Consider the following 460063-nt stretch of genomic DNA (forward strand, 5'->3'; position numbering starts at 1 on the left):
ACGCGGCAGAATTCTCGATCTCCATGAGAGAGACCACCGAGGTGTCGAGCTTGTTGATGGCCGAGACGATCTTCGTCTCCTGGCGCTTGAGGCTCTCTGCGTTGGCAGCACCGCGGGCATCGCAGCCGCCGCGAACCGTGATCGGGTTGCCCTCGCGGTCCTCATAGTAGTCACAGCCGGAGAGCTGATCGCCGGTCGTCGTGAAGTAGTTGAGGACGTTGAAGCTGGCCAGGCTGACCTGTCCGCCGACGGCCTCCGGAGCCTCTGTGCGGGTGTCGGCGAAATTCACCGGCTGAATCGCTTCAGCGTTGTCCCCGGTCAGGCGCGTCGTGGGCTGGAAGCGCCACTTCTCATGGTCGAAGCCCAACACCACGGGAGAGGTCATCGTGGCGCTCGCACCGACACGCACAGGGGCGTCGTTTGAGACATAGGGAAGAGGAACGTCCTTGTCGTTCTGCAGGTAGTTCACGGTCGCGCCGTCGTCGAGGACGACCTCGCGCTTAAGGTTCTCGGCCTCGACGGCCTTCGCCTCATCGCTGCCGGGGCGGGCGACATCGGTGGGCTGGGGAAGGGTGCCCTCTCCGGTGGCCAAGACGACCTCGCCGTAGGTGTTCGTATTGTAGTTGTCGGCCACGGTCATCTCACCGCTGGGCTGCAGGAGCATGCCCTCGAATGCCTCGCGTGCGGCAGCTTCGGTGGGGAACGCGTCCTCGACCGGCTTGACCGCCTCGGCGGGCTCATCCAGGACTGTCATTCCCGTACTGCTGACGGAGATCTGGGTCTGACCGTAGCGCTCTGAGACCGCGCCGGTGAGCTCGAGGTGATCGCCGATGCTGATGTCGTTGACCGAGTCGGGAGAGTAGACGAAGACGCCGTCCGAGGCTCCGGGAGTCTCGTCCTCGGTTCCGCCGGTTCCCTGCGTCTGCACGTAGTAGCCGTTCAGCCCGCCGGTCGGGTACGCAGCGGTGACGACTCCCTGTGTCTTGACGGTGGTGCCAGCCAGGGGACTCTCCTCGCCGGTGCCCTGAATGTCGGCAATCGGGGTGACGTCCTCGGGTGCCGGATCATCGCCGTCGCCGTCGCCGCCGCCGTCGCCATCGTCGCCGGGAAGCGCGTCGGGAGTCGGTGTCGCGGACGTCCAGCTGCCGTTCTTAAGCTGGATCGACTGCTCGCCTCCGGCAGTGGCACCCGTGGGTTCGGCATCCTTGCCGACAAAAGCCTCAGGCGTGTTCGTGTTCGCCTTGCCGGTGACTCCCTTGCCTCCGACGACCCCGCCGATCTGGGCGAATGAGACGAGCGTGCCGTCATCGTCGATGGCATAGGCGCTCGAGCCGTAGTCGCCGTCAGCGGCGGACCCTGACTTCACGGAGTTGGTGATGAGAACCTCGACCGCGAGTGCTCCGGAGTCGCCGACGGTCGTGCCCGCGGGAACAGTTGTCGTGTTCTCTGCGGCCTGGACGCTGCCGCCGCGAGTCACAGACCCGAAGGTCCATCCCGAGACGTCGGTGCCCGGCTCGGCCGCGATCTCGATGAAGTCGGTGTCGAGCGTATAGGCGATCTCGCTGATGTGGGGACCCTCGGCAGCGGCTGCCGGCGTTGCCGGAAGGGTGAGGCCGATCGCCGCGACGAGGCTGAGCGCCGCGCACGAGGAGGCCGTCTTGGAGACTGTCATGGGAGCCTTTCGGAGTTTGAGCACCGTGGAAGATGACGGCGCAGACGCATGCACACTATCCGTTGTCGGGGCGTCATCGGTGACGACCTTGTGAATACGATGTGAACTGACTGTACTATGCCTCACTGGTATTGGCGCTGGTACTGAGTCTGGCACTGAGGCTGAAAGATCTAGACTGATGGCGAACCATCGATCTGCAGGGAGGCAGAAGATGCGCGTGCTGATTGTCGGAGCCGGAATCGCCGGCTCCACGCTGGCTTACTGGCTGAAGCGAGCGGGACATGAGCCCACTCTTCTCGAGCGTTCACATGGTCTGCGCCGCGGCGGATACCTCATCGACTTCTGGGGCACCGGATTCGATGTGGCAGAGCGGATGGGCCTGGTGCCCAGGCTGCAGCGAGAAGGATACGAACTAACGGAGGTCCGCGACGTCGCATCAGACGGCCATCAGGTCGCGTCGCTTGATCCCCAGCGTATTGCCGCAGGAGCCAGCGGCCGATATGTCAGCATCCTTCGATCTGATCTCGCCGCCGCGATCTATGACAGCCTCGACGAAGGAGTCGAGACGATCTTCGGAGACACCGTCACCCGACTCACGGAGGGCGAACGGAGCATCAGCGTCGAGTTCGACCAAGCCGCCCCACGCGAATTCGACCTCGTTGTCGGTGCCGATGGACTGCACTCACAGGTTCGGACGTTGGCATTCGGTGCGGAGGAGAACTTCGAGCGCGACCTCGGGATCGCAGTCGCCGCATTCGATGTCACGGACTACCGTCCACGAGACGAACTCGTCGCCGTCATGCATGCCGAGGTCGGATTTCAGGCGATCCGCGTCGCGCTGCGAGACGACGTGACGATGTTCATGCTCACCTTCCGACATCACGGCCCAGTGCCCATCGACGATGTCAGTGCCCAACAGGAGCTGCTGCGCACGAGTCTGGCCGACGCCGGTTGGGAGATCCCAGAGATCTTGCGCCAGCTGCCGCATGCGCGGACGCTCTACCTCGACCGGGCGAGCCAGATCAGGATGCCCACGTGGACCAGCGGCAGAGTCGCACTCATCGGCGACGCCGCGGCGAGCCCGTCGTTGCTGGCCGGTCAGGGTTCGGCATTGGCGATGGTCGAAGCGTATGTGCTGGCGGCCGAATTGTCTGCCACGCCCCAGGATCATCGCCGAGCCTTCGCCGCATACGAACACCGGCTGATGCCGATGCTGCGCAGCAAACAGGACGCGGCCAAGGGGCTCGGCACAGCATTCGCCCCGCGCAGCCGCCCACGCCTGATCCTGCGCAACACTGTGATGCGGCTGATGGGATTCCCTCCCGTCGCAAACCTCGCCATGGGCCGCAGCCTGCGAGACCCGATCGAACTTCCAGCCTGGCCGGGTGACTGAGCTCAGACACCCGACCGACTGCGCTCTGCTCAGGCCTTAAGCTCAGCCGCCAGCTCGTGGAAGTCGCGGCTGGGGTTGCCGAAGCGGTGCAGAGTCATCGACACTGCCTGCTCCTGCACGTAGTACCGCATCTCGACCCTCGCCGAGGAGGTCACCGGCTCATCGATGACCGCAACCTCGGGACGTGGTGCCGTTGCAGCCAGCAGCTCAGGCTCCTGCGGTCCGAGCACGCGGATGCGAGCTCCGACGGAGTCGTCGTAGCGACCCTGGGCGACCATGTCGGCGAAGACCGTAGCGGACTCGGTGCGAGCCGCAGCCTCGGCGTTCGTGGCAGCGATCTTCACCTCGGAGGCGACGTCCTCTGCGATGGACAGCTGCACCGTTGATCCGACGGACTTCGCCGCATGCAGCGAGCGCTCCAAGTCGAACACCGTAGCCGCCGAGGTCACCCGCAGGGTGACCGGACGGGGCCGGTAGCGGAAGATGTTGGCTTCCGAATGAAGGCCCGTGTGGTCCTTCGCAGCACCGAACTCACGTGCCAGCCACCGCTCATCGTCGGCCTTCGCCAGCTCGAGGTTCTGGCTCGCGTCAGTGGCTCCCGGCAGAGTGGAGGGATCGTCGGCGTAGTGACCGAAGAGCATGAGGTAGTTCGGTCCACCGGCCTTCGAGCCGAGCCCGACGGAGGACTGCTTCCAGCCGCCGAAGGACTGGCGCCGCACGATCGCGCCGGTGATGCCGCGGTTGACGTAGGCGTTGCCGACCTGGACCTCGTCGAGCCAGGTGCGCACCTCTTCGGGATCGAGGGAGTGGATGCCGCCGGTGAGGCCGAAGTCCACAGCGTTCTGGAACTCGATGGCTTCGTCGAGGTCACGGGCGTGCATGAGACCGAGCACGGGCCCGAACACCTCGGTCAGGTGGAAAAAGGATCCCGGCTTGACGCCGTCCTTGATTCCCGGACTCCACAGGCGGCCCGTGTCGTCGAGCTGCTTGGGCTCGAGCAGCCAGGACTCACCGGGCTCCAAAGAAGTCAGTGCTCGTTCGAGCTTGTCGGCGGGATCCTCGGTCAGCGGTCCCATGGTTGCCGACATGTTCGCAGGCCAGTCGACGACCATCGACGAGGCGGCATCGATGAGCTGGCGCCGGTAACGCTCGGAATCATAGGTCGACCCGACCATGATGCCCAGCGAGGCGGCCGAGCACTTCTGCCCGGCATGGCCGAAGGCGGAGTACACGAGGTCGGCAACGGCCAGGTCGCGGTCCGCCGCGGGAGTGATGACCAGGGCGTTCTTGCCGGAGGTCTCCGCATTGACGTGCAGGTCAGGACGGAAGGACTTGAACAGAGCGGCCGTCTCGGAGGCACCCGTGAGGATGACGCGATCGACATCCGGATGGGCGACGAGGTGACGGCTAAGGTCACGGTCGGACGGGGTGCACAGCTGCAGCACGTCCTTCGACACGCCGGCTTGCCACAGGCAGTCGATGATGAGTGCCGAGCAGTGCTGGGTGGGCTTCGAGGGCTTGTGGATCACGGCCGAACCTGCGGCCAAGGCTGCCACGGTGCCACCGGTGGGGATGGCGATGGGGAAGTTCCACGGCGGGGTGACGACGACCATCTCATCGGGGACGAAGTTCGCCCCCTCGAGGGTCTCCAGCTCCGCGGCGTTGAGAGCGTAGTAGCGGATGAAGTCGATGGCCTCGGAGATCTCCGGATCGGACTGCGAGGGCATCTTGCCCACCTCGGCGGCCTCAACGGCGATGAACTCACCGCGGCGTGCGGCGAAGATCTCGGCCGCACGGTGGAGGATCTCACCACGACCGGCAGCACCGAGCTCGCGCCAGGCCTTCGCCGCCTTGCGACCACCGGCGATCATCTCATCGAGCTGCGCAGCCGAATCGACCTTCGGCGTCTTCGGGCGGTCGTCGAGGTATCCGGGGGCGGTCGCCTCGGCGATGATGGACTTGACCCACTTCTGGTTCGCGGGCAGCGAGGGATCGGTGTCGGGCTCATTGAAGAATTCGGTCGGCGCCGTGTCCGGAACATCGCGCTCGGCCGCACGATCCTGCCCGCGGTTGGGCAGGGGAGCAGTCTCGCCGTCTGTCGCGAGGATGCCCTCGAGCTGTCGGACGGAGTCTTCGAAGCGGTTGGCCTCACGGACGAAGACGTCGTTGCCGTTGGCCAGGTCGAAGATGCCGGACATGAAGTTCTCGGACGAGGAATTCTCCTCGAGCCTGCGCACGAGGTAGGAGATGGCGACATCGAATTCCTTCGGGTGCACGGCCGGGACATAGAGGAGGAGGTCTCCGACGTCCTCGGTCACCGCGGCGGCCTGTTCCGAGGCCATGCCCTGCAGCATCTCGAACTCCACCCGGTTCGTGACCTCACGGTCGACAGACAGGTGGTGGGCGAAAGCGATGTCGAAGAGGTTGTGGCCGGCCACGCCGATGCGCAGCCCCTTCATCCGCTCGGGGGTGAAGAGCCAATGGAGGACGCGCTTGTAGTTCGCGTCGGTGGACTGCTTCGAGTCGCACGTGGTGGCGGGCCAGCCGGCGATCTCCGCGTGGACGGTCTCCATCGCCAGGTTCGCGCCCTTGACGAGGCGAACCTTGATTCCGACCCCGCCGTTGGAGACGCGTTCGTTGGCGAACTCGCTCAGGCGCTGTACGGCACCCAGGGCATCGGGCTGGTAGCCCTGGATCACGATGCCGGCCTCGAGGTTCTTGAACTCGGGTTCGGCGAGCAGACGCGTGAAGACCGCGATCGTGAGCTCGAGGTCCCGGTACTCCTCCATGTCGAGGTTGACGAACTTGGACCCGGTCGGTGCCTTCGCCGCCTGCTGGTAGAGCGGGCGCAGGCGTTCGACGACGTAGTCGACGGTGTCGTCGAAGGCCCACATCGAGATCTGAGAAGCGACGGAGGAGACCTTGACGGAGACGTAGTCGACGTCCTCGCGCGCCAGCAGACGGTGGGTCTCTTCGAGGTGATGATCGGCTTCGCCATCACCGAGGACAGCCTCGCCGAGGAGGTTGATGTTGAGCCGGTGCCCGTCGGCGGTCAACGTGGAGACGGCCTTGCCGAACTGCTTGTCGCGGGCATCGACGACCATGTGCCCGACCATCTGGCGCAGGCGGGTCCGAGCAGCGGGGACGACGACCTGCGGCGCGATCTTGGCCAATGCGGCACCGGTCTTGATCTGGGCACGGTCGAGTGCGGACATCGTCTCGGGAGCGAGTTTGCCGACCTCGGCCAGGGCATCGGCGGCGGCGTGCACGTCATCGGTGCGCACGACCCGATCGACGAATCCGACGGTGAAGTCGAGTCCGTTGGGGTCCGAGAGCACCGCCGAGAGGCGTTCGGCCGCAGGGTTCTTCGCAGTGGTCTTGCTCGTTGCCACGCGCAGCCATTTGCGGACGGTGTCGATGGAGCGACTGGTGAGCTGATCGAGATCAGAATCTGTGTGCAACAACTGCTCGTTCCTTTTCTGTTGGACGAACTCTGGGTGAGTCTGGCTGGCTCTGTGCCGAGTGTTCCCGCGTCGTCGTTGACCTTTGACGGGATCGTTGAGATCAGTATGCGCCGGAGCAAATGCGGAGTGAAGGGTTCGTGACTCATCGCAGACATAGTTGAGTCAGAAGTAATAGAATAGAGTGATGTATTCCTCAGAGATGCGCCGTGCCGCTGTCGCCGGGACGACCTCAGCCTCCATCGCCGAGGTGGCTGCGCAGTTCGACGTCTCACCGTCGAGTCTGCGTCGGTGGATGTTGCGATCCGACCTGGAAGATCGCCCGCGCAGCGGCCGTCCCCAGATCCAGAGCACGGCAGATCAGGTCATCGAAGCCCTGGTGAGCACGGCAGGGGCGAGGATCTCGGGGAAGGACTATTCGACCCGGGCACTGGCCGAGGCCACCGGTCTGAGCCAGAGCATCGTATCTCGCGCAATGAGGGGAATGACGGTGCCACGGGATCAGGTGCGCGGCGGCGATGAGATCACCGTTGTAGCGGGAGGATTCCCCCTGGTCATCATCGGCATTCGCGCGGCTGATCAGCGAGGCGGAGATGATATCGCTGGCAGTGGTGGTGACGGAGGTGGAGGCTCGATTGCAGTCTCGGCACGACGAGTTCAGCGCCGCATCGCCGGCATCGTGGCCGCCCTGCGTTCAGCCGGGGTTCAACACTGGCCGCAGCGATTCGACAGTGAGCATCGGCAGACTGATGCCTCGGCGATGCTCGAGCTGCTTCAGGCTGGAGGCGAGCGGGAGCGCTTCGTCGTATTCGATCCTCACAAGGAGACGAGCGGAGGGGTGGCTGAGAGCCAAGACACGGCAGAGAGCGCGAACATCGCAGTCCATCGCGACTTCGCGGAATTCCTCGACGCCGCCAAATCTGCTCTTGCCGCGTGCCGCGACGTACCCGGTTCCCTGCTCGACATGCTCGCCGCCCGAGTGCGCCACGGTTTCGAGGGGGTCATGTGGCGGGAGGCGAGCCACAACGATGCTCAGAGAAGTTCCATTAGTTCTGACTCAATGGAGATCTCTTCGTGGTTGCCGAAGGAGACGCGCTCCATCACCGAACACCTGGCGATCGCACTGCGTGAGGAGATCATCGACTCCGGATACGAGCCTGGAGACCGAATCAATCCGCGTCTCCTGTCACGACGGATGCAGGTGCCTCGGTCGTCGGTGGATGCCGCACTGCGGCGCATGGTCGATGACAAACTCCTCGACGGTTCCCGTGGCGGAACGAGGATTCCGCTGATCACCACCCTCGACGTCCTCGACCTCTACGCCGGACGCATGGCAGTGGGCGAGGTTCTCCTCCGGTCCCTGGCACTGAGGCCCAAGCGCTACTTCGTACCCGTGCAGCTGGCGCTGCGGCAGGTGGAGGCATCGGCGGCCACGAAGAGCGGCATCGACGTCGAAGACGCGGACCTCCACTTCCAGCAGGAACTGGCACGAGCCTCCGGACTGCGGCAGAGCACTCGAGCCTTCGAAGCTCTGACCCTGCGTCTGCGCCTGTTCATCTCGGTCCTGCAGCTCGACTACTCACCAGCCAGCGACCGCATCCTCATCGATGATCGTGCGATCTTCAAAGCGCTGTCGCTGGGCGACGCTGACACCGCTGTGAGTGCCTGGCGCGGCAAAGTCGACAACGCGGTCAGGCACATGGCCGGACTCTTTGCTCGCCGTAGGTTCGACCAGGACCTCTGGGCACAGCTGACACGGAGCGGATGAACACACCCGCCGGACAACCTCGGCGAGGGTGACTGGTATAAATTTGGGGAAAGTCAGTGCTGGAGTTCGCAGAGTCGAAAGGGATAGCTGAACCGTGGAGACCTTGATTGTAGGCGTGGCCGGCGGCACCGGCAGCGGAAAGACGACCCTGACCCAGGCGCTGTTGGACAAGTGCGCGGGCCCGCCATCAGTACTGTTCCACGACAACTACTATCGGCGCCGGGATGAACTGACCTACGAGGAACGGGAGAAAGTCAACTACGACGACCTCGACGCCTTCGACAACGACCTCTTCGTCGAACACCTCAGCGCTCTGCGGTCTTCGCAGGCGGTCGAGAGTCCCGTCTACGACTTCTCGATCCACAACCGCAGCGATCGAACGACGCTTGTCGAACCCTCACCGGTCATCATCGTCGAGGGCATCCTCATCTTCGCAGAACCTCGGATCTGCGATCTGCTCGACATCAAGCTCTTCGTCGACACGGACGCCGACGTTCGCCTGCTGCGACGGATCAAGCGTGACGTGGTCGAGCGGGGACGCACGCTGCAGTCTGTCGAGGACCAGTACATCGGCACCGTCAAGCCGATGCATGAACTCTATGTCGAGCCCTCGAAGCGCAATGCAGACATCATCATCCCTGATGGCGGGCATAACATCGTGGCCATGGACATGGTGCTCAACCGCATTCAGAGGGACGTCGGCTAGTATCCCGCGTGGTCGGGAAATCTCGTGTCAGTGGCGACTCGTAGTGTGTTGGTATGGACGCGATACCCGTTCCGGAGACTCCACCGGCGGATCATGATCTCATCGCCGAGATCGACCGCTTCGCTTCCATGCTGCGCGGCGCCGCATCTGCGGTGACCGAGTCCGCTGCGCTCGCTCGGATCGGCGCCCTCGAGTCCCTCAAAGCAACGATCGCCTCAGTGCAATCGACCGAGGCTGTGGCCTTCGAGGTGCTGCGCCGGCGTCGCGATGCGCTCAACCAGGTCCCGGACCGCGACTGCGGCACTCACGCCGCCGAGGAGATCGCCTTGGCGAAGCGAGTCTCACCGGGCAGCGGCCGGAAGTTCCTCTCCGCTTCACGAGCAATCGTCGGCGAACTGCCCAACACCTTCAAAGCGCTGTCCTCGGGTGAGATCTCCGAGGACAAGGCACGCATCATGGTCGACGAGACCGCGTGCCTGCCGACCGCCGACCGACGCAAGGTCGACACACGAATGAAATCCAGCCTGGCGCCATCCGGTCTGCGGAGTCTGCGGACCGAAGCGCGAGCCCTGGCGGAAGAGATGAACGACGAAGCCGCTGCCGAACGAGTGAAGAAGGCAACGGCCAATCGGCGTGTGTCGATGACCCCGCTCGAGGACGGGATGGGACGTGTCTCTGCGATTCTGCCCATCCAGCAGGCGGTCGCGGTCTACGAAGGACTGCGAGAAGGAGCAGATTCAGCGCTGGCAGCCGGAACGGCGAAGGGGCGCAGGCATAATCAGATCATGGTCGACACCCTTGTCGAGCGACTCACCGGACAGGCAGGCGCCGAGGCGGTTCCGACCGAAGTCCACCTGGTCATCGAGGCGGAATCCCTGTTCTCCGACGGCATGGTTCCCGCGTGGCTGCCCGGATACGGCCCCCTGCCAGCCAAGACGGCCCGCAGCTTCATCGCCGCAAATGAGGCAGAGGTCTTCATCCGCCGCATGTTCACCCAGGTCACCGACGGTCAGCTGGTGGGCATGGAATCACGCTCCCGGACCTTCACCGGACGGCTCAGGCAGATGGTCGTCTACCGCGATGACGTGTGCCGCACGCCATGGTGCGATGCCAGGATCAAGCACGCCGACCACGCCGAGGGATACGCATCCGGGGGAGCGACCTCGTGGGAGAACGGCTCGGGACTGTGCGCGGCCTGCAACTATGCCAAGGAACACCCAGGGTGGAAGCACGAAGCCACGGCCCAGGGCCTGAAGGTCACCACACCGAGCGGCCTCGACTACGAAGCGGCAACACCTCCGTTCGTCAGACGAATGAAATACCCACGACCAGGTACAGCACCACCGGATGCGAACGGCGCCGACGATTGGCGGCTGCAACTCGCTGGGCTGCTCGAACCGCAGAGAGACCCACCTGAGACCGATTCCGAGTCGAATTTGGAGTCGGAGTCAGGCGACGGCGACGGCGGCGGGCGCGAGGTGGAGCTGCCATACCTCCCGATCTCGGCGTCGGAGGCCAGGAAGTTCGTGGAAGCGAAGCCGGCAGGGGAGCCAGCGGCCGAGCCGACGCCCGCAGGGGACACCCTCGAGTGCGAAATCGCCGAGGTGGTCGATCCTCCACTCATTCCGCCGACGATAAGTCGTCGTTACCGTCCCCGGTCCCGTAGGCCTGGGCGATCTCTGTCCTCCGGCCGACGGCGTGTGCCAGCGGCATCGACGGGCAGCGCAGTTGAGGAAGGGCTGCGCGAGGGAATGCTCGACGCCGGGTGACGTGCTGAGACTGCAACAAATCCGACACGGCTGACACCACGATCTGCCTCAAGATTCTGAGTATGAACGTTGACGATGGCAGCTCTCATGGACCCTCCGACCGAACAAGGCGCCTGCGCCGGATCGCGAGTCTCCTGCCACTGGCCACTGTCGCCGCGTGGGTGATCACGATCTTCGTGCCCATCCTCGACAGCGGCAACGATGACGGGCCGAGGATCAGGATCACGTCGCTGGGGGAGACCCCGTTTGATCAGCCGACTGCTGTTCCGGGATTCTTCGCAGTCTGGCTGTTAGTGGTCGTCTTCTCGATCCTGCCTCTGCTCTTCGGGATCTCGCGCTGGTGGTCCGGTGCAGCGATGGTCATGGCCGTATTCCTCATCATCATTCTCGTCGTCGCCGCTCTCAACCCGCCGTCTCTGATGTGGGACGGCCAGACTGCTGACGGAATGCCGACAGGTGGCATGGAAGTCGCACTTCCCGACTTCGGGTTCTTCATAAGTTTGGTGGGAGCTTTGGCGCTTGGCGCAGCGGGGAGAGTCGGATGGTCTGCTGACAGATCTCGTCCGAGGCGACAGCCGTGATTGCGCGCAAGACTGCAAAGAGTCGCCCACGCCAACGACCAGATGGGCGGAAGGCCCGAATCGTTGCGAGGCTGTTGCCGATTCTGGCGCTGTGCGCGTGGGTGATCACGCTTTGGGTACCGGTCCTCGACAGCTCGCTCAACAGTCTGCACACCAAAGAGTCCATGAGGATCGTCGTCACCTCGTTGGGTGATGTTCCGCGCGACCTCAGCGACCTCGATCCCAAATTCGTCATCATCTGGAGCTGCCTGCTCGCCTGTGTGATCTCGGCATGGCTCGTCGACCGTCTGCGGATCTGGGCGTGGGTCACGGTCTGTCTCGGCGTCGCAGTCCTGGCCTTGCTGATCAACTTGATGGCCGAGCCTCCGTCACTGATGTGGGATGGCCAGGACAGCAGCGGACGGTGGATCGGCGGGATGGAAGTCGCTTCTCCTGCCTGGGGAGCCGCATTATGGGCGGTCGGGGGCTTGGCCCTGATCGCCGCGGGGATCTGCGGCCTCATCGGAGAATGTCAGCGGTCGGCTGAACGTCAGCAGTTGCTTAAACGTCAGTGGTCGGCTGAACGTATCCGCCAAGACACCCACAGCCGGCTCGTCGCCCGCCAGCAACGAACTTTGGCTGAAAACGCTGCGCGTCTGCTGCCGCTGATGAGTTTGGCCTCCTGGATCGTCATGATCTGGGTGCCGATCATGGACAACCAGGCGACGGACGAAGAGGGTGTGACACTCACATCCCTGGGTTTCAACACAACCGAACTCGTTGATATGGGCCCCGGTATTCTGCTTGCGTGGACTGCAGTCATCCTCAGTGCGGCAGTCGGACTGACCATGGAACCACCGGCGTGGTGGTCAGCGGTCGTCGTGGCCTTCGGCGTCGGCCTGTACCCTATGTTGGTCGGAATCCTGACGTACCCGCCGGCCGTCCGGTGGAGAGGCGAAACGGCGTCCGGAGAATCGATCAGCGCCAACATCATCGGGTTTCCGGCGGCGGGAGTGAGCTTCTGGGCGCTGGGGAGCATCACGTTGATCGTCGCCGGCATCAGCGGACTCCTCGCCCAACGACAACGCCGACGTCTCTTCAGGTGAGGCATTCCCACACTGTAGAGACGTCGGCGTCAATGGATCCGACTCGTCACTAGAACAGACCAGTCACTAGGACCTACGAGTCACCGTTCGGAGACGAACACTCCGTCAAAGAAGCTGCCGATCTCGTCATGGGCATCCAAGGGGAAGATGCCCGAGACGTACTGATCGGGACGGACCACGACCACAGCGCCGTCACGGCTGATGCCGCGCTCCTCGAAGATGTCCTCACCGTCGAGAGTTGCGTAGATCTTCTCCACATACTCAAGGTCGAACTCGCCCACGTGCGGACGGAAGACTGTCGGCACATCGGGGAAGGAGAACTCGGTGTGACCCTGCTGGTAGACGACGCTGAGTTCGAGGAGACTGTCAAGGTCCTCGCCTGCACGGCGGTACTTGACCAACGGCGAGGCCGGGTCGGCGTTGAGCCAGTCGGCCAGCTCGGTGACCTTGGACGAGGTGGCATCGGTCGGTGCCGGAGCATCGGCGAAGACATAGACGCGCCAGCGGCCGTCTGCACGCGCCCGATGGCCGAGGTGGATGTAGTTGGCGTCGCAGTTGCGCTGAACCCTGGCCGACTTGAACCGTTTGCCCACGGGGAAGCCGGTGGCCAGCTCCTGGTGTGCGGTGGATGCAGTGATCATCGACTCGGTGTACTCGGTCATGAACCCGGCGGGGAACTCAGCTGTCTTGACGTAGAAGTCCTGCAGGTAGGTCTCGTCCGGCAGCTGCTCCTGCGGAGTGGCCATCAGCGTCGACCATTCCTTGTCGAAGTCGATGAGGTTCTTCGCCGTGACCTGACGCTCTGCGGAGTAGGTCCGCAGCAGCTCCTGCGAGGAGCGTCCGGACAGCACCTGACCGAGCTTCCAGGAGATGTTGAACCCGTCCTGCATCGACACGTTCATGCCCTGACCGGCCTTCGCCGAGTGCGTGTGGCAGGCGTCGCCGGTGATGAACACGCGTGGGCATGGTGATCCGGGAGTGATGTCATCGGTGTCGTCGAAGGCGTCGGTGAGCCGGTGCCCGACCTCGTAGACGCTGTGCCAGGCGACGTTCTTCACATCGATGCTGTAGGGCTTGATGATGGCGTTTGTGCGATCGATGATCTCGTCGACGCTCGTCTGCCGCACCTTGCGTGCGTCGTCCTCAGGTACCTCGCCGAGGTCGACGTACATGCGGAACAGGTGCCCGCCTTCGCGGGGGATGTGAAGGATGTTGCCGTGTTTGGAGGAAATGGCGCACTTATTGCGGATATCGGGGAAGTCGGAATTCGCGAGCACGTCCATGACGCCCCAAGCGTGATTGGCCTGATCACCGGTCATCGTGCGACCGATCGACTTGCGCACGCCCGAACGGGCACCGTCGCAGCCGACGACATAACCGGCGCGAACGGTGCGTTCCTCACCCGCGCGCTCGCCGGCGGTATAGCGGACGGTGACGCTGACAGGATGCTTCGACGCAGAGTCCTCGTCGATCGTGAGATCGACGAACTCGATGCCGTAATCGGGCTCGATGCGCCCGGGGGACTGCTTGGCGAACTGGGCGAAATAGTCGAGGACGCGAGCCTGGTTGACGATGAGGTGCGGGAACTCGCTGATTCCGGTCTCATCATCCTTCGGCCGTCCCGTGCGGATGATGTGCTCGGGATTCGCCGGGTCCGGGTTCCAGAAGGACATGTCGATGATGTGATAGCCCTCGCGGATGATCTCCTCGGCGAATCCGAACGCCTGGAACGTCTCGACCGAGCGCGCCTGGATGCCATCGGCCTGTCCGATGACCAGGCGCGAGTCCCGCTTCTCGATGAGTCGGGTGTTCACCCCTGGGTACTGTGACAGTTGGGCTGCGGCGACCATCCCTGCCGGGCCGCTGCCGACGATGAGGACATCGACCTCGTCGGGCAGATCAGCTGGACGATCGATTCCGTAACCTGCTGCGGCTTCGATCCGCGGGTCTGCGGACACATAGCCGTGCTGGTGAAAATGCATGTCAACCTCCGGTTCATCACACGTCTTCGTGACTTCTCAATGTTAGCAGTTCATATACGATCTAGCGTTACTCAGGTCATCATGACCGCACGCCTATGATCGGGCTCACGGACTGTTCCTCCTCGTGAGCGGGTCCGAGAGGGATGCCTGAACGGTCGCGCAGGGCCAGGGTGGCGGCCAATGAGATGAGCGTGACGATCGCCAGGTAGATGGCCACCGAGGTGGTCGTGCCGGTGGCCGACACCAGGGCTTTCGCAATCGTCGGTGCGAAGGCACCGCCGAGGATCGACCCGATCGCATAGGACACCGAAACCCCCGAGAAGCGCACGCTGGAGGGGAAGATCTCGGCATACATCGACGGCTGCTGTCCGTAGGTGAACCCGAGCCCGACAGTCAGGACGACCAGGCCGAGGAACAGCATCCAGATGCTGCCGGTGTTGACCAGGGGGAAGAGGGAGAAGATGCCGATGAGCAGCAGCATCCAGCCCAGCAGGTAGGTGTTCTTCCGCCCGATCTTGTCCGACACCGCACCGGCGATGATCGTGAAGATCAGCCATGACACAGCGGAGGCGGAGACTGCCCAGAGCACCGGACCGCGCTCGAGGCCGACCGGGCCGGCGGGGTCCGTGGCGTAGTTCTGGATGTAGCCGCCGGTGGTCATGTAGCCGGCGGCGTTGTTGCCCACGAAGACCAGTGAGGCCAGGATGACGAGGAGCCAGTGGCTCTTGAAGAGCTTGCCCAGCGGGTTGGCCACCTGCTCCTTGCGCTCGGCGATCTCGTGGAAGACGGGGGACTCCTCGACGCCGCGGCGAATCCAGTATCCGACCGCGACGAGCAGGATCGAGAGGAAGAACGGCACTCGCCAGCCCCACTCGAGGAAGGCGTCGCCGGGAGCGATCGCCGTCATCAGCGCGAGCACGCCGGAGGAGAGGATGAGGCCGATGGAGACGCCGATCTGTGGGAAGGATCCGCGCAGTCCGCGGTGCTTGACCTCCGCGTGCTCGACGGCCAGGAGAACGGCTCCGCCCCATTCGCCGCCGGCCGAGATGCCCTGGATGATGCGCAGGAGGATGAGGAGGAGGGGTGCTGCGATTCCGATCGACTCGTAGGTCGGCAGGAAGCCGATCAGGGCTGTGGCTGCACCCATCGCGATGAGGGTGATGATGAGGACGACTCGGCGCCCCAGCTTGTCACCGTAGTGGCCGGCGAGGAAGGCGCCCAGGGGGCGAAACAGGAAGCTGATGCCCACGGTGGCGAAGGCGACCATGGTCGACAGCGTCGAACCCAGGGGTCCGAAGAAGAGCTGGTTGAAGATCAGCCCCGAGGCCGCCGCATAGAGGAAGTAGTCATACCACTCGATGCTGGTGCCGACGACGGTCGCGAATGCCACCCTGCCTTGGGTGTGCTGTTTACTCACTATGACTCCTGTGTCGCATTGAGACTGCTGCGTTAGCGCTGTCGTCACATGGGGCAGAGATCGCAGCGCTGGAAGGCTGACGTGACCTCAATCATGTGACGCGGACTACTTGTTCTCCGGAACCGTATCATATACGATCTGGGTGAAAGCCAATCGAAATGAGGTGTGAGATCGATGTCGACTCCAGCTGGTCTTCCAGTCCGTCCGGGCAAGATCATTGCCGTCCATGTGGCCTACGAGTCACGTTCTGCTCAGCGTGGCAAGCGGCCGGCCCAGCCGTCCTACTTCCTCAAGGCCACCAGCTCCCTGGCCGCATCGGGAGATGCGATCGAACGTCCGGCCGGAACCTCGCTGCTCGCCTTCGAAGGTGAGATCGCCATCGTCATCGGCACCGCGGCACGCTCGGTCAGCGCCGAAGAGGCCTGGTCATATGTCGAGGGCGTGACCGCATCCAACGACTTCGGCCTCTACGACATCAAGGCCCCCGACAAGGGGTCGAATCTGCGCTCGAAGAGCCGCGACGGCTACACGCCGATGGGTCCCAACATCATCCCCGCCGCCGAGGCTGACCCTCAGGCACTGCGCATCCGCACCTGGGTCAACGGCGAGATCAAGCAGGACGACGGCACGAGTGCCGCGCAGCTGATCTTCCCCCTGACCCAGATCGTCGCCGATCTCAGCCAGCACATGACCTTGGAACCCGGTGACGTCATCCTCACCGGCACCCCCGCAGGATCGAGTGTCGTCGCTCCCGGGGACACGGTCGAGGTCGAGGTCAGCGCCACCTCGGCGAGCACCGGAGCGGAACTGAGCTCGGGTCGCCTCGTCACAAACGTCGTCGAGGGTTCGGGCGAATTCGATCCGAAGCTGGGCAGCACACCGGCCGTGACCGAAGCTCTGCAGGCCGATGCCTGGGGATCGCGGGAGGAAGCCGGTCTGGCACCGGAGGAATCTGCCGACAACTCGTTGAACGAAGACCTGCGAGCCAAGCTCACCGAGGCTCCGACAGCTGGTCTCTCCGCGCAACTGCGCGGGCGCGGACTCAACAACGTCGTCATCGAAGGCGTCTCGCCTCTCGTTCCCGGCAGCAAGGTCGTCGGCACGGCGAAGACACTGCGCTTCGTGCCCAACCGTGAGGACCTGTTCAAGTCCCACGGCGGCGGGTACAACGCCCAGAAGCGGGCGTTCGACTCCCTGCGCTCCGGTGAGGTCGTCGTCATAGAAGCCCGCGGCGAAGCCGGCTCGGGAACTCTGGGAGACGTGCTCGCACTGCGGGCCAAGGCTCAGGGCGCGACCGGCGTCATCACCGATGGGGGAGTCCGCGACTCCGCCGAGGTGGCCGGCATCCTTCCCGTTTTCGCGACGGCGAAGAACCCTGCCGTGCTCGGCCGCAAGCATGTTCCGTGGGAATCGGACGTGGCCGTGGCCTGCGGGAACGCGACTGTTCTGCCCGGTGATGTGATCGTCGGAGACGACGACGGAGTCATCGTCATCCCACGTGACCTCGTCGAGGAAGTCGTCGATGCTGCGCTGGCCAAGGAGATCGAAGACGGCTGGGTGGCCGAACAGGTCGCTGCCGGCAATCCGATCGAGTCCCTGTTCCCGCCCAAGGGCGAATGGAAAGAGAAGTTCGACGCGTGGAAAGCCGCGCGATGACCTCGGCTGGAACAGTCGACGCGGCGCTGGGGTCGAGTTCGCTGAGCAAGGCGGAGACGGCTTACCGCTGGATCCGAAAGTGCATCGCGGATCAGACCTTCGAACCCGGGCACAAACTGGTGCTGGCTCAGATCGCCCTCGAGCTCGACACCTCCGTCGTCCCAGTCAGGGAGGCCATCCGCCGTCTCGAAGCAGACGGACTCGTCACCTTCGAACGCAATGTCGGAGCCCGCGTGGCCATGGTCGACCAGAGTTCCTACGCACAGTCGATGGAGGCCGTGGCGATCCTCGAGGGAGCCGCGACCGCGCAGGCGCTGGAGTTCCTGGACGAGCATGACCTCGCCGAGGCGGATGAGATCAATGAGCGCATGCGCGATCTGCTCACCGACTTCGACCCCACCGAGTTCACCCGGCTCAACCACGAATTCCACGCGGCACTGTTCCGCCGGTGCCCGAACGAACGACTGCACTCCCTGGTTGCCGTCGAATGGGACCGCCTGGCCCACCTGCGCAACTCGACCTTTTCCTTCGTGCCCGAACGGGCACGCGGATCGGTCGATGAGCACGCCAGGATCGTCGCACTCATCCGAGCCCGCGCCTCGGCGGAGGAGATCGAACGGGTCGTGAGAAATCACCGCTCAACGACCCTGGCCAGCTACCAAGAATCCCAAGCCAAAACCACCGAGACCCCTGCAAGCACAGGAATCATCGACAGAGAAGAGGACAAGTCATGACCGAGTCCACTGCAGCTCCAGCGAACCTGCCGGAGAAGATCCGTCACTACATCAACGGCGAATTCGTCGATTCGATCGACGGTGAGGAGTTCGACGTCATCAACCCGGTGACCAACGAGCCCTACATCAAGGCCGCCTCGGGTAAGAAGGCCGACATCGACGCCGCCGTCGCCTCGGCGAAGCAGGCATTCGACGAAGGCCCATGGCCCACGATGCTCCCACGTGAGCGTGCCCGCGTGCTCAACAAGATCGCCGACATCGCCGAGACCCGCAGCCAGGAACTCGCCGAGATGGAGTCCTTCGACTCCGGTCTGCCGATCACGCAGGCGAAGGGCCAGGCCAACCGTGCCGCGGAGAACTTCCGCTTCTTCGCCGACCTCATCGTCGCCCAGGTCGATGACGCTTTTAAGGTTCCCGGCCGTCAGGCCAACTACGTCAACCGCAAGCCCATCGGCGTCGCCGGACTCATCACCCCGTGGAACACGCCGTTCATGCTCGAGTCGTGGAAGCTGGCTCCGGCGATCGCGACCGGCAACGCCGTCGTGCTCAAGCCTGCCGAGTTCACCCCGCTCTCGGCCTCGCTGTGGCCGGGCATCTTCGAAGAGGCCGGACTGCCCAAGGGCGTGTTCAACATGGTCAACGGCTACGGCGAGGAGGGCTTCGCCGGAGACTCACTGGTCAAGCACCCCGACGTCCCGTTGATCTCCTTCACCGGTGAGTCGACGACTGGTCAGACGATCTTCGCCAACGCCGCTCCCTGGCTCAAGGGCCTGTCGATGGAGCTCGGCGGCAAGTCACCTGCCGTCGTCTTCGCCGATGCCGACCTCGACGCGGCGATCAACGCCACGGTCTTCGGCGTCTTCTCCCTCAACGGCGAACGCTGCACCGCCGGTTCGCGCATCCTCGTCGAAGAGTCCGTCTACGACGAATTCGTCGAACGCTACGCCGCTCAGGCCAAGCGCGTGAAGGTGGGTCTGCCTTCGGATCCCAGCACCGAGGTGGCCGCACTGGTTCACCCCGAGCACTACGACAAGGTCATGTCCTACGTCGAAATCGGCAAGCAGGAAGCTCGCCTCGTCGCCGGCGGAGGTCGTCCCGCAGGCTTCGACACCGGCAACTTCGTGGAGCCGACCGTGTTCGCCGACGTCGCACCGGATGCGCGGATCTTCCAGGAGGAGATCTTCGGCCCCGTCGTCGCGATCACACCCTTCAAATCAGACGAAGAGGCACTCCAGCTGGCCAACAACACGAAGTACGGTCTGGCCGCCTACATCTGGACCTCAGACCTCAAGCGGGCGCACAACTTCTCGCAGGCAGTCGAATCCGGAATGGTGTGGCTGAACTCGAACAACGTGCGCGACCTGCGCACCCCCTTCGGCGGTGTCAAGGCATCGGGCCTCGGTCACGAGGGCGGCTACCGGTCGATCGACTTCTACACGGAGCAGCAGTCCGTGCACATCAACCTCGGCGAGGTCCACAATCCAGTCTTCGGGAAGCAGTGAGAGGAAAACACATGTCCCAAACCATTCCAGTCCCATCAGTTCCGGCACCCGACATTCTGCGATGCGCCTACATGGAGCTCGTCGTCACCGATCTGAAGAAGTCGCGTGACTTCTACGTCGACGTGCTCGACCTCCAGGTCACCGAAGAAGACGAGAACACCGTATACCTGCGGTCGATGGAGGAGTTCATCCACCACAACCTGATCCTCCGCCAGGGTCCGGTTGCCGCGGTGGCCGCATTTTCCTACCGCGTGCGCAGCCCCGAAGACGTCGACGCCGCCGAGGCCTACTACCGTGAGCTCGGCTGCCCGGTTGTGCGGAAGAAGGAAGGATTCGTCGCCGGTATCGGTGATTCGGTGCGCGTGCAGGATCCCCTCGGCTTCCCCTATGAGTTCTTCTACGAGGTCGACCATGTCGAACGTCTGGCCTGGCGCTACGACCTCTACTCCCCAGGTGCACTCGTGCGCATCGACCACTTCAACCAGGTCACCCCGGACGTGCCGAAGGCCGTGAACTACATGGAGAACCTGGGCTTCCGCGTCACCGAGGACATCCAGGACGACGAGGGCACCGTCTACGCGGCGTGGATGCGCCGCAAGCCCACAGTGCACGACACCGCGATGACCGGCGGCGACGGACCGCGCATGCACCACGTCGCCTTCGCCACGCACGAGAAGCACAACATCCTCGCCATCTGCGACAAGCTCGGTGCGCTGCGCCTCTCCGACGCGATCGAACGCGGACCGGGCCGCCACGGCGTCTCGAACGCCTTCTACCTCTATCTGCGCGACCCCGACGGTCACCGGATCGAGATCTACACGCAGGACTACTACACCGGCGACCCCGACAACCCACGCGTGACCTGGGACGTCCACGACAACCAGCGTCGTGACTGGTGGGGCAACCCGGTCGTTCCGTCCTGGTACACCGACGCCTCCACGGTCCTCGACCTCGAGGGCAACCCGGTGGCGCTGACGCAGCGCACCGACGACTCCGAAATGGACGTCACGATCGGCGCCGACGGGTTCTCCTACACCCGCCGTGAGGATGCCGAAAGCGACTTCGGGGCACATTCGGGTGCTGACGACGGAGAAGACGAGTTCAAACTGGGCCACCAGCTCTGAGGAGACGTGCACATGCTCGATGAGACAACGATCGCGGCCATCGCCGACGATCTGGCGCAAGCGGAGAAGGACCGGACGAAGATCGGTCTGCTCACGACCAAGTACCCCGATATGACCGTCGAGGACTCCTACGCGGTGCAGAACGAATGGCGGCGCCGAGGTGAGGCATCGGGTCGCAGGCTGATCGGCCATAAGATCGGCCTGACCTCGAAGCCGATGCAGCAGGCGACGGGGATCAGCGAACCCGACTACGGGGCGATCTTCGCCGACCAGGTCTATGACACCGGTTCGGTCATCGACCACTCGCAGTATTCGGGCGTGCGCGTCGAGGTCGAACTGGCCTTTGTGCTGAAGGACGAGCTGCGTGGGCCCGACATCAGCCTCATCGACGTCCTGCGCGCCACCGAGTACGTGGTGCCGGCGCTCGAGGTGCTGTCCTCACGGATCGAGATGGAAGGCCGGACCATCGTCGACACGATCTCGGACAACGCTGCGCTGGGGGCCATGGTCCTCGGCGGACGTCCGGTGGCAGTCGACGCAGTTGATCTGCGCCGTGTTGGCGCGCTGCTCTACCGCAATGAGTCGATCGAGGATTCCGGGCTTTCCGCGGCAGTCCTCGACCACCCGGCCCGCGGCATCGTGTGGTTGGCGAACAAGCTCGCCGAACACGGCGATGTCCTGCAGGCCGGGGAGACCGTTCTGGCCGGGTCCTTCACCCGCCCCATGTGGGTCAGCCCGGGCGATACCGTCCACGCCGATTACGGAGATCTGGGAGTCATCACATGCCGTTTCAAGTAGATCTGCCGCAGACTCTCACCCAGCGCGTGGCGAAGTTGGGTGCGGGGGAGCATCTGGCCGGCATGTGGGTCTGCTCCGGCTCGCCCGTGGCCGCGGAGATCGCCGCAGCCTCGGGGATGCAGTGGGTACTCATTGACGCCGAACATTCGCCAATCGACCTGCAGATCACGACCAGCCTGCTCCAGGCGATGAACGGATACCCCGCGACCCCTGTCGTGCGGGTGCCCGTCAACGACCAGGTACTCATCAAGCAGTACCTCGACCTCGGCGCGCAGAACCTCCTCGTGCCGATGATCGATACCCCTGCCGACGCCGAGGCGGCCGTGCGTTCCGTGTACTACCCACCTCGCGGTGTGCGCGGGGTGGGATCGGCCCTGGCTCGGGCCTCCCGGTGGAACGCGGTTCCGAACTACCTGGCTCGGGCCGAGGAGTTCGTGTCACTGACGATCCAGATCGAGTCGGCCACCGCAGTCGACAACGCGGCCGAGATCGCTGCGGTCGACGGTGTCGACGCGGTATTCGTCGGGCCCTCGGACCTGGCGGCATCGATGGGTCTCCTCGGGCAGCAGACGCACCCGGATGTCACTGATGCGGTGCTGCGGACCTTCGAGGCGGTCAAGGCAGCCGGCAAACTCGTCGGCGTCAATGCCTTCGACCCCGATCAGGCTCGGAAGTATCTCGACGCGGGTGCCTCGTTCGTCCTCGTCGGAGCCGATGTCGGCCTGATGATGAACGGTGCCCGTGCCTGGGCGAAGACGTGGGTTCAGGACTGATCGACAGCTGAGCTGCTGCCTGACAGCAGTGAAGCAACGCAGTGGCTCGGGGGACGTGTGTCCCCCGAGCCACTTCTCTACTCCTCACTCTCTGTTTCGACGGCTGCCGGTGATGATCAGTGCTGTGGCTCCGAGGCCGATGAGGAAGATTCCGGCACCGATGAGCATTCCGTTGCCCGTAGTTCCTGTCCGCGGCAGCTGAGCCGGTGGAGTAGGGGCTGCAGGTGTGTCAGCGACCGGTTCGACCGGGGGTTCTGGTGCCTCCGGTGGTGCTGGTTCGGCTGGAGGTGCCGGTGGTGTCGGTGCCTCCGGTGGCGCTGGTGGTGTGGTGGGCTCGTCAGGCGGGGTCGAGGGCTGTTCCGGTGGCGTCGGTTCTGGCGGTGCCGGGGGAGTGGAAGGGTCCTCGGGTGGCCTGTGCACGGTTTCGGCGGGAATGCCCCATTCGCTCGTCCACGTCAGGTGATCGTCATTGCCCTGGATCGTGGTCACATAGGTGACCCAGCCGACGGGCATGTCGATGGTCTCTGAAGTCACCGTCGCAGTGCCGTTCTCGTCCCCGATGACGGTGATGTCCTGGGAGTGGATCTCCTCTCCGCTGATGTCCTTCGACTGTTCGGGCTCGGACTCCGCGTGATAGGCCGTCATCGTGATCACTGCCTCACCTCCCGGGCGCAGACCGTTGACCGTGACTTCGTCGTGGACGGAGGTGACATCGAGGACTGCCTTCGTCTCGGCGCTGGGAGCCCACGGAACAAAGCCGGTTTCTCGGGGCTGACCGTGACGGCCCTTCCATTCCTTCGTGGACTTGTCACCGGCAATCGTTTCGGTGAAGTACATCCACCCGTGAAAGTCCTCAGGGACTGTGATCGCTTCTGATCGGTGTGTACCGTTGCCGACGTTCTCCGAGGTCACCTCGGCGATCACCTCGGCGTCGTCGTTCTTCTTCCCGAGCTCGGGCGTCGAGCCCGTCTGCCACAGCTCGTGCTCGACGGTGACCGTGTGGTCACCGACCAGACCAGAGACCGTGAACGTGTCCGTGATGGAATCGCCGGGCTCGGGAGTCTGATCGGAGATTTCGGTGGACACACGAGGTTGGGAGACCAGATCGATCTTCGCCTGGGCAGAGACCTCGACTGGTTCGTCCGGGGTGATCACTCGCTGCACCCGCTTGGTCTTCTGGGGCTCGTAGAGCAGGACGGTCTCTGGCGCGAGGCTGGCCGAAGCTTTGGCCGTGACAGTGCCTGGTGCCTCGGGCTTGAGGACGGTGATGACTGGTTCGGCCTCGCTGGTCAGGGTTGTCGGTGCGTCCGTGATTCCACTGATGTCGAGCTTGATGGGAACGCCGGGCACCGCGTTGCCGGAGGCGCTGGTCAGGGACATCGAGAGTGAGAGGTCACCAGTTGTGGGGAGCTGGACCTCTTTATCGTCATCCTTGTCGTCGACTCGTGCGAAATCACCGTCGCCGGGGGCATCCTTGCCATACGGCTCGAGCACCGGCATATCCAGGACTGGGGCCAGGGTGACATCGAGGGTATACGGACCCGCGAGCTTCTTCGCCTCGGCGCTGATCTTCGAGAACTGCTTCGCCGCACCCTTGAACTTCTTCCCCAGATCGCCTGGCTTCTGCGGCGGTACCTTGTGATCATGTGGGATCGTCTCATCCAGACGCGCCAGCGCACTCAGGGCGGCCTGCACAGCGGCCGACTTGGACCCGGAGTACTCGTGCAGCGCCCATGCCGTCTGCGCCGTGGTGATCTTCTCCGGTTTTGCATCCGTGAAGTATTTGGGAAGGGGCGACTGCTTGCCGGCATCGATGCAGTACGCCTGCGTGCCCTTGAACGTTCGGTAGGAGCCGTACCAGGTCTTGCCCTGCGGCGCGTGATGCCAGATGCCGGGACCATAGGCCTCGCTGGATTTGAGCATCGGCACTTCGCCGAGCGAGGCTGGTGGTCCTTGGGCCATGGCCGGGCCGAGCCCGATGAGTGAGGCCAGAGCCAGGACCATGAAGAGGAGAGCTGAGCGGAGTGTGAAGCGTCTGCGAGTAGTCATACCCTGATTCCACGGCGAAGGCGTCGAGTCTGACCAGGGCAGAAAATCTGCCTGTGAATTCACCCCGCGGTATCCACAGGGAAACGAACATCAGTCGATGTCGACTGCAGCACGACTGTGGACAGACAGCCGAGTCAGCTGGTTTACATCGTCCCAGTTCACGGCAGGTATCGTTGTGATCGATCGGGCGCCGACCGATGTTCTCGCGGCTGTCCCTCGCCGAGTTGGTCCTGCGAGTGGTGATTCGTCCACAGGGCGGCGAACGTGAGTCGGCCGTCGAAAGTCAGAGACTGTTGCGGTACGGCAACACCATTCTGGGTCTGGCGTCAGCATTGGACCGTAAACTTGGCACAGCGGTGTACTCCACACGAAGAAGGACGATATATGTCGGATCAGGCGGGCCCCGGAAACGGCCCCGACTCGCAGCAGAACGCGCACCCGGGCAATCCCATGCCCCCGCGCGCGCAACCGCCTCGGGTCGCCGACCCCCGGAACCCTGCTGATTCGCCCCAGCAGGGAATGCCGCCCCAAGGGCCCCCGATGCAGCAAGGACAGATGCCGACGCAGGGGCAGGGGCAGATGCCTCCACAGCAGCGTCCTCCCATGCAGCAGGGACCTCCGATGCAGCAGCGTCCACCGCAGCAGGGACCACCGATGCAGCGCCCGAACAATGACCGATTTCGGCCTCGTCCGCAACAGCCTGGCCCCGGGACACAGGGGCCCGGACCGCAGCAGCCGCCTCGGGAGATTCCTCAGCCGGGGATGAACCCTGCCTCCCGGGGTCAGGGCAACCCCCACCTCGGCGGTCCAGTGAATCAGCCACCGATGAACCAACCGCCGATGCACGGCCAGCCGCCGATGCAGCGACGGGTCTACGAGCAGGCGCGGTTCGCGCCGACCGTGACTCAGGAGATGCGGGTCCGGGCACATATGCAGGCGCCTCAGCAGGTGGTCTCGGAGACTCCGTGGACCGGGGCTGTGCGCCAATCTCAGCCGGTGGAAGAGCCCGGGTCGACAGCTAACATCGTCCGTCTGGTCATCGCCATCCTCACGGTGGTCGGTCTGTTCGTCGGACTCTTGATCCTCGCCCTCATCGGGGGACTGAGCTTCGGCCTCAGGCTCTTCGCCTTGGTCGCGCTCTCGGCGATTCCACTGATCGGAATCATCGCCTACGTGCTCTGGCTCGATCGCTGGAAGCCCCAGCCGAAGATCCTCCTCGGACTCTGCCTCCTCTGGGGTGCCGTCGCTGCCGTCATCCTCACACTCGTGTTCTCCATCGTCGGCCAGGTCGCACTCTTTGTCGCCGGCGTCGGGACACTGCCCGATGCCTACGGTGCCGTCGTCGAGGCCCCGATTGTCGAGGAGACGACGAAGACCGTGTTGCTCGTCGTCATCGTTCTCGCGGCTCGTCGCCACTTCGAAGGCCCGCTCGACGGACTCGTCTACGGCGCCCTCATCGGTGCGGGCTTCGCATTCACCGAAAACGTCCTCTACCTCGGCGGAGCCTGGGAACAGAGCGGCGGGGACCTTCTGTGGACTTTCATCCACCGTTGCCTGCTCTCACCGATGCTGCACACGACGTTCTCCACCTGTGCGGGTGTGACGATCGGCTTCGCCGCCCGCAAGTGGCAATGGTGGGCGATCATCCTGATGTGGCTGCCCGGGCTGTTGGTCGGGATGCTTCTGCACGCTCTGTGGAACGGCACGATGACCGCGCTGGGACAGATCAACGGGTTTGCATCGAGCATCGGTCTCATCATCCTCAGCACCATCCTCACGACCTCGTGGGTTGTTCTCGGGCTGCTCCTGCGCCGCAGCGAACGCCTGCACACGCAGAACATGCTCGGTGACTACGCGAACACAGGATGGCTCACCCATTCCGAGGTCGACATGCTGGCCACATGGAAGGGCCGTAAGTTCGGCAAACGCTGGGCCGACAGCTTCCCCGGCGGCAAGGAAGAGATGCGCACCATGATCCGCACCTCCGGAGATCTCTCGACAACTCGGATGCGACTCCTGGCAGGAGTCGGCGGCCAGAAGGAACGCGATATCGAAAGCTTCCAGCTGAAGAAGTTCTCCTCCGCCCGCGATCGACTTCTCGCAGCCTCGAGAAGCGTGGTCCGCTGACTCCCGTGGCACTCGTCGACGTCATCATCATCGTCCTGGGGATCGCTGCGCTCTTCTCCGGGTTCCGTCAGGGTTTCATCATCGGCCTCGGCACGGCTGCCGGTTTCGTGGTCGGCTGGATCGTGGGCCGGCTGCTCTCACCTCTGGTCGAAAGCCTGAGCAAAGGCACCCAGGCCATGGAGAACCCCGGCGTCGTCATCCTCCTCGCATCGATGCCGCTCGTCCTCAGTGTCCTGTTCGCCTTTGCCGGCAACGGGATCGGCGTGTGGATCAAACGATCCATGGACTCAGAACTCGGGCAGGGCATTGACTCGGTCGGCGGCACGGTCACCGCCGGAGTCGTCTATGTCCTCGTCATCTGGCTGGCGGCAGGTTTCATCCGCACCACTCCGTGGGTTGAGCCGAACCGGTGGGTTGCGGACTCATCGGTGATCGCCGCCTTCGACCAGACGATCCCGTACTCTTCACAGAACGCGCTGGGCGATATCTCCAAAGGTCTCAAAGCCACCGGCTTCCCGCAGGTCTTCGCCGGTCAGGCGGAACAGATCCGCGGAGTGGGCGAACCCGATACCGCGATGGTCGACGTCGGCCGTGGTGTCGAGGAATCGGTCGTCAAGATCACGACCGCCGCGACCACCTGCCCGGCAGGGTCCGAAGGCTCGGGCTTCGTCTACAGCGACGGACTCGTGGCCACCAATGCTCACGTCGTCGCCGGTTCGACCGAGCTCGCTGTCCAAGTCGGCGGCAAAGGCAGGCCCTATTCCGCCGAGGTGGTGGAATTCGATCCCGAAGCCGACGTGGCCGTCCTGCGAGTTCCAGACCTCGATGCTCCCGCTCTGGACTTCGGCAATGGGCTGGGGCCAGGAGATGACTCCGTGGTCGCCGGCTTCCCACAGAACGGGCCCTATACGATTTCGCCATCGCGAGTGCGTGAGAAGATCGACGCCCGCGGCCTCGACATCTACGATTCGAATTCAGTGGTGCGCGAGGTGTATTCGGTCCGCGGCATCGTGCGCGAAGGAAACTCGGGCGGTCCGCTGCTTGACGCCAACGGAGACGTCGTCGGAATGGTCTTTGCCCGGTCCGCCACCGACGACGAGACCGGATATGCCCTCACCCGAGCGGAGATCAGCGATGAGCTACAGGCTGGTGCCCAAAGCCGAGCCCCGCAGCCGACAGGCCAATGCACCGGCTGAAGCGACTACTTCAGATCAAGTCCGGCCAGGACGGCACGGTGGTCGCTCGAGCCGCGGCTGAGAACTTCATCTGAGGTGGTTTCGAACCCGCGGTAGAGGACATGGTCGAGCCGGGTGACCGGGAAACGAGCCGGCCAAGTGAAGCCGAAGCCGCCGCCGGCTTCGACCCGAGTGTCCTCCAGCGGAGGAGAGAGGGTCGAGAAGTTGGTATCCGTCGTGGCGGTGTTGAAGTCACCAGCGACGATGACGTGCTCGGCCCCATCGGTTTCGACCTCGGTGGCCAATCTGCGGATCGCCGCATTGCGCATGGCCTCATGGCCGGGGCGTACCGAAGGCATGTGCACGGAGTAGAACCTGATGTCGCCATGATCCGTGGACACCGTAGTGGCGAAGGCGCGCGGCCACTGCAGCCCCAGGTCCACCTCTTCGGGTTCGGACATCGGCCATTTCGACCAGACCCCGATCGTGTCGACGACCTGCGAATGATCGAACGAGGAATCGAGTTCCTTGTGGATGATCTTGCCCGACAGAGACTCCAGCTCCTGAATCGTGACGATGTCCGGGTCGGCATCGATGAGGCTCTGCGCCGCCGCTGTGGGCTCAGGCAGCCTGGCACCGACATTGTGCGTGGCGACAGTGAGATCGGCTTCGCCGCTGTCGCCGGCAGGTATCACTGCGGATCCGAACATCGAGGCCCAGACCACGGTGGGCACCAGAAAACCGATTGCCGAGAGCACCGAGAAGCGAATGAGGAACATCAGCAGCACGAGAGCCAGGAAGACTCCCGTCCACGGCAGGATGCTCTCCACAAGCAGCGCAATGCCCATTCTGGCGGGCAGCAGGTGGTGGAGCAGGAGAAACGCCGCATAGGCTACGCCGAAGATCAGCGCAGTGATCCCCTTGGCCGGGCTATGCGTTTTTCTGGGTTGAGGATATTCCTGGTTCATCGATTAAGAATCTTAACCGCTGAGTCTGTCCTCATGCTGGGTGCATCATGCGACGTGTCTCACTTGCACCCGAAAACCTCGTTCACCGGTGGGCAGTGGCCGACCACACCGTGACATCTGGGTGTGTGTCGTAGCGGTAGCCGGAGCCCCTCATCGTGCGAATCACCGAGGAGTACTCGCCCAACCGCCTGCGCAGACGTCGGATATGCACATCGACAGTCCTCTCATCAGGTACCTCTCCACCCGACCAGACGGCCGTGATGAGTTCCTCGCGAGGCAGTGTCGAGTCGGCATGAGAGACGAGAGTCGCTAGGAGGTCGAATTCTTTGGTGGTGACATCGATGAGATCACCGTCGATGCGAACCTCGCGGCGCGGAATGTCGATGCGTAGGCGCTCGGCGGTTCTGTTCTGGAAGTTCCCATCGAATCGGGAGCCGAATCCACCGGTGGGTGCGGCCTCGCCGATGCTCGGCTCAGCCTCGCGGCGCAGGGCCGGAGGATGGACGCGGTTGGGGATACGCGAGCGCACCGGACCGTGAGTTCCCGCCGGGGTGCCTGTGGCTGCGGGGGAGCCGTTGGCGACGGCGCGAACGGCGTCGATGTCGTTGCCGCGGCCTTCGGGAGCCAATGCGATGACCGCCTGGGTCTCTGCCTGGGAGGCCAGCTCTTTGGCATAGGCCTGCAGTTCGCCGGCGATCGCGGAGAGATTCGTGCCGTCGGCGGCTGCCTTGGACTCATCGAGACCGATGTAGACGATGATTCCGCGCGCTGCCTTCGGCGAGGGCACGACACCGGCTGGACCGAAGGTATGGGGCGGGTTCTGCGGATCTACTGCACTCAACCGGGCTCCTGCGCGACGGATGGCAGCTGCGCTGCGTGGATGTGCGTACGCTGGTTCTGGATTCGACATGGCTGTCCTTTGCTTCGACCCGAAGGGCCGTTGTGACTGAATGAGTCCGCTGCGGAGTCTGCGTGTACTCGTTCGAGGCCGGACAGCGGAGAGACGGTCACCGACAACGAACGCAGAGCATACACATGCCTGCGGGGCACATTCGCGTCGAGTGCGTCGTAGAAGTCATAGCTTCATTATTTGTCACAAAACTCGTCGGTTGCAAAGGATCGCCACTAAATGAGACAAGTGTGACGAAATATGACGGTCCTCAGTCGACGATTCCGTACATCCGGTCACCGGCGTCACCGAGTCCCGGGACGATGTAGCCCTTCTCGTTGAGCTTCTCATCCAGCGCCGCCGTGTAGATCTCGACGTTCGCGGACTGTGCGTAGTCCTTCTCGATTCGCTCCACGCCTTCCGGGGCACTGACGAGGCAGACCGCGGTGACATCTCGGGCGCCTCGGGCGAGGAGGAAGTCGATGGCCATGGCCAAGGTTCCGCCCGTGGCCAGCATCGGATCGACGACGAAGATCTGGCGACCGCTGAGGTCATCGGGCAGACGATCGGCGTAGGCACTGGGCTCGAAGGTCTCCTCATCGCGGACCATTCCGAGGAAGCCCACCTCGGCGGTGGGAAGGATGCGCAGCATTCCATCGAGCATGCCCAGACCTGCGCGCAGAATCGGGACGACGACCGGGCGGGGCTCGGCCAGACGGGTGCCGGTGAACGTCGTGACCGGCGTCGTGATCTCCTTGTCCTCGATCGCCACCGAACGGGTGGCCTCGTAGGCGAGAAGCATCACGAGCTCTTCGGTGAGCTGGCGGAAACGGGCGGAGTCGGTGCTCTGGTCACGCAGGACGCTGAGTTTGTGGGCGATGAGCGGGTGATCGGCAACATGAAGGCGCATAAGAGAAATGGTACGGAACTTTTCATCTTCGCGCGTGGAACTGTGGTGAAAGGTCGACCGAAGCGTCACAATGGAGGCATGTCCTACTTCACTGAGATCCTTGCCGAAACCAGCGATGGGTTTCGTGCGCTCGATGTCGATGTGCGGGATGCGTCCGACCTCGACAGTCTTGTCGAGATGATGCAGGCTGCCGGATCCGAAGACGGCGAATCGGTCGCGGTCATCGAACACGAGGACGAATGGTTCGGCCTCGTGCGAGTCTGCACGGACAACGAGATCCGCGTCTTCCTGTCCGACCTGCGTGCCGTCGAGCTCAGCCCCTTCGCAGAGATCTTCGCCGACTTCCTCGACTCTCAGCCCGATGCCTACGAAGCCGAACCCGAAGAGGAATTCGGTCTCGAAGAGGAAGCGGCCGAGGACGACGAAGACGAGGGCGAAGAAGTCGAGATGCTCGAGTTCGACGCCGATGCCGAATGGGGCGGCGACGCCGAAATCTACGCCGACCGCGGGGTCCGTGCCGCCGACCTCATCGAACAGGTGGAGAAGTATCGCTCAGACCCTGCCCGCGTCGTCGCTCACGTCGGTGAGACCGTCGGGTTCGCCGACCAGCTTCAGGCCGCACGCTGAGTTCACCGGAGGAGGCTTCGCCGGAGGAGGGTGCGGAGCTCGGCTTCGGTGGGCACCTGCAATTCCAGGAGTGGATGGCCCTCGCCCTCGCCGAGGCGGCCCTGGCCAGCGAGCATGACGACGTTCCCGTCGGTGCCGTTGTCATCGATGGCAGCGGATCGGTGATCGGGCGCGGTCACAATCGTCGCGAGGTCGATCAGGATCCACTCGGCCATGCCGAGCTCATGGCCCTGCGCAATGCCGCCGAGGTGACCGGACGGTGGCGCCTCGACGATGCCACCCTTGTCGTCACCCTCGAACCCTGTGCAATGTGTGCGGGGGCTGTTGTCGGTTCTCGGATTGTGCGAGTCGTCTATGGAGCCTTCGATGAGAAGGCCGGAGCCGCCGGTTCGGTCTGGGATCTGCTGCGAGATCGCGCCGCCCTCCACCACCCTGAGGTCTACTCCGGAGTTGCCGCGAGCAGATGCCGTGACCTGCTCAGTGAGTTCTTCGCCGCAAAGCGGGATCGCTCCGCCGGCTGAGGGCCCGGGTCTGCCTGCTCAATTGAGGGCGGGTCGTCTATCGCATTCGCCGGTGAAGATGCCGCCGATTGCTGCAGAGAGCGACTCGGTGTCGGTGCTGCCCGTGAGGAGACTGCGTATGGCGGTGCCGTGGCAGAGGGTGAGCAGTGATTTCGCCGACGCCGCGGCATTGTGATCCGGGTCCACCTCGCCACACTCCATTCCGTTCCTGATGCCGGTCGTGAGGCGAGCGAGAAGCTCACTGTCGCGTTGCCGCGCTGTCTCTGCGAGGCGCGGATTTCGGACGGAGAACCCGAGGAACTCCTGTCGGAGTCGACATTCGGCAGTTCGCTGTTCGTCCACAGGGAGCAGCTGGCCCAATGCCGATTCGATCATCTCCCGGATCGGCGATCGCTGGTGCTCGCCGAGCTCGATGAGCGCTTCGATGCGAGATCCTACGCGATCGAGGCAGGCACCGTATGCGGACTGGACGAGGACGTCCTTGGAGTCGAAATAGTGCTGGACGAGACCCACGGACACCTGCGCTGAGCGTGCGACATTCGCAATCGTCACCGACCCCAACCCCGTGTTCATGGCCGTGGCCAGCAGGGCATCGATGATCTGTGAGCGACGTTGTTCGTGATCGGCTGTGCGGGGCATTCCATAACCATATCACCATATGGTTTAATAACCGTATGGGTATATTGAAACAGGGAATTGCTGCTGTGATCGTGGTCTTCCTGGTTGGATGTGGGCTTGTGCCGGCCCAGGCTCACGCTGCCGCCGATGTGCCGGAAGCAGCTCAGCTGCACGAGCTGGAAGAATCCCTGGAGCGAGCGGTCGATGATGCAGGTGTTCCCGGCGGGACCATCGCGCTGGTGACTGCAGACGGAGTGGACGTGGGGGCGGCCGGGACGGACGCCGACGGCAACGAGCTTGATGCCGATGCACGCATGCTGTGGGGGTCGGTGGGGAAGCCGCTTGCCGCGGCCTCCGTCGTCCGACTGGCGGGCGAGGGGCGCCTCGATCTTGACGACCGTGCGATTGAGCATGTGCCTGAACTTCGCGAGCAGAGGGACCCTGGGGTGCGTTCCATCACTATCCGCCAGCTGCTCAAGCACACCAGTGGCCTGCCCTTCGGTGCGGAGCACCTCGACGTCGATGACGCGGAGCGAAAACCCGCTGAGGTCATTGCCGGCCTACCGCAGATATCGCTCCTTGACCGACCCGGACAGAGTCATTCATACAGCAGTCTGGGCTACGTTCTCGTTCAGGCAGTGGCTGAGAAGGCCAGCGGCGTGGGCCTCTCACGGTTGGAATCCCGATACTTTCCGGGCGTGGGGCAGACTGAGGCTTTGTCTCCGGGGGCGCGCTTCATCGGTGACTTCGCCATAAGCTGGCCGAGCCCGCGGGACGGCGCCGGCTTGGGCTACGGGTATCAGGGCGGTCCGGTCGACGCCTTAGGCGGATTCGTGCAATGGGGTCTCAGCGATGACGGTGCAGAGGTCATTGACGAAATGGTTGCGCAGCCGGTCGATACCGGGGGCAACGGCGGGATGGGTATGGGGCTGCGCCTGCGCGATGACGGGGTTGTGTGGCATTCCGGGACCGCACCGGGGTACTTCAGTGCGATGCACCTGGACAGGGAGCGAGGGGTTGGGGTGGTCACCACCATGAACGCCTCCGGCATGCTCCATGAGGAGGAGCTGCTGGCACTGTCCGAACGGCTCTTCGACGAGGCTCGCGGTGTCGGTGGTGATGGGCCGGCCGATGCAGGTTCGCCGACTCCCGTTCTGATCGTCCTTGCCATCGCCGCCATCGTTGCGGCGGCGATCACGGTCGGGTTCACGGTGCGAGCTCGGAGGCGATGGGTGGTGGTCTGGATGCTCGCCGCTGTGGCGATTGCTGGGCTCGGATGGTGGCTGTTGCCTGAACTCCTCGGCGCGCGGGCACGACATGTGTGGCTGTGGATTCCGAGCATCGGGGTTGGTTTCGTCCTCCTCCCTCTCGTGTTCGCAGGCGTCGCAGTCTGGTGGTGGATCCGAGGGCGCCGAGGTGGCCGAATTGTGTGAGGTCGACTCCGTCGGTTCGCGGTGCGCGTGGTTCAAGTCACGGTCGCTCGATTTGGACGCGACGTAGGGCCGAATGTAATGTTGTCCGCGGTGGCGTGTCCGAGCGGCCGAAGGTGCAACACTCGAAATGTTGTGTAGGGTAACCCCCTACCGTGGGTTCAAATCCCACCGCCACCGCCAAAGTGCAAGGCCCCGAAAGCCCTGGTCAGACAGGGCATTCGGGGTTTTTGCTGTTTCCGACCCCGCTGATGGCCTTAACCACGACGTTTGCGATGATTGCGTGTGGTCGAAATGCGCGAGCTGTCGCCGGCCGGGTGCCGTGATCGGATTGTGATCGTTGACACATAATGCAAAACAGACTTAACTGGTCAGTCGGAACGGAAGTGTCTTTCCATGATGCGAAAAGAAATTTCTATTGTGGGAGCAGGCTTCGTTTCTCTGCGCATGTTCAAGGCGCATGGTCGCTGACGACGATGTCGGTGACTGATCAAATCGAACAACTTGAGGTGGTCCATGAAAATGGCTGACAACGACCAACAGCGGGACACGAAGACCGCTGACAACAGCAGCGGGAGCCCCGGTCTGCTCGACAGATTCTTCGAAATCACATCACGTGGGTCCTCGATCAAACAAGAGATCCGCGGAGGCATCGTTGCCTTCGTGGCGATGGCCTACATCGTCGTCCTCAACCCGCTCATCTTGGGCGGATCACAGGACGTCGCCGGCAACTCACTCGACTTCGCCCAACTGACCGCTGTCACCGGCCTCGTCGCCGGCGTCATCACGATCCTCTTCGGCGTCGTCGCGAAGCTCCCCTTCGCGCTCGCCGCGGGCCTGGGCATGAACAGCTTCCTGGCAGTCTCCGTGGTCCAGGAAGTCACCTGGGTCGAAGCCATGGGGCTCGTCATCATCAACGGCATCATCATCGTCGTCCTCGGAGCCACCGGCATCCGGACAGCGATCTTCAATGCTGTGCCCCACGCGCTGAAGGTGGCGATCACGGTCGGCATCGGCCTATTCATCGCGTTCATCGGCTTCGTCAACTCCGGCTTCGTCACCCGCACCCCGGCAGGGCCTCCCGTCCAGCTGGGACAGGACGGGTCGATCGCATCGCTGCCGACTCTGGTGTTCGTCGTGGCGCTGATCCTCATCGGCATCCTCGTCGCACGCAACATTCCGGGCGGAATCCTCATCGGCATCATCGTGGCCACGATCCTGGCCATGATCATCCAGGCATTCGCGAAGCTGGGCACCGTGGGCGACCCGGTCAGCCCGGACCCGAAGGGCTGGAACCTCGCCGCGCCTGAGATTCCCGCCCAGGTCGTCGCCTTGCCCGACTTCTCCCTCGTCGGAGCCTTCGACCTGTTCGGAGCCTTCGAGCGCATCGGTGTCCTCGCGGCCACAATGCTCGTCTTCACCCTGGTGTTCACGAACTTCTTCGACGCCATGGGCACGATGACCGGTCTGGCCCGCAGCGCCGGTCTGCAGACGAAGGACGGAATGTTCCCCCGCATCCGCGGTGCATTCATCGTCGAAGGCATCGGTGCCGTCGCCGGTGGTGGAGCCTCCGCCTCGTCGAACACTGTGTTCGTCGACGCGGCAGCCGGCATCGCCGAAGGTGCCCGAACGGGACTCGCCGCCTGCATCACGGGCGTGCTGTTCCTGGTGTCGATGTTCTTCGCACCGCTCATCGGCGTCATCCCGATGGAGGCCGGCGCCGCGGCGCTCGTCGTCGTCGGCGCCATGATGGTCACACAGATCCGCGAGATCGACATGAGTGACTTCAGGACCTCGCTGCCGGTGTTCCTGACCATGGTCACCATGCCGCTGACCTATTCGATCGCCAACGGAATCGGCGTCGGATTCATCTCCTGGGCACTCATCCACGCGATGAGCAAGCGCGGCCGGGACGTGCACTGGCTTCTCTGGGTCGTCTCCGCCGGATTCGTGCTGTACTTCGTTCGCGGACCGATTTCGGCTATCTTGGGAGGATGAACGAAATGTTGGGACATCTTGCGTGGGGAAAGGGCCAGATCGCACACGGCGACTGAAGCCCCGTCAGTCGCTGCACTGACGGGCCACCCAGTCAACCGGGTCACCTCGTCAACTCGACACCACGTTCTTCGCTGCTGTTCGCATGGATAACCAGAAGTTTCGAAGAACGAAGCAAATGTTCTAACCATGCACTGTGCGCCGCATAGACGAGGCGCAGGAGGTAAGTGCGATGTCTGCTCCGGCAACTCAACGTTCCACCGCCCAGGTTTCAGTGAACTCAGACGTTCACGAATTCGACGGGCCACCACATACAAATGCTCTCGACTTCCTCCGCGGAGTCGGCCTCACCGCAGCCAAAGAAGGCTGCGCCGAAGGCGAATGCGGGGCCTGCGCGATCATGGTCGCCCGCCCCGATGCCGATGGATCAACCCGTTGGACATCGATCAACTCGTGCCTGCTGCCTGCCGCCGCACTTGACGGCCAGGAAGTCATCACGGCAGAAGGCCTCGCCGACGGTGAGTCCGTCCACCCCGTCCAGGAAGAGATGGCCGTGCGCGGCGGATCCCAATGCGGATACTGCACCCCCGGCTTCATCTGCTCGATGGCCGCCGAATACTACCGGCCCGAACGCGCCGACGACGCCGCAGAGGCCACCGCCGACGCAGGCGAGCACGAGCATCACTGCGGGCCCAACGGATTCGACATCCACTCCCTGTCCGGCAACCTCTGCCGCTGCACCGGCTACCGCCCCATCCGCGACGCCGCCTACGCACTCGGCCAGCCCGAAACCGGGGACACGATCGCCCAGCGTCGGCAGAACCCGGCCCCCGCCTCGGCGAGCACCGACATCCACCGCGCGGACACAGCCACCGGTGAGACCGGACGCTTCCGTCGCCCCTCCACACTCGCCGAGGCGCTCGATATCTTGGCGAGCGAACCCGAGGTTCTCGTCGTCGCCGGCGCCACCGACTGGGGTGTGGAGGTCAACATCAAGGGGGCACGGGCGAAGTCGATGCTGGCCATCGACCGTCTGCCCGAGCTGCGCGGCATCCGCCGCACTCCCGAGTACATCGAACTCGGTGCCGCTCATACCCTGAGCGAACTCGAACGCGAGCTCGCCGGTTCGATCCCGCTGCTGGGCAAGCTGATCCCGCAGTTCGCCTCCCGCCTGATCCGCAACGCGGCCACCATCGGAGGCAATCTCGGCACGGGCTCACCCATCGGCGACACCCCGCCGGCGCTCCTGGCCTTGGACGCGCGGCTCGTGCTCACCTCGGCGATGGGATCTCGGGTCGTGGAATTGGCCGAGTACTTCACCGGCTACCGGCAGACCGTGCGCGAGGCCGGTGAACTCATCACCGCCATCCGCATCCCGCTGCCGTTGGCGCCCATGACCTCATTCCAGAAGATCGCGAAGCGTCGCTTCGACGACATCTCCTCGGTCGCCATCGGCTACGCGGTCACCGTCGAAGGCGGGATCGTGACCAAGGCCAGACTGGGACTCGGGGGAGTCGCAGCCACTCCGCTGCGCGCCACGGCCACCGAGGCCCAGCTCGAAGGCGCACCCTGGAGCCTCGAAACCGTCCACGCAGCGGCAGAGACTCTGGCCGCCGAAGGCACCCCGATGGATGACCACCGGGCGAGTGCGAAATATCGGACCGCGATGCTGCGGTCCTCCTTGGAACGCTTCTATGCCGAACAGGAGGCAGGACGATGAGCCAGCTCTCACAGCGACCCACCGACCCCATCGTCGGTGAGTCCCATCACCACGAAAGCGCCTTCGGTCACGTCACCGGAGAGGCCCTCTACACCGATGACCTCGTGGGACGCCTCGCCGGAGTCCTCCACGCCTACCCGGTTCAGTCCACCCAGGCGCACGCGAAACTTCGCACGGTCGACATCGAGCCGGCCTATCAGGTGCCCGGAGTCGTCCGCGTCATCACCGCAGCAGACGTCCCCGGCGTCAACGACCAAGGCGTCAAACACGATGAGCCGATGCTGCCCGTCGATGAAGTGATGTTCTTCGGCCAGCCCATCGCCTGGGTCCTCGGCACCGACCTCGAAGCAGCGAAGGCCGGAGCCGCGACAGTGGCTGTCGACTACGAGCCCCTGCCCTCGCTGGTCACCGTGCGTGAGGCGATCGATGCGCAGAGCTTCCACGGCATCCAGCCCGTCATCGACAAGGGCGACGCCACAGGAGCCTTCGCCGATGCCGCACACGTCTTCGAAGGCGAGTTCGAGTTCGCCGGACAGGAGCACTTCTACCTCGAGACCCAGGCCTCACTTGCCCACGTCGACGAGAGCGGACAGGTCTTCGTCCAATGCTCGACGCAGCACCCCACCGAGACCCAGGACATCGTCTCCCACGTCCTCGGAGTTCCCGCCCACGAGGTGACCGTGCAGTGCCTGCGCATGGGCGGCGGCTTCGGCGGCAAGGAGATGCAGCCCCACGGCTACGCCGCGCTCGCGGCCCTCGGCGCGAAGCTCACCGGTCGACCGGTGCGACTGCGCCTCAACCGCACGCTCGACATCACCATGACCGGCAAGCGTCACGGCTTCCACTCCTCGTGGAAGATCGGCTTCACCGACGAGGGCAAGATCCTCGCCCTCGACGCGACGCTGACCGCCGACGGCGGGTGGAGCCTCGACCTGTCCGAGCCCGTGCTCACCCGCGCCATGTGCCACATCGACAACGCCTACTGGGTGCCCAACATCCGGGTGGCCGGACGCATCGCGAAGTGCAACAAGACCTCGCAGACGGCCTTCCGCGGATTCGGCGGACCCCAGGGCATGCTCGTGATGGAGGACATCCTCGGCCGAGTCGCCCCGAAACTGGGACTCAGCGTCCGCGAACTGCGCCGCCGCAACTTCTACTCCGCCGGCCAGGACACCCCCTACTACCAGCCCGTGCGCCATCCCGAACGGATGGAAGCCGCCTGGGACCAGCTCGTGAACTCCGCCGAGGTGGAGGCTCGGGAAGCTGAGATCGCCGAGTTCAATGCCCGGAACGAGAACGTCAAACGCGGGCTCGCTCTGACCCCGGTGAAGTTCGGGATCTCGTTCAACCTCACCGCCTTCAACCAGGGTGGGGCCCTCGTGCTCGTGTACAAGGACGGTTCCGTCCTCGTCACCCACGGCGGCACCGAAATGGGGCAGGGCCTGCACATGAAGATGCTGCAGGTCGCGGCCACCACCCTCGGTGTGCCCCTGTCCACGGTGCGGCTTGCGCCCACGCGCACGGACAAGGTTCCCAACACCTCGGCGACGGCAGCGAGCTCCGGCACCGACCTCAACGGCGGTGCGGTCAAGGACGCCTGCGAGCAGATTCTGGGTCGTCTGACGCAGGTAGCCGCTGGGATCCTCGGGGCTCCGGCGCACGAGGTCAGCGTCAGCCGCGGCATCGTCAGCGCCCTGTCATCGAAGAAGACGGTGACCTGGGAAGAGCTCATCAATGCCGCCTACTTCCAGCGGATCCAGCTCTCGGCCTCCGGGTTCTACCGGACCGAGGGGCTGCATTGGGACCTGTCGCTGATGACCGGCGAGCCCTTCAAGTACTTCGCCTACGGCGCTGCCGCGAGCGAGGTCGAGGTCAACCGCTTCGACGGCTCTTACCGGCTGCGCCGCGTCGACATCGTCCATGACGTCGGGGACTCGCTCTCGCCGCTCATCGACTTGGGCCAGATTGAGGGCGGCTTCGTTCAGGGCGCCGGGTGGCTGACCCTGGAGGATCTGCGCTGGGACGAATCCGACAAGCCCAGCCGTGGACGCCTGGCAACTCAGGCCGCGAGCACGTACAAGATCCCCAGCTTCTCCGAAGCCCCCGAGGTCTTCAACGTCTCCCTGCTGGACAAGGCGCACGAAGAGGGCGCGGTCTACGGTTCGAAGGCCGTGGGCGAACCCCCGCTCATGCTCGCCTTCTCCGTGCGTGAGGCTCTGCGCGATGCCGTCGCTGCATTCGGTGAGCCGGGTGCGTCCGTGCAGCTGAACTCGCCGGCCACACCCGAGTCGGTGTTCTGGGCCATCGAATCGGTGCGCTCGCCTGTCACGACTCCTCCGGCCGCGACGGCAGCAGAAGGCATCAGTGTCCCGTCATGACCTGGATGGACACAGCAGCCGAGCTTCGCAGGGCTCGAGTGCCGGCCGTCCTCGTCACTCTCGCCTCGGTCCGCGGGCATGCCCCGCGTGAGGCCGGCGCGAAGCTGATCGTCACCGCAGATGACCTGCATGGGACCATCGGCGGCGGCAATCTCGAGATGACGGCCGTCACCCGCGCCCGCGAGATCCTCGCGGCCGCAGGCTCAGAGTCGGGGGAGTCCCGGGCTGAACCGGAGATGCTCACGCTGCGGCTCAATGACAAGGCACCGGCCAAGTACGGACGTCAGTGCTGCGGGGGAGAGGTCAGCGTTCTGCTCGAACCGCTGCCCGTTCCCGCCTCGGTGGCGATCTTCGGTGCCGGCAACATCGGACTCGAACTCACTCGGATCCTGGCCCGCCACGACATCGACGTCCACGTCAGCGACTCCCGTCCCGAGCACCTTGAGAAGCTCGACCGACTGGAGCCGTCAGTGGCGGCGATCCACCGCGAGTTCGCCGTCGTCGGCGAGGAGGTGCTCGTCGGGCTGCCCGCGGGCACCCACGTGCTCATCATGACCCACGACCACGCCGAGGATCTTCATCTCTGCGATGCCGCACTGACCCGCGGTGACCTCGGCTCCATCGGCCTCATCGGGTCGAGCGCCAAATGGCAGCGCTTTCGGAAGAATCTCATCGCCGAGGGCCACACACCCGAAACCGTCGATACCATCGACTGCCCCATCGGCCTCCCAGACCTGCCCGGCAAGCAGCCGGCGACGATCGCGCTCAGCGTCGCCGCCGACCTGCTGCGGCGCATGGGCTGAGACTTTCGACAGACCGACTTTTACGCTTTCCAAGGAGTACCACTATGTTCATCTACCGCGCCCGTGTCTTCGACACACCGACTAACCCCTTCAGCGGGGGAAGCCTGCGCTCCGACTCTGACGTCGCTCTCGTCGTCGATGACGGACTGATCACCGCCCGCACCGATTTCGCGAGTGCGACCGCGGACCATCCCGACGCCGAGGTGGTCGACCTCCGTGCCGGTGTCCTCATCCCCGGCCTCATCGACACCCACGTCCACTACCCGCAGATCCGTGCCATCGGCTACCTCGGCAAGCCCCTGCTCGACTGGCTCGACCACTGTGCCCTGCCCGAAGAGGCGAAGCTGGGCGATCACGACTACGCCTCGGCCCTGGCCGGCGAATTCCTCACCGGACTGACCTCGGCGGGGACCACCTCGGCGATGGTCTTCGGTTCGCACTTCGCGACCGCGATGGACACCTTCTTCACCCAGGCCGCCGAGGTGGGTCTGCGGATCACATCGGGACTGGTCACCAGCGACACGATCCTCCCGGAACCGCTGCTGACGAGCGTGGAGAGGTCCGTGTCCGAGAGCCAGGACCTCATTGATCGTTGGCATGGGAAGGGCCACCTTCGGTACGCGGTGACCCCGCGCTTCTCCTTCTCAGCCGGTCAAGAGCTGCTGGCTGCAGGCGGGCAGCTGGTGGCCGACAACCCGGGCATCTGGGTGACCTCGCACCTCAACGAGAACCGCGACGAGATCGCCGGTGTCGCCGAGAAGTTCCCCGAGGCACTCGACTATCTCGACACCTACGACCGGGCCGGCCTGTTCAACCGGCAGACGATCCTGGCCCACAACGTCCACCCGAGCGATCGCGAACTGGCGCGGATGGCAGAAGTGGGGGCCGCCTCGGCGCACTGCCCGACCTCGAACTCGAACCTGGCCAGCGGGTTCTTCCCGCTGCGCCGACACATCGAGGCCGGGGTCCGTGTGGCACTGGGCTCCGACGTGGGCGCGGGAACGGGATTCTCCCTGTTCAAGGAGGGTGTCCAGGCCTACTTCATGCAGCAGCTCGATCCCTCCGGCGGTCTGCCGTTGAGCTCGGCACACCTGCTGCACCTGGCCACTGCGGCCGGCGCCGAGGCGTTAGAACTGAGCGATCAGGTCGGGGACCTGTCCGAGGGCAAGCGCTTCGATGCCGCCTACATCCAGCCGACCGCGGGTCAGCCGCTGGCCGTGGGACTTGAGCACGCCAGCAGCGATGACGACGCCCTGGCGAAGATCTTCGCCATGGGGACCCCAGCCGACATCGCCCAGGTGTGGGTCGACGGCCGGCTCGTGAAGGGCTGAGGGTCAGCGGTGGTTGTCTGAATCGCTGGTGACCACCTGCTTCACGCTGGCGGTGTCGACGATGTCACCGCAGTCGATCGCGGCTTGGATCTCCTCGGCCTGCTCATCGGGGACGAGTGGGATCTCCTCGCCGTCGCAGTCGACGAACTTCCCATCGATGAATTTGTCGCCCTCGCGCAGATCCTTGAGGTTCGAGGGCGTGAGGAAGCGTGCCGGTTTCGCGGCGTAGACGGAAGGGTTGGTCGAGTTGCCGAAGCGCAGCTCGTTGAACAGGAGGTTGAGCAGCACCGCCATGATCGCGGCCGAGGAGATTCCCGAGTGGAAGATCGTCTGCACCCAGGACGGGAAGTGCTCGTAGAAGTCGGGCTTGACCACGGGGACGAGGGCGAAGGCGAGGGACGCGGAGACGATGATGAGGTTCATGTTGCCCTCGAACTTCACCTCCTTGAGGTTGCGGATGCCTGATCCCGACACGGTTCCGAAGAGGATGAAGCCGGCGCCGCCGAGGACGGGCATCGGCACCGCAGCGACGACCTGACCGAGCACGGGCATGAGTCCCAGGAGGATGAGGATGACGCCGCCCGCGGAGACGACGAAGCGGGAGCGGACCCCGGTCAGCGCCACGAGGCCCACGTTCTGTGCGAAGGCCGACTGGGTGAAGGAGCCGAAGAAGGGTGCGATGACCGAGGAGGCCATGTCGGCGCGCAGGCCGGCCGCGACCCGCTTCTTGTCGACCGGGGTGCCGATGATCTCGCCGACGGCCAGCACATCGGCCGCGGTCTCTGTCTTGATGACGAGGATGACGATGAGCATCGACCCGATCGCAGCGAGGTCGAAGGTCGGTGCGCCGAAGGGCAGCAGTCCCGGGATCGCGACGGGGGCGCCCTGCCCGACCTCGGAGAAGTCAGTCATGCCCATGGCGGCACCGATGCCCGTGCCGATGATGAGGCCGAGCAGGATCGACAGCCGCGAGATGGCGGCCGAGCCGACCTTGCTCAGCAGCAGGATGACGGCGAAGGTGATGAACGCCAGGGCGATGTTCTGCACGGAGCCGTAGTCCGCAGCGGCCTCATCGCCGCCCATGGCCCAATTGGCCGCCGTCGGGATGAGAGTGAGTCCGATGGCCGTGATGACCACCCCGGTGACCACGGGTGGGAAGAAGCGGATGATCCGCGCGAAGAACGGGGCGATGACGAAGCCGATGACGCTGGCGACGATGACCGCGCCGAAGATGTCGCTGAGGCTGCCGCCGCCGGTGAGAATGGCGAGCATCGTCGCGACTCCGGCAAAGGAGACACCCTGGATGAGCGGGAGCTTCGACCCGACGAGGGGGAGGCCGATGCTCTGGATGAGTGTGGCGATGCCGCCGACGAAGAGGCTGGCGGTGACCAGCGCGACGAGCTGATCGCCGTCGACACCAGCTGCCTTGCCGATGATGAGGGGCACCGCGATGATCCCGCCGTACATTGTGAGGACATGCTGGAGCCCGTAGGCGAAGAGCTTGGGCACTGGGAGCCACGCGTCTTCGGGTCGCTTGGACCCGGGTGGGAGGGACTTCGTCGTCGAATTCTCGGTCATATCTCAGCCTTCCGGAGTAAGCCTCATTACTCTTCCGTATCGTGGATTCGATCTTCCACAAAGTGTGATCTCCACTACGTTCTGCCTCTTTTTCTGCGAAGTCAAATACGCGATTCGGGTAGCTGGTTTCGATATTCGGGGCAAGTCGTCGGCACTGCGCTGCCTTCGAGAATTTCCGACTAATCCGCCTCGGTGGGTTGACTCCGTCTCAGTTGCCTGCCTATGCTTGATTTCATCAAACGGAAATGAGTTTCCACAATACGGAAAACATGAATCCACACTCGCAGCGACGCGAAGGAGAATCCCATGACGACATTCGATTTCACCAATGCCGACAGCTACATCCTCAACTGCTCCACCCTGCTCACCGAGCTGCCCGTGATGGAGCGGGCGCAGGCGGCCAAGGATGCCGGCTTCAGCCAGGTCGAGTTCTGGTGGCCCTTCGACGGCAACCCGAGGCCCTCCTCGGCGGAGGTCGATGAGTTCATCGCCTCACTCGACAACGCGGGCGTCGAATTCAAGGGCCTGAACTTCTGGGCAGGGAACATGGCCGGCGGCGACCGCGGCATGGTCTCGATCAAGGGCGCCGAGGCCGACTTCGCAGCCAACGTCGACATCGTCGTCGAGATCGGCCGCCGCACCGGCTGTCGCGCCTTCAACGCCCTCTACGGTCTGCGCACCGAAGGCCAGACGCCTGAGGAGCAGGACGAAGTCGCCGTGGCCAACCTCAAGCTCGCCGCCGACGCTGTGGCCGCCATCGACGGAACCGTGCTCGTCGAACCCGTCTCCGGAGCCGAGGACTACCCGCTCAAGCGCGCCTCAGACGCCGCCGAGGTGGTCGATCGGGTCCGCGACCAGGGTGTTGGCAACATCGCCGTCCTCGCCGACTTCTTCCACATGTCGATCAACGGCGACGACGTGGCCGCGGTCATCGAGGCCGACGCCGCGAAGTTCGGACACATCCAGATCGCCGACGCAGCCGGCCGCGGAGCACCCGGAACGGGCGAACTGCCCCTGCAGGACTGGATCAACCGCTCCTACGAACTCGGCTACACCGGCTCCATCGCCCTCGAATACAAGCAGGATCGCGCCACCGCATTCGAATGGCTCGCGAACTGAATCCGCCTCCACCTCCGACTTTCCTCACCAGATAGGACACGAACATGAGCAAGACAATCGCATTCATCGGACTCGGAATCATGGGTCTGCCGATGGCCAAGAACCTCGTCAGCGCCGGCTTCACCGTCCGCGGCTACAACCGCTCACCCGAGAAAGCCGCCGAACTCGCGAAGGCAGGCGGCCAGGCCGCATCCTCCATCGCCGAGGCGGTCGACGGTGCCGATGTCATCATCACCATGGTCCCCGACTCACCCGACGTCGAAGACGTGCTCACCAGCGAGGAGGGCATCCTCGCCCACGCCAAGTCCGGCGCGTACTGGATCGACAACTCGACCATCCGTCCCGACGTCGCCAAGAACCTCTCCGCTCAGGCGGCGGAGAAGGGTCTTAAGCCCCTCGACGCACCGGTCTCCGGTGGCGAGGCCGGCGCGGTCAGCGGTGCACTGTCGATCATGGTCGGCGGCGAACAGGCCGACTTCGATGCCGTGGCCGATGTCTTCGACGCCATCGGCAAGACCATCGTCCTCGTCGGGCCCTCGGGCTCGGGACAGACCGTGAAGGCCGCGAACCAGCTCATCGTCGCCGGCAACATCGAACTCCTCGCCGAAGCTGTCGTCTTCCTCGAGGCCTACGGAGTCGAGACCACCTCGGCGCTGCAGGTCCTCGGCGGGGGACTGGCCGGATCGAAGGTTCTTGAGCAGAAGGGCCAGAAGATGCTCGACCGCTCCTTCGACCCCGGGTTCCGGCTGGCACTGCACCACAAGGACATGGGCATCGTCACCGCAGCAGCCCGCGAGGCCGGCGTCGCGATCCCACTCGGATCGGCCGTCGCCCAGCTTGTGGCCTCGACCGTCCAGCAGGGCAACGGAGGACTCGACCACTCGGGTCTGTTCACCGTCGTCGAGCAGCTCTCGGGCAAGAAGTAATCCCCACCACGAACCGGACCGGCGACAGCGTCGTCGCCGGTCCACTGAACTTCGGTCCTTGACTGGGCCACTGAAACGAAGGAAGAACAATGACACGTATGCGCGCAGTTGACGCAGTGGTGCTCATCCTCGAAAAGGAAGGCGCCACCGAAACATTCGGCCTGCCGGGCGCGGCCATCAACCCGCTGTACTCGGCGATGAAGGCCCACGGCGGAATCCGCCACACACTGGCTCGCCACGTCGAAGGGGCTTCCCATATGGCCGACGGGTACACGCGGGCAGCGGCCGGGAACATCGGCGTCTGCCTCGGCACCTCGGGACCGGCCGGGACCGACATGATCACCGGGCTCTACGCCGCAGCCGCGGACTCACAGCCCATCCTGTGCATCACCGGACAGGCTCCCGTCGCGGTCCTCGACAAGGAGGACTTCCAGGCCGTGGACATCGCCTCCATCGCCAAGCCCGTGACCAAGATGGCCAAGACCGTGCTCGAAGCCGGTCAGGTCCCCGGGGTCTTCCAGTCGGCCTTCCAGCTCATGCGCTCGGCCCGTCCCGGACCGGTGCTCATCGACCTGCCGATCGATGTCCAGCAGGCCGAGATCGATTTCGACATCGCCACTTACGAACCGTTGGTGCCATCGAAGCCGGCGGCCACCTCGGCGCAGGCGGAGAAGATCCTCGACCTCATCGCAGCCGCGAAGCACCCGCTCATCATCGCCGGCGGCGGCATCTTCAACGCCGATGCCGCGGACAAGCTCGTCGAATTCGCCGAGGCTACCTCCATCCCGGTCTCACCGACCCTGATGGGATGGGGTGCGATTCCGGACGACCACCCGCTGCAGGCAGGCATGGTCGGCATCCAGACTCATGTGCGCTACGGCAATGCCTCGTTCCTGGAATCCGACCTGGTCATCGGCATCGGCAACCGCTGGGCCAACCGTCACACTGGTGACCTGGGGGTCTATCGCAAGGGTCGGAAGTTCGTCCATATCGACATCGAGCCGACCCAGATCGGACGCGTCTTCTCACCCGACTACGGTGTCGCCTCCGATGCCGGAGCCGCACTCGACGCTCTGCTCACGGCCGCACGCGGTCGCAGTGGCGGCGCGAGCCTGCCGGACTTCACCGGCTGGGCCGGCGAATGCACGGCTCGGAAGTCCACCGAGCACCGCAAGACCAACTACACGGACATGCCGATCAAGCCGCAGCGCGTCTACCAGGAGATGAACGCCGCCTTCGATGAGGACGTGACCTATGTGTCGACGATCGGCCTGAGCCAGATCGCCGGGGCGCAGATGCTCCACGTCTACAAGCCGCGCCACTGGATCAACGCGGGTCAGGCCGGACCCTTGGGTTGGACCGGACCGGCCGCGCTGGGTGTGGCGAAGGCCAAGCCGGATGAGACCGTGGTCGCGCTCTCCGGTGACTACGACTTCCAGTTCATGATCGAGGAGCTCGCCGTCGGCGCGCAGCACAAGATCCCGTACCTGCATGTCGTCGTCAACAACTCCTATCTGGGCCTGATCCGTCAGTCACAGCGCGGCTTCGACATGGACTATGAGGTGTCGTTGGCCTTCGAGAACATCAACTCCTCGGGTGAGGCAGCGAGCTACGGCGTCGACCATGTGGCCGTCGCGCAGGGGCTGGGCTGCAAGGCGCTGCGCGTCGAAGACCCCGAACTCATCGGCGAGGGACTGCGGGTGGCGAAGGAGCTCATGAGCGAGCACCAGGTTCCCGTGGTTCTCGAGGTCATCCTCGAACGCGTCACGAACATCTCGATGGGCGCCGCCCTCGACGCGATCAACGAGTTCGACGTCCTCGCCCAGACTCCGGCAGATGCGCCCACCGCGCTGACGCCGATGGGCGAACTGGCCGCGGCGAAGTAGTCGGGGCTTACTAGCCGCTGCGCAGCGGACGCGGTGCAGCAGTCGCATCAGATGTCGGCTGCATCACAATTGGTATACCATAGTCCCGGGGGCGTCGGAGGGTTGATTCCGACTCTCCCGGGACTTGTCTGACATGCTTGGCGAGACACGTCGCAGCAGACATTGGGCATCGATGCCGTGGAAAACGGCCGGCATCGATGCCGAGCAGAGAGCTTGGCCCGCGGGCCGATCACATGAGGAGGATGCATGAACGTCGATGACGCCGGTACACAGGGTCCTGACCAGGACTTCGACCTGATCATTCGGGCACAGCGGGCGGTTCTGCCCGAGGGCGTGAGCGCGGCCGAGATCGGCGTTCGTGCGGGAAAGATCGTCGAGATCGCCACCGTGGGAGCGGTGCTCAGCGGTGCCGCCTCGGCGGATGCGAAGGTTGTCGACGTCGATGAGTCGCAGGTTCTCCTGCCCGGGCTCGTCGATTCGCACGTGCACGTCAATGACCCGGGCCGCAGCGAATGGGAAGGCTTCGCCAGCGCCACCCGCGCCGCAGCCGCCGGCGGAGTGACGACGATCGTCGACATGCCGCTGAACTCCCTGCCGCCGACCGTCAACGTCGAATCCCTCGACATCAAGCGCGAAGTCGCCGCGGCCAAGGCCTTCATCGATGTCGGCTTCTGGGGCGGTGCGATCCCCGGCAATACCGGTGACCTCAAGCCGCTCTTCGACGCGGGCGTCTACGGTTTCAAATGCTTCCTTGAAGACTCAGGCGTCGACGAGTTCCCGCCCTTGGAGCCCGATGAGCTGCGCGCCGATCTGGCCGAGCTCGCGAAGTACGACGGTCTGCTCATCGTCCACGCCGAGGACCACTCGGTCATGGCCGAGGCCCCGAAGAACTCGGGCCGCAAATTCAGCGACTTCCTCGCCTCCCGCCCGCGTGAGGCCGAGAACGTCGCAATCGCCCGCGTCATCGAAGCCGCCCGCGAGACCGGTGCCCGCGCCCACATCCTGCACCTGTCATCGGCAGACGCACTGCCCCAGATCGCGGAGGCCAAGGCCGAGGGCGTGAAGCTCACGGTTGAGACCTGCCCCCACTACCTCGTCTTCACCGCCGAGGAGATTCCGGACGGCGCGACGACGCACAAGTGCTGCCCGCCGATCCGTGAGGAATCCAACCGTGAAGCCCTGTGGCAAGGACTTGTCGACGGCACGATCGACTGCATCGTCTCCGACCATTCGCCCTCGACGGCCGAACTCAAGCTGCTCGACACCGGCGACTTCGGTGCGGCCTGGGGCGGAATCTCCTCGCTGCAGCTGGGCCTCTCGCTCGTGTGGACCGAGGCCGCCAAGCGCGGCATCGACCTCGCCGAGGTGGTGGCCTGGATGTCTTCGGCCCCCGCCGCGGTCGCCGGGGTGGAGAACAAGGGCGCGATCGCGCTCGGCAACGACGCGGACTTCGCAGTCTTCGCCCCCGACGAGGAGTGGACGGTCGCAGCCGCAGAGCTCTACCACCGCAACCAGATCAGCGCCTACGACGCCCGCACCGTCCGCGGCGCCGTCAAGCAGACGATCCTCCGCGGCGCCCCCGTGAACTTCGACGAGCCGCAGGGCCACCTGCTGCGCGCCCGCTGAGGCACGGGTCCGTAAACCTCCCTGTCGTCACTAATTACGCCCGGCGCCGCGCGTGGATAGTGACGTCGGGGAGGTTTTGTCGGTTCATTGCGGGCGTCATCCACAGGTTTATCCACAGTTTCCATCGTGGTGTGGCGGGTGACGCTGTTTGTTGTCATTATCTGCAGTATGTATTCGATAATGACTACCGGGCGACTGTTGCGTTCTGGCTTCACCAAACGAGAGCTGGAGCGAGCTCAACGTTGCTGTGTTCGCCGAGTCGCTCGGGGTCGCTATGCGGTCGAGCGAGCATGCGAGAACGTCGAGCATGAGAGCATCTGGGCCGCTGTGCGCGAGGGGCATGCCGAGGAGTTCGAGCTCTTCAACGACCGCCGAGACGCGCACCAATATCTCAAGGCCCTAGTTCGCGCTCGAGCGGAGAAGGTCAACGAGGAAGAAGCAACAGGGCGGACGAGTCGCAGACGCGAAGTCTTCTCACACCTCTCGGCCGCTCTCATCCACGAGCTTCCGATCGTCGTCGTTCCCGAGCAACGGGTGGAGGTCATCCGGCGCGGCGCTTCGCGCAGGCATCGCCATCTTCGAGTCCGAAACACACAGCTGACTCCTGAGAGCGTAATGACGATCGGCATCTATAGGGTGACCACACTTGAGCAGACCCTTGTCGATGTCGCACTGACCTATGAGCTCGCAACGGCGGTGGCAATGGTCGATCATGCTCTGCGTCAGGGCCTGACGTCGATGGAAGAGATTGAGATGGCTTTTGCTGAACGCGATACAGCGCGTGCTCAGAGGAGAGCCCGGACTACGCTGGATTTAGCGGATGCACGGCGCGAGTCACCGGCAGAGTCAGTCGCCGCCGCACGATTCTTCGAACATGGCATCGGTGGATTTGATCCGCAGGTGGATTTCAGGGACCGCAGCGGACGTGTCTTCGCTCGTGTCGATTTCTGTCATCGTGCGGCGAAGGTGATTGTCGAAGTGGACGGCCTCGCAAAATACTCCATGGGCCCTCGGACTCCTCGGAGAGCGCTTGAAGACGAAAAGGCTCGTGACGCGCAACTGGCTGCACTTGGATACAGGGTCGTGCATCTGACGTGGAAGCAGCTTTTTCTCGTAGGGCCCTTCGAGGACATCAAACGAATCGTATCTGAGCGAATCGTCGCACGCTAAACCTCCCCGACGTCACTAAAGAATCGCGGCGCCGCGCGGTATTAGTGACGTCGGGGAGGTTTAGGAGAGAGCTGGCCTCAGGCGCCGAGCTTCTCGCGGAGGCGGGCGACGTGGCCGTCGGCATCGACGTTGTATTCGACGTCGGAGAGGGTTCCGTCTTCGGCGATGACGAAGGTGGAGCGCAGGGTGCCTTCGAAGGTGTTGCCGTTGATCGTCTTCTCACCGAACGAGCCGTAGGCCTTCGCCAGCTCCGCGCCCGGATCCGAGAGCAGCGGGAAGGTCAGGTGCTGGTCGTCGGTGAACGCCTGCAGTGCCTCGGCGTCATCGGGGGAGACGCCGAGCACCTGGAACCCGGCCGCGGCCAGGGACGAGAGATTGTCGCGGAAGTCGCAGGCCTCGGTGGTGCAGCCGGGTGTTGCGGCCTTCGGGTAGAAGTAGAGGATGACCTTCTGCCCGGCGAAGTCCGCCTTCGAGTAGGTCTTTCCGCTGGCATCGGCCAGGGAGAAGTCCGGTGCGCTCTGTCCGACTTCGAGCTGTGTCGCCATGATGATGCGTCCTTTCGTAGGTGACTGCTTGTGCTGGTGGTGGTCAGTTCTTCTGCGCGCCCGCGCCCGCGACGCCCGCGCTCACGAGCGCGCACGCGTGAGCGGCGGTGGCTTCAATGAGCTCTTCGGAGCGGCCGGAGAGCTCGGCGAGGTCGGCGGGGCCCGGCGCGATCGACAGGGCCGCGGTGATGCCGGCCTCGCGGCATTCGGCGGGGCTGAGGGCGACGCGGCCGGCGACGACGATGATCCTCGCCGAGGCGGGAGCATAGTCGCGTACGGCCGCGACGACCTTCCCTCCCAGGGACTGGGAGTCAAAGGATCCTTCGCCCGTGAGCACGATGTCGGCGTCGGCCAGGGCCTCGGTCAGGCCCACGGCCTCGGCGACCATCGTCGACCCGGGCACCACCTCGGCGCCCAACAGGCTCGTCAGGGCCAGCGGGATTCCGCCGGCGGCACCGAAGCCCGGCGTGGCCGCAAGTGACGACGCCTCCGCAGACGAGCCGGCGAGCACCTCGGCGAGGTGGGCCAGTCCGGAGTCGAGGACGGCAACGGACGCGGCATCGGCGCCCTTCTGCGGACCGAAGACCGCGGCGGCACCGCGGGGGCCGGTGAGCGGGTTGTCGACGTCAACGGCGATGCGCCAACGGACCTTACGGGCACGTGGATCGAGGCCCGAGGCATCGACGTTGGCCAGAGCCGTTAGCCCGCCTCCGCCCGGCGCAATCGGTGAGCCCGAAGCGTCGGTGAAGGCCGCGCCCAGGGCCGAGGCGATGCCGACGCCGCCATCGGTGCTCGCCGAGCCGCCGATGCACAGCAGGATCTCTTCGACGCCCTGGTCCAGGACGTGGCGGGCGATGAGGCCCACGCCGTAGGTATCGGCGCGCTCGGGCGCGAGGGCGACGTCGGAGACCTGGGGGAGACCGTTGGCCTGAGCTGCCTCGATGACCGCGGTCTTCCCATCGGCGGAGATGCCGAACAGGGCTGTCGTCGGGCGGCCCAGGGCATCGACGACCTCGACGGAACGAGCTGGGGTGTCCCACACGGCCAACAGGGCATCGAGGGTTCCCTCACCGCCGTCGGCGAAGGGCAGGTCGGTGATCTGCGAGTCGGGGAACACTTGGCGGGCACCGCGGGCGAGGGCGGCGGCGGCAGCGGGGGCGCCGGCCGAACCCTTGAAGGAATCGGGCGCGCAGACGATCGTGGGTGCTTCCATGCTCATGACGTCATTCAACCTCATTGTCGAGAAAACGATGGCCAAGTGCCCAGAACGCGGACTGCGCGGGGGGCTCTGTCACCATTATCCGCTTTGTGGAATAACTTTTCCAAATCCGGCCAGACGGCGCCACCAGAGTCGACTCTGAAATTTGACTTAGCGCGAGCCTGGGGTCAAACTCGAAGCAGTTAAATGGAAATAATCTTCCGTGATGTGAAACACATTCTCAGTGCTTGAGCATCTCGATTTTCTCAGGAGGTCAATGTGGACCTAAGCGAGTTCAATCAGCTGTCGACCGACGACGCCCGCGCCACCCTGCGCCCGTGCCTCGACGTCGACCGGTGGATCGACGGGGTCGTCGCCGCACGCCCTTTCTCCACAGTCGAAGCCGCCCTCGAGGCCGCCCGCACCAGCGCCGCCCCACTGACCGATGACGAGATCAACCAGGCCATGTCCCACCATCCCCGGATCGGGGAGAAGGCCAAGGGCTCGTCCGCCGAGGCGGCCCATTCCTCCCGTGAGCAGGCTGGCCTGGGAACCCTCGACGGTGACGTACAGGAACGACTCGCCGCAGGCAACGCCGCCTACGAAGAGCGCTTCGACCGCGTCTTCCTCATCCGCGCAGCCGGTCGCAGCCCCGAGGAGATTCTCGCCGAGCTGCAGCGCCGCATGGCCAACACCGACACCGACGAACTCGCCGAGGTCGGCGAGCAGCTGATCCAGATCGCCGCACTCAGACTCGAAGGAATCCTCGCATGAGCTTCATTTCCGCCCACGCCCTCGACTCCACGCTCGGCACCCCTGCCGCCGACCTCGAGGTCACGCTCTACTCCGGCACCGAGGTGCTCGCCAGTGCCCGCACCGACGGCAACGGTCGTGTCTCGGAATTCGGACCGGACCACCTCGGCGCCGGTGATTATCGGATCGTATTCGGTACCGGTGCCTACTTCGAGGCCCAGGGGCAGGATCACTTCCACCCCCAGGTGACGATCGACTTCACGGTCAAGGGGGGCGAGGCGCACTATCACATACCATTGTTGCTGAGTCCGTTCGCGTACAGCACCTACCGAGGCAGCTGAGCAGCTGAGCGGACAGCACCACCCATAAGACATCAGGGGAAGCAGGCCCCCTGCAGGATGAAGATCCTCAACAAACCGCCGAAGTTCGCCGGGTTCGACGCCCGGCAACCTCGCAAATCAATTGGTCACAGCGGCCAAGCCGGACTCGGTGACGAGGCCGGCGCGGTCGCTGGCATAGCAACAGGAGCAAGAAGATGAGCAAGGTGAAACTGACAACGAATCAGTACGGCAAGGCGGAGAATCGTTTGATGAGGGTCTTCCGTGACTCAGAACGTCACGAGATCCGCGACCTCAACGTCACCTCCCAGCTGTGGGGCGACTTCGAGACCGCACACACCGAGGGCAACAACGAACACATCGTCGCCACCGACACCCAGAAGAACACGGTCTTCGCGAAGGCCAAGGAGCTCGGCGTGAGCTCACCCGAACAGTTCCTCCTCGGACTCGGCGAGCACTTCACCTCCAGCTTCGACTGGGTCACCGGCGGACGCTGGGCGGCCGAAGAGTACGGCTGGTCGCGCATCAACGATCACAACCACTCGTTCTACAAGTCCGCACCGGAGACCCGTACCGCGGTGCTGACTCGCGACGGCGACACAAGCACCCTGATCTCCGGCTTCTACGGACTCACCGTGCTCAAGACCACGGAATCGGGCTTCGTCGGCTACCCGAAGGACAAGTACACCACCCTGCCGGAGACCGACGACCGCATCCTGGCCACCGACATCGCAACCCGGTGGATCTACAACACTCAGGACCTCGACTTCGAGGCAACCTATGAGAAGGTCAAGGGGATCATCCTCGACTCGTTCACCGACCACTACTCGCATGCCCTGCAGCACACCCTGTACCAGATGGGTGAGAAGGTCATCGAGGCTGTGCCGGAGATCGACGAGATCCGTTTCTCCTGCCCGAATAAGCACCATTTCCTCTACGACATCGAACGCTTCGGACTGGAGAACCCGAACGAAGTGCTCATTGTCGCTGATCGCCCCTACGGGTTGATCGAGGCCACCTTCACCCGTGACGGTGTGGAGGAGAACAAGGACGCCTGGGCGCAGATCGCCGGCTTCTGCTGATAATTTCCATAGTCGGGTCCACGGGAAACACCTTCCCGTGGGCCTGACGTGTTTGAGAGGGAGAACTATGACCCAGGACACAACCTCGGCGATCCCGAGGGGAACCGGTGACGAAGAGATCGACGAGTGGCTCGAGTCCTGGGAGGGGCTTGTCAACCAGCGTGGAACCCTGCGTGCGGCCGAGATCATGGAGGCCCTGCGCCGCCGTGCCGCATCGAACTCGGTGGCCCAGCCCAAGGTCACGACCACGGACTACGTGAACACGATCCCGGCCGATCAGGAACCTGCGTACCCGGGCGATGAGCGCCTCGAGCGCAAGTACCGCAAATGGCTGCGCTGGAACGCCGCGATGCTCGTTCACCGGGCCCAGCGTCCCGAGATCTCCGTCGGCGGACACATCTCGACCTACGCCGGTGCTGCGACCCTCTACGAGATCGGGTTCAACAACTTCTTCCGCGGCCAGAACCACCCCGGCGGAGGCGATCAGGTCTTCTTCCAGGGCCACGCCTCACCCGGCATGTACGCCCGGGCCTACCTCGAGAACCGCCTGAGTGACAAGCAGCTCGACGGCTTCCGGCAGGAGGCCTCGAAGGCGCCCAATGGCCTGAGCTCCTACCCGCACCCGCGCCTGATGCCCGACTTCTGGCAGTTCCCGACCGTGTCGATGGGGCTGGGCCCGATCAACTCGATCTACCAGGCGCAGATGAACCGCTATCTGCACAACCGCGGCATCAAGGACACCTCCGACCAGCGCGTCTGGGCCTTCCTCGGCGACGGTGAGATGGACGAGCCGGAATCACGTGGTGCACTCCAGCTGGCCGCCAACGAGGGCCTGGACAACCTCACCTACGTCATCAACTGCAACCTGCAGCGACTCGACGGACCCGTGCGCGGCAACGGCAAGATCGTGCAGGAACTCGAAGCGGTCTTCACCGGTGCCGGTTGGAACGTCATCAAGGTGCTGTGGGGTCGCGAATGGGACTCCCTGCTCGACGCCGACCACACCGGCGAGCTGGTCCGGATCATGAACGAGACCCTCGACGGTGACTACCAGACCTTCAAGGCCGAGTCCGGCGGCTTCATCCGCGACAACTTCTTCGGCCGCTCGCCGGAGACGAAGGGTCTCGTCGAGCACCTGTCCGACGATGAGATCTGGAACCTCAAGCGCGGTGGCCACGATTACCACAAGGTCTTCGCCGCCTACCAGCAGGCAGTGAACACGACCGGCAAGCCGACGGTCATCCTCGTCCAGACGGTCAAGGGCTATGGCCTGGGCACGACCTTCGAGTCGCGCAACGCCACCCACCAGATGAAGAAGTTCACCGCCGCCGACGTCAAGGCCTTCCGCGACCGGATGGACATTCCGATCACCGACAAGGTCATCGACGAAGACCCCTACGCGGTGCCCTACTACCACCCGGGCAACGACGCTGAAGAAGTCCAGTACATGCTGGAGAAGCGGAAGTCACTCGGCGGGTTCCTGCCCAACCGGAAGCCCGAGAACAGCAAGAAGACCCTGCCCGCGGTCTCCGACAAGGCCTTCTCGCAGACGAAGAAGGGCTCGGGCCAGCAGCAGGCCGCGACCACGATGGCCTTCGTCCGCCTGCTCAAGGACCTCATGCGTGAGAAGGGCATCGGCAACCGGATCGTGCCCATCATCCCTGATGAGGCGCGCACCTTCGGCATCGACGCGTTCTTCCCGACGGCGAAGATCTACAACCCGAACGGGCAGAACTACCTCGCTGTCGACCGCGAGCTGTTCCTGTCCTACAAGGAGGCGACCTCGGGTCAGCTGCTCCACGTCGGCATCAACGAGGCTGGTGCTGCGGCAGGGTTCACGGCCGCCGGCACCGCGTACTCGACGCACGGTGAGCCGATGATCCCGATCTACGTCTTCTACTCGATGTTCGGGTTCCAGCGCACCGGTGACGCCTTCTGGGCCGCCGGTGATCAGATGACCCGCGGGTTCATCATCGGCGCCACCGCCGGACGCACGACGCTGACCGGTGAGGGCCTGCAGCACGCCGACGGCCACTCGCCGGTGCTGGCAGCGACCAACCCGGCCGTGCGGATCTACGACCCGGCCTACGGCTACGAGATCGGGCACATCATGCGCGATGGCCTGCATCGCATGTACGGCGAGCACGACCTCGGCGACGACGCCCGCAACGTCATGTACTACCTGACCGTGTACAACGAGCCGATGCTCCAGCCTGCCGAACCGGAGAATGTCGACGTCGATGGGATCCTGCGTGGAATCCATCGCGTGGCAGAAGCCGGCACCGGCGCCGAGGCGGGGGCCGGGGATCGTCCGCAGGCTCAGCTGCTCGCGTCGGGAGTCGCAGTCCCGTGGGCCCTGGAGGCCCGTGGTCTGCTGGCCCAGGAATGGGGAGTGGAGGCAGCGGTCTGGTCGGTCACCTCTTGGGCCGAGCTGCGCCGCGACGCGCTGAAGTGCGAGGCCGAGAAGCTCGAGAACTTCGAGGCCGAGCCGCGTACCCCCTATGTGCGTGAGCGTCTGGGCGCCGAGGCGGGGCCGATCGTGGCCACGAGTGACTTCGACTCCACTCAGCCGGACCTCATCCGGCCGTTCCTTAAGCAGGACTTCGCGACTTTGGGTGCCGATGGCTTCGGGTTCTCCGACACGCGTGCTGCTGCCAGGCGCCACTTTAAGATCGATGCCCACTCGATGGTCGTCCGGACCCTGCAGCTGCTGGCCGACCGCGGCGAGATCGCCCGCTCGGTGCCGGTTGAGGCAGCGAAGAAGTACCGCCTGAACGAGGTCAACGCAGGAACCTCAGGCACCGCCGGAGGCGATTCCTGAGTTAGGCCGTCCCGGCGACAAACGGATGGCGTGTCGAGAAACGTGTGCAACTACGTTTCTCGACACGCCACCCGTTTATCAGTGTCTAGAGTGGGCTGAGGGCCCGCGGGCAGCCCTCAGGCGCCGCGGCGCATGTCTTCCGAGATCGCCTCGGCGGCCGAGCGCAGCAGCGGGATGGCCCGATCTGAGAAGGCCTTGTCGACGCGGCTGATGGGCCCGGACACGGAGATCGCCAGGGGAGCCGGAGCTTCGGGGATCGACATCGCGAAGCACCGCACACCCAGCTCCTGCTCCTGCTCATCGATCGAGTACCCGCGGTCGCGGATTCGCTCGAGTTCGGTTTCGAGGTCGTCGAGGGTGCCGATGCTGTACTGCGTGGGGGTGGGCATGCCCGCGGTCGTCACGATATGACGCACCTGCTCGGAATCGAGGCCGGCGAGCATCGCCTTGCCCACTCCGGTGTCGTGCATATGGGCACGGCGGCCCACCTCGGTGAACATGCGCATCTGATGCTGCGAGGCCACCTGGTCGACGTAGACGACCATGTCGCCGTCGATGGTCGCGACGTTCGCGGACTCGCCGAGTTCGTCCACGAGGGTCCGCAGGTAGGGACGGGCGATGGCACCCAGTTGGGCGCCGGCGAGGTTGCCGAGGCGAATGAGGCCCGGTCCCAGCGCATACCCGCGGTTGGGCAGCTGACGCACCACGCCGAGGTTGACCAGAGTGTTGAGCAGGCGGTGGATCGTCGGCAGGGGGAGGCTGACCTCGGCGGCGATGTGGCTCAAGGTTGCCGACCCCGAGGAGTTCGCGATGCATTCGAGAAGTCCGAAGGCGCGCTCGACGGATTGGACGCCGCCCTTCGTCTGCCGGATCGCGGGTGCCTTTGTGTCATTGCTGGTCATCCCAGTTCCTCTTCCTCGTCCATTCAAAATCGTGTTCGCGGATGTGCCGGACAGGCTCGACGCTGAGTGCCGCCGGCTGAAAGCGCTGATCGCCGAACAGGAGATCGCTCAGCGAAACTGTCCCTCAGTCTAGTCCCGAAATGGAAGAAAGTTTCCGCTACAGGGCATTCTGGCTAGATTTTCCACTATACAGAAGATAATATCCGTAATACGGAAAAGACTTATCAGAGAGGATAACTCCCATGGCTGTTCCAAGCCCCGGATACTCAATCACTCTTCGCGTGGAGACCGCAGTCGGTCGGACATCGACGTCCGATCTCGTGGCCGCCGCCGCTGCCACCGGTGCCGCGATCACGGCCCTCGACGTCGTCGAATCTACCCCACATACGGTGATGATCGACGTCAGCGCCGATACCCGCGATGTCGCCCACGCCGACGAGGTGGCCGCCGCGCTCGGCACGCTCGACGGCGTCGAGGTCCACAAGGTCTCGGACCGCACCTTCCTGCTCCACCTCGGCGGCAAGCTCGAATCCACCCCCAAGGTGCCCCTGCGCAACCGTGACGACCTCTCCCGTGCCTACACCCCGGGTGTGGCGCGTGTGTGCATGGCCATCGCGGAGAACAAGGCCGACGCCCGACGGCTGACGATCAAGCGCAACACCGTCGCCGTGGTCACCGACGGCACCGCGGTCCTCGGCCTCGGCGACATCGGACCCGAAGCCGCGATGCCCGTGATGGAGGGCAAAGCCGTCCTGTTCAAGCAGTTCGCAGGCGTCGACGCCTGGCCCGTGGCCCTGGACACGAAGGACACCGAGGAGATCATCTCGATCTGCAAGGCCATCGCCCCTGCCTACGGCGGCATCAACCTCGAGGACATCTCGGCACCGCGCTGCTTCGAGATCGAGGCCAGACTCCGCGAAGAGCTCGACATCCCGGTCTTCCATGACGATCAGCACGGCACCGGCATCGTCACGTTGGCCGCGCTGAAGAACGCTCTCAAAGTCGTGGGCCGCAAGCTCGAAGACCAGCGCATCGTCGTCTCCGGCGTCGGCGCTGCCGGCAACGCGATCATCCGCCTGCTCCAGGTCGCCGGGGCGAAGAACATCATCGCCTGCGGGCGCAACGGCGCGATCGGACCGAACTCGACCGTCGACACCGAGCACAAGGTGTGGCTGCAGGCCAACACGAACCCCGAGGGCTTCGAAGGCACGCTCAAGGAGGCCGTCGTCGGCTCGGACGTGTTCATCGGCGTCTCAGCCCCGAACGTGCTCGACGGCGCCGACATCCAGGCGATGAACAAGGACGCCCTCGTCTTCGCCATGGCCAACCCGGATCCCGAGGTCGACCCCGCCGAGGCGCTCAAGCACGCGGCCGTCGTGGCCACGGGACGCAGCGACTACCCGAACCAGATCAACAATGTGCTGGCCTTCCCCGGCATCTTCCGCGGACTCCTCGACGCCGAGGCCACCGACATCGACGAGAACATCATGGTCGCCGCAGCGGACGCGATCGCCTCGTGCATCCCGGAGGAGGAACTCCACCCCGGCTACGTGGTGCCCTCGGTCTTCGACCCAGAGGTGGCGACGAAGGTGGCGGCAGCGGTTGCGGCAGTCTCATCCTGAACATCGACCGGTCTCCTGAAACAGGAGGCCGGTCGACGTTTTATGAGAGACAATGTGGAGAGACCAGTCCTCCCGCGCAACGATGCTACGAAAGAGAATGTGAAATTGGATCAATCAACGTTGACCGACATCGATTCACTCCTGGCGGACACTGACGAGCTGCTGAGCACTCGCTATCCCGGCGACCGTGACGTCCGGCAGCCCGTGCACACCGTCTATGTCCCCGGGCATCTGTCGAGTCCGGCGCTGCCCCGCGAATGGGGTGCGCAGGCACTCGACTGCGTCGAAGCCCACGGAGGAATGGTCCAGCTGGCCGAACGCGTCATCATCGCCTCCCGCAAGGAGACGGTGGCACCCGACAGCCAGACGATGCCCAACCTGCACCAGGTCGCCCGGGAAGCGGAGATGCTCGCCGAGGCGGTCACTACGAAGCTGGCCACCGAACCGATCGAGGACCTGCGGCTGGACTTCGAAGACGGGTTCGGCAACCGGGGCGACGCGACTGAGGACGACTGCGTCCGCCAAGCCGCACGCAATGCGATCGCGGGCCTGGACGAGACGGGTGCGCCGGCGTTCTTCGGCATCCGGTTCAAATGCATGGAGGCCGAGACCCGGGCGCGTGGTCTGCGCACCCTTGACCTGTTCCTCGCCGAGGTGATCGCCGCCCATGGATCCCTGCCGACGCAGTTGGTCCTCACGCTGCCGAAGGTGAGCACCGTCGCTCAGGTGTCCGCCATGGTCCTCGCCTGCCGAGCACTCGAGGCCCAGCACGGGCTTGCCGAGGGCTCGATCACCTTCGAGGTGCAGGTCGAGACCCCGCAGCTCATCCTCGGCGCCGACGGCACCGTCCCGTTGGCACCGGTCCTCGACGCAGGAGCAGGGCGCATCACCTCACTGCACTACGGCACCTACGACTACTCGGCTTCGATGGGCGTCGCCGCCGCCTATCAGGCGATGGATCACCCGGTGGCCGACTTCGCGAAGAACCAGATGATGCTCGCGGTCGCCGGCACCGGCGTCCACCTCTCCGACGGGTCCACGAACATCATGCCCCTCGGTGAGCCCGAGGAGATCCATCGCGCCTGGAGCCTGCATGCCGGACTGGTCCGCAGGCACCTCAAGCGCGGCATCTACCAGGGCTGGGACATGCACCCGCATCAGCTGCCCACCCGTTTCCTCGCCACCTTCCGCTTCTACCGCGAAGGCGCGGAGCGGGCAGCGACCAGGCTGCGCAACTACGTGTTCCAGGAGGACTCGGCCGTCCTCGACGAGCCGGCGACAGCACGGGCCCTGGCCCGCTACCTGGGCCGTGGGCTCTCCTGCGGCGCCCACACCGAGGAATTCGTGACCGGCCGGACGAAGATGTCGATCGCAACACTCAACCACATCGCCGCCACCGGCGCGGCCGAGTGATCTGCCGGCCACCTCGGCGGCCCATCACCGGCTTGTACTGACCAGCACCGATCTGAAAGAGACACCACACCCATGACGACGACCGACCCCTACACCTACTTCGCGCCCACCGGCGGGCACCCGCCGCAGACGGACCTGCTCACCGATCGCGCGATCGTCACCGAGGCGTACACCGTGATCCCGCGCGGCGTCATGCGCGACATCGTGACCTCGAACCTGCCCGAATGGACGGGGACCAGGTCGTGGGTGCTGAGCAAGCCGGTCGCCGGGGGAGCGGTGACGTTCTCCCAGACCATCCTCGAGGTCGCTCCCGGCGGCGGCTCGGAGAAGCCAGAGCCGCAGGCTGAGGTCGAAGGGTTCATCTTCCTCATGGCAGGAACGCTCGAGATCACCCACGAGGGCCAGGCCCACACCCTGAACCCGGGTGGTTACGGTTTCGTGCCCGCCGGTTCGACGTGGAGTGTGAAGTCCACCGGCGCCGAGGCGGCACGTTTCCATTGGGTGCGTAAACGCTACCAGCCTGTGGCCGGGCTGACCCCGGAGGCCAAGTTCGGTCAGGAAGCAGACGTCGAGCCCGCGTCGATGCCGGGCACCGACAACCGGTGGCGCACGACGCGTCCCCTGGATCCGGACAATCTGGCCTACGACATGCACGTGAACATCGTGACCTTCGAGCCCGGAGCTGTGATCCCCTTCGCCGAGACCCATGAGATGGAGCATGGTCTCTACGTGCTCGAGGGCAAGGCCGTCTATCGACTCAACGGCGACTGGGTGGAGGTGCAGGAAGGTGACTTCATCTCGATGCGCGCCTTCTGCCCGCAGGCCTGCTACGCCGGTGGACCGGGTCGCTTCCGCTACCTGCTCTACAAGGACGTCAACCGCCAGGTCGAGCTGTGAAACGCTGACACACTGAGGCACTGAGACACGAAGAACGGCGGACCACAGGGTCCGCCGTTCTTTCTGTATTCAGCTGTTGTCAGCTCGTGCCGGTTGCCAGCTATCAGCCGATCAGATCAGCTTGAGGGTGCGAGCCGTGTACTCGGAGAGCTCCTTGAGGAGGGTCTCGTCATCGGCAAGGCTGCGGCCCAGCGAGGGAACCATGTCCTTGACCTTCGGCTCCCAGGCGCTGTACTGGCGAGGGAAGCAGGTCTTGAGCAGGTTGAGCATGATCGACACTGCCGTCGACGCACCGGGGGAGGCACCCAGGAGAGTAGCGATCGAGCCGTCTGCCGAGGAGATGAGCTCGGTGCCGAAGCTGAGCACTCCACCCTTCTTGGGATCCTTCTTCATCACCTGCACGCGCTGACCGGCCTGGATGAACTCCCAGTCGCTGGGGTCGATGTTCGGGATGAACTCGTGCATCGACTCGAAGCGGGCCTTCTTCGACGCGGCCAGCTCGGAGACGAGGTAGGTGACGAGGTCGGTGTTGTCCTTGGCCACATTGAGCATCGTGGGCAGGTTGTTTCCGCGCACCGAGAAGGGCAGATCGGTGAAGCGGCCGCCCTTGAGGAACTTCGGAGAGAAGCCGGCGTAGGGACCGAAGAGCAGGTAATCCTTGCCGTCGACGACACGGGTGTCGAGGTGAGGCACCGACATGGCAGGAGCACCGAAGGAAGCCTGGCCGTAGACCTTGGCCTGGTGGCGTGCGACGAGATCGGGGTTCGAGGTCCGCAGGAAGATGCCGGAGACGGGGAACCCGCCGTAGCCGCGGCCCTCGGGGATGCCCGACTTCTGCAGCAGCGGCAGGGCACCGCCGCCGGCGCCGTTGAAGACGAACTTCGCGTTGACCTTGTGGGTCTCGTGGGAGAGCAGGTCCTTGACGGTGACGACCCAGCCGTCGGAGGAGCGTTCCAGGTCGGTGACCTGGTGGCTGGTGCGGATGGTGGCACCCTTGTCGCCGACGTAGTTGAGCAGCTGGTGCGAGAGCGAACCGAAGTCGACGTCCGTGCCGATCTTCGTGCGCGAGATTCCGTTGACCTGACCGGGTCCGCGGCCTTCGAACATCAGCGGCAGCCACTCGGCCTGGGTGTCCGGATCGTCGGTGTACTCCATTTCGGAGAACAGTGGATTGCGGACCATCTGCTCGTAGCGGTTCTTGATGTAGTCGCGTCCCTTCTCACCACGGCCGTAGCTGATGTGAGGGACCTGGTTGATGAAGGACTTCGGTTCTGCCAGGACGCCGTTGTCGACGAGGTGCGACCAGTACTGACGGGAGTGATGGAACTGCTCATTGATCTGCGAGGCCTTCGCGAGATCGATGTGGCCGTTCTCGTCCTCAGGAGTGTAGTTGAGCTCGCACAGCGCGGCGTGGCCGGTGCCGGCGTTGTTCCAGGGATCGGAGCTCTCCTCGGCGACATAGTCGAGCTTCTCGTAGACCCGGATATCCCATTCGGGCTGAAGTTCGGTCAGCATGGCACCAAGAGTGGAGCTCATGATGCCGCCGCCGATCAAGACAACGTCAACCTTTTCCTGCGTTGAGGGCATTTCGACTCTCATCCTTCGTCACTGACTACATGTATTCGACTCACAGACTACTCTTTGCCTCACGCGAACCAGTAACCCGCCCCTGCGTACAGGAGTCCCGTGCGAGCAACCTCACAGCCGGCGATCGTCCGCAGTCACACGCATTTTCCGACCATTCGGACGTTTAGCCCGTGGACGCCTTGTGTCGCCCGCCACAGGATGTGCAAATATGGGCACATGTCGAATCGCTTCCTGCTTCGTGATGCCCTGGCCGAATTCCCGCCCTATGTGCCGGGCAAACCCCCGACCACCACACCGGGTCTGAAACCGTACAAACTGTCCTCGAACGAGAATCACCTGGCACCGTTGCCAGACGTCCTCACATCGATCACCGACCCCGGGCAGGTGCCCGCGAACTATCCTGACCCCAAGTCGACGAAGCTGGTGTCCGATATCGCGGCCCACCTCGGCGTCGATGCCTCCGAGATCGTGCCCGGTGCCGGAGCCTCGGAGATTCTCTCCGCGCTGACGAACATCACCCTCGAAGCCGGCACCTCGGTCGTCTACCCCTGGCCCTCCTTCGAGATGTACCCGATCCTCGCCTCGGCGCGCGGTGCCGAAAAGCGCCCCGTGCCCCTGCTCGAGGACGGTCGGCACGACTTCCCGGGCCTCGTCGCTGCCATCGACGACACGACCCGCCTCATCCTGCTCTGCTCGCCCAACAACCCGACCGGCCTGGCGATCTCGACCGCCGAGCTCGACGGTTTCATGGCCGAGGTTCCAGCCGAGGTCATCGTCGTCCTCGACGAGGCGTACTTCGAGTTCGCCACCGACGCCGAGGTGGTCGATGGGATGGCCGCCTACCGGAAGTTCCCGAATCTGGTGTTGGCGCGCACCTTCTCCAAGGCCCATGGCCTGGCTGGCCTGCGCGTGGGATTCGGCGTCGCCGATCCGACGATCGCGACCGCGCTGCGCCAGGTCATCGCCCCCTTCAGCGTCACCTCGACGGCTCAGGCCGCGGCCGCAGAATCACTGTCGCGCAATGACGAGGTCCTCGTCCGAGCCAAAGAGGTCGCGGCCACCCGTGACCAGTTCGCCGAGGATCTGCGGAATGCGGGACTCACCGTCACCGACTCACAGGGCAACTATGTGTGGGTCAGCCTGCCCGACGAGGACGCACAGGACTTCGAGGCCGCCTGCGCCGCGCAGGCCGTGGCCGTCCGGAAACTCAGCGGCGGGGTGCGCATCAGCATCGGACCCGATGAGGCCCTTGACCGGGTGCGCGAAGTGGCCACGAAGTTCGCAGCCTCGCGGACCGCATGAGCGTGACAGCCGAGATTCCGACCCAGGACCTGGAGGCTCAGCTGAGCCCCGGCGCCCTGGTCACCGACCGGGACGTCATCGACAGCTATGCCTTCGACAAGGCCCTGTTCTGCCCGGCGGGTCAGGCCCTGGCCCTGGTGCGGGCACGCACGGTCGATGACGTCGTGGCAGTGATGGCCTTCGCCACACAGCACCGCATCCCCGTCGTCACCCAGGGCGCACGGACCGGCCTGTCCGGTGCCGCGAACGCCGTCGACGGCGGCCTCCTGCTCAATGTCGCAGCGATGGATCAGGTCCTCGAGATCGACGAGGTGAATCAGACCTGTCGCGTCCAGCCCGGGGTCATCAACAAGGACCTGAAGACGGCGCTGGCCGAACACGGACTGGCCTACCCGCCCGATCCGGGATCGGTGGCGATCTCGACGATCGGCGGCAACGTCGCCACGAACGCCGGCGGCATGTGCTGCGTGAAGTACGGCGTGACCAAGGACTATGTGCGGGCCATGACCGTGGTGCTCGCCGACGGGACCGTGACGAAGCTGGGCCGCGCAACGGCCAAGGGTGTCGCCGGTCTCGACCTGGCGGCCCTGTTCGTCGGGTCCGAAGGCACATTGGGCACCATCGTCGAGGTGACGCTGGCCCTGAAACCGGCACTGACGCAGCCGATCACCGCAGTGGGAATCTTCCCCGACACCGCATCGGCCGGACGCACCGTCACCGAGTACATGGGGTCGGGAGCGAATCCGTCGATGCTGGAGTTCATCGACGGTCCCAGCGTGGCGATGATCAATGACTACGGCGACTTCGGTCTCCCGGACGACGTCGGTGCGCTGCTGCTCGTGCAGTCCGATGCCAAGGGCGCCGGGGCGATGGAGGAACTCGAAGCCTTCCGCCTGGTCGCGGAGTCCAACGGCGGCACCGAGGTCTTCGTCTCCGACGATCCCGCCGATTCGCAGATGCTCGTCGCGGCCCGCCGAGCGGTCGCCCCGGCGATGGAGAAGTACGCCCACACCCGCGGTGGGGGAGAACTCGTCGATGATGTGTGCGTGCCGCGCTCCGCTCTCGGGGAGTTCTTCGAACGCCTGGCGCTCATCGACGCCCGCTTCGACGTCGAGGTCGCCACGGCCGGTCACGCCGGTGACGGGAACATGCATCCCTCGGTGGTCTTCGACGCCGGAGACGAGGCTCAGGTCAGCCAAGCGCAGGAGGCGTTCGCCGCGATCATGCAGCTGGGCCTGGATCTGGGTGGGACGATCACGGGGGAACACGGAGTCGGATTCCTCAAGCGCGAGTGGCTCGGGCGCGAACTCGATGCCGGAGCCAGGCTGATGCACACGCAGATCAAGGACGCCCTTGACCCGATGGGGATCCTCAACCCGGGGAAGATGCTCGGCTGAGTTCCTGCACAGCCGCGGCCAAGCCGGCGATGTCGGCCGGTGTCGTCCGGCAGCAGCCGCCGATGATGCGGGCACCGGCCGACACCCACGGCGCCAGGGCCCTCGGGCTCGAGTCGAAGGCCGCACCCTCGCGCCACTCCATCGCCGTCGCATCGTAGGTCTCACCCGAATTCGGATAGGCGATGAGTGGCAGATCCGTGGCGCTGGCCAAGGCCGCCAGTGCCGGGGTCACGAGTGAGGACCGGACGCAATTGACGCCGAGTGCGCGGATCATTCTCGAGTCGGCAACAGCCTCGGCGAGGTCGCTCAGGGGTGTCCCGTCGGCCATGTGAGAACCATCGGCGAGGTCCCCCTGGTCAGCCAGGGTCACGCTCAGCCACGCGGGAATCCCGTACTCATCGGCCAGGCCGGCGAGCACCCGGGCCTCCGGCAGCGAAGGCTGCGTCTCGATGGCCAGCAGGTCGGCACCGGCACTGACCAGGGCCTCGATGCGGGGGCGGTGGAAGGCCGCGAACTCCTCGTCGCTCAAGCTGTAATCGCCCGTGTACTCGGCGCCGTTGCCCAATGCCGCACCAAAGGGGCCGACAGACCCGGCGACGAGGGCATCGCCGGCCCCAGCCGCGATCTCAACGCTGCGTGCGATGAGACGCAGACCCTCCTCGGCGGGGATCGATGCCCGCTCGAAACCCAAAGGGGTCGCCTGGTAGCTGGCGGTCGTGACGATCCGGGCACCGGCGCGGATGAAGTCGGCGTGCACCTCGGCGAGGGTGTCGGGGGAGTCCCGGAGCAGGGCTGCCGACCACAGCTCGTGGCTCAGATCGATGCCGCGGGACTCGAGCGCGGTACCCAGGCCGCCGTCGATGACGATAGGGTCGCCCGAGCGCACAGCAGCCTGGAGCAGGTGGATGAAGGTCTGGCTCATGCTCCCAGTTAAACTGGTCGGGTGACCCGAATCGAATCCTCCGCAGAATCTGAGACAGCGCCCATCAACGACCGCTCCCGGTTCGGGTTCGAGGTCGGCACCCGCCTCGACGAGGGTGGCCGCACCGGCGTCATCCACACCCCACACGGTGACATCGCAACACCCGCGTTCATTCCGGTCGGCACGAAGGCCACGGTCAAGGCCGTGCGCCCCGACGAGGTAGCCGAACTCGGCGGTCAGGCGGTGCTCGCCAACGCCTACCACCTCTACCTGCAACCGGGCTCTGACCTCATCGACGAGGCCGGGGGATTGGGTAAGTTCATGAACTGGCCCGGCCCGACGTTCACGGACTCGGGCGGATTCCAGGTGATGAGCCTGGGCTCGGGGTTCAAGAAGGTCATCTCGATGGAGTCGACCGGCGAACAGAACGATGACCTCGTTGCCGTGGGCAAGGAACGCATGTCGAACGTCGACGACGACGGCGTGACCTTCAAATCCCACCTCGACGGCAGCATGCACCGCTTCACCCCCGAGGTCTCCATGCGGGTCCAGCACGAACTCGGCGCGGACATCATGTTCGCCTTCGACGAGCTGACGACGTTGGTCAACACCCGCGGCTACCAGGTGCTGTCCTTGGAGCGTACCCGCCAGTGGGCACTGCGCTGCATCGAGGAGCACCAGCGCCAGACCGAAGCGCGCACGCACCGGCCCTACCAGGCGCTCTTCGGTGTGCTCCAGGGTGCGCAGTACGAGGACCTGCGGCGCAAGGCCGCGCGCGATCTGGGTGGGATGGACTTCGACGGCTTCGGCATCGGGGGAGCCCTGGAGAAGGAGAACCTCGGCACGATCATCCGCTGGGTGTGCGAGGAGCTGCCGGAGAACAAGCCCCGCCACCTGCTGGGCATCTCGGAACCCGATGACCTGTTCGAGGCGATCAAGACCGGTGCGGACACCTTCGACTGCGTCTCGCCCTCACGGGTGGCCCGCAATGCCGCGATCTACACCCGCGACGGTCGCTACAATCTGACCGGGGCGAAGTACCGCAGAGACTTCGGGCCGCTGGATCCCGACTGTGCCTGCTACACGTGCCAGAACTACTCGCGGGCCTACCTGCGGCACCTGTACAAGGCCAAGGAGATGCTCTTCTCCACCCTGTGCACCGTCCACAACGAGTACTTCGTCGTCAACCTCGTCGCCGAGATCCGGCAGGCGATGATCGACGGCCGCTTCTCGGAGCTCGAGGCCGAGGTGCTGGGCCGCTACTACGCCAAGAAGGCCTGACCGCGGCTAGGCTGCTTCGCTTCCGCCGGGCAGCTCATAGCTGGGTTCGTGCTTCTTCACGAGTTTGATCACCCGGTAGGTCACGGGCATGAGAATGACTTCGACGGCGACCTTGTAGACGAAGCCGAAGACGATGTAGTTGATGAAGTCGAGGCCGGGGATGACCCCGGCGAAGGCGATGACGCAGAACAGCAGGGTGTCGACGAACTCGCCGACCCCGGTCGAGGTGAGCAGGCGGACCCACAGCTTCTGTTCGCCCATGCGCTTCTTCACGGCCACGAGCACATAGGAGTTCAGGAGCTGGCCGAAGAAGTACCCGACCAGGGATGCGGCGACGATGCGCGGGTAGAAGCCGAGGACGGCGGCGAAGGCGTCCTGGTTCTCATAGCCGGGACCCGGCGGTGAGATGAGGACGAGCCAGAACACGAGCGTCGCCAGGATCTGGAGTCCGAAACCGGTGATGACGGCCTTGCGGGCGGCCTTGAAACCGTAGACCTCGCTGATCACATCGCCGAGGATGTAGGCGATGGGGAAGAGGAAGGCACCGCCGTCGGTGACGATGGGTCCGAAGCCGATGACCTTCGTTGCGGAGATGTTGGAGATGATGAGCACCGCGGAGAACACGGCCAGAATCACCGCATAGTAGCGTCCTCGGGAGGAGGCGAAGGCCGCCAGTCTGCCCGCAGCGCTCAGCGCCTCCGGGCCTCCAATGCTCGGTTCCTCCGAGCCCTCAGGCTTCGGCACCTTCTTCGACAACAGTGATTTCCTTCCCTCCGGTGATCGCCAGCAGCTGCTCGTACGTCAGCGGCATCATCGAGTTCGGTGTGCCGGCCGCAGCCCAGAGAACAGGATAGTCCTTCAGCGCCACGTCGACATACGTGGGGATCTCCTGCGGATGCCCGCATGGGGCGACCCCGCCGATGACCTGTCCCGTTGCGGTGCGCACCAGATCCTTATCGGCCCGGTCGAGGGAGCCCGCGCCGATGAGTCCGGCCACGAAGTCCGTGTCCACGCGGTGGCGACCGGAGGTCATGATGAGAACCGGTTGGCCCTCGGAAGAGAAGATCAGGCTGTTGGCGATCGCTCCGACCTCCACGCCGACCTTCTCCGCCGCCGAGGCTGCTGTGGGGGTGGCATCGGTGAAGAGCCTGATCTGTGGTTCGATTCCGTTGGCCTCGAGGACCTGGGAGACCGCCGCATGGTTGCGGTGCTCCTTCGGCTCGGCGGCATCGACCTCGGCGGGGTCTTCGGCCGGTTCTTCGGCGGGCGCCGATTCTTCCACAGGTTCGGCCAGTCCGCGCCTGCGCAGCAGGGGTGCGACATCGGGGCGGGTGCCGAAGAAGCGTTCGATCGCGCTCATCGGGTCGATCGAGTAGCCGGGGGCCAGGATGGCCTCACGGAAGGCATCGCCGGCCTCCCGGTTGAGTCCGCCCTGGGCCTCGAACCATTCGCTGACCCAGGCCGCGATGACCTCCGAGTAGAGGTAGGAGTAGTAGCCGGCGGCATACCCGGAGGCGAAGATGTGGCCGAAGTACGTGGTGCGGTAGCGGGGCGGAACCAGGTCGGTGAACCCGGCAGCGGTCAGAACCTCGGACTCGAAGGACAGGACGTCGGTGATGTGCTCACCGGCCTCCAGCGAATGCCAGGAGAGGTCGAGCATGGCCGCGGCCAGGTACTCGGTCGTGTCGAAGCCTTGGCCGAACTTCTCACTGTCGATGAGAGCGGTGACCAGGGCCTCGGGCATCGCCTCGCCCGTCTCCACGTGCTTGGCGTAGTGGGGGAGGACCTGCGGGTGGAAGCGCCACATCTCATTGAGTTGGGATGGGAACTCCACATAGTCGCGGGGCACAGCAGTGCCGGCCGTCGACGGGTACGTCGAGTTCGCGAACAGGCCGTGGAGGACGTGGCCGAACTCGTGGAAGAGGGTGTTGAGTTCGGTGGGGTTGAGCAGCGTCGGGCGACCTTCGCCGGGCTTGGCCAGGTTGAGCGAGAGTGTGACCACGGGCAGGTGCCCGGTCAGCCGTGAACTTGTCACCAGCTCACCCATCCATGCGCCGCCGCGTTTCGTGTCCCGGGAGTAGGGGTCGAGGAGGATGAGTCCCAGGGTGCGTTCGTTGGCGTCGGTGACCTCGAAGGCCCGCACATCCTCGTGCCAGGCAGAGACGGCCTCGCGGGGGGCGAAGGTGACTCCGTAGAGGCCCGAGGCCGCACGGAAGACGCCCTCGTTGAGGACGGTGTCGAACTCGAAGTACTTGGCGACCTCATCGGCATCGATGTCGAACTTCTCGGCCCGGTACTGCGCCAGACGATGCTTGACGTCCTCGGGCGCGACATCAGTGAGGCCGTATTGGTCCTTGACCTGGGCCAGCTCCTCGGCCAACTGTGCGTTGGCCGGCGCGATGAGCGAGGACACGATGTCTGCGGCCGCATCCGGGCCACCGGCGGTCTGATTGTCGATGGCGAACGACGAGTAGGACGGGTATCCCAGCAGCTTCGCCTGCAGCGCGCGCAATGCTGTGGTGTCCGCGACCTGAGTCCGGGTATCGCCCTCACCGCCGCGGGCACCGCGAGAGGTCGAATTGTCCAAGACCTGTTTGCGGGTCGCAGCCGATTCCAGGGACTCGAGGACGAGCTGCTGGGTGAAGTTGTTCAGCGGCAGCAGGTACCCGTCGGTGTCGCGCTCGGCGGCCCGAGTGGCGGCGGCCGCGACCTGGTCCTCGCTGAGTCCGGCCAGCTGCGCCTTATCGTCGAGATGGACGGCAAGCTCTATGGTGTCCTTCTGCAGGGCACGGGAGAATGAGGTTCCTAGTGTCGTGAGCTCGGCCGCGATCGTACTCATGTGCTCGCGTTCTTCCTCGCCGAGGCGGGCTCCTGCACGCACGAACTCCTCGACCGTGAGCTCCTGCTGACGTTTGTCCTCGGGGTTGAGATCCGTGGACGGAACCTGCTCGATGCGGTGGAAGAGATCGACGTCGAGGAAGATGCGGGTCCGGGCCGCGGACAGGCGATCCCACACCTCGGCGACGGAATCGGTCAGCTCAGGACGGAAATGATTCGACTCCACGGAGGACACGACCGCAGAGATCCGGGTCATGGGGATGGTCGCGGACTCGAAGCGGACGGTGGTCGACACGAACGTGGGGTCGTTCTCATCGGCGATGATGGCCTCGACCTCGGACCGGGCGAAGTCCGTGGCTGCTCGAACGGCGGCGATCAGCGATGCGGGAGTGACGGCGGAGAAATCGGGCAGCGAGAATTCGCCCTGTGGGTCGAGGAAGGCCTCCCAGACATCGATGCTGTTCGGTTCGGAGCTCATCGTCGACGTACCACTTTCTACACGGTTGGAGGTTTGTGCCAGGTCTCGACCTCGATCCTAACGCGTGCGCGCTCTGAAGTGCATGGTCGCTGGTTACACTGGGGATCATGGGCAAAGGGCAGAAGAAGACCCTCACTCTCAACAGCGCATTCCGGGTGGGCTTCACCGGAACACTGGGGGTGGGACTGGCAATCGGGCTGATCGCGGCCCTGCAGTCCGTGGCGACCGTCTTCATCTATATCGGTCTGGCTCTGTTCCTCGCGCTCGGTCTCGAACCGATCGTGCTGTGGCTGGTTGAGCGCAAGCTGCCCAGGTCTCTGGCCGTCGTCCTCGTGGTCCTGGCCTTCATCGGCATCGTCGCCGGAGCCGTGCTGCTCATCGCCCCTGCCGTCATCAGCCAGATCCAGCAGTTCATCGGCGATCTCCCGGAGATCGTCGCGAACCTCGCGGCCACGGGCTGGGTGGCAGACCTCGAACGGAGATTCACCGGAGCCGTCGACCTCGACAGAATCTTCAACAACATCGGCGATTGGGTCGCCGACCCGAAGAATGTGGTCTCGCTCGGTGGTGGCGTGGTGTCCATCGGGGCAGGAATACTGAGTTTCCTCGCTGGTGTCATCATCGTCGTCATCCTCACCATCTATTTCGCGGTGACGATGCCGACGATCAAGGCGGCCATGCTCTCGCTCGTCGCGGCGAGCTCGCGAGAGACCGTCGAATCGGTCACCGAGGAGGTCACCCGTTCCATCGGACGCTACGTTCTCGGCCAGGTGTCCTTGGGCATCGTCAACGGTGTGTGCTCGGCGGTCTTCCTCACCATCATCGGGGCCCCGCTGCCGGCGCTGCTGGCATTCATCGCCTTCCTCGCCTCACTCATTCCACTGGTGGGCCCGATCACCGGCTCCATCATCATCACCGGCTCATGCCTCATGGTCTCGCCCGGTCTGGGAATCGCGGCGGCCATCTACTACCTCGTGTACATGCAGGTGGAGGCCTATCTCCTCAGCCCCCGCATCATGAAGGCCGCTGTGGATGTGCCCGGTGCGCTCGTCATCATCGCCGCCATCGCCGGCGGCACCCTGGGCGGAGTGCTCGGCGCCGTGGTCGCAGTGCCCGTGGCCGCTTCGGGAATGATCATCATCCGCAAGGTCGTCGTGCCTGCCCAGGACAGAAGATGAAGGCTAGTCCTCGTCGTCGTGCCCCTCGCCTCGGGTGACTCGGACGATGAGACCGATGAGGAGCCGGGCGATGTAGTAGGTGCCGAAATAGGAGATGGCCGCCGTGGCCAGTGTGATGAGCAGGTTGCTCTCATCGCCGCTGGTGACGGCCAATGTGGCGAAGATCGTCACCGTGATGGCCGCGAGATAGGGAATCAGGCGCAGGACCGGGCTGTCGACTTCACTCATGTTCGTCAGCGTACCAAGACCGTCGACCGGCGCCGAGGTGGCGGTGGCGGTACCGGACGGACGCTCGTTAACATGGGTGAGATGACGCAGACACGATGGAGTGCAGTCCGAGATGACCAGGTTCCCGATGATGTGGATCGTCTGCTGCTGACGGTGCCCGAGTGGTTCGGCAGACCGGAATCCAATGCTGAGTACGTCGATGATGCCCGAACCATGGAGACGTGGACGGTGCGAGACGATGCTGGAGAGGTCGTCGGCGTCACCTTGGTGTCGTGGCATTTCGATCACTCTGCCGAAATCCACTTCACGGTCGTCGAAAGATCCGTGCATGGAACGGGAGTTGGCACTGCGATGATGCGTGCGATCGCAAGTGATGCGAGGGCACGGGGAGCGGCACTGTTGCAGGTCAAGACCCTGGGGGCCTCGAGCCCCGATCCGAACTACGATAGGACCCGACACTTCTACCAGAAGATGGGATTTCTCCCGCTCGAGGAGACCGACCTCTGGGATGAGCAGACTCCCTGCCTGATCATGGTTATGCCATTGGGTTGAGGCCGCGGCGTACCAGCTGAGAGGAAACGACAGTACGACTTGGGTTCATCTGCTGAGATGTGACTGTAGTATGAGAAACGGCATGATATGTGGCACACATCACAGATGGGATGAATCGTCATGGCTGTTCAGCAGAAACCCACACTTGTCTCAAAGGTCTTCGCCGAATTCCTCGGCACCTTCGTACTCGTCTTCGGCGGCTGCGGCGCGGCTGTCTTCGCCGCGAAGGTCGTCGGTGATGACGGCATCAACATGGGCATCGGATTCCTCGGAGTCGCATTGGCCTTCGGCCTCACTGTCGTCGTCATGGCCTATGCGGTCGGACATGTCTCCGGTGGGCACTTCAATCCCGCAGTGACTCTGGGCTGTGTGCTCGCGGGAAGGACTCCGGTCAAGGACGCCGTGCCCTACTGGATCACTCAGCTGGTGGCCGGCATCGTCGCCGGTGGAGTCGTGCTCCTCATCGCCTCGGGCAATCCGGACTATTCGCTGGCGAAGGATGGGCTGGCGACGAACGGCTACGGAGAATTCTCCCCGAACGGGTTCTCCTTGATCAGTGTGCTCATCGCCGAGTTCGTCCTCACCGCCATCTTCCTCTACGTCATCCTCGGAGCGACCGATGACAGGTCCCCGGTCGGAATGGCCCCTCTGGCAATCGGCCTGTCTCTCACGCTCATCCACCTCGTCGCCATCCCGGTGTCGAACACCTCGGTCAACCCGGCCCGCTCGTTCGGGGTTGCGGTGTTCGCCGGCGGAGATGCGCTCGGCCAGGTGTGGGTGTTCTTCCTCGCACCCCTTGCTGGTGCTGCCGTCGCGGGACTCACCTATAATATTCTGTTCCCGAAGGCCGCTGAAGTTCCCATCACCGAGGGTGGATGAGTCTGCCGCCCTGGCCTGCGGAGTCTCCGGCGCACGGGCAGGTTATGCTGCGGACGGTGGAAACGCGAGACGCTTCGATGGCGCAGTCGCTGTCGACCGATCCCTATGTGCCGCAGACGGGCTCACTGCCGGGAAACGCCACCGTGCAGGAGGCCATGGCCTGGGTGGGGCGGCAGCAGAAGCGGCATGCTGAAGGGGCAGGCTTTTCGTTCACCATTGCGCGCCGGTCTGATGATGTCGCAATCGGCCATTGTGGTCTCTGGCTGAAGGATCTCGACGAGGGGCGGGCGAGTGCCGGCTATGCGATAGCGCCCTTTGCGAGGAGGCGCGGCTACGCAGCCGAGGCGCTCGCGGCCCTGACCGAGTTCGCATGGACGGTTCCGGGTCTGCACCTCGTCGAACTCTTCATCGAACCCTGGAATGACCCATCGATTCGCACCGCCGAACGCGCCGGGTATGTTCGCAAGCAGGGCCTCCAGGGCCGGCATCGCAAGGTCGGTGGTGAGCGTCGCGACATGGTCCTGTTTGCTTCGGTGCGGCCGGGGCACTCCACGAGGTGACGAACGATGACCGACGTGCTCGAGATGAACTACCCCTTCACTGGCCGATGGCTGGTCCAGAACAGTCCGGCCGATCGGGTGCCGAGCCACGGCACGACACTCTTCGCGACCTCATACGCAATCGACTTCGTGCCGGTCGATGGCTCTGGACGATCGGCGCCCTTGACCGTCGGTTCTTTGCTGCGCCCGGAGCCGCCGGAGAATTTCGTCGGCTTCGGCCGTCCGGTGCTCTCTCCGGTCGCTGGAACTGTCGTGGCTTCTCATGACACTGAGCGTGATCATCGCTCGTACCGCGGGATGTCGTCGATCGGGTACGCGCTGACTCAGAAACGTCGTGCCGAGGCAGGTTGGCCTGCGCTCGCCGGCAACCACGTCATGATCAGATGCGATGGTGGCGTGGTCGTGTTGTGCCACCTTCAGCGCCGCAGCATTCGAGTGCTCATCGGGGAGCATGTCGAGATCGGCAAAGAAATCGGGCTGTGCGGAAATTCGGGGAACAGCACCGAACCGCATGTGCATGTCCAAGCGATCGACAGTGTCGACATTGAGTACGCTGCTGCTGTACCCATAACGTTCAACGGCGCGATGCCTTCCAACGGGGGAATCGTTACGGTATGAGTGCTGACCGATCGGACCCGGTTTGGGGCTTCGCCAGATCGCTGGTGGTCAAAGCGGCAGTCTCCGAGGTGTGGGGGCACGTGGCTGACCCGGCGCGACTCAGCAGATGGTGGTGTCCGCCTCCGACGGTGCAGATCGATTTCGAACCGAGAGTCGGCAGCCCTTACGAGGAGCGCTACAACGACGACTCCTATGATTATGTGCTCACCGGTGAGATCACTGCCGTCAACGAGCCGCGCAACCTCGTGATTCGTCGTCGGACGAACGGACGCTTCGGCCCAATCGACCGAGTTGCGATCGCTCTGGAACTTCGTGGCAGGGACACGAAGGTGACTATCACACACACCTTCGAGGACATTCCCATCGACCGCCGAGGCGAGGCACGCGACTTCTTCTCTGACGGGTGGGACTTCAGCCTGGAACTCCTCCGGCGAAACGTTCTCAAGACCGACTAGAGCCAGCGTCGTACCTGGCGCCGAACGCATCCTTCATGAGGACAGTGAACATCTCTGTCATGCGGACAACGACACTCGCATCTGCGGTGATCAGGTCGATCCCCGTGCCACCGAGGCCCGCGCAAACCGGCTCCAACTCTGGAGTTGCCGGATCGGTCGCAGCTGCACGCAGCAGCGCCAATCGTTTCGGGCCGGATGTGAACCCGAGTTCGTACAGAACCCAGTGGAACAGGTGCATAAGAGCGATATCCCGGTCAAAGCCCGAATGAGTGGTCAGCGCTGACTCTTCCTCCGTTGTGAGGTCGAAGTGGTGAAACCCTTGCTTCTCCATCCAAGCTGCTGCAGCGATGATCTGGTCCACTGCGTCAGCGAAGACGCTCTCTCCGCGGCCCACGGCTAGGCTGAGGTGCAGTGTAGAACCAAGGGTTTCGGGAACATACTCGAGAAAGAGCACCATGCTTGATCGGGCCGACTTCATCTCAGTGAGTCTTCGTTCTACCAGGGGCCACGAGGTTCCCCATTGCTGCGGCGGTCCGTCACCGTCAAATTCGCTGAGGTCGACGTCGGGCTCCAGATCAACGATTCGGCACCCAAGAAGGAGTGGGAAGAAGTCCACTTCGCCGGAATCAACCCACTCGGAGGTCAACTGGTGGGCCGCCACTTCTCGGCCGACTCCGCAGGAGGGACTGCCGATCCCGTAGTGACAGGCGAAGGGGAGGCCGGCACTGTTGTCAGTCGCGAAGGGATCTGTCTCCTCACTGCGAGTGATCGGCAGCTGCTTCACAAAAACCGGGGTTCCGGCAATATGAACCGTCTTGGTGGTTCCTCCGATGCCGACCGCAACCGTCTCGGCGGCGTCGAGGAGCGCGCGGACCTGAGAATCGTCGAATCGAGCGATCTCGACTGACATTCGTCGGGCACTGTCCACGCGCGCGGTCATCATCACACTCTAAGGGGTGGGACTTCAGCCTGGAACTGCTGCGGCGAACCCAACACACCTATTGTCCCCTCGCACTCTGAGACCTATGGTGAGAGGACACGGACACATCCGCTTCGCGCAGTCGACCACGAAAATGCGCGGCACGTGAAACAGTGCGTGCGAGGCGAGCGGATGGACTCACACGAAGGAGTGTCATGGCAGTCTACTCAGCACCCGGTACCGAAGGTTCCCTCGTCACGTTCAAGTCACGCTACGAGAACTACATCGGAGGAGAGTGGGTGCCGCCGAAGAACGGCAACTACTTCGACAACATCACTCCCGTCACAGGTCAGGCCTTCACAGAGATTCCCAGCTCCACCTCCGACGACATCGAAACCGCCCTCGATGCAGCCTGGGCAGCAGCACCGGCCTGGGGAAAGACCTCGGTGACCGAGCGCTCGAACATCCTGCTCAAGATCGCTGATCGCATGGAAGCCAACCTCGAGATGCTCGCAGTCGCAGAGACCTGGGACAACGGCAAAGGCATCCGCGAACCGTTGGCCGCCGACATTCCACTGGCCATCGACCACTTCCGCTATTTCGCCTCGGCGATCCGGGCCCAAGAGGGCGGGCTCTCCCAGATCGACGACGATACGGTCGCCTATCACTTCCACGAGCCACTCGGCGTTGTCGGGCAGATCATTCCGTGGAACTTCCCCATCCTCATGGCCACATGGAAGCTGGCACCCGCACTGGCGGCAGGCAACTGCGTCGTCCTCAAACCCGCAGAGCAGACCCCGGCATCGATCCTCATCCTCGCCGAGCTCGTCGGTGATCTGCTGCCAGCCGGTGTCCTCAACATCGTCAACGGCTTCGGCGTCGAGGCCGGCAAGCCCCTGGCGTCGAACAAGCGGATCAAGAAGATCGCATTCACCGGCGAGACGACCACCGGCCGCCTCATCATGCAGTACGCCTCGCAGAACATCATCCCGGTGACGCTGGAACTCGGCGGAAAATCACCGAACATCTTCTTCGAAGACGTGCTCGCCGCAGACGACAGCTACCGTGACAAGGCGCTCGAGGGCTTCGCGATGTTCGCACTCAACCAGGGCGAGGTCTGCACCTGCCCATCGCGCGCTCTCGTCCAGGAATCGATCTTCGATGACTTCGTGGCCGCGGGCGTCGAACGCGTGCGAGCGGTCAAGCAGGGCAACCCGCTCGACACCGACACCCAGGTCGGCGCACAGGCCTCAAACGATCAGTACGAGAAGATCATGTCCTACCTCCAGATCGGCAAGGATGAAGGCGCCGAGGTGCTCATCGGTGGTGACAAGGCCGAACTCGAAGGCGACCTCGCGGGCGGCTTCTACGTCCAGCCGACCATCTTCAAAGGTTCGAACAATATGCGGATCTTCCAGGAGGAGATCTTCGGCCCCGTCGTCGCCCTGACCTCGTTCAGCGACTACGATGACGCGATCAAAACCGCCAACGACACGCTCTACGGACTTGGTGCCGGCGTCTGGGCTCGGACTGGAAACATCGCCTACCGTGCCGGACGTGACATCCAGGCCGGGCGTGTCTGGGTGAATAACTATCACGCCTACCCGGCACACGCCGCGTTCGGCGGATACAAATCATCGGGAATCGGCCGAGAGAACCACCTGATGATGCTCGACCACTACCAGCAGACGAAGAACCTGCTGGTCAGCTACTCGGAGAACGCGCAAGGATTTTTCTGATGAGTGAATCTACACAGACCGCGGCGCTGGAATCGGCGCCGACCATCGACGGGGAGGAGAAGTCGAGGGTGGCCATGACACATGCCGCCGTCGACCTCCTCGGCGAACTGGTCGCCAAGCACGGCCAACTGATGTTCCATCAGTCGGGTGGCTGCTGCGACGGGTCCTCGCCGATGTGCTTCCCCGAAGGCGACTTCCTCACCTCGGAGGCTGACGTCCTCCTCGGCCACTTCGAGCTGCCCGTCGATGACAGCGAGAAGTCAGGTCTCGACTTCTGGATGTCCGTCGAGCAGTTCGAGTACTGGAAGCACACTCACCTCACGATCGATGTGGTTCCCGGACGAGGCAGCGGCTTCAGCGTCGAGTCACCGACAGGCAACCGCTTCATCATCCGCTCTACGCTCATGGACATCGGCTGAGATACCGCTAATTCTCGCCGAGGTGGCGCTTCGGTGCCGCACGGATGTGGGCTCTCTCACCCTGCTTGCCGACGAGGCTGAGGAACTCGACGGGTCCCGCACTGGTGGCGCCGAACCAGTGCGGGGTGCGGGTGTCGAACTCGGCGGCCTCGCCGGGTTCCATGATGAGATCGTGCTCGCCGAGGACGAGGCGAAGGTTGCCGTTGAGGACGAAGACCCAGTCGTAGCCCTCATGGCTGCGCAGCTCGGGTTCGGCGTCGTCGTTCCCGACGGGAAGCACGAATTTATAGGCCTGAATGCCTCCTGCGCGACGTGTCAGCGGCAGAATCGTCCGGTCGTCGCGAGTGGGCAGTGGCCGCAGATTGATGCGCGGGTCCCCGGTCGGGGGCGCATCGACGAGTTCGTCGAGAGTGGCCCCGAAAGCCCGCGCCAAGGGCAGGAGCTGTTCGAGACTGGGACGGCGGTGACCGGCTTCGAGGCGCGAGAGCGTGCTGATCGAGATGCCGGTCTCTGCGGAGAGGTCGGTGAGCGTGATGTCGCGGCGTTGCCGCAGTTGCTTCAGCCGTGGTCCAACGGCGTCGAGAGTGCGGTCCATGAGTTCATCCATACCCCTCAGTTTGCCATTCGGCAAAACCATTTGCAATACCGCCGGGTTGCCGTCACCATCGAAGTATTGGAACGCAGTGAAGGCAGTTCCTGATTCTTTGGGAGGACACGAACATGGCAGGAAATATGGACATGGCAGAGAAGGCGAGCGCACTGCGAGAAGTCGTGATCGTGGGCGCCGGAGCGGCCGGACTCAGTGCGGGCCTGACATTGGCCCGCGCTCGCCGGACCGTGACCGTCATCGATGCGGGTCAACCACGCAACGCACCCGCGGACGGAGTGCATGGACTGCTGGGGCACGAGGGCATCAGCCCTCAGGAGCTGCTGGAGCGAGGACGTGAAGAAGTGCGTGGCTACGGCGGGGAGCTCATCGACGATGAAGTCGTCGAGGTCAGCGGCGCTGAGGACGGCTTCACGATCACCCTGCGCAGCGGGAGCGTGATTGCAGGCAGGCGTCTGCTCGTTGCGACAGGTCTGGTCGACGAGCTGCCTGAGATCCCGGGCGTGCGCGAGCAGTGGGGTCACGGCGTGCTCCATTGCCCGTACTGCCATGGGTGGGAAGTTCGGGACAGCCGCATCGGTGTTCTCGTCACCACCCCGATGGCTGTCCACAAAGCATTCCTGTTCCGTCAGTGGAGTACTCAGGTGACGCTCTTCGTCGGCGACCACCAGCTCACCGAGGACGAACGTGTCAAGCTGCAGGCACTCGACATTCCCGTGGTCGACGGCGGTATCGAGAGTCTCGAGATCACCGACGACACGCTCACGGGTGTGCGTCTGGGCGACGGCCAGGTCGTTGCCGTCGATGCAGCGGTCGTTGCCACACCGATGGTCGCGCGGTCTGAACTTTTCGCAGGCATCGGGCTTGAGCCCACCGCTCATCCAGCGGGAGCATTCATCGAAACTGAGCTCTTCGGACAGACCGCTGTCCCTGGTGTCTGGGTTGCCGGCAATGCCACAGACATCGGAGCTCAGGTCAGCGGAGCCGCAGCAGCCGGTGCGCTCGCCGCTCAGCACATCAACACCGATCTCATCTTCAAAGACCTCGACCAGGCAGTGGCCGAGCTGGGCAACAAGCAAGCAGATAAGGCGAGCTGATGACACACTCATTCGACAAGCACTACTGGGACGAGACCTGGAGCGGTGAGCGGGCCCCCGCGATGAGCTCAGGCGATCCGAACCCGCACCTGATCAACGAGGTCGGGAGCATCGCCGCCGGGACCGCACTCGACGCGGGCTGCGGCGCCGGGGCAGAAGCGATCTGGCTGGCAACTCAAGGCTGGGAAGTCACCGGTGTCGATGTCGCGGACGCGGCACTTGGCTACGCGAAGGACCGCGCTGCGGCCGCTGGAGTCAGCGACCGCGTGCGTTGGGTGCAGGCTGATCTCTCAACGTGGGAGCCAGACACGCGGTATGACCTGGTCACCACCCACTATGCGCACCCGGCAATGGGGCAGCTGGACTTCTACGAGCGCATCGCGTCCTGGGTGGCCCCGGGCGGAATGCTGATCATCGTCGGCCACCTCCACCACCACAGACACGACAGTGACACGCATCCGCCGGCCGCAGCCTCGGCGACTGCTGCCACGATCACAGATCGTCTCGACTCTGCGATCTGGGAGGTCATCACGGCCGAGGAAGCACATCGCTCCGTCATCGGTCCCGGAGGTCATCCCAACACCATCGACGACGTCGTGGTCAGGGCCGCCCGCCAACCCTGACCCACGTCACTTTCCGGGTGCCAGCACCTCAGGTTCGCCGAGGGAGAGCATGAGGCGGTTGGCCCAGTTGAAGAAGGCCGCGCAGCCCAGCACGTCGATGATGTCGCCATCGTCGAGGCCGGCCGCGCGCAGTGCGTTGACATGTTCAGGACCGAATGCCTGCGGGGTCAGTGTGAGAGCCGCGGAGGCGTCGACGACAGCGTCCCAGACAGCGTCGCCGAGGTTCGACGGCGTTTCGATGCCCGTGTCGAGCAGCGACTGCACCAGATCTCGGCGACCCGACTCCTCCGTGGCCCGATCCGAGTGGATAGAGGCGCAGAACAGGCACCCGTTGAGACGAGAGGCCACGGTCGCGGCCAGCTCACGCTCGGCCCGGCCGAGCCCGTCGGTGATGTTGAAGAAGATGTCGAGGTCGGTCAGCGTCCGTGCGCGCAGGGCCGCCGGATCCCTGGCCAGAAGCCGGAAGTAGGGGTTCTTCGCCCGCCCCGCTTCGATGAGTGCCTCGCGCTGGACATCGGACAGGTCCGCCTCGGCGACAGGGGAGATCCAGGGCACCCAGCTCAGCCCGGACTGCTGGAACAGCTTCGGACGACTGAGTCCGGGGTAGGTGCTGACGCGCTCGCCGATTCGGGCCAGAGCCTCGCTGCCTTTGGATGAGGCAGCAGATTCCCTCGCCGAGGTGGTCCCGCCGTCATCGTCGACCGCTTCCGGTGGATCGTCGGCGACCGGGGGCTGCGCGGCGGCTGGAGCGTGGACCAGGGCAGTCAGTCCGGTGCTGATGCGGATTTGGAAGTTGAGGAATGACACGAGCTGCGCGAGCGTGACGATCGAGTCTTCGTCCCAGCCCGCGTCGAGGAGCAGCGCCATGTGTTCGGGACGTGAGTCGCGGGGATGCAGAACCAGGAGCTGGGTGAAATCGAGACCGGCGGCCAGCTGTGCGCCCAGCACCTGGCTCGACTTCTTCTCCACGCTCAGCCAGGGCCCCGGGACGTTCTCCGCGGCCAGGGCAGGTGATTCGTAGGTTCCGTAGGGCCCGCGCACAATCGAGCGGGAGTCGAGTTCGAGCAGCACCTCATCGAGGAGTTCGGCGATCTCCCAGGAGGCGACTTCGTCTTCGTCCCGGAGGAGGTCACGGTAGAACTCCTCGGCAGCGGGTGCCCCCAGGAGACCGGCGGTGAAGGCGGCGACGGCATAGCGGTCACGGTGGGAGAACCCACCGGTCTCATCTGGTTCGAGCAGCGCTTCGAAGCTGAGCTGGGCGTTGTCCTTAGCCTGTGCACGGTGATCACGCAGCTTGTCGAGGGGGTCCTGTGCAGCGATTCCGGCGAGGGTGTTGATGATGTCGGTCATGTCAGGCCGCCTGTTCCGTCGTCAGCGTCAGTCCTAGGGCCGGTGCCACCTCGGTGGCGAGGAGTTCGATGGACCGCAGCGTCGTCTCATTCGTCGCCGGCACCGAGTGTACCTGGAAGCTGACGTCGGTGGCCCGGTTCAGCACACGGTCTGTCGCCAGGCGTTCGATGACCTGTTCGGGGGTGCCGAGGTAGGTGTCGGTGGCGATGAGCAGCTCGTCGAGGCTCAGCCCCGAGGTGTCATAGCCGACGAGGCGATCGGCCTCGGCCCGCAGCGCCGGTTCGGTCAGGGCGCGGAGTTCGGGCAACGCTGCGGCATCGGCGACGACGGCGGTGCGCGAGGCCAGGATACGCGGATCAACGCCGGCCGGAAGGTTCGACAGGTAGGTGTCGATGACCGGCAGCTGCACCTCGTCGAGGGGTGCTTCGGGCTTGTCCTGGGGGCGGGGCTGGGTGCGCGAGAGCATGAGGCCATCGCTGGCGGCACCGGCAGCTCCGGACCCGCCGGAGGAGAAGGTGGCCTGCCAGAGTCGCCCGGAGAGCCGGGTCGGTTCCGGATAGAGCGCATGGCCGGTCTCCAGAGACTGACCGGCCAGCAGAGTCTTCAGCGATGCGAGGTTGTCGGCGAAGACCTCACGGCGTTGCTCGAAGCTGGTGTCGAAGGCGGGAAAGGACTTCGGGTTTCCGCCTGAGCCGAGGCCGATCTCCAGGCGTCCCCCGGAGAGCACGTCGGTGACCGCAGCGTCCTCGGCCACGCGCACACCGTTCTCCATGGGCAGGGTGATGATCGCCGTGCCCAAGCGGATCCGCGAGGTCTGGGCTGCCGCATGGGCGAGGAACACGAGCGGGGAGGGAAGGCCGCCCTCGGTCGCCGAGAAGTGATGCTGGGCTACCCACGCGGAGTCGAAGCCGTGGGCCTCGGCCGCCTGGATCTGTTCGAGTGCGAACCGGTAGCGCTGAGCTGCCGGGGCGTCCTCGAGCAGGCGGGTGAAGAATCCGAGCCGGGGTCCGGTGGAACTGTTCGTCATCGTGTCAGTCTCAACTTTCTGCTGCGGTGAGCAATGTCGGGATCGAAGCGGCGCTGTTCCCGTCGCCGTGGAGCATCACGGGCCGGGGGATCGCATCGAGGAGAGTGCGCGTGTACTGAGTCTGCGGGCGAGCGAAGAGGTCCTCCGTCGGTCCGTTCTCCACCAGACGTCCCTGCGACATCACCGACACGGTATCAGCGATCTGTCGAACGACGGCGAGATCGTGGGAGATGAAGACATAGGTCAGTCCCAGGTCAGATTGGAGATCGTCGAGGAGGTCAAGGATCTGAGCCTGAACGGTGACGTCGAGGGCCGAGACGGCCTCATCGAAGACGACGAGCTCGGGGCCGGCGATGAGGGCCCGTGCGATCGCCACCCGCTGCAGCTGACCGCCGGAGAGCTCGGCCGGTCGGCGCTCGCCGAACTCTTCCGGCAGAGCTACCCTCTCCAGGGCGTCGGTGGCGAGAGTCGGTCGCGAAGTCCGTGAACCGATGCGGAAGTTGCGCAGCGGTTCGGTCAGTATCTGGCCGATGGTGTGCTTCGGATCCAGCGCCGAGTACGGGTTCTGGTGCACGAGCTGGACCGTGCGGCGGAAGTCGCGCAGGCGGCCACGCTCGGCACGACCGCGTGCAGAGACTTCGGTGTCGAAATCGCCGACGCGGATGCGACCCGACTGTGGGGTGAGGAACCCGGCCAGGGCCTTGCCCGTCGTCGTCTTCCCTGAACCGGATTCTCCCACGATGCCGTGGGTGGTGCCGCGTTCGACGTGCAGTGTGACGTCTTCGATGCCGATGACCTGATCATCGTTGCGGGCATAGACCTGGGTCAGGCCCTCGACCGAGACGAACGGGGCCTGCGCCTCGGCGAGTGCGGCGGTGGATATGGTCCGGTGGTGGGGCGTCGTCTTCAGCGCCGGGGCGTCGGCAAGGAGCCGCGAGGTGTAGTCGGTGGCTGGACGGGAGAAGATCTGAGCCGCAGGCCCGGCCTCGACGACGCGTCCGGACTGCATGACGACGACCTCATCAGCGCGCTCACCGGCGACGGCGAGGTCGTGGGTGATGAAGAGGACGCCCATCTCGGTCTCTGCGCGCAGCTCATCGAGGAGGTCGAGGACCTGCTTCTGCACGGTCACGTCGAGGGCCGAGGTCGGCTCGTCGGCGATGAGCAGACGTGGGCGCAGTGCGATCGCGGAGGCGATGAGCACTCGCTGGCGCATTCCTCCGGAGAGCTCATGCGGGAACTGATCGGCGCGCATCTGCGGCCGATCGATGCCGACCCTGGCCAGCAGCTCGATGACCTGGGCACGGGCCGACTTCCGATCGGCGCGCTTATGGATCCGCAGCGCCTCAGCGACGGATCTGCCGATGGTCTGCAGCGGGTTGAGTGAACTACCGGGGTCCTGGGGGACGTAGCCGATCTGACTGCCGCGGATCCCGCGCCAGGCGCTGGTTCCCAAGGCACCGAGATCGACCTCGCCGAGGTGGATGTGCCCGGCCGTGATCTGCGCGGACTCCGGGAGGAGGCCGATGGCGGCATTCGCGGTCGTGGACTTGCCGGACCCGGACTCGCCGACGACCGCGGTCATCGACCCGGCACGCACGGCGAAGGTCACGCCGTCGACGGCTGGGGCCGAGGACTGGGAGTAGGCGACACTGAGATCCTGCACGGACAGCAGGGGCGCGGACTCTGTCATGATGTCATCTTTCGCAGGGTGTTGCCGATCTGGTGGGTGGCCAGGACGATGGCCATGACGACGAAGCCGGGCAGGACGGTCAACCACCATGCGGTGGCGACGAAGTTGCGGCCCTCGGCGATGATGAGGCCCCACTCCGGTGTCGGCGGGGGAGTCCCGTAGCCCAGAAAGCCCAGCGTCGAGATCTGGAGGATCGCGGACCCGATCTGGAGGACGGCCAGGGACAGCACTGGCGAGATCGAGTTGGGCAGAATATGGCGAACGAGGACGGAGAAGAAGGTGCCGCCCGAACCGTAGGCCGCGGCCACGAAGTCACTGGTGTTGATGCGCACCGCCTCAGACCTCGACAGTCGTGCGAACTGGGCGATGGCCGTGACACCGACGGCGATGGCCGCGTTGATGGTGCCGAACCCCAAGACGACGACGATCGAGAGGCTGAGCAGGATCGCCGGGATTGAGAGCAGCACGTCGACCAAGCGCATGAGCACATCGTCGACCCAGCCGCGGCGGGTGCCGGCGATGAGTCCGATGGCCGTGCCCACGATGAGCCCGACACCGACAGCTACGAGCGCTGCCAGCAATGACTGGGACGCGCCGTAGACCACGCGGGCGTAGGCATCACGGCCGGTCTGGTCGGTGCCGAACCAGTGGTCGAGGCTGGGGCCAAGCAGCGCCGAAGTGGTGCCGCCGTCGTTGGGGTCATGCTGAGTGAAGAGTCCGGGGAAGAGCGCCCACATGATGGCGATGAGCAGGACCAGGGCCGAGACGATGGTGGCGGGGCCGATGTTCGCGCGGGTGCGGCTGCGTCGCTTCGCCGCCGAGCCCGGCTTGCCGGTTCCCGAGGTGGGGGCAAGACTGCTGATGAGGCTCATGAGTGAGTGTCCTTGTCGTTCCAGTCGAGGTCGACCCCGACGCTGGCCGCGGTCGTCGACAGCGCCCGGCGAGTGGGTTCATCGGCAGGCTTCTTCCCCGCCGAGGCGGCCCCGGGCGCTGTGCGCAGCCGGACATCGATGACCGGGTAGAGGAGGTCGACGATGAGGTTGATCGTCACGTAGGCCAAGGTCGCGATGACGACGACGGCCAGGAGGATCGGGTTGTCGCGGTGGGTCACGGCTTGGGCGGTGATCTGGCCGATTCCGTTGCGCCCGAACACGGTTTCCGTGACCACGGCACCGGCGACGAGCTCACCGAAGACGAGGCCGATGATCGTCAGGCCCGGCAGGACGGCGTTGCGGGCAACGGTGTGGACGAGGATCCACAGTTCGCCGGCACCCTTCGCCGAGGTGACCTTGACGAATCCGGAGGCCTTGACGTCGGTGATGGAACGGATGAGGACCTGGGCGATGGGTGCCGAGAGCGGTACCGCCACGGTCAGGGTCGGGAGGACGAGCGCCTCGGCGGGGCCGGGTGAGACCACGGAGACGAACCCGAGCTGGAAGGAGAAGATCTGGATGAGCAGGATCCCCAACCAGAAGACGGGAATGGAGATGAAGAGGCTGGGCACCGAGTCGAGCAGCCTCCGCAGCCAGCGATAAGGCCCGTAGGTTGCCAGCACCGCGATGACAACGGCCAGAACCAGGGCGGAGACGAACCCGGACAGGGCGAGCACCGCGGTCGAGGGCAGGGCCGCAGCGATGATCGTCGACACTGCAGCACCGGTCTGGACGGAGAAGCCGAACTTGCCGGTGAGGAACCCGCCGAGGCTGAGGAAGTAACGGCTGATCCAAGACTCATCGGCCCCGGTCTCAGTGCGTATCTGCGCGATCTGGTCGGGAGAGAGACCCAGCGCAGGGTCGGCGAATCTGGCGGTGACACCGTCGCCGGGGATGAGGCTGAGCAGGATGAAGGCCGCAGTGAACGCGAGCAGCAGCACGAGCAGTGCCTGGCCCAGGCGCAGGTAGAGGTAGCGGATGTCGAGGATCATTTCTGCCCTGCCAGCCATGTGCTGTAGAAGTCGGGTCGGCCCACCGGTTCGGTCGCGAAGCCGTTGACGCGGCGCCGGAAGGCGAAGACCTGCGGCTCTTCGAAGAACGGCAGCACATAGGCGTTCTCGACGAGGTAGTCCTGGACCTTCTCGGCGGCCTTCTGTCGGTTCTTCGTCTCGGGTTCCGAGGCGAGTTCGTCGAGCAGGCGGTCGATGTCGGGGTCGATGCTTCCGTCCTTCGCATCGTCGCGGTTCTTGCCGTTGAGGAAGACATCGCGGTTGACCGAGGAGTAGTTGGAGCGCAGATTGTCGAAGTCCGCGCGGGCGACCATCGAATGGTAGATCTGGACCGTGTCGAGTTCGAGGGCATCGAGGGTCTGCTTGGACTGGTCACCGGGATTGATGGACAGACGCACGCCGACGTGACGCAGCTGCTGCTGGATGAGGGTCTGCACCTCGTTCGAGCGTGGCTGCGGCAGGGCGATGTTGACGCTCAGCGCCAGGATTTGGCCGTCCTTGGTGCGGAACCCGGCGGCGTTGCGCCCGGACCAGCCCGCCTCGTCGAGGAGTCGGTTCGCCTCTTTCGGATCGTGGACCCAGGACCCGGACTGGTCCTTGTAGCCCATGGCGCCCTTGGCCAGCAGTCCCGTGGCCAGCGGGTAGTTGGGGGTGAAGAGCTTGTCGACGATCTCCTGCCGGTCAACGGCGGCGATGATGGCCTGCCTGACCGTGAGGTCGGCGAGCAGTTCGTGCCGGAAGCGGAGGTTGATGCTGTTGTTGATGCCGTTCGTGGCCTTCGCATAGAGGCGCAGCCCCTGCTCACTCACGCGAGATTCGTCGGGCGCCTGGACATCGCGGACGCCATCGGCCTGCCCGGAGAGCACAGCGCCGATGCGCACCGAATACTCGTTGTTGGCCAGGTAATCGATGCCGTCGAGGTGAGCCCGGCCTTGGTGTTTCAGATGCGGTGGGGCCCAGTCGTAGTCCTCCCTGACCCGGACGGAGAGCTTCGTCCCGATCGTCTCCTCGGTGATGTGGAAAGGACCGCAGGTGTGGATGCTGGTGGCACCGCCGGGGCCGAAGCCTTCGGCATCCAGAGCCAGTGTCGAATCGGCGAGGAGGCCTGCATTCATCGTCGACGTCGCCTGCGCGAAGCCGGGGGAGGGGGCGCTGAAGTGGAAGCGGACTCGGTTCTCGCCGAGGACCTCGCTGCGCTCGTAGTTCGAGATCTGCTCGGAGACCGGAAGGGTGCGAGCCTCATCGCCTCGTCCGAAGAGATCGAAGTTCGCGGCCACGTTCGTCGCCGTCAGCGGCGACCCATCAGAGTAGGTGACGCCGTCACGGATCGTGAAGGTGAATTCGGTGGCATCGCCGCTGATCTCGGGCAGTTCGGTGGCCAGCCAGGGGTAGAGCTCGAGGGTCTTCGGATCCTGCCACAGCAGGCGGGCGGAGATGTTGTTCATGATGCCGCCGTTGGGATAGAACCCGACCGAGGGTGGGTAGAGCAGCGTCCACGTCTGAGGCTCGAAGTACGTGAGCACCCCGCCCTGGACCGGATCGCCGCCCTCGGGCAGCGGGGCATCATCACTCGGCGTGCAGGCGCTGAGCGTGATGAGGGTGCCCAATCCCAGCCCAAGGCTGAGGAAATTGCGTCGACCATAGGAGCGGCCAGGGCTCGCCGAGGTGGAGGGACGGAGGTCCGTCATGGAATGTGTTCCTTTTGTGCAGATGAAACCGAAATCGGGGGTGGGTCAGTTGCTCAATCAGTCGCTGATATAGCTCAACAATTGGAGCTGGTAAGCCTCTTGAGATCGATGTGAATCCGACGCCACAGCATTCGGGCCCCTGGTTGTGTCTGCATGCTTTGAGTTAAGCGCATCGGCATGCAGAGCGTCAATTCGATCGCTTAACATTGAGTCATGTTGCTGCCTCCGAATTTCGATCATCTCGTCATTGCCGTACCGAATCTCACCGAAAGTGTTGAGCAATGTCTCAACATCCTCGGTGTGAAGCCTATTCCCGGTGGAGCTCATCCGGGGCTGGGGACGGCCAATGCGCTGCTGGGCCTTGAGCTCTGCGACGAGCCTGGCAATCTGCACCACGACATCTATCTGGAGATCCTCGGCCCCGACCCCGAACAGGATCCCGAGCTGGCGGCAGCGCGCCTGGCCGATATCACCGAGCCGACGGTGCAGCGGTGGGCCATCCGCCCGGACGACTTCGACGGTCTCGTCACCTCGGCTGCGCGATCGCGCGAACCGCACGTCGACCTCGGCGAGGTTCATGACATGACCCGCCGCACCCCTGCCGGCACACTTCTCGAGTGGAGACTGACGAGGCGGACGCCCCTGGCATTGGGCGGAATCCAGCCCTTCCTCATCGATTGGCAGGATTCTCCGCATCCTGCACGTCAGGCAATGTCCTCTGTTCGTCTCGAACGATTCTGGGCGACGAGTCCGGATGTGGACACAACATCCAGAGTTCTGCGATCCTTGGGGACTACCATCGAGGTTGAGGCAGGAGTCACAGAAACCCTGCACGCCACACTGAAAGGTCCCGGTGGATCATGGACGATCTGAGTACGATTCCCGCCAATCTTGACCACCTCATCATCACGGTGCCCGAGCTCGAAGCCGGGGTCGCCGAATTCGAACGGCTCACCGGAGTCACAGCGGTGGCCGGGGGACGACACCCGGGCCGAGGAACCGCGAACTACCTCGTCGGTCTCACCCCTGCCGGCTGGCCAGCAGGTGCTCACACCTACCTTGAGATCCTGGGTCCCGATCCGCAGCAGGAGCTGCCAGCCGATGGCACTCTGCCGTTGGACGCCCATCTGGCGCAGGGCCTGACCCTCCAGACCTGGGCCATCCACCCGCACGCCTTCCTTGCGAAGGTCGCCGGAGCGAACACCGAAGGAATCGATTTCGGCGAAGTCCGCGACATGTCCCGGGAGACGGCTGAGGGCGAGCTGCTCGAATGGCGTCTGACCTCGCGATCTCCGCTGCCGAGCAAGGGCACGCAGCCCTTCCTCATCGACTGGGCCGAGTCGACCCACCCCGCCGAGGCTGCCCTGCCGTCGGTCGAACTCCTCGAGTTCTCCATCGAATCCCCGGACGCCGAGGCGAGCCGCCGCGTTCTCGATGTGCTCGGTGCCGGTGATTCCCAGGTCGTCAAAGGCACGGAGCATCGGCTGCACGCACGCCTGCGTGGTCCCGGCGGTGTCCTCGAGTTCTGAGCAAAAGGTCTCAGGAAGGCGGTTGTGAAACGCTAGACTCGACAGAGTGTCGCAAACTCCTCGCATTTCACAAGGTCCACTGCACTCATTTCGGTCGTCGCTGGGTCCCTCGCATCGGCTGAGGTCAGCCTCGGCGGTGGTTGCTGCATCCCTGCTCATCGGGCTCAGCGCCTGCGCGCCCGACTCGGACCAGGAGACCAGGCCGGTACCGTCCTCGAACGAGACGGTCGCGTCCGGTGAGGGTTCCGCCTCTGCGCAGCCGAGTGAGTCGGCGTCGCCGACGAAGTCCCCGACATCCAGCAAGTCTGCTGATCCGGACGTGGAATCGGCCGGTGCTGCCGGTGTCAGTGAAGATGACATCGATATGCAGGGCAGCGGCGAGTGGGACCGTCCGAAGAAGGAGACCGGGCCGAACCGGGACGAGGGCACAACGTTCAAGGTCGCACTGCGAGTCGAGGACAATCTGCCGATCGACGTCGACGAAGCGGGCGCCTTCATCATCACGACGCTCCAAGACAAGCGCGGCTGGCAGGACTTGGACAACGTCGCGATCGAAATGGTCGACGAGGGTGAGGATGCGATGATCTCCATCGCCAGTCCCGACACCGTGGACTCGATGTGCCTGCCGCTGCGCACCCTGGGCAAGCTCTCGTGCCGCAACGGCAACAACGTCATCCTCAACGCCAAGCGCTGGGTGTCTGCCACCGATGAGTTCGACGACATCACCCAATACCGCCAGTACCTCATCAACCACGAGGTCGGTCACGCGCTGGGCCACGGCCACGAATCGTGCCCGGGTCCGGGTGAGACAGCCCCGCTCATGCAGCAGCAGACCAAGGGCCTGCAGGGTTGTGAACCCAACGGCTGGCCTTCGAAGGGCTAGTCGGGAAATCCGGACGGCACTCGGGAATAAGACCACCTCCTTCGTCGTTGATTGAGTCGTATAGGCTCAACTTTCGACAGGAGATCAGATTGGCTACGTTCTTCGGATCCGCCGGTTCTGGCGGAGATTCATTCGACGAGTTCCTTGCCCGTTTTCTGCAGGGACAGCAGGGCGCGCGCCAGGGACGCAGCGTCGACATCAACAAGCTGCTGAGCAAGCGCAGCCACGAGGTCATCGACAACGCCGCTGACTACGCTCGCGAGCACGGTCAGGCGGAGGTCGATGCCCTGCACATTCTGCGCACCATGGCAGAGACCGAGCCCGGAGTCTCGGCGATCCGCCAGGCCGGAGCTGACCCGGAGCAGGTCGCTCGCGCCGTCGAAGACCGTCTGCCCGCGTCCTCGAACACAAAGCCCGAAGGGGCACTGACTCTGACCGGTTCCGGTCAGCGCGCGCTCCTCGACGCCTACCAGGTGGCGCGGGCGTTCGGTTCGACCTACGTCGACCCGGAACACCTGTTCTTCGCTTTCGTGCTCAACCACGAGATGCCAGCCGGCCGCATCCTCGCCCAGGCGGGCGTGACACAGGAGCGGCTGCAGGCTGGAGCCGAAGCCGCCGAGACAGGCGACCCGCAGGGCGGTCCCGGAGCGGGCCAGCCGGAGGAGACCATGCTCGAGCGTTTCGGCACGGACCTCACGGCACTGGCGGCCGACGGTGAACTCGACCCGGTGATCGGACGTGCCGACGAGATCCAGGAGACGATCGAGATCCTGGCTCGCCGCACCAAGAACAACCCGGTGCTACTCGGCGAGGCCGGCGTCGGCAAGACCGCGATCGCCGAGGGACTGGCTCAGGCCATCCACAGCGGCGAGATCCCAGCACAGCTGTCGGGAAAGAGAGTTGTCGCACTCGACCTGCCGGGAATGTTGGCAGGCACACGCTACCGCGGTGACTTCGAGGAACGCCTGACCGGGACCCTCGACGAAATCGCCGAAGACGGCGAGATGATCGTCTTCGTCGATGAGCTCCACACTCTCGTCGGTGCCGGCGGCAACGGCGAATCCAACTCGATGGACGCCGGCAACATCCTCAAGCCCAGGCTGGCCCGCGGTGATCTGCACCTGCTGGGAGCGACCACGCTCAAGGAATACCGCACGATCGAGAAGGACTCGGCCCTCGAACGTCGGTTCCAGCCGGTGCGCGTGGGGGAGCCGAACATCGACGATGCCGTGGCAATCCTCGACGGACTCAAGGACCGCTACGCCGAGCACCACAACGTGACCTATACGCCCGAGGCGATCCGCGCATCGGTCGAGCTCTCCGATCGCTACATCAACGACAGGTTCCTGCCGGACAAAGCGATCGACCTCATCGACCAGGCAGGTGCTCGTCTCTCACTGCGGCGTGGGCCTCAGGTCGATGCCCAGGCTCTGCGCACGGAGATCGAACGACTCGAGACCGAGAAGAACACCGCGATCAGCGAAGAGAACTATGAGCGTGCCGGGGAACTTCGCGACGAGGTCATGAGTCTCGGGGAGAAGCTGCATGCAGCGGAGAACCCGGACGACGGCGCGGGCCAGACTGAGGCCGACGCCAAGCCGAGCATCGTCGATGCTGACCAGATCGCACAGGTCGTCTCCCGTGCCACCGGAATCCCGGCGGCGAGCATGACCCAGGGGCAGAAGGCCAAGCTGGCTAAACTCGAAGAGATCCTCCACGGTCGCGTCATCGGTCAGGACAACGCGGTGAATGCAGTGTCGAAGGCCGTGCGCCGGTCGCAGATGGGAATGGGAGATCCGAACCGTCCCATCGGCAGTTTCCTCTTCCTCGGACCCACCGGCGTGGGCAAAACCGAGCTGGCGAAATCACTGGCCGCGACCCTGTTCGATGACGAGTCGGCGATGATCCGATTCGATATGAGCGAGTTCGGGGAACGCCACACCGTCTCACGCCTGGTGGGTTCGCCTCCCGGCTACGTCGGGTACGACGAAGCGGGTCAGCTGACCGAGCAGGTTCGGCGCAAGCCGTACTCGGTGATCCTCCTCGACGAGGTCGAGAAGGCCCACCCGGATGCCTTCAACCTGCTGCTCCAGGTCCTCGACGACGGTCGTCTCACCGATGGTCAGGGTCGAACCGTGGACTTCCGGAACACCGTCATCATCATGACGAGCAATCTGGGCTCCGAGTTCATGTCCGGCAGCACCCCGCTGGGCTTCAGCTCCACCGATGCGAAGGTCACCGAGAAGGACCTGAGTGCAAAGGTGATGGGCAAGCTCAAGGAGTTCATGCGTCCCGAGTTCCTCAACCGGATCGACGAGACCGTGATGTTCTCGCGTCTCGATCGTGAGCAGCTGCGCGTCATCGTCCGTCTTCAGCTGGAACGTTCGGTCGAGCGTCTGGCGCACCAGGGCATCGGTCTGACCGTGTCCGAGGATGCTGTGGAGTGGCTCTCCGATACCGGGTACGAACCCGAGTTCGGTGCCCGTCCGCTGCGCCGCGTAATCCAGCGTGAGCTCGATGACCGCATTGCCGACCTCCTCGTCAACGAGGCAGTGTCCGAAGGCGGAAGGGTCAGCGCTACGGTTGACGACGGAACGCTGCGAGTGATCGCGGAATCACCCGAGGTTCCCGTGGCAGTCTGAGGCAGAGCCGCTAGCCCAGGGTGATCACCTGCACGGCACAGGGCCGGATCGGAAGCGATGTCTTCCGGTCCGGCCCTGCTGCATTCATGCGGCAGGAATTGCCTCGTCCTGCTCGTGGACCTTGAGGACACGGTTGAGCACGAGGCGCTCTGCCAAGGTCCAGGCCGTCGTCGTCATCAGGTAGAGCGTGGCAGCCAGTGGCACGAACAGTGCGATGACCGCGGTCATGAAGGGCATGAAGCTCAGTACCCTGGTCACGCCGGAGAGATCGGGCATTGCGGGTCCCTCGGTGTTGGAGTTCTGGCTGCCAGACGCCTGCACGGGTGGGGTCTGCGGCATGTCGGGGGTGAGCAGGTGCCGCGAGAGGGCAGCGACGACGGCGATGATGATCACGATGACGCCGAAGACCGCGGCCGAGGCCACGCTCAGGTTCCCGCCGGTCAGGAGGCCCACGAAGCCGGCGTTGAGGGGGATGCCCAGCAGGGAATGGTTGAGAAGGTCATTGGCGTGCCCGCCGATCGTGGACTGGATGAAGATTCCGTAGACGGCCATGAGCACCGGCATCTGTGCCAGCACGGGCAGGCAGCCGGCCATCGGGGAGGCCTTCTCCTCCTTGTAGAGCTCCATCATCTTCTGCTGCATGAGCTCGGGATTCTTCTTGTACCGGGTCTGCAGCTCGGTGATCTTCGGTGCGAGGCGTTTGCGAGTGATGCCGGCTCTGACTTGTGAGAGTCCGACGGGGATGAGTACGGCGCGGACGATGATCGTGAGCACCACGATCGCGAGCGCAGCGCTTGCGGTGCCAGCCAATGGTTCGAGCAGAGTTGTCAGCAAGGTGACGACCCAATAGGCGGCGTTGACGAGGAGTTCGATGGGTGGAAATTCGTAGATGTTCATGGTGATGGCCCTCCTGGGCGCTGCCGATGCAGGCACTTCGGCCATGCAGCGATGAGCAGCTGTGGTGATGTCGTCATGGGCGTTCAGCGACCGAACGACGCAGGGCGACACCACAGGCAGGATCCGTTAGGGAAACAGGCAGGAGTGGCGTCGGTGACCGTGCCGGAAGAGCACGGAGATCACGTCGTCGGTCAGGCGAAGGAGCGGACGACGAAAGAGGGGGCTCTGGCTTGAGCGGTGCCCGGAGTCCCGGGTTCCTCGGGCATGCGGAATTCGCGAACCTCGGTTCGCTCTCCCCGTCCCCAAAGACCACGAGGAGACAGAGGAAGGAACCTGAAGAGAGCCCTTGCCAACCAGGGTGCTACCGGCGACAGCAGTGCCGCACCGAGCAGCACGAGGACGATCAGATGCATCGACGACTGAGGAATGACCGTATCGGCATCGGCGCTGAGCAGCACCACGATGAACTGAACTGTCATCCACAGATTCAGCAGCATTCCGTCTCGGCCTTCCCTTGACACAGTCGGGGTATCTCGCCCGATTTTATCACGGCACCACCACGAGATCGGGCGCACAGGCATGCCGTCCGCTCACGGCGGCACCCTCCCGCTCAAGGCGGAAAAGACTTCCGACTCGGCACAGCCGGCTCCAGTGTGGAGGCATGAACACACGAATAGCACCCCAGAATGCCCACAACCGACCCACCCCACCACCGCCGAGGTTCGCTGACGGTGACGAGTCCCCGACGACGACCCCCATCCCCGAATCCCAGAGAATGCTCTACGCCTACCGTTCGGTGGTCTTCAATGGGGAGCTGCGCGATGAGAACGGCATGGAGATCATTTCCCGACTCATCCTCCTCTCCGCTGAAGACCCCCACAGCGACATCCACCTGTGGATCAACTCACCGGGCGGATCGGTGCCGATGATGCACGCGATCGCCGATGTGATCGAGACTCTGCCCAACGATGTGGTCACGGTGGCGTTCGGGTGGGCCGCCTCGGCGGGGCAGTTCGTGCTCATGAGGGGCACCCCCGGCAAACGGCTCGCCCTGCCCCACGCCCGGATCCTCCTTCACCAGGGATCATCGGGCATCGGGGGAGCAGCCGCTGACATCGAACTGCAGTCCGGGGACCTGCGCACCGTGCGGGACACGGTCCTGCATCGCATCGCCGAGGCGACGGGAAAGACCTATGAGCGCGTCTTCGAGGACTCCCTGCGCGATCGGTGGTTCACGGTCGAACAGGCACTGGACTACGGGCTCATCGACCGCATCGTGGACTCGCCGACCGATCTGCGCGGCGGGATCGGTGCGCCATGAGCCAGTACACGATTCCGAATGTCGTAGACCGCTCGGGTGGCGGGGAGAAGATCGTCGACGTGTATTCCCACCTGCTGGGCAACCGGATCATCTACCTGGGAGTGCCGATCGACGACGGGGTGGCCAACACGATCATCGCGCAGCTGCTCCACCTCGAAGCGAGCAGCCGTGAACTCCCGATCCAGCTGTACATCAACTCACCGGGCGGATCGCTGACGGCCATGACCGCCATCTACGACGCGATGCACCACATCGGCGCACCCGTGGCGACCATCTGCGTGGGGCAGGCGGCCGCGGATGCCGCGGTGCTCCTGGCAGCCGGCGAACCCGGTCAGCGTTCGATGCTCGAACACGCTCGAGCGGTGCTGCGCCAACCCCATGCCGAGGGCGCACGCGGGGCAATCCCCGACCTCATCGTCGCCGCCGACGAGATCGCCCGGCAGCGCCGAGACGTTGAGGCGATGCTGGCGAAGGGCACCGGGCGCAGTGTGGACCAGATTCATGCCGACCTCGACCGGGATCTCGTGCTCAATGCGCAGGCGGCACGGGACTTCGGCCTCGTCGATCAGATTCTCTGAGGTGCTCCGGGGCCGCGGTGCTCCGTGGGAAGTCCGGTCGGATACTCCCGTGGTACGACGCCGAATCCGGTGTCAGTGACTACGATCGGAGGATGAGCCGTGCCCCCGCCGAGGCGAGCGACCCCGATGCTGATCGTCGCGTCCGTCGTCGACCTCGACTGCGCCTGATTGCGCTGAGCGTCCTGGCCCTGCTCCTGCAGTTGCCCTTCGCCGTGTTCATGGCCAACCACGATGGCGTCGATTCCCTGGCCGGTGGTGTGCGCATCGCCGTGGCGCTGCTGTCCCCGATGATCTTCCTACTCTGCGCACGATGGCCGGGCCCGAGAGTTGCGATCATCGCCGGGCTGACGCTGGTCGACATCGTCGTCTGGGCTGCTCTGGCGAGTTCCAGCCTGTCCGGCGCGTGGGGCCACGGTCCAAGCAACGGCCCCTGGTCAGGGGAGGGGCCGGGCGGAATGTGGGCGCAGGGGTTCACCGGACCTGAGATGACACCGTTCTATGCGGCGTTCCTCTTCGCTCTCGTCGTGGCCATGGTTCGCGGTCACCAGATCTGGGCCATCGCCTCGGCGACCGGTGTCTGGTTGGGTGCCTTGCTGCTCGGTCCCTTCCTCGGTGTCGAATGGTCGGTGGGGCGCGTGGCCTCTGCGACGATCGGTCTGCTCATCACTCTGAGCATCGGAGCCTTCGCTCGGCGCAGGCACGAGGGCAGGAGGATCGCGGCCGCGGAGGCGCAGGCCCGGCACCAGGAGGTGATTGCGGCCGAAAGGCTGCGCATCGCCAGAGACCTCCATGATGTGCTGGGCCATTCCCTATCCCAGATCAACGTTCAGGCCGGTGTGGGCGAGCACCTCATCGACCGCGATCCCGAGCAGGCCAGACGTGCTCTCGCCGCCATCAAGGAGCTGAGCCGAACAGGACTCAACGAGGTCCGCTCCGTGCTCCACACGATGCGCTCGGACGCCGCTGGACCCGGTGGCACCGACCCCGACGAGGACACAGCCGGCGAAGGCACGGCTGAGCCGCTGGCCCCGGTGCCGGGCCTCGACGACCTGCCGGCACTCATCGCCGCAATGACCGGGCGACCAGCCATCCACCTCGATGACCAGCGCGAGCTCCGAGCCGACGGTACTCGAGAGAACCCCGGCAGCGCCGCAGATGCGGCCGCCTACCGGATCGTGCAGGAGGCGCTGACGAATGTGGTCCGCCACGCTGCCGCCACCCAGGCCAACGTCAGGGTCTTCCGTGAGGGCGAGTTCCTGCACATCGAGATCAGCGACGACGGCCACGGAACTGACACAGCAAGCCTCGGGCGCGAAGACAGCTTAGGCACCGGAATCACCGGGATGCGGGAGCGGACGAAGCTTCTCCACGGAACCTTCGCGATCACCTCGGCGAGCGGGGACGGCACGCACATCAGCGTCCGGCTGCCCTGGACCAGCGGGCACAGACGAACAGATCGGCAGGCTCAGGCATGAACGATATCTCAGTGGCGATCGCCGATGACCACCAGCTGGTCCGCGCCGGCTTCGCCTCGCTGTTGGACGCGGAACCGGGCATCAGTGTGAGAGTGCAGGCCTCCGGCGGGGAAGAGCTGCTGGAGAAGCTGGCCGCGACGCCGGTCGACGTCGTGCTCATGGACATCCGGATGCCCGACGGCGATGGGCTGTGGGCCACCGAGGCGATCGCCGCCGATCCCGCCCTCGGCCACGTTCGCGTGGTGCTGGTGACGACCTTCGGCCTCGACGAGTACATCGTGCGCGCGGTCAGGGCCGGCGCCAGCGGATTCCTGCTCAAGGACACCGAACCGGTCGACCTGATCCGAGCGGTGCGCGTCGTCGCCGAGGGGGAGGCGCTGCTCTCACCCGAGGTGACCAAGTACCTTCTGTCGAGGATGTCATTGGGGCTGCGGGCGGAGCCGACGAAACATCTCGACGTGCTGACACAACGTGAGCGTGAGGTGCTCGCCCTCGTCGGGCAGGGGCTGTCGAACGACGAGATCGCCGTGCAGCTGGTGCTCTCCCCGTTGACGGCGAAGACCCATGTCTCGCGCATCATGAGCAAGGTCGCCGCACGTGACAGGGTCCACCTCGTCGTGCTCGCCTATGAGTCCGGGCTGGTCTCCCCGGGGTGGCTGCGCGAGCAGTAGGAACTCATCCTCAGCGAGTATCCGAAGTGACTCCCGGTGGGGGATTCGCCGAGTCGGCTGCAGGCGTTGGATTGATGTCATGTCCACGAGCGACGTGGATTCCTGACAAGGAGGCATCATGCACATGGAACACGGACCCGCGGCCTGGCCGCTCTTCTTCCTCATCCCCATCTTCTGGGTGCTCATCATCGGACTGATCGTCACCCTCATCATCACGCTCAACCGGCGCCGCTGGCGCCAGGCCGGGGGACCGCCCTGGGCAGATGGTCAGGGCCGTTTCGGGTCGACGAAGAACGCGGAGGCGACACTGTCTGAGCGCTTCGCCCAAGGTGACATCGACGAGGCTGAGTACCGGGGCAGACTCGAGGTGCTCAGAGCCAATCGCCTCGATTCCGGAACGAGCTGAGGTGCCCGGCAGGTGTGACTAGGCCACGAGAGACAGCTGCGCCCGCCCGGTGAGCCCGATTGCGGGCACCGTCGCGGGGGCGGCTGTCGGCGTCGAGGCGGCGGCGAGGACGAGCACCTGGGGGAGTGCGAGGCCGAGGACCACAGCGACCGCCTCGATGACCTCCGAGGAAGGATCCTTGAGGCCGCGTTCGACCTCGGACAGGTATTGGGTCGAGACTCCCGAGCGGCGTGAGACCTGAGCCAGGGTCAGCCCCAGCTCGGTACGACGCAGCCGCAGCACCCGCCCGAGCATCTCGCGCCACAGCAGCGCCGGAGTCTGCACGGCGTACGCATCTGTGACGTGAAGTGCATCCATGATGCGATCCTAGGAGGAATCGACGAGGTTGACGCGGATTTCTGCTCTGAGCAGACGAATACCGGCTGCCTCGACATGCGGTCGATGGCAATCAAGGCATGGTCAAGTTGCATCCAGGCCGCTAAGTTAAGTTAGGCTGTCCTTTGTTAAAGTGGAGGGGTCGACCACGACCCTCACAGACGAAAGGGCAGGAATGTCAGCTCATCTCTCTCGCCGGGCCATGGCCATAGGCACCATCGTCACACTCGCCTTCAGCGCGAGCGCCTGCAGCCAGGACTCGGCGGATTCTGCGAAGTCTGCCTCCGACGACTTCCAGACCGTCACGATCGAACACGCACTGGGCAAGGCCGTCATCGAGGCCGAACCCAAGCGCGTCGTGACCCTCGGGCAGGGGTCGACCGAGACCGCCATTGCGCTGGGCAAGACCCCTGTCGGCATGGAGGAGTACGCCTGGGGCAGCGATGACACCGGCTATATGCCGTGGATCCATGAAGCGGTGACAGAGAAGGGCGAGGAGCTGCCGAAGCAGTTCCAGGGAGATACGGAGCTCGATGTCGAAGCCATCGCCGAGCTCGAACCGGATGTCATCCTCGCACCATGGTCCGGCGTCACGGCGGATCAGTACAAGCAGCTCGACGCCATCGCCCCCACAGTCGCCTACCCCAAGCAGCCGTGGACGATCGAATGGGATGAGCAGATCACGACCATCGGCAAGGCTCTGGGGCAGGAGAAGGAATCCGAGGGGCTCGTCGATGACATCAAGACGCAGCTCTCCGAGGCCAAGCGGCCCGAATACGAGGGACTGACCTTCTCCTACATCTACAACGACGGCCCGGGCACCCTCGGCGTCTTCTACCCCAATGAGCAGCGAGTGGCGATGGTCTCGGCGCTGGGCCTGACTCCCGACCCCGTCGTCGACGAGCTCAAGAAGAACTATGACGCCCCGGGCACGGATTCGGCGCTCATCGGGCTGGAGAATGCGGACAAGCTCGACGACTCCGACCTCATCTTCACGTTCTACTCCGATGAGAAGAGCAAAAAGGAGATCAAGGCACAGAGCGTGTACGCGAACATTCCCGCGATCAAGTCCGGTGCGGTCGTCGCTCCTGAAGACCAGCCGTTCGTCACCGCCTCATCGATCATCAACCCGCTGACCGTCCCGTGGACGCTGGAGCGCTATGTGCCGATGATCGACAAGGCCGCAAAGAACGTCAAGAAGTAGGCAGCGCGCTCATCTTCTTCCACTCATCCCACTCGTAGACCCAGTCGGAGATATCGCTGGCCGCAGTCGTCAGGGTGGCATTCGAACCGGTGATCTCGACCGGGTCGCCGAAGATCGCCGAGTCGTAGTACTGCTTGGCCCGTGCGGTCGAGAGGTTGATGCAGCCATGGGAGACATTCGCCGACCCCTGCACCCCGGTTGACCAGGGTGCGGCGTGGATGAACTCTCCGTTGTTGTGGATGCGCACGGCCCAGCGCACATCGGTTTCGTAGTCCCACTGCTCGGAGGTCATCGTGTAGTCCGATGCCTTGGACATCACCACATGGGTTCCGTTGTAGGACGGGGACTTCGCGGCACCCAATGAGGCCGGGAAGTTCATGACCTCTTTGCCGTCGCGCGTGACGACCATGCGGTGAGTCTTCGCGTCGGCCTTGACGACCTGCTTGCGACCGATGTCGAAATCGAGTGTGAGGTCGTTCTGGCCGACGGTGTCATCGGTGGTGGGAACGTTCTTCAGCGGCACGTCGACGGAGACCTTCGAGTGCGCGGGCCAGAATTCCTTGGGGCGGAAGTGCAGGCGCGACTGCGGGTCATCGGGCAGCCAGGCCCAGGAGCCTTCAACCTTGCGCTTCTTTCCGTCCTTGTCCGTGACCTTGACCGACAATCGGTGCTCGACGTCGTCACGGTACTTCTTGGCCACCGTGGAGCCGAAGGTGAGGATGATCGGAGCTCCGACGCCCACGGTCTGGTCGTCGGAGAGGATCGTGCGCACCGCCATCGGCGAGGCGTCGCCGGCTGAGACCGTGACCGTGGAGGTGAAATCGTGTTCCTCTCCATCCGCCGAGGTGGCTGTGGCCGCGAGCTCGTATGTGCTGTCGGCGACGAGATCGTAGGCGGACATCCAGGCTGCGGCGTCATCGGGGGCCGTGATTGCGTCTGAGTCACCCGAGGCGGATTCGCTTGGAGTCGAAGATCCCGCCTTCGCGTCTTCGGTGCTGTCTGCTGCTTCGAGTTCGCTCCCGGCGGTGTCGAAGAAGACTCCGGGATCGGACTTGATGCGTGGGTGATCGGATTCGGTGATGGAGATGTCGCTCAGCGCCGCGTTCTCGACGCTGAGGCTGATGCGCTCGCTGGGGGCAACTGTTGTCTCTGCGCCGGATTCGACTACTTCGCCGGTCTGCTGGGGAGCAGAAGTCTGTGTGCTGGTGGGAGGGGCCGAGGCGGTGGAGTTCGAAGCCTTCGCCGAGGAACCCTGTTCCGTCGCCTGGGCTGCCTCGGCTTCGGAGACGGTCCCGACCCGGAACACCGGCTCGGCAGAGGCCTCGGCTTCGGCCGTCTTCGCGCCATCGCGAGTCGCATCGGGGTCAGAGCCTGCCGGGGTGCAGGCCGTGAGCAGAGCGAGTGCCGAAAGGGCAGCAACCGCCCCGTGAATCTTCTTGGGTGACAAAACAGGGATCCTCGTTCGAGCAAAGGGATGAGAGCTGCAGACCATGCTAGTGAAGCCAAATCACGAAAGTATTAAAGCAGTGGCCGAATTCCAAGGGAAAAGCCCATTTATCGTCGTTGAGATGCGCCCTGACCTGGACTGACATAAGGGAGGGGGAGTTGTGGAATTGTAACCTTGAGAAACGAAGGACTCCCCGTGCACCCGCCAGAGCTCGCTTACCCTTGCTGCCTTCCGGCCCTGGGGGAGTTCACAAGATGACGCCGCACGGGGAGCCATCGATCAGTGTAGTCGAGAGCATCCTCGAGGCACAAAACGAGGTCGAAGCGAGGCCCGGTGCGGCGGGGACTGGAGGGGATTCTATCTGCGATTAGTGTGATGGTTCACACTTGGCCATCTTGATTTCGCATTGTCGACACGACTCATATAGGCTGGCTCGCGGAGGATTCGCCTAGTGGCCTATGGCGCTCGCCTGGAACGCGGGTTGGGTTAACGCCCTCAGGGGTTCGAATCCCCTATCCTCCGCAGAGAGAAGAAGGCTCCCATCCGAGAAATCGGATGGGAGCCTTCTTCGTTGTCTGCTTGTCCTAGAACCTCAGCCCAGTGCGTTCGCGATGGCTGCGTTGAAGGCGTCGAGGTCGCCAGGGTTGCGGGAGGTGATGAGGTTGCCGTCGACGACGACCTCGGAGTCCTCCCACTTCGCCCCGGCGTTGATCAGGTCGGTCTTCGTCGCGACGAACGACGTCAGCTGCCGGCCCTTGGCCACATCCGCCTCGGCGAGGATCCAGGGTGCGTGGCAGATCGCGGCGACTGGCTTATCGGCTGCGAAGAAGGCCTTGACCAGTGCCACCGCGTCCTCGTCGAGTCGCAGGGCGTCCGCGTTGAGGGTGCCGCCGGGAAGCACGAGGGCGTCGAAGTCCTCCACCTTGGCCTGTGAGACGGGGACGTCGACGGTGAACTCATCGGCATGGTCCCAGTCGCCCTTCATCGCCTGCAGTGTGCCTTCCGAAGGTGAGACGATGGTCGTCGTGGCTCCGGCCTTGTCGAGTGCTTCGCGGGGGCTGGTGAGTTCGACCTGCTCGACTCCGCGGGTGAGGAGGAATGCGACCTTCTTGTCTGAGATTGCCATAGTGCTTACTCCTAGTCAGTTGTCGGATCCGACTCGCCAGCACGAGCTGCCGTTCGTCGGTGTCATAGGAAAGAACGCATTGACCCGTCCGCAGTATTCCTGGGATCAGCTGCTGAGGAACTCGCGCTGATCGACGGTGAGGGGATCGGCATCGACGCGGAGGAGGACCTTGCCGACAGGGTGCGATCCCTTGAGGAACCGGTAGGCGCTCTGGACTTCTTCGAGTGCGAAGACTCCGGCGACGGACACATGCACATGTCCGTAGGCGATCGCCTTGGCCAACCAGGCGAGATCGCCGCGCTCGGCCACAGCCTCACCAGCGATGTTCACCCCGTATGTGTCGGCGACCTGCGGTCCAGCTCCGATCGAATTGATGCGCCGCGCTGGAATGTCGAGACTCAGCAACCGTGCGACCTCGGCCTCGTCCTGGGTTGAGAAGGCGGCAGCGATGCCCTCGGGAGCAGCCTCACGCAGCCGTGCCTCGAGACCGTCACCGTAGGCGATGGGTTCGATGCCCAGATTGCGCAGCGCCGCGTGGTTGGCCTGGCTGGCCGTGCCGATGACGCGGGCGCCTAAGTTCAGCGCCAATTGGGCGGCGATGATTCCGACTCCGCCCGAAGCGCCGGTGACGAGGACGGTCTCACCACTGGTGATTGCCAGGGCGCGGATGCCAGCGACCGCGGTGCGCCCGGCAATGTAGAGACCTCCGGCCACCTCGGTGCCGAGGCCACGGGGAATCTTGTCGAGACGGTCTGCCGGGTCCCGGATGAGCAGGTGAGTCGTCTGTGACCGGAACGGGCGACCCCCGAAGACGAGATCACCGGGGGAGAAGTCGGTGACATCGTCACCGACGCTGTCAACGACGCCCGAGAAGTCAGCGCCATTGCCCTTCGGGCCAGCAGCCTCACCGAAGGCGCCCCCGACGACCGCAAGATCGACGGGGTTGAGTCCGGCATAGCGGACCGCGACACGAACCTCGCCCGGCCCCACAGAGGGAGCGTTGGCCTCGACGATGTGGAGCTGGTCGATATCGCCGTTCTGGGTGTACTGAACACTGCGCCTCATGGGAACGCTCCTCGCTGATCAAAATGGCAGGTGCACAACCTGTGAAGGCGTGCACCTGCCATAACCATGAGCGGACCTGAGTTGTTCCGCAGACTCGCTCAGTTGAAGCTGGGGAAGTCGAGTGAGTACCCGACGTAGCTGCCTGAGACCGAAGTGACCTTGACCGTGCCGTAGCGCTTCTCACCGTAGGCAGTGACGTTGCAGGAGGCCGATCCCTTCTTGGAGATGATCATCAGATCATTGATGCATTCGACCTCGTCGACGGTCGTGCCCTGCTTCGCATACGCCTTCTTGATGTCCTTCTCAAGCAGCGAAGCGGGGATGGTGCCGTTGCCGTGCTCATCGATGTCGAACCCGGGGTCATCGGCGCTGGCATGTTCGCCGCTCGAACTCGATGATCCCTCGCCCGCCGAGGTGGATGTGCCCGATGATGAAGAGGTGGACGAGTCCGAATCGGAGCTCGAGGTGCCGTAGCCGCCACTTGACGACGAGCCCTGGCTCGACGAGGAATCGGGGGAGTCTCCGGTGGTGGTGTCGTTCGATGCAGATTCTTCCGGCGCTTCCTCCTCTGGAGGCGCGGTCTCTTCCTGCTCCTCAGGATTCGCTGAGGTCTCGTCGTTCTCCTGGCCCTGGCCCTGCGCCTGCTCCTGTTCCTGCTCGGGAGGGCCGAAGGAGATGTTCATATCGCAGGCCGACAGTGACAGTGCTGCCGCAACTGCGCCGGCGACGGTGATGGACCGAATGATCTTCTTGGTCTTCATGGTGAGCTCCTGATGCTGTGAGGTGGTGTGTATGACTCCACTCTGTCAACGGAATCTGCCGAGGTGGGCCCGGTTGTGTTCGCATTCGGAGACTCATGTTCCAGGTCGGTTACAACGACCGAATCGGACCCAGCCGTGGAAGAATTGAAAGATATCTCGCCGAGGATGTCGAGAATGAGTATGTGGCTCCGTCCCAGGGATGTCAGCGAAGTTCGCGACGAGCAATTGATAAGAGGAGAAGATCATGGCTAAGTACCTGATGCTCAAGCACTACAAGATGGCCCCCGAGTACATGCAGTACACCCCGATGGAGGAGTGGACGCCGGGCGAAGTCGATGCTCACATCGGCTACATGAACGACTTCGCGGCGAGGCTGAAGGAGACCGGCGAATTCGTCGACTCCCAGGCTCTGTCGCCCGAAGGGTCCTTCGTCCGGTTCGATGGAGAGGGCAGGCCGCCGGTCACCGACGGTCCCTTCCCTGAGACTAAGGACCTCATCGCCGGGTGGATGGTCATCGACGTCGAGTCCTACGATCGGGCGCTCGAACTGGCCGGCGAACTCTCCGCGGCACCGGGTGCCGGCGGCGAGCCGATCCGTGAGTGGCTCGAACTCCGTCCGTTCATGGGTGTGACCCCATGTACGACGGACTGAGGGAGCTCGTCCCCATCGTGATCGGCATCCTCGAGCGGAGGGGAGCAGACTTCTCCACCGCCGAGGATGCCGTTCAGGATGCCCTGATCGAGGCCTTTCGCACGTGGCCGGTCAACGAACCCCGCGACATGAAGGGGTGGCTGATCACGGTTGCCTGGCGGAAGTTCCTCGACCGCGTCCGTGCGGAGTCCGCGCGCACTGCGCGGGAGGAACATGCCTTCGCACTGGACACTGATGCGGTGACAACCTCGGACGATGACACCGTCGACCTCTATTTCCTGTGCGCCCACCCGGACCTCAGCCCAGCCTCGGCGGTGGCACTGACCCTACGGGCCGTCGGCGGTCTCACCACCCGTCAGATCGCCGAGGCCTACCTGGTGCCGGAGGCGACGATGGCTCAGCGCATCTCCCGAGCCAAACGCACCCTGTCCGGACGCCGACTCAACCGCCCCGGCAGTGTCTCTGCCGTACTCAGAGTCCTCTACCTGGTGTTCAACGAGGGGTATTCGGGCGACGTCGACCTCGCAGCAGAGGCGATCCGTCTCACCCGGGTCCTCGCCGCATCGATCGACCACCCCGAGGTCTCCGGGCTGCTGGCGCTCATGCTCATCCACCATGCCCGCCGCGAAGCCCGGTTCACCTCCGATGGAGCTCTGATCACCCTGGGCGACCAAGACCGGTCCATGTGGGACTCCCACCTCATCGCCGAGGGCGTCGGCATCCTGCAGACCGCGCTCGCCCGCGAGGAACTCGGCGAATTCCAGGTCCAGGCGGCCATCGCCGCACTCCACGCCGATGCCCAACGTGTCGAGGACACCGACTGGCCCCAGATCGTCGAATGGTACGACGAACTCCTGAAGCTGAACGACAGCCCGATCGCGTCCCTCAACCGTGCGGTTGCGATCGGTGAAGCCGACGGGCCGGTGGCCGGACTGGCGGAACTGGGCAGACTCGATGAGACTCTGCCGCGCTACTTCGCCGTCGAGGCCCACCTGCGCGAACGGGCAGGAGAGGACGAGGCGGCGGCGAAGCTCTACGTCGAGGCCGCGGCCAAGGCGAGCAACCTCGCCGAACGCGACCACCTCATACGTCAGGCGGCTCGCCTGAACTCCGAGCGCTGAGCACCGAACTCGCGGTAATCTGAGCGCATGGTTGAAGCAAGCGTGGACAGCGTCATGGAGACATTGGCGGCGATGGAGGATCCCAAGGCCCGTGCCGTCAACGAGCGACACGGTGACGATCACGGTGTGAATCTTGGCAAGCTGCGGGCCGTAGCCAAGGAGCTGAAGAAGAACGACGAGCTCGCCGTCGAACTGTGGCACACCGGTGACACCGCGGCCCGTCTCGTCGCGACCCTCATCATGCGCCCACGCAGCTATGACGAGCAGCGCCTCGATGCCATGCTGCGCGAGGCACGTGTGCCGAAGGTCCACGCCTGGCTGGTCAACTACATCGTCAAGAAGTCGAAGCACGCCGAAGCACTGCGCCTGGCCTGGATGGACGACCCCGACCCGATCGTGGCGTCGGCAGGCTGGGCGCTGACCAGCGAGCGAGTGAACAAATCACCCGAGGGCCTTGACCTGTCAGCCCTCCTCGACATCATCGAGGCACAGATGCTCGGCGCCGAAGAGCGCCTGCAGTGGGCGATGAACGAAACCCTGTCCTACATCGGCATCGAGAACGAGGACCTGCGGCCACGGGCCATCGACATCGGCAACCGCCTCGGCGTCCTCAAGGACTATCCGACCCCGCCGAACTGCACCTCCCCCTTCGCACCGACCTGGATCACCGAGATCGTGGCCCGCAGGCAGGCGCAGTGAGCCTCGACTAGACGGCCACGATATGAGGGTGCTGTCGGTGGAAATCGGTGGCCTGCTGGAAGGTATGCCCCGCGGCCAGCAGCAGACCCTCCTTGAAGTCACCGGCGACGAACTGAGCAGCCAGCGGGGTGCCGCGCTCGGTGAAGCCGGCAGGCAGAGTGATCGAGGGCATGCCGCAGTTGTCGATCGGCGCCGTGGGAATCGTGACTCCGGCGAACAGCTCGGCGTCAGAGCCGAGATTCTCCATCTGCGAAATGGTCGGTGAGGCGGCTCCGATGCCCGGAAGCAGCAGCAGGTCGATGTCGGACATGAGCGCGCGCATGCGACCGGTGAATGCCCGCCTGGATTCGAGCAGCTCGTGGTAGTCGACGGCGCTGAGCCCACGCCCGATCTCGATGAGGCCGGCGAGGTCGGGACCGTACTCGGCCGACCTCGACGGATAGTTCTCTGCGTGAACGCCCGCGGTCTCGATCCCGCACAGGGCAGTCCATTCCTGCGCCGCCGCAGGCAGGTCGGGGGTGCGCACGTCGAGGACGCGCCAACCGAGGTCGAGGAGCACCTCGATGGTGGATTCGAGCATCTCGTTGGTGACGTCATCGAAATGTTCGGCTGCCAGTTCGCGGTCGAAGCCGACGACCGGGGTGGTCTCGAGCCTGAGCTGCTGGCTGTAGCGGGGCACCGGTTCAAGCACCGAAGTCGGGTCGTTCGGGTCGTGGCCGGCGATGGCCTCGAGGATGATGGCAGCATCGCGTGCGCTGCGCGTCATCGGGCCGATGTGGTCAAGGCTCGGCGCCAGGGGAAAGATGCCGTTGCGCGAGACCCGGCCCCAGGTGGGTTTGAGTCCGGTGACCCCATTGGCCGAGGAAGGCAGTCGGATCGAACCGCCGGTGTCCGAGCCCAGCGAGCCGTAGCAGAGGCCGGCGGCGGTGGCGACGCCCGAACCGCTCGAGGAGACTCCTGACCAGGTGTTGGGCTCCCAGGGGTTGACCGGGGTCGGCAGGTCGGGGTGATGCCCGGTGAAGGCGCCCTCGGTCAGGCGCAGCTTTCCCAGGATCACAGCCCCAGCGGCCCGCAGGCGAGCCACGACGGTGGCGTCGAAGTCGGGCTGGAAATCGGCGTGGATCGTGGTGCCTGCACCTGTCGGTGCGTCATGGGTGTAGGCGAGGTCTTTGATCGCCAGCGGCACACCGTGCAGCGGCCCCAACCAGTCCCCGCGGGCCAGGCGTTCATCGAGGTCGTCGGCGGCGGCCAGGGCCGATTCGCGCATCAGGGTGACGTAGGACAGGAGATGGGGGTCGAGTTCGTCGACCCGGTCGAACATGGCCTCGGTGGCTGCCCGGGAGCTCAGCCGCCCGGATCTGATGAGCTCCGAGACCTCGTGCAGTTCACGGAACTCGAGTCCGCTGTTCGCCGAGGTGGTTGTGCTGCTGGTCATGGACGCCTCCTTGCATCGGTTGTCCCCATGCTAACGGGGAAACCTCAGAACGTCACTGCTGGTCAGCACCGCCCCCGGCGAGCTCCCGCAGGGCCTGAACATGAGCGTCGAGACGGGCGCTCCCGTCCGTGGTGATGGCGACCCAGGTGCGGGGGCGTTTGCCGACATAGCCTTTTCTGACCTCGACCAGCCCCGCCTTCTCAAGGGCGGAGATGTGGCGAGAGAGCACGGAGTCGGAGACGCCGAGGGAATCGCGGAGGAGTTTGAATTCCGCCCGGTCCCGATTCTTCAGACTCGCCACGATTCCGAGTCGAGTGGGATTGTTCAGATCTGATTCGATCCGAGTCAGGGACTCGCCGAGGTTGTCCATCGTGTCATCGGATTCGTCGTCGGTGCTGATGTAGGGGTTCATGGTCGTGCCTCGTCCTTTCTCAGCGGCGCAGTCCGACGAGGGACATGATGGGGGAGAGGACCCAGAGGAAGCCGGCGGCCGCGAACGGCACCCACGACGTGGGAGTGAACGAGTCGACGATGATCGCTGTGAACAGAGCGACGAAGGTCAGCGGCAGCCAGGTGCAGAGCAGGACGGTTGAACGGCGGCTCCAGCTCAGGGCCCTGACGGAATAGACGATGAGGGCCGGCACCAGCCAGGCGCCGCCGGCGCCGAGGATGATCAGCTGCGTCGTGTTGTCCTCGATGAGTCCGACGGCGAGGATCCCCACGGAGATAGCCGCGCTGTAGACGAAGAGCATCGTGACCAGCGGCCAGGCATCGCTGGATCGGGCTTGGGCCTGATTCGACTCGACCTGCGAGAGAAGGTCTTCGGCCTGCTGCGGGGTGGGCGTGGTCATGACAACTCCTTCGTTGCTGTCCTCACCGAGGGACGGTGACTTCCTGGTGGAAGTGATTACAGCGTAGCAAGTACTTTCCATATTGGTAAGTACTTTCATGAAGTTGTTCTCGCGGCCGGGCTCAGGAGGAAGCCGCAGCAGCCACGGTGGCCGCAAGCTCGGTGGCCGCGCCGAGGTGGTCGGCGGTGACCTCGCCGGTGACGATGAGCGGGTCGAAGGCGAGCTTCCAGCCCAGGCCCGTCGTGATCTGCTTCATCGCGACCTCGGCCCCGGTCGTGTCGTAGCCGCCGTGGATCCAATAGGAGAACGGGCGACCGGCGGTCGGCTCCCTGACCGCGTCGTACGTGGTGTCGAAGAAGTGCTTGAGGGCTCCGGAGATGTAGCCGAAGTTCGCCGTTGTGCCGAGGACGAACCCATCGGCGGCGAGCACGTCCTCGGCCGTCGCCTCCAAGGCGGGACGGACTACGACGTCGACGTCACCCAACTCCGGCATGCGCAGTCCGGACAGGGCCGCCTCGGCGATTTCAGTCGTTGCCTGTGACGGGGAATGATGAACGAGCAATATGCTGACCATGGGACCAGACTAACCCCGCAGCATTTCGACGAGGGAGGATTCGTGGCAGTCATCTTTGATCCGCTCCGCGGGCGGACACGACCCGAGCCCAGCCACAGCGATGAGGAGATCATCGACGTGCTCACCGGCGCTGCCGGGACCGTGGGAATCGACACCTCCGGGTGGGCGGTGCTGACCGGGGCCGGGATGAGCACGGATTCGGGAGTGCCCGACTATCGGGGACCCGACGCCGTGCCCCGGCAGCCGATGACGATACAGACCTTCCTTTCCCATCCCGACCAGCGCGCCCGCTACTGGGCGCGTTCCTGGGTGGGGTGGCCGCGGATGCGTTCGGCCCGACCGAATGCGGCACACCTGGGGCTCGCTCAGCTGCCCGTCGCCGGAATCGTCACGCAGAATGTCGACGGACTCCACCAGGCCGCGGCACGGGAGGAGGGCAGTCGCAGTCCGGTCATGGACCTGCACGGCAGCCTGGATCGCGTCATCTGCCTCAAAGAGGGACACATGTTCGACCGGGACTGGGTCCAGGCCCAGTTGAGCGAGCTCAACCCTGACTTCGCGAAACTCGTGGGCATCGATCCGATCGATGTCGAGACGGCCCCCGACGGTGACGTGGACTTAGAGGAGACGGCGGACTTCATTGTCGCCGATTGCCCCCGCTGTGGCGGAATCCTCAAACCCGATGTCGTGTACTTCGGTGACTCCGTGCCTCCGGCAAGACTGCAGGAGGCGAATCGCATCTGCGCTGACGCGAGCGGGATCGTTGTGCTCGGATCCTCGCTCGCGGTGCTGTCGGGACTGCGCTTCGTGCGAGCGGCTGCGAAGGCCGAGAAACCGGTCGTCATCGTCACCGACGGTCCCACCAGGGGAGATGAGCTCGCTGACTACCGCTCGATCTCCCGCGTCGGCGATTTCGTGGAGGACTGGGCACTCAGAGGAATCCAAGGCGATGATGACAAGCTTCAGGCATGAGCAATCTTGCCCGAACCGAACGCCTCCGCCTCGTCGATACAGCCAATAGGGCCGGTGAAGACGCCCCGACGCTGTGCGAGGGTTGGACGACACGAGACCTTGCCACTCATCTCGTCATCCGCGAACGTCACCCCGTTGCCGCCCTCGGCATCTTCATGCCGAAGCTCGAAGGCAAGCGCGAGGAACAGGAACGGGCGTATGCCTCGATGCCGTATTCGAGTCTGCTGGGTCTCGTGGCATCCCCGCCGAGGTGGACCCCGGGTCGGTGGCCCGGCGTCGAATCCGTGATGAACACCGCCGAGTACATCGTCCACCACGAAGACATCCGACGCGCGGAGATCGAATGGATCCCACGCCGGCTGTCCCTGCCGGAGAACCGTGCCGTGTGGACAGCGTGCCGAACCGCACTCCTGCCCTTCGCCGCCAAGGCCGAAGGCCGCGTCACGATCGTCAGCCCCGGATTCGGCCAGCACAGTACGGGCAGAAGATCCGGCGGGAGCAAGGGCAGCGCCCAGGAGGTCACCATCACCGGAGAGCCCGTGGAGATCCTGCTCTACCTGATGGGCCGACAGAAGCATGCCCTCGTCGATGTGAAGTGAGGGGCCGCATCGTTGGGCGAGGCGGGGGAAAACCCCCGACCAGCTGAACGGTTTGTATCATTCCCCTGCCAAGTGCAAGTTCCTAAGCTGATACCAACAGCAGCCGCACAAGCAGAGGCAGAGAGATGAACCCCACCCCCAACTCCGACTACACAGCAGAGACCAACTACCCCTCGACCACCGGATATCCCTCAACCACCGGCAGCCAGGGCTACCTCGAATCGAACCAGGGGTACAACACAGGCGCACAGCCACCGCAGTCCTACCGCGCCAGGGCGGAGGAAGATCCGGGCAAGGTCCTGGGAATCATCTCGCTGGTCGCGACCCTCTCGACCTTCCTGGGCTTCAACTTCCTCGGCCCCATCGTCGGCATCATCACCGGCCATATGGCGCGCAAGAACTCACGAAGCGCGGGCTTCGCCGACAACGAGATGGGCAAATGGGGCTTCATCCTCGGCATCGTCTTCGTCTCAGTGGCAGCACTGGGCGGACTGCTCGGCCTGTCCATCGCAGGATTCGCCGGACTGGCAGGACTCCTCGGGGCCTAGTACCCGATCCAGGCTCCGCGCTCCTGGTCGAGCACACGAGGGTGGAGCAGGGTCGAGGCCTCAACATCACCGACGGAAGCCCGATCACGGTCGGGCGGGAACGTGGTGGAGGACGCGAGCACTTCAGCCGTCGCGAATTTCAATCCCTCGGGAGCATCCCGGGGGATTGTCACGTTCGGGCCCTGCTCCTCGGCTTCACTGCCTTCGGAGGCATCGGCGAGGAAGTAGCCCCAGTCACCGAAGCTGGGGACATCGACGTGATAGGGCGTGGTGGCCAGGCCCGCCTCAGCGACGGCTTCCCCGATACCCCAATAGGCCTCCGGAGCGAAGTACGGGGAGCCGGCCTGAACGACGAGCCTGGCCTCGGGGGACATGACCTGCTTGATCAGTCCGTAGAACTCGATGCTGTAGAGCTTCGAGGTGGCGACATCGTCCGGGTCAGGCAGATCGGCGATGACCGCATCGTAGGCCGTGTGCTCGGCTTCGCGCAGCCAGGTGAAGGCATCGGCGGCGATGGTCGTCACACGGGGATCGTCGAGGGAGTCTTCGTTGAAGTCGGTGAAGTGGTCCGAGGTCTTGGCGAGTTCGAGGACGCGGGGGTCGAGGTCGACGAGCGTCACCGATTCGACATCGGGATATTTGAGGATCTCCCGCACAGCCAGTCCGTCCCCGCCGCCGAGAACGAGGACATTGCGCTTGGGCCCGTTCATGAGCGGGTGGACCAGGGACTCGTGATAACGGTATTCGTCGGCCGAAGCGAACTGCAGGTCCCCATTGAGGTAGAGCCTTGTGTCCCCGGTCTTCTTCGACTCGGTGAGCACGATCTCCTGGTAGTCCGTGCGCTGGGAGTAGACGATCGGGTCGCGGTAGAGGCGCTGCCGGGTCGTCATCTCGATGTCATCGGTGAACACCCAGACCACGGTGAGCCCGCCGACGATGAGGACGAGCAGGCCAGCCAAGATGACCTGCGTGCGGGTGCGGATCTCGGTGCGGAAGAGCCAGAGCACGATGAGGATGCCGACGACGGCGTTCGTGATCCCCACCGCCAGAGCCCCTCTTGGCAGGCCGAAGATCGGGAGCAGGACGAAGGGGAAGGCGAGGCCGCCGACCAGCCCGCCGACGTAGTCCGCGGCGAAGAGATCGGCGACAGCGCTGGAGGCCTTCTGCGCACGGATGCGTTGGACGAGCTCCATGAGCAGGGGGATCTCCGCGCCGATGAGTGCGCCGATGACGAAGGTGAGGGCGACCATCGCGACGGTGTAGATGTCGGCGAAGGCGAACGCGAGGTAGAGCAGGATGACCGAGAGGCCGCCGATGATGCCCAGCGCGGCCTCGATGAGGGCGAAGGCGACTGCGGCGAACTCGGTCAGGCGTTTCGTGGCCAGGGACCCGATGCCCATCGCGAAGACCATGACCGAGAGGACAATCGAGGCCTGAACGATGGTGTCGCCGAGGAGGTAGGAGCCGAGTGTGACGAGCGCGAGCTCGTAGACCATGCCGCAGCTGGCGCAGATGAAGACGGCCAGGAGCACGAAGAAGCGGGCGGGTCCTGGCTTCAGCGGCAGCGTGATCGGTTTGCTGCCGCCGACGGTATCGGCGTTACCGGATTCTGTCGGTGAACTCAAAGGAGCGCTGCGGCCATGATGCCCGCGATGCCCACGTGAGCGGAGGCATTGACCCACACTTCAGGGTGAAACGCATCGGGTTTGATCATATCGCCGAGCTTGCCGGGGGTGAAGGCGTCGATGAGCAGGAAGCTCAGGGCCATGAGGATGATGCCGACGATGCCGAAGACCAGGGTGGAGATGATGCCGAAGACGAAATCATCCGCGCTGGCCCGGATCGCGGCGATGACGATGATCGCCACACCGAGGAGGTCGGAGGCGACGAGGATCACGGCATTCTTCGACTTCTGCTGCCAGAGGATGACGTGCAGCTTTCCCGGGGTGAGGAGGTCGACGACGAAGTAGCCGATGAGCATGAGCGCGAGGCCGCTCACGGCATAGGAGAGGACGATCCCGATCTCAAGGAAGAGGTCTGCCAACATGATTGCCTTTCAGAGTGCTGTCGGTGCTGTCATTTGCCGCGAACGTTGTCATTTGCCGGTGCCGGGTCCGCCGCCGCGGAATCCCGAGCCGTCGCCGTAGTTCGATCCGACGCTGCTGGAGCCGCCGCCGAAGAAGGGCAGGAAGAAGAATCCGCCGCCACCGCCACCCGAGCCGTCCGAGTCATCCGTGCAGCCATTCATGATGTTGCCGAGGATCAGGACGATGACTACCAGAGCGATGATGGTGCCGCAGCCGGAGCGTTTCTTCGGGCCGCCGGAATTGTTGTTCGAGGGCCCGGAGCCGCGATTGCCCCCGGACCCGCGGTCTCCGCCGCCGGAGCCGCGCCCGTTCTCGGCGTCGAAGTTGAAGGAGCCTCCACCCATGGAGACATTGGGATCGTGGCTCATGATCTCCTCCTCAGCTGACTGTGGCTGTGCACGATCTGACGGTGCTGCGGATAGCAGTGCCAGCTCTGCCAGGAGAGCTGCTCGGAACTGCAGTCGGTCAGTGCCAGCGCCGTCAGCGCACCCGGTTCACCGGGGAAGTCAACGACGAGGTGACGGTCGTGGGCACTCGAACGGGCCACCACCTCAGCGGCGGCATCACTGAAGCTGCCTGTCACATCTGTGAGCTCACTGCGGAACTGATGTCGGGTGAATCCCGACCAGGATCCAGCGGTGGTGCGAGTCGTGTCCCAGCCGGGACGCTCATCCTCGCCGAGGCAGGCGAAGGTTTCGATGAAGGCGTCGGTGTCGCTCTCGCTCAGGATCACCTGGTGGGAGGAGCCGATGACGTGGAGCTCGAGCTGCAAACGATCCTGCCCATTCGACGACGGCAGGTCGATGAAGTCGGAGGCCAGAGGGGTGATGCGGCCATGGGCGAGGCTGAAGGTCAGCGCCTGGGCAGACGTATCGGCGAAGGCCACGTCGACGCTCAGGTGCTGGGACGGCACCGGGTGTGTCAATGGGGGAGTGAGTGTCATCAGCTGCCCGAATAGATGGTGAAGGAACCGACCGGGATCGATTCGCCGGTGCTCACTTCCCAACGGCCGTGGTCGAAGCGTTCGAAGGCAAGCAGTTTGTGATCATCGGACTCGTAGTCGACGTAGTCGACGCCGCCCTTCTCATTGAGGCCGGTGGTGCCCTCGGAGCGATAGGAGGCGGTTCCGTGTTCGACGAGTTTGTACTCGGTGGAGTCGATGGTGATGGTCTTGGCCTTGGGCTCGATGTCGAGCTCGGGGCGATCACTCCACCGGGAGACCTGCAGATCGGGATCATTCTCGACGGTCAGCCACAGGCGGGTGGCGGACTGGTCGGCCTGGAAGAAGTGCTCGGCCCAGTCGTAGCCGCCTTCTGAGATGCGCAGGGTGCCGCGGACGAAGAACTTCTCATTGCCGAATTCGAGCAGGTCACCGGCCTTGATCGTCTCCGGATCCCCGCCTGCGTTCTGCTCGGGGGCGAACGGATCCTGAGGTCGGCGGGGTGCGGCCGCATTCTCTTCGAACTTGCGGCGGCTGGCGGCGCGCCTGCGGATGACGATCACCGTGATGAGAACGACGATGATGAACACCAAGACGGTGATGAGGATATTCGATGACACGGTTGCCTGCTTCGCTCAGATAGCCGGAACTTTCACACTCAACTGTAGTCGAATCGTCCCTCGAGCGCGGTCATGGAATCCGCAGGGAAGAAGCCGAGATCTCGGTTGAGCGCGTGCATCGGCCCATTGCCTGTGGCTGTATAGGTCTGGATCCAGGAGGCCTGGGCGACTTCCGGGATCTCGTGGAGCTGGCGCATGTTCGCGACTTTGAGTCCGCGTCCGATGCCGCGACCGCGATACGCTGCCTCGACGAAGGTGTCCTCCTGGACGACGATGTCCGTCTCGTGGCGGGAGACCATGATCTCCGTGTATCCGACGGCAACCGGCTCGTCCGCCGTGTTGTCATCGATCTCGGCGGTGACGTCGTTGACGTGGGCGATCGAGCTGACCAGAATCCAGCCTTGGTCGGCCATCCGCTCCTCATGGGTGCGGATCGCGCCGGCACCGGCATGCTTGAGTATGCGCGTGAGGTCACCGACCGGGACGTCCTCGTCCATCTGCTGACGCAGTCGTGCCCAATCTTCGACTGCTTCGTCCGGGCAGCCACCGATCCACGAGGTGATCGACACGTTCGGATCAGGGTCTGTCGCCAGTCGTGACTTCGCGGCCGGGTCCCTGTAGCGGTTGGCATCATCGCGCAGGTAGGCCGGCAGGTCCAGCAGCAGTCGCTGTTCCTCGTTGCCGATGATCAGGCCCTGTGCCTGTGCGAAGGCCACGCCCTCCGGGCAGTAGGTTTCGGTCTGGACGAGCTCCGTGCGTCCGCGCAGCAGATCCGCGACGGCTCCGGCGATCGACGTGCCGTACCCCTGTCGTCGGTGCGTGGGCAGAACTCCGATTTCGACGTCGGCGGGGGCGTCGGTGACGATGTTGATCTCGGCGCCGCCGATGGGCACCTCGCCGAGGTGGGCCACGAGTGCGATGTCGGACTTGTCCGAACGGGGCTGGGCGAACTGGGTGAGAGTCGACTCAAGGCTCTGCCACCAGGCGGCAGTGCGACCGAAGGTGTAGGCCTCGCACATGAGCTCACGCCATTGCGTGAGCCCGTCGACGTCGTCGGGCTCGATGCGGGTGATCTGGACATCGACCATAACTTGAGTCGACCATGCTTCACCCCGGATTTCAAGGATTCGAAGGAGGGTCCGATCCGTCCTCAGGCCCCGCCTCGGCGCTGGGATCCTCTGTGGGCAGGCGTGAGCCGATGTGCGCGTCGGGACTATTCATCACCCGGTAGACGAGGAAGGCGCCAACGCTGAAGACCACGATGATGGTCAGGATGAGGAAGATGACGGCGCCGAGACCCGGCTCCATCACTTGGCCATCCGACGCCGGTCGAGGAAGTTGGCGAAGCGGGCCCGGAAGGAGCCCATGCCGATCGAACCGGTGACTTCGATGGTCGGCTTGCGGCCCTCGGGGATCGCGTTGACCACGGACTTCACCGAGCCCCAGGACTTGGACAGATCGTCGACGTTGACGGCCCAGTCATCGGGAACGACGACGATGACCGACCCCATTCCTGCGACGACTTCGACATTGATGACCTCAAGGTCGGTCTCGACCTCGAGGAAGTTCAGTTCGACGTTCGACATCGACGGCTCGCACCTGATGGAGGGCGGGACCTGCCACCGTCCGCGGCGTAGTTCGCTCTCCCAGCCGGCCTTGATGACCAATGGCTTGCCTGACTCGATTGCCCGGCCCGCGGGAGTCGATCGGCTGACAGCGGTACCGGGGCGGAAACGATCAGAGGGCAGTTGGATGGTGAGGTCGGACAGGACCTCGTCGAGGTCGACAGGGAAGCGGGCGGCGTGGACCTTCTCCATACGTTCGTCGAGTTCCTCTACCGTGATCCGACCGTCGCCGGCGGCGTCGCGCAGGACTTCGATCGCTTCGTCACGCTCTTTGTGTCCGATGCGGTAGGTCTTCGCCGGGTCGTTTCCGGCACGATCGTCGTCGGGGGAATGGGAGGAGGAGTTGCTCATGATCTCTATCGTGCCCGATTCACGCGCTCGTCCACAACGGCAATGGGCGCAAGCTCACGATGGCGACGAGGAGCGGGTGCGTGTGTCGTGTCAGCCGTTGGCATTAGGCTAAGCATGTGTCCACCGCACTGTACAGAAGATACCGCCCAGAGACCTTCGATGAGGTCATCGGTCAAGAGCATGTGACCGATCCGCTGAAGGCCGCGATCGAACGTGGCCGCATCAACCATGCCTATCTGTTCTCCGGCCCCCGAGGCTGTGGCAAGACCACCTCGGCACGGATCCTGGCGAGGTGTCTCAACTGTGCCAAGGGGCCGACTCCGGTGCCCTGTGGTGAGTGCCCGAGCTGCGAGGACCTGGCCAACGGCGGCCCGGGTTCGCTCGACGTCGTGGAGATCGACGCGGCCAGCCACAACGGCGTCGACGATGCCCGCGACCTGCGTGAGCGCGCGATCTATGCCCCGGCCCGGGATCGGTACAAGGTCTTCATCCTCGATGAGGCCCATATGGTGACCTCGCAGGGCTTCAATGCTCTGCTCAAGATCGTCGAGGAGCCGCCTCCTCACATCAAGTTCATCTTTGCGACGACCGAGCCTGAGAAGGTCATCGGCACAATCCGCTCGCGGACCCATCATTACCCGTTCCGCCTGGTTCCGCCCGAGGCTTTGGGTAACTACATGGAAGACCTGTGCAGCCGCGAAGGTGTGCAGGTTGCCAAGGGTGTTCTGCCGCTCGTCGTGCGCGCCGGTGGCGGTTCCGTGCGTGACACCCTGTCCGTGCTCGACCAGCTCATCGCCGGTTCGGGTCCCGACGGCGTTGACTATGCCGGGGCCATCGCGCTTCTGGGGTATACACCTGATTCCCTGCTCAGTGACATCGTCGATGCTTTCTCTGCCGGCGACGGCGGCGGTGTCTACCGTGCTGTCGAGCGAGTCATCGAGTCGGGGCAGGACCCGCGTCGCTTCGTTGAGGATCTGCTCGAGCGCATGCGCGATCTCATCGTCATCAATGCTGCCCCCGAGGCGGCTCATGCCTTCTTGCCGGAGGTCCCTCCGGACCGCCTCGAGCGACTGACTCTGCAGGCCAGAGGCTTCGGCCAGGGTGAACTCTCTCGAGCGGCTGACCTGCTCAACCAGGGCCTGACCGAAATGTCAGGAGCAACCTCGCCGAGGCTGCAGCTCGAGTTGATCTGTGCCCGCATCCTTCTGCCCGGCTCGGGTCGCAGTCGCGATGCAGTGCTCAGCCGTGTCGAACGGATGGAACGCCGCATCGGCATGTCCGCTTCCGGAACGGCGGCGAACATTCCCCCTGCCCAGTCGGAGGCGGCTGACCCGTCCGGAGACGGCGGGCAATCGAACGCCACACCGCCAGCGCAGGGACAGTCGCAAGGTACTCCGGGACAGTCGCAAAGTACTCCGGGGCAGTCGCAGGTCGCGCAGGTTCCCGCAGCGCAGTCCTCGAACCAGGCTCCGTCTCCGAACCAGCCACAACGCGATGATTTCGACGAGCTCGCCGAGATGGCGGCTGCTGCCGAGTCCATGCTCAACGAGCCACCGGCCTCGTCTCCAACCGATAGTCCACAGGAAGACCGGTCGTCGCTGGCCGAAGACTCCGCCCAGGCGCCCGTCGCAGGGTCCTCGTCTCAGGAGCAGCCTGACCAGGCTTCGCAGCCTCAGCCACCAGAGATGCGAGCACCGGAGCCCCGGGCTCCGCAGCCTCAGCCACCAGCCGACCCAGCTCACGCTGACTCTGGTTCGGCCGAATCAGCTCCGGCTGAATCAGCTCCAGCGGATGCCTCTGCACCGGAGGGCGATGCCGTGGCCGGTGCCGGCAACATCGGCGGCGAAATCGAAGCGATTCGACGGGCTTGGCCGAGCATCCTTGCCGCAGTCGAGAAACGCAGCCGCCTGACCAGAGCGATCATTGCTGCGAATGCGATCCCGCAGTCGTATTCCGCTGGAGTCGTCTACCTCGGATTCAACAATGCCGGTTCCGTTCAGGGCTTCCAACAGAGAGACCATGCGGCCAAGCTGGCGATGGCGATCAATGACGTCCTCGGCATCCAGGCACGTATCGACATCGGTGATGTCGGTCGTATCGGCGGGAACTCGGGCCAGGCAGATACGGGACGCGGGACAGGCGGCAAGGGCGCCTCGGCGCCGGCGCCGAGCGAGGCTCCCGGAAATCGGGGACCTGCACCCGCCCAAAGACGACCCAGTCCGCAGGAAGTGGCCGCGGTCGTCGGCACACGCGAGGTCGACAAACCGCAGGTCGATCACGAGAAGTTCTGGGAGACCAGCGGCTCTCCGCAGGGCCCATGGTCCGATGACGACGAGGAGGGAGAACAGCCGGCGGCACACGAGGTACCTCAGCCACCGACTGATCAGCCACCGACTGATTCTGATTCCGGCTCAGATTCTGGTTCAGACTCCGCAGCCACCCCCGGCTCGCCATCTGCAGACGCTTCCAATGATTCCGGAGACGGATCAGGTGCCTTCTCTGGCCCCGCCGACGAGCCTGCTTCGTGGGAAGAGCTCGCTCCGACCGACCAGAACGTTCCGATCGACCAGAATGCGGCGGACCACGCGCAGCATTCAGGTGGTCAGTCAACACCTGTCGAGGAGTCAGCACCTGCCGAAGCGGCGTCTGAAGTTCAGAGTCCCGAACAGCCGGAATCGGATGAGTCACTGGCGGATTCGGACATCGTCGTACCCGACCTCTCCGATGAGGACTTCTTCAGCGATCCTTCGAGCACCACTGTCCCTGAGCAGTCGGAGATGGATCACCGGGCGGATTCCGCGCCACATGCCGCTGCACCGGCGGCACCGGAGGACGCGCCGATGGAGTATGTACAGCCTCGGTGGGAGGAACCGACCTGGCACGACGGGCCCAACGAAGAGGCCCCGAACCTCGGCGACTCCTCAGATGGACAGACCCGGTCAGCAGATTCGGGCGAGGAGTTCACGAGCGCAGGTTCGGGCGCTGTGGAAGTCGGAGCACTTGTCGTACCTCCCCCGGAAGACGACGATCTCGACTTCCTCGGTGACTACACCGATGGTGGTTCGGGACTGCCGGAGACTGCCTCTCAGCCGCCTGCCCAGGCCTCACGACCACAGGGGCATGGAGCGGCCAAGCCGTTCAAGTCCCGTTTCGCCGCTCTTGCTGAAAAGCACGGTGGCAGCACCCCGCAGCCACCGGCCCAGACCGGAGAGAACGGGTACCCGCAGAACGGGAACTCCACGATGCCCGGATCTTCAGCGGATGACGCCCACGCTGATGCTCGGCCTCAGAACTCAGGAGCTGATGAGGACGAGTATGATCCGGAGACGGACCTCGACATCTCGGACGCCCCGCAGATCGGAGTGGCCGTGATCGCACGAGTCCTCGGCGGCGAGATCATTGACGAAAGAGAAGTATGAGCGCGGTTTACGAAGGTGCCCTGCAGGACCTGGTCGAGGAATTCGGCAAGCTTCCGGGCATCGGCCCGAAGTCCGCGCAGCGGTTGGCGTTCCACATTCTCCAATCCGAATCCGCCGACGTCAGCTCACTGGCACAGGCCCTGACTGAGGTGAAGAAGCGTGTGCGCTTCTGCGACATCTGCGGCAATGTCTCTGAGGAGGCAGAGTGCACAGTGTGCCAGGACCCACGTCGAGATCGCTCGATGATCTGCGTCGTCGAGGAGCCCAAGGATGTCGTGGCCATCGAGCGGACTCGCGAGTACCGGGGTCTCTATCACGTGCTCGGCGGTGCGATTGATCCGATGGCTGGGGTCGGGCCGGACAATCTGCGCATCAAGGAACTGATGCCGCGTCTGCAGAACGGCGAAGTCAAGGAATGCGTCATCGCCACCGATCCCAACCTCGAGGGTGAAGCCACCGCCACCTATCTGGTGCGTCTGCTCAACTCCCTGGGAGTGACTGTGACGAGACTGGCTTCGGGGCTGCCTGTCGGGGGAGACCTCGAATACGCCGATGAAGTCACTCTTGGGCGGGCCTTCTCGGGCCGCCGCGAAATGGACTGATTCAGGCTTCGCCGGCCGCCTCCTGCTGTTCTTTACAAGCCCTTATCCTCTCTTGACACCATATCGATTATCGTGAAGTATGTTGATTATCGATATATCGACTAACGATATGAAATGGTGAAGCTAGGCGATGAATTCAGGGTCGACGGTTTGATGACCCAGGAGGACTTGCCGAAGCAGGAAGGCAGGATCATGGCACAGGAGAATGGGCAGAGCGAAATGCCCGAAGAGCCAGACGACGCCGTCATCGGGAAGCCCAAGGGTGGGGTGAAGCGCGGTGACGATGCGGCCAAGCAGAAGGCGTTCGGCACGGGGTACGAACTCTGGGTGGGACTGGCACTTGGGTTCTACGTGATCTATGCAGTGACAGAGCTGGTCACTGACCTCGTGCATGCAAAGATCAGGCTGCCGCTCGAATTCGAGTCCGATGCTGTGGCGACACTTGGCTTCCCAGGGGGAGAGGCGACTCTGAGCGGACTGACTCAGATCACGGTGTCCACAACCGACCTGGCCACCGCGACGATGGTCCTGCTCCTCATTGCGAAGATCGCGCTGATCCTCACCTTCATAGTCGCTGCAGTCGCAATCGTTCCCGTCATCAGGGATATTGCCAAAGGTGACCCGTTCACCAGCCGTTCGATCATGGCGCTCGGAGTGCTCGAGAGCTTCATCGCCGTGGGATGGCTGGTCTATTTCGCCGCGATGGTGCTGGGCAGCAACATGGTCTCGCGCGATCTCGACATCGCCGACGAGGTAGGTCCCGGCGTGACGACGGTCCAAGCGTTCTTACTGCTGGGCGTCGTCGGAGGAATCGAGCTCCTGCGCAGGTGCTTCAAATCAGGTCAGAAGGCTTCCGAAGAACTCGAGGGCCTCGTCTGATGGTTGAGGAATTCGATTCACTCCACGTCGTCTGCCATCTGGACTCGCTGCTGACTCAACGAGGTCTGAGTCTGACTGAACTTTCGAAGCTCGTCGATGTGTCCCTGGCCAATCTCTCGGTTCTCAAGAACAACCGCGCCAAGGCCATCAGATACTCAACACTCATAGCACTCTGTCAGGTTCTGGACTGTCAGCCCGGGGACCTGTTCACCGTCAATGTCCGCCCCGACTGAGACGAGCCCACCACGTCGTCTGAGACGAGCAGATCGCATCGTCGTTCGAGTACTCGAGATCGTGAACAGCACGGGGATCCCGGCGGACTGTCGGTGCGAAAACCGCGTCTCTGAGCGGTGTCTGAATGACGGGCGAAGGTGAAGTGAAATTGCTGACCTCATATAATGGTCGAGGTGCCGGAGAGCCGACACGGCTGAAATCCTGATCGAAGCAAGCACGAGACCACCATGTTTGGAACCATGGAATCGATCGCCCGGCACGGAACTTATCAGCGATAAGGAAGAGACTGCAGTGAGCATAGTCGTCCAGAAGTTTGGCGGGTCCTCGGTAGCCGATGCGGAATCGGTGAAGCGGGTGGCCAAGCGAATTGTCGAAAACCGTCAGGCCGGTCACGAAGTAGTTGTCGTGGTGTCGGCCATGGGAGACAGCACCGACGATCTCATCGACTTGGCCCAACAGGTTTCTCCGATGCCCCCAGCCCGTGAACTCGACATGCTCCTGACTGCAGGTGAGCGCATCTCCATGGCAGTTCTTGCCATGGCGATTGCCAACCTCGGCGAGGAAGCACAGTCGTTCACCGGCTCACAGGCCGGTGTGATCACCGACGAGCAGTTCGGCAAGGCGCGCATCATCGACGTCACGCCAGGTCGCATCCGCTCGGCACTCGACCAGGGATACGTGGCCATTGTGGCCGGATTCCAGGGAGTCAGCCAAACAGCGAAGAACATCACCACACTGGGGCGCGGCGGATCAGATACGACCGCGGTTGCCCTCGCAGCGGCATTGGATGCCGATGTCTGCGAGATCTACACCGACGTCGATGGTGTCTTCACCGCCGACCCCCGCATCGTGCCCACAGCACACAAGATCGATGAGATCGGCTACGAGGAGATGATGGAGATGGCAGCCTCGGGCGCCAAGGTCCTCATGCTCCGGTGCGTCGAGTACGCCCGCCGGTACAACGTGCCCGTGCACGTGCGGTCCTCATTCTCACGTAATCAAGGCACCTGGGTGACCGACTCACCCATTCCTGAAGCCTTCCGGCCGAAACAGGGATCGAAGGCCCCGGCAATAGCGGAATCAGAAACGGAGTCCAACATGGAACAGGCAATCATTTCCGGAGTCGCCCATGATCGCTCGGAGGCCAAGGTCACGATCGTCGGCGTTCCCGACGTTCCCGGCAAGGCTGCCGAAATCTTCAACACCATGGCCGCGACGGAGATCAACATCGACATGATCGTCCAGAACATCTCCACCCGCGAACCCGGCAAGACCGACATCTCCTTCACTCTGCCGATGGATGACGGCGCCAAGGCGCTCGAAGCCCTCGATGCGGTGAAGACCTCGATCGGCTTCGACCAGGTCCGCTACGACGACCAGATCGGCAAGCTCTCGGTCGTGGGCGCAGGGATGCGCTCTCACCCAGGCGTGACCGCCATCCTGTTCGAGGCCCTGAGCAATGCCCAGGTCAACATCGACATGATCTCCACCTCGGAGATCCGCATCAGCGTCGTCACACGAGCAGACATCCTCGACGACGCCGTCCGTGCCGCACATGCCGCGTACGGACTCGACAGTGAAGACGACGAAGCAGTGGTTTACGGAGGTACCGGACGATGAGCGTCAATATCGGAGTAGTCGGAGCAACCGGTCAGGTGGGCGGCGTCATGCTCGACCTGCTGGCAGACAATCCCGGGTTCGAGATCAACAGCCTGCGACTCTTCGCCTCGGCGAGGTCGGCCGGCAAGGTCGTCGATTTCAACGGTGAGTCCATCACCGTCGAGGATGCCGCCGAGGCGGACCCCAGCGGGCTCGATATCGCATTGTTCTCCGCCGGTGGGGCCACTTCCCGTGCCCAGGCAGAACGTTTCGCCGCGGCCGGAGCCATCGTCGTCGACAATTCCTCGGCGTGGCGCTCGGATCCTGACGTCCCCCTGGTCGTCAGCGAGGTCAACCCAGAGGCCCTGGACACACTGCCCAAGGGCATCATCGCCAACCCGAACTGCACCACGATGGCCGCGATGCCGGTCCTCAAGGCGCTCGATTCCGCCGCTGGCCTCCAGCGACTCATCGTCAGCACCTATCAGGCAGTGTCCGGCTCCGGCGTGAGCGGAGTTGAGGAACTCGCCAGCCAGCTCGAAGCCGGAGTCGCCGACTCACGCAAGCTGGCCCGCGATGGCAGTGCGGTCAGCCTGCCTGCCCCGGACAACTACGTCGAACCCATCGCATTCAACGTCCTGCCCATGGCCGGATCCATCGTCGACGACGGTGAGCTGGAGACCGACGAAGAGAAGAAGCTGCGCAACGAGAGCCGCAAGATTCTCGGTAAGCCAGACCTCCTCGTGGCGGGAACCTGCGTTCGCGTTCCCGTGTTCACGGGACACAGCCTGAGCATCCACGCTGAGTTCGACTCCGAGATCACCCCGGCAAAGGCCACCGAGGTGCTCGCCGAAGCACCGGGTGTCGAACTGGAGGACGTCCCAACACCGTTGAAGGCAGCGGGCAAGGACGCGAGCTTCGTCGGCCGCATCCGTGCCGACCAGTCTGCCCCTGCAGGTAAGGGCCTCGTCCTGTTCGTGGCCAACGACAACCTGCGCAAGGGTGCTGCCCTGAACACAGTGCAGATCGCAGCATTGCTGGCGAAGAAGGTTGAGTCACAGGCCGCCTGAGCACAGATCACAGGCACGCTCGAGCTGAGCTGAATGGGAGCCGCCCGAAGACCGTTGGTCTCGGGCGGCTCTCGTGATTCCACACATAAACAAGTTGCTATATATAAATATTTATATTAGTGGTGTCCCTTCGAGCGCAGTAGGGTGAACGTCGTTGACACACCGGCCCTCGCTCACGCTCTGAAAGGCACACCATGCGCTCTTCCCGACTCGGCATCATGTCCGGGGCAATCGCTCTGACCACTGTTGCGGCACTGAGCGGGTGCGGGGGGCAGGCCTCTGGATCCACCGAGCTCTCGGTCGTCGCCTCGACCAATGTGTACGCCGACATCGTGTCCCAAGTGGCAGGAGACTTCGCGACGGTCAGCGCGGTCATCGATGACCCCAACCAGGACCCGCACTCCTATGAGGCCACGACACAGGACCGCCTGAAGCTGTCGAAGGCCGACCTGGTCATCCAGAACGGCGGCGGCTACGACTCGTTCATGACCACAATGCTCGAGGCCTCCGACGTCGACGTCGACACCATCGACACGGTCTCCATCTCCGGTCTGCCAGGATCCGAGGACCTCGGCAATGAACCCCATGATCACGGTGATGAGGAAGCCAAAGGCGGCGGCCACGTCCATGAACACGGCGAAGAAGAAGGCCACGACCACAGCGAAGAAGAGGGCCACGACCACGCCGAAGAAGACGGTGACGAGCACGCCCACGGGGAGTTCAACGAACATCTCTGGTACTCGGTGCCCACGATGACGAAGCTCGTCGACGAGGTTGCGACCCACCTCGGCGAGGCCGAACCCGAACACAAGGATGACTTCGCGGCCAATGCCGATGAGTACAAGAAGACGCTGGAGAAGCTGCAGTCGCAGATCGATGATGCCAAGACCAAGCACGAGGGTGACGAGGTCGCGGCCACTGAGCCCGTGCCGCTGTGGCTGTTTGCGGATATGGGGTTGAAGAACATCACCTCTGATGAGTTCCTCGAAGCAGTGGAAGAGGGCAACGATGTGCCGCCGCTGGTGCTGAAGAAGGCCGAGGAGCAGATCTCGTCGGGGGACGCGGTCCTGCTTGGGTACAATACTCAAGCGGCAGGTCCACAGGCAGAGCAGCTGAAATCCACGGCTGAGAAGTCCGATGTTCCGGTCGTCGACCTCGGCGAGACGATGCCGGCCGATACGCACTACGCGGATTGGATGGGCGAGTACATCACCGAAATCTCCACCGCGCTCGAAGGACATGAACACTGAGAATGGCCCCTGATTCCCACGTTTCTCCAGAGCAGACCACGGCCGCCGGCCATCCTCCGGTGATCAGTCTGCGCGACGCCGAACTGCGTTTCGGGGAGCGTGTGCTCTGGCATGACCTCGACCTCGACGTTGCGCCGGGGGAATTCGTGGCGGTGCTGGGACCCAACGGGACCGGCAAGACATCGCTGCTCAAAGTGCTGCTGGGCCAGCATTCGCTGTCGACGGGCTCGGCCGAGGTCGGCGGCAGGAATGTTCATGCGGGCAATTCGGCCATCGGCTACATTCCCCAGCAGCGCGGAATCGACCAGCACACCCCGATGCGAGGTCGCGATCTGGTCCGGATGGGCATCGACGGGCACAGGTGGGGGCCGGGCCGATTCCGCCGACGTCGTCGTCAGCAGGTTGACGAGCTGCTGAACTCCGTCGGCGCCCGCGACTATGCCGATGCGCCAGCCGGGACACTGTCCGGTGGTGAGCTCCAACGACTGCGCGTGGCCCAGGCCCTGGCCAACGACCCTTCGGTGCTGCTGTGCGACGAACCGCTGCTGTCTCTGGACATCCACCATCAGAAGGTTGTGGCCAGTCTGCTCCATGAGCAGCGGGTCAAACGCAACACAGCAGTCCTCTTCGTCACCCATGAGATCAACCCGATCCTGCCCTATGTCGACCGTGTCCTCTATATCGTCGGCGGTCATTTCCTCGTCGGCACCCCCGCCGAGGTGATGACCACCGAATCGCTGTCCCGGCTCTACGGCTCCCCAGTCGAAGTGGTCCGGGTGGGCGGTCGGCTCATCGTCGTCGGCGGCGAGGCCGAATGTGTCGACCATCATGTCCACGACGGTGACATGACCATAGAACGAGGTGCGATCTGATGACGGCTCAGGAGATCTTCGGCAGCCTCTTCACCTTCGAAGACTACGGCGAGCTGGTGGCGCTGCTGTTCAACTCGCTCATCGCGGCCGGGCTGCTCGGCGTCGTCGGCGGACTCATCAGCGTCTTCGTCATGGCCCGCGACATTCCCTTCGCAGTCCACGGAATCTCTGAGCTCTCGTTCGCCGGTGCCGCGTTCGCCCTGCTCATCGGGTTCGACGTGGTGGGCGGTTCCATCATCGGCTCCATCATCGCCGCTCTCATCATCGGCGTGGGCGGAGCCAAAGCCTCGGAGAAGAATGCCATCATCGGTGTGCTCATGCCCTTCGGCCTGGGCTTGGCGATTCTGTTCCTGGCCCTCTACGACGGTCGGGCCGCCAGCAAGTTCGGGCTGCTGACCGGTCAGATCGTGGCCATCACCCCGAGCCAGATCATGACCCTGGTGGTGTGTTCGCTGATCGTGCTCCTGGTGCTCGCCGTGATCTGGCGCCCGCTCATGTTCGCCAGCCTCGACCCCGAGGTCGCACGCGCCAAAGGGGTGCCGGTGTCCGGGCTGACGATCGTCTTCATGCTCGTCCTCGGCCTGGCCGTGGCATTGAGCGTGCAGGTGGTGGGCGTGCTCCTCGTGCTGGCTCTGCTCATCACTCCGGCGGCGGCTGCCACCCAGCTCTCGGCATCCCCGGTGTGGGTGCCGGTGCTCAGCGTCATCTTCGCCGTCACGTCATCCGTCGGCGGCATCCTCATCGCACTGGGCTCACCCGTGGTGCCGATCAGTCCGTTCGTCACCACGATCTCCTTCCTCATCTACCTCGTCTGTCGCCTCGTGGGGCGGCGTCGGATGAAGCACCTACACCATCGCCGCACGGCCCGTGCCGCAGATGAGCACGAGAATCCGGTCGCGCCCGTGGCCTGAGGCTCCGTCAGGCAGTCTGTGGGAAAGCGGAGAGGATCGCCGACTAGAGTTGGACGAATGAAGAAGCGTGCACTATTCGCCGGCGCCCTTGCAGTCCCCGCGGCGGCCGGAATCTGGGGAGCGGTCATCGAACCGCACCTCTTCACGGTCCGGCGCCACACACTGCCGGTACTGCCCGCCGGAGCCAAGAGCATCCGAATGCTGCACGTCTCCGATCTGCATCTGGCTCCCTGGCAGAAACACAGAGCCGCATGGGTCAAAGCGCTGACCCGGCTGGAACCCGACGTGGTGGTCAACACCGGCGACAATCTCTCTGCTGACATCGTGCCCACCGTCCTCGATGTCTTCGCTGGGCTCCTCGACGTTCCCGGCGTCTTCGTCCTCGGCTCCAACGACTTCTTCTCACCCACGGCGAAGAACCCCGCGAAGTATCTGCGCTCACCCTCAGAGGTGAAGCACCGTAGTCAGCCCGACCTCGATGTCAGGGCCCTGATCCGCGGGTTCGAGGCGAGCAGCGTCGAGACAGGCAGCCACGTTTCGTCAGGTGACACGCCCGCCGCAACCCGTGGGTGGCATTTCCTCGACAATGCCGAGGCGAGTCTGACGATCAGGGGGACCAGGATCGATTTCTGTGGTCTCGGGGATTCCCACATCGACCGTGACCGAATCCAGCTAAGCGAGGGCCAGGGGCGCGGTCCGAGGGCGTACGACTACCCTCGGTTCGACCCTGCTGCCGGAGTGAAGGTGGGCGTCACACATGCGCCGTATTCACGCACCTTGGAGGCGTTCACCTCGGCGGGGGCCGATCTCATCATGACCGGACACACCCACGGGGGTCAGATTCGGGTCCCCTTCTGGGGAGCGCCGGTGACGAACTGCGACCTGGATAGGACACGCGCGAGAGGTGTCTTTCCGTATCGAAAATCTCTTGTCGAGATCTCTGCCGGCTTGGGTTTCTCGCCCTTCTCACCGGTGCGTTTCGCCTGCCGTCCCGAGGTCAGCCTGTTGACCTTGGTTCCCAGAGGCTGACGTTCTCAACGGTTTTTGAGAATTTGCACAACTCGTATTAGCTAAACTTGTTGGCATGGTGTCTCCTGAGTCAAATCCGAATCCGACCAAGACGGGCGCGTTCCTCCAGTTCGTCGCCGTGAGCGCGGTGGCGGGAATCGTCGCCGCCGGTCTTGCCATCCCCGGGGTCGGCGTCGCTACTGCCAGCGCAAACAGTGCCGTCGAGATCTTCAATTCGCTTCCCGCCACCCTGGAGATCCAGGACCTGGGGGAGAAGTCGACGATGCTCGCCTCCGACGGATCGGAGATCGCAGAGTTCTACTGGCAGAACCGAGTCGAGGTGCCCCTCGATGAGATCTCAGACCACATGCAGGACGCGACGATCGCAGTCGAGGACTACAGGTACTTCGAACACGGCGGCGTCGACATCGAAGGCATCGCCCGCGCGGCGGTGCACAATATGGTGTCCTCGACGACCCAGGGCGGATCAACGCTGACTCAGCAGTATGTGAAGAACGTGCTCGCGGAGAACGCTCATGCCGAGCAGGACCGGGAAGGCGTGGAAGCGGCCAAAGAGTCGGAAGGCACGGCCGGCTATGCGCGTAAGCTGCGCGAAGCCAAACTTGCGGTGGCAGTTGAGAAGAAGTACGACAAGAAAGACATTCTCAACCGCTACATGAACATCAACAACTACTCCGGTTCGCCCAATGCCTACGGCGTGCAGGCGGCCGCCCACAAATACTGGGGCATCGACGCAAAGGACCTCAACATTCCGCAGTCGGCAATGCTCGCCGGCATTGTGCAGAACCCTTCTGCGTTCAACCCGCAGCGGTTCCCCGACCAGGTGAAGAAGCGCCGCAACACGGTGCTGGGGCAGATGCTCAAGTACGACCACATCACTCAGAAGGAATACGACAAGGCGGTCAAGACCGACCTCGACCTCGACCTGCATGAGACACCTAACGGCTGTACCTCGGCGAAGAGCAACGCGGAGTTCTTCTGCGACTACGTTGAGAACGTCATCAAGAACGACGAGACCTTCGGCGACACCGTCGACGAACGCATTGCCTTCCTGCAGCGAGGCGGGCTGACGATCAAAACCAGCCTCAATCCAGACATTCAGAAGATCGCTGACAAAGAGGTCAAGAATCGTGTTCCCGTGGGCGACCCCTCGGGCGCCGGACACGCCCTGGTCACGATCGAACCGGGCACGGGTGAAGTCATCGCCATGGCTGAGAACCGCGAATACACGGTTGGTGAGGTCAAGAAGAACGAAAAGAACAAGAAGACCAGCATCAACTACACGGTGGACCGGAAACACAATGGCGGCGGCGGTTTCCAGGTCGGTTCGACGTGGAAGCCCTTCGTGCTGGCAACGTGGCTGAAATCCGGCCGCGGCCTCAACACCACGGTCAACGCTACGAAGCGCAACTTCCCGGCAAGTTCCTGGAAGTACGAGGGCTGTCCGAACATGGGCGGTGACTGGGACCCGAACAACGCCGGTGACGGTGAGGGCAAGGGCTCGATGACCGCGCTGGAAGCCACGAAGAAGTCCGTGAACACCGGCTACGCTGCCATGGGCAACCAGCTCAACATGTGCAAGGTCATGGACACGGCCATGGACTTGGGAATTCGCTACGGCAGCGGCGAGAAGCTGGACTTCAAGAACGAAGCTGGATTCATCCAGGCGCTGTCCCCGTCATCGATCCTGGGTACGACTGAGACCACTCCGATCGCGATGGCGGCAGCATTCGCCGCTTTCGCAAACGAAGGCGAGTTCTGCGGCCCGAAACCGATCCTGTCCATCAAGGACCGTTCAGGCAAGAAGCTCGATGTGCCGGGAGAAGGCTGTAAGCGAGTCCTCGACAAAGAGGTGGCCAAGGGCGTCGCCTATGCGCTGTCACAGACGTTCAACGGCGGTACGACCACTCAGTTGAAGATCGGTGTGCCAGCAGGTGCAAAGACCGGTACGACGAACTTCGACGTCGGCCACACCTGGTTGCTTGGGTTCACCAAGACGCTGGCGACTGCGGTCTGGACCGGTGACCCGGCTGGAACGCGCGATTGGCGAAACAACAGCCAGGGCGCTGTCCGCGGACACGTCTACGGTGCCACGATCTCCGGCAAAACCTGGCAGGCCTATATGAGCCAGGCTGTCAAGGAGACGAAGGGCAACACCGGATTCCCCAAGCCGAGTTCCAAGTACATGGGCGGCGGCGGCAGCACCGGAGGCTCCGGCGGTGGCGGTGGCGGCACTGGCGGTGGCGGCACTGGCGGCGGCAACGGCGGCGGTGGTGGCACCGGCGGCGGTGGCGGCGGCAGTAACAACGGCGGCGGCAACGGCGGCGGAGGCGGCAGCAACAACGGCGGCGGTGGAGGCACCGGCGGCGATGGTGGCGGCGGAGGCGGAGACGAAGCTCCGGGCCTCGGCGGCAACTGAGCGCCGGACATCCTGAGAATCAGCGGGGTGGGACGATCATGACGATCGTCCCACCCCGCTCTCGTCGATCCATGCCTTTCATACAGTGACATGGGTGGCTGTAGGTGCACGGGTTCTCGGCTAGTGTTGGGAACGACAATGATTGCCGGTCGCGCACCCAAAGAACAATCGGCATTCGGTCCATGCAGACGCTCGTTCCGATGACGCATCGGGGACTCGGGCAGACAAAGACTCAAGGAGAATCATGACCAAGTGGGAATACGTCACCGTGCCGCTCATCGTCCACGCGACGAAGCAGATCCTCGACCAGTGGGGCGAAGACGGCTACGAACTCGTCCAGGTTGTCCCGGGCCCCGATAACAACGGACTCGTGGCTTACCTCAAGCGTCCCAAGGCCTGAATCAGCACAGCCTGAGCACCAGAACCTGAAGATCAGCCTGACCTGTCAACACCCCCGTCGAAGGAACCAACATGTCGAAGACCCTAGACCGCATTGCTGAACTCGGTCTCACCCTGCCAGATGTCGCCGCTCCTGCTGGCGTCTACGTCCCAGCACTGCGCACCGGCAACTACGTCTACACCTCCGGCCAACTGCCCGTCGTTGACGGAAAGCTGCCGGCGACGGGCCACATCGGCTCGGATGTCGATCTCGAGACCGGTTACGACCTGGCACGAACTGCAGGGCTCAATGCTCTCGCCGCGATCGCCGGCGTCATCGGCGATCTCGACAAGATAGTGCGTGTCGTCAAGGTCACCGGATTCGTCAACTCCGCTGATGACTTCACACAGCAGCCAGCCGTCATCAACGGCGTCTCCGAACTCTACGGCGAAATATTCGGCGACCGGGGCCAGCACACGCGCAGCGCGGTCGGCGTGAACACTCTTCCTCTCGGCACCCCCGTCGAGGTCGAGGTCGTCGTCGAGGTCGAGGACGATGCCGCTTAGCGGACGGACCCTGCCCGTCTCGTCGGAGCTGCGTTGGCTTTTGGACCAATGGCAGTCCGACGGGCGGTTCCCGGTTCCCGAAGCTCCCCGACCCGCCTCGGCGATCGTATTGATCAGGGACTCACTGGAAGGTGTGGAAACCTTCATCACTCGGCAGCTTGATGCCAGGGGAATCGAGGATCGCAACCGGCTGGCCTACCCGGTCAGCAACTTACGCCCCGGCGACCTGCGTAGCCTGCCTCTTGCCGGATGGAATTCAGCCCGCTGCGCGCGGACACTGAGCATCGACAATAAGTCACGGGCACTGCACCACTTCTCGGCCGCGGCCCGCATCTCATTCGCCGCTGCAGGCGTCCTGTTGGCCGAGGACGTCGACCGGGACATTGTGGCCACACCACAGACGGATTGGCGCGGAACACGGGCGCGACTGTTCTCCAGCGAGATCTCCTGGTCCCAGATCCTGCGCGAACGTGATCTCAGACTGCGACCGGATCTGTGCAAACCATGGCTGCGGTGGATCAACACAGCGACCCAGCTGCACCGCTTCGACACCACATTCTTCTTGGCCACAGTGCCGTTTGGACAGGACATCGACTTCCTGTCCCCGAACGAGACGTCCGGAGGATGGAAACGACCCCAGGAGATCCTCGCTGACGCAGGTGGGGATCCCGACCGGATCAGCGCGAGCACACGGCTGATCGCGGAGAGTCTGGTGGATGTGCCCAGCGTCGGAGCGGCCATGGCCCAGGTGCGTGACCTGCACCCGCTGCGGCCCGAGGTCACCAACGACGACGGCGAATGGCGTGTCGTCATCCATCCCGGACGCGACCTCTACCGCAAGGGCACCCTGCGCGACTATGCAGTAGCCGTCGGTGACGACGAGAACGACCAGAGCCCAGGGTTTCTGTCCCTGAGCGACGATGATGACAACGCCGAAACCGGCGAGGAGGAGACAGAGGACTCATGAGGATCCGCGCGAACAATCCGTCCCCGATGACGTTGACGGGCACCAACACCTACGTCATCAATTCGGCTGATGACACTTCGTCGGTGCTCATCGATCCCGGTCCTGAAATGGCCGAACACCGGGACAACTTCATGTCCGAGATCGGTGATCGAACGCTGACGGCCATCATCCTCACCCATCAGCACGCCGACCACTCGGAGATGCTCGGCAGTGTGGAGCAGTGGGCACCGGGCGTGCCTGTGTACTCAGTGCTTGAGAAATTCAGCCGTCTGACACCTCCTGTGATCGATGGTGACAGGATCGCATTCGGCACTGACACCACCGATGCCCTAGAAGTCGTAGCAACGCCAGGTCACACGATGGACAGCATCAGTCTCATCCATGATCACGTGCTCTACAGCGGCGACACGGTCCTGGGGGAGGGGACGACGATCGTCACCCACCCCGAAGGGTCTCTGCGCGACTACCTGGAGTCACTCGACCGTCTGCTGCGTCTGCTAGACGAGGGGCGCTATTCCACCATCGAGCCCGCACACGGTCCCAGCATCGAATCCCCGGCCCAAGTGCTCGAGTACTACCGCAGCCATCGCCTCGAACGCATCGAGCAGGTCAGAGCCGCCCTGGATCAGGGAGCAGCGAGCGCCACCGAAGTCTGCGACATCGTCTACCACGATGTCGACCCGAGCGTCCGCGGAGCAGCCGAACAGATCGTGCGGGCTCAGCTGAACTACCTCGGAGCCCTCGCCGAGGGCGACCAAGGGTGAGGCACTCCCTGTGAGGGCAGATATTTGAGGCAATACGAACGCCCAGGCACAGAGTGTGCCTGGGCGTTCGTATCACGTGCGCGTTTCAGTGGCTCGGCAGCCGCTGCGCAGTGGCTCAGCGGGCGCGGTTGCGCATGCGCTCCATGTCGAGGATGACGACAGAGCGAGCCTCGAGACGGATGAAGCCACGAGCTGCGAAGTCGGCCAGAGCCTTGTTCACGGTCTCACGCGAGGCACCGACGAGCTGCGCGAGCTCTTCCTGCGTCAGGTCGTGAGCAACGAGGACACCGTCGGGTGCCGGCTTCGAGAAGCGAGAGGCAAGGTCCAGCAGCGCCTTGGCAACACGACCGGGAACATCGGAGAACACGAGGTCACCAACGGTCTCGTTGGTCCGGCGCAGACGCTGAGCCAGAGCCTTGAGCAGGTTCATCGCCGCACGCGGGCGCTCATCGAGCCACGTCGTGAGATCCTCGTGCTTGAGGCTGAGCAGCTCGGACTGAGAGACAGCGGTGACGGAGGTCGAGCGTGGGCCCGGATCGAAGAGGCTGAGCTCACCGATGATCTCGCCCGGTCCGATGACCGAGAGCAGATTTTCGCGGCCGTCGGAGGACTCGCGGCCGATCTTGAGCTTGCCGCTGGAGACGATATAGAGTTCGTCGCCGGCATCGCCCTCGTGGAAAAGCACGGTTCCCCGACGGAGACTCCGCGGGTTCATGAACTTCATCAATGCGCTTGTCGCCTCATCGTCCAAACCTGCGAAGAGCGTGGCGCCCCGCACAACTTCAATATCCACTGTGTCCTCCTTGTCGTGGTAATCACAGATAAATCTACCTGGTCAACGGTGCTGATACCAGCAAAGGCGCCGGAGTTTGCGGCATTAGTGCAAAACAAGGGGTTTTGCTTGCGTTTCCTCCACCCTCGCCGAGGTGGGCCACGGTTGCGTATGGACGATCCCGTTCGCCGGGAAAGGGCACACCCACCTCGGCGATGTGAGGCACGCAACTGCGCAAATCAGGGGCACGGATTAGGATGGTGAGTCGTGTTGACGGTGGCAGAGAAGAGTGCGCGGAAGTTCGCGAAGGAAACCTCATTGGGCAAGACCCGACGGGCGAGGAAGATTCATCGCATCCTCGCCGAGGTGTACCCGAACGCGAAATGTGAACTCGACTTCGAGACCCCGTTCCAGCTCCTCATCGCGACCGTCCTATCTGCGCAGACCACTGACATCCGGGTCAACGCGGTGACGCCGGGACTGTTCTCTGTCTTCCCTGACGCGCACAGTCTGGCGGTGGCCAACCTCATCGAGGTCGAGGAGCTCATCCACTCGACGGGCTTCTATCGGGCGAAGGCCCGCAACATCGTCAAACTCGCGAACGAACTTGTCGACACCTACGACGGCGAGGTCCCCAACTCTTTGGACAGGCTCGTCAAGCTCGCCGGAGTCGGCCGCAAGACAGCGAACGTGGTGCTCGGAAACGCCTTCGACACCCCGGGCCTGACCGTGGACACGCACATGGGGCGCTTGGCGCGCAGACTCGGGTGGACCGAAGAGGACGACCCGGTCAAGGCCGAACATGAGATCGCGGCCCTATTCCCGAAGAAGGATCTCACTCTGCTCTCCCACAGGGTCATCTTCCACGGGCGACGCATCTGCCACTCGCGCAGGCCCGCCTGTGGAGCCTGCCCATTGATGGCTCTGTGTCCCTCGTTCGGGGTGGGAGAACTCGATCCGGAGAAGGCGCGGGCAATGTTGCGTTTTGAAATGGCGCCCCAGGCATGAGCGCCGACGCGAGTGAACATCGACAGGTAGGACCCAACTCGACTGGGCAGGCCCCAGTTCAGGCCGCAGATGTCCGTGAGGTCGTCCATGACCAGACGCTGCGGACTCAGCTGGAGAATCTGGCAGCGTCGAACGGTTCACCAGAGTGGCTGCGACGCTCGCCGGCACCGGACGATGATTCGGTGCGAGACGCGGCGGTTCTCATGCTCTTCGGCAGGGGAGGCCAGCCGCGCACGGACGCCGGTCGAGTCGAGTCATCACGCTTGGCAGATTTCGGTGTCGACGATGTTGACATCGTCTTGCTGCAACGGGCGAGCACACTGCGCAACCACCCAGGTCAAGTGGCGTTTCCCGGTGGCGGACGGGACCCGGAAGACGACTCCCTGGTCGCCGCAGCCCTGCGTGAAGCCCAGGAAGAAGCCGGGATCGTGCCCGCGACGGTCGACGTGCTCGGACAGATGGATCCGCTCTACATTCCTGTCAGTAGGTTCCAGGTCACTCCAGTCATCGGATACTGGGCCCAGCCCGGCGCAGTTCGGGTGATGGACAAATCGGAGTCCTACTCCGTCTACCGGGTCTCTGTTGCCGACCTGGTGGCACCTGCCAATCGGGGCACGTTCTCACGACCGGACCTGAAGATCACGACACCGGCCTTCGACGTCGGAGTTCTCAAGGTGTGGGGCTTCACCGCAGGCATCCTCGACTTTGCTCTCGACCATCTCGGCTGGGCCGGGGACTGGGACCGCGACGCACACATCGACATCGACTTCTGACCAGGGGGAACGCCTGCGAAGAATGTCGTGTCAGTAGCGAAAGCTAGCCTGATGGGTATGGAAGCACAGACGGTTCCCGAGGTGATCACCGAGATACATCGGTGGCACGAGGCGCTGTCGAATCTGCCTCCGGCCCTCAGCGAGGTCGAAGCCATCGACAGGATCACTGCGCTCGAGGAACTGACATCTGCCGCTGCTGCGGCCCAAGCCAGAGAAACCCTGACCTTCGACATGCGTCGACGCAATCGTGAAGCCGAGGAAGGCCTGACGAGCAAAAAGCAGGGCAAGGGCGTCGGCGCGGAGATCGCGCTGGCTCGCAAGGTGTCTCGGGCTCGCGGCAGCTCGCTGCTGAAGTTCTCGCGTTCTCTGCTCGTCGATCTGCCCCAGACCTATTCGGCCTTGAGGACCGGCAGCATCTCCGAAGAGAAGGCTCGAGCCGTTGCGAAGGAAACGGACTGGCTCCCCAGGGACAAACGTCGGCAGGTCGACGAACGCATGGCTGATCGCCTCGCCGAGGTGGGGGTCGGTCGGCTGGGCAACGAAGTCCGCGCCCTGGCACAGCAGGTCGATCAGCAGGCGGCCGTGGCACACCTTGAGAAATGCATCGAAGAGCGGGCAGTCTCAGTTCGTCCTGCACCAGGCAACATGGCATACCTCAGCGCGCTGCTGCCCATGCCTCAGGCGGTGGCCGTCTACGCAAACCTGAAGAAGTCGTCGGCTTCGCTCATCGGGACCGGAGAATCGGGCAGACGTACGCAGCCTCAGGTCATGGCTGACCTCCTCGTCGAACGGACCACGGGCCAGGAGTGCGCCGCAGCGGTGCCCACGGAGATCCACCTCGTGATGAACGATGACAGCCTGGTCGGGCCCGGAGATAATCCGGCGTGGCTTCCCGGAGTCGGACCGCTCCCCGCCGGAGCGGCACGAACGTTCGTAGCCGAGAATGAGGCAAGCGTGTTCCTGCGCAGGCTCTATACCCGCCCCGACGACGGCCAGCTGGTGCGCATGGATTCCCGCCGCCGTGAGTTCTCGGGACTGCTGCGACGCATGATCGTCATCCGTGATGATGTCTGCCGCTCACCATGGTGCGACGCGCAGATCAAACACGCCGACCATGCCACAGCCTACGCCGCTGGAGGCGACACCGATTGGGACAACGCCTCGGGACTGTGCGCCGCCTGCAACTTCGCCAAAGAGCTCAACGGCTGGAAGCACGTGGCGACTTCCGAGAAGCTGATCGTGAAGACGCCGACGGGCCACCGCTACGAGACGCGGACCAAACCCCTCGACTCCCGGGCAAGTGATGGCAAGTTCGAGGGTACTGCCGTATCCCACACCGACGCCGACACCATAGACAAGGGTGCAGCGAAGCCGCGCCGGCGATTGCAAGGAAACGACAAAGCCCACGGCCCGCCGCAGCCGAGTCGAACGGACGACAAGGTGATACCTGATCGCGGGGCAAGCATCGTCGAATATCTGTTCGGTGCGCGGTTCCGCACGTTCCTCTCCGCGAATTCGACTTGATGATTTCGGCTCGATGAATTTGTCGAGGCCGCGGAGCGATGTGTCGTGCCGTGAGGTTAACGGCGACCGACCTTTGCAGTGAACAGCCGTGAGGCCCAGATGGCTGCGAGTCCCAGAATCACCGCGCACCACCCGACCGCGAGCACACCGGAGCTGCCCATCTCGGTGCCGATCAGCAGGCTGCGCAATGCATCGATGATCGGCGTAATCGGCTGGTTGTCGGCAAAGACCGTCAGCCATCCTGGCATCGTCTCGACAGGCACAAAGGCGCTGGATACGTATGGCAGGAACAGCAGGATGAAGCCGTATCCATTGGCCGACTCGGCGGACTTCGATGCCAATCCGATGGCAGCGAAGAGGTAGGTGATAGCCAGGATGTACAGCGCAATGAGACCTATCGTCATCAGCCATTGACCCAGATCTGCTGTCGGTCGGAAGCCGATGAGCACCGCCACGGCGATGACGACTCCGGTGGCGAACAGATTCTTCAGGAGGCTCGCCACCACGTGGCCAGTGATGACTGCTGATGCCCTCATCGGCATCGCGCGCAATCGATCGACGAAACCAGAGGTCATGTCGTTCGCTACCGACAGCGAGGTCGAGGCGGCACCGAAGCCGGCGCAGGTGAGTACGATTCCGGGGACCACATAGTTGACGTAGTCACCTCCAGGATCGAGCGCACCGCCGAACACGAACGTGAACATGAGCATCAGGAGAACTGGCAGTGCAATAGCCATGAGCATTGATTCGACATCGCGGACTGCGTGGCGCAGGCTGCGCCCGATGAGGGCGACTTCTGCGCTGGTCCCCGGCGCTCGGCTGCGGGTTCTGACTCGGTGGTGCGGCTCGATGGGGGCCGAAGAAGGAGCTGGAGAGGCTTCATCGTTCGCAGCGGTGGTCCGGCGGTCGGTCATGATGGTCCAATCTCAGTTGTGGGGCGGTGGGCGGTGAAGATCTGTGATGGGTGAGGGAATCAGTGATCGGGTGTGGGATTCAGTGGTTGGGATTGTCATCGGTTGAGGTGAAGGCCAGAAAGACGTCGTCGAGGCTTGGGGTGCGGAGTGAGACGGAGGCCTCGGGGGAGGCGTCGAGGAGCGGAGTGAGCACTGCCGTGATCCCACGTACGGTTCCGTCTGTCGGTTCCTCTGCCACCGTCGAACCCTCCTCGTTGTGAATGGCGACGGTGTCCTCTCCGACTCGCGCCTTCAGCTGGGACGGCGTGCCCAGGCCAGTCAGCCGTCCTCGATCGAGCAGTCCGATCCGATCGGCTAAGGCATCGGCCTCTTCCAAATACTGTGTTGTCAGGAACACGGTGGTCCCTTCGCCGGACAGCCGTTCTATTTCGGCCCACAGCTCGCGACGAGAGCGGGTGTCCAGGCCCGTGGTCGGCTCATCAAGGATGAGTACGTCGACGGGCACGACGAGACTGAGGGCGAGGTCGAGTCTGCGTCGCATACCTCCCGAAAGCGTTCCCACCCGACGATCCATGAATGATTTCAAGCTCAGGCTGAAGGCGAGCTCTTCACTCCGTGCCTTCGCTGTGCGTCGGGAAAGGCCGGAGAGTCGACCGAGAAGGACGAGGTTTTCTGCAGTCGAAAGGTACGTGTCGACGGCGGCGTTCTGCCCGGTGAAAGCGAAGCGGCGCTTTGCCTCGGCAGGATCGGTGCCTACATCGACTCCCATGACGTGCACTGTTCCGGAATCCGTGTTCTCGAGCGTCGTGAGAATGTTGATGACCGTGGTTTTGCCAGCTCCGTTGGCTCCGAGCAGGGCGAAGACCTCGCCTCTATGCACGGAGAGGTTGAACTCCTGAAGAACGGTCTTGTGCCCGAATGACTTTGTCACCCCGGCGAAGGTGATCGCTTCAGCTGCACCGCCGACCTTCGCCTTGGCGGACACTGACGCGGGTTCCGGGGTCGGAGCTGGAGCTGAGGCCGATCCTGAGCCTGTGGAGTCCATGAGGTCTGCCTTTCGTCGAACTGAAATTACTGTGTACTCGTTAAACTGTATATGACAGTAACACGCAATATATGCCGTACACAATATAAGATGAGGAGATGGACAGTGAAGAACCGATTGAGCAGCTTCCGCGCGGAATCGCTTTGGCCTGGGGCGTGGCAGCAACGCCGCAGCGCGGGCCCAAGCGGGAGATGAGCGTTGAGAGAATCGTCGATGCTGCAATCGAGATCGCTGACCAGGAGGGCATCACCGCAGTGTCGATGTCTGCTGTGGCCAAACGTCTCGGATACACTCCGATGTCGCTGTACCGCTATGTCAGCGCTAAGGACGATCTGCTGCTGCTCATGCAGGAGGAGGCCACGGGTCTGCCACCTGAGATCAGTGGTGAGGGAGCTGAATGGCGAGCCAGGCTTGAGGAACTCTACGAGGCACAGACGGAGGTCTATCGCCGCAAGTCATGGCTGCTGACAATGCCGATCACCGGCAGTCCGATCACTCCGAACAGTTCCGCATGGCTCGAAGCCAGTCTCGAAGCGCTGGATGCGACGTCACTGACCGAGGATGAGAAGATGGCCGCGTCCTTGCTGGTGACCGGGGCCGCACGCTGGAGAGGATCCATTCTGGCCGGATATCAGCAGCAGGGGCGTGCGAAGGGCTTGAGTGACGCCGAGGTGTCCGAGCAGGAATCTCGCCTGTTCGACGCGGTCATCACAGTAGATGGCTACCCGTTCTTACGTCGGGCCATCGACGCTGGAGTGTTCACCTCGGAATCCGACCCATTCGTCTTCGGCTTCGAACGAGGGCTGGACGGACTTGCCGACTACATCGAGCTAGTTGGCCGTGCCCGCGCTGGGGAGGCGACCGATACTCAGGAAGACACCGAGGCGGCGGGCTCTGCTGGTGGGGCGCCAGGCTCTGCCGGTGAGGCGCCGGGGCCTGAGGGAGTCGCGGCTGGGGGGTCGGAGGATATTCCCGACGGCGACCCGACTGTCATGGCCGACAAGAAGTATCGCGACGCGCAGAAGGCGGTCAAGCAGGCGCAGAAAGTCCTCGCAGAGGCGCGAAAGCGCGAACGTCAGACTCTTCGCGAGGCCAAGGAGCGTGCCGCCAAACGGCGTTGATGGTGAATACACCGGTGGCGCCGGGCTGAGCCCGACGCCACCAGTGTTTGGAGCTATGCTGCTGTGCTTGGTTGCGAGATCTGTCAGTACCGAGGACCTGAAGGGTTCTTCACCGCGCGCTTGACCGAAGCGACCAGGGACTTGGCCGAACCGATCGCTGTGCCCGGAACCGGGTTGCCCTTCTTGAACAGAGGCAGGGCAATCAGCACGAGGATGATGGCAAGCACCGCGAGGATGCCGAAGACGATGAGGAAGCTTCCCCACCATGGCCAACCCAGGCCTTCGTGGAATGCGGCAGCGCCGGCGAAAATCACCATGAACGATGACAAGAACAGGAAGAACAGGGCGACGACGGCAAGCGCCGAACCGATGCCCAAGTTCTTCGCACCAGCGGTGGCCTCTGCCTTGGCCAGCGCAATTTCTTCCTCGGCGATCGCTTTGGAATCGTCGCCGATGCCTTTGATCAGTTCGCTGATCGACCTCTCAGCCATGAGTGCTCCTATCGACAAAAACTTGGACAATCTTTCTTAAGAGTAGTCTGAACGTGCCTGGTGACCAAAGTAATACGGTCAGTAAAATGAGAAAAACCCGCCAGATGAATCTCGAACGCCTCACTTGGAGCATCCGTTCTCACCGGCGGGTTCGTCTCAGTGCAGGATCAGGACTTCGCCACTGATTCCTCGATCAGGTCCATGACCGAAGCGTCGGCCAGGGTTGAGGAGTCACCCACCTTGCGGTGTTCGGCAACGTCCTTGAGCAGACGACGCATGATCTTGCCCGATCGGGTCTTCGGTAGTTCGGACACGATGTGGACCTTCTTCGGCTTCGCGATCGGTCCGATGTCCTTGCCGACGTGCTGGCGCAGCAGCTCAGATGTCTCCGGAGAGTCCTCAACATCGTTGCCCACGATGACGAAGGCCACGACGGCCTGACCGGACGTATCGTCGGCGGCACCGACGACAGCCGCCTCGGCGACATAGGGGTGGGCAACCAAGGACGACTCAATCTCGGCCGTCGACAGGCGGTGCCCGGACACGTTCATCACGTCATCGACGCGGCCGAGGAACCAGATGTCGGCATCCTCATCGCGCCTTGCGCCATCTCCTGCGAAGTAGGTGTTCTCGAACCGTGACCAGTACGTTTCCTTGAACCGCTCCGGATCGTTCCAGATTCCGCGCAGCATGGACGGCCATGGCTGGCGAATGACGAGGAGTCCGCCTTCGGGGCCCGCCGGACTGTTTCCCTCATCGTCGACGACGTCAACGGAAATGCCGGGGATCGGACGCTGTGAGGAGCCGGGCTTCGTCGACATGACGCCGGGAAGCGGAGCGATCATGTGCGCGCCGGTCTCGGTCTGCCACCACGTGTCGACGATGGGGCAGCGCTCACCGCCGATGACGCGGTGGTACCAGCGCCAAGCCTCGGGGTTGATCGGCTCGCCGACGCTGCCGAGCAGACGCAGGCTGGAGAGATCGTATTTGGCCGGAATCTCCTCGCCCCACTTCATGAACGTGCGGATTGCCGTCGGCGCGGCGTAGAGGATCGTGGCCTTGTACTTCTCGATGATCTCCCACCAGCGACCCTGGTGGGGAGTGTCAGGCGTGCCCTCATACACAATCTGAGTGACGCCTGCGGCCAGCGGACCATACGTGACGTAGGAGTGTCCGGTGACCCAGCCGACGTCAGCAGTGCACCAGAAGACATCGGACTCAGGCTTGATGTCGAAGACGGCCTTCATCGAATACAGAACCTGGGTCAGGTAGCCGCCCGAGGTATGCAGAATGCCCTTCGGCTTACCGGTCGTGCCTGAGGTGTAGAGAATGAAGAGAGGATTCTCGGAATCGAAGAATTCGCATTCGTGCTCGGAGCTCGCCTGATCAACGGTTTCATGCCACCACTGATCGCGCCCCTCGACCATCTCGACGTCCTGCCCGGTGCGGCGCACGACAAGCACGGTTTCGACGGGGGTGTCCCCATGCGACAGGGCCTCGTCGACGGCGGGTTTGAGACTGGTGGCCTTGGTGCGGCGGTAGCTGCCGTCTGCGGTGATGACCACTCGTGCATCGGCATCGATGATGCGTGAGCGCAGAGCATCGGCGGAGAAGCCGCCGAAGACGACAGAATGGGCGGCGCCGAGGCGGGCACAGGCCAACATCGAAATCATCGCTTCGGGGACCATGGGCAGGTAGATCGCCACCCGGTCGCCGGCCTTGATGCCGAGTTCGGTGAGTACGTTGGCTGTCTTGGACACCTCGGCGAGAAGTTCTGCGTAGGTGAAGGAGCGGGAGTCGCCGGGTTCCCCCTCGAAGTTGATGGCAACGCGATCGCCATTGCCAGCGAGAACATGGCGGTCGAGGCAGTTGTAGGCCACGTTGAGTTTGCCGCCGATGAACCATTTTGCGAAGGGTGGGTCAGTCCAGTCGAGAACTTCGCCGAAGTCTTCCTTCCAGTCGACGAGGTCTCGAGACTGCTCGGCCCAGAAGCTCAGGTAGTCGGCATCGGCCCGGTCGTATTCGTCGGCCTTGACGTTGGCGGCAGCAACGAACTCTTCAGGCGGGGCAAAGGTTTCGGTTTCTGCTGTGCTGTCGGTCATTTTTCCCTCCGGCTTCTTTGATGGATCGAAAATTCTAGTTGCACTGTATACCCGAGACGGGGGCTTAGGTCACCGTCGTCCGTTCGATGAGCGGTGGTGTTCGGGGGTAGCAATTGCCATGCTGGTGTGCTACAGAACACACTTTATGCATCGGCACAGAAGAGAGGGAGGCGTTTTCGGTGATTCACGCTTATCTGACAGGCAGTACAGAAGGAGTGCGCAGGGGGTCCTGTTCTGCAAGGATGGGGTTCGAGTCTGTCAGGATGGAAACTAGACAGACACATGAAATTTGACGACCCTGTCCCCAAACGCGACTGGAGTAAGCGATGAGTTCGCCGCAGCACCCAACTGGATCAGGTCCACAGCAGTGGCATGATCCGCACGCGCAGAATCCCGGGCCGAACAGCCAACCACAGTTCGGCCAGGGTCCGGCATACGGATCGGGACCGGCATTCGGTGCAGGACCCGATCAGCAGTCGCCCGGACCCGGAGGGTATGGCGGTGGACCTGTCGGCTCGGGAGGACCAGGCCCCTATGGTTCACAAGGGCCGCACAATGCCGGACCCGGGCCCTATGGTTCGGGCCCCGGTCCGCAGAACTCCGGACCGGGACCCTATGGTTCAGCACCGGGTCCCGGACCTTATGGTTCAGCACCAGGACAGTACGGTGCGGGCGCCCCAGGCCCCTATGGTTCGGCCCCGGGTCAGTTCGGGTCCGCAGGTCCGGCAGCACAGAAGAGTCCTCGCACCGGTCCCGGGCTGCTCGGGCCGCTGACGCTGCGCGATCTGTTTCTGCTCTTCGCCGGACTGCTCTCACTGATCGTCCTCTTCGTGCCGTTCAAGTCCGACGGGTTCCTCTCATGGTCGCTGTGGCATTGGACCGTCGACTCAATGGGCACTCTGACATTCGATGTGTTCGGCATCTGGCTGATCGTGGCGGCGGTCTTCGTCAGCAAGTTCGGCAACGGCGGACTCAAAGTGGGTTCGCTCAGTCTTGATCAGGCGATCTCGGTCCTGTCCGGTGCCGCGTTCACCTTCGCCTTCGTCCACCTGCTGACCTCGGTCCAGTTCTGGCACGTCGGTGCATACCTCGCCTTCTTCGCAGCCCTGATCGCCTTCTTCGCAGGCGTATTCACGATGCTTCCCTTCTTCAACAAGGAATTCGCAATTCGCGACGAGGTTGCCGCGCACCCGAAGGCCCGCCCTGTGACCAAGCACGTTCAGCATCCCGCTCCAGTGGCGAACATGCCCGGCGCGCACTACGGCCCTGGCGGATTCGGCGCCCCCTACGGCAGCCAGCCCAACGGAAGCCAGCCCAACGGAGCTTTCGGCTCGCAGGGTCAGCCAGGAGCGCCTGTGCATCCCGGTCAGCCCGGTGGCCCGGGTCAGTTCGGTGGACAGAACCAGTTCGGTCAGCCAGGCGGACCGGATCAGTTCGGCCAGCAAGGTCAGTCGGGCCCGCAGGGACAGCCCGGCCAATTCGCTGCTCCTGGACAGTCGGCGACTCCAGATCAGTTCAACCAGCCCAACCAGGTCGGCAGCTCCGGTCAGATCGACGGAGCCGGTCAGCCCGGTGGGCCAGGCCAGGCCGATGAGTTCGGCCAGAACGGCCAGCCTGATGGCCAGGGCCAGTTCGGCCAGCCCATCGGGTCTGGCCAGAACAGCCCCTATGCTCCGCCAGAGGAGCAGGCACAAGGGGCGTCGTTCGAATCCGCATCGGGTGCAGACGACTCGGCGGATCAGGCAGTCCAGAGCACCGGGTCGGGTCAGACCTACCTGGGTGCTCAGTACTCACAGGACCCGAAGCACACGCAGAGTGAACCGACGCAGACATTCGGCTTCGGCGCTCATCGTGAAGAATCCCCGTGGAGCAATGACGGTGAGACTGCAGTGCAGGCACCCGTGCCAGCTGACAGCACGGGCTCCAGCGATGCTCGTGTCTCGAGCGACCCAATTGCCTCGAGCGCAGACAGCTCGAATGCAGACAGCTCGAGTGCCACGGAGCCAAAGGCCGAGAGCGGCAAGGACGATTCTTCGAATGCAGGCACGGCCGCAGCTGTCGCAGGTGCAGGCGCTGTCGGCATCGGGGCAGCCGCGGCCGGGGTTGCCTCAGCCCACTCCGATTCTGACCGAGATTCGGAATCTGATCGCGTCTCCGAAGCCGATCGCGTCTCCGAAACTGACCGCGGTTCGGAATCTGGCCGGGGATCGGATGCGGCATTGACCACGGATTCTGAACGTCGTCGCGGACGCCATGCCGCGCCCAATTCGGACACCGCCTCCGAGGCTGACGAGGGACCGCATGGAAGCCGGGCCGACCGCACCGCAGACGGTTCAGACCGGACTGTGAGTGCCGACCACGAAGGCAATGTCGATCGTGGCGGACGTGCACCCAGCCAGTCGGGTGCGACTGCGACCTCGGACCAGAACGACTCCTCAGCGCTGACCGGTGACGATTCCGCGTCCCCTGCGGAGAGCAGCTCGTTCGCTTCGAAGGTCAACGCCCATGATTCGGACACCAATGTCCGTGCCTCCGATGGAGTTGCGCTCAAACCGGATCAGGACTCGTCTGACTCAGAAGATTCAGCCAACACGGCTGGCTCAGGCGGGCCCGCAGGTTCACCCGACTCCGCGAACGAGGCTCGGTCCGAGACACACTCGAACGCCGAAGACGTTCGCCGAAACGACACAGGCGTCGATGCCTCCCGTGCTGGGGCAGCCGATGACGACGCCACTGTCGTCAGCGGTCCCGCTGCAACAGGCGCTAGGGAGTCCGGTTCGGAACGAACCGCCCAACCGGAAGCCGACGAACCGACGCAGTATGTGCCGGTGGCCAACTACGGCGACAGGAACTCGGCACCGGAAGACGCAGAGGACCGCGGCGGAGACAACGCCCGGAATGCGCCCTCGGCGCCTCAGTTCGGAGCCGCCAGTGCCTCATCGAACGCCTCCGCGGTTGACGAAGAGGAAACCGTCGTCCAGAGCGCGGTTCAGCCGGGCGGCAACCCGGATGAACGTTCGGACCACCGGGAAGAGAACCGGAACGACGCCGGTCAGGACGGATCCGATCGCGGCTCGGGCCAGAATGTCATCCAGGCGTTCTGGTTCGCTGTTCCCGAACCGCGCGAAGCCGTTGACGCGACCACCGGAATGCCGGTGTTCACGATCTACCCCGGCGACTGGTTCCTCGGCCTCGAGGACAACGGTTCGTGGTTCAAGGTCCGCGATTCTGACGGTCGCGAAGGACTCCTGCGCAACACCGAAGGCGTCCAGCGAGGCTGAACCTACAACGGTCGACTCGTGCGCTCGAACTGTGGACAACATTCCGAGCGCACGGCGTCTGACCACCCGAGCTGATTCCCACAGACTGAGCCCGCGATGGGCTTGATCAGGTGAGATGCTCAAGCCGACCGAGAAGGGGCGGCTCTTGTGACTTGAGTGCACAGGGGCCGTCCCTTTCGCATTTCGTCCACAGGCTGCCCCCGGGCACTGTCCTCTACCCGGACTGTACGCTCAGGCTGTCATCATGCAGGTAGCACTCATCACCGACCTCGGCGCCATCACCGACGAATGCGCACGAGTCGCCGAAAGCATTGGTATCTCCCTCAAAGTCCTGCCGCCCGACTCAGGCGGCTGGCAGAACGCGTCTCTCATTCTCCTGGGCGAGGATGTGCGGGAAGCTCCGGTCACGGACCATGCTGATCGAATTCTCGTCGTTCTTGACGGGGACGAACCCAGCTCGACATGGAAACGCGCGGCCCACCTCGGCGTCGAACAGCTGGCGGTCCTGCCCTCCGCCGCGGAATGGCTGAGCGGCCGGATGATCGCAGCCGTCGAACCCCCGGTGGCACCTGGCGTCACCGTCGGAGTCGTCGCAGGTTGTGGAGGGGCTGGTGCCTCGGTGCTCTCCTGCGCGCTCGCCCGCCGCGCAGGACCAGATGTGAGCACGGTCCTCGTCGATGCCGATCCGCTGGGCGGTGGGCTCGACCTGGTACTGGGCGCCGAGCAGATTCCCGGACCGCGCTGGGCCGATCTCAGCGCCTCGCGCGGTCAGCTTCGACCCTCGACGCTGAGCCAGGCATTGCCGCGCCACGAAGGCCTGGCGATCCTGTCCTGGGGTCGCGATGACATCCTCGAACTCGACCCTGACGTGTTCGACGATTTCCTCGCCGCAGCCGGGCAGGCTTTCGACCTCGTCATCGTCGATCTGCCACGGCATGCCCCACCGCAGTGGACGCGCCGCTGTCATCATGTCCTCCTCGTCTCCCCGGCACGGGTCCGCTCCGCCGTAGCGGCATCCCAAGTTGCCAAACGTCTGTCCCAATCCCATCCGGACGTTCGTCTCGTCGTGCGCGACACCGGTGCCGGAGGCCTTGACGCCGAGCTCCTGGCCGATTCCATCGGACTCGATCTTGCCGGCAGCATCCGCGACGATCGCGGTCTGTCCGCAGCCGTCGATCGAGGAGAAGGCATCCCCGGCGGGGCACGACTTGGAAAGCTCGTCGACCGACTCCTGGGGGAGTGGGTGGAATGAGCGAATGGCTTGACGCCTCGCTCGTGGCTGAGGTCCGCAAGACCCTGCTCGACAATCCGGGGCCGGTGACGACGGCAGCAGTCGCCGAGGCGGTCCAACGTACAGGTCGCGTGCTCGGTTCCAGCGCGCTCCTGGAACTCGTGAACAGGTTGTCCGCGCAGCTCTCCGGAGCAGGTCCCCTCCAGTCCGTGCTCGAGGTCGCTGACACCACCGACGTCTTCGTCAATGGCCCGCGAGAGATCTTCGCCGACGTCGGCACCGGGCCTCGGCTGCTCGACCTGTCCCTGGGTTCTGAAGACGAAGTGCGCTCTCTGGCCGTGCGTCTGGCTGCTCTGGGCGGTCGGCGTCTCGACGATTCGAGTCCGTTCGTCGATGTCAGACTGCCCGACGGGGTGCGCATGAATGCGATCGTGCCTCCCATCTCCGGAGACCATACGACGATCTCCTTCCGTGTTCCGCGCCACGCCGGCTTCACCTTCGAACAGCTCCTCACCGGCGGGTTCATCCCCGAAGACGTGCACGAGCTCCTCACCACAGCGGTGCGATCTCGTGCCAACATTCTGATCTCAGGCGGCACAGGAACTGGGAAGACGGTCCTCCTCGGCGCGCTTCTGGGGCTTGTTGATTCGGATCATCGCATCGTCATCGTCGAAGACTCCCGAGAACTCATCGTCGGTCACTCCCACGTCGTCCAGCTCGCCGCCCGCCAGGCCAATGTCGAAGGCGGCGGTGAGGTGACCTTGACCGACCTCGTGCGCAACGCCCTGCGAATGCGTCCGGACCGCCTCGTCGTGGGGGAGTGTCGCGGTGCCGAGGTCAGGGATATGCTCACGGCGCTGAATACCGGGCACGAGGGTGGCAGCGCCACGATCCACGCGAACACTGCCGAAGCTGTTCCCAGCCGTCTGGCGGCGCTGGGAGCACTGGCGAACATGAGTCCGCAGGCCGTGTTCTCACAGTTCTCGACCGCTATCGACCTTGTCATCCACCTGCGACGGGTCGGAGCCGACCGAGGAATCACGGAACTGGCGATTCCCACCCGTGAGAGCAGCAGCGGGGTGAGAATGGAACCTGTGTGGGGACGACCATCTCCGCTGTCCGAAGGGACTTTCAACCGTCGGGCCCTGAGCCGATTCGAAGCCGTGCTCGAGCAGAAGGCCGCCTGATGGTCACCGCCATTGCCGTGCTCGTGGCGCTGAGCGTGATACTCAGCGCACCACTGGATCCGGCCTCACGACTGCAGGATCTGCTGCGCACCCCCGCCGACGGCGATAAGCCCCGCCGAGTCGGACGGCGCGCCAAAGCAGATCCCGAGCAGGAGAAGCTGTGGGCCATTTCTGCGGTGGAGAACTGTGCACATCTGCTCAAGGTCGGAATGACTCCGCAGGCGGTGATGTCGACCCTAAGCAGGCAGAACGTGCAACTGGCACCGATTTCGCGAGCGATCTCACTCGGCGAGGAACCCGGCCGAGCCATCGCCACCAGAGGAGCCGAACTGCCAGAAGCCGCCGCCGAGGTGTTCGCTGGCATGTCGTCCGTGTGGACCGTATCGGAACGATCCGGGGCACCCGCCGCTGACATGATTCTGCGTTATGCGCGGGCACAGCGCAGCGCCCTGGACGCTGATCGGGAGAGACACATTGCGATGGCCGGGCCCAAAGCGACAGTGCGAGTCCTCAGCTGGCTGCCCCTGATCGGCGTCGGTCTCGGTCTGCTCATCGGCGTCAAGCCAGTAGAACTGTTCTCAGGACTGCCCGGCCAGCTGAGCATCGGCGGCGGCATCGTTCTCTACCTCCTCGGACGCTGGTGGATGAGACGAATGATGGTACGAGCAGAGGCCTGATCAGCATGGCTGCACTCCTCGTGGGAATCCTCATCGCAACAGGAGCACTGCTGTGGTCGGGCAGATCCGATGGTCGGCTGCGGCGATTGTTGGACGGACCGGGCAACCGCCCGAGAAATGGCGTCGAACAGCCAAGTGTGGAATCACAGAGAGGTTCCGGCTCTTCGCCGCGGGTGGACGATGACCTGCTCGCATTCGACCTTGATCTCGTGGCCATCTGCCTCACTTCCGGGCTGCCGATCCCGGTCGCCCTGGCGCTGACCGCCGAGGCGACAGGGGACCGGTCGGGCCTGGGTCGAGTCGCACGATCGATGTCGATCGGAGGCCAGGAGCTCTCGGCTGATGACCGACTCCTGCCCGTCCTCGAGGTCTTCGAATTCTCCGAGCACACCGGTGTCGGGCCCGCCCCGCTCATCGAGTCCGTCGCGCAGGAACTGCGAGACTCGTCCCGTCGACGCAGGCAGGAGGCGGCAGCGGCTCTCGGTGTCAAACTCGTCGTGCCGCTCGGAGTCTGCATCCTTCCTGCCTTTCTGCTGCTTTCGGTTGTTCCGGTGGTCATATCACTGCTGTCGGATCTGACGACTGTCTTCTTCTGACCGCTCCCGCGCTGAGTTCTGGCTGACTCAGGCAATTGCTGACTGAGCGTTCAGCCGGCCTTGGTAAAGTCGAGGAATGGCACCGGTTACGCCCTTCAATCAACTGTCCAATGTCGAACAAGCCGAAGAATACGCCGAAAACCTCTTCACAGGTCGACACGTACGGCTGCGTCCACTGCAGGAAGACGATCTTCCTTACCTCGAACAGTGGTGGTTCGACCCCTCGATCGTGGTCCTGCAGAATCACACTGTCCTTCCACGCCCCGAAGGCGGCGTCTCCGAACAGTTCTCACTGTGGAGCGCAAATAAGGACACCGACGCGGTCGGCTTCAGTATCGAGCTGCTCGAAACCGAGGAGTTCGTCGGCCACGTGACACTCTTCGCGCGGAACTCGGTCAACCAGTCCGCCACACTGGCCATCGTCCTCGGCCCGGAATTCCACGGTCGTGGCTACGGCTCCGATGCTGTGCAGCTGGGTATCAAATACGGTTTCCTGCAGCTGGGACTCAATCGTATCGAGCTGCAGACTTGGGCATTCAACACCCGAGGCATCGCCTCCTACACTAAGGCCGGTTTCGTCGAAGAGGGACGCCGTCGTGAGGCCGTGTTCTTCAATGGCCGCCGGCACGACGAGGTCATCATGGCGATCCTCAAGGAGGAATGGGCCGGCAGAAGCTGATTCCTGACCCACAGGCTCACTTCCTGATCCCTTGACCCCCTGACACCCGTTTGCGGTGGCAACGGCAGAGCAGGCTGCTTCGTGAATCGTGCCGACTCGGGTGCGCAAGTCTGTGGATTCTGGCACGACTCGCGTGCGTTCGGGCTGTGGACGACAAATCGCAATCCACAGCCTGATTGTCGACCCTGGACGTGGGTGTGCGTCTGCTTCAACACTGAAACTCCCTTCGCAGACCGCGAAGGTGGGCTTCAACGAGGAGGAGACTATGAGCATAGGAACAACGACGAAGGACTGCGACGGTCCGCTCTACCCCCATTGGGGTGAGGCACGCCGCGTCGACACCAAAGACGTCGATTGGTCAGGAGTCGCCGAGTACGCCAACCCCGGCACCGACTCGGATCCTGCAGCTGGAGCGGGTGAGGGCAACGCTGAAGAACCGTTGCGTGGCGACGGGACTCCGGAAGCGTGGGGCCCCGATGCGGGAGCGACGACCGCAGAGTATGCGATCACCACCCTTGCCGCCTGCGGATTCGCAGCATTGTTGGTCGTCATTTTGAAGTCAGAACCGATCAAGGAACTCGTCACCGGCGTGATCCAAACGGCACTTGGCCTCGGGGCCTGACATGACGACCGGATGCTCCTGTGAACCGCGACGATCGAAGCGGCACCGAGATGCGGGAACGGCCACCGCGGAATTTGCCGTTGTCATGCCCGCCATCGTGCTTCTCATCGTCGTGCTCGCAGGGGCAGCCGCCGTCGGCTTCTCACAGCTGAGAGCCTTCGACGCAGCCAGATCTGCGGCCAGGGAGATCGCCCGCGGCGAGCCACAGGCCGCAGTCGTGACCGAAGCGAAGAAGCACGCCGGGAAGGCCTCCGAGGTGCTCGTTCGTTCCGAGGGCGGATACTCGACGGTGACTGTGACTATCGAGCTGCCCGCAGCGATCATCTTCCTCAACGAGGTCGAGGCGGCCGCAACGGCACGAACAGAGGGAGACCGCTCTGCAGGCGGCGAAGCCCTGAGCCTGCCTGTGACAGGAGACCCGTCGTGACGAACATCGTTGTCGGTTTGTGCTCAATGATCCTGGTCCTTGTCACCGCCATCGGCGGGCTCAGCCAAGCCTTCGCCGCCCACAGCACCGCACAGAGCGCTGCCGACCTTGCGGTGCTCGCGGCAGCCGACGCGGTTCGCGGACTCGCCACGGGCGAACCCTGCGACATCGCCAAGCAGGTCGCGCAGCGCAACGGAGCAGTCGTCAGTGACTGCCGAGCCTCGATGGCAGAGCAGAGCGCCTATGTTCAGGTCGAGGTTGAGATCCCAGGACCGCTGCCGAAAGTGAAGGAGAAGGCCGTGGCCGGGAAGTAGAACGGATCGTCAGCTCCGAGGGAGATCCTCAGTCCAGAACTGCTCTCAACAGTCGCAGGGCCGCATCCTTCTCCAGGGGTTCATTGCCGTTGCCGCATTTCGGCGACTGCACGCATGAGGGACAGCCGTCGATGCATTCGCACGCGGCGATCGCATCACGAGTCGCTGACAGCCACCCCTCGATGACCTCATATCCGCGCTCGGCGAATCCAGCCCCACCGGCCAAACCGTCGTAGACGAAGACGGTGGCCATGCCGGTATCGGCGTGCAGAGCCGTGGAGACTCCGCCGATGTCCCACCGGTCACAGCCAGCGAACAGCGGCAGGAGGCCGATCGAGGCATGCTCGGCCGCGTGGACGGCACCAGGCAGATCGGCGTGGATGATCTCAGCCTCGTCCAGCAGCGCCTGCGGAATCGTCCACCACACGGCCTTCGTCTGCAGGGTGCGTTCGGGCAGATCGAGATCGTGCTCGGCGATGATCGCACCACCGCGCTTCGCCCGCATCCGGTAGGCGATGACATGGTCCTTGACGTCGACCGTTCCGCTGCACACAGTCACCCCAGACGGCAGAGTCCGCTGCTGGTCGGTGTCGACAATGTCGATCTCGGTCTGCGATCTTGCCTGCGTCGTGTAGTCGACCTCGGCCCGTTCGACGAGTGCCACATGATCTTCGAGATCAAGATCGAGGACAGTGAAGTCTGCCCCTTGGTGTGTATAGACCGCCCCGGGGTGAGCGCCGGTGAAGGCCCCGGACTCGTCGACGGTGCCCAGCAGGGCACCGGTGCTGGCCTCGACGAGTCGGAACTGGCCGCCCCCGCTGCCTCGGATATCGGACATATCCGCCGCGGACGAGTCCTTCGCCCAGAACCATCCGGTGGGCCGGGCCCGCAGAAGTTTGCGCTCGACCAGGTCAGCGAGCACCTCGGCGGAGTTGTCGGGGAAGTGGACAAGATCCGATTCCTGCAACGGAACTTCCGCGGCCGCGGCACACAGGTGCCCGCCCAGCACGTGGGGATTGCCAGGGTGGATGACTCCTGCATCGACGGGAGCATCGAAGATGACCTCGGGGTGATTGACGACGTAGGTGTCCAACGGGTCATCACGGGCGATGAACACCGCCATCCACCGCTGTCCCGCACGTCCGGCCCGACCAGCCTGCTGCCACAGCGATGCCAGGGTTCCCGGCCACCCCGAGATGATGACGAGGTCGAGGCCGGAGATGTCGATGCCAAGCTCGAGAGCATTCGTCGACGCCACAGCCAGCAGCCGACCCGAACGCAGTGCGGACTCGAGCAGCCTGCGCTCCTCGGCGAGGTAGCCGCCGCGATAGGCCGCGACCTTGTCCTTCAGCGAGTCATCGACCTGGCCCACTTGATCTCGGACCGTAGACGCAAGAGCCTCGGTGCCACGGCGGGAGGCGATGAACGCGATCGACCGGTACCCGGCGCACATGGCGTCGGTGAGGATGTCGGCGGCCTCGACCAAACCGCTGCGGCGCTCGCCTCCGGGGGAGACCGGGGGTTCCCACAGTGCGAAGCTGCCCGAAGCACGCGGAGAGGAATCCTGGCTCACCGCGTGGACGTCTCTCCCGGTGAGTTTGGAGAACGCCTGATCCGGGTTCGCCATCGTCGCCGAAGCCCCGATGACCACGGGATGAGCCCCGTAGTGGGCGGCGATGCGCAGCAGGCGGCGCAGAATCAGTGCGACGTGGGAGCCGAAGACTCCGCGGTAGCGGTGAGCTTCGTCGATGACGATGTAACGCAGCGATTTGAAGAGTCGGGAGAAGCGTTCGTGCTGCGGCAGGATCCCGCGATGGAGCATGTCCGGATTGGTGAAGATGATGTTCGCGTGCCGCCTGGCCCAGTCCTTCGACTCCTGCGAAGTATCCCCGTCATAGGTGGCCGGGCGCATGCCTTGGACGATGAGCTTCTCTAAGTTCGCCAATTGGTCTGCGGCCAATGCCTTCGTCGGCGCGATGTAGATCGCTGAGGAGGTGCGCAGCTTCGCCCGGGTGTTCTGAATGGATTCGAGGACCGGCAACCAGAAGCCGAGTGACTTTCCCGAAGCGGTCGGAGTGGCGATGACGACGTCGGATCCCTCGCGCGCGGCCTGGGCGGCTTCGAGCTGATGATCCCACAGCTGATCCACGCCGATGGCGTGGCAGGCATGTTTGAGTTCCTCGTCGATCCAGTCCGGCCAGGCCGACTCATGTTCGAAGCGCTGTGGAATATCGCGCACATGGACGATCCGTTCATCCCTGGCACCGAATCCGGTGACGATGTCGAGAAGAGCAGAAGAGGCCATGGCCCCAATTATGGCGCAGTCGGGGTCATCGGGGTGCAGTCGTTAGGATTTGGGTGTGAGTGAACTAGACATGACCCTCGTGGCAGACCGACTCTACCGGGCTGGCTACACCGTGCCCCGACTGCGCCAATTGTGGGGTGGACCCATCGCCTCCGCATTGGTGCGCAACAATGCGGCACCGGCGATCCACTACTGCGAACAGGTGCTCAACTCCGCGAAGATGCACGCGAAGACGCAGGAGTCATTCGACCAGAATCTGGCGGCTCTGGCGCTGCTCTTCCACTTCCATCGTGACGTCAGTACCGACACCGCCCGGACCGCTCTCGGCGACGATGCGTTCGACGTCGCCGTCGACCGGGGACTGCTCGTGGCTGGAACCAACGGCGACACCGGCAAATATGAGGTCGCCGAGGTGGGAACTGCTGGATGTGTGTCCGCTCCGTTTGCTATCACTCCCTATGATCTGCCGGTCGGAGTTCCGCGCGGCTTTCGCCCAGGCGACGAGAACCTCTACCTGGTCAGCGATCACGGGACTCTCATCAATCCCGATGTCCTCGACGGCGACTTCGTACTCGGGCTCGGAGGAGCAGGACGCACCCTCGTGTCACTGACACCTCGCGACCAGGTCAGTGTCTCCGCCGATGTCGGCACCGGGTGCGGCATCCAGGCTCTGCTTCTGGCCCGACACAGCGACCGCGTCATCGCCACCGACATCTCGGAACGGGCACTGCACCTGACGGGTCTCAGCGCCGAACTCAACGGGGTGGGCAACATCGAGCTCCGGGCCGGATCCATGCTCGAACCACTGCACGAACAGGTGGATCTGCTCGTATCCAACCCACCCTTCGTCATCACACCTCGTGCCAACGTCACCACCTTCGAATACAGAGACGCAGGGATGACCGGCGACCGCCTGGTCCGGTCCCTGTTCACTGCGATTCCCGACTCTCTCCAACCAGGCGGACGCTCAGTGTGTCTCGGGAACTGGGAGACCACCTCGGCGAGGGATGCAGGTCCAGAATCCTGGGTCACGGACCCGGACACCTCGGTGCTCGTCATCGAACGGGAAGGACTTGACCCCATCGCCTATGCGGAGACATGGATCCGCGATGGGGGCATCCCTCGTGCCAGCAAGGAATGGAACGCTGCGACCACGGCGTGGATGGATGACTTCGCCACCCGGGACGTGAGCGAGGTCGTCTTCGGCTATGTCATCATGCACAAGCAGTCGGACTCAGCTGAAGGCAGTGACAGCCACGAGGCTGAGCAGGCCGCAGATAACGATGTCCCAACGATTGCCGACCACGCGGGTGCCGGCACCTCTTCGCAGTCGTCCTCAACGTTCAAGACCACGGTCAGGACCACCTCGGCGATTGCGAACAACCCGCATGGGCTCGGGCAGTTCGTCGCCACTACGTTCGCGCTGAGGTCATGGCTGGCCACCGCCGGGGCCGAGGAGATCGCGAACACGGTCTTCACGCGTTCCCCGGACCTCGTCGAGCACCGCCACCATGTCCCCGGAGAATCAGATCCGAGCTCGATCACCCTAGAGCAGGGGATCGGATTCGGGCAGGTCTTCGACCTCGACACCGCCCTGGCCGGATTCGTCTCCGTCGCCGACGGCAGCCTGAGCCTGAGGCAGACCGCGGTGGCTCTGGCACAGCTTCTCGACGTCAATCCGACCGCTCTCGAAGACCAGCTCATCGCCCAGGTGAGGAAGCTCGTCGCCGCCGGTGCGCTGCTGCCTGTGAACGATTGAAACCCGGAATAACGGTAGTATCGAAAACCGTTGTCGTTGAGGTTCACTGCATCAACCCGATGCAGGTCGAGCACGAACATCAGTGTTACATTGGGCCGGATCGTCCGTTTATTCGATCAACCGGCGCCGTGAGAGGAATGTGAAAGCGTGACCACAACCGAGAAGCAGCCCCGCCGTCTCGTCATCGTCGAGTCTCCGACGAAGGCGCGAACGATCGTTGGGTACCTCGGAGAGGGTTACGACGTTGAGGCGTCGGTCGGCCACATCCGCGACCTTCCCACCCCGTCCGAGCTCCCGGCAGACATGAAGAAGGGACCGTACGGCAAGTTCGCCGTCGACGTCGACAACGACTTCGATCCCTACTACCGGGTCGACCCCGGCAAGAAGAAGAAGGTCACCGAACTCAAGCGCCTCCTCAAGGACGCCGACGAACTCTATCTCGCAACAGATGAGGACCGGGAAGGTGAGGCCATCGCCTGGCACCTTCTCGAAGTCCTCAAGCCGAAGATCCCCGTCAAGCGCATGGTCTTCCATGAGATCACCCCCGAGGCCATCGAACGGGCCCTGGAGAACACTCGCGAGATTGACGTCGCACTCGTCGACGCCCAGGAGACCCGCCGCATCCTCGACCGCCTCTACGGCTACGAGATATCGCCCGTCCTGTGGCGCAAGATCCGCGCCGGCCTCTCCGCCGGTCGTGTCCAGTCGGTGGCAACCCGTCTTGTCGTCGAACGCGAACGCGAACGCATGGCGTTCGTCTCCGCCGACTACTGGGACCTCGATGTCGACCTGGGGCTGCCCGACGGCACCAGTCCGTTCGCCGCGAACCTTGCGACCCTCGACGGTGCCCGCGTGGCCTCCGGCCGTGACTTCAACGACAAGGGCGAGCTGAAGAACTCAGCGGCCACCGTCGTCGATCAGGCCAGGGCCGAAGCGCTGGCCACAGAGCTCAACGGCACCGCGAAGGACGCGCTGACGGTCACGGCCGTCGAGTCGAAGCCGTATTCGCGCAAGCCTGCGGCACCGTTCACGACCTCGACGCTGCAGCAGGAAGCCGGTCGTAAGCTGCGCATGAGTGCGCGTCAGGCCATGCGCACGGCTCAGTCGTTGTACGAACACGGTTACATCACCTATATGCGTACCGACTCCTCGGCACTGTCGGGCCAGGCGATCTCCGCGGCACGGAAGCAGGTGACCGAACTCTACGGTCCCGAGTTCGTTCCGCAGTCGCCTCGCACCTACTCGGGGAAGCAGAAGTCGGCGCAGGAGGCTCACGAGGCGATCCGTCCCTCCGGCGACTCCTTCCGCACCCCGGCTCAGGTATCGAAGTCACTCAGCGGCGACGAGTTCCGTCTCTATGACCTGATCTGGAAGCGCACCGTCGCCAGCCAGATGGCCGACGCGAAGGGCAAGACCGCGACCATCAAGGTCCGTGCCGACCTCGCCGATGGCCACGAAGCCGGCTTCAGCGCCAGCGGCACCGTCATCACCTTCCGCGGATTCCTCGCCGCCTACGAAGAGGGCACCGACGCCGGACGCTATGACACGAAGTCCGGCGAATCACGCCTGCCTCAGGTCGACGAAGGACAGTCGCTGTCCGTGGTCAAGGCCGAAGCCGACGGTCACACGACGGCCCCGCCGCCGCGCTTCACAGAAGCCAGCCTGGTCAAGCAGCTCGAAGAGCTCGGCATCGGCCGACCTTCGACCTACGCGGCCACCATCTCCGTCATCCAGGACCGCGGCTACGTGACCTCCCGAGGCAATGCGCTGGTGCCCAGCTGGTTGGCGTTCTCTGTCGTGCGTCTCCTCGAGGAGCACTTCACCGGGCTCGTCGACTACGCGTTCACCGCCGATCTGGAATCCGAACTCGACCGCATCGCCATGGGCGAAGAGGATCGCAAGGCCTGGCTGGCCCGCTTCTACTTCGGCGACAAGTCTCAAGATCGCGAAGGACTCAAGGAAGTCGTCGATGACCTCGGCGACATCGATGCCCGCGAGGTCAACACCGTTCGCATCAGCGAAGGCGTGAACCTGCGCGTCGGCCGCTACGGTCCTTACCTCGAGGTCCCGGCCTCCGAAGAGGGCGCGGACCCGAAGCGCGTATCTGTGCCTGAGGACTTGGCCCCGGACGAACTGACCGCGGCGAAGGCCGCTGAACTCATCGAATCCCAGGGCGACGGTGACCGTGAACTGGGAGTCGATCCTGAGACCGGACACACGATTGTGGCGAAGAACGGGCGTTTCGGCCCGTACGTCTCCGAGGTTCTGCCTGAGCCTGAAGAGAAGCCCAAGCGTGGGGCCAAGAAGCCGAAGCCGCGCACCGGCTCCCTGTTCAAGTCCATGGACCTGAACTCGATCGACCTCGAGACGGCACTGACTCTGCTCAGTCTGCCCCGCGTCGTCGGACAGGACGAAGAGGGCACCGACATCACCGCTCAGAACGGCCGCTATGGTCCGTACCTGAAGAAGGGCACTGACTCACGGTCGCTGACCGAGGAAGATCAGATCTTCAACATCACCCTCGACGAGGCGCTGAAGATCTACGCTCAGCCCAAGCAGCGAGGTGGGCGTCAGGCAGCGGCACCGCTGAAGGAATTGGGTGAGGACCCCATTTCGAAGAAGCCGGTCGTCGTCAAGGACGGTCGCTTCGGCCCCTACGTCACCGATGGTGAGTTCAATGCCACGCTGCGCAAGGACGATACCGTCGAGTCGATGAACATCGGCCGTGCCGCCGAGCTCCTGGCGGAGAAGCGTGCGAAGGGACCGGCCAAGAAGAAGGCGCCAGCTAAGAAAGCTCCTGCGAAGAAGGCTCCTGCGAAGAAGTCGACAGCTGCCAAGACGAGCACCGCCAAGAAGACCACGGCGAAGACTGCGGCTAAGTCAACGACTGCGTCGAAGTCGACTGCTGCGAAATCTACGGCGACCAAGTCAACGACAGCGAAGAAGACTACTGCTAAGTCGACGACCGCTGCGAAGAAGACCACGACTGCCAAGCCAAAGACTCCCTGACCGGGCTGCGCCCTCCGCCGTTGGCGCAGCGACATGCTGGGGTGGTCGTTTTGTGGTGAATTCCCTAGACGGATTCAGCACAAAACGACCACCCCAGCTGTTAGTGGCCGACTCAGTCGTGTCGCTGGCCGAGACTGTTATCTGCTGGACTGATTCGCAAACGCGTCAAGCGCCTCACCATCGAGGCGGAAGGTCTCCCATTCGTCCTGAGCCTTCGCACCCAGCGAACGGTAGAACCCGATTGAGGGCTCGTTCCACTTGAGAACGCACCACTCGAGTCGTGTCAGACCCCGCTTCTGACAGATCTGGGCCAAGTGCCCCAGCAGCGCCTTGCCCGCTCCGTTTCCGCGGTGATTGGGATCCACGAACAGGTCCTCGAGCCAGATCCCGTTCCTCCCGGTCCAGGTGGAGAACGAGTAGAACCAGATCGCGATGCCGATGATCTGTCCGTCCACCTCGGCGACGAGGCCATAGGTATTCGGATGCCCATCTTCCGGGAACATCACTGCAGCGAAATCGGCTTCGGTGGCCTCGACCGCATCGGGTTCCTTCTCATACACGGCCAGGGCATGGACCAGCCGGAGGATGTCGGGCAGATCGCTCTTCGTCGCTTCGCGCACATTCATCAGCTCATCGTCTCCAATTGCTTCGGTGTTGCAGTACAGGGTGTGCACCACAGGGTTCGTCACGGAACAGATGTCGTCACAGCACGTGGGTGCCGATCTTGTCAGGCAGGGCCGCGAATTCGGCGGCTGTGGGCTCACCGGGCGTGTGCGGTTCGGCGTGGGCATAGTAGGAGGCGAACGCCTCGGCGACGGTGTTGATTGTGATCTCGGGGTGGACCTCGCTGATCGACCCACCCGTGGCCGGATCCCACTCGATGCTCAGGGCCGCCTCGACGTCTGTGAGGACGGAACGGATGGGATCGGGATCCTCGACGATCACGGATGAGGAGAACAGCCACGCGCCCGAGACCACTCGCTGTGCGGTGCCGATCGCCTTGATCCGACCGGCCACATTCACACTGTGCTCACCAGGGCAGTACTCCCCAGGAATCTCGCCGAGGCGGGCGTCGACTCCGATGCTACGCAGAACCTCGACATAGTCCTGACCGAAAGAGGAGAACCTGGCCGTGGTGTCTTTGATGAACGCATCACTGGGTTCGATGTGGTCGATGACCAGCGATCCCCGATGATAGGCGGCAGCACGCCCGCCGAGGCTGCGCAGAGCAGGTGTGAAGCCGTGATCTTTCGCCGCTTCGATGGCTGCTGGGAACCCAGGCAGGAACCGATCCCTGGCCCCGAAGGCCAGCGTCGGTGCTGGCCGGTACATCCGCAGCGTTGCTCCTCGGCTGCCATGCTTGACCGAGTCGAGGAGGACCCTGGCAAAGGCAAGTTCCTCGATCGGACCCAAGCCGGTCGTCGCTACTGCTGACATGGATGTTCGCGTTATGTGCACGCAATCAAGAGTAGAGGATCAGACATCGGTGAGAAGAGATCCGGTCTGTTCCAAGAGATATGTCAGTCGCGGCAGATATTGTAGGTCTGTGAGTATGTTGACGACTACAGGACATCGACTTCCCGGAGCCCCTGGCCGGTTGGTTGCCGAGACCGCAGCCTGGGGCGCATTGATCGTACTCGTGGCGATCAGCTATGTCGTGGCGGGCACCAGCGGATTCTTTGCCACGATCGGCGGGCGAGCCTTCACCGCGATGGCCGACAGCTTGGCTGCGGGAGGCTTCGACAACCAGCTGGGAAGCCTGTCTCTCCTCATCGTCTTCGTCCTCGCCGGAGCCGGACTCTTCATCCCGCAGAAGATCTTGGCGAGCAAAGGGCCAGCCGTCCGCAAACTCGCCCTCAGCATCGCCGCTGTCGTCGAGGCTGGACTGCTCATCGTCCTCAGCCTTGCCCCGAGCGCCTGGCTGACCTGGGTCACCGCTCTGTTCCTCGGTGCCGTCGTCGGCCTGCTGATGAGCATCAACCCCTTCACAAATGAGAAGCCATGGCGTCGTGTCGGCATTCCTGCGGCACTTCTCGTCTTCGTCTCCTTCTCATTCCAGATCATCGGCGGCTCTGCCGCGGGCACACAGGCGCTGGGCTGGACGAGCCTCCTGGTGGGCATCGCCATGGCCGTCGGCGCGGTCATCATCTTCCTCACCCCCGAGCGAGCCCTCCACGCGGAATCGGCGACGACAGGCGCATTCCCTTCGACCAAGGCCCGCGTGGCCAGGCCGGCCGCGACCATCAAGATGCCGTGGGTGTGCATCGCCCTCTTCGCGGTGCTGGGAACCACATTCATCCTGGCGCAGCCCACCGCCGTCGCGCACAGCTTCGGCCAAGCCGGATTCGCCTTCATGCTCGCGTCATGCCTGGTCGGCTGGGCCATCGGCTTCGAAATGGGCCCCACCTTCGCACCGGGGATGTCGAGGCCGCGCGTGTCCGCGTTCGCACTGACAGTATCGGGCATCCTGCTGATCGCCACGGGCGCGATCAACGAGCTCTCCGGCAAGGTCGTCCTGGCGGCTGTCATCGCCTTCCTCGTCGGAATCGGTGTGCGCTCACAGCCCTACGACTTCTCTCGTCGCATCGGTGCTGTCGGCGGTGCGGTGGTCGCTCTCATCCTCAACGCCATCGACTTCGGCATCACCATCCCTGTCGGCTCCGCAATGGATTGGATGTTGACCCCCAGCGACGTTGCCTTCGCCATCATGGGACTGGCCGCTCTTGTCGCCGGAATCATCGGGCTCTTCATCTTCGACCCGCATGGTCTGCAGGGACTGTCCGTGGACATCGTGCACGGATTCCGTCCGCCCAGTTCCGCCGAGAACGGTGCGAACGACGGCATCGGAAACTCCGCGGAACGCCTCGGCGCCGGATTCTTCATCGCCATCGAAGGCGGTGACGGCTCGGGCAAGAGCACTCAGATCAAACGCGTCTCACAGATCCTCGCCGACGAAGGTCACAGCGTCGAAGCAACCCGTGAACCGGGCGGAACCGAGCTCGGACGACAGATCCGTTCGGTACTCTTCGACTCTGAACCGCCCAGCCCCCGGACCGAGGCTCTGCTCTTCGCCGCCGACCGTGCCCACCACGTGGCCTCCTTGGTGGACCCGAGCCTCGACAGCGGCAGCATCGTCATCACCGACCGGTACATCGATTCGACCATCGCCTACCAGGCCGCAGGCCGCAACTTCGACCCGAAGACCATTCTGGCGTTGAGCAAATGGGCGACTCAGGGGCTCGTCCCGCACCTGACCATCGTCCTCGACATCGATCCCGAGACCGCGGCGACGCGGATGGGCAAGCGCGGCGAGAACAACTACCTCGACGAGGAGAACCAGCAATTCCACCAGCGGGTCCGCCAGACCTACCTGACCCGTGCGCACAAAGAACCCGACCGCTACGTCGTCCTCGATGCCTCGGTGTCCGAGGAAGACCTGACCGCCGAGATCCTCACCGCCATCCGCACCCGGCTGCCACGGCAGATGAGCGGCGCGTCTGCCGCTCCGACAAGCTCCGCCACCGCAGGTGCCGTCACCGGTGCTTCGACTGATACCACCGAAACCTCGACCGATCCCTCGACCGACGCCGAGGTGGTCGACAGTCATCCGTCCGAAGACGTCGATGGTGTGGCGTCCAAGGCAGCCCGTGAGTTTGAGTCATCAGACTCGTCTGCGAGCTCTTCGCCTGCCGACGATGAGGATCTCACGCCGGAGCCCGGGGTCCGGTTCGTGCCGCTCACAGGCGAACGATTCATTCCGGAGTCGGCCGGTCGTCGGGAATCCGAGGAACGCAATGACGGAGTGGAGACGGAACGAGTCGATCTCGGTGCCGATCTCCGTGAGTCCGAACAGGAGGAACCGGGCTCAGATCATCGGTCAGCTCACCAGTCACACAAGTGTCCGGTCCGGGCGTCAGAAGAAGCCCGGTCTGCCAGCGCCGAGCCCGAAGTTGACACCAAAGACGAGGCTGAAACCAGAGACGAGCCCGAGACCGACGAGGAAGCCGCAACCACGGTTCTGCCGGCTCGCGGTTTCACTCCGAGCGCTCCTGCGCCACAGACCCACGGCAGCGGTGATTCGGACGACGGCGACGATGACAGTGACCCGACCGACGTGATCGAGACTCCGTCTTCCGAAGAAGCCCAGACTCGCGTCGTCAAGCAGGTCGAGACACCCAGCCAGGACGTTTCCAGCCGGGACGACGAGGATGCCAAGACAACGGTCCTGCCCGTGCGCAATGCTCGGCAGATGAGCCGAGAGCGACTGCAGGCTCAGGCTGAGATCGAACGTCAGGCACGGGAGCGGCTGCGCAAACAGAGAGAACGCAATCACCAGCGCTTCAACAACCCGGAAGGTCACTGAGTGAGCGTCTTCAACGAGCTCGTCGGGCAGGACGATGTCATCACCCAGCTCAAGCACGCCCTGTACTCACCGGGAGCGATGACCCACGCGTGGCTCTTCACCGGACCTCCCGGATCCGGGAGGTCCAACGCGGCTCGCGCGTTCGCCGCGGCTCTGATCTCTGGAGGCGAAGAGCAGGGGGACGTCACGGCGCGTGTTCTCAAAGGCCACCACGAATCACTGACGATCATGTCGACTCAGAAGTCGGTCATCGCCATCGACGAGGTGCGGGAACTGGTGACACGAGCACAGTCGGCCCCGGTCAATTCCCCCTGGCGAGTCGTCATCGTCGAAGACGCGGATCGGATGAGCGAGCGCACGGCCAACGTTCTGCTTAAGGCGATCGAAGAGCCGCCTCCGGCCACAGTGTGGCTGCTGTGCGCACCGAGTCCCATCGACGTGCTCACCACGATCCGTTCCCGGTGCCGCCCCGTGCGTCTGCGCATTCCCTCCCGGGACGCGGTGGCGCAGCTCCTCATCGAACGCGACCACGTCGACCCCGAGAGAGCGAAGTGGGCGGCAGCCGTGGCGCAGAACCACATCGGCCGGGCCAAGTACATGGCCCTCAACGACTCGGCCGATGAGGAACGCAGGCAGATTCTCGCGATCCCGGGCAAGCTGACCTCGGTCGGCGCGACGATCCGACTGGCCGGCCGCATCGTCGATGAAGCCGCGGAGACTGCGAAGTCTCGGGTCGAGGAACGCAATGCCTCGGAGCGCAGCGATCTCATGGCGACCTTGGGCATCGAATCGGAGAAGTCCATTCCGCCCTCGGCGAGGTCGCAGATCAGAAAGCTCGAAGAGGAGCAGAAGCGCCGGTCAGTCCGGGCCCGCAATGACGAGCTAGACCGGATCTTCCTTGAGCTGATGAGCCTCTATCGCGATATCCTCATGTACCAGTTGGGCATCCGCGAGGGGTGGATCAACGCCGGCGAAGTCGACCTCATCTCCGAGCAGGCCAACAGAGACGGACCCGATACGACTCTGCTGCGCATCGACGCCATCACCGAGGCGAGACGACGACTGCAGACGAACATGTCGCCCGTGCTCATCGTCGAATCGGCGTTCGTGCTGCTGTCGAACCCCTGGCTGCTCGACGACCGTACCGGCGCTCTCTGAGGTTCAGTCCTCGTTCAGGAGTTCTCCGACCAGAGCGGTGGTGAGCTCGACGCGGCGGGGGATCCACACCTGCAGGGCATGTTCGGTCCTGGCATGCGAACCGCCGCCGACTGTGCCCAGACCGTCAATGGTCGGTGTTCCGACTCCGGCGGTGAAGTTGCCGTCCGATCCGCCTCCGACAGCCACAGACCGCAGCGGCGGGTGCCCGAGGTGAGCGCTGAGGCGTTGAGCTCGGGCGTAGAGTCCCATCGCCATCTTCTCCTCCAGCGGGGCACGGTTGATCCCGCCTCTGACATCGACCTTAGCCCCGGCCACGGTGGGGGAGAGGGCGCTGAGGATCGAGTCGATACGTTCCTGCTCTGCCACCGAGGCGGCCCGGGAGTCGACGCCGACGACGGCCTTGGCCGGCACGGTGTTCGTCGTTGAACCACTGTGCATGACCGTCGGCACGACCGAGGTTCCCACCGAAGGGTCATGCAGTGCAGCGATCTTCACGACCTGGTTGGCCACTTCGATCGTGGCGTTGATGCCCTTCTCCGGCTCCACCCCGGCATGGGCGGCCAAACCGGTGACTTCGAGGGAGTAGATGGCGACGCCTTTGCGGGCGATCTTCACAGCCCCGTCAGGTGCACCGCTTTCGAAGACCAACGCGGCCTTGGCGCCTCGAGCCTCATCCTCAATGATCTGACGAGATCCGGGCGACCCGAGCTCTTCGTCCCCGGTCATGAGGATACTGACTCCATCGAGATCCCCGCGCTGTTCGCGCAGTCGCGCCATCGCATAGAGAGCGATGAGCAGACCGCCCTTCATATCGTCGGCTCCGGGACCGCGCACGACACCGTCGGCGACAGAATACGGGAATTCGCTCAGGGTGCCCGTCGGCCATACGGTGTCGTGATGACCGATGAGCACGACCTTCCGGGGCCCGGTGCCGAAACGCCACAGCACATGAGGGTGCGAATCGGTCTCAATGATGTGCGGAGCTGCTCCCAGCAGTCCAGTGCCGATCCGGGAGACCAGCTGAGCGCTGCGGGCCAGTGATTCGGGGTCCTGGGAGAACGACTCACATTCGATGAGCGCCTTGAAATCGCTCATGAAATCCCTCGAGTCGAACTCGACCACGTGCGTCACCCTTTTCTCTGTTGAAATGTCTGTTGGCACCAGGTTAACGGTTGAGGTGGGTCGAAGCCGTCAGCGCACGGACCTTCACTTGTCTCGCCGAAGATCCCTCACCTCGGCGCGGGGAACATAGCCAGCGGATGAGTAGGCAGCGACAGCGGCTGTATTCGCGCTTGGCGTAGCAACTGCTGCCGACGAGGATCCCAGCCGCTGCAGGCTTCGCGCCGCTGCGATCGCGATCGCCTTTCCATAGCCGTGACCCTGCTGTTCACGGTCGACGGCCAGCGGCTCAATCAGCCCAGGTCGGTTTGGTCCGGCGGACCACACTGTGGTCACTGCGACCGGCAGCCCGGAATCGTCATAGCCCAGCAGGCTCTGTGCCTGTGAGGAGAAAGGACCAGACATCATCTCGTTCCACCGCTCGACGAACCGCTGTCTGTCGTCGGCAGTGTAGGGAACGCCGCGGAATGCCGACCAGTGAACAGCCGTCCAGACCTCCGCATCGTCAGGCTCGGCGATCTCCACCCGGATGCCGGGATCCTCCACCGGCAGGCTCAGGTCTCTGTTCAGGGCGGTCCAGGGCTCGTCCTGATTCCACCCGCGAGCCTTCAGACGATCACAGAGTCGGGCTGCACCCCTAGCCTCAACTACTGCCGCTCCCGGCCCGAAGACGGCGCGGCTAGCCGAAATGACGTCGGATTCGATCTCTAGAGTCAGGGAGTCGTCATCGCTGAGGCCGGGGTCGATGGAAAGGCGCAGAAGATCCTCACCATCCAGCAGACCGATTGCGCCGATGCGCTCGCCGCAGCGCCAGACCCGCATGGCCTGGGCAGTTGCGTTCGCACCTCGAAGCGAATACCAGCCCAGGTCGCCGGTGTGGAGGTGGAGGGGGCCTGAATCGGACTGCCACGAATCGAGCACGGCACCGATACCCGGAAGCTCTGCGGCCTGGGGGACGGACAGTGAAAAGGTAGTCATGTGTCTCCTGAGCTGGGAAGGGAATGCTCTGAGAAGTCCAGCATATGTGAGCTGCATTACGGAGTCCGGGTTCGGCCGTTCTCCTTTTGACCAGGAGTCCAGGTTTTGGCTAGAGTTAGCTCGGTTGCCGCCTTAGCTCAGTCGGTAGAGCGATTCACTCGTAATGAATAGGTCGCGAGTTCGATTCTCGCAGGCGGCTCGGCAGCAGGCCCTCTAGTCACCACAAATGGTGGCAGAGGGCCTCTTTGCTACCTGCTTGTTGGCCCTGCAGCTGTGTCTGAGGAAGGATCGTCCTTATGCCAGAAACTGCTCGGAACGACCGGTCTTGTCTTCGCGCATTCGATGATCTGCCCGCCGTGCCGTGGTTCATCGCACCGTTGATGACTGCTGCTGCCTCGCGTCGTGCCTCGAGGGCTGCCACCCCACGGCAGGAGCTGCTGACGCTGAGCACCTTTCAGACGAAAGAAGCCTATGATGCCCTCTTGGATGAGGGAGTGCTCATCGGTGATCCCACTCGCGGCTGGGACGAATTCCAGGAGGCCTACGCGTGGTTGATGCGGGCCATGGAAGAACGCGGTGTGCCAGGACCCGCCGGCGGCATGGTGTGGCTGTGGCCGAATCCGACTCAAAGGCGAATCCGAACGCACGCCAAGCAGGCCAAGGGAGACGTGCTGCTGACTGCCTGCCTGCCGCCCGACCAGGTGCTCATCAGTGAGTTCGCGGACTGGCATCTGCCGCTCAATCGGATGCTGCACGTCCCTCGGGCAGATGGGGAGGACTATGGGGTCTGGGACGAGCGTGCGCGCCGGGTTGAGGCTGATTTCGACTCGCGGCTCGGGAAATGGAAGAGATTACCGTTAGCCGATTGGCCGCTTGAGCTCCGCGATGAAATAGAGAATTCGTGGGAGGCGATCTTCGATTCGATGACCTGGCAGCCGGATTCGACCCTGCAGGCCACTGCACATCAACTCCACGCAGACGACGTCATCGACGCTGTCAGGATCCGCTGACTTCGCCCTGCACCTCGGGCTCGACGCCGAGCAGTTCGTACGCCCGACGGTACTTCTTGCCGAGTCGCGTCCGCGTCTCCTCATCGAGCAGCCCTTGCCGAGCCGGATCCGTGTTGTCAGCGAGATCAGCGGTCTTGACGAGGACGGCGAACTGGTTCGATCGGACCCGCGCGAAATAGTCCTCCGGTGACTCGCCCGAGCGCCTAGTCACTGCTATGACCGCGTCGGCGACCTCTGTCGGAAAATCTGCGCGCAGCTTCGCCTCGCTGACCTCCGTATCCTCGACGACGTCGTGGAGCCATGCGGCAGCGACCACTGCAGCAGACGCGTCTCGGGGGAGTTCAGCCTTGTGTGCGAGCACCTGGGCATTCGCCGCGACTCGGCGCGGGTGGTCGATATAGTCACGGCCAGCCTTGTCGACCTGCCCACGGTGGGCGGCGACGGCCAACTCTTCGGCAATCGGCACCAAGTCTCGGGTGTCTTCGTTCTTGTCCATGATTGCTCCTCTGGCATTCGGCATTGAGCTGAGCAGACGCGGTCTGCATTCGTCTCTATGACCGTCGTCATCATCTTCGACGCTACAGTCCAGGTCTGACATGAAACAGGCCGGATGCATCAGCATCCGGCCTGCGAGACCATCCGAGACGCTTTTACTTCAAGCGACCGTTAGGTCAGTGTTTCAGAGGTGTCACTTCTTCTTCGGCTTGAACGACGTCGAGCATTTCCAGGTCGTTTTGCCCTTCTTCGCCACCACGGTCACGGAGACCTTCTTGCCCGGGGTCGCGCCGGAGATGTAGTACTTCAGCGAAGCCTTGCCCTTCTTTGAGGCAGTCGCATATTTCTTGGTCTTCGTCGTCTTGTAATGCGCGGTCGTCGTGATCTTGGACTTCGAGCCGGCCTTCGACACCTGGACCCAGGTGTTCGAGTACTGGCGCGGCTTAGAATTCGACATCTTCACCGCGCACTTCTTCGTGGCAGCCTCGGCGGGCGGGGCATCGAGCACGATGGGGCCGGCGAGCAGGCCGAAGGCCAGGAACAATGCGAGGAGCTTCGACCCGATGCGGGCAGGAACGAATCGGGCAGGAATGATCGAGGACATGATTCTCCAGGAAACTAAGAGTGTTAGGTGGATCAATTCTAAGCACTTCGGGCGTGATTTCCGTACTTAGAAATCATCATATTCTTTGTGAAGTGCGGCACATGTGAGCAGGTATCAGGCTCCCCGGTCCCACGGGCCGGTTTTCGTGTTGACCATCACAGTCAACTGGTATTGAATGGTGACGTGAATGTTACTGAACGATCGATCAGCCGCCGAGGTTGAGCGGTCGTCATTGACGTAGCCGCGGTCGAGGTCACCAGGGTGATCGTCGGCCGCTCCCTAGGACTGTGAGGAACAGATGAGCGAAGCGTACATCTACGACGCAGTGCGCACACCGCGCGGGAAGAACCGCGGTGGTGCCCTGCACAGCGTCAAGCCAATCGATCTCGTGACAGGGCTCATCGACGCCCTGCGCGAGCGCAATCCCGATCTCGACGAAAAAGCGATCGACGACCTCGTCCTCGGTGTCGTCTCACCCGTGGGCGAACAGGGCGGCGACATCGCCCGCACCGCAGCCCTCGTGGCCGGACTCGACGAATCCGTCGCCGGCGTTCAGGTCAACCGCTTCTGCGCCTCCGGGCTCGAGGCGGTCAACATCGCCGCACAGAAGGTCGGCAGCGGATTCGAGAACCTCGTCCTGGCCGGCGGCGTCGAATCGATGTCGCGCGTTCCCCTCGGCTCCGACGGAGGCGCATGGGCACAGGATCCGACGACGAACTTCGACACCTACTTCGTGCCCCAGGGCATCAGCGCCGATCTCATCGCGACCACCGAGGGATTCAGCCGCACCGATATTGACGAATTCGCCGAGGAGTCGCAGAAGCGCGCCGCCAACGCTTGGGAGAACGGCTACTTCGAGAAGTCGATCGTCCCCGTCAAAGACATCAACGGTGTGACCCTGCTCGACACCGATGAGCACATGCGCCCCGGTTCGACGGTGGAGTCGCTGGCGAAGCTGTCCCCGGCCTTCACCAAGGTCGCAGCGCAGGCAGGTTTCGACGAGGTTGCTCTCCAGAAGTACCACTGGGTCGAGGAGATCGACCACGTTCACACCGCAGCGAACTCCTCGGGAATCGTCGACGGGGCCAGCCTCGTCATCATCGGCGACGCCGAGGTGGGTGAGACGATGAATATGAAGCCGCGTGCTCGCATCGTCTCCACTGCCGTCACGGGATCCGAGCCGACCATCATGCTCACCGGTCCCACGCCCGCGACGCAGAAGGCGCTGGACAAGGCCGGGATGACCGTTGAGGACATCGACCTGTTCGAACTCAACGAAGCCTTCGGCGCAGTGGTCCTGAAATGGATGAAGGACCTCAACATCCCGCATGACAAGGTCAACGTCAACGGCGGAGCCATTGCCATGGGCCACCCTCTGGGTGCCACCGGTGCCATGATCCTCGGCACCGTCCTCGACGAACTCGAACGTCGCGATCTCAAGCGTGGCCTCATCACGCTGTGCATCGGCGGCGGAATGGGCATTGCGACGATCATCGAAAGGGTCTGACATGACGAACACTGAAACGACTTACTCCAAGTCCACTGACTCGGACGGAATCGTCACCGTCGTCCTCGACGACCCGAATTCCAAGGTCAACACGATGAACGACCATTTCAAGGATGCCTTCGAAGGCATCGTGGACTGGCTCGAAGCTAACGTCGATGACATCACCGGCGTCGTGCTCACCTCGGCGAAGAAGACCTTCTTCGCAGGCGGAGACCTCAATAAGCTGCGTGCAGCAGACCCTGAGAACTCGGAGGCCGAAGCCGCACTGACCAACCACATGAAGGCGGTCATGCGCCGCCTCGAGACGTTGGACAAGCCCGTCGTCGCAGCCATCAACGGCGCCGCACTCGGCGGTGGCCTCGAGGTCGCCCTCGTCGCACATCACCGCATTGCAGCGGAGGACGTTTCCAGCCTGCGGGTCGGATTCCCCGAAGTCTCTTTGGGCCTCCTGCCCGGCGGTGGCGGTGTCGCCAGAGCTGTACGCCTGATGGGCCTCCAGAATGCACTGCAGAAGGCCATCCTGCCGTCGACGAAGTTCAAGGCAGCCGAGGCTCTCAAGCTCGGCCTCATCGACGAACTCGCACCCGTGGCCGAGCTCGAAGATCGTGCCAAGGCCTGGATCAAGGCCAACCCCGAGGCTGTGCAGCCCTGGGACGTCAAGGGATTCAAGATCCCAGGCGGCTCACCCACCTCACCGTCACTGGGCGCGATGTTGCCCGCGCTTCCGGCGTTGCTGCGTCGTCAGACCAAGGGTGCACCGATGCCCGCTCCGCGCGCGGCTATCGCTGCCGCCGTCGAGGGTTCCTACGTCGACATCGACACGGCACTGGCAGTCGAAACCCGCTACTTCGTTCACCTCACCCACACCCCGGTGGCGAAGAACATGATCAAGGCGTTCTTCTTCGACCTCGGACACATCAACTCCGGCGGCTCGCGACCCAATGGCACCGAACCGCGTCAGGTGAAGAAGCTCGGCGTCCTCGGCGCCGGAATGATGGGTGCCGCGATCGCCTACACCGCAGCCAAAGCCGGCATCGACGTCGTCCTCAAGGACGTCAAGATCGAAGCCGCGGACAAGGGCAAGGCCTATGCGCGCAAGCGTGAGGAATCAGCCCTGGCCAAGGGCAAGACGACGGCTGAGAAGAGCAAGGCCGTCCTCGACCGGATCACTCCGAGCGCTTCGGCTGATGACTTCGCCGGAGTCGACTTCGTCATCGAAGCCGTCTTCGAATCGGTGCCGCTGAAGCAGCAGGTGTTCCAGGAGATCCAGGACGTCGTCGACTCCGACGCAGTGCTCGGCTCCAACACCTCGACCCTGCCGATCACCGACCTGGCCACCGGGGTCAAGCGCGATTCCGACTTCATCGGCGTCCACTTCTTCTCGCCCGCTGACAAGATGCCCTTGGTTGAGATCATCCGGGGTGAGAACACCTCAGATGAGACCCTGGCGCGCACCTTCGACCTCGTCCAGCAGATCAAGAAGACCCCGATCGTCGTCACCGACTCTCGCGGGTTCTTCACCTCCCGTGTGATCGGCACATTCATCGCCGAGGCGGTCGCCGCTGTCGGCGAGGGCGTGGAGCCGGCAACAGTGGAGCAGGCAGCACTGCAGGCCGGATACCCGACCGGTGCACTGCAGCTGCTCGATGAGCTGACACTGACTCTGTCGCAGAAGATCCGGAAGGAAACCGAGGAGGCCATCGAAGCCGCAGGAGGACAGCGCGAGAGCCACCCCTCCGACGCGGTCTTCGACTGGATGGTCGAGGAAGCCGGACGCACGGGCCGCAAGGACGGCGCCGGATTCTACGAATACGACGAGGACGGCAAACGTGGCAAGCTGTGGCCCGGTGTGCGTGAGCACTTCAATTCCGGTTCGACGACGCAGCCTTTCGAGGACCTGCAGGAGCGGATGCTCTTCGCCGAGGCGATCGAGACGATCAAGTGCCTCGACGAGGGTGTGCTCACCTCGGTGCCGGATGCGAACATCGGTTCGATCTTCGGAATCGGCTTCCCAGCATGGACCGGTGGCGTGCTCCAGTACGTCAACCAGTACGAGGGTGGTCTGAATGGCTTCGTCGAACGTGCCAAGGAACTCGCCGCGACCTACGGCGATCGTTTCACTCCGCCCGCATCGCTCGTTGAGCGTGCGGCAGCGAACAACACGTACGAATAGAACCTGCCCGCAGGAATAGCTCGGCGGTCTTTCGGTGTTCATCAGTCATCAACTGATGACTACCGGAAGGCCGCCGTTATGCGTGCAGCAGTCTATGACCAGTACACCGATGACTTCAGCGACATCACGGTTCGCGAGGTTGAGGATCCGAAGGTTCCGCCGGCATCCGTGCTCATCGAGGTCCGCGCCGCCGGTGTCAATCCTGTCGATTGGAAACTCGTCGGCGGTCATCTCGATGCCATCATGCCGACACAGTTCCCCGTCACCCCCGGCTGGGATGTGGCCGGCGTCGTTATCGGCCTCGGATTCGACACCCCCGAATTTGAGATCGGCGATGAGGTCATCGCCTACGCCCGCAAAGATGTGCTCGGCGCCGGCACATTCGCGGAGAAGGTGGCCGTGCCCGTCCACTCGGTGACCGCGAAACCCAAGGGGCTGAGCTGGGAGCAGGCGGGCGGACTGCCCTTGGCAGGTGGCACCGCGCTGCGCACCCTCGAGGCGCTCGGCGACATCAACGGCAGAACAGTCCTCGTCCACGGAGCCTCCGGGGGAGTGGGCAGCTTCGCGGTGCAGATCGCAAAATCTTTCGGCGCCCGAGTCATCGGCACCGCCTCTGAGGCCAACCACGAGTACCTGCGCGGCTTGGGAGCAGAACCCGTGACCTATGGCGAAGGACTGGCCGACCGCGTCCACGAGATCGCAGGCGGCCCGGTCGATGGCGTCGTCGACTTCGTCGGAGAGGTGCTCGATACGACTCTTGCGGTGCTGGGGGACGGCGGAGCGCATGCTTCGGTCGCAGATCCTTCGGTGGCCGAACACGGTGGCCGCTACATCTGGGTGCGCCCCGACGGTTCGCAGACCGCGCGAGTCGCCGAACTCGTCGATGCGGGTGAGCTCACCGTCGAGGTGGCGCAGACTTTGAGCCTCGACGAGGTGCCAGAGGCCTTTCGCACCAGCGCAACAGGGCACACACGAGGAAAGCTCGTCATCGTCCCCTGAGTCTCGTGCGACTGTCGGCAGACCTCAGCCGATCCCCAGTGCCGCCTGAGCGGCGGCACGCAGTTCGACCCCGACCACCTCGGCGCTTGAGTGCCTGGCCTGGTACGGGGTCGAATTGATCATGCCGAAGACCGCGTGCACGCGCACCGTCGCCGCATCGAGTGACCAGTCCGGATTGGCCTGCGCCACGACCTCGGCCCAGTGGCTGACATAGCTTCTCTGCAGGCGACGCACCGTGCGCCTCGAGGTCTCGGGCAGTGCCGCAAGGTCCCGGTCCTGAATCCGAATCAGCTCGGGCTCGCTCATAGCGAAGGCGACATGGAAGTCGATGAGCTCGATGAGCGCCGAGGTGGCACTGTCGTCCTTATGGCGCGCGATGATCGCGTCCCCGCCCGAGTTCAGATACTCAGAGATCCCGACGAGGAGTTCCTCGAGGACGGCTTCCTTGGACTCGAAATGGCGATAGACCGCCGGGGCGGAGATCCCGGCGCCCTTGCCCAGGTCATCGAGGCGAACACCGTGGAACCCGTGCCGGGCATAGAGATTCTTCGCCACCGACAGCAGTTGTTCGCGACGTGCTGCCTTCGCTGCAGCGCGGGTGGTCCCGGCGGTTCCCGAATCTGCCGTCGTTGAGCGCGCTGGTGCCTTCGGCTCCATATCCGTCACCTCATCTCCTTCGCTCGCACTCGGCTCGAAGTCCGTTCCATCGTGCGCATTGTCACTTTCGGCTATGAGCAGTATCATAGCAGTCAGTTAACCAATATTAACTGAAATGGGGAGTGGAATGAGAGCAGTGGGAACTGCGGTCAGTCCGGCAACGGGGCAGGCGAACGCCGAAGCCCACGCCGAGCTCATCGCCGAACTCCGGGAACGGATCCAGGTCACGGCCCTGGGCGGACCCGAGAAGTCCAGGCAGCGCCACATCGACCGGGGCAAGCTGCTGCCACGCGAACGCGTCGAACACCTCCTCGACCCCGGCACGGCCTTCCTCGAGCTGTCCCCGCTGGCAGCCAACGACATGTACGACGATGCCAGCCCAGGAGCGGGAATCATCACCGGCATCGGCCGTGTCAACGGACGCGAATGCGTCATCGTGGCCAACGACGCCACCGCCAAGGGCGGAACCTACTACCCAGTGACTGTGAAGAAGCACCTGCGGGCCCAGGAGGTGGCGAAGGAGAACAACCTTCCCTGCATCTACCTCGTCGACTCGGGCGGCGCCAACCTGCCCAACCAAGACGATGTGTTCCCCGACCGCGAGCACTTCGGTCGGATCTTCTACAACCAGGCCACACTCTCGGCCGCAGGCATCCCGCAGCTCGCGGCCGTGCTCGGCTCCTGCACTGCCGGCGGCGCCTACGTGCCTGCGATGGCCGACGAATCGATCATCGTCAGCGAACAGGGCACGATCTTCCTCGGCGGCCCACCCCTGGTCAAGGCCGCCACCGGTGAGGAGGTCAGCGCGGAGGACCTCGGCGGTGGAGCACTCCACTCACGTGTCTCCGGCGTCACCGACCACCTCGCGGCCAATGACTCCCATGCTCTGGAGATCATGCGCGACATCGTCTCCACTCTGGGGCCAAAGCCGGCGGCCAACTGGGACGTCGTCGAAGCCCGGGAGCCGCTGCACTCGCCGGAGGAACTCACCTCGGTCGTGCCCGTCGACTCACGCACCCCCTATGATGTCCACGAAGTCATCGCCCGCCTCGTCGACGGTTCAGAGTTCCACGAATTCAAGGCCGAGTACGGCACCAGCCTCATCACCGGCTTCGCCCACCTCGACGGACACCCGGTGGGAATCGTTGCCAACAACGGCATCCTCTTCGGCGAATCCGCGCAGAAGGGCGCCCACTTCATCGAACTCTGTGATCAGCGCAGCGTGCCGCTGGTCTTCCTGCAGAACATCTCCGGCTTCATGGTCGGCCGTGACTACGAGGCCGGCGGCATCGCCAAGCACGGAGCGAAGATGGTCAACGCCGTCGCCACCGCCCGAGTGCCCAAGTTCACCGTCGTCATCGGCGGCTCCTTCGGTGCAGGCAACTACTCGATGTGCGGCCGCGCCTACTCGCCCCGCTTCCTGTGGATGTGGCCCAACGCCCGCATCTCAGTCATGGGCGGTGAACAGGCCGCCAGCGTCCTCTCGACGGTCAAGCGCGACCAGATCGAAGGCCGCGGCGAGACCTGGAGCGCCGAAGAGGAAGACACCTTCAAACAGCCCGTCCGCGATCAGTACGAAGCTCAGGGCAACCCCTACTACTCGACGGCCCGCCTGTGGGACGACGGAATCATCGAACCCACCGACACCCGACAGGTGCTGTCCCTGGCACTCGAACTCGCCCGTTTCGGACCGATGGAACGCCCGCTGAATGCCAGCGGCTACGGCGTTTTCAGAATGTGAGCTCATCCATGTTCAACACAGTACTCATCGCCAACCGCGGCGAAATCGCACTCCGCGTCATCCGCACCTGCCGCCGACTGGGCATCAGAACAGTCGCCGTCTACTCCGATGCCGACGCCCAGTCCGCCCACGTCAAGGCCGCCGACACCGCCGTGCACCTGGGGCCGGCGCAAGCCTCCGAGTCCTACCTGCGCATCGACAAGGTCATCGCCGCAGCCCAGACCACCGGCGCCGAGGCGATCCACCCCGGCTACGGATTCCTGTCCGAGAACGCCGACTTCTCCGCCGCGTGTGAAGAAGCTGGCATCGTCTTCCTCGGTCCCGGCGCCGAAGCGATCCGGACGATGGGCGACAAAATCACCGCGAAGAATGCCGTCTCCCAGCGTGGAGTCCCACTGGTGCCCGGCACCAAAGACGCGGCCATGTCGAACGAATCGCTGGTCACCGCGGCCGCCGACATCGGGTTCCCGGTGCTCATCAAACCCTCCGCCGGTGGCGGCGGCAAAGGCATGCACGCGGTCTTCGAGCCCGCCGAGCTGGCCACTGCTCTGGACACGGCCCGCCGTGAGGCCGCGAGCTCCTTCGGTGACGACACGCTGTTCCTCGAACGCCTCGTCGCGACCCCGCGTCACATCGAGGTCCAGGTCATGGCCGACTCGCACGGCAATGTCATCCACCTCGGCGAACGTGAGTGCTCCCTGCAGCGCCGCCACCAGAAGGTCGTCGAGGAAGCCCCCTCGGCGTTGCTCGATGAGGCGACCAGGGCGCGAATCGGCCAGGCTGCCTGCGAAACTGCGAAGTCCGTGGGCTACCGCGGTGCAGGCACCGTCGAATTCATCGTCGGCGCCGACCGCCCCGACGAGTTCTTCTTCATGGAGATGAACACCCGGCTCCAGGTCGAACACCCGGTGACCGAGGAGGTCACCGGCATCGACCTCGTCGAACTCCAGCTGCGCGTCGGTGCCGGCGAGGAACTGCCGCTGAGCCAGGACGACATCACGATGACCGGGCACTCGATCGAGGCACGCATCTACGCGGAGGATCCCTCCCGCGGATTCCTGCCCACCGGCGGTCGGGCACTCGACGTCGTCTTCCCCGAAGGCGAGGGTATCCGTGTCGACGCCGGACTCGACGCCGGACAGACGATCGCCTCGGACTACGACCCGATGATCGCCAAGCTCATCGTCCATGCTCCTTACCGTGCCGCGGCGATTGCTCGTCTCGATGCCGCGCTTGCCGCCTCGGCGGTGCCCGGGATCGTGACCAACATCGACTTCCTGCGCACCCTGATGGGCCTCGACGAGGTGGTCTCGGGCAACCTCGACACCTCACTCATCGACCGCCTCAGCGAGGATCAGCTGGCACACGCACCCGGCGAGCTCGACCGTCAGCTGGCTGCCACGGCCGTGCTCGTCACCGGCGGTCGTGCCGGAACCGAACTGACCGGAGCGCTCACGCCAGCACACCTGCCGCGGAACTCAGCCACCGCCTCGGCGTGGGGGAGGCCCTCTGCCTGGCGCACCTCACGACCGGACTTCCGAGGCAGCGTCCGCCTTAATTTCACGGGAGCGGGCGAACTCGCGGTACGCGAAGGCGACGAGGTTGCATATGCGTCTGCCCCTCCGAACGACTTCGCCTCCGGAACCGACGTGAGTGCACGGGCGAGCGCCGTCACAATCGATGATGACGGCCTCTGGCATCTGACCATCGACGGTGTCCAGACCACCGCCCGGGTGTTCTCCGATGCCCGCGATCGCAGCATCTGGGTCAGCAGCGACCGCGGGGTCTACGCATTTACCCGGCCCCAGGCCGATACGTCCCTGACCCCGGGTCTCGACGGCGCCGAGGTGCTCGCCCCGATGCCCGGATCCGTCGTCGCGGTTCGGGTCGAGTCCGGAGACCACGTCGAACAGGGCGATCCGATCGTCGTCGTTGAGGCGATGAAGATGGAGCACGTGCTCACCGCACCTGCGGCAGGCATCGTCACCGTCACCGCAGTCCAAGGCGGGCAGGTCGGACTCGACGAGGTGCTCGCCACCGTCGTCGACGAGGCCGCAGCAGCAAGCAACTGACCACTAGAAACTCACTGACCACGCTTTGAGCGGGGAGGAAATCATGACAGCTTTTGTTCCGGGCATGCTGCCCGAAGAATACGAAGACCTGCGCCAGGGTGTCGCGAAATTCGCCGACGAAGAGGTCGCACCCGTGTCGGCCGAACTCGATGCCAAGCACGAGTTCCCCTACGAACTCGTTGCGAAGATGGGCGAGATGGGCCTCTTCGGCCTGCCCTTCGACGAAGAGTACGGCGGCATGGGCGGGGACTACTTCGCCCTGACCCTGGCTATCGAGGAGATCGCCCGCGTCAACCAGTCGCTGGCCATCACACTCGAAGCCGGCGTCTCCCTGGGAGCGATGCCGATCTACCGCTTCGGTACCGAAGAGCAGAAGCGCGAATGGCTGCCCAAACTCACCGACGCCTCCGGCTTGGGCGCCTTCGGCCTGACTGAGCCAGAGGCTGGCTCGGACGCCGGGGGAACGAAGACCAAGGCCACGTTGGAGAACGGCACCTGGACCGTCAACGGCAGCAAGTGCTTCATCACGAACTCCGGCACCGACATCACCCGCCTGGTCACCGCCACCGCTGTGACCGGAACCCGGACCTCGAAGTCGGGCCGCGAGGTCCCTGAGATCTCGACGATCATGATTCCGTCCGGCACCCCCGGCTTCACCGCGGAACCGGCCTATGACAAGGTCGGCTGGAACTCCTCGGACACGCACCCGCTGACCTTCGACAATGTGCAGGTGCCCGAAGAGAACCTGCTGGGCGAACGCGGACGCGGCTACGCGAACTTCCTGCGCATCCTCGACGAGGGACGCATCGCCGTCGGTGCGCTCTCCGTCGGCGCAGCGCAGGGCTGCGTGGACGAATCCGTGAAGTACGCCAAGGAACGTCAGGCCTTCGGCCAGCCGATCTCCGACTTCCAGGGCATCTCTTTCAAGATCGCCCGCATGGAGGCCCGCGTGGTCGCCGCCCGCTCTGCCTACTACCTGGCCGCATCACGCATGCTCGCCGGGATGCCGTTCAAGAAGGAAGCCGCGATCGCGAAGATGGTCGCCGGTGAGGCCGCGATGGACAACGCCCGCGACGCCACGCAGATCCACGGCGGGTACGGCTTCATGAACGAATACCTCGTTGCCCGCCACTACCGCGACTCGAAGATCCTCGAGGTCGGGGAGGGCACCACTGAGGTCCAGCTCATGCTCATCGCGCGCGAACTCGGGATCTGAGCTCACCGAGACCAGCACACCGCCCGCCGAGGTGGTTCCACGCTTCCGTACGGAAGTGCAGGGCCACCTCGGCGGGCGGTGCTGTCATCTGCTGGGACCAGGCTCAGTTAGTGTGGAGCACAGAATCAGTCGAGGACAGAGAGGATGTACGTGGACTACAGCGTCGTGGCATCGGTCCTGGGTGTGAGTTGGATCGTCATCGAATACGTGGTGAAGATCATTGCCGTCGGCGTCGTCCCAGAGGACCGCAGGCCCTCATCATCATCGGCCTGGCTGCTGCTCATCCTGTTCGTCCCTCTCGTCGGGATCCCGCTGTTCCTGATGCTCGGCAGCCCCTACATCAATCGGCGTCGGGCACGTATCCAGGCGCAGGCCGATGAGCTCATGCACGAAGGCGCCGACGATCTGCCCGATGTGCCCCCGTCGCTGCAGACTGCCCCGGGGTTCGTGTCGATCGCCCAGCTGGGGCGCAGGCTCACGGCTCTGCCGATGGTCACCGGCGACAGCCACGGTGTCATCAGCGACTACGAGACCAGCATCGAACGAATGTCAGAACTCGTCGATGAAGCCCGAGAGTACGTGCACGTCGAGATCTACATCATGGCCTGGGATTCGACGACCGACATCTTCTTCCGCGCGCTCGAACGCGCCGCAGGTCGGGGTGTGAAGGTCAGGGTCCTCTTCGACCACATCGGCTCTCGGAAGTACCCGGGATTCCACCGCCTCGGCAAACGTCTGACCAAGGGCGGAATCGACTGGCACCTCATGCTTCCCTTCATCCCCTGGCGTGGGAAGACCCGGCGCATTGATCTGCGCAATCACCGCAAGCTCCTCGTCGTCGACGGGAAGAGGGCGATGATGGGGTCCCAGAATATGATCGACTCCTCGTACCTGAAGAAGTCGAACGTGAAGATCGGCCGGGCCTGGCATGACATCATGGTCGAACTCTCCGGACCCATCGTCGCCGCTGTCGAGGCGGTGTTCGCCACCGACTGGTACACAGAATGCGGTGAGTCTTTGGGGATCAGGACCTATGATCGTGACGCCTACCTGCCGGACGTGGGTGGGCAGACGAGTGCCATGCAGCTCGTCCCCTCGGGCCCAGGCTTCACCACCGAACCAAACCTCAAGGTATTCACCTCGATGATGTATCTGGCGCAGAAGCGACTGGCGATCGTCAGCCCCTACTTCGTGCCCGATGAGTCGCTGTTGGCCGCCGTCGTCACTGCCGCCGAGCGCGGCGTCGACGTCGAACTCTATGTCAGCGAACAGGCCGACCAGTTCATGGTCGACTTCGCTCAGGCCTCGTACTACCGCTCGCTGCTGGAGGTCGGGGTGCGGATCTTCCGCTACCCGAAGCCGCAGGTCCTGCACACCAAGTGCCTCCTCGTCGATGACGAGTACGCCGTGATGGGCTCGTCGAACCTGGACATGCGCTCATTCGGCCTCAACTACGAGATCAGCCTGCTCACGACCGGGGGAGACCTCGTCGGCGACATCGCCGAGGTGGTCGCCGAGTACCAGGCCGAGAGCAGTGAACTCTCACTCGACGAGTGGGAGCAGCGGCCCTACATCCGCCGCTACCTGGAGTCCGTGATGCGCCTGACCTCGTCTCTGCAGTGAGTCTGTGGCGGCCGTGTTAGCCGAAGCGAGCCGCCTCAGGCGGAACCGGTGATGTCTGGGCCCAGGGTCTCCCGCTGATCGAGGGGGACGTCGAGGAGCTCGTGAACCCCATTGACGATCTCATTGGGACGGAATGGGAAACGACGGACATCATCGGCGGAGGAGATTCCGGTCAGGACGAGCACGGTGTGCATGCCCGCTTCCATTCCCGCGATGATATCTGTGTCCATTCGGTCGCCGATCATCGCGGTGCTCATCGAATGAGCGCCGATCTTGTTGAGCGCAGAACGGAACATCATGGGATTGGGTTTGCCCACCACATAGGGGTCTCGGTTCGTGGCCTTGGTGATCAGGGCTGCGATGGCGCCGGTCGCGGGGAGGATTCCCTCGGGGCTGGGGCCGGTGGCATCAGGGTTGGTCACGATGAAGCGCGAACCGCCCTGGATGAGCCGGATCGCCTTCGTGATCGCTTCGAATGAGTAGGTGTGAGTCTCGCCGACGACGACGAAGTCGGGATCCTTCTCGGTCATGACGAACCCGGCGTCATGGATGGCTGTGGTCAGTCCTGCCTCGCCGACAACATAGGCGGTGCCGTGTTCGACCTGGTTGGACAGGAAGTCAGCTGTGGCCATAGCCGAAGTCCAGATGTGCGATTCAGGAACCTCGAGGCCATTCGAGCGGAGCCGGGCCGAGAGGTCACGGGCGGTATAGATGGAGTTGTTCGTCAGGACGAGGAACGGGATATCTGCCTGCCGCCACTGTGCGAGGAGCTCGGCGGCACCCGGCAGAGGATTGTTCTCTTTGACCAGGACGCCGTCCATGTCGGTCAACCAGCATTCGATCGAGTCGCGATCCATGTCTCTCCTGAAGATAGTCGTTGAGCCGATGCCACCAGCCTAGCGGGTCGATGCGTCCGGTCGGGTTTCGCAGAAGGCCCTTGACATCTGTGTCTCACGCCGTATTGTAGTACTCACTTAATTAAGGAGATGCTGAAATGAATCTGAGTTCGCTGTTCGGCGCTTTGGCTGACCCGACTCGGCGGGCGATGATCGACCGCCTGCGAGAAGGGGACCTCAGCGCAGGAGAGTTGGCTGAACCGCTGACCATCAGCAGGTCGGCTGTCTCACAGCATCTCAAGGTGCTCGAGGACGCTGGGCTGATCACCAGGACCAAGAGCGCACAGACACGGATCGTGCATCTCAATACCGAACAGCTGACAACCGCCACAGGCTGGCTGCTGGCAGCACACGAGGATTGGGAGCAGCGGTTCGACAACCTCGACCAGGTATTGGCCGAGGAGAAATGATCGACTCAAGGAGGAGAACCATCATGAACCACAACAGCACAGCAGCCGACACCGCACAGCCAACGACCGAGGAGCCTGGCTTCACCATCGTCCGCGAGTTCGCAGCGCCACGAGACCGTGTCTGGGAAGCCTGGACCAATCCCGATGTCATGGCCCGCTGGTTCCACCCGGAAACGTTGGTCACCCCGCGAGAGTCCGTCAGCGTCGACCTGCGCGTGGGCGGTCTCTACACCTACACCATGCGCATCGACGAGACTGGACAGGAATTTCCCACCGCGGGCAAATACCTGGTCGTCGAGGCCCCTCACAGGCTCGACTTCACCTGGGGAAGCCCAGGCGATGTCGACGACGCTCCGCAGGTCAGCGTCGTGTTCGAGGAGGTCGATGCGAACACCACCCGGATGACGTTCGCTCTGACCGGCATTCCCAACGACTCCGGCTCCGATGCCAGCGCCTACGACGGATGGAACTCCGCCTTCACCGTATTCGAGGCTGAGATCGCCGGCTGAGATGCTCGGGAGAAATCGGCGGCAGGCAGTCAGGGTCCCAGCGTGGGACCCTGACTGCCTGCCGTCGAACGGCAGACGATAAGCTCGCATCACGACAAGTGGTCAGAGACACACGTGACACAGAGGAGTGACGCATGAGTGAGCAGAAGGTCATCGAACAACGAGGTCTATGGCTGGACGAGATGGAAGTCGGCGCGATCTACAAGCACGCACCCGGCCGGACCATCACCGAGGCGGACAACACCTGGTTCACCGCCGTGACCATGAATACGCAAGCCCTTCACCTCGACGCGGCCTTCGCAGCGACCGAGCCCTTCGGCCAGCGACTCGTCAACTCGATGTTCACTCTCTCCACCCTCATCGGCCTCTCGGTCACGCAGCTGACGCAGGGCACGATCGTGGGCAATCTCGGCTTCTCCGAAGTCGCCTTCCCCGCCCCGGTCTTCCATGGCGACACCTTGTACGCGGAGACGACGATCCTCGACAAGCGCAACTCGAAGTCCCGTCCCGGCCAGGGCATCGTGACCTTGGAGCACCGCGGCTACAACCAGGACGGGACTCTCGTGGCCAAGGCCGTGCGCCAGACCATGATGTTCGACTCCAGCCACGCAGACACAGCGAACGAGACAGGAAAGTGAGCACCACGATGACATTGGAATTCAAGCCGGCCTGGCTGTTCGTCCCAGGTGACCGCCCCGATCGCTACACGAAGGCCGCCGAACGCTCCGATATCGTCATTCTCGACCTCGAGGACGCCGTCAACGACGGTGACAAAGCCGCTGCCCGCGAAGCGATCATCGACTACCCCCTGGACCCCACCCGCACGGTGGTGCGCATCAACGCCCGAGATTCGGACCACCTCGGCGATGATCTGGCAATGCTGGCGAAGACCGACTACACGGCCGTCATGCTGCCGAAGGCCGAACATGCCTCCGACCTCACGGTCCTCGGCGACTACCAGGTCATCGCACTGATCGAGACAGCACTGGGTGCCGTCAACGTCGCCGAGATCGCCGCCGCCCCCAACGCCTACGCACTGATGTGGGGATCCGAAGACCTCATCGCCGACCTCGGCGGGGGATCCTCGCGCACCGCTGACGGCGGATACCGCGACGTCGCCAAGCACGTACGCAACTCCACCCTCTTGGCCGCGCGTGCTCACGGCAAGTTCGCCCTCGACTCGATCTGGGCCGACATCCCGAACCTCGATGGGCTGGCTGAGGAGGCCGAGGACGCCGTGCAGTCCGGCTTCAGCGGCAAGGTCTCCATCCACCCCAACCACGTCCCCGTCGTCCGCGATGCGTTCCGCCCCAGCGAAGAGCAGCTGACCTGGGCGAAGGCCGTGCTCGATCTCGCGAAGTCCGAGAAGGGCGCGTTTGCCTACGAGGGCAAGATGATCGACGCCCCGCTGCTCAAGCACGCCGAACTCATCGTCGCCCGCGACGTCTGATCGAGCTGACAGCACCATGCCCATGAACGACGCCGATGCCCTCATCGCCGCCCAGATCCGCGCCGTCCTCGCCGCAGCAGAAGCAGGCGGGGGAGTGGCCCCGATCGTCGAGGCCGGCGATCCGATCCTGCGGCAGACCACCCGTCCCTTCGACGGGCAGGTCGACGACGCGGAACTGAACCAACTCGCCGAGGTGATGCGGGCGACCATGCTCGCCGCACCAGGCGTGGGGTTGGCCGGGCCACAGGTGGGCATCGGCCTGTCGATGTTCGTCGCCGAAGACCCCGGCAGCCTCGACCCGGAGACCGCCGAGGTGCGGCAACGGTCCCCGATGCCCCTGCGCGTCGTCCTCAACGCCGAATACACCCCCGCCACCTCGGAGAACGTCGCCTTCTTCGAAGGCTGCCTGTCGATCCCCGGCTACCAGGCGGTCGTCGCTCGGCCGCGCTCGATCGAGCTCACCGGCGTTGGTCTCAACGCCACGCCCATCGCCGAGGTGGTCGCCGGGTGGTCGGCACGCATCGTCGCCCACGAGACCGATCATCTCGACGGCATCATGTACCTCGACAAGGCAGAGATGCGATCCCTGTCGACGAACACCTCGGTGGCGAAATTCTGGAACCAGCCCTCAACTCAGCAGGCGGCCAGCGAGCTCGGATTCACTCTGCCGAGTTCGATGCTCCTCTGAGGCCGCCGGATGCTGCGAGCTGAAGATTCGCACCGACCGGGAATAACCTGCGCGCGTCATCGTTGTACGGAATATGACTGAACTTCGTACCCTGACTCTGGGCGCTGGCTGTTTCTGGTGCCTCGACGCTGTCTACCAGCGGACCACGGGAGTCACCTCGGTGATCTCCGGATATACCGGAGGCCACACGCCCAATCCGCATTACCGCGAAGTCTGTTCCGGCACGTCCGGCCATGCCGAAGCTCTGCAGGTCACTTTCGACCCGGACATCGTTCCCGAAAGCGTGATCCTGGGCCTCTTCTTCACCGGGCACGACCCCACGAGCCTCAATGCTCAGGGCTATGACGTCGGCACCCAATACCGGTCGTCCATGTTCTACGCCGACGACGAAGAAAAGGCGCGCTTCGAGGCAGCCATCGCCGAGGCACAGGGACTCTTCGAGGCTCCGATCGTCACGACCCTCGAACCCCTGGGCGTCTTCCACACCGCCGAGGCTGTCCACCAGGACTTTTACACCGAGAACCGTAACAACGGGTACTGCCGTGTCATCATTGATCCGAAGCTGTCCCATGCACGGGAGGCGTTTGCGGATTGGGTGAGCTGAATGTCGAAGAAGGCGGGCAAGAAGAGGCGTCCGAGAGACGTCGACGCCTGTGATGTGACGAGGGACCGCGTGCGCGCGCACTTCCTCGATGGCCAGACTGGCCCCTGGGCGAGGAAGCTGGGCGCAGAACCGTCGCCATCGACGGACGCTGCGTCTTCGAGCGACGCTGTTCCTTCGACCGCGGCTTCGTCATCCACTTCGTCGAAGACCGAGATGACGGTCGCGCCCGGTCCGGCGGGTCCGGACTATTCTGTTCCGAGCTCGATCGACATCGTCGCCGACCCCGTTCTGCACGCGATCGCCACCCGCCGGTCCATCTCGAAACTTGACCCGCAGACCCCGAACGACGCCGACCTGCGAGAACTCATCCATGCAGTCTCTTCGGTTGCTGACCACAAAGGGCTCAAGCCCTGGCGATTCATCATCATCCGCGGTCACGATCGGATCCGCCTCGGCGAGGCCCTCGACGAAGCAGGCAACGTGCAGCGCAAGGCCGGAGAGATCAACGAGAAGCCGCTGCGGGCAGAACTCCTCCTGGCCCTCGTCGCCTCCCCACAGGACAACCCGAAAGTCCCCGAATGGGAACAGCACGCCACAGCAGCTGGGGCAGGTCACCTGCTCGAGCTCGCTCTGTGGCAGGCCGGCTGGGGCGTCATGTGGCGCAGCGGAAACCTCACCAACGAACCTGCCGTGCGCAGACTCCACCGACTGAAAGAGAGCGAACTGCTCATGGGCTGGCTCTACATCGGTGCTGTCCCCGAACGCTACCGACAGCGTCTGTCCAACAGCACTCGGCCGCTGCCGGACCCCGAGCAGTTCCTCGATACCCTGTGACAGACAACGATGACGCGCAGTTAGAGTCGACCGCTGCCTCACGCAGGCTCCCGAAGGAGATCTACGTCCTCGTCGCCGCGGCCTTCATCGTGGCGTTGGGCTACGGCATCATCGCCCCGGTTCTTCCGCAGTTCGCAGCGAGCTTCAACTTCGGAGTCACCGCCGCCACGATCGTCGTCTCCTCCTTCGCCTTCTTCAGGTTCGTCTTCTCACCTTCCTCCGGTCGCCTCGTCGACGCCTTCGGTGAACGTCGCATCTACATCTCCGGCCTTCTCATCGTCGCGGCCTCCACCGCGGCCGTCGCCTTCGCGCAGAGCTACTGGCAGCTGCTTGTCTTCCGTGGGCTGGGCGGAATCGGGTCAACGATGTTCACCGTCTCCGCGATGGCACTGATCATTCGGTTGGCACCGATCGATGCCAGAGCCAAGGCCTCGAGCACCTACGCCACGGCCTTCCTCGTCGGCAACATCGCCGGCCCCGTCCTCGGCGGAGCGATGGCCGGGTGGGGTATGCGCATCCCCTTCATCATCTACGCCGTCGGTCTCCTCATTGCCGCCATCGTCGTGCGCATCTTCCTCGCCTCCACCGCTTCGGAAGGCTCCTCGACCAAACTCGGTCGTGCTCGCCTGGAGGCGACGAAGGACGAGACGCAGATGGAGGTAATGACGTTCAAGCAGGCGTGGGCCGACTCCGCCTACCGTGCCGCCCTGATCTCTGCGTTCGTTCAGGGCTGGTCGGCCATGGGCATCCGCGTGGCCATCTACCCGCTCTTTGCCATCCAAGCCCTGCGGGCAGACACTGCGGTCGCCGGTCTGGCGCTGACGATGTTCGCGATCGGCAACGCCTCAGCGGTCACCGTCGTCGGCAGATACGCAGACACCTACGGGCGCAAACCCTTCATCCAATGGGGGCTGCTCGTCCTCGGCGTGAGCACCTCGGCCTTGGCGTTCACCGACTCAATCTGGCTGTTCTTCATCCTCTCCGTCGTCGCCGGCATCGGTTCGGGACTGGCCAACCCCGCTCAGCAGGCCACAGTTGCCGACGTCATCGGCCGCGATCGCAAGGGCGGCCGGGTCCTGGCGAAATATCAGATGGCCCTCGACGCGGGAGCCATCCTCGGACCCATCATCGCCGGAGTCGTCGTCGATCACTTCGACTACTCCTGGGCGTTCATGCTCACCGGCGTCCTCGGCATCTTGGCCGCCGCCTACTGGTTCACCGGTCGTGAAACCCGGCCCCGTGTGGTGCGCAAGGCAGAGCAGAACGAGCGGATCGACGACGATCTGAGCTGAGTCTCGCGGCGCGAAGGTAGTCAGTTCGTCGGCACGCATACACGCTGCTCGTCCGCCCGCGGGCACTCAGGTACTGCTCACGTGATTTGGATAGTGTGAATCACTAGTATTGGTTCCCGGAGCACCATCCCCCTGCAGCCGATCTCTGCGGGTGCACACCGACTAGAGAGTCACCACGTGAGTTTTCTGACCCGTTTGAGTCTGCGAAATCGTGCACTCATCGCGCTCATTTCCGTCGTCGCCATCATCTTCGGCATCATCGGGGCGGGAGCTCTCAAACAGGAGCTGTTCCCCTCCCTCGAAAACCCCCAAGCCACAGTCACCGCCTCATACGAAGGCGCAACCCCGGAGGCCGTCGAACAAGAGGTCACCGACCCCTTGGAAGGTGCGCTGACGGCGCTGCCCGAGGTCGAGGATATGACCTCGACCTCCTCGGCAGGCAGTTCCTCGATCACCGTGAGCACCAAATACGGTGAGGACTCCGACGACGTCGTCAAGTCCCTCCAACGCGCAGTCTCGCAGGTCCAGGCCGCGCTGCCCGAGGGTGTCGAACCCACCGTGAACACGGCCGGAACCGATGACATTCCCGTCCTCGCACTGTCCGTGACCTCGGACGCCGACGAGGACAAACTCGCCGCCAACCTCGAGGACATCGCCGAACCCGAGCTGAAGAAGATCGACGGCGTCTCACAGGTCATGATCGCCGGTGCGAAGACCAAACAGGTCGAGGTCACGATTCGTCGAGACGACCTCGAAGATGAGGGAGCCAACCTCGACGAGATCGCCGGCATCCTCCAGTCCAACGGCATCCCCACCTCGGCGGGCGAGCTGAAGAGCGATGCGGGCACGGCACCGGTCGAGGTCGGAACCCGCATCCGCTCCGTCGATGCCATCAAGGACCTGGTCATCAGCGGCAAGGACGACCCGATCAAGCTCTCCGACGTCGCCGACGTCAAGATCGAGAACCAGCCCGTGGAATCGATCTCGCGCACCAACGGCCAGCCCTCACTGTCGGTGTCGATCATGAAGGAATCCGACGCCAACACCGTCGACGTCTCCGCTGCTGTGTCCGAGAAGCTGCCCGAACTCGAGAAGTCGATGGGGGAGAACACCGAGTTCGTCTCCGCCTTCGACCAGGCGCCATTCATCGAACAGTCGATCCACGATCTGCTCGTCGAAGGCGGCTTGGGACTGTTCTTCGCGGTCCTCGTCATCCTCGTGTTCCTGCTCTCGGTCCGCGCCACCATTATCACAGCGATCTCGATCCCGCTGTCACTGCTCATCGCCATGGTCGGTCTGTGGATGGGCGGTGAGACCCTGAACATGCTGACCCTGGGTGCTTTGACGATCTCGGTCGGACGCGTCGTCGACGACTCGATCGTCGTCATCGAAGCCATCCGACGACGGCACGCCTCGGGAGGAGAGAAGTTCGCGAACATCCTCGCCGCCGTCTCCGAAGTCTCCGGAGCCATCACCGCATCGACCCTGACGACCGTTGCCGTGTTCCTGCCGCTGGCCTTCGTCTCGGGTCAGACCGGAGAGATGTTCCGCCCCTTCGCCCTGACCGCGACCATCGCCCTGCTCTCGAGCCTGTTCGTGGCACTGACCATCGTGCCCGTCCTCGCCTACTGGTTCCTTCGGCAGCGTGAGGCCAAGGTCAAGCTCACCCGCGCGGAGAAGAAGGAGATCCGCCGCAGCCGCAAGGGCATGCTCTCCGAATGGCGCAGCGAGAAGAAGGCTGCGAAGAAGGCCTCCAAGAAACAGGACATTCTCACCGCCGGACGCCACGACGAACCGAGCAGCGAGGCGAGCTCCGCACGCGCTGCCACCACCTCAACGGCACCCCACTACGGTGCCACCGATGAGGAAGCAGGCGAGGTCGATGAGCTCGCCGGCATGCATTCGCCGGTGACACGGCTGCAGAAGACCTACATGCCGGTCATCTCGTTCTCCACCAAACACCCTGTCGTGATGATCCTGGTCGCCGTCCTCATCCTCGGTGGGACCGGGGCGATGATTCCGCAGCTGAAGACCGAGCTCTTCGGCGACACCGGTCAGGACAGCCTGCAGGTCTCGCAGACCTTCGACCCAGGCACCGATCTCGATGAGGCCTCGCAGCAGGCCGAGCCGGTCGAGAAGATCCTTGAAGACAACAGCGACGTCGAGTCCTATCAGCTCTCCGTCGGTGGAAGCACCTTCGGGTTCACGAACGATTCGTCGATCACCGGCACCTACATCATCACCTCCAAGTCGGGAATCTCGGCGCAGTCGATCTCCGACGAGCTGCAGAAGGAGTTCGACGACCTCAACGACGTCGGACAGGTCGAGGTGCAGAGCCAGAGCTCGATGCCCGGAGCCCAGACCATCGACGTCACCCTTTCGGCCTCGGATGCCAAAGAGCTCGACGATGCCACCAAGACCGTCACCGACAAGCTCGAAGGCGTTCCCGGGACTCAGTCGGTGACCAGCGACCTCGAAGCCGTCCAGCCCGTCATCGAGGTCAAGGTCGATCATGAGAAGGCCGCCGAGGAGAACCTCACGGAGGCCACGATCGGTCAGTACGTGCAGCGTGCGATGCACGGCCAGAACATCGGTGAGGTCGTCATCGACAATGTCTCGCATTCGGTGCTCCTCTTCGACCGCAACGCCGACACGGTCGACGAACTGCGCGACCTCAAGATTCCCGGCAAACCGGAGGAGACGGCACCAGCCGGTGGCGCTGCCGGTGCCGCTGGTGCCGCAGACGGTGGTGCCGGAGGTGCGGGCGGAGCCGGTGGAGCCGAAGGCGGTGCAGGTGCGGCCGGCGGTGCAGGTGGTGCCGGTGCCGGCGGTGGAGCCGGTGGAGACGCTGGCGCGGCCGTTGACCCGGGAGCCATGGCAGGCGCTCCGGCGCTGACGTCTGAGCCTCGGTTCATCGAACTCAGCGACGTCGCCGAGGTGAAAGAGGTCAAGACCGCACCGACGATCCGTCACACGGACTCGCAGCGTTCGACCACGGTATCGGTGACACCTGCAGGCGATGACCTGGGAACGGTGTCGGCCGATGTGCAGTCGGCTCTGAACGACGTCGATATTCCCGACTCGGTCAGCGTAGACACTGGTGGTGCCACGCAGGAGCAGAACGAAGCGTTCTCCCAGCTGGGACTGGCGATGCTCGCCGCGATCCTCATCGTGTTCGTCATCATGGTCGCTACGTTCAAGTCGCTGCTGCAGCCACTGATCCTGTTGGTCTCGATTCCGTTCGCGGCCACCGGCTCCATCGCGCTGTCGCTGCTGACCGACACGCCACTGGGCCTGACCTCGATGATCGGTCTGCTGATGCTCATCGGCATCGTGGTCACCAACGCGATCGTGCTCATCGACCTGATCAACCACTTCAGGGCTCGAGGTGTGGATCTGCGGGCGGCGATCGTCCACGGCGCCCGACTGCGTTATCGACCGATCCTGATGACCGCCGCAGCCACGATCTTCGCGCTCGTGCCGATGGCGTTGGGCCTGACCGGCGGGGGAGTGTTCATCTCGAAGCCGCTGGCGATCGTCGTCATCGGCGGCCTCATCAGCTCGACCCTGCTCACGCTCATCCTCGTGCCCGTCCTCTACCTCCTGCTCGAAGGCGCCAAGGAACGACGAGCGGAGAAGAAGCACGTGAAGAACATGGCCCGTGGACAGGTTCTCGACGTCGCCGAGGCGAGGGGTGCGCAGGGAACGGACGCGAGGGATCGTGCCCGCTCAGGCACACAGACGGACACCACCACCGAGGCGGGTTCTGTGGCAGTGGCCGACCATGACGAGTCGACCTCGTCGGCTCCGGACGCCTCGGTCGAGCGCCGCGACACGGGTGATGAACCGAAGCACTGATTCCACGCCCACTACAGTGGGATCCATGAGAAACGAGCTCGAACCACAGGAGAAGAAGCGCCTGTGGTTCGAGCTCGGTCTCGTTGCGGCACTCTCTCTGGGCCAATCCGCGGTCTACGCGATCGTGCGGCTGGTCGACATCACCACCAGGGGCCCGATCAGCGAAGCCGAAGCGAAGCTCAACACCTCGATGTCGCCGCGACCCGGATTCGACCTCGTCTACCAGATCCTCGACATCGGGTTCACCCTCGTTCCCGTGCTCCTCGCCCTCTACCTCCTCACCCGCGACACCGATGCTCCGCCCCTGAGCACTCGCCTGGGCGTGAACGGTCAGAGCGGGAAGGACCTCGGTCGCGGAACGCTGATCTTCGCCATCATCGGCATCGGCACCCTCGGCGTCTACGCGGGCGGCAGGGCACTGGGGATCACGGCCGAGATCCAGCCGGCCAACCTCGGCGATCATTGGTGGACGATTCCCGTGCTCATCCTCGCTGCGGCGAAGAACGGCATCGTCGAAGAGGTCATCATCTTCGGTTTCGGTGCCGAACGCCTCCAGCGTCTGGGCTGCGGGATGTGGCCGATCATCATCAGCCTGGCAGTCTTCCGCGCCAGCTACCACCTGTACCAGGGCATCGGGCCGTTCATCGGCAACGTCGCCATGGGCATCATCTTCGGGTGGTACTTCATGCGCCGAGGCAGACTGATGCCGCTGGTATGGGCGCATTTCATCATCGACGCCGTGGGCTTTCTGGCACCGGGGATCCTCAGCCTCGTCGACGTCGGCTGAGCAGGAATTCTCTTCCAGGCGAGCGGGATCCTTTTAGGTACGTTTCGTTTGACGTAATGCACTGCTGTCCGCGGGTTCACTCCCAGTTCACCAAGCGGTAGCGCTGGGGCCAAGTCATGGTGGAATTCTCGATCGGGTGAGTTCCCCATCGCCTGGCGAGGTGGGAACCGAAAGTCCCGATCCGAGGAGATAACCGAACCGATGGCACCCCTACGCGAACTTCTGCCCATGGCCGGACATGTCCGTGGCAAGCGAAGCCCCGTCACCTGCGCACTCAAATGCGACAACGCATGCAGCAAGGCAATCTGCAACACGTCATCGAACAGCTACTTCCGCGACATCGTGGGAACCCAGCTGACCCGACGGGCCGCCCTCGGTGCTTCAGCCGCCGGAGCCCTGGCGATCGCAGTGACGACGGCGCCCAGCCCCAGTGCCAGCAGCGCAGCAGCCAAGGGGAAGAGCCTCGCGTTCAAGGCCATCGACCCGGTGCACCACGAGGTCGACGAATTCATCGTCCCCAAGGGCTACTCCTGGCACCCCATCGTGCGGTGGGGCGATGCACTCTTCCCCGACTCGGAACCCTTCGATCCAGAGAACCAGTCGGTTAAGAAGCAGCGCCGTCAGTTCGGGTACAACAACGACTTCCTCGAGATCCAGGTCGATCGCAGCGGAGACGGCAACCGCGCACTGCTCTTTGCCAACCATGAGTACAGCAACGATGCGATCATGTACCCCGACTCCATGGACGAGAAGACGAAGCGGGCGATCAGCCGTGAAGCACACGGACTCACCGTCGTCGAGCTTGAGCGCAGGAACGCGAAGACTCCGTGGAAGGTCGACGTCAACGGGGCGAACAACCGTCGCTTCCTCATCGGCACAGAATACGAGTTCACCGGGCCTGCCGCCGGTTCGGATCTGCTCCGGACGCGAGACTACCCCAAGGGCGACAAGGTCCAGGGCACCCTGGGCAACTGCTCCGGCGGACTGACCCCGTGGGGAACGCTGGTCTCCGGTGAGGAGAACTTCAACTCCTACTTCAGGGCACAGGGACAGTCGGACGCCGATAGGCGCTACGGACTGACCAATGACGCCTCGGCCTACGGGTGGGAAGACGATCTGCAGCGTTTCGACACGAACAAGTCCGGTTACGGCAACGAAGCGAACCGCTTCGGATGGATCGTCGAAGTCGACCCACGGGACCCTGAATCGACTCCGCTCAAGCACACCAGCCTCGGCCGGTTCAAGCATGAGGGAGCCAACATCACGATCGCGGACTCCGGTCACGCTGTGGCCTACATGGGCGATGATGAGAAGTTCGACTATCTCTACAAGTTCGTGTCCAAGGACAAGTACGTCGAGGGCGATCTGTCGCACAACCTCACCCTCCTGTCCGAGGGGGATCTCTTCGTTGCGAAGTTCACCGGCAACTCACCGAAGAACGAGATCGACGGCAGCGGCGCAGTGCCTGCCGACGGAGAGTTCGACGGCAGCGGACAGTGGCTGCCGCTGATCAAGGACGGCAAGTCCCAGGTCTCCGGGATGGCGATCGACGAGGTGCTCGTCAACACCCGTCTGGCAGCCGACAAGGTCGGACCCACGAAGATGGACCGCTGCGAGGACGTCGAGCCGAACCCGGTCAACGGCAAGATCTACGTCGCCTGCACGAACAACTCGGACCGCGGCACCGACGGCAAGGCAGCAGCCGATGAGGCCAACCCACGGACCGAGAACCGTGACGGTCACATTGTGGAGCTGACCGAACGCAATGGCGACCACACCGGCACCGAGTTCGACTGGACCCTGCTGATGGTCTGCGGCGATCCGAAGCAGGGTGACAAGACCTATTTCTCCGGCTTCCCCGTCGACCAGGTCTCACCGATCTCCTGCCCCGACAACGTCACCTTCGACAGCGCCGGGAATCTGTGGATCTCCACCGATGGTGCCCCTGATGGAATCGGGTACTGCGACGGACTGTTCAAGGTCACGATCGAAGGCAAGCAGAGGGGCCGCGTTGAGCAGTTCCTCTCCGTACCGCGTGAGGGAGAGGTCTGCGGACCGCTGATCCACGACGACGACAAATCAGCCTTCGTCGCCGTCCAGCACCCAGGTGAGGACGGAAGCTGGGCCAACCAGCACTCACAGTTCCCGGACTTCGTCGATGCCACCGATGTCGACGCAGGAGTCGCTGCAATGCCGCGTCCATCCGTCGTCCAGGTCCTGCGCGGCAAGGGCAAGGACAACGGCAAACCGCCGAAGAAGGACAACAACGGCAACAACGGGAACAATGGCAATAACGGGAACGGCAACGGGAACAATGGCAACAATGGTCGGGGCAACGGCAACGGACTCGGCCGGGGCAACTGACCTAAGCACCGCAGACCGCGCCAAAGTCTGATCTAAAGGTTCCACAGCCGAAGAGTGGGCATTCGTACTGAATGCCCACTCTTCGGCTGTTCGGCTACGTGTCGAAGCGGCGCAGCGCCCGCGCGAGCATGCGGTGGCCCTGGTCTTCGAATCGCTGGTCGCCAACTTGATATGCCCAGACTGCCGTGTCGATGGCTTCACGCAGGAGATCGATCAACCAGACCTCCTCATGCCGAGGGTCGGCCCCATACCCTTCGACGAAGGCGTCTTCCAACCGGTTCGAGGCCGACCATTGTTGGACCGCGAGCCGGCATAGGTCTGTTGCAGGCGGACGGTATTCGAAACGTCCGAAGTCAATCACGCGCAATCGCTCCTCATGGACCAACCAGTTGCGAGGCTGCCAGTCACCATGAGTGGGCACGAGAGCGACAGGGCGCGGCCGGTAGCCTGTGAGCAGGCGACGAGCACGGTGTTCTGTCAGCGGTTCAATCCGGTGTGGCTTCCCCAGCAGGTTCAGAGACTTCTCCGTCGCTCGCCGTTCGTAATCTGAGTCCATCACCGAGTCCATGCAGTGGAGGGCTCGCAGAGCTGCGCCCGCTTGCTCATGAATGTCATAGTCAAACTCCACAGACGAACCTTGAATCAATCGGCCTTGGAGATATGTGGTGATGAGGATGTTCTTGGACCGATCAGACGCGATCATTCGACTGGTCAAGCCGAGATCGACGAGCTGCTGAGTCGATGACTCATGGGCCGTGATCTCACGGCCGATGTGATGATTGCCGGGGCCTGCACATTTGACGACGAAGTCAGCACCGGAAGATCGCACGTGCAGAACGCTGGTGTCGATGAGGCCCCACGACATGTCTTCGACAAGATCGAGGCCATCGAGATGCTCTTCGACGAACCGCTGATGCGTTGTGTTCAGTGGTCCGTTCTCCCAGGTGTTCACGGAATCAGTCTATCCATGCGGAAACGGTCCCTGAGGCTGATTGCCGCCAGCCAGTGAAGACGCAGGGAACTCTTTCAGCACGAAAGCACAGAGGGCATCACACCGCGTTAGTGTGATGCCCTCTGGTGTCCGCCGCCGGTCGCCCGGCAACGTCTGCAACGGTGACTCAGATGGTGACGAGGCCGTTCTTTGCGGTCTCGAAGCTGACCGACATGATGCCGGGGGTGCCGTGAGGTGATGACCAGTCGATGTGGATCTCCGGGATCGGCTTGGGATCCTGGGTCCCCAGCCAATCGCGCAGTCGGTCACGATCCCCGGCGATCTGCAGGGTATCGATGGCGACGTCGCCATTGGTCTTGTAGGACGAAGGGTGTTCAGACGAGTCGGCAGCCCACTTGATGAAGAACGGAAGCTGGGGGTCGGCGATGAGCCCCTTGATTCCGATCTGCAGCCACTTGAGTTCCAGACCTGATTCTGGGGTGCGGTTTCCGTCGACGGCCTTGCGTTCGAGACGGGTCTCCACTCCGGCGAGGTCATCGACTGAGACGCACCAGCCCATCCAGCCGCCGCCGAGCTCGGAACGAGCTCGGACTGCCTGGCCGAAGGGTGTTGACAGCGCGGCCGGGTGCTCCAAGGCTTCGACGACTTCGAGGTAATGACCGTTCGCGAGGGGGAAGATCAGATTTCTGGTTCCGAATCGAGGATGCACGCCACCGTCGTAGGGAACCACACCGAGCTTCTCCGAGATTCTCTCGGCAGTCGCTTTGTACCCGTCTGGTTCGCTGGCGAAGGACACATGATCGAGTTTCATGTCTCGACAATCGCATAACCTGGCTCACACTTCTCATTAGGATCACCTAAGTAATGCGTCCCTCAAGGCGTAGCAGCTGCCAGTCTGAAGAACGCAGAGACCGTCCGGACGAAGATGTCCGGACGGTCTCTGAACTCGGGTCGAGGGGATGCTTCACACCACCTCGGCGAGGGTGAACTCAGTGAGACTCTTTGAAGCGCTTGATCGAGGCTTCGACCTCAGCCTCTGCTTCGGCGCGGCCGACCCAGCTGGAGCCCTTGACGAACTTGCCGGGCTCAAGATCCTTGTAGCGGGTGAAGAAGTGCTCGATCGAATCCAGTGTGAACTGGTCGACGTCGCTGATGTCCTGGTAGCTCTCCCAGCGAGGGTCGCCAGCGGTGACGCCGAGGACCTTGTCGTCGCCGCCTGCTTCGTCTTCCATCTTGAACATGCCGATGGGGCGCACATCGATGAGGACGCCTGGGAACAGCGGCTCGGGCAGCAGGACGAGCACGTCGAGCGGGTCACCGTCGTTGCCCAGGGTGTCTTCGAAGAAGCCGTAGTCAGCGGGGTACTGCATCGAGGTGTAGAGGTAGCGGTCGAGCTTGACCCGACCGGTCTCGTGGTCGACCTCGTACTTGTTGCGCGATCCGCGCGGGATCTCGATTGTGGCCAAGAGTTCCATAGTGCTCCTTCAAGCTAGGGTTGCATCACTAGAATAGAGCTTACAAGTCCCCACGAACGACAACCACAACGGCTACGGCGAGGACGGCAGCAATGAGAACGAGGGCCCGCGCTTGAACCCGACCCCGGAGCGGAAGAAGCGGAAACGGTCGAAGAAGGCTGTCGCCGGCATCACGGCAGGCAGCCTTGCTGTGCTGCTGGCCGGAGTTGCGGCACTCGACGCCTACGACGTCTTCCCCGAACTCCCGGGAATACTCACCACCGAGCCTGCCATCGAGGTCCAGGACGTCCCCTCACCCCACGCTCAGGGCAAAGATGTGCCCGCGCCCGCCTCGGCGCTCGATGATTCGGCACCGGTGCCCACAGCGATCCCTGACAAGGTGGATAAGATCCTCTCCGACTCCAAGGTCAAGGGCTTGGGGATCGAGATCCGCGACGGCCTCAGCGATGACATCCTCTATGCGAAGAACGAGAACAAACCGCGCACGCCGGCCTCGGTGACGAAGGTCCTCACCGGTTCCGCAGCACTGCTGGCGATCGGCGGCGAGAAGCGACTGTCCACGGCTACGGAGTTCGATCCGTCGACTGCGACGGTGACTCTGCAGGGCGGCGGTGACTCGCTTCTGGGCGCGGGGGAGTCCCAGCCAGGAGCCGTGAACGGTCACGCCGGACTGGCGACGCTGGCCCAGCAGAGCGCGGAGTCTCTGAAGAGCCAGGGCGTCGCCGAGGTGGCCCTTGACCTGGATACGTCCCGGTACTCGGGTAAGGACTTCAGCCCCGGCTGGGAACGCGTGGACATCGCGAAGGGTGTGATCACCCCCATCCAGCCGCTGATGATCGACACCGGCTACGTCGGCAGCAAGGACAAGGAGTGGCGCGGGCGCAGCGAACATCCGGCCAAGGACGCCTTCGCCGTGTTCACCAAGGAACTCAAGGCTGCCGGCATCACGGTCACTGAAGATCCGCAGCCTGCAGAGTCCACCGGCGATGAGGCGAAGACCAGCACTGACGCGAAGCCCACCGAGCTGGCAGAGGTGGAGTCGGCCACGATCTCCGAGATCGTCGAATACGCCCTCGTACACAGTGACAACGTCGTCGCCGAGGTCCTCGGCAATGAGGTCGCGATCGCTCAGGACCAGCCCGGCAGCCTCGAAGCGGGCCCGCAGGCTGTGCTCGACGCCCTGTCGGACTCGGTGGACCTGGGTCAGACGCACCTTGAGGACACCTCGGGTCTGTCCTATGACAACCAGATCAGTCCGCATGACCTGACGACCATTCTGCAGGCCTCGGTCGTCGCCGATGATTCGCTCTCAGACCTCATCGCCGCGATGCCCGTGGGCGGATTGACCGGTACGCTCACAGACAGATTCACCAAGGACAGGAACGCAGCCGGAGCAGTGCACGCGAAGACAGGAACGCTGTCGACCGTGACCTCACTGGCCGGAGGGGTGCTCGATGCCGATGGACGCTATCTCGTCTTCACCCTGCAGATCGACGACGTGGACAAGGACAAAATATTGGAAGCCAGGAAGACCGTGGACGACATCGTCGCAGCACTCGCGAATTGCGGCTGCCAATGATCGTCGATGAGAAATTCGCCGCCCGCACAGCCCGCGAACTCGTCCCCGCAGCACGTGTGCCCGACACCGATGAACTCGATGAGCTGGTCGCCGGGCTCAAAGACAACGCGCTCACAGCCCAGGAACTCGTCGTCGACTCCTTCCTCCTCGAACCGGCCCATGCCGATGACGTGCGCACACGCTTGGGCGCCGGTTCCGTGCTCGTCCTGGATCAGATCGGCTGGATCAAGGCCAACGCCCAGTCGCTCAACGGCATGGTCGACGTAGATTCCCTGCCCGCACCTGTCGGCCCAGGTGCGGCGAAGGCGGCGGCCGTGGAGTTGGCCGGGGTGCTCTCGCTGTTGTCCACGCGGGTGTTGGGCCAGTTCGATCCGTTCGCTGTGTCCACGGGCCGGCTGATGTTCGTGGCTCCTGCAGTCCTCATCGCCGAAGAGGCCATGAAGGTCAACCCACGCGATTTCCGCATGTGGGTAGCCCTGCACGAGGCCACACACCAGGTGCAGTTCGCGACCGCGCCCTGGCTGCGCGAGCACATGCGTTCTCTGCTCTCTCAGGTCGTGGCGACCCCGCTCAAGGCTCCGGGCATTCGGGGAATTGCCGATTTGTTCTCCACCGTGGGGCAGATCGTCAAAGGCGATGCGAGCATGGTCGATCTGATCCGCGACGAGGGGATGCGCAGCGCTCTCGACGAGGCCTCTGCGATCCTCAGCCTCCTCGAAGGCCACGCCGACGTCGTCATGGACGAGGTCGGCATCGAAGTGATCCCCAGTGTCCGGAAGCTGCGCCGCAAGTTCGAGGCCCGCAGGGATGCCGGGCAGGGCGGATTCCTGTCGAACCTGCTGGGCATGAACCTCAAACTCGCCCAGTACCGTGACGGTGCCACCTTCGTCCGCGCCATTCGCAAAGAGGTCGGCCAGACCGGCTTCTCCGTCATCTACGACAGCCCGGAGAACCTGCCGAAGAGCGAGGAGATCCACACCCCGAGCCTGTGGCTGGACCGTGTCCACGGCTGAAGGGCGACCACCTCGGCGGCCGAGTCTCGATCCGGCCAGCGGCACGATCCGCAATTGCGTCCGCGACGCCGTAGCCCAGGTGGGCGACTCCTCGCAGCAGCCGAGCGTCATCGTCGCAGTCTCCGGCGGAGCCGACTCGATGGCGTTGCTGCACGCCTGCGCCTTCCTCCACCGCCGCGGGGAGCTGCGCGCGCGTGCCGTGACCGTTGATCACGGGCTCCAGCCCACATCCGCCGAGGTGGCCCGACGGGTGATCTCGATCGCCGAATCCTGGGGTGTGCCCGCCGAGGTCGCCACCGTCAACGTCGAGGCCGGGGTCGACGGCCTCGAGGGTGCCGCCCGTGATGCCCGCTACCGTGCACTCGAGTCCGCACGGTCGGCAGGAGGTGCAGATTGGGTGCTGACCGCACACACCCGAAGCGACCAGGCGGAGACGGTGCTGCTGGGGCTCATGCGCGGTTCGGGCACGAGATCCCTGGCCGGAATGGCTCTGCGCACCGGGCGGGTCCTCCGCCCCCTCCTCGACGTCGACCGAGCGAGCACCCTTGCCTCGTGCCGGGCTCAGAACATCGAGGTCTGGCACGACCCGATGAACACCGACGACACCTTCGCCAGGGTGCGAGCCCGCAGCTTGCTGGCCTCCCTGGAGACTGATCTGGGTCAGCCCATCACGGCGAACCTGGCGCGCACCGCCGAACTGTGCCGCGCCGATGCCGACTGCCTCGACGAACTCGCCGCCTCCGCAGCCGCCGCAGTGCGGGGACGCACCGAGGTGCCGCTGAGCGAGGTGGCGGGCCTCGACGATGCGCTGGCCTCCCGCGTCCTCCGCGAGTGGCTGATCTCCATGGACGTACCCGCCCAGAGCTTCGGCGCCGCCCGCATCAGCGAACTGCTCGCCCTGATCCGAGATCCCGGATCACAGGGGCGCACACGCACCCGACTGTCGCTGCCCGGTGACACCGAAGTCATCATCACCGGTCAGCTCCTGCGTTTTCGACGCGAGGCGAAGGCTGGCTGACTCCTGACGAAGGCTGACTGACTCAGGCCTCGCCGGTGACCAGCCGACCGGCGGCGGCCACGAGGCGACCGTGCTTGAAGACGTCACGATCTGCAGGGCAGTCCATGATCGCCGAGGTGACGGTATCGGCGGTGACCAGCATGAAGTCCGCCGGTGCACCGATTCCCAGACCGAAGCGGGCATCATCGACCAGTGCCGTTGCGTCCGGTCGGGCACCGGCCATCACCTGTGCTCCACCGCGTGAGGCGATGTCGAGGCAGGCCTCGATGTCCTCATCCCGGCGGTGCCCATTGGTGAATGCCAGCTGCCAGGTCCGGCGCAGCAGGTCCCCGTCGCCGTAGGGGCTCCAGTAGTCGCGCTGGCCGTCCTCGCCGAGGCCGAGCGCTACCCGCTGCTCCCGCAGACTGCGCTGAGGAAGGACGCCGCCCTGCGGTGCCACTGTCGTCAGGGAGATGCCTGCCTCGGCGACCAGCTCGATGATCCGTTCGACCTCAGGCTCGGGATTCGAACTCAGAGCGAAGGCATGGGAGATGGTCACCTGCCCGGCCAAGCCGAGGGCCTTCGTGCGGTGAGCGATCTCCTCAAAGGTGAAGATGCCCGCGCTGCCGTGCTCATGCAGGTGGATGTCGATGCCCTTGCCGTGCTTCTCCGCCAGGCCGAAGACGACATCGAGATGTGCCACCGGATCGCGATCGTACTGGAGCGGATCGAGTCCGCCGACCAGATCGGCCCCTTCACTCAGGGCCGCGTCGAGAAGATCTCTCACACCATTCTCCCGCACGATGCCGGCCTGCGGGAACGCCACGATCTGCGAGTCCAGGACCGTGGCATGATCGGCCAGCGCGTCGCGGACGCCGCTGAAGCGCTCCAGGCCGCAGTCGGCATCGATCTGAGTGTGCGAACGGATGCGCGTGCCTCCGGAGGCGACGATCTTCGCGATCACGTAGGCGGCCTGGTCGCGGACGCTGCGCTCGCCGCCGCGCCAGTTCTCTCGGTCGTTCATGATGTAGCCGTGCAGAGTTCCGTCGGCAGTGTGGGGGCGGAAGGTCTGACCCATGCGGTTCGAATCGAGATGGGCATGGACGTCGCCGAGGCTGGGCAGCAGTGCCCGGCCGGCACCGTCGATGTCTCCCGCCGAGGTGGTCCCTGGGCTGTGCGGTGTGAACGAGGAGAAGCGTCCGTCCTTGATCTCGACATCGACGGCTTCGGCATCGGCGGTGCGGGGGAAGAGCCGCACATTTCTCAGAATGGTCATCATCGTCCTTCCATATCGGTGGGAACCCTCAGTGTCGGCGGGGACCTTGCTCTTCAAATGGTATACCGTATTCTTGCTTGGTCAGACCCGGCTTGGGCGACGATCCAACGAGTACGGCAGCGGACCCGAAGACCGGGTTCCCCGAGCGTCTGAAAGGATGAGGCAATGACCTCTCAGCCCGAACACAGCCATCGTACGGGGCGGGGCCTCGACGTACTGGCACTCGCGGCCCTCGTTCTCATCGCCTGCTCCCTGCGTCCGGCCGCCTCGTCGTTGGGCCCCGTCCTCTCCGAGGTCCAAGGCGCCTTCGCTCTGGCCGAATGGCAGACGGGGCTGCTCACCGCCCTTCCCGGGCTGATCTTTGCGATCTGCGGATTCATCGCCGTGCCGGTGCTCAAGAAGGTCGGACTCTTCGGATCACTGGTGATGACTTGCGTCCTCATCACCGTGGGCGTCGGTGCCCGGGCGCTCGTCGACGGCTGGCTCAGCTTTGCCGGGCTGACTGTGGTCGCACTGGCTGGAATGTCCATCGGAAACGTCATCCTGCCCGTCTATGTGAAGACGCGCTTCCCCGACCGCACCAACCTCGGCGCCACCGCATTCACCGTCTCCCTGGGACTGGGTGCAATGTTCCCCGCCTTCCTCACCGCCCCCATCACCGGCCATTTCGACAACTGGCGAGTGGGACTCGGCATCTGGGCACTTGTGCCGGCCTGCGCCCTGGTCACCTGGGTCATCCTCCGGCTCGCGCGATCTGTGCCCAGCCTCGATCGACCCGGTGGGGACACACCTGAAGCGGCCCCACCTCGGCGGCACATCTTCACCTCTGCCAAGGCCAGGTACATGGCGATGTTCTTCGGTCTCCAATCGGTCAACGCCTACGTCCAATTCGGGTGGCTGCCGCAGATCTACCGTGATGCTGGCCTCGACCCGGTGCTTGCCGGACTCATGCTCACGGTCGTCACCCTCGGCGGAATCCCAGGTGGATTCCTCGCCCCGCAGATCATCATGCGCAGCATCCTGCCGCGTTTCTTCCTCGTCAGCTTCTCACTCAGCGCCGTGTGCGGCTATCTCGGGCTGCTCCTCATTCCCACCACCATGCCAATCCTGTGGGCGATCCTCCTGGGCTACGGCGGCTTCGCCTTTCCTGCCGCGCTCGCCCTCATCACCGGCCGCACCCATGATGTGGCGATCACGGCGCGGACCTCGGCCTTCGTGCAGTCGTCGGGCTACGTGCTGGCCGCGATCGGCCCCTTGGCCGTCGGTGGTCTGCTGGGCCTCACCTCTGGATGGGCGGTGCCGCTGTGGTTCATGGTCGGTGTCTCCACGCTCATGGGCGTGACGGGGTTCCTTGCCGCATCCCCAGGCACGGTCGACGACGAGCTGATCCCGACAGGCACCCACGGCGGCTCAACGCAGGTTGCCGGAGGCACAACAGGCCGTCGCGGTGGCATGCCGAGGCAGAAGTGAATCATAATGGAGACACACCCCACCCCAAGCGAGGAGAAACGACTGCAGTGGACATCAACGATCTCGGCAATGACATCGAAAAAGTGCTTGTCTCGGAAGAACAGATAGCCGCACGACTCGTTGAACTGGCAACCGCCATCGATGAAGACTACAAGGGCAAGGACATCCTCCTCGTCGGTGTCCTCAAGGGTGCCGTCATGGTCATGGCGGACCTGGCCCGCGCGATCCACTCGCCGGTCACCATGGACTGGATGGCCGTCTCCTCCTACGGTTCGGGAACAAAATCCTCCGGTGTCGTGCGCATCCTCAAGGACCTCGACACGGATCTTTCGGATCGCCATGTGCTCATCGTCGAAGACATCATCGACTCGGGCCTGACCCTGTCCTGGCTGGTCCAGAACCTGCGCTCGCGTGGGGCAGCGACCGTCGAGATCTGCACGATGCTGCGTAAGCCAGAAGCCGTCAAGGTCGACATCGACGTCAAGTACATCGGCTTCGATGTGCCCAACGAATTCGTCATCGGCTACGGACTCGACTATGCGGAGAAGTACCGCAATGTTCCGTTCGTCGCCACGCTGGCTCAGCACGTCTACAGCTGAACCGAACGCATGAGCGTTCCGCGCATTTGCTGAGAGCTCGCTGCACCCGGGAACAAAACCGGGTGCATTCGAGCTATGTCAGTGCGAGGTATTAGGCTGTGGGGGATGTTCCCAGGCAGCCTCGGTAGCCTGAACAGGTTGCCCACATCTTTTTCCTGAGAGGACTTATGGCCGAGTCGAATAAGCGTCGCCCACTGCTCAACAAGGCGACGAAAGGCCCATTGGTCTGGATCGTTCTGGCACTTCTCGTAGTGTCCATTGGTGCTCTGCTCTTCAGCCGAGTCGGATTCAGCCAGATCGACACCCAGAAAGGTCTCGAGCTTCTCCAAGACGACAAGGTCGAACAGGCGAAGATCGTCGACAAGGATCAGCGCGTCGACCTGACCCTCAAGGACGACCTCACCATCGACGATCAGGACTTCGGCAAGAAGGTTCAGTTCTTCTACGTGGAGCAGCGTGGAGAGCAGATCGTCAAGGCCGTGGACTCGGCCGAGCCCAGCAAGGGATACACCGACGAGGTGCCCAAGCAGAGCTGGCTCATGTCCCTGTTGGGAACCCTGATTCCCTTCGTCATCATCTTCGTCGTCTTCTGGTTCCTCATCTCGCAGATGTCGGGCGGGAAGATGATGAACTTCGGCAAGTCGAAGGCGAAGCTGGTCAACAAGGAGAATCCGGACGTCACATTCAAGGATGTCGCCGGAGTCGACGAGGCTCTCGAAGAGCTCGAGGAGATCAAGGAGTTCCTGGCCGAACCGGAGAAGTTCAAGGCCGTCGGTGCCAAGATCCCCAAGGGCGTCCTCCTCTACGGTCAGCCCGGTACCGGTAAGACCCTGCTTGCGAAGGCTGTGGCCGGTGAAGCCGGTGTTCCCTTCTACTCGATCTCGGGTTCGGACTTCGTCGAGATGTACGTCGGTGTCGGCGCCTCACGTGTGCGCGACCTGTTCGAGCAGGCCAAGACCAACGCCCCCTGCATCATCTTCATCGACGAGATCGACGCCGTCGGCCGCCAGCGCGGTGCCGGCATGGGCGGCGGCCACGATGAGCGCGAACAGACGCTCAACCAGCTGCTCGTCGAAATGGACGGCTTCGACGTCAAGACCAACGTCATCCTCATCGCCGCGACCAACCGCCCCGATGTGCTCGACCCAGCACTTCTGCGTCCCGGTCGCTTCGACCGTCAGATCCCGGTCGAGGCCCCGGACATGAAGGGCCGTGAACACATCCTCGAGGTCCACTCCGAAGGCAAGCCGCTCGCGGACGATGTAGACCTGGGACAGATCGCCAAGCGCACACCCGGCTTCTCCGGCGCGGACCTGGCCAACGTCCTCAACGAGGCAGCCCTGCTGACCGCGCGCGAGAACTCGAAGGTCATCGACAACCGCATCCTCGACGAAGCCATCGACCGCGTCATCGCCGGACCGCAGAAACGCACCCGCCTGATGAATGACAAGGAACGTCTCATCACCGCCTACCACGAGGGCGGACACGCCCTGGTTGCTGCTGCGATGAACCAGACCGACCCGGTCACCAAGGTCACCATCCTGCCCCGCGGCCGAGCTCTCGGCTACACCATGGTCATGCCGAGCGAGGACAAGTACTCAACGACTCGCAACGAACTCCTTGACCAGCTGGCCTACGCCATGGGTGGCCGCGTGGCCGAAGAAGTCGTGTTCCACGACCCCACCACCGGCGCGAGCAATGACATCGAGAAGGCGACGAACATCGCCCGCAAGATGGTCACCCAGTACGGTATGAGTGACAAGCTGGGCATGGTCAAGATCGGCGACGATCAAGGCGAACCATTTGCCGGACGCGGCTACGGCGGGGGCGACGAGTACGGTGACGCGACGCTGTCCTCGATCGACCATGAGGTGCGAGAGATCATCGACGCCGCCCACGCCGACGCCTACTGGGCGCTGACGCACAACCGTGACGTTCTCGACGACCTCGCCTACCAGCTGCTCGAGCGGGAGACTCTCGATCAGGCGGCATTGGCTGAGATCTTCACCCCCATCGTCAAGCGCCCCACGCGCGATGTGTGGCTGGCCAACGATGAACGTCCGGTTTCCGAGCGCGGCCCGATCGATCCACCGGCTCCGCTCAGCGGCGACCGCAGCGGCAAGGGCAACGGTCACCCGGAAGTCGACACCACCGACGTACCGGGCGCCGGTCCGACGGGTGTGAACGGACCTCATGTTCCGCACAACCCCACGGGTCCGATCAACCCCAATGATCCGACCGGACCGACCGGTCCACACAGCGCACCTGGCAACGGTCCCGAGGGTCCGACGAATCCAGGTGGCCCGAACAATTCCGACGGCGGCAGGGAGAACGGCTACTGATGTCTGAGCTCGAAGGGGTACCGGAGATCCTCGGTGAGGCTCCTGCCGGTACCGGCAACAAGGTCGATCAGGCGAGGATCGCCGCCGCAGTGCGAGAGATCCTCATCGCCGTCGGTGAGGATCCTGACCGGGAAGGTCTGCTCGAGACCCCGTCCAGGGTCGCTCGAGCCTATGAGGAGGTCTTCGCCGGGCTCCACCGGGACCCGGCCGAGGTGCTGGGCGTGACCTTCGACATCAGTCACGAAGAGATGGTCCTCGTGCGCGACATCGACCTGTACTCGACGTGCGAACACCACCTGGTGCCGTTCCACGGAGTCGCTCACATCGGCTACATTCCCAGTAAGAACGGCAAGGTCACAGGTCTGTCCAAACTGGCACGGCTGGTTGAGATCTACGCTCGCAGGCCCCAGGTCCAGGAGCGGCTGACGACTCAGATCGCCGATGCACTCGTCGAACACCTCGAGCCCCAAGGCGCGATCGTCGTCGTCGAGGCAGAACATCTGTGCATGACGATGCGAGGAGTCCGCAAGCCAGGCGCCTCGACCATCACGTCAGCGGTGCGCGGGCAGCTGCGCGAAACAGCATCGCGAGCAGAAGCCATGAGTCTGATCCTCCGGAGGTAGAGGTCGCACATGCCCACACCGGAACGCACCAAGATCATGGGCGTACTCAACGTCACGCCTGACTCCTTCTCAGACGGCGGTCGCTACTTCGACCACGACTCCGCCATCGCCCACGGCCTCGAACTGCTGGCTTCCGGTGCTGACATCATCGACGTCGGAGGCGAGTCCACGCGCCCGGGCTCGGTTCGAGTCGACGAGGCCGAAGAGCTGCGCCGGGTCGTTCCTGTCATCCGGGAGCTGGCCGCTGCGGGGGCGACCATCAGCGTCGACACCATGCGAGCCACGGTCGCCGAGGCGTCACTGAACGCCGGCGCCCACATCATCAACGACGTCTCAGCCGGACTCTCTGATCCGACGATGCTGTCCGTCGCGTCCGAGACAGCTGCCCCCGTCGTGCTCATGCATTGGCGCGGGTACCTCGATAGCGCATCGGCGTCCTTCCACTACGACGATGTCGTCGCCGAGGTGATCGCTGAGCTGAAGACGAGAATCGACGAAGCCGTCGCCGTCGGTGTGAAGCTGGAGAACATCATCCTCGATCCGGGCCTGGGATTTTCGAAGAACGCCGAACACAACTGGCAGATCCTCGCGGCCCTCGACGAATTCGCGAACCTGGATCACCGTCTCCTCGTCGCAGCCAGCCGGAAACGATTCATCTCAACCCTGCTCTCACCAGAGGATCCGAAACTCGCCGAGGAAGCGGCGAAGGATCAGGCCACGGCCGCGATCTCGGCACTGTCGGCCCGGGCCGGAGCGTGGGCGGTGCGCGTCCACGAACCGGCCACCTCGGCGATCGCGGTCAAGGTCCTTGACGCCGTGAACTCACATGCTTCGACAGCTAGCTCAGAAGCTTCCACGGCCGAGGGCCAAGCATGAGCGGCCAACGGGATCGGATCGAGCTGCGCGGACTGACCGTGCGCGGCAACCACGGGGTCTTCGACTTCGAGAAGCGTGAGGGCCAGGACTTCATCATCGATGTCACCCTTCACACCTCGGTGTCCCGGGCCGCTGCCAGCGACGACATCGCAGACACGATCCACTATGGGGAACTGGCCGAAGACGTCGCACACATCGTGGAGGACAATACCTTCGACCTCATCGAGACTCTGGGCGCGAGGATCGCCGATCACTGTCTGACCCTTGCCGAGCACGTTGAGGTCGTCGTGCACAAGCCCGGTGCCCCGATCGAACGCAGCTTCAACGATGTCAGTGTCACTGTCAACCGTTCCCGCCACGACGCCGGGGTCGGTGCCGCCCCACCGGGGGGAGTGACCGGTGAAACCGCTCTGGGCGAGCACGAGGCATACTTCAATCTCGGGGCCAACCTCGGCGATGCGGCGGACACGCTCGACCAGGCTGCTGCCGCGCTCGACCGACACCCCAAGATCACGGTGCAGAGACGATCGTCGCTGTATCGCACCGCGCCCTGGGGCGGAGTCGAGCAGAACGACTTCCTCAACCTCGGACTCATCGTGACCACCAGCCTGCCCGCCGTCGAACTCCTGGCTGTGGGACAGGGAATCGAGGTCGCCTGCGGACGGACTCGAGATCTGCGGTGGGGGCCGCGTACCCTCGACATCGATCTCATTCGCTACGTCACGCACGACGGTGAGCTCGTCGTCGACACCGAAACACTGACACTGCCACATCCGCGGGCACACGAACGAGCCTTCGTCCTCGCGCCCTGGGCCGAGCTCGACGAGAATGTGGAGATTCTCACGCCCACCGGTCCGCAGTCGATCGCTGCGGTCCTTGCCGAGCTGGGAGACCAGGAAATCACGCGAATCCCGGCACCATAAGTGCCCAGGGTTTGAGAGACTTGGAGCTATGCAGCGAACTTCGTCGAGCACTCTCGCCATCTGGGCCGTCATCGGTGCGGTGCTGGCGCCAGTCGTCGACGTGCTGCTCGAAAGTCAGGGGTTCTCCCTGCCTGGACTGCCCTGGTTCGCCATCATCGGAATGCTCATTCTCGCGGCGGTCCTTCTGGTCCTGGGCTGGCCGATCAAGAAATGGAACGACGGCGACCGCACCAAAGAGATCGACCCACTCCAAGCGGCCCGAGTAGCGGTTATGGCTAAGGCCAGCGCCCTGACTGGGGCGGGACTGGCAGGCTGGTATATGGGAAATGCGGCCTACTATTTCCTGTCAGCACCGGGCATCCGCAATGATTTGGCGGCAGGTATGCTTTTCGCTATGGTGTCAGCCGCAGCGTTGATGATCGTCGGCCTGATCGTCGAGAGCTTCTGCGCACTGCCCCCTCAAGACCCACCAGGAGCTGAAGCAGCGTGAGCCGCGAATTCAACTATCTGTCCGGAACAGATGCCGACTTCAACAGGGTCAGCCCCAAATACGGACTCAAGGAGACGATCGCGACACTGACGATCCTCGTCCCGATGATCATCGTGGCACTCGTCTTCGCCATCATCTTCACCTCCGAGGTGCCCTGGCTGCATGCGATCTGGGCCGTGCTCGTGGCATTCACCGTCTTCCTCATCGTCATCATCCTCCGCCAGGCCAAGGCCATCGGCTACGCGGAGAGGGCAGATGACCTCCTCATCCGGCGAGGAATCATGTTCCACAAAGCCACGGTCGTCCCGTATGGCCGACTGCAGTTCGTCGACGTAGATGCCGGGCCCATCGATCGGATGTTCGGCCTGGCCACCGTGAAGCTGCACACTGCCTCGGCGTCCACAGACGCGACCATTCCGGGTCTGCCCCGGGCAGAGGCCGATCGCCTGCGCGACAGCCTCGCCGGCCTGGGCCAGGCCAACTTGGCAGGGCTGTGAGCATGGCCGAGGAAGGTTCGAACGACGAGCCGACAAGTACCTCTGCTTCCACTGAGGAATCCGCAGACGAAGCCTCTGGCCACGGTGCCGCCGCACCCGAGGTGTGGCACCGGGTCCACCCGCTGACGCCGATTCTTGAGAGCCTCGGCGTGCTCGTGGGTATCTTCATCGCCGCCGCCTACGGTCTGCAGAACTTCATGCAGACCGCCATCGAGGACCTGGCGAGGGGCGATGGTGTGGATCTGGGGTTCGCCGGTTGGCTGCGCAGCCATCCCCTCGTCATCCTCGGCGTCGTCGGTGGACTCATCCTCATCCTCCTCATCACCGCGCTCTTCAGCTGGATGGCGTGGAAGGTCATGGGCTATCGGATCGATTCCGAAGCCATCTACTATCGGCGCGGTCTGCTGTCGAAGAAGCTGCGTAAGGCCCGACTCGACCGGGTGCAGTCGATCGACCTGCAGCAGAAGCTCCTGCCTAGGATTCTGGGAATGGCGGAACTCGTCTTCGATGTCGCCGGTGGGACCGATTCCAACATCTCCCTGAAGTACCTGTCGAAGAAGCGTGCGGAAACACTCCGCGATGAGCTCCTCTCCGCCGTCCGCGCGAAGAAGCGGGGCACCCAGCAGTGGGAGCGAACCCCAACCGCAGGCCGATCGGCCGAGGCAGCAGCAACTTCCGTTCCAGTTGCTGTCAATGCGCCCACGGCAGATTCCTCGGCAGATTCGTCGGGTGGGTCCAGCGAGACGGATGATTCCGCAGGCATCGCAGGTGAGCCTGCCCTCGACCGCACCGTGCCCGAACGTCGCGATGACAGCATCGGCGTACGCCTGAGCAAACGCCTCGGATCCTTGGCCGACGGCGCTTCACACGAGGCAGAGTCGAGCATCAACGAACTCCTGGCTCCCTACCAGGTCTCCGCCAACGTCAACGAGGAAGGCGAGATCATCCGGGTGCCAGTGCACCGGGTCGTGGTCTCCTCATTGCTGAAGTCGGAGACGATCATCTCACTCCTCGTCGTCCTCCTCGTCATCGGAGTGTCGATCGCCTTGCTCGTCTTGGGACTGACTGAGGCATTCATCCCGATGATCGTCGCAGTCATCCCCGGCCTCTTCACGGCGTTCTCCGCCTTCAGGAAGAACCTGGACAACGCGAACTTCGTGGTCAAGCTGGGAGAGAACGGACTGGCCGTCAACCACGGACTCGTCTCCACCTCCCGCAAGGTCATTCCCCTCGACCGGCTGCAAGCCGTCTGCCTCCACCAGCCTCTGCTGTGGCGGAAGGCCGGATGGTGGAAGGTCGAATTCAACATCGCCAGCGCCGGCGGTTCCGGTGAGTCCAACATCCTCCTGCCCGTCGGTGACATCGACCAGGCACTGCTCATGGTGGGCCTCGCACTGCCCGAGCCGCAGCTGCCGGACGACATCAGCGCAGCGACCCTGGTGCGCTCTGCCATGTATGACCGCAAGTCCGAGGACCCACAGGCGGGGAGGGCAGAAGAACTCTTCCACGGCCAACCGCGTTCCTCACGACTCATCGATCCATTGGTGTGGAAGCGGCGAGCCTACGCGGTGACCGGTTCCCTGCTCGTGCTGCGCATGGGTGTCCTTGACCGTCGCGTCGACTTCGTGCCCCACGTGAGAGTGCAGTCGATGAGCTACCACCAGGGCCCGCTCATGCGTTCGTTGGGTCTGGGCACGGTCGCCGTGCACTCCACAGCCGGACCCATCGACCCTCGAGTCACCCACCAGAACGTCGATGAGGCGAAGCAGTTCTTCAGCGAACATTCCGAACGCACTCGACTTGCGCGGCAACGCTACGACGAGGAAGCCCGCACAGCCAAGGAAGGCAGACTATGAGCCACCCGGGAATGAACCAGGACGACGCCCCTCGCCTGGGGATCGGCATCATCGGGTGCGGAAAGGTCGGGGCGACCATCGGAGCCGCCTGGCGAGATGCCGGTCACGCGATCATCGGTGTCAGCGCCACCTCGGCGGCGAGCCTGCAACGAGCCGAGGACATGCTCCCAGGCGTGCCGGTCCTGCCCCCGGACGACATCGCAGACCGTGCCGAACTCCTCCTCTTCGCTGTCCCCGACGATGAGATCGAATCCCTTGTCAGCGGCCTGGCAAAGGTCTCACGGATCCATTCCGGACAGATCCTCGTCCACTGCTCGGGCCGGTACGGAACCGATGTCCTCGAAGCCGGGACCAGCCTCGGCGCGCTGCCGATCGCACTGCACCCATCGCTGTCCTTCACCGGCACCGCAGTCGATTTGGCGCGGCTGCGACAGTCGACGATCGCCGTGACCGCACCGGCACCGATCCGCCCAGTCGGACAGGCCCTCGTCGTCGAGATAGGCGCCGAACCCATCGATGTGGCTGAGGCAGACCGACCCCTGTACCACGCGGCCATCACCCACGCCTCGAATCACACCATCACGATCATCAGCGAAGCCATGGAGATGCTCGCCGAGGCGGGTGTGAGTGACCCATCACGTGTGCTCACAGCCCTCGTCGATGCGAGCGTGACGAACACCCTGCAGAACGGGTCGAAGGCACTGACAGGGCCCGTCAGCCGGGGCGACGTGGGAACAGTGAGTGCGCACCTGGCGGCGCTGAGCGAGTTCAGTCTCAACGTGTCGAACCCGTCGGCCCGCAACAGCTACATTGCTCTGGCCAGGTCCACCACGGCCAAGGCACTGGGCCTGGGACGCATCACGGACTCACAGGCACAGGAGATCCTGTCCCGGTTGGACTGAGATCCGGAGCGGACTGAGCGCCGGATCGGGCTGACCATCGGTGGGGTCGGCACTCGGCCCGAATTCCCCCGGGGGCCGCGCTCACGGTAACCTTGACGGTATGGCAGATACCGAGTCGAACACGCCCGAAAACGCAGACCTTTCACCCGAACATCTCGATCCTGAGCAGATCCGGATCCGAAAGGAAAAGCGCCAGCGGCTCTTGGACTCCGACGCCGAAGCCTATCCGGTCGGAATTCCGCGCACACATACTCTGGCCGAGGTCCATGCCAGCCATGACGGGCTGGAGGCCGGGGACGAAACCGAGGACATCGTCGGCGTCGTCGGCCGTGTCGTGTTCGTGAGGACCACTGGCAAGCTCTGCTTCGTGACCCTGCAGGCAGGAGATGGAACCCGTCTCCAGGGCATGCTGTCTCTGCGTGAAGTGGGGGAGGAGCGACTCGGCGACTTCAAGACCGACGTCGACCTGGGCGACTTCCTGTTCGTCCATGGCAAGGTCATCAAGTCAAAGCGCGGCGAACTCTCTGTGCTCGCCGATTCCTGGTCGATGGCCAGCAAGGCGCTGCGCCCGCTGCCTGGCCTGCACACCGAGCTCGCTGAGGACACTCGCGTCCGCCAGCGCTACCTCGATCTGATCACCCGCGAAGAAGCACGGAAGACGATGCTGACGCGGGCCGAGGTCATGTCGTCCCTGCGGCGGACGTTCGTCGGACAGGACTTCGTCGAGATCGAGACTCCGATGCTCCAGTTCATGCATGGCGGGGCCGCTGCTCGACCGTTCAAGACACATATGAACGCCTACGACATCGATATGTACCTGCGCATTGCGCCCGAGCTCTTCCTCAAGCGTGCAATCGTCGGCGGCATTGAGAACGTCTTCGAGATCAACCGCAACTTCCGCAACGAAGGTGCTGACTCCACTCACTCACCTGAGTTTGCGATGCTCGAGGCCTACCAGTCCTACGGCGACTACCACTCGATAGCAGATCTGACGAAGACGCTGGTCCAGAACGCCGCGCAGGAAGCCACAGGGTCCCTCGTGGTGAAGCTCGAAGACGGCGAGGACTACGACTTCGGTGGCGACTGGACCGTCGTCAGCATGTACGAGACGCTGTCGGCAGAATCAGGAGTCGAAGTCACCCCGGAAACCGGCCTCGAGGTCCTCGACAAAATCGCTACCGATAACAATGTCGACTTGGGCGGAGTATTCCGCTCGCACGGAAAATACGTTGAAGAGCTGTGGGAGCACTTCTACCAGGACAAGCTGTGGGCACCCACCTTCGTCACCGACTTCCCCGTCGACACTTCACCTCTGGTCCGCGAACACCGGACCAAGAAGGGTGTCGTGGAGAAATGGGATCTCTACGTCCGCGGATTCGAATTGGCTACCGGCTATTCTGAGCTCGTCGATCCGGTCATCCAGCGTGAACGGTTCGAAGCGCAGGCAGCCGATGCGGCCAAGGGCGACGAAGAAGCAATGGGACTTGACGAAGAATTCCTCACTGCCATGGAACACGGAATGCCGCCGACGGGCGGTATGGGAATGGGACTTGATCGTCTGCTCATGGCTTTGACCGGCCTGGGAATTCGAGAGACGATCCTCTTCCCATTCACGAAGCCAATTGCCTCCGGTAATACGGAAATGGCTGAGGAGGGATGAGCACATGATGGATCTGCTGAAGGCTCTATTGCCGTCGATCTGCGTGGGATTGCTGTTCTGGTACGTAATGAGAAACATCTTGCGTGCAGACCGGACCGAACGCGAACAGATCGATAAATTCTATGCAGAGCAAGAGGTTAGCGAATTAGGCGATAATCATGAATCAGATGTTAAGCTGACTTCGTCAAATACATCAGATTATGAAAAGAGTGAACATGGCAAGGGAGATGCGACTCGTTCTCACGGATGATTTCGATGGCTCGGAGGCGTCGGAGACCGTGCGCTTCAGCCTCGACCAAGGTACCTACGAACTCGAACTGTCGACAGAGAATGCCGAAAAGCTCCGTGAAACGTTCGCCCCGTTCATCGCCAAAGCCCGCCGGGTAGCCAACCCCGGTGGTCGTGGGCGTCGCGCAGGATCCAGCTCAGCTGCCGGTCCGAAGCGGGACACCGCCAAAATTCGCGAATGGGCACAGGCAAACGGCTACCAGCTGGGCGATCGCGGTCGTATTCCGCTCGAAATCGTTCAGGCATATGAAGCTGCAGAGAGCTGAATCGACCGGATTCAGTCACAGCCGATAAACGAGGCGATATAGCGAATCGAACTTCATTGATTCACTAATCGCTTCCTGAAGGACCAACGGTTCATCCGTTGGTCCTTCAGCATTTCCGCCGACAATTCCTGCCTGACGGGAAAGCCACTTCACGGCAAACTCCAATCGTTCCGGAGGAATGCCGTCTCACTCAGAGAATTCCCAGTGCAGCTGACTGATAAAGAAGAACAGCCATTCACGCCATCGCCAGAGTGAAGCCTGCCGAATAGGACTGATTACTCAATTTCAACTCTCGGTAATCGAGGAGCATCTCGATTTCTCGGGGAGTTCTCCAATGGAACTGAGGAATGACGATCCACCAGATCGTCACGCAGTCGAAAAGAGCACAGAGACTCCGGTTTGGTCGATGGTGAGCTGGGCAGACGAGCATCGAAGGCACGAACCCGGAATTTCGCCCACAGCCAAACGGTTTCGGCTGATGGCGAAACGTGCAATAGATCGTGGCCAATGGTCGTTAGGCTCTAAAGAATAACAAGACCGAGGAGGGTGAATATGTTCGAGCGGTTCACTGACCGAGCACGCCGAGTGGTAGTGCTTGCCCAGGAAGAAGCCAAACTACTCAAACATAACTACATCGGAACCGAGCACATCCTGCTCGGCCTGATCCACGAGGGTGAAGGCCTGGCAGCCAAAGCACTCGAGGGAATGGACATCTCTCTCGAGCAGGTGCGCGACCAAGTCCAGGAGATCATCGGACAGGGGCAGCAGGCACCGAGCGGGCACATCCCGTTCACTCCGCGTGCGAAGAAGGTCCTTGAGCTCAGCCTCCGTGAGGCTCTGCAGCTGGGACACAGCTACATCGGCACCGAGCACATTCTGCTCGGTCTGATCCGCGAGGGTGAAGGCGTTGCCGCACAGGTGCTCGTCAAGCTGGGCGCCGACCTGGGGCGTGTCCGTCAGGAAGTCATCAAGCTTCTGTCGGGCTACCAGGGCAAGGAGCCTGTCTCTGCAGGCGGACGCGAAGAGGGAACCCCCTCAGGTTCGCTGGTCCTCGACCAGTTCGGAACCAACCTGACTGCAGCCGCACGCGAGGGCACTCTCGACCCGGTCATCGGCCGACACGAGCAGATGCAGCGCGTGATGCAGATCCTGTCCCGACGGACTAAGAACAACCCTGTCCTCATCGGTGAACCCGGTGTCGGCAAGACCGCAGTCGTCGAAGGACTCGCCCTGGCAATCGTCAACGGCGAGGTCCCGGAGATCCTTGAAGACAAGCAGCTCTACACCTTGGACCTCGGTTCACTGGTGGCAGGCTCCCGCTACCGCGGTGACTTCGAGGAACGCCTGAAGAAGGTCCTCAAGGAGATTCGCACACGCGGCGACATCATCCTGTTCATCGACGAGATCCACACACTCGTGGGTGCCGGCGCCGCAGAGGGCGCCATCGACGCCGCTTCGATCCTCAAGCCCATGCTGGCTCGTGGAGAACTGCAGACGATCGGTGCGACGACTCTTGACGAGTACCGCAAGCACATCGAGAAGGACGCCGCCCTCGAGCGTCGGTTCCAGCCGATTCAGGTTCCCGAACCGTCGTTGGCACACTCAATCGAGATCCTCAAGGGACTGCGCGACAAGTACGAAGCGCACCACAAGGTCACGATCACCGAGGGTGCACTTTCGGCCGCTGTGAACATGTCCGACCGCTACGTCAACGACAGGTACCTGCCGGACAAGGCGATCGACCTCATCGACGAAGCAGGTGCCAAACTGCGCATCTCGCGTCTGTCGGTGCCGCAGGAGATCCGTGACCTGGAGGAGAAGATCCTCGAGGCTCGGCATCGCAAGGAAGCTGCCATCGATGCTCAGGACTTCGAGCTCGCAGCATCCGAGCGTGACTCCGAGATGAAGCTGCAGCAGGACAAGGACGAACAGACGGAGGCTTGGCGCAAGAGCGGCAAGGACACCTCTGCCGTGGTTGACGCGGAACTGATCGCCGAGGTGCTGGCGGCTGCCACAGGCATTCCGATCTTCAAGCTCACCGAGGAAGAGTCCTCGCGTCTGCTGCGGATGGAAGACGAACTGCACAAGCGCATCATCGGTCAGGACGACGCAGTCAAGTCGATCTCCCGTGCGATCCGTCGGACCCGTGCGGGTCTGAAGGATCCGAAGCGCCCCTCTGGCTCGTTCATCTTCGCTGGCCCCACGGGCGTCGGCAAGACCGAGCTGGCGAAGGCTCTGTCGGAGTTCCTGTTCGGTGATGAGGATTCGCTCATCAGCCTGGACATGTCGGAATACTCGGAGAAGCACACCGTGTCCCGACTCTTCGGTTCTCCTCCCGGCTATGTGGGCTACGAAGAGGGCGGCCAGCTGACGGAGAAGGTCCGTCGCAAACCGTTCTCAGTGGTCCTCTTCGACGAGGTGGAGAAGGCTCACTCGGACATCTTCAACTCTCTGTTGCAGATTCTCGAGGATGGCCGTCTGACCGACTCGCAGGGTCGTGAGGTGGACTTCAAGAACACCATCATCATCATGACCACCAACCTGGGTACTCGAGACATCTCGAGTGGCCTGCAGCTGGGCTTCCAGGTTGAGGGCAACACGAACAACAACTACGAGCGCATGAAGCAGAAGGTCAACGAGGAGCTCAAGCAGCACTTTCGCCCCGAGTTCCTCAACCGTGTCGATGACACGATCGTCTTCCCACAGCTGAACAAGGAAGAGATTCTGCAGATCGTCGACCAGTTCCTGGCACGTCTGGACGCCCGTCTGGCCGATCAGGGCATGAAGGTCGAAGTCAGCGATGCGGCCAAGAGTCTGCTGGCCGACCGTGGCTACGATCCGGTCTTGGGTGCTCGTCCGCTGCGTCGGACGATCCAGCTCGAGATCGAAGACCACCTGTCCGAGAAGATCCTGTTCAAGGAGATCGGCAGCGGTCAGACCATCAAGGTCGACGTCAAGGGAGAAGGCAAGGAAGCGGAATTCACGTTCGAAGGCGTGGAAACCGAAAGCATTGCCGCCAGCGGTCCGGATGACTCCGGTTCCGGTGGAGAACTCGCCGGTGCCGGTTCGTCCGGTGGCAGCGGATCGGGAAGCTCCACTTCCTGATCTTCTCCTAGAGCACTGAAGGAGCCCGGGGCACAGCCGAAGCTGAGTCCCCGGGCTTTTTCATGCCTGCGGCCGATGGTGTTGAATGAGGATATGAGCTCAGCCCCAGTCGACTTCGACCATGATCAGGTCTCCACGGATCACCACGTCAACCATTCGCTTCCCGGCGGGCTCTACCTGCGCAGGGCTCGCACGAGCGACGTCAAGGGAATCGAGGCCTTGGTCGCCCCGCTGGCCGAAGAGCGCATCCTGCTGGCCAAGGACACCGTCACTTACTTCGAAACTCTGCAGGAATTCTGGCTGGTGGTCGACCCGCAGCCTGACGGAACCGAGATCCTGGCCGGTTGCGCGGCATTGCACGTCATCTGGGCCGACCTTGCCGAAGCACGCACGGTAGCCACATCCCCGGCCTATCGGGGCCGCGGAGTGGGCAAGGCGCTCATCAGACAGCTCTTGGCAGATGCTGTGGCCATCGGGGTCGACAGGGTCTTCTGCCTGACCTTTGAGACCGGGTTCTTCGGGACTCTCGGATTTGAGCCGATCAAGGGCATCCCCGTCTCCCCGGAGGTCTACGTCGAACTCCTGCACTCCGCCGACGAAGGTGTGGCAGAGTTCTTGGACCTGGCACGGGTCAAACCCAATACCTTGGGCAACGCCCGCATGATCAAGTTCCTGTGAATCACCGTCGCGACCCAACGGATCCTGCAGCAGTGGATCGGGCAGCTGGCGAGATCATCTGGGCAGTTGCAGCACGTTCCTCGACCGTGCAGCCAATCCGTCTGAGACGAGGTCATCGATCAGGCGCGTGATCCTCTGCGAATCCGCGCTGAGGTCTCGTACTCGGTCGAGTTTCGTCGCTGTATGCCCGGGGAGCTCATCGAGCATGTCGGGATCAATCTTGGCAGTCGTCGTCGTGAAGAGATCAATGGGAACCGATCCGCCGGTGTGAGCACCGTCGGCATTCTCATGCGCGGACTTGAGCACATCCATAATGGCTCCGCGCAGCTGTCTGTCTGTGCCGGCCCATTTCTGGGTCTTCGCCTTCACCGCCGAAGTAGGACATCCCGCCTTCTGCCAGGCGCAGATGTCATTGAGCGGGCAGGCCTCGCATAGGGGATTTCGGGCCGTGCACACGAGTGCTCCGAACTCCATGACCCCGGCGTTCCACTTCTCGTGTTCTGTCTCCGGAACGAACTGGTCGGCCCACTTCGTCTCTGCACGACTCGGAGAAGGCGTGGGACGATCACGGCCGGCGAAGAGGCGGATGAGAACGCGACGCACGTTCGTGTCGAGGACAGTGGTGCGCTCTCCGTGGGCGAAGGATGCCACTGCGGCTGCGGTATAGGAGCCGATGCCGGGGAGTTGTTCGAGTTCGTTGGCGGTCTGCGGCACGTGCCCGTCGAGTTCCTCGGTGATGACACGTGCGGCCTCCTGGAGTCGCAGTGCCCTCCGCGGATAGCCGAGACGGTCCCAACGGTGGAGAACCTCGGCGGTGGGTGCCTGTGCCAGATCTGCGGGTGTCGGCCACTTCTGCATCCACTCCCGCCAGCGGGGTTCGACCCGGGACACGGGGGTCTGCTGCGACATGATCTCACTGACGAGGACGGCCCACGCAGTGGTGTCGGCATCTCTCCACGGCAGGGGACGGGCCGCGGTGTCGAACCAGGTGATGATCGTCTCGCGAACCCGGTGGACGTCCGTGTTGGCAACCGCGGGAAACGGGGAATCAGAGCGCGAAGGTCTCGATTCGGCAGAGGCTCGGTGTGTCATTTGGATGCTCAAACGCTTCGGCCTAGGCTCAAAGCGATGACTCCTTCCAATCGTGGTTCGCAGCCGAAGAACGGTGCCAGGCAGCCCCGCCAGTCTAGCGGGAAGCTGCCGGCGCACGTGTACCGTCGGCGCCGCTACGTGCTGCTGGCGGCGAGCCTTGTGGTCGTTGCTCTGCTGGTGCTCGGGGTTGTCGGAATCGTCAAAGGACTCGGCGGCGGCGATGAGAAAGACCCTGCTGCCGAGGAGACTCCGTCTGCGAGCGAAACGACGGCGGCGCCGGTCCCAGATGAGAAGGCCGCAAGCGGGAAGTGCCCCGAGGAGAAGGTCGGGCTCAAGGCCAAGGTCGACAAGAAGAGCTTCAAAGAAGACGCTAAGCCCAAGTTCGAAATGGTCATCGAGAACAACCACACGGCCACTTGCCTGATCGAGGTCGGCACCAAGGATCAGGAGTTCCTGGTCGAGAAGAACGGCGACGTCGTCTGGTCGTCGAAGTTCTGCGCCGCCGAAGAGGACGAGAACGCCGAAGCCTCGACCGAGTTCGCGCCCGAATCGGAGAAGACCGCACAGCTCGAATGGAACCGGGTGCAGGTGGACAAGAACTGCAACCGGACGAACAAGGAATTCGGTGCCGGAGACTATGAGCTCATCGTCAAACTCGGCGATGAGGAGAGCAAACCGGCGAAGTTCGAACTTGAGAAGGACGCTGCCACCAAGGCCAAAGAGAAGAAAGAGGCCGAGGACAAGAAGGCAGAAGACGAGAAGTCCGAATCGCCGGATGAGACGCCCTCCGACGAGAAGTCACCAGACGAGTAGAACCCGGGCTACTGACCAGAGGTAACTGATCTGCTGACGCGGCTGCGCCGCTCAAGTCAGCGCGCAGGCTCTTAGGGCAGCTCGTGAGTTCTCAGGTCAACTCGCGTAGCAGCTCTCGGGTTCTCAGGCTCCGCGGTAGGAGCCGACACCCCAGGAATTTCCGTCATGGTCGCGGAAGTCGAACTCCCGACCGCCGTGAGGCTGCGTTTCCACCGGACGGACGATCGCATGGCCCAAGTCGATGATCTCTTCGTAGAGGCGGTCCACTTCGCGTTCGGTGTCGACGACGACGTAGACGGAGTTCCCGCCGACACTGTCGAGGGCTGATCCATCATTGCGGACGGACCCGAACATGAACCCGCCAGTCTCGCCCAGCGCATATTCGGCATGGACGATGATCTCCGGGTCAGCTTCGTCCCTGATGATGAGCCGCTCTGTGAATCCGAGCGTGACCAGCAGAGCGGTCGTCGCGGCCGCGTCTGTAGTCCTCATTGCGGGAAAAACTGTCGTGGTCATGCTTCCAGGATGCGCCATTTTCGCGCAGATGTCCCGGAATTGTCACTGATTGCTTCCCAAAAGGATCTCGACGGCTTCGGAAACGTGTTCGCATTCTTTGACTCGCATCCCCTGTGGAGTGGAGACATTGCGCAGTGCGCCATGGGCAACGATCGCATGGGTGATGCCCAGGCGAGAGGCCTCATTGAGCCTTTGGCCCAGGTTGGGAACATTGCGAATCTCGCCCGAGAGGCTGATCTCTCCGATCGCTACGAATTTCGCGGCCATCGGCTTTCCGATCGCGGCGGAGGCCAGCGAGAGACAGATTGCCAAGTCGCTGGCAGGTTCCGCCAGTTTCGCCCCGCCGACGGTGGCGGTGAAGACATCGGATTTGGCCAGGCTGATGTTCCCGATCTTCTGGCTGAGGACGGCGAGCATCATGGCCACGCGGGAGGAATCAACGCCGGAGACCGACCTGCGTGACTGTCCGCCAGCGGATTCGGTGATCAGCGACTGCACCTCGACCAAGAGCGGACGTTTGCCCTCCTGCGTCACAGTCAGGCAGGTTCCTGGAGGATTGCTGCCGCTGCGGGAGAGGAAGAGGCCCGATGGGTCTTCGAGGCTCTTGATGCCGTTTTCCTCCATGTCGAAGCAGCCGACGTCATCGGTCGGACCGAACCGGTTCTTCACAGCACGCAGCAAGCGCAGTCGCGAATGCCGTTCCCCTTCGAAATTGCACACAACGTCGACGAGGTGCTCGAGGAGCCGCGGGCCGGCGATTGTGCCGTCCTTCGTGATGTGGCCGACGAGCACAGTCGGCAGAGACCGGGCTTTGGCCTCACGGATCAGGGCCGCGGCCACCTCTCTGACCTGGGTGACGCCGCCGGGGACTCCGTCGATCTCGGATGAGGCGAGTGTCTGGATGGAGTCGACGATGAGCATTTCTGGCTCTTCTGCCTCGATCATTCCCAGGACGGCACCGAGGTCGGTCTCTGCCGCCAGCAGAAGGGTGTCTTCAAGGGCATTGATGCGTTCGGCCCGCAGTCGCACCTGGCCGGCAGATTCCTCACCAGTGACGTAGAGAACCTTTGCTCCAAACTTCGCGACACGGGAGGCGACATCGAGCAGGAGCGTTGACTTCCCGACGCCTGGCTCGCCAGAGAGGAGAACGACGGCGCCGGGGACGATGCCGCCGCCGAGGACCCGGTCGAATTCGCTGACGTAGGTGGTCTTCGCCTGGGCCAGGGTCGAGTCGATCTGGTTGATCGACTTCGCGCCGCTGGACTTCTTCACCTTCGTCTTCACCGAGGACTTGCCTGCGCCCTTCTCCTCGAGCGTGCCCCAGGCCTGGCATTCGGGGCAACGGCCCAGCCACTTGACGGTCGAATAGCCGCATTCAGTGCAGGTGAAAGACATAGGACAATTCTGACACGAGCCACTGACACAGCCATTTACTCAGCACCTCACACGCAATCGGGCCTCTGGCGAACGATTCGCCGGAGGCCCGATTGCACTGCTCGCAGACATCAGTCCAGTGTGGTGAGGATCCTGGGTCCATCCTCGGTGATGGCAATCGTGTTCTCCGAATGTGCGCCGTTCGAACCATCGGCCAAGCGCAGAGTCCAGCCGTCCTTGTCGACGGAGAGCTTCTTCGAGGTGAATGACCACCACGGTTCGATCGCCAGCGTCAGACCGGGTTTGAGCACGAGGCCGCGTCCGCCCTTGCCGCGGTTGGCCACGTGCGGATCTTCATGCATCGTATGTCCCAGGCCGTGTCCGCCGAAGTCGAGATTGACCGGGATGCGCTGTTCATCGGCGACGTCGCCGATGGCCTTCGAGATATCGCCGAGGCGGTTGCCTGGCTGTGCAGCGGAGATGCCGGCTTCCAGCCCTGCCCAGGTGGAGTCGATGAGGCGCTGGTCCTCTTCGGTGCCGTTCCCGACGATGACGGAGCGTGCGGCATCGGCGACCCAGCCGTCGATGGACACAGCGAAGTCCAAGGTGAGCAGATCGCCGTCCTTCATCACGTAGTCGTGGGGCTTGCCGTGGAGGACTCCATCATTGACCGAGAGGCAGATGACGTTGCGGAAGGGGCCCTCCCCGAAGGAAGGAGCATAGTCCCAGTAGCACGACTTCGCGCCGGCCTCTTCGATGAGCTTGCGGGCCCGCTTCTCCAGCTGCATGATGTTCATGCCCGGTTCGGCGAGCTCAGACAGTTCAGCCAATGTCTTCGCGACGAATCGGCCGGTGACCGCCATCTTGTCGATCTCGGCGGGTGTCTTCAGCTCAATCACAGGTGTTCTCCTTCAGTATTCACAGGCTCAATCGCAACTTTAGTCGTTCTGGTCCCTTCCGTCGCGGTCGCACGGTCCTTCCGTGATCAAGCAGACAGCTGCGAGCGAATGTGATTGCAAGGCACCCTGTGGGCAGGTAGGTTCCGCATCATGAGGGAAATCATCATGGCGTTCTTCCTGGGCGTGGCATTTACGAACTCCTTGCTCATGGGTGAGGAGTCGCTAAAGGCGGGTGGTGAGGCGTGGATCTTGGAACTCATCGTCTTCCCACTCTTCGCGCTGATCGGAATTGGTGCATTGCTGCTCGAACACAGAAGACGGGCGTCGACCGAAAGCCGACGCCCGAATTCGCCCGACACTGATCAACAGCCAGAACAGCCTCGCTGACTATCGCGCCAACTCTGCGCGGCGATTGCGAAGATGGACGAGCCAGACGATTGAGCCGAGAACTGGCGCGACGATGATGAAGACTGCCCACGCCAATTTAGTCGGGGCATCGACTTTCGACCGAGACAGCGACACCAATGACCAGGCAGCCAGACCGATGACGACGAGGACGATCGCAGTCCAAGCGACGTCGTACCAGGCAGGCAGCAGCGGGTTCTCAGACATGACAGCAGATTATCCCATCTGACAAGACACCTTCAGAGGAACTCCACGCCCTGAGCCAGCGGCAGCTCACCGGAGTAGTTGACCGTGTTTGTGGCCTGCCGCATGTAGGCCTTCCAAGAATCGGTGCCGGACTCGCGGCCGCCGCCTGTCTCCTTCTCACCACCGAAGGCCCCGCCGATCTCCGCACCTGAGGTGCCGATGTTGACGTTGGCGATGCCGCAGTCGGAACGGGACAGGAACTTCTCCGACTCGGCCAGCTCCGAAGTGAAGATCGCCGAGGACAGTCCCTGCGGCACACCGTTGTGAATCTCGAGTGCCTCATCGAGATCGGAATACGTCACGACGTAGAGGATCGGAGCGAAGGTCTCCGACTCCATCACCGAGGTCTGGGCAGGCATCCGCACGACCGCCGGCTCCACGTAGTGTGCACCGGGCCGTTCGTCGTCGAGGACGCGAGCACCGCCGGTCAGGACGGTGCCGCCTTCGGACTCGGCCTGCTTGAGTGCCGCCTGCATCGCCTCATAGGAGCCCTCGTTGATGAGCGGTCCCACCAGAACGCCGTCCTCGGTGGGAGACCCGATGCTCAGCGTCTTGTAGGCCGCGACGATCTTGTCCACGAAATCATCGGCGATGGACTCATGGACGATGAGGCGGCGCAGGGTTGTGCAGCGCTGACCAGCCGTACCCGCCGCCGCGAACACCACACCCCGCAGCGCCAGGTCGATGTCGGCACTCGGAGCCACGATCGCGCCATTGTTGCCGCCGAGTTCCAACAGGACCCGACCGAAGCGTTCGGCCACGACCGGACCGACCTCACGACCCATGCGCACCGAACCGGTGGCAGAGACCAGCGCCACATGCTCATCGCGGACCATCGCATCGCCGATGTCCCGGCCGCCGACGAGGACAGGGACGAGCCCTTCCGGAGCCCCCACCTCGGCGGCGGCACGGGCGAGCAGGGACTGCGCGCCCAGGGCTGCGAGCACCGCGTTCTCTGAGGGTTTCCACACCACGGCGTCCCCGGCGACCAGGGCCAAGGCCGTATTCCAGGAGTACACGGCGACGGGGAAGTTGAAGGCGGAGATGACACCGACGACTCCGAGCGGATGCCAGGTCTCCATCAGCCTGTGGCCGGGGCGCTCACTGGGCATAGTCTTGCCCCACAGCTGCCTGGACTGACCGAGTGCGAACTCGCAGATGTCGATCATCTCCTGCACCTCACCGGCGGCCTCTGAGGGAGTCTTGCCCGCCTCGACCGTGATGATCTTCGCGAGGTCCTCCTTGTGCTCGCCCAGGAGCTGTCCCCAGCGCTGGACCAGCTGACCGCGCACGGGTGCAGGGACATCTCGCCAGGAGGCGAACGCCTCGGCGGCTGCGTCGATCTTCTCCGACGCGGATTCCTTGGTGTCCGCGGCCAGCGTGCCCAGGCTCTGCCCGGTGATGGGGGAGCAGGCAGTCAGGCTCGCCGGGGCGGAGGACCCGGCGGTGAGCACGGAGGTGTCGACCCCGCAGGCCTTGAGGCCGCCGGTGAGCAGGTCGGTGATGGTCTGGTCGGTGGGCAATGCGGTCATTGCAGTCCTTTCGCTGGTGCTCCTGGTGAGCCGGAATCTGATGATGTGCTTAAGTCACGGTCGATGGGTGTCCGTCACTGTCGATGGCAATGGGTGCGGGGCGTCAGACGATGTTGAGCTCCTTGCGCAGTCCCGAGGTGGCGAAGCGGCGTTTGTCCAGGCCGGAGACATCGACGAAGGGAACCTGACCGGTCATGAGGTCGGCGACGACCTCCCCGACGGCCGGTCCCATGAGGAATCCGTGGCCGGAGAACCCGCAGGCGTAGAAGAAGCCGGAAAGTTCCTCGGCCTGGCCGATGAGCGCATTGTGGTCAGGGGTCATCTCGTAGAGTCCCGCCCAGCCGCGTTTGGCCTCGACATCGCCCAGAGCAGGAGCGCGGGTTTCGATGAGTTCGGCCAAAGTGGGCAGCCAGTCCGGGTTGCGTTTGTCGTCGAATTCCCACACATCGGACTCGTCCGGGCACCCGAAGAGCAGGCCCGGTCCCTCAGGGTGAACGTAGAAGCTCGTGCTGAAGTCGATGGTGAAGGGCATGCGCGCCAGGTCGATGCCCAGTGCCGCCTCATCCACGGGTTCGCTGACCATGATCTCGCGGCGAAGCGGCCTGACCGGCAGATCAACCCCGGCCGCCTCGCCGACGAGTCCGGACCAGGCGCCGGCGGCACACACGACCTGCGCACACTCGATCCTGCCCCTGCTCGTGGTCACCGCGGTGACCCGGCGGGAACCTGCACCCTCGGACGATTCGAACCCGGTCACCTCGCAATTCTTGACCACCTGCACACCCAGGCCTCGTGCGGCGCTGACATAACCGGAGACCACGGCCTCGGGCGTGCAGTGCCCATCACCGGGATTGAAGGCCCCGGCAACGATGCCCTCTGTGTCGATGTACGGGGCCAGCTCGGCCACCTCAGCGACGGTGAGCATCCGGGAATCCAGGCCCATGCGCTGCTGGAGCGCGACGTTGGCAGCGAAGGTCTCGGCATCGGCGGTGGAGTCGAGGAGGAACAGGTAGCCGTTGCTCACCAGATCGATGTCGACGCCGAACTCGGCCTCGAAATTGCGCAGCACCTCGAGGCTGCGGGTGGCCAGGGCGATATTGACCTCATCGGAGAACTGGCAGCGCACCCCACCGGCGGCCTTCGACGTCGAGCCCGAGCCGGGGACGTCGCGCTCGACGAGAACGATGTCCTTCACACCGTGTTTGGCCAGGTGATAGGCGATGGACGCCCCCATGACTCCGGCGCCGATGATGACCACCTCGGCGCTCGCCGGGGCTGTTGCTGTCGGTGATGTGCTCTCCAACTTCCACCTCTTTCGTCTCCTGTCGCAGCGACCGTCGCTGGTCACCGCGACAGCTGGGAGCGCCGACGTCGATGTCGGCGGAATGCGGCTCACTGCCCATTGTGGTTCCAGTCACGTTTAAGGACAAGAGTGAGTTCATGAAAACTGTTTTTAGGAAATGTGAAAAGAGCTAGGCTGTGGCCATGGGATGGACCTTGGGGCAGCTGCGCACATTCGTCACCGTGGCCGAACTCGGGTCCATGACCAGGGCCGCGGAGCAGTTGGGCTACAGCATCGGCGCGGTCTCCCAGCACATGAGTGCCCTCCGCCGGGCCGTCGGCTCCGAACTCTTCCTTCGCCGAGGCAGAGGAATGATCCTCGCCGAGGCCGGTCGAACGCTGCTCCCGCGCGCCCGCAGCATCCTCGCCGCTCAGAAGCAGGCCGAGATGGCGATGCTGGGCAGGGACTTCCGCAGTGAGGCCATCGTCACGCTCGGGGTCTTCGGCTCCGCCTCGACCAGGGCCCTGCCGTCCATCGTGCGCCTCCTTGGCCGACAGCACCCGCACATCGAGGTCCGGGCCCGCGAGATCAACGTCGAGACGATGTCGGCAGCTGTCATCGACGGCGCCATCGACCTGGGGATCGGAATCAACTACCCGGCCGTGCCCCTTCCGCCCATGCGGGGCCTGAGCTGGACGACAGTGGCCAGCGAGGACTTCGGCATCGTCGTGCCCGCAGGTGCACCGCGGCTCACACCGCAGGACCTGGCCGAAGCGGATTGGATCCTGCCGCCGGCCGAAGAGCTCTTCGGGCGAGCGATGCGCCTGGCCACCTCGGCGCTGGGGATCGCCGCCAAGGAGACCCACATCGTCACCGACACCGCGGTCGCGCTCGCCCTGGCCGGCACGGGACTCGGCCTGACGCTGGCGACGCCGATCATGATGTCCCTGGGCGGGCCTGACGTCGACCTGCATCCCATCGCCGAGGCGGGCGGCCGGGAGATCATCGTGCTGACGTCCCCGGACCCGGCAGATCCGGTCGCCGCCGTCGCCGAGGTGGTGGCCGAGGTGTTTCGTCCTAGGATGGGGCCATGAGCTTCGATCATCAGTGGAACCGCATCCGTGAGACCAACCCCGACCACTCCGCGAACTACGCCGAGCGGTGGCGCAACCTCGCTGCCTCCGGCCACGACATCGGGGGAGAGGCACGGTTCGTCAACGCGATGGCACCACGCGGGGCACGCATCCTCGACGCCGGCTGCGGGACCGGTCGGGCCGGTGGTCTGCTCATCAATGAGGGCCACACCGTCTACGGCGTCGATCTCGACGAGTTCCTCATCTCCGTCGCCGAGGAGGACTTCCCGAGCGGTGAATGGCACACCGGTGACCTGGCCGAATTCGACTTCGTCGGCGCAGGCATCGACGACATCGACGTGGCGTTCTGCGCCGGCAACGTCCTGTCCTTCCTCGACCCGGCCTCACGCCGCCAGACACTGTCGAACATCAAATCGACGCTCAAGCCCGGCGGACGCTTCGTCGCCGGCTTCGGAGCCGGCCGCGGCTATGATTTCGCAGACTTCATCGATGATGTGAAGGCGACCGGCATGCTCGTCAACCTCAAGCTGGCCACGTGGGAGCTCCACCCCTTCGAAGCTGACAGCGGATTCCTCGTCCTCATCGCCGAGCGTGTGTGACTTGATACTGCGATGAGCAATCTCGCGTATGAAGACAAGCTCCTCGCCGCCATCTACGACGATGACAATCCGGATGGGCCCGATCACGACTACTTTCGCGAGCTCGCCCGGGACGTTGCCGCCACGCGAATCACGGACCTGGGGTGTGGCACAGGGATGCTGACTGCAACGTTGACGGGACCAGGTCGCGTCGTCGTCGGCATTGATCCGGCAGCGGCCATGCTCGAGCGTGCTGCGGCACGCCCCGGAGGTGACGGAGTCGAATGGCGGCTCGGAACGTCCGAACTGGTCGAGTCCGATGCCTGCGACCTCATTGTGATGAGCGGAAACGTCGCGATGCACATCCTCGGTGACGCGTGGATTGCGACTCTGCGCGACATCAGCCGAGGGCTGCGCGCGGGCGGGGTGCTGGCCTTTGAGGCTCGCAACCCGCTGGCTCGGGCCTGGAGGAACTGGAACAACCCTGCCCAGACTCGAACGACTGCTGTTGGGCAACTCCGTGAGACGACGACCGTCTCGGACCCGGATGACGAGGGCATCATCACCATGAACAGCGTGAATGAATTCCTCGACGCAGATGAGGCGATCAACGTCAGTCAGCGGCTGCAGTTCCGAACATTCGACACACTTCGCGATGATCTCAACGCAGCTGGCATGAGAGTGCACAACATCTGGCAGGACTGGGATCGCACTCCGTTCACAGGTACCGAGAGCGAGCCTCTGATGATCGTCGAAGCCGTGAGCGCAGATGACCCGCGAGCGTGACGCCGACGCACCCTGACCTGGGGAAGAGGAACGCTGCTCTTGGTGCGCAGGCCGAAACATGATTGGCTGGTTTCGTCGGATCGACACGATCCGACGAAATTCGCATAAGCACAGGAGATGTCAGCATGATTTTCATCGTTGTGAAATATGACGTGAAGCCAGAGAGCGTCGAGAAGTTCCCCGAAGCCGTGCGCACCTTCACCGAGGCGACACGGTCGGAACCGGGCAACCTGTGGTTCGAATGGTCCAAGAGCCTGGAGAAGGATAACGAGTTCGTCCTCGTCGAAGCATTCACCGACGAAGGGGCAGAACCTCACGTCAAGAGCGATCACTTCGCCGCCGGACTCGAAGCCATGCGCCCCCACCTGGCATCGACGCCGAAGATCATCTCGCGCAAGATCGACGGCGAAGGCTGGGACGAGATGGGCGAACTCCAGATCGACTGATCGGCACCTTCCTCCCATCGCCTGCATTGCGGCGACCCTGTTGAAATGGGTCTGGGTTGCCTAGACTTCTCCCATGGCAACCAAAGCGATGAATGTGCAGGCGATCGAGAAGGCCCTCGGCGAACCCTGGGCTGACACTCGGGCCCGGCTCGAAGCGGCTGGGGGAGCGTCGGCGAGTCACAAGGAACTCGCCGACGCCCTCTACCCGCAGTTCGACGGGGTCGTTGAGAAGCACGGGTGGTGGGTCCAGGGCGCGGTCGTGGCCTATGAGCAGGAGATCGGCAGACGTGTGCCCGGCCAGCGCGCCGACGGCACCTTCGACGTCGCGGTCTCGCGCACCGTGACCGGTACGCGAAATGATGTCATCACCCGATTCGCCTTCCTCATCGACGAGGGAACGCTGGCAGGCGTGGCCCTCGATGGTGAAGCGCGCACCTCGACGACTGAGAAGCGTTCCTTCTGGCGGGCGAACCTTGAGGACGGAACCAAGTTCGAGGCCGCGGCCGAACCGAAGGACGAAGGCAGGACGATGCTGGTGCTCACCGCGTCGAAGCTGCCCAGCACTGAGGCCCTCGAGGAGCGTCGGGCCGCGCTCAAGGAGCTCCTCGGGCAGCTCTGAGCATGCGATCGCGTGTGGCTGGCAGGACGGGCAGTTCCTCAGCCGCCGACGATCGGATTCCACGTACCGAACGCATGCGCGGCCACGATCGCGAGTACGCAGACGACCAATGACGCCGCCACAGCCACACCATCCCCGGCACCGAAGGTCGAGCGTCTGCGCCAGGTCCGTCCGGGACGGCCGAACGCCCTGCCCTCCATGGCCATAGCCAATGTGGTGCCGCGTCGGATCGACTGCACCAGCAGCACGAAGATGCCGGCGCAGAGACTCCCAGTGCGCTGCACGATCGAACCGCCGGCGAGGCCCCTGGCCCGCCTGGCCATCGCCAAGGTCTGCCACTCGCTGACAAGCAGCCCGAGCAGTCGACTCGCCGCGAGCACCGAGACGACGACCACCTCGGGCAGGTGCAGTCGCTGGACGAGCGCATCCGCGAGGTCACGGGGATCAATGGTGGAGGCCAGGACGATGAGCGGAATCGCCAAGGCCAAAGCGCGCAGGAAGATCGCGGCCGCAGCCCCGAGAGAACCCGTCGTCATCAGGATCGGACCGAGGTCGATGACCACCGCACCGGTCTTCTCTGCCAGAATCGCCGTGCCCCACGCCGCCAGAAGTGCGCCGAGAGGCAGGAACCACAGACGCTTGAGTGCAGCTATCAGGTCCAGCCCCGTCGTCGGCAGTGCGAGCAGGCAGAACCCCAGGACGACTCCCGCCGAGACCATGTCGATGCTCAACAGTGTTCCGACCATGAGGATGAGCGCCACAGCGATCTTCGTCAGCGGATTGCACCTGACCAGTGCCGTGGTGCGCACCAAGGGAATGAGCTGGCCGGGATCATTAACCGCGACCTCGGTGCCAGTGACAGCTGTGGCTCGCCCAGCCGAATCGGTGTGTTCGATCGCGTGCTCACGCAATTCGCTCACCTGCCTTCGTCCTCCGACTCAACTCGACCCGCCTGGCCCCGATGGCGTCGAGGAACGCATGGTCGTGGCTGACCGCGACCACGGCGGACCCGCGGGCAAGGACGTCGATGAACTGCTCGACCAGACCGGCCCAGGTCAGGGCATCCTGGCCGAACGTCGGTTCGTCGACGATGAGCACCTTCGGCCGCGGCGCCATCATGGCAGCCACCGACAGGCGACGCTTCTCACCGCCCGAGAGGCCCTGCGGGTGAGCCTCGGCGAGCCTCTCAAGTCCCAGCACCTCGAGGAGTTCGGCGACGCGATCGTCGACCTCGGCACTCGACCATCCGGCCAGTCGCGGTCCCAAAGCCAGCTCCTCGGTCACACTCGAACGCAGGAACTGATGTTCGGGTTCCTGGAACACCATCCCGATGCGAGGAGCCAGAAACGCCGAGGGCCACCGGAAGGGTCGGGCATGTTTGGCACCATCTCGCAGATTGCCGGCAGCTCTCACCTCGCCCTCGAATTCCGGGATGAGGCCGGCCAGGGTCAGCGCCAAGGTCGACTTGCCGGCCCCGTTGGCGCCGACGATGCCCAGGGCCTCACCGGACCGAACTGACAGATCGAGGCCGGTCGCCGCGCGAACCTTCGCACCGGGGCGAGCCACACTGAGGCACTCAGTCCTCAGCACGACCTCGCCGTCGGCGCGGGGGAGCGGTTCTGCACTCGGCTGCACCGCAGGGTTGGAGGGTCCGGCCGTCCCCGGCACCCAGATCCCACACTCAACCAGCACCTCGGCGAGCGCAGGATCATCGAAGACCGACCTCGGCGGACCCTGGGCAAGCAGGCCTGCTGGGCCGAGGACGATCACGGTGTCCACGTGATCGAGCCACAATCCGACCCGGTGTTCGACGATGACCATCGTCGCCGAGGTGGCCGCCTGGGTCTCGAGGACCGCATCCCGAACGGAGGCGGCGGAGTCCGGATCGATATTGGCTGTCGGCTCATCGAGGATGATCACCTGCGGTGCCATCGCGTGGATTCCTGCCAGCGCCAAGCGCTGCTTCTGACCTCCGGACAGCGCGGCAGTGGGATGGTCGTGGGGGAGACCCAGGCCCATGGCCGTCAGGGAGGCGGGAATGCGAGCGGCGATGACGTCGGCAGGCAGGCCCAGGTTCTCCATGCCGAAGGCGACATCATCGCCGACCCGGGAGAAGATCACCTGCGAATCGGGGTCCTGGAGGACTAGCCCGGTCTCACCTCGGCGCGGATCCGGTGGACGGTCGCCGATGAGAAGCTGACCAGCTGCCTCACCTGACTCGGCAGGCAGAACTCCTGCGATCGCATGCAGGAGGGTGGTCTTGCCTGCCCCGGACGGACCGAGCAGAAGCACCTTCTCACCTGCCGCGATGTCCAGATCGAGGGGACCGATGGCGGGCTCATCACGATCGGCATGGCGCCACGAGAACCCGCGGGCGCGAATCGGCAGGGCCATCAGCGCAGGCGGCCGGAGGCGAAGGCGCTCAGCGCCCCGGTCTTCGCGATCGCCCGGTAGGCGAACCAGGCGCCGATGCCGGAGATGACGATGCCGGAGATGATCGCGCACACGGCATAGGCTGCCTGGTAGCCGAACTGCCATTCGGCGTTGTACATGATGTTCTCGCTCACGGACATGAACGCGGCGGCCAGCAGCCCGGCAAAGCTCGTGACCCACAGGGTGAACCTGCGATAGCCGAAGGCCGCGAAGATGAGTTCGGCGCCGAAGCCCTGGACGAGTCCTGAGAGCAGAACGGTGGCTCCGAAGTGAGAGCCCAGCACTGCCTCGACGATGGCGGCGATCAATTCGCATAGCAGGGCGGCACCGGGTTTGCGGATGATGGCACCGGCCAGAGGTCCGGCGAGGACCCAGAGGCCGGCGATGAGTCCGATTGAGGGAGGGAAAGCCTGGAATCCGAGTTCGAGGACCTTCCAGCTCAGTGCCAGGACCCAGAAGATGAGTCCGACGCCGATTCCCAGCACGGCGGTGACAACGTAGTCGACGACTCGCCACTGCTTGGTCGCCGGTACTTGGGAATAGTGGGGCGCGGTCTTCACAGCGGAATCCGACGCGGTCGTTTCTGGCATTGTGCCTCCTCATATCAAGGAGGGGTAGAAGAGTCTCGACTTCCTTCGGCGGTGCTAGCCGCATCAGGTTCGAGGGTCTGCAGCTTCATCTGCACTCTCAGCGCCCCTTTCGGCGCTCCCCTGTCGTGAGGACCACTGTACCCCAGTCGACGAGAGGTACCCGTAACGGAAAGTTCACCTGCCGTTGACTCGTCGGCCGCTCGTCGGGGATGGGGCTTTCATTACCGGCGGGTAGGAATGTTCGGGTGAAAACACAACACCTGAGGTCACCGATGAGTATTCTGTCCGTCTCGGCGCTGCTGGCGGCGCTCGTTGCAGTGCCAGTCCCGGCCCATGCCGGGCTCACGCATGCTGGGCCCACGCACTCGTCCTCCGCCTCGCCCTCGACGCAGCCAGAGGCGGATGAGGAGTCTGCGATCTCCGATGTGGTGCTGCAGGTCGGGGCGGATGAGAGCTCACGCAATCTGTCGTGGATGAGCGAGAACTCCGGCGAGGGGGAGGTCCGCTGGGCCAAGACCGCGGAGCTCGAGGGTTCGGCTCTGCCCGAGGACGCTCACAGATCCGGGACCAGCGACTCGGGTCTCTCGACTGATCTCAAGCGCCACTACAATCATGCGAGCATGACCGGCTTGGAGCCGGACACCGAGTACTCGTACCAGGTCGGCAGCGAAGAGGACGGCTTCTCAGCCGTAGCGCAGTTCGATACGGGTGGTTCCGGCGGCGACAGCGAATTCCTCGTCTTCGGTGACCCGCAGGTCGGTGCCGGCGGCGGGCAGCCCGATGATGCGACTGGTTGGGACAGGACCTTGAACTCGGGCCTGGAGACCGCGCAGGATCCGCGGTTCTTCTTCTCCCTGGGCGATCAGGTGAATTCGGCAGGTGACCAGGGGCAGTACGAACAGTACCTGGCTCCGGCAGCGACTCAGGAGGTTCCGCAGGCGACGACGATCGGCAACCATGATGTCGCCTCGAAGTCCTACGAGCAGCACTTCAACCGCCCCAACGTCAGCAGCGACCATGGCGGAAGAGGACTCGTCGCGTCCGGCGGTGACTATTGGTTCATGGATTCGGGGATTCTGTTCATCGATATCAATTCGAATGACTCCGACACTGACGAGCATGCTGAGTTCATCGATGAGGTAGTGGCCGAGCACGGGGACCAGGCTCGCTGGACGGTTCTCGGATTCCACCACTCGATCTATTCGACCGCGACCCACAACAGCGATCTCGACGTGAAGCGGCTGCGTGACGCGATTCCGCCTGTGGCTGCGCGCAACGACATCGACCTCGTGGTGTCCGGCCACGACCACATCTACAATCGGACGTTCCTCATGGATGCCGAAGGCAAGAAGGTCGAGTCCTCCGATGCCGGTCTCGAGCAGGAGAAAGAAGAAGGGCAGACGATGTACCTGACTCTGACCTCGTCCTCGGGCTCGAAATTCTACGATTACGTTCCGGGTCTGGACTGGGAGGCCAAGAGCGTCCACAACGACATCCCCGCCTTCACCCGCGTGCGGGTCAGCGACGACGCGCTGCGCGCGACGACCTACGAGGTTCCAGCAGACGGCACGCAGCAGGCTGAGGCGCAGGCCGCGTCCGAGCAGATCGACGATGTCGAGATCACCCGCTCCGGCGATGACGCACCAAAGCCGGGCGCCGACGCCGGAGCAGATGCTGACGCTGAAGACGCTGCGGCAAGTTCCGACGGTGCTTCAGCAGACGCGGACAGCGCCTCAGCGGACGCGGACAGTATCGAATCCGACGGCACGACCGAGTCTGGGGGCACGACCGAGTCTGAGGGCGCGGAAGCCGGCGCGGAGTCGACTGCCGCCTCCGCTGCCGCCGCCAGCTCCGGCGCAACCTCAGCGAACTCAGATTCAGGTGCCGACGGCGGCGATCTGCCGCGCACCGGCACTCAGTTCGGACTGCCGATCGGCCTCGGTGTGGCTGCAATCATCGTCGGGGCGGTGCTGCTGCTCGTGTCCAAACGTCACCGCAGCCCCCGCTGACGCAGTCTGCAACGACGAAGACTGCACCGACAGACTCGGCTCAGCTCGGAACGACCATGACCGGGCCGTCAGCATGATGGAGGACTCCGCGTGACACCGAACCCAGAAGTGCACTTCTGACTGCTCCTCGCCCGCGAGTGCCGAGGACGGTCAGCTGTGCGGTCTTCGTGGCTTCGAGGAGTTCTTCGACAGGGTCGCCGATGGGTACCTCGGCACTCACCGGCAGTTCGGGGAGCTGCTGAGCCACAGCCGCGACCTCGGCTTCGAGCGCAGTCTCGAGCTGTTTCTTCCTCCGTCCGGAGACCTCGGCGCTCAGCTCAAGTTCGGGGTACCAGTAGAGCCATTCTTCGCCGGCCGGGAGGACGGAGACGATGCTGAGTGGGGCATTGCGTGAGTTGGCCACCTCGGCTGCGGTGAACAGCGCCAGACGCCCGGCGTCCGAGCCGTCGACTGCGACGACCACCCGTGCGTTCTCCGGCTCAGTTCGGTGGCCTGGGACGACGATCGTCGGGCAGTGGGAGTGGGCGGGCAGCGCCGTGGACACCGAGCCGAGAAGTCGGCCCATGAATCCGCCCCGGCCCCTGGCTCCCACGACCACTGTCCGGGCGTGGGAGCTCAGGTCCCTCAGCACCCCGGCCGCGTCGCCCTGGTCGGCCCGATAGGAGACCCTGCCCGGGTGGTCTCGCAGGAGTCCGGCCGCCTCGCCGAGGCGCTTCTCGACCGCGCGCAGCGCGGCCTCCTCCTCGTTCTCCTCCGGCATTGATGCGATGTTCGGGTAGATCATCGCGGGAACGGTATAGGCGCCGACGACGGTGAGGGCAGTGTTGCGACGAGTGGCCTCGGCTGCTCCGTATTCAAGGGCTCGGGCGGCGAGTTCGGAGCCGTCATAGCCGACGAGGATTCCGAGGTTGGTCGATGTCTGGTCAGCGGTGCGGTTCTCGGCAGTCATGGCAGACCTCCCGTGGGGGCCGACTGTACCCGGACGAGGACGATGGCCCCGTCATCAGAACCGTCCTCGTGGACTCAGTCTACCAAGGTTCTTCTACGGAGTGTAGAAAAACCTTTCAGATCGCGAAGCCCATGTGAGCCAGCGCGTAGCGGAGGATGTGCTCCTGACCGTGGCACATCTCGCCGACGATATCGGAGCGCAGCGTCTCCTCCGGTGTCAGCCAATCGAGACTCAGCGCATCCGCACGAGGTGTGCACTCGCCGCGGACTTCGAGGATGAAACACATTGAGATCGCATGCTGGCGGGGGTCATGGAGCAGTGATGAGCCTTCGGTGGGAAAGTACTCGGCGATATGGAACGGTGCGATCGCAGGCGGGATGACCGGCAGCGCCATCGGTCCGAGGTCATTCTCCGCATGGCGCATCAGCGCCGAGCGGATGCTCTCATGGAAGCGGATCCGCCCGCCGACGACCTCTCGCCCCAGCGTCCCGTCGTCCAGGCTTCGCAGCAGAAGGCCGATTCGCTCGACGTCTCCCGATTCGCCCACTCGCACGGGGATCGCATTGACATAGGGGATGGGCAGTCGCCGTCGCAGCTGAGCGAACTCGGCATCGTCGAACCAGTTCTCGTCGAAGTCCAGAGCAGTGCGCGTCATGGGTCAATTGTGGCACAGTTCACTGGCGACCCAACCTGGCGGACGACAGTGATGCAAGTCACTCCCGCTGGTATCATCAGGGCATGGTCTTCGCGAATGCTGGCACCCTTGGGGTTCTCCCCGGACAGCGTGACGCGCTGGTCGCGCATCTGACCGTACGCAGCGATCATCTGTCTCGCGTCGGCTGTCTCAGCTACGAGGTCGGCATCAACGATGAGCAGCCTGACACCGTCTTCGTCGTCGAGCTGTGGGAGAGCGCCGAGGCGCATCGGGCCTCGCTGGAGCTTCCCGAGGTGCAGGCGTCAATCGAGGCCGCCCGTCCCATGCTGTCGGGGGAGTTCGGGGGATTCCACTTCGATATCGTCGGATCTCCGCTCCACGACTGAGCCTGGCGCACCCTCCTGGAGCCAGTGCCCTTCACCGCGCCCTCCCGGCCAGATTCCGGTAGGTGGGACCGGGTGGTGGGATCGAGGTTCCTTCGGGTAAAGTATCTTGATGTCGAGATAAAATTCTGGCCAGACCGTGACAGAGAAGTGACGTAGCCTACAGTTGTGTCAGCCACTCTCAGACCTGAACGGTCAAGGACGTTTGAAGGGGTTAACCATGATCGATCATGAAGTCCGCACGTATAAGAGCTCAGAGAACCTGGCTCGTGAAGACCAACTCGCCTGGAAGATCGCCGAGGTCGCCTCAGACCCGACTCCAGTGGATTCAGAGGTCACCGAAATGGTGATCAACCGAGTCATCGACAACGCCTCGGTAGCCGCAGCTTCGGTGCGCCGCTCGGCTCCGCTGCACGCTCGGGAACAAGCACAGACCCACCCCTACTCACCCGGAGCCACAGTCTTCGGTCTGCCGCTGGGGGAGCACTTCTCCCCGGAATGGGCAGCATGGGCCAACGGAGTCGCCGTTCGTGAACTCGACTTCCATGACACCTTCCTTGCCGCCGAGTACTCACACCCCGGCGACAACATCCCACCAGTCCTCGCGGTCGCCCAGCACAAGGGCATCAGCGGCAAGGACCTCATCAACGGCATCGCCACCGGCTACGAGATCCAGGTCGACCTGGTCAAGGGAATGTGCCTGCACGAGCACAAGATCGACCACGTCGCCCACCTCGGCCCCTCCGCAGCAGCCGGAATCGGCGCCATGCTCGGCCTCGACACCGAGGTCACCTTCCAGGCCATCCAGCAGGCCCTGCACGTGACCACCGCAACCCGCCAGTCCCGCAAGGGCGAGATCTCCTCGTGGAAGGCACACGCTCCCGCGTTCGCCGGCAAGATGGCCGTCGAGTCCGTCGACCGTGCCATGCGCGGCGAAGGCGCACCCAACCCGATCTACGAAGGTGAAGACGGCTTCATCGCCTGGATCCTCTCCGGTCCTGAGGCTCGCTACACCATCCCTCTGCCCGGTGCAGGCGAGGCCAAGCGCGCGATCCTCGACACCTACACCAAGGAGCACTCCGCCGAATACCAGGCGCAGGCGCTCATCGACCTCGCCCGCAAGCTCGGCGGCGAGATCGAGGACCTGACGAAGATCAAGCGCATCGTCATCCACACCTCGCACCACACGCACAACGTCATCGGCACCGGCGCGAACGATCCGCAGAAGATGGATCCCAAGGCCAGCCGCGAGACCCTTGATCACTCGATCATGTACATCTTCGCTGTGGCCATGGAGGATCAGGGCTGGCACCACGAGCACTCGTACGCACCCGAGCGTGCCGGACGTCCCGAGACAGTCAAGCTGTGGCACAAGATCGAGACCACCGAAGACAAGGAATGGACTCGCCGCTACCACTCGACCGATCCCAACGAGAAGGCCTTCGGCGGCCGCGTGGAGATCGAATTCGAGGACGGCTCGACACTGGTCGACGAGATCGCTGTGGCCGACGCGCACCCCTTCGGTGCTCGTCCCTTCGCCCGCGCGAACTACATCGAGAAGTTCAAGACCCTGTCCGAAGGCATCCTCACCGGTGCCGAGCAGACTCGCTTCATCGACCTGGCCGAGAACCTCGAGAACCTCGACGCCAAGGGCGTTGCCGAACTCAGCTTCACCGTCGACGGCCTCGAGCACACCGGTTCGAAGGGCATCTTCTGATGTTGGGGGCAACCGCAACGCCGGCCGAGCGCCGCGCGAAGTTCCGCGAGCTCCTCGCCGGTGATCAGATCGTCCAGTTCCCCGGGGCCATCAATCCGATCAACGCTCAGATCATCGAGCAGACCGGGTTCGAGGGCGTCTACATCTCCGGAGGTGCCTTCTCCGCAGCCATGGGCCTGCCCGACATCGGTCTCACCACCCTCACCGAGGTGGCCGATCACGGACGCAACATCGCCCGGGTGACGAACCTGCCGACCTTCATCGACGCCGACACCGGCTGGGGTGAAGCCATGAACGTGGCCCGCACCATCCAGGAATTCGAAGACGCCGGAATCTCGGGGATGCACCTCGAAGACCAGGTCAACCCGAAGCGCTGCGGTCACCTCGACGGCAAAGAGGTTGTCACCGCTGCTGAGATGTCCAAGCGCATCAAGGCCGCCGTCAAGGGCCGTCGGGATGAGAACTTCGTCATCAGTGCCCGCACCGACTCCCGCGCAGGCGAAGGTCTGGACGCGGCGATCGACCGCGCGAAGGCCTACGTCGACGCCGGAGCGGACCTGATCTTCCCCGAAGCCATGCGGGACCTCGGCGAATTCGAGAAATTCGCCAGCAGCGTGGATGTTCCGATTCTGGCGAACATGACAGAATTCGGAAAGAGCGAACTGTTCACGACCGAGCAGTTGGCGAACGTCGGAGTCAAAGTCGTGATCTACCCGGTCACAACTCTGCGTCTCGCCATGGGTGCGATCAAATCGGGCCTGCAGACCATTCGCGACCAGGGCACACAGGTGGACCTGCTCGAGGGAATGCAGACCCGTGCGGACCTGTACGACACGATCGACTACGCTGCGTACAACGATTTTGACGCGGCCGTATTCAACTTTTCACAGGAGGGTCACCAGTGACCGAAGAAATCAAGAAGGGCCTCGCCGGCGTCGTCGTCGACACCACGGCCGTTTCGAAGGTAGTCCAGGAAACGAACTCGCTCACCTACCGCGGCTACCCCGTGCAGGAGCTCGCAGCCAACTGCAGCTTCGAGGAAGTCGCCTATCTGATCTGGAACAGCGAACTGCCGACCAAGGCTCAGCTCGAGGAGTTCCAGGCCCGCGAGCGTGAGCAGCGCGGAATCGACGACAAGCTCGTCCAGCTCATCCTCGATCTGCCCAAGGACTGCCACCCGATGCACGTGGTGCAGACCGCGGTGTCCTACCTCGGCGCCGTCGACCCTGATGCTGATGTCGAAGGTGAAGAGGCCAACCTGGCCAAGGCCGAGCGTCTCTACGCACAGCTGCCGACGATCGTGGCCATCGACCACCGTCGCCGCCACGGCCTCGACCCGGTCGCTCCGACGAAGGACCTCGGCTACGCCGCGAACTTCTTCAAGATGGTCTTCGACGAGGTCCCCGACGAAGCGGTCGTGCGCTGCTTCGACATCTCGATGATCCTCTACGCGGAGCACTCGTTCAACGCCTCGACGTTCACCACCCGCGTCATCACCTCAACGACGGCCGACCTGTACTCGGCAGTCGCCGGTGGTGTCGGCGCTCTCAAGGGACCACTCCACGGCGGTGCCAATGAGGCCGTCATGGCGATGCTCGAAGAGGTCGGCACTGCCGACAAGGCTTCGGCGTGGATCGACGATGCGTTGGCGAAGAAGGCCAAGATCATGGGCTTCGGACACCGTGTCTACAAGAACGGCGACTCGCGCGTGCCCACCATGCGCAAGGCCTTCGAGAACATGGTCGAGGCCAAGGGCGCAACCGATCTTCTCGATCTCTACAACGCCTTCGAAGAGGACTTTGTGGGTCGTAAGGGCATCTACCCGAACCTCGACTACCCGTCAGGCCCGGCCTACCACCTCATGGGCTTCGACACCGATCAGTTCACACCGATCTTCGTCATGGCCCGCATCACCGGCTGGACCGCTCACATCATGGAACAGCAGGCCAACAACGCTCTGATCCGTCCGCTGAGCGCCTACGACGGTCACGAGCAGCGCGAAGTTCCCGCAGACCGGGGCTGAGAAGCTCATGCTGAAAGGCTGTGCACATGACCGTTGACGGCACATACCGTCCGGTCGATCTCGAGGGTTTCGACTTCACCGTCACCGGTGGAGTCGGAACCCTCGTCATCGATCGGCCCGAAAAACGCAATGCCATCTCCCGCCCGATGTGGCGGGCTCTGCCGGACATCATCGCCGGTGTCGATGCCGATGACTCGATCGGTGCGCTCGTGATCAGGGGCGCTGCCGGGCACTTCTCCGCCGGCTCTGACATCGCCGATCTCAATGTTCCCCTCGATGATTTCTGGGAACTCAATTCCACCGCCGAGGCGGCTGTGGCCAACTCGCGCACCACGACGATCGCGGCCATCACCGGCAACTGCGTCGGCGGGGGCACCGAGATCGCGGCGGCCTGCGACATCCGCATCGCCGCCCCCGGTTCGATCTTCGGGGTCACGGCTGCGAAGCTCGGACTCGTCTACCCTCCCGGTCCGACTCGGCGTCTGGCGAGCGTCCTCGGTGACTCCTGGGCCAGGTATCTGCTGGTCACCGCCTCGATCGTGAAGTTCGACCAGATGCGCGAGCTCGGCTTCTTCCACGAAGTCTCCGAAACTCCGCTGGAGGCGGCGCAGGCGATGGGGGAGAAGATCGTCGGGCTCTCACGGCTGTCCCAGCTGGGATCCAAAGCGGTCCTGTCCGGGGAGCTGACGGACAACGCCACGGCCGACTCCGCTTTCAACCCACCGCAGTGGCTCGACGAGGCCTACCAGGCAGAGATCGCTCGCGGCCAGGAAGCGTTCTTCGCCAAGCGCCCGCCCGAGTTCGGCTTCCGGGGCACGGACTGGGTCGAGGAATGAATTCTGTGGTTAAACTGATCGAATGCGCCTAGCAGTCCTCGATATCGGCTCCAACAGCGTCCACCTTCTCGTGGTCGACGCTCATGTCGGAGCCCCTCCCTTGCCCGCCACCTCCCACAAAGAGGTCCTGCGCCTCGCCGAGTACCTCGGCGACGACGGCATGATCGACGCAGCCGGTCAGGAACGACTGCACAACTTCATCGCCGAGGCGGTGGAGATCGCCGAGGACCAAGGATCGGAGCAGATCCTGGCATTCGCCACCTCGGCGATCAGAGACGCACCGAATGGTGCCGAGCTCATCGACTCCATCAACGCTCAGCTCGGGGTCACCCTCAACGTGATGTCGGGCAAGGACGAAGCACGGGTGACGTTCCTGGCCGTCAGGCGCTGGTTCGGCTGGTCGGCTGGGAAGATCCTGCTGCTCGACATCGGCGGCGGCTCCCTCGAGATCGCAGCAGGGCAGGACGAATACCCCGAAGCCGCCGTGTCAGTGCCTCTGGGTGCAGGCCGGACCTATTCCGACTTCATCCCCGATCCGCTGCCCAGCGCCGAGGACATCCACAGCCTCCAGAAGTACGCCCGCTCCCAGATCGGCCGCATCGCCGGCAAGATCAACCGCGTGGGCACAGCCGACCAGGTGGTGGGCTCGTCGAAGACATTCCGCTCCCTGGCCCGGATCGCCGGCGCGGCACCCAGCGGTGACGGCATCTACGCCCCACGCAAACTCTTCCGCCGAGACCTCGCCGGGATCATCGAGACTCTGTCCTCCCGAACTCCGGAAGAACGCGCCACACTGCCCGGAGTCTCCCAGGCTCGCGCAGGCCAGGTCCTTGCCGGAGCCATCGTCGCCGACGCCGCCTTCGCCATCTTCGACGTCAACGTGATGAACATCTCCCCATGGGCACTGCGCGAAGGCATCATCATGCGCAAACTCGACCTGCTCGACTCCGCAGAGACCTCCTCGGCGATGCGGGTCGAACTGGTCTGAGCCCTTTCGCAACTGGTCTGAGCCCTTTCGCAATTGAGCGTTGTGTTTCGCTTCTGCGCATTGCCTGTTAGATTTTTCCTAACTGCCGCGCACGGACCACCAGCTGGGGCCGGGGCGCAATAATGGTGGGAACGCACACGCTCCGAGAAGGAAAAGAACTGTCAATGCGAAATGGCGAGTTGTCCCCATCGTTCCGCGATGAAGCCCTGCACACCCTGGAGAACACCAGCCCGGACGACCCGCTCGACGTCTTCGTCGTCGGCGGAGGCGTCACCGGAGCAGGATCCGCCTTCGATGCGGCCACCCGCGGACTTAAGGTCGGGGTCGTCGATGCCAAGGACTGGGCTTCCGGCACCTCGTCACGGTCCTCGAAACTCATGCACGGCGGACTGCGCTACCTGGAGATGCTCGACTTCAAACTCGTGGCTGAAGCGCTGAAGGAACGCGACCTCCTGCTCCAACACACGGCGCCCCACCTGGTTGAACCCGTGGCCTTCGTCTTCCCCTTCGAACACCGCCTCATCGACAGGGCATTCATCGGATCCGGCGTTCTGCTCTATGACACGATGGCCACCCGCCCCGGACGCAAACGTGCCGTCCCGATGCACCGCCACCTGGGCAAGAAAGCACTCACTGCCCATTTCCCCGGCCTGGCCGACGACGCAGCGGTCGGTGCCCTCGAATACTACGATGCGAAGGTCGACGACGCCCGTTTCGTCATGACGCTCATCCGCTCCGCTGTGGGCTACGGCGCAGCAGCGGCCAACCACGTCTCCGTCATCGACTACCTCCACGACGGGGACCAGGTCTCCGGAGTCCGTGCTCGTGATGAGATGACCGGCCGGGAATTCGACATCCACGCCCGCCGCACGATCCTTGCCGGGGGAGTCTGGACCGAGGAACAGCAGGACCTGGCCAAGGCCGACGCAGGCCTCCAGGTGCTCGCTTCCAAGGGCGTGCACATCACGGTCGAGCAGGACAAGATCAAGGCAGACCCGAACACGGGCATCATCTCGAAGACGGAGAAGTCCGTGCTCTTCGTGATCCCGTGGGAGGGCTACTGGGTCATCGGCACCACGGACACCCCGTGGGACCAGGACGTCGACTCACCGGTCGCGAACTCCGATGACATCGACTACCTGCTCAAGCACGCGAACGCGATTCTGACCGAGAAGCTGACCCGCAACGACGTCATCGGCGTCTACTCCGGCCTCCGCCCCCTGCTCCAGCCCGTGGTCAAGGAAGGTCAGGCCTCGACGAAGGTCTCCCGCGAACACACGGTGATGGAGATCGAGCCCGCTCTGGCAGCCATCGCCGGTGGCAAGTTCACCACGTATCGCGTCATGGCCGAGGACGCCGTCGACTTCGTCCTCGGAGATGACGCGAAGGACCGCCGATCCCTGACCGAATCGATCCCGCTGCTGGGCGCTCAGGGCGTCGGGGCCGTGCGCCGCGGCCAATCCGGTATCGCCGAGAAATACGGGTGGGACGAAGACCGGGTCAGGCGCCTCATCCGCCGCTACGGCACCCTGCTCGAGGACATCCTCGACCTCATCGACGAGGACCCCGAACTCGGTCGCCCGCTGCCCGGTGCCGAACGCTACCTGCGCGCCGAGGCACACTATGCGGCGACCTCGGAAGGTGCCGTCCACCTCGGCGACATCCTCGAGCGACGGATGCGGCTGAACTATGAGGTCAGGGACCGAGGCAAGCACGCCGCCGAGGCGGTCGCTGCGATCGTCGCCCCGATCCTCGGGTGGGACGAGGACAGAGAAGCAGATGAAATCGCCGATTTCACCTCTCATGTCGACGCACAGATCGCCGCCGAATCCACCCACGACGATGCCGCGGCTGCCGCACTCGTCGAGGAAACACTGAAACCGTAAATCCGCTAAGCAGGACAAACATAGGAGTTTGTGAGATATGGGTACTATTTTCCTTTATGAGATCGGCGGAACGGCGATGCTCATACTGCTCGGTGTCGGCGTCGTCGCCAACGTGGTGCTGGGCAAGACCAAGGGCAACGGGGGAGGCTGGCTCCTCATCTCGTTCGGCTGGGGCCTCGCGGTCTTCGCCGGTGTCTTCGTCGCATTCAAGACAGGTGCACACCTCAACCCCGCCGTGACCATCGGCATCTTGTCCAGTGGTGCCGAGGAATACGCTCCCGGCATCGCCGTGAACTTCGGCAACACCATCGCCTACCTCGCGGCCGAGATGATCGGTGCCATGATCGGTGCCTTCCTCGCCTGGGCCGTATACAAGAAGCACTATGACGAGGAGAAGGAAGCCGGCAACATCCTCGGCACCTTCTCCACCGGTCCGGAGATCCGCAGCTACGGCTGGAACTTCGTCACCGAGGTCATCGCCACCTTCGTCCTCGTCTTCGTCATCCTCCTCTTCGGAGGAACCCCGCACGGGCTCGGACCCTTGGCAGTCGGCCTCCTCGTCGTCGTCATCGGCGCCTCGCTGGGCGGACCCACCGGCTACGCAATCAACCCGGCCCGTGACCTCGGGCCCCGCATCGTCCATGCCCTGCTGCCGATCCCGAACAAGGGCAGCTCGGACTGGGCATACTCGTGGGTGCCGATCGCAGGACCTCTGGTCGGCGCCATCATCGCCGGACTGCTCTCCCGAGCCTTCGTCTGAGCATGCCGGGCCTTCGTCTGATCCGGCCCTCGTCTGAGTCACCAGCAATCCACAGCATCACCTCGACATAGGAGTCAGCATGAGTCAGGAAAAGTACATCCTCGCCGTCGACCAGGGCACCACCTCGTCGCGGGCCATCGTCTTCAACCACGCAGGGCAGATCGTGTCATCGGGTCAGCTCGAGCACGAGCAGATCTTCCCTCGGGCCGGCTGGGTCGAACACGACCCGATGGAGATCATCAGGAACACGAACGAGGCGATCGGTCAGGCCCTGACCCGCGCCGACATCAACCGCCACCAGCTCGAGGGCGTCGGCATCACGAACCAGCGTGAGACCACGGTGATCTGGAACAAGAACACCGGCAAGCCGGTCTACAACGCGATCGTCTGGCAGGACACCAGAACACAGAAGATCTGCGATGAACTCGCCGGAGACGAAGGTCCCGACAAGTACAAGGACCGGGTCGGTCTGCCCCTGGCCACCTACTTCGCCGGGCCGAAGGCCAAGTGGGTCTTCGACAATGTCGAGGGCGTCAAGGAGTCTGCTGAAGCCGGGGAGCTGCTCTTCGGCACCATGGACACCTGGGTGCTCTGGAACCTCACCGGCGGTGTCAACGGCGGAGTCCACGTCACCGACGTCACCAACGCCTCGCGCACCATGCTCATGAACGTCAAGAGTCTCGATTGGAACGAGGAGATCGCTGGCGACATGGGCATCCCCGTCTCGATGCTGCCGGAGATCAAGTCCTGCTCCGAGGTCTATGGGTACGGTGCGAAGAACGGCCTCATCATCGACACCCCGATCTGCGGCATCCTCGGTGACCAGCAGGCGGCGACCTTCGGCCAGGCCTGCTTCGAGAAGGGCCAGGCCAAGAACACCTACGGCACCGGCAACTTCATGCTCATCAACACCGGCAACGAGCCTGTGGCCAGCAAAAACGGTCTGCTGACGACGGTGGCCTACAAGATCGGCGACGCCGATGCGGTCTACGCCCTCGAAGGTTCCATCGCCGTCACCGGGTCCCTTGTGCAGTGGCTGCGTGACAACCTCGGAATCATCTCCGATGCTCCCGAGGTCGAGACGCTGGCGAAGCAGGTCGAGGACAACGGCGGCTGCTACATCGTGCCGGCCTTCTCCGGTCTCTTCGCCCCGCACTGGGAGTCCGACGCACGCGGCGTGATCGTGGGCCTGACTCGCTACGTCAACAAGAACCACATCGCCCGTGCGGCTCTCGAGTCGGTTGCGTTCCAGTCCCGTGAGGTCCTCGACGCTATGGACCTCGATTCGGGTGTCGCGCTCACCGAGCTCAAGGTCGACGGCGGCATGGTCGCCAACGAAACGCTCATGCAGTTCCAGGCCGACCTCCTCGGCGTGCCCGTCATCCGGCCTGAGGTCGTCGAGACCACGGCCCTGGGTGCGGCCTACGCAGCGGGCATCGCCGTGAAGTTCTGGAACGGCGAGGACGACGTGAAGGCCAACTGGCGCGAGGGCAAGCGCTGGGAGCCGTCCATGGACGAGGACAAGGTCGCTCGCGTCTACCGTCTGTGGAACAAGGCCGTCGACAAGTCGAAGACCTGGGTCGACGAGGACGTCGAAGAACTCTACGGCTGACCTTCGGTCGAGGTCTCACCTCGCCGAGGTGGGCCTCAGCCGAGGTCGACCGTGAACATGCGCTCTGGCACCGCTGGAGACACCCCGTCGAAGACGTGGGTGATCTCCGTGCGGTGCCAGCCGTGTTTGGCATAGAAGCGCATCGCCCGCTCATTGCCTTCGGCGACCATGAGATAGGCGCGGGTGAATCCCATCGCCCGCAGTTCCTCCTCCAAAGCGTGGAGGAGGTCCGCTCCTGCACCGGTGCCGAAGGCATCCGGGTGGAGATTGATCGCCGCCAGCTGTCCCAATCCAGCGGTGTCGGGGAGTCTCCCGAGCACCTCGGCGCTGTCCCGAGGCGGGCAGACTCCACCGAAACCGAGAACACGGTCCTCGGCAGGTTCCAGCGCAACCAGCGTCGACATCGGATTCGACTCCTCGCCGAGGTTTCTCGCCCAGCCGGTGGTCTGCCGGTCAAGGTTCAGGGAGTCCAGAATCTCATCGGCCATGATGCCGCGGTAGGCGGCCGTCCATGCAGCGATGTGGACTTCGGCGATCTGGGCGGCATCATCGACGCGGGCCCGGCGAACTCGAAAATCAGCCATTGATCCAGCTTAGCGACGTCAGCGCTTATGCTTTCTGAGGGAATATGGAATCTTCGAGGACTAAACTGGGTGGAATGAGCAGGGTGAAACGGTCGAAGTCATCACGGAAGGTCTATACCGCGAAGAATTCAGCGCGGTCCAATTTCCGACGCCACCGTGAGTACTTCGACAATCACGAAGTCTATGACCACGACACTCAGCACAGTTCCGACCACACGATCCGAATCGGTCTCTCCAGTTCCTCGGTGTCGCCGATGACCGTGGCCGAGACCTTCGCACAGGCTGCCAAGCACGGTTATGACGGCGTCGAGATCATGGTCACCCACAACGCCGAGACCCGCGACGTCGACCTCATCAACGGTCTGGCCGCAGAGACGGGCCTCGAAGTCATGTCTCTGCATGCACCGACCCTGCTCTTCCTGCCCCGCGTCCTGCACAAGGACCACTGGGAGAAGCTGCGCATCACCGCCAACCTCGCCAAGGCGGTCGGCGCGAAGACTGTGGTCCTGCACCCGCCCTTCCGCTGGCAGGGGGAGTACGCCCTAGGCTTCGTCGAAGGCGTTCGACAGGTGTCCGAGGAGACCGGAGTCGTCCTCGCCGTGGAGAACATGTACCCCTGGCGCGCGGGCGTACGCGAGATCCTCGTCTACTATCCCGACTGGAACCCTCTCGACGAGGACTATGACGCTCTCACCTTCGACTTCTCCCACGCCTCGACGGCCGGAATGAACGCGCTCGAGACCGTCTCGGAGATCTTCGACAAACTTCGACACGTCCACCTCACCGACGGCTCCGGATCCCTCACGGACGAACACCTGATCCCCGGTGCAGGCACCATGCCCGTAGCCGAGACGCTGCAGCACCTGGCCAAACACAATTGGTCCGGCGACATCGTCGTCGAAGTCAACACTCGCTTCGTCGCGAAGAAGTCCACGCGAGAGCAGATGCTCGCAGACTCACTCGCCTTCGCCCGCGAGCATCTCGGGCTCGCACCTGAGGCCAGCCACCGCAATTCTTCCAGCCATGTCCGCACCAGCGAGTTGCGCGCGAATGGGAACCCCACGAGTGGGAATCCCGCGAGCGAGATCCGCGCGAACGACGGACAGCCGAACTCCTGAACGAACCACGAACACGTGAACAACAGAAAGGCAGGTCTGATTTGACCACAATCGCCTCCATCGGCACCGGAAACATGGGTACGGCACTGCTCAAGGGAATCCTCAGCGCCGACGAGAAGCTCGACGTTCGAGCGACAACGAATTCGGCCGCCTCGGCGAAACGACTTGCCGCAGAACTCCCCAACGCCACCGTCACCTCCGTCGAGGATGATGCTGAGGCCAACCGGAAGGCTGCCGAAGGCGCCGACTTCGTCTTCCTCGGAGTCAAACCGTGGATGATGGCCGAGACCGTGCGTGACCTGTCCCCGAGCCTGAACGCCGGCTCAGTCCTCGTCTCGATGGCTGCCGGTGTCGCCATGGCCGACCTGGCCACCCTGGCACCGCAGAACCCGATCGTGCGGATTATGCCCAACACCCCCAGCTCCATCGGGCACGGCGTCATCGCCCTTGCCCCCTCCGCGAAGGTGGACGGCACCACCGTGGACACGCTGCGGACACTGCTGTCGGGAGCCGGACTCGTTGTGGCCTTGGATGAAGCCGAGATCCCGGCGATGACAGGTATCTCAGGCTCCGGTGTCGCCTATTTCTTCCTCCTGGCCGAGACCATGATCGCCGCCGGTATGAAGATGGGGCTGAGCGAGGAGACCGCCAAGCAGATGGTCGTGGCCACCGCGGACGGAGCAGGTCGGCTCCTGACCGAGAAGCCGGACCCGAGCGCGCAGCGTCAGGCCGTCTCCAGCAAAGGTGGGACCACGCTCGCCGGCCTGCAGACCTTCATCGATGCGGGACTCTTCGACACCACAGCGGCGGCAGCGCAGGCCGCTGGCGACCGTTCCCTGGAGATGGAGAAGGAGAACTCCGAGGTCATCAACGGCTGAGCGCCCGCGTTTACCCGGCGGCCCCGATCGGGCCGCCGGGATCAGGGCAGAGCCGGGATCAGGGCAGAGCCCCGGCCGATCTGGCGACGGACACTGCCTCATGCCGGGTTCCGGCAGAGAGTTTGACCATGGCCGTGTTCAGGTAGGACTTCACGGTCGATTCCCGCAGCCCCAGCCCTTCGGCGATCCTGGCATTCGACCATCCCAGCGCCACGTGCGAGAGGATATCGGTCTCCCTGGGGGAGAGGCTGATGGTCGGTGTCGGGTTCGGAAACAGATCCGAATTGTGGCCTGAGAGGATATCGGCCAGACGGTTCTCCACCGCGGTCAGACGCTGCCGCATTTCATTCTCGTCGACTCCCGAGCGGATCGAGCGCAGCTCCGCATAGGTGCGGCGCAGCGCTTCACGGCTCGAGGATTCGAGATCGGAATACAGGCGCTCTGGTTCGACCGGTTCCTCTGCCGGTCGGGGCTGACCTAGTCGACCCAGATCCTCTGACAGCTGCCTCACGCGTTTGACCAGGTCGCTTGTCTGCGGGGCTGCCGCATCGTAGTTCTTGCGGTGACCGCAGTAGATCATCCCTGTGACGTCACCGCCGCGCAGCGTCGGCACAGCGATGAGAACCTGGATCCCCTCGCCGAGGACCTCCTCGTCATAGTGATGAGTGATGAAGGGATCGAGCCCGTAATCCTTGGTCAGCTGGGGTGTGCCTTCGGTGAGTGCACGTCCGCCGAGCCCCCGTCCTGTGCTGACGATGAGTGAGGCGAGGCGATCTTTGCTGCCCCCGGCAACTGCTTCGACGGCGACTTCATCGTCCTCGACTGCTCCGCCGAAGACCACATCACCGGTCCCGCTGCGGTGCAGAGAGTCGATGGCTTCAACGAAGAGTCGTCGAGTCTCGGCCTTCAGTGCCCGAGATTCTTTTGCTTTGACATTCATGTGAACAAGCTACCAACTTTCGGTGGTATTCCACAGTGCAGGCTGACCGCTAGTTTTGACTTGTGTGAGTTAGACCACTGATGCTCGACGCACAATTCGAATGGAGAAGTAATGACCGATCCCGTCAGTACTCGGGTCGATTTCCTCGTCGAAGAGGAGAATCCCGAATTCAAAGCACTCAAGCGCAAAAGGTTCTCGGTGGTGATACCACTGTCGATCGGATTCATGGCATGGTACTTCCTCTACGTCATCCTGAGCACCTACGCGCACGATTTCATGTCCACGAAGGTCGTCGGTGAGATCAACCTCGGGTTGATCCTCGGCCTTCTGCAGTTCGTGACGACCTTCGCGATCACGATGTTCTATGTGTCGTTCGCAAACAAGAAACTCGATCCGCCTGCCTCGGCGATCCGTGAACGCCTCCAGCACCAGACGGAAGGAACCACCCCATGAGCGCTATCGCCATAGGAGACCTGTTCGCCTCCGGCCTCGACAAAGTGTCTCAGGGCGTGACCGAGGTCGAGAACAACCCCGTTCTCAACATCACGATCTTCGCGGCCTTCGTCGCGGTGACCATGTTCATCGTTCTGCGGGCCAGCAAGAACAATAAATCAGCGTCCGACTACTATGCGGGCGGGCGGTCCTTCACCGGCCCACAGAACGGCTTCGCGATCGCCGGTGACTATCTGTCCGCGGCCTCGTTTCTCGGCATCTGCGGAGCGATCGCGGTCAACGGCTACGACGGCTTCCTCTACTCCATCGGCTTCCTCGTCGCCTGGCTCGTCGCGCTGCTCATCGTCGCGGAGCTGATGCGCAACACAGGCAAGTTCACGATGGCCGACGTGCTTTCGTTCCGCCTCAAGCAGCGTCCTGTGCGCATGGCAGCAGCCTTGTCGACCCTGGCCGTGTGCTTCTTCTACCTCCTAGCGCAGATGGCCGGAGCCGGTGGCCTCGTGTCGCTGCTCATGGGCATCGACGGCAAGGTCGGCCAATCGCTGGTCGTCGCCGTGGTGGGTGCTCTTATGATCATCTACGTGCTGGTCGGCGGTATGAAGGGAACCACTTGGGTCCAGATCGTCAAGGCGGTCCTGCTCATCCTCGGTGCCTTCGCAATGACCATCTGGGTGCTCGCCCTCAACGGGTTCAACTTCTCGAGCCTGCTGGCCTCAGCAGTCAACAACTCAGGCGTCGGCGAGGCCATCCTGGAACCAGGGCAGAAATACGGTGAGAACCCGCTCGACTTCATCTCCCTGGCTCTGGCCCTGGTGCTCGGCACCGCTGGTCTGCCTCACGTCCTGATGCGCTTCTACACGGTGCCTTCAGCGAAGGAGGCTCGTCGTTCGGTCGTCTGGGCGATCTGGCTCATCGGTGGCTTCTACCTGTTCACCCTCGTCCTCGGATACGGTGCGGCAGCACTTGTGGGTGCTGACGCGATCGAGAACGCACCGGGCGGAGTGAATTCGGCGGCACCGCTGCTGGCGCTCCACCTCGGCGGGCCCATCCTCATGGGCTTCATCTCGGCAGTGGCGTTCGCGACGATCCTGGCCGTGGTTGCCGGCCTCGCGATCACTGCGGCGGCCTCCTTCGCTCACGATATCTATGCGAGCGTGATTAAGAAGGGCAAGGTCGAAGACCCCGATGCCGAGGTCAAGATCGCGCGTCGCACCGTCATCGTCATCGGTGCTGTGGCGATCATCGGCGGCATCGGAGTGCAGGGCCAGAACATTGCGTTCCTCGTGGCACTCGCTTTCGCCGTTGCAGCCAGTGCGAACCTGCCGACGATCGTCTACTCGCTGTTCTGGAAGCGCTTCACGACTCGCGGCGCCGTGTGGTCGATCTACGGCGGTCTGGGATCCGCGATTGTGCTGATCGCCTTCTCCCCGGTCGTCTCCGGTTCCGAGACCGCGATGATCCCGGGAGCAGACTTCGTGCTCTTCCCACTGTCGAACCCCGGAATCATCTCGATTCCCCTCGGCTTCATCCTCGGCTGGATCGCGTCGATCACCGATAAGACCGTTGAGAGCCCCGAGCTGGCAGCGGAGATGGACGTTCGTGCCCACACCGGATTCGGCGCCGAGGAGGCTGTCGAACACTGAGTGTGAGAAATGCTGCTCGTACGACGTGATGTTCGTGCGACATGATGCTGAGGGGGTGGCTGCGGCCGCCCCCTCAGTCGTGCGCGAGGGTTGGACCAGTCTGCGGCGAATCGCTGCCGAGGATATACACTGGGGGAGTTGTCGCGATCACCGACTCGCCATGGTTCTCAGTTCGCCGTACCAAGGTGTTCGGTTTTCCCGAAGCAGGGTATCTGCGCTGGTGAGAGTGGTTTATTGCGAGGACATGCGGGCGTAGCTTAATGGTAGAGCCTCGGCTTCCCAAGCCGATGACGCGGGTTCGATTCCCGTCGCCCGCTCACATCGTGTCGTGGCCCTAGCCATGTCAGTGCCGCCACATACTCTGTCATCAACGTCGTCGCCGGCCTCGCACAGATGCGATCGGACGCAGCCGCGACGAGTTGACGGGGAGAGTCTCAGTGAACAACAACGAACAGTTCTTTCGCGTGGCACGGCTGCATGCTGACATCATGGGGGTCGATTCGGAGCTGCAGAAGATCGAACGTGTGTCCATCGAGCAGGCAGCGATACGTGCCATCGCCGTCCACCTGCCGATTGACGACGCTGATGTGAAGGCCCTTCACGCTGCGGACGAGAAGCTGGCCGAAGACAGAGCGGAACTGCTCGAGCGTCGCAGGGAACTGGTTGCTCGATTGTGGCCGGACTTCCTCGATTTGGCCGACAGCGAGGTGGAACGGTTGGATTCGGAATGTGGGGCAGGAGGCTGGAACGACCTGCCCGCACGCTGCTTCGACACGCTGGAGACCGTGACGTTGTCCTTCGCTCAGCGGTTGGAGGACATGATTGCTGCCTGGAATCACGTGGGTTCGTTCCTGACCGAGTTTTCGCAGGGCCTGCCGGTCAACGACAGCACGCAGACGACTCCGCTCGGTGACTCACCGATCACACGGCTGGGGCCGAGCGAGCAGGGCAGTTACGCCGGGATCGATATCAGAGGACGATCGATCGCATTGGTCAGCAGACATGAGACACTCGAATGGTTTCTGTCCGAACTGGAGTCCGAACTGACTGTGATGATGCAGAAAGCTCGTACTCGACTGCTTGCGGGTGATGACGATCCGACAGAGGTCGAAATGGAGGCTGCATGGTAGAAGCCGATCACGCCACGCTGCAGCGTTCCTCCACGCTGCAGTGTCCCTCTACGGGCAGTGTCCCCTACGGCCGACCGGCGAAGCGTCCCAGCAGCTCCACATGGCCGGCGACGATGAGCAGATCCTGCTTGCCCACGCGAGTCGTGGGCTCGGCGTAGGTGAAGTCGCGGCTGGGGCTCTTGATGCCCACGATCGTGACTCCGTACTTATCGCGGACACCCGATTCGCTGAGAGTGAAGCCCTGGATCTCACGTGGAGGCCGCATCTTCACCACGGCGAAGTGCCCTTCGTCGAACTCGATGTACTCCATCATCCGCGAACTCACCAGGTGCGCCACACGCCGGCCGGCATCGGATTCGGGATAGAGGACGTGGTGGGCGCCGATACGGTGGAGGATCTTGCCGTGGGCGGGTGAGATGGCCTTCGCCCACACCTGTCCCACGCCCAGATCCACGAGGTTGGCCGTGGTCAGCACACTGTCTTCGATCGAGGTTCCGATCCCGACGACGGCGGTGGAGAAGTCACCGGCACCCACCTGGCGCAGGGCATCGATGTTCGTGGCATCGGCCTCGACGACGTGGGTGAGTTTCCCGCTCCAGTCCTTGACCAGTTCGGCGCTGTGTTCGATCGCCATGACCTCACGGCCCAGCTTGGCCAGAGTGGCTGCGGTCGACGACCCGAAGCGTCCGAGTCCGATGACCAGGATTGAGGTGTGTTCGTTAGCCAACGACCGGCCTTTCTTCGGGATAGCGGTACAGGCGCACCGAGTCCTGCATGGACAGGGCTGCCGCCAGTGTAATCGTACCGAGACGGCCGATGAGCATGATCACGGACAGACAGTACAGGCCTGCCTCGTTGACGGTGGCCGAGACCCCGGAGCTCAAACCCACGGTGCCGAACGCGGAGATCACCTCGAACAGCACCTTGTCCAAAGGTTCGGCAGAGATCTGCAGCATCATCAGCGTGCCGATGAAGACGATGATGGCACCCGTGAGCAGAACCGAGATCGCGAGTTTGATCGTCGAGGACGTCAGTCGCCGTCCGAAGACGTGTACGTCCTGCAGACCGCGAGCTTCGGTATAGGCGGCCAGCACGAGCACGGCCACGGTCGTGACCTTGATGCCGCCGGCCGTGGACGAGGATCCGCCGCCGATGAACATCATGAGGTCCATGAGCAGGTGCGAGGACTGGCTCATGTCCGCGATCTCCATGGTCGAGAACCCGCCCGAACGCGGCATCACCGCCATGAACAGGACCTCGACGAAGGTGTGTCCGGCGTTCTTGTCACCCAACGTGTCCGGGTTGGCCGATTCGAAGATGAGGAGAAACACAAGACCGATGGCCAGGACCACGGTCGTCGTCGTCAGGGTCAGCTTCGTGTGCAGGTCCCATTTCTTGGGATGGTTCCACTGCATCGCGATCATGAGCACGACCGGGAAGCCCAGAGCACCGACGAAGACGCCGAGCATGAGCAGCGAGAGGATCCACGGATCAGAGGCGAAATAGGCTCCGCCGCCCGGGTGGATCGTGAAGCCCGCGTTGTTGAACGCCGAGATCGAGTAGAACACGGAGTACCAGAGGGCATCGCCGATGCTCTCGCCGCGGATGAGGAACCGGGGGAACATCAGCACCGCGAGAATCGCCTCGGCGGTGACGATGGTGATGACGACGGTCTTGAGCAAGGTGCCGACCTGACCCAGATTGAGAGCCGAGGTGGCCTGTTGGGCGATGAGGCGCTGCCTGACTCCCAGCCGGCGGGAGACCGCCATGCCCAGCACCGACGCGAGGGTGAGGATTCCCAGACCTCCGACCTGGATTCCGGCGGTGATGACCGAGATTCCGAAGTCTGACCAGTAGTTCTCCGTGACCACCGGGGTCAGCCCGGTCACGCAGACCGAGGACACGGCTACGAAGATCGCATTGGCGATGTGCTGGGCTTCAGAGACCGACCCGGGGTCGCGCATGCTCGCCGGCAGCATCAGAAGGATCGCGAAGAATGCCACTACCGCGACGAAGGAGCCGATCGCCAGTCGTGCCGGCGAGGCAACGGCGAGGTCGTCGACGAAGTCGCGGACCCACCGACCCGGGCGCAGGAGCCGGTCGAAGCGCTGTGGGGAATTCTTGGACACAGACTCTATGGTAGATCCCGCAGCCTGCGAATCTTCGTAGGTGAGCTGTGCCATATAGCATGGTCTTCATGGCCGATAGCGATGTGTATGTCGTCTGGGACGATGCGGTGACCGGATACAACTTCGGACCCAGCCATCCCATGCATCCCCTCAGACTCGATCTGACCGCGAAGCTGGCCATGGACTTCGGCCTCTTCGACGCCGACAATGTCCACATTCACGGTGTCAGCGACGTCGAAGAGGACACCTTGGCGAACCTTCACGACGCGGACTTCATCGCCGCGGTGAAGAAGATCGGGGACGGAGCCGAACTCAGCGACGAGGACGCGAGGAAATACGGGATCGGCACCGAAGACGTCCCCGGCTTCGAGAACATGCACGCCGCCTCGGCGATGCTGTTCCAGGGCTCGGTCGACTCGGCTCGGGCCATCATCTCCGGCGACTACTCCCACGCCGTGAACTTCACCGGCGGGATGCACCACGCGATGCCCGACCACGCCAGTGGGTTCTGCGTGTACAACGACATCGCCGGAGCCATCACCGAATTCCTGGGTGCCGGCTACGAACGCATCGCCTACATCGACCTCGACGCCCACCACGGCGACGGTGTGGAGAAGTTCTTCTGGGATGACCCACGGGTGCTGACGATCTCCATGCATGAATCCGGGAAGTTCCTGTTCCCCGGCTCCGGTTTCCCCGCCGACATCGGCGGACTGCGCGCGGCCGCCTCGGCGGCAAACATCGCACTGCCCCCGCGCACGCTCGACGCTGACTGGCTACGGGCCTTCGACGCCACCATCCCCGCGATCATCGACGGATTTCAGCCGCAGGTCATCGTCTCCCAGCACGGCTGCGACGGACACCGCAGCGACCCGCTGACGCACATGCGTCTGAGCGTGGACGCGATGCGGGTGGCCACCGAATGGGTGCGTGACCTGGCTGCCGAGCACACCGGCGGAAAGTGGCTGGCGACCGGGGGAGGGGGCTACGCGATCATCGATGTGGTGCCCCGCGCCTGGACCAATGTGCTCGCGATCTCCGCGGGACTCGACATCGACCCCGGCGCCCGCATTCCGGGCCGGTGGGCGAACTACGCGCAGACGAAGACCGGACGTGAGGCGCCCCTGTCGATGACCGACGGCTATGACGGCGAATACACTCGCTGGTCGAACGGATTCGACCCCGAATCTGAACTCGACCGAGCCGTGATGGGGACGAGGAAGAACCTGTTCCCATTCTTCGGACTCGACCCCTACTTCGACTGAGGCCCGCCTCCTCGCGGATCGTGCTCTCGGGGGCTGTGGAACTGGACACAGTTTTGGGAAAGCAGAGGCCCAGGCGATAGAATCGTACGGTTAGTTCAATGGGTGGGCACCTGATGTTCACCTCCACCGACGATCACAAGGGGTACCCGCGTGGGCTCAGTCATCAAGAAGCGCCGCAAGCGTATGTCGAAGAAGAAGCACCGTAAGCAGCTTCGTAAGACACGTCACCAGCGTCGCAACAAGAAGTAAGACCGCGCAGGTCCTACGCCCCGTTCGAATCTGATTTCGGCGGGGTTTGTTGTCGCCCGATGAGGAGTGTGCAGTGGTCACATTGACCTTCCTGACGCGCGCCGACTGCCACCTGTGCGAGACCGCCAGGGAGGCCATCGCCGAGGCGGTGGTCGGCAGAGACGTGAGCGTGGACGAGATCGACATCGACTCCGATGACGATCTTTCCGGTCAATACGGTTGGGATGTCCCGGTCGTATTGCTCAACGGTCGGCAGCACAGCTTCCATCGGGTCGATACGGACCGGCTGTCTAAGGCCCTTGCGGCTTTGGGCGCATGAGATCGATTGAAGGAGTGACGCGTTTACGTGGGCGAGATTCTGTCCGCCAACAGCATTGAGGGTGTCGTCCGCAAGGACGTGCCCGAACGCGTCATCTCCCGACTCCCGATCTACCTGCAGACGGTTGAGACGATCGCCGCAACGGGCCAGTCAACGGTGTCCTCGGAGACCTTGGCGGCCCGCAGCGGCGTCTCATCGTCGATTCTGCGCAAGGACCTGTCCCAGCTGGGACGCTCGGGCCGGCGCGGAGTCGGCTACTCCTGCGAAGACCTCGCCTCGACTCTGCGCACCTTCCTCGGTCTCGATCGAGCGCGCACCGTCGCGATCATCGGCGCCGGTCGCCTGGGCTCGGCCCTGGCAGACTACGCAGGATTCAAACGCCGCGGACTTTCACTCACCGCAATCTTCGACACCGATGAGGCCAAGATCGGAACCGTGATCGGCACTCTGCCGGTCTCCGACCTCAACGAACTCGCCACCTGGCCCGAGGCCATCGACCTCGTCGTCATGGCAGTACCCGCATCTGCGGCACCGGCGGCGGCGCACATCGCCGCCGAAGCCGGCGTGCGCGGCATCCTGAACTTCGCACCCACCGTGCTCGACGCCCCGGACACCGTCCGCGTGCATCAAGTCGATCTGGCCAGTGAGCTGCAAGTACTCGCATACTATTCGGCGCTTGAATCGGCACCGCTCAACCCAGGTTTTGAGGAGCACAGGAATTGACTCTCTTGGTTCTCGGCATTTCCCATCAGTCGGCCCCGATCGACATGCTGGACGCTCTGGCGTTCGGCACCGGTGAGGTCGGAGCACTGCGCGACGACGCACTGGCCGGCGACAACGTGGAGGGACTTGCAGTCCTGTCCACCTGCAACCGCCTCGAGCTCATCGCCGATGTCACGGCCTTCCACGGTGGACTCGCCGACCTCGGCAACGCGCTCGTGTCCTCCATCGACAAGGAATGGCAGGACATCGCCGGGCACTTCTACGCCCACTACGACACTCAGGCCCAGGAACACCTGCTCAAGGTCTCCTGCGGTCTCGACTCGATGGCGATCGGTGAGGCCCAGATCCTGGGACAGCTGCGTTCGACCTTCACCGAATCGCTGTCGGCCGGAGCACTGACCTCAGACCTCTCCCATGCACTGCAGCAGAGCCTGCGGGTGGGCAAGAGAGCCCACTCGGAGACCGGCCTCGACGAGGTCGCCCGTTCACTCTTCAGTGCGGCGCTCGAAGCCGCCCAAGCTCACATCGGCTCCCTGCGAGCCGCGAACGCCCTGGTCATCGGCGCTGGTGCCATGTCGGGCCTCGTCGTCTCCGGACTGCACAAAGAGGGCGTGGCACAGACCACCGTGCTCAACAGGACCGTGGACAAGGCAGAACGCCTCGTCGCCGAGGTGGGCGGTCGTGCGCGCGAACTCACCTCCCGAATCCTGGCAGAGGAGATCGCCGACGCCGACCTCATCATCTCCTGCACCGGTGCCCGGGAAGTCGTCGTCACCCGCGAGGACATCCAAGCTGGTCTGTCCCAGAACCCCAAGGGTGCAGCGAACAAGGCCTTCGTCGACCTCGCCCTGCCCCACGACATCGACCCCACGGTGCGCGAGTTCGAGCATGTGGCACTGTTCGGGCTCGGTGAGATCAGAACCATGCTCACCAGCTCAGCGAACCAGCGCGATGCCGCGGTCGTCGAAACCGTCGAAGCCGTGCGGGCAATCATCACGGAGGAGCTGGCCAAGCTCGAGTCCGGAGCCAAGGAACGCGCCGTTGCACCCACCGTGACCGCCCTGCGCAGCCACGCCAAGGAGGTTCTCGCCGCGGAGACGAAGCGCCTGGAGAAGAAGATCGGCGCCGAAGTCGATGACAAGGCCTTCGCCGAGATCCGCAAGTCCCTGCACCGGGTGGCGGAGAAGCTGATCCACACGCCGACGGTCAAGGTCAAGGAACTGGCCGTAACCGACTCGGACGTCGACTACGCGCAGGCTCTCATGCAGCTCTTCGACCTGCCGACGAACAAGGTCGCCCACTCGATCGCGAAGCCGGAGACCAAGATCGCCACGGCCTCAAGCGCGAATCACGTCGAGGCCGACGGGGTGCGTCCGGTCGCCGACCACACCCTCGACATCGTCGAACCAGAGCACTTCTCCGGTCGCACGATCCGCCTGGGCACCCGCCGGTCGAAGCTCGCACGCTCCCAGTCGACAGCGATCGCACACCAGCTGGCGGCACTGACCGGGTGGCGCGTGGAGATCGTCGAAGTCGTGACTGAAGGTGATGTCAACATGTCGCCCCTGACCGGCTTCGGCGGCACCGGAGTCTTCGTCTCCGCCGTCCGACAGGCCCTGCACCAGGGCAAGATCGACATCGCCGTGCACTCGCTCAAGGACCTGCCCACCACCCCCGAGGCGGGCATCCAGATGGCTGCGATCCCACCGCGGGTCGATCCTGCCGATGTCCTCATCGGTCGCGACGGTCTGAGCTTCGCCGAGCTGCCCGCAGGCAGCGTCGTCGGCACCGGTTCTCCGCGCCGTGCCGTGCAGCTGCGTGCCGCACGCCCCGATATCGAGGTCCGCGGGGTGCGCGGAAACGTCGACACCCGCATCGCCCACGTCCGCGACGGTCGACTCGACGCAGTCGTGCTCGCCGCGGCCGGGGTTCGTCGCATCGGTCGTCTGGCCGAGGCCACCGACTCCCTTGACTTCGATACGATGCTGCCCGCCCCCGGACAGGGAGCCCTGGCGGTTGAGACACGTGGAGCCGACAGCCCGTTCGCCCTCGACAATGAGGTGATGGAGGCAGATGCTGAGGTCCGCACTCAGCTCAAGCGTCTCCACGATGAGACCACCGACCTGGCCGTGACCTGCGAGAGGGCGATCCTCTCTCGTGCCGAAGCCGGATGTTCGGCGCCGATCGGTGCCCTGGCCACGATTCAGGGCTCTGACTTCGTCGTCGATGCCGTCATGGCCGATGACGACGGCAAACTCGCCCGCACCCGCCAGGTCGCCCCGCTGCCCACGACTCCGGATGTGGATCTGGACTCCGGCAGCGCGAATCAGCTGTCCATCACAGGCAAGGAACTCGCCCGGCTCGCCGATGAACTCGGCACCGCAGCCGCCGAGGATCTGCTGGGCCAGCTCGGCATCGATCCCGCCCAGTCCGCGGATCACCTCACCCCTGTCAAAGTCCAGGAGCAGGTATGACAACCGGTCAGGTCCAGCCCCGCCGCCTTCTGCCCGTCTCACCCCGCGTCGTCTTCATCGGCAGCGGCCCCGGTGAGTCGGGTCTGATGACGATCCGCGGCGCCGACATCCTCGCCAACGCTGAGATCGTCGTCTACGACACCCACGTGCACTCCGAGATCGTCACTGCCTACGTATCGCAGGCCACTGAGATCATCGAAGCCAGTCAGCTGGGCGCAACGGCCTCCACCCGCGGCCGCAAGCTCGCGGAGCTGGCTCGACCCGATAAGACCGTGGTGCGGCTGAGCTCCGATGACGGCATCCTGTTCACCACGACGACTGCCGAAGCAGCAGTGTGTCGCAAGGCCGACGTCGATGTCGAGATCGTGCCCGGCGTCGGACTGTCCGCGGCCACCTCCGCCTACACCGGCACCGCCCTGACGACGAACCGCGTCCGCTCGGTCCGCTTCATCGAGGCCGGACCCCAGACACACGTCGATGTCTCCCGCCATCGCAACACCACACACGTGTTCACCGGTGCCGCCGCAGACCACGAACAGGCGATTCGCGCCCTGCTCGACGACGGCTGGGACGTCGATACGAAGGTGCTCCTGGGCTGGGGCATCTCCACGACCGACCAGACGAGCGTGGAGACCACCTTGGGTCAGGCCCTGACGATGGCTCAGGGCGGTGGAGATCGTATGGTGGTGATCATGGGACAGGGCGTGGAATCGCGAGGCGAACTCAGCTGGTTCGAGACCAAACCGCTCTTCGGCTGGCAGGTCCTCATTCCCCGGACGAAGGAACAGGGAACCTCCACCGCCGAGGCGCTCGGAGAGTTGGGTGCCGTCGGCACCGTTGTCCCCACCATCGCCGTTCAGCCCCCGCGTACGCCGACTCAGATGGAGAAGGCCATCCGGGGTCTCGTCGACGGTTCGTATGAATGGGTGGGCTTCACCTCGGTCAACGCTGTCCGTGCCGTGCGCATGTGGTTCGAGGACTTCGGCCTCGACTCCCGCTCACTCTCCGGCGTCAAGGTCGCCGCCGTCGGCGGACGCACCGCCGCCTCACTCATCGATTGGGGCATCACCCCCGATCTTGTACCCGACGGCGAGCACTCGGCACGCGGACTGGCCGCAGCCTGGCCTGACTACGTCGATGACATCGACCCGATGAACACGGTGCTGCTGCCACGTGCAGACATCGCCACCGAGGTCCTCGTGGCCGGCCTCCTCGAGAAGGGCTGGGACCCCGACGACGTCACGGCCTACCGGACCGTGCGAGCCTCACCGCCCCCGGCGCCCATCCGCGAAGCCATCAAGGCAGGCGACTTCGACGCATTCCTCTTCACGTCCTCTTCGACGGTGCGCAACCTCGTCGGGATCGCGGGGAAGCCGGCAGCCACCTCGGTGATCTGCTGCATCGGACCGGCCACGGCCAACACCGCGGCAGAACACGGTCTGCGCGTCGACGTTCTCGCAGAAGAAGCCAACCTCACCTCCCTCATCGACGGATTGGTCGAATTCGCGATGTCCGCACGCGAAGAAGACCTGGCGGCGGGAACCACCCCGACGCGCCCCAGCCAGAAGCGCCGCAGAAAGAAGGCCTGACATGACCATGGTCCCCGGAACCGTTCGGCCCCGCCGCCTGCGGACGACACCGGCCCTGCGCCGACTCGTCTCCGAGGCACGCCTGCACCCGGCCGATCTCATCCTGCCCATGTTCGTCAAGGAGACACTGAGCGAAGCGGCGCCGCTGACCAGCATGCCTGGAGTCGTCCAGCACACCTTGGACTCCCTCCTTGAGGCGGCCAACGAAGCCGTCGACGCCGGAGTCGGCGGACTGATGCTGTTCGGGATTCCAGAGCACAAGGACAACGAAGGCTCCCAGGCCGATGACCCCGAGGGCATCCTCAACCGCGCGTTGACGCTGCTGCGGGACAACCTCGGCGATGAAACGGTCATCATGGCCGATCTGTGCCTCGACGAATTCACCTCCCACGGACACTGCGGAGTCCTCGACGCCTCCGGTGGTGTCGACAATGATGCAACCCTGACCCGCTACGCGTCCATGGCCGTGGCGCAGGCCCGAGCCGGGGCACACGTGCTGGGGCTCTCGGGGATGATGGACGGTCAGGTCGCGGCCTGCCGTGAGGCGCTGGACCTCGAAGGCTTCACCGACGTCGTCGTCATGTCCTACTCGGCGAAATATGCTTCGGCGTTCTTCGGCCCCTTCCGCGAAGCCGTGGACTCGGAGCTGCAGGGAGACCGCAAGACCTACCAGCAGGACCCCGCCAACGGACGCGAAGCCATGCGCGAACTCGACCTCGACCTGGCCGAAGGCGCCGACGTCGTCATGGTCAAACCGGGCCTGCCCTACCTCGACGTCCTCGCCGAGGTGGCCTGCGAATCTCCGGTGCCCGTGTGGGCCTATCAGGTGTCGGGGGAATACGCGATGATCGAATTCGCGGCCGCAGCCGGAGCCATCGAACGCGAACGCGCGATCGACGAATCCCTCATCGCCTTCAAACGCGCCGGCGCCGACGCCATCCTCACCTATTGGGCCACGGAAGTGGCTCAGCGTCTGAACTCGGACCAGTCGGGTGGAGCACGATGATGAGCGAACCACGCTGGCTCAGCGGCCCCGATCAACGGGCCTGGAGAAGCTATCTCACCGGTTCACAGCTGCTGACAACGCAGCTGGACAAGGAACTGCGGGAGAACCACAGCATCGGAATGCCCGAGTACGAGATCCTGGTGCGGTTGAGCGAACATGAGGATCGGACGATGCGCATGGCTCTGCTCGCCATGGATACGACGATGTCGCGCTCACGTCTGACGCACAGCGTGGCGCGGATGGAGAAGAAGGGCCTCCTCGAACGCTTTTCGATCCCCGAAGACGGGCGTGGAGTCAACTGCCAGATGACCGAGGCCGGATGGCAGCTCCTCGTGTCCATGGCGCCCACCCATGTGGCAGGCGTCCGCGATCATCTCGTCGATCTGCTCGAACCGGAGGAGATGGAGATCCTCGGTCACATCTTCGGCAAGGTCACCGCCCATATGCGCGAGATCGGCGAGGGCCCGGTCGACACTCCGCCGTCAGCCGTCGAACCCACCACGTCTGCCCCCTGAGTGCAGCCACTCAACTATCATCTGAACCGACCACCGATCCGGCGACTTCTTCAGGAGAACCCATGAAACACGAGACTGCGAAGTCGGCCGCGCTGTTCGAGCGCGCCGAACACGTCATCCCCGGTGGAGTGAACTCACCGGTGCGGGCCTTCAAAGCCGTCGGAGGCACCCCGCGCTTCATCACCTCGGCGACCGGAGCCTGGCTGCGCGACGCCGACGGCAATGACTACATCGACCTCATCGGTTCCTGGGGGCCCATGATCATGGGCCACTCCCGCCCCGAGGTGCTCGCGGCCGTGCAGGAAGCCGCCGTCAAGGGCTTCTCCTTCGGCACCCCGTCGACCGGTGAGGTCGAACTCGCCGAGGAGATCGTGGCCCGGGTCGACCCCGTTGAGCAGGTGCGTCTGGTGTCTTCGGGCACCGAAGCGACCATGAGCGCCATCCGCTTGGCCCGTGGCTACACGGGCCGGGCGAAGATCGTGAAGTTCGCCGGCTGCTACCACGGCCACGTCGACGCCCTCCTGGCCCAGGCCGGCTCCGGGTTGGCCACCTTCTCCCTGCCCGATACCCCCGGCGTCACCGGGGCGCAGGCCTCGGACACGATCATCGTCGACTACAACGATGCCGCTGGTCTGGAAGCCGTCTTCGCCGAACACGGTGACGAGATCGCCTGCGTCATCACAGAGGCCAGCCCCGGAAACATGGGCGTCGTGCCTCCTCGCGACGGTTTCACCAACACCATCCGCCGTCTGACCAAGGCCAACGGCGCGCTGATGATCAGCGACGAGGTGATGACCGGATTCCGCGTCTCGGACGCCGGTTGGTACGGCTATGAGGCCCAATCGCTCGGCTACCCCGAGGGACCGGCCGACCTGTTCACCTTCGGCAAGGTCATGGGCGGTGGCTTCCCGGCCGCGGCCTTCGGCGGACGCGCCGACGTGATGGAGCATCTGGCTCCGACGGGCCCCGTCTACCAGGCGGGAACCCTGTCCGGAAACCCCGTGGCCACGGCCGCCGGTCTGACCACGCTCAAGCTCACGACCGAACTCGATGTGTACTCGCACATTGCCCGAGCCGCGGACATTCTGCGGCCAGCAGTCGCCTCGGCGCTGGAGGCCGAAGGTGTGGAGCACACCATCCAGTCGGCGAACTCGATGTTCTCCGTCTTCTTCACCGACCGTGAGGTCATCAACTACGACGACGCCAGAACACAGAACGTCGACCGCTACTCCGCGTTCTTCAATGCCATGCTCGATCAGGGCATCCACATGCCGCCGAGCGCCTTCGAAGCCTGGTTCCTGTCCTACGCTCACACCGATGAGATCCTGGATCGGATCATCACGGCACTGCCTGCCGCAGCCAAGGCCGCGGCAGGTGTACCGAACACGCAGGGGAACTGATGGCGATGATCCATCTGGTCAGGCACGGTGAGGTCGACAACCCCGACGGCATCCTCTACGGGCGTCTGCCGAACTTCGGGCTGACCGAACGCGGCCATGAGATGGCCCGACGCGTCGGCGAGCACTTCGCCACCGCGGCGGTCACGCCGGTCGAGCTTGTGGCATCCCCGCTGCTGCGGGCACAACAGACGATCGACCCGATGCACCAGCGACTCGACCTGCCTGTCTTCACCGATGACCGTGTGCTCGAGGCCGCGAACTCCTTCGAAGGTCAGAAGGTCAACGCGCGCCGATTGGCCCAGCCGCGCAATCTCGCGCGCCTGTACAACCCGCTGACACCCTCCTGGGGCGAGCCCTATAAGCAGATTGTGCTGCGTATGCAGGCGGCCATGGCCAGCCTGCGCGCCAAACTGGCCAAACACGGTCCCGATGCCGAGGGAGTCATCGTCTCCCATCAGCTTCCGATCTGGATGACGCGTCTGGCAGGTGAGCAGCGTTCCCTCGTCCACGACCCCCGGAAACGGGAATGTGACCTGGCTTCTATCACCAGTTTCACATTCGAATCGTCCACACTTGTTTCCGTGAGTTACGAGAGCATCTGTGCAGATCTGCAGCCCAAGCAAGCGGTGTCGGGAGCATGAATGCCCGCAATCCACTGAACCGCCGCACCCTCCTGACCGGGCTGGTTGCCGGCACCGCCATGGTGCTCAGCGCCTGCAGCGAGAATGACGAACTGGCCGATCAGGCCGGATCGGATCAGGGATATGTGTCGGGCTCCGGCGTCGTGTCACAGGTGGCCAAGGAGAAGCGTGGGGAACCTCTGGAGCTGAGCTTCGAAACGCTCGACGGGAAGTCGATGTCGCTGGCTGACCTTCGACCCACCCCGGTCGTCATCAACCTCTGGTACGCGGCCTGTCCGCCGTGCCGGAAGGAAGCGCCGGCGCTGAAGTCCCTGGCCGAGGAGTTCGGCGACGAGGTCCAGTTCCTCGGCGTCAACGTCCGCGACCAGGAAGCCGCAGCCAACGCCTTCATCACGAACTACCAGATTCCCTATGCGAACATGCTCGACACCAACGGCGACATGGTAGCTCTGCTCTCAGGCGTCCTCCCGCCGCAGGCCACACCCTCCACCGTCGTCCTCGATGCGAAGGGGCGCGCCGCAGCTCGGGTCGTCGGCGAGGTCGATGAGTCGACGCTCAAGGGACTCATCGAGGACGTGCAGGCGGAGTGAGTGGAATCGGGGCGGACTTCGCCCAGACGGTTCTCGACGGGCCGCTGCTTCTGGCCGCCGGCGCGGCCGCACTGGCCGGCCTCGTCTCGTTCGCCTCACCGTGCGTGCTGCCGCTGGTCCCCGGGTATGTCGGCTATGTCACCGGGTTGAGCGGATCCTCCCTCAAGGACAAGGAGACCTGGCGGGTCGTCGTCGGGATCGCACTGTTCGTCCTCGGGTTCACCATCGTCTTCGTCCTGCTGGGGACCGGATTCTCGGCCCTGGGCGCACTGTTCTCACAGTGGCAGGGTGTGCTCATCAGGATCCTCGGCGTCGTCGTCATCATCGCCGGCTTCGTCTTCATGGGCGGCTTCGGCCTCCTCCAGACCGAGCACCGAATCCGTGCTCGTCCCAAGGCAGGCCTGTGGGGTGCGCCCGTGCTCGGCGCCACCTTCGCCCTCGGCTGGGCCCCGTGCGTAGGCCCGACGCTGTCGGCAGTTCTGTCGATGTCGGTCAGCTTCGGCGGCGAGGGAACGATCTGGCGCGGCGCAATTTTGGCCTTCGTCTACTGCCTGGGCCTGGGCATTCCCTTCATCCTCCTGGCGGTGGCGATCCACAAGGGTGCCGGCCGCCTGACCTGGGTGCGCAGGCACCAGACGGCAATCGTCCGTGCCGGCGGCATCATGCTCATCGTGTTGGGCGTTCTCATGGCCTCTGGGCTGTGGAACGCGTGGATGACCTCTCTGCAGGGTCTGATCTATGAATTCGAAGTGGTGATCTAGTGGCGAAGAAGACCGCTGACAAGAAAGCTGTGACTCAGCCGCAACTGGGATTCATCGGCATGTGCCGGTGGGCGTGGCGCCAGCTGACGACGATGCGGGTGGCCCTGATCCTCCTCCTCATCCTCGCTCTGGCTGCGATCCCGGGCTCCCTGCTGCCGCAGCGGATCCAGGACCCGGGCCGAGTCAACACCTTCCTCGAGTCCAACGGTGCGTGGGGCGAGTTCCTCGACACGATCCAGATGTTCGATGTGTACTCCTCGATCTGGTTCTCCGCGATCTACCTCCTCCTGATGATCTCGCTCATCGGCTGCGTGATCCCACGTTCGGCTCAGCACTGGAAGGCCATGCGTTCGGCCCCACCCAAGGCGCCGAGGCGGTTGGGTCGGATGCCCGGATACGAAACCTTCACCTCGGCGATGGGATCCGCGGAGTCTCGCGAGAGTGCGGATCAGGACTTCCTCGACACCGCACAGGCACGCCTGAAGAAGCTCGGCTACCGCACGATTCGCCACGATGACCACGTGGCTGCCGAACGCGGCTATCTGCGTGAGACCGGCAACCTGGTCTTCCATATCGCCCTCCTCGTCGCAACTCTGACGATGGCGATCGGCTCCCTGTTCGGCTACCAGGGTCAGCGGATCCTCGTCGAGGGCGAGACCTTCACGAACTCCTTGGTCGCCTACGACTCGTTCGAACCGGGCTCCTACTTCGACGCAGACAGCCTGCCGGACTTCCGGCTCAAGCTCGACGACTTCAACGCCACCTTCGACGACCAGGCCCCGGGCAGTCAGTTCGGCCAGCCCCGGACCTTTGATGCCAAGGTCACAGCCACCGCTGACGGCAAGAGCGAGCAGCACACACTGCGGGTCAACGAGCCCGTGCGTGTGGCCGGGACGGGCGTGTACCTGACCGGGAACGGCTATGCTCCGGAGGTCACGGTCAAGGACGCCAAGGGCCAGGTCGTGCAGTCCGGGCCACAGGTCTTCATCCCCGACGGCGGAGACCCGGGCTACACCTCGGAAGGTGTCATCAAGGTGCCCGACTCTGCTGGTACCCAGATGGGCTTCGTCGGTGTGTTCCTGCCGACGGCGACTCAGAACGAGAACGGCGAACTGGTCTCGAGCTTCGCTGAACTGCGCAACCCCTACCTCGTGATGAGCGGCTACACCGGTGACCTCGGCCTCGACGATGGAACCCCGCAGTCGGTGTACACGATCGATGCAGAGAACATGACGGAGATGACCGACGCCTCGGGCAATCCTCTGCTCATCCAACTGGCCGAGGGGGAGACCCAGGAGCTGCCCGACGGTGGCTCGGTGACCTTTGACGGAGTCAAACGCTACATCGCCGTCGACATCTCTCAGGACCCGACGCAGGGCCTGATGCTCGTCAGCGCGATCGCCGTGCTGCTGGGATTGGGCCTGTCGCTGTTCATCCCGCGCCGACGCATGTGGGTGCGCATCAAGGACGGTCAGGCCGAAGTCGCGGCTTTGGCCCGCGGTGAGGATCAGATGGTCGAACGCGCGGCGCAGGACCTGGCGAAGGACCTTGCCGACGAACCCGAAGTCGGCTCTGACGATGATCCCGACGACGGCCTTGACTCGGACTCGGGTCCGCGAAGCACGCGGGGTTGAAGTGCAGGGGGAGAGAAATGATTAGCTTTAGGTACTACGCGGAGTAGAATTGTCGCGGGCCGACACTGAAACGGGCGGCCCGAACACTGTGACAACGCAGCGAGACAACGCAGCAAGACAACGCAGCAACACCCACGACGCAATGGAAGAGCACCGCTGGTGCGGAGGATGTATGGACGTCAACACTGACCTCGCAATGTGGTCGAACCAGCTCATCATCTCGGCGATGATCGTCTACGCCGTCGCCATGATCTTCTACGCCTTCGACCTCTTCGGCGGGCGCGAGCTCAAGCAGACGGAAGCCAGCGCCAGCGGCGCCGCCAAACCTTCGAACGTGCGACGGACGAACCGGAAGACCACCACGGCTCTCCTCGATCCGCCGCAGACTGACGTTTCGGCCGAGGTCACGACCGGGTCGGGCAAGGACAAGCCTCGTCGCGGGGCGAGGATCGGCACCGCACTCCTCGTTCTCGCCGCGCTCCTGCACGTGGCCGCTGTGCTCACTCGCGCGCTGTCAGTGATGCGTGTCCCGTGGGGCAACATGATGGAATACGTCCTCACCGCCACCGTGATCACCGTCATCGTCTTCCTCATCGTCAACATCAAGAAGGACATCCGCTACCTGGGCACAATCGTGGCCGGGGGAGTGCTCCTGTGCCTGGGCCTGGCCATCACGGTCTTCTACACACCAGCTGCGAAGCTCATCCCGGCGCTCGACTCCTACTGGATCGCCATCCACGTACCGATCGCCATCCTGTCGACCTCGCTGCTCTACATCTCCGCGATCCTCGCTGTGTTCCAGATCCTCAAGAACGCGCAGGAGACCAAGAACCCGAAGTGGCTGCGGTTCATGCGCCGGATGCCCGCGAGCATCGACCTGGAGCGGTTCTCCTACACGATCGCCGCGGTCGGATTCATCACCTGGACGTTCACCCTCATCGCCGGCGCCATCTGGGCCGAGGTGGCCTGGAGCCGTTACTGGGGCTGGGACTCGAAGGAGATCTGGACATTCGTCGTCTGGGTCATCTATGCCGCATACCTGCATGCCCGCGCCACACGCGGTTGGGGACCGACAAAGGTCGCCGTGCTCAACCTCATCGGCATCGCCACGGTGATCTTCAACTTCACCGTCGTCAACATGTACTTCAACGGCCTGCACTCGTACTCAGGCCTCAGCTGATCCACCGCCGAGGCTGAACCGAGGCGGTCCGATGACCGCAACGGTCATTTGCGCGGACGTGCGACACGGCCGAACTGTGGTGGCCGCGCAGCTGCTCTGCGGCGATCACTAGGGCTGCGCCGCGCCTCTGGACAGATGATCTGAGCGCGCGGCGCTGGATAGAACTGTGTCTCTGCACGCCTACGTCTCTGCGAGCCAGCCAAGCTGTGGAGTTGCCAAGCTGCGGGGCTTGAACTGCCCACAGACGTAACGTGACCAACCTCGACGGCAATCTATGGGCGCCTGCGAGGGTCGTGCACAACCGACCACGAGTACCGGACGAAAGGTCTGCGTCGAACTTCTCGACCCGGAGGAACGCGGAGAGCAGCCTACAAACCCGTCCAGATGATCCCCAGCGCAACTAGTGAGGCATTAGGAACAGACGACGCCAACTGCTTCAGTTCGAGTGACCGCGTCCGTCGCCGGTGGAGCCGCCAGAGCCGTGTTCGTCGGTATCGGCGGAACGAGGATCGGAGTCGGGGGAGGAGCTGTCTCCGGAGTCATCAGCATCGGGAGCCTCATCCTCGGGCTTCTGCGCCTCGGGAGCGTGCTTGCCGAGCTTGACGTCGCGATCGACCTTGCGCAGGTAATCCTCGTCGTCATCAGGGGCGCTGGGCCCGCGACGGCGTGGTGCTGCAGTGGGTTTGTCCTCAGTCCCGCGGCCGAAGGCGTACCAGAGCACGAAGCCGATGACGGGGATGAGGAGAATGATGATCGCCCAGACTGGTTTGGGCAGGACTCGGATCAGACCACGATCGCGCAGAAGGCAATCGAAGAGTCCGTACAACGTAACCGCTGCCGCCAGGACAATCGCGGCAATGAGTATTCGAGCCATGTATCCAGGATAGTCCACTAACCTGAACAACCGCCCACATGGGCAGTGATGAATCACTGATGTGGACGGACTAAAATAGGTGCAATGCGCAACTTCTGGATCTATACCTTGGCTCGTCTGGGCATCATCGTCGCCGTTGGGCTGATTCTGCAGCCATTCCTGGGACTCAACCTCGTGATGGCTATGGCCGCGATCATCATCGGAGCCATCCTCAGCTACATCTTCCTGGGCGGTATGCGCGCCAAGGTTGCGGAGGACATCGAGACCCGTGTGGCCAAACGGGCCACGACCCCCAAGCGCAAGAACGCCGACGAGGAAGCGGAAGACCGTATCGTCGACGACGAAAACTGAGCCAGGCTAGAGGGCCAGGCTCATCGCTACAGGGCTAGGCCGAGTCCCATCAGCGCGGCGAACGCCAGTGCGGTCAGTCCAGTTGATTTGATCGGTGGAATGAGTCCGGGTCCGGTGGTTCCCCGCAGCACCGTCTTCAGTGGATTGAGGGCAGGCACCAGTGCGAGGATGGCCAGCGCCACCGCCGGATGCCCATCGAGGATCGCCAGGACCAGCAGTGCGAAGGGCACGAGGACAAGGCTGGCGTAGGCGATGCGCGCCCGATGCTCGCCGAGGCGAACGGCCAGGGTGATCTTGTCCGCCTCGATGTCGGTTGGGATGTCACGCAGGTTGTTGACCATGAGCACCGCCGAGGCGAGCGAGCCGATGGCCACAGCACCGGCCCAGCCGCTGAGGCTGAGTCCGCCGACCTGCATCCACATCGTGCCCAAGGTGGCGACGAGACCGAAGAAGACGAAGACGAAGACTTCACCCAGCCCCATATATCCGTAGGGCTTCTTGCCGCCTGTGTAGAACCAGGCTGCCGCCACGGCGGCGGCGCCGACGATGAGAAACCACCACGCCTGAGCGATGAGGACGAGGACGATTCCAGCGACTCCGGCGATGCCGAAGAACAGAAAGGCTGCGCGTTTGACTGCGCTCGGCTCGGCCAGGCCCGTCGCGGTCAGGCGCACGGGACCAACGCGGACGTCATCGGTCCCGCGAACCCCGTCTGAATAGTCATTGGCGAAGTTCGAACCGATCTGCAGACAGAGCGAGACGAGAAGGGCCAATACCGCCCGCAAGAAGATCTGCGGCAGCGAGAAATCGTGGCCATTGCGTGTGTAGTCGCCGATGATGAAAGAAGTGAAACCGCCGACGGAGCCGATTGCGGCACCGGTTCCGATCAGAACAGGGGCAACTGCCAGCGGCAATGTTCGTAATCGGGCTCCGGAGATCCACTGCGCAGCAGTTGCCATTGGGCGGGATACCTTCCTCACAAAAATTAGAATCGTTTCATATTACCGAGTGTTCACTTATTAAGGTATTCGGGATCTTCGTCTCTCGGCCTCAGCCAATTCGGCCGCTAGCCGAGACGCGGTAATCCGGTCGGGTTTGCCGATCGAACGATTGGGGATCTCCGTGACGGGAAAGGCCAACCGCGGCAGAGGCTGCCCGTGCATCCCATGTTCGAGTGCCCCCAGACGGCGCGCCAACTCGCGCGATGATCCCAAAGCTGCGGTCACGGTGGGCGACACTTCGTCTTCGAGGCGAACGAGGGCGACGAGCAGCTTTCCCCACTCCTCATCGGGCACCCAGGTCACGAGCACCTCGGCGATTCCATGGTGCTGCCAAGCCGGCAGCAGTCCGGTCTCGAGTTCGTGGGGGGAGACGTTCGTGCCGCCGGAGACGATGATGTCGTCGGAACGACCGAGCACCGAGAGCACCCCATCGTCGAGTCGGCCCAGGTCGCTGGTGTGCATCGTGCGTGAACCGTCATCGTCGGTGGTCAGCCCGCGACTGTCGACGGGACTGATCTGACCTTCGGCACTGAATTCGACGTAGGAGTCGGCTATGACGGGACCGCGCAGGTCGATCGTCGAGGAGTCGGTGATCATGATCTCGACTCCGTCGAAGGGGACGCCGTCGTAGACGCATCCGCCTGCGGTTTCGCTCATGCCGTAAGTGCGCACGATGCTCAGCCCGCGTTCGTCGGCGCGCTCGAGCAGCGCCGGCGAGATCACAGCCCCGCCGAGGAGGATCGTGTCGAAGTTCCCAGCCGCAAGCGTGGCCCGATCATCGGCCAGGATCCGGTGCAGCTGGGTGGGCACCAGTGAGGTGTAGCTCGGCCGATTGCCGCCGCGTGCGAACAGACTCTCGGCCTCCTCGGCGAAGGACTCGGCCGTGAAGGACGCCGAGGTGGTCCTCACCGGTTCCCGTCCCGCAAGCCGGGCCCGCAGCTCCACCTGGAACCCTGCGATGTGGTTCGTGGGCAGGGTGAGGTGCCAATCGCCGGGGCCGGAGAGGAACCGTTCGGTTGCCCGCGCCGAGGTGGTCAGGGCGTCGGCGGATAAGGCGACGGCCTTGGCTGTGCCAGTGGAGCCCGAGGTGAAGAGGATCAGCGCCGGTGCCCGGCCAGCACCTCTCCACTGGCTCGGGGCCACCTCGGTGATGGAGTCATCACGATTGCGGGGCAGGACGAGGATCGACCGGCCGTCCAAGGCTCGATCGATCGCTGCCGGCAGGCCCTCAACGGACTGGGCGCTCATACAGACTGTGCGTTCATGGAGTTGACGCGCTCAGTAGTACCAGGGGTAGGGGGACCAATCGGGGTCGCGTTTCTCCAGGAAGGAGTCGCGGCCCTCGACCGCCTCATCGGTCATGTATCCCAGGCGGGTGGCCTCACCTGCGAAGACCTGCTGGCCCATGAGACCGTCGTCGAGGAGGTTGAAGGCGAATTTCAGCATCCGCTGGGCGTTGGGAGACTTGCCGAGGATCTCCTTGGCCATGGTCAGCGCCGCGGTCTCGAGGTCTTCGTGGTCGACGACCTCGTTGACGGCGCCCATGTCGGCCATGTCCTGGGCAGAGTAGGTGCGCCCGAGGAAGAAGATCTCGCGGGCCTTCTTCTGTCCGACCATCTTCGCCAGGTACGCGGAGCCGTAGCCGGCATCGTAGGAGCCGACATCGGCGTCGGTCTGCTTGAACTTCGCATGCTGGCGAGAGGCGATGGTCATGTCACAGACGACGTGGAGGCTGTGGCCGCCGCCGGCCGCCCAACCGGGAACGACGGCGATGACGATCTTGGGCATCGTGCGGATGAGTCGTTGGACCTCGAGGATGTGGAGGCGACCGGCGCGGGCCGGGTCCACGGATTCGCGGGTCTCGCCGGAGGCGTACTGGTACCCGGAACGTCCGCGAATGCGCTGATCGCCGCCGGAGCAGAAGGCCCAGCCGCCGTCGCGTGAGCTGGGACCGTTGCCGGTGAGCAGGACCGCGCCGACGTCCGAGGTCTGACGGGCATGGTCGAGGGCCCGGTAGAGCTCGTCGACGGTGTGGGGGCGGAAGGCATTGCGGATATCGGGACGGTCGAATGCGATGCGCACGCACCCCAGGTCGGTGCCGTCGGGTTTGACCGCGCGGTGGTAGGTGATGTCGGTGAAGTCGAATCCGGAGACTTCACGCCACTGGGAGGGGTCAAAGATTTCAGAAACCGTCATGACCCCAAGCCTATCGCCTGTCGACTGGCCGATAGTCTTGCCTCATGGCTGATGTGCAGCAGTTTCCGGAGTCGATCGCCGAGCTCGTGCCGAAATTCCATGTTCTCAAGCTTCCCATGGTCACTCGGTTTCGGTCGATCACCGAACGCGAGGTCATGCTCTTCGAAGGGCCCGATGGGTGGGCCGAGTTCTCCCCATTCACCGAATACGGATCGGTCGAATCCTCCCGCTGGCTGCAGGCCGCACTCGAGTTCGCAGGTCTGCTGCCGGAGTTCGCGGGTCCGCTGCCGGCTGCCGAGGCTGGCAGCGGCACGGTTGATTCTGCGCCTGAAACCGTTGGCCAGAGTGTTGCCGTCAACGCGACCCTGCCGGCATGTGCGACCGCGGAGGTGGGGCCGATTCTTGCTCGCTATGGGCCCGTCGGCACTGTCAAAGCGAAGGTGGCCGAACACGGGTTCGCCTCGTTGCCGGAGGACTTGGACCGGTTGCGCGAATTCCGGCGGCTGTTTCCTGAGACGACTCTGCGCCTTGACGCGAATGCCGGTTACGAGCTGCCGGAAGCGCTTGCCGCCTGCACAGAATTCGCGGAATTCGACCTGCAGTACTTCGAGCAGCCGGTTGCGGCAGTTGAGGACATGGCACGACTGCGTGAGCAGCTCTCGGCACGGGAACTGCCCGTGGTCTTGGCCGCAGACGAGTCGATCCGAAAGGCCGAAGATCCGGTGAGAGTCGCCGAACTGGGCGCCGCCGAGGTTGTCATCGTCAAGGTCCAACCACTGGGTGGTATCGCTGCCGCACGTTCAGTCCTGGAAGCCTGCGGTCTGCCGGCTGTTGTGTCCTCGGCGTTGGAATCCTCCGTCGGGTTGGCCGCCGGTGCTCAGCTGGCGGCCACGCTGCCGCGCACCCAGCGAAGCCGAGAGCTTCTCGGCGAGCACCCTGCGTGCGGTCTGGGCACGGCGCGGCTCTTCGCCGAGGATGTTGTGGGGTCCGCCCAGAGCCTGAGACCTGTCGACGGGCAGATACCGCTCACGCGAATCGTCCCGGACCCACAGCGTCTGGAGACGCTGGCAGTGGATCCGGGACGATTCGACTGGTGGGAGAAACGGCTGCAGGAGTGCTGGACTGCTCTGCTCAGCCGGCGTTCTTGACTGCCTCGACGAAGGCCGCTGCGGTGTCAGGAACGATATTCTCATCGCCGGTGTCGGCGATGTTGGCGGCGGTGACGATGTTGTTGCCCACACGGCTGGTGACGGTGTCGGTGTTGAGAACGGTCTGGCCACCGGCTTCGATGTTGGCACGCACGCCCACGGTCTCGTCGGCGCCGTCAACGGTGGCGTCGAAGGTCTCGTAGGACATGTTCATCTCGATGCCCTGGGACTTGATGGTCACATCACTGCACTTCTCGGCGATCTTCGTCGAGTTCTTGAGCTGAGAACCGGCGGCATCCTCATCGGCCAAGCTCATAAGGGCAACGCTCAACGTGTTGTCTGCGGAAGCTCCTGCCAAGGTGGTGCCGTTGCTCGACTCGCTGGCGTTGAGGGCAGACATTGCCAGATCCTTGCACTCGGCAGGCTCGTATTCGGCACTTTCGAGAGCCTTGATGGCTTCGCTGCCCGAGGCGTCTCCGATGTCGACCGACTTGAACGACTGGCCACCGGCATCGGTGGATTCGATGATCTTCTTGAGCTGAGCTTCGTCGAGCTGCTTCGCCTCGGGTTTTTCGGCGGCCGCGGACTTCTGCTCTCCTGCAGCATCTTCTTTTGCGGGCCCGGATCCCGAACAGCCTGTCAGGGCCAATCCGGCGATGAGAGCGATGGCGGGGAGTACGCGTTTCATAGGTGACCTCTCGGAGTCAACGTTCAATCAGAAGGAGGAAAGGCGGTCACGATTTTGTGACCGTTATAACCATAAACAGAAGTTGCATTCGAGTTGGCATCGACATGTGCCGAATCCGACACATCTGTTGTTTCGGCTGCCGGCTCGTCTTCCTGCGCCGAGGCGATGTGCACTGTCGTGACCTCGGTCTGGCCCACGGTTGTGAAGTGCTGAGTGCGCTTGCCCGGGATGATCGGGTCGTGCATGGCCGCGGCCAGACGACCCGTGAAGGTCAGGCGCCCCTTCTTGTCGGCCCGTTGCGGATAGTCGTTTGTTCCTGTGGGTCCGACGACGGAGATGTCGTAGCGGCGGCCCGGTTCATACAGGCCCGGCGTGCGGACTCGGAAGCTTCCGGTACCGGTCAAGGAGAAGCCCGCCGCGCTGACCGAACCGAAACACACGATCTGGGCCCGTCGTCGTGAGATCTCGACTCGCCACCCGTGGATGTCGAAGAGGGCATGGCCTGTCAGATACGAGAACTCGCCACCGTCGGCGACCCGGGGACCACCTCGGCGCTCGATGCTGCGACGGTCGGAGCTGGCATAGTCACGTTGGCGGCGCAGGGTCTTCAGCCAAGCTCCCAACTCGCGTTCCCAGCTGGTCCAGTTGTGCAGACCCGTGGTGCGGGGGAACCACGAGTGGCGGATTCCGAGTGAGTTCAACCGCGCGGAGAAGCGTTCTCCCTGCTGGTTGACCATGGACTCGAGGAGGTCACGGTCCTTTGACTCCTCGAGGCTGCCTGAGCCGGCGCTGAGCCACAGGTGCAGGCCCTGGAGGTTCTCCGCCAGGCCGTAGGGGGAGTTCGCGATCCATTCGCTGCGGTCGGCGACGGGATCGCCGAACAGGGTCATCGACTTTGCGCCCTCTCGCATGGCGATGATGTCGAAGGCCGGTATCGCAGACAGGGGGTCGAGTGGGGAGGAGAAGGCCGCGGCCCAGCTGTAGCGGTCCGGATGCCAGGCGGCGTATTTCATTGCCCCGTAGCCGCCCATGGACAGCCCTGCCAGGAGTTGGTTCTCCGGGGCGAAGTCCACCGAGAAGTTCTTGGCCAGGAATTCCGGGATCTCCTTGGTGTGGAAGGTCGGCCAGTCGTGGACCTCGCTGCCGACAGCCACACGAGAGTAGGTCCCTGCTCCTGCATCGGGCATGACGACCAGGTAGGGCGAGTCGAGTGTGAGCTCCTCGGCCGCACCGAAGTCGGTCCATGATCGGAAGTCATCGCCGCCGCCGTGATAGAGGTGGATGACCGGGCTGACCTCCTGCGGGATTCCGGGCAGCAGTACGCGCACACCGACGGTGCGACCCAGCGCGGGGGAGTAGATGAAGAACTCCCGCAGTCGGTTCGACAGCTTGCGTTTATCGCGGATGTGCCACTTCCTCGCGTCCTTGCCGCGAGGCTCGGGACCGAGGAACGAGCTGTTCTGGTCGAGGGTCGGGAAGCGTCCTCTGTGGGAGCGGGCGGCAGTCAGCGAACGGATTGCACGCGCCCCAACCGCGAAAAGAATCGATCGGCGCATGGGTCAACCGTAGAGAGTCAACGTGAACCGCAGGTGGGTTAGTGGTTGAATATCAGGTGATGTTGAATTCGAGCGCAGTAGCGCAGCAGATTGCCCGTGGGGTGGCTTCGTCCGGAGTCACCGAGGTCGTCATCGCGCCTGGTTCTCGGTCGGCGCCGTTGATCTATGCGCTCGCCCCCCTCGCCGAGGCGGGGGTGGTCCGTACGCATGTGCGCATCGATGAGCGTGATGCTGGGTTCCTGGCATTGGGGTTGGCGCGAGGTCTGCGCGCGAAGCAGAGTCGTGCCGGTGGCGCTGGGGCGCGAGCCAGTGATGCGGGCGCGCGTGCCGGAGCCGTTGCCTTGGTGACGACTTCAGGTTCGGCGGTGGCGAATCTGCATCCTGCGGTGCTCGAGGCCTCCTACGGTCATCTTCCGCTCATTGCAATCACGGCAGACCGTCCCGCCCGACTGCGGGGGACTGGTGCCAATCAGACGATCGACGACCAATCGCAGGTACTCAGTGATGTGCGGGCCCACGTCGATGTGCCCGCGGGAAGTGCTGACGCAGGTCGCCTGTTCGCCGAGGCAGTTGCACATTCGCTGGGCACTGGTGCAGGCGCAGGTTCGGGCACGGGCACAGATTCGGGCCCGGGCACAGCTTCGGATTCGGATTCGGACTCGGGCATGGGCACGGGCGAGGCCGGCCCCGTCCAGTTCAACGTGCAGTTCGATGTGCCTCTTGTGCCGACAGTGACGGAACTCGCCGAGTGGAAGGCAACAGCGCAGTCATTAGCGGCTGGGGGCGCGAATGAAGCCTCGAAAGCTGAGTTCGCGTTCGCGGACTCAGCTGTTGTCGCAGACTCAGCCAGAGACGTTTCCGTGACGGTTCTCCCGGGCACGGTCATCGTCGCCGGTGACGCAGGTGGTCACTCAGCCCATGTGTTGAAGTCATTGGCCGAGGAATACGCGATCCCTGTTCTGGCCGAGCCCTCGAGCCCCCTGACTTCCGAACTGCGAGGCTCGCGGTCCGCAGTCCCGGCACACGCGAGGGTGCTCAACGAAAGCGAGGATCTGCGCACAGCGATCAAGTCCGTGATCGTGCACGGAAAACCGACTCTGACCAGACCTGTTGCTGCTCTGCTTGCCGACTCCGAGGTATCGGTCCAGCGTTTGCCTGATGATGTCGACGCTGTGTCACTCTCGGTCCGGCGGTCGGAATCACCCGCGGTCGCCGCTGGTACCGGCAGCGGCGGCGACAGCACTGCCTCCGACGCTGCGGCCGACCCCAACACCGTCTCCGGCGGGACACACTTCCACCCGAGCGTGGACACGAGCTGGCGAGATGAGTGGGTGAGAGCCGGTGAAGCAATCATCGCCCAATCGCGTCAGGCACGTGGGGCCGAGTCGACGCAATCGAGCGCACGAGCGATCACCGAACAGTTGGCCAGCCGGGCGATCAACCTCTTCGCGGCGAGTTCAAATACGATCCGCTATCTCAGCGAAGCCACCGATGTCCGCGCGCACGTTCACGCGTCGCGCGGGCTGGCTGGTATCGATGGTCTGGTCTCGACGGCGGCTGGGCTGTCCCTTGGTCTTGGCAAGCAGGTGGTGCTCGTCATCGGTGACATCGCAATGCTCCACGATGTCGGCGGCCTGCTAACGCCGAGCGCAGAAGAGGCTGGGGACGTGATCATCGTCGTCCTCAACGATGATGGTGGTGCGATTTTCTCCGGCCTCGAGCATTCGCAGGAACATGTGGCGCCGTACCTCGAAAGATATTTCACCGTTCCTCACGGTCGAGATTTCAAGAACCTCGCTGCAGGCTATGGATGGGAGTACTCCCGGGTGGGATTCCGCAAGGAGTCCAGTCTGCTCGACGATTTCATCGCGGAGTTCGAATCCAATTCAGAGATCGAGACAGCCGCGCGTGGTGTCGACGCATTGGAATCAAACCAGGTGACGCGGATGCGACGCGGCCGCCGGATCATCGAAGTTGACCTGACCTGAATACACCTGCACCGAACTGATCTGAGGTCGGGGTGGTCCCGAAGTCCTCTGATATCTGGGCCGCGCGGGGATTGCAATTGGCTGGAAGGAATGCAGCTCCTCAGCCGCATTGCCTGTTCAGCCGGTATCTCTGAGGACTAGCTTCTCGAAGAGATCTTCTACGGGGCTCGGGGTGAGGAAGTCGACAACGTCATCTCTCGTCTCTTCGGTGGAGGTCGTGTTCGTCTCCGTCGAAGAAGCCGTGTTCGCATTCATGGTGGAAGTCGTACTCGGATCCGGCGGTGGATGACTGAACTTGGTGACGAACGGGGGAATGGCTGTTTCGTATTCTTCGCCGGTGGGCGTGGAGACGGTGAGGTCATCGGCAGTTGCCTCGTGCTTCCACCCGGGATGTTCCTTGGCGTAATTGCAGGCCGCGCACAGTCCGGACGCGTTGGACCACTCAGTTTCGCCGCCCTCGGCGACCGGAGTCACATGATCGGCGTGCTTGATCGGGGCGTCGCACCACGGTGTCCGGCAGACATCGTCACGGAAGACGACCATTCGTCGCAGCAGACCACGGAACGTGCGTTTGCGCGAGTCCATGCTGACCAGCTGTCCTGTGTCCGGTGATGTGAACATGCGCCGAATGAAAGTTCTGGCTCTATTCGCCGCCAGGAAGTTCCGTGCCGTCTTCGCAGGAAGCGGGCCATAGCTCGGAATCCACGCGGGAACCCGTCCGTCTGAGAAGAGACTCTCGGCTTCCATGACGACGTGGACTTCGGTGGGCACGCTGTCGGCAGAGTCCTGACCGGTAAGACGTTCCACGAAGATATCGGCCATCAGCTGATTGCGGGTACGGTCGAAGTCCTGGCCGATCATCCTGCGCTCGGCGGCGGTGGCCTCCAAATTCTCATAGGCAGCGACGGCCTGCTGCAGAGGCAACGTGGCACTGAGCTGTGCCATGCCGTTGTTGAGCGCCTTCAGGGACACATGACGGTCTGCCCTCGCCGATTCGGCTCTCTCATGTGCATTGTCGGACGACACATTGGCCGCCAGCGCGCGAGCTTCTGTACGCAGTCGGCGACTGCCGGCTGCCGAAGCCCGGTCTTTGAGTTCCTCGTCGACGAATTCACGCTCTTCGGGAGTGAGCCAGGAGGTCTCATCGGCGATGATGCGAGCTTTGGCTTCGGAGATGGATCCGCTGGCCAGGGCCTCAAACGTGCGGGGCAGATCGTTGACCACAGCTTTCGAGGTCGATAGAAATTTTCGTCCGGTCGAGGGCGATACTCTCTTGGCCAAGGCGATCTCATTGCCAGCGTATTTTCCCTGTTCCCGCTTCGGTACATCGTTGGCGGCGTCTTCGCGCTGGCGGTGCTGGTGAAAAGCCACAGCCTCTCGCGCCTGAGCAGCTGCCGCGGCCGACGTGAGCTCCTCGAGAGCGCGAATGCGAGTCTGAGCTTCCCACGCATCATCTGCCGGTTCGAGATCACGCAGTGTCTGGCACCACCGACCGATATCGGTGGTGATGCCCGGTGTCCGGGCCCACGAACCAGGACCCCGATATTCGGGGTGGTCCGGGTCGTTCGCGGGATGCGTGAACATGTGACAAGGGTATGCCGAGGCACTGACACAGCCACTGACACGAGCCGCCAGAACCTTGACGCAGTGTCAATCCGGTGAGGCCACTGGCCTGTCAATCCGGCGAAGCAGTCAGACTATTATTTCAACCCCAGCGCCTGGTTAGTCCAACCGAGCGTCCAGTTACCCTGACGCGCGTTATTCCAACCCCAGCGCACGGCGCATCGGAGCGAATTTGGCTTCGGTCTCGGCCACCTCGGCGAGGGGATCCGAATCGGGCATGATGCCCGCACCGGCGAACAGACGGATCCGATTGCGGTCCTCGAGCTGTCCACAGCGCAGAGCGATGCCGAACTGTCCGTTGCCGCGATCGTCCATCCAGCCGACCGGTCCCGAATACCGTCCGCGATCAAGTGGCTCCAGCTCATCCACGTGGGCGACCGCGCTGGCCTGCGGGTATCCGCCCACAGCGGCGGTCGGATGCACGGCGGCTGCGATGTCGAGGGCATTGAGGCAGGAGTCCTCCGGCAGGTGCGCAGAGGCGTCGGAGGCCGAATGGATGACGTTGGCCAGAGGCAGCAGGTGCGGTCGCTCATCGACGCTGACATCGTCGGCGACAGAGCTGAGACTGCGCTGCAGTGAGGCGATCGCGAAGGCGTGCTCGGTGCTGTCCTTGTGCGCGCTCAGCAGCTTCCTGGCCGCAGGCATCTCCGAGGTCGGGTCGTTCTCCACCCGATACGTGCCCGCGAGCACGCGCGAGGTCACACGGGCGTTCTCCACCCCGATGAGCAGCTCCGGGGTGGATCCGATGAGACCCGCGACATCGAAGGTCCAGCAGCTGGGGTAGCTGCGGTTGAGCTCACCCAGCACGGACCGCACATCGATGTCATCATCGGAGGTGACCAGCTCGTCCCGAGCCAGCACGATCTTGCGCAGCGTGGAATCCTCGGTGAAGGGGTCCACCTCGGCGGAGTCTCCGACGGGGGTGAGCATCTGCGAGACCTTGGCGACCAGGTCCGCCCACGAGGAACTGTCAAGATCACCGGGGGAGGACGTCGCCGAGGTGACCCGGCGCAGCGGTTCGGACTTGAGCACCGGTGGGACCGGGGTTGCGCCCTCGGTCATGATCGATGTCATCCAGACGCGCCCGCCTCGGCGTCCGAGGACGAATTCGGGGATATGGATGAGGGAGTCGACCTCGGACTCGCCGGAGTAGGCGACTGTGGCGAAGCACATCAGTCCCGAGCCGAGCATGTCGACCTCGTCTTCGATGCTCGCGGCGTCCGTGATGGCCTTCCAAGCACTGGAGAGCTCGGTGAAGCGGTCGCGGCCGCGGGCGCGGATGCGCAGTGTGCGGCCGAAGCCGATGAGGCCCGAGGTGTCGCGGACCCAGCAGGAGAACGCCGAGGTGGGCAGGAGTTCCAGCGTCTCCTCGACGGAGGTGGGAAGCCCGGATTCGAATGGGAAACCCGGGCCCGGTTCGACGTCGTCGACGAAGCGAGAACTCACGTGCAGGCGCGGGGGTGCGGTGCAGATGTCAGAGGTGCTGAAGGTCGTAGTCATTTCAGCCCCACTCTAGTCCAGAAAATCGTCGCATCCGCCCCAGCGAATTCGCCGAAGTGCGCTGACTGTGGCGAGTTCCACACGGCGAACAGCAGGGAAACCGGCCCGCGAATTCGCCCCCGGGTTCAGGTGTTGAGACAATGGTGGCATGAACCGTGCTCAGCTGGACAAGCAGCCCGACGACGTCGCGTCGATGTTCGATGACGTCGCCTCCCGCTACGACCTCACCAACGACGTGCTCACCTTCGGCCTGGCGCGCACCTGGCGCCGGACGGTCGCACATTCGGTGGCTGCCGGCCCCGGCGAACGTGTCCTCGATCTTGCAGCCGGGACGGGAACGTCATCGATGACATTCACCCATCACGGCGCCGAGGTCGTCGCCGGCGACATCTCACAGGGCATGCTCTCCGAAGGGCGCCGCAGACACCCCAAGATCGACTTCATCTACGCCGATGCGATGGACCTGCCGTTCTCCGATGCCAGCTTCGACGTCGTCACGATCTCCTTCGGCATTCGCAACGTCAATGACGTGGACACCGCATTGGCAGAGATGCTGCGCGTGCTCAAGCCCGGTGGCCGCCTCATCATCTGCGAGTTCTCGACCCCGACATTCGACCCCTTCAGCCTCGTCTACAAGGAATACCTGATGCGGGCCCTGCCCGCTGTGGCGAAGGCTGTGTCCTCGAACCCCGAGGCCTATGTCTACCTCGCCGAGTCGATCCGCGCCTGGCCTGACCAGGACGAATTCGCTCAGCAGATCCTCGACGCGGGCTTCGACCAGGTCAAGCATCGCAACCTCACGGGCGGAATCGTCGCCGTCCACCACGCCCTCAAGCCGTGAACGAATTCTCCGCCGAGGTCATCGTCGTCGGGGCGGGTCCTGCCGGATCGGCCATCGGCACCTACCTCGCTCAGGCCGGCCATGAGGTCATCATCCTGGAGAAATCCGGGTTCCCCCGCGACAAGATCTGCGGCGATGCCCTGACCCCGCGCGCGGTCAAAGAGGTCGGCTACCTCGGTATGGAGACCCCCGAATCCGAGGGGTGGCACAAGAACCGGGGACTGCGCCTCATCGGCGGCGGGCATCGGTTGGAGATCGACTGGCCCGATATCGACGGCACCCCGAACTATGGGCTGACGAAGCCGCGGATGGGCATGGACGAGGCATTTGCCCGTCACGCCCAGCGCAGCGGTGCCAGGCTGTTCGAGCAGGTCAAGGCCATGTCCCCGGACATCGGCGAGGACGGCTGGATTCAGGGCGTCCACGCCTCCGGCACCGACCATCGTGGTCGCAGGGTGGGCCCCGAGGCACACTTCAGCGCCCCAATCGTCATCGCCGCCGACGGCGTCTCCTCACGTCTGGCAGTGGCCATGGGCTTGGAGAAGCGCGACGACCGACCGATGGGTGTGGCCGTGCGCGCCTACCATTCCTCGCCAAGGCATGCCGACGACTACATCGAGAGCTGGGTCGAGATGCGCTCGCGCAATTCGGCAGGCGAGTCCGAGGTTCTGCCCGGCTATGGCTGGCTCTTCCCCCTGGGCGACGGCACGATCAACATCGGTGCCGGTCTGCTGGACTCCTCGCCTCAGTTCGGATCCGTCGACTTCCGCACCATGATGGGACAGTGGATCGCGGACATGGGGCACGAATGGGGCATCGACGAATCCACTTCGTTGGGGCCGATCAAGTCCGCGGCACTGCCGATGGCCTTCAACCGGACTCCGCACTTTCACAAGGGACTCCTGCTCGTCGGTGATTCGGGTGGGATGGTCAATCCATTCAACGGCGAAGGCATCGACTATGCCCTCGAGTCCGCTCGTCTGGCCGCCGAGGTGATCTCCACTTATTCCCGCTACCCGAAGCATGTGATGCGTGAGAAGCTGCAGGAATACCCGGCACTCGTGGGCGACTCCCTGGGCGGCTACTTCACTCTGGGACGCGTTTTTTCCGCCATTATCGGCCACCCTGCACTCATGCAGTTCGGAATCAAGTACGGTATGGGTGTTGACGTTGTGATGGAGTTCGTCGTGAAATTGTTGGCGAACCTCTACCGCGACCCGAAGGTCTCTGAGGCTGATCTCATCGACCGGGTGATTTCAGCTCTCACCCGAATCGTGCCTGCCACCAGCAATGCATGAGCTCAGCAGCGACTACAACTCTGACTACGATGAATGACGAGGACATGAGCCACCTAGCCTCTCCGGCGACTTTTATTGGTGCCGATGCCCAGCTTGCGGCGGATATCTCCACACAGTTGGAAGCCGTCGAGCGCAGGCTCTACGAAGTGACCGAGCAGACACGGAAGCTGCCGGACACCACCTCCAAACATCTCCTCGCGGCCGGCGGAAAACGGGCCCGCCCCAATCTGCTGCTGCTCACTGCCCGCCTCGGCGAGGCGAACCGTGACGCGATCATCGATGCAGCCGTTGCTGTGGAGCTCATCCACCTGGCCTCCCTGTACCACGATGATGTGATGGACGATGCTCCCGTGCGCCGTGGTGCACCTTCCGCGCACGAGGTGTGGGGCAATTCCGTGGCCATCCTCACCGGCGATCTCCTGTTCTCAAAGGCCTCGGGCGTCACCGCGAAGCTGGGTCCAGAGGCTGTGCGGGTCCAGGCCGAGACCTTCGAACGTCTCGTCCTCGGTCAGCTCAACGAATTCGCCGGCCCGCCGGAGGACGCGGATGCGATCGAGCACTACATTCAGGTGCTCGCGGACAAGACCGGATCCCTCATCGCCACCTCGGCGCAGTTCGGGGTCATGTTCTCACAAGCGGATCAGGCCCTGGCCGAACCCGTGCGGATCTTCGGCGAACGCGTCGGCATTGCCTTCCAACTCGCCGATGACATCATCGACCTGACGACCACCTCGTCGGTGTCGGGCAAGACTCCGGGCACTGACCTGCGCGAACGCGTCCCCACCCTGCCGGTGCTCTACGCCAGGGCCGCCGCAGCCGGCGGTGACGCGACCGCCGCCGAGGTGGTCGAACTTCTGGACGCGGACCTGAGCTCGGACGAGGCTCTCGAATCCGCCCGTGCCGCTCTGGCCGCCCACCCGGTGACGGCCCGAGCCCGCGCCGAGGCGGTTCGCTGGGCTGACGATGCGAAGGCCGCTCTGGCACCGCTGCCCGACGGTGTGGTCAAGGAATCTCTGTTCACGTTCGCTGATTCTGTAGTCACCCGCAGCGCCTGACCATGTCGGATACGGTTCGGGCGCAGCCGCTTGACGCCGAGCTCCGGCGACGTCTGACTCCGGTCGATTGGGTCGGTCTGGGCATCCTCGTACTCGTCCTCGTAGTGGGGCTGAGCTGGTCGAAGTGGATGCCCTATTGGGACAAGGCCTGGACGCTGAGCCAGACGTCGGTCTGGGACGGCAGTCCGCTCTTCGAAGCTGCGGGGGAGACGTTCTCCCTGGCTGGAGCCTGGGACTTCACCCTCGTGTACTTCATTGCCGTGTGGAAAGCACTGCTCGTGGCACTCGTGGTGGCTGCGGCCATCGACGCACTGGTGCCGCGCGATTGGCTGCGGCGCGTGATGAATCGTCGGAGTCACACCAGCCAGTCACTCGTCGGCGCGGCGATGTCGCTGCCGTCCATGATGTGCACCTGCTGTGCGGCTCCGGTGACTGCTGGCCTACGTGGTTCTGGGGTCAGGCGCAGCGCTGCCTTGGCCTACTGGGTGGGCAATCCGCTGCTCAACCCCGCTGTTCTGATCTTCCTCGCGCTCATTCTGCCCTGGGAGTACGTCCTCACCCGGCTCGTGGTTGGACTCCTCATCGTCGTCGGAGCCAGTGCCCTCATCGGCCGTTGGATCAAGGGGCGCGCCGAGGCGGTCCCTGAGCCGAGTGCCGAACCGACCCAGTTCTCCGCCCTTCCCGTCCGCTACCTCCGGTCGCTGTCGAAGTTCACCCTCATCCTCGTGCCCGAGCACCTGGCCCTTGTCTTCATCGTCGGTCTCATCAGTCCGTGGCTCTCGGGCGTCTACGGGCTCGAAGCGCAGGTGGGCGGCTTCGCGGTGCTCATCGCCGCACTCGTGGGCACACTTCTGGTGATCCCGACCGGCGGCGAGATACCGATCATCCTTGCGCTCTCAGCGGTCGGAGTGGGCGCGGGCATCACCGGCGCATTGCTGATCGTGCTTCCGGCACTGAGCATTCCCTCGATGGTCATGGTCGGCAAGTCCCTTGGCTGGCGCACCACCACCGCCATGGGTACCGCGGTGGCTTTCGGCGGAGTGCTCTCCGGCGTAGTGCTCGTGCTCGTGAGCTGATGTCAGATCGGCCAGACTGCCAGACAGCCAGACAGCCAGATCGGCCCGACTGTCAGACGGTCAGACGTCGGAGCGTGAGAAACGAACCGGCGGCGAACACGACGCAGATTCCCAGAGCCCAGAGCGTCAGTCCCACGCTCTTCGTCTCGACGAACCACATCCAGACCTCAGGCCAGGCACTGTTGAGGCTGACGAGCGCAGCACCGCCGAGCAGGACGAGGGCGATGGCGATCAGTGACGTGGTGAGGATGAGAGCACCGAAGCGTTTGAGCACGATGGCGAACCAGAATCCCAGGATGAACGTGAGCATGGTGAGGGCGAAGTAGGTCAGCCCGGCTGCGAACGGCCCGTCTTCCCATACCCAGGGGAGATAGGCGAAGTAGCCGTTGATGCCGTAGCCGTCTGTCACCTGTTCGAGGAGTCCGAGGAACACGAAGACGGCCGATATCGCCACGGCGCTGATGCCTGCCGCGGTCAGCGATCCGAGGTAGAACTCGCGTCGGGTGAGGCTCATGGCCTGGGAGAAGTAGAAGGTCAGATTCATCGCCTGGGCTCCGACTACGGCGAAATACCACAGCGGGGCCTGCGATCCACCGCTGTACATCGGTCCGTCGACTCCGGAGGCGGAGATGATCCAGTGGACGAGCAGCGTGACCAGCCAGGCTCCGCCGAGCACAAGGGCAGGCACCCAGATGAAGGTCTGCGTATTGATGAACTGGAGCCTGACGACTCCGAGTGTTCGGCTCTTCGGGCGGGCTGAGGTCTGAGCGTCGATGGTTTCTGCTGTCGCGGTCATGTCTGAAAACTCCTGACGTCCGTTGCGGTGAGCTCGGTGGAGTTCGTGGGTTCGGCGCCTGCCTGTGTGGTCCGGACGACCATCTGTTGGAGAGACACCGGAGTGAGGTCCAGGTTCGTCTGTGTGATGAACTCGCGATCGGTGTCGGAGAGGCGTCCGAGGAATGTCACAGAGGACACGCGGCCCAATGCCTCGCGGTGGATGACCTCTCTCCCAGCGATGAGCCGCTGAACGGATTCAGCGTCTCCGACGACGTTGATCGCCCGGGAGCGGGCCTCCTCCGTGGATTCGTTCATGATGATCTCGCCGCCGTCGATGACTATGACGTTCTCGATGAGGTCTGCCACTTCATCGATGAGGTGGCTGGAGAGCACGATCGTGCGTGGGCACTCGGTGTAGTCGGCGATGAGGTGGTCGTAGAACATCTGTCGAGCTACGGCATCGAACCCGAGATAGGGTTCGTCGAAGAATGTGACCTCGGCTCGGGAGGCCAAGCCGATGATGACGCCGATCGCTGACTGCTGTCCTCGGGAGAGCTTCTTGATCGGGGTCTTCAACGGCAACGCGAAGTCGGCGATGAGCTCTTCGGCGAAGGCTTGGTCCCAACGAGGGAAGAAGAGGCGAGCCGTTGCGAGCGCGTGCTTCGCTGTCGCGTCGTCGGGGTACTTCTGGCTCTCTCGGACGAAGCACATGCGATTGAGAACTCGGGAGTTCTCGTAGGGATTCTCGCCGAAGATCTCTACTTCACCGCTGGTGGCGAAGTTCTGTGCTGTGAGGATCGACATCAACGTCGTCTTGCCGGCACCGTTGCGGCCCAGCAGGCCGTAGATCGAGTCCTGTTCGATCGACAGGCTCACATTGTTGAGGGCAGTGGTCTGCTTGTACGTCTTCGTAAGGTTGCGCACATCGATGACGGTGGTCATCTTCACCCCTTCGTGGTGGTTGGGTCCAGGCTGTGGGCAACGCCGAGTTCGTCGGAGCGTTCGGCGATGAGTGTGATGACGTCATCGCGGCTGAGCCCGAGCCTGGTCGCTTCGGACAGGAGCGGCGCGATGAAGTTGTCGGAGAAGGTGGTCCTGTATTCGGTGATGAGCAATGTTCGAGCTCCTTCCTTGACGAACATCCCGATGCCGCGTCGCTTCTCAAGGACACCTTTGGCAACGAGTCTGTTGACTCCCTTGGCTGCGGTAGCGGGGTTGATCGAATAGAAACTTGAGAGTTCGTTCGTCGATGGCGCACGAGACATTTCGGGCAGGGTGCCATTGATGATCGAATCTTCGACCTGTTCGGCGATCTGTGCGAACAGCGGTTTGGCTTCGTCGATCACGTCTGCTCCATCTGTGTTGGTTAGTTACTCAACTAACTAACCATGGAACCAGGTGTGGCGTCAAGAGATATCTTTCCTACGAGAGTGGTTAGAGCCTGCGGTGACTCTGGCGGATCAGATCGATGCAGAGCAGCAGAACGGCGATCCAGATCACGAAGAAGCCGATCCACCGCGTCGTCGACATCGACTCTCCGAGAATGTAGACACCGGTGATGAACTGCATCGTCGGAGTGATGTACTGCAGCATGCCTACCCACGAGAGGGGAATCCTCCGGGCGGCCGCACTGAATAGGATGAGCGGAATAGCCGTCGCCGGGCCCGTGATGAGGATGATGATGACATGACCGGCGCCGAAGCCGGTGAAGGTCGAGAGCCCCATGACCCCGAGAATCAGCAGGTAGACGGCGCTGGGAATGGTCAACACAGCAGACTCGATCGTCATTCCCTCCAGGGCACCGACTTGATTGCCGACCTTATTCTTCACCAGGCCATAGAGCCCGAAGGAGATTGCCACAGTGAACGAGAGGTACGGCATTCGGCCGAGTCCGAGACCGACGATGATGACGGCGATGAGTCCGAATCCGGCCGCCGTCCACTGCAGGGGCCGCAGCTTCTCGCCGAGGAAGATGACGCCCAAGCCGATGGAGATGAGCGGGTTGAGATAGTAGCCCAGCGACACCTCGACGAGGTGGCCGGTTTCGACTCCGTAGATGAACGCCGTCCAGTTGATGGCGATGAGCACGGCAGCCAAAGTCAGCATCCAGAAGGTGCGACCGGACCTGATGACCTGCCAGGTGCGTGCGAAGCCACCGGTGAAGACCAGGAGGATGGCGCAGAAGAGCAGAGACCAGACGACCCGATGTGAGACGAGCTCCAGTGCACCCGTAGGCGCCGCTGCGGCGAACAGCAGAGGGATGAGTCCCCACAGCAGGTAGGCGGAGAGGCCGTTGATCAGACCGGCACGGCGGAAGGCGTTCTCATCGGGGGCTGAATTTGCGATCACACACAGAGTCTAGTGAGCCGCAGCAATCTGCCAGACCACGGGTGTCGTGGACTCAGCCCAGGGACGGTCGTCGTCGGCTCTGGCGGACCATGTCCGTGCACAGCAGGATGACGGCGATCCAGATGATGAGGAACCCGATCCACCTCGTCGTTGACATCGCCTCACCGAAGAGCGCGACGCCGAGGATGAACTGCATCGTCGGGGCAATGTACTGCAGCATTCCCACCCAGGACAGAGGGATTCGCCTGGCGGCCGCGCCGAAGAGAATGAGCGGAATCGCAGTCAGCGGTCCTGTGGCCAGGAGCAGGACGACGTGCCAGGGCCCGAAGCCGATGAATGTGCCCTCGCCCTGCGCGGCGAGGTAGGCGAGGAAGGCCAGGCTGGGAATGGTGAGCACGGCGGTCTCGACGGTCATGCCTTCGAGGGCACCGACCTTCCCACCGACCTTGTTCTTCACCAGGCCGTAGAGACCGAAGGAGACGGCCACGGTGAGCGCCAGGTAGGGAAAACGTCCAATCCCGAGGCCGACAACGATGACGGCGACCGCGCCGAATCCGACCGCGGCCCACTGCAGCGGGCGCAGCTTCTCCTTGAGGAAGATGACACCGAGTCCGATTGAGATGAGCGGATTGAGGTAGTAGCCCAGAGAGATCTCGACGAGGCGGCCAGTTTCGATGCCGTAGACGTAGGTCGTCCAGTTCACGGCGATGAGCACGGATGCCAGGGCCAGCAGCCAGAAGGTCCTTCCTGAGCGCATCACCAGCCAGGTGCGGACAAAGCCCTTCGCGAAGTACAGGAGAATGGCGCAGAAGATCAGTGACCAGATGATCCGATGGGCGACGATTTCGAGCGCGCCCGTCGGTGCCGCGGCGGCGAAGAGCAGGGGGATCAGGCCCCAGATGATGTAGGCGGCGGTACCGTATCCCAGTCCGACGCGTCGGAAGGCGGATTCTTCAGGTGCAGGAGCGTTCACAGGCTGAGTCTAGGCAACTCACAGGAGGCTGGCGATTGCGACTGCTGCCTGAGATGCGGCCGAGAGTCGGGATGCGAGTTTCGTCACGTGTTTGTTAGGAGGTCCTTCATTGCCGATACAATCGGAGATGACTTACTAGAGAGGTGTGAGAATGACGCGTCCCTTCCGTGTGGCTATTGTGGGTGCCGGTCCTGCCGGGATCTATGCGGCCGATCTGCTGACCAAGGCTGAGCGTGACTTCGAGGTCAGCATTGACCTCTTCGAACGCTTGCCGACTCCGTTCGGACTTGTCCGTTACGGTGTGGCTCCGGATCATCCGCGGATCAAGGGCATCATCAACGCTCTCATCAAGGTCCTCGACCGAGGTGATATTCGTCTGTTCTCCAACGTCGAGTACGGTGTCGACATCAAGCTGGAAGAGCTGACAGACCGCTACGACGCGGTGATCTTCTCCACCGGTTGCTTCATCGATGCCTCGCTGAGTCTGCCCGGAGTCGATCTCCCCGGCTCCTATGGTGCTGCTGATTTCGTCAATTGGTACGACTCGCATCCTGATGTGGCCCAGACGTGGCCCCTCGATGCCGAGAAAGTCGCGGTCATCGGCAACGGCAACGTAGCACTCGATGTCGCCCGCGTGTTGGCCAAACAGGCCGATGATATGCACACGACCGAGATTCCCGACCACGTCTACGAGGGTCTGAAATCCTCGAAGGTCACTGACGTTCACGTGTTCGGTCGGCGGGGCCCGGCTCAGGCGAAGTTCACGCCTCTTGAGCTGCGTGAACTGGGGCATGTCAAGGACGTTGACATCATCGTCTACCCCGAAGACTACGAGTTCGACGACGGGTCGCTGGAAGCGATCGAGTCGAACAACCAGACCAAGCAGGTCGCGAAGACACTGACCGACTTCACCATGCGTGAGCCCGTCGGAGCTAAGCGTCGTCTGCACCTGCACTTCCTTCATTCCCCGGTGGCCATCCTCGGCGAGGACGCAGTCACAGGGCTGCGCACGGAGCGGATGGAACTCGACGGCAAGGGCGGGGCAGTCGGCACCGGCACCTTCCATGATTGGGAGATCGACGCAGTGTACCGAGCCATCGGGTATGCGGGCACGGCGCTTCCGCAGCTGCCGTTCGACTCGGGCAAGGGAGTCATCCCGAACCATGAGGGCCGCGTCGTCGATGCTGAAGAGCAGGCAGTCTCTGCCGATGCAGATGTGGTTCAAGGCGTGTACACGACAGGCTGGATCAAGCGCGGCCCCGTCGGCCTGATCGGCCACACCAAGGGTGACGCTTTGGAGACGATCGGCCACATCCTCGATGACCGCGCCGCTGGCGTGCTGACAGAGCCCGTGTACTCGGATGACTCTGCGATCGTCGAACTGCTCGAGTCCAAGGGTGTCGACTACGTGGATTGGGAAGGCTACCACCGTGTGGAGTCTGCTGAGAAGGCTCTCGGCGAGGCCGAAGGCCGTGAGCGCGTGAAGATCGCGACCCGCGAAGGCATGCTGGCCGAGGCCCGCAGCCACCTGCAGGCGGAAGCAGCCAGTCAGCCAGCGTCCGGACACTGATTCCGACGAACTCCGGTTCCGAAGAACTCTGAGTCCGACAAATACTCGGCACAGAAATCTACGAGCGCGTCACCGTAACGGTGGCGCGCTCGTGGTTTGATGGGAGCAATGACGATCCCTGTGACAGAGGAGGAACGGTGAGCGCAGATTCGGCGATGAGGGAAGTGGTCTCGCAGGCCTATGCGCAGCGCCGCGACGCCTGGGAATCTGCCGCCGTGCGGATCAAGCGCTGGCTCAAGCAGCAGCAGAAGGGTCTGCTGAAGAACAAGGACATCTCGCGCCTTGACGTCGACGGGCATCGCATCAAAGATCCGGCCCGCACCTTGGCGAAGCTCGTGGAGAAGGCCGCCGATGATCCCGATCTTCATATCTCGACGCCCCAGGACGTGGAGAATCACATTCGCGACATCGTCGGGGTAAAGGTGCTGTGCAAATCACCGCGAGACCAGAAGATGATGTTCGACTCTCTGACGGATCCTGAGCAGCTCGGCGCTTTTGCCCTCATCGAGCAGAAGAACTACGTCGACCCGCCTAAACCCAGCGGCTACCGGGCCTGCCACGTGACGCTGCAGATCCCTTCCGATCAGGGGGAGCCGGTCTTCGCTGAGATCCAGGTGAAGACCCGGCTGCAGGACGCCTGGGGCGAACTGACCCACGAAGACATGTACAAACCCGGCGCGGCGATGAAGCCCAGTGAGCTGCACGGTGAGTTTGCCCGCGCAATGGCGAACATGCTCGCCACAGTCGATGATATGGCCGACACCCTTGCCGTTGAGCTCTCCGCACTGACGAACCCAGATCTTGATACCACCGTCCCACCAGCTGCCGATGACACGATCGAGGTCAAGGTGAGGGCGACAGGACCGAAATATGCTCTGGCGGTCGACGGCGACGGCCGCCAAGGTCTCATCCCCGCATTCGCCGTGCGCAAACTCAGCGACTCCAAAGGCACGATCAAGGTCAATGACTTCATCAGTGTCGATGACCGTCTGCGAGCCACCGTCGAAGAGGACTCGAAGGGTCTCTACTACATACCGATGGCATTGCCCTGAGGTTCAGCCGAGGCATCAGACTATTTCTGGAGCGCCTGCTCCAGAATCAATTGTGGAGCAGACGCTCTACAATGTAAGGGTGGAAGCGAATAGCCGCGGCCGGCCTCCCGAGTTCGATCGAGCCCGGGCAGTACTCGAGGCCGCACGATTGTTCTGGCGCCTGGGTTACAGCGGAACGTCGACCCGGGACCTGAGCTCGGCGATCGGAATCTCGACCTCGAGCCTCTACTCGGCATTCGGAAGCAAGGCCGGACTGTTCGGCGAATCCGTTCGGGTCTACGCCCGTCGGTACACGGACCTGTACGAAAAGGCCCTCGCCGCGCAGTCCATCAGAACCGTCGTCGATGAGCTGCTGAGGTCCTCAGTCATCGAGTTCACTCAGCCGCCGGACTCACACCCCGGCTGTCTCATCACCAGCGCAGCAATGTCAGAGGTTCCGGCGACGCGAAAGGCGCGCGGAGACATCACCACCATGCTGACGAAGAACGAACGGCTCCTCCGCGCCCGCGTCACCACGGCGATCGACGAGGGGGAGATCCTGGCGGAACCGACGCTGATGCCGTCGCCGGCTTTGTGCAGGCGAACTGGCATGGCCTGGCCGCCCAGGCCAAACACGGTGTGAGGCGCAACGAGCTGCTGCGGGTCGCTGACTTCGCGCAGAGGGCCATGTGGTCGACTTACTCGAGATGAGCCCCGTGCCGTACCGGCGGTCCACTTGGTCATCGCGGTGGCCAGGGCCTTCACCTCGGAGACCTTCGCCTCAGCAGCCGGCCTATCGGATTCGGCTGATACCGCGTGGGGAATACACGGCACCGACGTCGAGGTGGAAGCGCTGAGCGACTCTCGACCAAGGCCCTGCAGGACTGACAGGCTGGTCGGCAGGTCGTCGGCCAGAGCGCTGCCACTGTCGATGACACCGGCGACGAGGTGGACCGACGCCGGAGTCTCAGCGGCAATGCGGCCGATCGAGTCCGGATCGATCGCGCGGGTAGCCGCGGAGACATCCACACCAAGGGCATCGATGCCCGAATGTGCCAGCGCGGACAACCCGCCTCGCAGGCTTCCGTGTGGAGCGGTGACGAAGATCTGCGGGCGCGTGTTCGCCCTGCTCAGGGTGGCATAGGCACGGGAGGTCGCCTCGGCGAGCTCGGTGTCGGAGTGCTTGTCGACATCGGTCGTAAGGGCAGGTTCGTCCAACTGGACCCAGTCGACCCCGGCCGCAGCAAGAATGCTGATGACGTCGACGTAGGCGGTGGTGAGTTCGTCGAGCCGCTCGAACGCCGAGGTGCTTGTGCCTGGGCTCGTCTTCGCCAGTGCCAGCAGGGTCACGGGACCGATGAGCACAGGTCGGATCGTGTGACCGGCGGCTCGGGCCTCCGATACGAGTGAGAGCAGATACTGGGGGCGGGCCCTGAACTGAGTGGAACAACCCGCGAGCTCCGGCACCAAGGGCGCCTGGTTGCCCATGCCCCGAGCCGCAGCGAAGTACTCCTCGACGTCGAAGTCGGTGCCGGTCGGCTCTGATGCGACGAGCCCGACGCTCAGAGCGGTGTCGAGGACATGGTCGTAGTGGGTGTACGAGGCGGGGATCGAATAGTTCTCGTCCAAGCCAAGTTCTCGCAGACGACTGTAGGTGTTCAGCCGCAGGGAGCGCATGGAGTGTGAGAACGTCTCCGCACCGATGCGGCCCGCCCACAAGTCCTCACGGGCCTTCGTCTGCTCGCAGTTCGGGCCGTTGTACGGATAGCCGGAGATGGTGGCTGTGGGAAATGTGCTGAGCATGCCGCCATCCTTCTGCCACGATGAGGACGGCGGCGGTGTCGGTGACCATCGCTGTCACCTGCCGTCATGACCAGGTCGCACAGCGACTCAAACAGTCAGGCAGCGACTTACTGCGTCATGACGGCAGAAGCGACGAGTCAACGACAGCGACGGGACAACGACCGCGAGGGCTCAGCGACAGCGACGACTCAGCGGTAGTTGACGAACTGCAGGTCGAGATCGAGGTCCTTGCCTTTGAGCAGGGAGATGACCTCCTGCAGGTCATCGCGCTTCTTCGAGCTCACGCGCAGCTCCTCACCCTGGATCTGCGCCTTCACGCCCTTGGGGCCCTCGTCGCGGATGTACTTCGAAATCTTCTTCGCATTGTCCTTGTCGATGCCTTCCTTGAGGCTCGCATCGATGCGGTACTCCTTGCCCGAAGGGTACGGTTCGCCGTCGTCGAGGGACTTCAGGGAGATGCCGCGCTTGACCAGCTTCGACTGGAAGACGTCGAGGATCGCCTTCACACGGTCCTCGCTGACGGCCTTCATCTGAATCGCTTCACCGGTCCACGCGATCGAGGCGTCGGTGCCGCGGAAGTCGTAGCGGGAGTTGATCTCTTTGGCCGCCTGATTCAAGGCATTGTCGGCTTCCTGCCGATCGACCTTGCTGACGACGTCGAATGAGGATTCGCTGGCCATGAATGCTCCTTGTGTGGTGAGAAGATGGACGAGTATCTGGTCACCGAGTGTAGTCGAGACGCACAATTGTGACCTGCGTCTATCGAGTTGGCGAATGCGGGTGTGGGCTTGTAGTATTTTCACGTGCTCATCGAGCACGCACTGCGGCAGATTGCCCGAGCGGCCAAAGGGAGCTGACTGTAAATCAGCCGGCATTGCCTTCGAAGGTTCGAATCCTTCATCTGCCACGCAGACTGAAGAAGCCCTGTGATCATCACCTGATCACGGGGCTTCTTCGCATTCACCCCATTGCGCACCCTCATCAACCTCTATAGCGTGGAGGGACGTGGCTAGGACAATGGAGGCACCGCCATGACTGATGATGAGGCTCCTCGCCGGATCAGCTCGCTCGAAGATCGGAACGCGATCGTCGAATCGGCGCTTGACAAGGCCATCAGACGTGGTGACTTCGATGATCTTCCCGGTCTGGGCAAACCTCTGACCGGTCTCCACAGCTCCCAGGATCCTGATTGGTGGATCAAACAGAAGATGGACAGCGAAGACATGAGCGGCGTCGCCCCGGCCGCCTTCCAGCTGCGCAAGGAGAACGCGGTCCTCGAGGACACCCTCGATGCGTTCTCGAAGGAGGCCGACGTCCGCGCCTATCTCGCCGGCTTCAACGATCGAGTCCGGGCCGCCATCATGGACCTGCGCGAGGGCCCACCCGTCTTCACCCCGCCCCGGAAGGTCGAGGCCGATGTCGCGGCCTGGCATCAGCGCCGAAGCGCGAAGGCTGCACAAGCGACGAACCCGCCCCCAACCCCGACGGATGGTCGGGACCAGGAGCGGGAACAGCCGCCTCGGCGATGGTGGCAGCGGAAGCGGAGCTAGCGGATGGTGCGCAGGCGTTCGAGGGCCAGATGGGCAAGCAGTGCCGCCTGATCGCCGAGCACGGAGTCGTCGAAGACGACGAAGGGGGAGTGGTTGTCCCCCTGCCGCTCCTCGGACACGTCCGTGCGTTTGGCGCCGAGCATCATATACGTTCCGGGCACCTCGTGCAGGACGAATGAGAAGTCCTCGCTGGGCATGATCGGGTGCGCGGCGACCTCCACCCGATCCTCGCCCAGCAGGCCGCGCACCTGGTCGAGGGTCCACGCGGTCTCAACTTCGTCGTTGACGGTCACGGGGTATTGAACCTGGAAATCCACCTCGGCGGTGCATCCGTGGGCTTCCGCGATGCCCCTGGCCAGCTGCTTCGACTGGGCCCGCACAATGTCCAGTGACTCCTGGGACAGGGTGCGCACGGTGGCACCGAGGCTCGCCGAGGCGGGGATGACGTTGACAGCCTCACCCGCCTGCAGCTGTGTCACGGACAATGCGATCGGGTCGAAGGTGCTGATACGTCGGCTGACCATGTTCTGCAGTGCCGTGACGAGCTCGGCCAGGGCAGGAACCGGATCGATCGCCGCCTGAGGCTGGGAACCGTGACCCCCGCGTCCATGGAGGGTGATGTGGAGGACGTTGGATCCCGCCTGCAGGGTCCCCGCCTTCGTCGAGACGACGCCCTTGGCTCCCATGTGGACGTGGGCACCGTAGGCGGCGATGACCCGAGGTCCCGCCGCATCGAGGACACCCTCCTTGATCATCACCGAGGCGCCGTTGTAGCCCTCCTCGCCGGGCTGGAACATGAAGACGACATCGCCGGTGAGCTCCGCCCGGTGCGCGTGCAGCAGCTCGACGGCGCCCACGAGTCCTGCGGTGTGCAGGTCGTGACCGCAGGCGTGCATGTTCGCATTCGTCGAAGTGAACGGCTCATCGGTCTGCTCATGAATGGGCAGCGCATCCATGTCCCCGCGCAGGAGGACGGCGGGTGCATCCGCGGGTTTCTGTGGATGTGTGCCGCGCAGGACCGCCACCACCGAGGTGGTCTCAACTCCCGTGCTGATCTCCAGATCGAGGCCCTCGAGGGCGGTGAGAACCGCAGCCTGCGTGTGCGGCAGGTCGAGGCCGACCTCAGGGTCGGAATGCAGCCGTCGTCGCAGATCCTGCAGCTGCGGCAGCAGAGCGCTCGCCTCGCTCAGGAGGGCGCTCACAGCATTCCCACGAGGACGCTGGCGATGATGACGGAACCGGAGCTGACCGAGGTGAAGCCGCCGACGAGCATCGGTGGCAGCATCACGTTGAGAAGGGCTTCCTTCTCATCGTCATCGCGTGCGATGGAGCGTGCCACCTCGTTGGTCAGCAGGTAATCGGCTGGGAAGCCGTACATGGCCGTCAGCGCCACCGACATGCCCAGCGGAGCCTTCCACCTCAGCAGCTTCGTGGCGATGTAGCCACCAGCGACGATGCCGATGCCGCCGACGATGAGGATCGAGATGGTGGGCAGGAACGCGTTGATGACGTCCTGCACGGAGGCCGACACCAGCGGGGCCATAACGATCGCGATCACGCCGGCCATGGCGACGCCGAAGGAGTTCGACCGCTCCATCGCCTTGTCGGGCGACAGGCCGATCGCGGTGGCGGCGATACCGAGGATGAGCGCGAGGATCGACGAGGGAATATGTGTTGGGACGGCCAGCAGAGTCGCAATGGAGCCGCCGACGAGGATGAGGAAGAGCATGAACAGCTGATTGTCGACGAGGAACGCCGGCAGTGTGATGAGTTTCTTCTTTGTGGCGGCCTCTGCCTCTCCTTCGTGATGAGCGGCAGCGAGTTCATGGAGCTCTCCGCTGTCGCGCAGGTTCTTGGCGTAACGACGGAGCAGGAAATTCGTCATCGGCATCGAGGGCAGCGACTGCAGCATGAGAACGAGGGCGGGAAGCACGATGATCGCCGAGGCGGCTCCGGACGCTGTCAGGCCCTCAGTTGTGAGGCTGGTGGCGACGATGCCGCCGGCCAGGGGACCGGAGCCTGCCACGGAGGTCTCGAATCCGAAGATGGGTGCGATGATGAGGAAGATGAGGCCGACGGCGACCGCCATCCCGGAGAGTGCGATGACCACTGAGCGCCATTGCTTGAGCATCACTCGGAGTGGAATGAGCGTACCCATGTGGAAGAGCAGCGGTGCCACGAGGATGGTGTAGACCTGGACGAGCATCGAGTCATCGATGACGGTTTCCGGGACGATGCCGATCTTGGCGAAGATGAAGATGCCCAGCATCGCCACGAGGAGACTGGGGACTCGGGCCTTGGACCAGATCGAGACCAATTCGCCGACGGCGATGAAGCCGAGCACGATCGCGGCAGCGTAGATGCCTTCCATAGCGATCCTTTCAAAGGTGGTAGGTGGTGCATGAGTGCGGTCGTCACATCCACGACGGTGAGGATATGAACTAACTCACAGAGAGTACGTTATTGCCTGTTCTGCACCAGCGCCTATGTCTTTCTCAGTATTCAAGATATTGAAAATGCTTCATGGTCGGTCCTGCTGGCTGAGGCATCGGCTGGTGCAGGGCGTCGTGAGAGCGAATTGAGACGAGGACTGGTGCAGGGCATAGGCTGGACGCATGAGCTTTCTGCAGTTCCTGCACGAACGAGGAATCACCGAACGACCCGGATCGTCCAAGCGCCCCCTGGTGATCGCCCACCGCGGCTATTCCGCGGTGGCCCCGGAGAACAGCCTCGCCGCGGTGGACGCCGCCCGCGCCCTCGGCGTGGACTTCATCGAAGTCGACACCTCGACGAGCGCCGATGGGGTTCCGGTCATCCTCCACGACCCCGACCTCGACAGGACCACGAACCGCAAGGGTCCCGTGGCCAATCTGACGGCGGAGGAGCTGTCTTTCGTCGACGCCGGCTCGTGGATGGGGCCAGGATTCACCGGAGTTCGGATTCCCACGCTGGCAGCTGTCATGCGAGACATCCAGCACCGAGGTGGGGAGCTTCTCCTCGAGCTCAAGGGGGAGTGGTCCTCCGGAGCGGTGGCGCGGATCTCAGAGCTCGTCGTCGAGACCGGCACTGCCGATCGGATGGTCGTGCAGTCGTTCAACACCGAGACGCTCGCCGCCTGCAGAGACATGTTGCCGATGGTGTCGCGCTTCCTCCTGCGCATGGTTCCGCGCCCCGAGGACATCGAGACCGCGCGGGCGCTGGGCGCCGTCGCGATCAACCCTTCATACAAGGGATTCTCTATGCGCAGGTCCGTGGTCACCGAGATTCGGGACAACGACCTGGGCGTCTTCGTCTGGACAGCCGATTCCATGAACGAATGGCGCGAACTCCTCGACGCCGAGGTCGATGGCATCATCACCAACCACCCGGGGCGTCTGCAGGGTTTCCTGGCGGGTCGCTTCGACCCAGTGAAGTGAAATTCTGTGATCTGTGAGTGACGTCACTGAACGCCGATTTGCCCTCGCTGCGCGAAGCCGTGTAAATTCTTACCTGTTGCCCCGATAGCTCAGTCGGTAGAGCATCTCCATGGTAAGGAGAAGGTCAAGGGTTCGAATCCCTTTCGGGGCTCTCGTGCCGCTTAAATGCGGCGCTGGGGCGGGGTAGCTCAGCTGGTTAGAGCGCACGACTCATAATCGTGAGGTCGGGAGATCGAGCCTCCCCCCCGCTACGCCTGAAGAACCTCCATCCGCTGGGTGGGGGTTCTTCTCATTCACGATTTCGTTCCCCAGTAACTGGGCCAGTGTGATGTCCATGTAACTGGCGATCGCCAGTAGCTCGTCAATTCGGAATGGAATCTGCCCCCGCAGCCTATTTGAGACATTCTTTTGCGCGAAGCCTAGGAGTTGCGCAATGTCTGCCTGCTTCAACTGTTTCCGAACCATCCAGGCACGCACCTCTAGCCCGATGCTCTCGTTCTCTGAAACTGCAGCTGGTTCCTCAATCTGTAATGTCATAGCTCTACTGTATACGCTCAGCGTTTGTCAGTAAACCGCTGGGCGTATGCGATATGTCGAAAACATAGTCTCGGTCCTTGCATCCGTATACGGTCACAGTATACGGTGAGAGTATGAGGTATTCGAAGCAAGTGAGGGCCAACGTAATGGCCGAGATGGGACGGCGCGAACTGCGTCAGCTGGATGTAGCCGAGATTCTGGAGATTTCGCAGAACAACGTTTCCAAGCGCCTACACGGTGCGGTGGATTGGAAGCTCGGTGAGTTGCTGAAATTGGCCAAGGCCTGGGATATCCCTCTATCGACTCTCTTGGCGGGAGCCGAAGATGATCCGTTTGCGCCGAACGGTGACGTGAAAGCGGTGAAGGCGTCATGAGTACCGAACTCGTCAGTACATTCACTGAAGCCGAAGCTCGTGAGTTTACAGAGGAACTCAAAGCCGATTACGGATCGCTGCAAACAAAGATCATTACTGCGTGGAAGGGTCGAATTTGGCTCGCGCTTGGATACGAGTCGTGGCAGGACTACCTCGACGAGGAATTCCGAGATGTGAGTTTGCGGCCACCGCGCGAGCTGGAAGAGCAAGTGATTGGTGAACTCAGGGCGGCAGGTATGTCGACTCGAGGCATTGCCTCGGCCGTCGACATGGCCCCGCGCACCGTTGCCCGTCGCGTGGAAAGCTCAACTGTGCCAAATGGCACAGTTGGTGATGACTCGCGAGTGATCGGCTTGGACGGTAAATCTCGCCCCGCAGCCTCGCCGAAACCAACGTCTAAATCTTCGGGAGACGAGCACATCGTCGATGCAGAAGTAATAGAGAACGACGATGACGACGATTACAGCCTCGTGTCTGGTTCCGGTCTTGAACCGGCGTCGGTGAATCTCAGCGAGTCGAGTAACACTCCTGGCCGTGAGCACGTGGTCCGTGCGATTCGGGAACTCCACTACGGAGCCGCAGCACCGTTGCCAATGGTCAAGAAACAGTCCAAGCTCCTCGAGGTTGCGTTCAGTGGGGGAGTCTCCGACCTCGGAACGCTCGAAGGCGACAAGGTCGAAGACCTCGGCCGGGACGTCGCCGACGCACTCGGCGTCCTCTCCGACCTGCTCTCGGCAATGGCCACACAGCCGGCCCCGACGTTTCAGGCCGCGCTGACACATTCGGACACCGTCGGGTCGATCAAGAAGACCATGACGAACCTCCAAGTCATCACTCGGAGCCGGTCATGACGTTCTCCGCCGCTGACACGATCACCCCCTCGTTCGAAACGTGGATCAACGAGACGGTCCAGTCATTCCTGATGATCGGAGTTCCAGCGATCATCGCTCTCAGTGTGGCCGCCGGAATGATCTACGTAATGGCAAAGATGGTGCTGGGGGATCCAGTCACCGGAGTTCGTGCGCAAGGCCAGATCAACGACGACACCCAAACGGACGCTGTGTGGGATGAGGGTGCAATCACCGCCGCACGTCATAACGCAGCGCAGACACGATGGGATCAGTGGCATACGGATCTCGACCTACTCATCGATTACCCCGCAATCCACGACGTCGCACACGAGAAATTCGCCGTGCGGATCCTCAATACCGCCGACGCCGCGAAGAACGCACGCGAGGCTTGGGAAGACCAGCCTCACAGTACGACTCGACTCCAGGGATACCGCGCAGCTGTAGAAGCCTTCGACAAAGCACTGCGCAACGGTGAGCACCAGGCCAAGATTCTCGGCCGCGGACCGTCCCTGGACCCGGTGCTGAAACGAGTGATGGACGATGCCGCGCACCTCGTCGAGATTCTGCGCCGCACCGACACCACAGACGACGACCGGGACCGGACAATGCGGGCACTGTTCAAAGCACTCAAGCCCATCGTCGGTGACCATGCGGTCGAGATCCCGGAACTCGAACCATTCGTGACGAAGCAACTCACGACCACGAAGACCAAGTGATTGGAACACCCATGAAGACCACAAACGTGAAGAAACCAGTCATCCTCCTGGCCACCATCATCCTCACCGCCAGCCTGGCTGGATGCGAACCGAAGAAGGTCGAGGAACCCCCGGAGGGCGCGGACGAAACCAATGATCCCTCCGTTGTTGAGGAACGTGGCGACGGGCAAGGACTCCACGAAGAACCCATCGTCCTCGAGGACGGACGCACCATCACCTGCGTCGTCTACGACGGAGACAACGGCAACGGCGGAGTTTCATGCGACTGGATCGGCCCGGTCGACCAGTGAGAGAGGCAACCATGACTACAGACAACACAGCACTGGCACATAATGCTCCAGCAGACGCAGGAACGGCCTCACCCGTGAAGGATGAGACCGTCCAGCCAGAGAACCATGCAAGAGCATTTAGCAGAATTCAAAGGCAGGACCAGGCTACACCGAACGAGTCGACTACTGCTGTTCATACTGGACCGAAGTCACGGATCAACCCGGACGATCACAGGTTCGTTCGCCTCATCACCATCGGTGTCGCCTTCGCAGGACTCGTAGCGTTCGCGATCAGCTTCGTCGCGCTCATGGAAGTCGCCTCCTGGCTCGGTTTGCCCGAGTGGATGCACTGGGCAGTACCAGCATTCATTGATACCGCGATCCTTGTCTACGCCGGATCAATCCTCATCCACAAAACACGCGGCGAGAAGACCTGGCAGTCCTGGGTGCTGCTGGCCGCGTTCACCGGCCTATCCGTGATCGCCAACGTCGCACACGCCCTGACCTACGGGGATGCGAGGGAAGGTTCCTGGCAGGGACTCATCGGAGCAGTCATCGCTGGAATGGTCCCCTTCGCCGTGTTCGCGGCGACCGAGCAGCTCTCCAGGGTCGCGGTTGAGGATCCGATCTCGCGGAGGCGCGAGAAGCAGGCAGAGGCCGAGTGGTTGGCCGAGCAGGCTGAACGCGAACGTAAGCAGCTCGAGGTCGAAGCCGAGCGGGAAGCAGCCAGACAGGATGCTGAACTGGCACGCGAGCAACACGCTACGAACCTCGAGGTCGTCCGAGCGCAACGGGATGCACTGGCCACTCGGGCAGCGCAAGCAGCCGAAGAAGGTGAACAGTTCGCGCTCCCTCGCACGCCATGGCTGACCAGCGTCCCCGACCCAGAGAAACCGGCTGAACAGCCAGTTCCGAAAACCAAGACGGCAACACCGGACATTGACGCGCTCATCGAGTTCATCACCGAGCGCACAGCACAGGGTGAGGACACGTCGGGAGCGGACCTGGCTGGACAGTTCGGATTCAGTGACAAGACCGGCCGCCGCCGCCTAGCCGCGCTCAGGGACTCACACCCGCAGATCTTCACAGGAGGCACCGATGCCTGACTACACCAAACCATCCAAATCCACAGTCACAGTGGACTCGCCTGAAGCGATTAAGCAGCATATCGCTCAGCTCCTCGGGCGGGAGACCCGAGTGCCGTTCCTCTATAACAGTGCGTCCTCACTCGAAACGGCTGTGGAGCGCATTGTTCATCTTCTCGGTACGAAGACCATCGTGCCGTTCCTCTACGCGGGCCATTTTGACCCAGACGATGTTCGAGAGACACCGCTGGTCGACAGTCTCGCGTGGACCGGGGACGACTCCCTTCACCCGTTCAATGGCAAACCCTTGATCCAGGTGAGGTTGGAAGGCGACCAGCGTGTCCTGTTCATGGCCTATGACCGGGTGGTGTGTCTCGACAACGCGGAGTGCGACTTGTGCGACCCGGTGTGGTGGGACTTCCAAATCCCGGTCAATTTTGTTCCCGTCGGGGCCAGCATTTCGGGACTGATGGACGCAGGACTCGCCGGGCCGGTGGTCGTCGAGGCTCGGGATCTACCACCAGATGCAGTCGACGAGTCGGACGACTCAACTGATGAGGAGGAATCATGAGCGGGAAAACCGTCAAGAGAGTCGAAACCACAACGACCTTTGACCCTGAGCTGCGCGTGAACGTGCGGGATCAGGTCGAGTACTTCCTCGATGACGATTGGCCTCGCGTTGACGGAGACCGGGGTGTGTTCCGGCCGACCATGGCGCGGCAATCGACTTACCGTATGCCTTCCGGCCAGTGGGTCGACCACTATTTCGCGTCCGGCGTGTACATCAAGAAGGACGGCACTGAGGGAGTCAAAACTCACTACGAGTTCGACACTGCTGCCGTGGTCGACATCGTGATGGAGGCTACAGGCCGGGTTTCGGAGGTTGCGCAATGATGCCGTCGTTCACTGATTTTGTGCCTTCACATTGGCCAGTCAACGACTGGCCCACCACGGCACCGAACACCACCCAGACGTTGGAGCACGCACAGGCTATGTCGCCGATGTACCTGGCTGCGCTGTCCGGGGTGGCCTTCATCATCTGGTTGAGCCTCGGCATGATTGCTTGGTCGAAGACTGGTGACGTTTCCACGAAGCGACTCCTAGTCCTCGTTGGTATGGCCGTCACGGTCTTGGCTCTGCGCCTGCTTTCGGGTGAGGGAAGTGTCTCGCCACTGATCGATGTCGCCATCGTGACCGTCGCCAGTGGAGCCCTCCTCCTGCTGGCAGTGGCCGTGTCGGTCGCAATGCCAATTGCGACAGCGTGTGCAGTTTTCGTCGTAGGGGTTCGTCTCCTCGTCAGGCACTGGGGCAAACCGAAACGTGAACGAAGCACAAAAGCGACTGGGATCTTGAGCAAGGGAGAGCAGTCATGAAACGCGTCGACAGCAATCCGGCATCGACGACCGGTCACGTCTGGCCATGCACCGGGTTTTACCACCTCTCGACCGAGAAAGACCGCACGGAGGGGTGCACTTGCGGGGAGAACTCCCGCATGGCCCGCGCTGGTGGAGAACGCAGGAAGCGTTGGCCGATGTGGCTGGGTTGGCTCGGCTCGAGGACGGGACGTGCGGTCAGCGAGGACGTCGCTGGCCGGTACCAGCCGGTCACGGTGTATCAGCGTCCAGCGTCGAAGGTGCGGCAGCTGCTGGGTCTCGGTGCTTGGATCGCTGCTGTGGGCTACGTGGTGGCGTGGTTGACGAATTCGCGGATCCTCATCGATGCCGTTGATTGGGTGCGGGAAGCACCGACTGAACAGGTAGCCGGCGGAACGGTTGCACTCGTGATCTTCTGGGCTTCGGCCAGGCTCATCGGTTTGGGAATCAGGGTCGGGCAGCACCGGTACCGGTACGTCTACGTCACTTCGACGGAAGTGGAGGCCATGCGTGCTCCCGAAGCTCTCGTGTTTCGTACAGGGAATCCGGGTCGGGGAACGTCGGTGGAGCTCGGTGAGGGGTGATTGGTGATGAAGATCGGTGGATTCATTCTCGTTGTGGTGCTGGCGGTCCTGATGACGCTGGGAACCCTGGGCGAGGTGTCTTATTCGGGTCCGTGGTATCTGCACTGGTTGGACGTGCGCTGGTGGTGGCACTGGATCGCCGTCGTTTACTCGTGGGGTGCCTCGATCGTCGACATCGACTTCCACAGTCCCGAAGGACAGATCGGTCAGTGACGGTCATGGCAGATACGCGCGATGAAGAGCAGGCCGAAGTGCCGGGGCAGATGGATCTACTCGACCAGATTCCTGGCGAGACCCGAGGCACGGAAAACAGCACCCCGGAAGGAGAGAAAGAGCAATGAGCACACAGACGTATGAAAGCAGTTCGCTCCGCCGATGGGCTCTGCAGGTCAACGAATGCGGCCGGTTCAGTCCCGAGCAGGTCCAGCTCGTGTGGATGCTGGCAGTCTCGGTCAACGACCGGTGGGAGTCAGACGTCTCCATCGACCGTTTGAGCGCCGATGCAGGGATGAGTGTCGATGAGGTCCGGCATCACCTCGAGGTTCTCCGTGAGAACAACGTGGTGTCCTGGTTCGCCCGGGTTTGCGGCGAATGGGTAAGTACACCCTTCACTCTCAACCGCAGCTTCCCTAAACCGGCAGTCCGGTGACGACGATGACGATGTTCGTAGGCGTAGGGGGTGAATCATGGCGGTAGAGATGATCACGTGGGCCAGGAGGCAGGTGTTCGACCAGTTCGAACTCTCCGGGCCTGAACGGTTCATTCTGATGCTGTTGGCTGACAACGCATCGTTCGACGAGGAGACAGGCCTGTGGTCAGCCTTCCCGTTCCAGAACACTCTGGCGCACGAATCGGGGTTCAACGAGCGCACGGTCCAACGGGCACTCAAACGGTTCAGAGATCTCGGTCTCCTTAGTGTCGAAGTCCGCTACAAGAAGGCCGGTGGGAAGTCGGGAAACACGTACCGGTTCCACCCGGAAGCGGTTAACAAGCCGATTGCTCGGACGGAGCCGACCCCTGATTTTTCAAGAGACGACACAGAGTCGGGTCTTGAAAACTCAAGAGACGACACAGAGTCGTCTATGCCCCCGCAGGCCCGAGAATTCAAGACACGACAGAGAGTCGGGTATGCCGGAAACGAGGACCATACCCGACACACAGTCGGGTCCCACCCGACACAGAGTCGGGTCCCGCGCGCGGAGACTAACGCGGGTGCGTCTCTAACCGTCATTGAACCGTCATCGTCGTCTTCTAGTCCCAGCGTGAGTACAGGCGAGGGGGCGGCCTCGGGCGGAGCCGAGGCCGACGAGACGACGAAGACTGATCACGGCAATCACGAGGGGGGACCAGGACTGGAGCGGTTCGGGACTCACCGGGTGCCCAACGCTCGTGGACCGGTCGACCTTGACCGGCTCGTCGCGGTCGTGGCCGGTCAGTGGTCGGTCAGCCTTGACCGTGACCGGGCGGTCTGGTTGGCCGAGCAGATCACTGGCCGGTCAGCCCGGACGGTCGGGGCACCGGACGCTTTTGTCCGTCGCAGCCTGGTCAACGACGGTCACGAGTGGGAGGCCGCGGTCATTGACCACTTCGGTGACCGGAACATGCGTGACCGGTCACTCGGTCAGCGAACAGCGGGTGACCGGAAGTGCCCGATCCCGCACCACGCGGATTCTGGGTGGACGGCCCGGTCATGCCCGGGCTGCCGTAAGCAATTGGACTTCCCCAAACAGCTTGACCGGTCAATCTACGACGCCCTGGAACCTGATGTCCGGTCACTGATTGACCGGGACCAGACGGTCACGGTCGTGGACATGACCGAGGCCTGTGTCCGGTCACGTGACCGACACGTCGGGTGATGGTCAAGGAAGGACGGTGAACCATGCAAGAGCACGAAGAACCATTCTCAGAACGACAGTTGTTGACCGCAGTCGAGACTGTTGCCAAGCGCACGATCCGGCCCCGAATGTCAGCAATCGGGCTGTCACGGTGGGCCGACGACGTTGCCGGAGACGTCATCGTCTCAGCGTGGAAAGCCCGTGCCGGGTTCAACCCGGAGCTGGGGCAGTTGGAGGCGTGGATCACGGGAATCGCTCGGAATCGGATGGCGGACCTCATCGACGCTGAGACTCGTCGCAATCCCGGCGACCTGGTGTCAGGGCCGAAAGACTCACCAGTCGCGGTCGAGGAAGTCCTCGATCGGATCGCTGCGTCGGACCCGAGGTCGTGGGGAACGGACATCGCGGTCATCGTGGCCGAGCATCTGGCGACGATGACGTGGTTGCGACCGGTCATCGCAGCGGCCGCCTCGGTGATGGAGACGCAGGCGTTCATGGTTGGGTTCCTCACCCACCTGAAGTTCGAGTCCGATGTGAAGACGGCATCGGCAGCGTTTGGGCTCAGCGAGCAGCGGGTTCGTGATTGCAAACGGTTGTTCGAACTCCACTGCCAGGTGATCAGGACCGCGATCGAGCACAAACACAGTGTTGCGGGTCGGGGTATCAGGATTACGGATCTCATCGAGTGTCTGCCAGGTGCTGACGAGTCCGGGTCATGGACGCGAGAGACCGCAGTAGCGATGAGCTCGTGGAAGGGACCGATTGGTCAGGTGCCTGTTGAGCACGTGGTGAAGGTGACTGGGTGGGAGAGGAACACGGTGCGCCAGTACGTATCGACAACGAAGACTCTTCTGCAGGTGGCGTTGGGAGTTCTCAGCGCCAAGGATTCGAAAGGCAAGGCGTGATGAGTAAGAAGAAACAGGCGGGAAGCCTCAACATCGACCTCGACGAGGCGAACGAAACCACCCGGGCAGGACAGGCGGCGTCGACGGACCCGGGACGGTACAAAGGACTGTTCGGGCGGTGGCGGATGATTCGTGACCGCAACCGGGCACGGGTGAGGAAATGGTGGACCTACTACCTGGAAAACGTCGTCCCGAGCGAAGACGATGACGCACCCGAACACCTGCCGAGGATCTTCCACGGCCCGGTCGGCAGACTGCTGTTGGCCGGGTGCGCTGTGGTCGCGATGGGTGTGTGGGTGTTCCTGCTGTGGCTGGTCTGGACACTGTGATGGATGCCCTGCAGGTCCGTCAACGGGTGTTGAAGTACGCGGCGAACGTCGTCCAGGAAGTCACCTACTATTCGCCTGATCGTCGCCGTATCACTGCGCTGGGCCCTGTCGGTGATCACGACCTCGAGGCGATGGGGGAGCGGCCGGCGAAGAATTTCTTGGCGAGGGCGCGGGAGTTGACGTGGACGCCCTATCTCATCTCGACCCAGCTGCGTATTCCCTTGTTCTGGGTGATCCCAGGGGCCGTCTTCGTGGGCCTGACCATTTTCGGCCCGTTCTCGATGTTCACCGACGCTGGGTTCCTTGGCGGTATCTGGGCAGGAATGGCGAACACAGGAATCAGTGTCGGTGTCGGTGCTGGGTTGTATCTGCTCGAGTTCTGGTTGGCGAAGCGAGAAGCCGCCGGGTGGAAGAAGTACGACAGGCTCGTGTTTGCGGGGTGGGCAGATTCGTTGATCTCTGATGATGACGTGTCTACCGTGGCTGAGCTGATTGCCGACGTCGAGACCGGAATGGAGCGAATGCGTCGGTGTGGGCTATCAACCGACGAGTATCTGGCCCAACTGGTGCCTTTGGTTGAAGATGCCTTGCTGTATGCCTCGGACACACACCGGTCGCAGCGGGAAGCGGTGAAGGCACGGCAGATGCTCGCCAAGATCTCCAAGGAAGACATCGACAACGATGACGAGCTGCAGCGACTCCACGATGATCGTCGAGCTATAGAAGGCCAGACGAGCACGGCATTCGCACGGTGGATGGATACCCGGTGGAAACTGGAGAACCTCGGTTCGGAGATCCACGAAGAAGCCGACTTGGCCGAGGCGAAACTCGCTGCAGCGAGATGGAATGCCGAACACGGTAACGGGAGGAACTGAACCATGGCACTGATCAGACTGACTCTGCTCACCGAACGCAGAACTCCTGACACGGTTTCGCCGGAACCGAGAGCGACCCTCGTGAATGCTCAGGCAATCGAATGGGTGACGACGGTGGCTAAGGGAGACCGGATCTACCTGGTGATCAAAACGGTTGGAGAGAGCGGGACTCACAAGTACGCGGCGGTCAATGCGATAGGGAACAACACCGTACGTGAGGTGTGCGCAGAACAAGTGCTGAGAGATTTCCAGACGGTCGTTCAAGCGGCTGAGGAACGACAGTGATGTGGCGCGTTCAGCGGCACATCCAGGGGTACCGGATCAACATTCCGGGTGGTCGCCGCCCCGAGCAGCGGTTGGTGAGCGTCGCCGTTGTTCAGTACAGCCGGTACCCGTCAATGTCGACCGTGGTGCGGTTGCTGATCGCGATCGTCGGAATCACCTGCATCGCCCTGTGGTCAGGGTGGAGTTCGGATGACCTGCCGTGGATCTGCAAGCTGGTGGTCGTCATCGCCTGCGCCGGGTGGGTGTTGATGTTCTACCGCGGGCTTTGCGGGGGGCGGAAGGTGAAGAGGCAGTGGACTGTCCCACATCAGTGGCAGGACCTGCCCGAGACCGTGCTGATGAAGGCTGCAGACGCGGGTGCTCGCGTGCAAGGTCTGGAATGGAGACTGCAGACATTGAAGTACGGGTGGCGTTTCAACGGAAGTGGCGCGTTGTCCCTGCAAAGGGTGGAACGAGGTACAGCTCTGCGGTGCAGCATTGAGGACCAACTTGAACGGGCGAGAGAGGACCTGGTCGTTGCGGTGGAGACCGCTCGACTCGAACTGGAATTGGAGGAAGACCATGCGAAATAGCGAACACACCACCTGTCATGTGACTGGAGGCGACTTGACGAGTGTGGTTCAACGGCTCGGAGGGACGGTCATCGACCTGCGTTCGACGGGCCGGAGGCGGTTGGATCCGCTGTGCGGGTTGAGCACGACCGGGGGTTTCTGTAAGGCAGAACAACGAACTGACGGGAGCTGAGAATGAGAGATGACACGCAAGATGACGGTGGGAAGAAGAGCTATTCGGACCTGGACGAGGTGAGCTCTTACGTCCTGGAAGTGCGGATTCGTGCCCAGCAGGATTTGTTGGATTTCGTGAGACGTACGAAACCGGACGATGCGGACACGATTAGGGAAATGGCTGAGGCGGCGCTGGCGGAGTTGAATCAGGAGGTGTCGGTGCGTGCCCGCATCGGTGAGATTATGGCACGCACGAAACGGTAATCGCGTGGTTGACCGCTGAACCAGATGCGTGGGGCGGGTGTTCTCTTTCGGGAGGGCGCCCGCCCTTTTTCGTGCGCTGACAGACATGTGTGGGCCACAGAGAGAAACGACTACGACAACACACATTCTCTTTGGAGGCTCGGATGCTCAAAGACATCGCGGCACCGTTGACGCAGTTGAACACCATCGCGGCGTGGTTCCTCGGGTCAGCAATAGCACTGGCCGTCGTCGGCTGCGCGTGCCTGCTACTGACCTGGCTGGCCGGAAAAACCTTCTCCATGCAGGAGTGGGTGAAGAAGGGCCAGATCGGGGTCGCCATGTTCTTCCTCGGTGCGCTCCTGCTGGGCTCGATCGGCGGGGGCATCGAATGGTCATCCTCGGACTCGAAAACTGAGGGGCTGTTACCGGAAGCGGCGAAACAGAAAACGATCCGCGTTGACCGGAAAGCACCGCACTCGAAGTGCACGTCGACAGTGTCGATCTCGGCGAAGACCCACCTGGGCGGGAAGAAAGACAAGGCGAAGGACGAGGACGGCGAGAAGTACAAGCCGACAGAGGCCGAGGCCGGGAAGATGGGCCGCGCGATCCGCGAGATCGGCGCCAATAAGTGGGAAGCCGAGTCGGTGAAGACCAAAGACATCAAATGGTCGAAAGTCGGTCGCGCCGGTGACATGCCCAAGAAAGAGGACTGGAAGCAAAACCGGTCCGACTACGAGGCGAAGCACTCCCCAATGTACTCACGCATCCAGTGGCAGCCCGACGGGAAGAAGGGCAACTGCGATAACACCAACTTCCATGCTGCGAAAGGTGCCCCTGTCGAGGTCATCTTCTGGGAAGTCCACCGGAAGGGCAAAGACCCCGATGACTGGGGTTGGAACGTCGCCCAGCAGTACGGATACCGAATGTTCACGATCCCCGTGAAGTAACACTCCCTCTCTTTCCCGGCACTGGGTCGGGGAATACCTGAAAGGAACAACACGAAATGAACGCTGTACACGTCGAACTCGTCAACACCAGTATCGATCTCCTGGCCAAGGGTTATGACCCGGGGATCACACCGAAGTTCGATGCCCCTTGGATGGGGTTCTTCCGCACTCTCGGTGGTCAGATCATCGGTACCGTCATCGCCTGCCTCGTGATCTTCATGGTCTGCGCCGCACTCCTGTGGGTGGGATCGAAGATCTTCGGAGCAGGCAACGGTCAGACGCTGGGCCTGCAGGGTCTGCTCATCGGAGCAATCGCTGCGGCCATCATCGGATCGATCGGTGGAGCGGTCATGTACTTCTCCGGAATCCCCCTCTTCCCCTGACCCGATCCAGTCTCTGAGAGGCCAGCATGCATCTAGCTAAGGGCAAGGACTGGGGAGGCATCCTCGACGGTCCATGGAAGGACTGGGGCGAGTCCATCCAGGCTTTGATCCAGCAATCCATCGACGGATTCGCGATCGCGTCCTGGGAGTTCCTCAAAGGAGCCTTCGGAGTCGGGTCGTTCACCGCCGACGGTGGCGGGTCGGACTGGTGGCTGGCCGTCATCGGCGGCAAGATCGAGGTCTACCAGGGCGGCGTGTACCAGCACACCGTGGAATACCCGGGAATGCTCAACGTCATGGTCATCGCCATGGTGCCCTTGCTGATCATCTTCCTCTCGATCCAGATCTTCATGTCGATCTACCGAGCATCGACAGCGGGAATGATCCGCGCATTCGCCTCCGCAGTCCTGGCAGTCCCGGCAACCTACATTTGCGCCGGGATCGTCTATCTCGGATTGATCGGCACCGACCAGCTCACGCAATGGATCCTCGAGGTCGGGGTGGGGGATACCAGCGGCGACGACGTTGGCGTCGGCGGCATCCTGCGGTTGTTCGGACTCTGGTGGGACCCATCAGCGAACAACGGTTCTGGTGGAGTCCAAGTCGATGCCGGGTACGAAATCTGGGCCATGGCCACCGGCACCGATCAGGTCGGGCAATCGATCCTGCCGTGGATCGTGGCAGGCGTCATCCTCATCTCCTGCCTGATCCTCATGCTCATGATGCTCTTTCGCACCGTGATCGTTCTCGTGCTCGCAATGTTCACCCCGGTCGGTGTGTTCTCCATGTCGTGGGACGCCGCCAAAGGAATCGCCTCGAAGTGGGCGAGCTTGGTGGTGGCGTTGCTCATGGCCAAACCCATTGCTGCGGCAGTCACGAAGTTCGGAATCACTATGGCCTCGATTGGTTCCGACTGGGTGCAGATGGCTGCTGGTGTGGTGCTGGTACTCATCTCGGCGGCAATGCCGATCGTGATGATCAGCATCATCTCCTTCATGACACCCGACTCGGCACGGATGCTCGAGCAGACAGCCGGCGGGTTCGCCATGGCCGGTCAACGCCGGGTCTACGGCGGTCTCGGACGAGGAGGTCAGCGGATGGTGCGCAGCAGCACAAGTGCGGTCAGGAAGACGGTTGGCGCGACGTCCAGGGCTGGCCGACGACTCTTTACAGGCAGAAGGTGAGAGCGATGAGTACACAAACACTCAGCAGTGAAGAAAGCGAATGGGACGGCGCCCGGTTCGGGCGAGAGGAATCCACCGGAGTCGTCTTCGGCCTCGATTTCTTGCAGGTGACGTTCCTCGGTATCGGAATGGTCATCGCGGTGGTCTTCGTCATCGCCGGAGGCTTCCCCGGTGGAACACTCGCCGCCGCGGGAACAGTCGCCGTCACGGGCGTCCTGGGCATTCCCCGCATCTTCGGGAAGTCGCTCCTGAAATGGGTGCAGGTCTTCGCGACGTCCTGGTCACGCGGCCGTACCGGTCAAAACGAGTACATGCCCGAAGAAGAGGGCGTCGACGTCGCTATCGGTGACGAGGGCGTCCAGTTGCTCCCGGAACTCGACGTCATCGATCCTCCTAAGCGCAGCGAGGACACACCTCGGGACAAGAAGGGCCGGATCGTCCCACCGAAGCCTGCACGACTGATGCTGCCCGGCGAGTTCGGGGAACTGCTGGTCTACCAGATGCCAGGTGGGGCCGCGTTCGCCTACGACCCGACCTCGAAGGAAGGTGTTGTCGTCGCTCAGATCTCCACGCATAAAGCCTTCGGCCTCGAATCGTTCGATAACCAGGAAGCACGCCTGCGGGCATGGGCAGAAGCCGAAGCAACGATCGCTGGTATCGACGGGGTCCTGAGAGTGCAAATGTCGGACCAGACAACGATTGTCTCGGGTTCGGCCGTCCTGGACCACTACGACCAGGAGATCAACAACTCCCAAGTCGTCGAGGATCCCGATACGGGTGAGAAGGTCCACCAGGCGGGGGAGGCGATCGACCCGTTCTTGCACCAGTCCCTGGTCGACATGCTCTCGGCTGCAGAAGGGCAACCGGTCCACGGAATGTGGATGTCGATTGTGCTCAGCCAGACGAAACTGGCCAAGCGCATTCATTCCTCGGGTCGCGGTATCCGTGGATTCATGGAAACTGCCTTGGTGGCGATGGGAGCCATCGAGTCGGCTCTGCCAGAGTCGGGGACCGAAGTGGTGCGGTGGCATTCTCCCCGGTCGCTGGCAGCACTCATCCGCTCAGCATTCGACCCGGCATCGTCGGTGGAGATCTCCGAGCGCGGAGAAGACGGTGTCGACGTGTCAGCGGCTGGACCCATGTGGGCCAAGGACTCATTGGCAACGTTCTCATCCGAAGGTGCATTGCACCGGACGTTCAAGATCTCGGAGTTCCCTCGCTCACAGGCACAGTTGGGGTTCCTCTCCGGGTTCATCTTCTCCGGGGACTTCCGGCACACGGTCAGCGTGTACATGAAGCCACGCGATATTGGTAAGGCGTTGAAAACGAACGAACGGTCCCGGGCGACATGGGGCACGAACGATACGATCCGGCAGAAGTTGGGCAAGCAGAAGACCCGCCGTAACGACCGACAGATCGAGGACCTGGACCAAGAGGAAGAGGAACTCGTGCGCGGCCATGCGGCGTTGAAGATGACGATCCTCATCACGGTCTCCGCTTTCTCGGAAGAAGAGATGGATGCCAATATCTCTCAGTTGAAGACCTCGGCTGCTCGCGCGAACTGTGAAGTGCGGGTGATGTACGGGCAGCAAGACAGTGCGTTCATGGCATCGGCAACTCCGTTGGGCAGGTTGAGTGTGTAATGGCTAAGAAACAGAATGTTTTCGCGTTCATCGACGGAGACAAGAAGACCCGGAAAGAACAGGCCAGGGCTGTACGCACGCTGGGCCTCGAGGCGCAACGCCAGTTGGCTGAGGCGCAGCCGAAGAAGGACCTCAACGCAGGCTTCCCGAAGCGGCGCTGGTCGCCAGGTGGCCAGCCGCGACGACATTCGGGACGTGGGGCGTCGATCCTTCACGACGGGGGAGTGAAGGTCGCCGGACACACGGCGGCCACGGCGTACCCGTTCTGTGCCGGACCGAACCTGGGAGCGTCTGGTCCTCCGATCGGTGAAGACCTCTACGGGGGTGGGCTGTTCTGTGCGGATCCGTGGGATCTCTACCGTCGGGGCATTATCTCGGGAATGGCGATGCTCCTGTTCGGGACGGTCGGGACGGGGAAGTCGTCGCTGGCGAAGTCGTGGACGACACGGTTGGTGCAGTTCGGGAAGAAGCTCGCTGTCGCCAGTGACCTCAAGGGCGAGTGGACCTGGGTGATTCACCGGCTGAAGGGCAAGGTCATCCAGATCGGTCCCGGCCTTCCTACCCGTCTCAACCCTCTGGAGGAGGGTGTGCGGCCCTCGATCGACCGGATGGGTAACCCGCTGTCGGACGAAGGGTGGACGATGATGGTCCGTACTCGTCGGCTCTCGATCCTCACGACGATCGTGAAGATCCTCACCGGCCAAGACGACCTCACCCCGGCAGAGAACAATGCGCTGCAGGAAGGTGTCGAGGGTGCTGTCGCGATCGCGGAACGCGCGGGGCGGATGATGATCATTCCCGACGTGATCGAAGCATTGAAGGCGGCGCAGAAGAACTCACCGGGCAAGATTGCGGATGCTTGCGAGGATCTGGTCATGTCGCTGGAGAGGCTGCATACCGGCGACGTCGGTGGCATGTTCGATGGACTCTCCACGGTGACGTTCGACTCCGACGTTCCAGCAGTATCGATCGACACTGCCGCGCTGCGGGGAGCGACACAGACGGGCCGGCGGGTCGCCTCGGCGTGCTGTGGCACCTGGATCGAGGCAATGGTCACGAACCCCGACGGTGGGCAACGCCTCGTCGTGTACGAAGAGGGCTGGGATGCTGTGACCTCACGGGCCGACCTCGAGCGGATGGTCGAGAACTGGAAGCTCGCCCGTGACTACGGCATCTTCAACATCCTCGTCCTCCACAAGGTCTCGGACTTGAACATGGCCGGTGACCAGGGATCCCAGATGGCAGCAATGGCGAAGTCGTTGCTCGCCGACGCCGACATCAAGGTCATCTACCGTCAGGACGCGGCCGCACTGCGCGCCACGACAGAAGAACTCGAGCTCAACGACAAGGAACGGCAGATGTTGAAGACACTGCCCAAAGGCACCGGGCTGTGGCGGATGGGACAGAAAACGTTCCACGTCAGCAACGACCTCACCGTCGAGGAAGAACCCCTGTTCGACACCGATCAGCGGTTGCGAGCCTCCGGGGATACCGGTGACGATGATGCGTTCGTAACAGTCGGGGATCACAGATTCACAGACTGGGCGGCACCTGGCGCGGGGAAGGACGTGGCGTGATGGGACTGTTCCAAGAACGGGATAACCAGATGATGGTGTCGTCGAAAGGCGACATTATTCTCTACATCGTCGCCGCCTGCGTCGGGATCCTGGCCCTGCTGACCGGATTGGCAATGGTGGTCAACCGCCTCGCCTGCGGAGCGTGGGCGAGACCATCAGGGATCTTCGACGTATTCTCCTTCTTCGGCACCGGAGACGCCGCGGCCTTCGGCACAACCGAGTCGGGATGCACCGCACCTGGCGCGGCGATCGGCACAGTGTGGGTTGTCGCGTTACTCATCGTCAGCGCGGGGGTGCTGTTCGGGATCGTGAAATACCGGGACTACCTCGAATCCGATGAGTACTTCATCAAGAGGCTGCGCGAACGCCGGGGTGTGGCCAAACGCCGTGAAGTGAACAAAGCGATCGGGCCTCGTGCGGCGAGAAAGGCGGTTGAGAACGTCAGACCGACGATGGTCGACAAGTCGCTTCAGGCGAAGACACTGCGGGCAGTGGGCCTGGCCAAGATTGCTCCCGAGCTGGGCAACATCGAGTTCGGGCAGTGTGAAGGCGTACAGTCCTGGATCGCGTTGGAAGAATCGATCTGCTTCATCGGTCCCCCTCGGTCGGGTAAAGGCGTGAACGTCCTCGTGAAGGCCATCATCGATGCACCCGGCCCGGTGATCACCACGTCTTCGCGTGCGGACAACTATTCAATGACGGCGAGCATTCGTGCGCGCAAGGGCCCAGTGACACTGTTCGACCCCCAAGGGTTGACCGGAAAGCCGACGAGCTTGAAATGGTCACCGATCACTGGGTGCACAAGAGGAATCGTCGCAAGCCAGCGAGCAACGTCATTGATCTCGGCCACCGGGTTGAATGATGATTCGTCGAACTCAGAGTGGAAACCCGCTGCAGTCACGATCATGCAGTCCCTGCTCCACGCCTGTGCCCTGGACAGTGCCAGCGTCGACACGCTCATGCGGTGGGGCACGTCACCAGCGGGTGCGAAGGACGCAGTGAAGATCTTGCGCGACTACGAAGCAGTTGGCATGTCCGAACTCGGATGGGCTGCCAGCCTCGAATCCGAAATCGAGTCGGACCCGAAGATGCGGACGAACAAGTGGTTCGGCGTCGCCAACGCAGTCAGCGGCCTCAGCGTCGGTGCCGTTCGCGAAGTCATGAACCCGAAGGGGACCCACGAAGAATTCAACATCGACGAGTTCATCGAGAACTCCGGCACCCTCTACATCATGGGCACCAAAACCGGTGGCTCGTCCGCCGGCGCCTTCCTGGTGGCGATGATGGACGCCATCACCGAGCGCGGGCGCGAGATCGCGGCCAAACGCGAGGGCAACCGACTCGATCCGCCAATGGCGCTCGTCCTCGACGAGATCGCGAACATCACGAAGGCCTGGGACGGGCTTGTCCCTCTCATGGCTGACGGTGGTGGTGTTGGAATCTGTGTCATGGCCGTGTTCCAGTCCATGGCACAGGTGCGCAACTCCTGGGGTGAACAAGCTGCGTCAGCATTGTTCGACGCTGCGACAGTGAAGATCCAACTGGGTGGTGCCTCGAACACTCAGGACTTGGAGGTGCTGTCTACTCTGGCGGGAAATCGTGAGGTGCTCCGGGCATCTCGGACCCGGCAGAACGACGGGACGACGGTCTCGGAACAGTTGCATGAGAAGAAGGTCTTCGAAGTCTCGGAATTGCACCGTCTGCCGTTCGGCTGGTCGGTCGTATTCTGGCGCAATAAGCGCCCCATGCTCATGCATCTGACTCCGTATTGGAAGTCGAAGTACGCAGCCGAGATCAACATGACGAAGAAGCTCTACGCTCAGTCACTACTCGAAGACAACGAAGACGATCGGTGGCAACACCACCTGTCCACAGCTGGGACGGCAGAAACTGTGGTGGGTGAAGTCGTCGAGACCGACACGAAAGCCTCCGAGCCGCAACAAAAGACGCCGCCGACAGGGGACGACGAGAGCGACGGTGGGACGGAGCACAAGCCTGAACCTCCGTCGGTGACGATGTTCTGATGGTGGTGATTGGTGATGAGCAGGCTCAGCCTCACCCGCACCGGGTCCAGTGCCTACCAGAGCGGGTATCTGCGGTCTCAGCAATGGCATTGGCGGCGACGTCGCTGGTTTCGTGACCGGCGTGCGGCTGGGTTCGAACCAGCCTGCCAAGTGTGCGGAGTCTCGCTTGAGGATGCAGGCACACTCGATCTGCATCATGTGTCGTACGACGGGGTGGTCGAGAACCCGGACGGCTCCTGGACGGCCAGAGAGGCCGATGAGGATCTGATGCCGTTGTGTCGGGACCACCACCAAGCGGTGCATCGGATCATGGACCGCAAACGTGACTTCCACGGGTGGGACCGCCGCCGGGCAACACTCGTGATCGTGGCGTTCCTCAGAGCGAAATGGGAGAAAAAATGAAATCGGATGCAACAAGTGGAGGACCCACGATGAGCGCGAACAGTGATGCGAAACCGATGCTGTGTGAGGTGTGTGGCCGGTTCGCTGAACTCGAGTGGCACTCCATCAGCACCGACTACGAAACGGTCGAGCAATGCTCGGCATCAGTCGTCTCTGGCGGGACGGGATATTGGTTGTGTTCGGACCTGTGCCACACCACCGCCCACGAGTTGATGAAAGACGAGACCGGGGAAGGTCGGTCAGCGAAGGTGATCGGGGCAATGGTGCGCCGTCTCGCCGAAGCCGTGTCGGCGAAAGCACGGAAGTATCACAAGAAGGGACGGACCAATGGTCGATGAACCCGAACCCACACCGGAATCCGACGACGATGTCGACCCCAGTGACCTTGATGCGTTGCTGGCGAAGATCACGGACCCGGACCAGGTGTATGAGAACACGTCGTCCTCTCCGTATGTTGATCCGGGCTTGATGGGGTTGATGGAACAGACGACGTATCCGGAATGGTTGGGAATGCGGTGGCGGGAGATCCCCGTCGAGCTCCAGCAAGAAGCCTGGGTAGGGCTGCGTCGGTGGGTGGACTGGTTGATCGCCGAATTCAAGATCAACAAGTCAGTGATCCCTCCGTGCTGGTTCCGGCACACCGAAATCGTTGCTGAACTCCACGCAGCCATGAACCTCGAATGGAAAGCATGGGAAGAGGGCGCCCCGACGGTGAATCCGATGTGGATGTGGTTGCCGCAACTGCAGGCCATGATCATGCGTCTGCGCGGGTTCGTGTCAGAACTCGGCGGTTGTGGGGAAGGCTCTCATCAAGAACCGGACGTCGTGAAGCGTGACTACGACGAAGAGCTGTGGGAACAGACCGTGTTCACGCGGACCGAGACGAAGACACTGGACCGGCCCACACAGACCGGAGAAGCGACTTTCGTGCGGGTGCGTGTCGTGGATGACAACGGTGAACTGGTGGGGGAATCGAACCTCGGCGGTGCCGGAGCGAGACGAAAAGCTCGAGGCGAGTCAACAGCTGTGCTCACTGGTGATGGTGTGCCTGGCGGGTCTGATGCCGTGTTGACAACGACGGTCGCGCAGGTGCCCGAGGCGATGGAACTTGTTTGGGAGAGAGCTGACTCCAAGGACGGTCCATGGACCGGCTTCGACGACGAGGACGCTGAGAGCGAAGAGCAGCCGCCCGCGGACCTGTGAGCGGTTAAGAGACCGATTCGAAAGGAGACTCACGGTGAAACAAAGAGAAGCGTTCGAGCACCAGCTTGGTACGTGTTATCGCACTGAAATCCAGGTTGCTGACGAAGACGGTGGATCCTGGATGGTCGAGGACCTCGACGGGAACGAGATCTGCTGGATCTTTGAGTACTCCGATGGCTGGAAACGCAAAACCCCGTTGGCGAACTACCCGCAGGGCCGTTACGAGAGCTTCAGAGCTGCGTTGGATGCTCACGTGGCCGCGATCGATGCGTCCGCTGGTGTTCAGACGGATGAGTTGTTCTGGATGGGCAAGGGCCTGCCTCGGTGGGTGTGAACGAGCGACGAGAGGACGAGGAAGGAAGAAGCCATGGTGACAGGGAGTGAGTTCGATAAGGCATCGGCGGCCGCTCACGAGGCGTTGGAGGCGTTTCGTGTTGCGAGCAGTCGAAGGGACAAAGCGACAGAAGACCTGCGCCGGGTGCAGTGCTTGGCAGTGTTCAAGTATTTGACGCCGGGGCCCGACGGCGAAGAGTGGGAAATCGAGACCGAGTGCGGGCGACGGGCCGGTCACGAGGGAGACCATGACGAGCGCGCGACAGTGGAGACCGTTCACGACGCGACTTTCGAATCACTGGTGAACGATCGGGGTCGGTTCGGCATGGAAGCTGCTCGAGCTGGCCGCGAGTTCGACGAAGCGCAAGAAGCACTGGCGGCGCTCGAATGCGGAGACACAACGTCAAGCGCGTTGGGGTGCTGTCTGAGGCTGGGGCACGACGGTGACCACGTGTGCCCGACCCATATTGAAATCGTCGCCTGAACATCAGCGGGGCAGAACAGAGGAAAGCGGTGGCCTGATCACACAGGTCGCCGCTTTCACTGTGTTTACGGTGTTTCGGGTGCAAATGTTTGTCACTCGAAGGCACGGAACGGCTGGTGGGTACTCCTGGTGAGTCGCAATGAATGCGGACTCACGATTGAGGAGAGTGAGCACGATGGCCGAGAAGAGAACCGTCAAAGCATATGTCGCCGATGACCCCAAACTGATCAACACCCCGGAGGGGAAGTCGTTCGTGGCGTTCCCCGTGGTGGAGAACAAACGTTATAAGGATCCGGACACTCAGGAGTGGAAGGACGCGAAGGCCACTCGGTACGAAGTCACGGTCGACCAGCCGAAGCTGCGTGACAACGTTCTTGCCTCGCTCGAGAAGGGCCAACGTGTCAGTGTCGAGGGCAACTACGTGCCGAAACCCTACATTGATGGGCAGGGCAACCAGCGGGTCGGACACAAAATCTACGCCCACGACGTCTCGGCCAGCTACATGCACGAATCACAAGGACGCGGTGGCGTCGCCGTCGGCCGCGACATTCAGCAGGACGTGACCCAGAGTGTGAGCGGTCCCGAAGCGGAGAGCTCGCTTGCCTGGGGTCAGAACCCGGACCCGTATCCGGAGCATTCTCAGCAGTTCGCTGATCGTGGCCAGGCAGTCCATCAGCAGTACTCACCGCCCCCGCCACCGGATCACGCACCCGATGCTGGTCTGGGACGGTGAACGGACATGGTTGATGCCTTCGAGCCGGGTTCCATGCCGTGGGGCGATCTGCATAAAGAACGGCTCGCTGCAGCCGACGCCGTCGTCAGTCGGATGCGAAGGGAAGTGGTTATCCGCCTCGCGAATGCGCACGAAGATCTGATGAAGCGTCCCGCACGAGACCGATTCCTCATCGACGACGAACTGCGATACCGACTGACTGAGGCCGTGTCAGAAGCGGGAGTGTCCCGTGCGATTCGTATCTATGAAGAATCCAGCACCTTGCTGCAGCTCGCTGGAGACACGGAAGGGCATCGGGAAACAGCAGCGCGTGCTGCACACTTGAAGGCCTTCCAGGCGGCGATCACGGCCGCTGAGAGCGATTCGCGGCCATGGTTGGCCGGAATGTCAGTGACAACAGCAGAGGTCGTGAGCCCTGAGCGTATGCCGGATCTGCGGCAAACCCGCGAGTGGGGCGTGATGCAGCAAGCCAGCCTGGAGGCGACGGTCTCGTGCATGCCACCCAATCCAGAGAGCTGGACGGCCGCTGATGGGCGGGGTCTTCAACGTTTGGAGGCCCAGAACGCTGATGTTGCGGCATGGTCGGCTCTTGATCGGCCACCGTCGGAAAATCTGCCTCTCGATGAACCGGTGGCGGCCGGTCACCTCTTGCGTGAGCAGATTGCGCAACGACTCAAGCCCAGCTGTCGTCGAACTGATCTCAACGAGGATACCAAGTACGAGGTGTATTCCAGTCACGAGTACTGGAGGGATACTCAAACTCGCTTGGTATCGGTGGGCGTTCCTGAGGGTGCAGACCTCGAGCAAGAAGAATTCGTCGAGGTACCCAATGAGGATGGTCCTGCGCCGACGAGTGATTGGTGGGTGTTGCGCAATGGTGTCCCGGTCGAGATTGATTCGTTCCCAGCTCCGAACGAGTCTGTTCAACAGCACGCCGACGTGAGATTCAAGCTGCCCCGCCCGGTGTGGGAAGCGAGCCGGGAGTCTATGGGGCCGGCGTTCGACCACGTCGTGATCGAGGGCGAGAGAGACGTCGACGTGACTGTCAGCGCACAGCAGCGTCTCGAGCTACGAGAGCGAGCCGAGGACGTGCAGTTCAGGACGGTCTATAACGCTCAGGAACGCATCGAGTCCATCCAGAGCAGCGACGATTACGGCCTCGACGGTGGCGCGACTGCGCAGGAGGTTGCGGTGCTGCGCGACGATTCGGAGCGAGTCGCATATCAGTGCAGCGTCGTCGTCGGTGCACTGAACTCAGCCAAGCCCGTGACGATGCACAACAGCGCCCCAGCACCGTCGGTGGCACCGTACCTGAGTCATCCTCCGACATCGGCGCCCGCCGTTGCCGGTGCGGACTTGGAGCGGTGATCAAGGGTGGATGCCTACTACGAAGATGACGATGTGGTGATCTACCACGGTGATTGCGCCGACCTCCTGCCGGAGTTCTCGCGTGTGGACCATGTGATCACCGACCCGCCCTACGGGGAGCACATTCACTCGAACGCACGGTCGGGGCGGATGAGAGCAGCCAATGACCGTGGGGGCCGTTACGGGGCCGACGTGCGCCGTACCGTCGATCTGGGATTCGACCACCTGGATGCGGACTTACGAAGACTGTGCGCGGCAGAGTTCGCACGGATCGCGGCACGATGGGTGCTCGTGTTCTCCGACGTCGAGTCCGACCACCTGTGGCGAGAGGACCTCACGAGTGCGGGCCTGGACTATGTGCGCACCGGGGCGTGGGTGAAACTCGGCGCGACTCCACAATTCTCCGGGGACCGTCCCGCAACCGGATTCGAGGCCATCACTATCGCCCATCCGAAGGGTCGGAAGAGGTGGAACGGGGGCGGCAAGCATGCCGTGTGGTCGTTCCCGATCGTTCTCGATCGGGGCCGGACCGGATCACGGTTGCACACGACGCAGAAACCCCAAGAACTCATGCACACACTCCTGACTCAGTTCACTGACCCAGGAGAGACGATCCTTGACCCTTTCGCCGGGTCGGGGACGACATTGGCGGCGGCACGGATGCTGGGGCGCAAAGCGATCGGCATCGAGAAGAACGAACAGTACTGCGAGGTCATGGCCCGCCGGTTCGATCAAGGAGTGCTCCCCGTCGGAGAACCTACCAGCGACACGAGCATGGGCGACCTGGCGCGGTTGAGCGCCTAAGACAGCACGAGAAAGAGAACGATCATGAACACAACTGAGTTGGAACACTTGCACGCCGAACTCGCAGCCGCCCCTCCCGGGGCTGCGATGCGCTTGGGCGTCGACGGGAACACCCCAGACGATGTTGCGCTGCGGTGGGAGCGCTGGAGCGAACTTGCCGATCACGAACAGTGGTTGCGCCGCCAATCCCGGGAAGCTGGCGAACCCGCAGATCCTGGAATATTCGGTCTCGATGCTGTCGGTTACGCCTATGGGGACCTCGACCGCATCGAAAACGGTGGGGTCTTGATCTACCAGATGGAAGATCATCTGGGCACCGGCCACGGGGACATGTCACCAGAGATCCTTGAAAGGGTCGTCGACGATGCGATCGCCGACGCACGCAACCCGGCCAGGACAGTGCGGGTTCCGGGCCGGGAAGAGGCCCAACAGTGGTGGAGCGAGGCACGAGACGATTATCAGACCCGCCGTGAGTCCGGGAATGGCCCTCTGGATCTGGTGGAAGCCGATGAGGCCGTGGTGCTGTTGCGGAAACGTATCGTCGATGCACTCGTCCATGGGCAAGCAATGGCCGAGGAACCGACACGGCGGGCCGAGGCCGAACGATACATCAAACGCGAGATCGCAATGGCTGGCGAACACGTGGAGCTGGCCACCCGGAAATACCGGGCTGCCGCCAAAGACTTCCGGGAAACGAGAGAACGTGAAACCACGCCTGAGTCGCTTCGTGAGTTGTTCGAGGCCAATGAGCGGGTCGCGGCGAGCAGAGCGGCCGCGCTGACTGCGTACTCGGTGGCACTGCAGCAGGCGGCGCAGCGGACGACACCGTTCATGGCGTGCCTGCGCCGGAGTCTGGGCGAGAGGTTCCCCCACGAGTACCGGGAGGTTCTTGCAACGAAGGCAGGCAAGCTCACCGAACAATCCAGTGTCGAGGCGGCATTGCGTCTGACGCCGGGGGATCCAATGCACTGGTACCCGGAGAAGGACGGCATGATCAAACAGATTCACCGCTACATTGATGCCGCCCAGGAACGAGACCGTCTCGACTGGGACGAGATGGTCGACCGGCGTCACCTGCCACGCACCCCCACTCTGAGAGGGCAGGCGTTGGCGATGGCCTGCTATGACGTCATCAGCCGTGAGCAGAAGGAACTCAGCGACCGGTGGAGGAAACTCTCATCGGTCGAACGGTCCATCGTCGATGACCGTGGAGTCAACAGTGCCCGGGCGCATGACTACGCCGCCGGGATCGGGATTCCCGCGATGCCAGCCCTCACGCTGGCAGACCAGGCAAGAGAGCCCGGTGAGGGACTGAGCCTGCAGAAGGGGATGATCGAGAAGTCCACAGACCCGCAAAGCATGTACGGGGTGGAACCGCCCACCGTCGAGTTCGAACAGACATCGACGTTCGAGATGTGGAAGTGACCGATCATGGCCGATACCGATATTGCTGAGGTCCGTGACCGGATGGGGCTACGAGTCCGCCTCGTCAGACAGTTGGGTCAACGGATCACTGAGGCACCAGAGTCTCAGCTGGAGTACATGGAAGACGTGCAGAAGCTGCTGACCGGTCAGGCGAGAGACGCCGAACGCGCGGCAAACGACTTGGCAGAGCAGGCACCGGGCGAGGCCGCGGTGATGGAACGCTACGCCGATGCGCTCGTCGCGGCGAAGGATCCCGTCACGGGTGGTCAGGACTGGGCAATCGTGAAGCGGGCAATCCAAACCGAACTGCCCGAGGCGGCGGCCAGGCAGCTCGAGGACAGTCAGAGCATGTACGTGACGAAAGCCGCGAGTAGGGAAGCGGCATTGATGTCATGGACACCGACGGCAGAACCGGCCCAGGTCGAAACCGCACTCAACCGGTACTGGGACGCCCACGAGAAGCAAGATCGGGCGTGCACGATCGACCTGGGCGAGTCCGGTCAAAAATATGACCGGTCACGCTTGGTCACTGAATCCTGGAGAGCTGTGTCCGGAGATGCGGATTTGGACGCGCGTGCCCGGACACGGTTCGAGCAATCGAGTGCACTGATGGACGAACCGGAGTCTGTGACCGGTCAGCTTGCGGCTCGGATGATGACCGTTGACCGGGCGACCGGGGTCACTCAGACACGTGCCTGGGATGAGCATATGGGCCGTGACCGGTCGGCGGCGGTCACCGTGACCGGGCCGAGCTTGGACATGATGACCGGCCCTGGTGTGACCGGTCACGGGCCGGACGCCAGCCTTGACCGGTGACCGATCGGCACCAATCCGCACGACCATTGACAAATAGATCATACGTTCTAATATATGAGGTAAGGCAGAATGGCGAAAAAACAGTTCGAAGACGCTGAGGGCCTGTTCGACCTCATCTTCTCAGGTGAAGGTGATGAGCAGCCGGTGCTGACGGTCAAGCAGGAACTGGTCACCGAACCAGGCGTCGATGACAATGCAGGAGCAGGTGAGGATGATGGCAGAGGGCAGGAGAATCCGGGAGTACGTGGAGACGTTCGCCCCCTCGCGGGCAGCAACGATTCAGAACCCGGACGACCACTACCAGGTGCTGAGCGAGGAATACCTGCAGAGGTGGCACCAGGTGCTCGAGGTTCTGGAGCCGGAAGGCGTGCAGGCCACGGCAGAGGAGAGAGCGAATCCGCTGCTGCTGATCGGGAAGAGCCGAGCGAACCGGAGGCAGGCCGACGAAATAGCCTGGCAGGAAGTAGTCCTCGACCGGTATCCACCCGAGGTCGACGAGACCGGTACTCCACTGGGCGACTGAGCCTGACCGACTTCCTCGAGTCGGACAACATCGAGGTCGTGTCCGTGACCGGCGAGATCGCTGAGCCGGTCACGGACACATTGCGTGACCGGTCACGACCGGACTCAAACACCGAAGGGGCCGGTCAGGTGACCGGCCGGGTCTTCCGTATTGACCGGTCACAGGAATACGTGCCATCGGGTCCGAAAGCCCGTTTCCAGGCGAACATTGCTGCGATTGAGCGTGTCCGGTCACTGACCGCCACTGGCCGGTCAGTGACCGACCAGGATCAGGACGTCCTGGCCGGGTGGTCATCGTGGGGAGCCGTGGCCGATGTATTCGATGAGTCGAAGGGCAACTGGGCCAGGGAACGAGAGCAACTGCGTGCGTTGCTGACCGAGGACGAATGGGAGGCCGCTCGAGCGACGACGATCAACGCCCATTACACGTCGCCGGCGATCGTGACACACATGTGGTCGGCCATGTCGCGGCTGGGGGTCGAAGAGGGCCGTGTCCTCGAGCCGGGGTGCGGATCCGGCAACTTCATCGGTACCGCGCCCGAGGGCATGAGCATGGTCGGAGTCGAACTCGACCCGCTGTCTGCGAAGATCGCGGGATACCTGTACCCGCACGCTGATGTGCGCAACGAATCGTTCGCTAAGACGCTGATTCGCCCGGACCAGTTCGACGCCGCGATCGCGAACGTCCCATTCGGCAGCTTCCCGGTATTCGACCCGTCGTGGAACCCGGGAGAACGGTTCTCAATCCACAATCACTTCATCCGCAAGGCCGTCGGCGGACTCCATAATGGGGGAGTCGCGGTGATGATGACCTCGGCATACACGATGGATGCACAGAACCCCGCCTTCCGTGCCGAGATCAGCCGCGAGGCCGATCTCGTCGGCGCGGTGCGACTGCCCAATGGCACACATCGACGGACTGCAGGGACCGAAGTCGTCACCGACGTGTTGGTCTTCCGCAAACGCCTGCCAGGAGAAGAACCGACACCGGAGACACTGCGCTGGGTGAGGGCAGTGCCCACGCCCATTGAAGGTGCCGAGACGTCACCGTTGATGAACCGGTACTTCCAGGACCATCCTGAGAACGTCCTGGGCACAGTATCGGTCTCGACGTTCCGCGACTCACAGATCGACGTCACCGCTGAGAACCTGGCCGACGTTCCCGCCGACCTGGGACAGCGGCTGTCGGCAATCGTGGACGCCGCGAACGAGCGCGGACGGGCCTATGTGCCGCCGAGCCCGGAAGTCATCGCCGCCCGGGAGCAGACGCCGGTGATCGAGCTGGCACCCGGGCAATGGCCAGGAACGCTGGTCGAGACCGAACCAAGCGTATTCGTGCGTGCGCTCAGGGACGTGACCGAAGAGGTCAAAGTGCCGAAAAACGCGATGGCCGAAGTGCGGTCACTGATGGATCTGCGCGATCGCGCGGCCGCGCTCATCGAAGGGCAGGTGGCGAACCCGGTCGATACCGATGAACTCGTTGCTCTGCGCGAGGACACCCGACGCGTGTGGGCCAAGCATGTGGAGAAGTTCGGACCGATCAACCGGCACCAGACCAGGTGGCAGACGAAGACGGTCCGCAACGAGGACACCGGGGAACGTGAACAAGTACGGGTGCAGGTCAGGGTCGACCCGACACCTGCGAAGATCATGCGTGCGGATCCGATGTGGTCGTTGACGAAGGCCCTCGAGGTCTACAACGACGAGACCGGCGAAGCGATCGCCGCTGATGTCCTCCACCAGAGGACTGTGGAACAGAACCGGCCCCTACTTGGAGCCGACACCGCCGAAGAAGCTGTCGCACTGTGCCTCGATGCACGAGGGAGGGCCGAGCTCGACCGGATCGCGAACCTGCTGGGCACCGACGAATCAACCGCCAGGCGTGAACTGGGTGAACTCGTCTTCGACGACCCAGTGACCGGGCAGCTGGCCACCCGTGCGGAATACCTCTCAGGCAACGTACGGGCGAAGTTGGAGGCAGCCGAGAGTGCCGCGAGTGAAGACGATCGGTACGCGGTGAACGTGAGAGCACTGACGGCGGTGATCCCCGACGACATTGGACTCGAAGACATCACCCCGACCATCGGGGCAGTGTGGATCCCGGCCAGTGACCATGAACAGTTCCTCCGCGACATTGCCCGCGACCGTTGGGCGAAAGTCCATAAGGCTGGCGCCGGGTTCTGGGAAGTTGAACACGGGGGAGACCGGCGCACTGTTGAGGCTATCTCCGAGTGGGGTACGGAGCGGATGCCGGTCTATGACATCTACCGGAAACTCCTGTCGGGCACCGAGATCAAAGTCATGGACACCCTCGAGGACAAGACACGAGTGCTCAACGCCACAGAGACCGAGGCCGCGAGGGCCAAGGCCGATGAGATCGTCGAGAGGTTTGAAGACTGGGTCTGGGAAGACCCTGCCCGATCGGCACGCCTGTGCGCTGACTACAACAAACGCTTCAACTCACTGGTACCCCGTGACTATGAACCCGAAGCCGAACGGTTGAGTCTGCCGGGACTCGTCGATGACTACGTTCCACACCCGCATCAGAAGACCGCCGTGGCGCGGATCATCGCGGAGCCGGCTGTTGGGCTCTTCCATGTTGTCGGTGCCGGAAAGACTGGTGCCGCAGTCATGGGAATGATGGAGCTCAAACGTCGCGGTCTGGTCTCGAAACCGGCAGTGCTGGTGCCTGGGCACATGCTCGAGCAGTTCACTCGTGAGTGGCAGGAAATGTACCCGAACGCGAAGCTGCTTTCTGCAGGCAGTGACGACCTTGCGGTTAAGGGCGGCAACCTCAACGCCCGGAGAGCCTTCATCGCGCAAGCCACCACGGGCGACTGGGACGGGATCGTCATGACCCATGCTGCTTTCCGGCTCCTGGGAGTGAAGGCCGATACCGCGAAGCAGTACTTTCGAGACATCACCGCCGACCTGGACCAGGCGCGAGCCGACATGGAGGCCGCGACGGGGAAGGAAACGAGCCGGACGGTCAAACAGATCGAGGGGGCGAAGAAGACTCAGGAGGCCAGGCTCGAGAAGATTCTGTCGAAGGCGGATGAGACGAATCTGTCATTCGAAGACACCGGGATCGACTACCTCACCGTCGATGAGGCCCACGAGTTCAAGAACCTCCATACCCCGACGTCGATTGCAGGGGCCTTCATTGAGGGCTCGCAGATGGCCACGGATCTGGATATGAAGATCGGGTATCTGCGTGAGACCTACGGGGAGAGAGTCGTGACGCTGGCGACGGGTACCCCGATCGCGAACTCGATCAGCGAAGCCCACGTCATGGCCCGGTACCTGCGCCCGGATCTGCTCGAGGATGCAGGAGTGCGCTCGTTCGATCAGTGGGGTGCCACTTTCGGGGAAACGGTCACGAGGATCGAACGCGACGCAGCTGGTCGGTTGAAGCAGCGCACACGATTCGCGAAGTTTAAGAACGTGCCCGAAATGCTCTCGTCGTGGCAGCAGTTCGCGGATGTACGCCGGTCTGAGGACCTCAACCTGCCGGTACCGGACCAGGCGGTCAACACGGCGGGGGAACGGCGACCCGAAATGGTGATCATTCCTCGCACCGAGACCCACGCCGCGTACATGGAGTATCTCGAGGAACGGCTCGATAAGCTCAGCGGTCGACCAGAAAAGGGTGCAGATAATCACCTCACGGTCTACAACGACGGACGCAAAGTCGCCCTGGATCCCCGCATGGTTGGCGAAGGATTCAGCGGGGACGTGAAAATCAACTACGTGACCCGCCGAATCGCTAAGATTTGGCGGGAGAACCGCGACAACGAATACCTGGTCCCCGGCACGAACGATGTCTCGGCGAATAAGGGTGCGTTGCAGATCGTGTTCTGTGACCTCTCGACTCCAAACGATGAGGAATGGAACGCCTATGACCAGATGAAGTCCGACCTCGTGACCCGGCACGGCCTCGACCGTGACCGGATCCGGTTCATCCACGACGCGAAGGACGACGAGGCACGAGCGAACCTGTTCAAGGCCGCGCGTGAGGGGCACATTGATGTGCTCATCGGGTCGAGTCAGAAGATGGGGACCGGGGCGAACATTCAGGCCAGAGCGATCGCGATGCATCACGTGGATTGCCCGTGGCGGCCGGACCAGCTCGAGCAGCGGGAGGGCAGGATTCTGCGGCAGGGTAACCAGAACGGTGAGGTCCAGATCTACCGGTATGCCACGGAGAACACGTTCGACTCGACGTCGTGGGACATTATCGGTCGCAAGGCCACCGCGATCTCGCAGGTGATGCGGGGCCGGCTGGACGTGCGGGAACTCGATGATCCTGGTGATTTGGCGTTGGATGCGCAGCAGATGATGGCCGGGTCGTCAGGCAACCCGTTGTTGATGGAGCGCACTGAGGTGGACGTGACAGTGCAGAAACTCTCCCGTCGTGCCCGTGGCCATGAGAAAGCTCAAGCCGCGCTGCGGTTCCGTCGCACCTCGGCGGAACAATGGATTGCTCAGGTTGATCGGCGTCTGCCGGACGTTGAGTCCGCTATTGCACGACGTGTTGATACTCGTGGTGACCTGTTCAAGGCCACTGTGGCGGGGGAGGTGTTCGATGATCGGCAGGAAGCCTCGGCAGCGATCTATGAACACATTCGTGCCGTATCGCGGCCTGGTGGCGGACTTTTGAACGGTGACGGTAACCGCGTTGAGATTGGTGGGTTCACCGTCACGGTGGACGTTCACTACAACGTTGTCGAAGGTCGCCGCTTGTTGCTGATCCCCGATAAAACGGGGGCTGATGCTGAGGCGATGCAGGTCGACGTCGACTGTGACGCGCTCCTTGATCCTCGGAGTCATGCTGAGCGGAATGTTGCGCAGCTGTTGGAGAACAAGATTACGGGCCTTGACCGTCTGCGCGACAGATTGCTGGCTAACCGTGCCGAGGCTGAGGCGACGATCGAATCGGTCGATGGGCAGTTGGGGAGACCGTTCAAACACGCTGAGGAACTTGTCGAGGCGAAGACGCGTCTGTCTGAGATTGATCAGAAGATCCGGGCCATGCAGGAGACCGAAGAACGAAAGAAACGGCAGGAGCCGACTGCGGAAGCACAGGACGAGGCGGCGTATTCGGTGACGAAGGCCGATGTGATTCCAATACGGGCGGGTGTACAGACGGGTGAACCAGAGGTCAGCGAGTACACCGCTGACGGTCGGGCCGCCGAGGGCGCACCCTTCGTTGATGAAGCCCGTGCAGGGCAAGCTGCGCACGCCCAGAGTGCGCGGATGGGGCTGTCGGAGCGTCTGGGAGGTGAGGCGAACAAGATCACGAGCCAGGTTGAGGAACGGGTGGCTGCAGCCGTGGAGCGTGTGCGAATCGAGGCAGCGGATAAGACGAAGCTGTCTCCGGCGTTGAGTGTCTATCGGTTTGAGCTCGAGCGGTTGACTAAAATGTGTTCGACCGGTTTGGAAGCATATTCGGCCGCGATGAAATCAGCAGGAAGCAGAGTGCACAAAGACGAGCTGAAAAACCACAAAGCACAGTTGGACGACGTCCACGGGAAGATTAGGCAGCTACAGGAGAATCTGAGCGTGGTCGAGGCGAAGGTGGCACGAGCACCTGGCGAACTCGTCTCACCTGACCTCTACACGCCACCAACGCGTCAACCGTCGGCTGTAGTGCCCAGTATTGATTTATAGAGCGGTTCATGCCGCCGGCTGGTAGCGACTCGTCTCTTGTGTCGTCGCAGCATTCGGTGGAGAGTGGAGCGCAAGATCTGGAAGTCGGCCGCGGTGGAGGTCTGGCTGTGTTCGCCGGTTTCCGCTACTGCGACGATGGCGCGTTCTTTGGCGGGCGAGTGCCTTGGCTTACGATCACCCACTTTCCTACGCGCACGTGCATTCAGACTGGCATGTGTTCGTTCGAAGTGTGGGTTTCAGTATCGGTAGCGCTCTCGCGGGGCTTCTTCTGGGAATAGCACCACTCACAGGAACGATGTTGCCGGCCGAAAGTGGGTACAAGCTCGCAACTGTTTGCGGACTGCCCCTCGTAACCATTAGCAGTCTTAGTGCGCTCCTAGCTCGCAGGAAAATAGGGTGCCGAGTAAGGATCGTTTGTTCTCAAACAGGGTCACGCGATGGCAAATCCATAGACGTCTTTCCAGCGATCTCATTCGTAAGCTGTAGCCTCACGAACAGCTGTTGGCCACGGTTGAATAGGCTGCCATCCAACCTCGACGATTCTTGAAGGTACAGACAACTAGGGTGGGGCCAAATGAGGTCGTCAAAATGGAGCTAGTTTCAGTTGACGTGGCGACGAGCTAATGTCCGGCGATACCGGCACCGAATAGGTAGGTGAAATACCTATCGACAACGACACGCGCCAGCCAAACATAACTAGCTTTCTGGATATCTCACGTTGCTGCGGTCGCTATTAAAACCAATTCGAGGTCGGTTCTGAACTACGCGTGCGAAGACGTCCGCGTGCTTGCTGAACTGGTCTCAGGGTGCTGAAGCGCGAGCGTACTGAATCGTACATGTCGTCGGCTTCTGAATCTCCTATTACCGAGAGAAGCATTGCGAAAGGCACCTTGGTAGGGGAGTTGTCTAGAGCCCCGCTTCGACGCGCTATGTAAGAGAGCTCAAGGCGAGGAAGCTCCACTTCACCCGCGTTGAGTGTTGTTCGAAAGTGCCGAACCGTCTCCCATTTTCCACTGTCGCGAAGGTCATTCTCCGTGTTCCCCTTCGCCGGGGTGAGAGTTTTCGTAGTGGGTTCTTGGCTGGGCGTCCATCCCTGGGCGAGCAGTTGGCGTGCTTCGTCACTTCGCAGGTTGAGCTGGCGACTCTTCTCAGAAGCCCCCTTCGGAGGCCTGAACGAATGAACAAGATGGTGAGGTCGCAGAGCAAGTTCCAGCGACGCGCTGGTGTACTCCGTCGGCTGGGCAGGATCGACGGGTGAAGCATAGGCAAGGGTGAGCTGAATGCGTGTGTCCGTCGTGGACGGCTCGGCTACCGGAAGCTGATACCCCAAGAGATCGCCACGCTCGATCTCGTCTATATAGAGAACGTGGGCTTCATTCGGATTGCAGTCAAGGAAGTCATCGAAGTTCAAAGGCTGTCGCCCGTATCCAACTTCAGTCTGGAGCTTACGGTGCTGGTGCGGACGCTCGGCGAAATGGGTTGCAAAAGCGCGTAGTACGCTGCTGTTGACCCTGGGGAGCTTGGTCACCAAATCGGCAAGCGCGTGCGTCGTAACGGGTGCAGCGAAACTAGTACCTGACGCTTCGAGGAATGTTCCGTCGGATTGAAGGACATTGAACATGCGCTGATCGGTTCCGCCAAATTGCACACCAAGCGGCTGGACTCGCGAGCCGTGACGCCCCGGCCCCATTGACGAGTATGGTGCCCGGCTCCATGGGGCCTCTGGAGCCGGAGCATCACAGGCTCCTACTGCAAGTCCATTGGCCATATCTGCCGGTACTTGAACGCGATGTAGTCCGGTGGCTTGATCCGCTTCGCCATCGTTCCCAGCGGCCACGACGAACAGCACGTCTCGGTCCCAAGCCAGCTGGTCCAACTCACTAGTCCATCGATTTGGCTCCATATCGTCTTCGACAGCCAGAGTCGGGCCAAGACTCAGGTTGACCAAACGATGCCCTTTGGCTTCAACAGCCTCTTTGATCCGGTCAAGCACCCAGTACCCTTCAAGGTCACCGGGGATATATGGCGGAGGTAACACCCGATAACTCTCCACGGGTAGTGGTGGTTGCGGGGCGCTATCGCCTGGGTTGACAAGACCGTAGAGAACGGCTCCGGTTACGCCTGTTCCATGAATCAGTTCATTTGGGTCGGGCGCTTCGGCAGTGAGGTCGTGTGTGGGGATAGAGAACAACGGACTAGTGCGGCGTGCCGTGTCCACTCCGCCATCAAAAACGCCGACTGTCACATTCGTTTGAAATGGTTGCTGTGCCGCTGGGGCGTCAAGGCTTTGTCCGCTTCGGGTACCAAATCTCGGTCGTGGGCGAATCGCGGGCATTGGTCTGAGGACTCGAAGTGGGTTGAAGCGGGCGAGGCTAGCAGCGCGGCTTGACCGAAGGCTGACGGGTGTGAAAGTTAGACCACCTACCCGGCGAATATAATCACTGTGGAGTGTTCCGTCCTCATTCTCGATCAGTTCTGTCCAACGATCGAGTGTCTCATTGTCTAGTGGTACTGGCTCGCCAAGGTGTGAAGTAAGGGGGTGAAGCACGGCTTCCCACACGGGTAGGTCAGCCGAGTCCTGATCGGTATTGCTGCGGTGCAGTACGTCAGACTCGCGGGGCAGGGATATCTCGTCTAGTTCGCGGATCTGTGAAAATGCCTGTTCTTCGGTCCGGTTCCTTCCACCATTCGTAATGAGTCGGCGGAGCTCTAAGAGTCCGTCGTCTGAGATTGCGAAAATAAGCCGGCGTGTTTGCTCAGTGGTTCGTCTCGTCTTAGTGACATATTGTCCAACGTCGGCTCTCGATCCAACTGGCGAAGCGCCCACATGTGCCAGCAGTTCGGTCGGGAAGTATGACGCGGCGAGATAGTTGGGGAGCAGCTTCGCTTCGACATAAACTCTGTTGCTTGCCCTTAGAGCCTGTGGCAGATTGGCCACCATTTCAGTCGCTTCGGTGATCTGCGGGATCAACGTAGCTTGTGCCTGTTCGACTGTTTGGGGTTCGTACTTGTCGCCGCCCCCGCCATTGGGGGCCTGGACATCGAGCTTCAATGCTTCACCGTTGACGAGCAACGGACGTGGTGCGGGGTCGTTACCCTGTTCGTCCGCCATTTCGTGCTCCTTCTGCTCGCTTGATGCCTGAGGCAACCGTGGGGTGGCTGACACCAATTACCGAGGCGATCTGCCTGTTGGACAGCTCCAAGGCATCTCGCAATGTTAAGAAGAGCTTGTCACGGCGCGGCCCCGGGTCGGGCATGTGACACGCTAGCTCGTTCAGGAGGACGTCGCCCACTGGCACATCAGTAAGGATCGCGCGTCGCCGGGCTAGCAGCCATAGACGGGCCAAGTCGGAGTTGGTCATCCCGTCGGTGAGTTCGGTAACGATCGAGAGAACACTCTGGTCCATGTCTCCCGCGTCCGCGGACAGATGCTGGAGGACAGAACGCCGTTGGTTAGCATCTGGCAAGCCAAGGGAGAGAAGCCGATCGAACCGCCGTTCGGCGGCGGAGTCGAGTAACTGCGGATGATTTGTCGCGGCGACGAGCAAACTAGTGTCAGGCCATCGATCGAGCTCAACGAGGACGACATTCACGATCCGTTTCAGTTCTCCGATGTCAGCATCGTCATCACGCCTTTTGGCAATGGCGTCAAATTCGTCGAGAAGGAGGACGCAGGGTCCGCTTTTTGCATAGTCGAGAACGGACTTGATATTGCGCCCGGAGGTTCCGAGGTAGCTCGAAACTACTGAAGATAAGTCGAGCGATACTAAGGGTAGATTCAGTGCCCGAGCCAGCCAACGGGCTGTCATGGTCTTTCCAACTCCAGGGGGACCGCTGAGCAAGATGCTCCGAGTGAGTCCGAGTCCGGCACTATGCAGCTCTTCGGCACGTTCGCGTTCAGTGACGACTTCTTTAAGCTGCGACATGACAGCTGGGTCGAGGACGAGTCCGTCGGCATCCGGAACTACGTCAACGTCGACGAGTGGATGTGCGCTGTCTGCTTCTGTCGGCAACGCACCTGAGGTGTAACGCAGTTCAGTAATATCTGAGCCCGCGGCTATTGCGGTGTGTACAGCATCGCGGAATGATTCCGTATTATGTACTCCTGGTGGTACAGACCTCATCAACCGAGCAGCGAGTTGCCTGACGCCGGCGCCGTGGCCACGCGTGCCGACTCTGACTAGGTCGACGATCGCACGTTCAAGACCATCGTTGGTGTGGTAAGAATTACTAGATGCGGCAGGCATGGTTACCACTGTATCTTGTTTGTCTGCCTAGATCATGCTCGTATCGGTGGTAAGTTCCAGTGTTTCTGGGTCATTGTTTACCATTGCGGGTTAAGGGTAGGTTGCCGCTTAGTGTGGCATGCATTGCCCAAGGTCAGTTCGACAGAGTGTATGGCGGTTAGAATCTCATATCGGCAGACGCAGTGTGCGCCTGTGAGCATGCGCGTACGACCTACTCCCTGCGACGTGGCATCCCTATAGCGCGATTCGGGCATGGTCAAACTCACTTTGAGCCGCTCCATGCCTTTTTATGAACCTTGGCTGCGGAAGCTGACCTGTGCGCTTCGTCTTCTCTTCCGCGCAACGACAAGTGGGGGCCGCAACTCTAGATGACCAGGCGGAACAGGTGAGCACGATTTGAATGCGAGCAGAGAAGCTGGATCCTATGATCGCAAGAGTTGGGATCGTCGATCCCGTTCTGATTATTGCTCGGACGCCGCTTGCAAGCCAGGGGCTCCTGCTGCCGCTCAGGCCTTTAGATTTGTACGCCGCCCGGGTCGAAGGGCCGCCAGCACCTCGACGAAGCTAGGTGACGGGCCGATAGGTGTCTCTTTAACGCGTCGCGCCCTAAATAGCCTCATGATCGTGACCTTTCAGGGTTTACGAATCAATCTGGAAATCTTTGCTCCTGAGATACGCGCGAGTCAGCACCGCAGGACAAGATCCCCAACTTTCGGCCGCTGTGGTTGGTCTGATTTTCCCCGCTGGTCGTTTCCGAGCCTGGGGGAATGGGGCGGAGGCCAGCCAGTTTAGCGAATGAGGCTTCGCATTTGATGCGCTCGGGTTTGTCGCCGGCGACTATGAGGGTCTCCGCGGCGGGATCGATGCCGATGCCGAATTGTTCGAACACGCTCGGCCGTTGCCGAGCTTAGCGATTAGACCGCTGAGCTCCTTGGCTTCGCCAACTGCTAGAAGATATCGCGGCCTTCCCCCTAATGAAAACTGAAAACTATAGGGCACCCCTCGCTCGAACTCGTTGTCGCGCAAGTTCGGATTGATCTTCACCCACTGAGAATCCATCCAGGGTCCGGCCCCGTCTTCAACGAGCGCGTTTTACGAGTACGGACTTGCCGAGGTGCGGCATCTCTTAGATTGAAGGGACTGTCGGAAGAGGCTAGGCTCAAGCAGCTACCTTTTCCAGCAGACGACGAAGCTCAAATAAGGGATCTACCTACGACTGATAATCCTAAATCTTCTGCTTCGACAGTTCCCATAGGTTGTGCAGGAGTGCGTCGTCTATGTCAACGGGGTTGGCGTCCGTGTCTGCCTCTTCGGATGAGCTGTGGGCTTCGGTGTGGAGCTGCTCCATGCGGTGATCGAGCTGCTCGGCGGCTTGCGCGGCGTCGGCGAGGTCGGCGGCGAGATGGTCGGGGACGGCTCCGTCATACTTGTAGAAGATCTTGTGCTCGAGGCTGGCCCAGAAGTCCATCGCGATGGTGCGGATCTGGACTTCGACGGGCACGGCGACCGCGCCGGTGGAGAGGAACACGGGGATCTCGATGATTGCGTGCAGGCTCTTGTAGCCGCTGGGCTTGGGGTCCTGGATGTAGTCCTTGATCTCGAGGACCCGGACGTCGTCCTGGCTGGTGAGGGCGTCGAGGATGTGGTAAGTGTCGGCGACGAAACTGCAGGTGATGCGGATGCCGGCGATGTCGGTGATCTTCTCGCGGATCTCGGGCAGGCTGGGGTCGAGTCGGCGTCGGACTACCTTCTCGAGGATGCTTTTGGCGGTCTTGACCCGCGAGGAGACATGCTCGATCGGGTTGTAGCGGTGCAGGTGCAGGAACTCGTCGCGCAGGATAGTGACTTTGGTGAGGACCTCGTCGACGGCGAAGCGGTACTCCATCATGAGTCGGGCGAAGTCCTCGCGCATGCGCCGGGCGAACGCGAACCGCTCGGCCTCCCGAGCGCGTGCGCCGTCCGCGCGGTCCTGCGCGGGCGCCAGTGCCGCGCCGGGCGTCGCAGGCGCGCTCCAGACCGCGACGATGGTGTCGACGAGCCCGTCGGCGATGTCATCCCAGGTGCCCAGGCCAGGCGCGGTGCCCTCGGCGAGCCGACGCTCCCGGTCGACGGTGGCCTGGGTGATGAGATAGCGGGTCATGGCGCTGCGCGTGGCGGCCACCGGATCGGAGAGGTCCGGCAGGCACTGCGACAGGCCCTCCTGGAGGTCGCGCAGCGAGGGCGCGTCGGCGAGGTAGGTCTGGGCGTCCAGGCGGTGGTAGGCGGGATCGGCTGTGATCTGCGCGACGAACCGCGCATACCACGACGGCTGCCCGAGGTCCTTCAGGTGCTCGGTCACCGACCGCACGGCCACCGCCACCCACTCGCGGAGGTCCCCGCGGTCGCGGATGCTGTCGATCAGGCCGGCCCGGATCGCGGAGATCCGCTGGGAGTGCTTCTCCAGGATCGCCCTGACGAGGTCCTCCTTGCTGCCGAAGTGGTAGCTCACGGCCGTGTTGTTGCCCTGTCCTGCGGCCTCGCTGATCTGCCGATTCGACACGGCCTGGATGCCGCGCTCGGCGAACAGCTGCTCGGCCGCCTCCAGCAGTCGTTCGCGGGTCCTGCTCGACGCCTCGTCGCGCCGGTGGTGAACCGTGTTCGTCTCGGTCATAGCCGCCCCTCGTTCCTCAATCAGTTGCCTCAACCCTACCTCAGTAAGTCAAGTGATTGAAGTTGTGCTACGCTAGGTATCGCTTGACTAAATCAAATGACTTATATCTGGTGGGTGCAACCCGAGGAGGAACCATGACAGAGACCATGTCGTTGCCCGAGACGAAGACGGGGGCAGGGGGCGCGCCGAAGGCGCGCCCGAACCTGGTGATCTTCGTGCTCGCGTTCTCAGGCATCGTCGTCGCGCTAATGCAGACGCTCGTGCTGCCGATCGTGGCGAAGCTGCCCGAGTACCTGGGCGCACCGGCGTCGGACACCGCGTGGGTGGTGACGGCGACGCTGCTGGCCGCGGCAGTCGCGACCCCGCTGATGGGCCGGTTGGGGGATATGTTCGGCAAGCGGCGGATGATGATCATCAGCCTCTCGCTGCTGATCGCAGGCTCCCTGATCGCGGCACTGTCGAGCACGCTGGTGCCGATGATCGCCGGCCGCCTGCTGCAGGGCCTGGCGATGGGGTTCATCCCGCTGGCCATCAGCATCATGCGCGACCTGCTGCCGAACGAGAAGCTGCCCACCGCCACGTCCGTGATGAGCGCGTCCCTGGGCATCGGCGCGGCCATCGGCCTGCCCGCGGCGGCGTTCGTCGCCGAGAGCTTCGACTGGCACGCCCTGTTCTGGACCGCGGCGATCCTCGGCGTCGTCTCCCTCGTCCTGGTCCTGGCCACGGTCCCCGAGTCCGCGCAGCGCGCGGGCGGTCGGTTCGACTTCCTCGGCGCGATCGGCCTGTCGATCGGCCTGCTCTGCCTGATGCTCGCCATCTCCAAGGGCGGCGACTGGGGCTGGGGGGCGGGCCTGACGATCGGACTGTTCATCGCCGCTGTGGTCGTGTTCCTCTTCTGGGGGTTCTACCAGCTGCGCACGAAGGAGCCGATGGTCGACCTGCGCACCACCGCGAAGCGGCAGGTGCTGTTCACCAACCTCGCTGGCATCGCCTTCGGGTTCGCGTCCCTGGCGATCCAGCTCATCGTCCCGCAGATCGTGCAGATGCCCGAGGCCACCGGATACGGCATCGGCGGCACCCTCCTGCAGGCAGGCCTGGTGATGACCCCGCAGGGCATCGTCATCATGTGCGCCGCCCCCTTGTCGGCGCGGATCTCCCGGACGCTCGGCCCGAAGGCCGCGCTGATGATCGGCGCAGTGGTCGTCGCTGTCGGGTACGGGCTGAACATCGTGATGATGAACGAGCTGTGGCAGCTGATCATCGTCTCCTGCATCATCGGCGCGGGCATCGGCATCGCCTACGGCGCGCTGCCGCTGCTGATCATGGGCGCGGTGCCCCGCTCCGAGACCGGTGCGGCGAACAGCCTCAACGCTCTGCTGCGCTCGATCGGCTCGTCGCTGGCCAGCGCGCTCTCCGGCGTGATCCTCGCGCAGATGGTCATCACCGTCGGCGACCACGCCCTGCCGTCGGCCGACGGTTTCCGAGTGATCATGGCGATCGGCTGCGCAGGCGCGCTCCTCGCGCTCCTGCTGGCCGCGTTCCTGCCGAAGAAGAGCGCCGACGTTCCAGAGGCCGCGCATGGCCACTGATCCGCCCACCGGCACCGGCGCTCCCGCCACGGTCGGCACCGACCCACTCACCCTCGAGCAGATTGCGACCTTCATGACTGACATCACCCGCGAACCCCTCCCCGCCTCCTCGGGCGGCCACGGCCTGCTCAAGGACAAGGTGGCGGTGATCACCGGGGCCGGACGCGGCATCGGCGCGATCACCGCCCGCCTGTTCGTCGACGAGGGCGCGAAGGTCCTCATCGCCGACGTCAGCGGCCACGAGCATGACACCGCCGCCGAGCTCGGCGAGAACGCGGTCGCGTTCCACGTCGACATGACCCGGGAGGAGGACATCGAGGCCATGTTCGCCCGCGCGCTCGAGGTGTTCGGCCGGGTCGACGTCCTCGTCAACATCGCCGGCAACCCCGGCGGCAAGCGCGGCGACGAGCTCACCGTCGAGGAGTACGAGTCGATCACCCAGGTCCACCTGCGGGGCACGCTGCTGGTCGACAAGCACGCCGTGCGGGTCGTGGCACCCAACGGGGGAGGGGCGATCGTGAACTTCTCGTCGGCAGCCTCGTTCGCCGTCGACGAGAAGATCTCCTTTGCCTACTCCTCGTCGAAAGCCGGCATCAACGCCGCCACTCGCTCCTACGCGGTCCATTACGGCAAGCAGGGCATCCGGGTCAACGCCGTCGCACCCGGGTTCACGCTCAGCGAGAAGAACCGCAACATCCCCGCAGTGGCGTTCGAGCAGCTCAGCGCCAAGGCCGCGCTCGGCCGCCCCGGAACTCCGATCGAGCAGGCCCAGGTCGCGGCGTTCCTCGCCTCCGACCTGGCCTCGTTCGTCACCGGCGTCGTCGTCCCCGTCGACGGCGGCTGGTCCTCCCGCCTGGCATGAGCACGCCCCTACGACACACACCCACCACCGACAACACAGAGGAGACCACCATGAGATTCGTCCTAGTCCACGGAGGATTCCACGGAGCCTGGTGCTGGGACCGCACCCTCCCCGAGCTGGAGCACCTCGGCCACCGGGCCATCGCCGTCGACCTCCCCGGCCACGGCCAGCGGGCCGGGGAGGTTGCGACGCTCCAGAACCGCCTCGACGCGGTCACCTCCGTCCTCGAGCCCGGGGACGTTCTGGTCGGCCACTCCGGAGGAGGCCACGAGGTCACCCGCGCCGCGGACGCCCGCCCCGACCTGGTCAGCCACGTGGTCTACCTCGCAGCTGCCCTGCCGATCGAGGGCAGGACACAGCCCGAGGCCAGCTCCACCCACCCCGATGCGGGCTCTGGTCGCAGCGGCGTGGACGTGACGGGGATGCGCGAGCACCTCCAGTTCAACGCCGACGGGTCGATGCAGTTCGCCGACCTCGAGGGTGCGCGGGAGTTCTTCTTCCACGACTGCGATGGGGACACCGCCCGGTGGGCGTTCGAGCACCTCACCCCGGAGCGATTCGGCGAGGAGGGCACAGTGCCCCTGTCCGTCCCGGACTTCTGGGAAGCCGACCTGCCGCGCAGTTTCATCCGCTGCCTGCAGGACCGCTCCCAGCCGCGGTGGCTCTCCGACCTCGTCACCGACCGCCTCGGCGTGGAACCGTTGACCATCGACGCCTCCCACTCCCCGTTCCTTAGCCGCCCCACCGAGCTCGCCCAGCTGCTCGTCTACGCGACGACCACCCAACCCTTGAGGCCTCTGCGCCCCACGCCCTGAGCCCCGCCCACCACCCACGCTTCGTACAGCGTCAAAGGAAGGAAAACACACACATGCCCACCACTCAAGACACCAGCCGTCGCGTCCTCGTCGTCGGCCTCGGCATCGCCGGAATGTCCACCGCCATCCGCCTCCACCAGGCCGGGTGGGAGCCGGTCGTGATCGAGCGCGCCCCAGCGCGCCGCCCCGGAGGACACTTCATCGCCCTGTTCGGCACCGGCCGCATCGCCGCCGAACGCCTCGGCGTCCTCGACCTCATCGAGAACCGCACCAACCCCGACCACCACAGCTGGGAGATCGACCGCAAGGGCCGCAAACGCCCTGGCCTCGGCTTCGGCACCATCCCCTCCGCCGCCCCCTGGATCCTGCTGCGCGGCGACGTCGAGGACGGCCTGTACAAGGGGCTGCCCGAGGGCCTGGACATCCGGTACTCCACCAGCCCCGTCGACCTGCACCAGGACCCCGACGGCGTCGACGTCACCCTGCGCGACGCGACTACCGGGGACGAGTACATGGAGCGGTTCGGGCTCGTTGTCGGGGCCGACGGGATGCGCTCGAGCATCCGCCGCCTCGCGTTCGGCCCCGACGCCAACTACCTCACCCCGTTGAACTACATGGTCGCGACCGCCCTTCTGGAGCCGCAGCTGACCGGCATCCCCGACAGCGACAGCGTCGTGCTCGCCGAGCCCGGTCGGTCGTTCTGGACGTTCTCGTTCACCAACCATGCCCCCAGCATGCTGTTCTCCTACCGCACCGACGACCCGGCGGCCGAGCTGCAGCGCGGCGCGGTCGACTCCGTGCAGCGCGCCTTCACCACCAGTTCGCCCGGGCCGTTCCTCGGCGAGGCGCTGGAGCACTTCGCCGCAACCGAGCACACCGTGTTCGACTCCGCACAGCAGATCCGTATGCGCCAGTTCCACACCGGACGGGTCGTCCTGGTCGGCGACTCCGCCTGGTGCATGACGCTCTACTCCGGCTACGGGGCTTCCTGCGCCCTCGCAGGAGGGGACTTGCTGGGCACGTTCCTCGAGCAGCATCCCCGGGACGTACCCGCGGCGCTGGCAGCGTGGAACGAGCGCATGTACCCGCACGTGTCCAACCAGCACAACCTCGTCGGCCGGTCCCGCACCCTTTTCACCCCGCACGACCGCCGCGAGCAAATTGCCCGCACCGCACTCGTCCGGGCATTGAACACCCCCGGGGTACAGGCGCTGGCGGTCAAACAGATGCAGCGCCACCCGACCTTGTCGATCAAGGACGGCGACCTCGCCCTGCCCTCGAAGTTGACCCCGGCTCTGATCGAGGCCTCCGCCCCGGTGCAGTACCAATCGAACTGACACGCACTCTGCTCCTTGCCGAGTAGGAGCACGTTTACGATCGAGGCACTCGGCCCCGTCCCGGTCACGTCTAAAGACCGTCTCGAAGGGGTCAATCCCATCTTCGACGGCATCTTCTCCGTCGCATGCCTCGGTGAGCTGCTCGGACCCACCGAGGCTTGTGACGGACACTGGTAGCTTTCGAGATAGGGCTGCCGGTCCAGCAGGAAGCGAACATCAGCGACCTCGCGCTTGGCTCTTTCTGCGCCAGCAGCTGTAGAGCGCAGCGACGATCGGCCTACCTTCAAACTCTGGATGACCAGGCAGAACCGGTATCACTTCGACAGGCGATAGGGAGGATCCACGATGTGGACTATCACAATAGGGACCGTCCCAACTGCAGCCCGGAGGGTCTTTTCACCGATAGCGTCATCGTATTTGTCTCGCTGAAATACTGGCCTGGTATCGACGGGTATGTCCAGACCGACGGTGAACAACCCATCCGCGCCTTGTCGAGTAGATTCGAGCGTTGAAGTGGGTGGGAGAGAATCTTCGTGTCGCAGACGACTTATCATCGGCGAACCGGCCCGAAGTATATGCGGAGAGCTTGTTCTAGCGCGTGCAGAGCGCTTGACTGATACGCCCGCGCTCCTTCTCTTCGCTGAAGCCCATACCGCGGCCGGCATCTGGGCGTTGCCATTCGAGTTGCTGGCCGCGGTATGGGCCTTGGGTGGGTTCTGCGCGCCGCGCGCGGCCTCGATGGGACCCTTCCTGCTCGCAAGCTGTACAGTGCATCCTGGCGCCGCCACGAATGGACTGGAAGATGAGAACGAGTCGACTGTCCCCAAAGAACCTGTTGGCGCTGCCCGGCATCATCCGCCAACGTTCTGGGTCCTTGATGGCCCGAAAACGATGCTGATCGAAGACTCGTCCAAGTCTTCGACTTTTTCTCTGCTGTTTTGATTCGCCTTGTTGGCACCGCGCGTGTTCTGTACCCGGCCGTGCCGTGCCGTTACGGCCCTGCCGCTCCTCAACCGACGAGCGGCAGGGCGTGGCGAGTACAAGTAGAAACCTACTCAGAGCCGCCTAATCCTCTCCAAGTTACGTGTTACTAGGTCGCCACGTCGCCGAGAGTATGAACACTCAGGGCCCGAGCGGCCAATTTGTCAAGATTGTGTAGTGAATGAATCAGCAACGTCGAGCGCGCGGTCGAGAGCTCTTAGTCCCAAATGCATATCTTCATCGGAGATGTTGAGTGGAGGCACGACGTGTACGCGATTGAAATTTGCGAACGGCAACACATTCTCGCCTTTCAACGCCGACACTACTTGGTTCATTTCCGGCGAGGTGCCGCCGTAGGCCGCTAACGGCTCTTTGCTGTCGCGGTCCTTCACAAGTTCGACAGCCCACATACAGCCGAGTCCTCGTACATCACCGATTGAGGGATGACGTTCGGCTAGCTCGTGGAGCGTCGGCCCTATAATCTCAGTACCGAGACGCTTTGCATTCTTGACCATGCCTTCGCTTCTCATTACGGTAAGTGTAGCGACGACAGCCGCACATGCTAGAGGATGTCCTGAGTAGGTATTCCCGCCCGGGAATGGTCGCAGGCGAAATGTCTCAAATATTTCGTCTGAAATAGCGACTCCGCCGAGGGGGACATATCCTGAGTTCACGCCTTTTGCGAAAGTGATCAGATCAGGTTTAATGCTCCAATTGTCAATTGCTAGCCATTCGCCCGTGCGACCAAACCCTGCCATTACTTCGTCAGCGATGAACACGATTCCGTGTTTCCTGGTCAATTCTCGGACACCTGCGAGGTATCCATCGGGCGGACCGTAGACCCCTGCCGTCCCTGGCACTGTTTCGAGAATAAGCGCAGCAATGGTGCTCGGCCCCTCAAGGAGGATCATGTCCTCAAGATGCTGCAGCGCGCGCTGAGTCTCTTCTTCTTCAGTGATTGAACCAAAGTAGGACCGGTACAGGTACGCAGGCATGAAGTGTATAACACCCTCAGAAGAGTAATCATTGGCAAATCGCCTAGGGTCGCCGGTGACGTTGATGGCGAGCTGGGTTCCACCGTGGTAGCTCCGAAAGGCAGAAAGGACCTTCGTACGTCCGGTGTGAAGCCTTGCCATACGGATTGCATGTTCGTTTGCGTCGGCACCGCCCACTGTGAAAAATACGTGGTCGAGACTGTCAGGAGTGATCTCAGTGATCAGCCGCGCTGCTTCGGAACGAGCTTCGTTGACATGCTGCGGGGCGATAGTACACAAGCGTGCGGCCTGCTCTTGGATGGCCGAGATCACCTTCGGATGTTGGTGTCCGACATTTGTGTTCACTAGTTGGGAGGAAAGATCAAGAAGTTTATTACCTTCTCCGTCCCAAACGTACGAACCTTCGGCACGGAGGATTGTCATGGGTTCGAACAGACCCTGGGCTTGCCAGGAATGAAAGACATGTTGGCGGTCAAGTGCGTGAGCCCTACGCCCAGCTCGCTTTTCTCTTTCTGAAATGGAAATAGTCAAGTTCGTGGACGGTGGGTCAATCTTGTCGGTGGTCAAAGCGCATCTTCTTTCAAGAGTAGATCTGAGAGCAACTAGTCCTCTTCGTGTCCGAGGCTGGCGACATTTCATGAATGGTATGAGCGAGTGGAGGCGCAAATAGGAAATTTTTGGTACCGGACTAGTTAAGGCTCACATTGATTTGTTTTATTTGCGTGAATCCCTCGAGTACACCCTCAAGTGATGCTTCACGTCCGAACCCGGAAGCTTTATACCCACCATAAGATTGGCCGACGACTTGCCCACCACCTTGATTGATCTGAACCCAGCCTGACTGAATTCTGGAGGCTGTCGTCAGAGCCTTGTCGAGATCTTGAGTAAAGATGTATGCTGCTAGTCCGTAATCGCTGTCATTCGATAGGTGAATGACCTCATCGAGATTTGTCCACGGAATGACAGAAAGCACTGGACCGAAGATCTCTTCTTGACTCGTTTCCCAATCGTTTCTCGATCGGGAGAAAACGATTGGTGCATGATAGAAGCCCGCCTCGTTCACGTCCAAATTTGCACTACCGTCGTAGGCGATTTCGACCCCGGGCATAGACTTTCCTGACTCAATATATCTAGAAATTTGGTCGTATTGTTTTTGGTTGATGACGCATCCGATATCGCTTGCTTCTTCACGCGGATCGCCGACCTTCATTTTAGCGATCCGGTCAACGAGGCGACTGAGGAAACTTGCGTAGATGTCCTCGTGCAAGAACAGGCGAGAGCCTGCCGTACACGATTGTCCTTGGCGAGCAAATCGTGTTGCGAGGATTACTTGTTCCAAGGTGTCGTCATTGTCGGCATCAGGGAAGATAATGTTGGGGCTCTTTCCACCTAATTCCATAGAGGAGTGAGCAAGGCGCTTACCGGCAATTTCGGCCACGTGTCGTCCCACAGAGGACGAGCCCGTGAACGATACTTTGTCCACCTTGGGACTCTGGACGAGTGCTTCGCCGATCACCGAGCCTCGTCCGGTGACAACATTGAGTACGCCGGGGGGCAGTATGTCACTGATGATTTCGGCCATCTTGAGAATGGTCAGGGGCGCCTCAGCAGCGGCCTTGAGAATGACTGTGTTCCCCGCGGCTAGCGCCGCTGGCGTTTTGAATCCTGCGATCATCAAGGGTGAGTTCCATGGCAGGATACCCGCTACGACCCCGAGGGGCTCACGTCTCGTATATTGAAGCTGCCGGTCGCCTGCGGGCAATGTGGCGCCCTTTATTTCTGCTGCGACGCCTGCCATGTATCGAAACAACTCGACGAGAGAGGCTGCCTCAGGGCGGGCTTGAGTTCTTAGCGCGTTGCCTGTGTCAAGAGCGGTCAGTTGGGCAAGTACTTCCGACTCCGACTCAAGTGCGTCTGCGCACGCGGACAACAACCGCTGTCGCTCTTTGAAGTGCAGCGCAGACCAATCTGGAAAAGCAGCCCTGGCTGCGGTTATTGCCTTGTTCGCGTCCTCGGCTTTCCCATCAGGTACGGTGGCAATGACGACGTTGCGGTCGATCGGAGTAAAGACGTCGATGGTAGTGCTGTCTTCAGCTTCGACCCATTCTCCATTGACGAACATTTTCCACGAAGTTGGTGCGGGGAATTCTCTCATTGGTCTCCTTGTGCTGTCGCATGTGGTCACTTCTGGCGGGCTAGGCGCGTTCTTGCAGTTCGGTCAAGATCTCGTTGACGCTTGGTCGTGGGGATGCTGCGACCTCCAGCATTTCGGGTAGGTGCCCCACGCCGAGGAACGTGACGATCACTTCGTGTTCGGGCAGGTCGAAGTGTTCACGGAGCAGTTGGTCGTGTTTGTAATCTTCAGACCAGTTCATCATGCAGGTACCCAGTCGGTCGGCGTGCAACGCATAGGCTAGCGACATCGCGAAGAGTCCGCCGTCGATCCATGGTTGGTTCCGTTCTCCGACCATGTCGAAACCACGTAGATCTGAAGTGATGATCAATACTGCCCCGAGTCGATGTCCAAAGCCTCGGTTTCCGTGATGGAATGTCAGCAGCCGATTACGCAGCTCGGTGCCGTATGCAACATGTACGCGGCGAGTTTCCCGGTTACAGACGCGGGGAGTCTTAAGTGCTCGTCCGACTGCTTTCTTGATTGCTTCAGGTGCCACATCTTCGCCGGTGAAGTGCCGTGCGCTGTATCGGGTCTGGATGAACCTGTCATAGTCGAAGTCTGTCGCACTCTCAATCTCAGCTCGGGTCAAAGTTGTCGAGCCGCCTTGCCAGTGTGCGGAACCTGGCTCTCGGGCAAAAGTCCGCAACTCTGTTTCCCATTCGGCCGGTAGCTCGAAGCCGTGCTTATCGTGAAATAGGACGTAGTCGCGGAGACATCCACGGGCTCCCTCGGTTATCGCGTTAGTGATTCCACGTGCTTCCAATTCACGGATGCAGGCGATTGTTAGCGGGAGCTTGCTCAATCCGAAACCGGGTCGTGGTTCCTCCATGGCAAGGCCCTTTTCGAGTGCGTGGGACACAGACGCTAGGCAGGCCGACAGTGCCGATGCATCGGAGTTGATTTCCAACGTGCTTGAGTAGCGCACGAATTTTGCCATGTCATATTCGTAGTTCCGGCCGATCTCTTCAATATCAGCCATGGGCGTGTATTCCCTCCGGGCGTCCGCCACACCGACAGTTTCCTGTACTTTCATCACGTATCTCCTCTTGGAATCAGGGCTTGAGAATGATCTTGCCTGTGCTGTTGCGCGACTCCAGTGTTCGGAACGCATCCTCGACTTCAGAGAGTGGCCGATACTGACCGTCTGAAATTTTGATCTTGCCTGCATCGATCAACCCAAATACCTCGGCAGCCCGCTTATTCAACTCGTGTCGCGTTTGGATGTGGTGCATCACAGTAGGGCGTGTGAGGTAAAGAGAACCTCCCACGTTCAATTGATTGATATCGACTTGTGGGACAGGTCCGCTTGCGGTTCCGATGCTGACCAAAATGCCTCGAGTCCGGAGCGAGCGCAGGCTTTTTGAGAATGTCGTTGCGCCAACGCCGTCGTACACCACATCGGCGCCGTGCCCTGCAGTTTTCTGCTTGATTCGAACATCGAAATCTTCGTAGTCGAATACCTGGTCGGCGCCAGCGCCTAAGGCGATTTCGGCCTTTGCGGGTGTCGACACGGTTCCAAACACTGTGGCGCCCTTCAACTTCGCCATCTGAGTAAGTAGCTGTCCTACTCCTCCTGCGGCTGCGTGAACGAGTACAACGTCGTTGCTGGAAACTTGGTAAGTGGTAGTCGTCAGGTATTGTGCAGTGATTCCTTGCATGAGCGCCGATATTGCTGCCTTGTCGGAGACATGGTCTGGAATGTCGACAATCTTGTCGGCAGACACCAGGGCGTATTCCGAGAATGATCCTTGACCGCCGGCAAGCCACCCGACCCGTGCACCTCGGTTCAACCCTGTGTCTCCGGGGTCAGTCACTGTTCCGAGGCCCTCGACGCCTGCTGCGAACGGTGCCTGTAATGGGGTGGCGCCTGTTCTTTGCGCAACGTCAAGATAATTGACTCCAGCCAGGCTGACCCGAACTAGAGCTTGGCCGCTGTCTGGAGTTGGCACTGGCTGCTCCCGGATCTCGTACACTTCCGGTCCTCCGTGGTCGGGCACAACTACCGACTTCATGAAGTTCGTCAATTCGCGTTTCCTTTCCGATGCAAATAGCACTACCTGGACTGACTGGCGCATCTCAGAACATGACTATACAGGTCTGTTTAGGTGGGGGACAATAGCAGGATGACAGATCAGCACGAACAGACGCTTCGGCTCACGCCAGCGGCCGAAAGGATCCTTACAACTGCTTCGCGTCTCTTCTATGAGTTCGGTATCCATGCAGTCGGAGTCGACCGGATTGCCGAGGAGTCTGGGATTACGAAGAAGACGCTCTATGAGCGGTTTGGATCCAAACAGGAACTCGTGCTTGCATATCTTCGAAGACGTGAGGAGCAGTGGCGGCGTGCTCTCAAATATCAGCTCAGTCTCGTTCCTGAGGCCGGGCTCGACAGAATTCTCGCTGTCTTCGATGCCGCCGATAATTGGTACAGCGGTCGATCGACTAAAGGATGCAGCGCGGTTAACGCACGGGCGGAAGTAGCTCCTAATCCCGAAGGACTCTCAATCCTCACGGAGGTGACCGAGCAGAAGACTTGGATGCTTAACACCTTCGTTGAGTTGTGCAAAGAAGCTTCTGTCTCAGATCCAGTGCGTACGGGGCAGCAATTGCAGTTACTTCTCGAGGGCGCACTTGTTACCCTCGGGACCCGCTCGTTCATGGAACCCGTCACTACTGCGAGGGAAGCGGCCAAAGCGCTTGTCACCACTGGGTGAAGCACTTCCGGTTGCAAGCATCTGGTGAGAAGGGCGGGCAGGTCATGGCAATCGGAGGCCTCGTTATAGCTAGCTGTTCATCACCTTCTTCAGCCCAACAGCGCGCTCAACGATGATGACCATGACTACGGAAATTGCAATGAGAATGACTGACAGTGCAGCAACCCCCGGATCTGAGCGATACTGAAGATATCTGAACATCTCCACTGGCAGGGTCGTTCGCCCCGCCCCTGCTACAAACAGGGAAATGACGGCTTCGTCAAAGGAGATAATGAACGCCATCACGGCACCTGCTATGAGTCCAGGCGAAATGATCGGCAACGTGATCCGACGAAAAGTCGTCCAGCTGCCGGCGCCATGGACCTTTGCCGCCTCCTCGCAGGAGACATCGCTCGTTGTGAGGCTCATCAACGTGGTCCGGATGACATAAGGCACAGTGATTCCAAAATGCGCAACGATGATACCTACGTAGGTTCCTGTCAGAGCGACTGGTTGGAAGACTAGAAGGAGACCCAGGCCCAACACCACGGTGGGGACGAGGAGTGGTGATAGGAACAGCCCTGATATACTACTCTTTCCGCGGAATTCGTAGCGCGCGATAGCAAGAGCCACCGGTACGCCTACGCAGAGAACCACTAGGGCAACGATGATTGCGGTGATGAAGCTGACTTTCGCGCCTTCGATAAATCCGTTGTTGGTGAGCATGCTCGCATACCATTGGAGAGATGGTGAACCTAGATCGATCGACAGCTTTGCGGAGCCGTTGAATGAAATAAGAACCACCGCAATGATCGGTGCTAATAGGAACAGGTAGACAACGGCAACTGTCGCTCGACTAAGGGTTTTCCACATGGCCGTTTTACTTCCCTTCAAATTTGGCAACGAGACGTTGGTAGACAACGAGCATCGCGCCGAACACCACGAGTAGGATCACGGACAACGCCGAAGCCAGTGGCCAGTTCAGCGTCTGGGTCGCTTCGTTGTAGACCTCAGTCGCGAGGATAAACACCCGGCCACCCCCGAGGAGCCTTGGTGTCACGAACGAGCTGATAGCTAGAACGAAGACCAGCAGGAATCCGGTGAAAACACCGGGCAGGGAGAGCGGCAGTGTAATCCGAAAGAACGTTTTGAACTTTGAGGCACCTAAGGAACCAGCTGCTTCCTCGAGGGAAGGACTGATGCGCCCGAATCCAGAGATCATGGCGAGGATCGCGTAAGGCATCAGTATTTCCACAAGGGCGATCGTGGTGCCAAACATGTTGTTGCTCAGTTGCAGCGGACTGTCAAGAAACCCGAACGACAGGAGTGAATCATTGATTACGCCTTGGTCACCCAGAATCGCGATCCAGCCGTAGGTGCGAGCGACAGCAGAGGTGAGTAGTGGCGCGATCGCCAGCGCGATCAACACCCCTTTCCACTTAGAAGTCGTTCTCACGAGGAACAAGGCAAGTGGGTAGGACAGGATGGTGGCAGCTGCCCCACAACCGAGACCCAGGAGGAGCGTGTTTCCGACAACCTGCCAATAGAAGGCATCTGCCAAAGCACTCTGATACGCACTCAAACTGAATGACTCGACCAATTGCCCACCGGCGCCGTGAGTGTTGAGAGACATCCTCGCCATCACGATCACAGGAAGGACAAACGCGATAGTTATGCCTAAAAGACCTGGTAGGAGAAGCCCGAAGAGCTCCCAACGCCTTCTGTCTCGAAATCCAGAGACACGCTTCCTACTGCCCATTTGTGTCAACGTCATGATCAGCTCCTCCCGATTCCGAAACTAGGTATGCCTCACCCGCGTCGAAACTGAGGTACACACGATCTCCGGTGCTCAGTGTCGTTGTGGCGTCAGTAAGCTCATCAACCCTAAGAATGGTGTCTACGTCAATGCGGACCTCGTAACTTTGCACGTTGCCCGTGTAGCTCGTCGTGATGACCTCACCGACCGTCGACGGCCCCGACATATGTGCAGCTTCGTTCACGGATTGCATGAACATTCGGTGGGGTCTGATGACTAGGCTTGCGTGAGTCAAATCTAGAGTCGCAGTTCCTCGGACATCGAGTTCACCGAACTCTCTCGTCTGGACCCGGTATTGGTCTCCTCCGAGCGGCATGACATGCTCAGCATCGAGGAAATTCGCCTTCCCAACAAAATTGGCGACGAATCGAGTCGCTGGCTGATCATAAATCACGTTTGGGGGTGCGTACTGCTCAATTCTTCCGTTATTGAGAATCGCGATCCGGTCAGCCATGTCGAGGGCCTCGTCCTGATCATGTGTGACGAACAGAGTCGTCGTCCCCAGCCGCTGTTGAATCGACCGGATCTCATGGCGCATTGCTTCCCGTAGTTTAGCGTCGAGATTTGACAATGGCTCATCAAGCAGCAGCAACGTCGGCTCGATTGCGAGAGCGCGGGCGAGTGCAACTCGTTGTTGTTGCCCTCCAGATAGCTCTGCCGGTCGTCGATCTTTCAGGTGGGACAATTGCACCATCTCGAGCGCTTCGAGAGCTTTGCGATTTACATCACCACGAGGTAGTTTCTGCATCTGCAGGCCGAAAGCAACGTTCTCTGCAATATTCATGTGGGGGAACAGAGCGTAGGACTGAAACACCATTCCCATTCCTCGCTTGTGAACTGGGACAGCTACCACGTCTCTACCGTTCACATGAATCTCGCCGTCACTTGGGTCGAGGAGGCCCGCGACCATTCTCAAGGTCGTCGTTTTACCGCAGCCGGATGGACCGAGCAGTGCGATCAGTTCTCCTTCGAGCACGTCGAGGCACACGTCATCAACCGCAGGGGTTGACGTTTTGGGGTACTGCTTCTGCAAGTTGCGGATAGACAAATAAGAACTGTTTGTAACCATCGTCATCCTCCGATGACGCCACGGCGCCACTGGTCGGTCCAAGCATCGCGGTGATCGGACATCCAGTTCCAGTCGATATCGACGATTTTCGGATCGTCTGTGGAGGCGACGCGCTTCTTCGTACCGGCCGAGAGTTCTGTGTTGGATACGGTCGGGGCGTAGAACATGGCGTCCGCGAATGATTCCTGTGCCTCTTTGGAGAGTGCGTAGTCGATGAAGGTTTTCGCCGCTCCGGGGTTCTTCGCGTTTTCGACCTCGTTGATGGTGTTGGTCTGGAACGCGATACCGTCTTCAGGTTGGACAACCCCCAAGGCACCGTCAGATTCGTCAGCGAACACTTGGGCTCTGGCGTTCCACCCGGTTGAATACTGAGCCTGACCCTCAGAGACTGGTTGGTAGACGTCTGGCTGGGGATCCCATGTGGTGACCTTCGGCGCGAGCTCTCCGAGCTTGTCGATGGCGGGGGTAATGTCTTGTTTGTAATCCGTACCGAGGTTGTCTGCCGTAAGTGCGGTTAGAGCAAGGCCCTGCACGTTTGGAGGAGCGGGTACCGCGAGGGATTTGTCAGGGGCGTTCCAGAGGTCGCCGATTCCCTTTGGTGCCTGGTTGACTTTCTCGGTGTTGTAGAGGACAACCAGATTGTCGAATGTCACGGCTGGCCCGTAGCCATCCGCGTTCTGACCCATTTCGATGACATTCTTGAGATTGGGCACGTCGTCTTCCGAGATTGTTGAGAAAAGACCTTCCTTGTTTCCGGTGTTGGCGATCGAGCTATCCATGATCGTGACATCGATTGTTGGCTTAGACTTCTCAGTGCGAAGCTTTCCTAGCATTTCTGCGCTGCTGTGCACGGAGACATAGTTGACGTTAATGTCGGAATGTTCTTGCTCGAATTGGTCTATCACCGATTCTGTGTATTTGTCCTGGAAGAGAGCGGCGTATCCGAGGATATTGACTTCGGTGTCGACATCGGCGTCTGAGCCTGATTCGCCGCACGCAGATAGTGTGCCAATCGTGGCTAACAGTGCGGCCACTGGCAAGAGGGACTTCTTTGACATGATGGAACTCCTTCGTCCGCAAGCGGTTTCGCTTGCCTACTCTGTTCCATCTCGGTCGCAGGACCCGGCTGTGAGCAATCTAACGTTGCGCGGCATCCGCAATCAAGGTTGAGCTGCAGAGATTCCATATACTGAGACGTTGAAAATGTTAGGAGGCGGAACGCTTGAAGTCAGGCGCACTACATGTATACACTCGGTGCACACCATCCATCTCGTGCATGGACCCGGCATGTCCCTGTACATGATTCGATAGTGCTCAAGTTACGGGCTTCGAGGAACGCGCAAGTGCGCAATATTGCAATCAAGTTCCTCGATGTACCGTTGCAGCGAAAGGACACCGATGTTCACCGACAACCCCATGCCCTCACAAATAGATGAGAAACGTAGGAGAGCCCTGCTGGGAGTCCAGACCTCTACTCTCGGGCACCTCCGAGATCACGGCTTCGTTCTGGGTCTTACGCCGAATCAGCGGCCGATAGCCTTCGCGGGCACCGCTGTGACCGTGCGCCTGCCGCATCTCGACTCGACGGCATTGCATGTGGCAGCCGATAAACTGCGGCCCGGCGATGTGCTCGTAGTCGAGCAATCCGGCGATTCCCGATCCTGCTTTGGCGGGATGGTGGCCTTCACGTCAAAGATCAGAGGTGCGGAAGGTGTAGTACTCGCCGGTGCAATGAATGACTTCGATGAGGTACTTGAACTCGGATTGCCCGTGTTTTCAAGTGGAGTCTCCGCGCGGACCACCCGGATTCTCGGCGTAGAAGGAAGCATCAACGTTCCTGTAACCGTAGGCGGCGCGGTGGTTGCACCTGGCGACGCAATACTGGCGGACTCGGATGGGATAGCTGTGCTGGCCGAGAAAGAGATTGACGAGGTCGTAACGACTCTCAAGCGCAAAGAAGAAGCTGAGCCAAAACTAAAATCAAAGATCCGATCCGGCGGCTCGCTTTCCGAGTGGTCCGGTGCCGCCCGTCGCTTTGCTGAGGGAAGTTCAGTCGCATGAGCAACTTGAGGATCGCTGTCGCTCAGTTCGAGGCAGGTACCGATGTCGCGAGAAACCGTGAAGCCGTAGCACAATGCATAACGCAAGCAGCAATGGTGAGCGACCTTGTTGTCTTGCCGGAAAACTCAATGTACTTTGACCCGACGAAGTCAAAGCCAGGCTATCGATACTCCGAGGGTCTCGACGGACAGTTTGTCAGTAGCCTGAGCAAGGCTGCTCGAGAGTTCCAGGTACATATCGTTTGTGGCATGACAGAGGCCAATCCGGAAGACACCGCTCGACCTTACAACACCTTGGTCTACATTGATAAGCAGGGCGAGCTGGTAGATTCGTACCGTAAGATTCATCTCTATGATGCGTTCGGAAATCGGGAGTCCGACAGAGTTACACCCGCCAAGATAGGACATCCGCTAGTCTTTGATATCGGCGGGGTGAGAGTCGGCGCGCTCACCTGCTATGACTTGAGATTCCCAGAAATTTTCCGGTGGATCGCGGATGAAGACGTCGACACCATCGTCTTGCCTGCTGCGTGGGTTGCCGGCTCGGCGAAGGAATTCCACTGGGAAACGTTGCTAAAGGCTCGGGCGATCGAAAACACGGTCTATATTGCTGGCAGCGGACAGACTGGACCGTCTTGTGTCGGTCAAAGCATGATCATCGATCCCATGGGAGTGACCCTTGCATCTGCCGGAGAGGAACCAGGAACGATTGCTTCGGGTATCGTGTCAACTGACAGAATCGGTTCCGTACGTGCAACAAACCCGAGTCTCAACGGGCGTCGATTCGAAGTCTCTCCAATTGACAGACTGTGAGTAGATGAACCTGTATCACGACACTTCGAAAGCCCGGTTCGGCGGCTGGTCCACATCGGCCATCCTGCCACCGGGCGTTCGCGATCCCTCAGTCAAGGCAGCAGACTATGCTTACCAATACCTCAAAGAACTCATCGTCACCATGGAATTGGCGCCGCAGACTATCATCACCGAGGTGGAGGTCGCCGAAGCCACCGGAGTGTCTCGGACCCCAGTGAGAGAAGCATTCTTCCGGCTCCAAGCGGAGAAGCTACTAGACCCTCTTCCCCGCCGCGGGGCATTAGTCCCAGCGATAACATTGAGAAACATACAAGAGCAAGCACAGACACGTCTCGTGCTTGAAGGCTACGGCATCCAGCAGATCTGTAAGAACAAGATGCCTGTGCTTGAGGAGCTCAGCAGCTTAATCGCTGAGCAAAAAGCCGTCCTTGAGTCGGACCCGGACAAAGTCGTAGAAATGGTTCTTATTGACAAGGAGTTTCATTGGACTTTAATTAAGGCCGTTGGGAACACCGAGTTTTCACAACTGTACAATGCTCTTCACGACAAGCAGGTGCGGATCGGAATTGCAAAATTTAGAGCTGTCAAGGGTCGCGCATGTAATGCGATATCCGAGCATAACAAAATTTACGAGGCGCTGATCCAGTACGATGTGGAGACTGCTCAGCAGCGGCTTGAGGAGCATCTACTTGGAAGTCTGAACCAAATCTCAAGCATCTTTACGAACTAGGCATTGCTTACTGCATTCGCCGAAGTTGATACCGATGTTCATACGAGGTGCGACCGCTTTCAAAGCCTTTGGGAAACCAGAACCGCATCGGCCCGACTCCTCTTCCAATATCATGAAGAGCGGGGATTTCTGGTTGACACTATCCATTTTATTGAGCGCTTGCCAGCTTGAGTCCTCCATCCTTTCGTCTGATGAATCTGCTCGGACACGACCGAGACCGATGGCCGTATAGTTAAGGTCGAATTCGGACTGATCGCGGTGCAAGTGCGCTGACTGGCTCTCGGCCGGATATCAGCATACTCGCGTGAATTGATCTAGGCAGCACTGACCTCGCAAAACGACTCTGCCGGAGCTGGGAACGGCCGTGCGCGATGTTGCCACCCAAGTAAACAGGACGGTATAGTCACCGTGCGGGGAGGCTCTATGGGCTGTACTCATCGACGGAAGGAAGAGACCAGAGAGTTTCAGAAGATTGGCCACTGCGTCCGCGCCGGGAAAACTGTAGTCATTCGCAAGAGCGCCGTACTGACTGCCACCGATTGATAGGGCGTCTCGTGGGAGTTCACCTCGCGTGAAATTCCTTTCCGCATGACTGTCAATGAGTCGAAGAAACTCGCTCGGACACTCTATAGAACTCACTATCGAGCGACGGCGTGAAAGTCTCGAAACGCGTTAACTCAATCTAGCGGCTTAGGAATATGTTCGTTCGGAGGCAGTGTGGGGCGACCTTTCATTATGCGGTTGCGCCGGCACACGAAGACTCATTCATATGGCAGACTCATCAACGACGAGATCGCGATGTTGCACACGCGACCAAGAACGCCTGCCAGTCGCCGCTTAGCCAACGCCAGACACGGAATATCGCTAGTCGAAAGGGCCCGGGACGTCCACGAAACGACTAATCGCGGCGGCGCAATATTCCCGCACTTTCAGTCCTCGCCAGAAGCAGTCCAAAATTATTGCCGATTTCCGCCGGTTGAATGCCGGAGCGTTATGGGCGTCCGGGACTGTTATCGTCGAGCCAGTGCTGGGCTGCGGTTTGATTGGAGTTTCACGCAGTACAGGCAGCATGCGCAACTTGGATACCCGAAGACCGGCCGAAAGAATCACGAGTGGGTCGTGGGGCTTCGACGAATCTAAAGTGGTTGGTGAACACGCTTTACTAATCCTGTCTGCGGCTTCTGGATCTGACGCGCACTGACATCATCGAACTCTCACCAATGGAGCTGCGCATGCCAGGTTAAGAAAGTCAAGTACACGAAAGGAAAGAAGCCGATGCTTCAACATCACACAGTCTCTAGAAACTTTCGCATGATCGTGTCGCGTGACAAACTTCAAGGCAATGCGGATGCCTTTTTCCGGGAACGTCCATACCTGGTGAAGATGGCGCGAAGAGCCTTATCCGTACCGTGCTCCAGAGCTTCAGCTTTCATCGACGCTAGCGCTCAGCAGCTTTTTCAGATTGCAATTGAGACATCGCCAGAAAACAACAAGGCGGTAGTCGAAGCGAGGCCGTTTGAGAATCATCTTGGTTTAACTCCACGGCAGATTGTAGTCGCGACGCATGTCGCCGCTGGCCTGACAAATCCACAGATCGCAGACAAGCTACACGTCTCTCGTCGAACGGTTGCGACACATCTTGAGGCTGTCTTTGATAAATTCGAAGCAACGACACGTGCAGGAGTCGCCACCACAGTTGCAGAGTATAACTTATATGCGCTACCCGTCGATCCGGTGACGGCCGAGAGCTTGCCATTGTATCTGCGGCGCCTGCTGTCAGAAAATCAGCGGGCGGTAGGACGTTTGCCTTCGTTGAAGCTCCGTCCTATACGAGTTGGTGCTATCTACCCTGATAGCGTCGCCGACGATAGGCATTTTGCAGCAATGCAAAACGGGTTCAAGTTAGGGATTGACGCACTGAATAGGATGGGCGGAGTTGCAGGGCGGCCGGTCGAACCAGCTGTTCGCGCAGTCTCAGATGAACCATACACGTTAGAAATTGCAGCCCGAGAACTCAATGATACAGATTGTGATGCAATTGTGCTCGGAAATTTTTCACTCGCATCTGCGATTTCTGCGATTCGAGCTTCTAGTCATTCGTCCGCACCCATCCTTCATGCAATGACCGCGCCTCAGATAAGCGAACTCGTCTCCTCTGACCGAAGGATGCAGAATGTGTTTCAAGTATGCGCTACCGAGACGACCTACTATTCAGGATTTTTCAGGTCACTTCGTTCTGTTAGCGACAGGCCAGAAAGGATCGTCGCAATTCTACGTAGTAGCACTCACCGAGAGCAACATGCAACACTTTTCAATAGATTAAGTGAGCGTTACGGTCATAAACTTATTGCGATCGAGGTGGTTGATGATAATGATCCTCCATGGGGCGCTATTCTCAGAAGAGTAGAAAGTGAATCTCCCTCTGCTCTATTTTTGTCCTATTTCCCAGATGTGCCTTTGAACGAGTTTCTAGTCCGATCTGCAGATCTCCGTAAGACTACGAAGACCTTCTTGAGTTGGTCTCCCTCGGCCCCCGACTTCATCGCACGGTTCGGAGGCTTGTCCGACAATCTGTTCTGGTCCACGTTAATTGGAGTCCAGCCAGCTGATCCTCTCGGCGCGGAGTTCAGCAGGGCGTATGAGCAGCATTACCAGAGTTCACCTGGTATCGGGGGTGCCGCAGTCCACAACGACTTCGTAACGTTGCTTGCTCAAGGTTGGCAAGCTGGTGGACGGCCGTGGAACTTCGACGCAGTAGTCCGCCATTTGAAGTCGCGGCCTCATAGGGGTATCGCCGGAACCTATTTCTTCAATGGGCCAGGGCAGCGTGGAATCAGCTACCCTGACGAGACCCTCAATTCCACCCTCGCGCTCAACCATTCGGTTTACCGCATCTCAAATGGACGACATCACTTGATCAGAGGTTCTCTGCGGTAGTTCGTCGTTCTCGGTCGAATGACCGATGTGCTGATGACGTTGCAGTCGTAGCTTGGTACCCCGGAAGAGCATTCTCGAACGGAAGATACCAACACTATGATGCTGCAGGGGAAAAACGCTCTTGTCACCGGTGCTAAGGGCGGCATCGGTACCGCCATTGTGGAGGAGCTCGCTCGGGAAGGTGCCACGGTTGTCTGCGCTGACCTGAAATATGATCCGGACGAGGCGCTCAACAATCAGATTCACCTCGATGTTGGGAAAGCGCACTCATGGAGAAGTGCTCGTGAGTTCATCAACGCTAGGTACGGCAAAATAGACGTACTGGTAAACAATGCAGGAACTAGCGGTAGAAATGGCACATTGGGGACCGATGATGAAGAATTCGAAAGGATTCTGCGCACAAACTTATGGGGAAGCTGGCGTGGAATTAAAGAGTTTGCGCAGGATCTCTCCGAGACCCAAGGCAGTGTTGTCAATATCGGATCCATATATGGTGAGCGAACAGCACCGATCACCTCAACTCACCAGTGCTCTGTAGCCTATCAATCGAGCAAAGCCGCCGTTCATCAGCTCACCCGGGTCGCAGCTGCCGAGCTTGCTTCATCAGGCGTTCGAGTTAACGCAGTTCTCCCTGGCGTTATTGGTACCCCATTACTCGCGCAGCTCCCCGAAGATGTGCGGGACAGAAGAGCATCCACCGCAGGTATGAAGCGGGTGGCCGACCCACAGGAGCTCGCGCCGATGATCGCCTTCTTGTCGAGCGCTCATGCAAGCTTTATTTCGGGGGCGCTCATTCCTGTTGACGGCGGCTATCTCGCCGCTCCGTAGCTACCAATTTGTTCTGAAAGGACCCAATGATGAGCCGAAACACTGCCAGCACCACCTCAAATTCCGTCCGTCGACAGCGCGGCCGCGCCGTTTGGGCAGCAAGTGCAGGGAACTTTCTAGAGCTCTACGACATGATGGTTTACGCCTACTCGGCGGTCATTATTAGTCAAAAGTTCTTCCCAGTCGGTGGTGCCACAGGACTTCTGTCGACGTTCGCCGTTTTTGCGGTCGGATTTTTTGCGCGACCTCTAGGCACGCTCTTTTTTGGATTCCTCGGTGATAAACATGGCCGCAAACCTGCACTAATACTCAGCGTGGCACTGATGGCACTGGGCACGTTCGCAATCGGTTGTTTACCGGCTTACGAATCGATCGGTATTTTCGCTCCAATCCTTCTTGTAATTGTCCGTCTTGTCCAAGGCTTCGCTCTTGCTGGAGAGTGGACAGGGTCGGCGGCCATGCTCGTGGAGTACGCGCCAAGCCACCGCCGAGGCTTTATTGGAAGTTTTAACCAGGTAAGCACCGCACTGGGCTTTTTCGGGGCGGCGTGTGCAGTCACCCTCAACAACTCTATCTTTACCGAATCACAGATCCTTGACTGGGCCTGGCGGTTGCCGTTCCTGCTCGGCATCCTCACAGGAATCGTTGCGCTTGTGCTGCGCTTCGGGCTTGACGATACTCCCGCGTATCAGGAAGCAGAACGTGTTGAAAAGACACCCCTTAGGACTGCCTTCACCACGCAATGGCGCGCGATTTTGCTCGGCTTCGGCTTTACGGTTGGTTGGACTGTCGCATACTATTTCTACCTCACATACCTACCGACTTACCTCACCACCGTGCTCGATATTGACGATACCGTCGCGCGCTGGTCCAATCTGACAAGTTTGCTGATTCTCGCCGGTGCCATCGCAGTCGTAGGACATCTCTCGGATAAAATTGGTCGTAAGCCACTTCTGCTCTTGGGGACCGGAGGTTTCACAGTTTTCAGCATCCCCCTTTTAATTACTATCGGAACTGGGAACCTCGTCGCATTGTTCGTCTGTCAGGTGCTCATCGCCTTAATTTTGGCGGCATTCTCTGGTCCTGGGCCTGCGGCCCTTTGCGAACTGTTCCCGACTAGCGTGAGGTACTCAGCGCTGGGTATCGGTTATAACTTCTCGACTGTCCTCTTCGGTGGTACCGCACCTTTTATCGCGACTGCCATTGCGAGCAGTCCCACGCCATCGGCGACCGTGGCAATCCTTCCCACAGCCACTGCTCTCGTGAGCTTTGTCGTGGTGCTCAGAATGAGTGAGACGTTCAGGAGTGATTTGGCATGACAATAAAGAAATATTGTCAGTCAAACCCACCACTCTTTGTCGTCCAAGGCTCATACCACGAGATGGGCCGGGACATCGGGTCCGCGACCCAGGATCTAATCGCGAGTAGCCTCAGTCATTACATGGCGCGCTTCGAAGACGACGCCGGTTTGACTCGTGCAGAGATAGAACACTGGGGGAGCCGCTATTGGGAAGCCACCTGCAAATACGATGAAGATATTGCTGCAATGTTGGAAGGCATGGCTGAAACCTCGAGGCAGCCAGTCCGCCTTCTCGCCGCGTTGAACGCGCGCACGGAGCTTCTGTTCGGGGCAAAACAAAGGGACGACGGTTGCACGGCTCTGTCGGTACTGCCGCAGTTCACCAAGTCCGGGCACACGCTATTAGCGCAAAACTGGGACTGGCACCCAGACCAGGCTCCGAACACTATTCTTCTGGCGACTCGTGATACCCAGGGCTTTTCGGTCCTGGCCATGACCGAGGCCGGTATGTTGGCCAAGTGCGGGCTAAATTCAAGCGGCCTCGGAATGTGTCTGAATCTGCTGACGTCAGATTCTGACTGCAGGGGCGAAGGAGTACCTATCCACCTGATGCTTAGGGGAGCTCTGCAAGCTCGGACTATGGCCTGTGCGCATCGAAATGTCCTTCAGCCCGAACGAGTTGCTTCAGCTAATGTCTTGCTAGCCGACAGTGGAGGAGAATCGATTGATTTCGAGCTTGCGCCGTCGTGCTTCGCCTCAATACTTCCTAGATCGGGACTGATTGCACACGCAAACCATTTTGAGACCGACCTCGGTATCACTGATCTCAAGGCGAAGGTCAGCGCGCTGACTCTGCTCAGACCCACCAGAGTCCGTCACCTGCTCGAGCCTTGGCTGGAGCGACGCGAGGTCAGCGAAGAAGCAGTCGTTTCAGTGTTGAGGGATACGTATTCATACCCCGACGGTATTTGCCGCCATCGCAACGAAGAGGAATCTTCCGGAGACCAGGTCTCGACCGTGTTCTCAGTGATGATGGACTTAACCTCACAAGACCTATGGATAGCCCCAGGGCCTCCGGACCAGCATGCTTACACACGCTGGAATCTCGACAGCCTATTCGAGTCACCGACTCCGACGCCTGATTTTCCGCCCGTAACGGAAGAAGGATGAAGCCATGACCAACTCTGTGTGTCTAACCTTCGATTTTGACGCTATCTCCTCATGGATCGCCAAAGATATGACGACGCCAGGACCCATTTCTCGAGGGGAGTTCGGTGCTCATGCGGTCCCTCGCATCCTTTCGCTTTTGGATAAATACGAAATAATGTCAACATTTTTTATTCCTGGGCACACGATTGAATCTTATACGCATGAATGCCAAATGATTCATTCCCGTGGACATGAAATCGGCCTACATGGCTATGTGCACGAATTTGTTTCTACGCTCACTCGCGACGAGGAGTTTGAAATAAACAGGCGAAGTAGTGCATTGATCGCTGAGCTCACTGGCTTCAATCCTGTAGGACACCGTTCCCCGAGTTTCGATTTCAGCGAGTCAACGGCAGAGATTCTCGAAAGTCTCGGTATCGTCTACGATTCATCTCTCATGGGGACAGATTATTCCCCATATCTACTAAGAAAGGCCGATAGATGGAATTGTGAGCGTGGTTTCCAGTTTGGGCAGAAGACCAAGGTTATTGAACTACCAGTCGCTTGGACTTTAGACGACCACCCACATTTGGAATATTTGCGCGGTCCTGGCTATGTGTTGCCCGGACTGCGCGACCCGTTTGCAATGTTCAACAGCTTCTACGGCGACGTGCGATGGATGCAAGAGAATCTGAATAATTCTTTCGTCAATATCACCCTACATCCACAGGTCATCGGTAGAGGTAACCGGCTGCTGGCCCTTGAGCAGTTCATTCTCGACTGTAAGGCGTTGAATGTGGAATTCGAGCGGTGTGCGGAGGTCGCGGAAGTGGCTCGGGCAAAGTTGGGAACGCGATGAACGGTACGAAAGTCCTACTTATCGGCTGCGTCGGGGGACTTGGCTCGGCAACAGCAGGAGCTTTGCGAGAGCGCGGTGCCCAGGTTGTTGGTCTGGACCGCGCGGATCTAGATTTGGGTCTCGAGCATAAAGTGTCCAAGGTAATTCGAGAGACGTGGCAGAAGCTCGGTCCATTTGACTCGCTCGTCCACGCTGCTGGCATCTTTCCCGCGTTGCCTATGCTTGAGACAAGTGAAGACGATTTCCGCCGGATCATGACTATCAATGCCGGTTCAGCATTTGCCGCAGCGTCGGCATTCTCTAGATTGTGCATTGACGGACACCGGTCGGGCAACATTGTTATGGTCAGCAGCGGAGCTGCACGCCGGCCGCGGAAAGGTCTTGCAGCGTATGGTGCGTCAAAAGCCGCATTGGAATCCATTGTTCGGTCGGTTGCTCTTGAAATGGGACCCCATGGGATCCGGTGTAATGCAGTAGCTCCGGGTTTTGTGGATGTGAAGTCGACGATTAACCCGATACCTGAAAGCTATATTGATGCAATTGCCCGGTCGAACCTTCACCGACGCGTCGCGAAACCAGCAGATGTAATCCCCGCCATTGTTTGGCTACTGACTCCTGAATCCGGCTGGATCAATGGTCAAAGCATTCCGGTCGACGGAGGAGACAGTATCGGCGCTTCCTCCGAGGCATCGTGGACGGACGAGTAGGGGAGCGTTTCCGGTAGCGGACGTGAAACGGACCGGTGTGTAGCCTCGCGACATCGTGGACACTGAAACTCATTACTTCGGGGACATCTCATCGCTGTATGTATTTCCTGTCTCAACACTTCGTGAACAAGCGATCTCTTGACAACTGAGACACCATGTTCAAGACATCATTGACACACCCGTGCGGCTGATCGGTGATGTTCGTCTCCTCGTGAACGAGAGTGTACGACGGGCCTGAGATCCGGCAGAGCCATTACTACGAGGAGTCACGACGCACGAGCGATGGCAGCTTAAAGTGAGCGGGAGCCGATTAGACCTCGCGGTCTGGTCCGGACTGATCGTGTGGTGGGGTGTCGGGTCGATGGTGTTGTGGTGACGGAGAAACGATTGTCGAAGGCGAATCTTCAATTGCCGCATAGGTAGCAGCCATGATCGGGACGTCCGGTTCGATTGGTTCAATATCCGGGGTCGGACTTTCTGGGTGTTTTTGCTCGGACGGAATGCCGGGGTGCTCAGCCATGACGGTTTGCATTCGATCCCAGTACGGTCGTAGATAGTCGTGTTGTGGTGGTTCGGTTCCCAGAGGAGTCTCTGCCTCGGTTTGGTTTGAGACTCCTCTCCAGACGATTACAGCGTTGACCACTTCATCACGGTGGGGGTGCTGTGCGTATTGCTCGCGGAGGGTGGCGAACCATTCAGGTGGATTCTTCGCGAGGACCGCTCGACGGGCGGCGACCCGGTCGTCGAGAGCAGACATGGATTGGTCCCATAGGCGGGATTGTTCGTCCGTGGCAGTGTCTGTGGCCGCGATCATGCGACCTGAACCGGTGACGGGTGACTCGGCAGTCTTTTCGCACCGGTCGATGATCGTCTCCGCAGTATCAGTCTGTAGCAGCTCACCGCGGAAGTTCTGAGCTGGGTCGACGCTGATGAGTCGTTGCCACTGCTCGTCGGTGCGGATCTTCCGTTGCTGTTTGGTATCAGCCTGCGTGTTCAGCCAGTCTTGGGTGCGAGTGACTTTCGCCGACCAACTGAGGTAGGTGAGTTCGTGGCAGATTCGCCCGACGTCGTTGGCCCATCCAAGCTCAGCGTCCTGAACTTCGTGCGCAGACTTCTCTGCCGTTGATCGAGCGACGACGGCCTTGATGTAGTAACTGGGATCGTCGATGACTTCGCCCTTGTCGTCGAGGGCGCTGGCCGTGATGACTGTCTTCCAATCCTCGGGTGTTGGGTTCTCGGGGTCGTCGATGTCGACGTAGGCGTGGTTGCCGTGTTTACCTCTGGTCATGGCCACATAGAACAGCTCGCGTGACAGTTTCGGAGTCACGACTGCGTGGCCAGTGTCCACAGTCACGCCTTGTGACCGGTGGGCGGTGGTGGCGTATCCGAGTTCGACGGAGGAGGCGAGGTAGTCGGCATCGAGGATGATCGTGGGCGCGGGTCCATCTTCGTCTGACTGGACCTGGGCCTCGACGCTGCCGTCAGGGCGGATCTCTGTGATGGTCATGCGGGTGCCGTTGGCGACGAAAGCTCCCGTCGAGTCTCGGATACTCCGGTCGTTGCGGCGTGCGAGAGTGAGGTCGCCGATCCCGGCTTGCACATCAGCACGGAGTGATACTTGGTTCGTGATGTCAACGATGCCGGCCGCGACGAGGTCCGTGTGTGCGCGTTCGTTGAGGGCGGCCACGGTCTCGTTATGGGAGGCAATGAGAATCGAGGACAAACCTGCGTCTCGATCGGTCTTCCACGCGGTGTAGGCGGTATTAGCGGCTTCTGCGTCGGGGTCGCCGTGGATGCGTCCGTTCTTGGCATACTCGTCGACGACGGCCATGTCGTTGTCGACGTCACCTGAGCGGAGCTTGAGGGACGCGGCTTTCTCCCATTCGTTCTTGAACCGCCAGATCGTATTCAGCGTGTTGTGGTCGAGGTGGCGTTCGACGTGACCGAGGAACCCTCCGGCGTCGACGGCCTCGAGCTGGGCGGGGTCACCGACGATGAGGAGCTTGGCCCCTGCGGTTTCGGCTTGCCGTGAGAGTTCGGCCATGTTCGTGGTCGAGACCATCGAGGCTTCGTCGATGATGATGAGCTGGTTGGGATGGAACTGGTATTGGGCTTGCGTCGCGTGGTCGTCGGCGAGCTTCGCCTGGAGTGCTTCACGTTGCTTGATGAGCTTGGGTCGGTTCCTTGGGGTGGTGTTCGCCAGCTTCTCATCGAGGGCGGCCAGTCGTGCTTCATGGTTGATGACTCGTTCGGCTCTGCGAGCGGCACCCTCACCGACGGACTCGAACAACCATTTGGCGACGTTGTCGGTGTCGACGCCGATTTCATCGCCGAGGACTCCTGCAGCCACCGCCGATGGTGCGAGGCCGATGACGGACTGGTTGCCGTGGACGGAATGCCAGGTGTCGGTGATCGCTCCCATCGTGGTGGATTTACCGGTGCCTGCGGGACCGATAATTGCCGAGATCCCTGCGTCTGAGGACAGGACGTGTTTGGAGGCTTCCATCTGGTCGGGGCTGAGAGCATGTCCGTCGTCGGTGCGCCAGTTCTCAAGGACCTCCTCATGGTCAGGGTGACCGGTCAGGCTTGGTGCACCGGTCGCGGTCACGCGATTGATGAGGTGTTCTTCGTCGGTCATCACCTGCTCGGTGGTGTAGATACCGGAGTGGTGTTGGTGGTCAAAGACTGACCGGTCACGGAGATTGACCGTGCCGTCCGGGCCTTCAGGAGCACGTGACCGGTCAGGTGTCAGCGACACAGCCTTTTCGAGGGCCGCGGTCACGACCTGGTCGACCAGAGCGTGCCGGTCATCGGCGGTCGGACACCGGACAAGGCGGAGGACACGTTCGGCGGAGGCGCGAACGTTGGCGCGAGAGAACGTGGTCCGGCGCAGGGACGAGTCCGTGAGCGTCCATTGACTGATCTGCTCGATGATGTCCGGGGTGACCATGTCGGCGGTCACGGTCCGGACATGGTGACCGACCGCGCTGCGGACAACCGTGTCCGGGTTGAGTCCGGCCTGGTAAGTGCGCTGGCGCCACCACTGCATCTTCTCGGGCAGAGTCGTGCGCTCCACGGTCTCTTTGTTCGGGCGGTTCTCCAGCGTGGCCTGCTGGCGCATGATCAGGATCTCGCGCGCGGTTGGAGAACGTCCATAAGTGTCTTCGTAAGCAGCGACGAGTTCATTCTTGCGTGCCTCGATACTGATTGAGCGGCTGGAGAATTCCTCGATGAGGTGGTCGGGGATCCCGGCGAGCTCCACACGGTGGGTGGGTTCGTACCCGACAGCGGTCTGATCTTCTGATGCTGTCTCGATGAGTTTCTGCACATCAATATCGACGTCGCCGCGTGACTCGGCGATCGTGCCGACGTCGGCGGCGAGGCGATCGAAGATCAGCGAGTTATACATCTCCGAGATCGCGACTACGTGACGGTGCAGCGTGTAGGAATCAAGAGTCACCCATTGTCCATCCGAGGTCCGCCGGACGCGGTTGGCGATCACCAGGTGGGTATGCAGTTGTGGGTCACCGGCCCGGGAGTCCCAGTGGTCGAAGGCTGAGGCGATCACACCGCCGACGGCAACGTGTGCAACACCGCCATGACCGGCCCTTGATTGGACCACGTTGGACTCGACCCACGCCAGTGACTCCTCGAGGGCCTGGCGGTGCGCTGCCTGGAGTCGACCTTGGAGTTCGGGACCGGCCAGTGCCCAGAGCGCGGACACGGACTTCGGGGGAGAGAACGTCAGGTCGAATCCAGCCACACCGTCACGTTCCTTCTTCGTCGGTCGACCGGCAGGAGTGACCGCTCCGTCAGGAGCCGTCTGAGTCTTCATGAGCGGTCGCCCGATCGGCTGCTTTGTGACCGGGTCTTCTTGGCGTTCGTAGATTGACCGGGCCTGGGCCTCGGTCACAACCTGTCCACGATGCAGGCCCGTCAGCCCGTCCAGGCCAGTCCCGAGCCAGGTGCCGGGAGGGGCTTTGGTCTCGGTGTAGTAGGCGGTCAAGTCATGGGACTGACCGTCCCCGGTCGCAGCGTGCTCGAGGTAATAGTTGATGGACATCTTCGAGATGGACACGGTCACAGGGAAACTCCTTTCAGAGTGACCGGGTGGCCGGTCAGGGGATAGGACTGTCCGGTCGCCCGGTCACGGACAGCGCCGGACACAGCGGTCGATCGAGGGTCGGTCACTGGCCGGTCATGACCGGTAGGCACTGCTTGACCGGTCATTGACCGGCCTTCAAGAGGCGGTCACGACCGGCCTTCCACTTCGCCCATGACCGGACAATCTCGCGGTCACCGGGGGAGAGCTGACCGGCCGGGACAGAGTTGGCCAGACGTCCGGCCAGGGTGTCCCAGGCGTCAATGACCGGTCGGAGCTTCTGCCGGTCACGGGACATTTCGTTGACTCTCCTGACCGCCTTGTTGTAGTCGGTCACCAAGGACTCGAACCTCTCGCTCAGCTCGGAGTATTGACCGGACAATGCCCGATGTCGGTCAGTGGCCGTGGCCATCCGCTTCTCCAGGTCGACGATCTGCTGGGCGGCGATCTCGAGGTCGGACCGGTCAACGTGACCGGTCGTGGCTGCAGCCAGATCGGCTGTGACCGAGGCCAGCCGGTCACGGGTGGCCACGAGGTTCTTCACCCTCGCGGTGATTGCCCGTTGCGCATGAGCTTGCTGCTGGCGTTCCCGCTTCCGCGCCTTCGCCTCCTGGCGACGTAGCTGGGTGCGTTCGGCCTCGATGGTCTTACGAGCGTTCGCCAGATGCGATTCGAGGTCCCGAGACTTCATTCGCGATTCGTTGAGAATGCGCTGGAGTCGAGCGATCTCGGTTTCACGCTCGGACTTGCGTGCCCGTCTCTTCTTCGCCCGTTCTCGGCAACGGTCGGAGCAATAACTGCGATTCCATGCCGCTTCCGGTGGCAGTGCAGAAGGGCACTCAGCGCAGTAATTCAGGTCAACACTCATGTCTTCTATTCAGGAAAGAACGTCCTCGCCGTTTGTCGCCTGGGGACGGATTTGTCCCCGGTATGCACCTTGGTGCCAGACGTGTGTAGATTTTTGGGTTGGCTTTGCTCGTTGGAGAAATGCACTTCTCCTTGAGGTTGTGCGGCTTGGTCGTGGGTTTGTCCTATTGAGTACTGGAGTTCTCTTCAGCGTTGGGGGATCTATCTGAGGTATCTACTTCGAGGTGTTCGATCTGCGCTGTGAGTGAAGGTGGTGGAATACCTTCTTGTCCGAGAACACAAAAAAGAGGGTCGTGGACGTAACCGGCGCCAGCGGTGAAGAATAGAACGTAGAAACGGATCTGTAGTTCAGTGTGGACGATTGAGTCTGGGGCCTTCTAGGCGCTGCTCGCTCATGCTGGTGGAGAGTACATTCGCTTCCACCTCACTATCGAGGGTCTTCCCCTGCCGTCGCGAGTCACCGCCTAGCGGCTGTGCAATAGCTCGTCAGGGATCCGTCTATGTTTGTCAGACGGGGCTGACAGGCTGCGCGGTGGGACCGCCAGTTCTCCGAAAATTCCTGAGTTGAGGAATGGTTGAAATTCCATCGACGATCACAAGAACCGTTGTCGACGGAACTCCGCCCAACGGGTCTCCGGCTGCGGTGATGGGGCTAATGATCCAGGTCTACAACACGGCGGACTTCACCGACCCCATCGTGCTCAATTCTCTCGCAAGAATGGCACGTGTCTCGGGTTACGGCAGCATTGGCCGCGGCCTTTGGTGCGCTACTTGGCCTCTCGTTCCTCACACCCCGCCGCTTGGCGGTATTGTTCGTCTGAGTTTGATTCGACTCTGTGGCAGGCGGTGTTGCAGTTATTCTTAGTGGACTGGAGCTTAATTTATGAATCAACATCTCGACCTGTTGGACACCGACGAGTATACGGAGGCGATTGCTCAAGGTCGAAGAGGGTTCGCACAATCCGCTATCATTCTGGCCATTGCAGTGGTGCTGTTTGGAATGGCGGTGGTACTTGCCGTCGGCATGCCGAGACTGGAAGAACCTGACTTCATCGAGCTTATTGCGTCCGGAATCGAGGTGCTCCAAGGCATCGTTCCAGACGAGAGAGTGGTTCCGATAGTTGGAGTCCTAGCTACGGTATGCATCGCTCACGCCGTTTCCATACGTTCGACGCCGGCGGAGGTGAGAAGATTTCAGGAGATTTCTACCTCTGATCGTGGCAAGCTGAAGGATGCTGTGCGGCGTGCCTCCCAACTGCAGTCATCCCTTCTCGCTTCTACTATGTTCAGTGTGCTCGGAGCGGCCCTCGCCGCACTCCTGACGGTTATCGTTGCACTCAACGGAGACGGCGCTGTCGCTGCTGTGACGGGGTTTCTAGCGCTTTTCCTATTCTTCGAGCTTGTTCGATTGCAACAGGCGACAAGCGAACTCGACGAATTCAAGAAAAACGTTTCCAGTAAGGACCGCGCTACGTTCCGTCGAGCATTCGCTGCCGCGGATGGACACTTTTGGCGATCAATCGTGTGGTACTCGGTGTACTTGCTCACAATCATTGTTCCAGTGGTTGTCGCAGCTGAAGAGGGATTCACTAGGATGGCCGTGAAAATCGCGGTGGTATCCATCATCACGTGGAGTCTCGGTCTATCTGCAGCGACTGCATATGTGAGGGGGAGTGTCGGAGTGTCCGTCAGCAGCCGATTGGCTGCTCGGCTTCTGAGCGTAGTCCTGTTTTTCGTTGTATGGATGATGACGGTTCAGATCGCGATTGAATATATGAGTGATGCGTCAGTGAGTTCCTGGGCCGTGGTCAACACCTACTTTGTCGCATTCGTCGTCACGCTCGTGTGGTCCTTCCTGCGAATCTGGGGCGAGTCGGGGTGGTTATTCTTTCGCTGGTTCGGAGCGCAACACTCGGCAATTGTCCGGACTGCTGGCAAGGTCAGCTTGGATGGACTCAGCTGGGCAAAGCGCCCAAAGAACGTAAGTTGGATAGCGTTGGCAGGCGGGGTTGTGATTGTGGCCCCACCAATAGTTTTCGCCATCGCTGCATCGTCCGAGTCAATTGCCTGGTATCCATTGATCCTCATCATCTTGTCAGTGACGATCTCCGCAACTGCGCGCTGGAGTGTGGATATCGAGCGACTCGGCAAATTCACAGTCGCTGTTCTGATTGTCATCGCTACCGGTTGGAGGGGGCTCGAGACGATTGATACTGACGACGTTCTCGCCATCGTCACTCTTGTCGTTAGCATAATGGTGGCTGTTGGGGTGGTGATCGCGACCGTGTGGGACCGTCGACGAAGGTTCGCGTTTACGCGACCGATGCTGACGATTTTAGATCTCGACTTCGCTCGGCGATTCCGACAAGATATCGCTGAGTTGGGTTACCCGTCGATTGGGGTTCGTCAAAGTCCGCTCCGACAGGGTACTCGGCTACTTTCGGCCCGGTCTTCTGTATCTGAGGCGACTGATTGAAGGCAAGCCGAAGGTCAGACTGATATGGATATTCGTCGCTGTTTGAAACAGTATCTTGCGCGCCAGATCTATCGGATTCTCAACGCCACTCCAGGTCTGAAAGCCCTGGTTGACAGGCATAGAAGGACCCCTAGGGTGCCGCAGCTTGTCACATATGGCAGTCACAGACGAATCTTCCTCTAGCCCCTGCTTGAGAGGGTGGTTGTGTGTACTCGCCTTTGCCAACCTTTCGGGCAACTATCGGGCCGGAGTCGGGGATCCTTGCCAAGGGCAAAGCCGAGAACGACGTCCAGTGATCTAGACATGACGGTGAGAATTCCTGGAGCTCCAAATTCGGATGACACGCAGGGCACCCAATTCGGAGGCCGCGAACCTCGGTCACGAAGTGCAGAACGCAACCACGCCGCCCGGTGCGGTAGGGTTTTATCGTCACAGGCCCGCCGGTGGCTGACTGTCGTGTCCGGCCTTACTAAACGACCGCACCAACCAGGGTGCCGCAGCTGGTATCGAGGAATGTCAGTTAACCTCAAGGGCACCCGTACTCGGCTCTTCCCTCGTCGGTTGCAAGGTGATTGTTCCGGTCTCGTGTACCGGCTGGTGGATGGTCGGAGATCCGGCCGTCCACCCTGTCTCGGGTTTCCAAGTCAGATCGGTATGGCCATTCGCTTGTAGAGCTGGATCGACGAGCTTACGCACAAGAGCCGTGGCGCCGTCGAAGTCATGGAAGGCCCCGATGGCCGGAATTTGTCTAGCTTCCTGGGTGTAGTCGGCTCTCCATTGCTTTGGAGGGGTGAACGTTGTGCGCTCATCACGGTAGTGATGCTGCGCGTTCAGAGCCGTCCTGAGCTTGCCGATACTGACTGTTTGGGTTCGAGCGATGACGACCAGATCGAGAAGATCTTTCACTCGTGTGCTGTAACGGTCCGGCCCGTAGGACTGCATGGTGGCGGTGACCTTATCAGCGATTTGGTCTGACACGGGGTAGAGCCGGTATGGCGATGTGGGGAGGCCACGTTTGGGCAGAATCCGATTCCTGGGGTTGAACACCTCGATTCCGCCAATGGGGGCCGGCTCAACGGTCATATCGACGGGAATGCGGATCAGCGGCTTCTGCGTTTGCGCCTCGTGCATCCGGTAGAAGAGTCGTCGGCCAGTGACTCCAGGGTGGAGCGTGCCGTCAATGGTGTCTGTGCTCGATTCGAGCCTGAAGGTGACGTGGTCGCCGATGTCGCGGGAGACCAAAGCAGTGAGTGCCTTTACCGCCTCATCGACGTCGCCTACTGATGTGGCGACGTCGATGTCTTTCGTCGTTCGCGTATCGGGGACTCGTGAGAGCATTCCTGTGCCGCCTTTGAGTACCCAATCGGTTCGGTCCGGGTTAGTGAAGACGCGGCAGAGGAATCGATCAAGGTAGACCATTTTCATGAGATCGCTTTGATCCTGTCCGGTCACTTGCGATTGCGCCTTCGCGGATGAGCTCAGCGCGGTATTGAGTGCTTTCCAGTTCGGGTAGGAGTGGTCGTTACTCATGCGGCGGCCTTACGCGGGGTGATCAAGTCGAGCACGGCGGATCCGTCGTTGGCCGCGAGGCCGTACCGTGTTGCGAAGGGGCGAAGCAGTGCCTCAAGGCGATCGGGTCGTGTGATGGTTCCTGCTCGGAGCGCGTCGGCGTATGCATCGGCAATCAGGGAGACGTCGGTGTGAGTGAGGAAGAGATCGGCCAGGGTGGCTTCAATCGTCAGAACCGGAATTGAGTCAACATAGTCGACATCGATCGGTTCGACGGCCCGTTTCCGCAGTCGCACGTCATCGATCCGGGTGAACCGGCGGCCAGTAACGATGAAGGCAAAGCCGCGAGCCCAGAAGTCACCGATCTCATGGAGTTCAGCGGCATTCTCTCCCGCCACGATGACCGGAGGTACACCGTCGCTTCCGTGGCGGTCGCCCTGGCTAACTGCGAGCCAGCGCCAGAATGTTGGATCGGAGAGCTGCCCAGGGGCTGCTTCGAATCGGTAGATTCCATGTTCGACTCGTTCCAGGATCCCGGCATCGGCCATTGACTTCAGCTGCGTGTTTGACACCCCAACGGCGTGAGCCTGCCGAGAGGTCACGAACCCGTTGTAGTCGTAGGCCACGGGACTGAGCGCGGCAACCACGTGATAACTCATGACATCAATAATATCAGCCAGAAGCAGTAATGATGTCGAAACGGGTGCTGGTGACCATTATCGAGAGTGATCTGGCGTGATCAGGACACTCTGCGGATAGCGCCTGGTGCCTCTACCTCAAAGATGCCTCGCGGTTACAGTCGCTGAAGGCTTTGCTCGATCGCTGCCGCATCGGTGCTGTCGTCGACGATGACGTTGGCGATGAGCTGTCCCACTACCGTCTGTGTGGAGGTCTGCGCGCGGCCAGCGAGGTCCGCGAAAGTCTCCGTGATCAACTCGTGCGTGGCGGAGATGCGAGACCGCCCTGGCAGGGGCAAAGAAGGGTCGAGTGAGAAGAGTGCCAGTGTGCGGAAGAGGTGTCGGTCATCGGTCAGCAGTAGTGTCCCGTACTCATCTTCGGTGAGGCGTGAAGCGCGAGCGTGTTCGGATTTCTCGGATATTCGGGTGTGGATCCTGGACGCGATGCCAGTGACGAGGTCATTCCGTGTGCTATAGCAGTTCGAGGTCGAACCCACCGGAAGACCTGCGAAGTCATCGACGGCTCGGTGTGTGAGGCCCCTGAGTCCTGCGGTAGCGACGACTCCGATCGCGGTATCGGCTACCAGAATGCGGCGTGAAATCACAGTTGTGCTCTCTGCTCGTGAAAGGGTGATGTCTCCGACTATAGTGACTGGCCACCTACGGTTGAGAGGTCAGTCCAGGGTCGGCGACGACTGTGCGGCCGGTGACGGTGGTTGAGTGGCCAGGGCGTCGATGTGAGCATTCGACGGCTGGGGGAACCCTGGTTCATCAGCATTGATCGGGGCGACGTCAAATGGTGTCTGTCGCCCGTAATCGCCGTGTGGCTTCTGCGGTGTGAACTGCTCGACTTCTCGAGTGCCGCCCATGGGATCGAACTCGGTCGACAGACCTGCTGAGTCTACGTCCCTGGGCTGGATTTCGTTGGCCTCAAGTATGCGAATGGAATGTTGGAGGGGTTGTTTTTCTGCGGTGTCGTTGATGAAGTCCTGCGTCACCTCGGCGGCGTATCCACTTTCGACTGCGATCTGGGCCAGTTTGCGGTGAGCATCCCAATCGCCAACGTCGAGACGGTGTCCTGCGGCTTCGAATGTGGCTCGGTTGTAGACACGATCGGGACGAGACACCGATGGTTCGGCTGGTGTGTCTGCGGTAGGGGAGAAGTCTATCGCGCGTCGTTCTTCGTTCATGTGGTGTGCTTTCGTCACGATTCGAGACTCCCATTCTTCAGCATCTTGTGCCGCTGTGTCATTAGGTGAGGCCCCACCGAGATCGATGCTTGACTGCGCGAGGTGCGCGATGAACTGAGTTTCGTCACGGTTGAACAGTCGGGCATCGATGGTGGTATTGGCTGCCAGCTTGGCCTTGATTCCGGCGTGCATCGCCCGATATTCCTTGAGTGGCATTTCCAGGTGATCCTTCATCTTTGGGTCTCGACTGACTTGGATCTCGAAGTCATGGATACCGATGTTGACCAGGCGGCGCAGCGCCCAGGCTTCATTTTCTGAAAAGGTGGTGAACTCACTCATGGTCGATCTCCTTAACACTATACGTAACGGTTATACGGCGATCGCCTGGTCGCGTGTTGATCAGGACGGCGAGATTAGGCTTCGGTTTCCTTATTTTTGCCGTAGTACTCCCAGTGCCAGGCTTCTTGGTTCTTCTGGCCTTCACGCGCCCATGGTGGGTGCTCCCACCCGAACTTCTTCGCGTTCTTCTGCATCCATTTGTGCTGCGGTGATCCGAACTTGTTGATGCCCCCGCCATAGTCAACAGCCAGAGCCCACCCGTGGTTCGATTTCCCGGGCACAGCTGCCCGTCCTGGCCCGTAGCGTTTGTACAGGACTTTCTGCTCGGCCAAATCACGGTAGGCGTCGGTGATGGCAATATCGGTCTTGAATTCCTTCTTGTACGCCTTGTTCATCGCGATGAGTGCCTCGGTGGCGTCCGTGCGTAGGTATTCCTTCTTGCTGTCCGGGGTCCACGGGATCTTCTTGAGCTTGTCGGTGGGGATCTCACCGTTTTTGTGCCCACCCCACGCGCCGGGATTCTTGCGACCGTCGTCAGGAACGTCGTCATCGCCACCGGAGCCGCCCTTCTCGTCGGCGTCGCAGGAAATGTTATCGGCATTGCCGTCGTCAGAATCGTCGCTGCCGCCGCCTTTGCCACCCTTGCCCGCGGCATCTTTCGGATTGCCTTTGGGAACGGCCTGGAAGGACACATGGGGGTGGTCTTTGTGGTTCTGGGTGTCTCCACCACGGTCGGGCATCTTCCGCCAGCCTTCATCGGCACGTTCGACGTTGTAGATGCGCTGGTACCAGATGACGTATTTGACGTTGAGTGCTTTGTGGTTGTCGATGACGAACTTCGCAATGTCGTCACCAAGGGCTTTACCGTCTTTGTTCAGCGGGACCATGAAGTCGACTGCCAGGCCAGCAGGGTGCCCGTTGGGGTCGCGTGAGGTGCTGCCGGAACGGTACCCGCCGACACCAGTGATGCCGTCATATTCGTCGTAGATGACCTCGGCCGCTTCTTGCACGTGGGGCTTGACGTCTCCGAGGGGCAGCTTTTTCTTCTTCTGCGCGGTAACTGTGCCTCCGGCGATCGATTGACCCTGCTCGGGGGTGGAGCCGGCGGCTTGGGCCTTGTCACCGGACTTCCAGTCCTTCATGAGTTTGAACCACTTCTCGGCTTGCTTGATCCGATTCGGCATGTTCGGAGCACCGGCCTTCTCCCACTTGTCGTGGAAGTGCGTCGTCGCAGCCGAAACTGAGTCGAGTTCGTTCTTGATCATGTCCTCGAAGACTTTGACGCTCTGCGCGTCATCACCTTTGGTATCGGCCATGAAGTTCATTTGGAGCTCGATGGTCCACCAGTCGGTGTTCTTCTTCTTCGCATACGCCTTGAGCTTGCTGTTACGGCTACCCGTCCATTGGCCAAGGCCGAGGCCACCAGAGAACGATTCAGCCTTCTCCCGCTTCTTCGGAGTCATCTTGTAAGGCGAGTCCATGATGCCCTGGACACTGGTGGGGTCGACGCCGGATTCCTGGGACCAGTTGCCGAGGATCCCCGCAATATTGGTATTCGACATGCCTTTATCCGAGAGCACAGTGAAGACCGCTCGAGCGTGGGCTTTCTCGGTCGGGTCAATGTCTCCGATGTCTCCGACGTCGCCACCGCCGTTACCGTCGTCGCTGACCGGTGTGCAGGCTCCGCTGGCGGCCATGAGTCCGAAAAGGACCGGGACGATGATGACGAGGGCGAGGAAGCCTGCACCAATAGTGGCGGCACCGGGGAGGAGCGACTTGAGTGAGAACATTGCGAAGGCCTTTCGGCAATGACCACCGACCCCTGGGTGCGGGGCCGGTGGTCATCATGGTTGGTTACTGATCGTCCTTCTTACGGCGGAGCACGGTGTAGAGGATGAATCCTCCTACTGTTGCCACGACGAGTGCGCCGAGGCTGAACCCGACCGTGGCACCGTTGATCCCTTCCGTGGCGGGTTCACCTGCTCGAGGGGAACTACCGTCGGTGATGACGACTTCATCGGTGCGATCCGGTGACGGAGTCGACTCGTCGGAGGGTTCATCGCTGGGAGTATCGTCGTCGCCGTCGACGAGAGTCGTCTCGCCGCGGGGAGCCGGGGACTGGTACTGGTCTTCGTCGCCCTGCCCGGACGGCAGTTCAGGAACATCACCGGGAGTGGTTGGGGCGTTGTCTTCAAGGTTGGAGTCATCGGCAATGTCCGGTTCATCCTTGTCCTTGTCGTCAGTGCCTTTGTCGTCACCCCCGTCGTTACCAGCCTTGGGCTCATCACCATCGGCTGCAGAGGTGCCCGGGCCTGCGTCGTCGGAGCCAGCGTTGCTGTCACTGTCAGCGGCAGGAGGCGGGCCCTGTGCGTCTGCAGTCGCGTCAGTACCGGAGGCATTGCCCTCGGCTTCCCGATCGCCGTCTGCAGCGCCGGTGTCATCGTTGTTAGCACCGTCGGCGCTCTTATCACCTTCGCTGTTCTGATCTCCGCTGGCACCATCAGCACTACCGTTATCAGCAGCGGTGCCACCGCCAGCGTTGTCGCTTCCGTTTGCGCTACTTGTCGCATCAGAACCGTTGGATCCGGAGTCAGCGCTGGCGTTCTTGTCGTCGCCGTCCGCCGTGGAACCACCCGAGGCAGAGTCGTCTCCGTTGCTATCGGCGGTAGCGTCCTTGTCGACAGGCGGGGTGGTGCCACCACCGTGGACGGTGAACCAGCCGACAACCCAGTCGCCGTTGCTGTTCTTGACGAAGTACTTGATCGTCACGGAACCCTCGAACGGTTTGGTCGGGGTGAAGGTCACCGATCCGTCAGGCAGCGTCACGAACGTCCCATACCCGTCAACTGTGGCCGTCGGTGAGCGTTTGCCGGTCTTCGGGTCGACGAGACCGATCGAGGTCTGGTCGTAGTCCTCGGGCGGGATCGCTGGCTTGACAGTCACCGGGTCGGAATTGTCGACAGGGTATTGGTGCTCGGAGTCAGGTGGGGGAGCCGGTGCCTCGGGATCTGGCTCTCCACGGTCGCCGGGGTCGGTCGGGTCGTAGGAATCCTCGTCCGGAGGTTCCGGAGAATCCGGATCGTCCCCGGGATCCTCTGTGGGATCGTCTGTCGGTTCTTCGGTCGGTTCATCCGACGGGGGATCCGTGGGCTCTTCGGTGGGGTCCTCAACGGGTTCTTCACTATCGGAGGCGTCCTGGCCATCATCGTCCGAGGGAGCCTCGGGGATCTCTACCGGAGCAGAAGGCTCGTCGACCGTGGCTGGTTCGGTGGGCTTCTTCGCTGGCTGAGTGTCAGCTTTCGGCTGCTCGGGTACGCTCTGCTCGGCCTTCTTCGCTGGTTGCGTCTCGACTCTGTCTGGGACTGGGGGAGCGGGTGCCGGTTCCGGCTTTTCGGCAGGCTGGGGTTCCGCCTTGGCGGGTGCTTCGGGCTGGTCGTTGGCTGGTGGGGTGGTTTCGGGTTTTTCGGCTGGCTGAGTGTCAGCCTGTGGTGTTTCGACCTCTGGGGCCGAGGTTTCGGAAGCCGACTCCTCACTGGTCTCATCAGCATGGGCCAGTGACGTGGCCATGGTTGTTCCTGAGGTGGCGAGGCCGACAGCCAGGGCGGCTGCGAGGATTCGCCTCTTAGCGGGTGTTACGTGTGTCATTTGGTTGAACCTTTCTCATTGGCGGTGACGACACCGTTGGAGCCGCGCACGAGTGCGATGCCTTCGCTGGTGAAGCCGATGACTCGATCGGGATCGGTATAGGTGTGCTTGTTCAGGTAGTAAGTGCGCTCTGCTCCGGCCTCGGTGATCGCGGTGGGTCCGAGAGCTGTAGTGAAGTCGCCAGTAGTTGATTGGGCAGTGATGGTGCCGGTGGTGAGGTTGAACGCGGTATCGCCGATGATTGCGGTCTCGAGGCCGCGTCCGACCTTCCAGTCCTGGCTTGTCGGGGAGGCTTCTGTCGCCCCGGTGATAGCACCGTTTTCGGTCAGGGAGTGGACGACGATGTAGTTGGTGCCCTCGACGGCCCATTCGGCAACCGCCAGACCGTGTCCAGCACTGATGTGCCGTTCGAACGTTGCATCGTCGGTCGGGGCGGTCAGCGTGATTGTGCTGGCCTCATCGTCAGTTTCACCGAACGGGACGCTGACGAGTCGTGGTTTCCCGGACTCGATTTGGATGAGGGAACGATTGTCGATCGACACTGGTAGGAACTGAGGATTGCTGGTGACAGTGACGGGGTCCTTCTCACCAACAGTGAGGGCGTGGATGTCACCGTTCTTGGATTTGATCATCGGGGTGGTGCCGGTGACGTTGAGCTTTTGATCCTTCGCGACTGGCCATGATTGGGTCTTTCCGTCGGCAGTGATTGCGGTGACGGACTTGTCGGTGCGTGCCGCCACGGCTGGGGTGTCACCATCGGTGAACTCGGCGGTGTACTTGATGGGCCCGTCGAGTTTGGCTTTCGCGATCTCATCTCCAGTGGAGGTGTCATTGAGAGCGAGTTCGCCACTGTCGGGAGTGACGTAGGCAACTCCGGCTTTGAACCATCCCAGTGCTGCGGTTTTATCTGCGGGCAGTTCCCACAGCTTCTTGTCGTAGCCGGTGAGAAGTTCTGCGTCTGCGGGTTCTGCGGTCGGTGCAGGGGTGAACCAGGTGGGCGCTGCTGCGGGTTCAGTCTCGCGTGATGGTGCGAACTGGAGCAGACCGAGGATGAGTAGACCGACGAGGACGACAGCTCCGATGGTCAGCATGATCGGTGCCTTCTTGGCCCACTCGATCGAGGGAGAGGCGATTTTCGGACGAGTGGTTGGCTTCCTCGGCCGGGTCTTGGTGGAGCGTGCCGGTCTGGTCGCCTCCCATCGCCTCTTCGCCCGTGTGATCAACCGGTGCAGTCGTGAAGGAGTTTGCGGCTTGGTCGTCGGTTTGGGCGGCAGTTCTGGGACGGTCGAGAGCTCAACGGTGTCGTCGAAGCTCTCTGGAGAGAGGACGAGGCCCCGGAACCCGGGGAGGGCCGAAGTCAGCTCGAATTCCTCGACGTTGCGGTTGGCCAGTGACTGAGCGGCAGCGACGACGACGGAGAGCGAGGACTTTGCCGCGATGGACCCTTCGCCGGGAGTGATGATCGAGAAGTTGTGGAACTCCATCTGGTACGTCGTGGGGGCTTTATCTGAGGGGTCGAGAAGTTTCAGGCCCGTCGTGGTGACGTGCCAGCGGCCCGGGGTGAAGCACACGGTGTCCTTCGCGTGGATGGGTGCGAGCTCGATCACGGGAGGACGGTTGTGGTGGCGGCGGCGAATCATGGCCAGGGTTGCGTCGAGGGTGGGTTTGGACACGGAGACGTTCGACCGGTCTCTGAGGGTGACTTCGGCGGTGACGATCAGCCCGTTGGGGGCGATCTCACCGACTTCGATGTCTGGGGTCGTATCTGTGGTGTCGTGCATGTCTCTCCGCCTTGAGGGGATTTTCGGGTTGCGCCTTCTGTGCGCCGATTGAGCGGGGGAATGTTTGTCAATGATGCGAGTGGGATCACACGTAAAGCGGCCCCGCACGTTTCGTGCAGGGCCGTCGCGGGGTGGGTGTCAGTGATTGTGCGCGGTAACGGGTCGAGGCTTGGTGGGTACGCGGGAGAGGATGAGTGCGAAGGCTGTTGTCGCTGGCATGGTGGTGATGATGCCGATGATGCCCGCCAGCATTTGGGTGAGTGTGGTGGCAACGGTGTCGGTCTGGAGGAACGCTGGCAGCGGTTGGTTGTGGGTGTGGGCGAGGACGAACGCGGCGAGGCCTGCGCCGACGACGGAGAAGCTGATGGTATAGATCGCTGAGGCCGAGTGATCCCTCCCGACGGCCAGGGCGGTCGGGGCGATCGTCTTCCAGCTGGGACGGATACCAGGAGTGGTGTGGGAGAAGACGGTGGCCGCTTGGGCGGCGGCAATGTCGTTGAGGATCCCTATCAAAGCGATAAGCAGTGCGGCCAGAGACAGCGCTGAGAGGTCAATGTCGAGACTGGTGTAGGTCAACGCGGAGGCAGACTCATCTGCGGGACCCAGACGCAACCAACTCGACAGTAGTGTGCCTGCGAGCATGGCTGTTGCGGCTCCACACATGGTTCCGGCCCAGGCGGCGAGTGTTTTCGTTGAGAGGCCGTGGGTGAAGAACAGCACCGCGGTGAGCACGAGGACGATGCTGATGGTCGTGTAGAGCAGCGGGGATCCACCGGTTGAGATTCCGCCGATGAGGAAGGCCCAGATGAACAGGGCTGAGGCTAGGAGGGAGGCGATCGCGCGGATGCCTTTGCCGCCGACGACGAGACGGACGACGATGATGACGATGATGGTGAAGACGGCAAGTTTGATTGCGCGGTCGTGTGAGTGGAATGTGTACACGGTCTCGGAGCCGGGGCTGTTGGAGGCGTAGAGGATGGCTTGGTCACCATTGACGGCGTGCGAGAGCCAGGCGTCGCGGAAGAGCATCACATCGACTTGGTGCCCGGTGCTCAGGGTGCCGGTGGCTTGGCCGCAAGGAACTTCGTCGGTGACGTTCTCGCAGTCGGTATAGGACACGTTAGTAAGCACAGCGGAGGGGTAGGTCGTATCGGTTGTGCTGGGTTGGTGGGGCCAGAGAGCGATGACGAGGGGAATGAGAGTCACAGCGATGACCACGACAACCGCTGTGGCGAGGCGGGTGCCGTGGTCAAGGCGTGAAATGAGTGTCTTCATGCGCTCAGATCATGGGAATGTGTCGGGGACTGGAGGTCCGGTGATGGTTCTGCAGCGCGTTCGGCCGCGATCGCCTGGGCGATCTTGTCGGGGCGGAGATCGGACCAAGAGCCGGTGGGTGTTTCGACATAGGGTGCTGTTGCAAGGCCTGCGGCCTTGATCTGTTTGAGCTTGTCGAGGTTCTCGGGTGCGGAGAGGTCCTTCACCGTTGGTGGGAATCCGGCATTCTTGAAGAAGTTGATCGTGCTTTTACACTTGCTGCATTGCGGGGTTGCCCACACAGTGATGTTCGACATCGGTTCCTCCTCGGTTGGGGGCGTCATGATAGTCACCTCGAGTCGTCATTCTGTTTCGTTGGGGTTCCAGTCGTGGGGGTTCTCGGCCACGACTCGTTCGCTCTTGTCACGTTTGGCCTCTTGCTCGGCACCGTCGATGACGAGGGTGTAGAACTCTTCCTGCCCGTAGTCGTTGTCCTTCCGGATCCTGTAGGACAGTGTGTTTGCCCACCAACCGGCCCAGGTCAGTGATTGGGCTGCGGTGAGGACCTCTTCGCAGTTGTCGGGGTACTCAGTGTCGTCGCCGAGCAGAGTGGAGAGAACACTGAACCGGTCACGGCGGGCGCTTTCGACGAGACCGGATGAGACCATACGGTCGGTACCTTCAAGATTGGGCAGGTCGTGCGCAGTTTCGAAGGCTTCGGTGTCGAGCATGAGCTGGTTGAGGAAGCTCTCGGTGTCGGAAGCCCGTTGCTTCTTGAAGCAGTTGGGGCAGATCATCCCGTTCTGTTCTTTGCCCGCCTTCGTGGCGTAGAAGTCTGATCGTGCCGCTTGGGCGCGTCTCGAGGGTGGCACTTTCGAGAGGTCGGTGCTGGTGGTGTGGCCGCATTTGTACTTGACGGGGTAGTGGGTGGGAATTTTGTTCATCACGGTTCCTTTGTTGTTGTGGACTTGTGCACGAAGTTCGGGCACACGCGATGTCAGTGTTTGTCGCTGGAGACGTGGTGGGGATCGTTACGCCGGTGATTAGGGGATTGCTTCGCGCTTGAGTGCTTGGAGTCTGTCGCGGTGCCCGGGCGGTTCTGGAATGTCGTCGACGAGCTTACGCAGCCGACTGCTCGAGGCTTTTGTGTAGATCTGCGTCGTGGCAACGGATGCGTGGCCGAGAAGGTCTCGCAGGCCCATAAGGTCGGGGTTGAGCTCGAGGGCGTCGACGCCGAACTTGTGTCGCAACGAGTGCGCGTTTCTTCCGGGTTGGAAGCCAAGGAGATGCCGAACACGTCGACCGATTGAACGGGGCAACATGTGTCCCGAAGGGTTACGGTCCGAGGGGAAGAAATATCCGGCTGGGAACTGCGGCAACAGGTCCTGCATGAGGGGGTGGAGGGGGACGAGGCGTTGTTTGTTGCCCTTACCGAGTATGCGGAGTTCCTTGGTGGGAAGCATGACGTCGTCGGAATGGGCTCGAGAGATCTCTCCGGCACGCATTCCTTGGAGTTCGCCGAAGAGAATCATCAGTACGTCGATGGGGCGAGTTGCTCGGTCTAGGGCGCGTTGAATGTCATCGGTCGGGCAGGGATTCGGGATACCGACGCTGTTGCGCATTGTGGGGAGTTTGCGTGCCGGGTTCTTCTTGATCTTGCCGATCGTTTCGGCCCATTCGTAGAACACACTGAGGGTAGAGCGGGCAGATCGTTTCGTGGAGATTGCTGGACCAACGTCTTTGGAGAGCCAGGCGTGGAAATCAACGAGGCTGAGCTTGAGTACCGACTTATGCTCGGTCGAGTTCTGAGTCCAGAGCATTAGGCGGTGGAGGTAGTATCCGCGTAGCTCGACAGTATCCGGAGACCGATAGTTCGAAAGCGACGCTGTGAAGGTGTCGTGGAGCGTCTGGTGGTGCTTCGACAGTATGGGGTCTGACATGTGATCTCACTTTCGAATAGGGGAAGTGAGATTGTTTTTAGCATGCCCTAACCTGTTCGGTCTTAGCGGGGCCTTGCCAGAAGTGCTCCGAAGAGGAAGAAGCCCACTGTTCCACCGATAGCTGCCAGCCAAAGTGGGCCGGTGGATTCGACGAGGAAAATTTGAAGGAAAGACGCTGCTGCGAGTGCAGCGCAGGCGAAGAAGGCAAGCCTGACAGCAATGCCGAGGACTCCGACGAGTATGAAGCCGCCAATCACTAGCGCAACGATGACTCCGATGTCCATGTTTGCTTCTCCTTGCCTTATCTGTTGGTGTCTTACGACCCACGCTATAGGACCACACTGACACGAGACTAGGCATTGTCGGCTATGGGTTGTGGCCCACGGCTCCAGTCGTCGTGGGTGGGGAATGGAGCCAGCTCAAGCCCCCGTTCGGAAAGAACGTGGCGGGCCTCTCGTCTAGCGTCCGGGCCCCCACTGACTCGTACGTCGAACTTTTCGACGTATTGACCCTTGTAAGCGCCACCAGTGTGGGTGGCGGATCTGTCGGTTCGTTCGACTTCGAGGCCGTCGTAGTTGATTCCGGCGCGTGACAGCATGGACTTCACCGATCGCGCAGTGAGGTGGCGCATCATCGGTCGGCCCCTTCGAGCGCAAGGCCGACGAAGTGCAGAACCAAGAGCAGGGAAAGAATCTGGCCTCCAGCAATAAGCGCCTCGCCGGTGCTAAGTGAATCTCTTAATCGTGAGGTCGGGGGATCGAGTCCCCCTCCCGCTACTTCGACGAAAAGGACCTCCACTGTCCGGGTGGGGGTCCTTTCTGATTCACGACTCAGGATGTTCACGACTCAGCGTCCGTACGACTCAATTCCGCAGCTTCGGCGTGACGTCCTCCGCATCCGGCTTATAGTCGGCAAACTTGCGAAATGCAGTGGCGAACGACCAGTAGATCGCCGCGGATACGGGGGCGACGAGAATGACCTGCCACCAGGACAGATCCTGTGAGCCCCAGCCGAGAAGTTTGAAGCAGGAGTGGACGCACAGGACGAGGGCCATCAGGATGAGCGCTTCTCGTCGGTTGCGCCGACGGTCGGAGGTTGGCTCCTTCATAAAAAACAAGGCTACCTGAATAATTGAAACTTCAGTGTGTCTATTTTCGATGGACCCGGGGTGGGTGCCGGACTAGGCTGATCGTTGCGCAGCCAGTTGATCGATGGAGCCTATGATGAAAGATCTCTTTCCCCGCCAGCACGAACCGCAGGATCACAGTTGTCGGACCTCGTGGAGTCAGGACCTGTTGACGGTGACGCTGTGAGCGGCGTTTCCAGCCCTGCGCTGCGCTTCATTGCGATCGGCGACAGTCTCTCCGAGGGCGTGGGTGACGAGCCCTGGCCCGATGGAAGTCCGCGAGGCTGGACCGATCGCCTGGCCGCCCTGCTGACGGCGCACTACGGACAGCATCGGGCCATCCACTATGCGAATCTTGCCGTGCGCGGATACAAGACAGCCCAGATCGTCGACACACAGATCCAGACGGCCATCGCCCTGCGGCCCGATTTCGTGACGCTGACCGCCGGAATGAATGACATCATGCGACCCCGAGTCGACTTCGGTGCCCTGAAGAGCGCCCTCATCGGGATCGTCGAGCCGCTGACCTCCGTCGGCACCAAGGTCTACGTCGTCCCCATCCCCAATATCGCCGGAGTCTCGCCAGCCGGGCCGCTGATCAACACCCGGCGGCTGCGTCTCAACGCGATCTACCAGCACCTCGTCGATTCCCACGGAGTCCTGCCGCTGACCAACACCACCAATTCGGTCTTCGAAGATCCCCGTGCGTGGGACGAAGATCGACTTCACCTTGCCACACTGGGTCACGAGCGGCTCGCCTGTGCCGCGGCTGCGAGCTTCGGAGTCCCGATCGACTTTGATTTCCTCAGCGCACCAGAGGGACCGGCGCCGGTGCGAACAGCCAGCACCGAAGCGCAATGGTGGTGGAAGCACGTCAGACCATGGATCTATCGGCGGCTGACGGGCAAGTCCTCTGGGGACGGTCGAGTGGCCAAACGCCCTGACCTGGGCCCGATCGTCACCGATGAGTACTAGGAGCCTGCTGGCAGACATCTCGATCGATCACCGAGGTGATTGTTCCGGACGTAGACTCGGTGTCACCCACATGCCCACCGCAGGGAATCAACGATGATTGACACTCGGCTCAGCAACTGGCTCCTCGACTCCGACCCGGCACTGCGCTGGCAGGTCGAACGCGACCTGTTGGACCGTGACGAAGACATCTGGCAAGCGACGCAGGCGAAGGTGCCCAGCGAAGGATTCGGTCGTGAGCTTCTGGGTCACCAGGACGCGGACGGACAGTGGGCAGGAGGGGCGTACTTTCCGTCCGACTTCAGGGGAGAGGGGCCTCAGCCGTGGACGGCCACCACGTGGGCACTCAACCAGCTTCGAGACTGGGGAGCTCCCGCCTCGGCGCTGGAGGGGACCGCTGAAAAGCTGGCTTCGGTGCGCTGGGAATACGAGGACATGCCCTATTGGGGCGGGGAAGTCGACGTGTGCATCAATGCGATGACGCTGTCGAACGGCCTGTGGCTCGGTGCCGACGTCGACGGGATCGTCGACTGGTTCCTCGACCACCAGCTCGACGACGGGGGCTGGAACTGCGAATGGGTGGACGGGTCGACGGTGGCTTCATTCCATTCCACGCTCAACGCCCTGATCGGCCTCCTCGACTACCAGGTTCGCACCGGCGACACGGAAAGGGTTGCCGCTGCCCGGGCCCGAGGAGAGGAATACCTGCTGCGTCGCGATCTCTTCCGCAGGCTGTCGACGGGGGAGCCCTCCTACGACCGGGTATTCAGCCTCGCCCATCCTCGGCGGGCCTATTACAACGTCCTCGCCGCGGCCGACTACTTCCGGGATGCCGACCAATTCCGGACCGGAACCGGCAGGACTGCAGCCGACAAGTCCACCCCAGATCCGCGCATGGGCGAGGCGATCGAGGTCATCAGGTCTGCGCGTCAGAACGACGGAACCTGGCTGCAGGGACACCGGCTGGACGGTGATGTCTGGTTCCACATCGACGCTCCGACCGGTGAGCCGTCTAAATGGGTGACCCTCCAAGCAACTCGAGTTCTGCAGTGGTGGGACGCTGCGCACTCTGCGCCCCGCGACCAGCAGGTCTGAGCGATCCCTGGGCCTGTGTGATCCACAGGCCTGACATAGGAATGCCACAGTTCGTGGCCAGAGCCGGTCCGCACGATGGAGTCATCAACATCCAGCGAACGAAGGACGCACCATGGCTCGAGTACCAGAACCAGAGGAGACACCCGACGGCCCGACCTATGAAGGGCGGTTCCTCGACCGCCCCGACGAGGAGGTTGTCGACCAGGGCGCGGCGTTCGACATCCGCACCCTCTTCAGCCGTCGCAGCGTCCTCGGGATCGTCGGCGCGGGCATTGGAACGGTGGCGCTGGCCGCCTGCGGAATGAATTCTGCCTCCGGCAGCGACAGCTCAGTGACGGAGATCCCCGATGAGACCGCCGGGCCCTATCCGGCTGATGGTACGAATGGTCCGGACATCCTCGAACAATCGGGAATCGTGCGCTCCGACATCCGGTCGAACATCGACGGCAGCGAAACGGTCAAGGGTGTGGCCCTGACTTTCACCCTCAAGGTCACCGACATGGCCAATGACAACAAGGCATTCGAAGGGGTGGCAGTCTACGCCTGGCACTGCGATGCGCAGGGCCGCTACTCCATGTACTCCGAGGGCGTCGAGGATGCGACCTGGCTGCGCGGTGTCCAAGTCGCCGACGAGAAGGGAGAAGTCACCTTCACCTCGGTCTTCCCCGGCTGCTACACCGGACGATGGACGCACATCCACTTCGAGATCTACCCGGACGTCGACTCCATCACCGATGCCGACAAAGTCATTGCCACCTCGCAGGTGGCACTACCCGAAGACGCCTGCAATGCGGTCTTCGAACTCTCCGCCTACGACGGATCAGCCGAGAACCTGTCCAACGTCAGCCTCGACGATGACAATGTCTTCGGCGACGACGGGGGAGAGCACCAGATGGCGACCATCAGCGGCGACACCGACAATGGCTTCGTAGCCTCGCTGGACGTGCCCGTGGACACAGGCACGGAGCCGACCGGAGGAGCCGCACCCGGAGGCGGCGGTGGGGAAGGCGGCGAACCTCCGGAAGGCGAAGCACCACCCGAAGGCGGCGCGCCTCCGGAAGGTGGAGCCGCCTCGGCGGAGAAATAGACGAGCAATCGAAAGGACTTCAGATCATGCTGCACAACCTCACGGGCTGGCACGCCCTCATCGTCTTGGCCATCATCATCCTCGTCTTCGGCGCCGCCAAACTCCCGGCCCTGGCCAAGAGCCTCGGCCAATCGATGCGTATCCTCAAGGACGAGGCATCCGATCCGAGAGGCGACGACAAGAAAGACACCGACAAGAAGGCAGACCAGCCGACCAACACGTATGAAGCGGTCACCGACCCCTCGAGCAGCGGTACCCATGAGCACCGCCACCACCGCACACACGCCCTCGCCTGCCGAGCAGAAGATGCCGCTGACTGCGCACCTGAAAGAGGCCCGCACCCGAGCGATGCGTGCGGCGGTGGCACTGCTGGTGGGCACCACCATCGGCTACGTGCTCTCGGAATCGGTCCTCGACGTGCTCCGAGCACCGATCACAGAACTGGCCGAGTCCCGCAGCGCATCCCTGAACTACGACAGCGTCACGAGTGCATTCGATCTGCGGCTGCGCATCGCCCTGTATTCGGGAGTCATCCTCTCAAGCCCGGTCTGGCTGACGGAGATCTTCGGCTTCCTCACACCGGGTCTCACAGCCAAAGAGAGGCGATACAGTCTCGGCTTCCTCTCGGCCGCTCTGCCCCTGTTCGCGGCCGGGTGCGCGACCGGCTTCCTCATCTTCCCGCGCATGGTCGAGGTGCTCACCTCGTTCGCCTCGGCCGAAGACAGCACCATCCTGCAGGCCTCCTACTATTTCGACTTCGTCATGAAGACCGTGCTGGCCAGCGGAGTCGCCTTCGTCCTGCCGGTCTTCCTCGTCGTCCTCAACCTCATGGGCGTGCTCTCGGCGTCCGCCATCGCGAAGAGCTGGCGACTCAGCGTCGTCGCCATCGTGATCTTCGCTGCCTTAGTGACTCCGGCGGCTGATGTGCTCTCGATGGTCTTCGTCGCCGCGCCCATGGTGCTGCTCTTCCTCACTGCCCTCGCGATCACTTGGATCCACGATCGGAAAGGAACAGATCATGCTCGGTCTCAGCTTTGAGAAGATGCTGATCGCCGGCATCATCGCCGTCATCGTCATCGGCCCCCGACGCCTGCCCCACTATGCCCAGAAGCTGGGCGAGCTGATCCGCATGTTTCGGGCCCAACTGACAACTGCACAGACCCGGGCGGCCCAGTCGGTGGGGGGGGCGAGGGCTGGGAGTCACTTGACCCCAGACGCTACGACCCACGGCGAATCGTGCGGGAGGCGCTGAACGAGCCCGCGCCCGATCCTGCCGAGGCAGGGGATCGGGTCGTCGTCAGCGGCTCATCCGGTCATCCCAGGAAGAAGGCTTAGAAGTCGACTTCGCTCTTGTCGAGGCCGGGGAACTTGACCTCATACTTGATCATGTTGTCCTTGTGGTCGACGAGTTTGACCGTGCCGAAGTAGGTCTTCTTCTTCGTCTGAACCTCACAGCTGGTCAGCCCCCACCAGTCCATGACCTTCATATCGTCTCTGCACTCGACCGCATCGACGTCCATCTTGAACTTGTTCTTGAACAGGTCGTCGATATCAGCCTGAAGTGATGCCTTAGGGACTGTTCCGTCACCCTCTTTGTTGACCTTGATCCCGTCATCGCTGGCCCAGGAGGTGGTTCGGGGAGCGTCGGCGAAGGGATCTTTCGACTTGCTCGGCTCGGGCTCGGCAGATTTGCTGGGGGCCGGGGCCGATGCACTTTCCGACTCGCCTGGGGCGGCCTTGCCCTGCATTCCGCCGCCGTCATCGGCCTTCTCGGTCTGTGCCGCCTCATCGGTCTTCTTCTGGGACTCGTCCTTGTCACCGCCGCAGCCGGTCAGAGCCAGGGCGAGAGCGACACCGACCGCGGCGGTGATCGTCCGGGGTGAGAATGCTGCCTTGGTCATCGGTTTCATGGTCATACTCCTCGTGAAACATTGCTGTTGCCCGGTGAAAGTTCATCTGGCAATCACGGGCGTCGTTCGTACACAGTCGATTCTGCCATCACAAGGCCCCGATCCAGCCGCCGTGCGTGTGCACATCCGGAGACACATGTGTCGATCCGGGCACATGAGGCGCAGAGCCTCGACTACGATGACCGAATGATCCCGACGACGACACTGGCCGATGGCACGGAACTCCCGCTTTTGGGGCAGGGCACGTGGCACATCGGTGATGATCCTGGGCGACGTCGAGCCGAGATCTCAGCATTGCGCCACGGCATCGAAGCCGGAATGACCCTCGTCGACACTGCAGAGATGTACGGATCCGGGCGCTCGGAAAACCTTGTCGGCGAGGCGATCGCACCGGTGCGTGATGAGGTGTACCTCGTCGACAAGGTCCTGCCGGCGAATGCCTCGGAATCCGGGACCATCGCGGCCTGTGAACGATCCCTGGCTGTGCTCGGAACCGACCATATCGACCTCTACCTTCTCCACTGGCCCGGCCCATACCCCGTCGAAGAGACGATTGCGGGTTTCGAATCCCTCCGCGAGAGGGGTCTCATCGGTGGCTGGGGTGTGAGCAACTTCGATCCGGCCGAAACCGCAGACCTGCCCGCGACGCCGCTGGTCAACCAGGTTCTGCTCAACCCGTCCCGCCGCGGTCCGGAGTTCGATCTCCTGCCCGCCCACCGCGAAAGCCGACCGCACATCACGACGATGGCCTATTCGCCGATCGAACAGGGGCGACTGCTCGAGGACCCCACCCTCGCCGAGGTGGCCCGCCGTCACGACGTGAGCACCGCCCAGATCCTGTTGGCCTGGGGAATCCGCTCCGGTGACGTCATTGCAATACCCAAGGCCTCGACGCCCGAGCATGTGGGCGCCAACGCGGCGGCAGTCGACATCACACTGACTCGTGAAGACCTCGCCGATATCGATCGTGCATTTCCCGCCCCGACGTCGCCGACGCCACTGGAAGTGATCTGAATGCCCCTGCCATCGATCGGTCTCATCTCCCACGGCACCTCGTCGGCAGAAGGACGCAGGGTCATCGAGGCGCTCGCCGCCGCCGTCACCGAGGACCTGGTCTCCCGTGGTCTGGCCGCCGAGGTGATGCTCGGCCACGTCGATGTTCAGCACCCCGATGTCGCCGAGGTGCTCTCGACCCTGCCGTGTGATTCCCCGGTGGTCCTTGTGCCGCTGCTGCTCTCCCCGGGTTATCACGTGCATGTCGACCTGGCGGAAGCCGTCCGTGCCGCGGGAGGTGCTGATGGGCGAATGGCGCAAGGCGCTGATGGACGCAAAGCGCAAGAAACAGAGCGTCGTGACATCCGACTGACGCCGACGCTGGGACCGGACCCTCGCCTGGCCGAGATTCTGGCCGAGCGTCTGCCGGAACTGGGAGACGAGGACCACGTGGTGCTCGCGGCCGCCGGATCAAGTGACGAGCGGGCCAATGATGCCTGTCGGGACATGGCTGAATCTCTGTCTCATGAGCTTTCAAGGCCCGTCGTTGCAGGGTTTCATGCCGGTGAGGGAGACCGCTTGGGCGAGATTGTTGAGCAGAAAAGAAGGGCTGGTGGACGGGTAGCGCTCTCGAGCTACCTTTTGGCCCCGGGCTTCTTCCAGGACCTCGCTTCGGCTCTCATTTCTGACTCCAGCGACATCCTTGCTCCACCGCTGCTCCATGACGGCGCGAAAACCCCGCCATTGCTGGTCGATGTCGTCCGCGACCGCATAATCTCAGCACTCTGACCGGGCGTCAATTTTCTCGACTCGCAGCGTCATCGTCTGACTTATGACGTCGTGCGTCATGAAACGACATGATTGGACACCCTAATTTGTTGAGCAATCTATTTCTCTTGTAGCGTGACTCACCAAAGGTTCACCGCAGCGTTTGGAGACGATCGTGTCCGCACATGTAGACGAAATCAAGCAAGTTCCGAGGCCCGGGGCTTCCACGCGTCCGGCCCGACCGAAGAAGTCCAACGGTCAGTGGAAGGTCGACGGTCAGGAACCGTTGAACAAAAACGAGATCGACAAGGCCGCAGATAACGGTCTCAACGTGCGCACGCGCATCGAAGAGGTGTACTCCAAGGGCGGTTTCGCCTCAATCGATCCGGATGACCTGCATGGTCGTTTCCGCTGGTGGGGGCTGTACACCCAGCGCAAACCCGGTATCGACGGCGGCCGTACCGCGAAGCTCGAACCCCACGAGCTCGAAGACGAGTACTTCATGATGCGCATTCGCACCGACGGTGGAGCGCTCAATCTCGAGCAGCTGCGCACCATCGCAGAGATCGCCGAGGAGTTTGCCCGTGGCAGTGCGGACCTGACAGACCGTCAGAACATCCAGCTGCACTGGATCGAGATCGAGAACGTGCCCGAGATCTGGCGCCGCCTCGAAGCCGTGGGCATGCAGACGACGGAGGCCTGCGGAGATGTTCCGCGTGGCTTCCTCGGTTCGCCGGTAGCCGGAATCGCCGCGGATGAGCTCATCGATCCCACCCCAGCGATCGAAGAGATCACTCGCCGCTATATCGGCGACCCGAGCCTGTCGAACCTGCCGCGCAAGTACAAGACTGCGATCACCGGTCACCCCAGTCAGGACGTCGTCCACGAGATCAACGACTGCTCGTTCGTCGCCGTTGATCACCCCGAACACGGCATCGGCTACGACCTGTGGGTCGGCGGGGCATTGTCAGTTGTTCCCCGCTTCGCCGAACGCCTCGGTGCCTGGGTCGCCCCGGACCAGGTCGTCGATGTCTGGCTCGGCGTCACGGAGATCTTCCGTGACTACGGCTATCGCCGCCTGCGCAACAAAGCCCGCATGAAGTTCCTGCTGGCCGACTGGGGCCCCGAGAAGCTGCGCGATGTCCTCGAGACCGAGTACCTCGGCTACCGACTCGCAGACGGTCCGCCCCCACCGAAGCCCATGGTCTCCGGGGACCACGTCGGCGTCCACCGGCAGAAGGATGGAAAGTACTTCATCGGCACCAGCCTCGTGGCTGGGCGCGCCTCAGGCACGCTGTTCCACCAGATGGCTGACCTGATCGAAGAGTACGGGATCGATCGGATCCGATTGACCCCGATGCAGAAGATCCTCGTGCTCGATGTCGACGAGGCCGATCTTGATGATGTCGTCGCACGCCTCGACGCCCTGGGACTGTCCAGCCGCAAGGACCTGTTCCGGCGCTCGGTGATGGCGTGCACGGGAATCGAATACTGCAAGCTGGCTATCGTCGAGACGAAGCAGACAGCCATCGACGCCGTCACTCGACTCGAAGAACGCCTCGCTGACATCGACCTGCCCCACCCGATCAGTCTCCATCTCAACGGCTGCCCGAACTCCTGCGCGCGCATCCAGACGGCTGACATCGGACTCAAAGGTCAGATCGTGACCACTGACGAGGGCGAACAGGTCCCCGGGTTCCAGGTCCACGTCGGCGGAGGTCTGGCATCGAAGGACCGTGACGAAGCAGGCTTGGGCCGCACGGTGCGTGGACTCAAGGTCACTGTCGACGGTCTCGAGGAGTACGTTGAGAAGATGGTCCGCCGATTCCTCGACGGACGGTCCGAGTCCGAGACATTCTCCGAATGGGCACACCGAGTCGAAGACGAGGAGCTGGTATGAGCACGACACCATCCCGAACCGCAGCACCGCTGCCCACGCCCACCCGCCAGCGTCGCGACATTGACGAGCTCAAGTCCCTCGCCGAGGCGGGGGCTAAGCAGCTCGCGGGCGATCCCGACAACGGCGTGGCCGAGGCCAACCCGGCCGACGTCATCCGCTGGGTCTCACGAAACTTCGACACCTCCACCTGCGCGGTGGCCTGCTCGATGGCCGATGCGGCCCTGCCGCACTATGTCGCCCAGTACCTGCCGGGCGTCGACGTGCTCTTCCTCGACACCGGCTACCACTTCAAGGAGACCTATTCGACCCGCGACGAGGTGGCCAGCAAGGTCGACGTCAACATCGTCGACGTCCTCCCGGAGCAGACCGTGGCACAGCAGGATGCGGAATTCGGTGCCGAACTGTTCAACCGCGACCCCGGCCTCTGCTGTGCCCGGCGCAAGGTCGCACCTCTGAAGAAGTCGCTGGCCGGCTACGAACTCTGGTTCACCGGAGTCCGCCGGGACGAAGCACCGACGCGGGCGAACACACCGCTGGTGACCTTCGATGAGAAGAACGGGCTGGTCAAGGTCAACCCCCTGGCGGCCTGGTCCTTCGACGATCTTCTCGACTACGCCGGTGCCTTCGACGTGCCGGTCAATCCACTGCTGTCGCAGGGGTACCCGTCCATCGGGTGCCAGCCCTGCACCAACCCCGTGGCCGAGGGGGAGGACCCCCGTGCCGGCCGTTGGGCTGGAACCTCGAAAACAGAATGCGGGCTGCACGTATGAGCATCGATCACACACCACTGTCCACACAGAAACCACTGTCCACCCTCGACGTCCTCGAATCCGAAGCGATCCACATCATCCGCGAGGTCGCCGCCGAATTCGAGAAGCCCGTGCTGCTGTTCTCCGGCGGCAAGGACTCCGTCACCGTCCTCCACCTCGCGGCCAAGGCCTTCTGGCCCGCGAAGATCCCGTTCGGTCTTCTCCACGTCGACACCGGTCACAACTTCCCGGAGATCCTGAAGTTCCGCGATGAGACCGCCGCCCACTACGGCATCGACCTGAAAGTGGCGAAGGTCCAGGACTACATCGACGACGGCCGTCTGCACGAGCGCGCCGATGGAACCCGCAACACCCTGCAGACCCAGCCCCTCATCGACGCGATCGCCGAGGGAGGATACGACGCGGTCTTCGGCGGCGCCCGCCGTGACGAGGACAAGGCCCGAGCCAAGGAGCGCATCTTCTCCCTGCGCGATGAATTCGGCCAGTGGGATCCGAGCAACCAGCGCCCCGAACTGTGGAACCTCTACAACGGTCGCCACGTCAATGGCGAGCACGTGCGCGTATTCCCGATCTCGAACTTCACCGAACTCGACGTGTGGAGCTACATCGCCCGGGAGAACATCGCCCTGCCTCACCTCTACTACGCCCATGAGCGCGAGGTCTTCCAGCGCGACGGCATGTGGTGGTCGACGGGTGAGTTCTCGGCCCCGCGGCCCGAGGAGTCGGTCATCCGCAAGTCGGTGCGCTACCGCACCGTCGGCGACATGAGCTGCACAGGTGCCGTGGAATCCGAGGCCGACGACATCGCCTCGGTCCTCGCCGAGGTGGCTGTGACCACTGTGACAGAACGCGGAGCGACCCGCGCCGACGACCGGATCTCGGCCGCGGCGATGGAAGACCGCAAGAAGGACGGATACTTCTGATGACCACAACACCAGACACCACCGCTGCCACACAGACGAAGACACTTCTGCGCTTCGCCACGGCCGGTTCCGTCGACGACGGCAAATCGACGCTCGTGGGCCGCCTCCTCCACGATGCGAAGGCGATCCTCGCCGATCAGCTCGAGGCCGTGACGCGCACCAGCGAGGAACGCGGCTTCGTCGGCGGCGAGTTCGACTTCGCACTGCTCACCGACGGTCTGCGGGCCGAACGGGAACAGGGCATCACGATCGACGTCGCCTACCGCTACTTCGCCACCGACAAGCGCTCATTCATCCTCGCCGACTGCCCCGGACACGTGCAGTACACGCGAAACATGGTTACCGGAGCCACGACCGCCGATGCCGTCGTCGTCCTCATCGACGCACGCACCGGTGCGACCGAGCAGACCCGTCGCCACCTCACGGTCGTTCACCGTCTGGGCATCAGGCACGTCATCCTCGCGATCAACAAGATCGACCTCCTCGACTACGATCAGGCAGCGTATGCGAAGGTGGAGGCCGAGATCGAAGCCTTGACCGCAGAGATCGGTCTTGACTCGGCTCATCTGATCCCGGTCTCTGCACTGGCCGGTGACAATGTGGCCGAGGCTTCGGCGAACACACCCTGGTACCAGGGCCCCGCACTGCTGGAGCTGCTCGAGAACCTGCCCAGCAAGGAAGAGGACACGGCCGACCTCGAGCCCTTCCGCCTCGACGTGCAGTCGGTGCTGCGCCCGCAGGGCGGACTGGCACCGGGACTCGACCCCGATGAGTTCCGCGACTACCGGGCGGTGACCGGACAGGTCACGTCAGGGCGGATCCGCCTCGGCGATGAGATCGACGTGCATCCGGCCGGTCTGCGGACCACTGTGGTCGGCATCGACACGGCAGATGGCCCGCTGGAGACCGCGGGTGCCCCGCTGTCCGTGGCGCTGCGCCTGGCCGATGACATCGACACCGCGCGCGGCAGCGTCCTCGCCGCGGCCGGAAGCCTGTCTGAACCGCGCAAGGCTCTGCGCGCCGAGGTCTTCCCCTTCACCTCGCAGGGACTGCGCTCCGGGGACCGGGTGCTCGTCAAGGCCGGCACCTCGACCGTCAAGGCGATCGTGACGATCGAATCGAAGCACAACCTGCTGACCTCGGGATCCGAACCCGCCGAGGTGCTCGCCGGCAACGACATCGGCACCGCCGAGGTGAAGCTGGCGACCGCTCTGCCGCTCGCGGACTTCCGTGAGCACGGACGCGCAGGCGGATTTCTCATCATCGATCCGCAGACCGGGTCCACCGTGGCCGCGGGAATCCACACTCCCGATGACGGTCACACTCCTGAGGACGAACAGTCATGAGCCTCTTCACTCTTCAGGCACCGGGCAGCGTGCTGCTCATCGGTGCCGGACCCGGTGATCTCGGCCTGCTGACCGTCAAGGGTCTGCGCGCATTGGAATCCGCCGAGGTCATTGTTGCCGACCGCCTCGGCGCGCGTTCGGTCATCGACCAGCTCGAGACCGAGCGCGGGGAGTCACTCGACGCCGAGATCATCGACGTCGGCAAGACCCCGGGACACCACCCGGTCCCGCAGCAGCGCATCAACGAGATCCTCGTCGAACAGGCTCGCGCCGGGCGGCGTGTGGTCCGACTCAAGGGCGGAGACCCGTTCGTCTTCGGCCGCGGCGGCGAAGAGCTCGCCCACTGCCACGAGGCGGGCGTCGACGTGCAGGTGGTGCCGGGAGTCACGAGTGCGAACTCGGTTCCCGCCGTTGCCGGAATCCCGTTGACTCACAGGGGACTGGCCACCGCGTACACGGTCATCACCGGCCACGATCAGCTCTCCGAGCTCGGCGGAGGACGCGACCACACGGTCGTCGTGCTCATGGGCATCGGCACATTGGCGCATTCGGCGATGATCCTGGCCCGCGGTGGGCGCGGGGGAGACTGCCCCGTCGCGATCATCGAAGACGGGTTCGGAGACAACCAGCAGGTCACCGTGGGCACACTCGATACGATCGCCTTCCAGGCCGCCCGCCGAGGTGTCCGTTCACCGGCCGTCGTCATCGCCGGCGACGTCGTGACCCTGAGCCCGTACGCCGTCGGAGCCTTCGCCGCAGCGCAGGTGCCCGAGCCAGAACTCATGAGGAACCCATGACCTACATCATCGCCCAGCCCTGCGTCGACTTGAAGGACCGGGCCTGCATCGACGAATGCCCCGTCGACTGCATCTACGAGGGCAGCCGCTCGCTCTACATCCATCCCGAGGAATGCGTCGACTGCGGGGCCTGCGAACCCGTCTGCCCCGTCGAAGCGATCTTCTACGAAGACGACGTCCCGGACGAATGGGAGGCCTACTACTCTGCGAACGTCGACTTCTTCGACACCATCGGATCCCCGGGAGGCGCCGCCGCGCACGGAATCATCGACGGCGACCACCCCTTCATCGCGGCACTGCCGCCCCAGAACACTGACGACTGACTCTCCTGAGGAGAACCATGACGACGAATCCCTTCCGCGTGGCCATCGTGGGCGCAGGCCCCGCAGGCATCTACGCTGCCGACCTGCTGACCAAAGCCGATCGTGACTTCGAGATCAGCATCGACCTCTTCGATCGGCTTCCGACCCCGTTCGGGCTGGTCCGCTACGGAGTCGCCCCTGATCACCCCCGCATCAAAGGCATCATCAATGCCCTCATCAAGGTCCTCGACCGCGGTGACATCCGCCTGTTCTCGAACGTCGAGTACGGTGCCGACATCGCCTTGGGTGAGCTGACAGATCGCTACGATGCGGTGATCTTCTCCACCGGCTGCTTCATCGATGCCTCCTTGGATCTGCCCGGAGTCGATCTCCCCGGTTCCTACGGTGCCGCCGATTTCGTCAACTGGTACGACTCGCACCCGGACGTGGCTCAGACCTGGCCGCTGGATGCTGAGAAGGTTGCCGTCATCGGCAACGGCAACGTAGCCCTCGACGTCGCACGCGTGCTGGCCAAGCAGGCCGATGACATGCACACGACTGAGATCCCCGACCATGTCTACGAGGGTCTGAAATCGTCAAAGGTCACGGACGTTCACGTGTTCGGCCGGCGTGGTCCGGCGCAGGCGAAGTTCACCCCCTTGGAGCTGCGCGAGCTGGGCCAGGTCAAGGATGTCGATGTCATCGTCTATCCCGAGGACTTCGAGTTCGATGAGGGTTCGCTGGCCGCGATCGAGGCGAGCAACCAGACCAAGCAGGTCGCGAAGACTCTGACCGACTTCACGATGAGGGAGCCGGTGGGAGCCAAACGCCGCCTGCACCTGCACTTCCTCCACGCACCGGTGGCCATCCTCGGCGAGGATGCAGTCACAGGACTGCGCACGGAACGCCAGGAATTGGACGGCACCGGGGGAGTCAAGGGCACGGGAGAGTTCATCGACTGGGACGTCACAGCCGTCTATCGCGCTGTCGGCTATGCCGGCACGCCGCTGCCGCAGCTGCCCTTCGACGAAGCCAAACGTGTGATCCCGAATCACGAGGGACGCGTCGTCGACACAGGGCAGCAGGCTTCGGCTGCCGAGGCCGATGTCGTCCAGGGAGTGTACGCGACCGGGTGGATCAAGCGCGGTCCGGTCGGACTCATCGGTCACACCAAGGGCGATGCCCTCGAGACGATCGGGCACATCCTCGATGACCGCGCAGCCGGCGTACTCACCGAACCGCTGTTCCCCGACGAAGACTCGATCGTCGAACTGCTCGAGTCCAAGGGCGTCGACTTCGGGGATTGGGAGGGCTATCACCGGCTGGAGGCCGCGGAGAAGGCTCTCGGTGAGGCCGAAGGCCGCGAGCGAGTGAAGCTCGCGACCCGCGAGGACATGCTGCGTGAGGCCCGTAATCATGTCAGGAGCGAATCCCACTCCGCCACCTGAGCCGAATCGCCATCTGAGCCGCCCCGGCATTACGCCCCGTCAGTCACTATTCCTCCCGTTGCACGTGTAGGAAGAGTTACCGGCGGGGCGTGATGCATTTCTGACGGTGGTGCGTGGCACGGGCGGGAGGTATCGGCTCTAGCGGGAGGTATTGGCACGGGCGGGAGGGCGTAGGCTCGAGGTGATCAACAGCCACCGTGCAAGGGTCGCACTGGTCAGAATCCAAGGTTCGCACTCGTCAAAGGAGACGCACTGCCGTGATCGACACATCAGCTCGGGTTGCCGTCATCGGCGGTGGAATCGCAGGCGCCTGCGTTGCCTTCGGATTGGCCTCACGAGACGTCAACGTCACCATCTTCGACGAGGCCATGGCCGGTCAGGCGACCGCTGCCAGCGCGGGCATCATCGCACCCTGGGTCTCGACGAGCACCGGCGCCTACTACGAAACCTATGCCGCCGGAGGCAGCTACTATCCCGAATTCCTCGACCGGCTCAGTGCGCTCGGCATCCCCGAGCTGGGGTACCGCAGATCCGGTGCACTCGTCGTCAACGAGGACCCCACAGCGCTCGCCGAGGCGGCCCGACTCATCCGTGAACGTGCCGCGGGTGCCGGGGCTGTCGCTGGCGAGGTCCATGACATGGACTCGGCGAATCTGCGCGAGATCTTCCCGCCGATCGCCCCGGATATGACAGGGCTGTTCATCTCCGGGGGCGGTCGAGTCGATGGGCGTACCCTGCGCGATGCCATCCTCACCGGAGCGAGGACCTATGGGGCCAGGCTGGTGCACGATTCGGCGAGAACCATCACCAGCGAACACGGCAGGTCCACGAATCCAAGCGGCACATGGAAGGTGGGGACCACCTCGGCGGTGGAGGACTTCGACGCCGTGGTCATCGCCGGTGGAGCGCGCAGCTCGGAGATCCTCGAGCACCTCGGGCACACGGTGTCGATCACCCCGCAGCGAGGGCAGCTCATCCACCTGAGCCTGCACGGAGCCAACACCTCGCCGTGGCCGACGGTCCATCCGCTCGACCACCACTACATCACGCCCTTCGACGGCGGCAGAGTCGTCATCGGAGCCACCCGTGAGGACGACGTCGGCTTCGACGTGCGAACCACGGCAGCCGGGCAGAAACAGGTCCTCGACGACGCACTGAGAATCGCTCCCGGGCTTGCCGAGGCAACGATCCTCGAGACACGAGTCGGCGTCAGGCCCATGTCCACACGACCCGGCGGTCTGCCCTATGCCGGAGCAGTCCCAGGGGCACCCGGTCTGTGGCTGGCCTCGGGCTTCGGTGCCGGGGGACTGACCATGGGACCGTTGATCGGCGAGGGCCTGGCCGCAGCGATCCTCGGCCAGGAAGCACCCCAGATCGCCCACCTGGGGCTGTGACCATCTTGATAGCCTGAGTCCATGAGTGCGGTGCTGCCCCGAGCCTTTCGGTGGTTCTGGGCGGGCGAAACCGTCTCCGGTTTCGGCACCTGGATCACTTTCCTGGCCCTGCAGGTCATCGTCGTCGACCATCTGCACGCGGGCACCGTGGGCCTGGGGTGGATGAACGCGGCGAGGTGGCTTCCGTACCTGCTGTTCGGACTCGTGCTCGGTGCACTCATCGACCGCGTCCGACGTCGACCCGTCATGATCGCCAGCGACCTCTTCCGCGCTCTGCTGCTGTGCGCCATCCCGGCGCTCTGGGCGTTCGGAGTGCTCAGCCTGGGGCCGCTGCTCCTCATCGTGGCCCTGCTGGGTACAGCAACGCTGGTCAACGACAGCGCCTCGCAGGCATTCGTGCCCCGCCTCGTTCCGCGCGGCGGCCTGCAGGCGGCCCACGCGCGAATCGACGGCACGGACGCGGTTGCCCAGACAGCGGGGCCGGCTCTGGGCGGGGGACTGCTTGCCGTGATCGCGGCGCCGATCGCCGTCCTGGTCAATGTGGTGACCTATCTGTTCTCGGCCCTCGTCGTCTCCCGGATTCGAGTTGAAGAGCCGAGACTTCCCGACAAAGAGAATGTGGGCAAACCGAACCTGCGCAAGGAGATCGCGGCGGGACTGAAGTGGGTGTATTCGACGCCGAGCCTGCGTGACCTAGCGATCTGGACCCACGTCTGGTTCACTGCGCAAGCCATCCTCGCCGCAGTCAGCGCGGACTACTTCCTCAGAGTCATCGGCATCGACGCCTTCTGGTTCGGCATCGTCATGGCCGGAGGCGGGTTGGGCGGCATCGTCGGCGCACTGCTCTCGCCGCGGTTGGGGGAGTGGCATGGCAGCGGGCGAGTCGTCATCCTCGCTCACCTGTGCTCGGCCGCTGGTGCGCTCATCCTGTTTGCGGCCACACCGCTCGCGGGCCGACTACACGGCGACATTGGGTCAGTGGTCGTTCTCTTCGCCGGGGTAGGGCTGCACGGATTCGCCATCGGACTGAGCAACTCTCACGAGATGGCCTACCGACAATCGATCACGCCAGATGCCTTCCAAGCACGGACGAACACGACGATGCGCGCGATGAACCGGGCAGTCATCGTCGTCGTCTCACCGCTGGCAGGAATGCTCGCCGCAGTCACGAACACGCAGCTCCTGCTGGTCAGCGCCGCGATCATCTTCGCACTGAGTGCGATAGGCCTGTGGTTTTCTCCGTTTCGGACGGCCCGGATCGGCACCTGAGCCACTCAGGTGCCGGGCCAGTCTGGTACCGACCTGAGGTTCACACCGGGCTGGACTGATCAGTCGACGACTGGTGTGCTGATCGATTTCGCCAGGGCGTCGAAGGCACGGATCGTGGGGAACAGTTTGCGTGCATCCTGAGGCAGGCCCCAGCTGGAGAGTTTGACGCCGACGAAGTTGGCTCCCGGGTTCATGTAGATCATCTGCCCGTGGATGCCCAACGCCAGGAAGGCATGCGAATCGGGGAACGGGAACCAGAACTGGTTGTGGTACATCCCACCGGGCATCCGGTTGTCGTCGGGACCGTCGGCGAAGGCCTGTCTGATGTCGGCGTCGCCGGTGAGCGTGTCGCCGATCCACGAAGTCGGCACCACCTGCTCGCCAGTGAGTGAGATCCCACGGTTCGCATACAGGTAGCCGAAGCGGGCCAGATCGCGCAGAGTGGTGTTGATGCCGCCGTCGAACATGCCCACGCCGTACTGATCGGTGGCGATGAGCGCATCGTGTTCGGCTCCGATCCGCGACCACAGTACGCGCGACATGAGAGTCTGCATGCTCTCGCCCGCGATCTTCTCGCACACCCAGCCGAGCACATCAGTCTCACACGAACGGTATTCGTAGACGCCGCCGTGTTCGGACTTCGCCTCGAGCGTGGTCAGGAACTCATACATTCCCGTCGGCTGTCCCGCGGGCTTCGTCTCCGACCAGCCGATCGCCTCCTCGATCTGCCTGACCTCGGACTTCGGGTCAAGGTAGTTCTCTGAGAACTTGATTCCCGAGCGCATGTCGAGGATGTGACGCACGGTGGCTCCGGCGTAGCCCGAAGCGGCGAGTTCGGGTACGTAGTCGGTGACCAGCCGGCTCGGATCGAGATCGCCGGAGCCGGCAAGCACCCCGGCCACGGTGCCGACGAGCGATTTGCTCACAGACATCAGCAGATGCTCGGTGCCCGGGCCCATCGTGGAGAAGTACTCCTCGGTGAGCACCGTGCCGTGGTGCATGACCAGCCAGGCATCAGTGTCGCTGGCCTCGATGACGCTGCGCACGCTGCGAGCCTCGGAGAACTCAGTCTTGGGGACCTCGACGCTGCCCAGATCCTGCAGATCCGCCGGCAGCTGAGCCACTGGCCCGGTCCCACGCGAGATCGGCGTCGTAGGCAGCACCTGATCGACGTGCTGGAACGACCAGCGGACATTGTCGGCGTCCTGCCAGTTGTCCTTGTCGATGACGGGGGCGTCGGGCACAGTCTGGTCCGGCGACGTCTCAGTCACTCTTCACCTCTTTGCAGTCGTTTCGGGAAGTCCGTGATGAGATTATCACCACAGGAAGATGTCAATCGCCCTTGGCGCCCGGGCCACCCAGCGCCGGAGACGGATCCTCGGCCGCAACGGGAACACCGGCGTACATCGCCCGAACGGAGTCGATGAAGTGCTTGGCCCTGATGCTCAGGGCGTTCGGCCCTCCGGCCTTCGTCTGCAGCGGGTTCTTCGTCACGAGTACCCCGAGGTCGGCACCCTTCCACCGGTATTCGCCGGCTCCGTAGATGCGCAGGAAGAACACCTCGTTGCCGTTCTGCAGAGGATGCCAGTCAAGCGCGGCACGTTTGTAGGTCAGGGTCCCGTACTGGTCGAGATAGTACTGACCGGTCAGCGGCGAGTGCGTGATGTACTCGGTGATGTCAGCGGTCTCCTTGATGACCATCTGGCTCCACTCATCAGCGCCGGAGAGCTCTTCCCAACGCTCGTTGATCTCATCGACGTCGAGGTCGAATTCGACGTCGAGGTATTCGAGCAGGTGGAACAGGAACAGCGGGACGTCGGCGTAGGCGCCGGCCGTGACGTTCGTGATCGCCGAGGCGCCGGAGATCCGCGGATTGAGCTCGCCGAGCCAGACATCGTCGGTGTCGAGATCGACGAGCACATCGACCTCGAAGAAGCCGCGGTAGCCGCGCTTGCGCAGCCCCTCACCCATGCGTCGGACCAGTTCCCGGGCCCGTGTGCGCTGGTCTGCGGTGAGCACGTCGGGGGTCATCTCGTTGCCGCACCAACCGCCCTTGTACGGCGTGAGCTCGGCGAAGCCTGCCAGTTCGGTGAGGAACGGGCCGACGACGACTCCGCTGCTGGTGATCACGGCCTCCACCGCCACCGGGGTGTTGTTGATGCGCTTCATGATCTTCAGCTGCTGGCCGATGATGTCATGCTTGTGACGGTTCCAATCCGCCTCGGCGGCGATGAAGAACGTGGTCTTCCCCGAATCTCCGTACGGAGTCTGGACGACGAGGTCGGTGCCCAGATCCTCCTTCTTCGCCTCCGCGTTCAGCTGCGTATAGGTATCGGCAGTGGTGAGCACGTTGGGCACGGAGAAGGCGCCGGCTTCGTTGCCGAGCTTCGTCGTCTCGATCTTCGAATCGAGCTGATTGCGCAGATCTGCGGAGGGGAGGATCAGGTCGTAGCCGAGTTCACGGCAGATGCGCTCGGTCTCCTCATCGAAGAAGACCATGGCCACTTTGGGCCTCTCCCCGTGGGGCACGTTCGCCGTCATATGGGCACGCACCTCGGCATTGAGGAGGAGCCAGTTGTTGATCGCCTCGCCGCTCTCGAACTCGACGAACGGCTTGTACCGCGGGGAGAAGACGCGCGGGTGCCCGCCGTCCCAGCCGTCGTAGTACGTGATGTAGGAGAAGTTGCGAACCCACCGGTCGAGGCCGAGGAGGTTGAACGGGGTCGCGCCGATGAAGTAGATCGGCGTGATGTTGGTGCGGAAGAAGTGGCGGACCTCGGAGATATTGCGCAGGGGACGGCGGATCTGGACCCGTTCTGCCTCTTTGCCCGCATAGGCGGCATCGGTGCCGACATGAACCTCGACATCAGCCGAATCCGGCGCCGAGGCGGCAGCCGGGCCAGTGGCGGCAGCCGGAGCCGAGGTGGCTGCCGGGGCGGGCGCTGACGCGGCATGAGGGCGGGCTTCGGCCGTATTGAGACCTCGTCCTGTGCTGGGAACTGCGACGGCATCCTTGACCACGCGCTTGTTCGTGCTGGTTCCTGAACCGGTCTGCGGGCTCGGCACGTCCTTGTTCCCAGCTGTCTTCGACGCGGTTGAGTCTGCAGGGTTCTTCGTCATCGCACTACTCCTTGTGAATACATCTGGCCACACTGCTCGCAGTCACCTGAGCCGTCCGCCCGCGTCATCGCGGAGATGATTCGGATACCGAACGTCAAACGTGATGTGGACAACAACTTATACCAGTTTTCGGGGGCTGAGGACGATCGTGCACCAATTGAGTGAACCCAATGCGAATTCGTGGTCAAATCCGTGGTGGGAACCACCGGCCGGGGCAATTCCCATCCCATGAGGGCGGGCCGCTAGGCTGGGATCACGACGTCTTATCGAAAGAGAGCCACTATGCCGGTGAATACCGATAAGCAGGGGACCAGCTACTCCCTGCCCCGCCCCTACGAGGTGTCGCGGGAGGCCGTCGCGGAATTCGCGTTGGCCACCAATGCCTCGGCCGACTACCACTTCGAGACCGAGGCGGCGACTGCTCTGGGCTATCACGACGTCGTAGCACCGACGACGTTCGCCGTGATCATCGCGCAGAAGTCCGAAGCGGCCTACATCAGCGATCCCGAGTCCGGCATCGACTTCTCCAAGGTCGTCCACGGTTCGGAGCAGTTCAGCATCACCCGGCCCATCGTCGCCGGCGACTCCCTGGCCGCCACGACCCATGTCGACGGCGTGCGCGCCGCGGGCAGCAACGCCATGATCACCACCCGCACCGAGATCACCGACGCCGCGCATCAGCCGGTCGTCACCGTGACTTCGACCATCGTCGTGAGAGGAGACGGAGAATGAGTGTCAACGATCTCTCCCAACTGACCATCGGAGACACCGTCGTCGAAACCGAGATCCCCCTGTCGCGGGCCTCGCTCGTCGACTATGCGGGTGCCTCAGGCGATCACAACCCGATCCACTGGTCAGAACGCTTCGCCACCGAGGTGGGCCTTGACGGAGTCATCGCCCACGGCATGCTCTCGATGGCCGTCGTCATCGCCCCCATCGTCGAATGGGTCGGCGACCCGGGCGCGATCGTCGACTACCGGACACGCTTCTCCGCACCGGTGCTCGTTCCCGACGCCGAATCCGGCACGCCGGCCACACCTACGGCCACACTGGCGATGACCGCAGTCGTCGGAGCCGTCGACAGCGCTGTGGGCACCGCCCGCATCGACGTCACGGTGAAGTCCGGAGACCAGGATGTGCTCAGCCGCACCCAGATCCGAGTCTCACGGTGACCTCGGAGCTGGCAGACTTCACGACGTTTCACCTCGGCGGCCCAGCAGCGAATCTGCACATCGCGGAGACCAGGGACGAGCTCGTCGAATTCTCTCGTGTTCATCCCCTGAGCCTGTCGGCTCGTGAGAGCGCCGACGTCCTCTTCATCGGCGGCGGGTCGAACCTGCTCATCTCCGACGCCGGCTTCGCAGCCGACGTGTGCGTGGTCGCCACCAAAGGGGTGACGATGACCGAGACCTCGGACTCGGAAACCCGTGTCATCGCCGAGGCGGGGGAGAACTGGGACGAATTCGTCGCCTTCACTCTTGACCAGGGCCTCGCCGGCCTCGAAGCGCTGTCGGGTATCCCCGGCTCCGTCGGGGCGACCCCGATCCAGAACGTGGGCGCCTACGGGACCGAGGTCGCCGAACTCATCTCCTCGGTCGAGGTCTTCGATCGACTCGCCGGCCAAGTCCGTCACCTCAGCGCCGTCGAACTGGAGTTCGGCTACCGCACCTCGGCACTCAAGCGTGCTCAGCAGAGAACGGGCAGCGCCCAGTATCTGGTGCTGTCGGTGACCTTCGACCTCCACCGCAGCCCAGACTCACTGCCCGTGCGATACGCGCAGCTCGCCTCGGCGCTGGACGTCGAGATCGGGGACACGGTGCCGGCAACACTGGTCCGCCGCAGCGTGATCTCATTGCGCAGGTCCAAAGGCATGGTGGTGGACCTAGCCGATCATGACACCTGGTCAGCGGGGTCCTTCTTCACCAACCCGATCGTCGATGACCCCACCACGCTGCCCGCCGAGGCTCCCCGGTACCCGGTCACTGACCCGCTGAGCGGGTCGACGATCGAGAGGCAGACGAAGACCTCGGCCGCCTGGCTGATCGAACATGCGGGATTCTCCAAGGGCTTCAGCGTCGGGGCCGGTCGGGCCAGCCTGTCGACCAAGCACACCCTGGCTCTGACGAACCGCGGTGCTGCCGAGACGAAGGACGTGCTCGAACTGGCACGGACAGTCGTCGACGGAGTCAATGAGAAGTTCGGCATCGTCCTCGAGCCCGAACCGACGTTCATCGCCTGCTCTCTCTGAACCGATTGACTCCAGTGTCGCCTCGTCGGAGAACCGCAGCGCTGCTCATCCTCATGGCCGCGGTCGCAGTTGTGACCCTGCCGTGGGCGCTGTTCTCCGCGCGAGCAGATCTCAGCTTCGGTCCCCACGAAGCCCGCTATCAGATCACCGCCGACTCTCGGCTGACCGTTGACTTCGGGCCCCTGGGCAAGCTGCTCATCCCCGCAGGTGAGTATCTGCCGCTGGGGCTCGGGCTCACCGTCGACATCGGACAGATCCCGGTCTCGGGAGTCGATGACGATGACTCGCACGCCGGCGCCTCAGAGCGGCGATCCGATCGAGACTCCTCCGAGGGGTCAGGCGGTGCTGGATCGGATGCAGGCGTCGGGGGAGGGGCAGTCGATGCGTTGGGTGGGGACATCGCCTCCTACGCCTCCCTGTTCTCGGCTCCGCAGGCGCAGGTCGACGAGGTCGTCAACGGGCTCACGACGGCGATTCTGGCCCGCTGGGCCCTCGCTGTGTGCATTGTCAGCGGTGTTGTCGTGGCCATGGCGTTCATCCTCGGACCCGTTCGACTGGCCGGAATCGGCAGAGCCTTCGTCGGCAAGGAACTCATCAGCATCGGGCTGGTCACAGTCCTCGTGCTGGCCAGCGTCGGCACCGCGGTCCTCACCAGACCCAAGCCCCTCGTCGCCGACCCTGCCTTCGACGGCACTCCGCTGGCTGGTGCCCAGGTCACGGGCCGCCTCGGCGGGGTCATCGATACCGCATTCACCGCGGTCAAAGACTTCTCCGAGGACAACGACGCCTTCTACGATCAGGTGCTGGCCAACCTCGGCGAGCAGTGGAGAATGCGCCCCCTGAGCGGCAATTGGTCGGATCAGGGAATGGTCCCGCCTGCCCAGGGAACAGCTGAGGAGACGAGCGCCGACGTGTCCACGTTCGTGTTCGGCTCGGATCTGCACTGCAACATCGGCATGGCCCGGGTCGTCGGTGCTGTGGCTCGGATGAGCGAGGCCGACGCGTACATCGACGGAGGAGATGTGACGATGACGGGCACCTCGGCGGAGAACTACTGTCTCGACGTGCTCGACGACGAACTGCCCGAGAAGCTGCCGCGGATGATCGTCAAGGGCAACCACGACTCCACCGAAACTACGAACCACGCACGCAGCCAAGGTTGGAAGGTCCTCGATGATTCGAGCGCGGAGATGAGCGGGGTGACGTTCTTCGGCGGCCCCGACCCCAGGCGCACCGTGTTCGGATCCGGCCCGCAGCTCGAGACGGATCTCACCGCCGACCAGTACGCGCAGAAACTCAATGAAGAAGCCTGCGCCAGCGACTTCGACATCATGCTCATCCACGATGCACGGGTCGGGGCACCGTCCCTGCGCTCCGGATGTGCTCATTACAGCCTCAGCGGGCATTGGCACCGACGAGTCGGTCCTGAGACCTTGGGCAGCGGAGTCCGCTATGTGAGTTCGACGACAGGCGGGGCCCTGGCGAACGCACTGACCCCGGGGCCGCTGAAGATGGTCGCGGAGCTGAGCATCGTGCGCGTGGACAACAAGACCAAACGGCCCGTCGACGTCCAGATCGTCACGGTCAGCCCCGACCAGGCGGTCACGATCGAACCCTGGAAGACCTTCCCGGATCCGGTGCCGCTCATCGCTCGGCCGCCGCAGGAACAGCCCGCTGCAGCCGAAGAATAGGGTTGCCGCCGATCGAATTTGGGCAGGTGTCAATGGCCGGTTCGACTAACGGCGGTCACAGACGGTATGCTCGTTTCTCGTGGTTGGACACGACTCGGGGAACACGAATCGAGGGTGTCGAATCGAAGGGGTGTGGCGCAATTGGTAGCGCAACGGTCTCCAAAACCGTAGGTTGCAGGTTCGAGTCCTGTCACCCCTGCGCAGTTGATATCTGCTTGAGTCATATCGGCGAAACGCCGTCCTCGACGGGCTTGAACAATTGTGCTGTCCCAATGGAAACCGACCGAGTGAGGATGTGTGAGCGACACACCGGCAAAGAAGACTGGAGATACGCCCAAGGGCGCCAGTCGTAAGCAGCTCGGGTTCTTCGGACGAATCCTGCAGTTCTTCCGCGAAGTCATCGCGGAGCTCAAGAAGGTCGTCACCCCGACACGTAAGCAACTGGTCAATTACACCCTGGTTGTGCTGGGCTTCATCCTCTTCATGATGCTTCTCGTGGTGGTCCTCGACCTCGTGTTCGGCAAGCTCGTCGGATTCGTTTTCGGCGGAACACCCCTGTGGCCATTGTGGTGATCACCGCCAACGGTGATCACTAGGATTTCAAACACGTTGCAGACCCTTCACTCCCATATGGGAATCACTACACGCGAAGCGAGGAATTGATCGGTGTCGGATACCAGTTCACCTGAGCAGGAAACCCCTGAGACACAGAACGCCACTCCAGAGGAGTCGAGCGTTGCACCAGTGGTGGAAGACGTGGACAACGAAACCTCCGCTGTGAGCGCCGACGACGCACAGGTCGAAGACGCTTCTGCTGAGGAAGCCCCGGTCGCCGAGGCTGCCTCCACCGATGACGCAGCTGCCGAGGCCCTCGCAGACGACGCCGATTCTGACGAAGATGGTGCCGCAGAAGACGCTGAGACCGAGTCAGAGTCCGGCTCCGATTCAGAGTCCGACGAAGACGGTGCCGCAGCCGACGAGGTCGACCCGGCCGAAGAGTTCAAGTCGGAACTGCGGATGCAGGAGGGTGACTGGTACGTCATCCACTCCTACGCAGGCTACGAGAACCGCGTCAAGCAGAACCTCGAGAACCGTGCGATCAGCCTCAACCTCGAAGAGTTCATCTTCGAGTCCCAGGTGCCGATGGAAGACGTCGTCGAGATCAAGAACGGACAGCGCAAGCAGGTCCGTCGAGTCCGCATCCCGGGCTATGTGCTCGTACGTATGGAGCTCACCGACGAGTCCTGGGGCGCGGTCCGCCACACTCCCGGTGTGACCGGATTCGTGGGCAACGCCTACGACCCGACGCCTCTGTCCATCGACGAGGTCTTCACGATGCTCGCTCCGATCTTCGAAGAGCGTCAGGCCGAAGCCGCCGCCGCTGAAGGTGTGCAGGCTGAGCAGGCGGCGAAATCCGCCCCCATCACCGAGGTGGAATACGAGGTCGGCGAGTCCGTCCTCGTCAAGGAAGGTTCCTTCGAGGGCCACCCCGCAACGATCCAGGAGATCCGGCCGGAATCGCAGAAGCTCACCGTGCTGCTGTCGATCTTCGAGCGTGACGTTCCCGTTGAGCTCAGCTTCGACCAGGTGTCCAAGCTCTGAGCTGATTGTCAAAGCGCGAAAGGGTCCGGTGAATTCCGGGCCCTTTCGCACATTCACGCCCAGTGATGCCTGTCACCGACATTTGCTCCGGGGTCTGCAGGCATGGAATACTGGTGTGGTTTGATCTCGGCTCTCATCGGAAGCTGTTTTCAGACGATGCGCCGTATTTCTCTGGCACATCGAAACTATCAAGATTAAGGACCGTATATGCCTCCCAAGAAAAAGGTAGCCGGCCTCGTCAAGCTCCAGATTCAGGCAGGTGCCGCTAACCCGGCTCCTCCGATTGGTCCGGCGCTTGCCCAGCACGGCGTCAACATCATGGAATTCTGCAAGGCTTACAACGCCGCTACAGAGTCCCAGCGCGGGAACATCGTTCCCGTTGAGATCACTGTGTTCGAAGACCGTTCGTTCACCTTCATCCTCAAGACCCCACCGGCTGCAGAACTCATCAAGAAGGCTGCAGGCGTGAAGTCGGGATCGGCTACTCCACACACCGACAAGGTTGCTCACCTGAGCGCCGACCAGGTTCGTGAGATCGCCACCACAAAGATGCCTGACCTCAACGCCAATGACCTGGATCAGGCTGACCGCATCATCGCTGGCACCGCTCGCTCTATGGGCGTGACCACCGACATCGAGGTCTGAGACCAGACATTTCACTGTGGTAGGGCTCGCGCAGCCCGCACCACGACTGCAAGGAGAGAAGCAGATGGCAAAGCGTTCAAAGGCCTACCAGGCCGCGGCAGAGAAGATCGCCGCAGATGTGACATACGAACCGGCTCAGGCAATCGCCCTGGCCAAAGAGACCACAGTGGCGAAGTACGACGCCACCGTTGAGGTCGCCCTCCGCCTGGGTGTTGACCCACGTAAGGCGGATCAGATGGTGCGCGGCACCGTCAACCTTCCGCATGGTACCGGTAAGACCGCTCGGGTCCTGGTGTTCGCTGCCGGCGACCGTGCAGAAGCTGCCCGTGAAGCAGGTGCCGACTTCGTCGGTTCCGATGACCTGCTGGAGAAGGTGGCCAATGGCTTCACCGACTTCGACTCGGCTGTGGCCACCCCTGACATGATGGGCAAGGTCGGACGTCTGGGTAAGGTGCTGGGTCCCCGTGGCCTGATGCCGAACCCCAAGACCGGCACCGTGACCATGGATGTCGCTAAGGCCGTAACCGAGATCAAGGGCGGAAAGATCGAATTCCGCGTTGACAAGCACTCGAACCTGCACTTCATCATCGGAAAGGTCTCCTTCTCCGAGGAAGCACTGCAGGCGAACTTCGATGCTGCCATCGAAGAGATCGTGCGTCTGAAGCCGAGCTCCTCGAAGGGCCGCTACATCTCGAAGGCAACCGTGACCACATCGAACGGTCCTGCCGTTCCGATCGACGGTTCGTCGATGCGCGTGGTCTGATCCCTGTAAGGGATTGAACCGCACACAGCGAGACTGGGCGGGAAGTGAGATTCTCACTTCCCGCCCTTTCTGTTGTCTGGGAATGCGAGACCGGTCTTGCCCGGATGACCCATCGCGGATAGATTGTGAGCACCGAAGACCACTGTGTGACAACCGCCGATGGGGGTGGACAGCTCCGCCATGCATCCGACTCCGCTGCTTCGCGATGACTATCAGCGCATTGTTCGCCGTGCCCATGACAATCTGGCCTCGCTGAACTTAACTTCGGACACTGGTCCCGGCGTTCGCCCCGCAGTCCTCGAATCCTGGAACCGGTCTCTGGATCGTCTTCGGGACCCGGCTGGAGTGCGTGTGCGCATGGCCTACGAGGCCGATCAGCTCGCCGAGGTGAGACGTCGTCACCCCTTCAGCTCCATCATGGGCCTGTTGCAGTCGCACCTCATCGAACCCGCCAAAGAGGCCGGACTGCTCGTGGCACTCGGTGATGAGCAGGGCCGCCTGCTGTGGGTCGAAGGTGAACGTGCCGTCCGCAGTCGGGCCGAGACCATGGGCTTCGTGCCTGGCACCGACTGGTCGGAGGACGTGATGGGCACCTCGGCGCCCGGACTGGCTCTGCGCTCGCGCGGTGCCGTGCAGATCAGTCAGGCCGAGCACTTCTCCGCCGAGGTGCACTCGTGGAGCTGCAGCGCTGTGCCCGTGACCCATCCTCTGACCGGTCAGGTGCTGGGCATCATCGATGTCACAGGCGGCGATGACGCGGTGTCGTCCATCGTCCTGCCGTTGCTCAATTCCACGGCGCAGGCGGCCGGCGCTGGCCTGTCCAAGCTCTACACCCCCGACGTCGGAAGGCCGAGTGCGGCCGCGACAGGTCAAGGTGCATATCTCGAGGTCACCGGGCCCCGTCCATACCTGTTCGGGACGGATGGTGGCCAGATCGCGCTGTCGGGACGTCACGCGGAGATTCTGCTGCTCCTTGCGCGCAGCCGCGAAGGGATCAGCAGTGCTGGTCTCGTCGACCGGCTGTGGGCACTCGGCGGCAGCGAAGTCACCGTCCGGGCAGAGATGGCGCGTCTGCGCAGAACGATCGCCCACCTCGGCGATCTGTCCGTCGAAGCACGCCCCTACCGTCTGCGCGGAGACATCGACAACGATGTCGAACGCACGCACCGAGCTCTGACCCAAGGCGATGTGGAGACAGCGCTCAAGCTCTACCGAGGGCAGGTGCTGCCGGAGTCCAACGCCCCGGGGGTGCGTGAGATCGGAGCAGAACTCGAGGCGCTGATGCGCGAGAACCTCCTGCAGAACGGAACCTGGCAGCAGCTGTGGCGCTACTCGACACTGGGTGAGGCGAAAGACGATTCCGAGGTGCTGATGACCGTCCTGCGCCTGGCGCCGCCGGAGGCCCCCGAGCGCAATGCGGCCGTCGTGCGCCTCGAGGCACTGGGATACTGAGCCAGATACCGAGTCGGATACTGAGCTTGCGCGGCTCATTTTCAGCAACGCATTGTGTGTGATGCAACCCACATGCAACGTTGCTCTGCGTAGCGTGTGAAGCAATCGGAGACAGACATCCGATCGCCGCATACGCATCAAAGGAGTTGCAATGACTGTTTACGCTCAGCCAGGTCAAGACGGATCGCTCGTCACCTTCAAATCACGGTACGAGAACTTCATCGGCGGACAGTGGGTTGCTCCCGTCAACGGGAACTATTTCGAGAACCCGACACCCATCACGGGCAAGACCTTCTGCGAAGTGCCCGCCAGCACTTCTGAAGACATCGAACTCGCACTCGACGCCGCGCACAAAGCGGCTCCGGCCTGGGGCAAGACCTCACCCGCGGAACGCGCCGTGATCTTGAACAAGATCGCCGACCGGATCGAAGAGAACCTCGAGAAGATCGCCGTCGCCGAGACCTGGGACAATGGCAAGGCCGTCCGTGAGTGCCTCAACGCCGACATTCCCCTGGCCATCGATCACTTCCGCTACTTCGCCGGAGCGATCCGGGCGCAGGAGGGCGGTCTCTCACAGATCGATGACGACACGGTGGCCTATCACTTCCACGAGCCCCTCGGCGTGGTCGGTCAGATCATTCCCTGGAACTTCCCGATCCTCATGGGAGTGTGGAAGATCGCACCGGCACTGGCGGCAGGAAATGCCATCGTGCTCAAACCTGCCGAGCAGACTCCGGCCTCGATCCTCGTCCTGATGGAACTCATTGCCGACCTGCTGCCCGACGGGGTTCTCAACATCGTCAACGGCTTCGGGCTCGAAGCAGGCAAGCCCCTGGCATCGAACAAGCGGATCAAGAAGATCGCCTTCACCGGAGAGACGACGACGGGCCGCCTGATCATGCAGTACGCCTCGCAGAACATCATCCCGGTCACGCTCGAGCTCGGCGGCAAGTCCCCGAACATCTTCTTCGACGACGTCAACGCCAAGGACGACGCCTACTGGGATAAGGCCCAAGAGGGCTTCACCATGTTCGCGCTCAACCAGGGTGAGGTCTGCACCTGCCCGTCCCGCGCACTGATCCAGGAGTCCATCGCCGATCCCTTCCTCGAAGCGGTTGCCGAACGGACGAAGAAGATCGTCCAGGGCAACCCGCTGGACACCGACACCATGATGGGTGCGCAGGCCTCGAACGACCAGTTCGAAAAGATCATGTCCTACCTCGACATCGGAAGGCAGGAAGGCGCCGAGGTGCTCACCGGGGGAGCCCGGGCCGACCTCGGCGGGGATCTGTCAGGCGGCTACTATGTGCAGCCGACCATCTTCCGGGGCAACAACAAGATGCGGATCTTCCAAGAGGAGATCTTCGGTCCCGTCGTCTCGGTGGCCACATTCAGCGACTACGACGATGCGATCTCGACGGCCAACGACACCCTCTACGGCCTCGGCGCAGGAGTCTGGTCACGCAACGGCAACACTGCCTACCGGGCCGGTCGCGACATCCAGGCCGGTCGTGTGTGGGTCAACAACTACCACGCCTACCCGGCACATGCGGCCTTCGGCGGATACAAGGCCTCAGGCATCGGACGTGAGAACCACCTGATGATGCTCGACCACTACCAGCAGACGAAGAACCTGCTGGTCAGCTACTCGGAGAACGCCCAGGGCTTCTTCTGAGGCAAGTCTTTGCAGAACCGACGCGACGGTGCCCCCACGGCAGCGACGCACGACGATTAAGCAGACATCATCACAAAGGAGTCAATGATGGCAGCAATGAAAGCAGCAGTAGTCGAGAAATTCGGTCAGGATCTGGTTGTCGGAGACAACGAGATTCCCGAGCCGGGCCCAGGCCAGGTGCTGGTCAAGCTCGTCGCCTCGGGCGTGTGTCACACCGATCTGCACGCGGCACACGGTGACTGGCCGGTCAAGCCCAAGGTTCCGCTCATCCCCGGCCATGAAGGAGTCGGGACCGTGGAGAAGGTCGGCCCCGACGTCACCGACATCAAGGTCGGACAGATGATCGGCAATGCTTGGCTGTGGAGCGCCTGCGGAACCTGCGAGCACTGCCGCCAGGGGTGGGAGACGCTGTGTGAGCAGCAGGTCAACGGCGGCTACGGCGTCGACGGGTCGTTCGGCGAGTACATGCTCGTGGACTCGAAGTTCGCCGCCATCATTCCTGAAGGATCCGACCCCTACGAGATCGCACCCGTGCTGTGCGCTGGCGTCACCGTCTACAAGGGGCTCAAGCGCACCGAGGTCAAGCCCGGCCAATGGGTCGTCATCTCAGGAATCGGCGGGCTCGGCCACATCGCCGTGCAGTATGCGGTGGCGATGGGCATGCGCGTCATCGCCGTCGACGTCGCCGATGACAAGCTGGCCCTGGCCAAGAAGCACGGCGCGGAGATCACCGTCAATGCCTTCGCCGAAGAACCAGCCGACATCATCCAAGAGAAGGTCGGAGGTTCACACGGCGTGCTCGTCACAGCGGTGCATCCGAAGGCGTTCGGGCAGGCGATCTCCATGACCCGCCGAGGCGGCACCATCGTCTTCAACGGTCTTCCCCCGGGCGATTTCCCCGCACCGATCTTCGATATCGTCCTCAAGGGCCTGACGATCCGCGGATCGATCGTCGGCACTCGCCAGGACATGGTCGAGGCGCTCGAGTTCTATGCCGCGGGGAAGATCCACCCGACGTTCTCCAAGCGTCCGCTCGGCGACATCAACGCGATCTTCGACGAGATGATCCACGGCAAGATCGACGGCCGCGTGGTCATCGAATACTGACCCGATTCGGCCTCAGCCACATTCCGGGCGCTGAGCAGCCTCTCTGCAGGTTGCTCAGCGCCCGCAATGTTGCCAGGCTTGTCGTAGAGGTCGGGGTCCACAGAGAGCGAGATTGGCTGAGCCAGCGATGTGTCCAGCATCTCTGCGGTCGATTGGACTTGGTGCGAGCACCTTCGATAGACTTCAACTACCCAAGACCGTCGGTCTTTCCGGAATCTGCAGAATTCGCAATCGGATCCTGTTGCCCGGAAACGAAGACTCCAGTGGAGTGACCCGCGCAGGTGAGCACGAGATTCTTCCGGTGAGTTCCTATGAACTCACCATCCGAAGCGTTTCACGCATACCTGCGTGGAGCGCTTTTTTTGTTGTCGGGACACGACCGGCGACTGTACGAAAGGAACTACCATGGCGAGGCCAGACAAGGCAGCCGCAGTAGAGGAGCTCAAACAGCAGTTTGAGAACTCCGACGCTGTGTTGCTGACCGAGTACCGCGGTCTCACCGTTGCGCAGATGAAAGATCTGCGCGTTTCACTCGGTGAGAACGTCAGCTACGCCGTGGTAAAGAATACGCTCACTGCTATTGCAGCCAAAGAAGCCGGAATCAACGACCTCGATGAGTTCCTCAACGGACCCACCGCGATCGCATTCGTCAACGGTGAACCACCAGAGGCTGCAAAGGCATTGCGTAACTTTGCCAAGGCGAATTCTCAGCTCGTATTGAAGGGCGGCTACTGGGATGGTGCCGTCCTCAGTGCTGAGAATGTCAACAAACTCGCCGACCTCGAACCACGCGAAGTGCTGCTTGCAAAGGCAGCTGGCGCAATGAAGGCAAGCCTCCACCAGGCGGCTTACCTCTTCACCGCTCCGATGGTCAAGGCCGTGCGCACTGTCGACGCTCTGCGTGAGAAGCAGGACGACGCTCCTGCCTCAGACGCCTGAGCAACACCCCATAAACCCGGTCACTCACCGTGACCACCAAAGGAAGGACTGGCCACCATGGCTAAGCTCACCCCCGAAGAGCTCATCGAAGGCTTCAAAGAGCTCACACTGATCGAACTCTCCGACTTCGTCAAGAAGTTCGAAGAGGTCTTCGAAGTTGAAGCTGCTGCACCTGCCGCTGCTGTTGCCGCTGCACCTGCTGCCGCTGCTGAGGCTGCCGAAGAGCAGACCGAATTCGACGTCATCCTCGAATCGGCCGGCGAGAAGAAGGTTCCTGTCATCAAGGAAGTTCGTGGGCTCACCTCCCTCGGACTGAAGGAAGCCAAGGACCTCGTCGACGGCGCTCCTAAGGCTGTCCTCGAAGGCGTGTCCAAGGACGCAGCCGAGAAGGCCAAGGAAACACTCGAGGGCGCGGGCGCAACCGTCACCGTCAAGTGATTTCGCTGGCAGCAGTCTGACTGCTGCCGCTTGCAAGAACCCCACAGCTGAGGCTGTGGGGTTCTTTGCATTCACTGTGCTGGTCGCAGTGTTGCGGGACCGCAACAGGTTCCGTCTTCGGGGCGCCTCCTCCCTGCCTTATCCTTGAGTGGTGACTGAGAGTTCCACAAAGACGAAGCTGCTGGAGAGGTTGAGTTCCAGGATCAAAGACGCCTGGAAGACTGAGCCTGTGTATATCGATCCGATCATTGCGCCAGGGCTGACCGACAGCCAGACGACAGCGATCGAACATGCTTCGAAGCAGGCAGGGCAGTCCGGTATCGTGCACTTCATTGCGATCACGCCTGTGCTTCCGAGATCAGACGAGCCGGAATGGTCCCGCTTCACTTCTGATCTCGCATACGCGATGCACAAGGACAACGGTGGAGAACAGACCATCGTCCTCTTCAGTCAGGCAGACGATGCCGCCCGATCCTACGCTTATCTGGTCGATGCGAACGGGCCGGCGATACCTCCGGGCTCGGACTTCCTCGCCCGATCGAGCAGTGACGACTTCCTGCCTGTCGAACTGGCAGTGCCCTATCAGCTGCAGATCCTCGTCGCGGCTGCGCAGGGGACCGAACCGCCGGCACCCCCGGACTTCGACACTCGCGATGCGGGGGACCGCAATGAGGACTACATCGAAGCCACCGGTTTGGACAACGGCAACCCGGACGCCCTTGTCTTCGGCGCGACGGCCATTGCCGCACTGGGACTGAGCATCTGGGTGCTGCGCCGTCGTGAAAAGTACTCCTGGCGAACCTCATTGACGACGAAGCCAGACCCCGTCAGGACGCAGCAGCTGCCGGAGCGCGTCGACAGTGCGCTCGAACCGCTTCCCGAGCCGCAGGATTCCACCGAAGAGATGTGGGCGGTGTATGACCGCAGTCGGCGAGTGCAACAGGCGATCAGGTCGCTCATCGAGGCTTATCCCGATTGGGCCAGCAGCGTCGACTTTTCGCACCGCTTCGGTGTCGAGAACCTTCTGAGTACGCACAAGTGGGTGCGTGCTCGGCTGCGCGGTTCGTCCAAGGCCAGCTCCGAAGCACCGCGCTTCTGCTTCCTCTTTCCTCACCACCGGAACAAGATCGAAGAGTTCGCGCTCAAACAGGAGGGGACCACGCTCACGGTCGACATGTGTGATCGTTGCCGCAGTGAGATCAACGATGGTCATGAACCCGAGTGCCTCATGGTGCCCAAACGGCCCGGATCGAAGAAGCCGATTCCCTACTACCAGCGATCCGATGTCTACGCACTGTCCGGGTTCGGCAGCTTTCAACCGCTCGAAGACACAGTGCTCGAGACGCTGGGAACACCGTCGACGTCCGCGACAGGAGGACGAGGATGAACCCGGCAGTGAAATTGGGCGCGGCAGTCGTCATCTTCGGGGCAGCGGCAACCGGTTCCGCGATCTACAGCTACACCGAATTCGACGAAGCGCGGGATGCTCGAATCGTGGCTGAACAGGGCGACACGATCACAGTCGACTCGATCTATCTCGATCGCATCGAAGGCCGATACGACTCGAACTACGATACGAGTCGTTACGAGAGCATCGCAGAGTCGCTGCAGTCGGACCCGATCTACCTCGACGAATATCAGGCCTTCGAAGTCGATGACGAGAACCTGGCGACGATCAGAGACGAAGTCAAGGGCCTCGACATGCCGATCTACGTCGCATTCCTCGCAGCCTCGCAGGTCGACGACGCGGACGGACAGACTGAACTGCTGGCTGGGCGAATCGCGAAAGAGCTGCCCGACAAGCGCGCCACGGTGGTCGTGGTCGGGGGAGTGACCGAAGGAATTGCCGACAAGGGAGCCAGCCGGCGAGTGGCTTCCTATGATGTCGCCACAGACGTTGACGATAATGATTCGGCCGTGGCGCGCAAATACGTGGAAGCGCTCAAGGCCGCCGAAATCGAAGACTCGCAGTCTGGCAGCTCGCGAAGTCTTGACGATGAGCTGCAGCCGATCGTCGTCGATGAGGACACCTCCTCCGACCCGAACACGCTGGCATATCCGGGCGGCGCAGCTGTCGGGGGTGCGGCGCTCGGCCTCATCGTCGGAGGTGGCCTGGGAATCGGGGGAGTTCTGGTGTGGAGAGCGATCAAGAGGAAGAAGCAGAACACGTGACAACTGATGCACAGCAGATTGCCGAGTCGCTCAAAGACGACGCATTCCACATCGACGGTGCGGTCGAGGGGTCACTCAACGCGGATCTCATCGACCAGGCTCGGGAGACGGCGCAGGGCTTGGACTACGACGTCTATGTCATTGCTGTCGATGAACACTCTCTGAATCGAGATCTGCTGGAGCAGATCAAGGTGTTCCACGGAGGCGAAGGATCCTTCATCATGATCAACGGCGAATCCCAGATTGCTGTCGACGTGAACTTCGAGGACAACCACGACCTCAAGATGCAGGTGATGGATCAACTGTCGGTCGCCCGCGACGAGTGGAACAACAGCTCTCCGTCGACGACGAAGCTCAATATCCTCCTCGACCTCTACGCAGAACCACAGGAATACACGCAGGAAGAAGCCGTGACCGGGCAGGAAGCACCCGGCAGCGAAGTTCAGACCGTTGACGGTTCGGGATCCTTTGCGCCGATGTTCCTCGGCGGGGCTGTACTCATCCTCGCCCTCGTCATCGCCGGTATCTGGTTCACCAGGTCGCTGCGGAAGCGCCGCGAGACGACTCGAACACAGCAGCAGTTCCAGCTGCCCGATCGGCTGCTGAACCGCGTCGATTCGCTGCAGCGGAAGTCACTGCGCGAGACCATCAACGCCGACACGACGCAGCTCGCCGAGCAGATCGAGGACCTGCAGACGCAGAACCTGGGAGCAGAGGACGCCGAGCAGGTCGAACGCAGTCTCGACGCCTATCAGATCGCTCGTCGGATCGTGGATGACGACGGCTCGGAGCGCATCGACCTGGCCGGAGCGATGGTGCTCCTTCGACAGGCAGGACGGGAGATCGCCGAGGTGGGTCCAGGTGGGCATAAGAAGCGCGGTTCCCGTTCTGGGAGCAGGCTTCCCGAGAGCCTGTGCACGATCAACCCTCTGCACGGTGAGGCACAGGCACGGACGAGAGTCGGTGCGAACTCGACGAACGTCCGCGTGCCAGTGTGCAGCTCCTGTCTGCAGGACCTGCAGGCCGGCAACCAGCTGCAGTGGATCTTCGACGGTGACCGACCCTATGTCGATGGCGACAGCGTGTGGGCGCAGACGCTCTTCGGCGCCATCGGCTCAGACCTTGTCACCGCTCTGCATCGACAGGGAACATGACTTGCTCGCGGGGGAGTGTCCGGTCATGGTCACCGGGCATGACACGGGCAGGCAGAGCCACCTCGGCGTCGGCCTGATTCACCCGCAGGCCCTCGAGGTCAGCGAGCTGTCGTGTGACGAACTCTCGGTCCACGGGCACCCCGTGACCGGGCACGAAGGCGGTGGCCTCGGAGAACGACAGCAGCGTGCGCAGGCTGGTCACCCACTCACTCAGTGAGGCATCATTGCCGGCCTGCGGGGGATCGCTCTCCTCGATCAGATCGCCGGTGAACACGATGCCCAGATCGGGCAGGCGCACAACGAGATCCGCCGTGGAGTGTCCGCCCAGCACATGGAACTCGACCCGGCAGTCGCCGAGATCGATCCCGGAAGCTGCTCCGGGCGCATCGACGGGGGAGACGTCGACGAGGAGGGCGCCGGGATCCTCAGGCAGCTCGGTGGCGAACTCCGCGGTCTCGGGCGCATTGCGGACCGCGTCGAGGGCGATCCATGCGCTCGCCTCCTGATCTCCGACGAAGGACTGGGAGCCGTAGAAGGACTCGACACCTGCTGCGGCCAGGGTGGCATTGCCGAAGAAGTGGTCCCAATGGTCATGAGTGTTGACGGCTGCGAGGGGATTGACACGGCCGGTGACCTCGAGGCTCAGCTGTTGTGCCCTGGCCGCCAGATGTCTCGCGGCGCTGGGTCCTGGGCCCGAGTCGACGATGAGGCTGGAGTGGGAGCCGGTGATGATTCCGCAGTTGACCGCGGCCGGATTCTGGGAGAGAACACTGACATTGATCATGATTGAAGTCTAGAATGTGCGGTCATGGAGATCACTCACATCCCCGCCGGGTCTCGCCCTGCGAACGAGATCGAGGAGATCCTCGCCGAGGTGGTCGCCTTCGATGCGCTCATCAACCGAGCATCGGGTCTCGGTGATGATTTCGACCCACGCGCGGACGAGGTGCGCCAGGAGCTGCTCTCACCGAATGAGTACACGAGTCATCAGACCTGGATCGGTCGCCTCGGCGGGGTCATTGTGGCCAAAGGCATCGCCTACCTGACATTGCAGGACAACCTCGATGTCGCCGATGTGTGGTGCGCGGTTCATCCCGACAGACGCCGACAGGGCTTGGGCACCGAAATGCTGACTGCGATGGAGACGAGCCTGGTCGCACAGGGGCGCACCCAACTGACCAGCTACTGCGAGATTCCGGAGTCGGACCGGGCAGCCGAAGTGCGCAGTGCCCACCTGGCGGCAGAGTCCGGGGTGGGGAGCCTGCCCGCCGGGCAACCGGACGTCGCCTTCCTGAGCCATCATGGATTCGCCTTCAAACAGCTCGAGCGGTGCTCCGTGGCGAAGACCGCAATCGCTGCGAGTCTGCCTCGTGTCGAACTCGACCCCGGCTATACGATCGAGACCTGGAGCGGGCCGACTCCTGAGCATCGCCTCGACCAGATCGCCTGGCTGCACCAGAAGATGTCCACGGACACTCCGGGAGCCGAAGAGTTCGGCGAAGAGGAGACCTGGGATGCTGAGCGGGTCCGCGCGCTCGATGAGAAGCGCAGGAAGAATCGGGAGCTGCTGGGCACAGCGCTCGCACTCAAAGGGGACGATGCCGCCGGATTCACCGAGGTCGCACACGTCGACGAACGCCCCGCAGTGGGATGGCAGGGGTCGACGCTGGTGGCGCGTGAACATCGCGGGCACGGACTCGGCGCAGCACTGAAGATCGCGAACCATGTGGCGCTGGGGGAGTCGAGCAGTGTGGAGAGGATCTACACGTGGAATGCGGTGGAGAACTCCTGGATGCTGGCCATCAACGATCGAGGAGGATTCGCAACTTGGGCCTGGGTCGGTCTATGGAAAAAGCGTCTTGCATGACTTGACCGATTGCTATAAGCTTGATATTTGCGTTGATCTGCCTGTGGCGTGCCTTCATATAGCGGGGGGCACCTCATTTCCACTCAAGTGAACCACGTTGTCGCCCGGTGTCGAAATCTGACACACCAGCGGTTGGCGACGTGACTTCGGGTGGAGGGTCAACCTATCAATTGGTGAAGCACTCGGAAGGATCCCATTGGCCGCCGCCAACGATAACACCAGGACCGCTAACGCCCCCAAGAGAATCTCCTTCGCGAAGATTCGCGAACCGCTCGAGGTTCCCGATCTGCTCGGTCTGCAGACAGACAGCTTCGATTGGCTCATCGGCTCGGAAGCGTGGCAGGACCGCGTCGCCGAAGCCATTGAAATCGGAGACGATTCCGTAGCAACCACCTCGGGACTCGAAGACATCTTCGAAGAGATCTCACCGATCGAGGACTTCGGTGGATCGATGTCACTGTCGTTCCGGGAGCACAGGTTCGAAGCCGCTAAGTACTCCATCGATGAGTGCAAAGAACGCGACATGACCTACTCGGCGCCACTGTATGTGACCGCCGAATTCATGAACAACAACACCGGCGAGATCAAGAGCCAGACCGTCTTCATGGGTGACTTCCCCCTCATGACCGACAAGGGCACGTTCATCGTCAACGGCACCGAGCGTGTCGTCGTCTCGCAGCTCGTGCGTTCGCCCGGTGCCTACTTCGAGTCCAGCGTCGACAAGACCACTGACAAGGACATCTTCACCGCGAAGATCATCCCTTCCCGTGGTGCTTGGCTGGAGTTCGAGGTCGACAAGCGCGACCAGGTCGGCGTTCGCCTCGACCGCAAGCGCAAGCAGTCGGTGACCGTTCTGCTCAAGGCCCTCGGCTGGTCCGAAGCGAAGATCCTCGAGGAATTCGGCGAGTTCGAGTCGATCCGCGAGACCATGGCCAAGGACACGGTCAACACGCAGGACGAAGCGCTGCTCGACATCTACAAGAAGCTGCGCCCGGCTGAGCCTGCGACCGCTGAAGCGGCCCGCAACCTGCTCAACAACCTGTACTTCAACCCCAAGCGCTATGACCTGGCCAAGGTCGGCCGCTATAAGGTCAACCGCAAGCTGGGTGTCGATGCGCCGCTGAGTGACTCGGTTCTTTCGACCGATGACGTCGTCGCCACCATCCGCTACCTGGTGTCTCTGCACGCAGGTGTCGACACCTCCAAGGGTGTCCGTGACGGCGAGGACATCGAACTCAGCGTCAAGCTCGATGACATCGATCACTTCGGCAACCGTCGCATCCGTGCGGTCGGCGAACTCATCGAGAACCAGGTCCGCACGGGTCTGTCTCGCATGGAGCGCGTCGTTCGTGAGCGCATGACGACTCAGGACGTCGAGGCGATCACACCCCAGACCCTGATCAACATCCGCCCTGTGGTGGCTGCGATCAAGGAGTTCTTCGGTACCTCGCAGCTCTCGCAGTTCATGGACCAGAACAACCCGCTCGCGGGTCTGACCCACAAGCGTCGTCTCTCGGCTCTGGGACCGGGTGGTCTCTCGCGTGACCGTGCCGCCATGGAAGTCCGTGACGTCCACCCCTCGCACTACGGTCGTATGTGCCCCATCGAGACCCCGGAAGGCCCGAACATCGGCCTGATCGGCTCGCTGGCCTCCTACGCCCGCATCAATCCGTTCGGCTTCATCGAAACGCCGTACCGCAAGGTCGTCGACGGTGTCGTCACGGATGAGACCGAGTACCTGACTGCCGATGATGAGCTTGAGTTCAACATTGCTCAGGCCAACGCGCCGCTGACCGAAGAGCAGCGTTTCGCCGAGGTCGAAGTTCTCGCACGTCCTAAGGGCGGCGGTGGCGAGGCCGAGCTGGTGCAGTACGACACGATTGACTTCATGGACGTCTCCGCACGTCAGATGGTGTCTGTCGCATCCGCGCTGATTCCGTTCCTCGAGCACGACGATGCGAACCGCGCCCTCATGGGTGCGAACATGCAGCGTCAGGCTGTGCCGCTGGTGATGTCGGAATCGCCAGTCGTCGGAACCGGCATGGAATACCGTGCCGCTGTCGACGCCGGTGACGTCATCACCGCCGATCGCCCAGGTGTCATCACCGAGGTGTCGGCCGACTTCGTCACCGTGCTGGCTGACGACGGCACGATGCAGACCTACCGCGCCGCGAAGTTCAAGCGTTCCAACCACGGAACCTCGTACAACCAGCGCATCATCGTCGACGAAGGCGATCGCGTCGAGTCGGGCACCGTCCTGGCTGACGGACCGTCGACTCAGAACGGTGAGATGGCACTGGGCAAGAACCTCCTCGTGGCGTTCATGTCCTGGGAAGGCTACAACTTCGAGGATGCGATCATCCTCTCCCAGCGTCTCGTTCAGGACGACGTCCTGTCCTCGATCCACATCGAGGAGCACGAGGTCGATGCTCGCGACACCAAGCTCGGCGCCGAAGAGATCACCCGCGACATCCCGAACATCTCGCCCGACGCCTTGGCAGACCTCGACGATCGTGGAATCATCCGCATCGGCGCTGAGGTCACCGACGGCGACATCCTCGTCGGCAAGGTCACCCCGAAGGGCGAGACCGAGCTGACTCCGGAAGAGCGCCTGCTGCGCGCGATCTTCGGTGAGAAGTCCCGCGAAGTCCGCGACACCTCGCTGCGCGTTCCCCACGGCGAGATCGGCACCGTCATCGGTGTCCGCGTCTTCGACCGCGAGGAAGACGACGAGCTCTCGCCGGGCGTCAACCAGATGGTCCGCGTCTACGTCGCTCAGCGCCGTAAGATCACCATCGGTGACAAGATGGCCGGTCGTCACGGCAACAAGGGTGTCATCTCGACCATCCTGCCTGTTGAGGACATGCCGTTCCTTGCCGACGGAACCCCCGTTGACATCATCCTCAACCCGCACGGTGTTCCGCGTCGTATGAACATCGGCCAGGTCTTCGAAGTCCACCTCGGATGGATCTCGAAGCAGGGTTGGAAGATCGAGGGCAACCCCGAGTGGGCTGCCGAACTGCCGGATGCCGCTCGCGAAGCCGAGGCCGGCACGAACCTGGCCACCCCGGTCTTCGATGGTGCTCACGAGCAGGAGCTGCGTGGACTGCTGGACTCAACGACTCCGAACCGCGATGGGGACCGCCTCATCGACTCTTCGGGCAAGGCCCAGCTGTTCGACGGTCGCTCCGGTGAACCGTTCCCGTACCCGATCGCTGTCGGCTACATGTACATGCTCAAGCTCCACCACCTCGTCGACGACAAGATCCACGCGCGTTCGACCGGTCCGTACTCGATGATCACCCAGCAGCCGCTGGGCGGTAAGGCACAGTTCGGCGGCCAGCGCTTCGGTGAGATGGAAGTGTGGGCCCTCGAGGCCTACGGTGCGGCTTACACGCTGCAGGAACTGCTGACGATCAAGTCCGATGACATCCCAGGCCGCGTGAAGGTCTACGAAGCCATCGTCAAGGGCGAGAACCTTCCTGACCCGGGAATCCCCGAGTCGTTCAAGGTCCTCATCAAGGAGATGCAGTCCCTGTGTCTCAACGTCGAAGTTCTGTCGTCGGACGGAGCCGAGGTTGAGATGCGTGACGGCGAGGACGAGGTCTACCGAGCAGCTGAAGAGCTCGGCATCGACCTTTCACGCCGCGAAGCCCAGACCGTAGAAGAAGTCTGAGGACTTCCACTTCAACCGACACAACTTCGCGATGAACGAGACGTTCATCGCCAGGAAAGAGGATTTACGTGCCTGACGTCAATTTCTTTGATGAGCTACGTATCGGTCTTGCCACTGCGGAATCCATCCGCGGCTGGTCACACGGTGAGGTGAAAAAGCCTGAGACCATCAACTACCGCACACTCAAGCCCGAAAAGGACGGACTCTTCTGCGAGAAGATCTTCGGTCCCACCCGCGACTGGGAGTGCGCCTGCGGCAAATACAAGCGCGTCCGCTTCAAGGGCATCATCTGTGAGCGCTGCGGCGTCGAGGTGACTCGCGCCAAGGTCCGCCGTGAGCGCATGGGCCACATCGAGCTGGCCGCACCTGTCACTCACATCTGGTACTTCAAGGGCGTCCCCTCGCGCTTGGGCTACCTGCTGGACCTGGCACCGAAGGACCTCGAGAAGGTCATCTACTTCGCCGCCTACATGATCACCTCGGTGGATGAGGACTCTCGGCACCGCGATCTGCCCAGCCTGCAGAACAAGATTGACATCGAAAAGCAGCAGATCGGCACCCGCCGTGACGCCGACATCGATCGTCGCGCCAAGAAGCTCGAAGAGGACCTCGCAGCACTCGAGGCCGACGGCGGCTCCGCCCCGGCCAAGAAGAAGCTGCGCGATGTCGCCGAGAAGGAAATGGAGAAGCTGCGCAAGAACGCCGACCGTGAGGTCGACCGCCTTGAGCAGGTCTGGGACCGGTTCAAGAGCCTCAAGGTCAACGACCTCGAAGGTGACGAGAGCCTGTACCGCGAGATGTTCCACCGTTTCGGTCTCTACTTCACCGGTGCCATGGGCGCCGAGGCGATCCAGAAGCGACTGCTCGACTTCGATCTCGAGGCCGAGTCCGAGAAGCTGCGTGAACTCATCGCCACCGGCAAGGGACAGCGTAAGACCCGCGCCCTGAAGCGTCTCAAGGTCGTCAACGCGTTCCTCACCACTGACAACAACCCCGAGGGCATGGTCCTCGACGTTGTTCCCGTGGTGCCGCCGGAGCTGCGCCCGATGGTGCAGCTCGATGGTGGACGTTTCGCCACGTCTGACCTCAACGACCTCTACCGTCGTGTGATCAACCGCAACAACCGCCTCAAGCGTCTGTTGGACCTCGGTGCGCCCGAGATCATCGTCAACAACGAGAAGCGGATGCTGCAGGAAGCCGTCGACTCACTGTTCGACAACGGCCGTCGCGGCCGTCCGGTGACCGGACCGGGCAACCGCCCGCTGAAGTCGCTGTCGGACATGCTCAAGGGCAAGCAGGGACGTTTCCGTCAGAACCTCCTGGGCAAGCGTGTTGACTACTCGGGCCGTTCGGTCATCGTGGTCGGTCCGCAGCTGCACCTGCACCAGTGTGGTCTGCCCAAGACCATGGCTCTGGAACTGTTCAAGCCCTTCGTGATGAAGCGCCTGGTCGATCTCAACCATGCTCAGAACATCAAGTCGGCCAAGCGCATGGTCGAGCGTCAGCACCCTCAGGTGTGGGACGTCCTCGAAGAGGTCATCACCGAACACCCGGTGCTGCTCAACCGTGCACCGACCCTGCACCGTCTGGGCATCCAGGCGTTCGAACCGCAGCTCATCGAGGGTAAGGCCATCCAGCTGCACCCCCTCGTCTGCTCGGCCTTCAACGCTGACTTCGACGGTGACCAGATGGCAGTCCACCTGCCGCTGAGCCCCGAAGCTCAGGCAGAGGCACGCGTGCTCATGCTCTCGGCCAACAACATCCTCAAGCCCTCGGACGGCAAGCCCGTAACCATGCCCTCACAGGACATGATCATCGGTCTGTACCACCTGACCTCCGAGCGCAAGGGCCTGGCCGGAGAGGGGCGCTCCTTCACCGGTCTCGGCGAAGCCATCATGGCCTTCGATCGTGGCGAGCTGGACCTCGGTTCGGTCATCACGATCCGTCTTGAGAATGTCGTCCCCGGCGACGATCTTGAGGTTCCCGAAGGTTGGGAGGCCGGCGATCCGCTGGACGTGCAGACCACTCTTGGTCGCGCACAGTTCAACGACTACCTGCCTGCCGACTACACGTACGTGAACTCCACGATCGACAAGAAGGCACTCAGCCGCATCGTGAACTACCTGGCCGAGGAATACCCCAAGGTCGAGGTCGCCCACACCTTGGACAACTTCAAGGCCGGCGGCTTCTACTGGGCAACTCGTTCGGGAATCACCATCTCGATGTCCGACGTGGTCTCACCCGAGGCCAAGACCGAGATCATCGACGACGCCGAGGCGTTCGACACGAAGGTTCAGCAGCAGTACGAACTCGGTGCGCTCACCGACGACGAACGCCGCAACGAACTGGTCAAGCTGTGGACCGAGACGACCGAGAAGGTCGACCAGGTCATGCGGACGAACTTCCCGGAGGAGAACTCGGTTCTGCGTCTGGTGGAGTCCGGTGCATCCGGTAACTGGATGCAGGTCCGTCAGCTGGCCGGTATGCGTGGACTGGTGACGAACCCGAAGGGTGAGATCATCCCTCGCCCGATCGTCTCGAACTACCGTGAGGGACTGTCGGTCCTCGAGTACTTCATCGCCTCGCACGGTGCTCGTAAGGGTCTGGCCGATACGGCTCTGCGTACCGCTGACTCCGGTTACCTGACCCGTCGTCTCGTCGACGTGTCGCAGGACGTCATCATCCGCACCGCTGAAGCCGATTCGAACAAGGGCATCACGCTGCCTGCAGCCGAGCGCGACCACGAGGGCAACCTTGTGCCGCACGAGTATGCAGAGACGAGCCTCTACGGTCGCCTCACGGTCTCAGACGTCTCCGACGCCGATGGCAATGTCATCGTGCCGGCGAAGACAGACGTGACCGCAGAGACGATCGACAAGCTGGTCGCTGCCGGGATCGAAGAGCTCAAGGTTCACTCCGTGCTCACCGCCGATTCCGACACTCAGATCTCGGCCATGCACTACGGTCGTTCGATGGCCACCGGCAAGCTCGTCGACATCGGCGAAGCAATCGGCACCGTCGCTGCCCAGTCGATCGGTGAGCCGGGAACCCAGCTCACCATGCGTACCTTCCACACCGGTGGTGCGGCGGCGTCCACGGGTGACATCACCCAGGGTCTGCCGCGTGTGACCGAGCTCTTCGAAGCTCGCACACCGAAGGGCTTCGCTCCCATCGCCGAGGCGACCGGACGTGCCAAGATCGACGACAGCCGCAAGACTCGCTTCGTCGTCATCACCCCCGATGACGGTGGCGAAGAGATCGAGCACGCAGTCTCCAAGCGTGCCCGCCTCCTCGTCGAGGACGGACAGAACGTCAAGGCCGGCGAGCAGCTGGTCATCGGCGCTGTCGATCCGAAGCAGGTGCTGCGCATCCGTGGTCGTCGTGAGGCTGAGCGCTTCCTCGTCGAGCAGGTGCAGAAGGTGTACCGTTCGCAGGGCGTGGGCATCCATGACAAGCACATCGAGGTCATCGTGCGGCAGATGCTGCGTCGCGTGACCGTGATCGAGTCGGGCGATACGAACCTGCTGCCTGGCGAGCTGGTCGACCGTGGCCGTTACCAGGCCGAGAACCGTCGTGTGGTTGCCGAAGGCGGCCAGCCGGCATCGGCTCGTGACGAGCTGATGGGCATCACGAAGGCCTCCTTGGCCACCGATTCGTGGCTGTCCGCCGCGTCCTTCCAGGAGACGACACGCGTCCTCACCGAGGCCGCGATGGAAGGCAAGTCGGACACGCTGCTGGGTCTCAAGGAGAACGTCATCCTCGGTAAGCTCATCCCTGCCGGCACCGGCCTGCAGACACACCGCGACATCGTGGTGGAGCCGACCGAAGAGGCGAAGGCCGAGATGTTCACGAACAGCTACGGCGACTTCTACGCAGGCATCGGTTCCGATTCCGGATCCGCCATCCCGCTGGAAGACTACGACTACGGCGCCTTCAGCTGAAGCGCCTCGTCTGAGTCGAGTCCCTGTCGCTGAGTCTCCGGACTGAGTCGACAGGAACAGCAAGAGGGGCACCCACCTGATGGTGGGTGCCCCTCTTCGCTCATTCACACGCAGCCTGCGTGCGCGAGCAGCCGCTAGCCGAAGAGGACTTGAGCCTCTTCCCAGCGCTGGAGCGGAACGGACTTGAGGCGGTCGACGGCTGACGCCATGTCGACCGAGACGATGTCGGTGCCCTTGAGGCTGGCCATCTTGCCCCAGTCGCCGTTGTGCGCGAGATCTGCCGCAGCCATTCCCAAGCGCGTGGACAGGACTCGGTCATAGGCCGTGGGGGAGCCGCCTCGCTGCAGGTGTCCGAGAATCGTGGCTCGGGATTCGATTCCCGTGATCTCCTCGATCTTCGGCGCCAGGAAGTCGGCAATCCCGCCGAGGCGGGTCCGCCCTTTGTTGTCGACACCTCGGTCCGCGACCTGTTCGTCGAGACCCTCGGGAATGAAGCCCTCGGCCACGACGACGATCGGGGCACGACCACGGTCCCTGGCCGAGGTCACCCATTCCTCGATCTGATCGAAGGAGACTGGAAACTCGGGCATGAGGATCGCGTGGGCGCCACCGGCCATTCCGGCATGCAGTGCGATCCATCCGACGTTGCGGCCCATGACTTCGATGACCATGCACCGATGGTGGGACTCCGCCGTTGTGCGGAGCCGGTCGATGGACTCGGTCGCGATGGCATGGGCCGAGTCGAAGCCGAAGGTGTAGTCGGTGCCGCTGAGATCGTTGTCGATGGTCTTCGGGACTCCGATGATGTTCAGTCCCTCTTCGTGCACCAGTCGGGAGGCCCCGGCCAGTGTGCCCTCGCCGCCGATCGCAACAATCGCGTCGATGCCGTGGGCGCTCATCACCTCACGCATCCTCTCGGGTCCGCCGCCCTCATAGGGGTGGGTGCGGGACGTGCCGAGGATGGTTCCGCCTCGGCCGGAGAGCCCTCGGACGTCGAGCATCGACATGTCGAACACATCGTCTTCGAGCAGGCCGCGCCACCCGTCGCGGATTCCGACGAACGAATCCTCGTGGGAGCGGATTCCCTTGCGGACGATTCCGCGAATGACCGCGTTGAGTCCGGGGCAGTCTCCGCCGGAGGTCAGTACACCTATCTTCATTCCAATTGCCCCTGATCCTTTGCTCGGTATCCTTTGGCCAAATGCACGTCATGTCCGGCCATGAACGACACGCCTTTGAGGATGAGCGTCCCGTTCGACCCGTCTCCTTTGGCGGAGCCGCGGATCTCATTGCCGGCCATGATGTTGATCGTGTCGTCGCGGACCCGTACGCCCGGTGGGACATAGATGTCGTGGCCGGCCATCATCGAATACGAGGTCAGTGACACGGTGACTCCCGGCCCCATCACGTCGCACAGGTCGATGTTGTCGCCACCCATGAGGGAATAGGTCGTCACCTCGGCCGTGCCGGCAGGTACATCGAGTTCGCGACCCGACATGATCGCCACGGAATTCAGCGGCTTCTCGGACCCTGGTTCTGCGATTGGAGCCAGGGGAGTGGGACCGTGGGCGCGGGTGATCGAGGTGCCTGCAGCTGTTCCGCCACCGGTCTGGCGCTGCAGGGTGCGGTAGAGGTCATGTCCCTCGGGCAGATCGACGATGAGCGGCAACAGCTCATCGAGGTACTTCGCCGAAATCGCCTCGTCCTGACGTTCGGCGGTCTCCTCCGGGTCGAGCCGACCGTTGCTGACCGCGTCGGTGATGACTCCGAGAACGGCGTCGCGGTCCTTGTCAGAGGCTCGGATGCGGGGCGCGGGCGAGTGCGGGGGATCTTCTTTTGCCATGACGCCCAGTGTAGCGGGGACCACACTACGGCAGGAGCGATAAAGACTATCCGGCAACGATCAGGACTATCTGACTCCCACAGGGTGGCCACAGCTTCGACCAATGCTGGGCCTAAGCCCAAGCGGAACTGTTGTCCTCATGAGACAGCACAGCATCCCTTGGGACCACGCAGGTCCCCACGCCCACCCATTCACCACGGCTCACGACGCCCCAACAGCCACGACCGTCGATCTCGTCGTTCCCGTCTACAACGAGGAATCCAGCCTGGCGAACTCCGTCGAAACGCTGCTGAGGGCCACGAGTCAAGGGGACAGCCACGTCACGATCATCATCGCTGACAATGCCAGCACCGACTCCACCCCCGCCATCGCCGAGGCGCTCGCTGAGAAGCATCCCGACGTGCGGTATGTGCGCCTGGAGGAGAAGGGGCGTGGCCGCGCCCTGTCGAAGGTGTGGTCGGCATCGGAGGCCGACGTCGTGGCATACACCGATGTGGATCTGGCCACCGACATCCGCGCGCTGGATCCGATGGTCGAGGTCATCCGGTCCGGTATCGCCGATGTCGCCATCGCCAGTCGGCTGCTGCCGGGACTGAACATCAGCCGCGGGGTGAAGCGAGAGGTCATCTCACGCTGCTACAACCGCCTGCTGAGACTCAGCCTGGGAGTCGGCTACAGCGACGCTCAGTGCGGGTTCAAGGCGATGTCTGCGGAGGCCGCGAAGAAGCTGCTGCCGCTGGTCGAAGACACGGCATGGTTCTTCGACACCGAGCTGCTCACCCAAGCCGAATGGGCAGGGCTGCGCATCCACGAATTCGGCACAGACTGGGTCGATGACCCCGATTCCTCGGTCGACGTCCTCGCCACCGCATGGGCTGATGTGAAGGGCATTCACCGACTGCGGAGAACGATCCGCCGTTCCGGGGGACAAGCGCTGGGCATCGACGAGGTTCCCGCTCCGAACACCGGAGCCCAGATCCTGCACTTCATCGATGTCGGCATCGTCAGCACCCTGCTCTACGCCGTCCTCTTCCTCTTCGGCGTGCAGATGTTCTCACCCGCTGTGGCCAACCTCGGCGCGCTTCTCATCTCAACAGTGGCCAATACCGGCCTCAACCGACGACATACCTTCGGAGTCCGCTCACCCCACCATGGTCTCGCCACCCAGGTCAAAGGTTTGGCGTCGTTCGCGCTGTGTCTCGGATTCACCTCGGCGGGGCTGGCCATTGCTGCGAACTTCACCGGGCACTGGGCCTCGATCGGGACTTTGGCGGTGCTGACGTTGGCGAACCTGCTGGGCACGATCGTGCGCTTCGTGCTGCTGCGGACCTGGGTGTTCGCCATCGGCGCACACCATAACTCGAGGAGTACACACCATGGATGAGAACCCTACTGCGAACACCGGGCACCGGCAGCTGCGCCGATTCTGGTACCCAGCTGCCCTCACCCTGCTGACCCTGGTCACGATTGCCGGGTTCCTCACCAATCTCAGCGCCAACGGCTGGGCGAATTCCTTCTATGCTGCGGCCGTACAGGCAGGATCCCAGAACTGGGAGGCCTTCCTCTTCGGTTCCCTGGACTCCGCGAACGCCATCACCGTCGACAAGCCTCCGGCATCTCTGTGGGTGATGGCGCTGAGCGCGCGCGTCTTCGGGTTCTCCTCGTTCTCGATGCTCCTGCCGCAGGTGCTGCTGGCCGGTGCGAGCGTGCTGCTGGTGGCCCATTCGACGAGGTTGGCCCTGCACGGACACACCGGTGCCGCTCTCGAGCGGCTCGCCGCACTGGGCGCCGGACTCGTGCTCGCGCTTTCGCCAGTCGTGGCGCTGATGTTTCGCTTCAACAATCCGGACGCTCTGCTGGTCACGCTCATGGTGGCAGCGGTCGTGGCGACCCAGCATGGGCTGAGGGCCGTGGGCAGCCCACGAAGGGCTGCGACTCGTGCCGCCATTCTGTGGCTTGGCCTCGCCGGCATCTGCCTCGGCTTCGGCTTCCTCACCAAACAGTTCCAAGTGCTGCTCATCGTGCCGGGACTGGCGCTGGCCTGGGTGCTCTTCGCTCGCCGTTCATGGCTGTACCGCGGCATTCTGCTCCTGGTTCCGATCGCGTCAATGGTCATCAGCGCCGGCTGGTGGATCGCCCTCGTCGAACTCACTCCCGCGACCGATCGACCCTATGTGGGGGGATCACAGAACAACTCTTTCCTCGAACTGACCTTCGGCTACAACGGCTTCGGAAGACTGACGGGCAACGAGACCGGTTCCGTCGGTGGTGGTGGAGGCGACCAGGGTGGTGGCGGTTGGGGAGAGACCGGCATCGCCCGACTGCTCACGGGCAGCTTCGGCGCTCAGATCGCCTGGCTCCTGCCGACGGCTCTGCTCCTGCTCGTCGTGCTCGTCGTCCTTCTCATCCGCGCCGAGGTGGCCCGCCGTCGCCGTGCCCGCAGCACACACGTGCCGGTCGCGCGCACATCGGGCAGTCTGGAAGCAGCCGTGATGATGTGGGGCGCATGGCTGGCGGTGACATGGCTGGTGCTCAGCAATATGAACGGCATCGTCCACGAGTACTACACGGTGGCTCTGGTGCCGGCGATCGCTGTGATCCTCGCCCTCGGCGTCGCGCTGCTTCTCACACGCGCAAGCTATGGCGCCATGCTGGTGCTGGCCCTGGCCTGGGCTCTGACGGGGGCGTGGCAGTTCATCCTCACGGCCTCGATGAGTGGAATCCCGGGCTGGCTGCGCTGGGGCGTGCTCGTGGTCTCCATTCTGGGCGCGCTGTTCCTGATCGTCGCCGGCCTCAGGTTCAGAGCGGCCCAAGACGGCATCAGGCGCAACCGCGCTCTGATGTCGGCAGCGGCATCGGTGGCCCTCGTCGCCAGCCTGGTGATTCCAGCACAGCTGAGCGTGCGTACGATCGCAGCCTCGACTCAAGGGTCGATCGTCACGATCGCCGGAACGAACTCGGGCATGGGCGGCCCGGGTGGCGGTGGTGGCGGAGGAGGCCCTGCCGGTGGGGGCGGACCCGCAGGCGACGACGGTGGCCGTGGCAGCGGGATGGGCGGTCTGCTCAGCGGAGCCACCCCCTCAGCCGAACTCACTGCCCTCCTCAGCGAGGACGCGTCCGACTTCACGTGGGCGGCGGCAGCGACTGGTGCCAACCAGGCCGCAGGCTACCAGCTGGCTGTGGAGGAACCCGTGATGGCCATCGGAGGATTCAACGGCACCGATCCCTCGCCGACACTCGCGGAGTTCAAGCAGCTTGTCGCTGAAGGACAGATCCATTGGTACATCGGCTCCGGATCGGATGGCCAGGGCGGAGGACCTGGCGGAGGCGGTGGCGGGTCTTCCACCTCGGCGGAGATCTCCGCATGGGTTGAGGCGAATTTCGAGGCCACGACCGTCGATTCCGTTTCGCTCTACGATCTCAGCGCCGGATGAGGGGGATAATCGAATCATGAACGCGACTCTCACAGGCACTGACGCAGCCCCGGCACGCGTGCTCATCGTCGATGACGAAGCCAACCTGGCCGAGCTCCTGGTCATGGCCTGCCAGGTCAAAGGCTGGGAGGCCGTGAGCGTGGGCACCGGCAGGGATGCGGTGGCACGGGCCAGGAATGAGCATTTCGACGCGATCGTCCTTGACGTCATGCTGCCCGATCTCGACGGGTTCGCCGTCATCGAGAAGGTGCGCGGCGAGGGCATCGACACCCCCGTGGTGTTCCTCTCCGCTCGCGACGAAGTCGATGACCGGCTCACCGGGCTGCGCCTGGGCGGGGATGACTATGTCACGAAGCCATTCAACCTCGACGAGGTCATCGCTCGGGTCGAAGCCAGGCTCCGGCGCAGCGCGCCGGTCATCCCCAGCGGTGATGAGGATCTGCTGCGGGTGGGCGACCTTGAACTCGATGCCCGCTCACACGAGGTGAGCAGGGCCGGCCACCCGATCGATCTCACGGCACGGGAATTCGAGGTGCTGCTGCTGTTCATGCGCAACCCGCGGGCCGTGCTGTCGAAGGCGCAGATCCTCGACCGTGTGTGGGACTACGACTTCGGCGGCAACGGCAACATCGTGGAGTTATATGTGTCGTATCTGCGGAAGAAGATCGACGCACCGTACGAGGACCTGCCGAACCTCTTCCACACCAAACGAGGGGCCGGCTACATCCTTCGGGCCGATCCGTGAAGGCCGTTCCTCCTGTGCGCCGGTGGCGGCTGCAGACACGACTGATCGTCCTCGCCAGTCTCGTCCTGACACTGGTGGGAGCCGGGATCGGGGCCGCCTCGTGGTGGAGCGTGCGGACCTCCCTGATGTCCGATCTCGACAGTCAGCTGGCCGGGATGACCCATCATGCCCGAGTCGATCCCGGGCCCGGACAGAAACCGGGGAACCCTCCGGCCTCGGACGAGACCGATTCGTCCACCTCTGTTGACCAAGCACTGCGCTACCTCTTCCAGCCGGGTGTCGGCGATGGTGCCCTCGTGGTCGTCGGCACCGATGACTCCGCCGAGGGCTTGATCGCCGAGGCGGGGCGCGTGCAGCCGCAGACGCTTCCCACAGATGCGGTCGATGTTCTCCTCAACGTCGACGCGGTGACCGGTGGTGAGGAACCTGACGGGGATCGCGGCGGTGAATCGGCTGGTCCGGGGGAGGCCGGTGCGTCTATAGGGCATCGTTCTGTCGAGGTTCCCGGCTTCGGCACCTATCGTGTCGCGGCCTTTGACGACGAGGGAACGACGACCGTCTACGGGGTCCCGCAGAACAGCGTCGATTCTGCGCTTGAGCGAACGGCCTACACCACGGCACTCGCGGTGCTCATCGGCGTACTCGCAACGGCACTGCTCATGGCCGTCATCATCCACAGGCAGCTGCGTGACCTCAGGGATGTTGCGCGCACAGCCCGGGAAGTGACCGACCTCGAGCTGGGGGAGGGGGAGCCCGAGCTGGCGCTGCGGGTGCCCTCAGAACTCGCGGTGCCCGGCACCGAGGTCGGTGACGTCGGCGCGTCGGTGAATCGGATGCTCGACCACGTCGGCTCCGCTCTTGACGAACGATATCGCGGGACAGAGCAGATGAGACGATTCGTCGCAGACGCCTCGCACGAGCTGCGGACCCCGATCGCCACGATCAGAGGATGGGCAGACCTCACCCGACCGTATCGGGACGAGCTTCCTGTCCAGGTGCAGACATCTCTGGGCCGGATCGACTCCGGAGCGATGAGGATGTCCTCGCTCGTCGATGACCTGCTCCTCCTCGCCAGATTGGAAGCCGGCCGACAGCCGACCAAGGAAGACAGCGTCGATGTGTCTGCACTGCTTTTGGACCTCGTCGAAGATGCGCACGTGCTCAGCCCGGATCATGAGATCCATCTGGATCTGCCTCCAGAAGCCTTGGAGATCCGCGGCGCCGACGATCAGGTGCGTCAGGCGGTCGCAGTCATACTCACCAATGCGTGCGTGCACACGCAGGCGGGCACGCGGGTCCATGTTGAGGCTGAACACACTGACGAGGCCGAAGCCCAGCAGATGGTGGCTGTGCGCATCAGCGATGACGGCCCGGGCATCCCCGAAGACATCCGCGACACAGTCTTCGACAGGTTCGTCCGCGGCGATGCTGCACGAACCAGAACCGAGGGAATACGCGGAGGATCATCTGGTCTGGGTCTGTCCATCGCCTCCGGACTCGTCGAACTCATGCACGGCACGGTGTCGATGACGACCTCGGAGGGCGGCACCGTGTTCGAGCTCCGCTTCCGAGCTGCCTGAAGGTCTTGGGTCGCACCCGCGCTCAACTGCACAGGCTGGACACAGCCTCGACTGGGATTGGCGACAGCACGGCACACGAAAGTGGAATCACTGACAACCAAGGAGATTTCATGACTGAGAACCAGAATCAGAACCCTGCCGACCCTGCTGCCCGATCCGACGCTTCCACCCAGCCCAGCCCTGCTGGCCAGAACAGCACAACCGGTCCGATGATCTCGAGCAGCACGGCCGGTCCCATGGATGCGAGCGGCCGGAAGAAGAGGCGCGTTCCGCTGATCCCTGCCGTCCTCGCAGGTGCGGCCCTGTTCATCGTCGGCGGACTCGCCGGAGGAGCAGTGGGCGCCTCGACAGTGCTGATGTCGAATGACAGCGGCACAAGCCAGGGTGCGGGTGGACCTGGCGGCCAGCCGGGAGGCGGCCAACAGGGCGGCGGCCAGCAGGGTGGTGCAGGGCCGGGCGGAGGAATGGCGCCGGGCGGACAGGGTTCGACCAACCAGAATTCGAACAACCAGGACTCGACCAGCCAAGACTCGACCAGCCAAGGATCGGACGGACAGTCCTCCCAAAGTTCGGATGACCAGACGGCCGATGACACCTCGGCGGTGGACGAGAGCAGCGAAGAGAACGTTGCTCTGACCGGGCTGAGCTCGGTGTCGCAGGAAGCAGCGGTCCTCAACCGAGAGCCCTGATTCTCTCTGCCGCCACGGTGCCATGCTCTGTTCCGGAAACGACTGTGCCCCCACCGAAATCGGTGGGGGCACAGTCGTCAGTGCTCAGAACACTTAGCGGAGGAGATCTCCGTCAGCGGTGCAGGTCGAAACGGTCTGCCTCGACGAGCTTGCTCCAGGCCTTGACGAAGTCGTTGACGAACTTCTCCTTGGCATCATCGGAGGCGTACACCTCGGCGATGGCGCGCAGCTCTGAGTTGGCGCCGAAGAGGAGGTCGATGCGACTGCCGGTCCACAGCTTCTCTCCGGCGGGGGAGAAGCACTCGTAGACGTTGGCGGACTCGGACGGGCCGACCGGCTTCCAGACATTGCCGAGTTCGAGCAGATTGACGAAGAAGTCGTTCGTCAGCTCGCCCGGGCGATCGGTGAACACACCGAGCTCGGAGTCTTCGTAGTTCGCGCCGAGGACGCGCAGGCCGCCCACGAGCACGGTCAGCTCCGACGGGGTCAGGCCCAAGAGGCTGGCCCTGTCCAGGAGGAGATGTTCGGCCGAGAGCGGAAGGCCCTCTGTCAGGTAGTTGCGGAATCCGTCGTGAGTCGGCTCCAGGAAGGAGAACGAGTTGACGTCGGTCTGCTCCTGGGTTGCGTCTCCGCGGCCCGTGGTCACCGGGACGCTGACATCATGTCCGGCGGCCTGTGCTGCGGTCTCGATGCCGACGGCTCCGGCGATTGCCAGAACATCGGCGAAGGAGGCGCCGTTGTCGGCTGCGATGCCCTCGAGGACGCTGACGACCTGAGCCAGCTTCGCCGGCTCGTTGACGTCCCAGCTCTTCTGCGGTTCGAGGCGCAGACGTCCGCCGTTGACACCGCCGCGGAAGTCCGAGCGGCGGTGCGTTGACGCTGCAGCCCAAGTGGTGGACACCAGCTGGGAGACGGTCAGACCTGAGTTGCGAATGGCGGCCTTGACTGCCTCGAGTCCGGCCTCATCCAGCGGGGTGCCTTCTGGGACCGGGTCCTGCCAGATCAGCTCTTCTTCCGGAACCTCGGGTCCGAGGTAGCGGGTGGCCGGGCCCATGTCACGGTGGGTGAGCTTGAACCAGGCACGAGCGAAGGCATCTTCGAAAGCCTTCTGATCGTCCTTGAAACGACGCGAGATCTTCTCGTAGATGGGATCGAAGCGCAGGGACAGGTCGGTCGTGAGCATGCGGGGCTCACGACGTCCGTCACCCTGTGCCATGGGCACCATGTCGTCTCCGCCGCCGTCGACCGGACGCCACTGCAGGTGTCCGCCGTCGTTTTCGAAGACTTCCCATTCGTAGGCGAAGAGGATGTGGAAGAACTCGTTGTCCCAGCGGGTCGGGTGATAGGTCCAGGTGACCTCGATGCCGCTGCCGACGGTGTCGTTGCCCTGACCGGTGCCGAAATCGGACTTCCAGCCCAGTCCCTGCTCTTCGATCGGTGCTGCTTCGGGGTCGCCGCCCTTGTGTGACTCCGGGGCTGCGCCGTGGGTCTTGCCGAACGTGTGACCACCGGCGATGAGGGCGACGGTCTCCTCATCGTCCATGGCCATACGAGCGAATGTCTCGCGAATGTCGAGCGCGGCAGCCAGCGGATCGGGCTTGCCTTCCGGGCCTTCCGGGTTGACGTAGATGAGCCCCATGGTGGTTGCGGCCAGGGGCTTCTGCAGTTCGCGGTTGCCCACATAGCGCTTGTCGGTGCCCAGCCATTCGGTCTCTGAGCCCCAGTAGACGTCGTTGTCGGGTTCCCATACGTCCTTACGTCCGCCTGCATAGCCGAAGGTCTTGAAGCCCATCGACTCCAGTCCGACGTTGCCGGCGAGAATGAACAGGTCGGCCCAGGAGATCTTCTTGCCGTACTTCTTCTTGACCGGCCAGAGCAGGCGACGAGCCTTGTCGAGACCCACGTTGTCGGGCCAGGAGTTCAGCGGGGCGAAGCGCTGCTGTCCCTCGCCGCCACCGCCGCGTCCGTCCTGAACACGGTAGGTGCCGGCCGAGTGCCAGGCCATGCGGATCATGAATGGGCCGTAGTGTCCGAAGTCGGCAGACCACCAGTCGGAGTTCGTCTTCTGGAGCTCTTCGATATCGGCCTTGAGCGCGAAGTAGTCGAGGCTGGCGAATTCGGCGTCGTAGTCGAAGCCCTCGTCCATGGGGTCGCGTGCAGGCTGGTTCTTGGCCAAGATCTTGAGATTGAGGCGGTTGGGCCACCAGTGCGAGTTCGCGTCGCCCTGACTGGGAGCGGCCAGCGACTCGGCCGCAGGCGCAGACGCCGCCGAGGTGGTGTGAGCGACTGGGCAGCCGCCTGTGGAGCTTTCGGTCATTGTGTACCTTTCACGGTCGAGCCCCGTCGGGCTCGGTTGAAGACAAAAGGGGTGAGGCATTGTCGAAGGATGGATCGGCTCAGGTCGCCGAGGTGGTCTCGGAGCGTCCTGCAGGAGATGTGGTTCCCGACGGCGATGAGTTGCAGTCGGGGCACAGTCCCCAGAAGGTCACTTCGGCCTGCTCGATGACGAATCCCGCGTCGTGTGAAGGTGTCAGGCAGGGAGCCTGCCCGACCGTGCAGTCAACATCGACGATGAGATTGCATGATCGGCACACGAGGTGATGATGGTTGTCCCCGATGCGCCGTTCGTACCGCGCCACGGACCCGGACGGCTGAATGCACCGTACGAGCCCAACCTCGGTGAGGGTGTGCAGTGAGTCGTAGACGGCCTGATGCGACACCTCGGGGAGCTGCTCACGGACGGCGCGAATGACGGTATCGGTGTCTGCATGCTGATGTTCACAGACAGCTTCGAGCACCGCGACTCTTTGTTTCGTCACACGAAGGGAGCTGTTCCGCAGTGCTGCAGTCGGCTCCGATTCGTGTCCATGCTTCTTCTCAGCCACGGCTTCAGCTTGCCGCCTTTTCTTGAATCAGTCAAGGAAGCGTGTCGAAGGGGTGGGCATGTCGCCAAGCGCACAGGCATCGGTTTTGACCAGATGTACTGGGCCGCGATATTCTAGGATGCGACTGATTGTGTTATCTGCGTTCGCGAATGACCATACCGGATGTTTTGTGAGGTCCGGATCATTGTGAGAATTCGTCAGAAGCAGGCCGCCGACGTGTCATTCTGCATAGGTCGTGTGTCTTTGCGACACACCCGAGTGCAGGGTTCACTGCGTCGCGCGAATACTGGCATCGGGCGTGAAGCTTCACCCGGTGTTCAGTCGGATATGTCCCACGGTTCACAACCATGGCTGATGCCATGGCCAATGTGGGAATTAGGTTTATCGAGAAGCAAACGGAGAACGCTTAGTGCCGACAATCCAGCAGCTCGTCCGCAAGGGACGACATGTCAAATCCGCAGGATCCGACGCTCCTGCGCTGAAGAACAGCCCGCAGCGTCGTGGGGTGTGCACCCGTGTGTACACCACTACACCCAAGAAGCCGAACTCGGCTCTTCGCAAGGTCGCTCGTGTCAAGCTTTCGAGCCAGATCGAAGTGACCGCCTACATTCCAGGCGAAGGACACAACCTGCAGGAGCACTCGATCGTGCTCGTGCGCGGTGGTCGTGTCAAGGACCTGCCAGGTGTGCGCTACCGAATCGTTCGCGGTTCGCTTGACACCCAGGGTGTCAAGGGCCGCCAGCAGGCACGCAGCAAGTACGGTGCGAAGAGGGAGAAGAAGTAATGCCACGTAAAGGTCCTGCACCCAAGCGACCGATCGTCATTGACCCGGTCTTCAGTTCGCCGATCGTCACGCAGCTGATCAACAAGATCCTGCTCGACGGAAAGCGTTCGACCGCTGAGCGCATCGTCTACGGTGCTCTCGAAGGTACCCGTGAGAAGAACGGCAATGACCCAGTTGTCAACCTGAAGAAGGCTCTCGACAACATCCGGCCGTCCCTCGAGGTTCGCTCCCGCCGTGTCGGTGGCGCGACCTACCAGGTTCCGGTTGATGTTCGTCCGGTTCGTTCGACGACTTTGGCACTGCGCTGGCTCGTGGCTTACTCCCGCCAGCGTCGTGAGAAGACGATGACCGAACGCCTCATGAACGAGATTCTCGATGCAAGCAACGGCCTCGGTGCTGCTGTGAAGCGTCGCGAAGACACCCACAAGATGGCCGAGTCCAACAAGGCCTTCGCCCACTACCGCTGGTAATCGTTCCTCCCTGGAACCCTGGCCGGCCAGCGTCATAGGGCGCTTGCCGGCCAGGCAGCGGGAGTCGATCACATCATCGAGTGAGAGAGAGACACCGTGGCACTTGACGTGCTCACCGACCTGAACAAGGTCCGCAACATCGGCATCATGGCCCACATCGATGCCGGTAAGACCACCACAACCGAACGCATCCTGTACTACACCGGTGTGAACTACAAGATCGGCGAGACCCACGACGGTGCCTCGACGATGGACTGGATGGATCAGGAGCAGGAACGCGGCATCACGATCACGTCGGCCGCCACCACCTGCTACTGGCACGACAACCAGATCAACATCATCGACACCCCGGGCCACGTCGACTTCACCGTCGAGGTTGAGCGCTCGCTGCGCGTCCTCGATGGCGCCGTTGCCGTCTTCGACGGTAAGGAGGGCGTTGAGCCGCAGTCCGAGACCGTGTGGCGTCAGGCTGACAAGTACGACGTGCCGCGCGTGTGCTTCGTCAACAAGATGGACAAGCTCGGTGCTGACTTCTACTTCACCATCGACACCATCCGCGAACGCCTCGGAGCCAAGCCGCTGGTCATTCAGCTGCCTATCGGTTCCGAGTCTGACTTCGCCGGCGTCGTCGATCTTCTTGAGATGAAGGCCTACATCTGGCCTGATGAGTCCAAGAAGGGTCAGGACATGACCGAGATCGAGATCCCTGAGGATCTCCAGGCCAAGGCCGAAGAGTACCGTGCTCAGCTCATCGAAGATGTTGCTGAAGCCACTGATGAACTCATGGAGAAGTACCTTGAGGGCGAAGAGATCTCGATTGCCGAGATCAAGGAGGGCATCCGCTCGCTCGTCGTCAACTCCACGGCATTCCCTGTCATGTGCGGTTCGGCATACAAGAACAAGGGCGTCCAGCCCATGCTCAACGCCGTCATCGACTACCTCCCTTCGCCTCTCGAGGTTCCTCCCATGATCGGTGCGAACCCTCGTGACGAGGACGAGAAGCTGACTCGCAAACCTTCCAAGGATGAGCCCTTCTCGGCTCTTGCGTTCAAGGTTGCGACCCACCCGTTCTTCGGCACGCTGACCTATGTCCGCGTGTACTCCGGACAGGTGAAGTCGGGCGAGGCCGTTCTCAACTCGACGAGCGGCAAGAAGGAACGCGTCGGCAAGCTCTTCCAGATGCACTCCAACAAGGAGAACCCTGTCGAAGAGGCCATCGCCGGCCACATCTACGCGTTCATCGGTCTCAAAGAGACAACCACCGGTGACACGCTGTGCGACCCAGCGAACCCGATCGCTCTCGAGTCGATGACCTTCCCTGAGCCGGTCATCTCTGTGGCCATTGAGCCCAAGACAAAGAGCGACCAGGAGAAGCTGTCGGCAGCCATTCAGAAGTTCGTCAAGGAAGACCCGACCTACCGGGTTGAACTTGATGTGGAGACCGGCCAGACCGTGATCCGCGGAATGGGCGAACTTCACCTCGACATCCTCGTCGACCGCATGCGTCGCGAGTTCAAGGTCGAGGCGAATGTCGGCAAGCCACAGGTCGCCTATCGTGAGACCATTCGTCGCACTGTCGAGAAGTTCGACTACACCCACAAGAAGCAGACGGGTGGATCGGGACAGTTCGCGAAGGTCCAGGTCACCTTCGAGCCTCTCGAGGTCGAAGGCGATACGATCTACGAGTTCGAGAATGCCGTCACGGGCGGGCGTATTCCGCGCGAGTACATTCCGAGCGTCGACGCCGGTATCCAGGACGCCATGCAGCTCGGTGTCCTCGCCGGGTACCCGATGGTCGGTGTCAAAGCGACACTGATCGACGGTGCCTACCACGACGTTGACTCTTCGGAGATGGCATTCAAGATCGCCGGCTCAATGGTCTTCAAGGAGGCCGTTCAGAAGGCGAAGCCGGTTCTGCTGGAACCGGTCATGGACGTCGAGGTGCGTACACCCGAGGAATACATGGGTGACGTCATCGGCGACCTCAATTCCCGACGTGGCCAGATCCAGTCAATGGACGATGCTTCCGGTGTGAAGGTCGTCAAGGCTGTGGTCCCGTTGTCGGAGATGTTCGGTTACATCGGTGATCTGCGGTCGAAGACCCAGGGCCGTGCGGTGTACTCGATGACTTTCTCCAGCTATGCGGAGGTCCCCAAGGCAGTCGCCGAGGAGATCGTCCAGAAGATGCGTGGCGGAGAGTAATCTCCGGTCCCCGGTCGCCACGGTGAGCAAGAACATGTTCACCGAAATGAAAGATAACCAACAAAGGTCTAAGATATGAACCGCATATCTTTTGCCAACCACGAGGAGGAACCCAGTGGCAAAGGCTAGTTTCGATAGGACTAAGCCGCACGTCAACATTGGCACCATCGGCCACGTTGACCACGGAAAGACCACCTTGACCGCCGCAATCACCAAGGTGCTGGCGGACAAGTACCCAGATCTCAATGAGGCTCGCGCCTTCGACCAGGTGGATAACGCACCTGAGGAGAAGGAGCGCGGCATCACCATCAACGTCTCGCACGTTGAATACCAGACCGAGAAGCGTCACTACGCTCACGTCGATGCCCCTGGTCACGCCGACTACATCAAGAACATGATTACCGGTGCTGCTCAGATGGACGGCGCAATCCTCGTGGTTGCCGCTACCGACGGTCCGATGCCGCAGACGCGCGAGCACGTTCTGCTCGCCCGTCAGGTTGGCGTGCCCTACATCGTTGTCGCACTGAACAAGTCCGACATGGTCGATGACGAGGAGCTCATCGAGCTCGTCGACTTCGAGGTCCGCGATCTGCTCTCCAGCCAGGACTTCGACGGCGACAACGCTCCCGTCATTCCTGTCTCCGCTCTCAAGGCGCTGGAAGGCGACGAGAAGTGGGTCAAGAGCGTCGAAGACCTCATGCAGGCCGTCGATGACAACGTTCCCGAGCCGGAGCGTGACATCGACAAGCCCTTCCTCATGCCCGTGGAAGACGTCTTCACGATCACCGGTCGTGGAACCGTCGTCACCGGTCGTGTCGAGCGCGGCGTCCTCCTGCCCAACGATGACATCGAAATCGTCGGCATCAAGGAGAAGTCGTCCAAGACGACCGTCACCGCAATCGAGATGTTCCGCAAGACTCTGCCTGACGCACGTGCGGGTGAGAACGTGGGACTGCTGCTGCGCGGAACGAAGCGCGAAGAAGTTGAGCGCGGACAGGTTATCGTGAAGCCAGGTTCGATCACGCCTCACACCAACTTCGAGGGCCAGGTCTACATCCTGAGCAAGGACGAGGGTGGACGCCACAACCCGTTCTACTCGAACTACCGTCCTCAGTTCTACTTCCGCACCACGGACGTCACCGGCGTCATCACGCTGCCTGAGGGCACCGAGATGGTCATGCCCGGCGACAACACCGACATGTCGGTCGAGCTGATCCAGCCGATCGCTATGGAAGAGGGCCTCCGCTTCGCTATCCGCGAGGGTGGACGTACCGTCGGCGCTGGTCGAGTCACCAAGATCACCGCCTGAGATACCTTCGATCATTAAGGCTTCGGCCTTGAGTTCGGGACTTCAGTCCTGAACGATCGATTCGGAACCCCGGTCCATTGGGCCGGGGTTCCGTGCATTCACAACGAGGACCAGACTCGGCGAGTGACTTGCCTGACTCTTACCGACAGGTGTTCATGAAATGCCTCACAAGACAGATGCCTGGAATTGCGCCGATGAAGTGCTATGTGACAAGATAGTGAAGTTGCGTTTTGGACGTTGACCCCTGCACTGCGGTAGAGATACCGCGAACAGTCCGGAACACTATCGGATCGATGAATCTGCGTGAATGCGGGTTCGGACCGAGCAGCCAATGAGTAGAAGCGCCGTCGGCCCAGAACGAGGATTGAAATATCCTCCGCAAGGATTAGCCGACACGCCCGACCTCGGGGGTCGGTCATGGTCAGCCGGCACAGACCACAGACGATTTCGATCGCCTGTCGGTTGATGGCCGGAAGTAACTAAAGAAAGAGACGACGCCATGGCGGGACAGAAGATCCGCATTCGGCTCAAGTCGTACGACCACGCTGTGATTGACAGTGCTGCACGAAAGATCGTGGACACCGTCACTCGCGCAGGTGCGACTGTTGTGGGCCCCGTGCCGTTGCCAACGGAGAAGAACGTTTACTGCGTCATCCGTTCGCCACACAAGTACAAAGACAGTCGTGAGCATTTCGAAATGCGCACGCACAAGCGTCTGATCGACATCGTCGATCCGACGCCGAAGGCAGTCGATTCGCTGATGCGTCTCGACCTCGCTGACGACGTCAACATCGAGATCAAGCTCTAAGGGAGGCAAACATGGCGAACAATCGTTCATCAGCTCTCCCTACCACCCGCAAGGTCAAGGGCCTTCTGGGAACCAAGCTGGGCATGACCCAGGTTTGGGATGAGCAGAACAATCTCGTACCGGTGACCGTAGTGGCCGCTGGCAGCAACGTCGTGACGCAGGTCCGCAACGAGGAAACCGATGGTTACCCCGCAGTGCAGATCGCGTTCGGCGAGATCGATCCGCGCAAGGTCAACAAGCCGACCGCAGGCCACTTCGAGAAGGCTGGCGTGACACCACGTCGTCATCTTGTCGAGCTGCGCACTGCAGACGCTGCTGACTACTCACTCGGCCAGGAACTCGGAGTCGATACCTTCGACGCCGGGATCAAGGTCGATGTGACCGCAAAGACCAAGGGTAAGGGAACCGCCGGTGTCATGAAGCGTCATGGCTTCCATGGTGTCGGCGCCTCCCACGGACAGCACCGCAATCACCGCAAGCCGGGTTCCATCGGCGGAGCCGCGACCCCAGGTCGCGTGTTCAAGGGAATGCGCATGGCTGGCCGTATGGGTGCAGTCAAGCACACCACCCAGAACCTCACGATCCACGCCGTGGACACCGAGAACAACTTCCTGCTCATCAAGGGTGCCGTACCTGGTCCCAAGGGTGCAGTCGTTCTCGTTCGCTCGGCCGCTAAGGAGGGCTGAACGTAATGACTGATGTCAAGACAGTCGACGTTGTCGATGCCGCTGGTGCGAAGACCGGATCCGTTGAGCTGCCTGCCGAGATCTTCGGCGTGCAGACCAATGTGCCGTTGATTCACCAGGTTGTCGTCGCTCAGCTGGCAGCAGCCCGTCAGGGTACACACAAGACAAAGACCCGCTCCGAAGTACGCGGTGGCGGTCGCAAGCCCTACCGTCAGAAGGGAACCGGTAACGCCCGTCAGGGTTCGATCCGTGCTCCTCAGTACAACGGTGGTGGAGTCGTGCACGGGCCGGTTCCTCGCGATTACTCGCAGCGGACCCCCAAGAAGATGAAGGCAGCCGCACTGCGCGGCGCGCTCTCAGATCGCGCACGTCTCGATCAGGTCTTCGTTGTGAAGAACCTGATCACCGGCGACGCACCGTCGACCAAGCAGGCGAAGCTCGCCCTGGCTGGCCTCTCCGATCGCAAGAACACCCTCGTGGTGCTCGACCGTGACGATGAGCTCACCGAGCGCAGCGTTCGCAACCTGCCTCACGTTCACGTGCTCACCTCCGATCAGCTCAACACATACGATGTGCTGATCGCAGACGACATCGTGTTCACCGAGTCAGCGCTGGAGACGTTCCTGGGCGGATACCGCAAATCGGAGGACGCATCATGAGTCTGAACTTCAAGGACCCGCGCGACATCATCGTCGCTCCGGTCGTCTCGGAAAAGACCTACAGCCTGATGGACGAGGGAAAGTACACCTTCATCGTCGATCAGGGGTCGAACAAAACTGAGATCAAGAACGCCATTGAATCGATCTTCAATGTGCAGGTTGCCAAGGTCAACACCCTGAATCGTCAGGGAAAGCGCCGCCGCACTCGCACCGGTTGGGGAAAGCGCAAGGACACCAAGCGTGCCATTGTCGCCCTCAAGGACGGATCGATCGACATCTTCGGTGGATCGCTCTAAGCGATCCTTCGTAAAAGAAGGACAAGACTCATGGGAATCCGTAAGCACAAGCCGACGACCCCGGGCCGCCGTGGCTCATCGGTCGCCGACTTCGTCGAAGTGACCCGGTCTACACCGGAGAAGTCACTTCTGCGCCCACTGCCTAAGCGCGGTGGCCGCAACAGCCAGGGACGCGTGACCACTCGCCATCAGGGCGGCGGCCACAAGCGTCAGTACCGTGTCATCGACTTCCGCCGCCATGACAAAGATGGCGTACCGGCGAAGGTCGCACACATCGAATATGACCCGAACCGCACTGCGCGGATCGCTCTTCTGCACTATGCAGATGGCGAAAAGCGCTACATCCTCGCCCCGCAGAACCTCAAGCAGGGCGCACAGGTTGAAGCCGGTCTGGGCGCAGACATCAAACCGGGCAACAACCTTGCCCTGCGCAACATCCCAGTCGGTACCGTTCTGCACGCAGTTGAAATGCGTCCAGGCGGCGGTGCCAAGATCGCTCGCTCTGCCGGTTCTTCCGTGCAGCTCGTTGCGAAGTACGGCCGGTTCGCTCAGCTGCGGATGCCTTCGGGCGAAATCCGCAACGTTGACGCGCGCTGCCGTGCGACGATCGGCGAGGTCGGCAATGCTGAGCAGTCGAACATCAGCTGGGGCAAGGCAGGACGCATGCGTTGGAAGGGCAAGCGCCCATCCGTCCGTGGTGTTGTTATGAACCCGATCGATCACCCACATGGTGGTGGCGAGGGCCGTACTTCGGGTGGTCGTCACCCAGTCAGCCCGTGGGGTCAGTCAGAAGGCCGCACACGCCGGCCGAATAAAGAGAGCGACAAGTACATCGTGCGCCGTCGCCGGACCGGCAAAAAGCGCTGATTGGAGTACTGACTTATGCCTCGTAGCCTTAAAAAGGGTCCTTTCGTCGATGAACACCTGTACCAGAAGGTGGCTCGTCAGAACGAGAAGAACACTAAAAACGTAATCAAGACATGGTCTCGTCGCTCGATGATCATCCCGGATTTCCTGGGACACACCATCGCGGTACATGACGGACGCAAGCATGTTCCTGTCTTCATCACTGAAGCCATGGTCGGACACAAGCTTGGCGAGTTCGCACAGACACGGACGTTCCGTGGCCACGAAAAGGACGATCGCAAGGGTCGCCGCCGCTGACGCGGGGCGCTCTTACGATCCTAGACAAGAGAGAAGGAAGCGATGGAAGCCAAGGCTAAGGCGCGTTACCTGCGCGTCACGCCTCGCAAGGCTCGGCGCGTCATCGACCTCATTCGTGGTCAGCAGGCGACCGAAGCACTTGCAGTGTTGAAGTTTGCAGAACAGTCGGCATCAGATCCGATTTACAAGCTCGTTGCCTCAGGTATCGCCAATGCGCGTACCCGGGCCGACGAGGAGGGCATTGCGTTCGACGAGAACGAATTGGTCATCTCCGAAGCATTCGTGGACGAGGGACCAACCATGAAGCGGTTCCGCCCGCGAGCTCAGGGTCGCGCTTTTCGCATTGAGAAGCGCACAAGCCACGTTTCAGTGGTCCTGGCCAGCGGTGACGACCTGCCTCAGCGCAAGAGCCGGAAGGGGAACCGTTAATGGGCCAGAAAATCAATCCGAACGGATTCCGACTCGGAATCACCACGGATCACAAGTCAAAGTGGTTTGCTGACTCGACTAAGCCGGGACAGCGCTACAGCGACTACGTGCTCGAAGATGTGAAGATCCGACAGATGATGACCAAGGGCCTTGAGCGCGCTGGCATCTCCAAGGTGAACATCGAACGCACACGTGACCGTGTCCGAGTCGACATCCACACTGCCCGTCCGGGCATTGTCATTGGACGTCGTGGAGCCGAAGCCGACCGCATTCGCGGCCAGCTCGAAAAGCTCACCGGCAAGCAGATTCAGCTCAATATCCTTGAGGTGAAGAACGCAGAGATCGACGCGCAGCTCGTGGCTCAGGGAGTTGCCGAGCAGCTCGCCAGCCGCGTGGCATTCCGCCGCGCGATGCGCAAGTCGATCCAGAGCGCCCAGCGCGCAGGTGCCAAGGGCATCCGCGTGCAGTGCTCCGGCCGCCTCGGCGGTGCTGAGATGAGCCGTTCCGAGTTCTACCGCGAAGGTCGTGTGCCTCTGCACACCCTCCGCGCGAACATCGATTACGGGTTCCACGAAGCACACACCACATTCGGACGCATCGGCGTCAAGGTGTGGATCTACAAGGGCGATATGACCGACAAGGAGCTTGCTGCCGAGCAGGCTAAGGCTCCTGCTGCTCGTGGCCCTCGTGGCCGTGGGCGCGGCCGTGGAGGCCGTGGTCGTGGTCAGGAAGGCGCAGCAGCACCGCGCCGGAACGACGCAGCGCCGAAGACCGAGAACAACGCCGAAGCCCCTGCGGCTGAGGCCGGATCGGAGGGCTGACACATGCTGATCCCTCGTCGGGTTAAGTACCGCAAGCAGCACCACCCCAAGCGGGGCGGCGCAGCCAAGGGCGGCACCAAGGTGTCTTTCGGTGACTACGGCATCCAGGCCACTGAGCCTGCCTACATCACCAACCGGCAGATCGAAGCTGCACGTATTGCCATGACGCGCTACATCAAGCGTGGTGGCAAGGTGTGGATCAACATCTACCCAGATCGACCGCTGACGAAGAAGCCTGCCGAAACCCGCATGGGTTCCGGTAAGGGTTCGCCGGAGTGGTGGGTCGCCAATGTCAAGCCGGGTCGGGTCATGTTTGAACTCGCCGGTGTGTCCGAGGAAGTTGCTCGCGAGGCGCTGCGTCTCGCGATCCACAAGCTTCCGCTCAAGGCCCGTATCGTGGCCCGCGAAGGTGGTGAGTGAGTATGGCAATCGGTTCGAAGAACCTTTCCATGGACGCACTTGACGGTTATGACAACGAGCGTCTGCTCGAGGAGCTCAAGAAGGCCAAGGCCGAGCTGTTCAACCTGCGCTTCCAGTCGGCCACCGGCCAGCTGGAGAGCCACGGTCGTCTCAAGGCCGTGCGTCGCGACATCGCTCGTATCTACACCGTGCTCAATGAGCGGGAATTGGACATTCGTCCGAACCCTGCTGACGCTAAGGAAGAGGACAAGTGATGGCGGAGACCACCAAGCCCGAGGCAACGCCTGCGGACCGTAACTCCCGCAAGACCGCGCGTGGTTACGTTGTTTCCGACAAGATGGAGAAGACCATCGTCGTTGAGGTTGAGGAGCGCAAGACGCACCGCCTCTACGGCAAGGTCCTCCGCCAGTCGGTGAAGTACAAGGTTCACGATGAGGAGAACGCCGCTGGAATCGGCGACCTCGTCCTCGTGTCCGAAACGCGGCCGGTTTCGTCCGCGAAGCGCTGGCGGCTCGTCGAGATCATCGAACGCGCCAAGTAAGCCGACGCCACCCCTCCCACCCGGTCCCGCCCACGGTCTCCAGCAGATCGTGGGCGGCTACCGGGAACGGGGTGAAATGTCATTAATCCGTTCCGCAAGGCTCATCCGCTCGGGTGAGAACCGGCGCGACGACAGGAGAAAATAGTGATTCAGCAAGAGTCGCGACTCAAGGTCGCCGACAACACTGGTGCCAAGCAGATCCTGGCAATCAGGATTCTGGGTGGTTCCGGTCGGCGTTATGCCTCGATCGGTGACACCATCGTGGCAACCGTCAAAGACGCAATTCCTGGTGGAAACGTGAAGAAGGGTGACGTCGTGAAGGCTGTCATCGTTCGGACCGCCAAGGAACGCCGTCGTCCCGACGGCTCGTACATCAAGTTCGACGAGAATGCAGCAGTCATTCTCAAGACTGATGGCGAGCCACGCGGAACCCGTATCTTCGGACCCGTGGGACGCGAATTGCGCGACAAGAAGTTCATGAAGATCGTCTCCCTGGCACCGGAGGTGTTGTGAGCATGGCGAACAAGCTCAAGATCAAGAAGGGCGACCTCGTCCAGGTGATTGCAGGCGCCCGTCAGTCACGTGGTGGCGATCGTGGGAAGCAGGGCAAGGTTCTTGCTGTGTACCCGGAACGCAACCGTGTCCTCGTTGAGGGCATCAACCGCGTGATCAAGCACAAGAAGGCAACGCAGACTCAGGCCGGCGGCACAGCCGGTGGCCGTGAGACTCACGAAGCCCCAATCCACGTGTCCAACGTGGCGCTCGTTGATCCCAAGGACAACAAGCCCACCCGCGTCGGATACCGCGAGGAAACCGTTGAACGCGATGGTCGCAACAAGACCGTTCGCGTCCGCGTCTCGCGTCGCACCGGGGAGGAGATCTGATGACGGAAACAACAACGAGCCGTCCAGCGCCACGCCTCAAGCAGGTTTACCGCGATGACATCGTGGCCAAGCTGCAGGACGAGTTCAACTACGCAAACCCCATGCAGGTTCCCGGTCTGACCAAGGTCGTCGTGAACATGGGTGTGGGTGACGCAGCACGCGATTCGAAGCTGATCGAAGGCGCAATCAACGACTTGACTCTGATCACCGGTCAGAAGCCAATCGTGACTCGGGCGAGGAAGTCGATCGCCCAGTTCAAGTTGCGCGAAGGACAGCCCATTGGAGCCCACGTCACCATGCGCGGCGCCCGTATGTGGGAATTCGTCGACCGTGTCATCTCACTGGCACTTCCGCGTATCCGCGACTTCCGCGGCCTCTCGGATCGTCAGTTCGACGGGAACGGTAACTACACCTTCGGTCTCACGGAACAGTCCATGTTCCACGAGATCGACCAGGACCGGATTGACCGTGTCCGAGGTATGGATATCACAGTTGTGACTACAGCGAGCACCGACGACGAGGGACGTGCTCTTCTGCGCCACCTCGGGTTCCCGTTCAAGACCAAATAATCGCTACGTCGCAGGTCCAAGCGCGCGTTGCGCGGGCGGAAACCGTGACGAGGAAGGGCTAGAGCCCAAATGACAATGACTGATCCAGTCGCAGACATGTTGACACGTCTGCGGAACGCCAACTCGGCTTATCACGAGGACGTCAGCATGCCGTTCTCGAAGCTGAAATCCAACATCGCTGAGATCCTCAAGAGCGAGGGCTACATCACCGGCTGGAGCGTCGAAGACGCTCAGGTCGGTAAGACCCTGCTCATGGACCTCAAGTTCGGTCCTAACCGTGAGCGTTCGATCGCCGGCCTGCGCCGCGTGTCGAAGCCCGGACTGCGCGTCTACGCGAAGTCGACCAACTTGCCCAAGGTCCTCGGTGGACTCGGCATCGCCATCCTGTCGACATCGTCAGGTCTCCTGACCGATCGCCAGGCCGCCAAGAAGGGTGTGGGTGGGGAAGTCCTCGCCTACGTCTGGTAAGGAAGGAGAGAAGAATATGTCACGTATTGGCAAGAACCCGATCTCCGTCCCGAATGGCGTAGAGGTCAAGATCGACGGCCAGGATGTCGCCGTCAAGGGACCGAAGGGCGAACTGTCCGTCACCATCGCCGAGCCGATCACCGTATCGCTCGAAGACGGCGTCGTGACAGTGGCCCGTCCGAACGAAGAGCGCGAATCGCGTTCGCTGCACGGACTGTCCCGCACGATGATCAACAACATGATCGTCGGTGTGACCGAGGGCTACTCCAAGGGTCTCGAAATCGTCGGCACCGGCTACCGCGTGCAGGCCAAGGGATCGAACCTCGAGTTCGCTCTGGGCTACAGCCACTCGATCACCGTCGAACCTGCAGAGGGAATCTCCTTCACAGTCGACGGACAGACCAAGCTGGCAGTTCACGGCATCGACAAGCAGCTGGTCGGAGAGACCGCTGCCAACATCCGTAAGCTGCGCAAGCCAGAGCCTTACAAAGGCAAGGGCGTGCGCTACGTCGGAGAAAATGTCCGACGCAAGGTCGGAAAGGCTGGTAAGTAGAGATGGCCTTTGGCAAAAAGGAAAGCTACGGCAAGGGCAGGGCTGCGGCCCGCAAACGTCGTCACGCTCGTCTGCGCAAGCATGTCAGCGGTACGCCGGATCGTCCTCGCCTGTCAGTGACTCGCTCCACGCGCCACGTCTTTGTCCAGGTCATCGACGACACCGTCGGCAAGACCTTGGCATCGGCCTCCACCATGGAAGCCGACCTTCGCACACTCGAAGGTGACAAGACCGGCAAGGCCCACAAGGTCGGCGAACTGGTTGCCCAGCGCGCCAAGGAAGCCGGCATCGAAGCCGTCGTATTCGACCGTGGCGGCAACGCCTACCACGGCCGTGTGCAGGCAATCGCCGAAGGTGCACGTGAAGGAGGATTGGCCCTATGAGCACTGAAGAGAACAAGGAACAGCAGCCAGCTGCTGAAACCCGTACCGATAACAACAGTGATCGCTCCTCACGTGGTCGCGGTCAAGGCGGCCAGGGTGGTCAGGGCGGCCAGGGTCGTGGACGCGGCGAGGGCCGTGGACGCGGCGGTCGCGGTGACCGCGAGGAGAAGAGCCAGTTCATCGAGCACGTCGTCACGATCAACCGCGTGTCGAAGGTCGTCAAGGGTGGACGTCGGTTCTCCTTCACCGCCCTCGTCGTCGTCGGTGACGGAGACGGCATGGTCGGAATGGGCTACGGCAAGGCGAAGGAAGTTCCTGCAGCCATTGCCAAGGGTGTAGAGGAAGCGAAGAAGAACTTCTTCCGCGTTCCCCGCATCCAGAAGACCATTCCCCACCCGATCCAGGGTGAGACCGCTGCCGGCGTCGTTATGCTGCGTCCGGCCGCTCCGGGTACCGGCGTTATCGCCGGTGGCCCCGTGCGTGCGGTCCTCGATGCTGCCGGCGTTCAGGACATCCTGTCCAAGTCGCTGGGATCAGCCAACGCAATCAACATCGTTCGTGCGGCGATCAAGGCCCTCCAGGGTCTCGAACGCCCAGAGCAGGTCGCGGCTCGCCGTGGACTGCATGTCGACGAGGTCGCTCCTCACGCATTGCTGCGAGCGGCTGCTGAAAGCGGGGCGAAGTCCTGATGGCAAAGCTCAAGGTAACCCAGCGCAAGTCCGATATCGGTGGCAAGCCGAACCAGCGCGCGTCGCTGCGTTCGCTTGGACTGAAGCGGATCGACGATGTGGTGGTGTGCGAAGA

General features: G+C 62.7%; 428 protein-coding genes, 8 tRNA genes, 1 other RNA gene, 4 pseudogenes and 1 riboswitch (2 of these 442 cut by a window edge). Of the genes and pseudogenes, 306 read left to right on the forward strand and 135 right to left on the reverse strand.

Going from position 1 to position 460063, the window contains the following annotated elements; translation table 11 throughout:
• Positions 1-1672, reverse strand: the 5' portion of a protein-coding gene (locus LQ788_RS04620; RefSeq protein WP_231445586.1) for an ExeM/NucH family extracellular endonuclease. It extends 977 nt beyond the left edge of the window; 1672 of the gene's 2649 nt are visible here — the first part of the coding sequence; its start codon is at positions 1670-1672; its stop codon lies off the left edge, out of view.
• A gap of 211 nt (positions 1673-1883) precedes the next feature.
• Here LQ788_RS04620 and LQ788_RS04625 point away from each other — a divergent pair, with 211 nt between their 5' ends.
• Positions 1884-3065: an FAD-binding domain gene (locus LQ788_RS04625; RefSeq protein WP_231445587.1), complete on the forward strand. Its 1182-nt coding sequence runs from the start codon at positions 1884-1886 to the stop codon at positions 3063-3065.
• Positions 3066-3094: 29 nt separating this feature from the next.
• Here LQ788_RS04625 and LQ788_RS04630 read toward each other — a convergent pair whose 3' ends face one another.
• Positions 3095-6529 (reverse strand): bifunctional proline dehydrogenase/L-glutamate gamma-semialdehyde dehydrogenase, encoded by a 3435-nt coding sequence (locus LQ788_RS04630; RefSeq protein ID WP_231445588.1) that lies wholly within the window; start codon positions 6527-6529, stop codon positions 3095-3097.
• Between the two features lie 184 nt (positions 6530-6713).
• Between LQ788_RS04630 and LQ788_RS04635 the strand changes: the two genes are divergently transcribed.
• The 5 genes from LQ788_RS04635 to LQ788_RS04655 all read left to right on the forward strand — a co-directional run bounded on the left by LQ788_RS04635 (position 6714) and on the right by LQ788_RS04655 (position 12435).
• The gene (locus LQ788_RS04635) at positions 6714-8294 is read left to right on the forward strand and encodes an FCD domain-containing protein (protein ID WP_231445589.1); all 1581 of its coding nucleotides are present in this window, start codon (positions 6714-6716) and stop codon (positions 8292-8294) included.
• 94 nt (positions 8295-8388) lie between these two features.
• Positions 8389-9000 (forward strand): uridine kinase, encoded by a 612-nt coding sequence (gene udk / locus LQ788_RS04640; protein ID WP_231445590.1) that lies wholly within the window; start codon positions 8389-8391, stop codon positions 8998-9000.
• A gap of 53 nt (positions 9001-9053) precedes the next feature.
• A complete protein-coding gene (locus tag LQ788_RS04645) occupies positions 9054-10769 on the forward strand; it encodes an HNH endonuclease (RefSeq protein WP_231445591.1) in 1716 nt (571 codons plus the stop codon).
• Between the two features lie 62 nt (positions 10770-10831).
• Positions 10832-11350, forward strand: coding sequence for a hypothetical protein (locus LQ788_RS04650; protein WP_231445592.1), 519 nt, complete (start codon positions 10832-10834; stop codon positions 11348-11350).
• Between the two features lie 164 nt (positions 11351-11514).
• Positions 11515-12435 (forward strand): hypothetical protein, encoded by a 921-nt coding sequence (locus LQ788_RS04655; protein ID WP_231445593.1) that lies wholly within the window; start codon positions 11515-11517, stop codon positions 12433-12435.
• Positions 12436-12515: 80 nt separating this feature from the next.
• Here LQ788_RS04655 and LQ788_RS04660 read toward each other — a convergent pair whose 3' ends face one another.
• Both LQ788_RS04660 and LQ788_RS04665 read right to left on the reverse strand, forming a co-directional pair.
• Positions 12516-14417 (reverse strand): FAD-binding monooxygenase, encoded by a 1902-nt coding sequence (locus LQ788_RS04660; protein WP_231445594.1) that lies wholly within the window; start codon positions 14415-14417, stop codon positions 12516-12518.
• 79 nt (positions 14418-14496) lie between these two features.
• On the reverse strand, positions 14497-15834 hold the full coding sequence (locus LQ788_RS04665) for an MFS transporter (protein ID WP_231445595.1): 1338 nt from the start codon (positions 15832-15834) through the stop codon (positions 14497-14499).
• A gap of 174 nt (positions 15835-16008) precedes the next feature.
• Here LQ788_RS04665 and LQ788_RS04670 point away from each other — a divergent pair, with 174 nt between their 5' ends.
• Genes LQ788_RS04670 through LQ788_RS04695 form a run of 6 tightly spaced genes read left to right on the forward strand, consistent with a single transcriptional unit; the run spans position 16009 to position 22421 of the window.
• A complete protein-coding gene (locus LQ788_RS04670) occupies positions 16009-17490 on the forward strand; it encodes a fumarylacetoacetate hydrolase family protein (RefSeq protein ID WP_231445596.1) in 1482 nt (493 codons plus the stop codon).
• Entirely contained in the window at positions 17487-18224 is a 738-nt protein-coding gene (locus tag LQ788_RS04675) for a GntR family transcriptional regulator (protein ID WP_231447321.1), read from the forward strand. The genes LQ788_RS04670 and LQ788_RS04675 overlap by 4 nt, the downstream gene beginning before the upstream one ends.
• Positions 18221-19726, forward strand: coding sequence for a 5-carboxymethyl-2-hydroxymuconate semialdehyde dehydrogenase (gene hpaE / locus LQ788_RS04680; RefSeq protein ID WP_231445597.1), 1506 nt, complete (start codon positions 18221-18223; stop codon positions 19724-19726). Before LQ788_RS04675 ends, hpaE begins: the two co-directional genes overlap by 4 nt.
• Positions 19727-19737: 11 nt before the next feature.
• Positions 19738-20850: a 3,4-dihydroxyphenylacetate 2,3-dioxygenase gene (gene hpaD / locus LQ788_RS04685; RefSeq protein WP_231445598.1), complete on the forward strand. Its 1113-nt coding sequence runs from the start codon at positions 19738-19740 to the stop codon at positions 20848-20850.
• Positions 20851-20862: 12 nt separating this feature from the next.
• Entirely contained in the window at positions 20863-21648 is a 786-nt protein-coding gene (locus LQ788_RS04690) for a fumarylacetoacetate hydrolase family protein (RefSeq protein ID WP_231445599.1), read from the forward strand.
• Positions 21633-22421 carry an HpcH/HpaI aldolase family protein gene (locus LQ788_RS04695; protein ID WP_231445600.1) on the forward strand — a complete coding sequence of 263 codons (789 nt, stop codon included), beginning with the start codon at positions 21633-21635 and terminating at the stop codon, positions 22419-22421. The genes LQ788_RS04690 and LQ788_RS04695 overlap by 16 nt, the downstream gene beginning before the upstream one ends.
• An 84-nt stretch (positions 22422-22505) precedes the next feature.
• Here LQ788_RS04695 and LQ788_RS04700 read toward each other — a convergent pair whose 3' ends face one another.
• A complete protein-coding gene (locus LQ788_RS04700; RefSeq protein WP_231445601.1) occupies positions 22506-24470 on the reverse strand; it encodes an LPXTG cell wall anchor domain-containing protein in 1965 nt (654 codons plus the stop codon).
• 384 nt (positions 24471-24854) lie between these two features.
• Between LQ788_RS04700 and LQ788_RS04705 the strand changes: the two genes are divergently transcribed.
• Positions 24855-26597 carry a PrsW family intramembrane metalloprotease gene (locus LQ788_RS04705; RefSeq protein ID WP_231445602.1) on the forward strand — a complete coding sequence of 581 codons (1743 nt, stop codon included), beginning with the start codon at positions 24855-24857 and terminating at the stop codon, positions 26595-26597.
• Positions 26598-26602: 5 nt separating this feature from the next.
• Positions 26603-27793 carry a MarP family serine protease gene (locus tag LQ788_RS04710; protein WP_231445603.1) on the forward strand — a complete coding sequence of 397 codons (1191 nt, stop codon included), beginning with the start codon at positions 26603-26605 and terminating at the stop codon, positions 27791-27793.
• Between the two features lie 5 nt (positions 27794-27798).
• Here the strand turns inward: LQ788_RS04710 and LQ788_RS04715 are convergent, their stop codons facing one another.
• The 3 genes from LQ788_RS04715 to upp form a co-directional block, all read right to left on the reverse strand.
• Entirely contained in the window at positions 27799-28740 is a 942-nt protein-coding gene (locus LQ788_RS04715; RefSeq protein WP_231445604.1) for an endonuclease/exonuclease/phosphatase family protein, read from the reverse strand.
• Positions 28741-28822: 82 nt separating this feature from the next.
• Entirely contained in the window at positions 28823-29650 is an 828-nt protein-coding gene (locus LQ788_RS04720) for a winged helix-turn-helix transcriptional regulator (RefSeq protein WP_231445605.1), read from the reverse strand.
• A 250-nt stretch (positions 29651-29900) separates the two neighbouring features.
• On the reverse strand, positions 29901-30539 hold the full coding sequence (gene upp / locus LQ788_RS04725; RefSeq protein ID WP_009883966.1) for a uracil phosphoribosyltransferase: 639 nt from the start codon (positions 30537-30539) through the stop codon (positions 29901-29903).
• Between the two features lie 78 nt (positions 30540-30617).
• Between upp and LQ788_RS04730 the strand changes: the two genes are divergently transcribed.
• Both LQ788_RS04730 and tadA read left to right on the forward strand, forming a co-directional pair.
• Complete coding sequence (locus LQ788_RS04730) at positions 30618-31166, forward strand: tRNA adenosine deaminase-associated protein (RefSeq protein ID WP_231445606.1); 549 nt, start codon at positions 30618-30620, stop codon at positions 31164-31166.
• 74 nt (positions 31167-31240) lie between these two features.
• Positions 31241-31687, forward strand: coding sequence for a tRNA adenosine(34) deaminase TadA (tadA, locus tag LQ788_RS04735; protein WP_231445607.1), 447 nt, complete (start codon positions 31241-31243; stop codon positions 31685-31687).
• Positions 31688-31705: 18 nt separating this feature from the next.
• Here tadA and LQ788_RS04740 read toward each other — a convergent pair whose 3' ends face one another.
• The gene (locus tag LQ788_RS04740) at positions 31706-32326 is read right to left on the reverse strand and encodes a TetR/AcrR family transcriptional regulator (protein ID WP_231445608.1); all 621 of its coding nucleotides are present in this window, start codon (positions 32324-32326) and stop codon (positions 31706-31708) included.
• 35 nt (positions 32327-32361) lie between these two features.
• Here LQ788_RS04740 and LQ788_RS04745 point away from each other — a divergent pair, with 35 nt between their 5' ends.
• The 7 genes from LQ788_RS04745 to guaD all read left to right on the forward strand — a co-directional run bounded on the left by LQ788_RS04745 (position 32362) and on the right by guaD (position 41962).
• Positions 32362-33738: a serine hydrolase domain-containing protein gene (locus LQ788_RS04745; RefSeq protein ID WP_231445609.1), complete on the forward strand. Its 1377-nt coding sequence runs from the start codon at positions 32362-32364 to the stop codon at positions 33736-33738.
• An 89-nt stretch (positions 33739-33827) separates the two neighbouring features.
• A tRNA-Ser gene (locus LQ788_RS04750) sits at positions 33828-33918 on the forward strand.
• A gap of 339 nt (positions 33919-34257) precedes the next feature.
• Positions 34258-35733: an NCS2 family permease gene (locus LQ788_RS04755; protein WP_069599583.1), complete on the forward strand. Its 1476-nt coding sequence runs from the start codon at positions 34258-34260 to the stop codon at positions 35731-35733.
• Between the two features lie 229 nt (positions 35734-35962).
• The gene (locus LQ788_RS04760; protein WP_231445610.1) at positions 35963-37450 is read left to right on the forward strand and encodes a xanthine dehydrogenase small subunit; all 1488 of its coding nucleotides are present in this window, start codon (positions 35963-35965) and stop codon (positions 37448-37450) included.
• On the forward strand, positions 37447-39828 hold the full coding sequence (gene xdhB / locus LQ788_RS04765; protein ID WP_231445611.1) for a xanthine dehydrogenase molybdopterin binding subunit: 2382 nt from the start codon (positions 37447-37449) through the stop codon (positions 39826-39828). The genes LQ788_RS04760 and xdhB overlap by 4 nt, the downstream gene beginning before the upstream one ends.
• Positions 39825-40631: a xanthine dehydrogenase accessory protein XdhC gene (gene xdhC, locus LQ788_RS04770; RefSeq protein WP_317207060.1), complete on the forward strand. Its 807-nt coding sequence runs from the start codon at positions 39825-39827 to the stop codon at positions 40629-40631. The genes xdhB and xdhC overlap by 4 nt, the downstream gene beginning before the upstream one ends.
• Before the next feature lie 44 nt (positions 40632-40675).
• Positions 40676-41962 carry a guanine deaminase gene (gene guaD / locus LQ788_RS04775; protein WP_231445612.1) on the forward strand — a complete coding sequence of 429 codons (1287 nt, stop codon included), beginning with the start codon at positions 40676-40678 and terminating at the stop codon, positions 41960-41962.
• Positions 41963-41965: 3 nt separating this feature from the next.
• Here the strand turns inward: guaD and LQ788_RS04780 are convergent, their stop codons facing one another.
• Positions 41966-43540 carry a nucleobase:cation symporter-2 family protein gene (locus LQ788_RS04780; protein WP_231445613.1) on the reverse strand — a complete coding sequence of 525 codons (1575 nt, stop codon included), beginning with the start codon at positions 43538-43540 and terminating at the stop codon, positions 41966-41968.
• A gap of 306 nt (positions 43541-43846) precedes the next feature.
• Between LQ788_RS04780 and LQ788_RS04785 the strand changes: the two genes are divergently transcribed.
• The 5 genes from LQ788_RS04785 (at position 43847) to LQ788_RS04805 (ending at position 50267) form a co-directional block, all read left to right on the forward strand.
• Positions 43847-44659: a hydroxypyruvate isomerase family protein gene (locus LQ788_RS04785; RefSeq protein WP_231445614.1), complete on the forward strand. Its 813-nt coding sequence runs from the start codon at positions 43847-43849 to the stop codon at positions 44657-44659.
• Between the two features lie 44 nt (positions 44660-44703).
• The gene (locus LQ788_RS04790; RefSeq protein WP_231445615.1) at positions 44704-45585 is read left to right on the forward strand and encodes a 2-hydroxy-3-oxopropionate reductase; all 882 of its coding nucleotides are present in this window, start codon (positions 44704-44706) and stop codon (positions 45583-45585) included.
• Between the two features lie 89 nt (positions 45586-45674).
• Positions 45675-47471: a glyoxylate carboligase gene (gene gcl / locus LQ788_RS04795; RefSeq protein ID WP_231445616.1), complete on the forward strand. Its 1797-nt coding sequence runs from the start codon at positions 45675-45677 to the stop codon at positions 47469-47471.
• A gap of 246 nt (positions 47472-47717) precedes the next feature.
• Complete coding sequence (gene allB, locus LQ788_RS04800) at positions 47718-49097, forward strand: allantoinase AllB (RefSeq protein ID WP_231445617.1); 1380 nt, start codon at positions 47718-47720, stop codon at positions 49095-49097.
• A gap of 615 nt (positions 49098-49712) precedes the next feature.
• Entirely contained in the window at positions 49713-50267 is a 555-nt protein-coding gene (locus tag LQ788_RS04805) for a DUF559 domain-containing protein (RefSeq protein ID WP_231445618.1), read from the forward strand.
• 77 nt (positions 50268-50344) lie between these two features.
• Here the strand turns inward: LQ788_RS04805 and bcp are convergent, their stop codons facing one another.
• Complete coding sequence (gene bcp / locus LQ788_RS04810) at positions 50345-50812, reverse strand: thioredoxin-dependent thiol peroxidase (protein ID WP_231445619.1); 468 nt, start codon at positions 50810-50812, stop codon at positions 50345-50347.
• 43 nt (positions 50813-50855) lie between these two features.
• The gene (locus LQ788_RS04815; RefSeq protein ID WP_231447329.1) at positions 50856-52025 is read right to left on the reverse strand and encodes a glycerate kinase; all 1170 of its coding nucleotides are present in this window, start codon (positions 52023-52025) and stop codon (positions 50856-50858) included.
• A 264-nt stretch (positions 52026-52289) separates the two neighbouring features.
• Here LQ788_RS04815 and uraD point away from each other — a divergent pair, with 264 nt between their 5' ends.
• From uraD to aceE, 4 genes are all read left to right on the forward strand, one after another.
• Entirely contained in the window at positions 52290-52784 is a 495-nt protein-coding gene (uraD, locus tag LQ788_RS04820) for a 2-oxo-4-hydroxy-4-carboxy-5-ureidoimidazoline decarboxylase (protein ID WP_231445620.1), read from the forward strand.
• Positions 52781-53104, forward strand: coding sequence for a hydroxyisourate hydrolase (gene uraH, locus LQ788_RS04825; protein ID WP_231445621.1), 324 nt, complete (start codon positions 52781-52783; stop codon positions 53102-53104). Before uraD ends, uraH begins: the two co-directional genes overlap by 4 nt.
• Before the next feature lie 194 nt (positions 53105-53298).
• Positions 53299-54183, forward strand: a complete 885-nt coding sequence (pucL, locus tag LQ788_RS04830) for a factor-independent urate hydroxylase (RefSeq protein ID WP_231445622.1) — start codon at positions 53299-53301, stop codon at positions 54181-54183.
• Between the two features lie 67 nt (positions 54184-54250).
• A complete protein-coding gene (gene aceE / locus LQ788_RS04835; RefSeq protein WP_231445623.1) occupies positions 54251-57004 on the forward strand; it encodes a pyruvate dehydrogenase (acetyl-transferring), homodimeric type in 2754 nt (917 codons plus the stop codon).
• Positions 57005-57120: 116 nt separating this feature from the next.
• Here the strand turns inward: aceE and LQ788_RS04840 are convergent, their stop codons facing one another.
• Positions 57121-57906, reverse strand: coding sequence for an IclR family transcriptional regulator (locus LQ788_RS04840; RefSeq protein ID WP_231445624.1), 786 nt, complete (start codon positions 57904-57906; stop codon positions 57121-57123).
• Positions 57907-58148: 242 nt separating this feature from the next.
• On the opposite strand from LQ788_RS04840, the gene LQ788_RS04845 reads away from it, so the two are divergent.
• The 3 genes from LQ788_RS04845 to LQ788_RS04855 all read left to right on the forward strand — a co-directional run bounded on the left by LQ788_RS04845 (position 58149) and on the right by LQ788_RS04855 (position 61838).
• A complete protein-coding gene (locus tag LQ788_RS04845) occupies positions 58149-59528 on the forward strand; it encodes an NAD-dependent malic enzyme (RefSeq protein ID WP_231445625.1) in 1380 nt (459 codons plus the stop codon).
• A 105-nt stretch (positions 59529-59633) separates the two neighbouring features.
• A complete protein-coding gene (locus LQ788_RS04850) occupies positions 59634-60941 on the forward strand; it encodes a DUF6986 family protein (RefSeq protein ID WP_231447331.1) in 1308 nt (435 codons plus the stop codon).
• 72 nt (positions 60942-61013) lie between these two features.
• Positions 61014-61838 (forward strand): bifunctional allantoicase/(S)-ureidoglycine aminohydrolase, encoded by an 825-nt coding sequence (locus LQ788_RS04855; RefSeq protein WP_231445626.1) that lies wholly within the window; start codon positions 61014-61016, stop codon positions 61836-61838.
• 111 nt (positions 61839-61949) lie between these two features.
• Here LQ788_RS04855 and LQ788_RS04860 read toward each other — a convergent pair whose 3' ends face one another.
• Positions 61950-63425 carry a malate:quinone oxidoreductase gene (locus LQ788_RS04860; protein ID WP_231445627.1) on the reverse strand — a complete coding sequence of 492 codons (1476 nt, stop codon included), beginning with the start codon at positions 63423-63425 and terminating at the stop codon, positions 61950-61952.
• A gap of 216 nt (positions 63426-63641) precedes the next feature.
• Here LQ788_RS04860 and LQ788_RS04865 point away from each other — a divergent pair, with 216 nt between their 5' ends.
• A complete protein-coding gene (locus LQ788_RS04865) occupies positions 63642-64727 on the forward strand; it encodes an aminotransferase class I/II-fold pyridoxal phosphate-dependent enzyme (RefSeq protein ID WP_231445629.1) in 1086 nt (361 codons plus the stop codon).
• Positions 64724-66124 (forward strand): FAD-binding oxidoreductase, encoded by a 1401-nt coding sequence (locus LQ788_RS04870; protein WP_231445631.1) that lies wholly within the window; start codon positions 64724-64726, stop codon positions 66122-66124. The genes LQ788_RS04865 and LQ788_RS04870 overlap by 4 nt, the downstream gene beginning before the upstream one ends.
• Here LQ788_RS04870 and mmuM read toward each other — a convergent pair.
• Entirely contained in the window at positions 66099-67046 is a 948-nt protein-coding gene (mmuM, locus tag LQ788_RS04875) for a homocysteine S-methyltransferase (RefSeq protein WP_231445633.1), read from the reverse strand. The genes LQ788_RS04870 and mmuM overlap by 26 nt on opposite strands.
• A 21-nt stretch (positions 67047-67067) precedes the next feature.
• Between mmuM and tgt the strand changes: the two genes are divergently transcribed.
• Positions 67068-68327, forward strand: a complete 1260-nt coding sequence (gene tgt, locus LQ788_RS04880; RefSeq protein ID WP_231445635.1) for a tRNA guanosine(34) transglycosylase Tgt — start codon at positions 67068-67070, stop codon at positions 68325-68327.
• 6 nt (positions 68328-68333) lie between these two features.
• Here tgt and LQ788_RS04885 read toward each other — a convergent pair whose 3' ends face one another.
• The gene (locus tag LQ788_RS04885; RefSeq protein WP_231445637.1) at positions 68334-69083 is read right to left on the reverse strand and encodes a queuosine precursor transporter; all 750 of its coding nucleotides are present in this window, start codon (positions 69081-69083) and stop codon (positions 68334-68336) included.
• Entirely contained in the window at positions 69058-71643 is a 2586-nt protein-coding gene (locus tag LQ788_RS04890) for a M3 family metallopeptidase (protein WP_231445639.1), read from the reverse strand. Before LQ788_RS04890 ends, LQ788_RS04885 begins: the two co-directional genes overlap by 26 nt.
• 107 nt (positions 71644-71750) lie before the next feature.
• On the opposite strand from LQ788_RS04890, the gene LQ788_RS04895 reads away from it, so the two are divergent.
• The gene (locus LQ788_RS04895; RefSeq protein WP_231445640.1) at positions 71751-72821 is read left to right on the forward strand and encodes an AI-2E family transporter; all 1071 of its coding nucleotides are present in this window, start codon (positions 71751-71753) and stop codon (positions 72819-72821) included.
• Positions 72822-72824: 3 nt separating this feature from the next.
• Here the strand turns inward: LQ788_RS04895 and LQ788_RS04900 are convergent, their stop codons facing one another.
• Positions 72825-73049 (reverse strand): hypothetical protein, encoded by a 225-nt coding sequence (locus tag LQ788_RS04900; RefSeq protein WP_231445641.1) that lies wholly within the window; start codon positions 73047-73049, stop codon positions 72825-72827.
• A gap of 81 nt (positions 73050-73130) precedes the next feature.
• Here LQ788_RS04900 and LQ788_RS04905 point away from each other — a divergent pair, with 81 nt between their 5' ends.
• The 5 genes from LQ788_RS04905 to LQ788_RS04925 all read left to right on the forward strand — a co-directional run bounded on the left by LQ788_RS04905 (position 73131) and on the right by LQ788_RS04925 (position 76113).
• The gene (locus LQ788_RS04905; protein ID WP_231445642.1) at positions 73131-73601 is read left to right on the forward strand and encodes a GNAT family N-acetyltransferase; all 471 of its coding nucleotides are present in this window, start codon (positions 73131-73133) and stop codon (positions 73599-73601) included.
• 120 nt (positions 73602-73721) lie between these two features.
• A complete protein-coding gene (gene aqpZ / locus LQ788_RS04910) occupies positions 73722-74480 on the forward strand; it encodes an aquaporin Z (RefSeq protein WP_231445643.1) in 759 nt (252 codons plus the stop codon).
• A gap of 44 nt (positions 74481-74524) precedes the next feature.
• On the forward strand, positions 74525-75040 hold the full coding sequence (locus LQ788_RS04915) for a GNAT family N-acetyltransferase (protein ID WP_262908350.1): 516 nt from the start codon (positions 74525-74527) through the stop codon (positions 75038-75040).
• Positions 75041-75046: 6 nt separating this feature from the next.
• Positions 75047-75658, forward strand: coding sequence for a M23 family metallopeptidase (locus LQ788_RS04920; RefSeq protein WP_231445645.1), 612 nt, complete (start codon positions 75047-75049; stop codon positions 75656-75658).
• The gene (locus LQ788_RS04925; RefSeq protein ID WP_231445646.1) at positions 75655-76113 is read left to right on the forward strand and encodes an SRPBCC family protein; all 459 of its coding nucleotides are present in this window, start codon (positions 75655-75657) and stop codon (positions 76111-76113) included. Before LQ788_RS04920 ends, LQ788_RS04925 begins: the two co-directional genes overlap by 4 nt.
• Here the strand turns inward: LQ788_RS04925 and LQ788_RS04930 are convergent.
• The gene (locus LQ788_RS04930) at positions 76100-77023 is read right to left on the reverse strand and encodes a hypothetical protein (RefSeq protein ID WP_231445647.1); all 924 of its coding nucleotides are present in this window, start codon (positions 77021-77023) and stop codon (positions 76100-76102) included. The two genes, LQ788_RS04925 and LQ788_RS04930, sit on opposite strands and share 14 nt — an antisense overlap.
• A 224-nt stretch (positions 77024-77247) precedes the next feature.
• On the opposite strand from LQ788_RS04930, the gene exaC (LQ788_RS04935) reads away from it, so the two are divergent.
• Both exaC (LQ788_RS04935) and LQ788_RS04940 read left to right on the forward strand, forming a co-directional pair.
• Entirely contained in the window at positions 77248-78771 is a 1524-nt protein-coding gene (exaC, locus tag LQ788_RS04935; RefSeq protein WP_231445648.1) for an acetaldehyde dehydrogenase ExaC, read from the forward strand.
• Complete coding sequence (locus LQ788_RS04940) at positions 78771-79190, forward strand: DUF779 domain-containing protein (protein ID WP_231445649.1); 420 nt, start codon at positions 78771-78773, stop codon at positions 79188-79190. Before exaC (LQ788_RS04935) ends, LQ788_RS04940 begins: the two co-directional genes overlap by 1 nt.
• A 7-nt stretch (positions 79191-79197) precedes the next feature.
• On the opposite strand, the gene LQ788_RS04945 is transcribed toward LQ788_RS04940, so the two are convergent.
• The gene (locus LQ788_RS04945; protein WP_231445650.1) at positions 79198-79797 is read right to left on the reverse strand and encodes a helix-turn-helix domain-containing protein; all 600 of its coding nucleotides are present in this window, start codon (positions 79795-79797) and stop codon (positions 79198-79200) included.
• Between the two features lie 113 nt (positions 79798-79910).
• Here LQ788_RS04945 and LQ788_RS04950 point away from each other — a divergent pair, with 113 nt between their 5' ends.
• Positions 79911-80894, forward strand: a complete 984-nt coding sequence (locus tag LQ788_RS04950) for an NAD(P)/FAD-dependent oxidoreductase (RefSeq protein WP_231445652.1) — start codon at positions 79911-79913, stop codon at positions 80892-80894.
• Entirely contained in the window at positions 80894-81517 is a 624-nt protein-coding gene (locus tag LQ788_RS04955; protein ID WP_231445654.1) for a class I SAM-dependent methyltransferase, read from the forward strand. The genes LQ788_RS04950 and LQ788_RS04955 overlap by 1 nt, the downstream gene beginning before the upstream one ends.
• Before the next feature lie 6 nt (positions 81518-81523).
• Here LQ788_RS04955 and LQ788_RS04960 read toward each other — a convergent pair whose 3' ends face one another.
• The 7 genes from LQ788_RS04960 to LQ788_RS19915 all read right to left on the reverse strand — a co-directional run bounded on the left by LQ788_RS04960 (position 81524) and on the right by LQ788_RS19915 (position 89396).
• Positions 81524-82867, reverse strand: coding sequence for an alkylhydroperoxidase domain protein (locus LQ788_RS04960; RefSeq protein ID WP_231445656.1), 1344 nt, complete (start codon positions 82865-82867; stop codon positions 81524-81526).
• A gap of 1 nt (position 82868) precedes the next feature.
• Positions 82869-83894 carry a putative FMN-dependent luciferase-like monooxygenase gene (locus LQ788_RS04965; protein ID WP_231445659.1) on the reverse strand — a complete coding sequence of 342 codons (1026 nt, stop codon included), beginning with the start codon at positions 83892-83894 and terminating at the stop codon, positions 82869-82871.
• Positions 83895-83904: 10 nt separating this feature from the next.
• A complete protein-coding gene (locus LQ788_RS04970) occupies positions 83905-85587 on the reverse strand; it encodes a dipeptide ABC transporter ATP-binding protein (protein ID WP_231445661.1) in 1683 nt (560 codons plus the stop codon).
• Complete coding sequence (locus LQ788_RS04975) at positions 85584-86459, reverse strand: ABC transporter permease (protein ID WP_231445662.1); 876 nt, start codon at positions 86457-86459, stop codon at positions 85584-85586. Before LQ788_RS04975 ends, LQ788_RS04970 begins: the two co-directional genes overlap by 4 nt.
• Positions 86456-87529 carry an ABC transporter permease gene (locus LQ788_RS04980; RefSeq protein WP_231445663.1) on the reverse strand — a complete coding sequence of 358 codons (1074 nt, stop codon included), beginning with the start codon at positions 87527-87529 and terminating at the stop codon, positions 86456-86458. The genes LQ788_RS04975 and LQ788_RS04980 overlap by 4 nt, the downstream gene beginning before the upstream one ends.
• The gene (locus LQ788_RS04985; RefSeq protein ID WP_231445664.1) at positions 87508-89217 is read right to left on the reverse strand and encodes a TIGR04028 family ABC transporter substrate-binding protein; all 1710 of its coding nucleotides are present in this window, start codon (positions 89215-89217) and stop codon (positions 87508-87510) included. The genes LQ788_RS04980 and LQ788_RS04985 overlap by 22 nt, the downstream gene beginning before the upstream one ends.
• 74 nt (positions 89218-89291) lie before the next feature.
• Complete coding sequence (locus LQ788_RS19915) at positions 89292-89396, reverse strand: putative leader peptide (RefSeq protein ID WP_394801327.1); 105 nt, start codon at positions 89394-89396, stop codon at positions 89292-89294.
• Between the two features lie 34 nt (positions 89397-89430).
• On the opposite strand from LQ788_RS19915, the gene LQ788_RS04990 reads away from it, so the two are divergent.
• The 4 genes from LQ788_RS04990 (at position 89431) to LQ788_RS05005 (ending at position 94271) form a co-directional block, all read left to right on the forward strand.
• Positions 89431-90090: a VOC family protein gene (locus tag LQ788_RS04990; protein WP_231445665.1), complete on the forward strand. Its 660-nt coding sequence runs from the start codon at positions 89431-89433 to the stop codon at positions 90088-90090.
• A complete protein-coding gene (locus tag LQ788_RS04995) occupies positions 90078-90746 on the forward strand; it encodes a VOC family protein (protein ID WP_231445667.1) in 669 nt (222 codons plus the stop codon). The genes LQ788_RS04990 and LQ788_RS04995 overlap by 13 nt, the downstream gene beginning before the upstream one ends.
• Positions 90747-90882: 136 nt before the next feature.
• Complete coding sequence (locus LQ788_RS05000; protein ID WP_231445671.1) at positions 90883-91629, forward strand: DUF3152 domain-containing protein; 747 nt, start codon at positions 90883-90885, stop codon at positions 91627-91629.
• Positions 91630-91718: 89 nt separating this feature from the next.
• Positions 91719-94271 carry an ATP-dependent Clp protease ATP-binding subunit gene (locus tag LQ788_RS05005; RefSeq protein WP_231445672.1) on the forward strand — a complete coding sequence of 851 codons (2553 nt, stop codon included), beginning with the start codon at positions 91719-91721 and terminating at the stop codon, positions 94269-94271.
• Positions 94272-94355: 84 nt separating this feature from the next.
• Here LQ788_RS05005 and LQ788_RS05010 read toward each other — a convergent pair whose 3' ends face one another.
• Positions 94356-95168, reverse strand: a complete 813-nt coding sequence (locus LQ788_RS05010) for a YidC/Oxa1 family membrane protein insertase (RefSeq protein WP_231445673.1) — start codon at positions 95166-95168, stop codon at positions 94356-94358.
• A gap of 191 nt (positions 95169-95359) precedes the next feature.
• A complete protein-coding gene (locus tag LQ788_RS05015; protein ID WP_231445674.1) occupies positions 95360-95647 on the reverse strand; it encodes a hypothetical protein in 288 nt (95 codons plus the stop codon).
• Between the two features lie 182 nt (positions 95648-95829).
• Between LQ788_RS05015 and LQ788_RS05020 the strand changes: the two genes are divergently transcribed.
• From LQ788_RS05020 to LQ788_RS05040, 5 genes are all read left to right on the forward strand, one after another.
• Entirely contained in the window at positions 95830-96489 is a 660-nt protein-coding gene (locus tag LQ788_RS05020) for a ClpP family protease (protein WP_231445675.1), read from the forward strand.
• Entirely contained in the window at positions 96486-97067 is a 582-nt protein-coding gene (locus LQ788_RS05025; RefSeq protein WP_069599611.1) for a ClpP family protease, read from the forward strand. The genes LQ788_RS05020 and LQ788_RS05025 overlap by 4 nt, the downstream gene beginning before the upstream one ends.
• Before the next feature lie 92 nt (positions 97068-97159).
• Complete coding sequence (locus LQ788_RS05030; RefSeq protein ID WP_231445676.1) at positions 97160-98542, forward strand: sensor histidine kinase; 1383 nt, start codon at positions 97160-97162, stop codon at positions 98540-98542.
• Complete coding sequence (locus tag LQ788_RS05035) at positions 98539-99213, forward strand: response regulator transcription factor (protein ID WP_231445677.1); 675 nt, start codon at positions 98539-98541, stop codon at positions 99211-99213. The genes LQ788_RS05030 and LQ788_RS05035 overlap by 4 nt, the downstream gene beginning before the upstream one ends.
• 118 nt (positions 99214-99331) lie before the next feature.
• Complete coding sequence (locus tag LQ788_RS05040; RefSeq protein ID WP_231445679.1) at positions 99332-99619, forward strand: SHOCT domain-containing protein; 288 nt, start codon at positions 99332-99334, stop codon at positions 99617-99619.
• 18 nt (positions 99620-99637) lie between these two features.
• Here LQ788_RS05040 and LQ788_RS05045 read toward each other — a convergent pair whose 3' ends face one another.
• A complete protein-coding gene (locus LQ788_RS05045) occupies positions 99638-99976 on the reverse strand; it encodes a helix-turn-helix domain-containing protein (protein WP_231445682.1) in 339 nt (112 codons plus the stop codon).
• Between the two features lie 193 nt (positions 99977-100169).
• Between LQ788_RS05045 and LQ788_RS05050 the strand changes: the two genes are divergently transcribed.
• The gene (locus LQ788_RS05050) at positions 100170-101198 is read left to right on the forward strand and encodes an iron-siderophore ABC transporter substrate-binding protein (protein WP_231445684.1); all 1029 of its coding nucleotides are present in this window, start codon (positions 100170-100172) and stop codon (positions 101196-101198) included.
• Here LQ788_RS05050 and LQ788_RS05055 read toward each other — a convergent pair.
• Together LQ788_RS05055 and ffs are read right to left on the reverse strand one after the other, a co-directional pair.
• Positions 101188-102645 (reverse strand): L,D-transpeptidase, encoded by a 1458-nt coding sequence (locus LQ788_RS05055; protein WP_231445686.1) that lies wholly within the window; start codon positions 102643-102645, stop codon positions 101188-101190. The two genes, LQ788_RS05050 and LQ788_RS05055, sit on opposite strands and share 11 nt — an antisense overlap.
• Positions 102646-102826: 181 nt before the next feature.
• Positions 102827-102922: signal recognition particle sRNA small type (gene ffs, locus LQ788_RS05060), an RNA gene on the reverse strand.
• A 160-nt stretch (positions 102923-103082) separates the two neighbouring features.
• On the opposite strand from ffs, the gene LQ788_RS05065 reads away from it, so the two are divergent.
• Positions 103083-103167 (forward strand) — tRNA-Ser (locus LQ788_RS05065).
• A gap of 70 nt (positions 103168-103237) precedes the next feature.
• Here the strand turns inward: LQ788_RS05065 and LQ788_RS05070 are convergent.
• The 3 genes from LQ788_RS05070 to LQ788_RS05080 form a co-directional block, all read right to left on the reverse strand.
• Positions 103238-103771: a type 1 glutamine amidotransferase domain-containing protein gene (locus LQ788_RS05070; RefSeq protein ID WP_231445687.1), complete on the reverse strand. Its 534-nt coding sequence runs from the start codon at positions 103769-103771 to the stop codon at positions 103238-103240.
• Positions 103772-103876: 105 nt separating this feature from the next.
• The gene (locus tag LQ788_RS05075) at positions 103877-104836 is read right to left on the reverse strand and encodes an NADP-dependent oxidoreductase (RefSeq protein WP_231445690.1); all 960 of its coding nucleotides are present in this window, start codon (positions 104834-104836) and stop codon (positions 103877-103879) included.
• A gap of 98 nt (positions 104837-104934) precedes the next feature.
• On the reverse strand, positions 104935-105597 hold the full coding sequence (locus LQ788_RS05080; protein WP_231445692.1) for a hypothetical protein: 663 nt from the start codon (positions 105595-105597) through the stop codon (positions 104935-104937).
• Positions 105598-105841: 244 nt separating this feature from the next.
• Between LQ788_RS05080 and LQ788_RS05085 the strand changes: the two genes are divergently transcribed.
• Genes LQ788_RS05085 through LQ788_RS05095 form a run of 3 tightly spaced genes read left to right on the forward strand, consistent with a single transcriptional unit; the run spans position 105842 to position 108069 of the window.
• Positions 105842-106249, forward strand: coding sequence for a YciI family protein (locus tag LQ788_RS05085; RefSeq protein ID WP_231445694.1), 408 nt, complete (start codon positions 105842-105844; stop codon positions 106247-106249).
• Positions 106234-107370 (forward strand): RNA polymerase sigma factor, encoded by a 1137-nt coding sequence (locus tag LQ788_RS05090; protein WP_231445695.1) that lies wholly within the window; start codon positions 106234-106236, stop codon positions 107368-107370. The genes LQ788_RS05085 and LQ788_RS05090 overlap by 16 nt, the downstream gene beginning before the upstream one ends.
• Positions 107371-107397: 27 nt before the next feature.
• Entirely contained in the window at positions 107398-108069 is a 672-nt protein-coding gene (locus LQ788_RS05095) for a DNA alkylation repair protein (RefSeq protein ID WP_231445696.1), read from the forward strand.
• 7 nt (positions 108070-108076) lie between these two features.
• Here the strand turns inward: LQ788_RS05095 and LQ788_RS05100 are convergent, their stop codons facing one another.
• From LQ788_RS05100 to LQ788_RS05115, 4 genes are all read right to left on the reverse strand, one after another.
• Positions 108077-109504, reverse strand: coding sequence for an amidase (locus tag LQ788_RS05100; protein ID WP_231445697.1), 1428 nt, complete (start codon positions 109502-109504; stop codon positions 108077-108079).
• A 52-nt stretch (positions 109505-109556) separates the two neighbouring features.
• A complete protein-coding gene (locus LQ788_RS05105; RefSeq protein ID WP_231445699.1) occupies positions 109557-109916 on the reverse strand; it encodes a winged helix-turn-helix domain-containing protein in 360 nt (119 codons plus the stop codon).
• 19 nt (positions 109917-109935) lie between these two features.
• Entirely contained in the window at positions 109936-110355 is a 420-nt protein-coding gene (locus tag LQ788_RS05110; RefSeq protein ID WP_231445701.1) for a hypothetical protein, read from the reverse strand.
• Between the two features lie 121 nt (positions 110356-110476).
• Complete coding sequence (locus tag LQ788_RS05115) at positions 110477-110929, reverse strand: flavodoxin family protein (protein WP_231445703.1); 453 nt, start codon at positions 110927-110929, stop codon at positions 110477-110479.
• Between the two features lie 42 nt (positions 110930-110971).
• Here LQ788_RS05115 and LQ788_RS05120 point away from each other — a divergent pair, with 42 nt between their 5' ends.
• From LQ788_RS05120 to LQ788_RS05130, 3 genes are all read left to right on the forward strand, one after another.
• Entirely contained in the window at positions 110972-111901 is a 930-nt protein-coding gene (locus LQ788_RS05120) for a Sir2 family NAD-dependent protein deacetylase (protein WP_231445705.1), read from the forward strand.
• Positions 111898-112500, forward strand: a complete 603-nt coding sequence (locus LQ788_RS05125) for a TIGR03085 family metal-binding protein (protein WP_231445707.1) — start codon at positions 111898-111900, stop codon at positions 112498-112500. The genes LQ788_RS05120 and LQ788_RS05125 overlap by 4 nt, the downstream gene beginning before the upstream one ends.
• A gap of 125 nt (positions 112501-112625) precedes the next feature.
• A complete protein-coding gene (locus tag LQ788_RS05130) occupies positions 112626-113048 on the forward strand; it encodes a DUF4190 domain-containing protein (protein WP_231445709.1) in 423 nt (140 codons plus the stop codon).
• Here LQ788_RS05130 and LQ788_RS05135 read toward each other — a convergent pair.
• From LQ788_RS05135 to LQ788_RS05170, 8 genes are read right to left on the reverse strand one after another with little or no spacing between them, the layout of a single operon-like run.
• Complete coding sequence (locus tag LQ788_RS05135; RefSeq protein WP_231445710.1) at positions 113045-114673, reverse strand: polyamine aminopropyltransferase; 1629 nt, start codon at positions 114671-114673, stop codon at positions 113045-113047. The genes LQ788_RS05130 and LQ788_RS05135 overlap by 4 nt on opposite strands.
• A complete protein-coding gene (locus LQ788_RS05140) occupies positions 114670-115095 on the reverse strand; it encodes a DUF350 domain-containing protein (RefSeq protein WP_231445712.1) in 426 nt (141 codons plus the stop codon). The genes LQ788_RS05135 and LQ788_RS05140 overlap by 4 nt, the downstream gene beginning before the upstream one ends.
• A 48-nt stretch (positions 115096-115143) precedes the next feature.
• Complete coding sequence (locus tag LQ788_RS05145) at positions 115144-115503, reverse strand: hypothetical protein (RefSeq protein WP_231445714.1); 360 nt, start codon at positions 115501-115503, stop codon at positions 115144-115146.
• Entirely contained in the window at positions 115500-116078 is a 579-nt protein-coding gene (locus LQ788_RS05150; protein WP_231445715.1) for a DUF2617 family protein, read from the reverse strand. The genes LQ788_RS05145 and LQ788_RS05150 overlap by 4 nt, the downstream gene beginning before the upstream one ends.
• Positions 116078-116695 carry a DUF4178 domain-containing protein gene (locus LQ788_RS05155; RefSeq protein WP_231445716.1) on the reverse strand — a complete coding sequence of 206 codons (618 nt, stop codon included), beginning with the start codon at positions 116693-116695 and terminating at the stop codon, positions 116078-116080. The genes LQ788_RS05150 and LQ788_RS05155 overlap by 1 nt, the downstream gene beginning before the upstream one ends.
• A gap of 38 nt (positions 116696-116733) precedes the next feature.
• On the reverse strand, positions 116734-117783 hold the full coding sequence (locus tag LQ788_RS05160) for a GNAT family N-acetyltransferase (RefSeq protein WP_231445717.1): 1050 nt from the start codon (positions 117781-117783) through the stop codon (positions 116734-116736).
• 31 nt (positions 117784-117814) lie between these two features.
• A complete protein-coding gene (locus LQ788_RS05165; RefSeq protein ID WP_231445718.1) occupies positions 117815-118006 on the reverse strand; it encodes a hypothetical protein in 192 nt (63 codons plus the stop codon).
• Positions 118003-118671, reverse strand: a complete 669-nt coding sequence (locus LQ788_RS05170; protein ID WP_231445719.1) for a DUF1707 SHOCT-like domain-containing protein — start codon at positions 118669-118671, stop codon at positions 118003-118005. Before LQ788_RS05170 ends, LQ788_RS05165 begins: the two co-directional genes overlap by 4 nt.
• 116 nt (positions 118672-118787) lie before the next feature.
• Between LQ788_RS05170 and LQ788_RS05175 the strand changes: the two genes are divergently transcribed.
• The 15 genes from LQ788_RS05175 (at position 118788) to LQ788_RS05245 (ending at position 135631) form a co-directional block, all read left to right on the forward strand.
• Complete coding sequence (locus LQ788_RS05175; RefSeq protein WP_231445721.1) at positions 118788-122090, forward strand: DNA polymerase III subunit gamma and tau; 3303 nt, start codon at positions 118788-118790, stop codon at positions 122088-122090.
• Complete coding sequence (recR, locus tag LQ788_RS05180) at positions 122087-122692, forward strand: recombination mediator RecR (protein ID WP_009883158.1); 606 nt, start codon at positions 122087-122089, stop codon at positions 122690-122692. The genes LQ788_RS05175 and recR overlap by 4 nt, the downstream gene beginning before the upstream one ends.
• 192 nt (positions 122693-122884) lie before the next feature.
• Complete coding sequence (locus LQ788_RS05185) at positions 122885-123571, forward strand: DUF2975 domain-containing protein (protein ID WP_231445723.1); 687 nt, start codon at positions 122885-122887, stop codon at positions 123569-123571.
• Complete coding sequence (locus LQ788_RS05190) at positions 123571-123804, forward strand: helix-turn-helix domain-containing protein (protein ID WP_231445724.1); 234 nt, start codon at positions 123571-123573, stop codon at positions 123802-123804. Before LQ788_RS05185 ends, LQ788_RS05190 begins: the two co-directional genes overlap by 1 nt.
• 292 nt (positions 123805-124096) lie before the next feature.
• Positions 124097-125425 (forward strand): aspartate kinase, encoded by a 1329-nt coding sequence (locus LQ788_RS05195; RefSeq protein WP_069599629.1) that lies wholly within the window; start codon positions 124097-124099, stop codon positions 125423-125425.
• Positions 125422-126474, forward strand: a complete 1053-nt coding sequence (locus tag LQ788_RS05200; RefSeq protein WP_231445725.1) for an aspartate-semialdehyde dehydrogenase — start codon at positions 125422-125424, stop codon at positions 126472-126474. Before LQ788_RS05195 ends, LQ788_RS05200 begins: the two co-directional genes overlap by 4 nt.
• 194 nt (positions 126475-126668) lie before the next feature.
• On the forward strand, positions 126669-127724 hold the full coding sequence (locus tag LQ788_RS05205) for a metal ABC transporter solute-binding protein, Zn/Mn family (RefSeq protein WP_231445726.1): 1056 nt from the start codon (positions 126669-126671) through the stop codon (positions 127722-127724).
• Between the two features lie 2 nt (positions 127725-127726).
• On the forward strand, positions 127727-128596 hold the full coding sequence (locus tag LQ788_RS05210; protein ID WP_231445727.1) for a metal ABC transporter ATP-binding protein: 870 nt from the start codon (positions 127727-127729) through the stop codon (positions 128594-128596).
• Positions 128596-129507 (forward strand): metal ABC transporter permease, encoded by a 912-nt coding sequence (locus LQ788_RS05215; protein ID WP_231445728.1) that lies wholly within the window; start codon positions 128596-128598, stop codon positions 129505-129507. The genes LQ788_RS05210 and LQ788_RS05215 overlap by 1 nt, the downstream gene beginning before the upstream one ends.
• Before the next feature lie 57 nt (positions 129508-129564).
• Complete coding sequence (locus LQ788_RS05220; protein WP_231445730.1) at positions 129565-130536, forward strand: metallophosphoesterase; 972 nt, start codon at positions 129565-129567, stop codon at positions 130534-130536.
• 55 nt (positions 130537-130591) lie between these two features.
• Complete coding sequence (locus LQ788_RS05225) at positions 130592-132955, forward strand: transglycosylase domain-containing protein (RefSeq protein WP_231445732.1); 2364 nt, start codon at positions 130592-130594, stop codon at positions 132953-132955.
• 244 nt (positions 132956-133199) lie between these two features.
• The gene (locus tag LQ788_RS05230) at positions 133200-133355 is read left to right on the forward strand and encodes a hypothetical protein (protein ID WP_096158366.1); all 156 of its coding nucleotides are present in this window, start codon (positions 133200-133202) and stop codon (positions 133353-133355) included.
• Positions 133356-133426: 71 nt separating this feature from the next.
• Entirely contained in the window at positions 133427-133900 is a 474-nt protein-coding gene (locus tag LQ788_RS05235) for a RidA family protein (protein ID WP_096158367.1), read from the forward strand.
• Positions 133890-134867: an NUDIX hydrolase gene (locus tag LQ788_RS05240; RefSeq protein WP_231445734.1), complete on the forward strand. Its 978-nt coding sequence runs from the start codon at positions 133890-133892 to the stop codon at positions 134865-134867. The genes LQ788_RS05235 and LQ788_RS05240 overlap by 11 nt, the downstream gene beginning before the upstream one ends.
• The gene (locus LQ788_RS05245) at positions 134864-135631 is read left to right on the forward strand and encodes an MBL fold metallo-hydrolase (RefSeq protein ID WP_231445735.1); all 768 of its coding nucleotides are present in this window, start codon (positions 134864-134866) and stop codon (positions 135629-135631) included. Before LQ788_RS05240 ends, LQ788_RS05245 begins: the two co-directional genes overlap by 4 nt.
• A 115-nt stretch (positions 135632-135746) precedes the next feature.
• Here the strand turns inward: LQ788_RS05245 and LQ788_RS05250 are convergent, their stop codons facing one another.
• On the reverse strand, positions 135747-136424 hold the full coding sequence (locus LQ788_RS05250) for a Crp/Fnr family transcriptional regulator (protein WP_069599638.1): 678 nt from the start codon (positions 136422-136424) through the stop codon (positions 135747-135749).
• A gap of 246 nt (positions 136425-136670) precedes the next feature.
• On the opposite strand from LQ788_RS05250, the gene nth reads away from it, so the two are divergent.
• The 3 genes from nth to LQ788_RS05265 are packed head-to-tail and all read left to right on the forward strand — an operon-like array spanning position 136671 to position 139708.
• A complete protein-coding gene (gene nth, locus LQ788_RS05255; protein WP_009883344.1) occupies positions 136671-137411 on the forward strand; it encodes an endonuclease III in 741 nt (246 codons plus the stop codon).
• Positions 137408-138184, forward strand: coding sequence for an NUDIX hydrolase (locus LQ788_RS05260; protein ID WP_231445736.1), 777 nt, complete (start codon positions 137408-137410; stop codon positions 138182-138184). The genes nth and LQ788_RS05260 overlap by 4 nt, the downstream gene beginning before the upstream one ends.
• A 57-nt stretch (positions 138185-138241) precedes the next feature.
• A complete protein-coding gene (locus LQ788_RS05265; protein ID WP_231445737.1) occupies positions 138242-139708 on the forward strand; it encodes an HNH endonuclease in 1467 nt (488 codons plus the stop codon).
• A 56-nt stretch (positions 139709-139764) separates the two neighbouring features.
• Here LQ788_RS05265 and LQ788_RS05270 read toward each other — a convergent pair whose 3' ends face one another.
• A complete protein-coding gene (locus LQ788_RS05270) occupies positions 139765-140622 on the reverse strand; it encodes an ABC transporter permease (protein WP_231445738.1) in 858 nt (285 codons plus the stop codon).
• A 79-nt stretch (positions 140623-140701) separates the two neighbouring features.
• Positions 140702-141667: an ABC transporter ATP-binding protein gene (locus LQ788_RS05275; protein ID WP_231445739.1), complete on the reverse strand. Its 966-nt coding sequence runs from the start codon at positions 141665-141667 to the stop codon at positions 140702-140704.
• A gap of 98 nt (positions 141668-141765) precedes the next feature.
• On the opposite strand from LQ788_RS05275, the gene LQ788_RS05280 reads away from it, so the two are divergent.
• On the forward strand, positions 141766-142788 hold the full coding sequence (locus LQ788_RS05280; protein WP_231445741.1) for a TetR family transcriptional regulator: 1023 nt from the start codon (positions 141766-141768) through the stop codon (positions 142786-142788).
• 83 nt (positions 142789-142871) lie between these two features.
• Here LQ788_RS05280 and LQ788_RS05285 read toward each other — a convergent pair whose 3' ends face one another.
• Together LQ788_RS05285 and acs are read right to left on the reverse strand one after the other, a co-directional pair.
• A complete protein-coding gene (locus tag LQ788_RS05285; protein WP_009883350.1) occupies positions 142872-143279 on the reverse strand; it encodes a phage holin family protein in 408 nt (135 codons plus the stop codon).
• A 167-nt stretch (positions 143280-143446) separates the two neighbouring features.
• The gene (gene acs, locus LQ788_RS05290) at positions 143447-145381 is read right to left on the reverse strand and encodes an acetate--CoA ligase (protein ID WP_231445743.1); all 1935 of its coding nucleotides are present in this window, start codon (positions 145379-145381) and stop codon (positions 143447-143449) included.
• Positions 145382-145707: 326 nt separating this feature from the next.
• On the opposite strand from acs, the gene LQ788_RS05295 reads away from it, so the two are divergent.
• From LQ788_RS05295 to LQ788_RS05335, 9 genes are all read left to right on the forward strand, one after another.
• A complete protein-coding gene (locus LQ788_RS05295) occupies positions 145708-148662 on the forward strand; it encodes a hypothetical protein (protein WP_231445745.1) in 2955 nt (984 codons plus the stop codon).
• 244 nt (positions 148663-148906) lie between these two features.
• The gene (ssd, locus tag LQ788_RS05300) at positions 148907-149914 is read left to right on the forward strand and encodes a septum site-determining protein Ssd (protein WP_231445747.1); all 1008 of its coding nucleotides are present in this window, start codon (positions 148907-148909) and stop codon (positions 149912-149914) included.
• Positions 149911-151080, forward strand: a complete 1170-nt coding sequence (locus LQ788_RS05305) for a TadA family conjugal transfer-associated ATPase (protein WP_231445749.1) — start codon at positions 149911-149913, stop codon at positions 151078-151080. The genes ssd and LQ788_RS05305 overlap by 4 nt, the downstream gene beginning before the upstream one ends.
• Positions 151080-151757, forward strand: a complete 678-nt coding sequence (locus tag LQ788_RS05310) for a type II secretion system F family protein (RefSeq protein WP_231445751.1) — start codon at positions 151080-151082, stop codon at positions 151755-151757. Before LQ788_RS05305 ends, LQ788_RS05310 begins: the two co-directional genes overlap by 1 nt.
• A gap of 5 nt (positions 151758-151762) precedes the next feature.
• Positions 151763-152353: a type II secretion system F family protein gene (locus tag LQ788_RS05315; RefSeq protein ID WP_231445754.1), complete on the forward strand. Its 591-nt coding sequence runs from the start codon at positions 151763-151765 to the stop codon at positions 152351-152353.
• Between the two features lie 76 nt (positions 152354-152429).
• Positions 152430-153032: a GNAT family N-acetyltransferase gene (locus LQ788_RS05320; protein WP_231445755.1), complete on the forward strand. Its 603-nt coding sequence runs from the start codon at positions 152430-152432 to the stop codon at positions 153030-153032.
• A 265-nt stretch (positions 153033-153297) separates the two neighbouring features.
• Positions 153298-153654, forward strand: a complete 357-nt coding sequence (locus tag LQ788_RS05325) for a DUF4244 domain-containing protein (RefSeq protein ID WP_231445756.1) — start codon at positions 153298-153300, stop codon at positions 153652-153654.
• A 1-nt stretch (position 153655) separates the two neighbouring features.
• Positions 153656-154081: a TadE family protein gene (locus LQ788_RS05330; RefSeq protein WP_275902128.1), complete on the forward strand. Its 426-nt coding sequence runs from the start codon at positions 153656-153658 to the stop codon at positions 154079-154081.
• Positions 154078-154395 carry an Rv3654c family TadE-like protein gene (locus LQ788_RS05335; protein ID WP_231445758.1) on the forward strand — a complete coding sequence of 106 codons (318 nt, stop codon included), beginning with the start codon at positions 154078-154080 and terminating at the stop codon, positions 154393-154395. Before LQ788_RS05330 ends, LQ788_RS05335 begins: the two co-directional genes overlap by 4 nt.
• Before the next feature lie 28 nt (positions 154396-154423).
• Here LQ788_RS05335 and LQ788_RS05340 read toward each other — a convergent pair whose 3' ends face one another.
• Positions 154424-156700, reverse strand: a complete 2277-nt coding sequence (locus LQ788_RS05340) for a DEAD/DEAH box helicase (RefSeq protein ID WP_231445759.1) — start codon at positions 156698-156700, stop codon at positions 154424-154426.
• Between the two features lie 55 nt (positions 156701-156755).
• Here LQ788_RS05340 and LQ788_RS05345 point away from each other — a divergent pair, with 55 nt between their 5' ends.
• Together LQ788_RS05345 and topA are read left to right on the forward strand one after the other, a co-directional pair.
• Positions 156756-158459: a DUF7059 domain-containing protein gene (locus LQ788_RS05345; protein ID WP_231445761.1), complete on the forward strand. Its 1704-nt coding sequence runs from the start codon at positions 156756-156758 to the stop codon at positions 158457-158459.
• 147 nt (positions 158460-158606) lie between these two features.
• On the forward strand, positions 158607-161468 hold the full coding sequence (gene topA, locus LQ788_RS05350; RefSeq protein ID WP_231445763.1) for a type I DNA topoisomerase: 2862 nt from the start codon (positions 158607-158609) through the stop codon (positions 161466-161468).
• 137 nt (positions 161469-161605) lie between these two features.
• Here the strand turns inward: topA and LQ788_RS05355 are convergent, their stop codons facing one another.
• Together LQ788_RS05355 and LQ788_RS05360 are read right to left on the reverse strand one after the other, a co-directional pair.
• Positions 161606-162094: a GNAT family N-acetyltransferase gene (locus tag LQ788_RS05355; RefSeq protein ID WP_231447332.1), complete on the reverse strand. Its 489-nt coding sequence runs from the start codon at positions 162092-162094 to the stop codon at positions 161606-161608.
• A 76-nt stretch (positions 162095-162170) separates the two neighbouring features.
• Positions 162171-162905 (reverse strand): lipoate--protein ligase family protein, encoded by a 735-nt coding sequence (locus LQ788_RS05360; protein ID WP_231445765.1) that lies wholly within the window; start codon positions 162903-162905, stop codon positions 162171-162173.
• A 115-nt stretch (positions 162906-163020) separates the two neighbouring features.
• Here LQ788_RS05360 and tmk point away from each other — a divergent pair, with 115 nt between their 5' ends.
• Entirely contained in the window at positions 163021-165831 is a 2811-nt protein-coding gene (gene tmk, locus LQ788_RS05365) for a dTMP kinase (protein ID WP_231447334.1), read from the forward strand.
• On the forward strand, positions 165832-166989 hold the full coding sequence (locus LQ788_RS05370) for a DNA polymerase III subunit delta' (protein WP_231445766.1): 1158 nt from the start codon (positions 165832-165834) through the stop codon (positions 166987-166989).
• A 3-nt stretch (positions 166990-166992) separates the two neighbouring features.
• Here LQ788_RS05370 and LQ788_RS05375 read toward each other — a convergent pair whose 3' ends face one another.
• Positions 166993-168084, reverse strand: coding sequence for a M20/M25/M40 family metallo-hydrolase (locus tag LQ788_RS05375; RefSeq protein WP_231445767.1), 1092 nt, complete (start codon positions 168082-168084; stop codon positions 166993-166995).
• Between the two features lie 111 nt (positions 168085-168195).
• Positions 168196-169086 carry a GNAT family N-acetyltransferase gene (locus LQ788_RS05380; protein ID WP_231445770.1) on the reverse strand — a complete coding sequence of 297 codons (891 nt, stop codon included), beginning with the start codon at positions 169084-169086 and terminating at the stop codon, positions 168196-168198.
• A 126-nt stretch (positions 169087-169212) separates the two neighbouring features.
• Between LQ788_RS05380 and LQ788_RS05385 the strand changes: the two genes are divergently transcribed.
• Together LQ788_RS05385 and LQ788_RS05390 are read left to right on the forward strand one after the other, a co-directional pair.
• Positions 169213-169285 (forward strand) — tRNA-Thr (locus LQ788_RS05385).
• 97 nt (positions 169286-169382) lie between these two features.
• Positions 169383-170096 carry a DUF3841 domain-containing protein gene (locus tag LQ788_RS05390; RefSeq protein ID WP_231445771.1) on the forward strand — a complete coding sequence of 238 codons (714 nt, stop codon included), beginning with the start codon at positions 169383-169385 and terminating at the stop codon, positions 170094-170096.
• Here the strand turns inward: LQ788_RS05390 and LQ788_RS05395 are convergent.
• Both LQ788_RS05395 and LQ788_RS05400 read right to left on the reverse strand, forming a co-directional pair.
• Entirely contained in the window at positions 170083-170592 is a 510-nt protein-coding gene (locus LQ788_RS05395) for an HD domain-containing protein (protein WP_231445772.1), read from the reverse strand. The genes LQ788_RS05390 and LQ788_RS05395 overlap by 14 nt on opposite strands.
• Before the next feature lie 192 nt (positions 170593-170784).
• A complete protein-coding gene (locus LQ788_RS05400) occupies positions 170785-171195 on the reverse strand; it encodes a hypothetical protein (RefSeq protein ID WP_231445773.1) in 411 nt (136 codons plus the stop codon).
• 298 nt (positions 171196-171493) lie between these two features.
• On the opposite strand from LQ788_RS05400, the gene LQ788_RS05405 reads away from it, so the two are divergent.
• The 3 genes from LQ788_RS05405 (at position 171494) to LQ788_RS05415 (ending at position 175874) form a co-directional block, all read left to right on the forward strand.
• Positions 171494-172702 (forward strand): acetyl-CoA C-acetyltransferase, encoded by a 1209-nt coding sequence (locus tag LQ788_RS05405; RefSeq protein WP_231445775.1) that lies wholly within the window; start codon positions 171494-171496, stop codon positions 172700-172702.
• A gap of 1 nt (position 172703) precedes the next feature.
• Positions 172704-174875: a 3-hydroxyacyl-CoA dehydrogenase NAD-binding domain-containing protein gene (locus LQ788_RS05410; RefSeq protein WP_231445776.1), complete on the forward strand. Its 2172-nt coding sequence runs from the start codon at positions 172704-172706 to the stop codon at positions 174873-174875.
• 78 nt (positions 174876-174953) lie between these two features.
• On the forward strand, positions 174954-175874 hold the full coding sequence (locus tag LQ788_RS05415) for an NADP-dependent oxidoreductase (protein WP_231445777.1): 921 nt from the start codon (positions 174954-174956) through the stop codon (positions 175872-175874).
• A gap of 24 nt (positions 175875-175898) precedes the next feature.
• Here LQ788_RS05415 and LQ788_RS05420 read toward each other — a convergent pair whose 3' ends face one another.
• The gene (locus tag LQ788_RS05420; protein WP_231447337.1) at positions 175899-176531 is read right to left on the reverse strand and encodes a TetR/AcrR family transcriptional regulator; all 633 of its coding nucleotides are present in this window, start codon (positions 176529-176531) and stop codon (positions 175899-175901) included.
• A gap of 127 nt (positions 176532-176658) precedes the next feature.
• Here LQ788_RS05420 and LQ788_RS05425 point away from each other — a divergent pair, with 127 nt between their 5' ends.
• The 4 genes from LQ788_RS05425 to cls all read left to right on the forward strand — a co-directional run bounded on the left by LQ788_RS05425 (position 176659) and on the right by cls (position 183183).
• Positions 176659-178272: a carboxyl transferase domain-containing protein gene (locus LQ788_RS05425; RefSeq protein WP_231445778.1), complete on the forward strand. Its 1614-nt coding sequence runs from the start codon at positions 176659-176661 to the stop codon at positions 178270-178272.
• Positions 178273-178280: 8 nt separating this feature from the next.
• Positions 178281-180344, forward strand: coding sequence for an acetyl-CoA carboxylase biotin carboxylase subunit (locus LQ788_RS05430; RefSeq protein WP_231445779.1), 2064 nt, complete (start codon positions 178281-178283; stop codon positions 180342-180344).
• A gap of 43 nt (positions 180345-180387) precedes the next feature.
• Positions 180388-181560 (forward strand): acyl-CoA dehydrogenase family protein, encoded by a 1173-nt coding sequence (locus LQ788_RS05435; RefSeq protein ID WP_231445780.1) that lies wholly within the window; start codon positions 180388-180390, stop codon positions 181558-181560.
• A 144-nt stretch (positions 181561-181704) separates the two neighbouring features.
• The gene (gene cls, locus LQ788_RS05440) at positions 181705-183183 is read left to right on the forward strand and encodes a cardiolipin synthase (RefSeq protein ID WP_231445781.1); all 1479 of its coding nucleotides are present in this window, start codon (positions 181705-181707) and stop codon (positions 183181-183183) included.
• A gap of 35 nt (positions 183184-183218) precedes the next feature.
• Here the strand turns inward: cls and LQ788_RS05445 are convergent, their stop codons facing one another.
• A complete protein-coding gene (locus tag LQ788_RS05445) occupies positions 183219-184040 on the reverse strand; it encodes an HAD-IIA family hydrolase (protein WP_231445782.1) in 822 nt (273 codons plus the stop codon).
• A 137-nt stretch (positions 184041-184177) separates the two neighbouring features.
• Here LQ788_RS05445 and LQ788_RS05450 point away from each other — a divergent pair, with 137 nt between their 5' ends.
• From LQ788_RS05450 to LQ788_RS05500, 11 genes are all read left to right on the forward strand, one after another.
• A complete protein-coding gene (locus LQ788_RS05450; protein WP_231445783.1) occupies positions 184178-184489 on the forward strand; it encodes an ArsR/SmtB family transcription factor in 312 nt (103 codons plus the stop codon).
• 23 nt (positions 184490-184512) lie between these two features.
• A complete protein-coding gene (locus tag LQ788_RS05455; RefSeq protein ID WP_231445784.1) occupies positions 184513-184998 on the forward strand; it encodes an SRPBCC family protein in 486 nt (161 codons plus the stop codon).
• Positions 184999-185132: 134 nt separating this feature from the next.
• The gene (locus LQ788_RS05460; protein ID WP_092103290.1) at positions 185133-185636 is read left to right on the forward strand and encodes a MaoC family dehydratase; all 504 of its coding nucleotides are present in this window, start codon (positions 185133-185135) and stop codon (positions 185634-185636) included.
• Positions 185637-185644: 8 nt separating this feature from the next.
• Positions 185645-186448 (forward strand): HpcH/HpaI aldolase/citrate lyase family protein, encoded by an 804-nt coding sequence (locus LQ788_RS05465; RefSeq protein ID WP_231445785.1) that lies wholly within the window; start codon positions 185645-185647, stop codon positions 186446-186448.
• 16 nt (positions 186449-186464) lie between these two features.
• Positions 186465-187136, forward strand: coding sequence for a peptide deformylase (locus tag LQ788_RS05470; RefSeq protein WP_317207061.1), 672 nt, complete (start codon positions 186465-186467; stop codon positions 187134-187136).
• 73 nt (positions 187137-187209) lie between these two features.
• Positions 187210-187740: a peptide-methionine (S)-S-oxide reductase MsrA gene (gene msrA / locus LQ788_RS05475; RefSeq protein ID WP_231445786.1), complete on the forward strand. Its 531-nt coding sequence runs from the start codon at positions 187210-187212 to the stop codon at positions 187738-187740.
• The gene (locus LQ788_RS05480; protein ID WP_231445787.1) at positions 187741-188574 is read left to right on the forward strand and encodes a nitroreductase family protein; all 834 of its coding nucleotides are present in this window, start codon (positions 187741-187743) and stop codon (positions 188572-188574) included. It begins immediately after the preceding gene.
• On the forward strand, positions 188571-189866 hold the full coding sequence (locus LQ788_RS05485; RefSeq protein WP_231445788.1) for an MFS transporter: 1296 nt from the start codon (positions 188571-188573) through the stop codon (positions 189864-189866). The genes LQ788_RS05480 and LQ788_RS05485 overlap by 4 nt, the downstream gene beginning before the upstream one ends.
• Positions 189867-190043: 177 nt before the next feature.
• Positions 190044-193724: an efflux RND transporter permease subunit gene (locus LQ788_RS05490; protein WP_231445789.1), complete on the forward strand. Its 3681-nt coding sequence runs from the start codon at positions 190044-190046 to the stop codon at positions 193722-193724.
• Between the two features lie 25 nt (positions 193725-193749).
• A complete protein-coding gene (locus LQ788_RS05495) occupies positions 193750-194511 on the forward strand; it encodes a CPBP family intramembrane glutamic endopeptidase (protein ID WP_231445790.1) in 762 nt (253 codons plus the stop codon).
• A 201-nt stretch (positions 194512-194712) separates the two neighbouring features.
• Complete coding sequence (locus tag LQ788_RS05500; protein WP_231445792.1) at positions 194713-196875, forward strand: PhoX family protein; 2163 nt, start codon at positions 194713-194715, stop codon at positions 196873-196875.
• Between the two features lie 94 nt (positions 196876-196969).
• On the opposite strand, the gene LQ788_RS05505 is transcribed toward LQ788_RS05500, so the two are convergent.
• From LQ788_RS05505 to LQ788_RS05515, 3 genes are all read right to left on the reverse strand, one after another.
• Entirely contained in the window at positions 196970-197827 is an 858-nt protein-coding gene (locus LQ788_RS05505; protein WP_231445794.1) for a phosphotransferase, read from the reverse strand.
• Between the two features lie 166 nt (positions 197828-197993).
• Positions 197994-198638, reverse strand: a complete 645-nt coding sequence (locus LQ788_RS05510; protein WP_231445795.1) for a VOC family protein — start codon at positions 198636-198638, stop codon at positions 197994-197996.
• Positions 198639-198816: 178 nt separating this feature from the next.
• On the reverse strand, positions 198817-199302 hold the full coding sequence (locus LQ788_RS05515; protein WP_231445797.1) for an inorganic diphosphatase: 486 nt from the start codon (positions 199300-199302) through the stop codon (positions 198817-198819).
• Positions 199303-199414: 112 nt separating this feature from the next.
• Here LQ788_RS05515 and dacB point away from each other — a divergent pair, with 112 nt between their 5' ends.
• The 3 genes from dacB to tilS are packed head-to-tail and all read left to right on the forward strand — an operon-like array spanning position 199415 to position 202912.
• Positions 199415-200881, forward strand: coding sequence for a D-alanyl-D-alanine carboxypeptidase/D-alanyl-D-alanine endopeptidase (gene dacB / locus LQ788_RS05520; protein ID WP_231445798.1), 1467 nt, complete (start codon positions 199415-199417; stop codon positions 200879-200881).
• On the forward strand, positions 200878-201894 hold the full coding sequence (locus LQ788_RS05525; RefSeq protein ID WP_231445800.1) for a zinc-dependent metalloprotease: 1017 nt from the start codon (positions 200878-200880) through the stop codon (positions 201892-201894). Before dacB ends, LQ788_RS05525 begins: the two co-directional genes overlap by 4 nt.
• Positions 201881-202912, forward strand: coding sequence for a tRNA lysidine(34) synthetase TilS (gene tilS / locus LQ788_RS05530; RefSeq protein ID WP_231445802.1), 1032 nt, complete (start codon positions 201881-201883; stop codon positions 202910-202912). The genes LQ788_RS05525 and tilS overlap by 14 nt, the downstream gene beginning before the upstream one ends.
• Positions 202913-202934: 22 nt before the next feature.
• Here tilS and LQ788_RS05535 read toward each other — a convergent pair whose 3' ends face one another.
• On the reverse strand, positions 202935-204170 hold the full coding sequence (locus LQ788_RS05535) for an amidohydrolase family protein (protein WP_231445803.1): 1236 nt from the start codon (positions 204168-204170) through the stop codon (positions 202935-202937).
• A gap of 162 nt (positions 204171-204332) precedes the next feature.
• Here LQ788_RS05535 and LQ788_RS05540 point away from each other — a divergent pair, with 162 nt between their 5' ends.
• The 15 genes from LQ788_RS05540 (at position 204333) to LQ788_RS05610 (ending at position 220742) form a co-directional block, all read left to right on the forward strand.
• Complete coding sequence (locus LQ788_RS05540) at positions 204333-205637, forward strand: MFS transporter (RefSeq protein WP_231445804.1); 1305 nt, start codon at positions 204333-204335, stop codon at positions 205635-205637.
• A 47-nt stretch (positions 205638-205684) separates the two neighbouring features.
• On the forward strand, positions 205685-206236 hold the full coding sequence (gene hpt / locus LQ788_RS05545) for a hypoxanthine phosphoribosyltransferase (RefSeq protein ID WP_009883401.1): 552 nt from the start codon (positions 205685-205687) through the stop codon (positions 206234-206236).
• A gap of 167 nt (positions 206237-206403) precedes the next feature.
• Entirely contained in the window at positions 206404-208578 is a 2175-nt protein-coding gene (ftsH, locus tag LQ788_RS05550; RefSeq protein ID WP_231445806.1) for an ATP-dependent zinc metalloprotease FtsH, read from the forward strand.
• Positions 208578-209201 carry a GTP cyclohydrolase I FolE gene (gene folE, locus LQ788_RS05555; protein ID WP_231445808.1) on the forward strand — a complete coding sequence of 208 codons (624 nt, stop codon included), beginning with the start codon at positions 208578-208580 and terminating at the stop codon, positions 209199-209201. Before ftsH ends, folE begins: the two co-directional genes overlap by 1 nt.
• Positions 209202-209210: 9 nt before the next feature.
• On the forward strand, positions 209211-210077 hold the full coding sequence (gene folP / locus LQ788_RS05560) for a dihydropteroate synthase (protein ID WP_231445809.1): 867 nt from the start codon (positions 209211-209213) through the stop codon (positions 210075-210077).
• Entirely contained in the window at positions 210074-211000 is a 927-nt protein-coding gene (gene folK / locus LQ788_RS05565) for a 2-amino-4-hydroxy-6-hydroxymethyldihydropteridine diphosphokinase (protein WP_231445810.1), read from the forward strand. Before folP ends, folK begins: the two co-directional genes overlap by 4 nt.
• Before the next feature lie 28 nt (positions 211001-211028).
• On the forward strand, positions 211029-211490 hold the full coding sequence (locus tag LQ788_RS05570) for a DUF3180 domain-containing protein (RefSeq protein ID WP_231445811.1): 462 nt from the start codon (positions 211029-211031) through the stop codon (positions 211488-211490).
• Complete coding sequence (locus LQ788_RS05575; RefSeq protein WP_231445812.1) at positions 211487-211987, forward strand: PH domain-containing protein; 501 nt, start codon at positions 211487-211489, stop codon at positions 211985-211987. Before LQ788_RS05570 ends, LQ788_RS05575 begins: the two co-directional genes overlap by 4 nt.
• Positions 211988-211989: 2 nt before the next feature.
• The gene (locus tag LQ788_RS05580; protein WP_231445813.1) at positions 211990-213843 is read left to right on the forward strand and encodes a PH domain-containing protein; all 1854 of its coding nucleotides are present in this window, start codon (positions 211990-211992) and stop codon (positions 213841-213843) included.
• Positions 213840-214745 carry a Rossmann-like and DUF2520 domain-containing protein gene (locus LQ788_RS05585; protein WP_231445814.1) on the forward strand — a complete coding sequence of 302 codons (906 nt, stop codon included), beginning with the start codon at positions 213840-213842 and terminating at the stop codon, positions 214743-214745. Before LQ788_RS05580 ends, LQ788_RS05585 begins: the two co-directional genes overlap by 4 nt.
• A gap of 100 nt (positions 214746-214845) precedes the next feature.
• Entirely contained in the window at positions 214846-216405 is a 1560-nt protein-coding gene (gene lysS, locus LQ788_RS05590; protein WP_231445815.1) for a lysine--tRNA ligase, read from the forward strand.
• 4 nt (positions 216406-216409) lie between these two features.
• A complete protein-coding gene (locus LQ788_RS05595) occupies positions 216410-216655 on the forward strand; it encodes a hypothetical protein (RefSeq protein ID WP_231445816.1) in 246 nt (81 codons plus the stop codon).
• The gene (locus LQ788_RS05600; RefSeq protein WP_029417415.1) at positions 216621-216959 is read left to right on the forward strand and encodes a histone-like nucleoid-structuring protein Lsr2; all 339 of its coding nucleotides are present in this window, start codon (positions 216621-216623) and stop codon (positions 216957-216959) included. The genes LQ788_RS05595 and LQ788_RS05600 overlap by 35 nt, the downstream gene beginning before the upstream one ends.
• 552 nt (positions 216960-217511) lie before the next feature.
• Positions 217512-220064: an ATP-dependent Clp protease ATP-binding subunit gene (locus LQ788_RS05605; protein WP_009884271.1), complete on the forward strand. Its 2553-nt coding sequence runs from the start codon at positions 217512-217514 to the stop codon at positions 220062-220064.
• A 93-nt stretch (positions 220065-220157) separates the two neighbouring features.
• Positions 220158-220742, forward strand: coding sequence for an amino-acid N-acetyltransferase (locus LQ788_RS05610; protein WP_231445818.1), 585 nt, complete (start codon positions 220158-220160; stop codon positions 220740-220742).
• A 54-nt stretch (positions 220743-220796) separates the two neighbouring features.
• On the opposite strand, the gene LQ788_RS05615 is transcribed toward LQ788_RS05610, so the two are convergent.
• Positions 220797-221834 (reverse strand): HhH-GPD family protein, encoded by a 1038-nt coding sequence (locus tag LQ788_RS05615; protein WP_231445820.1) that lies wholly within the window; start codon positions 221832-221834, stop codon positions 220797-220799.
• A gap of 36 nt (positions 221835-221870) precedes the next feature.
• On the opposite strand from LQ788_RS05615, the gene LQ788_RS05620 reads away from it, so the two are divergent.
• The gene (locus LQ788_RS05620; RefSeq protein ID WP_231445822.1) at positions 221871-222647 is read left to right on the forward strand and encodes a hypothetical protein; all 777 of its coding nucleotides are present in this window, start codon (positions 221871-221873) and stop codon (positions 222645-222647) included.
• Positions 222648-222770: 123 nt separating this feature from the next.
• Here LQ788_RS05620 and LQ788_RS05625 read toward each other — a convergent pair whose 3' ends face one another.
• The 3 genes from LQ788_RS05625 to map all read right to left on the reverse strand — a co-directional run bounded on the left by LQ788_RS05625 (position 222771) and on the right by map (position 225436).
• Positions 222771-223163 carry a VOC family protein gene (locus LQ788_RS05625; RefSeq protein WP_231445823.1) on the reverse strand — a complete coding sequence of 131 codons (393 nt, stop codon included), beginning with the start codon at positions 223161-223163 and terminating at the stop codon, positions 222771-222773.
• 42 nt (positions 223164-223205) lie between these two features.
• Positions 223206-224558, reverse strand: coding sequence for a DNA repair protein RadA (gene radA / locus LQ788_RS05630; RefSeq protein ID WP_009884276.1), 1353 nt, complete (start codon positions 224556-224558; stop codon positions 223206-223208).
• Positions 224559-224668: 110 nt separating this feature from the next.
• Entirely contained in the window at positions 224669-225436 is a 768-nt protein-coding gene (gene map / locus LQ788_RS05635) for a type I methionyl aminopeptidase (protein ID WP_231445824.1), read from the reverse strand.
• A 150-nt stretch (positions 225437-225586) separates the two neighbouring features.
• On the opposite strand from map, the gene LQ788_RS05640 reads away from it, so the two are divergent.
• Positions 225587-225823 carry a hypothetical protein gene (locus LQ788_RS05640; protein ID WP_231445825.1) on the forward strand — a complete coding sequence of 79 codons (237 nt, stop codon included), beginning with the start codon at positions 225587-225589 and terminating at the stop codon, positions 225821-225823.
• Here the strand turns inward: LQ788_RS05640 and LQ788_RS05645 are convergent, their stop codons facing one another.
• The 3 genes from LQ788_RS05645 to LQ788_RS05655 all read right to left on the reverse strand — a co-directional run bounded on the left by LQ788_RS05645 (position 225824) and on the right by LQ788_RS05655 (position 228922).
• A complete protein-coding gene (locus LQ788_RS05645; RefSeq protein ID WP_231445826.1) occupies positions 225824-226048 on the reverse strand; it encodes a PLD nuclease N-terminal domain-containing protein in 225 nt (74 codons plus the stop codon).
• Positions 226049-226080: 32 nt separating this feature from the next.
• Positions 226081-227619, reverse strand: coding sequence for an L-piperidine-6-carboxylate dehydrogenase (amaB, locus tag LQ788_RS05650; protein WP_231445827.1), 1539 nt, complete (start codon positions 227617-227619; stop codon positions 226081-226083).
• Positions 227620-227722: 103 nt separating this feature from the next.
• The gene (locus LQ788_RS05655; RefSeq protein WP_231445828.1) at positions 227723-228922 is read right to left on the reverse strand and encodes an NAD(P)/FAD-dependent oxidoreductase; all 1200 of its coding nucleotides are present in this window, start codon (positions 228920-228922) and stop codon (positions 227723-227725) included.
• 182 nt (positions 228923-229104) lie between these two features.
• Here LQ788_RS05655 and LQ788_RS05660 point away from each other — a divergent pair, with 182 nt between their 5' ends.
• The 5 genes from LQ788_RS05660 (at position 229105) to LQ788_RS05680 (ending at position 232424) form a co-directional block, all read left to right on the forward strand.
• Positions 229105-229995, forward strand: a complete 891-nt coding sequence (locus LQ788_RS05660) for a LysR family transcriptional regulator (RefSeq protein WP_231445830.1) — start codon at positions 229105-229107, stop codon at positions 229993-229995.
• Positions 229992-230594, forward strand: coding sequence for a class I SAM-dependent methyltransferase (locus tag LQ788_RS05665; RefSeq protein ID WP_231445831.1), 603 nt, complete (start codon positions 229992-229994; stop codon positions 230592-230594). The genes LQ788_RS05660 and LQ788_RS05665 overlap by 4 nt, the downstream gene beginning before the upstream one ends.
• A gap of 12 nt (positions 230595-230606) precedes the next feature.
• On the forward strand, positions 230607-231359 hold the full coding sequence (locus LQ788_RS05670) for a class I SAM-dependent methyltransferase (protein WP_231445832.1): 753 nt from the start codon (positions 230607-230609) through the stop codon (positions 231357-231359).
• A gap of 125 nt (positions 231360-231484) precedes the next feature.
• Positions 231485-231805 (forward strand): putative quinol monooxygenase, encoded by a 321-nt coding sequence (locus LQ788_RS05675; RefSeq protein ID WP_096158394.1) that lies wholly within the window; start codon positions 231485-231487, stop codon positions 231803-231805.
• A gap of 73 nt (positions 231806-231878) precedes the next feature.
• Positions 231879-232424: a hypothetical protein gene (locus LQ788_RS05680; protein WP_231445833.1), complete on the forward strand. Its 546-nt coding sequence runs from the start codon at positions 231879-231881 to the stop codon at positions 232422-232424.
• Between the two features lie 38 nt (positions 232425-232462).
• On the opposite strand, the gene LQ788_RS05685 is transcribed toward LQ788_RS05680, so the two are convergent.
• From LQ788_RS05685 to LQ788_RS05695, 3 genes are read right to left on the reverse strand one after another with little or no spacing between them, the layout of a single operon-like run.
• Positions 232463-233344, reverse strand: coding sequence for an energy-coupling factor transporter transmembrane component T family protein (locus LQ788_RS05685; RefSeq protein ID WP_231445834.1), 882 nt, complete (start codon positions 233342-233344; stop codon positions 232463-232465).
• Positions 233328-234818 (reverse strand): ABC transporter ATP-binding protein, encoded by a 1491-nt coding sequence (locus tag LQ788_RS05690; protein ID WP_231445835.1) that lies wholly within the window; start codon positions 234816-234818, stop codon positions 233328-233330. Before LQ788_RS05690 ends, LQ788_RS05685 begins: the two co-directional genes overlap by 17 nt.
• Complete coding sequence (locus LQ788_RS05695; protein WP_231445836.1) at positions 234818-235447, reverse strand: ECF transporter S component; 630 nt, start codon at positions 235445-235447, stop codon at positions 234818-234820. Before LQ788_RS05695 ends, LQ788_RS05690 begins: the two co-directional genes overlap by 1 nt.
• A 23-nt stretch (positions 235448-235470) precedes the next feature.
• Positions 235471-235579, reverse strand: a riboswitch (TPP riboswitch).
• Positions 235580-235719: 140 nt separating this feature from the next.
• Here LQ788_RS05695 and LQ788_RS05700 point away from each other — a divergent pair.
• Complete coding sequence (locus LQ788_RS05700) at positions 235720-237456, forward strand: FN3 domain-containing metallophosphoesterase family protein (RefSeq protein ID WP_231445837.1); 1737 nt, start codon at positions 235720-235722, stop codon at positions 237454-237456.
• 40 nt (positions 237457-237496) lie between these two features.
• Here the strand turns inward: LQ788_RS05700 and LQ788_RS05705 are convergent, their stop codons facing one another.
• On the reverse strand, positions 237497-238405 hold the full coding sequence (locus LQ788_RS05705; RefSeq protein ID WP_231445839.1) for a universal stress protein: 909 nt from the start codon (positions 238403-238405) through the stop codon (positions 237497-237499).
• Between the two features lie 115 nt (positions 238406-238520).
• Entirely contained in the window at positions 238521-239060 is a 540-nt protein-coding gene (locus LQ788_RS05710) for a DUF4916 domain-containing protein (RefSeq protein ID WP_009882948.1), read from the reverse strand.
• A gap of 83 nt (positions 239061-239143) precedes the next feature.
• Between LQ788_RS05710 and LQ788_RS05715 the strand changes: the two genes are divergently transcribed.
• The 9 genes from LQ788_RS05715 (at position 239144) to glpK (ending at position 249265) form a co-directional block, all read left to right on the forward strand.
• Positions 239144-239446, forward strand: coding sequence for a putative quinol monooxygenase (locus tag LQ788_RS05715; RefSeq protein ID WP_231445841.1), 303 nt, complete (start codon positions 239144-239146; stop codon positions 239444-239446).
• A gap of 217 nt (positions 239447-239663) precedes the next feature.
• Positions 239664-241160: an MmgE/PrpD family protein gene (locus tag LQ788_RS05720; RefSeq protein ID WP_009882946.1), complete on the forward strand. Its 1497-nt coding sequence runs from the start codon at positions 239664-239666 to the stop codon at positions 241158-241160.
• Positions 241160-242065, forward strand: coding sequence for a methylisocitrate lyase (gene prpB / locus LQ788_RS05725; protein WP_096160221.1), 906 nt, complete (start codon positions 241160-241162; stop codon positions 242063-242065). The genes LQ788_RS05720 and prpB overlap by 1 nt, the downstream gene beginning before the upstream one ends.
• Complete coding sequence (locus LQ788_RS05730) at positions 242062-243183, forward strand: bifunctional 2-methylcitrate synthase/citrate synthase (protein WP_231445843.1); 1122 nt, start codon at positions 242062-242064, stop codon at positions 243181-243183. Before prpB ends, LQ788_RS05730 begins: the two co-directional genes overlap by 4 nt.
• 26 nt (positions 243184-243209) lie before the next feature.
• Entirely contained in the window at positions 243210-244019 is an 810-nt protein-coding gene (locus LQ788_RS05735) for an enoyl-CoA hydratase/isomerase family protein (protein ID WP_231445844.1), read from the forward strand.
• A 22-nt stretch (positions 244020-244041) separates the two neighbouring features.
• Positions 244042-245007: a Ppx/GppA phosphatase family protein gene (locus LQ788_RS05740; RefSeq protein WP_231445845.1), complete on the forward strand. Its 966-nt coding sequence runs from the start codon at positions 244042-244044 to the stop codon at positions 245005-245007.
• 164 nt (positions 245008-245171) lie between these two features.
• Positions 245172-246893 (forward strand): glycerol-3-phosphate dehydrogenase/oxidase, encoded by a 1722-nt coding sequence (locus LQ788_RS05745; protein WP_231445846.1) that lies wholly within the window; start codon positions 245172-245174, stop codon positions 246891-246893.
• 37 nt (positions 246894-246930) lie between these two features.
• Positions 246931-247653 (forward strand): MIP/aquaporin family protein, encoded by a 723-nt coding sequence (locus tag LQ788_RS05750; RefSeq protein WP_096160218.1) that lies wholly within the window; start codon positions 246931-246933, stop codon positions 247651-247653.
• A gap of 79 nt (positions 247654-247732) precedes the next feature.
• Positions 247733-249265 (forward strand): glycerol kinase GlpK, encoded by a 1533-nt coding sequence (glpK, locus tag LQ788_RS05755; RefSeq protein ID WP_231445847.1) that lies wholly within the window; start codon positions 247733-247735, stop codon positions 249263-249265.
• A 35-nt stretch (positions 249266-249300) separates the two neighbouring features.
• Here the strand turns inward: glpK and LQ788_RS05760 are convergent, their stop codons facing one another.
• Positions 249301-249849, reverse strand: coding sequence for a GNAT family N-acetyltransferase (locus tag LQ788_RS05760; RefSeq protein ID WP_231445848.1), 549 nt, complete (start codon positions 249847-249849; stop codon positions 249301-249303).
• Between the two features lie 74 nt (positions 249850-249923).
• Between LQ788_RS05760 and LQ788_RS05765 the strand changes: the two genes are divergently transcribed.
• Together LQ788_RS05765 and proC are read left to right on the forward strand one after the other, a co-directional pair.
• Positions 249924-250967: a sugar phosphate isomerase/epimerase family protein gene (locus tag LQ788_RS05765; RefSeq protein ID WP_231445849.1), complete on the forward strand. Its 1044-nt coding sequence runs from the start codon at positions 249924-249926 to the stop codon at positions 250965-250967.
• Positions 250968-251008: 41 nt separating this feature from the next.
• Positions 251009-251845, forward strand: coding sequence for a pyrroline-5-carboxylate reductase (gene proC / locus LQ788_RS05770; protein WP_231445851.1), 837 nt, complete (start codon positions 251009-251011; stop codon positions 251843-251845).
• A 58-nt stretch (positions 251846-251903) separates the two neighbouring features.
• Here the strand turns inward: proC and LQ788_RS05775 are convergent, their stop codons facing one another.
• Complete coding sequence (locus LQ788_RS05775; protein ID WP_231445852.1) at positions 251904-252785, reverse strand: helix-turn-helix transcriptional regulator; 882 nt, start codon at positions 252783-252785, stop codon at positions 251904-251906.
• Positions 252786-252896: 111 nt separating this feature from the next.
• Between LQ788_RS05775 and LQ788_RS05780 the strand changes: the two genes are divergently transcribed.
• From LQ788_RS05780 to LQ788_RS05795, 4 genes are all read left to right on the forward strand, one after another.
• Positions 252897-253238 carry a DUF485 domain-containing protein gene (locus LQ788_RS05780; RefSeq protein ID WP_231445854.1) on the forward strand — a complete coding sequence of 114 codons (342 nt, stop codon included), beginning with the start codon at positions 252897-252899 and terminating at the stop codon, positions 253236-253238.
• Positions 253235-254881 (forward strand): solute symporter family protein, encoded by a 1647-nt coding sequence (locus LQ788_RS05785; RefSeq protein ID WP_231445856.1) that lies wholly within the window; start codon positions 253235-253237, stop codon positions 254879-254881. Before LQ788_RS05780 ends, LQ788_RS05785 begins: the two co-directional genes overlap by 4 nt.
• A gap of 246 nt (positions 254882-255127) precedes the next feature.
• Positions 255128-255198: transfer RNA gene (locus LQ788_RS05790), tRNA-Gly, on the forward strand.
• A 120-nt stretch (positions 255199-255318) separates the two neighbouring features.
• A complete protein-coding gene (locus LQ788_RS05795) occupies positions 255319-256011 on the forward strand; it encodes a hypothetical protein (RefSeq protein ID WP_231445858.1) in 693 nt (230 codons plus the stop codon).
• Positions 256012-256075: 64 nt separating this feature from the next.
• Here LQ788_RS05795 and LQ788_RS05800 read toward each other — a convergent pair whose 3' ends face one another.
• Both LQ788_RS05800 and LQ788_RS05805 read right to left on the reverse strand, forming a co-directional pair.
• A complete protein-coding gene (locus LQ788_RS05800) occupies positions 256076-256738 on the reverse strand; it encodes a potassium channel family protein (protein WP_231445860.1) in 663 nt (220 codons plus the stop codon).
• Positions 256731-258140, reverse strand: a complete 1410-nt coding sequence (locus tag LQ788_RS05805; RefSeq protein ID WP_317207062.1) for a TrkH family potassium uptake protein — start codon at positions 258138-258140, stop codon at positions 256731-256733. The genes LQ788_RS05800 and LQ788_RS05805 overlap by 8 nt, the downstream gene beginning before the upstream one ends.
• A 59-nt stretch (positions 258141-258199) precedes the next feature.
• On the opposite strand from LQ788_RS05805, the gene LQ788_RS05810 reads away from it, so the two are divergent.
• The 14 genes from LQ788_RS05810 to ccsB all read left to right on the forward strand — a co-directional run bounded on the left by LQ788_RS05810 (position 258200) and on the right by ccsB (position 272486).
• Positions 258200-259405 carry an acetoin utilization protein AcuC gene (locus LQ788_RS05810; protein WP_231447341.1) on the forward strand — a complete coding sequence of 402 codons (1206 nt, stop codon included), beginning with the start codon at positions 258200-258202 and terminating at the stop codon, positions 259403-259405.
• Positions 259406-259555: 150 nt separating this feature from the next.
• Positions 259556-259654, forward strand: a complete 99-nt coding sequence (locus tag LQ788_RS05815; RefSeq protein WP_009882927.1) for a 30S ribosomal protein bS22 — start codon at positions 259556-259558, stop codon at positions 259652-259654.
• A 73-nt stretch (positions 259655-259727) separates the two neighbouring features.
• The gene (locus LQ788_RS05820) at positions 259728-259973 is read left to right on the forward strand and encodes a glutaredoxin family protein (protein WP_231445862.1); all 246 of its coding nucleotides are present in this window, start codon (positions 259728-259730) and stop codon (positions 259971-259973) included.
• Between the two features lie 27 nt (positions 259974-260000).
• Positions 260001-260696, forward strand: a complete 696-nt coding sequence (locus tag LQ788_RS05825) for a redox-sensing transcriptional repressor Rex (protein ID WP_231445863.1) — start codon at positions 260001-260003, stop codon at positions 260694-260696.
• Entirely contained in the window at positions 260693-263170 is a 2478-nt protein-coding gene (gene hemA, locus LQ788_RS05830; RefSeq protein ID WP_231445864.1) for a glutamyl-tRNA reductase, read from the forward strand. Before LQ788_RS05825 ends, hemA begins: the two co-directional genes overlap by 4 nt.
• A complete protein-coding gene (locus tag LQ788_RS05835) occupies positions 263167-264759 on the forward strand; it encodes a bifunctional uroporphyrinogen-III C-methyltransferase/uroporphyrinogen-III synthase (protein WP_231445866.1) in 1593 nt (530 codons plus the stop codon). Before hemA ends, LQ788_RS05835 begins: the two co-directional genes overlap by 4 nt.
• A gap of 1 nt (position 264760) precedes the next feature.
• Entirely contained in the window at positions 264761-265765 is a 1005-nt protein-coding gene (gene hemB / locus LQ788_RS05840) for a porphobilinogen synthase (protein WP_231445867.1), read from the forward strand.
• Complete coding sequence (locus tag LQ788_RS05845; protein ID WP_231445868.1) at positions 265762-266280, forward strand: MarR family winged helix-turn-helix transcriptional regulator; 519 nt, start codon at positions 265762-265764, stop codon at positions 266278-266280. Before hemB ends, LQ788_RS05845 begins: the two co-directional genes overlap by 4 nt.
• Positions 266281-266342: 62 nt before the next feature.
• Positions 266343-267680, forward strand: a complete 1338-nt coding sequence (gene hemL, locus LQ788_RS05850; protein ID WP_231445869.1) for a glutamate-1-semialdehyde 2,1-aminomutase — start codon at positions 266343-266345, stop codon at positions 267678-267680.
• Entirely contained in the window at positions 267680-268321 is a 642-nt protein-coding gene (locus LQ788_RS05855; protein ID WP_231445870.1) for a histidine phosphatase family protein, read from the forward strand. The genes hemL and LQ788_RS05855 overlap by 1 nt, the downstream gene beginning before the upstream one ends.
• On the forward strand, positions 268318-268911 hold the full coding sequence (locus LQ788_RS05860; protein WP_231445871.1) for a TlpA family protein disulfide reductase: 594 nt from the start codon (positions 268318-268320) through the stop codon (positions 268909-268911). The genes LQ788_RS05855 and LQ788_RS05860 overlap by 4 nt, the downstream gene beginning before the upstream one ends.
• A 5-nt stretch (positions 268912-268916) precedes the next feature.
• A complete protein-coding gene (locus LQ788_RS05865) occupies positions 268917-269672 on the forward strand; it encodes a cytochrome c biogenesis CcdA family protein (RefSeq protein ID WP_231447343.1) in 756 nt (251 codons plus the stop codon).
• 29 nt (positions 269673-269701) lie between these two features.
• Positions 269702-271306, forward strand: coding sequence for a cytochrome c biogenesis protein ResB (gene resB, locus LQ788_RS05870; RefSeq protein WP_394801328.1), 1605 nt, complete (start codon positions 269702-269704; stop codon positions 271304-271306).
• Positions 271307-271478: 172 nt separating this feature from the next.
• Positions 271479-272486, forward strand: a complete 1008-nt coding sequence (gene ccsB / locus LQ788_RS05875) for a c-type cytochrome biogenesis protein CcsB (RefSeq protein ID WP_231445872.1) — start codon at positions 271479-271481, stop codon at positions 272484-272486.
• A gap of 436 nt (positions 272487-272922) precedes the next feature.
• Here ccsB and LQ788_RS05880 read toward each other — a convergent pair whose 3' ends face one another.
• The gene (locus tag LQ788_RS05880; protein WP_231445873.1) at positions 272923-273360 is read right to left on the reverse strand and encodes a PLD nuclease N-terminal domain-containing protein; all 438 of its coding nucleotides are present in this window, start codon (positions 273358-273360) and stop codon (positions 272923-272925) included.
• Positions 273361-273444: 84 nt separating this feature from the next.
• Here LQ788_RS05880 and LQ788_RS05885 point away from each other — a divergent pair, with 84 nt between their 5' ends.
• Positions 273445-273711 carry a DUF4229 domain-containing protein gene (locus LQ788_RS05885; RefSeq protein WP_231445874.1) on the forward strand — a complete coding sequence of 89 codons (267 nt, stop codon included), beginning with the start codon at positions 273445-273447 and terminating at the stop codon, positions 273709-273711.
• A 26-nt stretch (positions 273712-273737) separates the two neighbouring features.
• Here the strand turns inward: LQ788_RS05885 and LQ788_RS05890 are convergent, their stop codons facing one another.
• Genes LQ788_RS05890 through LQ788_RS05900 form a run of 3 tightly spaced genes read right to left on the reverse strand, consistent with a single transcriptional unit; the run spans position 273738 to position 276908 of the window.
• The gene (locus LQ788_RS05890; protein WP_231445875.1) at positions 273738-274670 is read right to left on the reverse strand and encodes a 1,4-dihydroxy-2-naphthoate polyprenyltransferase; all 933 of its coding nucleotides are present in this window, start codon (positions 274668-274670) and stop codon (positions 273738-273740) included.
• Between the two features lie 60 nt (positions 274671-274730).
• Entirely contained in the window at positions 274731-275960 is a 1230-nt protein-coding gene (locus tag LQ788_RS05895; protein WP_231445877.1) for an AMP-binding protein, read from the reverse strand.
• A gap of 30 nt (positions 275961-275990) precedes the next feature.
• On the reverse strand, positions 275991-276908 hold the full coding sequence (locus LQ788_RS05900; protein ID WP_231445879.1) for a 1,4-dihydroxy-2-naphthoyl-CoA synthase: 918 nt from the start codon (positions 276906-276908) through the stop codon (positions 275991-275993).
• A gap of 44 nt (positions 276909-276952) precedes the next feature.
• Here LQ788_RS05900 and LQ788_RS05905 point away from each other — a divergent pair, with 44 nt between their 5' ends.
• Positions 276953-278056 carry an o-succinylbenzoate synthase gene (locus tag LQ788_RS05905; protein WP_231445880.1) on the forward strand — a complete coding sequence of 368 codons (1104 nt, stop codon included), beginning with the start codon at positions 276953-276955 and terminating at the stop codon, positions 278054-278056.
• On the opposite strand, the gene LQ788_RS05910 is transcribed toward LQ788_RS05905, so the two are convergent.
• Positions 278040-278744, reverse strand: a complete 705-nt coding sequence (locus LQ788_RS05910; RefSeq protein ID WP_231445881.1) for a hypothetical protein — start codon at positions 278742-278744, stop codon at positions 278040-278042. The two genes, LQ788_RS05905 and LQ788_RS05910, sit on opposite strands and share 17 nt — an antisense overlap.
• A 23-nt stretch (positions 278745-278767) precedes the next feature.
• On the reverse strand, positions 278768-280300 hold the full coding sequence (locus LQ788_RS05915) for an alpha/beta hydrolase (protein ID WP_231445882.1): 1533 nt from the start codon (positions 280298-280300) through the stop codon (positions 278768-278770).
• Positions 280301-280359: 59 nt separating this feature from the next.
• Between LQ788_RS05915 and LQ788_RS05920 the strand changes: the two genes are divergently transcribed.
• A complete protein-coding gene (locus tag LQ788_RS05920) occupies positions 280360-282288 on the forward strand; it encodes a thiamine pyrophosphate-binding protein (RefSeq protein WP_231445883.1) in 1929 nt (642 codons plus the stop codon).
• Between the two features lie 117 nt (positions 282289-282405).
• Here the strand turns inward: LQ788_RS05920 and LQ788_RS05925 are convergent, their stop codons facing one another.
• Together LQ788_RS05925 and LQ788_RS05930 are read right to left on the reverse strand one after the other, a co-directional pair.
• Positions 282406-283872 carry an HNH endonuclease gene (locus tag LQ788_RS05925; RefSeq protein WP_231445884.1) on the reverse strand — a complete coding sequence of 489 codons (1467 nt, stop codon included), beginning with the start codon at positions 283870-283872 and terminating at the stop codon, positions 282406-282408.
• A gap of 174 nt (positions 283873-284046) precedes the next feature.
• Positions 284047-285411 carry an isochorismate synthase gene (locus tag LQ788_RS05930; protein ID WP_231445885.1) on the reverse strand — a complete coding sequence of 455 codons (1365 nt, stop codon included), beginning with the start codon at positions 285409-285411 and terminating at the stop codon, positions 284047-284049.
• 148 nt (positions 285412-285559) lie between these two features.
• Between LQ788_RS05930 and LQ788_RS05935 the strand changes: the two genes are divergently transcribed.
• The 4 genes from LQ788_RS05935 to LQ788_RS05950 are packed head-to-tail and all read left to right on the forward strand — an operon-like array spanning position 285560 to position 289681.
• The gene (locus tag LQ788_RS05935; RefSeq protein ID WP_231445886.1) at positions 285560-286252 is read left to right on the forward strand and encodes a demethylmenaquinone methyltransferase; all 693 of its coding nucleotides are present in this window, start codon (positions 285560-285562) and stop codon (positions 286250-286252) included.
• On the forward strand, positions 286249-287550 hold the full coding sequence (locus LQ788_RS05940; RefSeq protein WP_231445888.1) for a geranylgeranyl reductase family protein: 1302 nt from the start codon (positions 286249-286251) through the stop codon (positions 287548-287550). The genes LQ788_RS05935 and LQ788_RS05940 overlap by 4 nt, the downstream gene beginning before the upstream one ends.
• A gap of 29 nt (positions 287551-287579) precedes the next feature.
• The gene (locus tag LQ788_RS05945) at positions 287580-288605 is read left to right on the forward strand and encodes a polyprenyl synthetase family protein (protein WP_394801329.1); all 1026 of its coding nucleotides are present in this window, start codon (positions 287580-287582) and stop codon (positions 288603-288605) included.
• A gap of 2 nt (positions 288606-288607) precedes the next feature.
• A complete protein-coding gene (locus LQ788_RS05950; protein ID WP_231445889.1) occupies positions 288608-289681 on the forward strand; it encodes a permease in 1074 nt (357 codons plus the stop codon).
• Between the two features lie 52 nt (positions 289682-289733).
• Here the strand turns inward: LQ788_RS05950 and LQ788_RS05955 are convergent, their stop codons facing one another.
• The 5 genes from LQ788_RS05955 to rarD (LQ788_RS05975) form a co-directional block, all read right to left on the reverse strand.
• Positions 289734-290477, reverse strand: a complete 744-nt coding sequence (locus tag LQ788_RS05955; RefSeq protein ID WP_231445891.1) for a hypothetical protein — start codon at positions 290475-290477, stop codon at positions 289734-289736.
• Complete coding sequence (locus LQ788_RS05960; RefSeq protein ID WP_231445893.1) at positions 290474-291400, reverse strand: ABC transporter ATP-binding protein; 927 nt, start codon at positions 291398-291400, stop codon at positions 290474-290476. Before LQ788_RS05960 ends, LQ788_RS05955 begins: the two co-directional genes overlap by 4 nt.
• Positions 291401-291402: 2 nt before the next feature.
• Positions 291403-291804, reverse strand: coding sequence for a GntR family transcriptional regulator (locus tag LQ788_RS05965; protein WP_231445894.1), 402 nt, complete (start codon positions 291802-291804; stop codon positions 291403-291405).
• Positions 291805-291892: 88 nt separating this feature from the next.
• Positions 291893-292807: an EamA family transporter RarD gene (gene rarD / locus LQ788_RS05970; RefSeq protein ID WP_231445896.1), complete on the reverse strand. Its 915-nt coding sequence runs from the start codon at positions 292805-292807 to the stop codon at positions 291893-291895.
• A 52-nt stretch (positions 292808-292859) separates the two neighbouring features.
• Positions 292860-293780: an EamA family transporter RarD gene (gene rarD / locus LQ788_RS05975; RefSeq protein ID WP_231445897.1), complete on the reverse strand. Its 921-nt coding sequence runs from the start codon at positions 293778-293780 to the stop codon at positions 292860-292862.
• Between the two features lie 151 nt (positions 293781-293931).
• Here rarD (LQ788_RS05975) and LQ788_RS05980 point away from each other — a divergent pair, with 151 nt between their 5' ends.
• The 3 genes and pseudogenes from LQ788_RS05980 to LQ788_RS19920 all read left to right on the forward strand — a co-directional run.
• The gene (locus tag LQ788_RS05980) at positions 293932-295350 is read left to right on the forward strand and encodes an FAD-dependent oxidoreductase (protein WP_231445898.1); all 1419 of its coding nucleotides are present in this window, start codon (positions 293932-293934) and stop codon (positions 295348-295350) included.
• A 137-nt stretch (positions 295351-295487) separates the two neighbouring features.
• Positions 295488-296402, forward strand: coding sequence for a GTP pyrophosphokinase (locus LQ788_RS05985; RefSeq protein ID WP_231445899.1), 915 nt, complete (start codon positions 295488-295490; stop codon positions 296400-296402).
• Positions 296332-296607, forward strand: a pseudogene (locus LQ788_RS19920) (hypothetical protein); the annotation flags it as partial. The gene LQ788_RS05985 and the pseudogene LQ788_RS19920, both read left to right, overlap by 71 nt.
• A gap of 173 nt (positions 296608-296780) precedes the next feature.
• On the opposite strand, the gene LQ788_RS05990 reads toward LQ788_RS19920, so the two are convergent.
• Positions 296781-298184 (reverse strand): uroporphyrinogen decarboxylase/cobalamine-independent methonine synthase family protein, encoded by a 1404-nt coding sequence (locus LQ788_RS05990; RefSeq protein ID WP_231445900.1) that lies wholly within the window; start codon positions 298182-298184, stop codon positions 296781-296783.
• A 188-nt stretch (positions 298185-298372) separates the two neighbouring features.
• The gene (locus tag LQ788_RS05995) at positions 298373-298864 is read right to left on the reverse strand and encodes a YajQ family cyclic di-GMP-binding protein (RefSeq protein ID WP_231445901.1); all 492 of its coding nucleotides are present in this window, start codon (positions 298862-298864) and stop codon (positions 298373-298375) included.
• 145 nt (positions 298865-299009) lie between these two features.
• On the opposite strand from LQ788_RS05995, the gene LQ788_RS06000 reads away from it, so the two are divergent.
• Both LQ788_RS06000 and LQ788_RS06005 read left to right on the forward strand, forming a co-directional pair.
• Positions 299010-299091, forward strand: a tRNA-Tyr gene (locus tag LQ788_RS06000).
• Between the two features lie 124 nt (positions 299092-299215).
• Positions 299216-299734, forward strand: a complete 519-nt coding sequence (locus LQ788_RS06005) for a DnaJ family domain-containing protein (protein ID WP_231445902.1) — start codon at positions 299216-299218, stop codon at positions 299732-299734.
• Here LQ788_RS06005 and LQ788_RS06010 read toward each other — a convergent pair.
• Both LQ788_RS06010 and LQ788_RS06015 read right to left on the reverse strand, forming a co-directional pair.
• Positions 299731-300936 (reverse strand): M20 metallopeptidase family protein, encoded by a 1206-nt coding sequence (locus LQ788_RS06010; protein ID WP_231445904.1) that lies wholly within the window; start codon positions 300934-300936, stop codon positions 299731-299733. The two genes, LQ788_RS06005 and LQ788_RS06010, sit on opposite strands and share 4 nt — an antisense overlap.
• Positions 300933-302105 (reverse strand): hypothetical protein, encoded by a 1173-nt coding sequence (locus LQ788_RS06015; RefSeq protein WP_231445905.1) that lies wholly within the window; start codon positions 302103-302105, stop codon positions 300933-300935. Before LQ788_RS06015 ends, LQ788_RS06010 begins: the two co-directional genes overlap by 4 nt.
• 244 nt (positions 302106-302349) lie before the next feature.
• Here LQ788_RS06015 and LQ788_RS06020 point away from each other — a divergent pair, with 244 nt between their 5' ends.
• The 3 genes from LQ788_RS06020 to LQ788_RS06030 all read left to right on the forward strand — a co-directional run bounded on the left by LQ788_RS06020 (position 302350) and on the right by LQ788_RS06030 (position 303401).
• Positions 302350-303150 carry a glycerophosphodiester phosphodiesterase gene (locus LQ788_RS06020; protein ID WP_231445906.1) on the forward strand — a complete coding sequence of 267 codons (801 nt, stop codon included), beginning with the start codon at positions 302350-302352 and terminating at the stop codon, positions 303148-303150.
• A gap of 78 nt (positions 303151-303228) precedes the next feature.
• Positions 303229-303301 (forward strand) — tRNA-Thr (locus LQ788_RS06025).
• 26 nt (positions 303302-303327) lie between these two features.
• Positions 303328-303401: transfer RNA gene (locus LQ788_RS06030), tRNA-Met, on the forward strand.
• On the opposite strand, the gene LQ788_RS19925 is transcribed toward LQ788_RS06030, so the two are convergent.
• On the reverse strand, positions 303361-303687 hold the full coding sequence (locus LQ788_RS19925) for a helix-turn-helix domain-containing protein (RefSeq protein ID WP_394801336.1): 327 nt from the start codon (positions 303685-303687) through the stop codon (positions 303361-303363). The genes LQ788_RS06030 and LQ788_RS19925 overlap by 41 nt on opposite strands.
• Before the next feature lie 146 nt (positions 303688-303833).
• Here LQ788_RS19925 and LQ788_RS06035 point away from each other — a divergent pair, with 146 nt between their 5' ends.
• From LQ788_RS06035 to LQ788_RS06210, 38 genes and pseudogenes are all read left to right on the forward strand, one after another.
• Positions 303834-304061, forward strand: coding sequence for a helix-turn-helix domain-containing protein (locus LQ788_RS06035; protein WP_231445907.1), 228 nt, complete (start codon positions 303834-303836; stop codon positions 304059-304061).
• A 236-nt stretch (positions 304062-304297) separates the two neighbouring features.
• Positions 304298-304912, forward strand: coding sequence for a hypothetical protein (locus LQ788_RS06040; protein ID WP_231445908.1), 615 nt, complete (start codon positions 304298-304300; stop codon positions 304910-304912).
• The gene (locus tag LQ788_RS06045) at positions 304909-305628 is read left to right on the forward strand and encodes a hypothetical protein (RefSeq protein ID WP_231445909.1); all 720 of its coding nucleotides are present in this window, start codon (positions 304909-304911) and stop codon (positions 305626-305628) included. Before LQ788_RS06040 ends, LQ788_RS06045 begins: the two co-directional genes overlap by 4 nt.
• A gap of 11 nt (positions 305629-305639) precedes the next feature.
• Positions 305640-305918, forward strand: coding sequence for a hypothetical protein (locus LQ788_RS06050; RefSeq protein WP_231445910.1), 279 nt, complete (start codon positions 305640-305642; stop codon positions 305916-305918).
• 11 nt (positions 305919-305929) lie between these two features.
• On the forward strand, positions 305930-307003 hold the full coding sequence (locus tag LQ788_RS06055) for a DUF2637 domain-containing protein (RefSeq protein WP_231445911.1): 1074 nt from the start codon (positions 305930-305932) through the stop codon (positions 307001-307003).
• On the forward strand, positions 306996-307553 hold the full coding sequence (locus tag LQ788_RS06060) for a hypothetical protein (protein ID WP_231445913.1): 558 nt from the start codon (positions 306996-306998) through the stop codon (positions 307551-307553). The genes LQ788_RS06055 and LQ788_RS06060 overlap by 8 nt, the downstream gene beginning before the upstream one ends.
• On the forward strand, positions 307550-307876 hold the full coding sequence (locus tag LQ788_RS06065; protein WP_231445914.1) for a hypothetical protein: 327 nt from the start codon (positions 307550-307552) through the stop codon (positions 307874-307876). Before LQ788_RS06060 ends, LQ788_RS06065 begins: the two co-directional genes overlap by 4 nt.
• A 20-nt stretch (positions 307877-307896) precedes the next feature.
• Positions 307897-308355, forward strand: a complete 459-nt coding sequence (locus LQ788_RS06070) for a hypothetical protein (RefSeq protein ID WP_231445915.1) — start codon at positions 307897-307899, stop codon at positions 308353-308355.
• The gene (locus tag LQ788_RS06075) at positions 308352-308939 is read left to right on the forward strand and encodes a hypothetical protein (protein ID WP_231445916.1); all 588 of its coding nucleotides are present in this window, start codon (positions 308352-308354) and stop codon (positions 308937-308939) included. Before LQ788_RS06070 ends, LQ788_RS06075 begins: the two co-directional genes overlap by 4 nt.
• Positions 308940-308945: 6 nt before the next feature.
• Positions 308946-309152, forward strand: coding sequence for a hypothetical protein (locus LQ788_RS06080; protein ID WP_231445917.1), 207 nt, complete (start codon positions 308946-308948; stop codon positions 309150-309152).
• Positions 309149-309280 carry a hypothetical protein gene (locus tag LQ788_RS19840; RefSeq protein WP_262908316.1) on the forward strand — a complete coding sequence of 44 codons (132 nt, stop codon included), beginning with the start codon at positions 309149-309151 and terminating at the stop codon, positions 309278-309280. Before LQ788_RS06080 ends, LQ788_RS19840 begins: the two co-directional genes overlap by 4 nt.
• Positions 309277-309588 carry a helix-turn-helix domain-containing protein gene (locus LQ788_RS06085; RefSeq protein WP_231445918.1) on the forward strand — a complete coding sequence of 104 codons (312 nt, stop codon included), beginning with the start codon at positions 309277-309279 and terminating at the stop codon, positions 309586-309588. Before LQ788_RS19840 ends, LQ788_RS06085 begins: the two co-directional genes overlap by 4 nt.
• Positions 309589-309637: 49 nt before the next feature.
• A pseudogene (locus LQ788_RS19930) lies at positions 309638-309841 on the forward strand (helix-turn-helix domain-containing protein); the annotation flags it as partial.
• Between the two features lie 360 nt (positions 309842-310201).
• Positions 310202-310795 carry a hypothetical protein gene (locus tag LQ788_RS06090; protein WP_231445919.1) on the forward strand — a complete coding sequence of 198 codons (594 nt, stop codon included), beginning with the start codon at positions 310202-310204 and terminating at the stop codon, positions 310793-310795.
• Positions 310796-310818: 23 nt separating this feature from the next.
• Positions 310819-311679 (forward strand): sigma factor, encoded by an 861-nt coding sequence (locus tag LQ788_RS06095; protein ID WP_231445920.1) that lies wholly within the window; start codon positions 310819-310821, stop codon positions 311677-311679.
• Positions 311679-312008 (forward strand): hypothetical protein, encoded by a 330-nt coding sequence (locus LQ788_RS06100; RefSeq protein WP_231445921.1) that lies wholly within the window; start codon positions 311679-311681, stop codon positions 312006-312008. The genes LQ788_RS06095 and LQ788_RS06100 overlap by 1 nt, the downstream gene beginning before the upstream one ends.
• The gene (locus LQ788_RS06105) at positions 312008-312883 is read left to right on the forward strand and encodes a hypothetical protein (RefSeq protein WP_231445922.1); all 876 of its coding nucleotides are present in this window, start codon (positions 312008-312010) and stop codon (positions 312881-312883) included. The genes LQ788_RS06100 and LQ788_RS06105 overlap by 1 nt, the downstream gene beginning before the upstream one ends.
• A gap of 3 nt (positions 312884-312886) precedes the next feature.
• A complete protein-coding gene (locus LQ788_RS06110; protein ID WP_231445923.1) occupies positions 312887-313168 on the forward strand; it encodes a hypothetical protein in 282 nt (93 codons plus the stop codon).
• Positions 313168-313740 (forward strand): hypothetical protein, encoded by a 573-nt coding sequence (locus tag LQ788_RS06115; protein ID WP_231445924.1) that lies wholly within the window; start codon positions 313168-313170, stop codon positions 313738-313740. The genes LQ788_RS06110 and LQ788_RS06115 overlap by 1 nt, the downstream gene beginning before the upstream one ends.
• 174 nt (positions 313741-313914) lie before the next feature.
• Complete coding sequence (locus LQ788_RS06120; protein ID WP_231445925.1) at positions 313915-314157, forward strand: hypothetical protein; 243 nt, start codon at positions 313915-313917, stop codon at positions 314155-314157.
• Between the two features lie 143 nt (positions 314158-314300).
• Positions 314301-315083, forward strand: a complete 783-nt coding sequence (locus tag LQ788_RS06125; protein ID WP_231445926.1) for a hypothetical protein — start codon at positions 314301-314303, stop codon at positions 315081-315083.
• A gap of 56 nt (positions 315084-315139) precedes the next feature.
• Entirely contained in the window at positions 315140-315466 is a 327-nt protein-coding gene (locus LQ788_RS06130) for a hypothetical protein (protein ID WP_231445928.1), read from the forward strand.
• Between the two features lie 26 nt (positions 315467-315492).
• Positions 315493-316650 carry a type IV secretion system protein gene (locus tag LQ788_RS06135; protein WP_231445931.1) on the forward strand — a complete coding sequence of 386 codons (1158 nt, stop codon included), beginning with the start codon at positions 315493-315495 and terminating at the stop codon, positions 316648-316650.
• A 5-nt stretch (positions 316651-316655) separates the two neighbouring features.
• A complete protein-coding gene (locus LQ788_RS06140; protein WP_231445933.1) occupies positions 316656-318293 on the forward strand; it encodes an SCO6880 family protein in 1638 nt (545 codons plus the stop codon).
• Entirely contained in the window at positions 318293-319870 is a 1578-nt protein-coding gene (locus LQ788_RS06145) for a conjugal transfer protein TraC (RefSeq protein ID WP_231445935.1), read from the forward strand. The genes LQ788_RS06140 and LQ788_RS06145 overlap by 1 nt, the downstream gene beginning before the upstream one ends.
• Positions 319870-321894 carry a type IV secretory system conjugative DNA transfer family protein gene (locus LQ788_RS06150; protein ID WP_231445936.1) on the forward strand — a complete coding sequence of 675 codons (2025 nt, stop codon included), beginning with the start codon at positions 319870-319872 and terminating at the stop codon, positions 321892-321894. Before LQ788_RS06145 ends, LQ788_RS06150 begins: the two co-directional genes overlap by 1 nt.
• A 15-nt stretch (positions 321895-321909) precedes the next feature.
• Positions 321910-322296: a hypothetical protein gene (locus LQ788_RS06155; RefSeq protein ID WP_101574901.1), complete on the forward strand. Its 387-nt coding sequence runs from the start codon at positions 321910-321912 to the stop codon at positions 322294-322296.
• 29 nt (positions 322297-322325) lie between these two features.
• The gene (locus LQ788_RS06160) at positions 322326-322634 is read left to right on the forward strand and encodes a hypothetical protein (RefSeq protein ID WP_231445937.1); all 309 of its coding nucleotides are present in this window, start codon (positions 322326-322328) and stop codon (positions 322632-322634) included.
• Positions 322624-323499, forward strand: a complete 876-nt coding sequence (locus tag LQ788_RS06165) for a hypothetical protein (protein ID WP_231445938.1) — start codon at positions 322624-322626, stop codon at positions 323497-323499. The genes LQ788_RS06160 and LQ788_RS06165 overlap by 11 nt, the downstream gene beginning before the upstream one ends.
• A 34-nt stretch (positions 323500-323533) precedes the next feature.
• Complete coding sequence (locus LQ788_RS06170) at positions 323534-323833, forward strand: hypothetical protein (RefSeq protein WP_231445939.1); 300 nt, start codon at positions 323534-323536, stop codon at positions 323831-323833.
• A gap of 33 nt (positions 323834-323866) precedes the next feature.
• Positions 323867-324316 (forward strand): hypothetical protein, encoded by a 450-nt coding sequence (locus LQ788_RS06175; RefSeq protein ID WP_231445940.1) that lies wholly within the window; start codon positions 323867-323869, stop codon positions 324314-324316.
• A 175-nt stretch (positions 324317-324491) separates the two neighbouring features.
• Positions 324492-325049 carry a single-stranded DNA-binding protein gene (locus LQ788_RS06180; protein WP_231445941.1) on the forward strand — a complete coding sequence of 186 codons (558 nt, stop codon included), beginning with the start codon at positions 324492-324494 and terminating at the stop codon, positions 325047-325049.
• Positions 325050-325055: 6 nt separating this feature from the next.
• On the forward strand, positions 325056-326417 hold the full coding sequence (locus LQ788_RS06185; protein WP_231445942.1) for a hypothetical protein: 1362 nt from the start codon (positions 325056-325058) through the stop codon (positions 326415-326417).
• Between the two features lie 6 nt (positions 326418-326423).
• On the forward strand, positions 326424-327221 hold the full coding sequence (locus tag LQ788_RS06190) for a DNA-methyltransferase (RefSeq protein ID WP_231445943.1): 798 nt from the start codon (positions 326424-326426) through the stop codon (positions 327219-327221).
• A 24-nt stretch (positions 327222-327245) separates the two neighbouring features.
• Complete coding sequence (locus tag LQ788_RS06195; protein WP_231445944.1) at positions 327246-328646, forward strand: hypothetical protein; 1401 nt, start codon at positions 327246-327248, stop codon at positions 328644-328646.
• Between the two features lie 6 nt (positions 328647-328652).
• Positions 328653-329462 carry a hypothetical protein gene (locus LQ788_RS06200; RefSeq protein WP_231445945.1) on the forward strand — a complete coding sequence of 270 codons (810 nt, stop codon included), beginning with the start codon at positions 328653-328655 and terminating at the stop codon, positions 329460-329462.
• Between the two features lie 187 nt (positions 329463-329649).
• Entirely contained in the window at positions 329650-329985 is a 336-nt protein-coding gene (locus LQ788_RS06205; RefSeq protein WP_231445947.1) for a hypothetical protein, read from the forward strand.
• 44 nt (positions 329986-330029) lie between these two features.
• The gene (locus LQ788_RS06210) at positions 330030-335654 is read left to right on the forward strand and encodes a helicase-related protein (protein ID WP_231445949.1); all 5625 of its coding nucleotides are present in this window, start codon (positions 330030-330032) and stop codon (positions 335652-335654) included.
• Between the two features lie 733 nt (positions 335655-336387).
• Here LQ788_RS06210 and LQ788_RS06215 read toward each other — a convergent pair.
• From LQ788_RS06215 to LQ788_RS06230, 5 genes and pseudogenes are all read right to left on the reverse strand, one after another.
• The gene (locus LQ788_RS06215; protein WP_231445951.1) at positions 336388-338766 is read right to left on the reverse strand and encodes a S8 family peptidase; all 2379 of its coding nucleotides are present in this window, start codon (positions 338764-338766) and stop codon (positions 336388-336390) included.
• Positions 338747-339901: an AAA family ATPase gene (locus LQ788_RS06220; RefSeq protein ID WP_231445953.1), complete on the reverse strand. Its 1155-nt coding sequence runs from the start codon at positions 339899-339901 to the stop codon at positions 338747-338749. The genes LQ788_RS06215 and LQ788_RS06220 overlap by 20 nt, the downstream gene beginning before the upstream one ends.
• Positions 339902-340547: 646 nt before the next feature.
• Positions 340548-340790, reverse strand: a complete 243-nt coding sequence (locus LQ788_RS19935; RefSeq protein ID WP_394801330.1) for a transposase — start codon at positions 340788-340790, stop codon at positions 340548-340550.
• Between the two features lie 336 nt (positions 340791-341126).
• Positions 341127-341813 (reverse strand): GTP pyrophosphokinase, encoded by a 687-nt coding sequence (locus LQ788_RS06225; protein WP_231447349.1) that lies wholly within the window; start codon positions 341811-341813, stop codon positions 341127-341129.
• A gap of 543 nt (positions 341814-342356) precedes the next feature.
• A pseudogene (locus LQ788_RS06230) lies at positions 342357-342551 on the reverse strand (TetR family transcriptional regulator); the annotation flags it as partial.
• Positions 342552-342685: 134 nt separating this feature from the next.
• Between LQ788_RS06230 and LQ788_RS06235 the strand changes: the two are divergent.
• From LQ788_RS06235 to LQ788_RS06255, 5 genes are all read left to right on the forward strand, one after another.
• Entirely contained in the window at positions 342686-344140 is a 1455-nt protein-coding gene (locus LQ788_RS06235; protein WP_231445955.1) for an MFS transporter, read from the forward strand.
• Positions 344130-345002 carry an SDR family NAD(P)-dependent oxidoreductase gene (locus LQ788_RS06240; RefSeq protein ID WP_231445957.1) on the forward strand — a complete coding sequence of 291 codons (873 nt, stop codon included), beginning with the start codon at positions 344130-344132 and terminating at the stop codon, positions 345000-345002. Before LQ788_RS06235 ends, LQ788_RS06240 begins: the two co-directional genes overlap by 11 nt.
• Before the next feature lie 50 nt (positions 345003-345052).
• Positions 345053-345817, forward strand: a complete 765-nt coding sequence (locus LQ788_RS06245; RefSeq protein ID WP_231445959.1) for an alpha/beta hydrolase — start codon at positions 345053-345055, stop codon at positions 345815-345817.
• 53 nt (positions 345818-345870) lie between these two features.
• Positions 345871-347154 (forward strand): FAD-dependent monooxygenase, encoded by a 1284-nt coding sequence (locus LQ788_RS06250; RefSeq protein ID WP_231445960.1) that lies wholly within the window; start codon positions 345871-345873, stop codon positions 347152-347154.
• A gap of 609 nt (positions 347155-347763) precedes the next feature.
• Positions 347764-348096, forward strand: a complete 333-nt coding sequence (locus tag LQ788_RS06255) for a hypothetical protein (RefSeq protein ID WP_231445961.1) — start codon at positions 347764-347766, stop codon at positions 348094-348096.
• A gap of 203 nt (positions 348097-348299) precedes the next feature.
• Here the strand turns inward: LQ788_RS06255 and LQ788_RS06260 are convergent, their stop codons facing one another.
• The 4 genes from LQ788_RS06260 to LQ788_RS06275 all read right to left on the reverse strand — a co-directional run bounded on the left by LQ788_RS06260 (position 348300) and on the right by LQ788_RS06275 (position 353330).
• Entirely contained in the window at positions 348300-349682 is a 1383-nt protein-coding gene (locus tag LQ788_RS06260) for an aspartate aminotransferase family protein (RefSeq protein ID WP_231447351.1), read from the reverse strand.
• 136 nt (positions 349683-349818) lie between these two features.
• The gene (locus tag LQ788_RS06265; RefSeq protein ID WP_231445962.1) at positions 349819-351285 is read right to left on the reverse strand and encodes an aldehyde dehydrogenase family protein; all 1467 of its coding nucleotides are present in this window, start codon (positions 351283-351285) and stop codon (positions 349819-349821) included.
• A gap of 40 nt (positions 351286-351325) precedes the next feature.
• Positions 351326-352339 (reverse strand): nitroreductase family protein, encoded by a 1014-nt coding sequence (locus LQ788_RS06270; protein ID WP_231445963.1) that lies wholly within the window; start codon positions 352337-352339, stop codon positions 351326-351328.
• Between the two features lie 19 nt (positions 352340-352358).
• Positions 352359-353330, reverse strand: coding sequence for a quinone oxidoreductase family protein (locus LQ788_RS06275; protein WP_231445964.1), 972 nt, complete (start codon positions 353328-353330; stop codon positions 352359-352361).
• Between the two features lie 99 nt (positions 353331-353429).
• Between LQ788_RS06275 and LQ788_RS06280 the strand changes: the two genes are divergently transcribed.
• Positions 353430-354020 (forward strand): TetR/AcrR family transcriptional regulator, encoded by a 591-nt coding sequence (locus LQ788_RS06280; RefSeq protein ID WP_231445965.1) that lies wholly within the window; start codon positions 353430-353432, stop codon positions 354018-354020.
• A 69-nt stretch (positions 354021-354089) separates the two neighbouring features.
• Here LQ788_RS06280 and LQ788_RS06285 read toward each other — a convergent pair whose 3' ends face one another.
• The 4 genes from LQ788_RS06285 to LQ788_RS06300 are packed head-to-tail and all read right to left on the reverse strand — an operon-like array spanning position 354090 to position 357942.
• Positions 354090-354872: an ABC transporter permease gene (locus LQ788_RS06285; protein ID WP_231445967.1), complete on the reverse strand. Its 783-nt coding sequence runs from the start codon at positions 354870-354872 to the stop codon at positions 354090-354092.
• A gap of 7 nt (positions 354873-354879) precedes the next feature.
• On the reverse strand, positions 354880-355773 hold the full coding sequence (locus LQ788_RS06290) for an ABC transporter permease (protein WP_231445969.1): 894 nt from the start codon (positions 355771-355773) through the stop codon (positions 354880-354882).
• On the reverse strand, positions 355748-356884 hold the full coding sequence (locus LQ788_RS06295; RefSeq protein ID WP_231445971.1) for an ABC transporter ATP-binding protein: 1137 nt from the start codon (positions 356882-356884) through the stop codon (positions 355748-355750). The genes LQ788_RS06290 and LQ788_RS06295 overlap by 26 nt, the downstream gene beginning before the upstream one ends.
• Before the next feature lie 2 nt (positions 356885-356886).
• Positions 356887-357942: an extracellular solute-binding protein gene (locus LQ788_RS06300; RefSeq protein WP_231445972.1), complete on the reverse strand. Its 1056-nt coding sequence runs from the start codon at positions 357940-357942 to the stop codon at positions 356887-356889.
• Between the two features lie 340 nt (positions 357943-358282).
• Here LQ788_RS06300 and LQ788_RS06305 point away from each other — a divergent pair, with 340 nt between their 5' ends.
• The 9 genes from LQ788_RS06305 to LQ788_RS06345 all read left to right on the forward strand — a co-directional run bounded on the left by LQ788_RS06305 (position 358283) and on the right by LQ788_RS06345 (position 368267).
• Positions 358283-358945, forward strand: a complete 663-nt coding sequence (locus LQ788_RS06305) for an RraA family protein (RefSeq protein WP_231445973.1) — start codon at positions 358283-358285, stop codon at positions 358943-358945.
• Positions 358942-359757 carry a carbon-nitrogen hydrolase family protein gene (locus LQ788_RS06310; RefSeq protein WP_231445974.1) on the forward strand — a complete coding sequence of 272 codons (816 nt, stop codon included), beginning with the start codon at positions 358942-358944 and terminating at the stop codon, positions 359755-359757. Before LQ788_RS06305 ends, LQ788_RS06310 begins: the two co-directional genes overlap by 4 nt.
• A gap of 4 nt (positions 359758-359761) precedes the next feature.
• Positions 359762-360487, forward strand: a complete 726-nt coding sequence (locus LQ788_RS06315; protein WP_231445975.1) for a GntR family transcriptional regulator — start codon at positions 359762-359764, stop codon at positions 360485-360487.
• A 1311-nt stretch (positions 360488-361798) separates the two neighbouring features.
• Entirely contained in the window at positions 361799-363424 is a 1626-nt protein-coding gene (locus LQ788_RS06320; protein ID WP_231445976.1) for an ABC transporter substrate-binding protein, read from the forward strand.
• Between the two features lie 96 nt (positions 363425-363520).
• Complete coding sequence (locus LQ788_RS06325) at positions 363521-364252, forward strand: SDR family NAD(P)-dependent oxidoreductase (protein WP_231445978.1); 732 nt, start codon at positions 363521-363523, stop codon at positions 364250-364252.
• A 26-nt stretch (positions 364253-364278) separates the two neighbouring features.
• Positions 364279-365571 carry an MFS transporter gene (locus LQ788_RS06330; protein WP_231445980.1) on the forward strand — a complete coding sequence of 431 codons (1293 nt, stop codon included), beginning with the start codon at positions 364279-364281 and terminating at the stop codon, positions 365569-365571.
• Positions 365568-366722, forward strand: a complete 1155-nt coding sequence (locus LQ788_RS06335; RefSeq protein ID WP_262908320.1) for a C45 family autoproteolytic acyltransferase/hydolase — start codon at positions 365568-365570, stop codon at positions 366720-366722. The genes LQ788_RS06330 and LQ788_RS06335 overlap by 4 nt, the downstream gene beginning before the upstream one ends.
• Before the next feature lie 4 nt (positions 366723-366726).
• Positions 366727-367560, forward strand: a complete 834-nt coding sequence (locus tag LQ788_RS06340) for a polysaccharide deacetylase family protein (protein ID WP_231445982.1) — start codon at positions 366727-366729, stop codon at positions 367558-367560.
• The gene (locus LQ788_RS06345; protein ID WP_231445983.1) at positions 367557-368267 is read left to right on the forward strand and encodes an SDR family NAD(P)-dependent oxidoreductase; all 711 of its coding nucleotides are present in this window, start codon (positions 367557-367559) and stop codon (positions 368265-368267) included. The genes LQ788_RS06340 and LQ788_RS06345 overlap by 4 nt, the downstream gene beginning before the upstream one ends.
• Positions 368268-368577: 310 nt before the next feature.
• On the opposite strand, the gene mobF is transcribed toward LQ788_RS06345, so the two are convergent.
• The gene (gene mobF / locus LQ788_RS06350; RefSeq protein ID WP_231445984.1) at positions 368578-372351 is read right to left on the reverse strand and encodes a MobF family relaxase; all 3774 of its coding nucleotides are present in this window, start codon (positions 372349-372351) and stop codon (positions 368578-368580) included.
• A gap of 142 nt (positions 372352-372493) precedes the next feature.
• Entirely contained in the window at positions 372494-373060 is a 567-nt protein-coding gene (locus LQ788_RS06355) for a hypothetical protein (RefSeq protein ID WP_231445985.1), read from the reverse strand.
• A gap of 1059 nt (positions 373061-374119) precedes the next feature.
• Between LQ788_RS06355 and LQ788_RS06360 the strand changes: the two genes are divergently transcribed.
• Positions 374120-375712 carry a hypothetical protein gene (locus LQ788_RS06360; RefSeq protein ID WP_231445986.1) on the forward strand — a complete coding sequence of 531 codons (1593 nt, stop codon included), beginning with the start codon at positions 374120-374122 and terminating at the stop codon, positions 375710-375712.
• A gap of 516 nt (positions 375713-376228) precedes the next feature.
• Here the strand turns inward: LQ788_RS06360 and LQ788_RS06365 are convergent.
• From LQ788_RS06365 to LQ788_RS06425, 13 genes are all read right to left on the reverse strand, one after another.
• Positions 376229-377242 carry a nucleotidyl transferase AbiEii/AbiGii toxin family protein gene (locus LQ788_RS06365; RefSeq protein ID WP_231445987.1) on the reverse strand — a complete coding sequence of 338 codons (1014 nt, stop codon included), beginning with the start codon at positions 377240-377242 and terminating at the stop codon, positions 376229-376231.
• The gene (locus tag LQ788_RS06370) at positions 377239-377880 is read right to left on the reverse strand and encodes a type IV toxin-antitoxin system AbiEi family antitoxin domain-containing protein (protein ID WP_231445989.1); all 642 of its coding nucleotides are present in this window, start codon (positions 377878-377880) and stop codon (positions 377239-377241) included. The genes LQ788_RS06365 and LQ788_RS06370 overlap by 4 nt, the downstream gene beginning before the upstream one ends.
• Before the next feature lie 134 nt (positions 377881-378014).
• Complete coding sequence (locus LQ788_RS06375) at positions 378015-378503, reverse strand: TetR/AcrR family transcriptional regulator (RefSeq protein WP_231445990.1); 489 nt, start codon at positions 378501-378503, stop codon at positions 378015-378017.
• 69 nt (positions 378504-378572) lie between these two features.
• Positions 378573-379427: a hypothetical protein gene (locus LQ788_RS06380; protein ID WP_231445991.1), complete on the reverse strand. Its 855-nt coding sequence runs from the start codon at positions 379425-379427 to the stop codon at positions 378573-378575.
• 74 nt (positions 379428-379501) lie between these two features.
• Entirely contained in the window at positions 379502-381217 is a 1716-nt protein-coding gene (locus LQ788_RS06385) for a phage tail tip lysozyme (protein ID WP_231445992.1), read from the reverse strand.
• Positions 381218-381281: 64 nt separating this feature from the next.
• Entirely contained in the window at positions 381282-383072 is a 1791-nt protein-coding gene (locus tag LQ788_RS06390) for a hypothetical protein (protein WP_231445993.1), read from the reverse strand.
• Positions 383069-384853: a hypothetical protein gene (locus LQ788_RS06395; protein WP_231445994.1), complete on the reverse strand. Its 1785-nt coding sequence runs from the start codon at positions 384851-384853 to the stop codon at positions 383069-383071. Before LQ788_RS06395 ends, LQ788_RS06390 begins: the two co-directional genes overlap by 4 nt.
• A 138-nt stretch (positions 384854-384991) precedes the next feature.
• Positions 384992-386128 carry a YibE/F family protein gene (locus LQ788_RS06400; RefSeq protein ID WP_231445996.1) on the reverse strand — a complete coding sequence of 379 codons (1137 nt, stop codon included), beginning with the start codon at positions 386126-386128 and terminating at the stop codon, positions 384992-384994.
• On the reverse strand, positions 386125-386451 hold the full coding sequence (locus tag LQ788_RS06405; protein ID WP_231445998.1) for a glutaredoxin family protein: 327 nt from the start codon (positions 386449-386451) through the stop codon (positions 386125-386127). Before LQ788_RS06405 ends, LQ788_RS06400 begins: the two co-directional genes overlap by 4 nt.
• Positions 386452-386469: 18 nt before the next feature.
• On the reverse strand, positions 386470-387051 hold the full coding sequence (locus LQ788_RS06410; protein WP_231446000.1) for a hypothetical protein: 582 nt from the start codon (positions 387049-387051) through the stop codon (positions 386470-386472).
• A 99-nt stretch (positions 387052-387150) separates the two neighbouring features.
• A complete protein-coding gene (locus LQ788_RS06415; protein ID WP_231446002.1) occupies positions 387151-388047 on the reverse strand; it encodes a tyrosine-type recombinase/integrase in 897 nt (298 codons plus the stop codon).
• Between the two features lie 62 nt (positions 388048-388109).
• Positions 388110-388331 carry a hypothetical protein gene (locus tag LQ788_RS06420; RefSeq protein WP_231446004.1) on the reverse strand — a complete coding sequence of 74 codons (222 nt, stop codon included), beginning with the start codon at positions 388329-388331 and terminating at the stop codon, positions 388110-388112.
• Between the two features lie 578 nt (positions 388332-388909).
• On the reverse strand, positions 388910-389155 hold the full coding sequence (locus tag LQ788_RS06425; RefSeq protein WP_231446006.1) for a hypothetical protein: 246 nt from the start codon (positions 389153-389155) through the stop codon (positions 388910-388912).
• A 201-nt stretch (positions 389156-389356) separates the two neighbouring features.
• Here LQ788_RS06425 and LQ788_RS06430 point away from each other — a divergent pair, with 201 nt between their 5' ends.
• From LQ788_RS06430 to LQ788_RS19945, 6 genes and pseudogenes are all read left to right on the forward strand, one after another.
• A complete protein-coding gene (locus LQ788_RS06430) occupies positions 389357-390148 on the forward strand; it encodes an SGNH/GDSL hydrolase family protein (protein WP_231446008.1) in 792 nt (263 codons plus the stop codon).
• Between the two features lie 93 nt (positions 390149-390241).
• The gene (locus tag LQ788_RS06435; RefSeq protein WP_231446010.1) at positions 390242-391240 is read left to right on the forward strand and encodes a squalene cyclase; all 999 of its coding nucleotides are present in this window, start codon (positions 390242-390244) and stop codon (positions 391238-391240) included.
• A 112-nt stretch (positions 391241-391352) separates the two neighbouring features.
• Entirely contained in the window at positions 391353-392327 is a 975-nt protein-coding gene (locus LQ788_RS06440) for an intradiol ring-cleavage dioxygenase (protein ID WP_231446012.1), read from the forward strand.
• 26 nt (positions 392328-392353) lie between these two features.
• A pseudogene (locus LQ788_RS19940) lies at positions 392354-392452 on the forward strand (twin-arginine translocase TatA/TatE family subunit); the annotation flags it as partial.
• 133 nt (positions 392453-392585) lie between these two features.
• A complete protein-coding gene (gene tatC, locus LQ788_RS06450; protein WP_231446014.1) occupies positions 392586-393365 on the forward strand; it encodes a twin-arginine translocase subunit TatC in 780 nt (259 codons plus the stop codon).
• 4 nt (positions 393366-393369) lie between these two features.
• Positions 393370-393579, forward strand: a complete 210-nt coding sequence (locus LQ788_RS19945) for a twin-arginine translocase TatA/TatE family subunit (protein WP_394801337.1) — start codon at positions 393370-393372, stop codon at positions 393577-393579.
• 79 nt (positions 393580-393658) lie between these two features.
• Here LQ788_RS19945 and LQ788_RS06455 read toward each other — a convergent pair whose 3' ends face one another.
• Entirely contained in the window at positions 393659-394237 is a 579-nt protein-coding gene (locus LQ788_RS06455) for a hypothetical protein (protein WP_231446016.1), read from the reverse strand.
• A gap of 138 nt (positions 394238-394375) precedes the next feature.
• Between LQ788_RS06455 and LQ788_RS06460 the strand changes: the two genes are divergently transcribed.
• The 11 genes from LQ788_RS06460 to LQ788_RS06510 all read left to right on the forward strand — a co-directional run bounded on the left by LQ788_RS06460 (position 394376) and on the right by LQ788_RS06510 (position 406147).
• The gene (locus tag LQ788_RS06460; protein WP_231446017.1) at positions 394376-395251 is read left to right on the forward strand and encodes an aldo/keto reductase; all 876 of its coding nucleotides are present in this window, start codon (positions 394376-394378) and stop codon (positions 395249-395251) included.
• Positions 395252-396019: a sirohydrochlorin chelatase gene (locus LQ788_RS06465; protein ID WP_231446019.1), complete on the forward strand. Its 768-nt coding sequence runs from the start codon at positions 395252-395254 to the stop codon at positions 396017-396019.
• Between the two features lie 154 nt (positions 396020-396173).
• Positions 396174-397898, forward strand: coding sequence for a nitrite/sulfite reductase (locus tag LQ788_RS06470; protein ID WP_317207063.1), 1725 nt, complete (start codon positions 396174-396176; stop codon positions 397896-397898).
• Positions 397895-398668, forward strand: coding sequence for a phosphoadenylyl-sulfate reductase (locus LQ788_RS06475; RefSeq protein WP_009883612.1), 774 nt, complete (start codon positions 397895-397897; stop codon positions 398666-398668). The genes LQ788_RS06470 and LQ788_RS06475 overlap by 4 nt, the downstream gene beginning before the upstream one ends.
• Positions 398665-399591, forward strand: coding sequence for a sulfate adenylyltransferase subunit CysD (gene cysD / locus LQ788_RS06480; RefSeq protein ID WP_231446021.1), 927 nt, complete (start codon positions 398665-398667; stop codon positions 399589-399591). The genes LQ788_RS06475 and cysD overlap by 4 nt, the downstream gene beginning before the upstream one ends.
• Positions 399591-400937, forward strand: coding sequence for a sulfate adenylyltransferase subunit 1 (locus LQ788_RS06485; protein ID WP_231446023.1), 1347 nt, complete (start codon positions 399591-399593; stop codon positions 400935-400937). Before cysD ends, LQ788_RS06485 begins: the two co-directional genes overlap by 1 nt.
• Positions 400934-401734, forward strand: a complete 801-nt coding sequence (gene cobA / locus LQ788_RS06490) for a uroporphyrinogen-III C-methyltransferase (RefSeq protein WP_231446024.1) — start codon at positions 400934-400936, stop codon at positions 401732-401734. The genes LQ788_RS06485 and cobA overlap by 4 nt, the downstream gene beginning before the upstream one ends.
• The gene (gene fdxA / locus LQ788_RS06495) at positions 401731-402057 is read left to right on the forward strand and encodes a ferredoxin (RefSeq protein ID WP_009883608.1); all 327 of its coding nucleotides are present in this window, start codon (positions 401731-401733) and stop codon (positions 402055-402057) included. The genes cobA and fdxA overlap by 4 nt, the downstream gene beginning before the upstream one ends.
• A gap of 17 nt (positions 402058-402074) precedes the next feature.
• On the forward strand, positions 402075-403484 hold the full coding sequence (locus LQ788_RS06500) for an FAD-dependent oxidoreductase (RefSeq protein WP_231446025.1): 1410 nt from the start codon (positions 402075-402077) through the stop codon (positions 403482-403484).
• 257 nt (positions 403485-403741) lie between these two features.
• The gene (locus LQ788_RS06505) at positions 403742-404878 is read left to right on the forward strand and encodes an NAD(P)/FAD-dependent oxidoreductase (protein ID WP_165770806.1); all 1137 of its coding nucleotides are present in this window, start codon (positions 403742-403744) and stop codon (positions 404876-404878) included.
• Between the two features lie 21 nt (positions 404879-404899).
• Positions 404900-406147: an MFS transporter gene (locus tag LQ788_RS06510; RefSeq protein WP_226824023.1), complete on the forward strand. Its 1248-nt coding sequence runs from the start codon at positions 404900-404902 to the stop codon at positions 406145-406147.
• 59 nt (positions 406148-406206) lie between these two features.
• On the opposite strand, the gene LQ788_RS06515 is transcribed toward LQ788_RS06510, so the two are convergent.
• Together LQ788_RS06515 and LQ788_RS06520 are read right to left on the reverse strand one after the other, a co-directional pair.
• Entirely contained in the window at positions 406207-407418 is a 1212-nt protein-coding gene (locus tag LQ788_RS06515) for a serine hydrolase domain-containing protein (RefSeq protein WP_231446026.1), read from the reverse strand.
• Between the two features lie 61 nt (positions 407419-407479).
• The gene (locus LQ788_RS06520) at positions 407480-409267 is read right to left on the reverse strand and encodes a biotin carboxylase (RefSeq protein ID WP_231446027.1); all 1788 of its coding nucleotides are present in this window, start codon (positions 409265-409267) and stop codon (positions 407480-407482) included.
• Between the two features lie 282 nt (positions 409268-409549).
• Between LQ788_RS06520 and LQ788_RS06525 the strand changes: the two genes are divergently transcribed.
• The 17 genes from LQ788_RS06525 to LQ788_RS06605 all read left to right on the forward strand — a co-directional run bounded on the left by LQ788_RS06525 (position 409550) and on the right by LQ788_RS06605 (position 425153).
• On the forward strand, positions 409550-409999 hold the full coding sequence (locus LQ788_RS06525) for an FAS1-like dehydratase domain-containing protein (protein WP_231446028.1): 450 nt from the start codon (positions 409550-409552) through the stop codon (positions 409997-409999).
• Entirely contained in the window at positions 409996-410439 is a 444-nt protein-coding gene (locus LQ788_RS06530; RefSeq protein ID WP_231446030.1) for a MaoC/PaaZ C-terminal domain-containing protein, read from the forward strand. The genes LQ788_RS06525 and LQ788_RS06530 overlap by 4 nt, the downstream gene beginning before the upstream one ends.
• Positions 410436-411515: a UDP-N-acetylmuramate dehydrogenase gene (locus LQ788_RS06535; RefSeq protein WP_231446032.1), complete on the forward strand. Its 1080-nt coding sequence runs from the start codon at positions 410436-410438 to the stop codon at positions 411513-411515. Before LQ788_RS06530 ends, LQ788_RS06535 begins: the two co-directional genes overlap by 4 nt.
• 14 nt (positions 411516-411529) lie before the next feature.
• On the forward strand, positions 411530-413206 hold the full coding sequence (locus tag LQ788_RS06540; protein ID WP_231446033.1) for a metallophosphoesterase family protein: 1677 nt from the start codon (positions 411530-411532) through the stop codon (positions 413204-413206).
• Between the two features lie 126 nt (positions 413207-413332).
• A tRNA-Trp gene (locus LQ788_RS06545) sits at positions 413333-413405 on the forward strand.
• A gap of 98 nt (positions 413406-413503) precedes the next feature.
• On the forward strand, positions 413504-413779 hold the full coding sequence (gene secE, locus LQ788_RS06550; RefSeq protein WP_009883598.1) for a preprotein translocase subunit SecE: 276 nt from the start codon (positions 413504-413506) through the stop codon (positions 413777-413779).
• Positions 413780-413872: 93 nt separating this feature from the next.
• Positions 413873-414808 (forward strand): transcription termination/antitermination protein NusG, encoded by a 936-nt coding sequence (gene nusG, locus LQ788_RS06555; protein WP_231446034.1) that lies wholly within the window; start codon positions 413873-413875, stop codon positions 414806-414808.
• A gap of 207 nt (positions 414809-415015) precedes the next feature.
• Positions 415016-415453: a 50S ribosomal protein L11 gene (rplK, locus tag LQ788_RS06560; protein WP_069599770.1), complete on the forward strand. Its 438-nt coding sequence runs from the start codon at positions 415016-415018 to the stop codon at positions 415451-415453.
• A gap of 64 nt (positions 415454-415517) precedes the next feature.
• Positions 415518-416216 carry a 50S ribosomal protein L1 gene (gene rplA / locus LQ788_RS06565; protein ID WP_069599771.1) on the forward strand — a complete coding sequence of 233 codons (699 nt, stop codon included), beginning with the start codon at positions 415518-415520 and terminating at the stop codon, positions 416214-416216.
• Between the two features lie 180 nt (positions 416217-416396).
• Complete coding sequence (locus LQ788_RS06570; protein ID WP_231446035.1) at positions 416397-417668, forward strand: helix-turn-helix domain-containing protein; 1272 nt, start codon at positions 416397-416399, stop codon at positions 417666-417668.
• Positions 417669-417819: 151 nt separating this feature from the next.
• Positions 417820-419343 (forward strand): acetaldehyde dehydrogenase ExaC, encoded by a 1524-nt coding sequence (gene exaC, locus LQ788_RS06575; RefSeq protein ID WP_231446036.1) that lies wholly within the window; start codon positions 417820-417822, stop codon positions 419341-419343.
• Positions 419344-419430: 87 nt separating this feature from the next.
• On the forward strand, positions 419431-420450 hold the full coding sequence (gene adhP / locus LQ788_RS06580; RefSeq protein WP_231447357.1) for an alcohol dehydrogenase AdhP: 1020 nt from the start codon (positions 419431-419433) through the stop codon (positions 420448-420450).
• A gap of 405 nt (positions 420451-420855) precedes the next feature.
• On the forward strand, positions 420856-421389 hold the full coding sequence (gene rplJ, locus LQ788_RS06585) for a 50S ribosomal protein L10 (protein WP_143921969.1): 534 nt from the start codon (positions 420856-420858) through the stop codon (positions 421387-421389).
• Positions 421390-421446: 57 nt separating this feature from the next.
• Positions 421447-421827, forward strand: a complete 381-nt coding sequence (rplL, locus tag LQ788_RS06590) for a 50S ribosomal protein L7/L12 (RefSeq protein WP_009883590.1) — start codon at positions 421447-421449, stop codon at positions 421825-421827.
• A 151-nt stretch (positions 421828-421978) separates the two neighbouring features.
• Positions 421979-423214 (forward strand): hypothetical protein, encoded by a 1236-nt coding sequence (locus LQ788_RS06595; protein WP_231446037.1) that lies wholly within the window; start codon positions 421979-421981, stop codon positions 423212-423214.
• Positions 423211-423999, forward strand: coding sequence for a hypothetical protein (locus LQ788_RS06600; RefSeq protein WP_231446038.1), 789 nt, complete (start codon positions 423211-423213; stop codon positions 423997-423999). The genes LQ788_RS06595 and LQ788_RS06600 overlap by 4 nt, the downstream gene beginning before the upstream one ends.
• Positions 423996-425153 carry a hypothetical protein gene (locus LQ788_RS06605; RefSeq protein WP_231446040.1) on the forward strand — a complete coding sequence of 386 codons (1158 nt, stop codon included), beginning with the start codon at positions 423996-423998 and terminating at the stop codon, positions 425151-425153. The genes LQ788_RS06600 and LQ788_RS06605 overlap by 4 nt, the downstream gene beginning before the upstream one ends.
• Here the strand turns inward: LQ788_RS06605 and LQ788_RS06610 are convergent.
• Positions 425125-425937 carry an MBL fold metallo-hydrolase gene (locus LQ788_RS06610; RefSeq protein WP_231446041.1) on the reverse strand — a complete coding sequence of 271 codons (813 nt, stop codon included), beginning with the start codon at positions 425935-425937 and terminating at the stop codon, positions 425125-425127. The two genes, LQ788_RS06605 and LQ788_RS06610, sit on opposite strands and share 29 nt — an antisense overlap.
• Positions 425938-425961: 24 nt before the next feature.
• Between LQ788_RS06610 and LQ788_RS06615 the strand changes: the two genes are divergently transcribed.
• From LQ788_RS06615 to LQ788_RS06625, 3 genes are all read left to right on the forward strand, one after another.
• Positions 425962-427020 carry a GNAT family N-acetyltransferase gene (locus LQ788_RS06615; RefSeq protein WP_231446043.1) on the forward strand — a complete coding sequence of 353 codons (1059 nt, stop codon included), beginning with the start codon at positions 425962-425964 and terminating at the stop codon, positions 427018-427020.
• 196 nt (positions 427021-427216) lie between these two features.
• Positions 427217-430696, forward strand: a complete 3480-nt coding sequence (gene rpoB, locus LQ788_RS06620) for a DNA-directed RNA polymerase subunit beta (protein ID WP_231446044.1) — start codon at positions 427217-427219, stop codon at positions 430694-430696.
• A 68-nt stretch (positions 430697-430764) separates the two neighbouring features.
• Entirely contained in the window at positions 430765-434637 is a 3873-nt protein-coding gene (locus LQ788_RS06625) for a DNA-directed RNA polymerase subunit beta' (RefSeq protein WP_317207064.1), read from the forward strand.
• Between the two features lie 134 nt (positions 434638-434771).
• Here LQ788_RS06625 and LQ788_RS06630 read toward each other — a convergent pair whose 3' ends face one another.
• On the reverse strand, positions 434772-435797 hold the full coding sequence (locus LQ788_RS06630) for a 6-phosphofructokinase (protein WP_231446045.1): 1026 nt from the start codon (positions 435795-435797) through the stop codon (positions 434772-434774).
• Positions 435794-436480: a DUF1707 SHOCT-like domain-containing protein gene (locus LQ788_RS06635; RefSeq protein WP_231446046.1), complete on the reverse strand. Its 687-nt coding sequence runs from the start codon at positions 436478-436480 to the stop codon at positions 435794-435796. The genes LQ788_RS06630 and LQ788_RS06635 overlap by 4 nt, the downstream gene beginning before the upstream one ends.
• Before the next feature lie 139 nt (positions 436481-436619).
• Here LQ788_RS06635 and LQ788_RS06640 point away from each other — a divergent pair, with 139 nt between their 5' ends.
• From LQ788_RS06640 to LQ788_RS06660, 5 genes are all read left to right on the forward strand, one after another.
• Complete coding sequence (locus tag LQ788_RS06640) at positions 436620-437864, forward strand: glycosyltransferase (protein WP_231446047.1); 1245 nt, start codon at positions 436620-436622, stop codon at positions 437862-437864.
• Positions 437857-439914, forward strand: coding sequence for an ArnT family glycosyltransferase (locus LQ788_RS19845; RefSeq protein WP_262908322.1), 2058 nt, complete (start codon positions 437857-437859; stop codon positions 439912-439914). The genes LQ788_RS06640 and LQ788_RS19845 overlap by 8 nt, the downstream gene beginning before the upstream one ends.
• Positions 439915-439930: 16 nt before the next feature.
• On the forward strand, positions 439931-440659 hold the full coding sequence (locus LQ788_RS06650; RefSeq protein WP_231446048.1) for a response regulator transcription factor: 729 nt from the start codon (positions 439931-439933) through the stop codon (positions 440657-440659).
• The gene (locus LQ788_RS06655; RefSeq protein ID WP_231446050.1) at positions 440656-442239 is read left to right on the forward strand and encodes a sensor histidine kinase; all 1584 of its coding nucleotides are present in this window, start codon (positions 440656-440658) and stop codon (positions 442237-442239) included. Before LQ788_RS06650 ends, LQ788_RS06655 begins: the two co-directional genes overlap by 4 nt.
• Positions 442240-442349: 110 nt before the next feature.
• Positions 442350-442928 carry a hypothetical protein gene (locus LQ788_RS06660; RefSeq protein WP_231446051.1) on the forward strand — a complete coding sequence of 193 codons (579 nt, stop codon included), beginning with the start codon at positions 442350-442352 and terminating at the stop codon, positions 442926-442928.
• Positions 442929-443040: 112 nt separating this feature from the next.
• Here the strand turns inward: LQ788_RS06660 and katG are convergent, their stop codons facing one another.
• Positions 443041-445245, reverse strand: coding sequence for a catalase/peroxidase HPI (gene katG / locus LQ788_RS06665; protein WP_231446052.1), 2205 nt, complete (start codon positions 445243-445245; stop codon positions 443041-443043).
• A 79-nt stretch (positions 445246-445324) separates the two neighbouring features.
• The gene (locus LQ788_RS06670) at positions 445325-445813 is read right to left on the reverse strand and encodes a Fur family transcriptional regulator (RefSeq protein ID WP_231446053.1); all 489 of its coding nucleotides are present in this window, start codon (positions 445811-445813) and stop codon (positions 445325-445327) included.
• 409 nt (positions 445814-446222) lie between these two features.
• On the opposite strand from LQ788_RS06670, the gene rpsL reads away from it, so the two are divergent.
• The 23 genes from rpsL to rpmD all read left to right on the forward strand — a co-directional run.
• Entirely contained in the window at positions 446223-446597 is a 375-nt protein-coding gene (gene rpsL / locus LQ788_RS06675; protein ID WP_069599774.1) for a 30S ribosomal protein S12, read from the forward strand.
• Complete coding sequence (gene rpsG, locus LQ788_RS06680) at positions 446597-447067, forward strand: 30S ribosomal protein S7 (protein WP_009883572.1); 471 nt, start codon at positions 446597-446599, stop codon at positions 447065-447067. The genes rpsL and rpsG overlap by 1 nt, the downstream gene beginning before the upstream one ends.
• 96 nt (positions 447068-447163) lie before the next feature.
• On the forward strand, positions 447164-449269 hold the full coding sequence (fusA, locus tag LQ788_RS06685) for an elongation factor G (RefSeq protein ID WP_231446054.1): 2106 nt from the start codon (positions 447164-447166) through the stop codon (positions 449267-449269).
• 115 nt (positions 449270-449384) lie between these two features.
• Entirely contained in the window at positions 449385-450578 is a 1194-nt protein-coding gene (gene tuf, locus LQ788_RS06690; RefSeq protein WP_101639271.1) for an elongation factor Tu, read from the forward strand.
• Positions 450579-451077: 499 nt separating this feature from the next.
• Entirely contained in the window at positions 451078-451386 is a 309-nt protein-coding gene (rpsJ, locus tag LQ788_RS06695) for a 30S ribosomal protein S10 (RefSeq protein ID WP_009379191.1), read from the forward strand.
• 11 nt (positions 451387-451397) lie between these two features.
• A complete protein-coding gene (gene rplC, locus LQ788_RS06700; protein WP_069599775.1) occupies positions 451398-452072 on the forward strand; it encodes a 50S ribosomal protein L3 in 675 nt (224 codons plus the stop codon).
• 5 nt (positions 452073-452077) lie between these two features.
• Positions 452078-452731: a 50S ribosomal protein L4 gene (rplD, locus tag LQ788_RS06705; RefSeq protein WP_231446055.1), complete on the forward strand. Its 654-nt coding sequence runs from the start codon at positions 452078-452080 to the stop codon at positions 452729-452731.
• Complete coding sequence (rplW, locus tag LQ788_RS06710) at positions 452728-453027, forward strand: 50S ribosomal protein L23 (RefSeq protein WP_009883567.1); 300 nt, start codon at positions 452728-452730, stop codon at positions 453025-453027. Before rplD ends, rplW begins: the two co-directional genes overlap by 4 nt.
• Before the next feature lie 30 nt (positions 453028-453057).
• Positions 453058-453894, forward strand: coding sequence for a 50S ribosomal protein L2 (gene rplB / locus LQ788_RS06715; RefSeq protein ID WP_009883566.1), 837 nt, complete (start codon positions 453058-453060; stop codon positions 453892-453894).
• A 15-nt stretch (positions 453895-453909) separates the two neighbouring features.
• Entirely contained in the window at positions 453910-454191 is a 282-nt protein-coding gene (gene rpsS, locus LQ788_RS06720) for a 30S ribosomal protein S19 (RefSeq protein WP_231446056.1), read from the forward strand.
• Positions 454192-454233: 42 nt separating this feature from the next.
• Complete coding sequence (rplV, locus tag LQ788_RS06725) at positions 454234-454620, forward strand: 50S ribosomal protein L22 (protein ID WP_009883564.1); 387 nt, start codon at positions 454234-454236, stop codon at positions 454618-454620.
• Entirely contained in the window at positions 454620-455441 is an 822-nt protein-coding gene (rpsC, locus tag LQ788_RS06730) for a 30S ribosomal protein S3 (RefSeq protein WP_101574500.1), read from the forward strand. Before rplV ends, rpsC begins: the two co-directional genes overlap by 1 nt.
• Before the next feature lie 3 nt (positions 455442-455444).
• On the forward strand, positions 455445-455861 hold the full coding sequence (gene rplP, locus LQ788_RS06735; RefSeq protein WP_009883562.1) for a 50S ribosomal protein L16: 417 nt from the start codon (positions 455445-455447) through the stop codon (positions 455859-455861).
• 2 nt (positions 455862-455863) lie between these two features.
• A complete protein-coding gene (rpmC, locus tag LQ788_RS06740) occupies positions 455864-456115 on the forward strand; it encodes a 50S ribosomal protein L29 (protein WP_009883561.1) in 252 nt (83 codons plus the stop codon).
• Complete coding sequence (gene rpsQ, locus LQ788_RS06745) at positions 456115-456402, forward strand: 30S ribosomal protein S17 (RefSeq protein ID WP_009883560.1); 288 nt, start codon at positions 456115-456117, stop codon at positions 456400-456402. Before rpmC ends, rpsQ begins: the two co-directional genes overlap by 1 nt.
• A gap of 144 nt (positions 456403-456546) precedes the next feature.
• Complete coding sequence (gene rplN / locus LQ788_RS06750) at positions 456547-456915, forward strand: 50S ribosomal protein L14 (protein ID WP_009883559.1); 369 nt, start codon at positions 456547-456549, stop codon at positions 456913-456915.
• 2 nt (positions 456916-456917) lie between these two features.
• Positions 456918-457286, forward strand: a complete 369-nt coding sequence (gene rplX, locus LQ788_RS06755; RefSeq protein ID WP_009883558.1) for a 50S ribosomal protein L24 — start codon at positions 456918-456920, stop codon at positions 457284-457286.
• The gene (gene rplE / locus LQ788_RS06760) at positions 457286-457855 is read left to right on the forward strand and encodes a 50S ribosomal protein L5 (protein ID WP_009883557.1); all 570 of its coding nucleotides are present in this window, start codon (positions 457286-457288) and stop codon (positions 457853-457855) included. The genes rplX and rplE overlap by 1 nt, the downstream gene beginning before the upstream one ends.
• 69 nt (positions 457856-457924) lie before the next feature.
• Positions 457925-458323: a 30S ribosomal protein S8 gene (gene rpsH / locus LQ788_RS06765; protein WP_009883556.1), complete on the forward strand. Its 399-nt coding sequence runs from the start codon at positions 457925-457927 to the stop codon at positions 458321-458323.
• A gap of 16 nt (positions 458324-458339) precedes the next feature.
• A complete protein-coding gene (gene rplF, locus LQ788_RS06770; RefSeq protein WP_231446057.1) occupies positions 458340-458876 on the forward strand; it encodes a 50S ribosomal protein L6 in 537 nt (178 codons plus the stop codon).
• Between the two features lie 2 nt (positions 458877-458878).
• Entirely contained in the window at positions 458879-459259 is a 381-nt protein-coding gene (rplR, locus tag LQ788_RS06775; protein ID WP_231446059.1) for a 50S ribosomal protein L18, read from the forward strand.
• The gene (gene rpsE, locus LQ788_RS06780) at positions 459256-459948 is read left to right on the forward strand and encodes a 30S ribosomal protein S5 (protein WP_231446061.1); all 693 of its coding nucleotides are present in this window, start codon (positions 459256-459258) and stop codon (positions 459946-459948) included. Before rplR ends, rpsE begins: the two co-directional genes overlap by 4 nt.
• Positions 459948-460063 carry the 5' portion of a 50S ribosomal protein L30 gene (rpmD, locus tag LQ788_RS06785; protein ID WP_143921951.1) on the forward strand. 67 nt of this gene lie beyond the right edge of the window, so 116 of the gene's 183 nt are visible here — the first part of the coding sequence; the start codon lies at positions 459948-459950; its stop codon lies off the right edge, out of view. Before rpsE ends, rpmD begins: the two co-directional genes overlap by 1 nt.

Origin of the sequence: Brevibacterium zhoupengii, assembly GCF_021117425.1 — a bacterium.
Classification (GTDB): Bacteria; Actinomycetota; Actinomycetes; order Actinomycetales; family Brevibacteriaceae; genus Brevibacterium; species Brevibacterium zhoupengii.

Coding starts and splice junctions, on each gene's coding strand:
- LQ788_RS05785 (WP_231445856.1), top strand. CDS start 253,235: ATGAGCGCTATCGCCATAGGAGACCTGTTCGCCTCCGGCCTCGACAAA.
- LQ788_RS06225 (WP_231447349.1), bottom strand. CDS start 341,813: ATGCGCGAGGACTTCGCCCGACTCATGATGGAGTACCGCTTCGCCGTC.
- LQ788_RS05070 (WP_231445687.1), bottom strand. CDS start 103,771: ATGGCAATCTCAGACAAGAAGGTCGCATTCCTCCTCACCCGCGGAGTC.
- LQ788_RS05205 (WP_231445726.1), top strand. CDS start 126,669: ATGCGCTCTTCCCGACTCGGCATCATGTCCGGGGCAATCGCTCTGACC.
- LQ788_RS06085 (WP_231445918.1), top strand. CDS start 309,277: ATGAGCACACAGACGTATGAAAGCAGTTCGCTCCGCCGATGGGCTCTG.
- LQ788_RS04785 (WP_231445614.1), top strand. CDS start 43,847: ATGACGACATTCGATTTCACCAATGCCGACAGCTACATCCTCAACTGC.
- LQ788_RS05750 (WP_096160218.1), top strand. CDS start 246,931: ATGGGTACTATTTTCCTTTATGAGATCGGCGGAACGGCGATGCTCATA.
- LQ788_RS06405 (WP_231445998.1), bottom strand. CDS start 386,451: ATGACGCCCCCAACCGAGGAGGAACCGATGTCGAACATCACTGTGTGG.
- LQ788_RS05305 (WP_231445749.1), top strand. CDS start 149,911: ATGAGCGAATGGCTTGACGCCTCGCTCGTGGCTGAGGTCCGCAAGACC.
- LQ788_RS04790 (WP_231445615.1), top strand. CDS start 44,704: ATGAGCAAGACAATCGCATTCATCGGACTCGGAATCATGGGTCTGCCG.
- folK (WP_231445810.1), top strand. CDS start 210,074: ATGAGCGGCCAACGGGATCGGATCGAGCTGCGCGGACTGACCGTGCGC.
- LQ788_RS04690 (WP_231445599.1), top strand. CDS start 20,863: ATGCTCGATGAGACAACGATCGCGGCCATCGCCGACGATCTGGCGCAA.
- LQ788_RS06340 (WP_231445982.1), top strand. CDS start 366,727: ATGACCAACTCTGTGTGTCTAACCTTCGATTTTGACGCTATCTCCTCA.
- LQ788_RS05240 (WP_231445734.1), top strand. CDS start 133,890: ATGCCGCTTAGCGGACGGACCCTGCCCGTCTCGTCGGAGCTGCGTTGG.
- LQ788_RS05085 (WP_231445694.1), top strand. CDS start 105,842: ATGGCTAAGTACCTGATGCTCAAGCACTACAAGATGGCCCCCGAGTAC.
- LQ788_RS05100 (WP_231445697.1), bottom strand. CDS start 109,504: ATGACCAGCAGCACAACCACCTCGGCGAACAGCGGACTCGAGTTCCGT.
- rpsQ (WP_009883560.1), top strand. CDS start 456,115: ATGGCGGAGACCACCAAGCCCGAGGCAACGCCTGCGGACCGTAACTCC.
- LQ788_RS04995 (WP_231445667.1), top strand. CDS start 90,078: ATGGACGATCTGAGTACGATTCCCGCCAATCTTGACCACCTCATCATC.
- LQ788_RS06130 (WP_231445928.1), top strand. CDS start 315,140: ATGAACGCTGTACACGTCGAACTCGTCAACACCAGTATCGATCTCCTG.
- LQ788_RS05465 (WP_231445785.1), top strand. CDS start 185,645: ATGACATTGGAATTCAAGCCGGCCTGGCTGTTCGTCCCAGGTGACCGC.
- LQ788_RS05460 (WP_092103290.1), top strand. CDS start 185,133: ATGAGTGAGCAGAAGGTCATCGAACAACGAGGTCTATGGCTGGACGAG.
- LQ788_RS05640 (WP_231445825.1), top strand. CDS start 225,587: ATGAGGGAAATCATCATGGCGTTCTTCCTGGGCGTGGCATTTACGAAC.
- rplC (WP_069599775.1), top strand. CDS start 451,398: ATGGCGAACAATCGTTCATCAGCTCTCCCTACCACCCGCAAGGTCAAG.
- LQ788_RS06045 (WP_231445909.1), top strand. CDS start 304,909: ATGACGTTCTCCGCCGCTGACACGATCACCCCCTCGTTCGAAACGTGG.
- rpsS (WP_231446056.1), top strand. CDS start 453,910: ATGCCTCGTAGCCTTAAAAAGGGTCCTTTCGTCGATGAACACCTGTAC.
- uraH (WP_231445621.1), top strand. CDS start 52,781: ATGAGCTTCATTTCCGCCCACGCCCTCGACTCCACGCTCGGCACCCCT.
- LQ788_RS06510 (WP_226824023.1), top strand. CDS start 404,900: ATGAGTGCGGTGCTGCCCCGAGCCTTTCGGTGGTTCTGGGCGGGCGAA.
- LQ788_RS05895 (WP_231445877.1), bottom strand. CDS start 275,960: ATGAGCGCCCAGTCCGTTGAGGGCCTGCCGGCAGCGATCGATCGAGCC.
- LQ788_RS04740 (WP_231445608.1), bottom strand. CDS start 32,326: ATGCCCCGCACAGCCGATCACGAACAACGTCGCTCACAGATCATCGAT.
- aceE (WP_231445623.1), top strand. CDS start 54,251: ATGACCCAGGACACAACCTCGGCGATCCCGAGGGGAACCGGTGACGAA.
- LQ788_RS05445 (WP_231445782.1), bottom strand. CDS start 184,040: ATGGATCGCGACTCGATCGAATGCTGGTTGACCGACATGGACGGCGTC.
- LQ788_RS04895 (WP_231445640.1), top strand. CDS start 71,751: ATGGGCAAAGGGCAGAAGAAGACCCTCACTCTCAACAGCGCATTCCGG.
- LQ788_RS05185 (WP_231445723.1), top strand. CDS start 122,885: ATGGCACAGGAGAATGGGCAGAGCGAAATGCCCGAAGAGCCAGACGAC.
- pucL (WP_231445622.1), top strand. CDS start 53,299: ATGAGCAAGGTGAAACTGACAACGAATCAGTACGGCAAGGCGGAGAAT.
- LQ788_RS06370 (WP_231445989.1), bottom strand. CDS start 377,880: ATGAGTTATCACGTGGTTGCCGCGCTCAGTCCCGTGGCCTACGACTAC.
- katG (WP_231446052.1), bottom strand. CDS start 445,245: ATGACCGAAAGCTCCACAGGCGGCTGCCCAGTCGCTCACACCACCTCG.
- LQ788_RS06035 (WP_231445907.1), top strand. CDS start 303,834: ATGGCCGAGATGGGACGGCGCGAACTGCGTCAGCTGGATGTAGCCGAG.
- LQ788_RS05380 (WP_231445770.1), bottom strand. CDS start 169,086: ATGACTACCTTTTCACTGTCCGTCCCCCAGGCCGCAGAGCTTCCGGGT.
- LQ788_RS05225 (WP_231445732.1), top strand. CDS start 130,592: ATGGTGTCTCCTGAGTCAAATCCGAATCCGACCAAGACGGGCGCGTTC.
- LQ788_RS05095 (WP_231445696.1), top strand. CDS start 107,398: ATGGTTGAAGCAAGCGTGGACAGCGTCATGGAGACATTGGCGGCGATG.
- LQ788_RS05045 (WP_231445682.1), bottom strand. CDS start 99,976: ATGGATGCACTTCACGTCACAGATGCGTACGCCGTGCAGACTCCGGCG.
- LQ788_RS05035 (WP_231445677.1), top strand. CDS start 98,539: ATGAACGATATCTCAGTGGCGATCGCCGATGACCACCAGCTGGTCCGC.
- LQ788_RS04855 (WP_231445626.1), top strand. CDS start 61,014: ATGACGACGACCGACCCCTACACCTACTTCGCGCCCACCGGCGGGCAC.
- LQ788_RS05910 (WP_231445881.1), bottom strand. CDS start 278,744: ATGAAACGCGTACTCCCCGCCATCGCTCTCATCGCCGGATTGGCCCTG.
- LQ788_RS05610 (WP_231445818.1), top strand. CDS start 220,158: ATGAGCTCAGCCCCAGTCGACTTCGACCATGATCAGGTCTCCACGGAT.
- rpsE (WP_231446061.1), top strand. CDS start 459,256: ATGAGCACTGAAGAGAACAAGGAACAGCAGCCAGCTGCTGAAACCCGT.
- LQ788_RS05310 (WP_231445751.1), top strand. CDS start 151,080: ATGGTCACCGCCATTGCCGTGCTCGTGGCGCTGAGCGTGATACTCAGC.
- LQ788_RS05495 (WP_231445790.1), top strand. CDS start 193,750: ATGAGAAACGAGCTCGAACCACAGGAGAAGAAGCGCCTGTGGTTCGAG.
- rpsH (WP_009883556.1), top strand. CDS start 457,925: ATGACAATGACTGATCCAGTCGCAGACATGTTGACACGTCTGCGGAAC.
- LQ788_RS04950 (WP_231445652.1), top strand. CDS start 79,911: ATGGCAGGAAATATGGACATGGCAGAGAAGGCGAGCGCACTGCGAGAA.
- LQ788_RS05285 (WP_009883350.1), bottom strand. CDS start 143,279: ATGGCTGAGAGGTCGATCAGCGAACTGATCAAAGGCATCGGCGACGAT.
- LQ788_RS06100 (WP_231445921.1), top strand. CDS start 311,679: ATGAGTAAGAAGAAACAGGCGGGAAGCCTCAACATCGACCTCGACGAG.
- LQ788_RS05900 (WP_231445879.1), bottom strand. CDS start 276,908: ATGACGGTTTCTGAAATCTTTGACCCCTCCCAGTGGCGTGAAGTCTCC.
- glpK (WP_231445847.1), top strand. CDS start 247,733: ATGAGTCAGGAAAAGTACATCCTCGCCGTCGACCAGGGCACCACCTCG.
- LQ788_RS06150 (WP_231445936.1), top strand. CDS start 319,870: ATGGGACTGTTCCAAGAACGGGATAACCAGATGATGGTGTCGTCGAAA.
- LQ788_RS05150 (WP_231445715.1), bottom strand. CDS start 116,078: ATGACACTCACTCCCCCATTGACACACCCGGTGCCGTCCCAGCACCTG.
- LQ788_RS05510 (WP_231445795.1), bottom strand. CDS start 198,638: ATGAAACTCGATCATGTGTCCTTCGCCAGCGAACCAGACGGGTACAAA.
- LQ788_RS06200 (WP_231445945.1), top strand. CDS start 328,653: ATGGCCGATACCGATATTGCTGAGGTCCGTGACCGGATGGGGCTACGA.
- LQ788_RS06410 (WP_231446000.1), bottom strand. CDS start 387,051: ATGAACAAAATTCCCACCCACTACCCCGTCAAGTACAAATGCGGCCAC.
- LQ788_RS06420 (WP_231446004.1), bottom strand. CDS start 388,331: ATGGACATCGGAGTCATCGTTGCGCTAGTGATTGGCGGCTTCATACTC.
- LQ788_RS04755 (WP_069599583.1), top strand. CDS start 34,258: ATGGCTGACAACGACCAACAGCGGGACACGAAGACCGCTGACAACAGC.
- LQ788_RS06050 (WP_231445910.1), top strand. CDS start 305,640: ATGAAGACCACAAACGTGAAGAAACCAGTCATCCTCCTGGCCACCATC.
- LQ788_RS06530 (WP_231446030.1), top strand. CDS start 409,996: ATGAGTGTCAACGATCTCTCCCAACTGACCATCGGAGACACCGTCGTC.
- rpsG (WP_009883572.1), top strand. CDS start 446,597: ATGCCACGTAAAGGTCCTGCACCCAAGCGACCGATCGTCATTGACCCG.
- LQ788_RS04960 (WP_231445656.1), bottom strand. CDS start 82,867: ATGACCGACATCATCAACACCCTCGCCGGAATCGCTGCACAGGACCCC.
- LQ788_RS06635 (WP_231446046.1), bottom strand. CDS start 436,480: ATGGCAAAAGAAGATCCCCCGCACTCGCCCGCGCCCCGCATCCGAGCC.
- LQ788_RS05500 (WP_231445792.1), top strand. CDS start 194,713: ATGGCACCCCTACGCGAACTTCTGCCCATGGCCGGACATGTCCGTGGC.
- LQ788_RS05880 (WP_231445873.1), bottom strand. CDS start 273,360: ATGGCTCGAATACTCATTGCCGCGATTGTCCTGGCGGCAGCGGTTACG.
- LQ788_RS06240 (WP_231445957.1), top strand. CDS start 344,130: ATGGCCACTGATCCGCCCACCGGCACCGGCGCTCCCGCCACGGTCGGC.
- lysS (WP_231445815.1), top strand. CDS start 214,846: ATGGCAGATACCGAGTCGAACACGCCCGAAAACGCAGACCTTTCACCC.
- LQ788_RS05080 (WP_231445692.1), bottom strand. CDS start 105,597: ATGAAGACCAAGAAGATCATTCGGTCCATCACCGTCGCCGGCGCAGTT.
- LQ788_RS06155 (WP_101574901.1), top strand. CDS start 321,910: ATGAGCAGGCTCAGCCTCACCCGCACCGGGTCCAGTGCCTACCAGAGC.
- rplX (WP_009883558.1), top strand. CDS start 456,918: ATGGCGAACAAGCTCAAGATCAAGAAGGGCGACCTCGTCCAGGTGATT.
- LQ788_RS06630 (WP_231446045.1), bottom strand. CDS start 435,797: ATGAAGATAGGTGTACTGACCTCCGGCGGAGACTGCCCCGGACTCAAC.
- LQ788_RS06280 (WP_231445965.1), top strand. CDS start 353,430: ATGACAGATCAGCACGAACAGACGCTTCGGCTCACGCCAGCGGCCGAA.
- LQ788_RS06135 (WP_231445931.1), top strand. CDS start 315,493: ATGCATCTAGCTAAGGGCAAGGACTGGGGAGGCATCCTCGACGGTCCA.
- mmuM (WP_231445633.1), bottom strand. CDS start 67,046: ATGAGCCAGACCTTCATCCACCTGCTCCAGGCTGCTGTGCGCTCGGGC.
- LQ788_RS06355 (WP_231445985.1), bottom strand. CDS start 373,060: ATGAAGTCTCGGGACCTCGAATCGCATCTGGCGAACGCTCGTAAGACC.
- LQ788_RS05700 (WP_231445837.1), top strand. CDS start 235,720: ATGAGTATTCTGTCCGTCTCGGCGCTGCTGGCGGCGCTCGTTGCAGTG.
- rplW (WP_009883567.1), top strand. CDS start 452,728: ATGAGTCTGAACTTCAAGGACCCGCGCGACATCATCGTCGCTCCGGTC.
- LQ788_RS05435 (WP_231445780.1), top strand. CDS start 180,388: ATGACAGCTTTTGTTCCGGGCATGCTGCCCGAAGAATACGAAGACCTG.
- LQ788_RS05320 (WP_231445755.1), top strand. CDS start 152,430: ATGGCACCGGTTACGCCCTTCAATCAACTGTCCAATGTCGAACAAGCC.
- LQ788_RS05470 (WP_317207061.1), top strand. CDS start 186,465: ATGCCCATGAACGACGCCGATGCCCTCATCGCCGCCCAGATCCGCGCC.
- rplB (WP_009883566.1), top strand. CDS start 453,058: ATGGGAATCCGTAAGCACAAGCCGACGACCCCGGGCCGCCGTGGCTCA.
- LQ788_RS05860 (WP_231445871.1), top strand. CDS start 268,318: ATGAATGCCCGCAATCCACTGAACCGCCGCACCCTCCTGACCGGGCTG.
- tmk (WP_231447334.1), top strand. CDS start 163,021: ATGTTGACGACTACAGGACATCGACTTCCCGGAGCCCCTGGCCGGTTG.
- aqpZ (WP_231445643.1), top strand. CDS start 73,722: ATGGCTGTTCAGCAGAAACCCACACTTGTCTCAAAGGTCTTCGCCGAA.
- LQ788_RS05570 (WP_231445811.1), top strand. CDS start 211,029: ATGCAGCGAACTTCGTCGAGCACTCTCGCCATCTGGGCCGTCATCGGT.
- LQ788_RS04865 (WP_231445629.1), top strand. CDS start 63,642: ATGTCGAATCGCTTCCTGCTTCGTGATGCCCTGGCCGAATTCCCGCCC.
- LQ788_RS06475 (WP_009883612.1), top strand. CDS start 397,895: ATGAGCACGACACCATCCCGAACCGCAGCACCGCTGCCCACGCCCACC.
- LQ788_RS05920 (WP_231445883.1), top strand. CDS start 280,360: ATGTTGAATTCGAGCGCAGTAGCGCAGCAGATTGCCCGTGGGGTGGCT.
- LQ788_RS05355 (WP_231447332.1), bottom strand. CDS start 162,094: ATGAATGTGCGCGAAGCGACGAAGAGCGATCTGCCCGACATCCTCCGG.
- LQ788_RS06660 (WP_231446051.1), top strand. CDS start 442,350: ATGACTGAGAACCAGAATCAGAACCCTGCCGACCCTGCTGCCCGATCC.
- LQ788_RS05760 (WP_231445848.1), bottom strand. CDS start 249,849: ATGGCTGATTTTCGAGTTCGCCGGGCCCGCGTCGATGATGCCGCCCAG.
- LQ788_RS05295 (WP_231445745.1), top strand. CDS start 145,708: ATGAGTTCGCCGCAGCACCCAACTGGATCAGGTCCACAGCAGTGGCAT.
- LQ788_RS06285 (WP_231445967.1), bottom strand. CDS start 354,872: ATGTGGAAAACCCTTAGTCGAGCGACAGTTGCCGTTGTCTACCTGTTC.
- LQ788_RS05595 (WP_231445816.1), top strand. CDS start 216,410: ATGATGGATCTGCTGAAGGCTCTATTGCCGTCGATCTGCGTGGGATTG.
- LQ788_RS05580 (WP_231445813.1), top strand. CDS start 211,990: ATGGCCGAGGAAGGTTCGAACGACGAGCCGACAAGTACCTCTGCTTCC.
- LQ788_RS06310 (WP_231445974.1), top strand. CDS start 358,942: ATGAGCAACTTGAGGATCGCTGTCGCTCAGTTCGAGGCAGGTACCGAT.
- xdhB (WP_231445611.1), top strand. CDS start 37,447: ATGAGCCAGCTCTCACAGCGACCCACCGACCCCATCGTCGGTGAGTCC.
- folE (WP_231445808.1), top strand. CDS start 208,578: ATGTCTGAGCTCGAAGGGGTACCGGAGATCCTCGGTGAGGCTCCTGCC.
- LQ788_RS05715 (WP_231445841.1), top strand. CDS start 239,144: ATGGTCTTCGCGAATGCTGGCACCCTTGGGGTTCTCCCCGGACAGCGT.
- LQ788_RS05330 (WP_275902128.1), top strand. CDS start 153,656: ATGACGACCGGATGCTCCTGTGAACCGCGACGATCGAAGCGGCACCGA.
- LQ788_RS05740 (WP_231445845.1), top strand. CDS start 244,042: ATGCGCCTAGCAGTCCTCGATATCGGCTCCAACAGCGTCCACCTTCTC.
- LQ788_RS06465 (WP_231446019.1), top strand. CDS start 395,252: ATGCCCCTGCCATCGATCGGTCTCATCTCCCACGGCACCTCGTCGGCA.
- LQ788_RS05025 (WP_069599611.1), top strand. CDS start 96,486: ATGAGCCAGTACACGATTCCGAATGTCGTAGACCGCTCGGGTGGCGGG.
- tatC (WP_231446014.1), top strand. CDS start 392,586: ATGAGCACCGCCACCACCGCACACACGCCCTCGCCTGCCGAGCAGAAG.
- LQ788_RS05410 (WP_231445776.1), top strand. CDS start 172,704: ATGACGAACACTGAAACGACTTACTCCAAGTCCACTGACTCGGACGGA.
- LQ788_RS05315 (WP_231445754.1), top strand. CDS start 151,763: ATGGCTGCACTCCTCGTGGGAATCCTCATCGCAACAGGAGCACTGCTG.
- LQ788_RS06600 (WP_231446038.1), top strand. CDS start 423,211: ATGAACCCGGCAGTGAAATTGGGCGCGGCAGTCGTCATCTTCGGGGCA.
- LQ788_RS06265 (WP_231445962.1), bottom strand. CDS start 351,285: ATGAGAGAATTCCCCGCACCAACTTCGTGGAAAATGTTCGTCAATGGA.
- rplE (WP_009883557.1), top strand. CDS start 457,286: ATGACGGAAACAACAACGAGCCGTCCAGCGCCACGCCTCAAGCAGGTT.
- LQ788_RS05450 (WP_231445783.1), top strand. CDS start 184,178: ATGAATCTGAGTTCGCTGTTCGGCGCTTTGGCTGACCCGACTCGGCGG.
- rplA (WP_069599771.1), top strand. CDS start 415,518: ATGGCAAAGCGTTCAAAGGCCTACCAGGCCGCGGCAGAGAAGATCGCC.
- LQ788_RS05075 (WP_231445690.1), bottom strand. CDS start 104,836: ATGAGGCGCAGTGTTCAGTACACCCAGAACGGCGATATCGACCAGCTC.
- LQ788_RS04695 (WP_231445600.1), top strand. CDS start 21,633: ATGCCGTTTCAAGTAGATCTGCCGCAGACTCTCACCCAGCGCGTGGCG.
- LQ788_RS06455 (WP_231446016.1), bottom strand. CDS start 394,237: ATGAAACCGATGACCAAGGCAGCATTCTCACCCCGGACGATCACCGCC.
- LQ788_RS06315 (WP_231445975.1), top strand. CDS start 359,762: ATGAACCTGTATCACGACACTTCGAAAGCCCGGTTCGGCGGCTGGTCC.
- LQ788_RS05980 (WP_231445898.1), top strand. CDS start 293,932: ATGACGCGTCCCTTCCGTGTGGCTATTGTGGGTGCCGGTCCTGCCGGG.
- LQ788_RS04965 (WP_231445659.1), bottom strand. CDS start 83,894: ATGACGAACAGTTCCACCGGACCCCGGCTCGGATTCTTCACCCGCCTG.
- LQ788_RS04845 (WP_231445625.1), top strand. CDS start 58,149: ATGGCTGTTCCAAGCCCCGGATACTCAATCACTCTTCGCGTGGAGACC.
- LQ788_RS05020 (WP_231445675.1), top strand. CDS start 95,830: ATGAACACACGAATAGCACCCCAGAATGCCCACAACCGACCCACCCCA.
- LQ788_RS04955 (WP_231445654.1), top strand. CDS start 80,894: ATGACACACTCATTCGACAAGCACTACTGGGACGAGACCTGGAGCGGT.
- LQ788_RS05280 (WP_231445741.1), top strand. CDS start 141,766: ATGGACAGTGAAGAACCGATTGAGCAGCTTCCGCGCGGAATCGCTTTG.
- LQ788_RS05925 (WP_231445884.1), bottom strand. CDS start 283,872: ATGTTCACGCATCCCGCGAACGACCCGGACCACCCCGAATATCGGGGT.
- rplF (WP_231446057.1), top strand. CDS start 458,340: ATGTCACGTATTGGCAAGAACCCGATCTCCGTCCCGAATGGCGTAGAG.
- LQ788_RS04985 (WP_231445664.1), bottom strand. CDS start 89,217: ATGACGGACCTCCGTCCCTCCACCTCGGCGAGCCCTGGCCGCTCCTAT.
- LQ788_RS05160 (WP_231445717.1), bottom strand. CDS start 117,783: ATGGTCGATGTCCAGATCACCCGCATCGAGCCCGACGACGTCGACGGG.
- LQ788_RS04890 (WP_231445639.1), bottom strand. CDS start 71,643: ATGAGCTCCGAACCGAACAGCATCGATGTCTGGGAGGCCTTCCTCGAC.
- LQ788_RS05050 (WP_231445684.1), top strand. CDS start 100,170: ATGTCAGCTCATCTCTCTCGCCGGGCCATGGCCATAGGCACCATCGTC.
- LQ788_RS04720 (WP_231445605.1), bottom strand. CDS start 29,650: ATGTCGAATCCAGAACCAGCGTACGCACATCCACGCAGCGCAGCTGCC.
- rplJ (WP_143921969.1), top strand. CDS start 420,856: ATGGCGAGGCCAGACAAGGCAGCCGCAGTAGAGGAGCTCAAACAGCAG.
- LQ788_RS05415 (WP_231445777.1), top strand. CDS start 174,954: ATGCGTGCAGCAGTCTATGACCAGTACACCGATGACTTCAGCGACATC.
- LQ788_RS05210 (WP_231445727.1), top strand. CDS start 127,727: ATGGCCCCTGATTCCCACGTTTCTCCAGAGCAGACCACGGCCGCCGGC.
- LQ788_RS05115 (WP_231445703.1), bottom strand. CDS start 110,929: ATGGTCAGCATATTGCTCGTTCATCATTCCCCGTCACAGGCAACGACT.
- LQ788_RS06365 (WP_231445987.1), bottom strand. CDS start 377,242: ATGAGTAACGACCACTCCTACCCGAACTGGAAAGCACTCAATACCGCG.
- LQ788_RS05030 (WP_231445676.1), top strand. CDS start 97,160: ATGAGCCGTGCCCCCGCCGAGGCGAGCGACCCCGATGCTGATCGTCGC.
- LQ788_RS19915 (WP_394801327.1), bottom strand. CDS start 89,396: ATGCCGATGCGCTTAACTCAAAGCATGCAGACACAACCAGGGGCCCGA.
- LQ788_RS06235 (WP_231445955.1), top strand. CDS start 342,686: ATGACAGAGACCATGTCGTTGCCCGAGACGAAGACGGGGGCAGGGGGC.
- LQ788_RS05235 (WP_096158367.1), top strand. CDS start 133,427: ATGTCGAAGACCCTAGACCGCATTGCTGAACTCGGTCTCACCCTGCCA.
- LQ788_RS06080 (WP_231445917.1), top strand. CDS start 308,946: ATGAAGATCGGTGGATTCATTCTCGTTGTGGTGCTGGCGGTCCTGATG.
- LQ788_RS05015 (WP_231445674.1), bottom strand. CDS start 95,647: ATGACAGTTCAGTTCATCGTGGTGCTGCTCAGCGCCGATGCCGATACG.
- LQ788_RS06125 (WP_231445926.1), top strand. CDS start 314,301: ATGCTCAAAGACATCGCGGCACCGTTGACGCAGTTGAACACCATCGCG.
- LQ788_RS04860 (WP_231445627.1), bottom strand. CDS start 63,425: ATGCCCTCAACGCAGGAAAAGGTTGACGTTGTCTTGATCGGCGGCGGC.
- LQ788_RS04970 (WP_231445661.1), bottom strand. CDS start 85,587: ATGACAGAGTCCGCGCCCCTGCTGTCCGTGCAGGATCTCAGTGTCGCC.
- LQ788_RS04805 (WP_231445618.1), top strand. CDS start 49,713: ATGACGATCGGCATCTATAGGGTGACCACACTTGAGCAGACCCTTGTC.
- LQ788_RS06220 (WP_231445953.1), bottom strand. CDS start 339,901: ATGCCTGCCGCATCTAGTAATTCTTACCACACCAACGATGGTCTTGAA.
- rplK (WP_069599770.1), top strand. CDS start 415,016: ATGCCTCCCAAGAAAAAGGTAGCCGGCCTCGTCAAGCTCCAGATTCAG.
- LQ788_RS06300 (WP_231445972.1), bottom strand. CDS start 357,942: ATGTCAAAGAAGTCCCTCTTGCCAGTGGCCGCACTGTTAGCCACGATT.
- LQ788_RS05400 (WP_231445773.1), bottom strand. CDS start 171,195: ATGTCCTCGATCATTCCTGCCCGATTCGTTCCTGCCCGCATCGGGTCG.
- LQ788_RS05540 (WP_231445804.1), top strand. CDS start 204,333: ATGACCTCTCAGCCCGAACACAGCCATCGTACGGGGCGGGGCCTCGAC.
- adhP (WP_231447357.1), top strand. CDS start 419,431: ATGGCAGCAATGAAAGCAGCAGTAGTCGAGAAATTCGGTCAGGATCTG.
- allB (WP_231445617.1), top strand. CDS start 47,718: ATGAACGTCGATGACGCCGGTACACAGGGTCCTGACCAGGACTTCGAC.
- LQ788_RS06440 (WP_231446012.1), top strand. CDS start 391,353: ATGGCTCGAGTACCAGAACCAGAGGAGACACCCGACGGCCCGACCTAT.
- rpsC (WP_101574500.1), top strand. CDS start 454,620: ATGGGCCAGAAAATCAATCCGAACGGATTCCGACTCGGAATCACCACG.
- LQ788_RS06095 (WP_231445920.1), top strand. CDS start 310,819: ATGCAAGAGCACGAAGAACCATTCTCAGAACGACAGTTGTTGACCGCA.
- LQ788_RS19945 (WP_394801337.1), top strand. CDS start 393,370: ATGCTGATCGCCGGCATCATCGCCGTCATCGTCATCGGCCCCCGACGC.
- LQ788_RS05775 (WP_231445852.1), bottom strand. CDS start 252,785: ATGAATGTCAAAGCAAAAGAATCTCGGGCACTGAAGGCCGAGACTCGA.
- LQ788_RS06165 (WP_231445938.1), top strand. CDS start 322,624: ATGGTCGATGAACCCGAACCCACACCGGAATCCGACGACGATGTCGAC.
- hemB (WP_231445867.1), top strand. CDS start 264,761: ATGACCATGGTCCCCGGAACCGTTCGGCCCCGCCGCCTGCGGACGACA.
- LQ788_RS04650 (WP_231445592.1), top strand. CDS start 10,832: ATGAACGTTGACGATGGCAGCTCTCATGGACCCTCCGACCGAACAAGG.
- LQ788_RS04815 (WP_231447329.1), bottom strand. CDS start 52,025: ATGGAAGCACCCACGATCGTCTGCGCGCCCGATTCCTTCAAGGGTTCG.
- folP (WP_231445809.1), top strand. CDS start 209,211: ATGCCCACACCGGAACGCACCAAGATCATGGGCGTACTCAACGTCACG.
- LQ788_RS05010 (WP_231445673.1), bottom strand. CDS start 95,168: ATGAACATCTACGAATTTCCACCCATCGAACTCCTCGTCAACGCCGCC.
- rplP (WP_009883562.1), top strand. CDS start 455,445: ATGCTGATCCCTCGTCGGGTTAAGTACCGCAAGCAGCACCACCCCAAG.
- LQ788_RS05600 (WP_029417415.1), top strand. CDS start 216,621: ATGGCAAGGGAGATGCGACTCGTTCTCACGGATGATTTCGATGGCTCG.
- rpmC (WP_009883561.1), top strand. CDS start 455,864: ATGGCAATCGGTTCGAAGAACCTTTCCATGGACGCACTTGACGGTTAT.
- LQ788_RS05480 (WP_231445787.1), top strand. CDS start 187,741: ATGTCGAAGAAGGCGGGCAAGAAGAGGCGTCCGAGAGACGTCGACGCC.
- LQ788_RS06270 (WP_231445963.1), bottom strand. CDS start 352,339: ATGAAAGTACAGGAAACTGTCGGTGTGGCGGACGCCCGGAGGGAATAC.
- cobA (WP_231446024.1), top strand. CDS start 400,934: ATGAGCCTCTTCACTCTTCAGGCACCGGGCAGCGTGCTGCTCATCGGT.
- LQ788_RS05690 (WP_231445835.1), bottom strand. CDS start 234,818: ATGGCCCTGCCGATTCGCGCCCGCGGGTTCTCGTGGCGCCATGCCGAT.
- LQ788_RS05040 (WP_231445679.1), top strand. CDS start 99,332: ATGCACATGGAACACGGACCCGCGGCCTGGCCGCTCTTCTTCCTCATC.
- LQ788_RS05990 (WP_231445900.1), bottom strand. CDS start 298,184: ATGCTCAGCACATTTCCCACAGCCACCATCTCCGGCTATCCGTACAAC.
- LQ788_RS04780 (WP_231445613.1), bottom strand. CDS start 43,540: ATGACCGAGAATTCGACGACGAAGTCCCTCCCACCCGGGTCCAAGCGA.
- LQ788_RS05200 (WP_231445725.1), top strand. CDS start 125,422: ATGAGCGTCAATATCGGAGTAGTCGGAGCAACCGGTCAGGTGGGCGGC.
- LQ788_RS05145 (WP_231445714.1), bottom strand. CDS start 115,503: ATGAGCCACGATCCCAATGTCTCCATGGGTGGAGGCTCCTTCAACTTC.
- LQ788_RS06330 (WP_231445980.1), top strand. CDS start 364,279: ATGATGAGCCGAAACACTGCCAGCACCACCTCAAATTCCGTCCGTCGA.
- LQ788_RS06005 (WP_231445902.1), top strand. CDS start 299,216: ATGACTGATGATGAGGCTCCTCGCCGGATCAGCTCGCTCGAAGATCGG.
- cls (WP_231445781.1), top strand. CDS start 181,705: ATGTACGTGGACTACAGCGTCGTGGCATCGGTCCTGGGTGTGAGTTGG.
- LQ788_RS05810 (WP_231447341.1), top strand. CDS start 258,200: ATGGTCTTCATGGCCGATAGCGATGTGTATGTCGTCTGGGACGATGCG.
- guaD (WP_231445612.1), top strand. CDS start 40,676: ATGTTCATCTACCGCGCCCGTGTCTTCGACACACCGACTAACCCCTTC.
- radA (WP_009884276.1), bottom strand. CDS start 224,558: ATGTCTTTCACCTGCACTGAATGCGGCTATTCGACCGTCAAGTGGCTG.
- LQ788_RS05835 (WP_231445866.1), top strand. CDS start 263,167: ATGACAACCGGTCAGGTCCAGCCCCGCCGCCTTCTGCCCGTCTCACCC.
- LQ788_RS04705 (WP_231445602.1), top strand. CDS start 24,855: ATGTCGGATCAGGCGGGCCCCGGAAACGGCCCCGACTCGCAGCAGAAC.
- recR (WP_009883158.1), top strand. CDS start 122,087: ATGAGCGCGGTTTACGAAGGTGCCCTGCAGGACCTGGTCGAGGAATTC.
- LQ788_RS06075 (WP_231445916.1), top strand. CDS start 308,352: ATGAAACGCGTCGACAGCAATCCGGCATCGACGACCGGTCACGTCTGG.
- ftsH (WP_231445806.1), top strand. CDS start 206,404: ATGGCCGAGTCGAATAAGCGTCGCCCACTGCTCAACAAGGCGACGAAA.
- LQ788_RS06205 (WP_231445947.1), top strand. CDS start 329,650: ATGACAATGCAGGAGCAGGTGAGGATGATGGCAGAGGGCAGGAGAATC.
- LQ788_RS06295 (WP_231445971.1), bottom strand. CDS start 356,884: ATGGTTACAAACAGTTCTTATTTGTCTATCCGCAACTTGCAGAAGCAG.
- LQ788_RS05125 (WP_231445707.1), top strand. CDS start 111,898: ATGAGCAATCTTGCCCGAACCGAACGCCTCCGCCTCGTCGATACAGCC.
- LQ788_RS05275 (WP_231445739.1), bottom strand. CDS start 141,667: ATGGACTCCACAGGCTCAGGATCGGCCTCAGCTCCAGCTCCGACCCCG.
- LQ788_RS05765 (WP_231445849.1), top strand. CDS start 249,924: ATGAGCAGGGTGAAACGGTCGAAGTCATCACGGAAGGTCTATACCGCG.
- LQ788_RS04660 (WP_231445594.1), bottom strand. CDS start 14,417: ATGCATTTTCACCAGCACGGCTATGTGTCCGCAGACCCGCGGATCGAA.
- LQ788_RS05720 (WP_009882946.1), top strand. CDS start 239,664: ATGATCGATCATGAAGTCCGCACGTATAAGAGCTCAGAGAACCTGGCT.
- LQ788_RS05780 (WP_231445854.1), top strand. CDS start 252,897: ATGACCGATCCCGTCAGTACTCGGGTCGATTTCCTCGTCGAAGAGGAG.
- LQ788_RS04635 (WP_231445589.1), top strand. CDS start 6,714: ATGTATTCCTCAGAGATGCGCCGTGCCGCTGTCGCCGGGACGACCTCA.
- LQ788_RS05105 (WP_231445699.1), bottom strand. CDS start 109,916: ATGAACCCCTACATCAGCACCGACGACGAATCCGATGACACGATGGAC.
- LQ788_RS06415 (WP_231446002.1), bottom strand. CDS start 388,047: ATGTCAGACCCCATACTGTCGAAGCACCACCAGACGCTCCACGACACC.
- LQ788_RS05325 (WP_231445756.1), top strand. CDS start 153,298: ATGAGCATAGGAACAACGACGAAGGACTGCGACGGTCCGCTCTACCCC.
- LQ788_RS05515 (WP_231445797.1), bottom strand. CDS start 199,302: ATGGAACTCTTGGCCACAATCGAGATCCCGCGCGGATCGCGCAACAAG.
- LQ788_RS06320 (WP_231445976.1), top strand. CDS start 361,799: ATGATCGTGTCGCGTGACAAACTTCAAGGCAATGCGGATGCCTTTTTC.
- LQ788_RS06305 (WP_231445973.1), top strand. CDS start 358,283: ATGTTCACCGACAACCCCATGCCCTCACAAATAGATGAGAAACGTAGG.
- LQ788_RS05710 (WP_009882948.1), bottom strand. CDS start 239,060: ATGACGCGCACTGCTCTGGACTTCGACGAGAACTGGTTCGACGATGCC.
- LQ788_RS05660 (WP_231445830.1), top strand. CDS start 229,105: ATGGGATGGACCTTGGGGCAGCTGCGCACATTCGTCACCGTGGCCGAA.
- LQ788_RS06160 (WP_231445937.1), top strand. CDS start 322,326: ATGAGCGCGAACAGTGATGCGAAACCGATGCTGTGTGAGGTGTGTGGC.
- LQ788_RS04920 (WP_231445645.1), top strand. CDS start 75,047: ATGACCGACGTGCTCGAGATGAACTACCCCTTCACTGGCCGATGGCTG.
- LQ788_RS05270 (WP_231445738.1), bottom strand. CDS start 140,622: ATGACCGACCGCCGGACCACCGCTGCGAACGATGAAGCCTCTCCAGCT.
- LQ788_RS06425 (WP_231446006.1), bottom strand. CDS start 389,155: ATGAAGGAGCCAACCTCCGACCGTCGGCGCAACCGACGAGAAGCGCTC.
- gcl (WP_231445616.1), top strand. CDS start 45,675: ATGACACGTATGCGCGCAGTTGACGCAGTGGTGCTCATCCTCGAAAAG.
- LQ788_RS05845 (WP_231445868.1), top strand. CDS start 265,762: ATGATGAGCGAACCACGCTGGCTCAGCGGCCCCGATCAACGGGCCTGG.
- rpsJ (WP_009379191.1), top strand. CDS start 451,078: ATGGCGGGACAGAAGATCCGCATTCGGCTCAAGTCGTACGACCACGCT.
- LQ788_RS06650 (WP_231446048.1), top strand. CDS start 439,931: ATGAACGCGACTCTCACAGGCACTGACGCAGCCCCGGCACGCGTGCTC.
- LQ788_RS05950 (WP_231445889.1), top strand. CDS start 288,608: ATGTCGGATACGGTTCGGGCGCAGCCGCTTGACGCCGAGCTCCGGCGA.
- LQ788_RS06400 (WP_231445996.1), bottom strand. CDS start 386,128: ATGAAGACACTCATTTCACGCCTTGACCACGGCACCCGCCTCGCCACA.
- LQ788_RS05420 (WP_231447337.1), bottom strand. CDS start 176,531: ATGGAGCCGAAGGCACCAGCGCGCTCAACGACGGCAGATTCGGGAACC.
- LQ788_RS06610 (WP_231446041.1), bottom strand. CDS start 425,937: ATGATCAATGTCAGTGTTCTCTCCCAGAATCCGGCCGCGGTCAACTGC.
- LQ788_RS04975 (WP_231445662.1), bottom strand. CDS start 86,459: ATGAGCCTCATCAGCAGTCTTGCCCCCACCTCGGGAACCGGCAAGCCG.
- LQ788_RS05535 (WP_231445803.1), bottom strand. CDS start 204,170: ATGATGACCATTCTGAGAAATGTGCGGCTCTTCCCCCGCACCGCCGAT.
- LQ788_RS06250 (WP_231445960.1), top strand. CDS start 345,871: ATGCCCACCACTCAAGACACCAGCCGTCGCGTCCTCGTCGTCGGCCTC.
- LQ788_RS05340 (WP_231445759.1), bottom strand. CDS start 156,700: ATGGCCTCTTCTGCTCTTCTCGACATCGTCACCGGATTCGGTGCCAGG.
- LQ788_RS05260 (WP_231445736.1), top strand. CDS start 137,408: ATGAGCGCCGACGCGAGTGAACATCGACAGGTAGGACCCAACTCGACT.
- amaB (WP_231445827.1), bottom strand. CDS start 227,619: ATGACCGCATTGCCCACCGACCAGACCATCACCGACCTGCTCACCGGC.
- bcp (WP_231445619.1), bottom strand. CDS start 50,812: ATGGCGACACAGCTCGAAGTCGGACAGAGCGCACCGGACTTCTCCCTG.
- LQ788_RS06615 (WP_231446043.1), top strand. CDS start 425,962: ATGGAGATCACTCACATCCCCGCCGGGTCTCGCCCTGCGAACGAGATC.
- LQ788_RS06195 (WP_231445944.1), top strand. CDS start 327,246: ATGAACACAACTGAGTTGGAACACTTGCACGCCGAACTCGCAGCCGCC.
- LQ788_RS06105 (WP_231445922.1), top strand. CDS start 312,008: ATGGATGCCCTGCAGGTCCGTCAACGGGTGTTGAAGTACGCGGCGAAC.
- LQ788_RS06115 (WP_231445924.1), top strand. CDS start 313,168: ATGTGGCGCGTTCAGCGGCACATCCAGGGGTACCGGATCAACATTCCG.
- LQ788_RS04925 (WP_231445646.1), top strand. CDS start 75,655: ATGAGTGCTGACCGATCGGACCCGGTTTGGGGCTTCGCCAGATCGCTG.
- LQ788_RS06020 (WP_231445906.1), top strand. CDS start 302,350: ATGAGCTTTCTGCAGTTCCTGCACGAACGAGGAATCACCGAACGACCC.
- msrA (WP_231445786.1), top strand. CDS start 187,210: ATGACTGAACTTCGTACCCTGACTCTGGGCGCTGGCTGTTTCTGGTGC.
- LQ788_RS04940 (WP_231445649.1), top strand. CDS start 78,771: ATGAGTGAATCTACACAGACCGCGGCGCTGGAATCGGCGCCGACCATC.
- LQ788_RS06390 (WP_231445993.1), bottom strand. CDS start 383,072: ATGACACACGTAACACCCGCTAAGAGGCGAATCCTCGCAGCCGCCCTG.
- LQ788_RS05455 (WP_231445784.1), top strand. CDS start 184,513: ATGAACCACAACAGCACAGCAGCCGACACCGCACAGCCAACGACCGAG.
- LQ788_RS06215 (WP_231445951.1), bottom strand. CDS start 338,766: ATGGCGGACGAACAGGGTAACGACCCCGCACCACGTCCGTTGCTCGTC.
- LQ788_RS06060 (WP_231445913.1), top strand. CDS start 306,996: ATGCCTGACTACACCAAACCATCCAAATCCACAGTCACAGTGGACTCG.
- LQ788_RS04625 (WP_231445587.1), top strand. CDS start 1,884: ATGCGCGTGCTGATTGTCGGAGCCGGAATCGCCGGCTCCACGCTGGCT.
- LQ788_RS06110 (WP_231445923.1), top strand. CDS start 312,887: ATGGCACTGATCAGACTGACTCTGCTCACCGAACGCAGAACTCCTGAC.
- fdxA (WP_009883608.1), top strand. CDS start 401,731: ATGACCTACATCATCGCCCAGCCCTGCGTCGACTTGAAGGACCGGGCC.
- ccsB (WP_231445872.1), top strand. CDS start 271,479: ATGGACGTCAACACTGACCTCGCAATGTGGTCGAACCAGCTCATCATC.
- LQ788_RS04980 (WP_231445663.1), bottom strand. CDS start 87,529: ATGGCTGGCAGGGCAGAAATGATCCTCGACATCCGCTACCTCTACCTG.
- LQ788_RS05960 (WP_231445893.1), bottom strand. CDS start 291,400: ATGACCACCGTCATCGATGTGCGCAACCTTACGAAGACGTACAAGCAG.
- LQ788_RS06640 (WP_231446047.1), top strand. CDS start 436,620: ATGAGACAGCACAGCATCCCTTGGGACCACGCAGGTCCCCACGCCCAC.
- LQ788_RS06245 (WP_231445959.1), top strand. CDS start 345,053: ATGAGATTCGTCCTAGTCCACGGAGGATTCCACGGAGCCTGGTGCTGG.
- LQ788_RS05930 (WP_231445885.1), bottom strand. CDS start 285,411: ATGACTACGACCTTCAGCACCTCTGACATCTGCACCGCACCCCCGCGC.
- LQ788_RS19845 (WP_262908322.1), top strand. CDS start 437,857: ATGGATGAGAACCCTACTGCGAACACCGGGCACCGGCAGCTGCGCCGA.
- LQ788_RS05130 (WP_231445709.1), top strand. CDS start 112,626: ATGAACCCCACCCCCAACTCCGACTACACAGCAGAGACCAACTACCCC.
- LQ788_RS05265 (WP_231445737.1), top strand. CDS start 138,242: ATGGAAGCACAGACGGTTCCCGAGGTGATCACCGAGATACATCGGTGG.
- LQ788_RS04915 (WP_262908350.1), top strand. CDS start 74,525: ATGCTGCGGACGGTGGAAACGCGAGACGCTTCGATGGCGCAGTCGCTG.
- LQ788_RS05735 (WP_231445844.1), top strand. CDS start 243,210: ATGACCGTTGACGGCACATACCGTCCGGTCGATCTCGAGGGTTTCGAC.
- LQ788_RS04645 (WP_231445591.1), top strand. CDS start 9,054: ATGGACGCGATACCCGTTCCGGAGACTCCACCGGCGGATCATGATCTC.
- exaC (WP_231445648.1), top strand. CDS start 77,248: ATGGCAGTCTACTCAGCACCCGGTACCGAAGGTTCCCTCGTCACGTTC.
- rplR (WP_231446059.1), top strand. CDS start 458,879: ATGGCCTTTGGCAAAAAGGAAAGCTACGGCAAGGGCAGGGCTGCGGCC.
- LQ788_RS04700 (WP_231445601.1), bottom strand. CDS start 24,470: ATGACTACTCGCAGACGCTTCACACTCCGCTCAGCTCTCCTCTTCATG.
- LQ788_RS06185 (WP_231445942.1), top strand. CDS start 325,056: ATGGTTGATGCCTTCGAGCCGGGTTCCATGCCGTGGGGCGATCTGCAT.
- LQ788_RS06520 (WP_231446027.1), bottom strand. CDS start 409,267: ATGACGAAGAACCCTGCAGACTCAACCGCGTCGAAGACAGCTGGGAAC.
- hpaE (WP_231445597.1), top strand. CDS start 18,221: ATGACCGAGTCCACTGCAGCTCCAGCGAACCTGCCGGAGAAGATCCGT.
- LQ788_RS06385 (WP_231445992.1), bottom strand. CDS start 381,217: ATGTTCTCACTCAAGTCGCTCCTCCCCGGTGCCGCCACTATTGGTGCA.
- LQ788_RS05425 (WP_231445778.1), top strand. CDS start 176,659: ATGAGAGCAGTGGGAACTGCGGTCAGTCCGGCAACGGGGCAGGCGAAC.
- hpaD (WP_231445598.1), top strand. CDS start 19,738: ATGTCCCAAACCATTCCAGTCCCATCAGTTCCGGCACCCGACATTCTG.
- LQ788_RS04840 (WP_231445624.1), bottom strand. CDS start 57,906: ATGACCAGCAATGACACAAAGGCACCCGCGATCCGGCAGACGAAGGGC.
- LQ788_RS05675 (WP_096158394.1), top strand. CDS start 231,485: ATGATTTTCATCGTTGTGAAATATGACGTGAAGCCAGAGAGCGTCGAG.
- LQ788_RS05935 (WP_231445886.1), top strand. CDS start 285,560: ATGAACCGTGCTCAGCTGGACAAGCAGCCCGACGACGTCGCGTCGATG.
- LQ788_RS19925 (WP_394801336.1), bottom strand. CDS start 303,687: ATGACATTACAGATTGAGGAACCAGCTGCAGTTTCAGAGAACGAGAGC.
- LQ788_RS05615 (WP_231445820.1), bottom strand. CDS start 221,834: ATGACACACCGAGCCTCTGCCGAATCGAGACCTTCGCGCTCTGATTCC.
- LQ788_RS05090 (WP_231445695.1), top strand. CDS start 106,234: ATGTACGACGGACTGAGGGAGCTCGTCCCCATCGTGATCGGCATCCTC.
- LQ788_RS04990 (WP_231445665.1), top strand. CDS start 89,431: ATGTTGCTGCCTCCGAATTTCGATCATCTCGTCATTGCCGTACCGAAT.
- LQ788_RS04870 (WP_231445631.1), top strand. CDS start 64,724: ATGAGCGTGACAGCCGAGATTCCGACCCAGGACCTGGAGGCTCAGCTG.
- LQ788_RS05670 (WP_231445832.1), top strand. CDS start 230,607: ATGAGCAATCTCGCGTATGAAGACAAGCTCCTCGCCGCCATCTACGAC.
- LQ788_RS05625 (WP_231445823.1), bottom strand. CDS start 223,163: ATGACCACGACAGTTTTTCCCGCAATGAGGACTACAGACGCGGCCGCG.
- LQ788_RS06040 (WP_231445908.1), top strand. CDS start 304,298: ATGTCGACTCGAGGCATTGCCTCGGCCGTCGACATGGCCCCGCGCACC.
- tadA (WP_231445607.1), top strand. CDS start 31,241: ATGGCCCTCGCCCTCGCCGAGGCGGCCCTGGCCAGCGAGCATGACGAC.
- LQ788_RS05230 (WP_096158366.1), top strand. CDS start 133,200: ATGACCAAGTGGGAATACGTCACCGTGCCGCTCATCGTCCACGCGACG.
- LQ788_RS05605 (WP_009884271.1), top strand. CDS start 217,512: ATGTTCGAGCGGTTCACTGACCGAGCACGCCGAGTGGTAGTGCTTGCC.
- LQ788_RS05955 (WP_231445891.1), bottom strand. CDS start 290,477: ATGACCGCGACAGCAGAAACCATCGACGCTCAGACCTCAGCCCGCCCG.
- LQ788_RS04675 (WP_231447321.1), top strand. CDS start 17,487: ATGACCTCGGCTGGAACAGTCGACGCGGCGCTGGGGTCGAGTTCGCTG.
- LQ788_RS05405 (WP_231445775.1), top strand. CDS start 171,494: ATGAGCGAAGCGTACATCTACGACGCAGTGCGCACACCGCGCGGGAAG.
- rplV (WP_009883564.1), top strand. CDS start 454,234: ATGGAAGCCAAGGCTAAGGCGCGTTACCTGCGCGTCACGCCTCGCAAG.
- LQ788_RS04730 (WP_231445606.1), top strand. CDS start 30,618: ATGTCCTACTTCACTGAGATCCTTGCCGAAACCAGCGATGGGTTTCGT.
- exaC (WP_231446036.1), top strand. CDS start 417,820: ATGACTGTTTACGCTCAGCCAGGTCAAGACGGATCGCTCGTCACCTTC.
- LQ788_RS05665 (WP_231445831.1), top strand. CDS start 229,992: ATGAGCTTCGATCATCAGTGGAACCGCATCCGTGAGACCAACCCCGAC.
- LQ788_RS05375 (WP_231445767.1), bottom strand. CDS start 168,084: ATGAGCGATTTCAAGGCGCTCATCGAATGTGAGTCGTTCTCCCAGGAC.
- LQ788_RS05390 (WP_231445771.1), top strand. CDS start 169,383: ATGCCAGAAACTGCTCGGAACGACCGGTCTTGTCTTCGCGCATTCGAT.
- rplL (WP_009883590.1), top strand. CDS start 421,447: ATGGCTAAGCTCACCCCCGAAGAGCTCATCGAAGGCTTCAAAGAGCTC.
- LQ788_RS05890 (WP_231445875.1), bottom strand. CDS start 274,670: ATGGCAACTGCTGCGCAGTGGATCTCCGGAGCCCGATTACGAACATTG.
- LQ788_RS05705 (WP_231445839.1), bottom strand. CDS start 238,405: ATGACTGCCGAGAACCGCACCGCTGACCAGACATCGACCAACCTCGGA.
- LQ788_RS06570 (WP_231446035.1), top strand. CDS start 416,397: ATGCATCCGACTCCGCTGCTTCGCGATGACTATCAGCGCATTGTTCGC.
- LQ788_RS04670 (WP_231445596.1), top strand. CDS start 16,009: ATGTCGACTCCAGCTGGTCTTCCAGTCCGTCCGGGCAAGATCATTGCC.
- LQ788_RS05885 (WP_231445874.1), top strand. CDS start 273,445: ATGCGCAACTTCTGGATCTATACCTTGGCTCGTCTGGGCATCATCGTC.
- LQ788_RS05585 (WP_231445814.1), top strand. CDS start 213,840: ATGAGCCACCCGGGAATGAACCAGGACGACGCCCCTCGCCTGGGGATC.
- LQ788_RS05215 (WP_231445728.1), top strand. CDS start 128,596: ATGACGGCTCAGGAGATCTTCGGCAGCCTCTTCACCTTCGAAGACTAC.
- ssd (WP_231445747.1), top strand. CDS start 148,907: ATGCAGGTAGCACTCATCACCGACCTCGGCGCCATCACCGACGAATGC.
- LQ788_RS05745 (WP_231445846.1), top strand. CDS start 245,172: ATGCGAAATGGCGAGTTGTCCCCATCGTTCCGCGATGAAGCCCTGCAC.
- LQ788_RS04905 (WP_231445642.1), top strand. CDS start 73,131: ATGACGCAGACACGATGGAGTGCAGTCCGAGATGACCAGGTTCCCGAT.
- rplD (WP_231446055.1), top strand. CDS start 452,078: ATGACTGATGTCAAGACAGTCGACGTTGTCGATGCCGCTGGTGCGAAG.
- LQ788_RS05905 (WP_231445880.1), top strand. CDS start 276,953: ATGGCTGATGTGCAGCAGTTTCCGGAGTCGATCGCCGAGCTCGTGCCG.
- LQ788_RS05915 (WP_231445882.1), bottom strand. CDS start 280,300: ATGCGCCGATCGATTCTTTTCGCGGTTGGGGCGCGTGCAATCCGTTCG.
- LQ788_RS05245 (WP_231445735.1), top strand. CDS start 134,864: ATGAGGATCCGCGCGAACAATCCGTCCCCGATGACGTTGACGGGCACC.
- LQ788_RS06380 (WP_231445991.1), bottom strand. CDS start 379,427: ATGAGTGAGTTCACCACCTTTTCAGAAAATGAAGCCTGGGCGCTGCGC.
- LQ788_RS06065 (WP_231445914.1), top strand. CDS start 307,550: ATGAGCGGGAAAACCGTCAAGAGAGTCGAAACCACAACGACCTTTGAC.
- xdhC (WP_317207060.1), top strand. CDS start 39,825: ATGACCTGGATGGACACAGCAGCCGAGCTTCGCAGGGCTCGAGTGCCG.
- LQ788_RS05170 (WP_231445719.1), bottom strand. CDS start 118,671: ATGAGCAACTCCTCCTCCCATTCCCCCGACGACGATCGTGCCGGAAAC.
- LQ788_RS05360 (WP_231445765.1), bottom strand. CDS start 162,905: ATGTCAGCAGTAGCGACGACCGGCTTGGGTCCGATCGAGGAACTTGCC.
- LQ788_RS06335 (WP_262908320.1), top strand. CDS start 365,568: ATGACAATAAAGAAATATTGTCAGTCAAACCCACCACTCTTTGTCGTC.
- LQ788_RS04760 (WP_231445610.1), top strand. CDS start 35,963: ATGTCTGCTCCGGCAACTCAACGTTCCACCGCCCAGGTTTCAGTGAAC.
- LQ788_RS04655 (WP_231445593.1), top strand. CDS start 11,515: ATGAGGATCGTCGTCACCTCGTTGGGTGATGTTCCGCGCGACCTCAGC.
- LQ788_RS06395 (WP_231445994.1), bottom strand. CDS start 384,853: ATGCACGACACCACAGATACGACCCCAGACATCGAAGTCGGTGAGATC.
- LQ788_RS05620 (WP_231445822.1), top strand. CDS start 221,871: ATGACTCCTTCCAATCGTGGTTCGCAGCCGAAGAACGGTGCCAGGCAG.
- LQ788_RS06325 (WP_231445978.1), top strand. CDS start 363,521: ATGATGCTGCAGGGGAAAAACGCTCTTGTCACCGGTGCTAAGGGCGGC.
- LQ788_RS06525 (WP_231446028.1), top strand. CDS start 409,550: ATGCCGGTGAATACCGATAAGCAGGGGACCAGCTACTCCCTGCCCCGC.
- LQ788_RS05110 (WP_231445701.1), bottom strand. CDS start 110,355: ATGACCACGCCCACCCCGCAGCAGGCCGAAGACCTTCTCTCGCAGGTC.
- LQ788_RS06290 (WP_231445969.1), bottom strand. CDS start 355,773: ATGACGTTGACACAAATGGGCAGTAGGAAGCGTGTCTCTGGATTTCGA.
- LQ788_RS04715 (WP_231445604.1), bottom strand. CDS start 28,740: ATGAACCAGGAATATCCTCAACCCAGAAAAACGCATAGCCCGGCCAAG.
- LQ788_RS05680 (WP_231445833.1), top strand. CDS start 231,879: ATGGCAACCAAAGCGATGAATGTGCAGGCGATCGAGAAGGCCCTCGGC.
- LQ788_RS06175 (WP_231445940.1), top strand. CDS start 323,867: ATGGTGACAGGGAGTGAGTTCGATAAGGCATCGGCGGCCGCTCACGAG.
- LQ788_RS06145 (WP_231445935.1), top strand. CDS start 318,293: ATGGCTAAGAAACAGAATGTTTTCGCGTTCATCGACGGAGACAAGAAG.
- LQ788_RS06120 (WP_231445925.1), top strand. CDS start 313,915: ATGAGAGATGACACGCAAGATGACGGTGGGAAGAAGAGCTATTCGGAC.
- LQ788_RS05695 (WP_231445836.1), bottom strand. CDS start 235,447: ATGCCAGAAACGACCGCGTCGGATTCCGCTGTGAAGACCGCGCCCCAC.
- LQ788_RS06360 (WP_231445986.1), top strand. CDS start 374,120: ATGAATCAACATCTCGACCTGTTGGACACCGACGAGTATACGGAGGCG.
- hemL (WP_231445869.1), top strand. CDS start 266,343: ATGAAACACGAGACTGCGAAGTCGGCCGCGCTGTTCGAGCGCGCCGAA.
- LQ788_RS04900 (WP_231445641.1), bottom strand. CDS start 73,049: ATGAGTGAAGTCGACAGCCCGGTCCTGCGCCTGATTCCCTATCTCGCG.
- LQ788_RS06485 (WP_231446023.1), top strand. CDS start 399,591: ATGACCACAACACCAGACACCACCGCTGCCACACAGACGAAGACACTT.
- LQ788_RS04945 (WP_231445650.1), bottom strand. CDS start 79,797: ATGGATGAACTCATGGACCGCACTCTCGACGCCGTTGGACCACGGCTG.
- LQ788_RS05945 (WP_394801329.1), top strand. CDS start 287,580: ATGAATGACGAGGACATGAGCCACCTAGCCTCTCCGGCGACTTTTATT.
- cysD (WP_231446021.1), top strand. CDS start 398,665: ATGAGCATCGATCACACACCACTGTCCACACAGAAACCACTGTCCACC.
- LQ788_RS06015 (WP_231445905.1), bottom strand. CDS start 302,105: ATGGAAGGCATCTACGCTGCCGCGATCGTGCTCGGCTTCATCGCCGTC.
- LQ788_RS06500 (WP_231446025.1), top strand. CDS start 402,075: ATGACGACGAATCCCTTCCGCGTGGCCATCGTGGGCGCAGGCCCCGCA.
- LQ788_RS05140 (WP_231445712.1), bottom strand. CDS start 115,095: ATGTTGGCAGACCTCTTCCTTGAGATCGGGATCGTCCTCTCCTATGCC.
- LQ788_RS06140 (WP_231445933.1), top strand. CDS start 316,656: ATGAGTACACAAACACTCAGCAGTGAAGAAAGCGAATGGGACGGCGCC.
- LQ788_RS05855 (WP_231445870.1), top strand. CDS start 267,680: ATGGCGATGATCCATCTGGTCAGGCACGGTGAGGTCGACAACCCCGAC.
- LQ788_RS05220 (WP_231445730.1), top strand. CDS start 129,565: ATGAAGAAGCGTGCACTATTCGCCGGCGCCCTTGCAGTCCCCGCGGCG.
- LQ788_RS06435 (WP_231446010.1), top strand. CDS start 390,242: ATGATTGACACTCGGCTCAGCAACTGGCTCCTCGACTCCGACCCGGCA.
- LQ788_RS05395 (WP_231445772.1), bottom strand. CDS start 170,592: ATGGACAAGAACGAAGACACCCGAGACTTGGTGCCGATTGCCGAAGAG.
- LQ788_RS05190 (WP_231445724.1), top strand. CDS start 123,571: ATGGTTGAGGAATTCGATTCACTCCACGTCGTCTGCCATCTGGACTCG.
- acs (WP_231445743.1), bottom strand. CDS start 145,381: ATGACCGACAGCACAGCAGAAACCGAAACCTTTGCCCCGCCTGAAGAG.
- LQ788_RS05430 (WP_231445779.1), top strand. CDS start 178,281: ATGTTCAACACAGTACTCATCGCCAACCGCGGCGAAATCGCACTCCGC.
- LQ788_RS06345 (WP_231445983.1), top strand. CDS start 367,557: ATGAACGGTACGAAAGTCCTACTTATCGGCTGCGTCGGGGGACTTGGC.
- prpB (WP_096160221.1), top strand. CDS start 241,160: ATGTTGGGGGCAACCGCAACGCCGGCCGAGCGCCGCGCGAAGTTCCGC.
- upp (WP_009883966.1), bottom strand. CDS start 30,539: ATGCGCCTTCATGTTGCCGATCACCCGCTCATCGCCCACAAACTCAGC.
- LQ788_RS06055 (WP_231445911.1), top strand. CDS start 305,930: ATGACTACAGACAACACAGCACTGGCACATAATGCTCCAGCAGACGCA.
- LQ788_RS05525 (WP_231445800.1), top strand. CDS start 200,878: ATGATCGTCGATGAGAAATTCGCCGCCCGCACAGCCCGCGAACTCGTC.
- LQ788_RS05645 (WP_231445826.1), bottom strand. CDS start 226,048: ATGTCTGAGAACCCGCTGCTGCCTGCCTGGTACGACGTCGCTTGGACT.
- LQ788_RS06180 (WP_231445941.1), top strand. CDS start 324,492: ATGGCCGAGAAGAGAACCGTCAAAGCATATGTCGCCGATGACCCCAAA.
- LQ788_RS05995 (WP_231445901.1), bottom strand. CDS start 298,864: ATGGCCAGCGAATCCTCATTCGACGTCGTCAGCAAGGTCGATCGGCAG.
- LQ788_RS04930 (WP_231445647.1), bottom strand. CDS start 77,023: ATGTCAGTCGAGATCGCTCGATTCGACGATTCTCAGGTCCGCGCGCTC.
- LQ788_RS04745 (WP_231445609.1), top strand. CDS start 32,362: ATGGGTATATTGAAACAGGGAATTGCTGCTGTGATCGTGGTCTTCCTG.